We start from the raw sequence: 461,373 nt of genomic DNA, 5'->3' as shown, positions 1-461,373 counted from the left end.
GCAAGCGATTACCCTATTACAGCAATTGGTTGCTATTGAGCCAGATAACATCGCTGCACGCAAAAAGCTCGCGGCAATTTACTATGCACGTAATGAATTGGTTAACGCACAAGTAGTGCTTGAGCGTGGGATCCAAGCATTTCCCGAGGATGCGGGTATGCGCTTAATGTTAGCCCGATTATTCGAGCAACAACAGCAAGCCGAATTGGCGTTCAGCGTGGTTAATCCAGAGTTACCATTGCGCGAACTAAGTACCGAGTTTCTCGGTTTTCGCGCGGCATTGGCCGATCGCGTGCAAAACGTGGTCACGGCGTATAATGACTATCAACTATTAACCCAACGCGAACCCACACAGGCGCGTTGGTGGTTAGGTTTAGCTATTGCGAGCGAGCGGCAAGAAAAAGTCAGTCAGGCGCTTAGCGCCTATCAGCAGGCATTGGCATTGCGTCAATTGGGGCCAGATGTTGTGCGTTTTGTACAACAACGAATGGCAATTTTGGTGGAGCCATCATGAACCAACCTAAGCGTATTCGTCTCGGTGATTTACTGGTTCAAAATGAACTGATCAGTGAAGATCAGTTGATGCAAGCGCTGGCAGAGCAGCGCAAAACAGGGCGTAAGCTCGGAGCGACACTAATTGAAATGCAATTAGTTAGCGAACTGCAATTACTGCAATTGTTGTCTGAACACTTAAAAGTGCCCCTTATCGACATTGATCAGTTTAAAGTATCGCCTGAAGCCGTGCGCTTGTTACCCGAAATGCAGGCGCGTCGCTATCGTGCCCTTGTGCTCGAAGACAGCGGTGATAGCCTGTTAGTTGCGATGAGCGATCCCGCTGACTTGGCGGCAATCGACAGTTTGACCGATTTGTTGCCAAAACCGATCAAGGTCGCGGTAGTTAGCGAAGGGCAATTGTTTGGGGCATATGACAATTTCTATCGTAAGACCGAAGAAATTGCCTCTTTTGCGCAAGAGTTGGCGGAAGAATATCAAACCGAAGATGAGTTTGATTTAGCGGCTGATCTTGATGACGGTAGCGATACCGCGGTAGCTAAATTGTTGCAGTCCATTTTTGAAGATGCCGTGCAGGCCAAAGCATCGGACATTCATATCGAACCCGATGAGCAGCAATTACGCATTCGCCAGCGTATTGATGGGGTATTGCAAGAGACCGTTATTAAAGAACGTAATATTGCAGCGGCATTGGTACTGCGATTGAAGCTCATGGCGGGTCTGGATATATCAGAAAAACGTCTGCCGCAGGATGGCCGGACTCAAGTACGGGTTAAAGGGCATCGTGTTGACGTACGTTTGTCAACTATGCCAATCCAAGCCGGTGAATCTGTGGTTATGCGTTTGCTTGACCAGTCGGCTGGTGTATTGACGCTCGACCAAACGGGAATGCCCAATAACTTGCTGGCGCGCTTTAGAACTTTACTGAAACGTCCACATGGCATGGTTTTGGTTACTGGGCCCACGGGGTCAGGTAAAACCACAACGCTGTACGGTGCGCTAAGCGAACTAAATCAAGCGGCAAAAAAAATCATCACCGTAGAAGATCCGGTCGAATATCGTTTGCCACGGATCAATCAGGTGCAGGTGAATAACAAGATTGATCTAACTTTTAGCAGCATACTTAGAACAACGTTGCGGCAAGATCCAGACATTATCATGGTCGGTGAGATGCGTGACCATGAAACCGTTGAAATTGGGTTGCGTGGTGCACTTACGGGTCACTTGGTATTGTCCACTTTGCACACCAATGATGCGATCAGTAGTGCTATCCGTTTGATTGACATGGGGGCGCCGGGTTACCTAGTAGCAACATCGTTACGCGCGATTATCGCGCAGCGTTTAGTACGGCGGATTTGTGACAACTGTGCGGTTGATTACACACCGAATGAGGACGAAGTTTTTTGGCTTAGTCATATTGATGAAACTGCCAGTAGTGTGACCTTCAAACGTGGCATGGGCTGCCATAAGTGTAATCAAACGGGCTATCGGGGGCGCGTAGGCGTGTTCGAATTGTTGGAAATGAACGAACAAATGATGACCGCACTGAAGGTGAATGATACCGAAGCATTTAGCCAGGCGGCTCTGGAAAGTAAGGGGTATCGGCCGTTATCACACACTGCTTTGACCTACGCGAAAATGGGTGTGACCACAGTAGAAGAAGTCTTGAAGTTGGTTGAAATGGTGGCCGAACGAGAGGTGGATTATGGCGGCGACGATACTGAACATCTCCAAAAATTAGAAACGCCTGACGAAGTTAAACCTTCAACATTGGCGCAGAAGACTGAAAACAAGCCCGCAGGTTCAGGCGGTTTAAGTCTGGAGGATCTGCCCAATGGCTAAGTTCAGTTATACCGGGCGTCAGAGTGATGGTGAACTCACTCGCGGTGTAATTGATGCTGTAGACGAAGCGACAGCAGCGAAAATGCTCAGCTCACGGAGCATCATTCCGATTGAAATTAACGCAGGTGCCAGCCAGAGTAGTCAACGTCAGGAAAAAGTGTCACTCCTGACACCGCCGGTGCGTTTGGATGACTTGGTTATTTTTGCCCGCCAAATGTATTCATTAACCCGCGCTGGTATTCCTATTTTGCGCTCCGTGGCGGGGCTGGCTGATACCACGACTTCTTTGCGCATGCGTATCGCATTAACTGATGTGATTGAACAGTTGGAGCGGGGACGTAATTTGTCTTCTGCGTTAAATCAGCACAGCAGTGTTTTTCCGCAGTTATTTGTCAGCGTTGTGCATGTGGGGGAAAACACCGGGCAATTGGATTTGGCGTTTTTGCAACTCGCTGAATATCTTGAGCGTGAACAAGAAACCCGCAAGCAGATTAAATCGGCCACCCGTTATCCCATGTTCGTGGTCATTGCACTGGTGATCGCTTTGGTGATTATGAATATCTGGGTGATCCCAATTTTTGCTGGGATGTTCAGTAAGTTTAATGCCGAATTACCTTTAATGACGCGCTTTCTTATGGGGATGTCGGATTTTTTCCTCACGCAGTGGCATTACATGCTACTGACGTTATGCGCCATTGTATTTAGTGTGCATCAGTACATTAAAACTGAGGTTGGTCGCTACAAATGGGACCGTTTAAAACTCAAGTTACCCATTGTTGGGAGTATTTTGGAGCGCTCACTGTTAGGCCGTTTTGCTCGTAGTTTTGCCATGATGTTAAAGGCGGGCGTGCCATTAACCAGTGCATTGAATTTAGTAGCAGATGCGGTAAGTAATGCCTACATGGCCAGTAAAATAATCGAAATGCGGCGGGCCATTGAGCGTGGTGAAAACCTCACGCGGGTGGCGAATGCCAGCGGTCTGTTTACACCATTGGTTATGCAGATGATTGGTGTAGGCGAAGAAACCGGCCGAGTGGATGAATTGTTGGGTGAGACCGCCAGCTACTACGAGCGCGAAGTCGATTATGATCTGAAGAGTCTGACCTCGAAAATAGAGCCAATTTTGATTGTGATTGTGGCGGGTATGGTGCTGGTGTTGGCATTGGGTATTTTCACTCCAATGTGGGACATGATGGGCGCTATCAAAGGAGGCGGCTGATGAAAAATCGTGATGCTGCGAATGAGGATACCCAAGGTCTGTATCGCAATATTGTTATTGTGTGCGGATTCCTAACGTTGATGGCTGGTACGATTGTATATTTGAATGAAAGTGAACCTGATCTGCATGCTGAGATGATGGATACGCTATCGCGCCAATTTAGCAGTAGTGTAATCAACTCGCACTGGCAGTGGCAGGCCGAAGGGCGCCCACGGATGATCATGTTGGTGCAATACGACCGCACGGGGAAAGAGACCGGACGACGTCCATTGCGCATGTCAACCCAAGGTTGGCCTTACGTGGATGGAACCGGTGAAGGCTGTGAGCGCGTGTGGGAAGGAGTGTTGGACATGCCAACCCGCGTCGACAGTTTTCGGGTCATCCCAGAATACTATGATGATGGAGTCTCAGATTCTGGAGAGCCCTTGCAATGGTGCCGTTACAGGCTATCCACCGGGCCTTATTTTGACTATTATGTGAATAACGGTAGAGTGAAAACAGATGATTAACAGGATAACAAACCGAAATATGCAGCATCCGCAAAAGGGCTTTACCTTAATAGAATTGGTGATTGTGGTCGTTATGCTAGGGCTTCTAGCTGCAGTTGCAATCCCGCGCTTCCTCGACGTGACTAAAGAAGCGGAAGACGCAACCGTAGAAGGCGTTGCCGGTGGTTTTGCTACTGCAGTTGGGCTGGTTAGAGCCCAATGGGAATTAGAGGCTCGGCCACAAGACAACGACGGTGTGAATCAAACCTTCGTGACTATCGATGGAATTCGTGTCGGTATTGATAAAGATACTGGCTACCCTACCGGGCAATTGAATAACGATAGCAGTTCAGAGGATGATGCTTTATCAACCCTCGATTGTGAGAGTGTATTTAATCTGATCATGCAAAGCGCGCCGACGATATCGTCAAATTGGGCACAGCGGCCATTCGATGATTTTCGTTACTTTACAAATTTAAGTGAAGGCACGGGTTCCGGTAACAATGATGTGTGTTACTACTACCTGACCCAAACAATTAAAAACCGAACGCAAGAACCTACCGATAATACGGTTGGTAATGGGTTTATTTACGACCCGCGTATCGGACAGGTTATTGTATTTAGCAATAACAATACGAATCAAGGTACCAACTAGGACGTTGGCACCCCACTTTACGGATAATAATAATTTAAAAACTTAAGCTTTTACTTTTGAGGAATGAAACATGCAACAACGTGGTTTTACATTAATAGAGTTAATCATTGTCATTGTTATTTTGGGGATCTTAGCGGTAACCGCCGCGCCACGCTTTATCGACCTGCAGGGTGATGCACGAGCATCCACGCTACAAGGCGTTAAGGCTGCGTTGCAAGGGGGCTCACAGTTGGTTTATGCAAAAGCCGCGATCGCGGGTTTGCAGTCAAATGCTTCTGCGGGGGATGCCACGAGTCAAGTCACCATCAATGGAGCTACCATCGAGACTGATTTTGGTTATCCTGCTGCTGACGCGGCTCTGACCATTGTCAACGTTGGGGCTTGGGCAACGTTAGATGATAACGAATGGACATTAACCAATAGCGGTGATGCAGCGGTAACAGCCGGCACATTCGTTATCACTCCAGAAGGTACGGCAGCCTCTACAGTTGCAGCGAATCAGTGTCAGGTAACTTACACTGAGGCGGCCAATGCCAATGCCGCTCCTACAGTCACTGTGCAGTCTGACGGCTGTTAATTCAGTAGAGTTAGCGATTACTGACATGCGGTGCACAGCGCCAGTCAAGCGGCCGGGATCCCGGCCGTTTTTGATCCAGCAAAAAGGTTTCAGTTTTGTTGAACTGATCACTGTCGTGTTATTGATTGGCATTTTAAGTGTTGTTGCTGTGGCTCGTTTTAGCGGATCTGATGGCTTTGCTGAGTACACCTTTCAGAATCGTTTGATCAGTGCCTTACGGAATATGCAACAGCGTGCTATGCAAGACAATCGAAGCGGTTATTGCTACCAGATTAATCTGATTGCGGGTGCCGTGAATCCTGCTTTTGGCCCACCCTCAACCAATTACACTGCCGGTAATGCCGCAGCTACCTGCGCCAGTACCATCGATCATACAGCACTAGCGCTTGCCACCGCCAGCGATGAAATCGCATCGGAAGCTGTTGTGCTGAACGCTTTTGATAGCGCAGCGTCAGGTCTTACGGTTATTGGTTTTGACGGTTTGGGGCGCCCATTTAGTAACCTTAGTAATTGCGCCGCAGGTTGTCAGATCCAATTTGTGGGTAGCAATACGGCGACTGTTTGTATTGAGTCGGAGGGGTATATTCATGCGTGCTAGTGGCGGCTCGGGCGGATTTACCTTGGTGGAGTTAATTGCTGGGATCGTGGTGTTTGCGATCGCACTAACTCTGGTTACCAGCCTAGTAGCTTCCCAATCTCGGCAGAGTATTGACCCTATCTGGCAAGTGCGCGCTACCGAGCTAGGGCAAAGTCTATTGAATGAAATTAATGGCAAGGCGTTTGATGAGAACTCTGATCTCATTGGCGGAGCAACGCGTTGCAATGAGACAACGCCTTGCTCCGCAAGCAGTGCGCTAGGATCGGATGGTGGTGAATCGCGCGAAGACTTTGATGATGTCGATGATTTTAATGGATTAGATGCAACCGGCGGCGCTATCACCAACTCCCTGAATGAGACATTACAAGGACCAAACGGCAATTTATATGAAGGCTTTCGGTTACAAATTGCGGTCTTTTACGATGATAATTTAGACGGAATTAATGATGATGATATCGATCAGGATGGCAGTCTGGATACTGGCACTTACGTAGGTAATCGGAAGTTGATCCAAATTCGGGTAACAACCCCCGGTGGAGATAGCATTCCTTTCTCGCTTTATAAGGTAAATTACTGATGAAGCGTAAGCAGGGATTCACATTAATTGAATTAATTATGACACTGGTTGTTTTGACCATTGTTTCGATTGGTATTGCAGGCTTTGTGCGCAGTAGTGTTGGTATCTTCAATGACGTCACCGAGCGTGAACAGTTGCTAGGTGACAGTCGATTTTTGCTTGAACGTATGACGCGAGAATTGCGCGCATCAGTTCCCAATAGCCTTCGGGTGCGCGGTAACAGTTCAGTGCACTGCTTACAGTTTGTGCCAATCGACTACAGCACATTTTATTTAGATGCGCCTTTATTCCCAGGTTCAGACGATGAACTGACCGTCGTAGAAATGGGCGACTTCGCTGGCAATGCATTTGTACCTGCCGTTAACAGTAGCGTAATCATTTATCCAACGCGACCGAACCATGTATATAGTACTAGTCAGCGTAGGCGGCGTTCAGTGACGGCCTGTGAAGACAGTGGATCCGATACATCATGTGCGACACTAGACGATCCCAATAATCTTGCAGTGGTAACCGTTGACAACGCGTTTCAAACCAACTCACCGGCTGACCGGGTATATTTCGCCAGTCGGGCGCATAATTATTGTGTGCGTAATGGCAACATGTATTTTCATCAATCGGCGATCACTGCAAATCAAACACTATTTACTTCGGGTGGCGTGTTAATGGCAGAGAATATCGTCAATGCACTGTCTGCCAATCCGGCACAACAAACCAATAATAATGATAACCCTTTTCGGTTATTTGAAAGTACTTTGCTGGATAATGCGTATGTGCAATTGCGCCTACGTTTTGAGCGTAACGACGAGGTGCTAAACTATAATCATGAAATCCATGTCCTTAATGTTCCGTAAGCGTTCAATGCATCAGCAACGTGGTAGCATGTTAATTGTTTCACTGTTTGTGATCATTGTTTTGGCATTACTGGGTATTACTATGACCCGCATGTTGGCAGCAGCTTCGCAGACGACTATTACCGAAATTTACGGTGTGCGCGCACTGACCGCAGCTCAATCGGGAGTGCAATCGTTACTGCAACAGTCTTTTCCACTCAATGCCACAGCGAACACGTGCAATACAACGATTGCGAGTCCGCCATCGTTTGCATCAATAGATGGGTTTAAAGGGTGCCGCTACACTGCGTCTTGTGCGACAGAGACTGTAACCTTTGCCGGGCAAGATCGAAATTATTACCGCTTCACAGCTAGCGGTGAATGTAGCATTGGCAATACAGTTGTTAATCGGCAAGTCGCGTTAGACGCTATGCAGGAGTTACCATGATAAGACTTATTCGCTTCTGGTGCATACTCAGTCTGGGGCTAATTCATAGCTACGTGAGCGCTGCCGAATGCCGCGATGTGTTTCCTGACCCAGCAGCTTCTTATGCCGCCAATGGCAGCATTGAGTTTTTATATCAGGCGAGACTGATCGGCAGTGATGGTGTGCTAACTTTTAATAACGTTACGGATTTGTCGAACGGCAGTGTTTCCTGCGATAGCCAATCGTGTGTCGCTGGACCGACCAATAGCGCTAACTTGTCACTTCCCGCCTTTCAGCCCAGTAATACGAATCTAGATGTGCGGGTAAATCCTTATAACACCGTTAATCTGGCACAAGGGGAATATGATGATATTAATGTGGAACAGGGAGGCCAGCTTAATCTTACGAGTGTTGATGGCACTTATATCATTGAACATTTACATGTTAAATATGGCAGTCAAGTGGTGCTTTCAGGTGGTACCTACTGGATTACTACACTCACCCTTGAGCAGGATGCGCGAATTATTGTTAGTGGTACTGAGCCAGCAACCTTATTTGTGCAAAATGCCCATGCCAAATATAACTCTGCCATCAATACGTCTGGTTCACCAGACCAGTTAACCCTGATCAGTTACAACACGGTTACTCTAGAGCAGGGCGTACAGCTAAACGGTTTTGTGTATGCGTTAAACAGTATGCACATGAAGTATCAAAGTCGAGTGCTTGGCGCTGTAAATACAGCTTATTTGCGTATGGAATCTGAATCGAGAATTACCTATGCGCCGGACGAAATTGAAACTGCAGATTTTGCCAACACCTGTTCGGTCTCAGTGACAGTGCCCGATCCTATTGGGCATTGGCCATTTGACGTGTGTTCACTTTCTGGCAATGGGAATGAATTACTGGATGTCGTTGGCGGTAATCATGGTCAGGCCTACAATGGTTCAGGCATCGATTATGATGGAAAATATTGCCAGTCGGGCGAAGTCAATGGCCTTGGCAACGTTTTTTACATACCACACAGCGATAATTATCATTTAGCCAATGGCAGTTTGTCATTGTGGATCAATACTGCAGATCTATCCTTTCGCAATCGAGCGAGTGCCGGTGGGATGGGAATTTTCTCCAAGGATTCGAACGGACTCGACAACGGCGGCCATTTGACCTTATGGGTGACCAGTTCGGGCGCATTGCGCGCGCGATTGCAAAATACACAATCCAGTGTGACGCTGCAAACCGGTGGTTTTATCACAGAAAACAACTGGCATCATATTGTGGTTACTTGGGGGGCAAACGGCTTTAGGGTTTATTTAGATGGGATTCTGCGTGCGGCGCAGAGCAACTTTACAACGGGCTTGGGATTTAACCGCGAGCCGATTGTGTTAGGAGCGAATGCTTGGCAAACCGGTAATCAGGGCTCACCGTTGAATCAGTTGCGTGATTTCTATCGTGGCAGTTTGGATGACCTTAAGATATTTGATCAACAGCTTTCCTCTCAGCAGGTAACGGCATTGACCAATCAAGCGGCCGGTAGTTGTTTGTCTTGTAGTAGTAATCCGGAATTAGTGACGCATTGGCCGATGGATTTATGTTCAGTTGACGGTAGTGTTGGTGAAATAGTTGATTTGGTGGGTAACTCATCGGGGGCGACGGTTGGTGCAGCTGGCACCATTAATGATGGTAAATTTTGCCAGGCCGGGCGTTTAACCGGTTCGGGCAGTCATATTCATATTCCTAATACGCCCGTACTCGCGCAAGCCAGTGGAAGTTTATCAATGTGGGTAAATACGCCTGATTTAAGTTATTCAGAACGCAGTCATACCGGGGGTATGGGGCTGTTTTCGCGCGATTCTACTGGCTACGACAATGGTGGACATCTTACTGGCTGGTTAACCAGTGACGGTCGCGTAAATGTGCGGCATCAAAGCACTAGCCAAAGCTATTTCGTGTCATCGCCACAAGGAGTCATAACTGAAAATACCTGGCATCATGTGGTCTACAGCTTCGGTCCTGGCGGTATGCGGCTATACGTCGATGGTGATCTCGTCGCATATAACAATCAATACAGTGGCGGAATTACCGGCAACACCGAGCCATTGATTTTGGGCGCAACGGCAACGATCTCTGGGGACAATCAGGCGTTACCCGCAGAGTTACGAGATTTCTACAAAGGGGGTATTGATGATGTACGCCTATACCGCAACCCATTGTCTGCCGCAGATGTTGATGCGCTGTATCGTTCCAGTGGTTATGTCTGTGCCAATTGTACGGGGGATTTACCGGTCGCGTTTTATCGCTTTGAAGAAAACGAATATACCGGGCCAGGCCAGATCGTAGATTCATCCGCCAATGGTTTTGATGGTGATCCCATGGGCAACGTAGAACCGCTAATCCCGGATTTGCCAGTTTCGTGTCGGGCGCTTGAAGTGCCGCAGAACTTTACTGTTGAGTCGGTAGATTCACTGCATACAGGCATTGACATGAATCAAGTGGGCGGGCGCGGAACAATATCCTTTTGGTATCGCAGTGAGTTGCCTTGGATCAATGGTAATGCGCGACAATTGTTTGATGCGTCACGCATTGCAAATCCGCCTAATCGCGATCTATTAACCGATAAGTTTTTCTTTTTTGTACTAAAAAATGATGGCTCTATGCGCCTCGCGATGGAAGACAATACCGACTTGGACTTAATTGTTGATACCTATCGGTATGATGTTGCCCCGAATCAGTGGGTACATTTTGCGGTTTCCTGGGATCTGGTTAATCGAACCGCATCGTTACACCTTAATGGCTATGAACAACCGCTGTTTATTACAGCACAGGTGGAAACTAGCCAATTAGGTGATGTGGGTAATTTACATATAGGCGACAATGGTACCGCTTACGTCATCATCCAAGGCACTGATAATTCCGCTCATGGTCAATTTGACGACGTAAGGATCTATAATTTCATTCAAACACGCGCCCAAATATTAGCTGATATTCAAGACCGCATTGAGTGCACCGCTATCGATCATTATCGCATTATTCATCCTCAGCAAGCCCTGACGTGTGACGGAGCAGAAGTGACTATACAAGCTTGTGCTAACGCGGATTGCTCGCAGCTAGCGACAGAAGCAAGCACAATCTCGCTGGCCCCTAATGGTTGGCAGAATGGTGGAAATGTGACATTTACTGGCACTACAACGCAACGCCTCTTAAGTCCAACACCGGGTTTGAAAACGCTTGGTATTCAGAGTTCTAATCCGGCCGCTGCAGTGGAGTGCGATCCTGATTGTACGATTGATTTTGTTGATGCCGGATTCGAATTCTTTAATGTCAATCAACCCGCAAGTACCGTTTTACCGGCCGTAATAGCCGAGTCTGACTTGGGTGTTGTTGGTATTCGCGCGATAGAAAATCAAGATGGGGTTTGTTCACCGTTATTAAGCGGTACTCATAATGTGCAACTGACCTATGACTGTTTGTCGACCGTTGACGCTCCCTATTCAAGCAATCAATGCAGAGTTCCGTTTGCTGGAGTTAATGTTGTGGGAGGTGGTACAGGCGCAAATACCGGTAATATTACATTAACGTTTGATGGTAATGGAGAGGCGACGCTGGCAGGGCACCAATACGCAGATGCTGGTCGACTAGCCCTGAGCGCTGCTGCCAACATCGATGGTGTGAACATTCGTTCCGGTAGCACCCAGCTTGATAGTGTGCCGGCACAAATCGACATTAATCACAACGCCAGTGATCCCCAGATTGCCGGTGAGGCATTTTCTTTATCATTCAGTGCGCTCGGGGCAAACGGTGGTGTGTTGCCAAGCTACCAACCAGGACGTTTTCAGTTTGACTTGCAGCGTTTATCGCCATTAGGCTCTGGTGTGGACGGTGCCTTGCACTTTGGCTCTGGGCGCGAACTCAATAGCACTCTGGGTGCAGGTAATTTCGTTGATGTGGCAGGGTTATCTTTCAACAACGGACAGTACCAATATGCTCAAGCGTACTTTGAGGAGGTTGGAACAGTAGCGTTGGACGTCAGAGATCTTACGTATTTAGGGGAAACTGTAAGTGCTAACGCAGCGATTTTAGGTCGCTTCATTCCGGCGTACTTTGAAGTCGCTACAGCTAATACAGGTACGTTCGCGGATAGTTGTTCGGCTAATTTTACCTATGTTGGCCAACCCTTCGAATTTGTTTTAGGCAATGAGCCGCGTTTAGACATAACTGCAAAAAATGCCTTAGGTAATACGACATCGAATTATGCTGACACCCTGTGGCGACTGGCCCCCTCGGTAAGCGATTTAACCTTTAGTGATGCCACTGCATACAGCGGTGGGCTTAATCTTGAACAAGCGGGAAATGTAAACCTGACAGGTAGTAATGTTTACGACGGTATAGGCTCAGTTGAGGTTCTTTCAAGTCAATTCAGTTACGCAAAAGCCGCCCAAGCGGCAGAGCCATTTGCAACAACAATTGATTTATTGTTCGACGCAGAATTCTTAACAGATGCCGATGGCGTATGTTACCAATCCAATTATCCTAATGGCTGTGAATCCTATGCACTAAACGGTATTCAAGGCACTCAACAACGCTATGGGCGTTTTACCGTAACCAATACCCATGGACCAGAAAGTGAGCAACTAATTGTTCCAGCAGCGACTGAATATTTCATTTCGGGTGCATGGCGTCTGAATGCAGAAGACAGTTGCACACCGATCAACCTATCCCAGGCGGCCGGAGATATCTTGCTGAGTAACGCGTCGGAAGGCGATATGGAACACAATATTGCAGGCCAACTGAATACAATCACAGCGAGCGGTGTTTTACAGCAGGGCCTGTCCGGCGATGATGACTTTGTTTTTCAACCCGTTTTGGACGCGAGTAATAACCCGCTACGTGGTAGTGTACTAATGTCGCTAGAGCCAATTACTGGCGCTCACTGGACAGACTTTTTGAATATCGACTGGGACCAAGATGGCGATATCGACATTGATGATAAACCAGCGGCTTTCGTAACCTTCGGTATTCCACGCAACAATGATCGCACAATTCATTGGCGAGAACAGTTTGATTGAGCGCTTTTATTGCCCTGAATAGCGCGTACTGCTTGCTGTTAAAGGCCTTGATTGGTAAAGTGTCGGGATTATTTTCAGCAGCATTTGAATGGCGATCGCAGCGCCACTAATTTCTACAGGATAACGCAATTCATGTTTAAAAAGCTCCGCGGCATGTTTTCCAATGATTTGTCAATCGACCTTGGTACAGCCAACACCCTGATTTATGTTAAAGACCAGGGCATTGTTCTTAACGAACCATCAGTAGTAGCGATTCGACAGGAACGTGCAGGTGGGCCGAAAAGTGTTGCCGCGGTTGGTGCCGAAGCTAAACAAATGTTAGGGCGTACACCGGGCAATATTCGCGCCATACGTCCAATGAAAGACGGCGTTATCGCTGATTTCTACGTGACAGAAAAAATGCTGCAGCATTTTATTAAGCAAGTGCACGATAATAATTTTCTCCGCCCGAGTCCGCGTGTATTAGTTTGTGTTCCTTGCGGCTCAACGCAAGTCGAGCGACGCGCGATTCGTGAGTCAGCCTTGGGTGCGGGTGCGCGCGAGGTATTCCTGATCGATGAACCCATGGCGGCAGCGATCGGTTCGGGTTTGCCTGTCAGTGAAGCGACGGGCTCAATGGTCGTTGATATTGGTGGCGGGACTACCGAAGTTGCTATTATTTCATTGAATGGCGTCGTGTATTCATCATCCGTGCGCATTGGCGGGGACAAGTTCGATGAAGCTATTATTAATTACATCCGTCGTAACTTCGGTTCATTAATTGGTGAAGCCACAGCCGAACGGATCAAGCATGAAATTGGCGCGGCTTATCCGGGCGAAGAAGTCCGCGAAATTGAAGTGCGTGGTCGCAACTTGGCAGAAGGTGTACCGCGCGGCTTTACCTTAAACAGCAATGAAATTTTAGAGGCTTTACAAGAGCCACTGACCGGTATTGTCTCCGCAGTCATGGTGGCTTTAGAGCAGTCACCACCGGAATTAGCCTCTGATATCTCTGAGCGTGGAATGGTATTGACGGGTGGTGGTGCGTTACTCAAGGATCTTGATCGCTTATTGATGGAAGAAACGGGCATCCCTGTGGTTATTGCAGATGATCCGTTGACTTGTGTTGCACGTGGTGGCGGTAAAGCGTTCGATATGATCGATCTACACGGTGGCGACCTGTTCAGTTACGAGCAGTGATCGTTGCTGCGGCAAACTAATCTGTCGCTAGCGAGTGTGTAATGGAAACAATTTTTACGCGGGGCCCCTCTTTAAACAATCGTTTGGCGATTGCTCTTGTGATGTCACTCGCGTTAATTGTTGCGGATCATAAATTCGATAGTTTCAATGCTGCTCGCGGTTATCTTAATTCTCTCTTGAGTCCACTCCAATACATCGCGAACTTACCCGGTGCGATGCTAAATTGGAGTGCGGAGCGGGTTACGTCACAACAACAATTGATCGCAGAGAATGAATTTTTGACCAATCAATTGTTGTTAATGAGCGAGCAACTTCAGCGATTCCAATTAATAAAGAACGAAAATGACAAGCTTCGTGCCTTGCTTGATGCTCCCCTACGTCAAGATATGCGTAAAACCGTTGCTGAATTAATGGCTGTTGATAACAATCCTTTTAGCCATCAAGTAGTGATTAATAAAGGCGCTACTGACGGCGTGTATATTTCACAATCGGTGCTGGATGATAGAGGGATTGTAGGCCAAGTGATTGAGGTTGGCTCGACAACCAGCCGAGTGTTATTGATTACGGATGTTACGCATGCGATCCCCGTGCGCTCGCAGCGTAACAGTATTCAATTTATTGTCGTTGGTAGCGGCGCTTTGGACGAGGTTTATTTAGAGCATGTCGCCCATAGTGTTGATGTGAAAGTCGGCGATGTTTTAATGTCCTCGGGTCTCGGGGATGTATTTCCAGAGGGATATCCTGTTGCGCGCGTGACGAACGTTCTGCGTGATGAAACGCGTCCATTTGCTAGTATTAGTGCTCAACCTTTGGCCCAGCTGGATCGTTTAAAGCACTTAATGTTACTGTGGCCTGAGGCCGAAGGGCCTAACAGCGAGTCAAATTCCGACAGCAATGCGATCCAAGTGAGTCGAGCCTATGACTAGTCGCCGTTACAGCGTTATCGTAACGAGTTTATTAATCGCATTGGTGTTGCAAATAATGCCAATGCCAATCCAAGCTGACTTGTATCGACCTGATTGGGTCTTATTAGTCTTGGCGTATTGGACCATGGCATTACCCAGTCGGGTTAATGTCGGTGTGGCCTTTATCTGCGGTCTCGCGATGGATATTCTGCTGGGCACTGCGCTGGGTACGCACAGTTTCGCGTTAAGTTTAGCAATTTATGTGCTGGCAGCTAACTACCAGCGGCTACGTAATTATTCGGTTTGGCAACAAGCCATAGTGGTTGGCCTGCTTGGCTCGCTGTATCACTTAGTATTATTTTGGTTGCAACACTTACTAACCAGTATCTACTTCCAATTCGACTATTTATGGCCGGTGTTATCATCGATGTTGATATGGCCTTGGGTATTCTGGCTGTTACGCCGTACACGTCGTAATTTTAAGGTGTCTTAGCATGCCAACGTTAATCTTGGCGTCGCAGTCTCCGCGCAGAAAAGCATTATTAAGCCAAATGGGTTATCGTTTTACGGTACACATAGCGGATATCGATGAATCCCCTAAAAAAGATGAAACCGCTGCGCAACTGGTAAACCGCTTAGCGTTGGAAAAGGCGCTGGCAGTGAGCACACAGCTTGCACAAAAAGGTAGTGATGAGACTGTGGTTTTAGCGGCTGATACGGTCGTTGTCTGTGAACAATGTATACTCGGAAAGCCGACGGATTTTCTCGATTTTCAAGCTATGATGCGTCGCTTGAGCGGCAACACACATGAGGTTATGACTGCTATTGCCGTCGTCGGCAAGCAAGGTCAACAAGTGCAGCGAATAACCACTAAAGTGACATTTTGCGCACTGGAGGAGCATGACATTAACACCTATTGGGCAACCCAAGAACCGGTTGATAAAGCCGGTGGTTATGGTATCCAAGGGATTGGTGGGCAGTTTGTGAGCAAGATTAATGGCAGCTATAGTGCAGTGGTTGGATTACCCATGGTTGAAACCCGCCTGCTGTTGACGCGATTTGGAGTGGAGCGATGAGTGCAGAATTATTGATCAACGTAACACCATCAGAATCTCGCGTAGCCCTGATTGAGAATGGGATCCTACAAGAAATCCATGTCGAGCGGCATACCAAGCGCGGTATTGTAGGCAATATTTATCGTGGCAAAGTGAGTCGGGTGTTGCCAGGCATGCAAGCCGCATTTGTGGATATTGGCTTTGAAAAAGCCGCCTTTTTACACGCCTCTGATATTGTTATCCACAACGAAATTGTAGGTGAGGTATCGACCAGTGAAATCACGAAGAAAGATATCCGAGAGTTAGTGCGCGATGGTCAAGATATTGTGGTGCAGGTGGTCAAAGATCCGATTGGAACCAAAGGCGCACGGTTGACCACTGATATTACCATTCCGTCGCGTTATTTGGTGTTTATGCCGAGCGTTACTCATGTGGGAGTGTCCCAGCGCATTGAAGATGAGCAGGAACGCGAGCGCCTTAAGCAGTTAGTTGAAGGCTTCTGTGACGACGATGGTGGATTTATCCTGCGCACCGCCGCGGAAGGAGTGGGAGAGCAGGAACTGGTGCAGGATGCAGAATTTTTACGCCGCTTATGGTCCAAGATCCAACAGCGCATGAAGCGTAAAAAGTCTCATGTATTGTATGAAGACTTGCCACTAGCGCGGCGCGTCTTGCGCGATTTCGTAGGTACTGAAATCGATCGTATCCGAATAGATTCAAATCTCAGTTTTCAAGAACTAAACAGCTTCACTCGTGAATATGTACCCGAGCTCAACAAGAAGCTGGAATACTATCAGGGTGAGCGCCCTATCTTTGATTTGTATGACGTCGAGAATGAAACCCAGCGAGCCCTAGAGCGGCGAGTAGATTTGAAAAGCGGCGGTTACTTGATCATTGATCAAACCGAAGCAATGACGACGATTGATATCAATACTGGCGCTTTTGTTGGGCACCGCAACCTTGAGGAGACAATCTTTAATACTAACATTGAAGCGACTCAAGCGATTGCTCGTCAGTTACGGTTGCGAAATTTAGGCGGGATGATCCTGATTGACTTCATCGATATGGTTGAACCTGATCACAAACGCAGGGTCTTACATAGTCTAGAGGTCGCAACGAGTAAAGATCGCGCGAAAAGTAATATTCACGGATTTACCGCGCTTGGTTTAATCGAAATGACGCGTAAACGCACGCGCGAGAGTCTTGAGCACGTTTTGTGTGGTGAATGTCCAGTGTGTAAAGGGCGTGGTTCGATCAAGACTGTTGAGACGACCTGTTTTGAAATCATGCGCGAAATCGTGCGGGTCAACCGCGCTTATGATGCTGATAAGTTTGTGGTCTATGCCGCGCCAGCAGTCGCCGACGCATTATTAGGGGAAGAGTCGCACATGCTAGCTGAGTTAGAAGTCTTCGTTTCACGCCAGATCACCGTGCAGGCTGAACCGCTGTATCATCAGGATAATTTTGATGTGGTCATGATGTGAGCAAAGTTCGTCAATATCTCGCTTACGGAATACGCAAACTATGGACGTTATTGGCATTTCTGTTGGTGCTGTCCGCAGTCATCATTTCTCTGCTGCGTTTTTCTTTACCTTACCTTGATAAAAATAAACACCTCGTTGAAGACTACATCAGTCAAACCTACAAGGCTGATTTGAGCATAGGTTCAATATCTGCAGTTTGGGCAAACCATGGCCCCAGCTTAGTGCTCAATGACGTGGTCTTGCTCGATGCTGATACTAAAGCATTAGAGCTCTCGATTGGTCGGATCTATGTGGAAGTTAATTTTTGGCAATCGTTAAGTGATTTGAGTATTCAGTCGAATCAATTTGAGCTCAATCAAGCCTCACTTATTCTTAACACGCATTTATTGACCCAACTGCAAGCGAGTGAAGACAATATTGTTGATGTTGTCAGTGATTTGTTTTTAGAACGTTTACAGCGGTTTTCATTAACGGATTCATGGCTGACTATAAATACTGAAGCGAATAGCCAGAGTTATTCATTGAGCTCGGTTAATTGGACGAATAGCGGCTCCAGACACCAAGCCGTTGGCCAGATGAGTGTAGCAGAATTGGCTAAAAACTCGGCTAGCTTCATTCTTGATTTGCGTGGAGATTCGCGCAGTCTTGCCGGTACCTTCTATGCCAAAGGCATCGACTTGGATTTTTCACCTTGGTTCAATGAATTTACTAATGAACAACAGACGTTATTGCAAAGTCGAGGTAACTTTACCTTGTGGGTAGGCATTGACAGTGCACGTGTACAGAATGTTCAGGTTGAACTGCAACCCAGTCAGTTTGAGTGGCGGTCACAAACCGACGAGGCGCTGGTTACTCGCATAGAAAGCGGCAGTATTATCGCCATACCGGAGAGTCAGGGGTGGAATTTTACCGTATCTGACCTGGTGCTGGCAGCGAATAACAAGGCGATGGAGACCAGCTTTGCCGGGCGATTTCTACCCGCTGGCTTGTTGCATGTCAGTGCTCTAAACGATATTCAACTTGCGCCATTAGTCGAATTAGTCCCGCTGTTTACTGACAGTTCTGCCAGTGAGCAATGGCGAGCCATTGCACCCACTGGGTTATTAACTGATTTCCAGTTGCTACAGCGGCCACAGGGCACATCAGTGATTGCGTCTGCCACAGAACTTTCATGGCAAGCCAATGGTGTATTGCCTGGCTTGGACAATTTGAATGCGGATTTGCATTGGTACAAGGACCAAGGGCGCGTTAGTTTCAATACCGCCAATGCTACTTTGGACTCTGGAGAGTTGCTGGACGAAGCGATAGCGATCGCTGCGTTGAATGCCAATGTGTATATCTTTCAGCAGCCTGATGCGCGGTCGAATGCTAAGAGTTGGTATGTTACGTCGGATGATATTTCCTTTGCGAGTAACCGCGTCGAGTTTACCCAACAATTTAGCTATCGTGCAGCAGATGAACACTTATTGCTGTCACTGCAAGTCGCTGAACTACCAGTTGCACAAGTACCTGCGCTATTCCCCGGGTATTACATGGGGTCTGATACGAAAGGCTATTTAACACGTGCGCTTGAATATCAGTCGTCGACCACGAATGCGACAGTCAATAACGCCACGATCCTCTGGCAGGGGCGTGCAGCGCACTTTCCCTTCGATGGTGTGAATGGTGTCTTTCAGGCCGGAGTAGCGATTTCTAACGCGGAGTTTGTGTTTTCGGAACAGTGGCCATCCTTGACTGATCTCGACATTGATTTACTGTTTGAAAATAATACGCTAACCATGCGAGCGCAGAAAACGCGCTTGCAAGAAATTGAACTAACTGACTTAGTCGCCACCATTCCGAGTTTGTCAGCCGCCACTCAGCTACAAATCAGTGCCGCTGCTTCTGGCTCAGGTCAGCAGCTCGCGACCTTGATGCAGGCTAGTCAACTTGCCGATAGTTTAGGTAATTTATTCTCAACTGAGTTACTGATCCGCGGTGATTTAGCGACAGAACTCGCATTATCGATTCCGCTAGGTGATGGTGTTGTGCGGGCTTCAGGCCTCGTAAAGCTCAGCGGGAATGAGGTACGTTTCCCCAGTGTAAATCTTGCGCTCGACGATGTTACTGGTGAAGTGACCTTCATTAATGATCAAGTCAGTATTGATGGTTTATCCGCGCAATTATTTGCGCAGCCGATATCCGTTGCTCTGCGCGGGCAAGAAGAAGCCGCAGGGTACCGCGCGAATGTTAGTTTACAAGGAGAATGGTCCTTAGATAAGCTTCTCGAACAGTATGCTCCCTCGTTACACGAATACGCACAAGGCACGGCCGAGATGGGGGCACAGTTAGAACTGATCACCTCGGCGAATGATTTCAGCTATGACTTACGTGTGGAGGGAGACTTTAACCAAGACGCGATCCGTCTTCCGGCACCGCTAGATGATGATCCCATAGGGAGTCTAGTTATTAATGCGAGTGGCAATAGTCAGGCTTCTGTAATTTCAGCGAAAACGAATAATGCTGTGTATTTTGATGGGGTGCTTCCCCATCGTGAAAAAGCGTTCTCGCGTGCCCACATCAGTGTTGGCGATGAAGTAGCCTTAAGTCGTGGAGTCGGCTTTAGCATTGCTGCGGATGTTGACCGGTTTGATGCGCTGGGTTGGGCTGGGGTTGTGCAGTCCCTGGTTGACAATCAGAGCACAAAAGAAAATACAATCATCGGTACGCCAGAACGAATTTTTATTGATACCGAACAGTTGCTCATCGGCGAAACTACGATTGATGCAGCATCAGTGAAAGTCAAGCAGCGGGATAATGATTGGAGCGTAGATGTTACAGGTAAGCAAATTGAGGCTAACGTCTATATCGATGATGATTGGTGGCAAAATGGTGTGCAAATTGATGCCAATTATTTGCGCATGGAAACCATTAGCGTAGCAGAGTCACAGGGAACGGCGTGGCAGCCCGAACAAATCCCGCCAATTAAATTGCGCTGTGCTGCATGTCAAATAGGTCGGTTTGATCTGGGAAAAGTGGCTATTGACGGGCGTCAAGTTGATGGTCGTTATGTATTTGAGACGGTTAATTTTACCAGTCAATCAGGCCAACTTGACGCAACTGCTGAATGGTCATTAGATCAGCAACATCACTCAAAAAGTGTATTTCGTGGTGTATTGAGTAGTCGTGATTTTGGTGACCTGCTGAGCCAAATTGGCTTTGAAAGTGGCATCAAAGATTCTGAGGCTGAGTTTGATTTTAATGTGAGTTGGCATGGAACGCCATGGGATCTTGACCGCGCCAGTTTAGCGGGCAACGTCAATTGGGAATTAACCGATGGCTATATTACCGAACTGAGTGATCAAGGCTCACGAATCTTTACGCTATTCAGTTTGAACTCTCTGGTACGTAAACTGAGTCTCGATTTTCGTGATGTTTTTGCTCAGGGCTTCTTCTATGATGATATTCAAGGAACCATGCAAATTGCTAACGGGCGAGCTGCAACGGAAGATACTGTCGTGGATGGCGGCGCCGGCGAAATCACAATTAATGGTTACTCTGACTTGGTTGAGAATCGGTTAAATTATCACGTATCTTTTACCCCAAATGTGACCGGTAATCTGCCCATTTTGATGTACTTCATGGTTAACCCGCCGACTGCTTTGGCTGCGCTCGCTCTCGATCAAATGCTGACGTCCGCTAAGGTCATATCTAATGTTAACTATTCGGTAACGGGTACCTTTGCAGAACCTGTCGTGCAAGAAATAGGGCGCGATAGTACAGAAGTCGAGTTGCCTGCTCGCAACTCAACGCCGCCAGCAAAATCGCCGCAAGAGCAGCTTGATGTACCTGAGCCGGTATCAATACAAACGGGAGAATTAGATGGCTAAAATTGCAGCGATCCAACTCGTTTCGACATCTAGCGTTGAGGCTAATTTTGCTCGGGTTGACGCATTGCTATCACAGCACGAGAGTGACGAACCGCGATTGGTGGTGTTGCCCGAATGTTTTGCTAGTTTTGGTGGCCGTGACAGTGAGCTTTTCGGATTAGCAAAAACTCAGGGTGAGGCAATCATTGAACGTTGTCAGTTACTTGCAAAGCAGCACAATTGTTGGTTGATAGCCGGCACGATCCCAATCCTTAGTCAGGATAAACAACGCTTTCGCGCAGGTTGTCTGTGCATAGATTCCGATGGTGTGATACAAGCTCGCTATGACAAGATCCACTTATTTGATGTGCAGGTAGATGATTCTACCGGCAGTTATCTTGAGTCACGTTACACTGAACCAGGCGACAAGGTAGTTACAGTGCAAACCCCATTTGGTAAAGTAGGTCTTGCAGTTTGTTACGATGTTAGATTCGCAGGGCTGTTTCAAGCCATGCAAGGCGTTGACATTGTTACGTTGCCTAGCGCATTTACGCAAAAGACCGGTGCAGCCCATTGGCACGCGTTATTGCAGGCGCGCAGCATAGAAATGCAATGTTACGTGGTTGGTGCTAATCAAGGCGGCCTGCATGCGAATGGACGAGAGACGTTCGGTAATAGTGTCATTTATTCGCCATGGGGTGAGACCTTAGCAATACTGGGTAAAGGTGAGGGCTACATATCTGTGTTGCCTGATCAGGACAAACTCGCATCTATTCGGCAAGCAATGCCCATCCATGCGCATACCAAATTTAGGAGTTCCTTCGTTGAATCATGTTGAAGAAAGCTTGTTGCATCAATCCGGCCTGACAACCGATGATCTGGATCGTGCATTGGGCACAATATTGACGCATCAGAACGATTTTGCTGATCTGTATTTCCAATCTAGCCAACATGAGAGTTGGGTTTTAGAGGACGGAATTATCAAAGACGGCAGCTACAACATTGAGCGGGGCGTTGGGGTGAGAGCCGTCAGCGGAGAAAAAACCGGATTTGCTTACAGTGATGCGCTATCAACCGAGGCTCTTATGACTGCAAGTAAAGCTGCTAGGAGTATCGCGGCAGGGGGGGGCAGTACTAAGAGCTGTAAGTTCAGCCCACAAGTGCCTCATCCTCTTTATAGTGCAGACAACCCATTAATGGGATTAGCAGAACAAGAAAAAATCGCTTTGCTTCGAGCAGTTGACCACTACGTTCGTCAACAACAGCCCGATGTTGCGCAAGTGATTGTGAGTTTAACCGGCGTTTATGAGGAAGTGCTGGTGGTCGCCAGTGACGGAACTTATTGTACCGATCAACGTCCGCTGATCAGATTAAATTGTTCAGTGTTATTAGAGCAAGATGGCCGGCGTGAGCGTGGAGCGTCAGGTATGGGGGGGCGGTATTCGTATGCATTACTTTCAGAGTTAGAGGATGGTAAACCCAAGTATCAGAAACTAGCTGACGATGCCTTGCACATGGCCCGTGTTAACTTACGCGCAGTTGCTGCGCCCGCAGGCACCATGCCAGTTGTACTGGGGAGTGGTTGGCCTGGCGTGCTTTTGCATGAAGCTGTTGGACATGGCCTTGAAGGTGATTTTAATCGTAAAGGAGCATCTACATTCAGTGGACGCATTGGTGAGCGTGTGGCGGCGCCGGGCGTTACCGTGATAGATAATGGTACACTAGAGAACCGCCGCGGTTCATTATCGATCGATGATGAAGGCACCCCTTCTCAGGAAAATGTACTGATTGAAGATGGCATCCTGAAGGGTTATATGCAAGACAAGCTTAATGCACGCCTGATGGGAGTCAGCCCTACCGGCAATGGTCGTAGAGAGTCTTATGCGCACCTTCCAATGCCTAGAATGACCAATACCTATATGCTTGGCGGTGATTTTCACCCTGAGGAAATTATTGCTTCCATTGAGAAAGGTATTTATGCGCCGAATTTCGGCGGAGGACAAGTAGATATTACTTCTGGAAAATTCGTTTTCTCTACGTCCGAAGCCTACATGATAGAAAACGGCAAACTGACTCAGCCCATTAAGGGAGCAACCCTAATCGGTAACGGCCCTGAGGTAATGCAAAAGATTTCAATGATCGGCAATGATTCACGGTTGGACGACGGTGTTGGAGTATGTGGTAAAGATGGGCAAAGCGTCCCGGTTGGGGTTGGCCAACCCACCCTAAAAATCGATGAACTAACAGTCGGTGGCACCGCGTAAAACACACCGCAGTTATTCAGTAGCTCACTATCAAGCGAGCTACTGAGTATTATACTAAAGCAGTCGTATAATAATCGACAACGCAGATTCGACACCACTGGGTGAGGTTACTGTTGTGCTCACTACGGCATCAATTGGATCATCCGTTGCTGCCAAATCATTGGTTAACACGAAGCTCATAGTGGCACCACCGGCGCGATTGTTTTTATTGATTTGACGAGAAACCTGGCCAGCAAGCGAGCCAGCTGAGGTTGTAATCTCGATACTGGTATCCGATGGCATTGTTTGCCCAGCTGTATCTTGGATCAGTAACTCTAGCGGGACGCTTTCTCCACGATTTAATTGCAATACGGGACCATTGCTAGGATTGTCGGAATTATTAGCCAGCTCGAGTCCGTTCTGCAGAAAGCTCAATTCTGCTCGCGATGAAGCCATAATCATGACCAATGCTCTGCGTACGTGCAAACCACTAGATCCGCAGCTATTTGCTTGACACTGCGGGCCATCAAACAGGTCATTCGCTGCGCTAAAAACACCGGAGCTATCATAGTCTAAGAATGTCTCAGCAGGATCATAACTATTATTCTCATTATCGTCACGCCAAGCTTCTGACATATCGGCAAAACCGGTCGTATTCGACGTGGCGACTTGCAAACCACTGTCATTGCCCAGGTCTAGGGCGCCACCATCAATATCGTCGTACACATTGTTGCCGTTACTGTCATATAGAGTTTCATGTCCAATGGCGGTCGCTAGGATAGTAATGCGATGATCATCAACGCGCGGGTCAGCACTGGTCCACTCTACTGCACAACGGCCATTTGTGGTCGTACAGCTGGGCTGAATTTGTCCACCTTCGGTGGTGAATGAGACCACAGTGCCATCGGGGACCGGGTTGTTAAATGCGTCCGCTAAAAAGGCAGTAACACTGACCGTCTGTCCGTCGATACCCGCGGCTTCAGGATTGGGGTTACTGGTAGAAAGCGAGAAACTGTTTTGATCCGGCAGGCCGGTATTTACCGATAACAAATCTGATTGCGTGGATATAACAGTATCATTTGTACCCGTAATACTGGCCAATACACGCACCGCAGTTGGAATATTTCCTGCCGTTACACGAGTGCTGACCTGCCCTTGTGAGTTTGTTAAACCCGATATTGGTGAAATCGTAAGGCCGCCAATATCCGTGCTGAGTGCAAAGGAAACCATCTGTTGTGCAAGTGGATTGCCGAGTTCACCATTCACCTGGAAAGTCACAGTCGCAACCGATTCACTGCCTTGCCCGCCTGTACCTTGCAGCACGATTGAACTAGGTTCGGCACTAACGAATAAGATCGAACCAACATTTTCGGGCAACAATTCGACAGAGCGAGAAATATTAAGCGGGGTGTTATTTACCTGCACAGTTGCAGTGATAATATCATCATTGCCAGTGCCACCCGCACAACTAACGTCTTCATATGTTGAGCTCGCTCGACCATTGACCGTGGCAACGTTTTGATCGATAGATGCGCGTCCCTCATTAGCACAACTTGAACTAAAGGTGATTGGTGTGCTGCCGACGATGGGATTGCCTTCACTGTCTGCCAGCCCAACCAGCAAACCTAACGTTGCTCCAGCGCCGATAACAACATCTTGGTCGCTCGCAACTCCATTTACACCCAATACGCCTTCGATAAATGTGTCACCCTCGAAGTAGCCTATGCGTACGACTTCTTCCTCAACCGCATCAACCGACTGAATTTCGTAGTTAAGTGTATCGATCACTGGCGTGTTGCTGTTTTCGAGAGCGTTAGCCGACGCGATGCCAGCACCAATGGAGGTTAAATCGCCACGTACGATTACCTCGGCTGTCCCTTGTTGATTAGTTAGCGCATCGGTAACCGGCAATTCTCCGCGGGTAACAGCAAAAGAGACGATTTCGTCCGCAACTGGCGTGCCGCTGCCATCTACCAGCGTAGCAACGAGGCGGACTTGTTGATCGGCTTTGAAGCGCAAGGTGCTTTGACCAGTTGAATTCAACATGTTCAAGCTGAGTGTTGGATCTCCCTCTGAGGGAGCAGTGCTATCTAGCGTGAATTCAATCGTCGCTTCAGCTTGCAGATTAGTATAATTCGCAGTTACTGTGGACGCACCGATTATGCCGTTTTCTGCGCTCAGGAATACGCGTGCAACACCATTACTGTCAGTCAACTTAGACGCTACATCCAATAGACCAATTCCGCTACTAAAGGTGACAATAGCGTTACTTATTGCACTATCGTCTTCGGTCAGTGTAGCTTCAATACACGCACTTTCATCATTCTTGAAACTATTTTCTGTTACTGGCAAGCAATCAGAGTTGAGCACATTCAAGGTTAAACGGACTACTGGCTCCGGTGGTGGCGCAGGCTCTTCGTTCTCACCCGAAGAGCCGTTGCAGGCGATGATAAAAATGCACAGGAAGCTAACTAAAAAGTAACGATAAGGGTTCATATTATTGCTCTTGTATTGACTCTTTTAGGTACTTAAAAATTTCACGCGCTGCAGCGGGCGGTTTTTGTTGCGAGATTTCTTTATTCGCTTTGCGTTGTAATTGTCGCAATTTTTGGCGTTCCAATTCGGGGTGTTTCTCGACGGCTGCGTTAATCGCATCATCGCCTTGATAAACGATATTGTCCCGTAGGGTTTCAAGATAATGAAAATGCGCATTGGCTAATTGATGTTTAGTCGTCAGTAAGGCGACAGCTTCTTCAATCGGTGTTGTATCACGCGCACGCATCAGTTTACCTAAAAACTGAATTTGGCGGCGAAAACCGTCTTTCTTTCGATTAATTTTACGCGCCAGTTGGATACTTTCGGCGAGTTCGTCATCAAGGGGCATTTTGGCTAGATGGGCATCGCTCATATCTACCAGTGTTAACGCCAGCTTTTGTTTTTCTTCAGCTTCGCGTTTTAATTGAGACTTGCTTTTTTCTTCAGTCTCCTGCCAGTTATCCTCGGCAAACCAGTCATCATTCGAATCGAAGTTTGAAGCAGTCATTTGCTACTCTTTAATGCTACACTTGGTTCGATTGTAACGTGGTGTAACGCCAGTGGGTAGTGAAACTTGAATATGCAAATACAGCAACAAATTGAAGAAGTAAAAGAAAAGGTTGCCGATGCGCTGAAACTCGCATTGCAACGTGGTGCTAGCCACGCAGAAGCAAGTATGTCTAGAGTTGAGGGGATTGCCGTTTCCGCACGCCTTGGCGAAGTGGAAAATGTAGAGTTCAATAATGACGGGGGCTTAGGTATTTCAGTCTATGTTGGACAATGCAAAGGCAGTGCATCAACCGCTGATCTGAGTCCACAAGCATTGCGCCAGACGGTTGAAAAAGCTGTCGATATCGCACGTTATACTAGTGAAGACCCATGCTCAGGCTTGGCCGACAAAGCTTTAATTGCGCAAGAAATTCCGGATTGTGATTTGTTTCACCCACAACCGTTAGATACTGACAAGGCGCTACAATATGCATTAGCCGCAGAGCAAGCCGCCTTGGATTTTGACCCTAGAATCGTTAACTCTGATGGTGCTTCTTACAATGCTAATTTAGGTCTGCGGGTCTATGGTAACACGCATGGTATTTTGGCCGGATATCCGAGCAGCCGCTATAGTCTGAGTTGTGTCGTCATTGGTGAACAAGACGGCGATATGCAACGTGACTATAGTTACACGGTGAGTCGCAAAGCTGAACAGCTTGATAGTCCGGCAATAGTAGGGCTTGAGGCTGCTCAGCATACGATTAGTCGTTTGGGAGCGCGCAAGATTGGCACGGCTAGAGTGCCTGTATTGTTTCACCGTGATATCGCCAGTGGTTTATTTAGTCATTTTGTCAGTGCGATCAGTGGCGGCAGTCTCTATCGCAAGTCTTCTTTCTTATTGGATAGTAAAGGTGAACAGGTATTCCCTACTTGGCTAAACATCCATGAACGTCCGCATATCTTAGCGGGGTTAGCCAGTTCACCTTTTGACCATGAAGGAGTGGCAACGCGCGATGCTGATATTGTCAAGCAGGGAGTACTGCAAGACTATTTATTAACCTCATACTCTGCTCGCAAATTGGGGCTGCAGAGTAACGGACACGCTGGAGGGATCCATAATTGGCAAATCTCTAATACCGGGCAGTCAGACGACCAACTGTTACGGCAAATGGGCCGAGGTTTGTTAGTTACCGAGCTGATGGGGCAAGGCGTTAATATTGTTACCGGTGATTATTCTCGCGGGGCGGCTGGCTTTTGGGTGGAAAATGGTGAAATTCAATTCCCAGTTCACGAAGTCACGATTGCTGGTTCGTTATCCGACATGTTTAACAATATTGTGGCGATTGGCGAGCAACAAGAGCGGCGTGGCGCAGTGTCTACGGGCTCGGTTTTAATTAGTGAAATGAACGTGGCTGGCAATTAGCCAGCCTACTTGGTTTAGGTTGTTGTTTAGGCGTCAACACTGCCACAAAAGCGATAACCTTCGCCATGAATTGTCACAATCAACTCTACCTCGCCGGGATCAGACTCAAAGTGTTTACGGATCCGTCTAATGGTAACGTCGACAGTACGGTCATTAGGGCGCAATTCTCGGCCGGTCATTTCCATGATGAGCTGCTCGCGAGTAAGGATTTTCCCTGGATTACTGAGGAATAAATGTAACGCGCGGAACTCACTGCGTGGTAAGCGAAACTCTTTGCCGCTGGGAGAAACCAAAGAGCGACTATCTCCGTCAAGAGTCCAACCATTGAAATTCACGCGGCTAGGTAAATCATCGTCGTCAGAAGCGCTTGTGGTGCGCGATAATAAATTGCGTGCGCGAATCGTTAATTCCCGCGGGTTAAATGGCTTTGTTAGGTAGTCATCAGCACCAATTTCGAGACCAAGTATACGGTCTACGTCGTTGTCTCGACCAGTTAAGAAAATCAGGCCAACATTCTTCCTATCACGAACTTCGCGCGCCAAAATCAACCCATTTTTACCGGGAAGATTGATATCCATAATCACCAAATTGATGGGGTGGTTGGTGAAGTAATCATGCATCTGATCGCCATTTTCGGCTTCAAATACATTGTAACCCTCTGCCTCGAAAAGGCTCTTGAGCGTAGTGCGGGTTACAACTTCATCTTCAACAATCAATATGTTTGGCGTTTGCATTTTATTAGTACCGTTTAACCAAGTATTCTTATCCAATTCACAGAGTAAGGATTAATTTGTGAAATTCAAGTTATTCATAGTGTCCAGTCAACACCTTATTGGCTTGGGTGACTTTAACCGGGAATATAATATCAAATTTAACCCCTTCACCGGTTTTACTTTCAACCGTAATCGAACCATTTAACGCTTGGGTAACCAAGTTATAGACCAAATGCATACCAAGTCCAGAACCACCTTGCCCGCGTTTTGTCGTGACGAATGGATCAAAGATACGCTTGCGTAAGTCATCCGGGATCCCTTTACCATTATCGGTATACAGTAGATGAAGGTTACGTTTGCCGGAAATGCTCGCGGTCAGTGTAATTGTTCCTTGTTCGATGTCTTCGAATCCGTGAATGATTGAATTCATGATCAAATTAATAATAATTTGGTTGATAGGACCCGCTTTTGACTCTACGCATAATTCAGGGTCACACTCAATTTTGATTTCATGCTTCAGTTTCTTGAGTCTCGGACGCATTGAAAGCAAAATCTCATCAATCAGTTGCGCAAGAACAAAGACTCGACTGTTTTCGCTCGATTGGTCTACCGCGACTTGCTTGAAGCTTGAAATAAGTTCAGCTGCTCGATTTAAGTTGCGATAAATAATATTCAGGTTTTCTTCACCCTCATTGATAAACTTCTGCATCACGCTGGCTTTAAGGTTTTTATTTTCAAAGTCTGTCTTCAAACTTTTTAGACGATCTAACATCATGGTTGATGCTGTCACACCTAAGCCAATTGGAGTGTTAACTTCGTGTGCAACGCCGGCAACCATATCGCCCAGTGACGCCATTTTTTCATTCTGCACAATTTGGCGCTGAAATTGGTGGAGTTTCTCGAGTGTCTGGATCAGCTCCTGATTGGCTTCTTTGAGCGCGGTCGTGCGCTGACTAACCATCTCCTCAAGGCCCGCATTCAACGATTGATATTCTTGCTCCATGGATTGGTTACGCTCGATATAACCCTGCATGCGTTTAAGCAAATTGTTAATTGCTTCACTCAGTTCTGCGGTATCTTCCGTTGCGTTAGCGTGGACTTGTTGCTCATACTCTCCAGAGCGAGCTACGCGTCGCAAGAATTGGATCAATTCGCCTACCGGTTGACTAATGAAACGTTCAAAGCGCCACGCTAGGAATATAGCGAATACGACTGCGCAACTTGCTAAAATGAGAGAGCGCATCAGACTTTGGGTTAAAAAGTCGTTATATATGTCATCGCTGATTCGAATATAGAGCAAACCTATTTCTCCAGCTTCGCTGGTAATTGAATGCATATACTCAGTGCCCGCTTCGAAAGGTCTGGGCTCAATTAAGCGCGCTAGGTCATTGGTTGTGCGTTTAGGAATTTGTGGTTGGCCGATACGGTCATAGGTTGCTTGGATACTATCGTTGTCGAGGGGCCCTTCATTCACTGCGATAGGGTTTAAATAAACGTGCACAGTAAGTATTGATTGGATCTCTTCTAGATGAGACAGCACATCATCAGGCCAGCCGCGAATATCATTGCGATACATTTTCTCCAATAGGACCACTTCACGGGCAACTAGATTCGCTATCGTTTTGATTTTTTGATTACGTTCAATTTGATGGAATTTGTCACTTGAATAAATTTTCTCAGCAATCGCACCCCCAACAACTATTATTGTTACGAATAACACCATCGCAATGAATAAGAATTTGATTGAAAGTCGATTGGAATGGTCAGCCATTCGGAGTTATGCCTTTAACTTACACTGCCGATTATTTGTTCACTTTAGCAAGCACGGTGGATTTCGCCAATATTTACTTGCGTTCAATTCATACTTACTGAATTTCTAGTAGCGCATGATCCGAATGAATTGCTCTTGACTGAGTTGCCATTCTCTTAACCAGGCCAGGCTTTGCTCTTGCTCATCACTATCAGATTCCGCGCTCAGCAGAGGAGTAAAATCACTGACACAAATGCATATCGTTGGCGACTCTAAGTTTGCTTGTTGTTGGATCACGGGGTCGGTTTTTTTAATCAAGACATGCGGGCAAGGTAGTTCTCGCGTCGGATTTTGAATGCACTGCTGTGGTTCTTGCGCAATTAATGCAGTACTGGCTAGCATGCCCACACTGAACAATGTACTTTGGGTTATGCGCATATTAACTGCTCATATAGCTCGGAATATTGCTGGGCTGATGCTTCCCAAGTGAAGCGGGTTTGCATTGCACGCTTTTGTAGTTCTGTAAACCGGGCAGAGTCCTCATGATAGAATAATAGCGCCCGTCGAATACATTCCAATAAGGCCTGTGACTGTGGGGCTTGAAATACAAATCCAGTCGCTTGAGCTGGATTTGCCTCTTGATCAATCACAGTATCCTTTAAACCACCGACTCCGCGCACTATCGGCAATGTACCGTAGGCTAAGCTGTACATTTGATTTAATCCGCAAGGTTCAAATTCTGACGGCATTAAAAAGAAATCACTGCCTGCCTCTATCCAATGCGCATACTGATTACTAAAGCCATGAATGAATGCAAACTTATTGTTATATTTCTGACTTAAGTATTGTAGTTGTTCGACGACGCTTGGGTCACCGGTACCAACAATCACCAGTTGCACATTGTGTGCTAATAGGCGCTCTAAAATGGGCATGATGTAACCGAAGCCCTTTTGCGTGGTCAGACGACATACCATGCCAATCATCGGCACGCGCGGCTTACGCGGAAGCTTAGCAAATTTTTGTAATTTCGATTTACATTTGCGTTTCCCGCTCAAATCTTCGAGCGAAAAATGATCGTCGATATATTCGTCAGTTGCAGGATCCCATTGACTGTAATCGCAACCGTTAAGGATCCCAACCAGTCGGCTGGCACGCGGCTGCAACACTGCTGACAGACCGTGACTGCCTAAATCTGTAAGCAACTCTTTGGCGTAGTTTGGGCTAACCGAAGTAATTGCATCGCAGTGTGATAATCCACTTTGCAAAAAGTTGACGTAACCCCCTCCATCGACAGGAATAGCTTGTTCCAGACCGGCAACTATAGGAACCGTTTGGGCAAGAAACACACCCTGAAATGCCGCATTGTGGATGGTTAGTATTGAACGGGTATTAGCATACTCCTCAGGAATTGTTGCGTCGTGGTTAATGCGCATTAACGCGGGAATAATACTGGTATGCCAATCGTTGCAATGCAGGATGTCGGGAACAAAACTTAAATGACTGAGCGTAACTAATACAGCTTGAGCAAAAAATGCGAAGCGCTGCCCATTATCTTCATACGGCTCATATCCATCCGTGTATAGTCCATCGCGCATGAAGTACTGAGGTGCATCAATGAGGTAAACGGTTACGCCATGCAGAGATAATTGCTTAACCGCAAAATTTTCGATACCGCCAGCATGTGTAATCGATAATGGAGCGCACGCATCCGTTAGATTGGCTTGCTGTGCAATACTTTTGTAGAGTGGCATAACGATCCGAACATCATGACCTAATTGGGAAAACGCAACAGGTAGGGCCTTACCAACATCGGCAAGGCCACCAGTTTTAACTAGGTCTTCGACTTCAGACACAGCGAAAGCAATTTGCATGCACGTTCTCATTGGCTAATTATGCGAACATGTTAAGCCAACCGAACAGGAATGAAAACTTACTTTTTACTTGCTTTATAGAGTGCGAATTTACCCGACTTTGCGATGTCAGCTTGGCGGCGAAGATGCTGATCAATTAAGTCAGGGTAGGGTAAAAACCGATTAGCGACTAAATACAGTTGTCCGTGGGCTTGCAAATGCGAATTGGCTGCTGCAATAAAGCGTTCAGTAATATTGTAATTCGTTTGTTTACCGCTATGAAATGGCGGGTTAGTTACAATATTGTCGAATCGCCTCTGCCATTCGTTTAAACCGTTAGACGCGATGACATCGCCCTTTAGGCCATTTAGTTCCAGACTTTTTTGGCAGCAATACAACGATAAGGCATTAATGTCGGAATAACTAACCGTCAAATGAGGTTGTCGCAGGTTAAGGAAGCATCCGATAACACCTGCCCCACAGGCAAAGTCTAAACAGCTTGAGCCCTCTAATTCAGGGATTGAGCGTAACAATAACTCAGTGCCGGGATCGAGGCCATCAGCACTAAATACACCTGGCAGACTTGCAACTTTCCATTTAACTTCATCTAATGAGTAAGTACTTACTTTCAAGTGGCTGTCTAAATTAAAGGGAACCTGTTTAGGATTGGTGACTAACCAAATTGCACAGTGACGTGCAGCATCGTATTTTTGTGCATTCCCAAAAGATTGCTTTAAACGCTTGCCAATACTCTTAATACCGCTGTCATTGCTGCCGACGATTGCAATAGTTCCACCCGCTTTTACCACACTGCGTGCATTTTCAATCAACATGCTCGCATGGGCCTTAGCGGTTGGTAAATAAATCACAGCGCCATCGTACGCAGGATCAGACTCAAGGGCACAGTATGCTGCAAAGCTCTGCTTGCCGCCTTTATCTAGACTGGCCTGATAATTATCAAAATACTGATGGTAACCATCAATCTTATTCGGCAATGCAGCAAAAATTGCACTCTCATCTGGATTAAAGAAAATCCATCGCCCTTCAGAAAACAACTGTTGGTTGCGTAGAAGGAGTTGACCAGTACCCTGTTCCATTAAGCCACACGCTCAAAAATTAGATCCCAAACGCCATGTCCTAGGCGTTGCCCGCGCGTCTCAAATTTAGTGATGGGGCGATAGTCTGGACGCGGCACATAAGTGCCCGTAGTAGCGGTATTTCTATAGCCTTCAGCCGATAACATGACTTCTAGCATATGTTCTGCATACGGCTCCCAATCTGTAGCCATATGGAATACGCCACCAATGGCTAATTTTTTGCGCAATTTTTGCACAAAATCAGGTTGTACTATGCGACGCTTGTGATGGCGCTTTTTATGCCATGGATCGGGGAAATACAGCTGCACTCGTTGTAGTGCCCCATCTGCAATACACTTTTCCAAAACCTCAATAGCGTCATGTTCGAAAACACGTAAGTTATCGACTCCGGCCTCATCTGCGCTACTTAAACAGGCGCCCACACCAGGTCGGTGCACCTCAATACCAATAAAATTTAATTCTGGTGCGGCTTGCGCCATTTCAACCAATGAGCCTCCCATGCCAAAGCCAATTTCTAAAACGACAGGGTTAGGGTTGCCAAATACCGCAGATAAATCTAATAAGCCATCAGCTACGCTTAATCCCATGGTCGGCCAGCACTTATCTAATGCTTTAGCTTGCCCTTTGGTTAAACGACCTTCACGCTTTACATAGCTCTTTACTTTGCTGATGTATACGCCTGCGGCTTCTGCTTCTGCTTGATTTTTAAATTGACCCATTATTTCGACCTTAAAATCATTTGCGCGGCATTATCCTAAGTTAGCCGCCGATTGCAAACTTCCTGCAATAGTGTTGCTGATCAGCTCTGCGCATCGCTGAGGTTGCGTCAATGACATCATGTGTGCAGTAGAGCCGAGACAATGAAAAGCAATTCTCTCGTTGTGTTGACAGAAATCCTCAACACTTTGTGCCGATGCAATTTGATCATACTGTGCAGCAATACAGCAAATCGGTATCTTCAACGTTTCCAGTTTAGCGCGTAAATCTTGACGTGGTGTGGTGGCTAGAAAGTGTTGCTTTAAGGTATTAACGCCAAGATCAGCAGACATAGCTAAGATTGTTTCGGATGGTTGCTGCGTGCTCAATTCTTCGCGCGTCAGGTATTGACTGAGATGAGCCTGTGTCATTCCAGTAAATTGGCGCTGTTCAATGGCATTGATAATACGCTTTCGCGCAGCGGTTTCTTGTTCACTTAGGCCTTGTGGACTGTACCCTACAAGCGTTAAAGAAGCGACATTGTTTGAATCTAGCGCTGCCAGCGAGGCGATATATCCACCCATGGAAAAGCCAACCAAATGCACTTTTTGTGAATTGGCACTCAGTCTGTCTTGCGTTAATGCGAGCATTTGCTCTAAATCATTTGCCCATTGCAGCGGAACATATTGTCGTGTGCCTGGTGCAAATGACATATGCCGCCATACAGGCAGCCAAATGCGCTCATCACAAAGGGTGCCAGGCAGGAAAAGGACGGGCTCGGAAATTAAGTGCATTGCTACTGATCATCTGTGCTTTCTTGCTAGTATAAGCGCTTCTGTAGAGAGTTTTTAGTGAAAGCTATAAATATGACGTTTTCCCAACGAGTGTTGGCATGGTTTGATCGGCATGGCCGCAAACATTTACCCTGGCAACAATCGATTTCAGCTTACCGAGTTTGGATCTCGGAAATCATGTTGCAACAAACTCAAGTGGCGACAGTCATCCCGTACTTCGAACGCTTTATGCAGCGCTTTCCAACGGTTGTCGATTTGGCCACAGCGCCAGAGGACGACGTGCTGCATTTATGGACTGGATTGGGGTACTACGCGCGGGCAAGAAACCTGCACGCTGCAGCTAAAGTGATCACGCAGCAATACAATGGGCAGTTTCCAACGCAAATTGAACAGGTCTTAGCTTTGCCGGGAATTGGTCGTTCAACGGCGGGCGCAATCTTGTCTATTGCTGAGCGGCAGGCGCATCCTATTTTAGATGGTAATGTGAAGCGGGTGCTCGCTCGCTACTTTGCCGTTGATGGTTGGCCAGGTAAGCAAGTGGTCGCCAATACTTTGTGGCAATATGCTGAGCAAGTGTTGCCGAAGGAGCGCAATCATCACTACACCCAAGCTATGATGGATTTGGGAGCAACGGTGTGTACACGGAGCAGCCCCAAGTGTGATGAATGTCCATTACACAATGATTGCCTTGGTTACATTCAAGGCCGTCAGCAGGAATTGCCGGGCAAAAAGCCAAAAAAAGTACTACCGGTGAAATCGATAGCGTTACTCATTCCTTTTGTGCAGGGCAGTGTGCTTATGCAAAAGCGACCACCGACCGGTATTTGGGGAGGATTGTGGGCGTTTGAGGAGTTTTCAGATGTCGCAGAATTAAAGCGACAAGCCTATGCCAGATTGAGTAACGGGAACACTGAAGTTCGCTTTGAAGGGCTTGATTCGTTTCGGCATACATTCAGCCACTTTCATTTAGACTTACAGCCGATTCTGATGTTGGCTCCGAAGCTCTCAGGGCACTTTGTGTGTGAGCCGGATGCACGTTGGTTCAATATACAAGAGCCAATTAAGGTTGGTTTGTCTGCGCCGACTGAGCGAATTCTCAAAACGATCAAAACAAACGTGCTTTAATTTGCTTTTGTTGCCACTTATTGATTCAACAGTAACTAGGTCACTACTGTTTTGCCAGGTGATTATGTAGAATGGCCAGAAACGGTAAATGGTAGCGATGTTGCAGTAAATTTGCTGCCTCAGAGCAATCCATTAGCCAATAATTTTTTCACAATCTTTCCCGGCATTGTCGTCGGGCATATAGGGCAAACATGAGTAGACAGGTTTACTGCCAGCATTTGAAACAAGACGCCGAAGGCCTAGATTTCCAACTTTACCCAGGGGAACTCGGTAAACGTATCTTTGACAATATCTCCAAGCAGGCGTGGGGCGAATGGCAAAAAAAGCAAACCATGCTGATCAATGAGCACAAGCTGAATATGATGCAGCCAGAGTCAAGAAAATTTTTGGAAGAAAAAATGGTAGCTTATCTTTTCGAGGGTATTGAACCCACGATTGAAGGCTATGTTCCCCCGAAAAAGTAAAGTGATGTGTGCTAGTTTGCTTAAAATCGATGAATGTTTAAGCAAATGCGCATTTCTACGTAAAAAGCAGTTGACTTGTCGGTCTGAAATCCGTTTAATACGCGTCCACAGCGAAATGCTGATGCCCAGATAGCTCAGTTGGTAGAGCAGCGGATTGAAAATCCGCGTGTCGGTGGTTCGATCCCGCCTCTGGGCACCATTATTCCAGAAGCCCTGCAAGCAATTGCGGGGCTTTTTCGTTCAAGGGCCGACACACATCGCGTATCGCTGCGGGTAACCGTGAGTTACGATACGACTTCGCGGCAACATTATTCAAAAAGCCCTGCTCTCTGGCTGGATAATCACTTAAGATACAGAACCGCAGAACAGGCACTCTACTACTCTTCCAGTTCCGCCTCTATTATTTCCGACATTGCCGTAAAACTCATGTTAGAGTACTTTTTTCCATTGATTAAAAATGCTGGTGTTGACCGGATATCGTCAGCCTCCGCATTATTGTGGTACCAGTTGAGCAAAATGTCGGCATTCTCGTTATTGTTTAGGCAAGACACAAACTTGCTTTTATCTAAGCCTGTCTCTTCTGCAAGATTCTGAAAATGCGAGAGTAGCTCGGCCTCATTCTTTGACGCCATCCACTCGCGCTGCTCTTTAAACAACTTGTCCGCAAATTTAAAGTAAAAGTCTGAGTCGTTCTCGCATCTGCCAATAAGCGCACCAGCCAAACCAAATTTATCAAAGAATACTTCTCTAAATATAAATTTAACTTTACCAGTGTCTATATACTTACTTTTAACCTTGTCGAGTACAAGGTTGTGAAAGGTAGCACAGTGTCCGCAAGTAAAAGAAGCATACTCAATGATGGTTACTGGTGCAGCCTCATCACCTAAAAATCTATCGCTAGTTAATGGCTTAGATAATTCGCTACTTCCTACAGACGTTGCGAAAGAATTTAGTGATAGGCTAAAAAATGAGATGAATACAAATATAGAGTAAATCAGTCGTAAGGAAAGAGGGGAATTAAACTTAATCTGGAGCATAGTTGGAAAAGACTTTTGTTTTAAAATTAATCAAGTCACTAGGGTAACACTCAAAGTACATGTATTTAAGCAGAATGTACGTACGCGAACTGCTATGGATACCGGGTGTAACAGATCTATATTTAGTGAGTGGAATCGTTACCTAGTCTTTGCTGCCTGAATAGCAAGTCCTTCACAAACCGAATTAAACGCATCATTTTCTAATAGCGGCAGTCCTTGCAACAGTCCATTACACAGCGCATCGCGCACAATCGGTGATAAGCTCATACCGCCGGTGATCATAAGCACCTCTGGCGCCTTCTCACTTAACGCTAAACAATCTGCAATGAGCTGATTAACCTTACTCAACCAGGCTTGCATTGATTTCTCGAGTAAGAGTTTGTCGATTTCGACATTAAAACCAGGTTCGATATAGTGCAAAGGTAGAGTTATTTTCGTTTTACTTGACAGCAATTCTTTGGCCATTCTTGCTGAGTTAACCACGCGTGCCGATAGCTTTTCTTCTTGTACTACCAACAAGCGCTCTAGCGCTGCTGGATCTTTCGTTATCGACATTGTTTGTGCAATTTCTAAGCCGTATTCATCAGAAAAGAAGCGGGTGAGTTTGGGAATATCGTCGACCGCACACATATCGGAAAAATAGGTTGGTGGCACAGGCAGTCCATTTTGCATATTCAAGCCTAAGCCCATGTGCGGGGCGAGTGCTTTTAATACCAAGCTCTTGTCGCATTCCATGCCACCCAAGCGACGACCAGTGACAGCCAAAACATCTTCACTACGATTGAGCTGGGAATATTTTTCTGGCGAAAGGTTGATACAACAAATATCTGTAGTGCCGCCACCAATATCGACAACCAATGCGGTGGTTTGCTGTGTTAACGAGCGTTCGATTTTGTATGCCGCAGCTATCGGTTCTTCTAAAAAACTCACATGCTCAAAACCGGCCTGATGGGCAGCTTCAGTCATAATCCTGATGGCCTGAATATTACCCGCTTCGCCACGTGTACCGTGAAACTTGACTGGGCGACCAATAACCGCCTGAGTCACCGTCTTTTGCAACTGTCGTTCCGCGCAGCTTCTGAAGTATGCGAGTTGTTTAGCGATCATACCCACGAATGCCTGCTTCTGACTCCCTTCTAACGTGGCCCCAAGGAAGTTTTTCGGCGAGTAGATGAGGCGGCCTTTATCGGGCATGCTAAGAAAACGACGAAACCCTTCTTCACCAAACGCAAACTTGCCGGTTTCAACCAACTGTTGTAACGACAACTGTTGTACCGTCATATTTTTCAGTAACAATTGTATTGCGCGGCGTTGAAGCGCAGGACGATCATGGAATTGGCCGCGCAGATCATCAATCCGGTCACTATAAATTTGTTGTTCTTGTGGGTCTTGAGCGTCGTAAAACCCTTGTTTGGCTTTATCGATCTGTTCGCTAACAATTCGTTGCAGTTGATTAACTTTAGCTTCGACGACTTCTTGTGGAGGAATCGGCAGCTCATCTTCGTAGTAAATAAATATCGACGAGCGGATCTTGTTACTCTCATCAACGGCGGGATCTAATTTGATGTGCTGATGGGTTTGACCGTCAAAGTACACGACTTCGGAATTTGACGTGCCATAGTCGATTCCAATTGCTGGCATAGATTATTACTTCAAAAAAACGAAGGCCGCAGTGTAATGGATTTACACGACTTATTCATGGAGTATTTCGCTGCAAATGTCAGTGCCAACGCGTTGCTGATATTCAGCGCATAGACGTGTTGCACTTGCTCGCTCCCCGTGCTGATTTAACAGCGTAACCAAGCCCTGAGTCGCATTCGTATTGAGTGGTGCAAATGACAAGACATGGCGATACCAGCGTTCAGCTGACTGAAAATCCTGCAAAACTTGATATTTTGTTCCAATCATTGCACCTAAATCAGCATACCAAGGCGCAATTTGTGCTGACTTTTCAGCATAAATCCGTGTCATTGCTGCAAATGCATCTTCAAAGTAGGGTAATGCTGCTTTATCTTGGCCTTGTATCTCGAGTACATCACCGATATTGAGCAAGGCATCCCAGGCATTTTCATCGAGTTTCACCGCCTGTTGATAATTCTCAATAGCCAAGGCAAATTCTTGTTGTGCGGCATAGACAAATCCAAGCGCTTTATACGCTCTAGCCGAGCGTCTATCGGATTGAACCGCAGCAGATGCCAAAGCATGAGCGCGAGCAAGTTTTTGTTTTGCGGTAGTGGTCTCAGTACGACCCAAAGCAATTGCATGTTCAAGATCTTCGATCGGTCGAGCGTGATTTACTGTGTGCTCCGACCAGCGTATAACTTGCTGTACGATCGCGTTGGCCAGTCCCGCTTGTGCATGCGCCGAATCAGGCCTTAGACCAATTGCTTGCTGGTATAGCTCAATGGCCATTTCGTTATCGTGCCGACGCATCTGCATGTAGTAATCGTCAGCCTGACTTAAAAGGAATTGAGTGTCAGAATTGGGTAAGTGCTCTTGTTGTGGGTTAACTAAAAACAGTCCAAGACCGAAAAACGCAGAAATGAAAACGCTGCTAATGATCCATTGACCCAAGTGGCGTGATTTTTCCTGAGTCTCGCCTTCCTGCGGAGCTGAATCTTCAGGGGTTAGTAGGTTTAAATCCGCCGGTTGGTGCCAAGTGATATTGCTGGCGATCATGCGATAGCCACGTTTGGGCAAGGTCTCGATAATTGTCGGGGCTTTCGGATCATCATTAAGTACCTTACGTACGCGCGAAACACATCTTGTAAGTGAGTCTTCACTTACAACTTGGCCTGTCCAAATAGTATCAAGTAGATGCTCTTTATCTATTACTTCTGGAGCGTGCTTGGCGAGTATCTTCAGTAAAAATACCCCTTTAAGTTCAATTTGATCAAGCGGTGAAAAGCGTAAGCTTGTTTCGAGATTTTGATTGAAAAGCCAAACCTCTCCAGAGGACATGTCAATCAACCACTGATTTATTTGTAACTTACGACTCGGCATGGTTCTGATGTTTGTAATATTCAGTGCGACAGCGTTTTATCAGCAGAATATCAGGCTTTTGTCAGGACATCATGTATTACCTAAGTAAAGGTTGAGGCCTAAGCTAAAAAGGAAATAGAAATGTTTAAAAAACTAATACGAGTAATCACTGTCGGTGTGCTAATTGGAATTAATCCCAATGCTTTTGGGCAAGCACTGAATTCAAATGAATCGCTATCAGTTGACCAATTGCGCGCTGATTTTCATCAGTTGTACCAGACTCTGCAAATAGCGCACATCGATCTGTATACCAACCTTTCAAAGGATAAATATGATGCGGCATTCACAGAGTATCTAGCACAAATCACCGCACCGATGAGTCAGCAGCAGGCGCGCCTGCACTTTCAGCGCTTTGTTGCTTTGGGCAAAGTAGCGCACGCGAAAATCGACTTACCCTTGGCGGAGTTCAGCGCATACAGAGCCCAAGGTGGCGTCATGTTGCCAATGTTTTTAAAAATCGATGATGATAGGGTCACCGTGGATGAGTTAGTTACCCAGCAGACCGGTAATTTCACTGGTCGCAGGATTACTCATCTGAATGGCAAACCCATAGCAGAATGGCTATATGCGATGCGCGCACTCATTTCGGCTGATAATCAGCGGATTGCCAACACGCTAATCGAAATGCAATTCCCTTTTTTACTCTGGTTATTGGACGGTGAGCAGCGAAATTATACGCTGACCTTGCTCCAAAATAATGAGCCAAGCAACTATGCGGTGCCCACGTTGTCCCGCAGTCAACAAGATCAACTTGCAGTCAATAGTGAGAGTGCCTCCTCTGCTGATTTACCGCGCGAGGCTAAGTTATTGAATAATCAGATTGCGTATTTGAAGCCAGGACCGTTCTATAACATTGATGATGCGAACACTGACGTTTGGGATAATCGACCATTTATTAATTTCATTGATAAAGCGTTTGAGCAATTTATTCACCAACAAGCGACCGCATTGTTGGTGGATCTGCGTGATAACCCGGGTGGTACTAATTCCTTTAGCGACGCGATGATTGCCTGGTTTGCTGATGAGCCTTTTCGTTTTGCGTCAGATTTTATCGTCAAGGTTAGCCCACAAGCGATTATGGCGAATCAGGTGCGCCTAGATGAAACTCAAGGTGATAAATCAGTCTCACAAGACTTGGCTAAATTCTATCAGCAAAAGGCTATTGGTGATTCATTCTCGTTATCATTACCATTCGCTAACCCACGCAAGGAACCTAAATTTACCGGGCCTGTTTTCGTGCTGGTTGATCGATACACTTACTCCAACGCGGTGTCTGTAGCCGCGATTGTGCAAGATTATGGCTTTGCTACTGTAATAGGAGAAAAGACCGCTGATCTAGCGACGACCTATGGCGCGATGGAGCATTTTACGCTTGACCATTCAGGTATCGAGGTTGGATTTCCTAAGGCTTTGATTGTGCGGCCAAATGGGGATAAACAGCCGGATGGGGTGACTCCTGACATCAAGCTGAGGGCTGTTATTGAGCGCAGAAATCAGGACGTGTTGGCTGAAGCTATGGCGGCAATCCAACAGCAACTACAATAATAAAAAGGAATAAACGCTTTTACAGCTAATTGGGTATACTTGAGTCAGAGTTTGCCCACAGCGAAGAACTATGAGAAAAGCGTTTATTTTTCTGACCCTATTTATAACCTTCACTTCCTTAGCTGAAGAAGAAGCACCGCCGCCACCACCACTTGATCCAAAGTATGAGGGCGAGCATCACTTTGTGCTGATGTCGAGTGAGTCTGATTTATTTGCTGCGTACATGCCTGCATATGATGATCCGAGAGATCAACAATTGGTTTACTTGGTAGATGCCAAAGGCCCAAACTTGTTTTATCTCGTCCGCGATGCTGATCTGGTGACAGCAAAAACAAGCGCCTTCAATCTAGAGCGTCTCATTCGCGGTGAAAGTGTGAAGTTGACGCTGAATGCCTATTTGGGCGATTTTCGCATGGGTGCCGGCCAAGTCTATGCTGATGTAGAAGTGAACTTTAGTCGTCAGCTTTATTATCGTTCATTGGAAAATATTGAACCGTCCGGCCTGCGACAGACCTATGAGGTCGTCGATTTACGTAAAGATGACCGTTTAATGATCCACAAAATAAAGCATGCACCGAGTTATCAGCATATTGTTTTGGTTGAAGAGGCCAAGAACTGTGTTAATCAATTTTTTCTAGACGATCCTGTTCCACAAGAGAATGCCTTGTTGATGAAGTTATTATTCTGTGGGTCGCTGAAACCGTTGTACTACAATGCGACTGATTTTCAGTAGTTAATGGTCAGGCTGAGCCACAGGGAGCAACCGATAATCGGCGTTTGGGTTTTGTTAGAAATATGACATACTTGCGCAGCAAATCAAAAATGGAACTCTAATTCGCGCATTTTGGACAGGTAAATGACCCGCAGGATAATAACAATAATAAGCCTGACTCTAGGTCTATCAATAGGCTCTGTGCTTGCACAAGACTCCCAATCACATGAACCAGCGTCTGTACCAGTGACCATTCCCTTCGTCGCAGGTGCAGCAACGCTCGATGGTGTTCTTGACGAGCCACAATGGCAACAAGCGGCTAAACAAACTTTGGATTTTGTGACTGAGCCTTTTGAAACTAATTTACCGGCGCCAGTGAAAACCGAAGTTTTTATCTACGAAGATGGCAATGCTTTGTACATTGCGTTTATTGCTCACGATCCAGAGCCGGAAGCGATTCGTGCATTTTATCGAGACCGGGATTTTATCTTTGGTGGCGATATGGTTGGGGTCAAATTAGACACCTTTAATGATAGTCGCCTGGCCTATCAGTTTTTCGTAAACCCGTTTGGTGTGCAGGCGGATGTCATTGAAAATGAAATGACTAAAATTGAAAGTGAGGCATGGAATGCCATTTGGGAGTCCGCGGGTCAAATTACTGAGCAAGGCTATGTTGTTGAGATGGCGTTGCCATTACGCACCATGAACTTTAATGAAGGTGAGCGCACCAAAATTTGGGGCGCTGAGTTTTTGCGTTTTTACCCGCGCGAAGACTATCTACGGATCTCCAATATCCCGCGGGATCGCAATAATTCTTGTTTACTGTGTCAATTAGAAGAAATCCAAGGTTTCGAAACCGCCACACAGGGGAAAAATTTAGCGGTTATCCCTACATTTGTTGCTGGACGTGCACGTAGCCGAGACGTTTACAGTACGCGCGACTGGGATTATCAGGATAATCAAGAGATTGGACTTGATGTCAATTGGGGGATAACGCCAGAAATCACCTTGCAAGCCACCCTTAATCCAGATTTTTCCCAAGTTGAAGCTGATGTGGCTCAGCTCAGCATAAATAACACTTTCGCATTGTTTTTTGATGAGCAGCGCCCGTTTTTTACTGAAAATGCGGATTACTTTTCTTCCAATCTGAACCTCGTATACACACGTAATGTAGGGGCGCCAGAGTACGGTGCAAAAATCACTGGGCGGGTGGCGGATCACTCGGTCGGTGTGTTTGTAGCGAATGATGAATCAACCACTTTTTTAGTGCCAGGTAACTTGGGCTCCTCAGTCGCTGAGATCGCCGAATCATCAAACAACGCGGCGATCCGTTATCGTTATGATGTGAATGAAAAACTATCCATTGGTTATGTCAGCACCTTGCGGAAATCTGATAGCTACCACAACTACGTGAACGGCATTGATGTGCGGTATCTGATTACTGACAACGATACCTTACGCGCACAATGGGTTGTTTCAGATACCCAATACCCTGAGCAGCTATTTCGAGATTTTTGCAGCGAAGACTGTTCGGGCTCTAGCAGCTTAAGTGAAGAAGCGTTGCGTTTACGTCAAACTGATAGCTTTTCGGGTCGGGCATTCAGGGTGAATTACCGGCATGAGGCCAGTGACTGGTATGTGTATGCCGATCATTACGCTAACGGCGCAGACTTTCGTGCTGACTTGGGTTTCGTATCGACGATTGATAATAATAAGTCGGTGCTCGGTGGCGGATACTATTGGTGGAATGATAATAGTTGGTGGAATCGTATAAGGATTGCTGGTGATTGGGATATTACCCATAACGACAACGGTGAACTGTTGGAGCGTGAAATTGAAGCCAACATCAGTATTCGCGGCGATTATCAGTCGTATGCTGAAGTCGGTGCAGTTACGCGTGATCGTTCAGGACTGCGCTGGGATAACACCAGCTTAGCGATAGATAACAACAGCGATCGCTTTGATGAGCACCAATGGTTTGTGTTTGTGGAAACACAGCCTAACGAAATACTGTATATGAATGCCTATTTTAATAGTGGCGATCAAATTGATTTTGCCAACAATCGCTTGGGTGAGCGTGACTTGATAGAAGGTGAAGTGGAGTTGAATATTGGCCAGCACCTCTATGTCGGTGGGTATTTCTTATATAACGACTTCGAAGCTGACAATAAGCCGCTATTTGCCGCTAAAATTTATGATGCACGTTTGACTTACCAATTCGATACGCGCCAGTTTTTGCGCTTGATTTTGGCTTACGCAGATATTGATAGAAATCCTGACAATTATTTACAACCGGTTGATGCGGAATATCAAGACTTGAGTTGGCAGTTGCTCTACAGCTATAAGATTAATCCACTCACCAAGTTCTTTGTTGGTATCTCTGATGCGTCATTTAATGATGACAGCTTGTCGCGCTTGACCAGTGCTGAGCAGTCCGTGTTTATGAAATTTAGTTATGCCTGGTTGCCTTAGCGCTAGTTGCCTGGCGCGTTTTTAAACAAAACGAAGCCAGCTAGGCTGATGTTGCTCAATCCACTCAGCCTCGGTACCAGACATAAACTCAAAATCAGCAAAATCAAACCCTGGGGCGACGCTACACCCTACCAGTGAGTACTCACCAGTGCTTTCTGCAGCCTGCCATTGCCCACCTGGGATCACGTGAGCAAAGCGGTTTGCGCTGCCAATAATCACTGCTCCACTGTTTACTTGCGACTCCGCTGACAGCGGTTGGTGATTATGAATGTGCAGCAAACGCAGCGGTGCACCCGCATAAAAATTCCATACTTCGTCATGGACTACGCGGTGAAAGCGACTGACCTGCCCCGCCAGCAATAAAAAATAGATGTGGGTTAGGGCTGGGCGCCCTTGTGAGTGAATCGGAGAGTCGACGGCTAGTGGTGAGCGGTAGACTTCACGGTAAAAGCCGCCTTCTGGGTGGGGTTTTAACGCTAATTCATCAATCAATTGCTGCATTTTTCTGCTGATCAGGTAATCTGTTTGTTGCCAGTTTGCAACATAAGCAAGCATAAAGACAATAAAAGGCATTTTGGGGAGTGCAACCGTGTTTGGGGTAACTGACGATCTGTTATTGATATTCGCCCTGATTGGCATCGCGAGTATTGGTATTGAGTGGCTCGTATACCGCTTTAATTCGCTAGTCTGTTTTTCGATTGGGCTTGGGTTTTTATTTGCTGCGGCACTATCATCGTTACAGGTGATCAGTAACGATTGGCTCAGTTTACTTGGCTGTCTGTTGATTACGACAGTGTTTTTTCTGGTGGCGTTCCGTCCTTCATTTAAGAATATTCGCTCTAACCTCGATGGGACAAGGGCTGCAAGGGACCTAGTTGGCTATCGGTTCCTGTTAGTCAATGATCTTAACGACAAGCAAAAATGTGTTCACCATTATTCCGGGCGGGCTTGGCGGTTACGTAGCAAAGATGTAATAAAAGCAGGTACTTGGGTCGAGGTTACTCGTGCTGATTTGGGTGAATTTACTATCCGCCCGCGCTACGAACGCTAGTCTGTCGCCGAACGCTGACACTGCGTATAGCAAAATCTAAAAATAGCGCCGTAAATGTTGTTGGCGTAAGCGCTCATGACGTTTGCGTTTATTTGCTTTGCTGATCCGAGTGGTAATATAAATCCCGTACACTACCGCAGCTAAGAAAATGATTTCATTAGAAATTGTGCCATAGTGATAAATGCTATATACGGTAATTGGGGTGCCTACAAACATTAAAAAAAGAACTAAAACGCTGACAATACTCATACTACTCTGCTCGTCATAGGGTAATTTTTATCCGGACTTTTACTAAGCGAATTCTGTACCAAGTGTACGGGCGGATGGGTTTTGTTGGCGCGATTGAAGCGAGAATAGTGTATGACTGGAGAAATTGCAGCGTTGACGACGGCTTGCTGTTGGGCTGTTGCGGCGCGGATGTTTCAATTACTGGGGAGTTACTTTAACCCTTTAGCTCTGAATCTATGGAAAGGTGCGCTCGCAGCCGCTGTCCTATTGCTGGTCACGCTGATCTTTCCAATGCAGGTGGCGTTAAGTAATAGTGCGATCTTTTGGTTATTGTTAAGCGGTATTATTGGCATTGGCTTAGGGGATACCTTTTTCTTTCGCGCCCTGAATTTGATTGGTGATAGTCCATCCATACTAATGGCAGAAACGCTTGCGCCGATTTTAACGGCACTCTTTGCGATGGCTTGGATCAATGAATGGCTGACTTGGCAGCAATGGTTGGGTATTGCCGTAGTAATTCTTTCAGTTGATGTGATCATCAAAATTCAAAAACGTGATACCACACGATTGTTCTCACTGACGGGCTACGTTTTTGCTGCGCTTGCCGCAGTTTGCCAAGCGATCGGGGCGGTTATTAGTCGCGATATCCTTACCAGTACCGGTGTGGATGCTGCTAATGCATCGTTATATCGCCTACTTGGCGGGCTGGCGGCGATCGTTGTGTTAATGATCCTCATGCGGCGTTCGTTTAAGCCTGCGCAGCCATTGGGGAAAAAGGGCGTTAAATTATTGCTCTGGGCCACGCTGTTAGGAACCTTTGCGGCGTTGTTTTTACAGATGGTCGCATTTACCCATACCAAGGCTGCGATTGTGCAGACGCTGTTCGCGACGAGTGTGGTGCTTTCGTTATTGGTGGCGAAGTTTTTAGGCGAACGGGTGGATAAGCGTACCTTTATCTGGTCTTTGTTTGCATTGCTGGGTGTAAGTGTGTTGATTTTGTCCTGACACCTCTGTATACTCCGCGCCCTTACAGCCAACCAACCCGTTCCTTGTCTCCATGCAGAAGGCTGTACTGCCCGAGACTACAACCGTAAGGAGCAGACATGCGTCATTACGAAATCGTTTTTATGGTTCACCCTGATCAGAGTGAACAGGTCCCTGCGATGATCGAGAAATACTCGACTATCCTTAAGCAGGATGGCGGACAGATCCACCGTTTAGAAGACTGGGGTCGTCGTCAACTAGCTTATCCAATTGAAAAGCTACATAAAGCACACTACGTGCTAATCAATGCCGAAGCAACTGCTGAAGCTGTAGAAGAACTTGAAACTGCGTTCCGTTTCAACGACATCGTTCTACGCAACCTTGTGATGCGTACTAAATCAGCGGTAACCGAAGCGTCACCAATGATGAAAGAAGAGCGTCGTGAGCGTCGCGAAGAAGCTCCAGCAAAACCTGCTGCTAGCGCAGATTCAGAATAAGGAGAATTACCATGGCTCGTTTTTTTAGACGTCGTAAATTCTGCCGTTTTTCAGCTGAAGGCGTAGCAGAGATTGATTACAAAGATATCGCTACATTGAAAAACTACATCACTGAAAGCGGTAAAATCGTACCTAGCCGTATCACTGGCACAAGTGCAAAGTATCAGCGTCAGTTATCAACTGCTATCAAGCGTGCGCGCTTCCTAGCATTGTTGCCATACACTGATTCACATAAGTAATTGGCGAACTAATAGGGGTATTGTAGATGGACATTATTCTACTAGATAAAATCGCCAACTTAGGCGGATTGGGCGACAAAGTGACTGTTAAGTCTGGTTACGCACGTAACTTCTTGTTCCCTCAAGGTAAAGCAGTTCCAGCAACTAAAGCTAACCTAGAAAAGTTTGAACAGCGCCGTGCTGAGCTTGAAGCGAAAATCGCTGAAGAGCTAAATGCTGCACAAGCGCGTGCTGAGAAAGTACAAGCATTAGCTGAAGTGACAATCGCTGCTCCAGCGGGTGACGAAGGTAAACTTTTCGGTTCTGTAGGCACACGTGATATCGCTGAAGCAATCACGGCTGCTGGCGTTGACGTAGCTAAAGCTGAAGTTAAGTTACCTACTGGTACACTGCGCGAAACAGGTGAATTTGAAATTGATTTACAACTTCACTCAGATGTTATGACTTCTATCAAGTTGCTCATCATCGCTGAAGCGTAAGTTTTACTTTTAGTTTTAAAGGCCGCCTCGGTGAATACCGTAGGCGGTTTTTTTATGTCTCAAAAAAGTTCCTATGCAGTTGGGCCGCGCCAATACGACTGAAGCTTGGATAATATATTGGTGAACGGCGTTAGGTCGATGTTCTCCAACTCTGCTAATGCATAGGCGACAGCTTCAAGTGTGCTCAAACTAGCATCGTGCGGCGCTTTACGGATCCTATATTGGCTCGGGCGAGTGGGTGAAATAGCTACGCAGGGAAGTTCGTGCAGCCAAGGATTACTTAGCCATAGCTTTCGTGCTTTACGCCAGGTGCCATCCAAAACAATAAGATGGTCTGGAGGTTTGCCTGATCGCGTTACAGACGCTAAGGGTAGTGCATCGTCCGTCGGATACAATACAAGCGTATTGTTAGTTGCTTTGATCCGCGCTTGGATAGCGCTAAAGTCTGCCGGTAACTCGCCCACAGTTATCTCGGCGTTTGGCAGCAACAGTAGTAGTAAGCGAGCGGTATTCTTTGCATGTTTTTGTTCGCTGGGGTGCTGCAATATGCTGATGTGCAGCGCAGTATTGACTCGCTGAATGGCATCACAGACGCAGGTGCTAAGCGGATAATGGCAAGTAGAGCAAAGGGCTCGACCGACGTTAGCCGTCACGGCAACACCTATAATTGCGCAGCACGTTTTTGCAGTCGACGCTGCCATTCGGGGTCTAAACCCTCAAGAGCTGCGGCTCGTTCAACCGTAGCCTTGGCTGCCTCAGGGTCATTCACACACTGCATGAATTCACGAATTGACATACTATTGGTATATCGTTCACGAATGGCAACCGCATCGCCTACTGACATAACGCCTGTTTCCAAGACTCGGTAATACCAACCACAAATGGTGTGCGTATTCACAAAGCGATCAAGATTCTTGATGCCAAAACGGTGGGAAATTTTATTGCATGGCACGCGCGGTGAACCGACCTGCAACACGACTTCGCCCATCTGCACAACGTCCCCTATTAGTGTATTGTCGTCGTCCATGCCTTCTATCGAAATATTCTCCCCAATACTGCCGGGTACAAACTGCGCAGCGTGTTCAGGGAAATGCTGCTGAAACAAGGTATAATTGCTTGGCGCATACTGATGCAGAACCTTTTCTTTGCCACCATGCAGTTTCTTGTTGCCCTGTTCATCTTCTTGCGTTCCATCGAATGCAACTGTTAACTGCTCCACTGGGTTTTTAACAATGCTACTCGGTGCCCCACGCGGCCCGAACGCCACTGGTTTTGCGGCAAATAGTTGATTGATAAACATTATCTTTGATTTTTCGTTACTATTAATAACGACCAGTGTAAACCATGTGCGCACTGAGCAAAAAAAATTAATTACGGTTTAAACCTTTGTTAGCTACACAGCGACAAAGCTATTAACTCTAACCGGTAACACTTGGTGACAGACATGCTTGAACTGGCACCCAAACGGAAACCAAGCAACATGGCAGAACCCCAGGGTAGCGTTGTAGACGCACAAACGACATTTGCTGAGAAGGCAGAGCGCGATGTGATCAGTGCAGCGCAGCAAGGCAGCAAGGAAGCATACAGGAAGTTGTATGATGCTTACGTCGGCCGCGTTTATGCATTGTGCTTACGACTAACCGGCGAACGCACGATGGCAGAAGATGCCACGCAAGAAGTGTTTATCCAGTTATGGCGTAAGTTGGAGAACTTTAACGGTCAGAGTAAGTTTTCTACTTGGCTGCACAGTGTCACCTCGAATATCACGATTTCGTATATTCGTAAGCAGAAAGGCTGGTGGCAAAGAACCTTCAATATTGAGAGTTCGCCTGTGATGGAAAGCCAAGCGGAACATTCGGTCGATGAAATATCGTTAGATCAATACATTGTTCGACTGCCCGAGCGTGCCAGACACGTGTTTGTCTTGCATGCATTGGAGGGCTATCGGCATGAAGAGATAGCCGACATGCTGGATATGGCGGTTGGCTCAAGCAAAGCACAGTTTCATCGAGCAAAGCAATTATTAACGGAGTGGATGGGTGATGAATAAGCAACAACATCAACTGCAGCAGGCTATCAATGACCTTCCGCGCGAGAAAATGCCAGAGCGTGATCTGTGGCAAGGAATAGAACTTGGCATTGCGCGCCAAGAGGCCAATCAAGAGACAGTCAATGAAACGCCGAAAAAGTCGCAGTGGCAATATTCAGTTGCAGCAAGCGTAGCATTTGTGGCTGTACTCGGCTGGCTCGCATTTGCACAGTTGAAGGTCACCGAGGTGCAGGAAGGCGCCCAGCCGACAGCTGCGGAACTAGCCGCCATGCTGGCAACACAGCACAATGCACAAAAAGAGGCATTACTGGTCAGCTTACAGGACCAACCGGCGTTAACTGAGAATTGGCAGGAACAATTGGAAGAGCTAGATGCAGCAGCAAATGCAATAAAGGCTGCGCTCAAGCAAGACCCGAATAACACAGCATTGCTTAAAATGCTTCAGAACGTGTATCAACAACAGATTGGACTGATTGAACGCGTCCATGCGCCTAAATGGCGCCAGATTTAACCCGAGGTATAGGATCATGAATATTAACGCAACAACGACACGCACCTTATCGAGATTCACGCTGTCTCTGGGTACCTGCTTAATGCTAGCTTCTGCAAGTGCATGGGCTGGGCAAAAAGTTGATGAACGAATGAATGTAGACAGCGATAGCTATATCGACATCGAGCATATGAACGGCAAAGCAGTGGTCAAAGGCTGGGACAAAGAAGAAGTGCATGTGCAAGGTGAACTCAGCGAACGCGCCGAAGAATTCGTCTTTAAGAAGCGCGGCAATCGCATCGAAATTGAAGTGGAAATGAAGCATTCTTCCCATAATGACGGTGGTTGGAAGTATTGGAATAATGATGGTGGTGATGATTTGACCATCTATGTGCCTAAGAACAGCCGTGTACAGTATGAGTCAGTAAATGCCAGTTTTGATGGTGAGAACTTACATGGAGGCTTGTCTGTGGATGTGGTTAATGGTCATGTTGATGTGAATGATCTGACCGGGCGTATTCGCTTAGAATCGGTCAATGGCGATATCCGAGCGCAGAAACTGTCGGGTGACGTACACATCGAAACGGTTAACGGCGCGATTGAAGGTAAACACAGTGGTGAAGGTGATATCACCTTCACCTCAGTAAACGGCAATATTTATATCGCTTCGGATAGTCGCGAAATCTCTACTGAAACCGTGAACGGTGACGTACAACTAGAGTTACAAGAAGTCGAAGAATTGGACTTGAGTACCGTCAATGGCAGTGTTGAAGTGTCAATGCATTTGCTCGATAACGGCGACGTACGGGTCTCAAGTGTTGGTGGCTCAGTTGAGTTGACCTTTCAAAAGGATGTATCTGCTCGGTTTGATATTGAAGGGCATGCGGGCGGTCGTTTTGTCAATCGTCTAACCGATGACAAAATGCAAAAAGACAAGTATGGCCCACGCCGTTGGTTGGAGTTTAGTACAGGTAGCGGCGAGGCTAAGGTAGAAGTCTCTACGGTTAATGGGCGAGTTGAGTTGTCCAGTCGTTAAGCCGACAGTTTTCGAGCTTGATCAAGCGGTTGCCCTTAGGCAGCCGCTTTTTTGTGTGTGAAGATAGTTCTACTGCACATTTTATTGCATAATAGCTAACCGTTTTTGAGTCAGTGAATTGGTCTGTGGAAGTCGTTAAGTCGTCAAAAAAAGATAGCACCGTCGAAAAGTTAAAAGTGCCACCGCATTCGATTGAAGCGGAGCAATCTGTGCTCGGCAGTATGCTCATCGCACCAGAGTCTTGGGATACAGTCACCGAAATCATTGGTACCGACGACTTTTATAATCGTGCTCACCAAACCATATTCAGCGCCATTTTAAATCTTCTTAAACAGAACCATCCTATCGATCTCATCACGGTGTCGGAGTTCCTTGAGAAGAATGATTCGTTAGAGGAGAGTGGCGGTTTTGCCTACCTTGCTGAGTTGGCCAAAAATACGCCCAGTGCGGCTAACGTTGCAGCCTATGCGAACATTATTAAAGAACGCGCAATTACGCGTGAATTGATCGGAGTTGCGCACAACATTGCTGAGGTTGGCTTCAATCCAGAAGGTCGCAGCAGCATGGAAATTCTTGACCTAGCTGAGTCAAAGGTCTTTGAGATCGCTGAAAAGCGCACGGGTGAGAATGAAGGACCGCGGGATGTTGAGAAAGTCTTAGGCAAAACCGTCGATCGCTTAGAAGCCTTGGTTAAGTCAGGTAAAGAAGTCACCGGCGTTACCACCGGATTTCATGATCTGGATAAGAAAACCAGTGGCTTACAACCCTCAGACTTGATCATTGTTGCGGCTCGACCGTCAATGGGTAAAACCACCTTTGCCATGAACTTGTGTGAAAATGCCATGATGGCAGAAGAAAAGCCGGTGTTGGTGTTTAGTCTGGAGATGCCGTCGGAACAGTTGATGATGCGTATGCTGGCGTCATTAAGCCGAGTTGATCAAACCAAAATTCGTACTGCACAACTGGATGATACTGACTGGTCGCGTATTTCGCGCACCATGTCGATGCTTAAGGAAAAGAATAATCTGTTCATTGACGATTCTTCAGGTTTGACGCCGATGGATGTGCGCACACGGGCGCGTAAAATTGCACGCGATCATGGTGGTATCAGTCTGATCATGGTGGATTACTTACAGTTAATGCGCGTACCCAGCCTAGCTGATAACCGCACCTTGGAGATTGCGGAAATTTCTCGCTCCTTGAAGGCCTTAGCCAAAGAACTCGAAGTGCCCGTGGTTGCATTGTCGCAGTTAAACCGTGGCTTGGAGCAACGAGCTGATAAGCGACCCGTAAACTCGGACTTACGTGAATCAGGCTCAATTGAGCAGGATGCCGACTTGATCATGTTTATTTATCGTGACGAGGTATATCACGAAAACAGTGAATACAAAGGCGTCGCTGAAATCATTATCGGTAAGCAACGGAACGGACCCATTGGCACGTCACGCTTAACCTTCCAAGGTCAGTTCTCACGGTTTGATAATTACGCCGGTCCAGCGGTTGCAGACGAGTATTAACAAGCGTATTTATCGCTTGAACAATCGGTTGTTTCATTTCGCTTACTTCTTTGCAACTTAACAAGGCAAACCACTATCAAGTCTTTTTCCAAAAGTACTCTATAAAGTATGTGAGTGTTTACTCTAGTTCGATATTTTGCCTCTGAATGCGCATGGTCTGAACCTTCGAATCCTCTTAAGAAGTCAAGGTTTCTTCCTTAATTTTCGCCAGTTCAAATCTAAACCAGTAAATCAAGCGATCCTGTTCTTGGTTACAGGCGTAATTGAGAGCGTGAACTTGGAGATGTGTATGCGAAAACTATTAGTCGGACTTAGCGCTTTGCTACTCGTGGGCTGCGCCCAATATGATTACGCAAGCTCGGTTAAGCTGGGCGAACCGCTATTAAATTTCAGTGGAGAAAGTTTAGCCGGCGAGGCGGTCACTCTGCCCAATGACTTGCATGGTCAACCTGCAATTTTGTTGTTTGGCTATGTGCATAAGTCACAGTTCGATATTGATCGCTGGCTTATCGGGTTAGATATGCGTGGAAACGATTTAGCGCTACTCGAAGTTCCGGCAATAAAAAACCCATTGGTGCGCTGGTTTAGCAGTCGCATTGACGATTCAATGCGTGAAGGAATTCCACGCGAATTATGGAGTAGTGTCGTTACCGTTTACGAGGATGGCGATGCGGTTCAACAGTTTACCGGTAATCAGTCGCCAAAAAATGCGCGAGTCATGGTCATTGATAAGGCGGGCGACGTCCAATTTTTTTATGACCGCGGCTTCTCCGTTCAGGCCTTAAATCAACTTTTAGCCGTTAGCCAACAATTATGATGTTGGCTGTTGAGCTTGTTTGGAGGTTTATTCGATGAGTACAGCCGGTTGCTTATGCGTCAGGGTGCTTCATTGCCTGGGTAGTTAGCCAGATACCGAAAAAAACCTCCACGGCGGCAATGACAAATGGCAACATCTGCGCAGATGGCAGCTGCCAAATAATCGATCCGATTCCAATACCGTTCATTAAGGCCGCGAGTAGCCAGTATAGCCAGTCACCATAGGCGGAGCGAAAACCAAAGTAATGCGTACCAACAAATAAGGCGCAAAGGGGAAAAACCCATTCGGGCTTAAAGGGCAGTAATAGCCACGCAGCGAAAAAGCCAGCAATCATGGGAAACACGGTTTCAAGCGCGATACGTCCACCGGGATTATCATTGGACTCAGCGGCACGGCCAAATAACTTCCGCACAATGAAAGCCCCAATAGGGAAGATCAACATACCGCCGAAAAACAGTGCAATAAATCCTTGTTGCGTGCCGTAGCGCAAAGCCACCAGACCGGCAACTAACCAAACAATGCCGGAGACAATGGCTCCAGGGCCTCCGCGCATGTACGCGCGACGAATATCAGCTTGGGCTGCTAGAGTGTCCATATCAGACCTCAAATAAGGTAAAGGTTGATTGTGGTGAGCCTTGAACGAGTACTCGGCATTGCCCCCATGAATCAGGGATGTCCCAAATATGATCCTCGGCAACCGTGAAAATCTCACGCCGAGTCTCACAACGCACTTCGACATGGCTTAGCTCACCGTTGATACTGCTAAAGCTAAACTGGTCGCGCACCAACTCATGGAAAACATTACCGCTGTCTTGTATAGCTAAATCAATGCCAATCACCTCGGTAGAATCAATGAAGTCTTTTACTTTTTGTACTGACTCTGCGATCTGTGCATAACGGGCTTCACCTCCGGCAAAGTTCGCGAGCTCCTCAGCCATGGCTAATGCATCTGCCAAAAAGTTACGATTAGCATTGAGGAAAAATAAACGTTGATACACATACGCAATGTATTCACTGCCAAAGGTTGCATAATCGGCGCTGTGCGAATTACTGCTTCTCAGAGTGCGATAGAGGCTTTTTCGCTCGCGTTCAGTATCTCGGAGTCTTGCTGCAAGTTGCGCATCCATACCCCACAAAAACGCATTCTCATAGCGGTTCAATGACGATAGATTGCGTAGCTCATTGAGTTTTTGCTCTGCGGTTTCGAAATCTTCTTGATTGACCAGCGCTTCAACTTCTTGGTATTCACGAATAAAGCGTCGAGTAGCGCCACTTGGCCCTTCAATATTGAAATCATATTGCACCGCTTGGTGGCATTGCTGTGTTGGCTTGCCATCTTTCATTGCAGGTTCAAATTGCCAGCGTGATATTGCACGCTTGGCGGCTCGTCTAAACTCCTTGCCACCAAAATCATCCTCGATGACGATATCCTGAACATTGCCCTCTGTATCAATTACGTAGCTCATTTGGACCCAACCCTCACGACCTGAGCGAGCCGCGGCTTTGGGGTAATTCGCAGGCGGCCGCTCAATGATTTTTGCGGGCGTAAATGCTGATAATTTTTGTACTACTTCTGCGCTAACCGTTTCACCTGCTTGTTGGATTTTATCATCGCAGGGCAACTCAAACTGTTGGGCATGCGTGGAAACGCTGATTAAGGTGCTTAGCAGTGCTGGGGTAATGAATTTATGTTGCATGAGAAGTCCTTGTCTCTAGAGTTTGGGCTTTACTTTCCATGGTAATGGTTAGCTTGTCAATATACCGCAAAGGGCAAATAAAAAGCCCCACACAAGTGAGGCTTGAAGATAGAAAAAAGAAGAACCGTTTACTTCTTAACGCGCTCTTTTACCGTTGCAGAAACTTTTGCCTCAATGCGACGATTCATACGGTGTGCTTCGGCAGTATTGGCTTCATCAACTAAGCGTGTTTCACCAAAACCTTTAGCACTTAAGCGGCTAGCTTCAATACCGTATTGGCTAATTAAAAGGTCTTTCACCGCGTTGGCGCGACGCTCAGACAACGACATATTATAGTCAGCTGCGCCCACCGCCGATGTGTGACCTTCAATCACCGCAGAGGTATTGACATAACGGTTTAAGAAATCTGCAAAGGCTTGGATTTCAGCATCGTTAGGGTTTCTAACTTCCGCGCTGTTATTGGCGAAAAGTACACGCAAAGCAATGGATAGTTCTTTCTCTTCAAAGATTACACAACCATCACTGTCAACTTTATCACTCGGCAATGAGTCAGGGCATTTATCGTTGGCATCAGCGACCCCGTCGTTGTCGCTGTCTTTACCCAGTGGGCAACCTACGGCGTTAACGGTCGTTCCCATTGGAGTATCTGGGCACTGGTCAAGTGAGTTAACAACGCCGTCACCATCAAGATCATTGTTACAGCCAGTCGCATCTACTGCTTGCCCTGGTGGCGTCATTGGGCATAAATCACGGCTGTCCATGACACCATCGCCATCAGTATCTTTATCGGCTTTGCGGGCTGGGGTTACATCACCAAACGCATAGGCTAAGCCAATTTTCACTGCATGGTCATTAAAGCCTTCACCAAATTCACGAAATGCCATGGCTTCAGTGATCACCATAAAACGCTCGCTGATTGACCAGTGTTTCCCAATCCCTGCTGCAGCCATCCGATAGTTTTGATCGAGATTTTGCTGACGTAGCCCGCCAAACAAATAGGCTGCGTCGTTTTCCAGAAAATACATCACGTCAACGCCAAGGCTTTTACCTTCCTGTTCAACGCCAAAGGGGCGGTTCGGGTCAACATCGATTTCTTGATGAGCCGCCTCAAAGCGTGCCGCCCATGACTGATCAAAACGGAAGCCTATTTCAAAACCCAGGCCATGACCTTCGTCTAGGTAACCGTTGGGTTCAGGCTTTTCACTGTCAGCGTTGTAGTATTGTACAAACCCGCCTAACCAACCCTCATACGGGGGGGTATCGTCAGCAAACGCTGCCGATGATGCAGCGACTGCTAAGATCGCTGAGCTTAATAGTGTGCGTTTCAACATAGTTTTATCCCTTTTGTACGTCCAAGTGAATTGTGTTTATTGTTAGGTCATTGGAGAGCCTGAAATACCAGGCGATCAGGCCCCAATTACGCATTATTTCCCATAATAGTCATATGTATTGTGCGACGTCCACCTTGGTCGCGATGTTCACCCAAATAAATCCCTTGCCATGTACCCAAAACTAATCTCCCTTGCTCGATGGACAGCGTAAGTTGTGTACCAAGGAGTGACGATTTTACATGCGCTGGCATATCATCTTTACCTTCATAAATGTGGGTAAAATACTGGGTGCTATCGGGCACAATATGATCAAAAAAAGCGTCCATATCAGCGCGAACCGAGGGATCGGCATTTTCATTTACGGTAAGACTGGCACTGGTATGCAACAAACTCAGCTGTATGATCCCATGAGACAGATCACGAATTTCAGGAACCGCATCATTGATCCTATCCGTGATGAGATGAAAACCGCGCGGGAATGCCGGCAATGAAATCCGTTTACTGAACCATTCCACGCGCCATTACTCCTGTTGACAGTCGGTGCATAACCCGTGGGCTTCAATGGTTTGTTTGGAGATCAAAAATCCCCGCGCTTTGGCTTGGTCATTTAATTTATCTTCAATCCCTTCCGATTGGATTTCTGCGACATCGCCGCAACTATCACAAATCAAAAATTGCACGGGATGACTGCAGCCAAAGTGATGACAAGCCACAAAACTATTGGTCGACTCTAGCTTGTGAATTAAATCAAAATCCAACAGGAAGTCGAGCGCGCGATAGACTGTCGCTGGCTTGGCACTGTCTTCAGTTTCTCGCAATGTATCAAGTAACTCATAGGCACCCATAGGACGGCTTTTGAGCAGCAAGATTTGATAGACTTTTTCCCGCAAAGGAGTGAATCGAGCACCTTTTTGTTCACAAAATGCGCGCGCTTGCGAGACCAATGTGGCAGTGTTTTTCATCGTATAATACGGTACATGTGCGTAGTGGCTAATGCATTAAGTGATATCGCAATCGTTATGCATTTACCAACGTTGATTTATGCGCTTGAGAATAACATATTTTTAACTCAGTGAATCAACATCTGAGGGTAAAAATCGCTCTGCGAGGTGCTGAATGATGCGATCCTCAATTTCAAATCTAACGGCAAGTGTTTCCCCAAGTCGCGCGACTGCACGTTCGAACATGGCGGAATTAATAATTTCTTCTACTCCGCCGTAGGCGTCGTTAAATTCAAGGGCTTGGTCGGTAGTCGCTAATAATTGCGGATAGAGTGATTCGCGCAACGCTTCACCATCGGGATCCTCACTGGCTAATATATCAAAAATTTCAAAGTGACCGGCGGAAACATAATCCATCATGAGCTCACAAAAGCGAGTTAATTGATGTGCACTTGGCAGGGAGCTGGCTCCCTGCGTTTTATTGGCTGTGAGCCCAGCGATACTGCAGTAGTCAACCCACAATTGCTGGCGCTCGTTCAACCAATTATTGAGTACAACACTAACGTCGTAACCTCGACTGGTTTTATGTTCGGTCGTACTCAACATGTGATAACGTACCTAATTAAACGGTGTCTTGGATCTCCAGTATAGCACTGTGCAAAATGTGAACAACTTTATTGGTTATAGCTAGGAACGTGGCACATGACTATTGATGTATCCCCCTCAACTCAGGCTTATTGGCTAATTGTGAGTGAAGACCGATTTGTACGTGACGAGAGTGACCAAATCCTCATTTTCAACAGTTGGTCAGCACTTACTGACCTTCATCATTATAAAGACTCGGTTGTACAGATTGGCCAATACAATGAACATCCAGTCGTACTTATTGATTTACAGCGTGAAAAGTTGGCCACCGAGTTAACTACATCAAGCCTGCGCAGCGCATTAATGTATGCTGATAACGAACAGTTTGGGTTGATTGCTAAAGCGTGGCAATACGCGGTGTTTTTGCGTACGCATCGATACTGCGGTCAATGTGGAAATAGAATGCAGCAAGTGAATTGGGAAATGGCGATGCATTGTTATCAATGTCATCATCGCACTTATCCACGCATCTCACCCTGTATTATCGTTGCCATATATCGCGCTGACGAATTGTTACTCGCAATGGGGTCGCGACACAAAGACACGGGCATGTATTCTACCCTGGCTGGCTTTGTTGAGAGTGGTGAAAGTTTAGAACAAGCGCTGCACCGCGAGGTGATGGAAGAAGTCGGCGTACGGGTAAAAAATATTGAATACTTTGGCAGTCAGCCTTGGCCATTTCCGCATTCGTTAATGGTCGGTTATATCGCAGAGTATGCCGAGGGTGAGATTACTATAGATAATGATGAAATTTGTGCTGCTGACTGGTTTCACGTCGATAACTTACCGAAAGTTCCGCCTAAACTATCCATTGCCGGGCAGCTCATAGAAACTACTGTAAAACGGATCCGTGACCAACAAAAAAGCCCGACCAAAGGTTCGGGCTGAATCTACTAGCGCGGTCTCGTTAACGAGCTTCTCTTTTTTCTATGACTTATACGTATAGCAAACACTTACTTATTGCGCAAGTTTTAGCCAATAAAAGTTAGTTTTCCCGTATTTGCTCACCAACAAACGCTGAAAAGACGCTGAATTATTGTTATATTGCGCCGGTTTATTTACCGCAATAGCTTAAGAGACAAAACTGCATGGCTTTAAAAAACGATCGTTATCTACGCGCATTACTCAAACAACCTGTTGATGTCACTCCTGTTTGGATGATGCGTCAAGCCGGTCGTTACCTGCCAGAATATAAGGCAACCCGTGCGCAAGCCGGCGATTTTATGGCGTTATGCAAGAATGCCGAATTAGCTTGTGAGGTGACCCTTCAGCCGTTGCGACGGTATGACTTAGACGCAGCCATATTATTTTCAGACATTCTGACGATCCCTGATGCCATGGGTCTTGGTTTATACTTTGAAACCGGCGAAGGACCTAAGTTTGAACGAGTGGTCGACAGTGCAGCCATGGTTGAAAAACTACCAGTCCCCGACCCAGAAGATGAGCTCGGTTATGTGATGAACGCTGTGCGTACGATTCGCACGGCGCTTAATGGTGATGTTCCATTGATAGGGTTTTCTGGTAGCCCCTGGACGTTGGCGACATACATGGTTGAGGGTGGTTCTAGTAAAGCATTTACCAAAATTAAAAAAATGATGTATGCCGCACCAGAGACATTGCATGCGTTACTCGATAAGTTAGCCGATTCGGTTATTTTATATTTGAATGCGCAAATTAAAGCCGGTGCGCAGTCAGTGATGGTGTTTGACACTTGGGGTGGTGTGCTCACGCCGCGCGATTACCAAGAATTTTCTCTGCAGTACATGCATAAGATAGTCGATGGCTTGATCCGCGAAAACGAGGGGCGTCGAGTGCCGGTAACCTTATTTACCAAAAATGGCGGCATGTGGTTAGAGTCTATCGCGGCAACTGGCTGTGATGCGGTAGGCCTTGATTGGACCATAAATATCCAAGACGCACGCGCTCGAGTCGGTGACAAAGTGGCCTTGCAGGGCAATATGGATCCATCGATATTGTACGCTCCGGCATCACGGATTGAACAAGAAGTCGATCTAATTTTGCGCGGCTATGGCGACGGTAGCGGTCATGTATTCAATTTGGGGCATGGTATTCATCTCGATGTGCCACCTGAAAATGCCAAAGTGTTCGTTGATGCTGTGCATCGCTTAAGCCAGCCTTATCATCAAAGCTAAGCGTCACGCGGTAAGCCTTTTTCGATCGAGCGGACCAGCCGAGCCTGCTGGCGATTTATCGCTGGCTCTTCCTGCTGGCGGCGCAGTTGCTGCTCGATTGCCCAATCAATATGAATAAGTGCGACATCGCCCGCCTGTTGCTTCGCCGCGGATAACGCATTCAAGTAACGCTCCGCGTAAGGCGCGTTACCTATAGCTATAGCCACATTACGGAGCCATTGTTGGTGGCCAATGCGACGGATAGGCGAGCCTTCGGTGAAATTTAAAAATTCATCTTCAGTCCAACCGATCAATTCATCCAGTGAGCGGCCATATAACTGACTGCGAGGGCTAAAATCAGGTTCTTTAGTCAATGGGGCATCTTTGTTGTAGGGGCATACTAGCTGACAGTCATCACAACCGTAGATCCGATTCCCCATCAGCGGGCGCAATGCTTCTTCAATGATGCCACTATACTCAATGGTCAGATAGCTGATGCAACGTCTAGCATCCACTTTATACGGCTCGACGATGGCGTTGGTTGGGCAAATTGTTACACAGGCATTGCAACTGCCACAGGCATTGCTAACGGGTTGGTCGACAGGCAAGGGAATATTGATCAAGAGCTCACCCAAGAAAAACCAGGAACCGGCCTCTTTATTTAGGGTTAGAGAGTGTTTTCCCGTCCAACCAATACCCGCTTTCTCGGCCAACGCATGCTCAAGAATAGGTGCGGAATCAACAAAAGGCCGAAATTCAGTCTTGGCAAATGCGGCAACGATTTTATCGCCCAATTTTTTTAAACGGTTGCGCATGACTTTGTGATAGTCCCGGCCCAAGGCATAACGGCTAACATAGCCGATGGAAGAGTCACTGAGTTGTTTAGCAAACGCTGCATTTTCCGGCAGATAGTCCATTCTTACACTGATGGCTCGCAATGAACCAGGCACTAAATCGGCAGGGCGGGCGCGCAAAAGACCATGGCGTTGCATATATTCCATGTCACCATGAAATCCAGCGTCCAGCCATTGCTGCAGGTACTTTTCATGTTGCGATAGATCAAGATCGCAGATGCCAACATGCTGAAAACCTAGCGCCTTGCCCCAAGCCTTGATATTGTCTGCTAACTGATTTAAATCGATAGAATCTATGGTGGTCATAGCACTATGTTAGATACAGAATTGGCGCAAAGCTTAGCACACAAACTTTATCGCGCCGACCAGATCCGCGATAACGAAGAGGCCGCAGCAGAACAATCCGGCTGTGACATGTACACTTTAATGCAACGAGCGGGTAAGAGTGTTTTTAGCAATTGTCAGTTGCATTTACCTAATAGCGAAAAGTATTTGGTTCTAGTCGGCCATGGGAATAACGCCGGTGATGGGTATGTTGTTGCTGTGGAGGCCAAACAAGCCGGCAAGCAGGTCGCCCTGTGTGCTGTTGAGCCTGAGCGCGAGTTGCAGGGGGATGCGCTACGTGCGCAGCAAGCATGGTTAGCCGCTGGCGGTGAGGTCAGTCCATTTGACTGTGCACTGGTGGACAGCAGTGACGTCATTGTGGATGCTCTTTTGGGGACCGGTACCAATAGTTTAATCCGCACTGAATACGCAGATATTATCGATTGTGTTAATGCCAGCCAGACAGCGGTTGTCAGTATTGATATTCCCTCAGGCCTTGAACCCAACACGGGACAATCCATGGGGCGTTGTATTCAAGCTGACTACACGGTTACCTTGGTTGGTATAAAACCAGGCCTTACCACAGGCGCTGGGAAACAGTCATGTGGGCACTTAGTTTTTGATGATCTCGGCATTGGAAAGGCCTTTATTGCGCGCGCCAAATCGTCTGCCACTGTGATTGAATTAGAAAACTTTGCGCAAATGGCGCCGCGGGAAATTCATAGCCATAAGGGCACTTATGGCCGCCTACTTTGTGTGGGTGGTAATAAAGGCACTGCTGGCGCTATTCGATTAGCGGGTGAAGCTGCTTTGCGCAGCGGCACTGGTTTAGTAAAAGTCTATGCACATGAAGATTCGAAAATCCAAATTAATGCTGGGCGACCAGAGCTTATGGTGATCACTGACAATTTTGAGCAGGCCTTAGAATGGGCTACGTGTGTGGTGATCGGTCCCGGCTTAGGGCAAGACGACTGGAGTCAGAATGTCTTTGATAAAACGCTGCAATATTGTCACTCACACAATAAACCTATTGTTATTGATGCTGATGCGCTTAATTTGCTTTCGCGTTACTCTGGCACATTCAATATGCGTGAGTGTGTGCTTACTCCGCATGCAGGAGAGGCTGCAAGACTGCTAAATGTCAGTGTGGATGAGGTCGAAGGGGACCGTTTTAACGCGGCCAGACAACTGGCTCAGCGTTATCATGCCACATGTATCCTCAAAGGCGCAGGAAGCATTGTTGATAATGAACAGCATGCCTGGGTGTGTCGACATGGCAATCCTGGTATGGCTACCGCAGGTATGGGTGATGTCCTCAGCGGTGTTCTGGGTGCTTTACTTGCACAAACGTTAAGTCCAGAAGTTGCCTGTAAGTTTGGGGTCTGTCTGCATGCGCGCGCTGGCGATGTATTAGCCGAACAATTCGGGCAACGCGGTTTGCTCGCCAGTGACTTGTTCGATGCTGTGCGAGCGTTGATCAATAACCGTATCAGCTAGGCGATTAAATGACACAAACACTCACGATTTCCGTCACTAACGAACAGCAAACGGAGCAACTTGGGCAAACATTAGCGGGGTTGTTACATCAGACTCCTCTGCCAATGGTGATCTATTTGCGTGGTGACTTAGGCGCAGGCAAAACCACTTTTAGCCGCAGTTTGATCCAAGGCCTTGGGCATACTGGACGAGTCAAGAGTCCCACTTACACGCTGGTTGAGCCCTATGAGCTTGAGCAGCTCAATGTTTATCACTTCGATTTGTATCGACTGGCTGACCCTGAAGAGTTGGAGTTTATGGGTATTCGGGACTACCTAGAGAGTGCAGCAATTTGCCTTTTTGAGTGGCCGGAGAAAGGTGCTCAACACTTGGCAGCACCAGACTTAAGCATTAGTATAGAAACGCTACCGGCTGAGCCTGATGCGCGCGAATTTGTGTTTACGAGTTATTCACCCAATGCCGCGCCACTATTGACCGCATTGTCAGGAACTTATCGAGAGAATTAATATCTCAGTAGCAACTCAACTATATGTAACCGCGATGGCAACGAATTTTGATGTATGTGCAAGTAACTAAAGGGTTTCATAAGCAGCGAACGGTTGGTCGTCTCGTTTGTGGGTTGCTCCTTGCACTTATGCCGCTGTGGGTTATTGCACAAAACTCAATAGAGGGTGTTCGGGTATGGCCATCGCCGAACAACACGCGGGTTGTTTTTGATGTTGCCGCACAACCGACATTTACTTATTTTACGTTAAAAAACCCCGATCGTTTGGTTATTGATTTTGCCGATACACAATTAGCCACCGCACTTGATGCGCCAGAAAATAGTAATGAGATTTTGCGTAGGATCCGCACCAGCAGCGCGAAAAATTCGCAGTCGACGCGCATCGTGCTGGATCTTTCTGCCGCAGTAACTGCGAACTTGTTTGCGATGCCACCGACTGAACCCTATGGGCATCGTCTCGTTGTTGATTTGCCATATTCGATCCAGTCACCGCAAGCAACGGTGGTGAAAAGTAGCGACCAAAGTGATCGCGATCGTGACATTATTATCGCCATTGATGCGGGGCACGGTGGAGAAGACCCTGGCTCTATTGGTCCATCGGGCACGTACGAAAAAAACATCGTGTTAAGTATTGCCAAAAAACTTGAAGCATTAATTGACCGTGAGCGGGGCATGCGGGCGATCATGACGCGTACCGGTGATTACTACATTACACCTAACCAACGCCCTGAAATTGCGCGGCGGAATAAGGCAGATTTATTGATTTCGATTCACGCTGATGCTTTTACCACGCCGCAGCCCAAAGGCGGTTCGGTATGGGTTTTGAGTACTGGCCGAGCAGATACTGAGCTTGGACGCTGGATGGAGAGAACAGAACGGCATTCAGAATTGCTCGGCGGCGCTGCTGAGGTGATCAATGATGCGGTGAGTGAGCGCTATTTGGCCGAAACCATTCTTGGCTTGTCTATGGATCATTCCAGAGCCACTAGCCATGACTTGAGTGAAAAGGTCATTCAAGAAATGCGCAAAATCACCAAAATGCATAAAACCCGTCCGCAGGCCGCAAGTTTGGCGGTGTTAACCTCGCCAGATATTCCCTCAATATTGGTTGAAGTAGGTTTTATTTCGAACCCTCAAGAAGAAAAGAATTTGAATTGGGCTAAGCATCGTGAGCGTTTGGCAGAATCGATATTTACTGCGACAAAACGTTACTTCAAGGCGGTACCGCCGGATGGCACCCTATGGGCATCATTGAAAGACAGTGTGCGTACTCACAAAGTGCGCAGTGGTGAATCGCTCTCGTTGTTGGCGCAACGTTACAATGTTAAAGTTAGCAGCATAAAGCAAGCCAACAATCTGACTAATGATATTGTTCGCATTGGTCAGGTGCTAACAATACCCGCGTCCTAAAAGGTTTTACGTGTCAATCCAATTATTGCCACCTGAACTGGCAAATCAAATCGCTGCTGGTGAGGTTGTAGAGCGCCCCGCGTCCGTCGTAAAAGAACTCGTCGAGAATAGTATTGATGCGGGTGCAACTAAAATTGAAGTAGATATTGAACAAGGCGGCCATAAGCGCATTTTAGTGCGTGATAATGGCTGTGGCATCGTGCAACAAGAACTCGCGCTCGCCCTGAGCCGTCATGCCACTAGCAAAATTACCACGCTTGCTGATTTAGAAGCTATTCAAAGTATGGGGTTTCGCGGCGAAGCGTTAGCCAGCATTAGTTCGGTGGCTCGGTTAACCTTAACCTCAAAACCGGCAAACCAAAGTGAAGCTTGGCAGGCGCATACCGAAGGGCGAGACATGCAGGTTAATGTGCAACCGGCGGCGCATCCCAATGGTACCAGCATTGATGTGCTCGATTTGTTCTTTAATACACCTGCAAGGCGACGCTTTTTGCGTACTGCGAAGACCGAGTTTGCACATATTGAACAAGTCATGACGCGCATTGCATTAGCTAATCCCGGCATCGAGTTTGTACTAAAACACAATGACCGGCGTCATAAACAGTGGAAAGCGACGGCAAACCTAAGCAAACGAATCGAAGATGTGCTGGGTAAGAGCGCTAACCAAAGCTTACTGTCTATCGAGGCAGAATGTGAAGGCATCGAGTTAAAAGGCTTCATTGTGGCGCCAACCGAAGATACTGCTACCAATGATTGGCAGTATAGTTTTGTGAATGGGCGACCGATGCGGGATAAATTGATTAATCATGCAATCAAGCAAGCCTTTGTTTTGACAGAGATCCCACTCGAAGCGCCGCAGTACGTGCTCTTTGTGCACGTGGATCCGACTGAAGTCGATGTTAATGTACATCCTGCAAAGCACGAAGTTCGCTTCCATCAAGCGCGTCAGGTGCATGATTTTATCGTCAGTCAGGTAAAGCAGGCGTTAATGACGTTGATAAGCGATGCTGGGGGCGAGTCTACACTGGCTTCCGTTGCTGAGTCGACACATGGATATCAAGTACCTGATCAATTGCGCTCTCTGCATCAATCAACTGCGCCAGCAAAAGCAGCCCCAGCGTTCGCTGCGCAAGCTTCCGGTGATAACTCAAGGGCTGCAAGTAGCTACGTTAATTTGATGCGCCAGCCTGCCCCAGCAGCTCAGCTGACTAGCTGTCAGTTAATCCAATTACAAGATCGAGTTATCGTTGGCTATCAGGATAGCAATCAGTGTTTTTTATTCGAGAAGCAGCAGCTGTTGAGCTTGTACCTAAAACATCAGTTGGGAAAAATAACGGTTTCTCAGCCTTTATTGATGCCGGTAGCGATCCCTGACAGTGCGGCATGGGATGAGTCGCGTAGGCAAGCATTTGCAAAGTTGCAGTTGCATATCGATAAAGTCGCCAGCAAACGGGTGCTAAAGCAAGTGCCAGCGGGATGGCGTTCGATGCCTTGGTCAATTCTGTTTAATTCCTTTGCAGATTTGGATTTAAGTGACCTTGTAACATCGCTAGCATCTTTGATGGCAACCACACTGACTCAGCATGATTATCCTTTACATGAGGTACTGCGCTGGTTTCAGGCTCTGCCGCAAGATCAACAACACACACAGTTACAGCAATTCGCCAAGCCATTATTATTGGATGAATTATGACGGATCGACAACCAATTATTTGTTTAATGGGTCCAACCGCTTCCGGTAAAACGGGGCTCTCGCTGGATCTGGCTGAACAAGTCAGGGGAGAAATTATCTCGGTTGATTCAGCATTGATTTATCGTGGTATGGATATTGGCACGGCAAAGCCTACTTCAGCAGAGCAACAACGCGCGCCGCATTGGTTATTGGATATTCGGGATCCTGCCGAGAGCTATTCAGTCGCCGATTTCTGTCGTGACGCTAGAAACCACATTGTGGCAATTCAACAGCGTGGCCACATTCCACTGCTGGTGGGTGGCACTATGATGTATTTTAATGCACTGATTAACGGTATTTCAGCGATCCCTGAAGCTGATGGCGGCCTTCGAGCGCAAGTTCAGCAAGAGGCAGCGACGCACGGCTGGCCTGCACTTCACACGCGCTTACAGGCGATCGATCCAATCGTGGCACAACGGATTCATCCCAATGATCCTCAGCGTATCGGACGGGCGCTAGAAGTCTTTTACAGTTCAGGGAAACCGCTCAGTTATTGGCAGCAACAAAAGACACCAGGTTTGTTAGACGATCAGGCACTTGCGGTCTATCAATTTGCGATTGCACCGACCGATCGAAAAGTACTGCATGAGCGTATACAGCAACGATTTGAGGAAATGCTAGAAACAGGCTTCATTGATGAGGTGGTGGCGCTGCGCAATCGGGGTGACTTACATCTTGATATGCCCTCCATGCGTTGTGTTGGGTATCGCCAAGTCTGGCAATATTTAGATGGCGAATTTGCCTATTCCGATATGGTTGATAAAGGCGTGGCAGCAACACGTCAGTTGGCTAAGCGTCAGCACACGTGGTTGCGAGGCTGGAGTGATTTGCATTGGTTGAATACGTTTTCAGAAGATAATTCTGCTGTTATAACAAAAATGGTTATTAATTAACCAGCTTACTGTGCTATACATTATAAGGGTGGCTGGTGTATCCTTTCACATAGAACAATGATAATAATTAAGGAAGTCAGATGGCTAAAGGGCAATCTCTACAAGACCCATTCTTGAACGCGCTAAGAAAAGAACGAATCCCCGTATCTATTTACTTGGTTAATGGCATTAAATTGCAAGGTCAAGTTGAATCATTTGACCAATTTGTCATTTTGTTGAAAAACACGGTTAGCCAGATGGTATATAAGCATGCTATTTCAACGGTAGTTCCATCCAGAGCCATTCAAATGCCGACCGGAGACGATGCTAATTCTTCTGATTAAACTAAGCGGAGCCCCTCTTGTTTGACCGCTATGCATCAGGCGAGCGAGCCGTTCTGGTGCATGTTGAATTTACCGACGAAGCAAGTAAAGAAGCACTTTCTGAATTGCAGATGCTGGTGTCATCTGCAGGGGTGTCTGCTGTTGATGTCGTCACTACATCTCGCACAGCACCGAGCGCAAAATTGTTTATTGGTTCGGGCAAAGCCGACGAAATCGCCGATATAGTGCGCACCCTAGAGGCTGACGTAGTGATTTTTAATCACGCGCTTTCGCCTTCGCAGGAGCGCAATCTTGAAAAAGTATTTAAATGTCGAGTGATTGACCGTACGGGTCTAATTTTAGATATATTTGCGCAACGCGCCCGGACCCACGAGGGCAAGCTACAGGTTGAGTTGGCGCAGCTGAAACATATTTCGACTCGCTTGATCCGTGGTTGGACTCACCTTGAACGCCAAAAAGGCGGGATCGGTTTACGCGGTCCTGGTGAGACTCAACTTGAAACTGACAGACGCTTATTACGTGGCAGGATAAAAGCCATCCTACGGCGGCTGGAAAAGGTTGCCAAACAACGCGAGCAAGGGCGCCGCTCGCGTAAGCGCGCGGAAATCCCTACAGTCTCACTGGTGGGTTATACCAATGCCGGTAAATCGACGTTATTCAACACCTTAACGGAATCTGCGGTATACGCCGCCGATCAGCTCTTCGCGACACTTGACCCTACGTTGCGAAAGCTCGACCTGCAAGATGTAGGGCCGGTAATACTGGCCGATACTGTGGGTTTTATTCGTCATTTACCGCATGATTTGGTTGCCGCGTTCAAAGCGACATTACAAGAGACTCAGGAAGCCGATCTGCTGTTGCACGTGGTCGATTATGCGGATGATAAATACCAAGAAAATACCGATCAGGTACAGGCGGTACTAGAAGAAATTGACGCGGATGAAGTGCCGCAATTGATGGTTTGTAACAAAATAGATCGCCTTGATGGGATGCAACCGCGAATTGATCGTGATGAAATGGAGCAACCCATTCGTGTGTGGGTATCAGCACAACAAGGGTTAGGGATTGAATTATTGCATCAAGCCCTCATTGAGAGATTATCGAAGTCAATTGTACAACGCCGATTGTGTATTCCGGCAAGCGCCAGCCATTTGCGCGGTGTTTTGTATGAATTGAATTGCATTGCTGCGCAAGAATACAATGAGCGTGGCGATTGGGTAGTTGATGTGAGAATGCCAAGTGCCGATTGGCAGCGTTTGTTGAAGCGCGAAAAAGGCGCGCTGGACGACCTCGTAATAACGTCCGAATAAGTTTAAAGTGGGTGCATGCAAACTGAATTGCGTGCCGGTACGTATCAGAATTTAATTGAAGTTTACGGAGTATGCTTATGGCCTGGAATGAGCCGGGTGGAAATAACAACGACCCTTGGAAAAATAAAGGAGGGCGTGATCAAGGCCCACCGGATTTAGACGATGTGTTCAAGAACTTATTTGGTAAGTTTGCGAAAAGTGGTGGCTCAGGGGGTAGTTCGGGCAAGAGCTTTGGTGGTATCGGCGCTGGCATTATCGTTGGTCTGCTAGTTGTCGTATGGGTAATAAGCGGTTTTTATACCATCCGCGAAGCGGAACGAGGTGTAGTTCTGCGCTTTGGTGAGTATTACTCGCAAGTAGAACCCGGCTTACGTTGGAAGCCAACCTTCGTTGATACTGTTATACCCGTTGATATTCAGTCCATCCGCGATCAATCGTCGTCGGGTTCGATGCTCACAGAAGATGAAAACCTTGTTAGCGTGCAAATGGAAATGCAATTTCGTGTGGTTGATCCATACCGCTGGACTTTTGCTGTAGTGGAACCAGAAGTGAGCTTAAGCCAGGCGCTTGATAGTGCAATCCGCTATGTGGTTGGGCATTCCAAAATGGATGATGTACTGACTGATGGCCGTGAGGTGACTCGTCAACGTGTATGGGAAGAGCTCCAAGCAATCATTGAACCGTACAATATGGGCGTGCAAATTGTCGATATGAACTTCCGGGACGCACGTCCACCGGAAGAGGTGAAAGACGCTTTTGATGATGCGATTGCCGCGCAGGAAGATGAACAGCGCTTCATCCGCGAAGCGGAAGCGTATGCACGTGAAATTGAACCACGTGCGCGTGGTCAAGTTAATCGTATGAATGAAGAAGCGCAAGCGTACAAAGAGCGTGTGATTTTGCAGGCGCAGGGTGAAGTTGCTCGCTTTGAGGAACTGCTACCACAGTATGAAGCGGCGCCACAAGTGACGCGTCAACGGATCTACATTGAAACCATGGAACATGTGTTCAGTAACACATCTAAGATCATGGTGGATAATGAAGGCGGTGGTAATAACATTATGTATCTACCTCTGGACAAATTGATGGATCGTCAAAACAACGCTCCGTTCTCACAAGATGTATCACGCAACGCGTTAGATTCATTGCGTAATGCCGCTACGCCGGACCAGACGCCGAATACGTCGCCACGGACATCTTCACGCACTGATCGTTTTAACCGCGGTGGGAGGGATTAATGATGAAAAATTTAGGTATAGTGATTCTTGCCTTGTTTGTTTTACTTGGCTTTAGCTCGTTGTTTGTGGTTAAAGAAGGTAATAAGGCCATTGTGATCCAGTTTGGTAAAATTCAAAAAGACAGTGAAACGGGAGAAACCAAAGTATTTTCTCCGGGATTACATTTTAAGCTGCCGTTTATTGATTCAGTTCGCTCCTTGGATGCGCGTGTGCAAACTTTGGATGATGCGCCTGATCGCTTTGTGACGTCTGAGAAGAAAGACTTGATCGTTGATTCTTATGTGAAATGGCGCATCAATGACTTTGAACGTTACTATTTGTCAACAGGTGGCAACAAGCTGCAGGCTGAAGCGCTATTGAAGCAGAAAGTGAACAACGGTCTCCGTTCTGAATTTGGTGCACGTACGATTGCGCAAATCGTATCGGGCGAGCGCTCAGCCCTGATGGATCAGGCAATGGAGCAGGCCTCGAGTAGTTCTGATGAATTAGGTATTGCCATCGTTGACGTGCGGGTTAAACAAATCAATTTGCCGACTGAAGTTAGTGCTTCGATATTCCAACGGATGCGTGCAGAGCGTGCGGGTGTGGCCAGAGAGCACCGCTCGGAAGGTCAAGAACAAGCGGAAGTTCTACGCGCTGACATCGATGCTAAGGTTGAAGTTATGTTAGCAGATGCCGAACGTAACGCGCGGCAATTGCGAGGTGAAGGAGATGCTTTGGCGGCGCAGATTTACGCTTCTACGTATTCTAAAAACCCAGAGTTCTACAGCTTCCTGCGCAGTATGGATGCTTATCGCGCGAGCTTTAATAGCAAGCAAGACATTATGGTGGTAGAGCCTAGTAACGATTTCTTCCGTTACTTAAATCAACAATCGGGGCAGGCGAGTAAGTAAACCTCCCCATTTACTTAACAACTAAAAACGCCTCTATACGAGGCGTTTTTTATGCGAGCTCAGTAGCTGACGCTGGCTATTGAACACTGTCCTGCGCAGCTAAAAATTCATAAAAATCATCCAGCGGCATGGGTTTAGCGTACAAGTACCCTTGCGCAGAAGTGCAAAAGTGCTCCTTTAAAAACTGCTGCTGAGCCTCGGTTTCAACACCCTCTGCTATGACCGTTAATTTGAGTTGATTGGCCATGGCTAGGATCGCTAAAACGATAGCACGGTCGTCATCATCGCGGTCCAGATCACTAATGAATGAGCGGTCGATCTTCAGATGATCAATCGGTAAGTGTTTAAGATAAGCGAGGGAGCTGTATCCGGTACCAAAATCATCGACTGATATTGTCACTCCCATGTCACGTAATGACTTTAACAATTTCTGCGCTTTCTGGTAATTATCAACTAAAACCCCTTCTGTAAGCTCTAACTCAAGCTTGTGAGCATCCACCCCTAATTGTTCTGCTGTGGCTTTAATGAATTCAAAAAGATGGCGTTCACTTACTTGTCTAGGGCTCACATTCATTGCTAACTTGATGTTGATATTCCGCGCGTTAAATGCAGATAGAATGTGGCAAACTTGTGTGATCACCCATTTTCCCAGCGGATAGATGAGACCGGTTTGTTCGGCAACAGGGATAAATAGATCAGGTGATATCGCTTCTCCGTCAGGTTGAAACCAACGTAACAAAGCTTCCGCTTTCACTACTTTGCCCGAAGATAAATCGACGATGGGTTGCAAGTAAATTTCTAACGCTTCATTGCTGATCGCATCACGAAGCTTGTTTTCAATGCGCAAACGCGCCTCGGAACTCTCTTTTAAATCATTCGAATACAGCTGGATCGGATCCTGCGCAAACAGTTTTGCGGCTTGCAGTGCGAGGTCGGCTGCCTTCATTAGCGCTTCTGCTTGCACGGCATCGCTTGGATAGTGTGCAATACCAATCCGAAGCGGCAGACTACAGCGTTCGTCTCGCTCAGTATAATGAGGCGCCAGTGAATCATTGCGCAAGTCGGCCGCTAGGGTAATAACACGCTCGATTTCATCGCCCACCTCATCACCACGCGATGTTTCTTCTAACAGTTGCTGAGCAGACGTTTCTGGTACCACTATGGCAAACTCATCGGCCCCCACACGAGCAAGAAAATGTTCCTTTTGCAGCCGTTTTTTTAACCGTTTAGACACGAGAATCAGCATAGAGTCACCAACCGAGTGGCCGTGCAGCTCATTCACTTGTTTGAACTTTTCAATATCCAAATATACTACAAAAAAGCGTTGTTGAGCTTCGATAGACTGCTCGACTTTCTGCCAGAAATACTGACGGTTGGGCAGCCCCGTCAGTGAGTCATGCAGCGCTAAATCCTCGTTTGCTTGCAGCAAATACTTAATGCGGGTGATATCGCTTAGTGTAATTATCCAATGTTTGACGTGTTGTTTCTCATCACTGATCGGATGTAGTTCACATTGGATCCATTTGTGGTAATTAGGTGGACTATGCCAGTAAAGTTCACCACTCCAATCTGAGCGATAATTAATGATCCGCTCAAACTCAGGGTATTGCTTTTCGAGCAAGCGCTGCACGATGCTTAGCGGGGAAGTATCCGCTTTTTGCGGGTCGAGTGCGAATAACTGCCAAGCGGCGGGGTTAATGGTAAAAGTTTGCCACTGACTATCGGTAATAATCACTGCCAATGTAGCGTGCTCAATGGCTTGCTGCACGGGCAGAGAGAGTTCAAGAAGGCTGGCATTTTGCCCTAATACTTGAGCGAGTCGGTCTTGCATATATTGATGCTGGGACTGCAATTTATCGTTCGATAGCAATAATTCTCTGGCAACTTGTAAGGTCTTTTGTTGCTCCTGATATTCATGTTGCATGTTATTGATAACAATAAATTGTTCACCCCCGGCATAAGCCGCAATTGCCTCTAGATGCAGCGTTTGTTGGCCACACTGTTCAGTCCAAATCCCTGAATGGACCTGGCCTGTTGCGTGTTTTTGCCAAAAGTCTTCGGCCTCGATTAAAAAGTCATTCAGAAATGGTGAGTTCTCGCTGAGTAAAAAGGGGCTTGAGCTTTTGCTTTCAGGCAAAAGCAATTCACTCCAACCAGCTTTGCTGAAGATGACTTCAAAATAGCGCTTACCTAAATGCCGCAAAATTGTGCAATCAATAATTCCTAAGGCCTGAAAAAGTGAAGAATTCATGTTAGCTCAAACTCAGCTGCGCAACTTTTTCGAACATGGCTTCAACGTTTTCTCCAGTCTTGGCACTGGTGTAAAAAATTGCTGCGAATTGCTCAGCTTGCAAATTGACATGATCGGTATCCCAATGCCATGCTTCCGCCAGGTCGCACTTGTTTACGACCATAATGGCTGGGATATTGGTATGTTCTTGAACCATATCCAGAATTTCCATGCCTTCTACTAAGGATTGTGCGCGGCTTCGATCCATTACGATGAAAACAGCGCTAGCACCCCGGAGGTAACGAGGTTTAAAACCACAATAGCGGTCAATGCCTTCCAGGTCCCATAGCATGAGCTGCACGTCGGTATCATTGACACGGATTTGCTTTTTATCGATTTTGACACCGATCGTTGTGAGATACTTTTCGGAGAAAAAGCCTTCAACGAATTGGCGAACGAGGCTGGTCTTGCCGACGCCGGTAGCGCCTAGTATACAGACCTTCTTTTGTAACATACCCCTCCTTGGTTCACGGTGTAGACTTGTTATCAGCGTACATCAAGTTAAACATGACACGACGTGTCGCCACAGCGTCATCAGACAAATTGATTTCTCCGATCCCGGTGGCAAATAATTGGCTTACCGGAATGCCTTGATTGATCAACGCGGCTTTTACGGCGTTTGCGCGCGCTAAACTGAGGCGCAAGTTAGTACTTGATGCACCGGTTGAATCGCTCGCCCCAATGATAATTAGATTAGCACTTAAGTTTAAATTTTGCGCAGTTTTTAAAGCGTCTTTCAGAATTCTAGTCAAGGCAATAATGTTGTCCATTGCTAATAGATTAAGCTCGGCATCGCCGCTATCAAATTCAATGTTCACGCGAGAGATTTCACCCACGAGTTGTTCAAACAGTTGACGTTGGATCGCGGGCTGATCGCTGGCTTGTAGACTCACTTCAGCTAATCGTACTTGGCTGCGATCCAGCGGTATAGTGTTGATCCCCGGAAGTGCCGCTAGGGCAGCATTAAATTGCTGCATATCCTGCCAATTCAAATCACCCGAGAGTGTTACTTTAAGATCCTCAACTATTTCGACCTGTGGGAAGCGACGTAAAAGCTTTAATAGTTTGCGTTTAACAATCACGGGTTCTAAAGAAATAAATGATTGTTCGCGAAAAATGACATCATTAGAGGTTAGTCCATGGGTAGCGACCCAGTCTTTTAAACTGTCGCTCTCAGCATCGCGCAACACGGTCACTTCGTACTTTCCCTTAGGTCCATCGACGATCTTAGTGATCAACACGCCGGGTTCTTGATTTAAGGTGAGCAGCGACTGATAAACTTGGTGCGATTGCCACGCAGAGTACCCCCAGTAAAGCAAGGCAAATAAAATGGCGCAGAACGCAGCCCAGCCAAACCAGGGTATTTTGTTCTTTTTCTCATATTCAGGTTTCACTTGCGCCGCAAGATTCTCGCGCAACTGAATATCTGTGACCTCGAAGGGTAAAGTATCACCGTTAAAATGTTGTAATTCCTCACGATGCACACTATGAATATTATCCAGTAATTCTTGCAGGCGTGCGCGCACATCGTGCGGCACAATCCCGGTTACGGCTGCAACCAATAGGGCGTGAGGACTTGAGGAAATTAGCAGAGTGAAATCGTCAGTTTTGACTTCATCCAGTTGCCGCTCGGAATTTTCTTTAGAAAAAGAGTCCGCGACAAATTCGTTAATGGCCGAGAGCATCGACGATACTAGGTCGGCATCAGCGTCAGCTTCAACATTGGCTGATACTGATTTAAGTAAGAGTCCAGTTTCACGATGGATCAGCAGCAACTGCTCAATCTTGTAGACGTAGGTTTGCCCGGCGACAAACTGGGAATATTTAACGCCGGCTTGCCATGCTTGAAAACGCCACTTCAGACCCTTGGGTGACAAAGCATTTTCAATAATATCGTTAGTACGCTCGATAAATTGAGATAAGAACGCGCTGACCGATTTACGCACCAAACTACCCACGAGCGGGTATAAAATACTTATAAATTGCTCGCTATGGTTTGCCACGGATTTTTCAACGGTTTTTTCAACCATTGGCGATACAACATGTTGAATGGAGTTATCCGCTTTTTGTCTATCATGCAGTGCCTGAACTAACACATCTCCAACCAACTTCCTTGAATGAGGCTTTAAGGCTGCAAGTAAGTGCTTACCATCTTTCCCTAGGATAATCTGGCGAAGATGTTCAAGTTCATCACTGTCACGTTCTGAAGCGGTTTTATCGGAATCCGATTGTAACGACATGTAGGGCTACTCGTCGCTTTCGTCTGTCTCTAGATTGATTGCCATTGTGGCCAGGAGTTTCGCCAACGTTTTACGATCAGTTTTTGATGTCGTTAGCTCCTGTGTTACTTGCGCTAATTTGGCCATGGCTTCTTCATAACGGCTATTAAAATGTTCGGTAAGTTTGCGAACTTCTTTATCGAGTCGGTCGTGTAATTGCTCAGCATCCTCTTTAGCGGAAGTTTCCGCCATCTCTAGTTCAGATGATAAGCGATCGGCATAGGTATTAAGCTCATCACTTTTTTGCTGGTGACTTTGATCGACAGTTGATAGTTGTTGCTGTAAGTCTGCGGCAGTTTTTTCGATAGTCGCGTGCAACGCTTTCACGTGTTCAGACATGGCGCTTTGCAATTCAGCGAAAGAGCTCTGCATATTACGATCGAGATTGGCAATCTTATCTTCAATTTCACGACGCGCAGCGCCAAAAACAATCTCTCGGAGCTGATGAAGCTCGTCGTTACTTCCTTGCGGCTCATCTGTTGCGGGCTTTTTAGTTTTTTCAGCCATGTGCATTTCCTCATTGCAAGCGCAAACACTTGTCTGAAATATATACTTTTTTTTAACATTTGCACACTTTGTGTACAGATTGAGAGGCCGTTGATTGGATTAAGTCTGCACTTCTGGCAGGAAATTAGGTAAACTCACGCTTATACCAAATAATTATTATAAAGCTGTAACCGATACCCTTTTCGGTTCATCGCGATAGATAGAGGGCTGCGTTTGACTTCTCACAATGTATCTCAAACTACCACGCCAAAGAATGGTGGGTGGTTTAATCGCTTTTTGGCTACCGTTGAATGGTTGGGGAACTTGCTCCCCCACCCGATAACGTTGTTTGCCTTGTTAGCGTGTTTCATCGTTTTATTAAGCGGGTTGTTGGGCTTCATCGATTACGGTGTTGCGGATCCGCGTCCATTGGGCGCTGCTGGCCGCGATCCTGATGGCATGATAGAAGTCATCTCACTCCTTAATGCAGAAGGCTTGCAACGCATCGTGACGAATTTGGTCACCAACTTTACTGGTTTTGCACCATTAGGTACGGTACTGGTCGCCTTGCTTGGGGTTTCTGTTGCTGAGCACAGTGGTTTGCTATCGACTGCCATGCGGGCTTTGGTTATGAATGCCTCCAAACGTGCGGTTACTGTTACGATTGTGTTTGCTGGGATAATTTCGAATACCGCTTCAGAACTGGGTTACGTTGTGCTCATTCCGCTTGCAGCCATGATCTTTCATTCCCTTGGCCGCCACCCGCTGGCAGGACTTGCAGCTGCCTTTGCCGGCGTTTCGGGGGGCTATAGCGCCAACCTGTTGCTCGGCACTGTTGACCCGCTACTATCGGGGATCACCGAAGCCGCCTCCCATATGCTTGATCCGGGTTACGTGGTTGGACCGGAGGTGAACTGGTACTTTATGTTCATTAGTACCTTTGCGGTTGCCTTTATGGGCGCTTTTGTCACCGAAAAAATTGTTGAACCCCGCTTAGGCAAATACGATCCATCAGAAGCGTCTATTGATCTTGGCGAGCAGAAAATGGAGGCGCCGACTGAGCAGGAGCGTAAGGCCTTACGTTGGGCCGGCGTGGCATTTGTTTTAATGTGTAGCCTGCTGGCACTGACCATCGTACCTGAAAATGGAATTTTGCGTCATCCGGAAACCGGTGAGGTTGCAGGGTCACCATTTTTACGGGGCATTGTCGCGTTTATTTTCATCACTTTTGCCGTACCGGGATTTGTTTACGGTCGCGTTGCTGGGACGATGAAAAATGATAAAGACATCATCAATGCCATGTCGAAAAGTATGGGGTCTATGGGTCTGTACATTACCTTGGTCTTCTTTGCTGCGCAGTTCGTTGCTTTCTTCAAATGGACCAATTTAGGTACGGTATTGGCGGTGCAAGGCGCGACCTTGTTGCAGACCCTTGGTTTAGATGGGCCAGAGGTATTCATTTTATTTATTATCATGTGTGGCATCGTTAACTTGTCGCTAGGCAGCGCTTCCGCACAGTGGGCTGTAACGGCACCGATTTTCGTTCCCATGTTAATGTTGATTGGTTTTGCTCCCGAAGTGATCCAAGCGGCCTATCGGATTGGCGATTCGGTGACGAACGTGATTTCACCCATGATGAGTTACTTTGGTCTGATCCTCGCAATAGCTGCACGCTATAAAAAGGACTTGGGCATGGGTACGTTAATCGCCACGATGTTGCCTTACTCAATGGTATTCATTGTTGGCTGGACGATACTCTTTTATGTATGGGTGTTTGTATTTGGTATGCCCGTCGGTCCCGGGGCCGCAACCTATTACACCCCGTAACAAAATGTCACTTGCGATTGCGAGTGTGATAAGTCTAAATTAGGGTTAGCTGCGTACTGTGGTTAACCCTTTTTATTAAGTTGCATTATGAAGTATCAATCGAATACCGGATTTTCTCACCGCCAACACGATAAGATTGGTGTATTGATTACCAATCTTGGCACCCCAGAAGCACCCACGAAGCAAGCATTACGACCCTATCTGAAAGAGTTTTTATCGGATCCGCGTGTAGTTGAAGTACCGCGCTTAATTTGGTGGTTTGTACTCAACGGGATTATTCTTAACATTCGGCCAAAGCGCTCAGCACATGCATACAGTACCGTTTGGTCTGAGCAGGGTTCCCCCTTGATGGTACATACCAAGAACCAGTGTGCAGCGCTCAACGAGCGTTGTCGAGAAGCGTTCGGTGAGGATGTGGTGGTGGATTTTGCCATGCGCTATGGGCAGCCAAGTATTAGTCAAGCCATCACTCGTATGCAGGCACAAGGCGTACGTAAGCTTCTGGTGCTTCCGCTCTATCCGCAATACTGCGCTTCCACCACCGGCTCTACCTTCGACGCAATTGCTGATTGCTTTAAGCAGAGCCGCTGGCTGCCCGACTTTCGCTTTGTTAGCCACTATCATGATGATACGCGTTACATAACCGCTCTCGCCGATAAGATCAAAGCGCATTGGCAGCAGCACGGCCGCGCGGATAAGTTGATCATGTCGTATCATGGGATCCCGAAGCGCTACCTACTGAATGGCGATCCTTATCATTGTGAGTGCCACAAAACATCGCGTTTATTGGCAGAACATTTGGGTCTCGAGCAAAGTGAATATATGACCACATTCCAATCACGTTTTGGGCGCGAAGAATGGTTAAAGCCCTACACCGACCACACCCTCCAAGCTCTGCCGGAACAAGGGGTGAAATCTGTGCAAGTGGTGTGCCCAGGCTTTTCTTCTGATTGCCTCGAGACGATCGAAGAGATTGGTGTTGAAAATCGTGACTATTTTCTCACCGCTGGAGGCGAGCGTTACGAATACATTGCTGCGTTGAACAGTGACCCTACGCATATTGATGTGTTATTTTCGCTGGTCAAAGAAAACTTGCATGCGTGGCAAGTGGGCGATGATTACACACTGCGCGCGAAATTGGCTGCAGAATTAGGGGCAGAACGCTAATGGATACTCAGCAATTGACACCCAAAATAGATGATAATCCACAAGGTATGGCTCCCAAGGAACTGCGCAAAGCGCAGGATATAGCAAATTTACTCGACACTGCGGTGAGAATTCCCGTTGTCGGTATTCCGGTTGGCTTGGATTTCCTGATCGGCTTAATTCCCGGTGTGGGTGATGCAACCATGGTATTAGCAGCCTTGCGGATTGTTCATTTAGGGCGAAAGTTAGGTGCCCCTGAACATATCCAAAGTAAAATGCTACGCAACGTTTTAGTGGATTTTGGGCTTGGTTTTATTCCCATTGTCGGTGACGTGGTCGATCTGTTTTACAAAGCCAACCGCAAAAATGTGCAACTACTCGAACGCTGGTGGATTGAGTCCCATAAGTCAGAGGTTGACAGCAATACAGCAAAGAAATTAGCCGAGTGGGAGAAAAAAATGGAAGAGTTGGATAAGTAAGTGCTTACTGACTCTTTGTTAAGAGAAACTCTCGAAGCGATTTATCTTGATGTAGGTGGTAAAATCGCTAGCCTAGAGGGTGAAGTTGCCAATTACATCCCGGCATTAGCCAATGCTCCCGTCGACGCCTTTGCCATGTCGGTATGCACGACAAACGGTCAACGCTTCAGTGTCGGCCAGTGTGAACATCGCTTTACCATTCAATCGATCTCCAAAATTATGACATTAACGTTAGCATTGCAACGCTATGGCGATGACCTTTGGCAACGCGTCGGCAAAGAGCCATCAGGTACAGCGTTTAATTCGTTAACCCAGTTAGAGTTTGAGCAGGGTAAACCGCGCAATCCGTTTATTAATGCTGGGGCAATTGTCACTTGTGATGCACTGTATTCGCGGTTATCAGCTCCCATTCACCACATGCTAGAAACGTTAAGAGAGCTATCGGGTAATCCAAAATTGGTTATTGATTTGATGGTGGCTCGTAGTGAATACGAACATCGCTACCGTAATGCGGCGATGGCTAATTTAATGAAGTCCTTCGGTAACTTCGACAATGCTGTTGACGATGTATTAAAAACCTATTTCTCATTTTGTGCTATCGAAATGAACACTACTGAGCTGGCCACCGCATTTAGTTTTCTCGCCAATAAAGGCAAGGACGCACTGACCCAAAAAGAAGTGGTATCGGCAAAACAGAACGCACAATTAAACTCATTGTTATTCACCAGTGGTTTGTACGATGCCAGTGGCGATTTTGCTTATCGGGTTGGTATGCCAGGAAAATCTGGTGTGGGTGGGGCGATAGTTGCATTTGTGCCAAACCAATTCAGCATTGCAGTATGGTCACCTAAACTAAATCGTTATGGCAATTCAAGTGCTGGGATCTATGCACTGGAGCAGTTCGCCAGCCGTTTGTCTCTGCAATTGTTTTAAAAATCAAACCTCTATTTGCTGACCCTACGTATATAGCTGTTAATTTTCATTGATCTATAAACTGGCAAAGTAGCTAGTAATTCTTATTAATACATAAACATTCCGAATAAAAATTGCTCAGAGAGTGGGTTTAACTGCTAGGGTTTATAACATCGAAATTTTTTATGCCATACGTTCGTATGGTTCGGATTAAATTGCTAGGGAGTATGAATGAAAGCATCTGATTTGTTTGTCAAAGCACTAGAAGCTGAAGGGGTTGAATATGTTTTCGGGATCCCCGGTGAGGAAAATCTAGACTTACTTGAATCCCTGCGCCATTCATCAATCAAGCTTATTCTAACTCGGCATGAGCAAGGGGCCGGCTTTATGGCAGCAACCTATGGGCGTTTAACCGGAAAGGTTGGCGTTTGTTTGTCGACCTTGGGGCCCGGTGCTACCAATTTAGTCACCCCAGCAGCATACGCCCAACTTGGAGCTATGCCGATGTTGATGATCACTGGACAAAAACCAATTAAAACCAGCAAGCAAGGGCGCTTTCAGGTGATCGATGTGGTTGACATGATGCGACCGATAACGAAATACACTACGCAGGTGGTCAGTGGCGATCGTATTCCCTCAGTGGTACGCGAAGCGTTCAGATTGGCTCACGAGGAACGCCCGGGTGCAGTACATATTGAATTGCCAGAGGACATTGCAGCAGAGGCCACTAAGGCTCCACTGATTAAGCCCAGTGTGGCACGTCGGCCGATTGCTGAATACAAGGCTATCAATCGGGCAATTGAAATGATTGAGCAGGCAACGTCACCCGTGTTAATGATTGGCGCCGGCGCTAATCGTAAACTGACCTCCAAAATGCTCCGGGAATTTGTGTCGAAAACGGGTATCCCGTTTATTACCACCCAAATGGGGAAAGGGGTAATCGATGAAACCGATCCGTTATTTATGGGTAATACTGCATTGTCCGATGGCGACTTTGTGCATCGGGTAATTAATCGCGCTGATCTTATTATTAATGTGGGCCACGATGTCGTCGAGAAACCACCGTTTTTTATGCATGACGATGGTAAACAAGTGATCCACATAAACTTTGATTCAGCTGCCGTTGACCCCGTCTATTTCCCTCAATTGGAAGTTATTGGTGATATCGCGAATAGCATCTGGCAAATCAAAGAAGGGATAACCCCGCAAAGTGATTGGAAACTGGATTTTTATCGCGATGTACATGATGCCTATGTCAGTCATCGTCAAGAGAGTGAAAAAGATGACCGCTTTCCAATTTTGCCCGAGCGTTTTGTTAAAATTGTCCGCGAGGCTATGCCTAAAGATGGCATCGTAACGCTCGATAATGGTGTTTATAAAATTTGGTTTGCGCGCAATTATCCCGCTTATTTTCCGAATACCTTACTGCTGGATAATGCCTTAGCCACGATGGGCGCGGGACTGCCATCAGCAATGGCCGCTAAACTAGTGCATCCGGATAAACCGGTTGTCACGGTATGTGGTGACGGCGGCTTTATGATGAATAGCCAAGAGCTAGAGACCGCAGTGCGATTGAACTTGCATATTGTGGTAATGATTTTGCGTGATGATGCGTACGGCATGATCAAATGGAAGCAAGCCCACATGAGTTTTGATGAGTTTGGCTTGGACTACGGCAATCCGGATTTTGTTAAATATGTTGAGTCCTACGGTGGTAAAGGCTGGCGCGTATCCAGTTCTGATGAGCTTGGGCCTTTGTTGACTCGCTGCTTAAGCGAACCGGCGGTGCATTTAATCGATGTTCCCGTTGATTATAGCCTGAATGATCAAACACTAAATAAAACCATCAAAGAATTGAGCAAAGAATTATAAGGAGTGTGTATGTCGAGCTTACAAAAAGCCTATCCGTATTATTTAGCCAGCAAACCGGTGTTCGCTAACCAAGATTTGAAAGTGACCAATAAATATACGGGAGATGTCGCTACGACAGTCGCGATGGCGAACGCTGATGTCATCGACAAAGCCATAGCGGCTGCTGAAAAAGCGCAAGAAGCAATGACAGCCATGCGTCCCTATGAGCGTCAACAAGTGCTTAATCATTGTGTGCAACGCTTTACTGAGCGAGCGGAAGAACTGGCGTATGCGTTGTGTATTGAAGCGGGCAAACCGATTAAGGATTCCAGAGGTGAAGTGACGCGCTTGATTGATACGTTCCGAATTGCAGCCGAGGAGGCTGTGCGCATCAATGGTGAGGTAACCAACTTAGAAATTACTGAGCGGGCGAAAGGCTACACTGGAATGTACAAACATGTGCCGATTGGTCCGTGCTCATTCATTTCGCCTTTTAATTTCCCCCTGAACTTGGCCGCGCATAAAGTCGCGCCGGCGATTGCAGCGGGTTGCACTTTTGTGCTCAAACCGGCCTCGCGTACGCCTTTAGGGGCAATTATCATGGGGGAAGTATTGGCAGAAACTGCACTGCCTGAAGGCGCGTTTTCGATCTTGCCATGTTCGCGTGACGGGGCTGATCTATTTACCACCGATGATCGCTTCAAGTTACTCAGTTTTACCGGTTCGCCGGATGTCGGTTGGGATCTAAAAGCGCGCGCTGGGAAAAAACCAGTGGTGCTTGAGCTGGGCGGCAATGCTGCCTGTGTGGTCGATGCTGATGCCGACCTCGACGATGCCATTGAGCGCATTGTATTTGGTGCTTACTATCAATCTGGACAAAGCTGCATCAGTGTCCAGCGCATTCTTGTTCATGACAGCATTTATGCTGAGTTTAAGGCTCGTTATGTAGAGAAAGTGGCTAACTTGGTGCATGGTGACCCGCTGGAAGAATCGACGTTTATTGGGCCAATGATTGCAGAGTCAGAAGCTGAGCGTTTGGAACAGTGGATCAATCAAGCCGTAGATGCTGGCGCGAGCTTACTTTGCGGCGGTAAGCGTACGGGGGCGATGCTGGAGGCTACGATCCTTGAGGACGCGCCGCGCGAGGCTAAGGTTAATGCAGAGGAGGCTTTCGGGCCGGTTTCCATTATCAGTCGCTTCAGTGATTATGATGAAGCGCTAGAGCGCGTTAATGACAGTCAGTTTGGCCTACAAGCGGGGGTATTTACCCGCGATATCTATAAAGCACATAAAGCTTGGGACAAACTGCATGTCGGTGGCGTTGTTATTGGCGACGTACCAAGCTGGCGGGTTGACAATATGCCTTACGGTGGGGTCAAGGAATCTGGACTTGGACGCGAAGGTATTCGCTATGCTATTGCCGATATGACCGAAATCCGCTTAATGGTATTACGCAACCCTAATCCGTAATCGATAATGGGCTGCTCATATAGCAGCCCTGCTTCATGCACTACATGGCGCTGTAGGTAAGATAGGCGAGCGCCGCATAGCGCGCAGTTTTGCCAATGGCGACCAGCAGAATGAAAATAGCAAAGCGGATCCGCAGCATTCCTGCGATCAGAGTAATAGGATCCCCTATTACGGGCACCCAAGCGAAGCACAACGCAATCAAACCGTATTGGTCGAAACGTCGTTGCGCGTTTGCAATCGCGGCATCGTCTACACGCAGCCAGCGTTTGGCTGCACTTTCACTTAACCAGCGGCCAACAAAATAATTGATTACTGAGCCCAAGGTATTGCCAAAGGAAGCAATAATAATAACTGCTAGGTAAGGCTCACTGGCCAGCAGCAAACTAACGAAGATGGCTTCACTACCGAAGGGAAGGATCGTCGCTGCGAGCAGAGCACTGAGAAATAATCCCGGCAGGCCAAGTTGCGCGAGCAATTCTGTCATTTTAAACGCTACGGCAACTTGAACCTACCGCTATTTGCATTGTGGTTACTTAGGGCGGTGTAACGCACAAATTTTATTGCCCGACGGATCGCGCAGATACGCTAGGAACAGCGACATTTTGCCATTACTACGTAGTCCGGGAGGGTCCTCACACTCGGTGCCACCGTGCTCAAGACCCGTCTTATGCCACTGTTCGACCAGCTCTGGCGAAGCGGCCGCAAAACCGATGGTGCTGCCATTGCCGTGACAAGCCGGTTCGCCGTCTATCGGCTTGGTAAGGGCGAATACACCTTTTTCGGTCATATAAAAGCAACGCCCTTTTTCATCGATAACCCCTGGCTTGATACCCAATTCACCCAAAATTGCATCATAAAAGCGCTTAGACTCCTCGACATCGTTTGCGCCGAGCATGACATGACTAAACATACGGTTCTCCTAAAATTAACCAATCCATAATGTAGCGCTGCTAGCGCAGCAGGTTAACTGATTATTGCGAATAGATATGTATTCTCTAATTCGATGAATTAAGCTTGGTATGCATATCGACGCAGAGTTTCTAATGGGATGATATCGAGGGCTGTTTGATTAACAGCGGCGAGCACGACTGGCGGTGCAACGCCCGCAGACTCTGCTTCTAGCCAACGAGAGGCGCACAAACACCATTTATCGCCAGCTTTTAATCCTGGAAAGCTGAACTGTGGATTGGGCGTGATTAGGTCGTTTCCCCGTTGCAAAGAGAATTGTAAAAACTCATCAGTCATCACTGCACATACGCTGTGATTACCGAAATCACTAGCGGGGACGTAACAAAATCCTTCCCGGGTAAAGCCGGTATTGCCACAACATAACTGTAAAGGTTTACCCAACACATTGCGTGCATTTGCCATAAACTAAACTTCCTTTGGGATCTCACGTATAAGCATGACGTATTTGTAGTCACTTGTTAATTCAATTTTATGCTGGATAAAAGCCAACTCAGTGCCCCTCTATCACATAGCTCGACCTTATCTACAGAAGAAGTCGCTAAATTCGACGCAATGGCGCGGGAGTGGTGGGACCCACAGGGAAAATTTAAAACTGCGCTAGAGTTTAATCGGGCGCGCTTGGCTTGGTTTGAAGGCCAAATTCAAGCGCATTTTGCGCGGCAAGCAAAACACTCAAATTACCTGACCGGACTTGATATCCTCGATGTCGGCTGTGGCGGCGGTTTGGTATCTGAAACACTCGCAGTTCGGGGCGCTAATGTAACCGGCATTGATGCCAGTGCGGTTAGCATCGAAGTTGCGCGCAGTCATGCGCGACAATCTCAGTTAACCATTGATTACCGGCATCAGCTAAGTCACGACTTGGTAGCAGAGAATGCGCAGTTCGATGTAGTGATCAATGCTGAAGTTGTTGAACATGTGCCTGATCAAGAGCAATTGATCTCGGAGTGTTGCCAGTTAGTAAAGCCCGGTGGTTTACTGCTCCTAGCAACGCTGAACCGCACATTTAAAAGCTATGTCATTGCCATTCTGGGGGCAGAGTACGTCATGCGTTACCTTCCGCGCGGCACCCACGCTTGGCGTTGGTTCGTAAAGCCTTCAGAACTCCAGCACATGGCTGAGTCAGCTGGACTTCATTTGCATGCGGAAACTGGGATGCGCTACAGACTGTTTGCTCAGCAATGGGTAGAAAGTCATAGTACGGCGGTGAATTACGCTCAGGCGTATGTTAAACCTGAGCGTTAGTTGCCGGGTTTTATTGAATGCCGAATAACAATCGCGTGATGCGAAAACGTTTTGCGACTTCAAACGTTATCCAACAACCGACAACGGTCGTCGTCAAAATGATCGAGAAATCGAGCCAAACGGGTAACGCATAAGATTGTAACCAAGCGGCAATTGCGACAATCAGTGTTTGATGCACCAGATACCACGCGAGCACAGCTCTGTTAGCATAGCGAAGCAGGGGGGAATCATGGCGCAAATACCGTCCGGCAAAACCTAGGACCGCGAATATCCAACACCAGTGATTGCCAGTGACAATCACTGCATACAGCAGGCGAATGGTCAGTGAAGTTTCGAATTGCTCAGCAAAGTAACTCAAACCGTCGTGTCGATCAGCGATTAACAATACATAACCACAAATCGCCAAACACAATAGCCACCGGCGTTGCTCAATGATGCGTTGCCATATGAGCGGCATGTAAGCTGTTGCATAACCGGTCACAAAAACTAAAAAGTATTTACCATGGCTGTACCAGTCGTTAACAAGATCATGAGTGACCGGGAAGGTTCGACGCATGGTTAGCCAGATTACCGACATCGCAATAACCAGAGCCAGTACCAACTGCCATACCGCTAAGTAATTTTGAACTAGATGCGCAATCGACTGAATGACGCGATGAAGAGTCATCAAGATCAGCGTATAACAAAACAAGTAGGGTAAAAACCAAAGGTGATTCCAGGTTAGGCTGATGCGCGCCAATGCGGCGTCAGGCAGCGAGCTTGGTAGCCCATAGTAGGCGGCTAAGTAACTGAGGTAGCTTGCGTTTAGCAAACCTTGATCGACAAGTTCAAAATACTGCTGTGGCGGTACAATCACTAACATGCCAAAAATAAGTGGTATTAGTAAGCGCTTACTACGCAGCGATATTATCCTATTTATTGCATGCTTTTGCTGGTAGAGCGCAAGAGATAGCGCTGAAATAAAAAATAATAGTGACATACGCCACTGATTAGACAGGATCATAACGTCCTGTAGCCAAGCAAATTGTGTGGGACTTTTAATGTGCCAATCCCAATCAAGCACGTAGTACATGCCGATGTGATAGCCAATCAAAAGCATAAAGGCAAGCGTACGTAACCAATCGATATCATAACGACGTTGCACCGTTGTATTCACAATCTTTCTCCATTACCGTGGTGAGGAGATAAGATTGGTTAAAACGCAGAATGAAAAAAGTACAGAATGGCCATGTGGAGGCGTCTAAGGGGCAAGCGGTGGATAGCGGGGGCGAAATTTCCAGTTGGACGCAGTGGTTTCTGCGCATTGTGTCGCAGCGTCCGACACGTTTCTTCTTTTTACTCTTAGTCGTGTACGTTTTTATCAACAACACAATCACTGCCAGTTCGGTTTGGATGGAAGCAACCCGTGGCGGGGCACCCTCAATCGCATTCTGGGAGCCATTGGTGTGGGAATACACCAGTATGCTGGCTAACTTAGTACTGGTGCCAGTGTTGCTATGGGTATGGCACCGTCATCCTTTGCGCTTCAGCCATCCTAAACGACAGTTAATTATGCATATTGGTTTGAGCCTGGCGTACGCCATTATGCATGTCTGTGGCATGGTGCTTTTGCGTGAAGCTGCCTATTGGCTAGCCGGCGGCAACTATGACTTCGGCCCGTGGCTACGCGAATTTTTCTATGAATACCGCAAAGATGTTTGGGGTTACTTATTTGTACTGCTGCTGTATCACGTCTATATGGCGCTGTATCGTCGCATTCTAGGCGAGGCTAATTTCATCGACGAATCTCAAAGTGACAACGCTAAAACTCCACCTTTGCATTTATTGGTACGCAAGCTAGATAAAGAGTTCTTAGTAAAGGTGGCTGATGTGAGTTGGGTTGAAGCATCGGGAAACTACGTCAACCTGCATGCGAATGGCAGGATTTATCCATTGCGCACTACAATGAATGAAATCGTGTCACGGCTAAGTCATCAATTTGTGCGCGTACATCGTTCAAAGGCGGTAAATCTTAGCCATGTTGAACATATTACTTATGCCCCAAGCGGAGATGGCGAAATCGCAATCAAAGGAGGGCATCAGTTGCCACTGTCGAGGCGTTATAAAGAGGCATTCAAACAGCAACTGACATTGTAAGTATCTATTTTACTTGGTCGTAGCTGAATTTTAAAACGCAGCTGCCGACTCTTGCTGGCGCTTTATTCGTAAAAGTCCCATAAATGCAGAATTTTATTCGAAAAAAATATCTGGAATTTTAACCTTCTGATTTGAAAGATGATTTTCTAGAATTTCCTGAAATTATAGCGAATATACGCCATGTCGTTTATCTTTCATTATTGTCATTTCGTCGTACGAGGCGTAGAGTCCATTGGTCGCTTTATAAACAAAGTGAATGAAAAATTTAAAACTAAAGCCACTCGTGTCGGCAACCTTGCTTGCACTATCGGCGACCGCTGCTCAGGCCAGTGAGCGAGTCGTTATTCAAGTGGATAATCCAGGTAAAGGCATTGTTAAAAATCTAGCGAAGAAAGCTGGCGGTGAATTGAAAGTCGAAGGTAATGGCTTTATCGCAGTTGAGTTCGCAGGCAAAAGCCTTGCAGAAATTAAAGGTGTCTTAAACAACCCTCACGTAAAATTAGTTGAAGTTGACCAGGTACGTCGCCCAATGGCGTTGTTCAACGACGACTTAGGTGATCCTATGGCGCAACAAATCACGCCATATGGTTACTACCAAGCGCAAGCTGACCAAGTTAACTTTGATGCCAATGCCGGCATGAAAGTGTGTGTTATCGACTCTGGTCTGGATGCATCTAACCCTGATTTCCTATGGGATAGGGTTACTGGTGATAACGATTCAGGCACCGGCAATTGGTTTGAAGCGGGTGGTGAACACGGTACTCACGTAGCGGGTACAATCGGCGCAGCTGATAACACCTATGGTGTGATCGGTATGGCACCTGGTGTTGACATGCACATCATCAAAGTATTCAACGCCGCAGGTTGGGGTTACTCTTCTGATCTTGCGCGCGCGGCTGAACTTTGTTCTGCAGCCGGTGCTAACATCATCAACATGAGTCTGGGTGGCGGTGGTGCCAACAGCACTGAAGAGAATGCCTTTGAAGCATTCCGCGCAGCCGGTGGATTAGTGGTTGCAGCGGCAGGTAACGATGGTAACTCGGTTGCTTCTTACCCAGCAGCATATCCAGCCGTAATGATGATTGGTGCGAATGATGCGAATAATAATATCGCGACGTTCTCACAGTACCCAAGTTGTACTACCGGGCGTGGTAAGCGTCAGAAAACTGATGAAACTATCTGTGTTGAAGTTACTGCAGGTGGTGTTGATACGTTATCAACGTTCCCTGCAGGACTGGCAACATCTTCTGGCCTAACGGCTGATGGTGCTGTATTTGCGTCGTCTGCGATGGAAAACGCCGGCAATGCAACAGGTCAAACTTATTTCATGGGTACGGCCGAGTCTGTAGATGCCAATGCAAATGGCAAAATCTGTGTGATTGACCGTGGTAACATTTCGTTCTACGACAAAGTCAACAATTGTGAGCAGTCGGGTGGTGTTGGTGCCGTTATCATTAATAATGAAGCCGGCATGCTATACGGTACACTAGGCGATACCAATGACACGTCTATTCCAGCAGTAGGCGCTGCGTTTGAAGATCGTTCTGGTCTTTTAGCTGCGAGCAGTATGGATATCTCGATTAGCGCGAGTGATTATGGCTTCCTAAGCGGTACATCAATGGCGACACCAACGGTTGCGGGTATTGCAGCGCTGGTATGGTCAAATCACCCAAGCTGTTCAGGTGAAGAGATCCGTGACGTGTTGAAACAAACGGCGCTTGATTCAGGTGCGGCAGGTAAAGACGTTTACTTTGGTTACGGCATCGTACAAGCAGCAGCGGCTGATGCTTACCTAACGGCCAATCCATGTGGTGGTACAGAGCCACCTCCTCCGCCACCGCCTCCAGGTGGTGATTTCACGCTGGATGCCTTCGGTTATAAAAACAAAGGCTCTCAAGTGGTAGATTTAAGCTGGCAAGGTGCAACAACAGCTAATGTTGATGTTTACCGTGATGGTCAGTTGATTGCGACAACGGCTAACGATGGTGCATACACTGATGCATTGAATCGTAAAGGTGGTGGTGCATATCTTTACCAAGTGTGTGAAGAAGCTTCAAGCACATGCTCTGCAACTGCGCAGGTTGTGTTCTAAGCTAAACTAGCTAAAAGAAAACCCGAAGCGCTTTTGGCCTTCGGGTTTTTTATTGCCTTGTTATCGTCATTTTAGTAATTGCCGCTGATATAGGGCTGGGCTTAGGCTTCTTGTGGGGCAGAATCCCGCTCAGTTGGAAACCCTTGGGTCTTCCCAACTAAAAGGTCCATAGAGTGGTAATTGAATAGTTTCATCCGGGTGTGCAGCAGCGATCGTATACAGTCGGTGGTAGTCCTTTTGTAATTGCATCCGAAATTCATACACCTCTTCTGACAAAGCTTTAAGTTCAGTAAAATCCTCCAGCTCATCATTGAAAGCAAGCTGCATCATGGGGCCTAAGCGAGCAAAGCCAGCGAACAAACGGGCTGTATTTTGCGTTGCAAAAATACGCACTTGCTGCAACCTATCACTTGGATTGTTGGTGGCTCCAGACTGTGGCTCACTCAGATTGGCATAATGCGTGAAATATTCTACATAAGCCTCATGCTCAACCTTATCGGCGGTGTTCCACAGCACCATATTGTCTCTATTTATTAGCTGCTGAGTCATTGGATTAACAAGCATAACGGTGGGCGTTGCATAATAGCCTGGGTAGTCATAACGCTCGGTTAGCCAGCGCATGTCGCGATACGTGCCCACATCAACAAACACGGGAACGTAATGCTGTTGTATCAAGGGGGTGAGGTTTGGCTCGGAAAGTTGCTGTGCGAAACCTCTGCTGTCATGGCACCAATCTGCGCCCAATACTAACATGAGATGTTTATTTTCGTTGATGGCTTGCGCGGATGCTTGCGCCACGCGTTGCGACAAATTATCAGAATACTGATAAGTGTAGTCAGAGTGAACAGGTCGTGAGTTATCAGCGGAAAAAGCTGCTGTTGTGAATATTAAGGTGAATGCGAGCAATGCTCTTAGCATAGTATTTGCCTTTTAACGAAAAGCGCCATACTAACCAATATGCAGGCGTTGAGGCACTATTAATTTAAGTGGTCAGGATCTAAGGGTTGTAGCTTCCGCTTCAATAGTAAGATATCCATATATTCTTACTATCTACCTAAGATAGATTGTGTTTTTTGTTACGGACTCAGCAGGTCGGTGAATTCTGTCGCTATAAGATGTAGATTAAACAGCGCAAGTTTGGATTTAGAATGCTCGTAATAACGATGAACTTGAGGGCACTGATGAAGTGCCCTAGTAACATGCTGTTATTGCCAATCAGACATGCCATATCGACTCATGATTTGTTGTAATTGACCAGGTTTGTCTGACTTGGGATCGCCATTATTGGGATACCATTCGTCAGCACGAATAGACACGGTGCCAACCAGCGTGGCTCAAAGATAGGGGTGATCTTTTTCATCATTTATCTCTTGCAAGCGCAGAATAGTATGGCTTTCAAAAGTCATTCTTTTTGAACCGCTAATGCTTTAGTTAACGTAAATACGACTGTACAAAATATGCACAAAAAACTGGCGAGTAGAAAACCTCAACTATAATTAGGCTTGAATAGTCAATGCTTTGATGAGATCAACGATGAAAGTAACGAGTTTCATTTTAACTGCGTGTTTAATAACTCCTTTTACTGCTAATGCAGAATGGTCATCAACCATTACTCTGGCCAGTGATTATCTCTTTAACGGTGTGTCCCAAACAGATGAAGACCCAGCCTTACAGGGTAGTTTGGACTGGGCTGGCGAGACGGGCTGGTATGCTGGAGCATGGGGGTCTAATGTAGATTTTGGTGATGATACAGACATAGAAATCGATCTCTATGCAGGTTATTGGCATGATCTCGGTAATGATACGAGCCTGGATATTGGCATTGCTCAATATACCTATCATGGCGGTGATGACAGCAGTGACGGCAACTATGCTGAAGCTTATATTGCTTGGGGTATTCGAAATACCGAACTTAAATTATGGTATGCATGGGACTATTTTGGTACGGGGGCGGGCCACTACATTACCAGAATTAGCCATACATTCCCCATCAATGACGACTTTAGCGTGTTAATTGGCGTGGATAGATCGGTCAGCATGGATGAGGATGACTTTGTTTGGGAAGGCAACGATAAGGATTATATTCATTGGCAATTAACGGCAAGCTATGCTTGGTCAGGTTTTGATTTTACTCTCGGTGTTGAGGGTACCGATCTCGATACCTACGGCGACACCGTGGTGTTAGCTTCTGCCAGTAAGACGTTCAGTTTTTAGGAGGAAATTTGCGAATAATGTTGCTGATCAGTGCGCTACTTTTTTCCATTAAAATTGCGGTTGAAACAGTTTACGTTACCTCTTTACATTGACCTCCTTTATTCTGGCTCAGAGGTGAAAGAACATAACTCTTCGGTTGCTGTAGCGATTAATGGGACCCCATAGTTGGAAAGCGGCCTCTTCCTACCAATCCAGGGCTATGGGTCGTACTGTGTTTTGCAGCGAGCAAAATTTGCATTTTTGTCAAACATTAACAATAGTGTTGAAACTCACAATAGACCATTCTCAAACAGAGGCTTCATGTTACTTTATGACACTAAAACAGCGCCCACACCGCGGCGCGTAAGAATTTTTCTGGCTGAAAAACGCATCGAGATACCGACCAAACAAATAGATCTGCAGAAAGGCGAAAACCTAAGCCCTGAAATGCGTGCCAAGAATCCACTAGGCAAAATTCCGGTACTAGAGTTAGACGATGGTACGTTTATTAGTGAATCGGATGCTATTTGTACCTATTTTGAGAATTTACACCCAGAGCCTCCGTTGATGGGGTCTTCAGCGCTTGAAAAAGCCCAGATCATGCAATGGAACCGGCAAGTTGAATTTGGTTTGTTTATGCAAGTGGGAATGTGCTTTCAGCACTCGACTGGCTATTTCAAAGATCGCATGAATCCGGTTCCAGAGTTTGGTAAGGAGGCCGGGATCAACGCCGCTAAATTTCTCAAGCTGCTCGATAAACGCCTAGCAGCGTCTGATTACATAGCGGGAGATTCTTTTTCTATCGCAGATATCACGGCATTGTGCGCAATCGATTTTGCACGGGTAGTGGATATCCGGATTAAACCTGAGTATACGGCGTTAAATGCTTGGTATGAGCGGGTCAGCACACGTCCGAGTGCTGCTGCTTGATTGTGTTTTAAGGTCGGCAGCAAATCGTTGAATTAAGTAATGAGTTGTTGCACGGCAGCTAAGTTGTCGGCTTCTTCCGCTGGCTTATCCCAGCGGATCCGGCTTATCCGAGGGAAGCGCAACGCGACGCCCGATTTATGTCGTTTGGATGGATGCACTGAGTCAAATGCGATTTCTAATACTAGCGCTTTTTTAACTTCTTTAACGGGGCCAAAGCGACCGATGGTGTTTTGTCTTACCCAGCGATCCAAACGCCTCAAGTCGGCATCGGTGAAACCGGAGTAGGCTTTGCCAATCGGCACGATAGTATCATCCTGCCAAACACCAAACGTGAAGTCTGAGTAGTATGAAGAACGTTTACCATGCCCACGCTGCGCGTACATCATTATGGCGTCGACTTGTAGCGGATCACGCTTCCATTTCAACCATTGATTGGCTGGCCGGCCAGGCACATAGCAACTCGCTAAGCGTTTCAGCATTAAACCTTCAATGGCGTTTTGCTGGGTATCGGTGACACTTTCTCGCCGCTGGTGCAAAGCCGATACTGAATCAACGGCTATACATTCTGAAAGATAAAAGCGTGACCGCGCTTGCTGTGCAAACCATTGTTCTAAGTATTTGCGCCGAGACTTTAAGGGTAGCTCCGTCAGCAGGTTGCTTTCTAGTGCGAGCACATCATACACCATCATTCCAACAGGCAATTGTGTTTGTAATTTACGACTGGGCTTCTTTTTGTTGAGGCGTTGTTGCAAATCATTAAAGCTACCAATGCTGCTATCTTTGACTATGAGAAGCTCACCATCAAATATGGCATGGAAATCGACCTGCTCTAAAAGGTCAGGAAAGCTATGGCTGATGTCATCTCCAGTGCGTGTGAACAACGCTTTACCCTGCGGCGTGCTGACCAGCTGCACGCGGATCCCATCATATTTCCATTCTACTTGCCAGTCGGAAAGCGTGAGGTAATCATTCTTAGGAGTATTGAGTTTAGATTCATCCAGTGGTTGTGCGAGCATCACCGGATGGAATGTCACGCGGTTAGAAACATCCGGCTTATCGGCTTTACCTTCCAACCACAGTAATAGCTCGGTGTAGGGAGGTTCGACGCCGTGCCATAACTTTTCAATTTTAATAACCGGTTGCTTACCGTAGTCAGCTAGAATGCGTTTAATTGAACGTGCTGAAACCCCCACGCGCATCCCGCGAGTACCTAGCTTGAGTAATGCCCAGCGTTGGGCCGGTGTCATACTGTCGAGCAATTGGATCAAGAAGTGCCTTACCGTTTCTTTGTCGGCGTTGCGGAATGTTTCGACCACGGTCGAAAGATTGGGCAATGAGCCTTGTTGCGCCGTTGGCGTTGAAGGTTGCCAAAGATGTGCCACGGTTTCACTCATCTCGCCAACATAATCGTAGCTTAGGTTAAATAAGGTTTCGTCAGCTCGTTCTAAAAGCAGTTGTTTAACCAGCGCCCGTTTAAATAAATCAAAGCGCAGGGTTCCCGCCAGTGCAGCAATGGCCCAACCTCGGTCCGGATCAGGTACGGTTGCCAAGTAATGCATAATGGCGCGCGCTTTGGTGGTTTGCTGATTGGTATAGTACAACTGCTCCAATAGTAGAGAGAAAGCTTCCATCAATCGCTGGCCTCGTCTTCAAAACCCAGTATGGCTAGCGCTTGAGCCGGATATCCCATCTTCTGTGCTTGATACACCAACGCCTCCTCTCGGCCGTGAGTGACCCAAACCTCCTGAGGGTTTACTTCTTGGATGGTTTGTATTAATTCCGGCCAATCGCAATGATCGGAAATAATGAGCGGCAATTCTGCATTGCGCTGCTTGCTGCGGGCACGAATTTGCATCCACCCTGACGCCATGGCAGTGAGCACATTGGGTAACTTTCGTGACCACCGGTCATTCAGTGCTGAGGGTGGCGCAAGAACAATCTTGCCAGCCAGCGCGCTCAAGTCTTCTACTTCGCTAACAGCGACTAATTTGCCGAGTTCTATGCCGTGTTGAGTGTATAACTCACACATTTTTATTAATGCCCCGTGCAGGTATATGGGATGGTGATAACCTTGCTCGCGCAGCGCAATAATGACCCGCTGGCATTTACCCAGCGCATACGTACCGACCAAGTGACATCGTTCGGGAAAGAGCTGAAGTGACTGGAGTAACTTACTAATTTCTTGAGCGATGGGGGGGTGTTTAAAAACGGGCAAGGCGAATGTGGCTTCGGTAATAAAAACATCGCATGGCATTACTTCAAACGGCTCACAAGTAGGATCTTGGCGGCGCTTATAATCGCCAGAAATAACCAATCGACTCCCGCCATAATTGATAATCGCTTGCGCTGAACCAAGAATATGCCCGGCAGGGCGGAATTCGAGAACCACTGGGTTACTGTCATCTGAATTTAATTGTAAAGGTTGGCGGTAGGCCAACGCGGTTGCGTCTCGCCATGCATTGTCGGCATAGCGTAACTGCATAATATCCAACGTTGCGGGTGTTGCTACCACCCACTGGTTATTTGGCCGTGCATGATCCGCGTGGCCATGGGTGATGATCGCACGTGCAACAGGCTCATGGGGATCAATGTAGCAATTGGCGGGCACGCAGTACAAGCCTTCTGTGCGAACTTCGAGCCACTCTCTAGGGTGTTTCAATTTCGGCAAACATATTTATTCATTCTGTGATGATTTGCATACGCAAGCGGCGCTGAAATGGATGTTTGCACAGATTTAAGATACGCTCAGTTTACGCTTAGCAGTACAGAGAAAATCCATGAACGTGCAGTTTCGTCTTGCAGACTATAAAAACCCCAAAGATGCGTCTACGGTCATTACTTTGCTAGATGCTTACGCTCAGGACCCCATGGGTGGTGCTGCGCCATTGAGCGATGAGGTCAAAGAGACTTTGATTGCAAAGCTTGCCAAGCAGCCTGGCGCATTCTCAATCATTGGGTTTAACGGCGATGAAGCAGTCGCCCTGGCGAATTGTTTTACTGGCTTTTCTACGTTTAAAGCTAAACCTTTAGTCAATATCCACGATTGTTATGTTGCGCCACAATGTCGCGGTCAACATGTTGGTCAACGACTCCTAGACGCGATTGTCCAAGAGGCTAAAGCGCGCGATTGCTGTAAAATCACCCTGGAAGTATTAGAGGGAAACGTACGTGCTAAAGCCGCCTATCAAAAATACGGTTTCCGTGGCTATACACTAGATGATACTTCCGGTGCTGCGGTCTTCTGGGAATTAGCGTTATAGACTCTGCTTAAGGGTTGGCGATAGAGGCCTTTAACTCGAGAAAACTCAGCGTTAAGTTCGTAGTATGGAGTTTCATCAAATCTGAACCTAAAGTGATCGGGTCAGATAAATACTGCGTTTTATGTGCATGACAGTTTCATCCCCAATATTGCCAGAAGTCTTTCAGCGTTGGTTTGCTAGCCGAGGTTGGGCGCTGCGTGATTACCAAGAGTGGATGCTATCGGCTTTTATTAACCAGCAATCCAGTTTACTCATTGCCCCAACTGGCGCGGGCAAAACATTAAGTGGTCTGTTACCTTCATTAATCGCCCTGAGTAAGGGCGAGCATTCTGGACTTCATACCTTGTATATTTCTCCGTTAAAGGCGCTTACGCATGATATTGAACGTAATGTGCTGCAACCGGTAATAGATATGCAACTGCCTATTTCTGTGGAAACAAGAACCGGCGATACGCCCGCACATAAGCGGCAACGGCAGCGCAGAAATCCGCCTAATATTCTTTTAACCACGCCAGAATCACTGATGTTGATGCTGTCTTATGTCGACGCAGACAAGCTGTTTGGCAATCTAAAAGCCATTGTCGTTGATGAAGTACATGCCTTTGCGAATGGCAAACGTGGTGACTTTACCGCATTGGCGCTTGCAGAGCTGCGCGCCTATGCACCTGAAGCGACCACGTTTGGCTTATCAGCGACGGTGGCGCAGCCGCATGCGCTGGCCCAATGGTTGGGCAGCAGCGGTAGTCCTGTCGTTGTGCACCGGGTTGATGATATGGCTAAACCAAGCGTGCATATTATGCGCTGTGCAGAAAAAATACCCTTCGGCGGATTTATGGCGAGATATGCCATCGATGAAATTTACGCCAGTATTCAAACCGTAGAAACTACATTGGTGTTTGTTAACACAAGAGCCCAAGCTGAGTTGTTATTTCAGTTTCTTTGGGAGGTCAATGCCGCCGGCTTGGCCATCGCGATATATCATGGCTCGTTGAGTAAAGACCAGCGACGCAAAACGGAAGCTCTGGTAGCGGCAGGTAAAATTCGCGCCGTGGTAACGACCTCTGCATTGGAATTGGGGGTTGATTGGGGGAATGTTCAGCGGGTTATCCAAGTCGGCGCACCGAAAGGGGTCAGTCGATTGCTACAACGCATTGGGCGCAGTAACCACCGGCTTAATGAACCATCAGATGCCTTATTAGTGCCAGCCAATCGCTTTGAAGTATTGGAGTGTGACACTGCTATAAGGGCCATTGAAAAAGGCCAACTCGATGGTGAACCTTTTATTCGTGGTTCCTTGGACATAATCCCGCAATTCATCGTAAACACTTTATGCAGCAGGCCGTCAACGCCAGACGCTATTTATCAGCGCATCATACAGTCGCCCACCTATGCAGAATTAGACCGGACAACATTCGATGCATTATGGCAGTTTACTTGTGACGGAGGCTATGCACTGCGAGCTTATGATCGCTACAAACGGCTGGAACAATGCAATGATGGCAGCTACCAACCGGCATCAAAACGGGTGATCCAGCGGCATCGGCAGAACATTGGAACCATTGTTGAGGCCGGGCGTCTCAAAGTTAAACGCTTGCGTCGGGCTCATCAGGGCAAGGTGATCGGTGAGGTGGAAGAATATTTTGCGCAGCAGTTGGTTAAAGGCGATACATTCTATTTTGCTGGAGAAGTCTTGAAGTTTGATGGGATCAGAAACATGTTTCTGGAAGCATGGCCGAGCAAAGCGAAAGATCCAAAAATCCCGAGTTATGCGGGTGGGCAAATGCCATTATCAACGTTTCTAGCTGATGGGGTACGTGAGTTGCTGGCTGCCCCGCAGGAATGGCAACGGTTACCTGATGATGTGCAAGATTGGCTGGCATTACAAGCGTCATATTCGGCCATTCCTGCCAGTGATCGTATTTTAATCGAACAGTTTCCTTATCGCCAAGCGCAGTTCACACTGTTTTATACCTTTGATGGCCGCAAAGCACATCAGACTCTGGGTATGCTGCTGACAAGACGTATGGAAAAGCTCGGCTTACAGCCATTGAGTTTCAGTATCACTGATTACGGCTTGTCGATATGTTCTATTAAACCCGTGACCGAGCAACATGTTCCGTATCTATTTAATCCTGATATCTTGGGCGATGAACTCGCTGATTGGATGTTAGAATCGCCCATGCTAAAGCGGTCCTTTCGTCGAGTTGCAATGGTCAGTGGTTTGATTGAACAACAGTATTACAGTCAGCGTAAATCCATGCGCCAGGTGACTTTCTCTACCGACCTTATTTATGACACATTACGTGAATACGACCCGGACCATATTCTTTTACGGGTTACCCGAGAAGACGCAGAGCGGGAACTGCTCGATCTCGACCGCTTGGCAGAGTTACTCATCCGCTATGTGGGTAAAACCCAATTCAAGGTACTAAATAAGGTTTCACCCTTGGCTATTCCTATCGTACTTGATGTACGTAGTGAGCAGGTCAAAGGCGCGGGGCAGGCTGCTCTGCTCGAGCAAGCAAGTTTGTATCAGGAAGCGGAAAATATGTTGGAAGAAGTGCGTCAACAGCTCAGCGACGGGACAGCGGGTTAGCAATGGATGAGTTAATTATCAAACAGCTCATTACTAGCAAGAAGGTGCAGCTTTATCGCATTAGAGAACATTTATTCCTATTAAATGCCACGGGAACTCTGTATTGGCCAGCGAGGCGAATATTGATTGTTTCAGATCTACACTTTGAAAAAGCCAGCTTCCTGTCGCAACAAGGAGCACCGTTACCGCATTACGACAGTCATGCTACATTGCATAGACTTAGCGCCGATATTGACCAATTTAAGCCATCCGTGGTGATCTGTTTAGGCGATAGTTTTCATGATCGCAGTGCTTGGTATCGTATGGGGGAGTCTGAAAAGGCACAACTGCATAATCTTGTGCAAAGTCGTGGGCGCTGGATCTGGATTGAAGGTAATCATGATCCTGAACTGCCATCAGAGGTACCAGGCGAACGACACAAACATTTGCAGATTGAGGATGTGATGTTCTTACATGAACCTGCGATTGATAGTGGTGGATTGTTTCAGATAATTGGTCATTTCCATCCCAAATTGCGCACACGAATTGCCCGCCAAACTTTGTCGGGAAGATGTTTCGCCGCCAGCAAGCACTATCTGATTATGCCCGCATTTGGGGCTTACACGGGAGGGCTGGATGTTACTGATCCAGCCTTTTCCCAACTATTACCCAAGCGTGAACGCAAGTATTTCCTGATCCATCACGAGTGTATATACGCGATTAAATAGTGGTGTTGGTATTTGCGCAGCTGCGTCGCCTGTGTCATCTTTAATCAGCCACTTTTTACTTGAGATACCCTGCATGCTTAGCAAACGTGATTTTCTGCGCCTTTCTGCCAAAGGACTTATCGCTTCAGGTTTCGCCGCAACTTTACCAATGTCCTCAGTGTTTGCAGCGACCAACTCTTCTGCACTTCGTCAATCCACTAAACTACTGCAGCTGCATTACAATGAAAATGCATTGGGGATGTCGCCAGTAGCCCTACAAGCAGCTATTGATGCGACGCAAACGTTGGGCAATCGGTATGCAGATAAACCGCTGGATGAATTGCGCGCGAAATTAGCTGACAAGCACAAGGTGTCACCAACTCAAATTGTTTTTGGCAATGGGTCTACCGAAGTTCTGCAAGCGGTGAGTCGCTTTGCTGCCATGCAAGACGCAGTTCTGGTAGAGCCGACACCAACCTTCGGCGCGCTCGCTCGCTATGCCAGAGCGCAAGGCATGGAAGTGGTCAAAGTACCTGCTTCAGCGCAATTTATTACGGATATTTCAGCGCTTGAAGCGAAAGCAAATCAATATAAAGGGGCGGTACTGATCAACTTATGTAACCCAAATAATCCAACGGGTACCATTGTGGACAGTGAAGCATTAGCAACATGGATAAGGCGCGCGCCCAGTCAGCATATTTTCTTACTTGATGAAGCTTATTTAGAGTATGCGCTGCAAAGCCCAGGGTATCAGAGTATGTTGCCGCTGGTGCTAGAGGGGCGAGAAAACTTGGTCGTTGCGCGTACCTTTTCTAAAGTCTTTGGTATGGCGGGACTTCGCATGGGGTATGGTATCGCTGCGCCAGAGACCGCCGCACAACTAAATGCCCTTGGAGCAGATTTTAATTTAAATATTGCAGGTATTGCCGCCGCATCAGCCTCTTTGGATGATCAAGATTTCTTTTTAACTAGCCTGAAAGCCAATGCTGAAGCTAAGCAAATCCTGATTAATACGCTCGAACAACTTGGGCTAGGGTATATACCGAGCCACACTAATTTTATTTTGCATCGGATTAACAGTGATTTACAAACTTACTCACAACGCATGCGAGATAATAATGTAAAGGTGGGCCGCAGAATGACGGCGGAGGACGGCTGGAATCGACTTTCGCTGGGGACGCCGGATGATATGCGCGAGTTCAGTCAGCTGTTAGTTAAGTTCAGGGCGAAGGGGTGGGTGTAAATTCGCCACCCCTCACTGGAATTGTTAAGAACGCCAACGTTTAGTTAGTTCATCATAGGCATCAATTCTACGGTCGCGAAAGTAGGGCCAGATGCGCTTAACTGCTTCGGTTCGCGTCATGTCAATTTCGACCATCAGAGTCTCTTCTTTGTCACTGCTCGCTTGGGCCAGAATTTCGCCCTGGGGTCCCGCAATAAAACTTTGCCCCCAGAAATAAATGCCATCGGTTTGGTCATTCGGAGCGGCCCCAGGTGCTGGTTCAAAACCTGTTCGATTGGCAACAACGACTGGCACTGAGTTAGCCACCGCATGAGCACGTTGGATAGTATGCCAAGCATCATGTTGGCGCTGTTGTTCAGCTTTGTCGTCGTTCAGATCCCAGCCGATCGCAGTGGGGTAAAATAACAGGTCTGCTCCAGCCATACTCATCAACCGCGCAGCCTCTGGATACCACTGGTCCCAACAGACGAGCACTCCGAGCTTACCGACAGAGGTTTCAATCGGCTCAAACCCCATATCGCCGGGCGTAAAATAAAATTTTTCGTAGAATCCCGGATCGTCAGGGATGTGCATTTTGCGATACATGCCGGCAATCTCTGCACTACGGTCAAAAACGACCGCAGTGTTGTGGTATAGACCCGATGCTCGCTTTTCAAATAGTGAAGTGACCAAAACGATGTTCAGTTCTGCGGCTAATGTGCCAAAAAATTCGGTCGCTGGACCAGGGATTGGCTCGGCCAGATCAAAGGCGTTAACGTCTTCGTTTTGACAGAAATACAGTGTGCTGTGAAGCTCTTGTAGTAATACCAATTCACAGCCGCTAGCCGCGAGTTCACGCACGCGTGCAGCGCTTTTTTCCCAGTTGGCTAATTTGTCATTATTCTCAACGGCTTGTTGTACCAAGCCGATGGTTAAACGCGCGGGTTTAGCTGGCATAGGATGAAACTCCTTGTTGTAATTGCTGAACGACGGTTGGCTTAAGCGTATTTTGCGGGACTTGCATGGTAATGCAGTGCAGACTACCAAATTGTTGCACTAATGCGTGGCAATTGACCGCAACGATTTTATGTTCTGGGTAGGCTTTACGCATAACTTGCAGAGCTAAATCATCCTCTGTCTGCCCATACACAGGGCACAATACGTCCTCATTACAGATCAGAAAGTTAGCATAAGAAGCCGGTAAGCGCTCGCCATCGGCATTGATGATCTCAGGTAGCGGCAATTCAAAAATTTGATGATTGGGAAAGCTTGCTTTGACCTCAGCTACCAGATCTCGCAGCCCAGTAAAATGACGATCCTCAGGACGATTAAATGCACTCTGAATAACAATGCCGTTGTGTGGTGTAAACCTGACTAATGTATCGATGTGTCCGTCAGTATCGTCACCTTCCAAATGACCATGTTCAAGAATATTTGTTCTTTTTGCTCCAAGTACATCAGCAAATAGCGTTTCGTATTGTGCTAATGGCATATCCCCGTTGCGCTCGGGATTGGACAAACACAGTGCGGTGGATAATAAATGCCCGTCTTGGTCGATTTCTAAAGCGCCCCCTTCACAGACTACGTCAATTGACGTCAACGCCTCTTTGCAAAGCGTGCTGAGAACTTTTTGGTTGACTAAATTGTCTTGCTGAGCGGAAAATTTGTTACCCCAACCATTAAACTTAAATTCAACCGGTAAACGCCGGCCTTGTGCGTCAGAGAGTGTTAAGAATGCATAGTCTCTTACCCAGGTGTCATTATAATCAGCTTCAATCAGCAGCACTTGCGCACCGGCAAGTCGAGTTGCTAAAGCCGTTTTATCTTGCTCGCGGCAAAGTAATATCACGCCAGCGCCGGCAGCATTAATGGCTGTGATGAGCTGCTTATAGGTGTCTGTCACAGCGGGTAGCCAGGGAGCCCAATCCGTATTTTCGTTCGGCCAAGCGAGGATCACCGCTTCACAGGGTGTCCATTCAGGTAATAAGGTCGCAGTCACAAGTTCTCGTTAACGTTAGTCAGTTCAAACGCCAATTATAACGTACTTTATTTTAAATGACGCCCACCATCGAGGTGTAAAGTTTGGCCAGTCATGAAATCACTCTCAAGCAAGTAGGCCACTGCTTTCACGACTTCTTGTGGACCCGGACAGATTCCTAAAATCGATTTTTTCAGAGCTTTAGCACGATATTCAGCGGAGTCGTCGTCATTAAACATCACTAATGCAGGCGCAATACTATTTACTTTTACTTTTGGCGCCAGTTTGGCCGCAAAGGATAAGGTTAAATTGTGCAATGCTGCTTTACTCGCCGAATAAGCAATATGTTTCTGACTTCCCTTGCTTTGTACATAATCGGTCATGTGGATGATGTCACTCACCCCATCATTAGCATGCAACATCTCAGCAAATGCCAAATTCATTTGATAGGGAGCCGAGGCGTGTACTTGCATCATTTTTCGCATTAGCCCGGCTAAATCTGAATCCGATTCTTCCTTATCCCAGTCTGACGCATTATGAATGACAGCACGCAGCCTTGATGTGTGCGATTTAACGGCGTTAATAGCTTCAGCTATACCTTCATCAGTGGCGAAATCAGCTGCAATCAGGTGAGCGCCCAGAAGGCTTAGCTCATCGACTGATGGTTTTCTGCGCCGGTATGTTATAATCACGGAGAAACCCTGCGCTATTAAATGTTTGGCGACGGCCAAACCTAAGCGTTGGGTGCCACCGGTAATCAATATAGGTGATTTCAATCAACGGGTCCTTATGCGAATGTGCCTGAGGCAAGTTGGTACGAATATGATGGTCAGTACGCATATTAGGGTGACATTGGTTTTTTTTCCGGTCAATTAATCCCAATTATTAACTTGATGCGTATAACTGACTCAAGAGAAAACTGGAAGACGCTATGAGATCGAATGAAGCTGTGGTCGTGCGTGATGCATTGGAGCCAAGAATATCGCCTGAAGCAAAGCTAGTCAGAGAAGCTTTAGAAGCCCAAGGATTGGAAACGCCGATGGTGGCTAATCGTTTGTCCGATGAGCAAAAGCGCGACAGGATCCAAACGGCCATGCGCACGGTGATGGAAACTCTGGGTTTAGATTTGACTGACGATAGTTTAGCCGATACGCCGTCCAGAATTGCAAAGATGTACGTCAATGAAATATTTGCCGGGCTGGACTACACCAAATTTCCTAAGATTACCCAAATCGAAAATAAAATGAGTATTTCACAGCCAGTACAAGTGTCTGATGTCAGTCTTACCAGCACCTGTGAACACCATTTCGTCACCATTGATGGCACAGCAACAGTGGCTTATATCCCCAAGGACACAGTTATTGGGCTGTCGAAAATCAACCGCTTGGTGGGATTTTTTGCGCAACGACCACAAGTGCAAGAACGATTAACCCAACAGGTAATGGTGGCCTTGCAAGCATTAACGGGATCCGAAGATGTCGCCGTTACGATCAATGCGACTCATTATTGTGTTAAAGCGCGCGGCATTCGTGATAACAATTCCTTCACCCGAACCTCCGCGCTAGGTGGCCAATTCCTAACTAATAGCGAGTTACGGCGCGAGTTTTTTCAAGGCTAAAACTATAGCGTCTTGTCCAAAGGGATAAGACGCGCTAATCTCTTTATCGTTTCCAAGGAATAAGGTTCAAGCGATATGCGCTATTGTTGGTTAGTTGTTTTAGCGCTTACCAGTGCAGGATGTGCGCTGACAAACCCTACTCCCGTCTCAGTTGAAGTAAACCCCCATGCTCACAAAGGCATGCCACAAGCGTTACAGAAGATGCTGGTTGTCGATGACATTCCAAGCGCAAATAAACCGCCTGATACGTCACAACTGTTTGCATTAACACCTGAACAGCAAGCGCACTTTTTAAACTACTTTACCGATCCGAACCGCGCCGATGTTGCTAAACATAAACGGCTGTACAACTATATTGATAATTTGTATGTCGGATTTACTTACTTAGGTGATACATACGACGCCAAAACCGCGTTTGCCACACAAAGTGGCAACTGTCTCTCCTTGGCAATTCTAACTACTGCGTTAGCAGATTTGGCCGGACTTGAAGTTGCCTATCAGGAGGTAAGTGCCGCGCCGGTTTATCGACGTTTTGATAACGTAATGACGCTCTCGACCCATGTGCGAACTCACTTATTCGAGGAATTATCAGCAGAAGAACTTAAAACATCAGTGATCCGCGGTAAAATCATCATCGACTACTACCCCGAGCGTGGCAACATTCGGGGCAATATGATCACCAATGAAACGTTTTTTGCCATGTATTACCGAAATTTAGCGAGTGAGGCGATCATACGTGGGCAGTTAATTCGAGCCTATGATTTATTGCACAAGGCGCTGCAAATCGCTCCCAATGATGCCGAATCATTGAATGCTATGGCTGTAGTCTTGAACAAGATGGGATTTTCAACAAAAGCGCTAACGTTATACCGATATGCAGTAAATCAGGGTGCTGAGTCCCTCAATTTGTTAGCCAATTATGCTGTTTTAGCGCGTGCCAAAGGATTTGTTGCTGAAGCAGAAGAACTCAATACTGCGCTGTCGCAAAGTGACGATTCGAACCCATACCGCTGGCTGGATTTAGCCAACGAGAGAATTCAGCAAGGCAAGCATCATATCGCACGCTCTATGCTAACTAAAACACTTGAGCGAGCGCCCTACTTACATGAAGCTTACTTCTCTCTGGCCAAAAGCTATTATCTTACCGGCCAACAAGCAGCGGCTGATGAATCATTGCGCAAAGCCGCAGAACTTGCTCAGCAACCTGAAACTGAAAGACTTTATCAACAGAAGCGGGCGGTCTTAGCTATCGTTGATGATGAAGCAATTAATTAGTCGCCTCATCATTGTCTAAGCTGCTGGCGATTACATTGAGCTGGTCACCAAGGCCATCCGCAACGACGATCTCCAATAAATGGTTGCAACGCTGACAACACACTTGATATTCGTGATATTTTTCTCTGCATACAGCGGCATCAATTTTATTAATTGACCCACAATCCGGACATAAAAATTCTGTTTTTTTCATATCGTTGCCCATTATCCTTTCCCTTAGATAAGCGTAATTTTCCCTGTTGATTAAATTATAGACAGCAGCAGCGGTTTTGGATTTTTTATTTTTAGTATTTTTCTTGTACCCAACAATTAATCTTGGCGTTAACCAAATAATCTAGTTACCAATTGCCCTGTAAGTTGCAGCAGAAGGGAGGGTATACATGAGCGAGTAGCGGATCGTCACCACAGCCAAGGCGATGGTCTGCTGAAGACATTACCGGACATTCATGACTCTTTGCTCTTGATTCTGACCTTTAACCTAGATTAATACCAATCCCTCGATGAGATTTTTCAATTATTGACCGGCCACCATTATTAGAACAACTAACTAGATGAGTTCACGCTGTTCATTTTGTATCTGTGCCACGAACTCATTGGGGCGTCAGATTATTCAGAGCTTGGTGAGGTCGAACATGATTTTAATGTTCACACCCAAATAGGCTAAAGAGTGAAGCAAACCGATGAACTAACTCATCGGTTTTTGCCCAGTCTTAATTAGAATTACGAATCTTCATCTCTTATGGGTTAACAGAAAACGAAATATCGTAAGTATAGTCACACTGCACTGAGTAAGTTGGATTTGGAGCATAGGTTGTTCTATTCGTTTCCAAATACGTTCCAGTGTAAACATCAATATCCTGACTAGATTGAGATTCATCGAATGTGATATCGAGATAACCAGAGTTGTAATAGATATAGTCATTATCTACTTCAGTCTCTTCTTCAAAGTGAGAAATTGCCTGCGTTGATGGATTATAATTTGCTAAAAAAGAGTAACCAGCATCAACATCATTAACACCTGACATTATGAGAATATCACTACCTGAGTAATTGAATACCCATTCTTCTGTACCATTTTCGTCATCCCCGACTTCAATACCTGTGCTACAGGAAACAGAATATTGTTGTTCACATTCGGGACAACCTGGCGGTGTGATTGTAAAGTCAATCGCTGGGTCCTCTATCACTGTTATTGCGGTTGCTTGATAATCAACTTCAGAAATCTCTGGTAGAGGTACAGCACGTACTAAAACATCATACTCTTCTGAACATTCAACAATCTTAGTAGGATCTGGAGCATAAGTTATTCGTGAAAACTCAACATATCGACCTGTATATATTAATTCTTCGTCAGAAGACAAGTTTTGGTCTAACGTAATATCAAAGTCACCAGAGTCATATAATATAAAATCGTCTTGAACCGAATCATCCTCTGAAAAATCTGAAATATTGCCAGTTGTTGGTTCATAAACCGCTGTGTAACTGTAACTATCATCATACTCGTTATTCAACGATCTAATTCGAACACTATTGTTTGCTGAGTCAAAGTTCCATCGTTCAGAGCCTATTTCCCTATCTCCTACCACAAGTCCATTACTACAGGAAAATGACACTATCTCTTCGCAGTCTGGACATTCAGGTGTTGGCTGTGGAACAGTGAATTCAATTGGTGGATCGTCTTCAATTGCGGTAACAGTCATTTCATATTCAGAAAAGTAATCCGTTACCTGCTCCATTGACAACGTCACATCAGCTATCGTGATAGGATTTTCATTCGGATTGATTACAGTAACAAACATTGGTAAACGCTGTTCATTCGTAAATATGTATACACTATTACTATTATCGAATACCAAATTTAAATGCTGCTTATTATCTAATAAAGAGTTACCTACAAATGTTGGGTCATCACTAACAATAGAAACAATTAGCTTTTCGTTTTTTGAAGCATCTAACCCAGATGTATCCAAAGAAAGTTTGACTTCTCTACCTTGAGCCTCATCAAAGATATCCGCATCTAGAAAAAATGATTTAGCGGCGTTTCTAAAAAGGTACCCATAATCATTTAATCTAATGCTTGCAGTGCCGTTTGTATTTACAAGATCACTTTTATTAAAAGTATTTTTAGTTTGAATAAAACGTACGCCGTTTGATGATGCGTCAATCTCGTTAGGATCAAGAAGAGACATTCTATTTTCTTTTGCTGTCGCATATTGATAAAACGATAATGCAGCCTTTAATGTAGATTGGTTTACTGGTCCGAGCTGACCGCCAAAGCTACAGTTTTGTTTTGGTAGCAATTGTTCCAATGTGTCAGCACCTTGAGTGCCATCTTCAAGCCCCAAAAATAACTCTACCAGTGGATAATTGCCGTCTGTGTTTACCGCCGTAAAGTCGCATCGTTCACTTAAAAGCTTCCAAAAAGAAAACCAGTCGTAATGAGAAAACTTACTATTAATATATGAACTTTGATTGTTCACCCCTTTATCTAATAGTCTCGGCAAAGGCTTCGAAACAGTATTGGTATAATTAAGATAAATATCATCATCGTCATTTACGTAATCGTCAAACCATCTAGCAGTGCCTTCAGTGATCCATTTTTTCGATTTATCAAACTCGAGGTTCTTTGTACCACCATTATTCTCGATTGATTTTTTTTGAGCGTTATGGAAATACTCGTGTTGAGCAACCGTTTTCATAAACGTTCCATCTTCAACAAGGCTTGGATGCAAAATAATTATAGTACTCGGATGGAAGTATTGACCCGGTCCTTTGAAAGAAGAACCCCATATTTTGTCTGTAATCAATACATTGACTACGATATCGGAAACAAGTCCCAAATTGTCAAAATTCTGTTTCGCTTCTTGAAGCCAGCTCGCTAACTCTTCAACAGTAACCCCTCCCCAGTGTGTAGTCGCTCCAGTTCCAGAAGAATTAACGAAACCTTGAATAACATAATAAAAGGTTTGATTGCTATCTTCACACCCATGTTGGGCAGAACCTGTATTTTGATTCAAAATTGTACATGTGATTTGATTAGACTCTGAAGTCGATTGTCGTGGAGGTGATGCGGCCGTTGTATTTGAATCAACGCCATAAGTTGGTTCAATATGAGCTATCATGAATAATCCAGACAATTCGTTACTTCTAACTGTTACTTGTGAATTAATACCATCACCAACTAAATCAGGCGCGATGCTAATTGGTATCCAAAGACCTTCTTCTGAATGTGTAACATTTTCGCTGTATCTGAAGATATTTATGCCTGACAATGAAAGACCACTACTAATTAGAGAGGTGGGAAAGCTAATCTCAGATGTTCCAATCGACTCGCCTCTAACTTGAATAATACTACTCACCTGTGTGATTGTATTGGGAACGGGAGGGGCATCGTCATCAGCAATATAAACCAATTCCGACATAGTTAAATCTACGTCGGCTTCTGCTGTAATGCTAAGCCCCTCAAGCCCAGTATCAGTAATACTGATAATATTGCCAGATACGTTTGTTCCAACAGTATTTACTAACGCCACTTGCACAGGAAACGTTAGCGTTTCTGTTAGGATTCCATCGGTTACAGAGACTGAAACATTATTTGTCGTCCCTTCATATTCTGAACCAGCCATCCAAGTAATGGCACCGGTATCAACATCTATAGACATTGACTCTGGCGAATTGATTAAACTAAAAACTAAAACATTACTACCTGTATAATTCACCTCAAGTTGTATTGTCTTTTCTAGCATAGAGATAAACTTGCCAAAATTAGCTGGCTCCTGAACAGCAAGTTCTATACCTCTCATTTGAACATCATCTATGTTCACTCCCTCATAGAAAGAATCGACACTCTGTGAAGCACCCAATTCGATGAGGTAATCCTGAACTCCATCGACGACAGCGTCATTCTGCCCCCTAACAGAAACCACTTGCCCCTGACGCCAATTGTCCTTATTGAAAATTAGTTCGGAGACGCTAGGAACGCCTTCTGTTGTATCATTAGATTGAACAGGTACGATTACATCAGAAGTTGGTTCACTGTTAATCGTCACTGTGAATTCTGCAATTGAACTAGGTGTCACGGTATTACCCGACACTTCACCAACACTAAATCCTGGTGTCTGTCGAGCAATCATAGTAACGGTATCTTCAGAGGTATTACCGTCATCATCAATCAATGTAAGCTTAAACGTATATGATTCTGTACCACTTAAAACAGGTATGTTTACAGATGCAATTGCAGACTCTGGATTATCTAAAGTTAAGTCAGCATTTGATGTCACGCTATCAATTGACCATAGATAAGACACAATATTGCCTTCGCTCGCTGTACCATCAAGTGATACGGTAGTAGTTTCTAGAGCTTCGACGTCATTACCCGCATTTGCTGTCAGAAAAGGGTCAATCTCAATATTTACGGTATCAGTATCAGATGCACCGCTATTGTCTGTGACGGTTAATTGGAAAGTGACGGTAACCTGAGAACTAAGTTCCGGAGCAATAAATGTTGGGGTTTTTGTATCAGCACCACTTAAAGTTACTGTTGTTCCGCTAATTTGAACCCAACTGTAGCTAACTATTGAACCATCTGAATCATTACCATCGCCGTCTAATGAGACGACGCTCTGCTCATCTACATTTTGGTCAGGACCAGCATCTGCTATAGGAGTTGAATTTTTATCTGGGGGGGGACTTGTTGTTTCTCCGCTATCGCTTCCACCACAAGCGAAAAGGGACATAATAATAATTGTAGAAAGAATAGTTTTAAAATGGATAAGCATTGGCAGTCCTAGTCAAGATTCCTGTATCCAATATAGACAAGAAAATTTATTTTTTCTATTGAAGCCAAAGGCTGATCTACGCCTTGCCCAATTCTGCCCCCAAGACAACAGGTCTTCGGAATTGGCTGGCAATTCTGCTAGGGGCTCCAGACTATCCTACTCAAATTTTTCAGGACACTTTTCTAAAGTACAGTTAATATTCCATTGGCGAGCAATAACCATTGGCAGTATTAAGCCGATTTAAATTGCAAAATTACATATTAACGTTCGCATCATTTTCTCGCTCTGGCGATAAGGAATGACAAACTTCTACGCCATGATTCGAACATCATGCCCTAGGTTGCCGAACTCTTTTTCCCAATAGTGAGGCCCTGAGCAGGCTTCTATGCCAATGATACAGCACGATAATTTCGCTACTTCTGTAAACAACTTTAATTAAGAATATATGGACTCCCCACTAATTTTTGAAATCTCGCTATTTCACTATGGCAGATCGATGCCGAAAAGGTGGGGAGTCCATATCATTCATTGAACTTCCTCTATCCAACCATAGCGTTCATTAAATCTAAAGGTTTTGAGCGTCGCCTTGTGGCAAATTTCTGAAGTTAAAGGTTGGAAATCCGCACCACTACGGCCTTACTTTCGGCTTAGAGCGAGTAGCAGATCCATAGTTATATATATGGTTTTGTTTGTTCATACCAACTTTGCAGACGTTAGGAATGTTCTAATTTTTACTAGATATGAGGACTATCCTAGTTATTCTGCCACGCAAAAGATGTGTCAAACTCTGCAAGCCGAGTTAATAAAATTTCGGTAGAATGCATACAGTTAAATGATGTAACCACGTGACGACAATAAAGGACTATATGCAAATCAAAAGGCGTTTTTTGGGTACTACCACTCTTGGCTTAGTTGCGATTATTATTGGTAGGCTGTTCTTTCTGCCCGCGGAGCAAAAAGCGCATAATAGTGATACTCAAAATGTTGATACTTCAAGGTCTGAAGTCGCTACGGAGCTATCTGCTCAGATAAACAGTCAATCAACACCTGCGCATACAGCAACGACGTTGGAAAATGCGTATCAAATCTATGCAGCCAGTGAAGCCTACAGTCAATGTGAAGTCGAAAGTACAGAAGTCTGGGACCGACTCGAAGTCGTAAAAAATGCTATCAACGATAAACTTAAAGGCATTGAAGATGAGCGTCTTCTTAGAGATGCCGTATTCTTACTCCAAGGTGAGGGGTACTTTAACACTTATGAAGCACCTATAGTGTTATACCGACGACTACTAGAGAATGAAGCACAGCACTTCGAGCGAGCACCTTTTCGACCCACTCGTGCTGAAATGGAACAATTTACTAGAGTGGGGTATCTTCTGCGCGATGTTTTTGATGCAGTTAGAGAGCACGATATTGAACGAACCGTTCTGGCTGCTGATATCTTTAGGCAGAACAATAGCAAACGCGGGTTATTGTTTCGTCGTGGGAAAGACAAACTTTTGTGGACACCAGACGTTTTTATTGGTCATAGTCTCGCAACCGCGCCGTTAAGCTTTGTTGACGATATTACTGCTCAATACCCGGTTAGCCACTTACTTTTCACTCAAGCGGTTCGTTCGGGGGCAAGCAAAGAGGCGTTAGAGAAATTGCTTGCGAGTTTCGACTTCAACAACACACCGATTTATACCAAACACAACAAGCTTCAAACGGCATTGCAAGCAGCAATAGAGATAGAGTCGTTAGAGGCAATGCGACTAATCCTCGCGCAACCTAATCTTCAACATACCGACTTTTTCTTTAATCCGCTGAATACTATCGTTTTTGATACATTGAATACTGAAGAGCAAGAGTTTACCGATTCTCAAAAGGTTATGATGGCTCTTTTAGTTGAGCGGGGTTTTCGCGTTGATGTAGTTCCTGGACCTTTTTCCAAGAGTCGTATGCTAGCTGGCTACGCAGCTATGCTTGAGCGACCAATTGTCGACCAGTTAAATGCCTTATCGATTCCTCCTAGACACATCGAAAAGTTTAGGATGCACCCTGATTCTACGTTGCCATTGAGTTTGCAAGATCAGCTGAAACATGAAGCGCTAGATAGACAACTGCTATCAGACGAATACAATGCAAGGTCAAAAACCTGTGGTGCCCTTAAGCAAAGACTAGTGTCTTTGGTGCCACCGCTTATCAGAATTGATAACGTTCTGGACTTTGTCAGTGCCGACAACACTTTTATCGAAAATATCCAGTTGTTGAAACAACAATCGCTGACTTTGGTTGACGCCTATTACGCCAAAATGGAGAAGAGGAGTGAAGATACTCAAAGAGTAGATGTGCTAGCAGCAGCTACTCATTCGCTACAGGACATCCCCGCTACCGTGAAGGCACAAATAGATCAACTTACTCCTTTTGAGCGACACCAACTCAACGAAGTTTACTGTGAAAAATTCGGTAAGCGCATGATGGAGGACATCTTTGATACCGTTCAGTACATGAGCTTTAACTTATTTAGTTATGAATCTTGCTTAGCTGGTACTCCAGACGATTACACTGAGACAGAGCGAATCTTCTATCTTCATGAGAACACGTACCCAGGGATCATTTATAGTAAGTTAGAGCACCATGCTTTCGATAAAGCAATAAACCTATTAGCTGATCCAGCTTTTCAGCGCCGTAAAGATTTACGTGGCCATCCTTATGGTCGCGATGCTTTAATGTTGGCACTGGATTTAAAACTCGCCGCGCACGGCCTTGACAAAAAAGACTATAGGACATTGTTAATTGATTTAATCGCAAAAACAGAATTACAAGACGAGCATTTCAAACGACTTCACAGACTAAAAGTTGAAAATTATATGTTCTTTGAAGACATTGCCTTGTTTCACCCACAAATTCGTCAAGCAGTTAGTTACCCGTTGGAAATCTATAGAACGCATAACTGAAGAGTATGACCAACTGAAACAGGCTTCAGGAATTCATTGACTACTAGAGGGCGATGAAATGGGTGTATTCTATGTCTGCTTCAGCTTAAGAGCCTTCTGTCTCTAGTCACTTCTAAAACTCAAACGTCGGCAAAACATACAAGGTGATCGCTGAACCGCTGGTTTCAGATGATCTGCAAATGGCACTTTTCAACCATTGAGCACTTGAAGGTCGCATCAGCCCCGAGACAATTGCAGCATTGAGCGAATTGCGGATAGTCGGAAAGGTAGGACTGGCTGTTGGCTCTGCGAGCTAAAGCGGACGTTGAGTTTGCAATCGGTTTATATAATCAAATTGAAGATTTAATTCTTGATACTTGTTATTTTTACGATAGTTCATGAAGATGAGAATTACGTTCTCTAATTTTAAAACTAGATATTCGCGGCTGATATAAGTCGGAATCTTCTGAAGAAAAATAGCCCAAAATCATAATGAGCAAATAGTGAATTCGATATTAAAAGCTTCAATTATTTTTTTACTTTTTCTAATGTATCCGGTAAATGCCGATGAATGGAAAAGTAATATTAAAACAACGGTATCTGATGCTGAATCTCTACCGTGTGAAAGCTATCCAAAAATTGATGACTTGGAAATAGTGTTTGCTTGTGAAAATGCGTTTCTAGAAATTAGTAATGCTATTTACTCTGGTTGGCTCAGAACTAATAACAAAGTCGAAAGGTTAAAGTATTTAGCTATTCTCTGGTCTAAAGGTTCAGAATTTAGCTATTTGTTCACGATACCTTCAATTCGGTTAACGATCGCTCAACTTCTTGGACAGGGCAAAAGAAATGACCTGTATTCAGAGAGCATTCAAGGTATGCGTGAGTATGTTATTCAGTATATTGATTCAGATAATACTTTCATACAAATTGATGCTTTAGCTGCTCTTGGTTGGGTAGGTGAACACAAAGATGCAGAAGTACTAAAAGAAATTATTCTGACTGAAAAAGAAGGTATTTCTGATAAAGCTGTCTTGGCATTAGTTAATCTTAGCCATCCTATGGTGATAGAAGACATTAAGATGCTCATTAATGAAGTAGAACGAAATGACTTGAAAAACATGTTAACTGAAAAGTACAACGCTTTGGTTTACAGGTAGTAAAATCAATAACACTATAGCATCTGTAGTCTTGCCGGATAGACAATTAGAGATACCGTTTTTTTACAGGCAGTTACCCCCATCCCCAAATTGCTTGCCCGAGTCTCTAAAGAAATGAAAGAGAGCGCTGACCTGAGAGATAATATGCTTTTTAAACCGTTTAAAGTTCTTTTCCTTTCTAGTTATAAAGCGATAAAACAAAGAAAAAACTCAAGCTTTGACTCGACTATTTACGCTCTGAGTTTAACCTCTTTTTGCATGACAATCTTGGGGACAATTTTTATTGGTACATTGGCGTTCTTTTTAAGTGGCTTAGAGCAATTAGATGTAATCATAAATCTTATGTCCGAGTATGGATTAATTGTTTATTTTAGCTGTGTCGCATTGATTTATATATTTTATGCGGCAAATGGCAAGCTAAGCAAAAACCTAAGTGAGTTTGAAAAACTGAGCGCCAGTAATTCACCATCAACAATAGTTTTTGGCTTTCTAGGCACCACTGGTTTAGTAGCCGTGCTTGCTATGTTTATAGTTGCCGTCATTTAAAGTCCGCTTCACGTAAAAACTGATCATTCAATCACTGGTTTACGTTGGTCGCCTTATGGCACATTTCCGCAATTGAGGCTTGGAATCCCTCGCCAATCCTGACTCAAATTCAGAAACGAGCGACTAGGATAAGTAGATATACTATAAATTGAGTTGGAGCTTAGGTGCCCAAAGCAGCCATTCAATCATAAAGCAACATCAAGAAAAGCGACCTAGTGCGCTTACTACATAATTCGCACCTTGTTGGAGAGCATCAGTATAAGTTTTATTTTTTCATCAGAATGCCCTAACCAGGCCTGTACCATTCGAATATAGGCGTCAGGCTGTAATAAGTGAGTGGCACAAGGTTACGATGAAGCAGCAGGTCTTATTGGTGTCGTTATACCGATTACAGAAAATGCTAGTTTAATCGCTTTACGACTGCTAAGAGGGTGATAATAATGCCTTCTTGTCTCATCGTTTTTGCGTTCTGCATTGAGTTTACAAGAAGGAAATTGACGGTTGAAGGGTATGTAATGAAAACTATAAAAAATAAAGGGATATTAAATGGCTGATGACTTCAACTACTACACTTGCAAAGTTCGCAGTGAGAATGGAAAAGTTACGATGACGATTGCAGGGGACAAAAACTTAAGGGTGACAGCCGATTCATTGGAAGAATGTGAGTTTTATATGGCAGAAAAATTGATGGATCTGAAAGGTGATTTTTCTCCATATTTTAAGTATGAACAAGATCTCGAAGACTTGAGAGTTAAAGATCATTTTTATAAACCTTTAATTAAATGCGTTCCGATAGAAGGCGCTCATTTGTTAGAAACTGTTGATAGTTATTACACGGAAGGTGTCTGTAAAACATGTGGCAAAACTAAGGGAGTTCGTAATGATAGATATCTCAGTTACAAAACGCAGCTTCCAAATTGCGACATACTAGCAACAAGTAGGTGGGGCCCAGACTTAGTATTGAGCGTTGCTAATGTCTGTGTTGTATCCTCTCGTCTGGCTTCAATACTAAAAGGATACGATTGGTTTGATTTTACTCCCGTGATAAACGGCGGCAAGACGGAAATGTATGAAGTTCGAGATAAACGATTTATAGAGCCTGTACAGCCTATCTTAGTGGAGGGGGCGGTAAAGTTTTTTGGCGAAGAGCATATAAAAAAATGTGAGGTGTGTGGTTTTCATTGGGAAGACTACTTTAATGGAAAATTCTTTACGGAAATATTACCTAAAGAAATACTCATTAATCATGAGCTGGAAGCAATTATCATCAATGGAACACTGTACATGACAAAAGAGTTACATAACGAAATTAAAGCGAAGTTTTCATTAATTGGGGTCGAATTTCAAAAACAGCCTTTTTATAAATCGAGTTAATGAAACCTTAGTTCTTTGAATCGCTACTAGTTCAATAGACACTCCATAACCTTTCATGGAGTGGAACTGAGACCCATTCCTTAACGACTGTTTTACTTACACAGCTGCCGCACGCTAGTTGACGAACCAACGGCAGCAAATGGCACAAATCGGTCAGTCTTAACATTTGAATCCATAAAAGCGCCAGAGGTGCCATTAAATGCTATAGGCCATTCCCCAGCACCTGTGTAATTGTGAGTCTAGAGCCTTTTAACACTCATTTGTATTTAGCGTTAGGCGTTGCTATTTCATACAGTTCTAGTGGTAAGTCGTCTGGGTCACGGAAAAATGTAAATGCGCGGTTAGTGTAGGGATCAATTCTCACCGCCTCTACTGCAATACCATGCGCTTGCAAATGCTCAATAGAGCGCTGGATATTGGTCGTCGCAAACGCCAAATGCCGAAGCCCCTGGGCTTCTGGCGATGAGGGGCGCAAAGGCGGATTAGGAAAGGAAAACAGTTCAATCTGGCCGCCTCCGGGTACGGCCAGATCCAGCTTATACGAATCGCGTTCGTCACGGTAATTTTCGGCCAGTACGGTACAGCCGATGACGTCGCAATAGAACGCTTTTGAGCGTTCATAATCACTGCAAATTATAGCAATGTGATGAATGCCTGAAATTGCACTCGACATCATTGGATGACCGCCAAAACCTCAGGATTGAGGGCAAACTGGCGCCGTATTTCATGGCCATTGGCAGATTGTGCGACGACCTCGATGGCCGTTATATTCTGCAAACGCTGAGGCGGAATAACTCCTGAATAGGTTGCCGTGTAGTCAGTGGCTAATTCAATTGAATTACCGTCACTATCAATTCCATAGGTCGTTACCTGTATACCGGCTAGCTCAGTGTCCTGCGCGAGCGTTACCGCATACTCAAACTTAACACGCTCGTTTTCAATCCGTTGGCTTAATAGCTCAATGGCTGTGGGCGGCACCGATGGTATCGGTTTGCTACCGCGGTAAAGGGCAAACGAGTAGGGCGCAACCGTCAATGTTAAACGACCGTCTTGCTGTGTAGCATCGTTTGCAGCAACTACTGCTGTATAGGGTGAATAGGCGCTTACACTGACACTCGCGGTCTCTGCATTTGGATTAAACACGGCAACATATTCTTCTAGCGTGTCTGGGTGGATCCGTGAGAAAGCCAACACGCGCTGTGGATCAATGCCATCAGCAACTTCGACTTCCCGCAAATGCTGGTATCCGTAGCGCAGCGTTTTGTGTTGCAAGCGCAGGTTGGCAAGGTGACTCAAGCCAATATAAAGTGGATGACTCTGATCAAAGTTCTCGTCAGCAGTGGTAGCGTTGGTACCAATCAGATCGTTATCGTTGTAGCTAGCCACTTTAGAAGCAAACATATTTTCGCGTGCATCAACATCACCAGCATCACCGGTAAAGCCTTGTTCATCACCATAATAAATCACCGGTACCCCGCGGGATAAGTACATAAACGCATGGGCCAATTGATTGCGTTGAAGTTGTTCTGCCTCACTCGCATCTGGCTGAGCCTGTTGAATGAACATGCCAACCCGCCCCATATCGTGATTCCCAAGGAAGTTCATTAACTGAGTTGCATCACTGTCCGCGTCATTATAGTAGTCGTCGTTTTGGATCAGCCTTGCCAGACTATCAATGGGTTGGTCCTTGAAGAAGAAATCAGCGGTTGCGTACTGAATACCAAAATCCAATACGGAGGGCATATTGCCTAGCGTGGTGTAGCGACTTAATACCGCCGGATTGCCATCGTAGACTTCGCCAAAAATATAAAAATGCGCAATACCTTCCGCCTTTGCATGGTTCATTATTGCAGGTGAAAAAACTTCCCAAAAGGATAAATCTACATGCTTTACTGTGTCGATCCTAAACCCGTCAGGTTTAAATTCACTGATGATGTTTTTATAGATATCGATCATGCCCTGTACGACAAACGGATCTGATGTGCGCAAATCATCTAAGCCAACAAAATCGCCGTTTAGAGCGCTCTCACCTTGCCAGAAACTATCGCCTTGATTGTGATAGTACTTAGGGTCATTCAACCAAGCTGGCGTCTTAGCATTCTCAAGTCCTGCTGGGATAAAAGTAGTATAAGTATCGCCATTGGCCAGTTGCTCAGTACTTTTATATTCACACCCCGACAGGCCTGCTTTAAAGCTACCATCTGAATTATGACATTCGGTAAAACGGATCACATCCGCGGTATGGTTTGTAATAATGTCAAAGAATATTTTCATCCCGCGCGCGTGCGCAGCGTCAATTAGGCTCTTTAGATCATCATTACTGCCAAAGTGTGGATCAATTTGCGTGAAGTCTAAGATCCAATAACCGTGATGGGCAAAACCCGTATTCTGAATGGCTTGGTTACGTAATATGGGCGTCATCCAAATTGCAGTAACACCCAGATTTTGTAAGTAATCGAGTTTTTCCTCGATCCCCTGTATGTCTCCTCCGTGGAATGCCCATTTTGAGGTGACATCAAGCCCGCCGGCGGATATCGACTGCGTTTTCGAACCATTATCGTTTTCCGGATTGGCATTATTAAAGCGATCCGGTAACACAAAATAAAAAACATCATCCCGAACATCGCGCACTGGCGTTTTATACACAATAAGATCGGCTGCAGTGAGTGGAGCTATCGCCATGGATGAGTCTGTGCTAGCGATGCTGGCGGTTTCATCCGTGGCCTTTTCGCAGCCACTTGTGAGTGCGGTAATCGCCAAAAGTAGAACGGATAGTCTTATATATTTCATTTGATTTTCCTAAACTTACGGAATTTCCTGACCTCGTGATTCCTGATACAACCAATACCAATCTTCGCGACTAAGCTGAATGTCAACAGCCTGAGCGCAGGCCTGTATGCGTGTGCTATTTGTTGTTCCAATAATGGGCTGAATGGCATGCGGTAAACGCAGTAGCCATGCCAACACGATGGCTTCAGGCGCGCACTGGTATTTTTCTGCAAGCTCCTTCACCTTTTTTACCGTGGCTTGCTGGATAGCGTTTTCCGCTCGCTCTGCTGCGCTGAATTTACCTTGAGCCAAACTACCCCAGGCCTGTAACTGCACATTATTCTCGGCACAATAAGTTAATAAATGACTGTCGAAACTGTTGTCTTTGGCGCTTGCGCTGCCGGTTGTTAAGCTTTCTTCTAACCAATCACATTGCAGTAGACTCATTTCGATTTGATTAGCAACAATTGGCAAATCCAGATGCTTTTGCAAAAAGCTAATTTGTGCACTTTGCATATTGGACACACCAATGTGCTTAATTTTGCCCGCTTTACTCAGTTTATTCAGGATCTCTGCGGTTTCTATAACATCCATTAATGGGTCGGGGCGATGCAGCAGTAGAATGTCCAATTGTTCTACATTTAATCGCTGCAGAATCCCGTCCACTGATTGTTGGATCCATGTGGCAGAAAAATCGTATCGTTTTGGCCCTTGGTCATCGGCAAAGCGGATCCCACATTTACTCTGCACAAGCATCTGTTCACGTAATTTAGGGGCTCTTCTAAGACATTCACCAAAAGCTTTTTCAGCTTTGCCAAAGGTATAGATATCCGCATGATCAAAAACGGTGATGCCATGTGCCAGCGAGGTTTCGATGACTTCTTGTGTATGCTTTATATCGCCAGCACTTACCGGGTTCGTGTTCCATCCACCGCCTAGCCCCATGCAGCCATACACGAGCTGACTTGCGTGCGGAAACAAAGCGTGAATAGGTAATGATGTTTTTACTGTCATAATTTTAGCTTAATCAATTTAGCGCTGAAAAGCGTATGAATACGTTTGTAGCCTATTGTGACAGAGTTCAGCGATAAAGCGGGGATAAATTGATGAATACAACGAAGAATACGAAGCCTAGTGGGCTGATAGTCATCTTTTTACTAATGACTTTATTAAGCGGTTGTACATCAATCCCCAATGGAGTTAAGCCTGTGGAAGACTTCAATATCGAACGCTATCTTGGCACATGGTATGAAATTGCGCGCTTTGATCATTCCTTCGAACGCGGTTTAAGCAAGGTAACAGCTGAGTATTCGCTGCGTGATGATGGCGGTGTTGCAGTCATCAATCGCGGGTTTGATGCCGCTAGCGGAGATTGGAATGAAGCATTGGGGTGAGCCTATTTTGTTGATTCCACGACCGTTGGGCATCTTAAAGTGTCTTTTTTTGGTCCCTTTTATGCTAGCTACGTGATCATGGCACTGGATCAGGACGGGTATGAATATTCGCTGGTCACAGGACCCGATCAGGACTATTTGTGGATCCTCTCGCGCTCGCCTAATCTCCCTCAGGATATAACCTCCAAGTTACTGGCGTTTGCTGAGAAACAAGGTTATGCGACGGAACGCTTAATTTGGGTAGAGCACTAACTCGGAACGGTTTTCCTAACCCTGTCAGCAAAGATGCTGTATGCATTGGTCTTGCGTGGCATTGTTGACTAAATAAGGCTACTCTTTGTGCAGTGACAACTGTTCTCTCGAAGAGTCGTCCGATTAGTATGGAGGCTTTCCTTTTTTCGTGTGGTGGAGGATGGTGTGCGTCTAAAGTTTAAACCAGTTGTCTTACAATTATGGCTTTTTATCAGTGTTATTGCGCTATATGCCCCGAATGGGTACGCCAACACGGCTAAAGAGCGATACTCGATAAATTTTGCACCCAATCCTTCCTCTGTCGCACAACTTGAGTTTTACCATATTCTGGTGAGTCGATTTGAACGTCAATATCCCGAAGTTGATGTACAGATCAAGTCACAAATGATGGAATCTCATAAACAACGGGTGGCCGAATTTAATCAAGGTAACACGCGCGGTATCGATGTAATGATTGCATTCGCAGGCACTCAACTCGATTCACTCATCGCCAGTGGGAATATTGCCAAGTTAGGTGACGTCTGGCATGAAAGCGACTTTGACACAGTATTTCCAGACTCTGCTAAGCAGTTGGTTAGCGTTGGTAGTCAACCCTATGCAGTACCGCTAGATTACTATCAGTGGGGGTTGTATTACCGTAAATCCTTCTTTCAACGTTGGGGATTATCGGTACCGGTGACATGGGATCAATTCATTAAAACCGTACAGCAGCTCTCAACAATTGTAGATAGTCCGCTAAATTTCAGCGGAGCAAGTCCATGGACGACATTTGCTTGGTTTGATTACCTAGCGTTACGTTTGTTGGGGCGCGAGCATTATTTGGCATTAATGGCAGGAGAGCGTAACTTCGATAGTGCTGAGGTTGAAAGTGTATTTTTGCATTGGCAACAGCTGATAGAAGCCGGCGCATTCGATACTGCACACGCAGCATTGACGTGGCAGCAGTCGCTACCCTTTTTTTATCGTGCTAAAACTGGATTAATGCTACAAGGAAATTTCTTTTTGGCGGATGCGCCAGATAGCCTTTTAAAGGATATTGGTTTCTTCCCTTTTCCGCGATTTAAAAATGATATGCCGCGCTATGAAATCGCACCGATGGATGTTGTTGTGGTTGCCGCAAACGCAAAAAATAAGCCATTCGTAAAAGAATTTCTGGTTTTCTTATCCGCATACGAGACGCATGTATTTTTCTCGGAATATGTTGATGTGATCTCCCCTCGTATTGATTATCAACCTGTCAGCAATCCATTATTGCAGATCGGCGCAGAACATTTGCACCACGCTGATGGTCTGGTGCAATACTTTGACCGCGAAACTGATGCCGAATTTAGCCGGGTTGCAGGAGAAATTTTTGTCGCTTTCATGAGTGAAGAAATAACCATTCAAGCGGCTTTAAAGCAACTTGAAGATGCTAGGCAATTGTATTTAGTCAAACCATCTTCATAAGCAGGCTTCCGCCGGCACATCAATACCAGCGGTGTTTTCTTCATTCAGACCGCAGAGTGAGTGTGACGACTTTTTATCTGACTCCGTGCTATTGCCAACCAAGCGCCGAACATGCAAATGGGAAGGGGCGTTAGCAGTTTTGCAGTTTGTTGTAACAGGTGATGCTCTGGATTGAGCATAATACTCAGCGCGCCGTAAAGGGTTAGCCCAATGGCAAAGTAACAGGCGTGTTTGTAGTCTTGTGAGCCAGTTTTAGCTGTGATTGCATAGGCGCAGACAAGCGCTGTTAAACTGCCAATTATTGCTGTTCCGATGATAATCAATTGAGAACTTGCCGCCAATAGGTGCAGCTCATCCGTTGTATATTGTGAGACTTGGAAACCCATCTGCCAATACAGGGTCAGTGCGATAGCTAAGGTCGCAGAGATCACGACATACAAACCGAATGTGACAGCTAGTTTCTTTTTATTGAGCGATTTTTTGTTCATCTATGGAGTCCTAATCGAGTTAAACGGTTTTGAGGCCGGTTTAAAGGTTTAAAAAATAGATGAGCCAAGCTGATATTTTTTCTGGATACGCAGGTACTTCCATAAAAAAATAAGCGCAGAAATGATCAACACAATGGATAAGCTGTTCTTCAACAATTGAAAGGTTTCGTGATCAATTTTCTGCATATCAAATGCTGAAAATATCCCGTAAAAACCAAACAGATGGCTAACAAAAACGATAGCAAAGCCAATGTATAATTGCTTGATCGCTTGTTTGCCTGTTTGATGTTGCTGTACCGCTTCTTTGCTAGGTACATGCGACGTTAGCTGCAAGTCTTCGTGCTGTTCTGCGCCAGCAGAAGCCTCTTCGCTCATTTCAATTAGCGCGCTTGTGTCTAATAGTGCTTGAATTTCAATATCAAAGACGGCGCAAAGGCATTTTGTGCTCTCTTGCGAGGCTACGGCCTTGGCTTCAATTCTTTGCACGGTTCTTAGACTTAAACCTGACAAGTCGGCAAGCTGTTGCTGCGACCAGCATTTGCTCTCGCGGAGTTGTTTTAGTTTGTTAGCGTTAATTTTCAATAGCACGAATGAGTCTCCCCGTTGGCTCAGTCACAAGCTAACAAGAAAACTCAATTTCCCTTACGAAACAGCAGCGTTATCGCTACGTTACCAATACGACACTGGCTGTCAACGCCTTATTTTATATGACTTTATTTTGTTATAGCTGCTGCAATGCTGAAACAGGGTAACTGATGCTAAGCCATTGGAAGCGGTGAGAAATCGCCCATTTGCTTTGAAAAAATAAGAATGAATAATGAAATGACTCTGCGACTTGGCAGGTCTGTCTAATCTGTTACTCTAATGCAGTGGTTATTTTTCAATCACTATTTAACACGGATCGCACTTATTCATGCTGAAAAGCCATATTGAAGTCCTTGAGCAAGCACTTGAGCTAATATCAACGTTGACGGTTGAAGAGTATCAGCAGGTCCTTTCACCACATTTCAGCGGCTCTATTGGGCAACATTTTCGACATATCATTGATCATTATCAGGCGCTTGAGCAGGGCGAAATACAGGGATATGTGGACTACAATCAGCGCCATCGTGCAAGCAATATCGAAAGTTGTAAGCAGGAGGCTATGGCAGCGATTAAGGCAATTGTAGCGTGGTTGAATGAATTAGACCCAAACACACTCCATCGTTCCATAGCGATTGAAAGTGAAGTGTCAGTTAGCGCATCAGACAGCGAAAAATGTTTGTCTACATTGGGGCGCGAAATTGTGTTTGTGTCGAGCCATGCGATCCATCATTTTTCGTTGATTGCGATTATTCGCTCTTTACAAGGTGGTGGTGTTCCGGCGTTTTTTGGGTACGCGCCAGCGACGATTAGCTACCTAAATCAACGTGGCAGATAATCAACATAGTGTTGCCAATTCTCACCTAAGAACATTTGTAGCTGTTTTGCCGGCGCTCTGGGTAATTCAACACTCAACAAGAAGCCTGGAGTATCATTAAAGTTCTTATCAATACCGAGACAATGAAAAGTGGCACCAAGCTTTAAGTATTGCTTCATCAAGACTGGTATCGACTTGCCATCAGCCTCTAGGCTGACTAACAAACTCGGCAACAATGCCTGTAATTCTTTCTGTGTATAGGCTTCACTTAGTTCCGGCTGTTCGGCCATCGCAAAGTAAGCGCGCGGTTTTACATTGTCAGAGTTTTGCGCATAAGCTTGTTCGATCAACTTCACACTACGTGGATCATAGAGTTTGCTGAGCGATACCGTGCCGTATAGCGTGCGATATTGCGGGAAGCGCGCAACAAATGCCCCTATTCCGCGCCAGAGTAAAAACAAGCCTAGGCGGGAACGCTGCATACTCGGTACTAGAAATGAGCGACCCATTTCCAAGCAAGGCTCACGTTGGTTAACGAATGTTGGGGCAAACGCAAACATTCGATTTAAGTAGAGCTGGTCGCGATCGCCTTGGGCCAGTAATCGATCCGTCTGGCCCATTCGATAAGCACCGATAATCTCTTTTTTATCCCGATCAAATACAAATAAGTGGGTATAGGTAGCATCAAAATGATCGCTATCAATAGGCTCGCCACTCCCTTCGTTTAGCTGCCTAAAAACCAGTTCACGTAAGCGGGCGATTTCAGTTACAACATGCGGAACTTGCGCTTGATAGGCATAGTAGATTGCGTATTGGCTATGCGTGGCAAGCAACTGAGCTGAAGGTAATTCAGCTAGTTCTTTGCTTAACAGATTAGCATCTATCTGTGGTGCTAATGGTTTGCACTCGGTATACCGATTGGGCGGCCAACTCTGCCGCCACTCTGGTTGTTGGGCATAGCTGAGACTCCGGCATTGATCTGCATTCTCAATTAGTTTTGCGGGCACTGGGTAACCTGTGCCTAAAATGATTTCTTGTCCTTGTTTGTTTAACAATTCATGGCCCAACAATAACATCCTCAAGCGATGATAAAGGCGTTCAACCGAATAAAAGAAGCGACTGTTTTGACCACTGACGAAAATGGGCAAATATTGACATTTGGGAGTTTGGGCTAAACGTGCGACGAGTCGATTCCATTGATGCTCTCGAATGCGGCCGCGCTGACGGTCAAAATAACTGACTTTCCCCGCCGGAAAGATTAATAACGCACCGCCGCGTTGAATGTGTTGTTTGCACTGCCTTAGGGATGGGCCATTACGCGGATCTTTCTCAGCCAGTGGGTTGGTAAAGATGAAAAAACTGCGCAGTTCAGGAAAGATCTTCAGACCTTGATTGGCGAGCACTTTGAGGTCGGGTCTGACTTGTGCAATTGCGCGCGCGAGAATAACGCCTTCAATACCCCCAAAAGGATGGTTGCTAGCAATAACCAAAGGTCCTTCACGAGGGATCCGTGCTTGCAAGGTATCTAACCCTTCAACCTGCAATCCAAGCAGCTCGATCAACTTATCAGCGAAGTCCTCGCGTGATAACCCCTGCATCTGGTGCTGTTTATACAGGCGATTCATCTTTGCCACGCCTAACAGTTTATCGAGCATTGTTAACGTAATTCGGGTCAAAATGCTGGAGCTGTCACTTAGGCTACGCAGGGATATTTCGGCTCTTTGCATGGTTAATTTTCTTAATGTCTTAAAGGGTAATCGACCCGATGCGGCCTGATTAAATTTCTAACTGGTCAGCCCAATGGCGTAATCCAAGACAAAGTGCTGCTTCGCTCTGTACTTTCAGGCATAATATCATTACCCGTTTCATTGAGATCCGCAATTATTCTATGCTCAATTCATTGACTATCACAGCGCCGGATGACTGGCACTTACATTTTCGCGATGGTGACATGTTGCTAGAAACTGTCCCCGCTACAGCGCGCTGTTTCAAGCGTGCGATTGTCATGCCGAATTTGGTGCCGCCGGTGACTACGACGGCACTTGCCCTTGACTATAAAACGCGGATCTTGCAAGCCGCCGGAGAACACTCAGATTTTGAACCTTTAGTGACATTGTATTTAACCAATGACACAACGCCGGCAGAAATTCGCTTAGCTAAACAGTCGGGCATCGTCGCAAGTAAGCTATATCCTGCAGGGGCAACGACGAATTCCGATGCGGCGGTAAAAGGCATTGCGAGCTTATACCCAGTGTTTGAAGAAATGCAAACTCAGGGCATGCTGCTTTTAATCCATGGTGAAGTTACCGACAGCCACGTGGATATTTTTGACCGTGAAAAAGCATTTATTGACCAGCACATGCGTTCGATTACCCGTGACTTCCCAGAATTAAAAGTCGTGTTTGAGCACATTACCACGCAAGATGCGGCTGAATTTGTGATCGCCAGCTCAGACAATGTTGCAGCAACAATTACGCCACAACACCTGATGTTAAATCGTAACGATTTACTCGTTGGAGGGATCCGCCCACACAATTATTGCTTGCCAGTGTTGAAACGCAATATTCATCAACAGGCGTTACGCAGCGTTGTGCAGTCGGGTAACCCAAAATTCTTTTTGGGTACGGATTCTGCGCCGCATGAGAAGCATAAGAAAGAATCGGCGTGCGGTTGCGCCGGTTGCTACAGTGCATGGAGTGCTATAGAGCTCTACGCTCAAGTCTTTGAGGAGCTCGATGCGCTAGATAAACTAGAAGGGTTTGCGAGTCATTACGGCGCAGATTTTTATGGGCTACCTCGCAATACAGATACAATTACCCTTGAGCGTCGGCGCTGGAATATTCCTGAATCAATTAAATTACCCAATGGTGAAGATATCGTTCCTTTCATGGCCGGAAGCGCGGTGAATTGGCAGTTAGTTGAGTAAAAGGTTCTTTGTGAAACGTATTTCGGTTGGCTTTTGGTTATTTTTGCTCGTTATGTGCTTAACGGGGGCGTGTGCGAATGCCAACGAAACTCAATCGATCACTGTACTAACCAGTCCGTTACCAGTCTTTAGCGAGCAAGCTGATAATGGCAGAATGAGCGGGTACTCGGTTGAATTTGCGCGTGCTGTGCTGCAACAGGCAGAGTTAGAGGCGGAATTTGTCCCGTTACCGTTTGCCCGCTTAATCAATCAAATACAACAACAAAAAAATACGATTGCGACTGGGATAGGCCGGACCGCAGAGCGTGAGGACGAATTTTTTTGGATCGCGCCGATGACGGCCAACGCAATCGGTTTATTCGCGACTAAAGACTTACCATTTACCTCAATTAGCCAGATAAATCAGCCCATTGCTATCTCAGTGCTTCGTGGCGACTACCGCGAGGAATATTTACGTCAAAATCCAATGATCACAGTGGTGGAGCTAGACTCGTGGGCGCAAGCGCTGGGCTCAGTATTGTTAGGCCGAGTTGACGCTGTGTTATTCTCAGAACTTGGTATCTCTTTAACCTGCCAAAACGCAGTTTTGCAATGCGGTAATATCCGCAAAGTGTTCACACATTCGGTATCCTACAGCTATCTGGCCGTCCCGAAAACCGAAGAAAATCGTGGGCTCGCGGTCAAATTAACACGCGCTGCCACAGACTTTATAAAAAGTCGCCAGTTTCAGTATTTAACCGAGCGGTGGCTTCCTCAGCTACGCCTCGTTTCACCTAACGTTGATGTTGTTGAGGGGGTCATAACGCTCGGTCATGCCGATGTTAAGTCATCACCATCACAGTCGCTGTGGGTGATAACCAACATGGAGCCAATGTTTTCGTACCGCGATGAACGCGGCAACTTAACGGGCTACGCGGTAGAATTGGTACGCAATGTTCTGATTGAAGCGGGTTTAAATACCGAAATACTTACCGCACCATGGCAACGTATCTTGGTAGAAAGTGCAATGAAGCCCGATGTCCTGGTGTTTTCTTTGGCGCGTACGCCGGAGCGTGAGGATCTGTTTCATTGGATAACCCCGATTACCCAAAATGCGTATTCTTTGTTTACCATCGATAAAGACGTTGGCCCAGCACAGAGCTTAGTGACCTTGCCCCCGAACAGTAAAATTGCGGTTCTCAAGGGTGACTTTCGGGAAGAAGTGGTATTACAGCATGGCCATCAGGCGATTACTGCGGATACATGGGGCACCGTACTTTCGCGTTTTCTTAATGGCGATGCCGACTTTTTATTCTTTTCCGATGGTGGCGTCGATGTCATGTGTGACATCTTGTCTGCCCGTTGCAATCAGATTAGAAAGGTCTTTACTTATCAGTTAGCCACCACCTATTTAGCAATCTCAAAACAAGGCACAGATGAGGGCATGATCCAACGTTTACAAAAAGCTGCTACGGCGGTGAAAAGTTCACGTGAGTACGTTGCGCTAGTTGAGCACTGGTTGGCCGACTATGCACAGCAATCTGCATTAAAAATGCATGAGGCTGGAGGTATTATTAAATTATGGAAAGCCGAAAATGAATAACCCAAGTTCAGTAACCTCACTGCCACTTGCAGATCCAATAAAAAAGTACTTTCTTGCAGCAGGCTTTAGCAACTTGACCCCAATTCAAGCGGCGGCGATTCCATTGGCACTGACCGGTAAAGATGTGATTGCCAAAGCGCAAACCGGTTCCGGTAAGACGCTGGCATTTGCACTGCCTATTTTGCAGCGAGTAAAACCCGAGTTATCGAAACCACAGGCGCTTATCCTCTGCCCAACGCGAGAGCTGGCCGAGCAAGTTGCAGAGCAGGTAAGGGCAGCAGCACAATACATAGCGAACACGAAGGTGCTTACGTTGTGTGGCGGCGTGCCTGTGCCACCACAAATTGCCTCGCTGAAACATGGTGCGAATATCGTTGTCGGTACACCAGGTCGAGTGATGGACCATGTACTCAAGCGTCGTTTAGACCTTACAGCAATAGAAAGCTTAGTGTTAGACGAAGCTGACCGCATGTTAGACATGGGCTTTGAAGATGAATTAACCGCGATCGGAAAAGCGTTACCCAGTCAACATCAAACCTTGCTTTTTTCCGCCACATTTCCCACTACGATGGATGACCTACTCGAGGCGGTTACACAAGATGCCGAGCGCGTTGATGTTGATAGCAGCACAGCGGTGGCTCACATTCAGCAACTGGTTTATCGAGTAGAGGAGCACACACGCTTACAGACATTACAAGCGGTGTTAACCGATGAGCAAGCTGCAACATCAATTGTGTTTTGTACCACGAAGAAGGATACTCAATTCGTCACCGATGCTCTGATTACTAGTGGTTTCTCGGCTGTTGGCTTACACGGCGATTTAGAGCAACGCGATCGTACTGCGATGCTTGCCATGTTTGCTGCACGTAGTGCACGCGTGCTGGTAGCAACGGACGTGGCGGCGCGTGGGTTGGATATTGACGCTGTGGAACTGGTGATTAACTATAAAGTCAGTGAAGATACAGAAACCCACATTCACAGAATAGGGCGTACCGGCCGCGCAGGGCAAAAGGGCATAGCCATAACTCTGGCGTCAGAAGCTGAAGATATATTCGTCGCGCGGATCGAAGAGATGATGAATTGCGCTCTGCCGCGCAAGGGCGCTCAGGCATTACGTTTTCATGCCAATCGAATCATAGCGCCTGAGTTTACGACCATACAATTAAGTGCAGGTAAAAAAGACAAATTGCGCCCGGGCGACATTCTTGGGGGGCTGACCAAAGACGCCGGTATTGAAAATGACGATATTGGAAAGATAAAAGTTACTGCCACGGTCAGTTTTGTAGCAGTGAAATTGCGCAGCGTAAAACGTGCAATGGCGTTTTTTCGTGATGGCAAAGTGAAAGGCAAACGCATTCGGGCGCGTAAATTAACGCCTATCACAGCCAGTTAACTTTAACCAAGCTTACTTGGAGATATTATGTCAGCCACAATCAGCGTGTTAATTGGATACATTCTTTGGACAATGCTTTTGCTGTTGCTACTTGCAGGCTATCGCACGCTAGCAGCTAAACAACATGGCTCGTTAAAATTTGCGGCTGACGGTAGTGATGTTCCTCCGCTTGGCCATCGGATCACCCGAGCACAAGCAAATTGTAGTGAGAGCTTTGTGTTTATTGGCGGGACTTTATTGTTAGCATTAGCGACCAACAGTGCGGTCATTACCGATGGGCTTGCTTGGGTATTACTTGGCGCTCGGATATTGCAGTCACTGACGCATTTGATGTCAACCAGCACGGTTGCAATCCAAATTCGATTTGTGTTCTTTTTAGTGCAATTTGGTTTATGCGGCTATTGGTTAATTATGCTAGCGTTAAAATTTGCTGGCTAAATTGAGAATATTACTATGGATAAGCTCCTGCAACGGATAACTGCGTTGTCACCGTGTGATTTCGCTGATGCACTGCCTATTAGTCAGTTTATTGATCCAGCCATTCAATCGTTGTGGCAGCCTATCCCCAAACTTGTCGGCCGCGCCTACACGGTAAGCTGTCCACCGGGTGACCACTTAATGTTTCATGCGGCTATTTATCGTGCAAAACCCGGAGACGTAATTGTTGCAGTCGGTGATCCCGCGTTTGCCTTAGCGGGTGGTAATGTATGTGCTATTGCCCAACAAAATGGCGTCGCTGGCTGCATTATTGATGGTCGAGTGCGCGACCTGGCGGAAATCCGCGAGATGCAGTTCCCATTGTTTGCCAAAGGGGTTATCCCCAAGCCTGGGGCGAAAAAGCAGCTCGGCGAGTTGCAAGGCAGTATTCAGTGTGGAGGCGTTACGGTACAGAGTGGCGATTATGTGATTGCCGATGAAGAGGGTATCGTTATTATTCCACAAGAGGATATTGAGTCGGCTTTGCAGAAGGCCGAAGCGCGCGCTAAAAAAGATGCCGAAACACCTTTACCTGCATGGCGTGAGCAACACCTTAAGACCGTGCAAACGGCTTTAGCAAGCTTAGGTTTTACCGACCAAGACTAACCCATCGATTACACTATTAGGTCGTCAGTATGTTTTCTTTTTTTGAACGCTTAACTGAAGCGTTCCCGCCACACCCACCGACACAGCCGCCTAAGACTATTTGGGCGTTTTGTCGTTATTACACGCAAGGCATGTGGCCGATCATACTTGTCGTTTCCGCACTCAGTGCCTGTATTGCAGCATTGGAAGTCGCGTTGTTTGGTTTTATGGGGCAGCTGGTCGATTGGTTTTCTGAGCGCGATAGAGCGACATTTATGGCGGAGGAAGGCCAAACCTTAATGGTGTATGGCGCGGTTGTTTTAGTGGTCATCCCTGGACTGATTTTTCTCCACGCTATGCTTAAACACCAATCGTTGATGGGCAATTACCCGATGCGTATACGTTGGCTAGCGCATCGTTATTTGATTGGTCAGAGCCTAAGTTTTTTCCAAAATGAGTTCGCAGGCCGGGTAGCGACTAAAGTTATGCAAACCGCGCTGGCAGTGCGCGAAACGGTATTGAAACTGCTCGATTTGATGGTTTATGTTAGCGTGTATTTCCTCAGCGTGGTCGCACTGGTATTTAGCACTGATTGGCGCTTGAGTATTCCGTTGCTAGTTTGGTTAGTCATCTACATCACCATTTTGCGCATCTTGGTTCCGAGGCTGAAGCAAATTTCTGAACGACAAGCCGATGCCCGCTCCTTGATGACGGGGCGGATAGTCGATAGTTATACCAATATGATGACGGTAAAATTGTTCTCCCATAGTCAGCGTGAATCAAATTATGCTAAAGAGGCGATGAGTGGCTTCTTACATACGGTTTACCCGCAGATGCGGTTGGTGACTGTTTTAGAGGGCGCAATTGAGTTTTTGAACGGCACCTTGATATTCGTTATGGGGGCGCTGTCAGTCTATTTGTGGTTAGCGGAAATCGCGTCTCCGGGAGACATCGCTATCGCCATCGCGTTATGCCTACGCTTAAATGGAATTTCGCATTGGATCATGTGGGAAGTATCCAGTTTGTTTGAGAATATTGGTACCGTGCAAGACGGGATCAACACCCTATCTCGGCCGGTTACGGTCACTGATCAGCCAGAAGCGCAATCCTTAACGGTCAATGGTGGAGAGTTGCGCTTTGACAACGTCAGTTTTGCTTATGTGCCGGAATTGGCTAAGGATGCCCAACCTATTCCGGTGTTTGAGAACCTTAATCTTACGATCAAACCCGGTGAAAAAGTGGGGTTGGTCGGCCGGTCCGGTGCAGGCAAGTCAACATTGGTCAATTTACTCCTGCGCTTTTACGACATTCAAGGTGGCTCAATCAGCATCGATGGACAAAACATTCGCTCCGTCGACCAAGAGAGTTTGCGTGCGCAAATCAGTATGGTGACCCAAGATACGTCGTTATTGCATCGTTCGGTACGTGACAATATCGTCTATGGTCGCAGTGGTGCTAGTGAGGAAGCCATGGTCGATGCAGCACGCAAAGCCGAGGCGCATGAATTTATTCAGCAACTTACCGATGCACACAATCGACGCGGGTATGATGCGCATGTGGGAGAGCGCGGAGTTAAATTGTCCGGTGGTCAGCGACAGCGGATCGCAATTGCGCGCGTTATGCTAAAAGATGCTCCGATTTTGATTTTGGATGAAGCAACCTCAGCACTTGATTCCGAAGTTGAAGTCGCCATACAGGGTTGTTTGAACAGGATGATGGAAGGTAAGACCGTGTTAGCAATTGCCCATCGCTTATCCACCATTGCGCAAATGGATCGCTTATTGGTACTCGATAAAGGTCAAATCGTAGAATCGGGGACCCACGCCGAGCTACTCAAGCTCAATGGCATTTACGCCAAATTATGGGCTCATCAAACCGGTGGATTTATCGGACTGGAGTAGTTCATTGCATTTCGCGCTTGTATCCAAAGTGGGAATAAGTATAATGCCTGTCCCTTCCTTGCGATGCCCTCGATTCCCTTGATTTAGAGACTTCACAAGGTAAGTGTAACTATTAATTGGTGAGCGTAAATTGCGGTCACCACAATAGGGGTGTAGTTCGAATTGGTAGAACAGCGGTCTCCAAAACCGATGGTTGGGGGTTCGAGTCCCTCCACCCCTGCCATATTAAGTTGCCGAATATTTCGGTGGGCGGCACTGTCGCACATGTTTAGGACATACGGGTAATGAGTGAGAAAGTAGAAAATACATCAGGTGGCGCATTCGACCTGATCAAGTGGCTAGTGGTTTTTGCGATCCTAGCAGCGATTATCGCGGGTAATTCAGTTTATGGCGATGTATCGGTATTGTATCGTGCGTTGGCAGCAGTTGCGGGGGTTGTGATCGCTGGATTTATCGCTGCGACTACAGTCAAAGGCAGCGCATTTCTTACCTATGCTAAAGAGTCGCGTACTGAAGTTCGTAAGGTTGTTTGGCCATCTCGTCAAGAAGCTACGCAGACAACTCTGATTGTGTTAGTAGCCACCGTTATCGTTGGTTTAATCTTGTGGGGCCTTGATGGCATTATCGTTCGCGTTGTTGGCTGGATCACGGGAATAGGAGCTTAATCATGTCAGATAAAAAATGGTATGTAGTACAAGCGTACTCGCAGTATGAAGGCCGCGTTAAAAAGACGCTTGAAGAATATATCAAAATGCACGGCATGGAAGAGTACTTTGGGCAAATTCTAGTACCAACAGAAGAAGTTGTTGAAATGCGTGCCGGCCAGAAGCGTAAATCTGAGCGTAAGTTTTATCCTGGCTACGTGTTAGTTGAAATGGACATGAATGAAAAATCTTGGCACTTAGTCAAGAGCGTACCACGGGTATTAGGTTTTATCGGTGGCACGTCAGACCGTCCAATGCCGATTACCCAGCGTGAAGCAGACAACATCTTGAACCGTCTTGAAGAGTCGGTTGATAAGCCAAAACCAAAGACATTGTTCGAGCCGGGCGAAGTGGTGCGTGTTACCGATGGTCCGTTTGCGGACTTCAATGGTGTGGTTGAAGAAGTGGATTATGAGAAGAGCCGAGTGAAAGTATCGGTGTTGATCTTTGGTCGTTCCACGCCAGTGGATTTAGAATTTAGCCAAGTCGAAAAAGGTTAAATTTAAAAGAAAAATCGAAAGCCCGCAGTTCGCGGGCTTTTTTGTGTCTCTAAAATGTCCTTTGCGCGTCATGGCGGCACAGAACAATCTATCATCCCATGGTTTAGCTACCAATCTGGCGCAAAGTCCGGATCGATCATACGCTGATTAGAATCGAGTGTTGCAATCTGCGCCATTTGGTCTGGCGTCAAGCGGATATCTCGGGCTGCCAGATTGGCTTCAATATGTTCGGCATTCGTAGAGGCAGGGATCGGTACAATTCCTTGTTGGATCTGCCAAGCGATTGCAATACTGGCTGGTGAAGTGGCGTGCTCGTCAGCAATGGCCTGCAATACCTCGCTTTGCATAACTTTGCCATTGGCGATGGGCATATAGCCGACAACAGTTATTCCTTGGCTTTGACAATATTTCACTAAATCTTGATTCTGAAAGAACGGATGCACTTCCACCTGATTGCAGGTAATGTTTTCCACCCCTATGAGTGCGGCAGTATCTTCCAGTTGTTGTTTGGTAAAATTACTTACGCCTACTGCGCGCGCCATACCCTTGTGCATGGCACTGATTAACTCTGTTAAATATTCCTGCATGGGTACTTTGTCGCTGGGGCTTGGCCAGTGGATCAATAATAAATCGACGTAGTCAGTGTTTAACTTTTCCAGGCTCTGCTTTACTGAAGGCAAGAATTTATCTTTTGTTAAATGATCAAACCAAACTTTTGTAGTGATAAACAAACGCTTACGTGGTGCTTTTACGATAGCCGCGCCGACATCGGCTTCGTTGGCATAAATTTGTGCTGTATCAATGTGGGTAAAGCCCGCATTCAGAGCCTTTTCTACCGCGTGCTTTGCGGTATCACCTTGCAGCCGAAAAGTACCAAAGCCCGGTGTTGGGATAGCAACGTTGTACATGTTCTACTCCTTTTTCGTTTTCGCTATTGCCGATCAGGTATTGAAAGAAGTATGCCAACCGCTAAAAACCGCGGTTAGCGCCATAGCGCTGAATGGTGGGGTGCGTTAGTGGGTAGCATTTACACTGCGGTGGGAGGATTATGAAAAATTTACTCAACCAAATAGGTTACGACTTGTTACATCTAAGCGCTTGAACAATTTTTAAACAGGTGTGACGTGGCAATAGTCGTAAGCAATTTCAGGAGAATCTCTATGGACGAAGGTATGATTTTTGTACTTACTATATTATTTCTGTTTGTCTTGCCTATTGTGTTTGTTGGCATTTGGACTAGCCATAAAAAAGATATGCTTAAACTCAATGGTCAACTTTCAACCTCCGAGAAAGCCAATTATGAAAATGAGTTGGCTGGAGTAAAGAAGCGCTTAGAAGTACTCGAAGCGATCGTGACCGACAAACGTTACCAGCTTGACTCCGAAATTGCGGAACTGCAAAAGTCTGAGCGTATTCAGTAACTGACTATTGCACGGCACAATCTTAGTCTCTAGGATAAGGCGCAGGAAATTACAATCGCCTGCGCTGTGGTTCGTCTACATGCAATCAGTGTGGGCCTAGGGAGTTACCCATGGCTGTTCAGCAAATTAATCACCCGCTCATCCAACATAAGCTTGGCCTAATGCGTAAAGCGGGGATCAGTAGTAAGCAATTTCGCGAACTGACAAACGAGTTAGGTTCGCTGCTGACTTATGAGGCCACGCGTAGTATGGCAACTGAAACCGTTAATATCGATGGCTGGGCAGGAGAGCCTATTCCGGTTAAACGGTTGAAAGGTAAGAAAATGACCGTTGTTCCGATTTTGCGTGCGGGCATGGGCATGCTAGACGGCGTGATGAACCTTATTCCTAACGCTAAAATCAGTGTGGTGGGTTTTTACCGCAATGAAGAGACTCTCCAACCCGTCGCTTATTTTGATAAAGTGGTCAAGGATGTGGATCAGCGTCGTGCATTAATTATTGACCCCATGTTAGCCACGGGTGGAACGCTTAACGCAACGATTGCACTACTTAAGAGTAAAGGATGTCAGCATATCACAGGCTTATTTTTGGTTGCGGCACCTGAGGGTATACAAGCGGTTACCGCAGCTCATCCTGATGTTGATCTGTATACTGCGGCGGTTGACGAACGGCTTAACGAGGACGGCTATATACTGCCTGGCTTGGGCGATGCCGGCGATAAAATTTTTGGAACTCGATAAAAACAGCTCGACTAAAGCCGTTGATCTGTATCAAGACTGGATTAGCAGTAATCAGCCACACTTGCATGCTACCCACGCGTCAAATCAAGGGGTGTTATGCAAGCGCCACAGCAATTGTCTTCGGGTGAAACGGCTTCTAGTATCGCAACCCTAAGCGCCAAAAACCTGATAAAAACTTATCAAACGGGTGATGTTGCCGTGCAAGCTTTGCGTGGCGTGGATTTCGAACTATTTCCCCATGAAATGGTGGTTTTACTGGGTGCCTCGGGCAGTGGCAAGTCAACACTGCTTAACATTCTGGGTGGGCTTGATTTACCAACGTCTGGCCATTTGTTTTACCAGCAACAGGATCTGAGCCAAGCATCTGATGCTGAACTTACCCGCTTCCGACGCGACCATGTAGGGTTCGTGTTCCAGTTTTATAATTTAATTCCCAGCTTAACGGCCTACGAAAATGTTGCTCTGGTGACAGAGATATCCCCACACCCCATTCCACCGGAGGAGGCGTTAGCCTTGGTAAATTTAGCTGATCGGATGCACCACTTTCCTGCACAGTTGTCAGGGGGGGAGCAGCAGCGCGTCGCAATTGCCAGAGCTATAGCTAAACAGCCCGATATCTTACTCTGTGATGAGCCAACGGGCGCGCTGGATAAACACACGGGCATTTTAGTATTGGAAGCGATCGAAAACATCAATAAACAATTAGGCACGGCCACTGCGGTAATCACCCACAATAGCGTTGTGGGAGCGATGGCTGACCGTATTGTGCATATCTCCGATGGCTTGATTAGCGATTGTGAGATTAACACTCAGCGTCAGCCTGCGAGTAGTTTGGAATGGTAGTCCTCTCTGCGCTCAATCGTAAGCTGATCCGAGATTTATGGCGCTTGCGTGGGCAAGTATTAGCGATTGCTTTAGTTATTGGTTCTGGCGTGGCCACACTAGTGATGTCGCTCTCCACGGTTGAAGCGCTGCAAGACACCACGAATGCCTACTATCAACAATATCGTTTCGCTGATGCATTTGCGAACGTAACGCGTGCACCCGAAAGAGTCGTTGAGCAACTTCGGCAAATAAAAGGCGTTCAGACTGTAGAGTCGAGAATTACGCACTATGTGACGGTTGATATTCAGGGTTTTTCTGAGCCTGTGGTTGGGCAGGTTATGTCCATTCCTCAGCACGAACAGCCACTTTTGAATCAATTAGTGCTAAGAGAGGGGCGCTGGGTTGCACCTCACGCTGTTGACGAGATCATCCTCAGCGAACCTTTTGCGCAAGCGCACAATTTACAAATTAATGATTCTATCGCACTAATATTGAATGGCAGTAAACGACAGTTTCGGATTGTTGGCTTAGCCTTAAGCCCTGAGTTCATCTACAGCATTGGCCCTGGCGCTCTAATGCCCGAGGATTTGCGGTTTGGTATTATGTGGTTAGGGCGCGATGTGTTGGCCGCAGCGTTTGATCTCAAGCACGCGTTTAATGCTGTTGCCATCAAAACCATGCAGAATGCGGTACTGGATGACATCCTTACCGAAACCGATTTACTGCTCGCCCCATTCGGCGGCGGCAGCGCTATCGCAAGAGCTGATCAAATCTCAAACTGGTTCGTGATGAATGAGATCGAACAACAAAAAACCATGGCCAGAATACTACCCGGGATTTTCATTTTAGTGTCGGTGTTTTTGACTAATATGGTGCTATCGCGCCTGATTGCCACAGAACGTACCGAAATTGGTTTGCTTAAAGCGTTTGGTTATGGTCGGGTCGCTCTCGCGTGGCATTACACCAAGTTGGTGCTGCTAATGTGTTTATTCGGTTGGTTACTTGGCATCGGGTTGGGTGCGCTATTTGGCCGCATGAACACACAAATGTATGCAGAGATGTTTCGCTTTCCCCTATTGATCTATCAGCCCGGTTGGCACGCATTCACCTATGGCGGCGCAGTTGCCGTGATGGCTGTACTCTTGGGAGCTTGGTCGGCCGTAAGAAAAGCTGCGATATTACCGCCAGCGGTGGCGATGACGCCATCAGCGCCGCCTAGCTATCATCGGACGGCCTTTTCTAATCGTCTTTTGGGACGCTGGCTTGATCAGCCTACGCGTATCGCACTGCGGCAAATTGCGCGCTGGCCGGTGCGCTCGTTTTTCACGAGCCTTGGGATTGCGTTTGCGATTGGACTGACAGTGATGAACTTACAGTGGACAGATTCCTTATCGCATTTATCCCGAGTGTTTTTTTTCGAAGCGCAAAAACAAGACATAATGGTCGGTGTCCCCAAACCATTATCCATGCGCGCCATTCATGACTTCGAAACATTGCCCGGAGTACTCCAAGCAGAGCCTATGCGCATTGTACCCGTTGAGTTTAGCGTGAATGGCGCAGTACATCGCGGCGCGCTCAATGGTATTGAGGCGGATAGTCTGTTGCAGCCAATCTATGACGACGCACTACGGCAAGCCAAAGCGCTACCTCAAAAGGGTATGATGCTATCGACCGCGCTGGCCGAAAAGCTCAATGTTAACGTGGGCGAACGGGTATGGATTAAGGTGCTTGAAGGGAAGCGTTATTACTTCGAATTACCGGTTGTGGGTACATTCGAAACCTTCATCGGCACGCCGGCGTTTATTGAAATCAATACACTGAATCAATACATCGGCGATTCACCTAGCTTTAATTATGTGAATCTGAAGATTGATTTCGCGCAGCAAAGCGAATTGTTTCGTGCACTTAAAAATACGCCACTGGTAAGCGCCGTGATGCTCAAGTACGCCGCTTTGCAAGCCTTTAATTCAGTAATCATAGAGCACCTGATGGTATTCATTAGTATGTTTGTGCTCCTCGCGTGCTTGTTGGCGTTGGGCGTCGTTTATAACAGTACTCGGATTGCCCTTTCAGAGCGTGCGCGAGAATTGGCAACGCTTAGAGTCTTGGGTTTTTCCAAGGGAGAAATCAGTTATGTGTTACTGGGCGAAGTGATGTTTCTCGTTCTGTTTGCGTTGCCCTTGGGTTGCTTATGCGGCTGGCTATTGGTGAATGCCATGGCGAATGCATTCAACACCGAAATGTATCGCGTGCCTATGGTCATCGATCATTCAACGTACGGTAGCGCTATCTTGTTGGTTATCATAGCCGCTTTAATATCTGCCATCATAGTGCGACGGCGAACCAATCATTTGGATTTAATAAAAGTCCTTAAAACCAGGGAATAATGTATGCAGACTCGACATTCTCGCTTCATTTTGTGGTCGTTAATACTCGGTGTATTGATTGTGCTAATTGCGTTTTCATTCCGTTCAAAACCTGTGCTGAGTGAAATCAGGCAGGCGCAACGAGGCCAATTACTGATCAGCGTAAAGGAAGAAGGAAAAACGCGGATCCATGATACTTATGTCATTTCGACACCCGTGACAGGCAACCTAAAGCGCATTAATGCTGATGTTGGTGATAGCGTATTGGTGTCCGAGACGGTGATCGCTAGCATTGAACCCATTGATCCCGCCTTTTTAGATCCGCGCACCGAAGCTCAAGTAAAAGCCGAAATTGAAGCGGCGGCGTCGTCACAGAAACTGGCGCAAGCCCGGGTAGAGCAGGTGGAAGCTGAACTTGAGTTTGCAGCCTCGCAGCTCAAACGCATGCAAGAACTTAGGATCAGTAATAGCGTATCGCAGACTCAACTAGATGAAGCCGCAAGAGCACACAAAACCACCAAGGCAGAGCTGGCAACCGCGCGTGCGGCTTTACAAATGCGCTTGTTTGAGTATGAAAGAGCGAAAGCGCAATTGTTATCGCCCGCCACAGTCAGAGCTGAGCCTCAGGAGTGTGAATGCATTAACATTACCTCGCCTATTAATGGCAAAGTTTTGAGTGTGTTTAGCCGCAGTGAAGGTGTTGTACAAGCAGGCGCACCCTTAGTGGAAGTTGGCGATCCTCAAGATTTGGAAATTGTGGTTGAATTGTTGTCTTTCGATGCTGTGAAAGTGATGCCTGGCTATCCAGTATTGATCACGAATTGGGGGGCGGCGCATACTCTTGAGGGGGTTGTGCAGCGGGTTGAACCGGTTGGTTTCAAGAAAGTTTCGGCTTTGGGTATTGAAGAGCAAAGGGTAAACGTTATTGTTGCTTTTGAAAGCGATTATTCTCAACGCGAACGGTTGGGACATGGCTATCAAGTAGACGTTGAAATTGTGCTCGAAGCAAAAGCTGATGCATTGACTGTTCCTATCAGTGCGCTATTCAGAGAAGCCAACAATTGGGCGCTCTACAGTGTGGTTGCTGACACAATTGAAAAGCGCAATGTGGTTGTTGGCGCAATGAATGACTATTCGGCTGAAATTATTAGCGGATTAATGGAGGGCGAGGCATACATCGTCTATCCCAATGAGCAAACGGTTGCTGGCGCGACTGTCGAAGCCTTATGATCTCGTGCGCTCAATATGATTACATTGAGATTATCGGTAAATCCGGAGAAGTCGTGCGCGGTGTTGCAAAAGATACTCGAAAAGATAAGCAACGTAATGAATGCATACTCGTTAGAACGTCTGCCACTTCGATTTTGATTGAACTGGACACTATAAAAACTTTACGTGTAACCGAGGACAATCCACATTTTTCCGAGGTCTCGTTTGTCGATTAACCGGGTTCAGATTCGACCGAGATGCATCTAATCCTCTTACGTGCTGGATAGAACCTCATTTCACACGCATTTCACACTGCTACAGATAGCCTTAATTACGACTAGTAAATAGGGTTATGCAAAATATGGCAAAGTTCTCATTCCGAACGTTAGTGTTCAGCGCAATTATCGCAACTAGCCTGAGTGGCTGTAGCGTGGTTAACTCACTGCGAATGATGCAAATAAACTCCGATGTGGAGCCGGTTTTTGCGCAGCAAACCCGGCTTAAACTAGATGCGGTTTATGAGGGTGAGAAGCCCTATGTGTATGCTACGGTTAATGGCGAGAAGCTACTTTTTTTGTTAGATACAGGAGCCCGATTCTTAATTCTAATGGATACGCCCAAGGTACAGCAAATGGGTCTGGAGCGTGGCTTCGACCTCGCTTTAACTGGCTGGGGAGAGGAGGGCAAAACGCAGGCTTATCAAACCGATATCCAGCGAATTGATTTAGGTGGTGTACATTTTGACGATATGAAAGCGGCTATGATCCCGGTCTCTCAGACTCACTATTACCTGCGTGAAGATGAGGCAATTTATGATGGCGTTATCGGGCATGACATGATGCGTCACTTTACCTGGGAGTTTGATGCGAACGCCAACACGATCTACCTTTCGGGCGAAGCTTATCAACCGGAAGAGAACGCACAGAAGCTAGCAATGAGCAGTTTTATGAACAAGATTTCAGTGCATGGGGATCTTACTTTTAATGAGGCTGTTACTGTCGAGGAGTCTTTTATCATTGATACCGGTAGTCGGCACTATATTAAGCTGAGTGCTGCATATCCTCAGGCCAATGATATTGCGATTGACGCTACGCGGGTTCGAGCTGCAGATTTTGGTTTGAGTGGTAAAGTGGAGCATGATCGTGTGTCACTGCCCCAACTAACATTAGGTGACATTGCAATAGAGCAGGTCAAAGTCAACTTGATACCTAGTGATGATGAAGATGATTGGTGGGTGTTGGGTAATGCCTTACTTAATCAATTCAAGACGGTTATCGACTACCAGCAAGAGGCGTTTTATTTAGTCCCACAACAGCCATTTGTTACTGATTACAACTTGCTTGGACTGGAACTAAGGAAAATCAGAAGCGGTGAATTTGTTGTACGTTATGTGTTTCCCTCCCTACCTACAAGTCAAACGGATATTCAAGAGGGCGATATCGTGACGCGCATTAATGATCAGCCATCAGCATTAATCACACTTAGTGAGTACAACGATTTGGCGTCAGAAGCGCAGACGCACAGGGTATGCATTGTGCGCAATGAACAATGTGTAGACATAGTCGCAAAGGATATTGCTGGCTATTCCAATTGAGCATTAAGGTTACTCAAACCATCAGATTATTTAGCCACATGTCAGTGCAACGGCATGCCACCCTGCCGTTGCTTGGCATCCCGATGTCAGGAGAACCAACCTGAAAGTAATCGGGCTATACTATGCTGGATATACGCAATGACCTGACCGATTACAAAAACGCGCGCTAATGCCTTGCCAGGTCTAAAACTTAAGCGTCGCGAGTGAGGTAAAACTGACGGTGAATTATTTGGCACATATCCACATGGCGCATGTGACTAAGACTAGTCTCGTCGGAAACTTCCTCGGTGACTTTGTTAAGGGCAGCGATCTGACGAGCTATACCCCGGAAGTACAAACCGGTATTCGTCTGCATCGCGCCATTGATACTTTCACCGATAGCCACCTCATTATTCGCGAACTGAGGGAGCAGTTTCCAGGAGCACTGCGGCGTATGTCTGGAATCATTATTGATGTGTATTTCGATCATTTGTTGTGTCGGCACTGGTCACGCATCGAAAGCGTTGAACAAGATCACGTGTTAGACAAGTTTTATGCGCAAATTAGAACGCTTACTATCCATTCCAATTCACGTTATCAAAAGGTGAGAGAAGGTTTGTTAAATCACCAATGGCTTGCGGATTACCATGCTGAATCTGCGGTATTTCGAGCTTTAGTTCAAATAGAGCGGCGCTTGCATGGCCGGATTAAATTTGCTCGAGAAGCACAGCAAATGGTAATGGATAATCGGGTGGATTTTGAGTCGGCATTTTTAGTGTTTTATCCACAGGCAATCGAGCACGGCTTGAAAGTCACGGAGAGGCTCAATAGCCGCTTGGCCACGCCATGACTTTCACGCTCAGGCTTACATAATTTAGTTGTCTTCAACGACACAAAAGGCGTTAAGTTTATTACCATCTAAATCACGGAAATAACCTGCATAGAAGCCGTGCGATGCGCCTTCTGGTCGAAACCCGGGCTGCCCCTCACAGGAACCGCCAAGTTCAAGCGCTTTGCTATAAAACGCATTGACTTGTTCGGGGGATTCCAAAATCAATGCGACCATAACTCCATTCCCAACGGTGGCTGGTGCTTTATTAAACGGCAAAGTCACCGACAGTGCACATTCATCAGGCTTGCGCGCCCACGCGATGAAATAGTTGTCTTCCTCCATAAAGCGTGTCGCGCCGATGGTTGAGAGTAGTGCATCATAAAAACCTGCTGCGCGCTGCAAATCATTAGTGCCTAGCGTTACGTACCCGATCATTGTTCTCTCCTCTAAGTTGAATGATGGCGCAGAAGAGCATAGTCGTTGACTACTGACATCTAGTGTCAGTAATGTTTGCTTAAACTGGCAACCAATAAATCGAGCAGGAGCAGCATGCGTAAATCAGACAGATTGAATGAAATCGTGCATTACTTACGGCGAATGCATCATGCTGTGACGGCTGAAGTACTAGCGGCTGAGTTTGAAGTCAGTGTGCGTACGCTTTATCGCGACATTCAAGATTTGCAGGATACCGGCGTGCCTATAATGGGGGAGGCTGGAGTGGGTTATGTGATCGACAAACAATATCATCTACCGCCGATCATGTTTGATGCTGATGAAGTTGAAGCGATTGCCCTAGGTATCAGCTTGGTAAGCAACTGGACGGATAAAAAATTTGCGCAAAAGGCGCAAAGCGCATACCAGAAGATCCAAGCTACACTCTCAGCCACTATGCTGAATGAACTCGCTCAAATCACTACGTTTTCTGCGCCAAGTCATTATAAAATTCCCTGGGATGTAGATTTTTCCGAGTTAAGGGAATGTATTCGGCGCAAGCAGCGGGTGCAGTTTAAGTATTTGGACTTACGCGACTCGTTGACCGTTAGAACCATCCGTCCTCTGGCGTTAACTTCGTTCAGCCCGGTTTGGTTATTAACAGGCTGGTGTGAGCTTAGAGAATCTTTCCGAAACTTTCGCATCGATAGGATCTCAGAATTCACGCCACTTAATGAGCGGTTCAAGGATGAAAAAGGGAAGAATTTAGCGGCGTATATGGCGATTGTTGATCAGGAAGCTATGAACGCTGATGGAACAGAGTGCCAGAACAGTGGGAGTGCATAGGTTGACTTGCCTATTGACTGTCAATGGGGTGCCAACGGTCCCTATGCTCTACCGCTGTGCTTCAACATGCATGACGGAAGTTTTTCGCATAGGAAAATTTTTTATATTATTTCCTTAACTTGCAATACACTTTATTCTGTAGCTTTGACTATTGATTTTAATTTTTAACGTTGGTTATGCTGTAGTTAACAGCAGATGTCGCTATGGACAGGCGTATAAACGCGGAATGGGGTATATATGCAACATAATGTCCATCGTAAGGATATAGTTGGTCTTCGACTGTTAGTATTTTTCCTGTCTATTTTCAGTTGTTTACAAAGTAAAGCTGAGGACACTCTTACGGTGAAATTCTGTGTACCTAATGCAGATGTCTTTCCTTTTTTTATTTACCAAAATGACGCCTTAACTGGCACCAACCCCGATATTATGAATCTCGTTTTCCAGCGAAATAGCCTTTCTAAGGTAAAACTAGAGTTTGTATCGCGCCCCTGGAAGCGCTGTGATCTAGAACTTAAAGCTGGAACTGTAGATATGATTGTAGGTAGCTATCGCGAGAGTAGAGATGCTGTTGGTGTCTACCCCAAAGAAATTGGAGAGCCCTATGACAAAATCTTATTCTCGACGGTTGAAGTGTGTTTAACCACATTAACCGATGATGCTCATATCGAAAAAGTTCGAGCAGGACTGAATGGAGCACATAAACTCACCATCGGCGTTGAGGCGGGTTTCTCGCAGCAACACAGTGATGACGTAGTGTTTGAATGGCTAGTGCTATACAACTATCTGGAAAAGTATCGGTTACTTGAAAAAGGTCGCGTTGATGCAATTGCACAAGTCTGCAGTATGGACAGCACGCCGATAAAAACCAGGGCTGAAAATGAGGGGCTGCAAAACATAACGACGCTATACCCACCTTATTTATCAAGTGATGGGTATGTAATTTTTAGCGAACAGTTCATGCAACAACATGCAACCATTGCGAAAACAATATTAGACGAACTGCAACGGGTCGATAAGCAATCTATCTTACAGAACTATAGGCCTGCTGAGCTCATTGAATAAATCCTGGTGAGGCAACGCTTTTCAATGAATGTATGGTACTAATCATAATATGACAGCGGTCAATTTTGCGTATTCACTGAATAATTAGCCGTTAAGATTTAGAGTCGTTTCTGCAATGCTTTGTAGGTTTTCTTGAAGTTTTTATCATCTTCCAAAACTATCTCACTAAACACGGCTTGAGCCCGCGCCGGTTGTTCAGCCTTGAGATAGAGTTCACTTAAGCGTAACTGCGCCCAACTCTTTGACGGTAAGTCACGGTGAATAGCTTTGTCATTATCCAGACCGGCAATGAATGTTTGACTATGGGTTATCGCTTGCTGAATATTGGCACCTGACAACAATGCTATTCTAGCTAGCTGATAGTGCGCATTTAACTGACTCGTATACAGTTCTCTTTGAGTATCCTCTACCTCGGATGTGGTAAGCTCTGGTATGGGTAATTGAATGATTCTTTGATAACACTGAGTTGCTTCATTCCAACGCTCTGCGCGATTGTACAGATTGGCCGCATAGCTGAGTAACGGCAGTGAATTGGGATAATCCTCAAGTAAAAGATCGAGCTGCTGCTCAAAGGGTTCATCATTGGTTCGCGCCAGCCTAATGGCAGCTAGGCCGCCAAATTCAGGGTTCAGCATTTTTATTTTACTGACTAATTGCGCAGCCTTATCCAAATCACCACCGGCGATGGAGGGGGCGTTAAGGTGGAAGCCTAAGAGACCCATGTAGGGATGTACTTCCTCAGGTGCTACCTGAATCGCTGTCTCAAGGCTATTCAGGGCTTTTTCGGCATAGCCCAGCGCACTAAAAATTGAATCTGATGCCTGCGCCCCCATAACGGTGGCGTGAGTTAAGTAAACGCGATAATCACGGGGAAAGTTCTTAATCGCTTGTTCAGCGATTGCTTCTGCGTCGTCCAGATCTTTAGTCATCGCAGCTAACGTATGCCACCGTGCAGTTTTCACTGTCGCGCTGTTTTGTGGCAATTCGCTGACCAATTGAATTACTCGCTCATCATCACCGGCATAGAAGGCCTTTTCAATGGCTTGCTCGCTCGCAGCAAAAACATGGGCGCTGAGCACTAGCAATCCTGAAAGCAGAAGATAAATGAGTTTTAACATGGTGTCCGTTCCTAAGTTTAGGGTAGTAAAAATTGCACAAGCGATGATAAACAACACCTACTTACGACTTTTGCCAACCCTAAAAGTTTCTGTAGTACACCAAAAATCACCCCTGCAGTTGGCTTTTTGCTTGCGCTTCAAAGTCCTTGGCGCGCTGTAATGCTGGTCTTTTCAGCACTCGCTCAGCATAAGCTTCAATGGCTGTATGTGAGATCGTCTGCTTGGCGTTTTGGGCCCACATAAGAATTTGCCCGATGATAATGTCGGCTACGCTAAATTCATCGCCCAAGATAAAATCATTCTCAGCTAACAATGCATGTAGAGTTTTCAGTGCTTGCTGAAATTCCCATTGCGCGACTTCAATTATTGCCGGTATGCGTTTTTCCTCGGGGAACACGAAGGTGTGTTTGGCAATGGTCCACAATGGTTGCTCTAATTCTGTTAGGGCGAAATACATGGCTTGTTCAAAGCGTCCACGCTCGCTTGATCCGCACACAGGGATCATGCGGCCAACCTTATCTGCCAGGTGGGTTACAATGGCGCCAGACTCTGCAATCACTAGGTCACCATCTTGAATGGCAGGAACTTTACCTAATGGTGAAATGCTGCGGTAAGCGGGTTGTTTATGCTCACCCTGATATAGATTGATAAGTTGATATTCGTAGGGAATGTTGAGTTCTTCAGCAGCCCACGTTATGCGTAACCCTCGGGTGCCAGGAAAGCTTAAGATTTTTAACATGGGTAAATTTCCTTACCTTAATTCATCGCTATGTGGATTATGCGAGTATAAGCTAACATTCCTGCGTGTAACGCCTTAATTTGAAACAAAAGGTTTTTGCAGGTCTCTTGAGCCGGTTTTGGGCAGAGAGTTTAGCCGATTGTTAGATAGCTTCTGAACTGTTAATCAATAATTGGGGTGGTTGATTATTGGTAAGAGACTGGGTTTGTCCTTGGTATAATAAACGGCTGTTTACTGCGCATAATGATTAACACAGTTGTACAACAAACTGTTCAATTCTCGATAGCAGCATGGCAAGAGTCTGCTGAGTGACGTTAAATAGCGGGCGATATGGAATCTGACATAAGTAAAGTATCAATTCACGATCAACAATTGGATCTACTGGTAAGTTCGACGTCCAAGGTCACTTACGTCTTTCCTATTACCGCAAGTGTGTTAGTTGCCGTTTTTCACTCTCAAGTGCCATTGATGCAACTTTTCGGCTGGTGGTTGGCCGTTATTCTCTGTAGCGCACTGCGCTTCAGCGTGCTTCGGCGTTATCGTCGTAACAGGATAAATGGTAGTACCTATCAACAATGGCTAAAGGCACTGTTAACGGTTGATGTCTGTAACGGGTTAACCGCCGGCATGTGCGCCATGTTTGTGATGTATTTACCGCTAGAGTTTGAGCTCTTGGTGCTGGTAGTTCTGATTGCCATAACCATGGAGAGTGTCGGTGCTCAATCAGCTATTAAAGCTTCTTTCATCTGCTTTGTGTTACCGCTGTTCTGCGCCATGATTTTTTGGTTGTTGCTGGTGGGCGGGCAACTGAATTACGTGATTGCGTTCCTTGCGTTGGTACACTTAGTTTTGTTGTGGGGGAATTTTAAGTCACTTAATACGACGATTCAGCGCAACTTTGATTTGGCGCTTAAGAACCAACGTTTGAATGTTGAATTGCAACAAACTAATCAAGAGCTATCGTTGTCACGCGATCAAGCGATGCAAACCAATTTAGCCCAGTCAAAGTTCATCGCTGATATGAGTCATGAATTGCGCACGCCCATGCAAGGCCTGCTTGGCTCCATTGAATTAGCCAGACAACAATCGACTAATCCTAGGACTGCCAAGACGTTGCAAACTGCTCAGGCTGCAGGTGTCACTTTATTAAACTTGCTTAATGGCATTTTAGAGCTCAGTCGAACGGAAGCAAAGATGCAATCGCAAAGCACTGAGCCTTGCAATTTAGGTGCACTCTGCCAAGAGCTTCTTGATTTAGTGGCCATAACAGCTGAGACCAAAGGGCTCAGTATTTCAATGCATACCGAAGGCACATTGCCGAGAGTGGTGCAAATAGATAAAAACAGGCTTTCGCAAATCGTATTAAACTTTCTGTCTAATGCAATAAAGTTCACTGATAAAGGGTATATCCAACTCTCGTTGAGACAGCTCGCGGCACGGCCAGCTCGCTTTATGATTACGGTCAGAGATACTGGCGTAGGGATCGAAAAAGCAGAAATCCCCCACGTATTTGAACGCTTTAAACAATTACCCGAGGGGCGAGAAAAAGGCGGCTCAGGCCTTGGTCTAGCTATCTGTGCTGAACTTTGTCGCGCAATCGGAGCTGAAATTAAAGTGAATAGCACCGTCGGCATGGGCAGCGAATTTTCCATTGTATTCACTGCTGATGCTCAGGATCCAACAGCGCCGCAAATTCAGCATGCAACTGAAACTCCTGATGCAGATGTGAGTCATTTGCGGGTTCTAGTTGCAGAGGATGAACCCCTCAGTCGACTGGTGTTAGAAGCGTTTTTTAATAACCTAAGGATCCAACCACACATAGTGGTGAATGGAGAGGAAGCGTTGGCTACGTGCATGGAACAAGCATTTGACGTGATCCTGATGGATTGTCAAATGCCAAGACTGAATGGGATCCAAGCCAGCCAAAAGATCCGCGAGGCCTGTTCACTGAATGCGAAGAGTTACATAGTTGCTATGTCTGCTCATATTGAGGCTCAAGATGCCGAAGTAGTCAAAGCGGCGGGTGTAAATCTACTGCTGGGCAAACCCATCGAACAACAACAGCTAACCCAAATTTTACAACAGGTTGGCGCTAAGAAGTGACTTGTCGCTCATGCCGAGCCGAGGTTCTAATGCTGGCGATTGGTTGCATATTCTGTGGCGTATATTATCGCTTCTTATTGCTTTTGCGATAGAGATAAAATGCAGCGCCTAAACAGCCAAATGTAAAGCCAAGGGCCAATAGTTTAACCCTACGGTAGGTTGAGGGTTGGCTGTCACCTGACACAAATGTGCCTTGTTGACTGACATGCGTTTTACCGGCGACGTAGCCACCTTGTTGAAAGAGTCCATAGGTGACATAGCTGGCAAAAAGGCCAAGCAAAAAGAAAAAGATAGCTGCTGATTTCACAATGACCTCGTTAGGCTAAAGGCAAGTTCCTGATATCTTATTCGCACGCGCTATTGTGCCTTTCTCAACGCTGCCTATACACTATAGTCATGAACGCATTTCTATCACTTTACATCACCAATTTATTTTTGGTTGCTGGCACTGGATTGCTAACCACTTATGTCGCTCTTTATATGGGTGGTAAAGGTATTGCGACCACCTGGATTGGTTTGTTGTCTTCGTTTTACTACGTCGGGCTACTATTTGGTTCGCGGGTGGGTTACTACTTTATCAAGTCGGTGGGTCATATTCGGACATATGCTGCCAGTACCGCTATAGTGATTGCATGCGTTGCATTACACGGCATTTCTGCCGACATCTATTTGTGGTTCGCGCTGCGCTTGATCGTGGGCATGGCAATGATGTGCAATTATATGGTGCTTGAAAGTTGGCTCAACGAACAAGCAAATCCCGACCAACGCGGGCGAGTCTTTTCGTTTTACATGATCACATCTTATATCGGTATGATTGCTGGTCAGTATGCGTTAGCGAAGTTCCCTGAACTTGGTTATGCACCCCTATTTTTGGTGTGTTTTGCCGTGGCTATAGGGATTGTGCCCATTGCGATCACGCGACGCATTCACCCCCAACCATTAAAGCCCGTTAACATTAGCTTTTTTGCGTATATTAAACTCGTACCGCAGTCCTTAACCGGAGTACTGTTTGCGGGCATTATTAGTGGTAGCTTTTATGGTCTAGCCCCTACCTTTGGTCGGGAAGCGGGTTTCACTTCAGCGCAAATTGCGAACTTTATGACATTAACGATTCTCGCGGGCTTATTAGCGCAATGGCCGATGGGGTTATTATCGGATCGCTTTACCCGTAGCAGGTTAATGCGCATGAACGCGGTGTTTATCGGTGTGGCAAGCTTAGCCTTATTTGTATTACCGGTAAGTGTGCAGACAAGCCTAGTCTTCACCTTTGTGTTTGGTCTGTTCGCGTTTACTTTGTATCCGTTGGCCTCGGCAATGTCGAATTCGCGGGTATCCGATGACGAACGCGTCGGTTTGTCAGCAGCATTGCTGATTTCCTTTGGGGCTGGCGCAAGTTTAGGGTCTTTCCTTCTAGCGAAGGTCATGACCATATTTGGCTATCAGGCCTTGTATGCCGCGATAGCACTACTCACAGTTGTTATGTTTGTTTTGCTAACCTTGATAAACGCGCGTCAAAAAGCGGAGAAACCAACATCGTCTGATTACATTGTTACAGTACCTGATATTACGTCATCACCCATGGTGGCAAGCTTTGACCCACGTATTGAAGAAGCTACTGCACACGAACAATTGTTAGACGAAAATGACGCTGCACCCGCCACGGAAATTGAAGACACATACAGCGAGCCGCCCCGATAACATGTCGAGGATAAGTTTTGTTGAAAAAACACGCGATTTTTCGTAAACAGCGCTTGCACAATACTTAATCATCTCCTATACTTCGCGACCCTAAATTTTATCGGGGAGCCGATTGAGCAAGTAATCTCGATACTTGCGAGGCGCTTTACCCAAACTGAGAGATTGTCAAAATGGCTAAAAAAGTATCTGGCTATATCAAGCTACAAGTGGGTGCTGGTGCAGCAAACCCAAGTCCTCCTGTTGGTCCAGCATTGGGTCAACACGGTGTTAACATCATGGAATTCTGTAAAGCGTTTAACGCGAAGACAGAAAGCCTAGAAAAAGGTGCTCCGGTTCCTGTTGTTATCACTGTATATGAAGATCGTTCATTCACGTTCGAAACACGTACGCCTCCTGCGTCTTTCCTATTGAAGAAGGCAGCCGGTATCAAGAGCGGCTCTGGCCGTCCTAACACTGAAAAAGTGGGTACAGTTACACGTGCACAATTAGAAGAAATTGCGAAAGCTAAAGAGCCAGACTTAACAGCGGCCGACTTAGACGCAGCAGTAAATACCATCGCGGGCTCTGCTCGTAGCATGGGTTTGAACGTAGAGGGCTAAGCGAATGGCAAAGTTAACAAAACGCGCTCGTCTAATCGCAGAAAAAGTAGACTCAACTAAAGAATACGCAATCTCAGAAGCAGTAGCGTTGTTGAAAGAACTCGCAACAGCTAAATTCCCTGAGAGCATTGACGTTGCTATCAACCTTGGTATCGACGCTAAGAAATCTGACCAAAACGTACGTGGCGCTACTGTACTACCTAACGGTACTGGTAAAGACGTTCGCGTTGCAGTATTCACTCAAGGTGCTAATGCTGAAGCCGCGAAAGAAGCTGGTGCAGACGTGGTTGGTATGGATGACCTTGCTGAGCAAGTGAAAAAAGGCGAAATGAACTTCGACGTAGTTGTTGCTAGCCCAGACGCAATGCGCGTGGTTGGTCAACTCGGTCAAATCTTAGGTCCACGTGGCCTTATGCCGAACCCTAAAACTGGCACTGTAACGCCTGACGTTGCAACTGCAGTTCGTAACGCTAAAGCGGGTCAGGTTCGCTACCGTAACGATAAGAATGGTATCATTCACGCGTCAATCGGTAAGATTGCGTTCGAAGAAAACCAAATCAAAGAAAACCTTGAAGCGCTATTGGATGCATTGCGTAAAGCGAAGCCTTCATCTGCGAAAGGTACATACATCAAGAAAGTTAGCTTAAGCACTACGATGGGTGCTGGCGTTGCACTGGATCAGTCAACACTTAGCTAAAATCTCTGTAAAAAATATGGGTTGGAGCCGCAGCTAACATTGTGGCTCCCGTCCAAGACCGCAGGTGCGGTGCGGTAGAAGAGGTAAGAGACCTTCTACATTAACGCTCGCTTAATTAATTGCCTGCGCAGACGGTGGTTTCGACTCAGACTCTCTGGGGTAACGAACACCGTAGAGCGGTACTTACGATAAGTGATTATCAAAGTATCAATCTGTGAACCCTGATAAACAACCTTTTGAGTGCGTTTATCAGATACAAAGAGGTGAACTCAGTGGCACTAGGCTTAGCAGCAAAGAAAGAGATCGTAGCGGAGATTAACGACGTTGCATCTCGAGCTCTATCCGTTGCCGTCGCTGAATACCGTGGGATGGAAGTTGCAGAACTGACTGACCTGCGTGTTAAAGCTCGTGAACAAGGTGTTTACTTACGTGTTGTACGTAACACTCTTGCTAAACGTGCTCTAGCAGACAGTAAGTTTGCAGACCTTGATAGCGCGCTAACTGGCCCGCTTATCTATGGCTTCTCTATCGATGCACCAGGCGGTGCAGCGCGTTTGTTTAAAGACTACGCGAAAGGTAATGACAAGCTTAAGGTTACAGCTCTTTCATTAGGTAGCGGTCTATTGGGTCCAGAGAAATTGGATTCTGTAGCTTCACTACCGACTCGCGACGAAGCGCTTGCAAAACTTCTTGCAACCTTCAAAGCACCGGTTGGCAAATTCGTTCGCACTATCAACGAAGTTCCAACCAAGTTTGTGCGCGTATTGGCGGCGATCAAAGACGAGAAGTAATTCTCGTTTTTGGCATAGTAATTTTTTTAACATTAAACCCAGGAGTTTAGAGACATGGCTCTAACTAAAGAAGATATCTTAAACGCGATTGCTGAAATGCCAGTTATGGAACTGGTTGAGCTAATCGAAGCAGCTGAAGAAAAGTTCGGCGTTGATGCATCTGCTGCTGTTGCAGTAGCTGCTGGTCCTGCTGCAGCTGCAGAAGCTGTAGAAGAGAAGACTGAATTCGACGTAATCATGACTTCATTCGGTGCGAACAAAGTTGCTGTTATCAAAGCAGTTCGCGGCGCAACTGGTCTTGGCTTGAAAGAAGCTAAAGAAGTAGTTGAGTCTGCTCCTAAAGCAATCAAAGAAGGCGTTTCTAAAGACGAAGCTGAAGCACTGAAGAAAGAGCTTGAAGAAGCTGGTGCAGAAGTTGAAATCAAGTAATTTGGTTTAACCAATTTACTTGGCTGAAAGGCTTGGGCTGGTGATTTATTGATCACCAGCCTTTTTGCGCTGTAGAGATTGACGTTTTCTGCCCTGAAATTCTCTACGATAAAGTGCATGGGAGTCCCAAAAATAGATTAAAAAACCAACGTCTTAGCTATCGATTGTTTAAGAATTTGGTGTAAGCTAGTGGGATTGCCCTAAATTAGGGTACTAGAAGTTTGTTACAGCAGTGCGCACTGGTGTGGCAGGTCGGGTCAAAAATCAGCAGGCTGAGGGACCAATGGTTTACTCTTATAGCGAAAAGAAACGTATCCGTAAGGATTTTGGCAAACGCCCACAGGTATTGGAAATTCCATACCTTCTTTCAATCCAGCTTGATTCCTTTAAAAAGTTTATTGATATCGATCCTGATGGTCAATATGGCTTGGAAGCAGCATTTCGTTCCGTATTCCCCATAAAAAGTTATTCGGGTAACTCAGAACTTCAGTACGTGAGTTACCGGTTAGGTGAGCCGGTGTTTGACGTTAAAGAATGTCAAATCCGGGGTGTTACCTACTCTGCACCGCTAAGAGTTAAACTTCGTTTAGTGTTGTTTGATAAAGAAGCAGCACCGGGCACGGTTAAAGACATTAAAGAACAAGAAGTCTACATGGGTGAAATCCCATTAATGACTGAGAACGGTACTTTTGTGATCAACGGTACTGAGCGTGTAATTGTATCTCAGTTGCACCGTTCGCCAGGTGTGTTCTTTGATCATGACAAAGGTAAAACACACAGCTCGGGTAAAGTGTTATACAACGCTCGAGTGATCCCTTACCGTGGTTCTTGGTTAGATTTCGAATTTGATCCAAAAGATAACTTATTCGTGCGTATAGACCGCCGTCGTAAGTTACCTGCAACTATCATCTTGCGTGCGCTCGATATGAGCACCGAGCAGATCCTTGAAGAGTTCTTCGAGTCTGTGCAGATTCGTTTTGAAGATGAGCGTGCCATGATGGAAGTTGTGCCAGACCGCCTACGTGGTGAAACTGCACAATTTGATATCATTGACGCGGACGGCAACGTTCTGGTTGAAACTGGCCGCCGTATCTCTGCGCGTCACACACGTGCACTAGAAAAAGCGAAAATTACTGAACTAGAAGTACCAATGGAGTACTTGGTTGGTAAAGTTTACGCCAAAACCTATATCGATGAGTCGACGGGCGAAGTCATTGTTAATGCTAACGATGAAGCAACGCTCGAGAACATGCAGGCACTAAAAACTGCAGGTATCACTGAAGTACAAACCTTGTACATCAATGAACTTGACCATGGTTCGTATATCTCTGACACGTTACGCATTGATTCAACTGAGTCGCGCTTAGACGCATTGGTTGAGATCTATCGCATGATGCGCCCGGGTGAGCCACCAACAAAAGATGCCGCAGAAACTTTATTTGACAACTTATTCTTCTCTGACGACCGTTATGACTTGTCATCGGTTGGTCGTATGAAGTTTAACCGTCGTTTAGGTCGTGAAGAATTAACCGGCGCTGGCACTCTGCAGAACGAAGATATCATTGCGGTAATGAAGCAATTGATCACTATTCGTGACGGTAAAGACGATGTTGATGACATCGACCACTTAGGTAACCGCCGTATCCGCTCTGTGGGCGAAATGGCTGAAAACCAATTCCGTGTTGGTCTAGTACGTGTAGAGCGTGCGGTTAAAGAGCGTTTGAGCTTAGGTGATCTTGATGCGGTAATGCCACAAGATTTGATCAACGCGAAGCCAATTTCTGCTGCGGTTAAAGAGTTCTTTGGCTCAAGCCAGTTGTCACAGTTCATGGACCAAAACAACCCATTGTCAGAGGTTACGCACAAGCGTCGTATTTCTGCTTTAGGTCCAGGTGGTTTGACGCGTGAGCGTGCAGGCTTCGAAGTGCGTGACGTACACCCAACGCACTACGGTCGTGTGTGTCCAATCGAAACACCTGAAGGTCCAAACATCGGTTTGATCAATAGCTTATCAAGCTTTGCGCGTACCAATGATTTCGGTTTCCTTGAAACTCCTTATCGTCGCATTGTTGACGGTAAAGTGACGGACGATATTGATTATTTATCAGCGATTGAAGAAGGCCAATTTGCGATTGCACAGGCTAACGTCGAGCTAAACGGTGATGAGCTAGCGGAAGATTTGATCCCTTGTCGCCACCGCGGTGAAACGACCTTGATGCCGAAAGAAGACATCAAGTACATGGACGTTTCACCTCAGCAAATCGTGTCAATTGCGGCGAGTATTATCCCGTTCCTAGAACACGATGACGCCAACCGTGCCTTGATGGGTTCGAACATGCAACGTCAGGCTGTGCCTACCTTGCGTGCTGATAAGCCGTTGGTTGGTACTGGTATGGAGAAGACCGTTGCGGTTGACTCTGGTGTAACTGTAGTAGCGAAGCGTGGCGGTGTTATCGACTATGTTGATGCCAGCCGTATCGTGGTTAAGGTTAATGAAGAAGAGATGGTCGCTGGTGAAGCGGGTATCGACATCTACAACCTTACTAAGTACACACGTTCTAACCAGAACACCTGTATTAACCAAAAGCCTACCTGTAACGTTGGTGACCCAATTGTAGCCGGAGACGTTCTTGCTGATGGTCCATCGACTGACTTGGGTGAATTGGCTCTTGGTCAGAACATGCGTATCGCGTTCATGCCTTGGAATGGTTACAACTTCGAAGACTCGATCTTGATTTCAGAGCGAGTTGCACAGGAAGATCGTTTCACGACAATTCACATCCAAGAACTCAGCTGTATCGCGCGTGATACTAAGCTTGGTCCAGAAGAAATCAGTGGTGACATCCCGAATGTCGGTGAGTCTGCATTGGGTAAGTTGGATGAATCTGGTGTCGTTTACATCGGTGCAGAAGTGAAAGGCGGCGATATTCTAGTAGGTAAAGTAACCCCGAAAGGTGAAACCCAGCTAACGCCAGAAGAAAAACTATTGCGAGCGATCTTTGGTGAGAAAGCCTCTGACGTAAAAGATACGTCATTGCGCGTTCCAAACAGCGTTCACGGCACAGTTATCGACGTGCAAGTCTTTACTCGCGACGGTGTAGAAAAAGACAAGCGCGCGCTAGAAATCGAAGATATGCAGTTGCGTCAGGTTAAGAAAGACTTATCTGATGAGTTCAATATCTTAGCTGACGGTATCTTTGCTCGTGCACAGAATCTATTGCTTAAGAATGGCGTTGATCAGGCGAAGCTTGATGGCATGCCGCGTGAGAAATGGTTCGACATTCCGTTGAAAGACGAAGATGCACAAAACGAACTGGATCAAACGGCTGAGCAGTACACCGCTACTAAAGACGACTTCGATAAGAAGTTTGAAGCTAAGCGTCGCAAGATCACTCAAGGTGATGACCTAGCGCCAGGCGTGTTGAAGATTGTTAAAGTATACCTTGCGGTTAAACGTCACATTCAGCCTGGAGATAAGATGGCTGGACGTCACGGTAACAAGGGTGTTATTTCAACCATCCAACCGGTTGAAGATATGCCATACGATGAGAACGGTACGCCGGTCGACATCGTATTGAACCCTCTAGGTGTACCGTCGCGGATGAACATTGGTCAGATCCTTGAAACTCACTTGGGTATGGCTGCACATGGCATCGGCGCGAAAATTGATCGCATGCTTAAAGAGCAAGAAGAAATGGCCAAACTGCGTGCCTTCATTAAAGAAGTTTACGAGTTAGGTGATTCACACCAGGAAGTTGATATCGATAGCTTCTCTGATGATGAAATCAAGCGTCTTGCAGATAACCTACGTAAAGGTCTTCCAGTAGCGACACCAGTATTTGACGGTGCCCGTGAAGACGAGATTAAGCAAATGCTTAAGTTGGCTGATTTGCCAGAAAGTGGGCAAATCACCTTGTTTGACGGTCGTACCGGTCGCGCGTTTGAGCGTCCAGTAACGGTCGGCTACATGTATATGTTGAAACTTAACCACTTGGTTGACGACAAGATGCACGCCCGTTCTACCGGTTCGTACAGCTTGGTTACACAGCAGCCATTGGGTGGTAAAGCACAGTTCGGTGGTCAGCGCTTCGGTGAGATGGAAGTGTGGGCCCTTGAAGCATACGGTGCGGCATATACGCTACAAGAAATGCTTACTGTTAAGTCAGATGACGTTAACGGTCGGACGAAGATGTATAAGAACATCGTCGATGGTGATCACAGAATGGAGCCAGGCATGCCTGAGTCGTTCAACGTATTGTTGAAGGAAATCCGTTCACTCGGTATCAATATCGAGTTAGAAGAACACTAATCGAGCCGTTGGCTGACCTTTCTGACTGAAAGGTGTTTGTTTGAGTGAGGCCCGGTTCATGAGCCGGGTCTATTAAGACTGACTCCGTTGGGAGAAAATAGTGAAAGATTTACTTAAGTTTCTGAAGCAACAGAATAAGACAGAAGAATTCGATAACATTCGTATCGGTCTTGCATCACCAGATATGATCCGTAGTTGGTCATTTGGTGAGGTTAAAAAGCCAGAAACCATTAACTACCGTACGTTCAAGCCAGAGCGTGACGGTCTTTTCTGTGCCCGCATCTTCGGCCCGGTGAAGGACTATGAGTGTTTGTGTGGTAAATACAAGCGCTTGAAGCACCGTGGTGTTATCTGTGAGAAGTGTGGTGTTGAAGTTACCTTAACCAAAGTGCGTCGTGAGCGTATGGGCCATATTGAATTGGCTAGCCCGGTAGCACACATTTGGTTCCTAAAATCATTACCGTCACGCATCGGTTTGATGCTTGATATGACGTTACGTGATATCGAACGTGTATTGTATTTCGAAAGCTATGTGGTGACTGAACCTGGTATGACTGATTTAGAGCGTGGTCAGTTATTGGGTGAAGAAGAATACCTCGACGCGTTGGAAGAGCACGGTGACGAGTTTGAAGCGAAAATGGGTGCCGAAGCAGTCTTTGAATTGCTTAAGCATCTTGACGTTGACGCTGATGTTGCGTCTATGCGCGAAGAGTTACCTAGCATAAACTCTGAAACTAAGCGCAAGAAAATCACTAAACGTTTGAAATTATTGGAAGCATTCCAACAGTCAGGTAATTCACCAGAGTGGATGATCATGACCGTATTGCCGGTGCTTCCGCCTGATTTACGCCCGTTAGTACCGCTAGACGGTGGTCGTTTTGCAACTTCAGATCTAAATGATCTGTATCGTCGCGTGATCAACCGTAATAACCGTTTGAAGCGTCTATTGGACCTTGCTGCACCGGACATCATCGTACGTAACGAAAAGCGTATGTTGCAAGAAGCGGTTGATGCGTTGCTAGACAACGGTCGTCGTGGTCGTGCAATCACTGGCTCTAACAAACGTCCATTGAAATCTTTGGCTGACATGATCAAAGGTAAGCAAGGTCGTTTCCGTCAGAACTTATTGGGTAAACGTGTGGATTACTCAGGCCGTTCAGTAATCACGGTTGGTCCTACTCTGCGCTTACACCAGTGTGGTTTACCGAAGAAGATGGCGCTAGAGTTATTTAAGCCATTCATCTACGGCAAATTAGAAGGTCGTGGTTTAGCCACAACTATCAAAGCCGCTAAGAAGTTAGTTGAGCGCGAAGCACCGGAAGTATGGGATGTTCTTGATGACGTTATCCGCGAACACCCAGTGTTACTTAACCGTGCACCAACACTTCACCGTTTGGGTATCCAAGCGTTTGAACCGACCCTGATCGAAGGTAAAGCGATCCAGTTGCACCCATTGGTGTGTGCGGCTTATAACGCTGACTTCGACGGTGACCAAATGGCGGTTCACGTACCATTGACGATTGAAGCACAGCTTGAAGCTCGCGCGTTAATGATGTCTACCAATAACATTCTTTCGCCAGCGAATGGTGAGCCAATCATCGTTCCTTCGCAGGACGTTGTATTGGGCTTGTATTACCTTACGCGCGATAAAGTGAATGGATTGGGTGAAGGTATGGTATTTACCTCACCAAACGAAGCTGAGAAAGCGTATCGCACGGGTAATGCAGAACTGCATTCACGCGTTAAAGTCCGTATCACTGAGCATGACATTGCTGAAGATGGCACCAAGACTGAGAAGGTCACCCTAACCGACACTACTGTTGGTCGCGCTATCTTCTCATTGGCATTGCCTGATGGTGTACCGTTTGAGCTGATCAACCAAGCAATGGGTAAGAAGCAAATTTCTAACCTATTGAATGCTTGTTACCGCTCATTGGGTCTTAAAGACACCGTAATCGCAGCTGACCAAATCATGTATACCGGTTTCCACTACGCTATGATTGCAGGTGCGTCAGTTGGTATCGATGACATGGTTATCCCGGATGCGAAGAAAGACATCATTGATGCCGCTGAAGCTGAAGTAATTGAGATCCAGGAGCAGTTCCAATCAGGTCTTGTTACCGCAGGTGAGCGTTACAACAAAGTTATCGATATTTGGTCAAATGCCAATGAAAAAGTCGCCAAGGCGATGATGGATAACTTGAAGACTGAAACCGTGAAAAATAAAGACGGTGAAGACGAAGAACAAACGTCTTTCAACTCAGTCTTTATGATGGCTGACTCAGGGGCTCGTGGTAGTGCTGCGCAGATCCGTCAGCTAGCAGGTATGCGTGGTCTGATGGCGAAACCAGACGGTTCAATCATCGAGACGCCAATTACGGCTAACTTCCGTGAAGGTCTAAACGTACTACAGTACTTTATTTCTACGCACGGTGCGCGTAAAGGTCTTGCCGATACCGCATTGAAAACCGCTAACTCAGGTTATCTAACCCGTCGTCTAGTAGACGTTGCGCAAGACTTAGTGATTACTAACGTTGATTGTGGCACATTCGAAGGCGTCAAGATGACACCACTGATTGAAGGTGGTGACGTTGTTGAGCCATTGCGTGAGCGCGTATTGGGTCGTGTGGTCGCAGAAGACGTAATGAAGCCTGGCACTGACGAAGTGTTGGTTGCACGTAACGAAATGCTCGATGAGCAGATGGTTGACATCCTCGAAGCTAACAGCATCGACCAAGTGATGGTGCGTTCAGTAATTACCTGTGACAACGACTTCGGTGTTTGTTCGCAGTGTTATGGTCGTGACCTTGCACGTGGACACATGGTTGGTCAAGGCGAATCTGTTGGTGTTATCGCGGCGCAGTCAATTGGTGAGCCAGGTACTCAGCTTACGATGCGTACCTTCCACATTGGTGGTGCGGCATCACGGGCATCAGCAGAAAACAGTGTACAGGTTAAAACGAGCGGTAGCTTGAAGCTGCACAACGCCAAGTTTGTCCGTAATACTGACGACAAAGTGGTTATCGTTTCACGTTCGACTGAAATTACGATTATCGATGATCAAGGCCGTGAGAAAGAGCGCTATAAAGTGCCTTACGGTGCAATCCTAACTGTGGATGATGGTGCAAGTGTTGAAGCTGGCGAAATCGTTGCAAACTGGGATCCGCATAGTCACCCAATCATTGTTGAACGTGCCTCTAAGATCACGTTCTCTGATATCGACGATTCAAACACTGAGATGCAGCAAGACGAGCTTACCGGCTTGACTCGTATCGTAGTGAAAGATCTTGCTAAGGTTAACGCGAAAGAGCCTAAATTGATCCTTGAGTCTGACGAAGTTGGTCTGCAAGAAATTCGCCTGCCTAGCTTTACCACGATTGAAGCGGCAGAAGGCAAAGTGGCTAATGCTGGTGACGTGCTTGCACGTATCCCGCAAGAATCTTCGAAAACTCGTGACATCACCGGTGGTCTACCGCGTGTTGCTGACTTGTTCGAAGCGCGTAAGCCAAAAGAGCCTGCAATCCTTGCTGAGGTGAGCGGTACCATTGGTTTTGGTAAAGAAACTAAAGGTAAGAAACGTTTAGTTATCACTGGTCCAAACGGCGAGCACTATGAAGAGATGATCCCGAAATGGCGTCAGCTTAACGTGTTCGAAGGTGAATCAGTTGAGAAAGGTGAAGTTATCGCTGATGGTCCTGAGTCACCGCATGACATCTTACGTCTACGTGGTATCAGTGCAGTTGCTAACTACATTGTTAACGAAGTACAAGAAGTTTACCGCCTACAGGGTGTTAAAATTAACGACAAGCACATCGAAGTGGTTATCCGCCAGATGCTGCGTAAGTGTATTATCACTGCCCCGGGTGACAGCCAGTTCTTGGAAGGTGAACAGCTTGAAGTCTCTCAAGTTAAGATCGCTAACCGCGAATTAGAGCGTCAAGGTAAACTACCAGCATTGTATGAAACACAATTGCTCGGTATTACTAAAGCTTCATTGTCGACCGAATCGTTTATTTCTGCGGCTTCGTTCCAGGAAACAACGCGCGTATTGACAGAAGCGGCAGTACAAGGCAAAGAAGACGATCTACGTGGCTTGAAAGAGAATGTTATCGTTGGCCGATTGATCCCAGCAGGTACAGGTTTCGCGTACCATCAGAAGCGTGCTGCAGCTAAGCTTGCAAACGTGGAAGAGACCTCAGTTTCAGTATCTGAAGCTGAAGCGGCATTAACCGAAGCCTTAAATGCTGAGTCAACAGATCAAGAAGCGGGTACTGAAGAGTAATCAGAACGTACCACTGACAAGCCGGCGAATTACTCTCGCTGGCTTGACAGTTCATTAATTGATCTTTAATATTCCGCGTCCCAAAAAATGGGCGCGGTTTTTTGTATAACCGTGAGCGACCTTAAACAAGCGTTCAAGGTTTTTTGTTTTTTAATCAGGAGCTAGTTAATGGCAACAGTTAACCAGTTAGTGCGTAAGCCACGCCAAAAGCCCGCTGCCAAGAGCAACGTAGCGGCATTGCAGGCTTGCCCACAGCGTCGTGGTGTATGTACTCGCGTATATACAACTACGCCTAAGAAGCCGAACTCAGCATTACGTAAAGTATGCCGTGTTCGTTTGACCAACGGTTTTGAAGTTTCTTCATACATCGGTGGTGAAGGTCACAACTTACAAGAGCACAGCGTTGTATTGATTCGCGGTGGTCGTGTTAAAGATCTACCAGGTGTTCGTTATCACACTGTTCGCGGTACTTTGGACTGCGCAGGTGTAAACGATCGTAAACAAGCCCGTTCTAAGTACGGCGCGAAAAGGCCTAAGTCTTAACGGTTCTCCGTTAGTAAGGCCAAACTGAAATTTGAGTTTTGGGTAATCCCTGAATTCCACGGAGAATTAAGATGCCAAGAAGAAGAGTCGTAGGTCAACGTAAAATCCTACCTGATCCTAAGTTCGGATCACAGCTACTCGCTAAGTTCATGAATGTCGTTATGCTCGACGGCAAGAAATCAACCGCTGAGAAAATCGTTTACGGTGCGCTCGATATTGTTGCTGAAAAAACCGGCAAGGCACACCTTGATGTATTTGAAGATGCACTAGACAACATCCGCCCAACTGTGGAAGTTAAATCACGCCGTGTGGGTGGTTCTACTTACCAAGTACCGGTAGAAGTTCGTCCAGTTCGTCGTAATGCATTAGGTATGCGTTGGATGGTAGAAGCTGCACGTAAGCGTGGTGAGAAGTCTATGGCGGCGCGTCTAGCAGCTGAAATGCTAGATGCATCAGAGAACAAAGGCTCTGCAGTGAAGAAACGTGAAGACGTTCACCGCATGGCTGAAGCGAACAAAGCATTCGCTCACTACCGCTGGTAATCACGGTTTAATTGAGAGCGATTCATGGCGCGTAAAACACCCATTGAGCGATACCGAAATATCGGTATCGTGGCTCACGTTGATGCAGGTAAAACTACAACAACTGAGCGCGTATTGTTCTATACCGGCTTATCTCACAAAATTGGTGAGGTACATGACGGTGCTGCAACAATGGACTGGATGGAGCAGGAGCAGGAGCGTGGTATTACTATCACCTCGGCTGCGACTACTTGTTTCTGGGCTGGTATGCAGCAGCAGTTTGAACAACATCGTATCAACATCATTGACACTCCAGGGCACGTTGACTTCACTATTGAGGTTGAGCGTTCACTGCGGGTACTCGATGGTGCCGTTGTGGTGTTTTGCGGTTCGTCAGGGGTAGAACCTCAATCTGAAACCGTATGGCGACAAGCCGACAAATATCACGTACCGCGCATGGTTTTCGTCAATAAGATGGATCGTGCCGGTGCGGATTTTATGCGCGTCGTTGAGCAAATTCGCAAACGACTAGGCGCAACTTGCGTACCGATCCAAATGAATATCGGTAGCGAAGAGAATTTTAAAGGCGTTATAGACCTGTTCAAGATGAAAGCCATTAATTGGAATGAAGCTGATCAGGGTATGACGTTTACTTACGATGAGATCCCAGCCGATTGCCTCGCGCAAGCTGAGAAGCTTCGTACCGAAATGATCGAAGCCGCAGCAGAAGCCTCTGAAGCGCTTATGGACAAGTACCTCGAAGGTGAGGAATTGACCGAGCAAGAGATCAAAGAAGGCTTACGTACTCGCACATTAAATAATGAGATTGTCTTAGCGACGTGCGGTTCTGCATTCAAAAACAAAGGTGTACAGGCTGTCCTTGATGCAGTCATCGAGTTCTTGCCGGCACCGATCGACATTCCAGCCATCAATGGTGTGCTCGAAGACGGGAATGATACTCCGGCTGAACGTCATGCTGACGATAATGAGCCGTTCTCGGCTTTGGCATTCAAGATTGCCACTGACCCATTTGTAGGCACATTAACGTTTTTCCGTTGTTATTCAGGTGTCATAAAAACCGGCGATACTGTGTTCAATCCGGTTAAAGGCAAACGGGAACGTTTTGGTCGTATCGTGCAAATGCACGCGAAAGACCGTGAAGAATTAAAAGAAGTGCGTGCCGGTGATATCGCCGCGGCGATCGGCATGAAAGATGTAACCACAGGCGATACCCTATGTGATCCGAATCACATTATAACTCTTGAGCGCATGGAATTCCCCGAGCCGGTGATCTCTATCGCGGTGGAGCCCAAATCAACGGCTGATCAAGAAAAGATGGGTATAGCGTTGGGTAAGTTAGCGGCAGAAGACCCATCATTCCGTGTTCATACGGATGATGAAACCGGGCAAACGATTATTTCCGGGATGGGTGAACTACACCTTGATATTATCGTTGATCGCATGAAGCGTGAATTTGGTGTGGTTTGTTCTGTGGGTAACCCTCAGGTGTCTTACCGTGAAACGATCCGCAAGTCTGTGGAAGTGGAAGGTAAGTTTGTGCGTCAGTCGGGCGGTCGCGGTCAGTTTGGCCATGTCTGGTTACGCCTTGAGCCACAAGAAGAAGGTGCAGGCTACGAGTTTGTTAACGCCATTGTTGGCGGTGTAATACCAAAAGAATTTATACCCTCGGTTGATAAAGGCATCGAAGAACAGATGCGCAACGGGGTGGTAGCAGGATATCCGGTGCTAGATGTGAAGGTCACTTTATTCGATGGTTCTTACCATGATGTTGACTCTTCAGAAATGGCGTTTAAGATTGCCGGTTCAATGGGCTTCAAGAATGGAGCTGAACAGGCGAATCCGGTGTTACTCGAACCAATTATGAAGGTTGAAGTAACCACGCCGGAAGACTGGATGGGTGATGTGGTTGGTGACTTAAATCGTCGCCGCGGCATCATTGAAGGCATGGATGAAGGTGTTGCTGGTGTGAAAATTGTTCGCGCTAAGGTACCGCTTTCAGAAATGTTTGGATATGCGACGGACTTACGTTCTGCAACGCAAGGGCGAGCGTCGTATTCTATGGAGTTTTTCAATTACGCAGAGGCGCCTAATAATGTGGCCAAAGCGATTATTGAGGCGAGACTGTAACGTTTTAAAGGTTCGGTCCGGTCTATGTTGGGTCGGGCTTTAAATTAGGAAGCGAGAAAAATGGCAAAAGAAAAGTTTGAACGTACGAAACCGCACGTTAACGTTGGTACAATCGGCCACGTTGACCACGGTAAAACTACGCTAACTGCAGCAATCACTACCGTACTAGCTAAAACTTACGGTGGTTCGGCACAAGCATTCGATCAAATCGATAACGCACCAGAAGAGCGTGAGCGTGGTATCACAATCGCGACTTCACACGTTGAATATGACACGCCTACACGTCACTACGCACACGTAGACTGTCCAGGACACGCTGACTATGTTAAAAACATGATCACAGGTGCTGCACAGATGGACGGCGCAATCCTAGTAGTAGCGGCGACTGATGGTCCTATGCCACAGACCCGTGAGCACATCCTATTAGGTCGTCAGGTAGGTGTACCTTACATCATCGTATTCATGAACAAGTGTGACATGGTTGACGATGAAGAGCTTCTAGAGCTAGTCGAAATGGAAGTGCGTGAATTGTTGTCTGAGTATGAATTCCCAGGTGACGACTTACCAGTCATCCAAGGTTCAGCGCTTAAAGCACTAGAAGGCGACGCAGAGTGGGAAAAGAAAATCATCGAGCTAGGTGAAGCGCTTGATTCATACATCCCAGAGCCAGAGCGTGCGATTGATAAGCCGTTCATTCTTCCAATCGAAGACGTATTCTCAATCTCAGGTCGTGGTACTGTTGTAACAGGCCGTGTAGAGCAAGGTATCGTTAAAGTGGGTGAAGAAGTAGAAATCGTTGGTATCAAAGAGACGACGAAGACGACTTGTACGGGTGTAGAGATGTTCCGTAAGCTTCTAGACGAAGGCCGTGCAGGTGAGAACGTTGGTGTTCTACTACGTGGTACTAAGCGTGACGAAGTTGAACGTGGTCAAGTATTGGCGAAGCCAGGTTCAATTACTCCACACACGAAGTTCGAAGCAGAAGTATACGTACTAAGCAAAGACGAAGGTGGCCGTCACACGCCATTCTTCAAAGGCTACCGTCCACAGTTCTACTTCCGTACAACTGACGTAACGGGTGCTGTTGAGTTGCCAGAAGGCGTAGAAATGGTAATGCCAGGCGACAACTTGAAGTTTGTTGTTGAACTAATTGCACCAATCGCGATGGACGAAGGTTTACGCTTCGCAATCCGTGAAGGTGGCCGTACAGTAGGTGCGGGTGTTGTATCAAAAATCATCGAGTAATCGATTGATTTAACAACACGTTAGATTGAAGAAGGCGCTCTTGTAGCGCCTTTTTTGTGCCTGTCGTTTAGCTTCAGTTCTTCGACTCACGCCTTTTGCATTGGGAAGCGAATTTCTCAGCAAACCCGCGGTGAATACATCCCTGTGCGCTTGATATCGCCATCCATGGCTCCAACAGTTTGCGGAAAAACTCACTCCCCAACGCAGCGGCTAGCACCGTTGTATAGCTCAACCATTCGAGTAATTCTAGCTCGTAGGGCGGGGAGGCTGTTCAGTTTCCCGAGTGTCGCTGGCAGGGAGCCAGCGAGCAAGCCTACAGGGAAGTATTTACGGCGGCTCGGGAAAATGAATAGGCGCACTGACCGAGAGAGCGGACTACAGCAAGTCAGGCTTTGGCACTTCGACTCACGCCTTTTGCATTGGGAAGCAAATTTCCCAGCAAACCCGCGGTGAATACGTCCCTGTACGCTTGATGTCGCCATCCATGGCTCCAACAGTTTGCTGATAAACTCACTCCCCAAAGCAGCGGCTGGCAGTGGTGTAGACCTCGATAAAAACAACGATGTGAGCTCAGATGGCGGTGATTCTATTCAGGTTCACGAGTGTTGATGGCAGGGAGGCGGCGAGCAAGCCTACAGGTTGATAATGAGGATAACTGGAAGCAAAGTGCTGAATAGGAGAGAGGGATTTAACAGCTTCTTAGCTGACATCTGTTTCAGGTGAAATATTCGTATCGAACGCTCAGCTTTAATTAAATAAAGAATAATATTTACAAAGAGTTAGCTTTACCTATAATAAGCGCCTGCGACGAAATGCCAAATATCAGCGATGGATCGCAAATTATAATAATTCTAACTAAGATCGCGCTAATGAAAACTATGACCAAAACTTTAATATTGGCACTGCAATTTGTGTTGGTGTGCTTTACATCTTCAGTTTACGCTGGCCTTATTACATTTGATGACACGACGTCTTCCGCAACATACATTACTTCAGATTATAGCGAAGATGGATATGATTTTAGCTTTAGTAAGGGCATGTATTTTGTTGACTCTGCCTATACAGCATGGACCGGACTGAGTGCATTTAGTGGTGATGCACTGCATTTTAATAGTTCTTCGTCATCAGCCATTGTGCGTTCGTCAGATGGTTCTGCATTTTCATTAATTAGTTTGTTTGCTGGCACATTACGCAGCAGTGCAAATGATCAAGGTTTTGTTTACTTTGTTGGATTGCGCTCTAACGGCGAATTGATCTCTGCACAGATATACGCAGCTAATAAAGCAAGCGAGTTCTTGTTTTCAGATCTAACAGACTTAATACAATTGACCATCCATCGTGATACTTTGAATTTCCCAGTTATCGATGATTTAGTGTTAGAAGCCTTCCAACCACATAAGCTTAATATCTCTGCGTTACAGTCAGCGCAACCCGTTGTACAAGCGAGTGAGCCTGGAATATTGGCACTACTACTATTAAGTTTAATGGTATTACCTTTATCCCGAGTTCGAAGTCAGTAACTTCTTTGCGGTACGCTACATAGAATGTGACATACCGCTCCCTGCACCCTTATACTAGCTAAGTTACCGCATTGTTTTAAGAAACCGTATAATTCGATAAAGGTACTTCACGTGGATATTGTTGTACAAGCTTTGCAAAGACTTACGCAATGGGCCAGTCCCTACTACTCTGAAATAGCATTAACTATCATTGCGACCATCCTGGTTGTGTACGGTGATGTTATCAACAAGCATATCAAGCGCGCGTTAAGTCCCTATCACTTTATCGTGCGTACCGGCATCTTCGTTTTGATTTGTGCATTTGGTTATGGCTTGCTAATTGTATATACCACGCCTTGGGTTAAAGAGTTGATTTTACTCATCCCTAGCCTTTATCGTGGATTATCTATTATCTTGGTATTTCTACTTCTCGGTTACTTGGCAGAAAACCGTCGTTATATATAGTCAGTAGGAAAAATTTACTTTCGTCATTTTAGTTATCGGTAATTTTTCCAATCTGATGCTGTATCAAATCAGATACGCTTATCGTCAGGGAAATTCCTTACTCCGTCCGGAGTATTGCTATGGTGCGCTGTGTACTTTGATATTAATGGTTTGGGTGTCATTGGTCTTGTTTTTGCCGCCATATCATTGAAGTAATAATCAAAGAGGTAGATGTATGCGTGTTTTTAAATATTCCGCAATAAGTTCTTTATTTGTGCTCACTGCTTGCGGCGGTGGGTCTTCAGGCCCAGCAGGTGACGATCCAGTATCACCACTGGCTCCAAGCCCTGCGAGTTTAACCCTAAACGTTTCGGATGCCCCAGTGGACGATGCGCTAGCTGTCGTTGTCGAGTTTGATTCAATAGAGCTGACTGGCAATGGCTCCAATTGTCTATGATGTAACTGATGAGCAAGGCGGCGCACGCCAGATCGATCTGTTGGCCTTCCAAGGTGAGGATTTTGCCACCTTGCTAGACAGTGTTGAAATAGAAGCTGGAACCTATGAACAGCTGCGCTTAAATGTCACTAATAATTCGTTTATTGAGATGTTATCTGGGACGTTTGACTTGCGCGTACCAAGTAGTCAGCTAAAGCTTGATGGTTTTACTATTGCTGAATCTGAACAGGCGTTGTACACGGTCGAGTTTGATTTACGTAAATCGTTAGTCGCACCGCCAGGGCAAGATGCGATCCTGCTTAAGCCTAGAGGTGTCAGAGTGGTCGAGAATAGTGAAGCTGGGACAATCGCTGGGACTGTAGATGAGTCATTGTTAGTAGTAGAGGAATGTGCCGAGAAGGTAGATATCGAAGTCGGTAATGCCGTTTACATTTATTCTGGGACTGATTTGGCGTTAGACGTACTAGGCGATGATGCTGACGAGCCCGTCGACCCTAATGAAGTCTCACCAATTGCAATTGGCGAAGTGGCGCTAAATGCAGACGCTGAATATGCCTTTGAGGTTGCCTATTTGCCGGTTGGAGATTACACCGTTGGATTTACCTGTCTCGCAGCTAACGATGAGCCGGAAACCGATGAAAATGTGAATGACGGATTTTCTATCATTACGCAACAATCTGCGAGCGTAAGTGCTCAGCAAACAACGACAGTGGTTTTTGATTAAGCAACAGTTGTAATTTTAGAATTGATAACTCAATACAAGATGAAATTGGTGTTGAGTTATCGATTCTGGCTGTAATAACTGACGTCGATTAGCGGCCCGATTGTTGGTTTAATCTTGTCGCCAGAGCCGCTACCTTTAACACCATTATCGGTGTGGCCAATTAATCATTATCGCGTTTGTATGAAGTACAAAGAATCACTCAGAAAGACTTTGCGTGTTTGCGCCTGAGTGAACCAGTGATCAGAGCCATTCGCCGGCAACAAGACTGCTTGTGTATTCCCGCTATCCAATAATTTTGCGTACATCCGTTCAGAATGTTTATAACGTACCACCGTATCACGCTTGCCGTGAAACATAAGTAATGGCAACGTTTTTTGGTCTGCTCGTTCATGGGGTGAAATAGCGGCCAAATTGGTCGTCGTAATTTCGCCGGCATAATATTGCTGTGCATGTGTATTACGCTCCCATCCATCATTGCCAGCGAAGAGAATAGTCTCTTCATCTAACAGTTGCTTCATGTTAGACACACCGGCCGAAGAGACTGCACAGCGAAACTGCTGTTGGGCTTCAGTTGCTGCTAACATGGCAACGTAGCCGCCATAACTATGACCAACAATACAAGGCTTGCGCTGAGCGACTCGATCACTGGCTAATACCGCTTGCGTGCCCTCATACACATCTTGTTGCATCCGTCTTCCCCATTGGCCATAGCCAGCATCGAGAAATTTATAGCCATAGCCAGAGGAGCCTCGAAAATTCGGCTGATAGACGGCATACCCATTCGCCACGAAAAAGTCACGGATCCAATCAAAGTCCGCATCATCACGGGAATGCGGACCACCATGTGGCAAGACGATCAGCTCGGGCTTGGTGTCAGAATGTTTAGGCAGCGTTAGATAGCCCGGGGTCACCAATCCGTCAGATGCCGTGAAGGTGAAAACTTCGCTTTGTTGGTGCTGACGTTCAGTCAAAAGGGGGTATTCTTCACCCAGTAAGGCAATTTCTCCCGCACCTCTATCGAACAAATAGTAATTTGGAGCTAGACCACTGCCACTGACCACTACGGTAAACAATTGACGATCGCGAGAATAACTAAGGATTTCTACCTGTGCATGCTCAAACGTTGCTTGCAAAGAACGGTAAATGCCGGCAAGTTCCTCATCAAACACAAAGTGTTGTTCGTAGACGTCGCGGATTACTGTCGCACCGAGGAGGGCACCGGTGTGCAAATCTTGATAGAAGTCATTATCGAGGTCATGTTCACTGAATCGAAGCAGCACGTTGCGCTGAGCCTGAAGATCATCTGTGGGAGTACCATAAAGACCCCAAACACCGTTTGATGTTGTCCATCTGACGTATGCTGTTTCGCCTTTAACAGCGAGTACTTGGGGTACGCCGAATTCTTTTTCCGGAGAATACGCGACCTCTGTATAGCCTGAGCCATCCGCATCTTTCCAGAATGTTTGCCAACGTTGTGATATGTCGCTGTACTGTTGATAACCTAGATAATCACCTTGATCGCTGAAAATCCAAGATGCTGCATTATCATTCGGCATGAATACCGACTCGATAAGTTCAGTGTCGCCGCTTAATACGTTAAGTTTAAATAATCCCTCGCTACGCGGGGCATCTAAATTGGCACGGTAAGTATTCGACACAAAGATGTGATTTGCGTCGCTTGGTAGAGTGTGCTCGAGTCGCATGCTACTGGTATTGTACCGATAGCGTTCGCTACTGAAAGGGAATATCGCTTCACCATTAGTCGTGTTAACTAATGCAGTACGGAAAAAGGTATACCACATTTGTGCCGGAGCGTGATGATACGGCACGCTAATCATGACCATAACCCGGTCGTCTGCCACCCATCTCAGTTCTCGAATGTGTCCTTCATTGACGGCAAAAACAATGGGTTTTTGCGCATTATCTGTAAGCGACTGGACTACCAAAGCATAGTTATCTTTGGTGCGTTGTAAAAAAGCCAGTTTGGCGCCGGAGGGGGATATCTTCATTGCCTTTACTTCGGGTAACGAGCCATATGCAGTAACGAGCGGCTCCTCGGCATGAGTGAAACCGACTAAGCAAAAGAATAAACTGATAACGATGGGAATGTAGTGCCGCATATCCATAATTTTGAGGTGTCCTTGTATGCAGACTTTAGCGAATTTCCCACTGATTGCCTAGCCTATGTTGCGCTATGGGTATTATGCCCTGATTTAGCTTGAAGATGCTGTTGAGTATTGCATAATGACGGTCCGAGTATCTCTGGTCATTTCTATGTTTCTGCTTACCGTTTATGTTCTGATTGCATTGGGTTTTTCTTTTTTATGTTCCATTGCTGAAGCCGTAATTTTGAGTATTTCACCGGCGTATATTTCGTCACTGAAACATCGTGGTAAGCCTTCCGGCAAGTTGTTAGAGGGCTTATCCAGTAATATCAATCAACCGTTGGCAGCAATACTTACCCTGAATACTATTGCGCACACCATGGGAGCTGCCGGCGCCGGTGCGCAAGCTGCCGCAGTGTTCGGTGATGCCTATCTTGGCGTCATTTCTGCAGTTTTAACCTTGCTCATATTGGTATTTTCCGAAATTATCCCGAAGACATTGGGGGCAACTTTTTGGCGGCAACTGGCACCAGCGACGGCTTATTTCTTAAAGTATTTAATCATGGTGCTTTATCCCTTCGTAAAAATGTCAGAGTGGCTAACCAAAGGATTTAAAGAAGATAGCCCATTACGCGGTCTGAACCGCATGGAACTACAAATGATGGCCAAATTGTCTGCCGAGGAAGGGCAGCTAGCGACACAAGAAGTGGCCTTCGTACAAAATGTGCTGAATTTACACAGTCTCAGGGTGAGAGACGCGATCACCCACCGCACACGCATCTTTTCAGTGGATGAGAATACCAGCGTTGAAGCCTTTTTTCACAAGCATAGCAATATTGAGTTTTCGCGGATCCCTGTGTATGAAGACAACGATAGTGAGAAAATCACGGGCTATGTCATGCGCTCTGATTTGCTTGTTGCACAAGCGCGGGGTAATGGCACAAAATCTTTGTATGAGTATGTGAAACCCTTGGTAACTTTGCTCGATACAATGCCGCTATCAACCACGTTTAATCATTTTATTGATAATCATGTGCATATGCTTTTGGTTGTAGACGAATACGGTGGTCTTGTGGGTATTTTGACCTTAGAAGATTTGCTGGAGAAACTCCTAGGCGTGGACATTATTGATGAAAAGGACAATACCGTCAGTATGAAGCGGCTTGCACGGATTGTATCCAAACGCCAAGAGAAGCGTCTGGCTGACGCGCAATCAGTCGCTGACCCCGAAAGTTAACGTTTCGAGCACAATAATACTGACCAATTGGTAAGCAACTCCAGCGGCCAAAGCAGGCGTAGTGCCTGCCTCAACCAATGGTTATTTAGCTCTCAACGGCTAATGAGGCCATGTCGATAACGAAACGGTGAGCGACATCTCCTTTGCTAAGATGGGCAAATGCAGCGTTGATTTCGTCAGCCCGAATGGTTTTACATTCTGGATGAATATTATGTTCGGCACAAAAATCCAAGACTTCTTGAGTTTCTTTAATACCACCAATCAGTGAGCCTGCAACGCGTCTACGCCCCATAATTAAAGGTATCGTCATAGACTCTTCCATTGGTCCGACTTGACCAACAATAACCAGCGTACCATCAACGTCTAACAACGGTGTATAGTCGTCAACATTGTGTTTCACTGGCACGGTGTCGAGGATCAGGTCAAATGATGCCGTAGCTGCTTTCATGGCTGCCTTATCGGTAGACACCAGTACTCCCTTAGCGCCGCTCTGCTTGGCTTCAGCTGACTTGGCGTCCGAACGACTGATAACGGTAACTTCGGCACCCATTGCCGCGGCTAATTTAACCGCCATGTGCCCGAGCCCACCGAGTCCAATCACACCCACTCGTGAGCCTGACTTTACGCCCCAAGTGCGCAAGGGCGAGTAGGTAGTAATACCTGCACACAGGATGGGCGCGGCTCTGCTCATATCCAGAGCGTCAGGCACGCTCAGAACAAACTCCTCGCGAACGACGATATGCTTAGAGTAACCGCCTTGCGTGATTTCACCGGAAATGCGATCGGGTGCACCGTAAGTGGGTGTCATTCCATTGCGGCAATACTGTTCTTCGTGATTATGGCATTGGTCGCATTCTTGACAACTATCTACCATGCAACCAACAGCCACCGAGTCACCGACGTTGTAATTATTAACCGCTGGACCAACATCAATGACTCGACCAACAATTTCATGGCCAGGAACTAGCGGATAGTGTTGATCGCCCCAATCGCCATTCACGGTATGCAAATCGGAGTGGCAAATCCCACTGTAAAGAATTTCAATTGCGACATCATTGTCACGTAATGCGCGTCGCTCAAAATGATAGGGCACCATATGTGCATCTGAAGAGTGTGCTGCGTAACCAATTGTTTGCATAAGCCCTCGCTGCTTAATTATTTACTTTCTTGAGTTATAGATAATGATAGTAGTTCAGCAAAGATCAACCGCCAGTAATATCACTTTTATTGTTAATACATTATGTCGTTGCTCAATAGTTTACTCACGAACAGTTTGCATCGGACTAAGGACTTGTGTGCAGGTGTTGAGAGAGAAAGCTGCGATCTCCATCATTCAAAATATTTGAATGTGTTGTTGCAAATGTTCCGCTATCTAATTCCTTAGTCAAAGCCAATAATAACTTCACTGGATTTTATTTAATTAAATTGTTTGAACTTCTGGAGATAGACATGACTCAATTAACAACTTTATTTACCTCACAACCTTCATTGGCCCCAGTCGCATTACGCCTATCAGCCGGGGTTATCTTCGCGGCCCACGGGGCGCAAAAACTATTTGGCTGGTTTGGCGGCTATGGGCTCGAGGGTACAGGGCAGTGGATGGCTTCTATCGGTTTAGAGCCTGGGTACCTTATGGCTTTGATGGCCGGTAGCGCTGAGTTCTTCGGCGGTTTGTTCTTGATCCTTGGCTTGCTGACAAGGCCTACCGCATTAGTTTTGGCAGTAACTATGCTGGTTGCGATTGTGTCAGTGCATTTAGAGAACGGATTATTTATGGCCAACAATGGCTATGAATTCGGTTTGAGTTTATTCGCTATATCAGTGGCCTTGATGGTTTCCGGCGCTGGTCGATTCGCACTCGACACTGTAGTAGCGCAACGTCTAAGCAGCAATGCATAAGGAGGGGGAATATGTTTACCGTCAGACGATCTGACGCCCGTGGTCGAGCCAACTTCGGTTGGCTTGATAGCCGGCATACATTTTCATTTGGGCAATATTACGATCCTCAACATATGGGCGTTTCAGCATTACGCGTTATCAATGATGATAGGGTTGCGCCAGGTGCAGGATTTGGCACCCACGGGCATAGCCATATGGAAATTATCAGTTTAGTCACTGAAGGGGCAATGGTGCACAAAGACAGCGAAGGTAATGAGCAGTTACTGCCCGCAGGCGAGTTTCAATTAATGTCAGCTGGCAATGGGATCACGCACAGTGAATTTAACGCATCAACGACTGCTCCGTTGTCGTTTTTGCAGATTTGGATCCAACCCAATGAGCGTGGTGGGCAACCTGGCTACCAACAAAAGCGGTTTGATTTAACCTCAGCGCAAACCTTGGTAGTTACACCTGACGGCAATAATGGAACTCTGCGAATAAAACAGGACGCAAGTTTAAGTCATATTAATTTGACCGAGACAGATAATTTAACGATGACGCTAGCCCAGCAGCGGAATTACTATCTTCATGTTATGACCGGAGAGCTTTATGTTGGTGGGTACTTGCTAACCTCGGGTGATGCAGTTCATATAAGTAATCAATCGGAGCTTGGATTAACACGCCACTCAGATAATGCAACTACAGCATTACTCTTTGATTTACCCTAGTTGAATTGGGCCGGTGGCAATTGCCACCAGCCCTTGAATTCGCCATACTCCAATTAACGAACCTGTTCGGTGCTCGCATGCCTAATCCTATCAACCTCGACGCACTTATGGTGCTGAAGACTATACAAGAGAAGGGCTCGTTTGCAGCCGCTGCCGACGCATTATTCAAAGTACCTTCAGCACTTACTTATACTGTTAGCAAGCTAGAACAAGAGCTTGGTGTTGCGCTATTTGATCGCAGTGGGCATCGTGCAGTGCTAACGCCAGCAGGTCAATTAGTTCTGGATGAAGGGTTGCAACTATTGCAGGCCGCGAGTCGGTTAACCGAAAAAGTCAAAGAACTCGAGTCAGGCTGGGAGCCAAGAGTTACGATCGCTTTAGATTCGTTGTTACCATGCACGCCTCTGTTAGGGCTGATTGAACGCTTTTGCCAATTGCAAAAACCGGTAAATATCCAAATTGTTGAAGAAGTACTTGGCGGAGGTTGGGATGCGCTGTATACCCAACGTGCTGATATCGCAATCGGTGTGAGTGGTGAGGTAGCCAGTGGTTTGTACGATATTGCGCAAATTGGTGACGTTGAATGGGTTTTCGCGGTTGCCCCACATCATCCTTTAGCCAACCTTGCAGAGCCGATCGCAGCCAACGAAGTGCAAGAATTCCCGGCGGTGATTGTATCGGATTCATCACGCACGTTAGCACAGCGCTCATCGGGCTTATTTGCCGCTCGGCAAACCATTAGCGTGAGTTCCTTGGCACATAAAATTGCTGCTCAGGTCCGAGGCGTCGGTGTTGGCTTTTTGCCTTTGCACGCAATCAAACAAGCGCTTGAGGAGCGCAAATTGCTGATCAAATATACCGATATACCACGTCCAGCGATCCCGATTTACATTGCCAAGTCAAAAACAGCCCAAGGCAAAGCGGTCACATGGTTTTACGAACAGGCCATAGAAACAAGTTGGCTAAGCTAGAGTGAGTACGCACTTACATTTTATGTCTATTGGCTCAAATCATTTTGCCTGCAACTGAGATTTTACGCCTATCACAACGGTAACCTCGCCTTCTAGTTAAGTTTTTGGTCAGTTTGCTCAATTTTAAATTTACCCAGTACACATACACCACTCATGTCTGCAAGGTTAGTAATGCTAAGCTCTCCGCCGTGAAACTGCGCAATTGTCCTAGCGATATACAAGCCTAGACCAAGGTGCACAGCATCGTGCTGAACCTCTGATGGACGAATTGACACCATCGATTGAAAGAGTTCTTGCTCCATACCACTGGGTAACTGACTGCCGTAATTGGTAATACTGAGGCAGAAAAACTGCTGCTCTTGCCAAGCATGAATGCGGATAGGGGAGTCAGGAGAGCTAAATTCAACCGCATTATTGACCACTTTATCGAGCAATTGCGCGAACAAATCAGGAATACCATGCAGGGATACCGTCGCGATGCGGCAAGTAAATTCAAAAGGATGAGTATTATAGAGTGCGGAATAGCTATCGCTACAGGTACGAATGACATCAATCGCATCAAATGTGACTTTATTCTCACTGACGAGGGCACTCTCCATCCGTGTTGCTTCGCTCATCCGGGTAAGAATACGACTTAACCGTTCAATTCCGCTCAATGCTCGCTGCGTGTAAGCGCGTTGCGATTCATCCTGTTCTATGGTCATTAAATTATCTAACGAAGAGCGCACGATGGCGACGGGGGTGCGCAATTCATGTGATAAACGTGACGCCATGTTCTCCAGATATTGGGTGTAGTGGGTCAAGCGTGTAATTACGCTGGAAAACGCTGCCGAAAGATCGCCAATCTCATCGTAACGGGTGACCTCAGGCAAAGTACCAACAATGCGGCCAGTGTCATCAATAATCGTTTCCGTTGCGTCTCGCAGTTTGCGAATACGTGTGGTGATACGCGCGGCAAAAAATAAAATTGTAGCGATTGCCACAAAGGTTATCGCCAGCATGACATGGAACAGCTTTTCTAGCGCACGGTTCCGTAAAGTGCGGATCCCATGGGTTGTTTGTTCCACGACAACTGCCCCCATCACTTGTTCATCAATATAAATTGGATGTGCAGCTGACAGGATGACAGCTTTATTGTCAGGGCTTAACCGCCATAGAGCGCTAGCTTCTCCCTGCAGTGCCTGCGCAATTTCATGTCCCTCCAGAGCGAATGCATTCTCTAATTCGTCAATAAAGTCGTTGCTCGGCTGGGTTAACACTAAATAGTACAATGGCAGCAACCACTGCTCTTCTAACCGCGACCACCAGGAAGATTGACTGCGTGCTCGATTACCCGCGTTGATCCCTGTCGCAGTTTGAATGTCACCAGAGCGCGCCAGTACGCGTAAATGTTTGTCCACTACCCATACGCGCGAGCGCGTGTACTGCAAACTTGTAAGCAAGCGCTCAATGGCCCCAGACTGTGTCGCAATCGTACCGAGCTCTTGCTGTTTGTTGGGATCCGCTGTACCGATAATACTTACCACCGCGGCTGTGACTGATTCGTCAACATCGACTAAAGCGAAAGCCAAATTTCCTCCAGTCATAGCTTGCGGGAAGCGGATTTCTATATTGTATCCACTTGCAGTTTCAACCCATTGTCCTTGTATACGATTTTCGTTGCCGAGGATTTGATAGCTGTTGGCCTCTGGGGCGAGTTGAAAACCATTCACCCAACCGGCTTGGCGGGGGGCGATGGCGTAGCGTTTAATGTTGCCGTTGTTGTCACTCATAGCAATCATAAGGTGATCGTTCTGAGCGATACCCAAGGCATTAGGGGGCCGCCGGATCCAAACATTATCCTTAACCGCAAACATGGCATACACATAGCCTTGATAACTACCCACAGTGTGATCAAAGGTAAGGCTGACCGGTTGCGCGAGTGGGGCTTGCGCATCATCGATCCGATAACGCGCGTCATAATGACGCACAATGGGTTGCGCATCACGCCAGTCTGCGAAGTCACCATCTAGCTTAATCGCTTGACGGATCGGCACTGCGTATAGGTCTGTGCCTGGACGTACGCTCTCTCGCTTAGTCGCCGGTGAATCAAACAAAGCCTCGCGTTCATGCAAAGCGCTGGCGATTGCTCGTGCCGTACCAATCATGGTTTGCTCCTGGCCAGTCCTTAAATAAGACTCTAATTCCCACACGTATTGATACCCGACGTAAGGGATGGCCAGTAAGAATACTGACATTAGCAATAGCTGAGCACGGATTGGAATGCGTATCATCTAGTCACTCGTGCGCCAGCGGTAACCCATTCCATAGAGCGTTTCGATACGATCAAAGTCGGTATCTAGTTGCACAAATTTTTGCCTGATCCGCTTAATGTGCGACGTTATGGTGGTGTCGTCTACGACCATCTTTGAATCGTCCATCAATTGTTGCCGGCTTTTTACATGACCCGGGTGTTTAACTAGCGAGTACAACATCCAGAATTCTGTCACCGTCAGATCAACCGCAACCTGCCGCCATTTTACTAACATGCGGTTGGCGTCTATTTGCAAATCATCAAGTTCGATCAGCGACGTTTGATCGACGGGCGCATGCAGTAAATCGGTGCGTCTAAATAACGCTGCCACGCGGGCCAAAAGGTGCGGCAAAGAAATATCTTTGGTGATGTAATCATCGGCTCCCATACGTAACCCGCTGACCGTATCGATATCATTATCGCGGGCAGTGAAAAAAATGATAGGTAAGGTTGAGGACCACTGACGTAACGTCTGGCAGAGTAGGAAGCCACCATCATGCTCATGCTTTAAGCCAATGTCGATTATAGCCAAATCGGGTAACCTGATGGCTATCGCCGCTTCTGCATCAGCACGATTGTCATAGCCGACGACCTTATAACCCTGGCGACTAAATGCTTCAATGTAGTTTTCTCGTAAAGCTGGGTCATCTTCGACCAATACTATTCGTTTCATGGAGTTTTCATTGCTGGTTAATAACGCGCAGTCTACCGTAAAAACTCTGTGACAATAGCGGTTGCAGTGAAATTCCATTTTTCTGCCATAATTCAGCATGATATTGAAATATTCATTAAAAGCGTACGTTCGCGTGTGCAATTTTGGGTCGATCAGCTAGGGTTATTAGTAGCAGTTAACGAGAACTGACAAAACCAAGGGAAGGATGCCTTATGTTACGTGTGGTGATTAGTTTATTAATACTTTGGGTAAGTACTCGCGCAGGTGCGGAGCCATTTGTCGTCAGTTATCCTCCACATTATGAAATTGAGCCATATAAAATCATTGTGCAACAGGCATACGCAGATCTGGGTATTACAATTGAATTTGTGGAATTGCCAGTAGAGCGGCGCTTGTCCAGTTTGTCTAAAGGTCTCACGGATGCAGATGTTGGTGCGAGGAAACCGCAGTTCGAGCAATATGAGAATATTGACCACATTCCAATAACGTTAACCACCGTTTATTTGTACTTATTATGTCATTCAGAAGATTGTGACCCTGATATTTTGTTAGATGAGCGGGTAAAAGTGCATGCGACTCTTTTTGGCAAGGGCATGCTGCACACGTTGTTTGGTGAAGAAATAAAGGCACAAGTCACAACCATCGAAAACTATCGTGTCTTGCTTGATATGTTTCACTTACGCCGCGCGACAAATATAGTTTATGCCACGGGAATGGACTTAACGGCGTGGCAACAAAAGCACAGCGCCAATGTTGCGCTATTGTATGAAACGCCTCTCTATCATGTGGTTAACCATCGTCACTCGGCGCTTATACGACCGCTTACCCGAGCCCTTAGAACGCGGTTAATGGCGTCGCAATAGGTAATTACGAAGGGTATGCCATGTTTTGATATCCAGTATTCGCGCATTGAATGTAAACGCAGGGTATAGCGCTATGCATCTTTGTTAGCTGATTGGTTTAATAGCAAGTGTATGATTCAGAACAATATAAACGTTTTTTGTTAATGTTAATCTCCGGTCCTGTTCTAGCTACTGAATACCTGCCTAACGTGCATTGCTGTACTGCCAATACCAAGGTCGTATGGTGTTAAGGCGCTAAGTGATTAATCTCTGGCGCAACCCTTTGGATTGAACCACATTTTTTGTTGGAGTAAAGGTTTCCAGATGTTCTTAAAATTTTTGCTTATTTGCGGGTTGGCGGGCTTTGCCAATTCAGCCGTTGCAAGCGCTTCTGCAGCTACGCTGGAGCCACTCAACTTAGTTTATAGTGGTTTTGGTTACGCCGCGCTCGCGATTTTTGCGTTTGCCTATTTATTTGTAATTTTTGAAGAGCAGATCCATTTGCGCAAGTCAAAGCCCGTTTTGATTGCCGCGAGTTTGATTTGGATCCTCATCGCGGTAGCTTACCTTGGGACCGGGCAGTCAGCGGCGGTTGAAGAAGCCATCCGGCACAATTTTCTGGAATATGCCGAGTTGTTTTTCTTTTTGGTGGTCGCAATGACCTATATCAATGCGATGTTAGAGCGGGATGTCTTTGATGCTTTGCGCGATACGCTAACAGTACGCGGCTTTAGTTATAGGGCGATTTTTTGGCTGACGGGGATTTTAGCCTTTTGTATTTCACCTATTGCCGATAATTTAACTACCGCACTAGTGATGTGTGCGGTGATTATGGCGGTCGGCAGCAACAATGCCCGGTTTATCAGTATCGGTTGTGTGAATATTGTCGTTGCCGCAAATGCGGGCGGGGCGTTTAGCCCGTTTGGTGATATCACTACGCTGATGGTATGGCAAAAAGGGATCCTGTCATTTACTGAATTTTTTCAATTATTCATTCCTGCATTAGTTAATTTCATAATCCCAGCTATCATCATGTCTTTCGCTTTGCCTAATGGACGCCCGGTGGGCAATGGCGCAACGATTACACCCATCAAACCCGGCGGTTTGACGATTGTTGGGTTATTTTTGTGTACCATTGTCACGGCCGTTAGTTTTCACAATTTTCTGCACTTGCCACCGGTCTACGGCATGATGTTTGGTCTTGGTTATCTCAAACTGTATAGTTTCTATTTACGCGTGAGTTACGGCAATGGACATCATGAATCTGATAGCTTACCGGGTACTCACAATGAACCTGACTCCTTTGATATTTTCACCAAAGTTGCGCGCGCCGAATGGGACACTCTGTTTTTCTTTTATGGCGTAATTTTAGCTGTCGGGGGGCTCGGCTTTATGGGGTATTTGGCGCTTGCATCCGAAGGGATGTATGGCACCTTCGGACCAACGGGTGCAAACATTTTGGTCGGTATTTTGTCGGCGGTAGTTGACAACATTCCGGTGATGTTTGCGGTTTTGACCATGTCTCCCGAGATGTCACAGTCGCAGTGGTTGTTAGTGACCTTAACTGCAGGTGTGGGTGGGAGTTTGTTGTCCATAGGTTCTGCTGCTGGGGTCGCCTTGATGGGACAGGCGCGCGGTTATTACACGTTTTTCTCGCATCTGCGCTGGGCCCCCGTTATTGCGCTCGGTTATGCTGCGAGTATTGCTGTCCATTTTTGGTTAAATGGTTAGTAACCATAGAGGGCGACCCTATCGCCATAATTTAGTCATAAAGTAACGTTAGCTTGCCATTTTTTCGCAATGTCCTGTGCATGTGAGCATGGTTTCCTATAACGGTGGATTAACTTCATCGTAAACATTAAAGGAAAACCTATGACACAAGTAAAATCAGGCTTTAAACGTACAACAATTGCACTGTGTATTCTATTAGGCAGCGCCCACACTGCCGTCGCTGAAACGCCAAGCGATACTTCAAATGATACCTCAGAATCTAACGCTTCAGTTTTGATTGGAGGTGCCACGGGAGCTGCGATGGGTGGGATGGCGGCTGGTCCGATTGGCGCAGTAGTTGGTGGTATCATTGGCTTGATGATCGGCAACGATGCCGAACAACAAGCCGCACTTTCTGATTCACAAATGAAATTAGCCAAACAAACAGCAGCAATGCATGCTCTGCAGGACGACCTCATTGCCTGGCAGCAGCAGAGTATGCTGCAACCGGTTAATAAGGTCACAACCATTGAACCATTATTGCCAGAATTAACCACTTCAATTCAGTTTAGGACTGGCCTGGCGAATATTGAACCTGTCTATACCGAACAGTTGACCTTGCTGGCCGAATTAATGACAGACGCGCCCGGTCTTGGCATGCAGGTCATTGGTTATGCGGATCCGCGTGGCAATCAGGATGATAACTATGCGCTTAGCCAAGCACGCGCTAACGCGGTTAAGCAGCAACTCGTGGATCTTGGCGTAGATCCTGCTCAGGTCGTCACCCACGCTGGCGGCGAACAACCTGCGCAACACTCTTCGTCGTATGAGTCATATTTTTTCGATCGTAAAGCGGTGATCATGTTGGCACCGCAGGAGAAAATGTTAACCGCTCAACAGTAAGTTAGCAGCAATCGAATCGCACCTGCCAGTCATGGCTGTCCTTCATTTAGACAATGAAGGCAGCCTGCGTGGCATTATTCAGGGAGTAGTGCGCAAAGACCGCTCGATATGCTAACAAGGTCTTATTTATTCTGGTTTCTACTGCGCTAAATGGTTGAAATTTGGCATAATGGCAGCACATACCAAAGATGTTGTTGCTGCAACTGCTGCGGTAATAGATACCACTTTTTGAGAACACTATGTTAGCACTGGATATTAAAGGCCTGAAAAAGACCTACAAAGGCGGCGTACAAGCGTTGAAAGGCGTAGACCTAGCGGTTACACAGGGCGACTTTTTTGCGCTGTTAGGTCCAAACGGTGCAGGTAAATCAACCACCATCGGGATCATCGCTTCGTTAGTGAATAAATCTGCGGGCGATGTGAGTGTGATGGGGCATTCGATTGATACCGATTTAACCCAAGCAAAGTCATGTATTGGTTTAGTACCGCAAGAGTTTAACTTCAATCAGTTCGAAACCTTATGGCAGATCATGCTGAATCAAGCGGGCTACTATGGCGTACCTCGTTCGGTCGCGCGGGAGCGAGCCGAAACCTATTTAAAACAACTCGACCTGTGGGAAAAACGGGATGCGCCTGCACGTGAATTATCTGGCGGTATGAAACGGCGCTTGATGATCGCGCGCGCGCTCATGCATGAGCCAAAGATTTTGATCCTCGACGAACCCACTGCAGGGGTGGATATTGAAATTCGTCGTTCTATGTGGCGATTTTTAACGGCAATAAATCAGCAGGGCATTACGATTATATTGACCACACATTATCTTGAAGAGGCTGAGAGTTTGTGTCGCAATATCGCCATCATTGATAAAGGGCAGATTGTCGAAAACACCAGCATGAAAGCATTATTGGCGACGCTAAACGTAGAGACTTTTGTGCTGGATATCAGCCCAGTAGAGCAAGCGCCTTCTTTGCCTAATTATGAATCGCGCTTAGTGGATGACCATACCTTGGAAGTTGATGTGCACAAGTCAGAAGGATTAAATCCCGTTTTTTCGCAGTTAACTGAGCAAGGCGTACAAGTTATGAGTATGCGCAACAAAGCGAATCGCTTAGAAGAGTTATTTGTACGATTGGTCGAATCTGGCCGTGCTGAGCAACAGGAGAAGTCCGCGTGAATCATTTATATTTCGTTGCTTTACGCACTATTTGGATTAAAGAATGTACGCGATTTTTGCGGATTTGGGTGCAGACATTGGTACCGCCAGCCATCACGATGAGTCTTTACTTTGTGATTTTTGGCAGTTTAATCGGCTCTCGCATTGGTGCTATGGACGGCGTCAGCTATATGGAGTTCATCGTGCCAGGTTTAATCATGATGGCAATTATTACTAACAGTTACTCCAATGTGTCCTCATCGTTTTTTAGCGCTAAATTTCAGCGCAATGTTGAAGAGTTACTCGTTGCTCCAGTGCCTACTTGGGTCATTATTTTTGGTTTTGTTGGAGGGGGCGTAGCGCGCGCGATGTTGATAGGAATTATTGTGACAATTGTAGCGTCGATTTTTGTTGATCTGCAATTGCTGCATCTAGGTGTCATTATTGCGACCTTACTACTTACGTCTACGTTGTTTGCGACGGCTGGTTTAATTAATGCCATATATGCAAAAACCTTTGATGATATTTCGGTCATTCCCACGTTTGTATTAACACCGTTAACCTATCTTGGCGGCGTGTTTTATTCATTGTCGCTGTTGCCGGAGTTTTGGCAAACAGTCAGTAAGGCGAATCCGATCGTGTACATGGTGAATGGTTTTCGCTATGGTTTTCTAGGCAAGTCTGATGTGGATGTGACGATTTCTCTGGCTTTGTTGATCGGTTTTAATGCGGTGTTATTTACTGTTGCGTATATCCTGTTACAACGCGGTGTAGGGATCCGTAGTTAATTTATGCATGCTCAAGCACGTTCAGTCACAACAACCCAGCTTACGGTGCATGAAAAGCTAGATCACTATGTTGAGCGCTATCGGCATGCGCAGCGTCAACATGCAGTGAGTGAGCACACGGCAGCAGCCTTTAAAGAATGTTTAACTTGGCTGGCAGACTGGCGTGGGCCGATAATCTTTGATGCGTGCTGTGGCGTTGGCGAGAGTACAGCGCAAATTGCTGAACGTTATCCGGATTGTAAAGTTATTGGGATCGATAAATCTGCCGCGCGCTTGGCAAAGCATCAGCATTACGCTGGCGCAACTGAGAACTACTGCGTTGTGCGCGCTGATGTGAGTGATTTTTGGTATTTAGCCAGACAGCATGGGCTCACATTAGCGAAGCATTTTCTGCTTTATCCAAATCCTTATCCAAAACCGTCACAGGTGCAGAAGCGTTGGCATGCATCACCCAGCATGCCTGACTTTGTTGCTTTGGGCGGAGATATCTTTGTGCGTAGCAATTGGTTGATTTTTTTAGAGGAATTCCAGCAGGCTCTAGCACTTTATGGCATCAATAGTAAGCTTGAGAAGGTTCAAGTAGGTGAACCACTGACACCTTTTGAACGCAAATATCTTGCGAGTCAGCAGGCGTGTTGGCAGCTCACTGCATTGCGTTAATTGGTTGTTTGTACACTCGCGTTGGGACGACTAAACAAAAAACCTTGGGCATAGCGAATCGATAACTGATCCAGCAAAGGCAGCATATCTTCATGTTCAATATGCTCCGCTACCACACAGACGTTTTGGCGTTGGGCAAATTCACAAATGTGCTCTACAAATTCCTGCACACTGCTATTTTGATTAAATTGGTTGATCAATTTACCACTGAGTTTCACGCCATTAATGGGTAATGTCAGTAAACGTTGCACATTCACCGGCGTTTCGCCCAAATTATCGATAAATACGCCGATACCCAGCGCCGCGCATTGTTCCACAAACTCAGTGAGTTGAGTCTCATAATGCAAAGCGGCATGTGCTGTGATCTCAATACTGATGCGTTGTCGATTCGGGTAGTCGTTGAGCGCATTGCGAATAAAGGGAATAAGCTGGGTGTTTTGCAGATCCGCGGTGTCTAAATTAATGTTCCAGGGGATATTCACGTGTCGAAAATATTGTGCACACTGCAATAGCATGGTTTCGGTTAACTGCGCACACCAATTATTGCGCTCAACGATAAACAAAAACTCATTGGGCAGGAAGGTATGCTCTTGCTCGTTAATCAAGCGAGCAAGGCACTCATAGCGCCACACGCTATTTGCTTGCCGATCCATAATCGGTTGGAAAAACGGAACGATGCGGTCAAGGGAAAAGCTATCCGTGACCTCTTTAATTGGCATTCGATCAAATAATCCTCATACTCAGTATTAAAACTATAACAGAACATTTCACACTTGGTACGTGTTTATGCGCGCTTTATCGCTTGGTAAAAGGCACCAACTAGGGTAAAGTCCGCGATCACCGTTATTTAGGTGTATTTTGTGTCGAGGCAGTTGGGGGCAAGTCAGTGAGCAAAGCTGAAGTCAGTATGAGTCATCTACTACGGGTGTTTACCAAACCCGAGCAGGTGAATTCCAAGCTTGCGCAAATTGAGCAGCATATCTCTGATAATTTGGCCGATTTTTTGTCTCAGCACGTGGTTGCTAAAAAGACGTCATTGGAAGAAATCGAGCAAGACTTTGCCGACGCGCGATTACCCGAAATTCCCGAGTTTGTTTCCACTCACGCTGAATCACTACTCGACAAATTAGTTGCCCATTCCGTCAATACTTATTCACCGACATTTATCGGTCACATGACGTCGGCGTTGCCATATTTTCATTTGCCACTCGCCAAACTCATGGTGGGGTTGAACCAAAATCTGGTAAAGATTGAAACGTCAAAGGCGTTTACACCACTAGAACGGCAAGTGCTCGGTATGATGCATAATTTAGTGTATCAGCGCGATGATGCATTCTACGCGCAACATTTACACAGTGCGCGTCATTCTCTTGGTGCCTTTTGTTCTGGTGGTACGGTTGCGAACATTACTGCATTGTGGGTTGCGCGGAATCATTTGCTCAAACCTGACGGCAGTTTTAAAGGTGTTTCGCGTGATGGTTTACTGGCTGCGTATCGCCACTATGCAATTGATGGTGTGGGCGTATTAACCTCCAAGCGTGGTCACTATTCCTTAGGTAAAGCAATGGATTTGCTCGGTTTAGGTCGCAATGAGATGGTCACCGTGGATTGTCTATCGCAGACCTTGTCGCCTGAAAAAGCCCTTGCGATGGGAAAACAATACCAAGCACAAAATAAACGCTTGCTAGCCATTGTGGGGGTTGCTGGTACTACAGAAACCGGCCATGTAGATCCGTTGGACGAGTTAGCCGATGTGGCCAAAGAACTCGGCTGTTGGTTCCATGTTGACGCAGCTTGGGGCGGTGCAACACTCTTCTCTGATCGTTACCGGGATAAGTTAAAAGGGATCGAGCGTGCAGATTCGATAACGTTCGATGCGCACAAACAAATGTATGTCCCTATGGGGGCTGGCATGGTTCTATTTAAGGATCCTGAACATAGTAATGCGGTTCGCCACCACGCCCAATATATTTTGCGTGAAGGGTCCAAAGATTTAGGTTCTACTACGCTAGAAGGGTCGCGCAATGGTATGGCGATGTTGGTCTATGCGTCATTACATATTCTGGGTCGCAGAGGCTATGAATTATTGATCAATCAAAGCATCGAGAAGGCCCATGCATTTGCGCAGATGATCAATAGCTCGGCGCATTTTGAGTTGGTGACAGCACCGACCCTAAGTCTATTAACCTATCGAGTGGTTCCTGAGTTTGTCCAGCAAGCGCAGGCGAGTTTACCGGCGCATGAACAAGCGATACGGCATGATTTGTTGGATCAACTAACGGTGAGTATTCAAAAACGTCAACGCGAGGCAGGTAAATCTTTCGTTTCCCGCACACGCCTAACCACCGAACAATATACTACGCAACCTGTCACAGTCTTTCGCGTTGTATTGGCTAACCCGTTGACGTCGTTAACGGATTTACAAACCATTTTGGATGAACAACTAACGCTTGCAAAAGGTTGCACTCAATGGCAGCAACTGGCCGAATTATTTGCTCCGCAACAGCAGGTAGTTGGTTAACCAACCACGATAGCTTGCAAGCCCTATGGATCCGATTTGCGCAGCTAATCGCACTTTTCATTGACTTGACTAATAGGCGTCTAGCGATTAATTTATGGCCAGAGCAGCTTAATCGATTAACTTATGCCCGACGCGAAAATCTTGTACCGGATCAATACTGAAAACAATGCTCTGCTTGTTTGGGTCAGTGGTGCTGTGAGTTTTGCTAAAGCGATGGATTTTCTACAAACGTTTTTACACGATCCTGACTTTGCCTACGGTATGGACAGCTTTTACGATTTGACCGCGTGTACCGATATTGATGGTGACCTTGGCGATGCAGCTGATATCTCTGCCTTGGTCAGTGGCGAAAGTATGCCTTTACTACCGGCTAAAACGGCTTTCTTGTTACCCGAAAACAATGAAAAAATCAGTCGTGTCATTCACGGCATGATGTTGATGTTTTCAGCCTCTCCCATTGAGCATGCATGCTTCAATCAATCTCAGCGCGAGCAGTCGTTTGACTTCTTAGGCTTTAATCAGGCGTTTCGAATGGACATTGATAGTGTCAGTCGTCAGGTCGTGCCAGAGCCTGAATTAACTCCTGCACTACCTGGCTTAACGATGCTTAGTTAAGACGCACTTGAATATTATCGATGAGTCGAGTTTTACCCAAGAAAGCGGCTGCGAGAATGACCAACTCTTTATCTTCATGCCCTGGGTGCAATAAGGTACTTGCGGCTCTGATTTCTATATAATCAGGTTTAAATCCAGCTGCGGTTAGCGCTTCTTTAGCAGTGGTAAGCATGTTTGAATAATCAAAACGCCCCGCTTGGAGTTGTTCCGCCAGGGTCGCAATGGTTTGATACAGCAAAGGCGCTTTCTCACGCTCTTGAGGGGTTAAGTAGCCATTCCGCGAACTCATGGCCAGCCCGTCCTCTTCGCGCTCAGTGGGTACGCCGTATATCTCCAAATTCATCGATAAATCGGTCACCATGGCACGGATGACTTGTAGCTGCTGAAAGTCTTTTTCGCCGAAGAAGGCCTTATTCGGTTGCACCATATTAAAGAGTTTACACACAATCGTGGCAACGCCGCGGAAGTGGCCGGGCCGACTGGCACCGCAAATCATGTAGGAAAGGCCCGGAACTTCGACGAAGGTTTGCTGTTCGAGTCCACGTGAGTAGATATCGCTGGCTTTCGGTGTGAAAACTACGTCAACACCGAGCGCTTCTAACGCTGCCAAATCTGCTTGCATGGTGCGGGGGTAGGCATCGAGATCCTCATCTGGACCAAACTGTAAAGGATTGACAAAAATAGAGACCACCACGATGCTGGCTTCCGCTTTGGCACGCTTTACCAACTTTAAATGACCATCATGCAAATTCCCCATTGTTGGCACGAAGGCGATAACTTCTCCTTTTAATTGCCAGCTGCGTCGTAACTCTCTTAATGACGTAATATTTTCAATGACTTGCATAATGAACCCAATCTTTACTTAAAGTGTTACTCGAAACTATGCGCAGCGTCTGGGAACTGCTCACTCTTAACTTCAGTAATAAATTGCGCGACAGCTGATGGGATGTCGGCACTGTCGGCGAGATAATTCTTGGAAAACTTAGGCATATAGTTAGCGCTGACCCCTAACATGTCATGCATGACGAGAATTTGCCCATCACAGTGAACCCCTGCGCCAATCCCGATAACCGGAATTTCGACCGCTTGTGCGATACGTTTACCTAATTCTGTCGGCACGCACTCAATGACCAGAAGTTGCGCTCCGGCGTTTTCAAGCGCTTGCGCAGACTGGATCAAAGCGAGCGCTTGCTTGTCATCGCGGCCTTGCACCTTAAAACCACCGAAGACATGCACGGACTGCGGAGTTAGACCAATATGACCACACACTGGCACGCCGCGCTCAACCAAACCACGAATGGTCTCGCTTAGCCACTCGCCACCTTCTAATTTGACCATACTTGCGCCACTGGCCATGAGTTTACCTGCCGCCTGATAGGCAACCTCAGGCGTTGCGTAACTCATAAAGGGCATATCTGCGATTACTAAAGCGTTTTGGGCCCCAGCGCGGACCGCACGGGTGTGATAGGCGATATCAGCTACTGTAACGCCTAACGTGTCGTCGCTGCCATGCAATACCATGCCTAACGAATCACCAATCAAAATCACCTCGACGCCGGCGTCATCAAAAAGTTTGGCAAAACTTGCATCGTAAGCGGTGAGCGCGGTGATTTTTTCCCCTTGCTGTTTCAGCTTTTGTAAGCTGGCGATGGTTTTCTTTTTCACGCGCTTATCTCCTTAACTTCTGGTTCATTTCTCATCCGGCGCAAGCCTTTTAGCGAACAGTCGGCAACCCAAGTAGCCAATGGTCGACCGTCAGGCATAACCATATCGGGAGCTACTTCAAACAATGGTACCAGAACAAACTCACGTCCTGCGAGGCCGTAGTGAGGTACGGTTAATCGCTTGGTTTGGATGAGCTGTTGGTCAAACAAAAGAATATCCAAATCCATGGTTCTGGGCCCCCAACGCTCTTGTTTACGTTCACGCCCAAACAGTTGCTCTATGGATTGTAGTTGATCAAGTAGGGTATCGGCGGAGCAAGTGCAACGAATGTGTATAACGGCATTGACATAATCAGCCTGGTCTTTGGGTCCCATCGGTGAGCTTGAATAAAGTGAAGATGCACGTACCAGTTCTACTGCTTCCAGTTCAGCAATTTTGCTTATGGCTTGTTGCACTTGCTGGCAAGGTAGACCAAATACTGGACTGGGAATGTTACTTCCGAGCCCAATAAAAACTTGTTCATACATCGCTTTTGGGTTTCCGTGGTTTACGGTTTTTAGAAGGGCGACGGCGTGGCCCTTTAGCACCACTATTCGCCATCTTACGACGGCCGTCAGGATCCTTGCTTTGGTATTCTGTCCACCACTGTGCGACTTCTAGTGCTTGCCCACCTTCAATTTGCCCACGTAGCAACATAAAGTCATAGGCCGCTCTGAAGCGCGGATGGCTGTGTAGGGTTTGTGCCCTGCGCCCAAAGCGTTTAGGTAAGCGCCATTGCAGTTGCCAAATTTCGCGCATTGCAGTGGTAAATCGTTTTGGGATCATCAAACGTCGAGTCTGCGCACTGAGCACGTCATTCATGGCAATGTTAAATGCATCATGTGGTTGCAAACCTGACTCGGCCATTAATTGCTGGTGACGTTCTTCCAATGGATACCACAGAAAAGCGGCGAGCAAAAAGGCTGGAGTTACCCGTAAATCATTGTTGATCCGGTTATCAGTATTAATCAGCATCTGTTCAATCAGTTGATATTCTCGGCTGGCTGAATTATTTAATACATCCTCTAAACAAGGGAATAACGGGTAAAACAAGCGATACTCAAGCAATAAACGGAAGGTTTGTAGGGCTTGGCCGGATAAAAATAATTTTAGATATTCTTCAAATAAGCGCGCCGGTGGGATGTTGCTGAGCAAACCAGCCAAGGCGACAATAGGCTTACCCGTTCGTGGCGTAATATGCATATCGAGTTTAGCCGCGAAGCGCACGGCTCGCAGCATACGTACCGGATCTTCACGATAGCGTGTTTCCGGATCGCCAATTAATTCAATTTCACGTTGTTCGATTGCACGTACACCATCGGCAAAATCAGTAACGCTGTAATCAGCAATATTGTAATACATCGCATTAATGGTGAAATCACGCCGCTGGGCATCTTCGTCAATGCTGCCAAACACATTGTCACGCATTAGCTGGCCGTGTTCCGATTGCTTGCTATGGTCGGTAGAATCTTCGTCACTGCCATGGTGACCGCGAAAGGTTGCGACTTCAATGATTTCGCGCCCAAAAACAATATGAGCGAGACGAAATCGGCGACCAATGAGGCGACAGTTTTTAAACAGGCTTTGCACTTGCTCAGGCGTCGCGTTGGTAACCACGTCGAAATCTTTAGGGTGTTTGCCGAGCATGATGTCGCGAATACAGCCGCCAACCAAATAAGCCTGAAAGCCAGATTTATTCAGGCGATACAGTACCTTTAACGCATTGTCACTGATTTCTGACCGCGTGATTGGATGTTCTGCGCGTGGAATCGTGACCGGGCGCAATTCATTCGCATTCCCACGGGTAACCGTTTTCGCTTGACTTGAGAGTGCATTTTTCACTCTGCTGATGACTTTACTGATGATACGCCTGAGCTCCTGACATCCGATATGCTCGATTAAAGCCCGCTATAATAAGCTGCTTAAGGCGTTTCGACAATAATTTCACGTTGTTGCGGCCATTTATCGCTAGGAAGGTGCTCAATGGCCCAAGCCAATGTGGCCGATATGGACGATAAATCTTCCCGTTGGGGTAATCTAGCCCCCAGTAAGCGCAAAATATGGTGTAAATTTTTCACTGCGTTGGCTGCCTGAACCGGTGGTGCATGATTTTGTTTACTCAGTTTAAATCCGGGTTTGGCACTTAGTACGGGCACGTGTAAGTAGTGCGGCGCTGGGGCAGCTAGTGCGCGATATAAGGACAGCTGACTGGCGGTTGTTTCCAATAGGTCAACGCCGCGCACAATGTGACTGATGTGTTGACGAATATCATCAACTACCACGACTAAGTTGTACGCAAACAAACCATCCTTACGCTTGACAATGAAGTCGTCAAGGCTGTGCGGATCCTCGATAGTAATCTTACCCAGTAGTTCATCACTGAACTCAACAATTGGCTGCTGTTGCAAAAAACGCAGTGCTGCATCTGCAGAAGGATAATGTCGATTGCGACAAAAACCGTCATAGTAGCCTTGTGCATTGCGCTCTCGCACCTGAGCGCGTGAGCAGCGGCAAGCGTAGATTGAATCAGCCAAGGCCGCCAGCGACTGTTGATAGTATTCAAGCTGCTGGGACTGATAGGTCACAGCGTCATCCCACATCAAGCCATGCGCTTCTAAGGTCTGTAAGATTGCTTCATCGGCACCAGGCACACAGCGAGGGGTATCAATATCTTCGATTCTAACCAACCAACGACCCGCATGTTGCCGCGCGTGTAAGTAACTGCACACTGCAGTGAATAACGAACCAAGGTGTAAAGCCCCACTGGGGGATGGGGCAAATCGCCCGATGTAGGATGCAGATGTCATACGCTGATAGAAAAAAAGCTACGCGGGTTAACCCGCGTAGCTTTTCTAACTTTCCAACTAACGGTTGCAGCCATTAGCCTTGTAATTGTTTTTCCTTGATCTCTGCCATCGTTTTGCAATCTATGCATAAATCAGCCGTTGGACGCGCTTCCAAGCGGCGGATGCCGATTTCAATGCCGCACGAATCGCAAAAACCAAAATCATCATCGTCAATACGCTTAATCGTTTTCTCGATTTTCTTGATCAATTTACGCTCGCGGTCACGAGTCCGCAGTTCTAAGCTGAATTCTTCTTCTTGCGCTGCACGATCCACAGGATCAGGGAAGTTTGCGGCTTCATCTTTCATGTGTGTAACTGTGCGATCAACTTCTTCGCGCAATTGGTCACGCCAAGCTTTGAGGATCAGACGGAAGTGCTCCATCTGTTTCTCATTCATATACTCTTCGTCTTTGCCTTCTTGATATGCCTGAAGTCCGGCTAACGCCAAGAGACCGAGTGGCTTATTTTCTTTAGTGGTTGGCATATGACACTTCTCCCAGAATCAAATCCATTACATCTACTTTCTTAACGTATGAGTATGTCGTCGTTCTGACAATACTGCAAACACAGTCGCTATTTCCAACGCCGGAATAAAGATGCTGATTTATCTACTCTCAGATGGGTAACAAAAACGTGGCGTGATTTGCTAGCCATCGTGCTAAAAACAAGCGGCAAATATGGCGTTGTTCTGATAAAAATCAACATGTTTTTCACAATTCAACACTGAGCTTTTGATTTATAAAGATTTTTTGTTCATCAACGTAACATTGATAAGCATGCACCTCGAGCCCCTGCGTGACTGCTTTGCGTAGCGCTTGGGCGTAGTTCGGGTCAATATGTTCAGCTGGCCGAACCACACCAATCCCGGTATGTTGAACGCAAAAAACTAATGCGCACCGCGAGTAGGTGTCGCGCTGGCGCGCTAATTCCTGACAGTGTTTAGCGCCGCGGCTAGTGACTGCGTCTGGAAAGTAACCAACGCCATTGTGAGCTAAAGTGACAGATTTTACTTCCAGCAAGCATTCTGCCTTTGACATGGTATTACATAATAAGAAATCGAACCGTGAGTCTGCGTCTGCTGGCTTGTACTCCGGTCGCGCATGATCAAATTCAGCAAAATCGACCATGCTCTGATTAGCCAGCCCTTCAGCCACGATTTTATTCGCTCGATGAGTATTAATACCAATTCGGTGACCTTGATTATTTTCAACTAGTTCCCACGTATATTGGAGTTTGCGCTTGGGGTTGTTGGCTGGACGTACCCACACGCGAAAGCCTGACTCGGCGCAACCGGTCATTGCACCTGTATTTGGGCAATGCGCGGTAATAACTTCACCGGAGTCGAGTTCAATATCTGCAAAGAAACGCTTGTAGCGCCGCAACAGTTTACCGGGGATAAGTGGCGATTCGAAATCCATGGAATCCTGATGTAGGTTTGTTACAGTAGCGCGCAAGAATAGCAAAAAGGGCTAATAATGTCGGATTTTACTTTACGCTTAACAACAGATTTACCCAGTGGCGCTTGGCGCGAAGATTCGTTGATCAGTTTTGCGCAAAACGGGGCTTATATCCATCTTAATGAAGCTGGCTTGAATTTGCGCCGGATCCAAAAAGCTGCGCGCATGCTTGAGAGCAATGCCATCGCTCGACTTCAGTTAGCGGGTGATTGGGATATAGAACAACAATGGGCATTTGCGATTAGTTTTGTCTCCCACAAGGCTAAAACCGAATTGTTTTTCTGTGACAACGCCGATAAAGCGACGTTGCAACAGCGCTTAAAGGCACTCGTATTTACGCGTAGATTAGTCAATGAAACGCCTGAAGTGATGAGTCCCGTATATCTCGCAGAGCAGGCAGCACAGTGGTTGTCATCGCTTGCGCCTGAGTACATCAGCCACCGCATCATCACCGGTGAAGAATTGGCTGCACAGGGTTGGACTGGGATATACAATGTTGGGCGTGGCAGTGAACGCCCACCAGCCATGCTGGTCCTAGATTTTAATCCCACTGGCGATAGTCAAGCGGCTGTTACCTCGGCACTGGTCGGTAAAGGGATCACCTTTGACAGTGGCGGTTACAGCATTAAATCCAGCGAGGGGATGCTGGATATGAAGTGTGATATGGGTGGTGCGGCAACCGTATGCGGTGCGCTTGGACTAGCCATTATGCAGGGGCTGAAGACACGCACTCAGTTGTTTTTATGCTGCGCTGAGAACTTGATCAGTGGGCACGCGTATAAACTTGGCGACATATTAACCTACAAAAACGGTTTAACAGTGGAAATTGTTAACACCGATGCTGAAGGTCGCTTAGTGCTGGCAGATGGCTTGATGGCAGCGACTGAAAGTGGCGCTTCATTAATCATCGATGCAGCAACATTAACCGGAGCCGCAGTTGCGGCCGTTGGTAATGAGTACAATGCACTGTTTTCATTGGATGATGAGTTGCGTAATAAAATGCTGCAGTGGGCGGCGTTAGAGAACGAAAAAACCTGGCCATTGCCGTTAGAGCGTTGGCACCAAGAGAAATGCCCTTCAAACTTCGCCGATACCGCCAATAGTCGTCCGGTCAAAGGCGGTGGTGCGGGTGGTGCTTCAAATGCGGCAGGGTTTTTATCGCGTTTTGTGGCCGAAGACGGCAAAGGGTGGGCTCATTTAGATTTGGCAGCGGCATACAGTGGAGCAGCCACAAACACCATGCCAGCGGGCGCTACTGGCCAAGGCATACGCACCATTGCACGTGCACTGCTAGAGCACACGGCGTAAGATGATAATGGGCGCGTTTAGCGACAGTTAAATGCCGCCCAGACGTTCTGCTAAGGTTTTGTATCTTTCCACATCGTCTTTATCAAACAAGGGCTTACCGTTACCGTCCTTGTCTTTTGCAATCAGCAGGCTTTCTCTTTCAAGGCGCTCTACGCGGATTTCTTGCACCCCTAAAAATTCTGCAACTTCGCTAACTGACATTAAACTCATAGTCGATTCCTTTAATAAAATTTCAACACGATCGTTATTAATGTAAACCGTAACTATAAATTTCGCTATAATGGCGTGCAATTTTATCGATAAATCAGGTTTTTGCGGAGTTAAAATGGATACGCTATCGGCAGCGGTGATGTTGTTCCTGATTATGGATCCATTAGGCAATCTACCCATTTTTACATCGATTTTAAAAGGTATTGAGCAAAAGCGTCGCCGCATTGTTGTGGTGCGTGAATTACTGGTCGCGCTTGCAATCTTGTTTGTGTTTTTGTTCAGCGGTCAAGCTATTCTGGATTTTCTTAACGTTGGCCAAGAGACCGTGCGGATTGCGGGTGGGGTCATATTGTTTTTGATTGGTCTTAAGATGATATTTCCGCAACCGGGTGGTGTAACCGGCCTCGCAGTTGGAGAAGAGCCCTTTATAGTGCCGCTTGCAGTGCCAATGATTGCGGGTCCAAGTACCCTTGCTGCGCTGATATTGTTAAGCAATCAAGACCCATCACGAATGTTAGACTGGTCGTTAGCGTTGTTTTCTGCATGGCTGGTTTCTGCGGTTATTTTGCTATTTTCAGGTGTCTTCCAGAAACTGCTGGGTGAGCGCGGATTGTCGGCCATGGAGCGATTAATGGGCATGATCCTCATAATGATCGCGATTCAAATGTTATTAGATGGTGTTAGCGCTTATATTGCGCATGCTACGGAGATTGGTGCATGAGTGACCAACAACAGAAATTATCTACCTTTGCGCAAGTAAGAGCCTTGTCAAAGGTTCAAGCCGTTGGTTTTTGCGCCGCCATGTTACAGCGCCAAATGGCTAACTTTTCGTTGTTTTGCGATTTGTGCGACTGGGATGGTGACGCACAAATGCATAAAGCCTTAGCGCAACTGTGGCTTGCCTACGAAGCATTAGTCGCGAAACGCAAAATTACGACTAACTTTACCCTCCTCAAAGACAAAGTCGAAGAAGCGAGTCCAGATCCACAAGCTTTTGATAATTTTGGGGTTTATCCGGCGGTTGACTGTGCCATGTCAATGGTGGCTGCATTAGGTTTACTGACCGGTGACGATGAGCAAGGGGCGGTTGCAGTGAGTAAACTGTCACAGGGTAGTGTTGAGGCTGTGATTTTGGCAACCGAAGGCGAGCTAGATAATGCCGCAATCAAACAGCATCCCTTGATGCAGCGTGAAGTCGAATTTCAGCAAAATTTACTAAAAGTGTTAACTCAATCGCTGCCGCTTGGCGCTGAATTGAAAACCTTGGCGCTAGCTGATAATGCCACAAACATTGGGGTTAGTTTAGAGGATTAACGTGTCCATAAACCGAAAGCCACTTGCGCCGTGGTCTTTTGTTTTTGGCAAGTCAGGCCAAATTGGCTGGGCAATTCACTCAGGTTCTTTTCAGTCTCAATGTAGAGTGTTGCGTGTTCTGCTAATACAGCACTGTTGGTCAAGTGTTGTAATATCGGGGCTAGAAACTCTTGATGAAATGGCGGATCCAAGAAAACCAGATCGTAAGTTTCGGTAGCGCTTTGCAAGTAGCTTAATGCGTCATTCACAATGAGGCGTGCCGCCTCTTGGGGTAAATGCAATCGTGTGATGTTTTGTTGGAGTTGCTCAGCAACCCGTTTATCTTTTTCCACAAAATCTACGTGCTTGGCATACCGCGACAGAGCCTCAAACCCCAAACTTCCACTACCGGCAAACAAGTCCAGACAGCGAGCATCTCGCACGTCATGCATTAGCCAATTAAACACGGTTTCTTTGGTTCGGTCAGTGGTTGGCCGCAGACCTTGCGCATTCAGAACGGGAAGCTTGCGGCCGCGCCATTGACCGGCAATTATCCGGATGCTGCCAGTGGATGCCTGGATGCTTTGCGAGTTTTGCCGTTTTCTATCTCGCTTCATGGGTGTTGGCAATGTTAAGATGTCCGCTTATTTATGTACATATGCTAGTGTATCTGAAATCTTCGGATACGTTGAGATGGAAGCAAGCTTAGATGTCAAAATTTTTTGATTGGTTTAATAAAGACAAGTCGAAACCCGCAGTGTCCGATGAGCAAAAAGTTGAAAATAGCTCCGCAGGCGCAGAGGCTGCCTCTTCAGATGTTGCCAGTTTAGCCCAGCAACCATCCCCACCAGAACAAATAGAAGGGGCAGAAGCATACCATCATCATGCTACGCCGGCAGAAAGCGCCCCACAGGCAGACCCAGTGCCATCTGAAGGTGGAGAAGAACCAAGCTCAGTAACTGCTCCTGTATCAAACCCGACCGCGGAAAAAGCGTTCGTAACAGAGGCCTCGGAACCACAGAAACCCAAGTTCTTCGAGCGACTAAAAGCTGGGTTGTCGCGCACTAAGCAAAATATTGGTACCGGGTTTGTTGCCCTATTCAAAGGCAAGTCCATTGATGATGACCTGTATGAAGAACTTGAAACTCAGCTGTTAGTCGCTGATGTGGGGATGGACACGACGACGAAGATTATTGACCGGTTAACTGAAAACGCCAAGCTGTCACAATTGAAAGATGGTGAGGCCTTGTATGCCATGCTACGCGAGCATATGCAGGAGATGCTTGAGCCGGTTAGTCTGCCGTTGGAGTTAAATAATAGTCAAGGCCCCTATGTGATCCTGATGGTGGGCGTCAATGGGGTTGGAAAAACAACAACCATTGGCAAGTTAGCCAAACAATTCCAGCAACAAGGTAAGCGGGTCATGTTGGCGGCTGGAGATACCTTTAGAGCAGCCGCGGTTGAGCAATTAGAAGTGTGGGGAGAACGCAATAATATCCCTGTTATTGCTCAACACACGGGCGCTGACAGCGCCTCGGTGTTATTTGACGCGTTGCAAGCCGCTAAAGCACGGAATGCTGATATATTGATTGCTGATACGGCTGGCCGGTTACAAAATAAAGACAATCTTATGGAAGAGCTCAAGAAAGTGGTGCGCGTGATGCAAAAAATTGATCCATCAGCACCCCATGAGGTGATGCTGACGGTCGATGCTGGAACTGGGCAAAATGCTATCAGTCAAGCCAAACTGTTTGGACAAGCGGTCAACGTGAGTGGCATAACACTCACTAAACTTGATGGTACTGCCAAGGGTGGGGTTATTTTCGCAATCGCCGATCAACTCGGTATTCCGATCCGATACATTGGCGTTGGAGAAGGCATTGATGACTTGCGGCGCTTTGACAGTCGCGAATTTATCAATGCATTATTCAGTGACAATGAAAATCGCGACTCGCAGTAATTAACAATGGCGTTGGTATGATCAAATTTGAGCAAGTAAGTAAGACCTATCCGGGTGGCCAGCGTGCGCTCCAGAAAGTGAATTTTCATCTGCAAGCGGGTGAAATGGCCTTTCTTACCGGGCACTCTGGCGCGGGTAAAAGTACTTTGCTCAAATTAATCAGCATCATGGAGCGGCCGACTGTTGGCAAAATTTTCATCAATGGCCATGACTTAGGCAGCATCACGCGGAATCAAATTGCCTATATTCGCCGGGATATTGGGATGATATTTCAAGACCACAATCTGCTACTGGATCGGACGGTTTTTGATAATGTGGGTCTGCCACTGGTTATCGAAGGGTATTCACATAAACAAATTAAGAAGCGCGTAGCAGCGGCGTTAGAGATGGTCGGTTTGAGTGATAAGATCCGCCAGTTACCCATGGCGCTCTCCGGGGGAGAGCAGCAGCGCGTCGGCATTGCGCGCGCCATCGTCAATAAGCCGCCGTTGTTACTCGCCGATGAGCCTACAGGAAACCTCGACCCTAAACTGTCGATGGAGATTATTCGGTTATTTGAAGATTTCAATCAGGCTGGCGTTTCGGTGTTGATTGCGACCCATGACCTCGGCCTGATCGCTCGCATGCGCTATCGCACATTAACCCTGAAAAACGGCCAAATGATCACCGATGGACTTACCGAGTCAGCGCCGGAGATGTTGCTATGAGTTTACTCTTCAAAGATCGACCCAGTGGCGCTGTGCACTCGAACAAAATCAATCTTGTGCAACGCATTCTGATGTTTTTCGTTAATCATTTACGTCAGGCGTTATACAGCTTAGGCGAACTTTGGCGGCAACCCGTTGCGTCTATGATGACGATCGGTGTACTGGGTCTGAGTATTACATTACCCAGTACCTTGTATATCTTGGTCAGCAATGTAGAAAAAATGAGTGAGGGTTGGCAGCAAGCCTCAGAAATCTCGTTGTTTCTCAAGAGCTCGGTGAATGAAAGACAATCACAACAATTGGTCACGCGGTTGGGGTTATGGGAAGAAGTTGATGGTGTAGTCTTTATTCCCAAGCAACAAGCGCTGCAGGAGTTTGAGCAACTTTCTGGGCTCGGCGATACGATCGCTTACCTGCCCGAAAACCCAATTCCAGATGTTGTTCTGGTAACGCCGACTAGCAAGCATAGCAGCCCCACAGCTGCGAAGCTGTTGTTAGAAAAACTGCTTAACGAACGGGAAGTGGACATTGGGAAATTAGATATCGATTGGTTAGAACGTTTATACGCGCTGGTCAATGTAGCGCGAGAACTCGTTACCTTCATCGGATTGCTTTTATTTATGGCAGTAGTCCTGATTATCGGTAATACAATCCGCTTAAATATCCTGAATAAACGGGATGAAATCATCGTAATGAAACTGGTGGGTGCCACTGACGCTTTTATTCATCGCCCGTTTTTGTATACCGGCTTTTGGTATGGCTTGCTCGGCGGCCTAATTGCCTGGTTTGCGGTATTGACCATATTGTGGTGGATGGATGCCAGCATCACCCGTTTTGCTGAGCTTTATCAGAAACAGTTCTCCATTTCCGGTTTAGATGGAGGCGCGCTACTGACCATGCTCGGGCTTTCGGTATTGTTGGGGTTGTTAGGATCGTTTATTTCCGTACAGCGGCATGTGCGCCAGATCGAACCTCAATAATTGACTTTGCGTTGCGGGAAATATGAAGACAATGTTTGTCTTACGCCATTGCCCCAGACAATGGCTTGATTATATAAACTGTGCAGCTCTTTTTGGTCGATTTCTAACTGTTTGGATGCACGAATAACGTTTAACCATAAACCGCTTTCAAAGGCTCGCACTAAGTTAAAGTAGCGACTAAATTCTTCGCTTTCACCCAAGATCCCTTGGTTTATTTCATCCGCGAGTGGTAGCTGGACGAGAATGTCACTCATGCTTTGATCAAGTAACGCATCGAGCAGTGAAAATAACCCAATTAAGAACCCGACAGGGGGATCCAATTTTAAGTGACGTTTTTGCGACAACAGGTCAAAAAATTTCGCCCGCACTAATGACATATGAGTGAGTTCTAAGGGCTTTTCGTCACTGAGGTTGGCCAAAGATAATAGGGCAATAAACTTCTTAATTTCGACTTCGCCCATATAGTTCAGAGCATGACGCAATGAACTGATCTTATAGCGCTTATTGATCATAGGGTTGTTAATAAAGCGCAAGAGCAAGTACGACAAAGCCGCATCACGCTCGATGATCTGATTGATCCGATCAAAATCAAAATCGGGGTTACTACTTTCTCCCATCAGATCAACAAGGGTTAACTTGCTGGCGGGTAAATCGCGTTGCAAGCGAGCTTCAGGCTGGGCGAAAAAATAGCCTTGAAAGAATTGAAATCCCAGCGATTGAGAAGTGGCAAAGTCATCGTAAGTATTTACGTGTTCTGCGACCAACTCCAAATTAGCATCAACTAAACGTGGTAACTGCTTTTCTAAGTGCTCAAAACGATTCACCGCGAGGTCGATTTTCACGATATCGACCAATGGCATTATCTCCGATTTTCGATTGAGCAGTTGCGGGTCGTCGAGGGCTATCCGATACCCCAAATTTTTGGCATGCTTGCAGGCGTCAGCTAAACCAATATCACCACTTGGATCACGGTTTAATTCAATCACCACCCGATCGGGATCCAGTTCTTTGGGGACGCCCTGCATTAACGTTGCTGGCTCTAAACTAATAAACGAGGTTTTATCGCCTGAAATATCGTCTAATCCCAAGGCATAGAAATGCTCGGTAATGTACTGCTGTTTCTTCTCTTCGTATTGCGGTAGAGCACCTTCCTTGCCATCGCGGAAAATGAGTTCATACGCATAGACATCCTTTTCTTTGTCTAGGATGGGATGTCGAGCTACAAATGCAAACATAGTTTAATCCTTTACTTCAGCAGACTCGCGTTTATTCGCTTAGCGCACTTTGCTTCATCGCGTGCCCCCACTTCATGGCTTCATTATAGAAACTATGAATTAAAGCTTGCTCAACGCCGTGTTGCTTGGAAAAGCGTTCTACTGCAGGCCAGTTGCCCACTTCAAACGCTCTGGCTACATTAACACACGCGCGCAATAAGTTTTCATTCCCAATGAGCGCCAATTTAACGTTATCGGCGAGGGGCAGTTTTTCCACAAGCGCTTGCATTGATTGATCCAAGATAGTGTCTATCAAAGAAAACAACCCCGTTAAAAAGCCGGTCGGCGGATTTTCTTTTTCTTTTAGTAATAATGAAATGAGCTCACAAAACTTAGCACGCACCAGAGACATGTGCATCAATTCAATAGGCTTGCCTTCACTTAAGTTCGCTAATGCGAGCAGGGCGATAAATTTCTTTACTTCTATTTCGCCCATATAGGTCAGCGCATGGCGTAATGATGTGATCTTATTGCGTTTGTTAAACAAGGGGTTATTAATAAAGCGCAACAACATAAAGGATAAACCTACGTCACGTTGCAAAACCTCGTTTACCTTATCATAATCGAAAGTCGCACTCGAACTGACGGCCACCAATTCTAACAGGGACAGTTTAGACGCCCCCATTTGTTTGTTTTTAACGATTTCTGGTTTGGCTAAAAAGTAGCCTTGAAAATAGTCAAATCCCAGTGTTTTAAATCGCTCAAATTCGTCCAGAGTTTCTACTTTCTCTGCTACCAGCTTCGCTTTTGCTGCTTTGAGTTCAGGTAGCTTGGTTTCTAATTGCTCTTGACTCACTTCCTGAATATCAATCTTAACGAAGTGGACAAAAGGCAAAAATGGGTCCCACTTAGGATCCAAATCATAATCGTCGAGTGCTAACTTATAGCCGAGATCGCGAATGTGCTTACATGCACTCACTAGTTCTTTGGTCACTTTTACGGTTTCAACGATCTCGATTACCACGAGGTTGGCATCCAGTGAAGTTGGAAAGCGATAGAGCAGCGTGTCTTGATGAAAGTTGATAAACGCAATTTTATTGCAGCTCACCTCTTCAATGCCCAATGACAGGTGATTTCCGGTTAGTATCTTTGAAGTGGCCTCATCAGCGTTTATTTCAGGGAAACAGTTTTGTTCTCCGTCACGAAACAACAACTCGTACGCAAAAACGTTTTTTTCGGCATCAACAATGGGCTGGCGAGCGACATGTGCAAACATAACAACAATTCTCTGGCATGGTTGAATTACCACAATTAATCTGAAATTGTACGTTGATTGTTAAAAAATGAAACTTTTTTATACGATTGGCGGTCTTGTATTAGGCAAAAACGTCACCATATCGCTTAGGTTAACAGGGAATCCGATAAATAATTGACCGAAAACGCGGTGAAGGTCGTATAAGTAGGTAGTTTTAATACGGTGGCTTTGCTACACTTTTCGGATATTTATTAGAGGTAACACATGAGTTCAAAAATGCAATCCATGGCATTATCTGTTCCTCTCAGTGGCAGTATCGAGAGCTACATTCAGGCAGTTAGCGGCATAGATATGCTAACCGCAGAAGAGGAACGTGAGTTAGCGATTCGCTTACGTGATGAAGAAGATTTAGGCGCCGCCAGAAAGTTGGTTATGTCGCACCTACGATTTGTTGTCCATATTGCTAAGTCATACGCCGGGTATGGCTTACCGCAGGCCGACTTGATCCAAGAAGGTAATATTGGGCTGATGAAGGCAGTAAAGCGCTTCGACCCTAGTGTGGGGGTGCGTTTGGTTTCATTTGCGGTGCATTGGATCAAAGCTGAAATCCACGAGTTTGTGCTAAAAAACTGGCGCATTGTGAAAGTGGCGACAACCAAAGCGCAACGTAAATTGTTTTTCAATCTGCGTAAGGCGAAAAAACGCTTAGGTTGGTTTACGCATGAAGAAGTGCAAAAGGTCGCAGAGGAATTAGGCGTCAGTACTAAAGAAGTACTTCAGATGGAAGCTCGCATGAGCAGTCAAGACACGGCTTTTGACTTATCTGCCGATGACGACGAAAGCGGGAATTTTGCGCCGGTTCAATACTTAGAAGATAAGTCTGCCGACGTTGAACAAGACGTGATTGATAACAACTGGGATCAGCGCGCGTCTAAGCGTTTGTACGCAGCGATTAAAACACTTGATGCTCGCAGTCAGGAGATCATCGAAACCCGTTGGTTGTCTGATGATAAAACCACATTGCAAGATTTGGCTGACAAATATCAAGTGTCCGCTGAGCGTGTTCGGCAGATTGAAAAGAATGCTATGAAGAAATTGCATTCAGCAATGGCTGCATAGAAGACGACTTTATAGTTTGAAGCAAACGCCGGCGATAGCCGGCGTTTTTTATTGCCGTCTTTAAATCAGCGTACTTTCGTCGATGGTTGTTTACTGCCTGATTACAACATGGTGTTGGCGAATAAGCTGTTGCTTATCTTTTACCAAGACAAAGATATCCCCATAATCTTTTTCAGTTAAAGATTTGGCTTCGCCGCCGAGACGTTCTACCAGATCGGGAACGGTATTGCTGTGGCCAACTATCACGCAATCTTGTTGTAGCGCATCTAAGCTATTGATCAACTGTTCGGGTTGCCGTGGATCATATAATCGGACTTCAGTCTCAAGCGCGCTTGCCAAAGTCTCAACGGATTGCCGTGTACGTTGATAATTTGTTGTATAAATACATTGTAGGGCATTGCCAGACAGCAGAGTGGCTAGCGCTTGTGCTTGCTGCATTCCGCGCGCAGACAGTGGGGGATTGTCGGTTATTGGTGCTTTTTCAAAATGCCTTAGTATGTAGTAGGTGTGTGCCATCGCGTTATTGCATAGGCAAGACAATAAAAGGCCTAGAAGAAATCCCCTCATGCTAACTTAACCTTAACCTTAGCAGCCGCTTGTTGGGCATTTGCCACTGCGCTTTCGACGGTGTCACTCAGTGCTAACGTTACACCCATGCGGCGGGTTCCTTGCACCGCAGGTTTGCCAAATAAACGCATATCAGTGTCACTGCAGCTCAGTGCTTGGTCCAATGCGCCAAATTGAATATCGGTTGAATCGCCTGACACCAAGATAACGGCCGATGCGGCATTACCTAATTGTCGAATATTTGGAATAGGTAAGCCGAGAAATGCGCGCGCATGCAGGGCAAATTCCGACAATGACTGTGAAATTAAGGTGACTAACCCAGTATCGTGAGGACGTGGTGACACTTCACTAAAAATCACCTCATCGCCTTTGATGAACAGTTCCACTCCAAACAGCCCTTTCCCACCCAGCGCGGCGGTAACTTGCGCAGCGATGGCTTGCGCATTGGCGAGCGCAGTCGTCGACATTGCTTGAGGTTGCCATGATTCCCGATAATCCCCCTGCTCCTGCCGGTGACCAATTGGCTGACAAAAACTAACACCATCACGATGCTGAATGGTTAACAAGGTAATTTCGTAGTCAAAATTCACTTGCCCCTCGACTATGACCCGCCCTTTGCCCGCTCTACCTCCTTCTTGGGCATATTGCCAAGCAGCCTCAATATCATCCGGGCCAGCGAGATGAGATTGGCCTTTGCCAGAAGAACTCATAATTGGTTTAACAAAACAGGGGTAGCCAATGACCTCGATGGCTCGCTTGAAATCCGCATAGTTGTCAGCAAATTGATAGGTTGAGGTTGGTAAACCGAGTTGCTCAGCAGCCAAGCGGCGGATCCCTTCACGGTTCATAGTGGTGTGAACCGCATTGGCAGATGGAACAACAGTAAATCCCTCTTGTTCCAAGCGTAGCAGCTCGGCGGTCGCAATGGCCTCAATTTCAGGCACAATGTAGTGGGGCTGTTCCTGCATTACTGTCGCGCGTAATTGCTCAGCATCCAACATCGAAAACACATGCGCGCGGTCAGCAACTTGCATGGCTGGGGCATGCGCATAGCGGTCACAGGCAATAACCTCACAACCAAGACGTTGTAACTCAATGACCACCTCTTTGCCGAGTTCGCCGGCGCCGAGTAACATTACACGCGTCGCATTACTGCTGAAAGGGGTTCCGATCGCAGGCATTATTTTTCTCCGTGGGTTGCAGTGAGCGGGAGTACCCAAAAAACACCGCTAAATTCAGCTACGGCATTATCACCGTCGAGGATATCAACACTCAGTTTGACCGGACACTTCTTGCCATTGGCTAAGTTTTCAAATTTGGCGTTCACAGACTCAATATTACAAATCGCTCGTGGCTGCATAGTAATCGGTTTGTGGTAATGGATATCGCCATCGCCCAGTACAATATCGCCTTCGAGGCCTTGTTGCTTGAGTTGCAGATGGATCATACCCCAGCCAGTTAAGGTCGCGAGTGAAAAAATACTCCCAGCAAACATGGTGCCATGAACATTGATGTTTTTGTTCAGCGATGCGCGCGTTTCAAGCGTGCGGCCACTGTACTGGTAAATTTTTATGCCCATGTGCTCAGAAATTGGGATCGTATCTGACCAGGTTGCCTGCAACTCTGCACACCATTTGGGATGCAGCATCAACACGTTGTTTTCTGTGAGTTCCTTCACCATTTGGCTGCGTTTTAGTTTGTTTAATTCGTTGGGCGCTTCAGCTTCAACGTTATAGCCGCAGGATTCAAAGAATGCGATGGATGTTTCGCGACTATTGGTAATGGCTCGTGTCGCACCAAGTTGACGAGCCACCGCCTCTAGGGCAGACAAGATCATTTGCCCAAGCCCTTTGCGCTGATGATTGAGTGACACGGCAATGTGCCTGACTTGTGCTTCCTCTGAGGTATTTAGATGAACCCTGCCAACCGCGACAATCTCTCCTTTGCCATCGACAATCATCCGATGTTCGGCGACACTCTCGTATTCGTCTTTTTCACTCCCTGGCGGGAAATTCCATGGCTTACGTAACAATTGCCAACGGAAGTCAAAGTAGCGTTCAAACTCTTCGTCACTGACAGGTGTTGCTATTTTATACACAGCAGACTCGCTCAATAATAGAAGATAAACATTAGACCTTATTGTCGGGGAGTGGGCAAGTCAGCTGGTGAGCCAAAACGTCACTGGCCCGTCATTCACCAAAGCAATCTGCATGTCTGCACCGAACACGCCGCATTCGACCGGTGTGTGCAGCACGCGGGCCTGGTTAACGAAATAGGTAAATAATTCTTCTCCTAATTGTGGAGAAGCCCCTTTTGAAAACCCAGGGCGAGTGCCTTTTTGAGTGTCCGCCACCAGGGTAAATTGCGAGACAATCAAAAGACCGCCGCTAATTTGTTGTAGGTTAAGGTTCATGCGCCCCTCAGCATCAGCAAATACGCGGTAGTTTAAGATTTTCTTGAGCAGTTTGTCGGCGTGTGTTTTATCGTCGCAGCGCTCAACGCCAAGTAGTAATAGTAAGCCAGCATCAATGCTGCCAACGCATTGATGGTCAATACTGACACTCGCTTGTGAAACCCGCTGGATCAGTCCAATCATGTCGTCCTACTAATATATTTAAAAAACTCATCGGTCGCTTTGCGTAAAGCGTTCGCAATACCGTCTTCACTTGTACTATGCCCCGCATCGGGAACATATAATAACTGACTGTTCTCCCATCGTTGGTGTAACGCATAGGCAGCTTCCGCTTTGCAGATCATGTCATAGCGACCGTGAATGATAGTACCTGGAATGTGCGCGATGGTGGCGATATTATCGAGAATATAGTTCTCTGGAATAAAGCATTGGTGTTTGAGGTAATGGCACTCTAACAACGCCAAACTCTTTACCATGTGAAAATGCTGATGTGCCAATACGTTCGTGTAGGCCAAAACCAGTTTCGATATACGTTCTTCCCAGCTATACCATGCTTGCAAGGCATGTGCTTGAGTAACTTCATCAGCAGCATTGAAAATCGCGTAATAGCGGTTGCAGATATCCTCGCTAGTCATGGCGCGATCCGTGGGTTTAGCAAATTCAGCATAGGCTTCAGGATAAACACTTGCTGCGCCGCCATCAGGCCTTAGAAACCAGTCGACATCCTGCTGTCGCGCCAGAAAGGTGCCGCGCAAGATGAGCCCGGTGATGTGCTGTGGAAATCGAATGGCATATATCAAAGCGAGGGTTGCCCCCCAGGAGCCACCAAACACTAACCATGAAGAAATGCCTAAATATTGGCGAATTTGCTCAAGATCCCTCACTAAATGGTCTGTCGTATTGGCATACAGGGCGGCGAATGGCGTACTCTTACCGCACCCACGCTGGTCAAATCCGATGATATGATAATGTTCTGGATTGAAAAAACGTCGGTAGATAGGATTTAGTCCAGCCCCAGGCCCACCGTGGATAAATAGCACTGGGATGCCGCTAGGGTTGCCGCTCATTTCAACATACAGGGTATGCTCATCACCGACGTTTAACATGGTGGTTTGGTATGGCGCAAGATCAGGATACAGATTTGGCATTCTTTTTGTATTATTCCACTTGTAGTCGAACAGGTGTTCGCCTATGTTAAGAACACTTTGATTGCAAATTCAACAGTTATGGAGAAAGAAATATGTCAGGACAAGGTTCAGGCGGAAATGTTATTGCGGCTATTTGTAGTTTTTTTATTGCTGGACTTGGCCAATTGGTGCAAGGACGGATTTTGGCGGCGTTAGTCTTTTTCGTGTTAGTGTGGGTAAATTATGCACTGGCCGCGACCGGAATTTTATTTTTTATGGCTGTCCCAGGGTTTATTTTCCACGTGTGGGCAATTATTGACGCGGCACGCTTCAAGGGTGCCAGCTAATGCGCGCACTGATTATCGCGTCATTACTATTTCTAAGTGCTTGCCAGAGTGCGTATTACGCAGCATGGGAGAAGCTTGGGGTAGAAAAGCGCGATATTCTTGTTGACCGTGTTGAAGACGCACGCGAGAGCCAAGAGGAAGCGCAACAGCAGTTTTCCTCTGCCCTCGAACAGTTCAGCACGTTAATTAATTTTGATGGTGGTGAGCTGCAGGCTGTTTATGAAGCACTCAGCGATGAGTATGATTCCAGTAAAGCGGCGGCTGAAGCCGTTAGCGCTCGTATCGATAGTGTAGAGAACGTGGCCGAGGCACTGTTTGCCGAATGGCAAGAAGAATTGGGTAACTATTCTAATGCTAATTTGCGCCGTGACAGTGAGCGTCAATTAAAAGACACGCAACGTCGTTACAACACCTTAATTAAAGCAATGCGTAAGGTTGAAAATAGTATGGATCCGGTTTTGGCCTCATTGCAAGACAACGTTCTGTACTTAAAGCACAACCTAAATGCCAATGCAGTGGGTGCATTGCAAGGCGAGTTGAATACTATCCGTAAAGATGTTGGCCGTTTAATCAGCGAAATGAATGCTGCCATCGAGCAATCGAACCAGTTTATTCAGTCGCTCAACGGCTAGTTGTTAAGCAATAAAGAGCCTATCGCTCGGTTACTGAGTTGAGTGAGAAAAACACACTCAACTCAGCTTTCTGTGCTGACTTCGCGAGGTTCTTGTTCAACACGTTTTTCAAACGTTTCTGTCACTGCGCAGGTGAACTCTGCACCTAACAGCACCACGATCCAAGATAAATAAATCCATACAAACAAGATCGGAATAACCGCGAGCGCCCCGTAAATTAATTCGTAAGAAGGAAAACTCGTGACGTACAGTGAGAACCCTTTCTTGGTTAGCTCAAATAACAGGGTGGATAACACCGCACCACTTAATGCGTATATAAACCGCACGCGCCGGTTGGGTACTAACATAAAGAGGATCAAGTAGGCGGCTATCGACGTCAAACTTGGCACTAACTTCAGAAAAAAAGTACCGAGCCCTGGGGTATACTCCTCAGCAAAATTCGCCAGCCCGACCAAATAGGAGCTTACAACGACGCTTGAGCCAATCAATAGTGGCCCCAGGGTTATCACCATCCAATAGATGGCAAAAGTATAAATCAGTGGCCGTTCGCTCGGAGTACGCCAGATAGCATTGAGGGTCTTATCAACATTAGAAATCAGCAAAAGTGCAACAACAAGCAGTGAAAGAATACCGATCGCACCCATTTCTGAGGCGTTACCTACAAATTCTCCAATGTAGTTTTGCACCACATCACCGGAAGCCGGTACAAAGTTATTAAAAATAAAGTTTTCGATTTTTCCGCGGGCAGTCTCAAAAGCCGGAAACGCTGACATTAAGGTGAAAAACACCATAATGAAAGGCACTAACGACAATAACGAGACATAAGCTAAATGGCCCGCAGACACGGTGATTTTGTCTTCTTTACAACGGTAAAGAAACGTCGCACCTAAGCGCCCCAGTGCGGGTTTTATCACTTGCCAACGCTCAACGAACGTATTCATAGTCTTCCGAATGTAGTTTTCGCCAAGCGAAAATAATTAAATGTTCAGTGGCTATTCTTGTCTAAGTCCAAGCATATGGCAAATCGCAAAACTCAATTCACTGCGGTTAAGGGTGTAGAAATGAAAATGCTTTACCCCTTCTTTCGCTAGCACCTTTACCATATCCATCGCAATGTTTGCGCCAAGCAAGTTACGCGTAGTTTGATCCGCTTCATCTAAGCCATCAAAATGTTTATGCAGCCAGGCGGGAACATGAACATTGGTCATCGCTGCAAAGCGCAAAAGGGTTTGATAATTGGTGACGGGCAAAATCCCGGGGACAATATCTAAATCGATCCCCGTTGCGGCAGCGCGGTCACGAAAGCGCAAAAACACCTCGGTATCAAAAAAGAATTGGGTAATGGCTTCGCTTGCACCCGCCTCGTTCTTGCGCTTGAGATTTAATAAGTCAAATTGTGCGTTAGGCGCTTCTGGGTGCTTTTCTGGGTAGGCGGCAACCGAAATATCAAAATTTGCCACTTCTTTCAGAAGCTTGACTAAATCTGACGCGTATAAAGCCGGCTTCCCGCCACCCGGTGGCAGGTCACCGCGTAACGCAACAATGCGTCGAATACCATTGTTCCAATAATCCTGCGCAATACTTTTTAACTCATCTTCACTGGCATCAATACAGGTCAAATGGGGCACTGCAGGCACGCCCGTTTGATGTTGAATTTGTTTGACAATATCGTGGGTCCGGTCACGTTCGCCACTGTTTGCACCATAAGTAACCGACATATAGGCTGGCTTTAGCGGTGTTAGCCGCTCAATTGATTTCCAAAGTGTTTTTTCCATTTGCTCGGTCTTAGGAGGAAAAAATTCAAATGAAACGGCAATGTCATTCAGTTCGGAGAGCGACTGATTGAGTGCATCAATACCTTGTGCGTATGAGACCATAATAGAAAATAACTTTGCAAATAGACGTTTAGACGTCTAAATTAATGGTAATGATAGGGGGAGTCAAGCATTCTTATGTGCTTTATAGCGAATAAGTTATGGTTAATTGACCTTTACGAAATTGCGGTTAGAATTTCCCCGCTAAAACAATAATGAATAAAAGGCTAGCCAATGGCAGAGTGGAATGGCAAATACATTCATCCGTATGCAGAACACGGAAAGAAGAGCGAGCAAGTAAAAAAGGTCACCGTTTCAATACCCATTAACGTATTGAAAGTGTTAACCGATGAGCGCACGCGGCGCCAGATCAATAATCTACGCCACGCGACCAACTCGGAATTGCTGTGCGAAGCCTTTTTGCACGCATTCACCGGCCAGCCGCTACCGAATGATGATGATTTGCGGAAAGACAATCCTCATCGCATTCCTTCTGAAGCCCGTGAAATCATGCGTTCAATGGGTATGGATCCTGATGATATTGATGCCTTGGAAGACAGTGCTGAGGAATAAATGTGGGTTAGCCAGAGACTAACCCACTACTGCCGCTGCTAATTATTTTGCTAAATAATAGGTAATGATTTGGTTCACCACTGAAGCTGCAGCTTCCTCGCAAATATCGCCTCCGCAGTTGACCATTAATGCAATCGTGATGTTTTTTTCGGGCCACAAAACGTTATGTGTTAACCAACCAAACTGGTCGCCACCATGGTGAAATAGTGTGGTATCGCCAGCGGTTTCCTTGAACATACCTAGCCCATAAGCTATGTCACTGTTGGGTAAATAGCCGCCTATGCCATTTAATGTGATCAGGCTTTGCTCATGAGTCATTGCTGACAACAAAGACTTGCCGGGCAGAAAATTGGCATTTTGTAGCGCATATTGCCATTTTGCGAGGTCATCCACGGTGCTAGCTACTGGAGCGTCAGAAACGCCTAAACGGTACAAGTGTGGGCGTAAGTTACCAATCGTTGGCTGCACGGCCAAGTCAAACTCCATGAGGTCACGATAGCCGCTGACAATATCGTCCTGAGTCGTCTCGAGTCCAAGATAGCGAGTTGCATCCATTCCAAGAGGCGCCAGTATCCGTGCGTTGAGTGCATGACTGCTATGTTTTTCGAGTACCGCTGATATCACCATGCCAACCAGTACGTATCCGGTGTTACTGTATTTGAATTGACTTCCTGGGTAGAAATCAGGTTCACGGTCCAAAATGAATGGGAGTAAATCTTCATCTAACCAGATATCGTCAGGGGTAGCTAAAAATGTCGACAGAAACAATGGATGATTCAAGTAGTCGCGCACACCGGCGGTATGATTTAATAGCTGGCGTAACGTGATAATGTCGCTGTACGCCAGATGTTCAGTAATGGTATCGCCCAAATAATGCTTGATGGGGCTATCAAGGTCGAGCCAGCCCTCGTCAACCAGTAAGGTAACTAATGCAGCAACCAGAGTTTTGCCGACACTGCCAATCGGCATTCTCGCATCTAGCGGCATGGGTTCCAGGGTCTCTGTATCAGTTACACCAGCACTTACCCAATGTCTATCAGTAGCAGTATCAACCAGTAGCACCATGCCAGGGACGTTATCTGAAATTGCCGCGTCTAGCAGTGCTTGGTAGTCGAGATCTTGTGCGACAGGCTCTGGTAATGGCTTAGGCTCAGGTTGACTGGTGATAGGGTGAGACGAGGATCCACCGCAGCCGGTTAACATTGAGGCAACCAGCAGACCAACAGTGCAGGTAGATTTCAGTTGAGTAAAAAATTTCATTGTGATTCCTTCGGTTAGATAATTTACCGGTACAGGATATCGTCACGAATCACTCGTGGTTGTATGCGAATGTATCAACGGTACACGTGACTTCCCCTTGGTAACCCGAGTAGTCATAAGTCTTTGTGGGCGGGCGAACAAAAAAGTACTGTCGCTTGATACAAATCGATACAATATGAGGAAACTTGGTACGCAAAATAGCCAACAACTTCCCTACGATTAATGCCTCGAAAAACAACTTGGATAGTTTTATGACCATTTCTAAATTAGTGACAACCGTTGTGGTGCTTCTTGTCGTAGGGGCTAGTAGTTTGTCGCCAGCAGCGTTCGCCGATGACGAAGATTTTTCATTTTATGCGGCTGTTAGCATTGTGGCTGGCGCACAGGAACGTATTCACATCGACCCTGATTTGAGCAGCACGCAATATATGGATGAATTTTGGGGCATTAACTTGGATCTAAGGGCTCAGTACCATGGCTTTTTTATTGAGTTACCCGGCAACAGTCAGGAGACCGAAGATGGTCAATATGCAGGCCCAGCCATTGGCTATAATTTTTATAACTCACGCCATTGGGCTTGGGATGTCTACTTCGCCAACACTGCACAGGAAGTGGAATATCGTCTAAGCGGACCGTTACAGGCATACCATATCAAGCGCGAGAGCGATGAGCGAGTAGGTTTAAGGTTCAGTGGCTATTTTGACCAAATGTTGACTCAGTTAACGCTAATGCCACACAGTTTTAGCGATGGTATTGGTGGACTTGAAGCCACAGCATCAGCACGTTATGACTGGCAGATCCGTAATGTTAACGTGTATATAGCCGGCGGTGTGCGCTATCGCTCGAGTGAAGTCTGGACGCATTTTTATGGCCTAACAGAGGCGGACTCAGAGCAAATTTCTTTGGTCGCAGAAGGCTTCGAGCAGGCGCAACGTATCCGTGATTATTTTGTCCCTTACCAAGCGGGTAGCGGAATGGCATTGAGTGCACGGGTTGGTTTTGAGTATCCGCTCAATCAACGTTGGGTTGTTGGCGGTTTTGTGAATGTTGAACGCTTACCATCGGGTGCTGCAAACAGTCCATTCCGAGGCGGTGACAACGTTAACGTTACATCCTTATTCAGCCTTACCTACGTGTTTTAATGGAGTGCCAAGAATGACTTTATTAAAACAACTTTTACTGCTACTCAGCCTCCTATTTTGCGCCTACACCGAGGAGGTAATGGCACAGGACTCTGGCACGGTAGATCTGCAAATTAAGCCATCTCAATGTGTATCGTTGCGGCAGGGGCAAACCTGTTATGTAGAAGTGGAGTTAGTCTGGCAATCGAATGAGCTAGGCGATTATTGTTTGTATGTACAATCCCAGAAATCCCCTGTCCAATGTTGGACCGGTCGCTCTGCTGGGAACTCCACGTACGAAGCTGCAACAACCAATGATTTACTATTTGTGCTAACACCAGCAAATTCTCGCACCGTGCTGGCGCAAGCTGAATTAAAAACCGCTTGGGTTTACCAGAAGAAGCGCAATGCCGTATCGTGGCGTTTATTCTGAACTTGGAGAAACGATGACGACCTTATCACCCAGTATTCTTTTGGTTGAAGATGACGTTGAACTCGCGCAGTGGACAGCTGACTTTTTAACTAAAAAAGGCCTAAAAGTGCTACACACGGTGTCTGGCAAAGAGGCGATCACCCTAGTTCGGCAGCATATGCCAGAGCTCGTTATACTTGATGGGATGCTGCCTGATTTGGATGGTCTGGACGTGTGTAGAGAAGTACGAGCATTTTACAATGGGCCTATCTTGATGTTAACCGCGCGTGATGAGGAGATTGACGAAGTGATAGGTCTCGAAGTCGGTGCTGATGACTATGTGATAAAGCCAGTAAGAGCGCGAGCACTGCTTGCCAGGATCCGAGGGCTGTTGCGGCGGCATGAAGTTAACAGCGAGGTGTTAGTGACAGAGCCTAGTCGCTTGTCTGTTGCAGGTTTAGTGATTGACAGAAATACGCGCAGAGTCACTCGTGGTGACACGGATTTAGCAATCACCAGCCATGAATTTGATGTCATATGGCACTTGGCGTCTCATGCAGGAGAGATTATTAGCAGAGAAACACTCGTGAAGATCTTGCGAGGTTTTGATTACGACGGATTTGATCGCTCAATTGATTTACGAATTTCGCGTCTGCGCAAGAAACTTGGTGATGATGGTGTTGAGCCAACCATTATAAAAACGGTTTGGGGTAAGGGTTATATGATGGCAAAGCTGAATTAATGCGGCGTATATCACTTTCACTGGTTGGACCGGTTGTGCTCGCATTTATTGGATTAGGCTGGATGTTTGATACCATTTATCAGCACTATTGGGGACCGTCATCTGTTGCCACTCCATCTGAATCGCAGCAGCTTTTTACAGCGCTGGCAAGCACATTAGATAAAGCCCGTTCACCGACTGAATGGTTAGCGCATTGGCCTAGTGGAAGCCAGTTCAAAGTCCGACTCGTGTCACTGCAAGACATAGCACTACCTGTAGAGCTAACGAGCAAACTAGAGGAGGGGGAGGTGTTGGAGTTGGAAACCGCCAGTGGACGCAATGCAATGGTTTACCTTCCCTCCCATTCTAGCTTGCTTGTCATGGATCTGCCCAACCTGGCAAACCGCTCCCAGATTCAATGGGTTAGGGTTGGATTTACTACGGTTTTTTACGTCCTACTCGGTATGATTTTGATGCTTTGGCTAATTCCGTTGTTAAGGCGAATTAGTCAGTTGGAATTGGCAGCTAAACGGTTTGGAAAAGGAGACTTGGCAACCCGCGTAAGACCACACAAAAGTTCCTATATCTATTCATTGGAACAAACCTTTAATGCAATGGCGCGGCAAATTGAAGAATTGTTGGCCGATGTAAAGTTGCTGAGTTCAGCTGTGTCGCATGATTTGCGCACACCACTTGCTAAAATTCGGCTCGGGCTTGAGATTATGGCGGAGGAGCAATCTTTCGAAAAGCGGCAAGCATATGAACAACGCTTACAGCATCACGTAGATGAAATGGTGTCTCTTGTAGAGGCTCTCATGGATTACGCTAGGATGGACCAGGCATTGCATTCTCTGCCGAAGTATCCAGTCAATATAGCAACTTTGATTACCAACATCTGTGGTGGACTTGAGCCCAAAAAAGGCGTTCGCTACAACATAGATCCGCTACGGGTATATGTAATGGGAAGCAGTGACTACCTGCAACGTGCACTTGGCAATGTTATCGAAAATGCAATGAAATATGGTAAAGGTACTGTGCAGATCAATGTTAAACGAGAGCTCGCGCAGATCCACATCATCATTGAGGATAATGGTGAAGGTATCGATGAAAATGAATCTACTGATATCTTCAAGCCATTCACGCGAGGGCAAAGTAATACTAAGCGAGATGGCTTTGGTCTGGGCTTGGCATTTGTGCAGCGCATCATCGAATGGCATGCGGGAAGTATTCGAGTTTCCCAGAGTCGCCAGTTAGGCGGTGCTAGATTCGATATTTCATTGCCGGCAATAGAAAATTCGTGAATCTATTCTCAAGTATAGAAAATTCTGCCGAATGTAGAGGGTCTGGTTTACTCGTGCAACCAGACTCTTATGATAAGCGCCGGTATAAGCTAACTGCTCAACGCCTTAGAAAGTGGCAAGTTGAACTAATGCCACTAAAATAGCGCTGTGCAACAGAACAGCTGACTACGACGTACCTTAATAATGAAAATTAAGCCTCAATTTGCTTAGTGACTATCATTAGACTGTTGGATGGCGTTTCTACAAACCTGATCACCATAGTAGTTGTTGGCATAGTTACAGCGTTGAATAACCGGTTGGCTAGGCGCGAAACGTAGCACGGATTGAATGTGTCGGATAAAGTTTTGCATAATCAACTCCTAGTGAATGAAGCTGCAGTATGCATACCTAAAACAATTGGTTAAATTAACTAAAATTGATTTATTTAATCGTATTTATGAATCAACTATATTGCCACATGCTCTTGCCTTACTTTGTGTTTTCAAGGCATGAATTAACTAGTTCACATTGACGGATCGCTTTAACAATTCAACAAACAGAGATAGGAGGTCTATGGAAGAGCACTGCTATGTTTTGCCCTATCGAGCTTGGGTTAAAGGCGCTTTCGATTATATTTTAATTTTAATTCGTTATGACTCGGTAGAATTGGGCTAACGCATCGTCATTAAATTATCGGGTACTGAGCACTGCGATAAACAACTGTCCATTCGCTATGGACTGAGGCGTTTTAAATCGCTTTCGCTCTGCTCTTCACCATGTTGCAGCCAGGCAACAGCGTCGGCTAGTTGAGTAAACTCTTTACTTTGGTAGTGCTCACAATCGGGTGGTAAAACGAGGCTCTTCGTTACACGGGCTGAAATAGGCGAGCTGGATACGTAGGCTTCCTTAATCAACCCGGCTTTGATGGCGTTACAGGTTGCTGCATTTAAATAGGGAATTGCTTCAGAGGTTGGCATCCAGTCATCATGCAAAATGCCAACCGCACAAAAGGGAGGAGTTACCAATGGCGTAATGGTGTGATTGAGTTCATGAATAAATTCTTTGGCCTTCTCTACATTCCAGCCACCAGAACACTCCATATAGACTATGTTGTCTTTAACCCATAATTTGAGCTCACCATGACTACTGAATGCCATGCAACCTCATCTTTTTTGCTTGCGGACAAGTTAACTGTAGATAACATTTTAACGACTGACAAATCCCATCAGGAAAAACTATCTCTAAGACGCCAGAGTCTTTATTGTTCTGGCTGCCTCAGGACAACGTGTCTGCGCTTACTCCATATAGCCAGCAGGCATATCAATGCGTGCGACACCAGAATCTACAGCCGCTTGTGCAACAGCTTTAGCGATAGTCTGACATAAACGCGGATCCATTGGTTTTGGAATGATATAATCTTTCCCAAAGGTCAATGACTCTGAATCACTGGCGTCTAAAACCTCTTGAGGTACCGGCAGTTTAGATACTTGTCGAATCGCCTCTACTGCGGCGACTTTCATTTCATCATTAATGGCAGACGCGCGCACATCTAAAGCACCACGGAAGATAAACGGGAAACACAGCACGTTATTAACCTGATTAGGGTAATCAGAGCGCCCCGTTGCCATAATTAAATCATCGCGTACTTCATGGGCTAATTCTGGTCGAATCTCCGGGTCCGGATTTGAACAAGCGAAGACGATTGGATTAGGTGCCATTAGTTTGAGGGTTTCCGGCGGCAATAAGTCGGGCCCTGATACACCTACAAAAATGTCAGCACCAGCCATTACATCGTCAAGCGTACGTTTATCAGTATTATTGGCAAACAGCATTTTATGTGGCGTTAGATCATCACGACGGGTGTGAATAACGCCTTTACGATCCAACATGTAGATTTTCTCACGTTGCGCGCCACACTTAATCAATAACTCCATACAAGCAACCGCAGCGGCTCCAGCACCAAGACAAACAATAATCGCATCGTGTAACTCTTTGCCTTGGATCTCTAGCGCATTTAACATGCCTGCAGCAGTTACAATTGCAGTGCCATGCTGATCGTCGTGGAACACTGGGATTTTACAGCGTTGGATCAGAGCCTGTTCAATCTCAAAACACTCAGGTGCCTTGATGTCTTCAAGATTAATGCCGCCAAACGTATCCGCAATGTTGGCAACGGTGTTGATAAATTCTTCTGTCGTGCGGTGTTTAACTTCGATATCAATTGAGTCAATACCAGCAAAATGTTTAAACAGCAGGGCCTTACCTTCCATTACAGGTTTAGACGCTAATGGGCCTAAATTACCCAAGCCCAATATTGCAGTGCCGTTAGAAATAACCGCGACCATGTTACCTTTGGCGGTGTATTGGTAGGCCGCATTGGGGTCGTCTGCGATTTCTCGCACGGGCTCGGCTACGCCAGGGCTATAAGCGAGGGCGAGATCTTTGACGCTATTCGCTGGCTTACTCAGCTCTACTTTGATTTTTCCTGGCGTTGGCTTGGCGTGATAGTCTAATGCTTGTTGGCGAAAGTCAGACATGCGTCGAATTCCTTGATAATGTGTGCTGTAGGGTTTGCGTTTATACGCTGTTTTTATTTCGGTAATCTATCACACTCGATATTCACGGCATATCGGATGTGCACGCGCTCAGCATAGCGAAAACTAAAGGTAATACCAATTAAAGGCAGCGCAAAAATAACACACATTAATTTCATGAATGTTTGTTGCGCAAGCCATAAACCTAAAAGGATAATAGCAGAGGCACAAAAAAAGCGCCGATACGGCGCTTTCTTCGCGAAGTCAAAGAGCTTATTTCTTGCCCAATGCACCGAAACGCTTCTTGAAGCGATCAACACGACCACCGGTATCAACGTTACGTTGCTTACCTGTGTAGAAAGGGTGACATGCTGAACAAACATCTAGGTTAATGTCTTTACCTAGAGTAGAGCGCACTTTTACTACGTTGCCGCATGAACAGGTTGCTGTGATTTCGCTGTAATTCGGATGAATATCTTGTTTCATTAGGGTTACCTCATCGTAAGGCCGCATCGCTATTCAACCCGTAGTTGAACACCATACGTTACAAAAATCTGGCAATTTAGGGTGAAAACCTGTGGTTGCCGTAAAGAGCGGCGCATATTAATGTACACGCCTTGACCGATCAAGTGTTTTTACGCCTGTGGCGGTGAAATATTGTCCAATTTTAGTAGGCCGAGAGAGGAACCATTGTCAATTGTTAGAGTTGCACTGCCAGTGCCGATGCGTCGCTTGTTTGATTATCAGGCTGACAACGCTAATCCAGGCTGCCGTGTGCTGGTACCTTTTGGTCGACGAGAATTGGTTGGCGTGGTTATCGCACAGGTCGCTGAGTCTGAGTTTGACGCGAGTAAAATCAAGCCAATTAAACAGGTACTTGATAGTGAAGCCGTCGTTGATGCAGAGCTGCTCTCGCTCGCCCAATGGTTAGCCGATTACTATCATCATGCGCTTGGCGAGGTGATTGCGACTTTATTGCCAGCAGCACTACGCAAAGCGCAGAGTATCCAGCGGCCGTGTATTGACTGGTTGCAACTGACTGCAGCAGGTGAATTGCAATTACAACAAACCCTGCGGGGTAAACAACAGCAAGCCCTACTGACGCTGTTAAGCGCAGCCGCACTGCCCGTCGCGGAAGTGCGCGAGCAATTCGGTCAGTCAGTGATAAAGGCCTGTCTTGAGAAAGGGTGGATTGAGAAAATCGGCCGTGACATTGAGCCAACGTTAAACTGGCACGAAAATCTTGAGATCGCCGCAGCACCAACCCCAAATGCGGACCAGGCGTTGGCTATCGCCACCATTTGCGCGCAGCAAAATGCGTATACTCCTTTTTTACTCGAAGGCGTCACTGGCAGCGGCAAGACAGAGGTGTATTTGCAAGTCATTGCTCCGAAACTTGCTGCAGGCGAGCAAGTGCTCATACTGGTGCCCGAAATTGGACTTACGCCACAGACCGTTGCACGCTTTGAAAAACGCTTTGGTCTGCCAGTCGGAGTGTTGCATTCAGGTATGACGGATAACGAACGTCTGGCTGTTTGGCTGCAAGCCAGAGCAGGCAGTATTGGATTAGTCATTGGTACGCGTTCAGCGATTTTCACACCGTTCAAACGGTTGGGTATGATCATCGTTGATGAAGAGCATGATGAATCTTATAAACAACAAGACGGCATGCGCTATCATGCGCGTGATATTGCGGTGTTACGGGCGAAACGAACTGATTGCGGCTTGCTGTTGGGAAGCGCCACACCATCCTTTGAATCATTACACAATGCGCTCACGGGGAAATACCAGTTACTCCAGTTACAACAGCGCACTGGTCAGGCCCAAATGGTTAGGCAAGAAGTCCTGGATATTCGTGGGCAATCCATGAATGCGGGGATCGCTGACCCAATGCTCAGTAAAATGCGGGAGCACCTCGCCGCGGGTGGACAAGTCATGGTATTCATTAATCGGCGCGGATTTGCCCCTAGCCTGTTTTGCCATCAGTGTGGTTATGTAGCGCAATGCACACGTTGTGAAGCCCCATTTACGGTGCATAAGGCGTTAGGGCGCTTGCACTGCCATCATTGCGATAATATCCAACAATTGCCGCAGCATTGTGCGTCGTGTGGTAGTAATGAAGTGGCATTTCAAGGTGTTGGCACTGAGCAACTTAAAGAATATTTGGATGCGGTGTTTCCGAACTACCGCAGTATCCGCATCGACAGTGATTCGATGCGAGGAAAGCAGAAGTTGGCTACCGCGCTTGATGAGATCAATGCTAATCAACACCAAATCCTGATTGGTACGCAGATCTTATCAAAAGGCCATCACTTTCCTCTCGTGACCTTAGTATTAGTCGTTGATGTGGATGCTGCACTATTTAGTGCGGATTTGCGCGCCACTGAAAAATTAGCGCAGTTATTAACGCAGGTTGCTGGCCGTGCAGGTCGGGAAAATAGACAGGGTGAAATGTGGCTGCAAACCCACCAGCCTGACCATCCCTTATTGCTCGATCTATTACACAATGGGTATCATCACTTTTCCCGTTACGCTCTGGCGGAACGTCAGGCAGCTCACGCCCCGCCGTTTTTTCATCAAACTGTATTTCGCGCTGAGGCGAACTCGGCGGAACCGGCCGAAGCGTTTTTACATGATGTACAATTGTTATTACAACCTAACGCCGCGTTAACCATCCTCGGCCCGATTCCCGCCCTAATGTTCAAGCGCGCTGGGCGTTATCGGATGTTGCTGGTGATAAAATCAGCCCATCGCTCCATCGTGCACAAGGCGATTGCAGCCCAACTGGATAATATTGAGGCGCTCAAGAGTGCAGCCCGAGTGCGCTGGGCGATTGATGTTGCACCTACGGATTTGAGTTAAGAGCCACACGTATTTTGCACCGGCACTGCGATTTCACGCTATTGCTTTAATATCGCTTTATGTAAAATACCAACATGGTAATGTATCACGTGTAGTCTAAGTTCAGCGCTTGCGTGCGCAAATGAAACCGAATTCATCGGTCGTACTAAAAGAGATACGACCTCTATTTAAGTAGTTTATCTGAATGCCACATAAAGATTATGTCAAGCGCGGCCGCGCCACCAAGCAAACCAAACCAGAACCCAAGCCCACGCCTTGGCTGAATATTGGTATCGCAATAATTGTAATTATCGGCTTTGTGTTATTGCTTTGGCGTATTAAAGACAATGCGCCCGCGCCAGAAATTAAGCCGTCAGAGCCAGAAATTATTGCGACAACTCCAGAAGAGGAGCTACCAGAGTTGCCGCAAGAAGAATGGGAATTCATTAAAACCTTGCCGGGATACGAAGTGGAAGTCGAGCAGGTCGAGCAGGTGACCAAGCGTTATCTCATGCAATGTGGTAGCTTCCGTAGCGAATCGCAAGCGGAAGAAATGCGAGCGCAAATCGCCATGACCGGAATGGAGTCAATTGTGCGCCCAAGCGAAGGTAGTAATGGCCGCTGGTATCGAGTGATCCTGGGGCCTTTTGAAAGTAAAAGGGCCGCTGAAAGTAGTCGCCACCAGTTAAGTCGGATCAATATTCGTACCTGCCAGATCTGGTATTGGAACCTTTAACTTATTGATGACTTGAAAATAGTCATGCGAGCCCCACCTTAGCTAAAAGAATTTAGCAAAGGAAAACGCATGACAACTATCGTTTCTGTGCGACGCAACAATCAGGTCGTCATTGCAGGGGACGGGCAAGTCTCCTTGGGCAACACGGTAATGAAAGGCAACGCCCGCAAAGTAAGACGCCTATACCACGATAAAGTATTGGCTGGTTTTGCCGGCGGTACCGCTGACGCTTTCACCTTGTTTGAGCGCTTTGAAAGTAAGCTTGAGCAACATCAAGGGCATTTGACCCGTGCTGCAGTAGAGTTAGCCAAAGATTGGCGAACTGACCGCATGCTAAGGCGATTAGAAGCTTTATTGGCGGTCGCCGATCACACCGCCTCCTTTATTATTACTGGAAATGGCGATGTTGTGCAGCCCGAGGATGATCTCATCGCAATCGGTTCTGGTGGGCCATACGCACAGGCAGCCGCGACCGCCTTACTAAAAAACACGCAGTTAAGTGCTGAAGAGATCGCGCAAAAAAGTTTGTCGATTGCTGGTGACATTTGTGTGTTTACCAACCACAGCCAGACCATCGAAAGTTTAAGTTATTAGCCTAGCGCTGCATTAAAGAGAAGAATTAGTTATGTCGGAAATGACGCCAAGAGAAATCGTCCACGAGTTAGACCGTCACATCATTGGCCAACAAGACGCCAAGCGCGCAGTCTCCATTGCTCTTCGCAATCGCTGGCGACGCATGCAGTTAGAGCCTGAGTTACGGCAAGAAGTCACCCCAAAGAATATTCTTATGATCGGACCTACTGGGGTGGGTAAAACTGAGATCGCCCGACGTTTAGCCAAATTGGCAAACGCTCCTTTTATTAAGGTTGAGGCGACTAAATTCACCGAAGTGGGTTATGTGGGTAAAGAAGTTGAGTCGATTATTCGGGACTTAGCCGATATTTCGGTGAAGCTCACAAAAGAACAAGAGACTGCCAAAGTAAAATTTCGCGCGGAAGAAGCTGCTGAAGAACGCATTTTAGATGCTTTGATCCCACCGCCGGAAAATTCGTGGGGTGAGAAAGAGGATGTGCCGAATAAGTCTACACGCCAAGCTTTCCGTAAGAAGCTGCGTGAAGGGCAACTCGATGATAAGGAAATCGAGATTGATGTGGCACAGCCTCAAATCGGTGTTGAAATCATGGCCCCGCCAGGCATGGAAGAAATGACTAACCAGTTACAAGGTATGTTCCAGAATTTATCGGGTTCACAGAAAAAGAATAAAAAACTGAAAATTAAAGACGCCTTTAAGTTGTTGGTCGAAGAAGAAGCATCCCGTCTCGTCAATCAAGAAGAACTGAAAGAAAAAGCCCTCTTTAACGTTGAGCAAAACGGTATTGTGTTTATCGATGAAATCGACAAGATTTGTAAGCGCGAGGGCACTGGCAGTGCGGATGTATCGCGCGAGGGTGTGCAGCGAGATCTGTTACCACTAGTAGAAGGGTCAACGGTATCGACTAAACACGGTATGGTAAAAACCGATCATATCTTGTTTATCGCTTCGGGCGCATTTCAAATGAGCAAACCGTCGGATCTGATTCCTGAGTTACAAGGTCGTTTGCCCATCCGCGTTGAACTGGCAGCACTCAAGGTAGAAGATTTTGTGCGTATCTTAACTGAGCCGAGTGCCTCATTGACAGAGCAATACGTTGCCCTAATGAAAACGGAAGGCGTTGACGTTGAGTTTTCCGAGTCAGGTATTGCGCGTATTGCGCATGCAGCTTGGCAGGTAAACGAAAAAACTGAAAACATCGGTGCGCGTCGTTTACACACGGTACTCGAGCGTTTGATGGAAGACATTTCCTTCGATGCCTCGGAACGGACTGGTGAGAAAATTGTGATCGACGAAGCCTACGTAAATAGTCATCTTGAAGCCTTGGTTGACAATGAGGACTTGAGTCGCTTTATTTTATAGCGGCATGTGACATTCATTGTAAGGCTCAAGTAGCAGGTCGATAAATGTCTCAGTCAATGGGATCCCAGTGCCTTTCTCAGCTTCGATAAACATCGGGCTGGGATTGGCCTCCAGAAAATAATATCGCCCTTCGTGATCACAGCGCCAATCAATGGCGCTCCATTGCATACCGAAGGTATAGGTAATTCGCTTCGCCAGGTTTTTTACTGGAGCCGGAATGGATACCGCGCCAGCAACGGTATAGTCGTCATCGCGGAAATCCACAGCAGCACTATTAAACTCGATACTGAATAGGTCGTTGCCAATCACGTAAGTGCGAATATTGGTGCCGGGTATATATTCTTGCAAGGTCACTGGACTACACCCTAAGACTCTTTCCAGATATTCTTGAGTGCGGTGACTGGGTTGCACAAATTCTGTAAGTGCCCCGCCATGAACTGGCTTGAAGATCGCTTCGCTGTGTCGTTGTAAAAAGTGAAATGCGGCATTAGGACAATTGCCGGTAAAGGATTTCGGGATCGTTGCGCCCATAGCCTTGGCTAATTGTAATTGGCGAGGCTTCATTTTGTGATTTTGAATGGCTGAAAATGGGTTTATCCAGTTTAAACTGGGTTCAGCAAAGAACGTCTTTAGCATGCTCATGGTGTCTTGCGTGGCTATACTGCTCTTAGTGCTGAGTGGCATAAAACTGCGCCAGTAAACCGAGCAAATTTGATCGAAGTAAATGATCTCCTGCTCAATCACCAAGTGCCCATCAGACAAATTAGGGCTATAACCAATCTGGCAATAACGAGGGAATAGTTGAGTATCGAAAACCCGGGTTTGTCGATTACGTTTGGCCAATTGCAATTTCACGTGCTGTACGTGTGGATCGTCGCCATCACCAATGATCAGTGTTATCGGGGTGCGCAAACCTGACTCCTTTACCCAACGCAGGCCTGCAGGCCTGCGTTAGCGGTTGCCGTTAAGTTAAATCGGGTTCAGGCACGAAACCACCATCTTCACCCAGGGCTTGTGTGTAATAAACGGGTGGTCGCAGTAAATTGCGCTGAACTTCGCGTCCTTTGCCATCATTGGGCATTGTCGGTGTCGCAGTACTGTCGGATGTCTGAGCGCCTGCATTTACGGCTGTTACAGCCTCTTTATCTAGAGTGGCCGCGCAGGGTGTAGCAAATGGATGTCGCATAAGATTTCTCCAATTATAACAATTGAAGGATGCTGGCATTGAGCATGCAGCTTCAACACAGCTCCTTGTGTTATCTCGCGTTACGAGAGTTCACCCCCTGTGAACATGCTTAGATTAGCAGGTCTGCGGCAACGTTCTACTGGCCTTACGTCTAGTATTTGCGTTTATTGCATACGCTCTTGTAGCCGCGGGTCAGCTTGAATACTGTCGTTGAGCCCCTGCATGTAACTGTATTTCACCATGGAGTAGGTGCCAATGACCCAAATGGTATTGTAGACAACCGCAGTGAGCAGAAACGGCGGTGCATGGCGGGTCGCCAGAAAGTAAAAGAAGAGAAAGATACTGGCGATGATAAAAAGCATCACTGAATAGCCAATCACTAAATAATGAAGGCGGTGAATTTTGCCAAGTGGGTTATCCATGTTTCGTCCTCTGGATTAGATGAAAAGGCCTGAGTACCGCTTAAACTCAGGTGGTTGGATGCAAACTAGGCAGCATCGGCATTATCGTACAGTGCTTTAAAATAAGCTGCCATTAAACTCGCCCGATTCGTGATGTCCAGTTTGCGATAAATATTCGCACAATGAAACTTTACCGTGCGTTCACTGATAAACAGTTCACGCGCGATTAGTTTATTCGGTAAGCCTTCCATGATTTTCATGGCGACTTGGAGTTCACGCCGTGAGAGTTGTTCAAGTTGTGTTGATATAGTCATAATAGTCTCCTGGTTCTTCTTCCGTTGAAGGTTAGGTTGGGTTATTAATCAGTGAACTAGGATCAACCCGTCGTAGCTCACCATTGATTAATTCATAAATAACATCTGCTTGCTGTATTGTTTGCAACCGATGTGCAATGATCACTCGGGTAATTTGCAGCGCTCCAATATTCGTTGTGACTTGACATTCATTGGTTAAATCGAGATGACTTGTCGCTTCGTCTAGAAACAATATTACGGGTTGGCGATACAGTGCACGAGCGAGCAAAATGCGTTGCTTTTGACCGCCGCTGAGTGTGGTTCCCATATCCCCGACCAGCGTGTTGTATTGCATCGTCATAGTCACTACATCGTCATGGATGCAGGCGACTTGAGCGGCAGCGATTACCCTGGGCATATCGATGTGCTCTGCAAAGCAGGCAATGTTATCGGCGATTGAGCCGCTGAGTAGCTGGTCATCTTGCATAACCGCAGCGATCCGTTGGCGGTAGTCGGGTATTTGTTGCAGCGGCAAACCGTCAATATGTATCTTGCCGCTATGCGTGGCGAGTAAACCCATCATGCACTTCATTAACGTTGTTTTACCGCTCCCGCTAGCGCCAATAATGGCGACTGTTTGACCGGGACTAACCTGTAATGAAATATGCCTAAACAGCGGCGGATCTAACTCGCTGTGTCGATAGCTGATATCAGTAATACGCAATGCTCCCAACGGTTGGTGGGCTGATTTCTGCTGACTGGTGTAAACAGAGTTATGCGAGTTCGGGGTACTAAGTAAGGGATCTTTAGGGGTATAAACAATATCAGCGAGCCGAGCGAAATGCAGGTCGAGCATTTTAAAATCGATCCATTGCGTGATGAGGCTGTCCATTGCATTAATAAAACGCGACTTGTAGCTGATAAAAGCATACAGCATTCCAACAGAAAGGACGCTGTCCATGACTGCAAGCGCTGCAAGGTAGATGACAACCAGATTTTCTAGGCCAAAAAGCAACTGATTGATACTGGCAAAACTGATATTCCAGCGACTGATCTGAATATGCTTATTCATGCTTGTGATGAGCTTATTTAACCATTGATTTTGCCGCTGGTTCTCTTGGGCGAACAGCTTAATCGTTTGTAACGCCCGTACTGATTCCATGAAATGACTGTTTTCTTTTGCAGCAGCAACGATCGCCTCTTCATTTAAGCGCCGAATGGGGCGATAGAAGGTATACCTGACAAGCGCGTAAAGCGTGACAATCGCAATAACCAATAGTGCTAATTGGGGACTGTAGATGAACATCACGATCAGCGTGACTATCGCCATTAGTCCATCCACGATTGCTGTGATTAGGCCGGTGGTAAACATTTCTCGGATTGCGCGCAAAGATCCGAACCGACTGACAATATCACCCACGTGTCGTTTCAAAAAGTAATCCATTGGCAGGCGAATTAAATGATGAAACACGTTGCTCGACATCTGTAGGCTCAGCCGGTTGGATAAGTAGAGGATACTCACCTGACGTAGAATAGTGACTCCAACTTCTATCAGCAGCAACAAACCGAAACCAAGTGCGAGTGTGGTCAGAATTTGCGTGTTATTCCGTATAATCACATCATCAATCACCACTTGCATATAGAACGGACTGGCAATAGCGAAAAGTTGGAGCATCAGTGACAACGCAAGAATGACCAGTAAACTTCGCTTTAGGCCATGAATGGTGGACCAAAAGTGCGATAACGTTAATTGTGAGCGTTGTTTTTGCGGGGTAAAAGCCTGATTGGGCGATAGTTCCAATGCGACCCCAGTAAAGTGCTTATCTGCGTCTTGCCATGAGAGCTGCCGCTCACCGCAAGCGGGATCATGAATTGTCAACGTGCGCTTGCGGGCGTCGACACTGACTAAAACCACAAAATGGTTCATATTCCAGTGCAATATACATGGCGTTTGCAGCGCGGCTAATTGTTCAAGCTCCAGTTTCAACGCGCGCGTGCTGAAATTCAGTTGGCTGGCGATTGCCATGATTTGTTGCAAGGTTGCACCATGAGCTGATAGTGCAAAACGATGACGTAATTGCGTCAAATCGGTCTGATATCCATAGCTGCCTGCCAGCATCGCGAGGCAAGCCAAGCCGCATTCGCTAGCTTCAGTTTGTAACACTAAGGGGACTTTAGTGGAGTTAGAGAGTGACGACCACCAGTGGGAGAAGTCAAGCGCTGCTACGGTCATTATAAACGTCCTTGCAAACTGTAAATCGGTTCAAGCAGCCATTCCAACAAACTGCGTTCGCTGGTGGTAATGTCTGCGCTAAACGTCATGCCTGGTTTTAAGCCAACGTGCTGACCGAAGGCCTCGATTACACTCTGCTGCAAGCTAGCCTTCGCGACATAAACGGGTTCGCTAATCGCTACCGGTGCATGATTTAACTCGTTAGGCAGGATCACCGATGCCGCAATCTCGGTTAATTCGCCCTGAAATAAACCAAATTTTTGGTATGGAAACGCATCGTAACGGATCTCAATGGATTGGCCCGCTTGCACAAAACCGATGGCACGAATAGGCAGCAGAAGACGGGCCTCATACTGATTATTTTGTGGCACGATATCGAGGACATGCTGCTGCGCTTTAATCGCTTGTTCAACACTCACTTGTAAACTGGTGACAAGTCCATGGCGACTAGCGATAATATTGGTCGAGCGCTGTCCTTGGAGTTGCAAAATCTTTTGCATCAATTCGCTTTGTTCGCGATTGCGTTGAGTCTCTGCACTGGCTTGTTGCTGCGGCAATACCAGTTGCTCTTGCTGCAACTGCGCTAAGGTATTTTGCTGGTTTGACCGGGCCAATTGCAATGCGTGCGTTTCACTTTGTAACGCAAGCTGCTGTTCGCGCAGTAGTTCTATGTCGTTGGCTCGGATCAAGCCTTTATCACGTAAGTCTTTATAGCGGGCGATGCGTTCGTCAACTAAAGCGATTTGTTGCTGTAATGTATCCACTTGATCGGTCAAGTGCCGCAGGGCGATTTCTGCATGGCTCACTTTTTGTTGTAATACATCAGCGTGCAGCGCATCAATCTCGGTTTGCCGCGAAATCAGTGAGTTCAACTCCTGCAATTGTTGCTGATATTCGTTTAATAACTGACCTTCGACAGTTTCACCTGAAGGTAAGGGCGTTGTGTGTGCAATCGTCAGCAGCACGTCGCCTTTTTCGACAATGTCGCCGGCCTTCACAAATACCTCAGTGACAATCCCAGGTTGCAGGGTAGTATAGTGGCGAGCGATCCCCCCGATCGGCTCTATCCATCCAATCACTCGCTCTTGACGCGCATAGCTGTGCATCACAAGAAAGCTAATAACCGCAACTAGCCAAATAATTAGCGCTAGTGTGATTACACTGTGCGACAGCTTGGGCACTACCAGTACATCACCATGTAAACGGTTACGCTGATAGGCAACGGCATTTGCTCTAAATAGGCTGCGCTCTGGTGTCTTTGTGCTTGTCATTATGCTCCCCGCAATAAAAGGTCGATGGTGAGTTATCCGTCCTTGGATTAGTTGGCTAGCCCTGCCTATTCTCACTTCATCCTTGTTGTACCTAATGCTTTGGCGAATCATCCATAATTACTGGCGAACTCCCTGACATCATATCCCTGACATCTCTCTGTTCTCTCCTCACCATCAGGTACAATGGATAGTTGCCATTCACGTTCCTTGCGATACTGCTGCAACCCTCCCGTCAGCAATCCGTGCTGACAAGACTAGATTAGGTGGTGAGTGTTTTTTGTACTACATGCAAGAGGACTCGGATATAACGGTTTGCTTAAACAATGCTTTTTGTCTCGAAATTAAGACCCATGTCTTAATTTTTAGACTTTGCTCAGATTGTCAGTGCAGAGGGGCATTGGCCGGCGAGAGATCGCTTATCTCAGCTATTTCATCTTTCGATTGGGTATCGTCACTTAAGAAGATGGGGCGGTTGTTGCTGGTCATTTCAATCAATGAGTTTAGCGTACAATCAGTGCTCAATTATTACATTGAATGCCAAGTAAGGTATCTCCCAGTGCTGTTCGTTTTGTCTCAATTCTGCACCAGGCTTGATTACCGCTAAATAATCCGCAGTAATACTCATTGGATTTAAAATGTATTTCTCGTCCTTGTTGATCAATCAGATAATTTGAAACACCGAAGAATTTATGACGACTGGAGTACTGACAACGGGCGTCGATTGAAAGTGATTCTCCTGGCAACCAGTTTGCCGCGAAACCCGAAATGAAAATTGATGATGTCACTAACATAACAGTGAATAGGGCACCTAATACAACAGTATTGAACAAAGCAAATAACGTTTTGTTCAGGTCTTTCTTTTTAATATAGCTGTTATAGATCGTACCTCCGGTACTCAAAACAATAGGGTATTTAAAAATAATCCTGTAACACCAGATAACATAAATGACGCTAAATACCGCGATGAGGAAGCCTAAGTATAAAGACGATGGCTGATAGTTCTCCTTGCCAAATAAAACCACTCCTATGGCTATGTAAGAAACCATAAAGAAGAATTTTCTAAGTCCGACTGGCGTGGTTTTGAATAAAGCCATTTAATTATCTTAAAGCGTAGGCCCTTGCCAAGGGTTTTAGAGTTGCCATCTTATTTACTAATCATTGACTGATCCGGCCGTCAGTTTCAACACTTCTGTTGTCTTCGGCGTATGGTGGAGTTGGTTCGCAGCGTCAGCATAACGCTCTATGGCGTTCGCATTAGTCATAGAGCATTAGCTTTGAAACCTCAAAAGCAAAAAGCTAATAGGATGTTACCATCCTATTAGCATCAAGTGAGCTAACACTCGCTTATCTCAGCTTAGTGTTTCCAGTGGTACTTATGGGCTTTCGCTTCAACTTCGCTGGCGGTCTCAGCGGGCATAAATAACTGGTTATTGCGCTCGAAGAAAAACGGCATACGTTTTTGCTTGCTGCCAACCTCATTCATGGTCGCAGCTTCGTATACACGGCCGTTCAGTACGGTGTAGGTAACGAACTCGCTGCGGCGTAGATCATTGAGTACATCACCTTCAATAACCACCAAGTCGGCTAATTTACCCACTTCGATGCTACCCAGGTCTTGATCCATACCGAGATGCACTGCGCCATCAATTGTGCCACCACGCAATGCTTCCCAGGGGGTGAAACCGCCTTGTTGCATGATCCATAATTCCCAATGTGCCGCCAAACCTTCGCGCTGACCATGGGCGCCAATGTGCACACCGACACCATTATCACGTAGGACTTTGGCGTAGCTTGCTACATCGACATGGTTGTATTGATTATCCGGCGCAGTCGGGCGTCGGATAGAACGACTTTCAATTAAGAAATTCGGGGTATAACGCATTAAGCGCTCGTTTTTCCAGACCTCGGTACGATCGTACCAATACTCTTCACCCATTAGACCGCCATAGGAAACTACAAACGTTGGGGTATAGCCGAAACGCGTTGCTTTCCACAGTTGAGTCAGGTCATTGTAACCATGGGCAATAGGCAAGGAATGTTCGAGCCCAGTATGGCCATCCACTAACATGGAGATGTTTTGTTGGAATTTACCGCCACCCTCGGGTACCACCATCATATTTAACTCACGAGCGGCTTGTAACACTTGCTGACGCTGGTCGCGACGCGGCTGGTTATAACTTTTCACCGAAATCGCACCGACATCTTGCAGGCGACGCACATGGAAATAAGCGTCGTCATAGTCGTTGATGATGGCCTTATAGCCTAACGCTTCAGCGCCGTAAAGAATGGTGCCCGTTGAGTAGATGCGTGGTGCAACAATTTTCCCCGCACGTTGTAACTCTGCCGCGGCCATGATCTCAGTGGTGTCATTCGACGGATCATGAATAGTAGTCACCCCAAACGCGACATTCGAGTATTGGCTCCAGTTTTGTTGTGGAATAATTTCATTCCGGCCTTGGGCTCCGTGGGCATGGGTGTCAATCAGCCCAGGGATAACCGTATGGCCACTGGTATCAATGATTTTTGCAGCCTTAGGGATAGCAACCGATTGACTATCGCCCACGGCCACAATCCGATTGCCTTCAATCAGCACTACGCCATTTGCAATGACTTCTTGCGTTTGGTTTGCATCACGCATGGTAACCACTTGGCCACCAACCAATGCGATGGTTTGCTCGGGCACGTCAGTGCGTTGATTAAATGCTAAGTTCAAGCCGTTTTCTTCAGCTTCGGGTAAATCCTCGGCGCCACCAACAAAGCTAAATGCCTGGTCCAATGCGCGTTCAAAGAAATAAGGGCCATGGAACCAACTAACGTTAGCATTATCAGGGGACCAGTTGAGATATTCACCCGCCCGCGCAGAGAGTTGCTGAACCGGTAGTGAGGTCATATCAGGGCCAATAGTGACCTTTTTGCCATTATCGGCAAATGGCGCAACATAGGCATTATATTGATTCACAAATGCCACCCATTGCTTGTCATGGGATAGACGGTATTCGCTGACTTGATCGGCGCCATACAGATGCACGCGCTTGTCTTCGCCATTTAGATCAACTGAAGAAAACTGGGTTTCGGGATAAGGCGTACCACCGACTGATTCGGTGAAGTAAACCCGTGAGTTGTCGCCAGCAAAATGTGGGTTAATACCCGATTTAGACACGCGTTGCGCGCGCTCTTCGTCTAGATTCAGCACGTAAATGCCACTATCAACGGAATGGGTTGGATCCAATAAATATCCACCACTGAATTTGCGATAAGTGATCAATTCACCATCAGTCGAGAAGCTTGGCTCAATATAGTGGCCCGGACCAGGGCTTACCACTTTACCCTTGCCACCGCGCGCTGAAACTACCCGAATGTCGCCTAAGGATTGATCATTCCAAGTGGTGTATACGATCTGTTTGCCATCATTTGAATAGCGCGGATAGTATTCATCATGCTCGTTCTGTTTGGTCAAGCGCTTAACTTTGCCTGATTTGATATCGTGTACATACAATTTACCCAAGGCTTGGAACAGCACCGATTTGCCATCAGGTGATTTTTGTGACCAACGAATGGCCTTTACATCAAACGCTTCAGGTGCCACATCGACAGGAAAACGCACGGCGTCGGCATACTGTAATTCGGCTTTAACCGAGACGTCTAACGTTGTGATTTGCGGCGCATCAGGCTGACTGTTGGCAACATCAATGCGGTGGAACTTGCCGCCTGTCCAAAACACAATGTGCTTGCTATCCGGTGTCCAATCAAAGTAGGCGTAATAGCCCTCGCTGCCGAAGCCTTCCTGCATATCGCGCTCCATCCCTAAATAGATCGGCGTCTCTGAGCCGGTAGCGATATCTTTAATGAACAATGCCGTTCGATCCGTCACACGGCGAATGTAAGCGATAGACTTACCATCCGGTGATGGTGTCGCTACCACCGCACCGCCAGTACCAGAAATATAGCGTTCTTCCTCGCCAGTGACGCGATCAAAACGGGTAATGGCGAAGATTGATTTCAACGGATCGCGGTTATAACTGAACGTGCTACCCGGGCTGATATCTTGGGTGTAGTAAATGTACTGACCGTCAGGCGAAAAGGCAGGATCGGCAATATTTTTTTGATCGGCTTTGCCATTTACCCGTTCCTTGATTGGCAGTCCGCTGCCACCGCTTTTGTGATAAAGCCAAATTTCTCCCGCGGGAATACTGCGGCTCGACATGATCCCTTTGGTCGCGGCAATATAGTTTCCATCAGGGCTCCATGCAGGTGAATGAATAATGTTTTTCTTTTCTTTAGTTACTTGGCGCAAATTTGTGCCATCAATATTCATGATCCAAACGTTACTAAGGCCATCTCGATCGGAAATAAATGCGATTTCTTTGCCATCAGGACTTACCGCAGGGTGAATGTTCCACGCAAAATCCTGTGTCAATGCTTTGGCTTCACCGCCATTGCTGGTAACAATATAAATATCGCCAAGCATGTCAAACACGAAGTGCTCCCCATCAGGAGTAACATCGAGACTTGACCACGTGGTTTCATTGGTTTCGAAAGATACAGTATTAAGTGGAAACGGAGGATTTAGAATATCCCACTGGGTATTTTCATCGGTTGCGGCAGCTGCCTCTTGGTCGTCGGCATGAATTGAGGTCATCATACCTAGCGTAAGGCATAGCAGAAGCCATCGGGCCTTACCCATATGTCGTTTAGGTGTCGTCATGGTAATTCCTGGATTTTTTATTTGCACCAGTGATCAGTGCTTATAAGAGCAATATGCTCAAGAGTACTGGCATACAGTAACACAGCTGCTACAAAATCAAATCTATGCTTGCGCCAGATTGCGTGGTTGCCGCGATTAAGTTGGATCGGGGTAGCGTTCTCTGATTTGGGTAAAGTGTTCCAGATTATCCAGCAGCAGATCAACCAATCTGGGATCAAACCGTTTACCTTTTTCTTCTTTGAAATAAGCGACTATATCCTCAAGTGACCATGGATCTTTATAGCAACGTGCGCTGCCCAGCGCATCAAATACGTCTGCGATGGCCGAAATACGGCCTGCGATATCAATGTTTTCACCACTCAGTCCGTTGGGATAGCCACTGCCATCCCAGCATTCATGATGTTCATGAGCGATGGTCGCGCCGAGATGTAAAATGGGATTATCACTTTTACTTAGCATGTCATGCCCAATCGCAGCATGAGTTTTCATGATGTCCCATTCCTCATCAGTATGTTTGCCGGGCTTATTCAGTATGTGATCGGGAATGCCCACTTTACCGACGTCATGCAATGGGGAAGCTAGCTTAATCATTTCTGCGTCGTAGTCGGACATACCATAAAGTTTCGCCAGTTTATGGCTCATATGGGCAACGCGTTTAACGTGACTACCGGTTTCCTTAGAGCGCATTTCTACGGCTTCGCCGATCAGATATGACAACTCGCGCTGCGATTCTTTAATGGTTTCGCGTAAACTGAGATTCTCATGGGCAACAGCAATGTTGTGGGCAAAATATTCCAGCAAGTGATGTTGTACAGGGTCAATGGCATTATCGCGCGACACATACAGCAAATTCTCAGTCCCGCGATTAGTCGTGAAGTAACCGATAAAATAACTTTCTTCATGCATGCTGCGCTTTTGCTTTATAGCTTCTGCGATCCGCGCCAGAATGGTTGGATTAATATTTTCGTTGGCGCTACAGTCGCCTTGATTGTTGGCCAGAACATTAAGGCCTGACATTGGTTCCTGACCGTGCTTGTGGGTGACGGCACAACACACGATTTCTTGAGATTCGAGCCCCAAAATCACCGCGATCTGACGTAATATGGTGCTGGCAAATTGTGGCAAGGTATCACATTCGATAAATTCTGCTGTTGCCGCAATGATCCGCTCAAGGCCACAACGGTGGCGCTCGATAATTTTGATGTCACGGTAGCTACGCAGGGCGGAAAAAGTGACCGTTTTTAACCGCAGTGCGGTCAATTCGGTTTTATTTTTGTAGTCATTGATGTCGTAGTCACGGATCACACTTTCTTCCGGCGCCTCGCCGGGTTGACCGGTGCGCAAAACTAATCGAATCGTGTGATTGTTAAGTTGTTCCCGCGTCCATTGAATGAATTCTAAACCGGCGTTATTGGTTTCCATCACTACATCGACAATCGCTAAAGCAATGTCGTGATTATCATCGCTGGATAGAATTTCTCGCGCTTCTTGCGCCGAATATGCACTGATACATTCGATGCGCCGACCATCGAATTCGAGGTCGGATAAGACCATGCGGGTAATGGTATGGATCTCAGGCTCATCATCAATCACTAACAACTTCCAGCGCGCACCTTCCGGAAGCATAGGTTCTTGATATTCATCACTAGCAAAAATGAGTTCGTCGTCCATCATGCCTACTTTTACAACGTTCGTGAGTTAACTATAGAGTATGCATACGAAAGCGCTAATGTTTTAGCTTAAATTCGTCCCGCAATAGATCGTTATACATGCGTAATATGAGCTGAGAACGCACTTTCTCAAGTAAACAAGTGTAACCCTGTTGCCATTGAGACAGTGAATGCTTGGGTAGGTTGCATAAGGCTATAACTCATGCAATAAAAGTATCTCCTGCTGAAGATTGTACTGCACTCGTTTTTTATGCTGTAAATTTATCCCAAGGGCCAGTAATTGCGACAGTTACTGAGGGGGAATAGATATTCAGAAACATTGTAGTTCCGTCTGGAGAAAAGCACGCACCCGCTGGCTCAGTTTGCCAACGTAGTTGAGCAAACGAATAAATCTCGCCAGATGGGGTTATTCCCTTTAATTCATTATGTACTTGATCCGTATACTGATCTTCACAAACGATTAGGTGGCCTGTAGGTGCAACCGTAATGTTGTCGCCATAATTAAAAGTAGCCACATCCGGACTTTCAACAACTAACTCAAGTGTTGCAGGGCTCTGTGACTCTCTGTTTGTACCTTCATACTTCGATGGCGTGTAGCGCATGACTTGACCGCATTTGGCTTTACCGCCGTTGGTGCAACAGAAATACAATTCATTTTCCGCCCAATGGATCCCCTCTCCGCGCGCAAATAGTGCCGCTCCATTGTTATAGCCCTGAACCCTCAAATCGTCCTTTGGACTTTCTACCTCCTGTAAACCGACCCAGTGAGTTTGATATCTCTGGTGCATAGAGATAGTCGACGTTTCCCAGTTACGCGTGTCAAATTGCGGCTGAGCAGTAATGCATAACGCCTGCAGAATTCCGCCCGCATGTAGGTTACCCACTTCATTAGGAATGTAACGATAAAATAAGCTATCACCTCTATCTTCTGTGAGGTACACGATTCCCGTGCGGGGATCGACACACGCAGCTTCATGATTAAAACGCCCCATCGCTTTAATCGGTTTGGCCGCGACTAATCCATTTGCCGTCGCTGGTACCTCAAAGACATAGCCATGTTCTTTCTTGATACCTATAGAGTCGCTTGGTGTTGCAACCGATTCTTCACAGGTGAGCCATGAACCCCAAGGTGTTACTCCTCCAGCACAATTACGTATGGTGCCAATGAGTGACATATATTCGCGCTCTACTTCTTGGGTTGCTACGTTGTATAAAATATTAGACGTGCCACCAGGCAGCGCATCGTTATATTGATCGACATCATAGGCTTTCAGCTTGATTTGCTCTGAGCTGGGATTTTTTTGACGTTGTTTAGGAATCTTAATTTCATGATTTCTAATCAATACTACGCGTTGACTGTCCAGTCCTATACAACCCATGCCATCTGCACGATCTGGCACGGTTAAGCCATCATCCATCATTTGTCCGAAGGATGAAATTATACGATAGGAAAAGCCATCTGGAAGATCTAGCATACCTTTGGGGTCTACCTTCAGTGGTCCATAGCCTTTGTGAGTATCTAGTTGCATGCTCAATTTGTTAGGGCTTGCGAGCAACTGGCGTGACAAACCACTAAGAGCAAGTGCCACAAGACCCTTGTTGAACTGACGGCGAGAAATCATAGCGTTTCTTTCATTTAATCCTGAGCTTATGCAGTACTATAGCGATGAAACATGACAACCGTATTTCACAGTGATACCTCTAATTTCTAAAGGATATTTAATTGAGTGCATATGCTTCAGGAGCCAGTCAAAACAGCATCGAAACAAGTCTTCTTCATTCTGTTAATAGTCAATTCTGCAATAAAATTTTAATAAAAATTATATATCTCTGTCATCTCAACTCTCCATGTTGTGCACACAAAAATTACAACCTCAATATGGAATATCACTATGTGGAAACGTTCTGCCTTGTCTCTTGCTGTTATCTCTGTCTGTTTTGGAGCGCAAGCGCAACAAAGCAATGCTGATAACGAGTATATGGAAGAAGTCTTAGTGACCGGCCAACGGGCCATGGTCAAATCTGCAATCGCTAAACAGCGCGCGGCTGACGGCGTAGTCAGCGCTATCACGAACGATACGATTGGCTCAATGGTTGATCAAAATGTTGCTGAAGCAGTGCGCAGATTAGCAGGCGTTAATGTCCTTAACGATCAGGGGGAAGGACGTTTTATCTCAGTGCGCGGACTGGATCCAGAGTTAAACGCCGCATCTATCAATGGCGTTCGTTTACCAGCTCCCGAATCCGACACACGCGCAGTTGCCCTGGATGTTATTCCCTCTGAATTGGTTGAATCTATCGAAGTGTACAAAACTCTGACACCCGATATGGATGCAGATACCATTGGTGCCAGCATCCAAATTAACACCATCAAAGCGACCGACAATGTAGACTTTGTAAAGGTGCAGGCGGCGTTGAGTTACAACGATTTAAATGAAGAACTGTCACCTGAATATGGGATCGATTTTTCGCGCAAACTAAGCGATAGCTTGGGCATTGCCGGTGGGGTTAAATATAGTGAGCGTGAAACCTCCACTGACAACATGGAAATGGACGGTTGGACGGTCAGCGATGACGGTATTGTGTATGCCGAAGACGTTGAATACAGAGACTATGACGTATTACGTGAGCGCTTAGGTGTATCACTCTCCGTAGACTTTATTGCAAGCGAAAACACAAACCTTTTTGCACGCACACTCTACAGTAAATTCGAAGATACTGAGCAGCGTCGACGTTTAGTCTTTGGTATGAACGATCTTCAACCCATTTCCGGCTCTGCGACGGGCGCTAGCTTCGTTGCGGGTGCTGATGCCGATGATGACGAACGTATTGAAGTGCGCCGCGGATTGAAAGACCGTTATGAAGCGCAAACTATCTCTACATTTGAGTTTGGTGGTGAAACTAAGTTAAAAGATTGGGCATTTGACTACAGCATGAGCTGGGCAAAAGCAGACGAAAAAGAGTACAACACACAAGACCCTACACGTTTCCGTGAACGTTTTGAAGATGGGGAGTTAGGCGTTAGCTTTGACTACAGTTCACTTGAATTCACCCCGTACATGATTACCCAAGGTGCTGATGCGTTCTTTGCGGCAGAAACCTATAAGTTAAATAAGATCGAGAACGTTGAAGGTGTGGCTGAAGATGATGAAATGACATTGCAGTTTAATGCCAGTCATTTTATGAACGTGGGGCGCGGCGAGCTTGAGGTAAAAGGTGGAGCGAAACTTCGCCAGCGTGAGAAAACCTTTGATGGTGGCATTACTGTTTGGGAAGATCCTACAACTGAATACACCCTTGCCGATGTCATTGGAGTCCCCTCCTATAGTCTGATCGACATTGCACCGATGCCAGATCTCAACGCTGTTCGTGCAAGAAATGCCAATACTACATTTGAAACCATTGAACTTGATTTTGTTGAATCAACCCTAGAAGACTTCAGTGTGGAAGAAGACGTTACCGCTATTTATGGTATGGCCCGTTATATTGATCAACAGATGACATTAGTCGGCGGTGTACGTTATGAGCAAACAGACAATAAAATGGCAGGCAACATTGTTGACGTTGATGCTGAAACAGCCATTGCGCAGCGCTTTAGTAATGATTATTCGCACGTATTACCCAGTGCAAGTCTGAAATACAACTTAAACGACGACATGGTTTTACGCGGCGGTATTTTTAAGTCTATCGTTCGCCCAAAAATGAGTAAGCTCGCACCAAAGTTCGAGATTAATGAAGACTTAGAAGCAGTATTTGGGAATCCTGAATTGGAGCCGTATGAAGCATGGAACTTTGATCTGGCTTTAGAGTATTACTTTGCTGAAGGGGCGGTCGTCCAAGGTGGCTTCTTCTACAAAGATATCAAGAACTTCATCATTGATACGGTATATGAAGAGGACGATGGCCCTTACTTTGGAAGCTTTAATGGCGTTTCTTTTGTTGAAGCTGAAGTACCAATCAACGGTGATGACGCCAATGTTCAGGGGTTTGAGTTTGCCTATAATCAAGTATTTGGTTCCGGTCTTATTCTTGGGTTTAACTACACCTATACGGATAGCGAAGGGGATATTGAAGGCCGAACGATTGCACTACCTGCGTCTTCAGAATCTACTTATAACGCAAACATTGGTTATGAGGCTGGTGCCTTTAGTGCTCGATTGACTCTCGCCTATCGTGATGATTATCTGGATGAATTGGGCGGAGACGCTGAAGAAGATCGCTGGGTTCAAGAGCACACTCAAGTCGATTTCTCTGCAGAGTACGAAGTGGTGAAAGACATTGAGGTTTTCTTAAAGCTCGTTAACTTAACGGACGAGCCGTATGTCGCGTATCAAAATGGCCCATCACAACCCCGTTTACTCCAATACGAGGAATATTCATTTACAGCTAAATTCGGTATTAAGGGGACGTTCTAACTATGCAGTTACAGTTTAAATGCTCAGTTCTGGTCATGGCATTGTCTGCTCTTGCCGGGTGTCAATCACTCACGGCAGAGATCCAGCAGAGAGAGGCGATGCAATATGTTGACGCGACTCAGGTGCAAGTCATGCATGCATCGGCAGAAACAACGCCAGTGCAATCGATTGATGATGCGGCAGATGATCCCGCTATTTGGATCCACCCTTCTGCGCCAGAGAAAAGCCTTATTCTGGGTACCGATAAGAAAGGTGGTGTTGCAGTTTATAATCTAGCGGGAGAGCAAATTCAGTTTCTTTCTCACGGTTTACCCAATAATGTCGATCTAAGGCAAAATGTTGCAACGATTGATGGCGACGTAGATATAGCCGCCTTTTCTGATCGCGCGACTAATTCGGTTGGTATCCTCAAGGTCAATGAAAATGGGGTTGAATATGTCGCTAATTTTCCTGTAGGTGAAGAACCTTATGGTTTTTGCATGGGACAAAACGGTGCTGCCATTTACGCCATTGTCACCTACAAAACCGGATTGGTTGAGCAATATCAAATCAACACCCAAGCTGATTTCTCACTTGAGTTAATCGCCAGTTATAAACTACCTACCCAGCTTGAAGGTTGCGTGTACGACGACATCAACAGAGTACTGTTTATAGGCGAAGAGGGGAAAGGTATTTGGAAATTTACTAGCTTGTCTCAGGACCCTCTTTTGATTGATGAAGTCGGGGGCGCTTCGGGAATTGAAGCTGATGTTGAAGGACTTTCAATTTATCGCGGCAGCCAATCTTATTTGGTTGTGTCCTCACAAGGAAATGACAGCTTCGCGCTCTATGATTTAGAAGCGCCGCACGCATTCGTGAAACGTTTTCGTGTGCTAGCAAAAAACGGAATCGATGGGGTACAGGAAACTGATGGGTTGGATGCAACGGCGACTCCGCTTGGAGAGATGTATCCTAACGGTATACTCGTTGTTCAGGATGGGTTTAATGTCGATCCCAGCAACAAACAAAACTTTAAACTAGTTCCGGCAAACTTTTAACACTTTCCTTGGAAAAAAAGAGCCACACAATTGTGGCTCTTTTTATTGAGCTGACAAACCAAGCGACTACATAGTAACGAATTCTTCGGCACTGGTTGGGTGAATGGCCACACAGGCGTCAAAATCGGCTTTGGTCGCCCCCATTTTCATGGCTACCCCAAAGCCCTGTAATATCTCGTCCATGGCAAATCCAATCCCGTGTAAACCTACCACCTTCTCTTCTGGGCCGGCACAAATCAGCTTCATCTTAGTGACCTGGCGGTGAGACGTGACCGCGGTATACATCGCAGCAAAACTCGATTCATACACATTAATATTATTATCACCATAGCGTGCAATCGCTTCAGGCTCCGTCAGTCCAATGGTGCCGATTGGCGGGTGGCTAAATACCACGGTAGGTACGAGCTCATAATCCATGTGGGCATCGGGTTTATTATTGAATAAGCGCTCTGACAATAAACGCCCAGCTTTTACGGCTACTGGAGTTAAATCAATCTTGCCGATGCAGTCTCCCACCGCGTAAACGCCCGGTGCATCGGTATTTTGGTATTTGTCGACCAGAATATGCCCACGAATATCGGTTTTAACATCGGTGTTTTCAAGCCCGATTTGGTCGGTTGCAGGGCTGCGCCCAATCGCCCAAATCAAACAATCAGTTTCAATGCGTTCACCATTGGTTAAAATGACGCATAACGATCCATCGTCTTGTTTCACTACCTCTTTGATCACATGATGTTTGTGCAATCGAGGGCCGTCTTTTTCGATAAGTTCAGTTAAGGTCTCGGTCAGCATGGGATCAAATGCACGCAGCGGAGCGTTCTTGCGCACGACCAAATGTGTTTCGCTGCCTAAACTATGCATCACCCCTGCTAACTCCACAGCGATATAGCCCGCACCAGCAACGACGACGCGCTTGGGCTGTTCTTGCAATGCAAAGAAACCATCGGAGGTAATCCCCAAATCAGCGCCAGGAACACTATCAATATTGGGGCGGCCACCGGTGGCAATTAAAATGTGCTTAGCGTGGTAGTGTTCACCGTCAACCTCTACAGTGTGGTTATCCACGAACCGGGCAAAACCTTCGATACGGGTGATCTTATTGCTCGCGAGTACACGATCGTAGGAGCCATGGATACGTTCAATATAGGCTTCACGACTCGCCACTAATTGTTGCCAATTGAATTGATTGAGCGTGACATCAAAGCCGTAATCCTTGGCATAAACATTGATCGCTTCGGCAACTTGAGCACCGTACCACATGGCCTTTTTAGGCACACAGCCGACGTTGACGCAGGTACCACCAATCTGCTTGGCTTCGATAAGGGCTACGCGCTGGCCGTATTTGGCTGCGCGATTAGCCGAAGCAATGCCGCCGCTACCACCGCCGATACAAATATAATCAAACTCTTTCATGTCACTCCTAATCATTAACTTAGCGTGCGAATACAGATAGCTTTACACATAAAATTCTTTCAAACAAAAAGTTTGTTGGCTTTCTGAGTAGGACATGTAGTGAAGAATGAATGCTGCCTTTCCTATTTTAAAAACTGTCCAGTTAATTACTGGATCTGTTAGAGGGAAGAATTCGCATTATTGTTGTTGCGGCTCATTAGGATCGGTACCGGACTGTTGCTGTTCAGTATTAGTATCCGATGTTCGTTGAGTCTCTGCTTTTACATTCGGTAGAGCGCTTGCTTCTGTATTATCTTCTACCTCGGCTGGTGCTTTTCTTTCATCAACAATATCTACTGAAAGGGCTAGATCCCAACCCGCCTCAATATGTATAAGCTTGGCAATACTAGCTTCGGTAAAAACATGCCCCTGTGGTAACAGTAAAAAGTGCTGCGCATTATATAAATCACTGCGTAACACCATACCAGGCAATAGCTGTCGAGTTGTGAGCTGGCCTTCGTGGGCCGTGGCAAGGAGCTTAATATCCAGTTCAATGAATTGCCGCAGAATGCTCTTATCGTATTTTACACCCTGAAATTTCTGCATCTCTTTGCGAGTGTCTTTTGCTGAAAGCTTACGCGGTAAAATACGCCCAGTACGGTAACGCCAATAGTCACGACAGATTGCGATAATCCGAGCCCCAGTAGGCGGACTTGGTTTCGCATGCACGGAGTCGAACTGTTTGGCGATCAATTCAATTTCACTTTCGAGTGAAACCAAGGGGGACAGTATTAACTTCGCTTGCTCCACCTGACTGATATAGCGCTGTTGTTGTTGAATATTTAGCTCCGCAAAGGGGCGGTCGATAATATCTGCCGGGATCCCAATGAGGCCAATTTCACAAATTAGCCCGGCGAGACGGATCATGAATTGGTCTTTGGCACTTAAACCCAGGGTTGCCGCGAGTTGTTGGGCTGACTCGCTGACTTGACGCGCAAACCCGCCATCGATACTGGGGTGCGAAACAATTAGATTATACAGCACGCGTTCTAATGCTTGTGAATGTTGACGCGTGCTATTCAGTGCAGCTTTGATCTGGCGAGTACGTAGATTAACTTTACTGCTGAGTGTTTGATTGCTGGTGGCTAGGCGTTCATTCTGCGCGCGTGTCAGGGCGAGGAGGCGTGCGTTTTCCCTGCGTAGCTCGGCGCGTTCAATGCCTTCTGTGATGCTCTCCTTTAACACCCGATGGTCCCATGGTTCGAGTAAATACCGATGAACTTTATTGTCGTTAATTGCCTTTAACATGGCATCAACGTCGGCGCGGCCATTCAATATAATGCGAAAAGCGTTAGGCTGGATCTGCGCTGCTTGGGCGAGAAATTCGGCGCCATTGGCTCCGGGCATGCGCATGTCTGCAATAATAACGTCGACTGACTTCGACGTTAGCAGTTGCAACGCTTTCTGTGGTGAATCGGTAAGGAGTAGCTGAGCTTTTAGCTGCGGCAATACTTTTCGAATAGCCGCTAAACTGTTGGATTCGTTATCTACTGCCAGGACTACAGGTTGTTTGGCGGGTTGTGCCGACTGCGCATTCACTACACTTCTCCATTACTTTCACCTTCAGAATAGTGCTAAATTGCAGGGAGTACCAGCAAGTCGCACGGTTTAACATCATTGTGTAACAGACGTCGCTGAAGCATAGGATGCTACTACCGCCCCACCCGCGATGATTTAAGGGCATTGTTTTTTTCGAGAACATCCTTACTTACTATGCATGCAATTATAATAGAGAGTGACAACCTTGAACCCAGTCATTGAAACTCAGCAACAGCCCTTACCCGTTTTTTCTGCGCTTAAGCCCGAAGAGATTAAAGCGGCGGTAGAAGCATTAATTGAGGAATCTAAAGCAGTGATCGACGCAGTGGCTGCACAAGCTGAGCCCACGTATGCAACGGTTGTAGAACGTTTAGAAGCGCAAGACGATCGCTTGAGTCGGTTTTGGTCTCCCGTCTCGCATATGAATTCGGTAGTAAGCTCGGAAGCGTTGCGAGATGCACATGATAGTTGCTTGCCTTTGCTATCAGAGTACGGCACCTGGGTTGGTCAACATAAGGGGTTGTATAATGTGTATGTGGCACTGCAAGAAAGTGCTGAATATGCGACGCTCGATCAGGCAGCAAAAACCGCCATTGAGAATACCTTGCGAGATTTTAAATTGTCCGGGGTTGCGCTATCAGGAGAGGCGAAAAAACGTTATGCCGACATTCAAGCTCGTCTGAGTGAGCTGGCATCAACCTTCAGTAATAACGTGCTTGATGCAACGATGGCGTGGACGAAGTTGATCACGCGTGCAGAGGATTTAGCAGGGCTGCCTGAATCAGCTATGGCAGCGGCAAAACAAGCTGCTGAGCGCAAGGAGCAACAAGGATGGTTGTTCACGCTGGATATCCCTAGTTACCTTCCGATCATGATGTATTGTGATAATCGCGAGTTGCGCGAAGAGATGTATCGAGCCTACACCACGCGCGCTTCGGAGCAAGGCCCCAATGCCGGGCAATTTGACAACACAGCAATTATCAACGAAACCCTCAAGCTCCGCGAAGAAGCGGCCCAGTTACTGGGTTTTAGTCATTATGCAGAACGTTCCCTCGCTACCAAAATGGCGGATACGCCAGAGCAAGTTCTGCATTTCCTGAATGATCTTGCGCGGCGCTCTAAACCTCAAGCGGAACAAGACTTACAAGATATCCGCGAGTTTGCGCAGTCAGCGTATGGCATGAGTGAGCTCGAGGCGTGGGATCTGACATACTACAGCGAGAAGTTGAAGCAGCAACGGTACGCCATCTCGGATGAGCAATTGCGCCCTTATTTTCCTGAGCATAAAGTGGTTAGCGGCCTGTTTGCGGTAGTAGAAAAACTGTATGGATTACGTATTGAGCAGCGTGAAAACGTGGATGTTTGGCATGCAGACGTCAAGTTTTACGATATTTTTGATGCTGACAACAACCTACGCGGCAGCTTTTATTTCGACCTGTATGCCCGCGAAGGTAAACGCGGTGGCGCTTGGATGGATGAGTGTCGGGTAAGGCGTAAAACCGAAAGCGCAATACAAACGCCAGTGGCCTACCTTACCTGTAACTTCAATGGTCCAGTTGGTAATAAACCGGCATTATTTACGCACGATGAAGTGGTGACCTTATTCCACGAGTTTGGTCATGGCATTCATCATATGCTGACCCAAGTTAGCGTTGCCGGTGTTTCTGGTATCAATGGTGTGCCATGGGATGCGGTAGAATTACCCAGTCAGTTTCTGGAAAATTGGTGCTGGCAAGAAGAAGCGCTGGCATTAATTTCCGGGCATTTTGAAACCGGCGAGCCATTGCCCAAAGAGTTGCTGGATAAAATGTTGGCGGCACGCAACTTCCAAAGTGCAATGCAGATGGTGCGGCAATTAGAATTTAGCTTATTCGATATGGCGATCCACGCAGCGCCAGCTAAGGATATTGATGTTCAAGCGATTTTAAATTCGGTGCGCGAGCAGGTAGCGGTTGTTAAACCGCCAGAGTTTAATCGCTTTCAGCATAGTTTTGGGCATATATTTGCGGGCGGTTATGCAGCCGGTTATTACTCGTATAAATGGGCAGAAGTGCTCTCATCAGATGCCTTTAGTCGCTTTGAAGAAGAGGGGATTTTTAACCCGCAAACGGGACGGGATTTTCTTACCCATATTCTAGAAAAAGGTGGTAGTCAGCCGCCGATGGAATTGTTTACCGCGTTTCGCGGGCGTGAGCCTGAGGTCGATGCGTTACTTCGTCACAGTGGGATTGCCGCGTGAGCAGTGAAAAATTTGCCGCTATTTATGCACGCGCAGCAAAGCGTAAAGGCGGCAAGCAAGCCCTTGAACAATTGGTAGGGCAACCACTCTCCCCCGAGCAGTTAGCGCAAGTGGGGGATGACCGCTTCCTCGCCGAATTTACCAAGAAGGTCTTTCAATCTGGCTTTGTGTGGCGTGTGGTTAGGCAAAAATGGCCTGATTTTGAGGAGCTCTTTTTCGGTTTTGATATTGAGAAAGTGTTGCTGATGCCAGATGAAATGCTTGAACGCAAAGCGGCGGACCCCAGGATAATTCGCAATTACAACAAAGTGAAAACTATTCGCGATAATGCGCTTATGATCGCCGACGTTCGCCAGCAGCATGGCTCATTTGCGCAGTTTGTGGCGCAGTGGCCGGCTGATGATGTGATTGGACTGTGGGAATACCTAAAAAAACATGGTGCACGTTTGGGTGGCAATACTGGCCCTTACGCCCTGCGGTTTTTAGGGAAAGACACTTTTTTGCTGAGCAAGGATGTTGAAGACTATTTTACCCAGCATAAACTTATTGATGGCTCAGCGCGCTCCAAGCGTAGCTTAAAAGCGATTAATCAAACCTTTCTGGAGTGGCAGCGACAAAGTGGCCGTTCGCTGCAGGCGATCAGTCAGATTGTTGCTTTTAGTTGTGGTGATAATCACATCAATTGATCAGGTTTTGAGGCTTGTCTGTAACTTTTAAAAAACCTTTAGGGCAAAGGTAAAAGCCGCCTGTGTGCCTTTCGTGCGATCTCTGTGCTCTGCAATGCTAGTGCTAAATGTAGGCGCAAGAACTGGTTGCACAGTCACTCTTTACGAGTGCATGAAGGTAGTAATAGTTTCGATCGCAGACATCCGTATAAGCTCTGAACCAAGGGTAGGGCGTATAGTGTGTTGATCATACCAGTATTACAAAATCACTTTTATTGCTGTCGTTACCCTGGGCTTTTCGATAGACTTAGGTCATTAAAATTTCATAGCCTAGATGAGCATTAGACATGACGTCAGAAACCCATTCGGCCCAAACTGAAAATCAAGAACCGCTGAACGAGACTACCCATTTTGGTTACAAGCAAGTAGCGACTCAGCAAAAAGCCTCAATGGTAGCTGAGGTTTTTGATTCTGTGGCCGCCAAGTACGACTTGATGAATGATTTGATGTCAATGGGGATCCACCGTGTTTGGAAACGCTTTACGATTGATTGTAGCGGCGTGCGCGCAGGTCAACGCGTGCTCGATCTGGCGGGTGGTACGGGTGATTTGGCGGCTAAATTTTCACGTTTAGTCGGTGCTAACGGACAAGTTATTTTGGCTGACATTAATCGCGAGATGCTTAAGGTTGGCCGCGACAAGTTGCGCAATATGGGCATTGTGGGCAATCTTGATTATGTGCAGGCCAATGCCGAGGCGCTGCCATTTCCCGACAATCATTTTGATTTGATTACCATAGCATTTGGCTTACGCAACGTGACCGATAAAGACAAGGCGTTGGCATCGATGTTTCGCGTGTTAAAGCCCGGTGGTCGTTTATTGGTACTGGAATTTTCTAAGCCCACGCAGGATTGGTTAAGTAAAGTTTATGACGCCTATTCCTTCCACGTTTTACCCAAAATGGGGCAGCTCGTCGCAAATGATGCGGACAGTTATCAATATTTGGCTGAATCGATCCGAATGCACCCCGATCAAGATACCTTAAAGGGCATGATGGATGCGGTTGGCTTTGAACAAACCGAATACTTTAATCTCACCGGTGGCATTGTGGCATTGCATCGAGGGTTTAAGTTCTAATGCCCACTGCGCAGGTACTGCACGCGGTTGCCGAGTCACTGGTTAACCCGCTACTTAAGCTCGATCCAGAGTCGCAGACGCGGATAGATAAATTGCAGGGCAAACGCTTAATTATTTGGCTCGATGAGCTGGCGTGGCCAGTCGAAATAGCCTTTGAGCAAACACTTTCGATTCACCAATGTGAACTCAGCTGGGAGCAGGCCCAAGCGACCCTTAGTGATGAGCAATGTTTACTCAAAACTACATTGAGCGTATTACCTGAGCTGAAAGACACGCGCAAGATCACGCAACTCATTCGTGCGGAAAAATTGGACCTATGTGGTGATATGCAGATAGCTCAGCATGTCAGCCAATTGTTTTTGCAGTTATCGATTGATTGGGAAGAGGTGCTCTCGCAGCACATTGGCGATGTACCTGCCTATCAATTGATGCGTGGTTTGCAGCACGTCAATCAACAAGCCAAGCAGCACGCCAGCCAGCTGGGTGAAATTATTAGTAGTGCGCTTATCGACGAAAAGCGCCTGGCGGTGCATCGCCTACAGGTTATGCATCACGGCGATCAGGTGAGTGAAATACGTGACGCAGTAGCGCGTCTAGAATCCCGAATCCAACGCTTAGAGTCGAAGTAGTAGAAACTATGCGGTTTTTTAGATTGTACAAAATCAATAAGGTCTTGCTTGAGCATGGCCTTGACGACTGTATTCCTAGTCGTTTTATGCCCTGGTATGCACGGATGGCGCGGCATGGTTTATTTTGGATCCGCAATCAGCATAACAACGAACCGCAAGGCAAACGGATCCGCTTGGCACTGCAAAGTTTAGGTCCGGTATTTATCAAGTTTGGCCAAATGCTTTCTACGCGACGAGATTTATTACCGCCGGATATCGCTGATGAACTGGCCTATTTGCAAGATAAAGTTCCGCCCTTCGATAACGAACAAGCGCAGACGTTGATCAAGCAAGCGTTGGGGCTTAAGCACATGGATGAACTGTTTAGTGAGTTTGATCCACAACCCTTAGCGTCGGCGTCGATAGCGCAAGTACATGCAGCGAAATTGCGTGTGGATAACAAGGATGTAGTGGTGAAAGTATTGCGTCCAGACATCGAGGGAACGATTGACGCTGATATTGATTTACTGCAGAGCTTTGCGCATTTGTTACAAAAATGGTTGCCCGACGGCAAACGTTTGCGCCCGGTAGAAGTGGTCGCCGAATATCGCCGCACCATTAAAGATGAGTTAGATTTACTGCGTGAGTCAGCCAACGGCATTCAATTAAGCCGCAACTTTGTTGATTCTGAAGCGCTGTATGTCCCGCACATTTATAGTGATCATTGTCGCGAAAATGTATTGGTGATGGAGCGAATTTACGGTATCCCGATAGCCAACGTTGAAGCGCTCAAGGCCCAAGGGACCAACTTTAAGTTGTTGGCCGAGCGCGGAGTCGAAGTGTTTTTTACCCAAGTCTTTCGCGATAGTTTTTTTCATGCGGATATGCACCCGGGTAATATTTTTGTGTCCACTGAGCATCCCGAAAATCCGCAGTACATTGCCATCGATTTCGGTATTGTAGGTACCCTAAATCGTGAAGATAAGCGCTACTTAGCGGAAAACTTTATTGCCTTTTTCAACCGCGATTACCGCAAGGTCGCACAGCTACACGCGGACTCAGGTTGGGTACCGCACGATACCAATATTGATGACTTTGAAATGGCCATTCGTAAAGTCTGTGAGCCGATCTTCCAAAAGCCGTTGGCAGATATTTCGTTCGGTCATGTGTTAATGCAATTGTTTAACACTGCGCGTCGCTTCAATATGACCGTACAACCACAGCTAGTTTTGCTGCAAAAAACCCTTCTTTACGTTGAAGGGTTGGGCCGTCAGTTGTACCCCCAGCTAGATTTGTGGCAAACCGCAAAACCGTTTTTAGAGAATTGGATGAAACAACAAATTGGGCTCAAAGCCATGCTGAAAAAAATTCAGGACAATTTACCGTTCTGGTCTGAAAAGCTACCCGACATGCCCGACCTCTTGCACGACAGTTTGAAGCAGTTGAAAACCTTGCCCGAAATGCAGCAACGTCATTACGAGCAACAGCTCGCCCAGCAGCAAGCGCAACATCGCGCACAATTAACGACCATCGTTGGGGCCACGTTGTTTATTCTGGCGGCTTTGGTTCCTTTAAATGGCCTGAGTTGGTGGGTATCTGCAGGACTCGCCGGAGTCGCTGGTGGATGCTGGCTCTACGCCTATCGAAAAGCCAATTTGGATTGAATAGTTCCGCCGCTCAACACATTTTTCGGTAGGATATTATGCAGTTAGCAATCACTGACTAACAGCTCCGATGAGTTGTGTTATGCGGAGATTTTTGTGACTTTTTTATGAATTTCAAGCGAATAAGATAGCTATATCGCCAATTGATGGTATAGTGCCATTGTCTTTGATAGACGAAATTATAGAGTTACAAGCTGCAAGTGTTTTTAAACATCTCAAGTTACCTAGTAATTGTTGTAAGACGTTTTCCATTTCGTACGTGTTGACCCTCAGAATAATCCAGTTAATCAAAGGCGTAAGAACCGCGCGTTTTGCGCAAGAAACAAATTTTATTGAGGTTTTACATGTCTAAAGTAACAGGCACCGTTAAGTGGTTTAACGCTGATAAAGGTTATGGTTTTTTAACTCAAGATAACGGTGGTAAAGATGTATTTGTACACTTCCGCGCAATCGTAGCAGAAGGTTACAAAACTCTTCCAGAAGGTCAAAAAGTTCAGTTCGACGTTGAAGAAGGTCAGAAAGGTCTTCAAGCAGCAAACGTTGAAACGATCTAATTGAGTTTCATTGATGGTGACCGCCCGGTCACCATCGAATTTACTTACTCCAAACTCCAAACTCCAAACTCCAAACTCCAAGCTCCAAACTATTGTCGTTTAGTTTATCTAAATCAAATGACTATAGGTTTCACCAATTAAGCTTGCGTATTTTCCTAATCGATCGGTTACCAGAATCAATCTGAATAGACCGGTTTAGCATGTCCCGAAAGATTTTACTGCATGGGTTCAAGGGGGTTATCCATCTGCAAAACTGTAAACACTTGATCCTGATCACAGGGTTGAACATAGGAAGCGGTATTGCGAAATGCTAAGTTCAGGTAGAATTACCCCACTTTAAACAGCCAATGATTTAGGTACACCTCCATGTCACAACCCCTCGCAATTTGGGATGATATTTTCTTACTCGACAAGCAATTGAGCGAAGAGGAGCGCATGCTGCGCGACAGTGCTCATGACTTTTGTCAGACGGAGTTAATGCCGGGTATTTTGCAAGCCAATCGTGACGGCGTTTTTGACCGCACCATCATGCATAAGTTTGGTGAAGCAGGATTGTTAGGGGCTACCATTCATGGTTACGGTTGTGCGGGGGTTAATTATGTTGGTTATGGATTAATCGCGCGCGAAGTTGAACGGGTCGACAGTGGTTATAGAAGCGCAATGAGTGTGCAGTCATCGTTAGTTATGCACCCAATTAATACCTTTGGCTCAGAGGCGCAAAAAGAACGCTACCTGCCCAAACTGGCCAGCGGCGAATGGGTGGGATGTTTTGGTCTGACCGAACCAGACGCGGGCTCTGATCCCGCTTCCATGCGCACGCGCGCGGAACAAACGGATGGCGGTTATCTGCTTACCGGTAGCAAAATGTGGATCACCAACTCACCGATTGCCGATGTATTCGTGGTCTGGGCCAAGAATGTTGCCGAGGATAATGCGATTTGTGGCTTTATTCTGGAAAGGGGAATGGCTGGCCTCAGTGCGCCTGAAATCCACGGCAAATTATCACTCAAAGCGTCCATCACAGGTGAAATCGTGATGGATAAGGTGTTTGTCCCAGCTGAGAATATGTTGCCGAAGGTGCGCGGATTAAAAGGCCCATTCAGTTGCCTAAACGTGGCGCGTTACGGTATCTCTTGGGGCGCATTGGGCGCTGCTGAGTTTTGCTGGCATGCGGCCCGGCGATATGGCCTCGATCGCAAGCAGTTTGGTCGGCCATTAGCGCAGACCCAATTATTTCAAACCAAACTCGCCAATATGCAAACCGAGATTACGTTAGGCTTACAAGGGTCTTTACGGGTGGGACGTTTGATTGATGAACAGCAGTTTGATCCGGCAATGATCTCGCTGATGAAACGCAACAATTGTGGTAAAGCTTTGGACATCGCCCGGCAATCACGCGACATGCATGGTGGTAATGGTATTGCTGATGAATTCCATATTATGCGCCATATGATCAACCTCGAAACGGTTAATACCTATGAGGGTACCTATGACGTGCATGGACTCATTCTAGGGCGCGCGCAAACCGGTTTACAGGCGTTTTTCTGAGTTTCTGCCAGCACGCAGCCGCTTTACCAAGCGCGCAATATGCCTTGGTAGGCGAAAGGATCAAGAAAGCTTTCACGTTCTTGCTCAGTAATGGAGCGGCTATTAGCGCGAATGAAGTCGCGCGCCGCGGTCCAGCTGGTGAACGTCGTGCCATCAACGCTATAACCGGCGATGACATTGTTAGTATTACCCCAAGGGTAGGCGTTATACACCGCCAGTGCGCCATCATCTGCAAGCATGTCAACTCGGTGCTGAACATCTAGGCTGGTGGTCAAAATCACTTCTGTACCACTGTCGCTAGGCGCACTGATCCAGGCTATACCTAAGAGCTTATTCATGCTGCCATCAGATACCATCTGCTGGATCTGCGAATTGAAATCATCAATTATCTGCTGCGCGTTGGGTACCGCTTGATTGAGGCTCAAGTGCAGCGCAGTTTGATAAATGGCATCCTTTGAACGATGCAGCAACTCTTCACTTTCGCTTTGCAACAAACGGTTAAACTCATTGAAGAACAAAAGATCCGTGAGTAAGTAGTTGCTCCGCTCATCAGCAAGATTGCTAATGCTTTCAAAGGTATTAGGATTACGTGACCACTTAATATCGCGCACTAAACGTAAGGACGGTGTTGCGGCATAGCGGTTTTCGACCGCCACGCGACTGTTACGGATCTGAGCAAAGCTGCGCACCCGCTCTACGTCTGCAGTTTTGCCCACCAAGTGTAAGTACAGTGGCAGGTATGGAGCAGAATAGATAAAGTTTTCGCGCGGCTCATTGAGATCAATAAAATCGATGCGCCCATCATACTGCCCCGAGTTTAACCCACTGCCAGCAAACGCCGGGCGTTCGGTGGTGATCCTTACCGTATGGCCGGCGCGTTGCAATGCGGTTTGCACAATGTCACTAAGGCGCTCCGAATGTGCCCCTTGATTAGTAAACGATTCCCATTCAGTGGTCACTAATTTCAATGAGTCTGCCGACGCGACGCAACTAAAAGAGAGCCAGATAAATAGCAAGCTAACGCAGCGCTGCATGATAATTAGTCATCCTTATATCGACGGTTACATAAATTTTACGCGATAGTGGCTAAAAGGATCGCGCCACGCACTCTCCCTAGCAATCAACCTACGCATGCTTAAAGGTTACTTCATAACCGGCATATTTGCGCATGTTGATGACACGATCGCCATCCAATAGCCAATATTGACCTTTGATCCCCGTGAGTGTTCCAGAGAACTCAGGCGTTTTATCCAGATTGATCGATTTAATTTTATCGGGGTAGTGCACGACAGGATAACGAATACTAATCGGCTCAGCCTGCACGGGCTGCACGGCGGTTAGTCCATGCTGCTCGGTAACCTGCGCAATATCAGTGCTAATGGCCGCTAGGATAGTCTCTGCTGTGGCACTGATATCCAGGGTATCCGGTTCACCTTTGAGCATGGTGCGCCAATTGGTTTTGTCGCCAATATGAGCCTTGGCGGCATCTTCAACCAACCCGCTCACCAAACGCTGTGAGACCCGTAAAATGGGTAATGCTTGGGTGGCGCCTTGGTCAATCCAGCGGGAAGAAACGCCATCCGTAACATGCCGCGTAATGCCGATTTTCATCGCTCCAGTATTGGATAAATAGACAAAATGGTCGGTCAGACAATTAGCTTCGCCCCATTCAGGCTCACGGCAGGTGCCGGCATGATAATGACACAGTTCGGGTTTAATGATGCAGCTATCGCACTGGGCCAAGGTGATCAGGCAGCGATAACAATAGCCCTGATTAAAACTCTTTTTGGTTTTACTGCCACAGTGCACACAGTGGATGTTGCCGCTGAAACTGACGCTGACCGTTTGCCCTACCAAAGCATTCATAGGCACCAGTTCGTCACCTACTGGCAGTTGATATTGGGCTAAGTGAGCGCCATCCGTTTGGGCCTCAGTACTGACTTTCATTTTCCGAATATTGCCGGTAGGCATATTAATTACTCCGCGTTTGGATCAGGTAAAAATGCGCCAGCAGCGCCAGGGAATACCACGGGACTCTCGTAGCCATCTGCACTGACACTAGCCACGCCAAAGAAGTAATTATCGATAACAATATTCTCTAACGTGTATTCGCTAACATCGCCCACAAAACGGCTGAATTGCCATTGTGGTGCATCGGTGTAGCGCCAGTATATTTTATACCCTGCCAGGTGTGGATTAGTGGCCTTATCGACCGCATTCCAGGATAAGGTGGTACTGGGTTGTACTGCGCCTTTTATCGCGACGCCAGTGGGGGGTTGTGGTGCCCATGCCAGACTAGCGAGACTGGCGGCGTTTAAACCGGTGAGTTTGGCAGCATAGTCAAAGTCGACACCGTCGATGGTATCCCCGTATACAATACCGTTTTCGGTACGCAGATCTTGATGTTGACGATGGTAATGTTCGTTGGTTTCCATGATGCGGATCCCCGGGTAGCCGAGATCATTAAACGGGCGATGGTGGCCGCCACGGCGAAAGCGGTCTAAGCGGTAGATCACCATGGTATCGAGGTTCGGCACGTAATCATCGGCAATCTTATCGATATACCTTGCGAGGTTGCGGCTAGGGGAGTCAACCTCACCACCGGTGAAGCGGCGTAAACGGGCTTCTTGCTCGGTTTCGAGCATGCGTGTGCCTTCTGCAAATATGCGCGCAGTGGTGTTATCGACCACGCCATTGATGCCTGTAATGTTACCAATCATGTCATTGTTTAACACGCCGACAATGCGCCATCCCTCTTTTTTAGCTTGCTCAGCCATAATTTTACCGCCGAACAACCCTTGCTCTTCACCCGCCAGAGCCGCATACACAATGCTGCCATTAAATTCGTATTGAGTAAGTATACGCGCCGCTTCTAAGGTACCTGCAACACCCGATGCATTGTCATTAGCACCGGGCGCATCAGAGGTAAAATCCATCACATCACTGACCCTAGAGTCAATATCCCCCGACATGATAACGTAACGTCCGGGGTCGGTTTTACCGCGTTGAATAGCAATCACACTGACCACTTCGGTTGGCTCAGGAATGCGCGGCTCATCGCTGATCACCGCGCTTTGAAAGTAGACTTCGAGACAGCCGCCACATGCCGAGCTAATGCGCTCAAATTCAGCTTTTATCCAACGCCGCGCCGCACCGATCCCGCGTGTATCCGATTGAGTTTCTGAGAGGGTGTGGCGAGTACCAAAATCAACTAAGGCTTGGATATCGCGCTCGATGCGTTCTGCCTGCGGAGCAATTGCGATTTGATGGAGTGGTCGAGTTTGCTCGAGCTCACTAGCCAGTGCTACTGAAGCAATACTGGTAGTCAATAATCCCGCACTAATTGAAGCAAGATAAGAACAACGCAAAGCAGATAAAAACATAGCAGATCCTTAGTTGATTGGCAGGCCACGGGCCGAGGTAAGTTAAACACTCTAACCAATACGCAAGTTATCGCAAGTTGGCTTATCGAAAGATCGGCCTCAGTCAGCGAGTCACTTGATTTCTCTCGTGGCAAGGCATATGAGCAACGCAGGTCGATGTTTTACAGGTAATCAAATGCGTCGCCGAAAAGTTGCCCAGCGGGCAAGCCTAATGCAGTAAAGTCATCACGTACGGTCTTTGCCATATCGAAACGACCAGCCACATACACATCGTGCTGGATCAGGTCAGCCTGATGAGTCATTACGGCTTGGTGCACCCAGCCGGTTAATCCGCGCCACTCGTCATTGGGAAACTCGACCACGGGGTGAAACACAAAACCGCTGTGTTGTTCAGCCAGTTGATTTAATTTATCGATGTAATAAAGGTCATCAATATGGCGCACGCCCCAATACAGCGTGACGGCTTTGTGTGGTTGTTGGTGGAGCACGGACTGAACAATTGAATAGGTATAAGAAAATCCGGTCCCGCCGGCAATTAATAGCATCGGGCGCTCACTGTCGCGCACAAAGGCGTTACCAGCGGGCTCGGTGATTTTAATTTCATCTTCGCTACGGAGTCTTTCCATCACTTCCCACGCATAGGGGTTTTCTGGTGTAGCCCCAATTTGGAGCATCAGACTCTCGGTTTGATGGGGAGCATTGGCAACCGAAAATGGGCGCTCGTCGCCCTCATTCATCACCACTTTGATGTACTGACCCGCGGTGAAGTCCAAAGGCGCTGCTGGAATAAGGGTTACTTCAAACACCACGGAGGTGAGTGGTGAAATCTTTTCAATCTTACAGGTAATGTGCGCCATTCAGTCTACTTCTCACGTTGAATAAATTTAATTGGGCCAGTTGTGCTGTGCGGTATTATGACAATAAATCCATTTCATCCCAAATCGCATCGACTTTGGCTTTTACCTTTTCATCCATGACGATGGGAGTCCCCCATTCGCGATCGGTCTCACCGGGCATCTTATTGGTGGCGTCTAGGCCCATTTTGGAACCCAAGCCGGAAACCGGCGACGCAAAATCCAAGTAGTCGATCGGGGTATTATCAATTAAGGTTGTGTCACGCGAGGGATCCATGCGGGTGGTGATTGCCCAGATAACATCTTCCCAATTGCGCGCATCCACATCATCATCACATACGATCACAAACTTGGTGTACATAAACTGGCGCAAAAACGACCACACCCCAAGCATCACACGCTTGGCATGACCGGGGTATTGCTTTTTCATGGTCACGATTGCCATACGGTAAGAACAGCCTTCTGGCGGCAAGTAAAAATCCACAATTTCCGGGAACTGCTTTTGCAGGATCGGTACAAACACTTCGTTCAATGCTACACCCAAAATGGCTGGCTCGTCCGGTGGACGGCCGGTATAGGTTGAGTGATAAATTGGATTGTGACGATGGGTAATATGCGTCACGGTAAATACCGGAAACTCATCGACTTCATTGTAGTAACCAGTGTGGTCGCCATAGGGACCTTCTGGCGCAACTTCGCCTGGTTGGATGTAACCCTCTAACACGATTTCAGCAGACGCCGGGACTTGCAAATCATTGCTAATCGATTTGACGACCTCAGTTTTGTCGCCGCGCAACAATCCCGCAAACGCGTATTCGGATAGTGTATCAGGCACCGGTGTGACTGCCCCTAAAATAGTGGCAGGATCAGCGCCTAGGGCAACGGATACCGGATAGGGTTGATCAGGGAATTGCTGGCAATGCTCGCGAAAGTCTAACGCGCCACCACGGTGGGAAAGCCAACGCATGATCACCTTATTCTTGGCGATCACCTGCTGGCGATATATACCCAAATTTTGGCGCTTTTTGTGCGGCCCTTTGGTAACGGTTAACCCCCAGGTAATTAACGGTGCCGCATCACCCGGCCAACAGCGCTGAATGGGTAACGTTGACAAATCCACGTCATCGCCGCTGATAATATTCTCTTGGCAAGGGGCTTTTTTGAGTACCTTGGCCGGCATATTCAACACTTGTTTGAAGACCGGTAATTTTTCCCATAGATCTTTTAATCCTTTCGGCGGCTCCGGCTCTTTTAGGTAAGCCAATAGTTTGCCAACGTCGCGCAGCGCGGCCACTGAGGTTTGCCCCATACCCAGCGCGACGCGCTCGGGCGTACCAAATAAGTTAGCCAGTACTGGGATCTTGCTACCTTTGGGATTTTCAAACAAGATCGCTGGACCGCCAGCACGCAGTGTGCGATCGGCGATTTCAGTCATTTCTAAATCGGTATCAATCGGCAAAGTAACGCGTTTTAATTCACCGCGTTGCTCCAGTTTTTCAATGAAATCGCGCAAGTCTTTGTATTGCATATTGAATAGGGTCGGTTTTCTGACTACATTTTTAATCTACGAGTATACCAGTTAAAGCCAGTTTCTGATCATACTGCGTAATATTTAACGCGAATGATTGCCGATTGGCGAGGAAGCAATGCTATGGGAGTTTTACTTCGCCACCTTGTTATGCTGTCAGTCGCGTTAGTTGCTAACGGTGCTGTGCGCGCCCAGACTCCGCCTACGCCATGTCAATCAACCGAGTATCGACAGTTTGATTTTTGGCTCGGTGATTGGCAGGTGACACAACCCGATGGCACTGTCGCTGGGACAAACCGAATTTCCTCTGCCTACAATGGCTGTGTTTTACAAGAGGATTATCAGGTGAATGGTCAACCGTTTGGCGCTAGCCTCAACGCCTATGATCGTGCGACGGGACAATGGCATCAAACCTGGATGGATAAAAATGGCACGGTTTTAAAATTATCCGGTGGCATTGAGCAAGGAAGTATGGTTTTATCAAGTCACGTCACCGCCGCTGACGGCAAGCCAGCAACCCATCGGATCACCTGGCAACCCCAGCCCGACGGCACAGTGACACAGCATTGGCAATATAAACTAGATGAGAGCGAGGAATGGTCTACCTTGTTTTTGGGGATCTACACGCGGCAGTCATCGTAATACGGAGCATTGAATGTCTTTTAACTCAGATATGCTGGATGAGCTCAACCTGTTATTGAAATTTCCTACTGAAAGCCTAATGCAAGGGCTCAAGATCCATCATGATGCCAATCAGTCGGTGATAGATGCTGCCGAGCGTTTGTACGCCAAAGGTATTATTACCCAGCGCGATGGCGGTTATCTAACGGATCTCGGGCATGACCTAATCGAACAGGCACAGCGTTTGCGTTTAGCGTTGAGCCCGAAGTCGCACTAACCTGGTATTTAGCTGCTAAGTTCAAGTCAGCGGTTGCAACGCCGATATACTAAAATATATCTGTCAGCATCGGTGTTGGTGTTGTGACTTTTTTGAGTTGAACCAAAAGGGTTTGTTAGCATGTTCGGCAATACATTAACTTCATCTTTGATTAAACGCTTGGCATTGTGGCTAGGGGTATGTGGAGTGGTGCTCTCAAGCACCTCATTGCACGCACAAGAAGTCCGTGCTGTGCAATTGTATTCGCAAGATGAATTGATCCGCTTGATCAATGCCAATCAGCACCTTGACCGTGTTGTACTTGATCGTTGCCAGCTGGTTCAGGATATTCAAGCCCGAGCTGAAGTGCTGACCGTCCCGGCTTATCAATTCTTATGGGGTGATATGCTGGCTTGGGGTGTGTGTGTTGATGCCGAGCCCGCGCGGGGTGTTGAACTGATGCGCAACGCGGCAAATCAAGGGTTACCCGCAGCATTGGAGCAACTGGGGCGTTACTATGCGAATGGCACGCTGGTGCAGGAAGATAAAAAACGTGCAGTAATATACCTACGTGAGGCCTCTGCCTTGGGTAACATGAAAGCGCAAATGCAACTGGCTGATTTATTTATCGCTGGGCACGGCAGCCCGTATGATTATCAGGATACGTATCATTGGTTATATAACGCGATTACAGCCGATAAAGAGACTCATGCGCGTATCGCCAAGCAGTTAACCGCGTTAGAGAAGCTGATGCACCCCAAAGCCGTGCAAGCGGCGCGTAAACCACTCGATAGCTAAGCGCGAAGATAAGATCACGTTAACCCTGACAATAGGTTATAATGGCGCTTATGCAAGTAATTAGCGACCCAATCAATGAGTGACGATCCGCACTATCAGCGCGAGAAATCCCAGTACGAAAATCCGGTAGCCAGCCGCGAATATTTAATCGAAATTCTTAAAGACAGTGCCGCGCCACTGTCGTTCTTAGAGATCTGCCAACGGGTAAATGCCAATAGCGAGCCAGAGCGTATCGGCGTACAGCGCCGCTTACGAGCCATGGAGCGTGAAGGGCAGGTGCAGTTTACACGGCAGAAGAAATACGTAGTCGCCGATATCAAGCAAACGGTCGTTGGCCGGGTGATTGGTCATCGCGATGGTTACGGCTTTTTGCGCCCCGACAACGGTGAGAAAGACCTCTTTATCAGTGCCGGGCAAATGCAGGTTTTGTTGCACGACGATGTGGTCGAGGCGCACGTGTCGGGTACTGATCGTAAAGGTCGCTCGGAAGCACGTATCATGCGGGTGGTTGAACCCCGCAGCGAACCCTTAGTTGGGCGTTATTTTGTTGAGCATGGGGTGGGGTTGGTGATCCCCGATGATAGTCGTATTCCATTTGAAATTCTCATTCCACCCGAGAACAGCCATGGCGCAAGGCAAGGCCATGTGGTTGTGGTTGAAATTACCCAACGCCCGCGCCGCAGCATCAATCCGATCGGCAATGTGACAGAAGTCCTGGGTGAGCACATGGCGCCCGGCATGGAAATAGAGATGGCGCTGCGTAGTTTTGATATCCCCCATGTATGGCCGGATGCGGTGACGAAACAGGTTGCCAAGCTGTCGCCTGAAGTAGACGAAAAGGCGAAGAAAAACCGGGTTGATCTGCGTTCATTAGGTTTGGTTACCATTGATGGCGAAGATGCGCGTGATTTTGACGATGCGGTGTATTGCGAACCTTTAGATAACGATGGTTGGCAGCTGTGGGTGGCAATTGCTGATGTCAGTTATTATGTGCGCAATGGCACAGCTTTAGATGCGGAAGCACAACAACGGGGTAACTCAGTGTATTTCCCTGAGCAAGTTGTCCCCATGTTACCCGAAGTGCTATCGAACGGATTGTGCTCATTAAATCCGGATGTTGACCGTCTGTGTATGGTGTGCGAAATGACCATCACTGCACAAGGTAAAATTCAGAATTACCAGTTTTACGAAGCGGTAATGAACTCTAAGGCACGTCTAACCTACAATAAGGTTTGGAGCATACTGCAAGGCGATCCTAAGCTAACTCAGCGTTACGATGCGAACGTGAGTAACCTGCAAGAGTTGTATCGGTTGTTCAAAGCATTGAAGAAAAGTCGCAATCAACGTGGGGCTATCGAATTTGAGACCAATGAATCTAAGTTCGTGTTTAATGCGCAACGAAAAATTGAAAACATTGTGCCGTTGGTGCGCAATGATGCGCACAAGCTGATTGAGGAGTGCATGATTGCAGCTAATGTGTGTGCTGCTAAATTCCTCGAAAAGCATGAAGCGCCAGCATTATACCGGATCCACGACCGGCCGGATGCTGACCGACTCACTACCTTCACCTCGTACCTGGCCGAAGTCGGGATCCATCATCGTATCAACGAAGATGCAGAACCTCGCGACTTCACTGAAATTGTTACGCAAATTCAGAATCGCCCTGATCAAGAATTGATCCAGACCATGTTGTTGCGCTCAATGAAACAAGCGGTATACGACTGCGACAATATTGGCCACTTTGGTTTGGCACTGGATGCTTATGCACACTTTACCTCGCCAATCCGACGTTACCCTGATCTCGTTGTGCACCGTGCAATTAAAGCCGTGATCGCGAAACAAGCGGGCAAACGCCCCACGTCAGGTGGCAAGAGCTACACCGTGGAGGAAGTTGAGCAACTCGGAGAACAATGCTCAATGACGGAGCGCCGTGCCGATGACGCAACTCGTGATGTCGCAGATTGGCTCAAGTGCGAATTTATGTTGGATCATGTGGGCGACACTTTCGAAGGCGTCGTTGCCTCGGTAACGAATTTCGGGCTATTCATTCGTATTACTGAGTACCACATCGATGGCTTGGTACACATTACGTCATTGGAAAATGATTACTACCATTACGATGAAGTTAAGCAGTGCTTAGTGGGCGAGTCGCTGGGGCGAGTATATCGTTTAGGTGATGCGGTGTTAGTTAAAGTGGCAGCAGTCAACCTGGATGAACGCAAGATTGATTTGATCCTTGATCTCCCTCACCGCGAGCGCAAGCGTTCGAGTGGTAAACGGAGTGTGAATGCAAAGGGTAGTACTAAACGCCAATCTTCGGCGAAGCCAGAGCACAAACATACGAGCAAAGCGAGTGATGACCAACCGCGCCGGTCGAAAGGCGGCGGTCATAAAACCAAGCAACGGGGTGACAAACGAACGGCTCACGGTGATAAGCAGCCCGGTGGCAAACCTGCAGCTCGCAAAGGCGGCAGTAAAAAGAAAAAATCCAATGCGAAGAGGCGTCAAGGCTAAATATGGCGAAAACAGATTGGTTATATGGCATTCATACATTATCGAGTGTGTTGAGCAATGAACCGGAACGTGTACTCGAAGTCTTTGTACTGAAAGGGCGTGATGATGAGCGCCTACACTCCCTGATCAACTTAGCGCGCAAGAATGGCTTGTCAGTGCAGTTTTGTGCGCGCAAGACCTTGGATGACTTTGTGCGTGGCGAGCAGCATCAGGGGATCGTTGCGAAGGCAAAGCCAGCAAGGGTTCTAGATGATGCGGATTTAGACCGTTTGCTGGATAGCGTTGAACAGCCGCTGTTGCTCGTGCTCGACGGTGTTACCGATCCGCATAACATTGGCGCCTGTTTACGCACCGCCGATGCGGCGGGGGTAACAGCCATGATTGTACCTAAGGACAAATCGGGTGGGCTAACCCCCACTGCACGTAAAGTCGCGGTTGGTGCTGCCGAGTCACTGCCGTTTATTCAGGTCACTAATCTGGCGCGCACCTTAAAGCATTTGCAGCAACGCGGCATTTGGGTTGTAGGCACCGCAGGCGAAGCGGAGCAATTAATTTATCAGCAAGACATGACTGGACCGATGGCTCTAGTGATGGGTGCTGAAGGCAAGGGTATGCGTCGACTGACCCGAGAGCATTGCGATAGCTTGGTGAAGCTGCCCATGGCAGGCAGTGTGAGTAGTTTGAATGTCTCAGTGGCGACCGGCGTTTGTTTGTTTGAAATCGTGCGCCAGCGAGGGCTGTAGATGCAGCGTCGAACTTTCCTTAAAAGTGCAGGTTTAGTTGCGTTGGCGGCGACAACCAGCGCTTGCAGGAATGAGCAGGCGAGCCAACGTCTCAACGTTGCTGCCATGATTGAGTACTTGCGTGGCTTAAAATCTCGCCAAGTGTTGTTGTTTAAGGGACCCTGGCCTGCATTTGCCACCTTTACCCATTTGGCTCAGAGTATTGAGTTTGCGATGATTGGCTTCCCTGAACACAAATCAGATGGCTTTAAACGCTGGGTTGGGCAGCCAGCCTTTTGGATATTTAAACAAGCTGGGGCGATGCAGCATAACACTGCCGAAGCGATCCCTGGAGCACCAGAGCTTGATGTGAACAATACCGATCCAGTGGCCATCAATCAGTCTATCGATCGATTGATACTAGCACTCTCAACCTTTGCCACGTTCACTGCCACCCAACCGCATTTTGCCTATGGCGATTTAACGCATGATGACTACATGCTTGCGCAGCTGATGCACATTAACGATCATCTCGCGTTGCTTGATTAAGAGCGTGGCGATTTAGCGATCAGTTTCCAGCACACAACTCCCCCTACACCAGCGGCAAGCAGCGCTTGCATTGAAAAATCAGAAATTGCGGATATCGCAGCGTAGGCCGTAAAAGTAAGAAATACAGCAATTGCTATTTTATGTTTAGAGATTCGGCTCATAACTTGTTAAGACGAGTCAATTTATCTATTTGCCACAGTTTAACGCTATCTATAGAAGATCATACTGTTCTAAAAGACGGAATTACTCAGCAACCAACCATTCGCGCGGGTTCGCAAATTCACTACGCAACAAGGTGTTTCGTAAAGGTAATGTAAGCATGTGTAAAGTTATGTAAAGCTGCTGAACCTTCTTTTCTTATTGCTGACTCACCGTTGAATTCAATGACCAGTAAATGGAGATTAGTACCCGTGAGTAATATGCAATCAGCGCAATGGTGTAAATTTGTCTGCCTTCCCCTTTTTTTGCTCGCAATGAGTGGCTGTGGGTCCAGCGATGATGAAAGCGAAAGCGGTTGGGTTAAGTTTTATAACGCTTCGCCTGATTCCCCTGCGATATATTTAACCCTAGATGAAGATTTAGATGAGGATTTTGATGATGAATTTGAAGAAACTTTCTCGGCGGTCAACTTAGGTAATGCCCTAAGCAATCGGGAAACACCCACCGGCAACTACTTTTTCGAACTAGGTTGGAACGATGAAGGAAGCACAGCACGCGCGGACCTCGATGTACTTGCAGAAGGAACACTAAACGTCAGGACTGAAACCATTAGTTTAGTGGTGTTGGCGCAGACGGTCGCAAATCCGGCCGTGCAGATTTTTGATATTCCAATCATCGATGATGAGGAGGATACCAATAATGATTTATTTAACTTGCGACTACTAAATGTGACAACTCAAGCTGATGGAGTTGATGTGTATATTTCCAATGCTGACGAATCCTTTAATGAAGCAGTCTTGTTAGCGACTGCAAATTACATGACGCTGACGGATAATATTAAACTCGGCGAGGATACCTATAAATTTTACCTTACCGCACCTGGCACAATGGACGTGTTGTTTGAATCTACGGAGGTACAGTACCTCTACAGTTCGCAATACGTTTTGATGATCCGCACCAATGATGGTGCAGGAAACTCTCCCTATGTTATTGACAATGTTGGGAACACCTCTACTGCAAGCTACTACGACACCAATGCGGAAGCGCGTCTGCGGGTATTTAATGGTGTGCAAGTTTCTCCCTACCTGCCAGACTACTCGGGCTCGATTGATACCTTGATAACCTCTGCAACGGCGCAAAATGCCTACTCGTTTACTGGTCTTCCGGCCGGTGCTATTAGTTCTTCACAGCTTGTTGATAATGGCGACTATAGTTTAACTTTAAATGATGCCACTCTTGCTGAAGAGCTCGCCAGTAACGTCCTGTTAAGTTTGCCGGAAAATACCGACCAAACCCTATTTCTATATACGATCGAAGAGTACCTAGATGATGATAATGACGGCAATTATGATGAGGACGAAGATGGCATTATCGATGGGATCGAAGTAAAGCTAAAAACGTTGTTGGTCGAAAACAGTGTGCGCGAGCGCGCGTATGATCATGAAGTTAAGACAGTTAACATTGCGTACACTGAGGATTTCACTCGTGTAACCTTTTACTTTGTAAAGAGTAACGAGAATATAGCGAACGCTGAGTATCGACGCACTACGATCACTGGCAATGCGGAGAGCATCGTATTGCCCAATAATACCTATGATGTGTTTGCTATTGCGAGTGTTGATGGTACAGATATTATTCTTGATAGTGGCGTTCTAACGTTAAATGTAGACTCCAGTGAAATGTATCTGCTACTTGAGGCTGACCTGACTCGCAGCAGTGGCGTAGCAATGCGGTTTGTTCCACAAGTCGAGCTAGTTGAAAATTAACGGGAATACTGAGCGATCAGTTTGATTTTTCGAATACATGAAATTCAACCTGGTCGCGCCCTTTTTGTTTGGCGGCATACAGTTTTTTATCAACCAGCGAGAGTAATTCTGAGAGTGTTACCCCGCGATAGTTGACGCTAGCCTGTGGAATATAAAGCACCCCAATACTGGTGGTTAAAACATCAGAGACGGGAGAAGTTGGATGGGTTATGGCGAGCTCGCGGATAGCTCTGCACAGCGCTTGCGCGCGGTCTTCGGCGAGTTCAGCATTCTCTGCCTGTACAATAAGAGCAAACTCTTCACCACCGACGCGAGCACATATTTCGCCTGCTCGTCGCGTGAATGAAAGTAGCTTTTGGCCTACCGCATGCAGCGCCTTATCACCCTCTGGGTGACCGAGTGAATCATTAAAGCCTTTAAAATAATCCAGGTCTAAGGTGATTAAACAAAACGGTTCATGCATGCGAATAGCATGGTGCCAGGCCGCTGACGCATGTTCATCGAAAGCGCGCCGATTGGCAATCCCAGTCAGACTGTCGGTCATCGACAATGCGATGAGTTGTTGCTTTTGTTGTGCGACCAAATCGATAGATCTGTTAAAAGCTAAACGCATGTGTTCAAGTTCGATTACCGGCATGGGTTGCGGTAATGGAGTGAGGCTTTCCTTTGCGACCATGGCTTTAATTTGATTAGTGTTACGCCACAGGGGTTTGATTAAACGTCGATCGATCGCCAGCATCAAAATTGCTGGAACTAGGATAAGAAGCAGTAAAGTGAGCACTTCTGACCAACCGAGCAGTTCGGGTACGCTGAGCGGGTCATGGGTAATCGTCACCAACATAATCGGCGTACCCGCAAAATCGTCGAGCAAGCGTTTACGCTCCAATTGAAATCCCTCGACCAATTCAGGGGTCGCTAAACTAACCACGCCATGCGTAGCTGGATCCGAGAGTGAGGTTGGGGTAAAGCGTAATTGCAAGCGAGTGATCGATTCTAGCGCCGCAACTTGTTCATTCGTAATGGCCTGCACGAACATCAAATAGCCGGCCGGCTCGGCATCCATATTACTATTGGTGATGTATTGAACGGCAAAGGCAGCGGGCCCTTGTTGGGTTGCCAGCCAGCCACTTGACTGCCATGGCGAACCTGGTGCTACATTATGGGTCATAAACACGGCAGGCGCCGTTTGGGAAATAGCGTCAGCGTCAACCAAAACTTCGTTAATTAAGTCGTACCCTTGAGCAATGACGAGCTCAAAATCACGGTCAAATATCACAACAGCGAGGAGATCAAACGTCTCAAATGTCGATGACAGTATATTGTCATCCACGAAGCTTTGGTTGTTTTGTGGATCACGCACATAGTCGTAGGTTTCGGTCCAGTGTGCCCAATCGGTAACGATGGCTTGCAGACCGTCAAGGCTCTTATCAAATCCCTTGTTTAAGCTTTCGAGTTCACGCCGTTGGTGCTCTTCGATTGTGGCCAGATCACTCGGATATTCCACAAAGACGCGGTAAGAAACGAAGACCGCAACAACAACCGCGCTGTAAATCAAAAGGAAATATAAAATGTAGCTACGAATCGAATACAATAGCAGTCTCGTGCACAATTTTACGTTGTTAAAAGCATAGTTTACAAATCAAATAAACGTCCAATTAATGCGGCCAAACGTTTCTATATGCATACCCATCGGCTTGCTTTATTTATGTCGCCGGAAGAGTTTTGCATTCATGTGAAGGATAAATTAACCTCAAAATGAATCTTTAAAGGAATACTCTATGGCGCGGTTCAACTTACAGGACATTGCTAGCTTTGTAGCGGTCTTAGTGGCCGTTGTTGCGTTGTACGTTGGCTGGGACCAATCCAGAATAATTCGCAATCATCAGCACGCTGATGTTTATCCTGTGATTGAAATTAAAAGTCAGTTTATCACTCAAACATTAGAAGATGGCAAGCAATACCGTATGTTGCAGCTCGATTTACTCAATGCAGGAGTTGGACCCGCCTTCATTGAATCGGCGCAATGGGACATTGGCGATTTCACCATTGGTCATACTGCTGATCTCGCGAACGCGTTACCCAAGAATTTGTCTCCCGCAGCTGAATATCAAGGCTCGATCAAGGGTTTTGTACTGGCGCCTGGTAATAGCGAAAATGTTTGGCAAATTGCATTTCCTTTAGATGAAGAGAGTAGAGCATTGACCGACGAGTTCATGCAGGATTTCTGGTCTATGGATCTACAGGTTTGCTATTGCTCATTGTATGAGCGCTGCTGGATAAGCGAATATAACGCCGAATCAGCAAGACCTCGCTCTGTAAAAGCCTGCTGACTATGTGGGGTACATCGAACAGAACGAGAGTAAAGTTTATGACGGCATGTGTAGCAGCCATAAGGGAGCTGAGTCAGGCTTGCTTGGATGGATTTAGCAACCATCGTTGCAGTTTTGGATAAAGCTCAATGACGGTTGCTGCGCTCAACACCGCTGCCCATGTCAGCATTGTTGCAGGGTCATCAATATCGAATAACCATACCAACAAGCCTATAAATGAAAGGCTGATTATGGTGGCACAAAAAACGGCCACTCCTTTTACCCCGGCATGACTAAATTTCACGTTATCACCTCGTTTATTTATTCGTCAGTTGTTTCAGAGTCGACCCACTCTTTTACCGCACCGTTTGCAGCTGCGCCAGCGTATCCACCAACTGCATTAAAACCGCTAGCACCATAAATAAAGCCCCCTACCGCAGATCCTGCGAATCCGCCCAAGCTCATGCTGCCAGAGACACCACCGGCAATGGAATAAGTAGCCATTGCACCGAGCGCGCCAGCGATGCCCATCCCCACATTTGCTAGGAAGGCACCGTTAACTTTATGTAATTCATCATCGGTCAGTACCAGCAACTCTGCAGAGTGTAAGTTAATATCCATATTCATAATCAATCTCCTTTTGCGTAAACCTCGTTGCTGAGGTCAGTGTATTGTGCTCGAACTAGTAAAAACATCTACTGAACTTTGGTTGGGATTATGACACTTTATACGGGACCTGAAATTTGCGTTGTTCGTTGACTTACTCTAACGCCAAGAATCGCATGCTTACTATGGATTGCGACGAATATATCAAGTGCGCATTTGCGACGGCGGATTGTTTAAAAATAATTCAAAATTCGACTGTCCCTGCGAATTCTTTTCTGTTATCATTTCGCGCCCTTTTTATCGGGGTACGGTTAAAAATTGGACGAAATGTCCCGTTTTTAGCAGCTTTAGTGGCTCATTGGAGTCGTAATTTAACAGCGGAGCACTAACATGATCCAAATGCAAACTAACCTGGATGTTGCCGACAACAGCGGCGCTCGCAGGGTTCAGTGTATTAAGGTTCTTGGTGGCTCGCATCGCCGTTATGCACATATCGGTGACATCATCAAAGTTACCGTCAAGGAAGCAATTCCTCGCGGTAAGGTAAAAAAAGGTGACGTACTGAATGCAGTGGTGGTGCGTACGAGGAAAGGCGTTCGTCGTCCAGACGGTTCAACTATCCGTTTTGATAACAACGCAGCTGTCTTGTTGAACAACAACAAGCAACCTATTGGTACGCGTATCTTTGGCCCGGTTACCCGTGAGCTTCGTGGCGATTCGTTCATGAAGATTATCTCACTGGCCCCAGAGGTACTATAAGGAGTCACGATAATGGCTAATAAAATTCGTCGTGATGATGAAGTAGTCGTATTGGCAGGTAAAGACAAGGGCAAGACTGGTAAAGTCAAAAAAGTCCTAACGTCTGATAACCGTGTCATTGTAGAAGGTGTGAATGTCATCAAGAAACACCAGAAGCCAAACCCTCAATTGGGTGAAGCTGGCGGTATTATTGAGAAAGAAGCATCAATTCACGTTTCAAATGTAGCGATCGTTAACCCGGCAACGGGCAAAGCTGATCGTGTTGGTTTCCGTTTAGAAGGCGAGAAGAAAGTTCGTTTCTTCAAGTCTAACGGCGAACTCGTTTAATTTATTGGAGAGTACGATGGCGAAACTGCATGATTTCTATAAAGAAACAGTAGTAGCTGAACTTGCGAAGCAGTTCGGGTACAAAAGCGTCATGCAAGTCCCTCGGATTGAAAAAATCACTCTAAACATGGGTTTAGGTGAAGCTGTAGCTGACAAGAAGGTGCTTGAGAATGCTCAAGCTGACATGACTGCAATTGCTGGTCAGAAGCCGATTGTTACTGTAGCACGCAAATCTGTCGCGGGTTTCAAAATCCGTGAAGGTTATCCGATTGGCTGTAAAGTAACCCTGCGCGGCGAGCGTATGTGGGAATTCCTTGAGCGTTTAATCTCAATTGCAATCCCACGTATCCGCGACTTCCGTGGTTTAAACCCGAAGTCGTTCGATGGCCGTGGAAACTATAGCATGGGCGTTCGTGAGCAAATTATCTTCCCTGAAATCGATTTTGATAAGGTAGATAAGATCCGCGGTATGGATATCACTATCACTACTAGCGCAAACACGAACGAAGAAGCGCACGCATTATTGTCTGCGTTTAACTTCCCGTTTAAAAAGTAAGGTGTAGGGTTATGGCAAAAGAATCAATGAAAGCTCGCGAAGTGAAGCGTTCTAAGCTTGTTGCTAAGTACGCAGAAAAACGCGCAGCATTAAAAGCGATTATCAGCGATGTTAACGCCTCTGAAGAAGAGCGTTGGGATGCTGTTCTAAAGCTACAATCACTACCGCGTGATTCAAGTCGTGCACGTCAACAAAACCGTTGCCGTATCACGGGTCGTCCACACGGTTTCCTACGCAAATTTGGTCTAAGCCGTATCAAGCTTCGTGAAGCTGCGATGCGCGGTGAAGTCCCTGGCCTTAAGAAAGCCAGCTGGTAAGGAGTAGCTGATATGAGTATGCAAGATCCTATCGCGGATATGTTCACCCGCATCCGTAACGGCCAAATGGCGCAGAAAGTTGCTGTGACTATGCCATCTTCTAAGCTTCGCACTTCAATTGCGAAAGTATTGAAAGAAGAAGGTTACATCACTGACTTCGCGGTATCTGGTGACGTTAAGCCTACCCTAGAAGTTACACTTAAGTACTTCGAAGGTAAGCAAGTAATCGACACAATCGAGCGTGTAAGTCGCCCTGGTCTACGCATCTATAAGAAAAAAGATGAGTTGCCAAAAGTAATGGGTGGTTTAGGCGTAGCTATCGTGTCTACTTCAAAAGGTGTGATGACTGACCGTGCTGCGCGTAAAGCAGGCATGGGCGGTGAGATCATCGGTTATGTAGCGTAACGGGAGAAGTAGAATGTCACGTATAGCTAAAGCTCCAGTCGACGTTGTATCTGGCGTAGAAGTTTCTATCGCTGGTCAAGAAGTCACTGTAAAAGGTAAAAACGGTACGCTATCACGCGTATTTAACGACGCTGTTGAAATCGTTCAAGAAGAACAACAGCTTAAAGCACTTCCTCGTGAAGGTGTTGCGAATGCATGGGCCCAAGCGGGTACTGCGCGTTCATTGTTGAATGCAATGGTTGTTGGTGTATCAGAAGGTTTTGAGAAAAAACTTCAGTTGTTAGGTGTTGGTTACCGTGCGCAAGCTCAAGGTAGCAAACTTAACCTAACTCTAGGTTTCTCACACCCTGTTGTTTACGAAATGCCTGCAGGTATTTCGGTAGAAACTCCTAGCCAAACTGAAATCGTCGTCAAAGGCGCTGATAAGCAGGTGGTAGGACAGGTTGCAGCCAACATTCGCGGCTATCGTCCACCAGAGCCTTACAAAGGCAAGGGTGTCCGTTATGCAGACGAGAATGTTCTGCGTAAAGAAGCTAAGAAAAAGTAGGTGGGTGATACGATGGATAAGAAAACAGCTCGCTTACGTCGCGCAACTCGTGCACGTAAGAAGATCAGTGAACTGGCCGCGCATCGCTTGGTAGTTAACCGCACACCTCGCCACATTTATGCTCAGTTAATCGCTCCAAACGGTTCTGAAGTATTGGCGGCGGCTTCTACTGTTGAAGCGGATCTTAAAAAAGGTCTTAAATCAACAGGTAATGCAGAAGCAGCGGCGGCAGTCGGTAAAGCAATTGCTGAGCGCGCAATCGAAAAAGGCGTCAAAGACGTGGCTTTCGATCGTAGCGGATTTAAATACCACGGTCGTGTGAAAGCATTGGCTGACGCGGCTCGTGAAGCCGGTCTTCAGTTCTAGGAGATAACAATGGCTAAACAAGAAGTTCAAAACGGTGAACTGTTAGAGAAGCTCATTGCCGTAAACCGTGTATCAAAAGTAGTTAAAGGTGGTCGCATCTTTAGTTTTACTGCTTTGACAGTGGTTGGTGATGGTAATGGCCGCGTAGGTTTCGGTTACGGTAAAGCACGTGAAGTGCCTGCTGCTATCCAGAAAGCTATGGAAAAAGCACGTCGCAATCTTGTTGACGTTGACTTGAATGGCCACACACTACAGCACCCAATTAAAGGTCGTCACTCTGGCTCTAAAGTATATATGCAGCCTGCATCTGAAGGTACTGGTATCATTGCCGGTGGTGCGATGCGTGCAGTACTTGAAGTCGCTGGTGTACAGAACGTACTTTCAAAATGTTACGGCTCAACTAACCCGATTAACGTTGTGCGTGCAACTATCAATGCATTGGTCGAGATGAACTCACCAGCGCAAGTTGCTGCTAAGCGTGGGTTATCCGTAGATGAAATTTTGGGGTAATTGAAAATGGCAACTTTAAAAGTCAAACAAACGAAAAGTGCGATCGGTCGTTTGCCAAAGCATAAAGCCACATTGACTGGCTTAGGTCTTGGTAAGATTGGTCGTGTACGTGAGTTGGAAGATACCCCAGCCGTTCGTGGCATGATCAACCGTGTATATTACATGGTTGAGATCGTGGAGGAGTAAAAGATGCGTTTAAATACTCTTGCTCCTGCTCCAGGAGCGAAAAATTCGGGTAAGCGTTTGGGCCGTGGTATCGGTTCTGGTTTAGGTAAGACTGGTGGCCGTGGTCACAAAGGTCAAAAGAGCCGCTCTGGTGGTTCAGTTAAGCCAGGATTCGAAGGCGGACAAATGCCAATCCAACGCCGTTTACCAAAGTTTGGTTTCACATCACGTGTAGGCTTGGTTTCTGACCAAGTGACACTATCTGAAATAGCTAAGGTAGAGGGTGACACTGTTTCTCTTGAAACTTTAAAAGCTGCAGGTCTTGTTAAGAAAGACATCCAGTTCGTTAAAGTAATGAAGAGCGGTGAAATCTCTCGTGCAGTAACGGTTAGCGGTGTAAAGGTTTCAAAAGGTGCGCGTGAAGCGATTGAAGCTGCCGGCGGTAAAGTAGAGGAATAAGCTAGATGGCTAAACCAGGATTGGATTCAGGCGCGAAAGGCGGATTGAGCGAGCTTAAATCAAGATTGTTGTTCGTATTCGGTGCGATCGTTGTATTTAGGCTTGGTTCTTATGTGCCGATCCCTGGCATCGACCCAGCAGTGCTTGCTCAATTATTTGAGCAGCAAAAAGGGACTATCGTAGAAATGTTTAACATGTTCTCCGGTGGTGCACTTGAGCGTGCGTCTGTGCTAGCCCTGGGCATTATGCCTTACATCACAGCTTCCATTATTATGCAGCTATTATCGGTGGTTCACCCACCGATGATAGAGCTTAAGAAAGAAGGTGAGGCAGGGCGTCGTAAGATCAGTCAATACACCCGTTATTTAACGTTGGTATTGGCGACTTTCCAGTCAATTGGTATTGCGACCGGACTCCCCAACCTAATCCAGGGTTTGGTGATTGCCCCAGGCTTCGCGTTCTACTTTACAGCGGTAGTGAGTCTAGTGACAGGAACTATGTTCCTCATGTGGCTAGGTGAGCAAATTACTGAGCGAGGTATCGGTAACGGTATCTCTATTCTGATATTTGCGGGTATTGTTGCAGGTTTACCAACAGCGTTGGGACAGACTGCAGAACAAGCTCGCCAAGGTGATATTAACTTATTGTTCTTGTTGTTGATTGGCGCGATTGTTATGGCTCTTACATACCTTGTGGTATTTGTTGAGCGCGCACAACGTCGCATCGTAGTTAACTACGCCAAACAGCAAAAAGGCCGTAAGGTATTTGCCGCGCAGAGCACGCATTTACCGCTTAAAGTTAATATGGCAGGGGTTATCCCGCCAATCTTTGCATCGAGCATAATTTTGTTCCCAGGAACAATTGCTGGATGGTTTGGTCAGAATGAATCTACGGCATGGTTAGCCGACGTAGCCTTGTTGCTATCGCCAGGTCAACCCTTGTACGTGATGTTGTATGCAGCAGCGATTATTTTCTTCTGTTACTTCTATACTGCGTTGGTATTTAACCCACGTGATACGGCAGATAACTTGAAAAAATCAGGTGCGTTTATCCCGGGTATCCGCCCAGGTGAACAAACGTCTCGCTACATCGACAAGGTAATGACTCGCCTCACATTAGCTGGTGCGCTCTACATAACCTTTATTTGTTTAGTGCCTGAATTCATGTTGATCGCTTGGAATGTTCCATTCTATTTCGGCGGTACTTCACTACTGATTATTGTAGTGGTCATCATGGACTTTATGGCGCAGGTGCAGACTCATTTGATGTCACATCAATATGATTCTGTTCTCAAGAAAGCCAATCTGAAAGGCATTGGCCGTTAAGGCCAGCCAGACGATTGCGTACTACGGAGTGATGTAATGAAAGTTCGTGCATCCGTTAAAAAGATGTGCCGTAACTGTAAAGTCATCAAGCGCAACGGTGTTGTGCGTGTGATTTGCAGTGAGCCAAAGCATAAGCAAAGGCAAGGCTAATCAACGTTGCGTTCATTTTACTTTGCGTGGCCTCGGCGATTGAAGCCACGCAAGTTGCATAGTAAATGAGCGTTTAAATTGCAATTTGGTCGACGGGTAAGTATCCTATCGGGCTTTTTAGGTCGTCGACATTAATTTAGAGGAGTGCTGTTAATGGCCCGTATCGCTGGCATTAACATTCCGGAACACAAGCATGCTGTGATTGCAATTCAAGCAATCTTCGGCATCGGTGCTACTCGCGCAAAGACTATTTGCGCAGCAGCTGGTGTTGCAGAAACTACCAAGATCAAAGATCTTGATGAAACAACAATTGATAAGCTTCGTGACGAAGTAGCGAAATTCACTGTTGAAGGTGACTTGCGCCGTGAAGTCTCGATGAGTATCAAACGTTTGATGGACCTTGGTTGCTTCCGTGGCATTCGCCACCGTCGTAGCTTGCCTCTACGTGGACAGCGCACGAAAACTAATGCGCGTACTCGTAAGGGTCCTCGTAAACCTATTAAGAAGTAACGGGGAGAATAAGTTATGGCAAAAGCACCAGCTCGCGCACGTAAGCGCGTAAAACGTCAGGTTGCTGACGGTATGGCTCATATCCATGCGTCTTTCAATAATACAATTGTGACTATTACAGATCGTCAAGGTAACGCCTTGGCATGGGCAACTTCAGGTGGTTCTGGTTTCCGTGGTTCACGTAAATCAACTCCATTTGCTGCTCAGGTAGCTGCAGAGCGCGCAGGCGTAGCTGCACAAGAATACGGTCTGAAGAACCTAGAAGTGTTCGTTAAAGGTCCAGGTCCAGGCCGTGAGTCTGCGATCCGTGCACTTAATGCGACTGGGTACAAGATCACAAACATTACCGATGTGACCCCTATTCCTCACAACGGTTGTCGTCCACCGAAAAAACGTCGCGTTTAATCGACGGACAACAGGAGAAAGATCATGGCAAGATATTTGGGTCCAAAACTCAAACTTAGCCGTCGCGAAGGCACAGACTTGTTCCTTAAGAGCGGCGTTCGCGCAATCGATTCTAAATGTAAGATCGATACTGCGCCTGGTCAACATGGTGCCCGTCGTGGCCGTTTGTCTGACTACGGTGTACAGTTGCGTGAAAAGCAAAAAGTACGTCGTATGTATGGCGTATTAGAAAAACAGTTCCGTAACTATTATAAAGAAGCGGCACGTTTAAAAGGCAACACCGGTGAAAACTTGTTGCAACTTCTTGAACAGCGTCTTGATAACGTTGTTTACCGCATGGGTTTTGCAAGCACTCGCTCTGAAGCGCGTCAACTTGTTAGCCACAAAGCAATTCTTGTGAATGGCAAAGTGGTAAATATCCCATCGTTCAACGTTAAAGCTGATGACGTGGTGTCTGTTCGTGAAAAAGCGAAGAAGCAAGCACGTATCGTGGCAGCTCTTGAACTAGCTGACCAACGTGAAAAGCCAACGTGGATTGAAGTCGACAACTCGAAAATGGAAGGTACGTTTAAGCGTATTCCTGAAAGAACTGATTTGTCAGCCGAAATAAACGAACAGTTGATCGTCGAACTTTACTCTAAGTAAAGTGTAACTAAAGAGGATACATTGTGGGTTCTGTAACTGAATTCCTTAAACCAAGATTGGTTGAAATCGAAAACGTTTCTCCGACGCGTGCAAAAGTCACACTTGAGCCACTAGAGCGTGGTTTTGGCCACACTTTAGGTAACGCGTTACGTCGTATCTTGCTCTCTTCAATGCCGGGTTGTGCCGTAACTGAAGTAGAGATTGATGGTGTTTTGCACGAGTACAGCACCAAAGAAGGCGTGCAGGAAGACGTCATCGAGATCTTGCTGAACCTTAAAGGTTTGGCCGTTAAGTTAGAGGGTAAAACCGAAACTACGCTGACCTTGGTGAAATCTGGAGCGGGCCCGGTAACGGCTGGTGATATCCAGCACGACGGTGATGTAGAAATCGTCAATCCTGAGCATTTGATCTGTACGCTTACTGGCGATACAGAAATCAGCATGCGTATCAAGGTTGAGATGGGCCGTGGTTATGTTCCAGCGGCGACGCGTCGTTCCTCTGAAGAAGATGATCGTCCTATTGGTCGTTTATTAGTTGACGCTTCATACAGCCCTGTAGAGCGTATCTCTTATGCAGTTGAAGCTGCGCGTGTTGAACAACGCACAGACTTAGACAAGCTAATCATTGATATGGAAACTAACGGTACTTTGGATCCTGAAGAAGCGATCCGTCGTTCTGCTACCATCCTAGCTGAGCAGCTGGATGCATTCGTAGAATTACGTGATATTTCAGAGCCAGTAGCGAAAGAAGAGAAGCCAGAGTTCGATCCGATCCTGCTTCGCCCAGTTGATGATTTAGAGTTAACGGTTCGTTCTGCAAACTGTTTGAAAGCGGAAGCTATCCAATACATAGGTGACTTAGTACAGCGCACTGAAGTCGAGTTGTTAAAGACTCCTAACTTAGGTAAAAAATCGCTTACTGAGATCAAAGATGTGCTCGCATCACGTGGACTTTCACTAGGTATGCGCCTAGAGAACTGGCCACCAGAGAGCATCGCTGAAAGAGATTAATCAGCCCTAAGGTCTGATTTTTAGAGAAGGATAAAACTATGCGCCATCGTAAAAGTGGTCGTCAGTTGAATCGCAACAGCAGCCACCGCCAAGCAATGTTTAAAAACATGGCTGGTTCATTGGTTAAGCATGAAGTGATCAAAACGACGTTGCCAAAAGCGAAAGAATTGCGTCGCGTTATCGAGCCTTTAATCACACTTGCGAAGCAAGACAGTGTAGCTAATCGTCGTTTGGCGATGGCTCGCACCGGTGATAAAGAAGTTGTAGGTAAATTATTCAACGAACTTGGACCACGTTATGAAGCACGTCCAGGTGGCTATATCCGCATTTTGAAGTGTGGTTTACGTACTGGTGACAGTGCGCCAATGGCTTACGTTGAATTAGTCGACCGCCCAGTTGTTGAAGACGTAGAAGAAGTCGAAGCAATTGAAGAGTAAGTAATTACTGATTTAAAAAACCCGGCAAATGCCGGGTTTTTTTATGGTTGTTTACGCGTCGCTAACGCAATTTCTTCTTCGGTAGCGCCGCCTTTTCGTGCTGATGCCTTTAATTGTTCGGCGTCAACCCCGCGATTCTCAGCGGTCTCAATGATCCTAACGATTTGCTCGCGTTGTTGCGCAGATTCGCGTACAGCTGTTTCAACGACTGTTTCAGCTTTCTCTGGAAACAATGCTAACAGCCCATCAACAATATACTCACCCACAAAGGGTACGGCTCCGATTGCAGTGGTTAAAATACTAACCATATCATCAGGATGTTCTTTCGATAACGTTTGTACAATGCGGTCCGCGCTATCGGGTTCAGTAACAACAGCTACTCTAACGATGTTCTGTAATTCTTCCGGCGTGGTATTGGCTGCAGCAGTAACGACAAAGTTTACGTAACTCGGCTCAGCCAATATGGCTAATTCAACGATATTGGGGCACTCGCTGACACCTTTCTCAATTGCGATTTTAACAATCTCTTCAGTGGCTGTCGGTTGAGTAGAAATAGCCGCATAGATGATCTCGCGGTATTTTTCTGGATAGGTATCTAATGCAACGTCAACAATGGTGGTGATTTCTTGTGGGTAATGACTGGCAATACTTTTGATGGCACGTCCGATACTGGCGTTGTTATCCATTTGTCGATGGATGAAGGACGCCTTGAGTGCAGTCTTTTCGCTTACTTGATGAGCGTCACTTATTTGCGCTTCTTCTATCTTGGGCTCTGGCGGAGGTACCGCTAACACGGGTACGCTAAGGCCCATTCCCAATAGCAAGGTTGTTGAGATAACAGATTTACGCATACTTCATTACACCATTTACCGTTACTGCGTCCTTGCAAGAAAACTTCACCGACTATCGTTGACCTCATTGGTCAGCGTTAGTTCATAAAATTGTTAAAAAATGTTAATGAATGTAAAGTACGCAATGTGAGCAAGAAACGCAAATTTGACGCGTATTTACCCCAGTGGATAAGTATTAAATTGAAAAGGGCCGAGCTCATACCGTTGAGGCTATAAAAAAGAGAATAATCAGTGCCTGCTAATCGACTTACAGAGTTAGACGCCTTGCGCGGCATCGCCGCCTTCGCCGTGGTCATTTATCACCTCGTTTATCGCTATCAAGAACTCTACGGGCACCAGGGATTACCAGTATATTGGTCTTACTTCGGTCAGTATGGGGTGCACTTGTTTTTTATGATCAGTGGCTATGTGATTTATTGGACAGTAGAACGAGTTTCCGCCCCTCGAGAGTTTGTGATCTCGCGCTTTGCACGCTTATTTCCCGTGTATTGGGTCGCGGTCTTACTCACGTTCATCGTGATCAGTCTGTGGGGATTAGCTGGCCGCGAGGTGACCTTGTTACAAGGATTGGCAAATCTCGCCATGATCCATGAATACTTTGCAATTGAGCATGTCGACGGTGTCTACTGGACATTGACCTTAGAATTGACTTTTTATGCTTGGATCTTGCTGTTACTCGTGCTGCGTTGGCAACAATATGCATCGTTATTATTACTCCTACTGGTTGGCGTTAACGCGGTGCTACAAGCTAATGAGATTAACTGGCAAACCCTGCATTTGCTTACGCTAGACGGCTATGCGCATTTTTTCTTACTGGGCGTTGTCGTTTTTGATTGGGAAAGGGAGCGTAATCGGACGCTGTGCTATGTCGGTTTTGCCGGCGTCCTCACCGCAACATTCCTTGGCAGCAACATTTTACAAACACTAATATACTTGGCGTTATTTTGCCTGTTCGTGCTAGCCGTGCGGGGTAAGTTACATGTGCTGCGCCAAAGAGTGTTAATTTGGCTCGGTGCGATTTCGTATTCGCTGTACTTGATCCATCAGAATATTGGTTATGTGTTGCTGAATCACTTACCTGACTCTTGGCACAGCATTATTAACGTTGGAATCGCTGCCCTTGCTGTGATTGGAATTGCTTATGGTCTCAATCGATGGATTGAAGTACCATCAAACAGATGGTGTAAAGACCGCTTACGCGCGTGCTTCGTTAGGCAAGAACCACCCGTGGTGAGCGACGTCACAAAATAATAATAACAATACGATACCAATAATGACGACTTCCCCAGCGCAACGGTCAAATACAAATAAGAATGCCTCCTGGTCGGTATTTCATCAGGTTGCGACGTATGCCTCGTCATTGGTTTTCACCGCTATACTTGCACGCATCATCGCGCCTCACGATTTTGGCATCTTTGCTATGGCCATGACGGTATCCGCATTTTTCTTAATTTTCGCCGATGGCGGCATGGTCTGGTCATTAATCCAGCGGGAAAAAATTTCCACGGCAGAAGTTATCAATCTACGTTGGTTAAATGGTGGATTGGGTGCACTCATGGCGCTCGCTGCAGTGTTGATCGCTCCTTTGGTTGCAGCTTTTTATGGCTATCCCGAAATCACCTGGGTATTAGCCATTTTGGGGCTTAACTTTTTCATTTCTGGGATCAGTACTCCCAGCATTATGTGGATGAAACGTGAACAGCGTTTTAAGGCCTTAGCGCTGATTGATATTATTGCAACATTGGTTGCAGGTGCTTTGGCGGTAACCAGTGCTCTTTATGGCGCTGGTGTGTGGGCCTTGGTATTGCAAGCGGTGGCTAAATTTTTATTGCAGGCTCTAGCTGTCAGCGTTATGGCAAGGTGCCCAGCGGGATGGTTCCAGCGTCAGGTCGACATTCGCAGCTTGACGTTATTTGGGAGCTCGTTAATCGCTTTTGGTGCAGTTAATTACTTCGCCCGAAATCTGGACAATGTGTTGATCGGTGCAGTAATCAATGCAGAGTCCCTGGCCTATTACAGCCGAGCGTACTTTTTAATGACCTTACCCAGTATGTTAACCACAGGCGCGCTCAGTGGTTTAATGATCAGCATCCTCTCGCGTCTGCAACATGACACTGCATTGCTGCAACGTCAGTATGCCCATACATTGCGCTTTTTATTTATTATTTGCGCGCCGGTGGCGATGTATTTTGCCTTGTTCCCGCAAGATCCTATTGCACTGTTATATGGTGAACAATGGGATGCCGTGGTGCCGATACTGCAAATCCTAAGTTTGGCCTGCTTAACACAACCGATCCACAATACCATGGGATGGATTTTTACCGCGTCTGGTGCCGCTAGCAAAATGCTCAAGTGGGGTATTTTTGCCTCACTGTTGCTGAGCCTCGCTTTTGCAATCGGTGTGCAGTTTGGCGTTGCCGGTGTGGCTTGGGCGTACACAGGAATTATGGGGATTGGTTTGACGGTCGGTGCCGTTGCCTATGCCCATCGCAGTGCAAAACTATCTTTTGGAGCGACGTTACAGCACCTAGTTAAGCCTTTTATTGCCGTAATAGTAACGTTGCTAGTCGTCAGGTTAGTTGTCTCGTTATTGGCTCTGCCGTCGCTTGAGCTCTGGTTAGCAATCTTGGTGCATGGCAGTTTACTTGTCGCGGTCTATGGCGGGTTATTGGTACTCCTTTATCGTGGCCGGCTACGGCACGTTTTACAGGTGGCAGTATGAAAATTGGTTTTGTATGTAATGAATACCCACCGTACACCTGTGGCGGGATCGGCACGTTTACTCGGGAGTTGGCCGAGCGCTTGGTTGCCCATGGGCATGAGGTTACTGTATTCGGCGTTTATTCAGACGTAAAGACGACAATTTGTGAATCTTTGCAGGGTGTTACTGTGTATCGTCTAGCGGCGCAACCGGGTTGGCTAGGATTATGGAATAATCGACGCCGACTGTTTCATGCTATCAAGTCAGCGGCAGAGCAGGGTGACATTGAGATTATCGAAGTACCCGATTTTGAGGGGTACGCGGCTTTCTGGGGGGCACTGATGATCCCGGTGTTAGTGCGCTTGCATGGCACGGTGACTTATTTTAGTCACGAGTTAGATAAGCCACAGAGTCGTGTAGTTAAATGGCTGGAGCAAAAAACGCTGGCGCGCGCCGCGGTACTCTTGTCAGTCAGCCAGTACGCCGCTGAACAAACGCTCCAGATATTTGCCCTAGATAAGCCCTATCGCGTGATCCATAACGGCATTGCGTGGCCAGACGATGGGGCGTGTAAGCAGGACTATGATTATACCGGCTTGGTGGTCTTTACTGGCACACTGATGGCCAAAAAAGGCGTTTTTGCATTAGCGCAGGCTTGGCCTGAAGTACAAGCGGTATTTCCTGATGCACAGTTGTTGTTCATTGGTAAAGATACCCAAGAGGAAGGTCTGTCAGCGTGGCTAAAGATCCAGCAGTTGGCTGGACCACAGGCAAACATTACACATACCGGACATATTGCTAAAACCGAGCTGCTGGGGCACCTAGTGAATGCGGATGTTGCTGTTTTTCCGTCCTTTTCGGAAAGTTTTGGTTTGGGGCCTGTCGAGGCCATGGCGCTGGCAGTTCCCACGATCTATACCCAGTTATCCTGTGGTCCGGAAATTGTTGCCCATGAACGTGACGGGATCTTAATAGACCCCACCCATCCAAGCAGTATTAGTCAGGCAATTATTCAGTTGTTATTTGATCAGGCCAAACGTGAGCACTATGGCGCCGCAGGCCGACAACGTGCGGCAACATTTTCAGTTGCCGCACAAATTGAGCATAATGCACAGGCATATCAGCAGTATATTGAGGCGAATTCACCATGAAATCGAAAAAAGTATTACTTATCACACCGTATTTCGCGCCTCAAACTCACGCCGCGATGTTTCGGGTGTATAAACTAGCCCGTTATTTGCCGACGCAAGGCTATGAAGTGCACGTGCTGACCGTGGATACCAATTATTTGTACAACGAAGATGCCTCTCTGCTGGCCCAATTGCCAGCGGATGTGCATGTGCACACCGCACGCTACATTGAACCCACATTACGCGGGCTCAAGATGGCGTTAGGTGGCAAAGACACAACCTTCGCGGCGCTGAAAACCCGGGGCGAGCTAGCTTCAGCCGTGGCGCAAAAAACCGATAAAACGATCAAGCAATCTAAGCCTGGGTTGAGTCAACGCTTTAAGCAATGGTTGGCTAATCGTCCCGACCGCTACTGGACCTGGTACAAGCCAGCGGTTAAACGCGCCCGCGAAATTATTCAACATTACGATATTGAGTTGATTTATACCACCACAGCGCCTTACACCAACTTGCGCATCGGTGAAGCGCTAAAGCGTGAGTTAGGCGTGCGCTGGGTGTCGGATTTTCGCGATCCATTAGGTTACAGTGAGCGCTTTTCTGCGCCCTCACTTGAGGTGCAGGTGCGGGAGAAACAAATTGTCAGTAGTGCCATGCGCCGGGCTGATCATGTGGTTGGTTTAGCTCGCAGTTATGAATACATTTTTTCTGACCTGTATCAGCTCAGCAGTGATCGCTTTAGTTTCATTCCCACCGGTGCCGATGACGACTATATTCGGCAGGCGCAGCAGAGCGAGAAAAGCACGCCGGAGCAAGCCTGCACGGTTTTGTTTGTGGGTGAGTTTTTAGATGAGTATGACAGCAATCATATTTTCAAAGCGCTCGATCAAACGGCTATCAAGTTGGAATGCGAATTGAGTCTTAAGGTTATTGGCCGCAGAGAGGTTAATCAGCATCGCGTGGAGCGTCTATTAAACAGTGCGGGATGTGATTACTTGAAAGCGCATTGTCAGTTTATCGATCATATGCCGCAAGCAGAATTGTACCGAGAAATCCTGCAGGCAGATGCTTGTCTGCTAATTCCGGGGAATAGTCTCTGGTGGACCAATTTTGCCAAATTAGTTGATTATATGGCGATGCAGAAGACAGTAATCGCAGACGTTCCATTGATCAGTGAAGCGCGCCATGAATTAGAAAAGGCCGGATTAGGCGTGTTTTTAAGTGGTGACTTGATCAATGATACAGCGGCGTTGCTGGACATGTTTGCTGGCCGTCGTCAGGCGATTAACAAGGATTATTGTAAAACGTACTTAGCGTCGTCTCAGGTGCAAGCCTTTGCGCGTATTTTTAACCGTCAGTTGGGGATAGTTGAGTGAAACAGCGGGCCATGTGTTTGGTGAGTTTTGATTACCCGCCACTGGAGGGGGGGATCTCGCGTTTGTGCGCGGCGATCGTGGATAATTGGGTTGAGCAAGGCAAAAAAGTCAACGTGATCAGCCGCGAGGTGTCAAGCCAACAGCATGCATTTATAGCTCCTAAAACCGCAGAGTATCGAGTGCCGGCCAAACGTGGGCACGCGGAATGGCAGTTATTTAAGCGCCTTAAGCGCTTTCATCGAGACGATATTGTCGTTACCGGCGTATGGTATCCAGAAGCCTTAATCGCTCGCCTGGCGGGGTGTAAGCATATTGTGGTTTTGGCCCACGGCAATGAGGTTATGCTGGGGCGCCCAACGCTAAAAAATCGCCTGCTTAGTTTTGCACGCCGCTGGCTATTAAAACGTGCACAATTAGTGATTGCAAATAGTCACTACACCGGTGATTTGGTGGCGCAGCAAACGTCAACGCCAGTCGCCGTCGCGACGTTAGGGGTTGATGAAAAGCGTTTTCATCCCATACCAGCCGAGCAGCGGCCTGCAATCCGTCAGTCTTTTAGCATGCCAACTGACAAGTTTGTGCTACTAACCACCTCGCGGGTGCAAGCTTACAAAGGCCATGATGTGGTCTTACACGCGCTGGCCAAATTGACTGCAGACGTACGACAGAGGATCCACTATGCAATTGCTGGGCGCGGTGAACACGTCCCAGCATTACAACAGCTTGTTATCGAGCTTGGCCTTTCGGATTGTGTGCAGTTTCTGGGCTTTGTGGATGATGACAAACTACCTGGGTTGTATGGATGCGTGGATGTGTTCACCATGTGTACCCGAGAGGAAAAAGCGGCGAAACAAGTCGAAGGCTTTGGTTTAGTCTTTCTTGAAGCACAAGCCTGCGGAACCCCAGCGATTGGGGTCAAGCAAGGTGGTATTGTTGATGCTATCGCAGACAATCAAGGGGGATTTTTGTTGGCGCGTGATGATAGTCAGGCGTTGGCTGATTTAATCGAACGTTTGCTGGCAGAGCCTGACTGGTTAAGTCAACAGCGCCAATTAGCGCGCCAGCGTGTCGAAAGCAGCACAACTTGGGCGCACTATGGTCAACGTGTAAGTGAAATTTTGCAGCCTTTGGAGACCACCAATGACTGAGTGCAAGGTTAGCGTCATTATTCCTACACTTAACCGTGATAAGTACCTATTGCTATCTGTGCAAGATATGCTTGCACAGGATTATGGCAATTTTGACATCATTGTGGTTGACCAGTCACCGGCGCCAACCCCGGAAATGCAAACGCTCATTACCCAAAACCCAGCGCGCCTAAAATACTTCAATGTTGACTTTAAGGGGTTACCGCAAGCCCGTAACTATGGCTGGCAGCACAGCGATGCCGAGATAGTCATTTACATTGACGACGATATTCGCAGTGATGAGCAGTTAATTCGCCAACATGTGGAATGTTATCAAGATGTCAGCATTGGCATGGTCGCAGGTGGAATCGATGAGGCGCATCGACCGCTGGATGAAGGGCCACCAGTGGGGAAATTTTCGCGCTGGAGTTGTACACCTTATCGCGGGTTTGCCAGCCATAAGGATCAGTGGGTAGAGCACGTCCCCGGTGGAAATTTTAGCGCTCGGCGTGAATTGCTTGAACTTGCAGGAGGCGTCGATGAGCACCTTACATTAGGTGCAGCCTTATATGAGGAGAGTGAACTTTCGTTACGCGTCAATCGCGTCAGTGGCAAGCGCTTTTGGTTTAAAGCCAATGCGCGCCTGTTGCATTTAGCGGCTGATGATGGTGGTTGCCGTGTAGTTAATGACGTGCCCAAGTACATTTGGGGCTTATCGCATAATCGGGCAATTGTGATGCGCCGCTATTTAAATCCAGTGCAGCGGATGATCGCGTTTTTGTTTTTGTTTAAGCTAGTCGCGGCTTATGCTTGGGCAAATCGCTCCATTCAGGTGTTTAGCGCGTTTTTGCGCGGTTATCGCTTGGGGCGCGCAAACGCCAAACTCCCACCCAAGTGCACCGACATGCGGTAATTTGCACTCATGTTATTTCACTTGGGCTATCTAACTTTTTGTACGATTGTGGCCGCTACCTTTTTTGATGAGCAGGTCACATCGCGTGCCCAACAACGTCGTTTTTTTCAAATTTTATTGTTTTGTTGTGTCATCCAAGTCGCGTTGATGTATGTCTTACGAGATGTGCATGGCGATACGTTCCGGTATTTACGCAGTTACGATCGCATGGTCGGTCAGGACTTTGCCGTTGCGCTGATTGAAAGTGGTAAAGAGGTTGGCTTTACGGTGTTGTCTTGGCTAAGTGCGAACGCAGGTGTGAGTCATCGCTGGTATTTAGCTTCTATCTTTGTGATCGGGATTGTTCCCTTCATTGCTGGCTTAAAACGTTTGTATGGCGACGGTTGGGGTTACATGTTCATCGTGTATATATCTTATCCGTTTTTTTTGAGCTATTTCGCCAGTGGCATGCGGCAAGCGGTGGCAATGAGCATCGCCTTCTTAGCCATTATTAACTATGCTCATCACTTCAAACTAATCCGTACATTGCTAGTGATCGGGATCGCCAGCTTGTTTCATATGTCGGTGTTAGTGCTATTGCCGGCTCTCTTCGCTTTGCACTTTGCTGAGCGCTTTCTGACTTTACCCAAAATATTGTTTATCTGGACGGTCGTAGTGTTTATCAGTGCCTCGGGGATCAATGAGAGTGCGCTTGGCTTTTTATCCAGTTTCTTTGATGATAGTTCTCGCTATCAATATTATCTCGATAGTGACAAAGTGGCAGAAGTCCGTGATTTGATGGGGTATCAAACGGGATTTCGCTTAGACTTTACGTTATTTTCTATCGTGCCGGTGCTGTTTGTCCTTTATTTTGAACGGCGCCGCGGTATCGATCTGTGGCTAGTGAAGTTTTATTTGATCGTAAATTGTGCGTTCCAACTACTCAGTTTCACCGCCTCAAATGACCGTTTTGCTGCGTTGTCGTGGTTTTACATCCCCGCGATTCTAGTTCATTCACAGTTTTTTAATACGCCCATGCGCAGCAGTAAACTCGGGTATTATTTACTCGCATTTTCAGGCATTGCTTTGCTCGCCCTATTTAATAAAAGGTATTTCACGTTTTAACATGCAGTCATCAACCAGAGCTATTTTGATCAGTATTGTCATTCCGTTTTATAACGCTAAGGACTGCATCGCGCGCTTATTTATTTCTTTAACCGATTATGCCCAGCGCGATGATGTGGAGATAGTAATCGTTGACGATTGCTCGGCACCCGAGCATGCGGACGCACTAAAACAGCATGTCAGTGAATTGGGTTGGCCACATATTAAGCTAATCCATTGTACTGAAAACGGTGGCGCTGCGCGGGCCAGAAAGTACGGGATTGAGCATGCTAGCGGTGAATACATCGCATTTCTGGACAGTGATGATGCGTGGGCCCGGCATAAGCTAGACGCACAGGTTGCAGCAATGCGGCAGCACAATGCGGCGATCAGTGGTTGTGCCTGTGAGCAGATCAGCGTTGATGAATTGACTGCCGTGCGGGAAAAATCTATTGCTGCCTACGCGGTCTCGCAACCGGCGAAATGGCGAGCATTGTTTAATAATCCCTACAGTACCCCAACGGTAATGATGACCAGAGCAGCAGCGCTGGCGCAGCCATTTTCTGAGCACTTACGCTATTCTGAAGATGTGGACTGCTGGCGTAGGGTCTTATTAACCCAGAAAGGTCTGGTGTTGCATGGGCCGAATGCTTACATGTTCAAACATGCATTCTTGAGTGATTCGGGGTCGTTGAGCAGTTTTACTCTGAAAATGAGTATCGGCCAGTTACAATCCTTAAGTAAACTTATGTTTAATTCATCGCTGGCGTGGCGTTATCGCTTACTGGTGCCCATTGCGTTAGTCTGGGCTGGGGTTAAAGCATTGCGCAGAGAAGTATTGGTAATGAGGGCAAGACAACGATGAGCTTGGGTACGTCAAAAACATTACTTATGGTCTCGAGTTTTTCAGAGTCGCTGGTGAATTTTCGCTTAGCGTTCATGCAAGATGCCAGTAAAGCCGGCTTTGTAGTGCATGCGTGTGCGCCAGATTTTACGCCACAGATCAAACACGTCTTACACGAGGCCGGTATTCAAACACACGACATTCGTCTGGCGCGCAACGGTTTAAATCCGTTGGGTGATCTCGCTACGTTCACCGATCTGGTCGCGTTAATGCGGCAAATACAGCCGACTCATGTGCTGGGGTATACCATTAAGCCGGTGATTTATGGTTGCTTAGCTGCACGCTACTGCCGCATTCCACACATCGGAGCGCTAATTACGGGATTAGGTTATGCCTTTATGCAGTCCAACACACCGCGGCAGCGACTGGTTGGTCTGGTCGCGCGTACCCTATATAAGTTAGCGCTTGCTGGTGCTACGCGGGTGTTCTTTCAAAATCCGGATGATCAAGCGTTGTTTTTCGAGAATCGCTTGGTTGCCGCCGACAAAACGCAAATCGTCAACGGGTCAGGTATTGATGTCGCAGCGTTTGCACAACAGCCGTTACCCGAGTTAAGTACTATCCGATTTTTAATGATTGGGCGACTGCTGACTGACAAAGGGGTAAGGGAATATGCGGCTGCTGCAAAGCAAGTATTACAACGCTTTCCACAGGCTGAATTTCATCTAGTGGGTTGGATTGACAGCAATCCCTCAGCAATCAGTCAGCGCAGCCTCGACCGCTGGATCAAGGAAAAACGAATCGTGTTTCACGGTAAATTGGTCGATGTTCGCCCCATCATCCAAGACTGCCATATTTATGTGTTACCGTCCTATCGTGAAGGCACCCCACGTACAGTGTTGGAAGCAATGGCAATAGGCCGGGCCATTATTACCACGGATGCACCGGGTTGCAGGGAAACCATTATTGCTGGCGAAAGCGGTCAATTAGTCAAGGTTGCTGATGTGGATGATTTGGTCAAAGCCATGCAACGCTATTTGCAGCACCCTGCGCTTATTGCCCAGCATGCGGACGCTGCGAGAGAACGTGCAGAGAACCTTTACGATGTGCACAAAGTGAATCAAAGTATGCTGTTAGGATTACAAAATTAAATGAAGAGACTGTTCGATTTCTGTGTTGCGTTGTGTGTTCTGTTGGTTTTTTGGCCATTGATCTTGATCGTCGCTGTGTTGGTTGCTATCAAGTTGGGGCGGCCAGTATTATTTAGTCAGGCTCGCCCTGGTTTACACGGGCAAGTCTTTAAAATGTATAAGTTTAGAAGTATGACCGACGCACGCGATGCTACCGGCGCTTTATTGCCAGATGCCGAGCGTTTGACAGCATTTGGTCGTTTATTGCGGTCGACCAGTTTAGATGAGCTTCCCGGCCTTTGGAACGTGTTGAAGGGAGACATGAGCTTAGTGGGGCCACGCCCATTGCTGGTTGAATACTTACCCTTGTATAACGCTGAACAAGCGCGGCGTCATGATGTGCGCCCTGGTATTACTGGCTGGGCACAAGTGAACGGCCGGAATGCCATCTCATGGCAGCAAAAGTTTGAGCTGGACGTTTGGTACGTGGATAATCAGTCGTTTTGGTTGGATATTAAAATCCTCCTGCTGACCTTGAAAAAGGTTGTTGCTCGGGCTGACATTAACCAAGATAACCAAGCCACGATGGAGAAGTTCGATGGCAATAATTAGGCCGCCGCTATTTATCGTTGGGGCTGGAGGACACGCTAAGGTTGTCGCTGATTGTGCCGAATTACTCGGTTACGAGTCGATAGCTATGCTGGATGACAATTTTCCAGCGGTGGAGCAATGTGGACGTTGGCCAGTGGTGGGTAAGATAGACCACCTAAATACGCTCGATCCAAGCACTGCAGAGTGTTTTGTTGCGATTGGGAATAATGCAGTAAGAGCCAAGCTGTGCACGCAATTGTTGGCGCAAGGTTGGAGATTGAGTACGCTGATCCATCCCAGTGCCGTGATTGCGCGCGACAGTCAAATAGGCGTAGGCACGTTGATCTTAGCAAATGTGGTACTTAATGCTTTTAGTTCGGTAGGAAAAGGATGTATTCTGAACACCGCATGTTCAGTGGATCATGATTGTGTCATCGGTGATTGTGTACATATTGCTCCGGGTACACGTTTAGCGGGTACGGTCAGCGTGGGTCAAGAGACCTTCATCGGCATTGGTAGTGCCGTGATCCAACAAATAACCATTGGTGAAAGAGTCACTATTGGTGCCGGGTCTACTGTTTTGCAGAATATAGCGAACGACCAGCTGGCGGTTGGCAGTCCAGCAATAATAAAACAAAAATAATAGGCGTAAGCAGCGCTAAAAATTGAGGTAGTCAGCATGTTAGGCGGTCCATTTTCTCCTTGGCCAAGTGTTAGTGATGATGAAAAATCGGCAGTAATGGCAGTATTAGACAGTAATCGCGTGAATTACTGGACAGGGCAGGAAGGGCGTAAATTTGAACGAGAATTTGCGCAATTGCAGGGCGTATCACACGCCATTGCCGTAGCTAACGGAACGGTGGCACTTGACCTTGCTTGGGTGGCTTTAGACTTACCCAAAGGCAGTGAGGTAATCGTTACTGCAAGAACCTTTCTCGCATCTGTTTCGTCAATTGTACTAGCGGGTTTGGTGCCGGTATTTGCTGACGTGGATCGCGATACGCAAAATATCAGTGCAGCGACCATCGCAGATAAAATCAGTGCTAGGACCGGGGCTATTTTATGTGTGCATTTAGCCGGTTGGCCGTGCGACATGGATAGCATTAACGCATTGGCCAAAGCGCATAACCTATACGTCGTTGAAGATTGTGCCCAAGCGCATGGCGCGGTATATAAAGGGCGGCCGGTTGGTGGCTTGGGTGATATTGCAGCCTGGTCGTTTTGTCAGGATAAGATCATGACAACGGGGGGCGAAGGTGGCATGGTGACCACCAATTCTGAGGAATTCTGGAATATCATGTGGTCGTTTAAGGACCATGGTAAATCTTGGCAAGCGGTCTACGAGCGGGAACATCCACCGGGATTTCGCTGGTTACATGAGTCCTTTGGCACGAATTGGCGCATGGGCGAAATGCAGGCCGCCATTGGTCGCTGCCAAGTGAAAAAAATGCCTGAATGGACCAAGCTGCGCAATCAATATGCCGAACAAATTTTAGCGACTGCACGTTCATTACCTGGGTTGCGTGTACCGCTCGTTCCCGAAGATATTGTGCATGCGTATTACAAGTGCTACGTCTTTGTTGAACCTACGCAATTGAAAGATGGATGGGATCGCGACCGCATCATGCAGGCACTCGTTGATCGGGGGGTACCTTGCTTCTCTGGCAGTTGCTCGGAAGTCTATTTAGAAAAAGCGTTCGATAACACCGGCTTCCGTCCAGCAATGCCATTAGTGAATGCGCAAGAGTTGGGGGCTACATCATTGATGTTTTTAGTTCACCCGACGCTCACAGACGCTGAAATTCACCAGACCTGTGAAGCCTTGCAAAGCGTAATGGCGATGGCGGTGTAGGACTGCATGGACAAGTTCTCCCTCAATCAGATTTTTCGCTTTCCTCCGAAGGTTAAATTTGCCATCGAATGGGTGTGGGACAGTTGCGCAATTCTTTTCGCTCTGTTGGTTGCGTATTGGATGCGAATTGGTATCGAAACCTGGTCATTCAGCACCACTGAATGGGGCGTGGTGATTGCGAATCTATTTTTTACCCAGGGGATATTATTGCTTCTGGGCCATTACCGTCAGATGATCCGGTTTATCGAAATTTCTGCGGTTTATCAAATTGCCCTCGCTGTTTTATTGTCGTCGCTGTATTTGCTTGCTGCAGAATATTTCCTCGATATCTTCTTACCCGCATCGGTTGTTGTCATGTACTTCTTTGGCGCAACCCTAGGTATTGCCTCGCCCCGATTACTGATCCAAGCGACCTCACAAGCACAGAATCATAAGTTGCGTGAAAAGTGCTTGATCTTCGGTGCGTCCGAATCTGGGCGTGCGTTGGTAACGGCGTTGCGCGCCGGTAAGGACTTGATGCCAGTCGCTTTCGTGGATGACAAACGTATTTACTACGGCAAACAAATTCTCGGTTTGCCGGTTATATCCCGAAATGAAATCGAGGAATTTAAAGAGCGCTACGACGTCCATAAAATGCTATTGGCGGTCAACAATACCTCCCGCAGTCGTCGTCAGGAAGTGATCCGAGAGTTGGAGCCTTTCGCACTGGAGCTATTATCTGTGCCGAATGTGCAGGATATAGCTAGCGGCAAGCAGCGCATTGATGAATTAAAAGAAGTTAATATTGAAGATTTGCTTGGGCGCGATCCTGTGCCACCGATTGCCGAGCTATTAAATGCCAATATTCACGACAAGATCGTGATGGTGACCGGCGCGGGTGGCTCGATTGGCAGTGAGTTGTGTCGTCAAATAGTCAAAGGTCAGCCGCGGAAGTTAGTGTTGTTTGAACTCGCTGAATATAATTTGTATCAGATAGAGAATGAATTGAGCCGTTCGCATGCCGACATCGAATTGGTCTCAGTGTTAGCCACCATTCAAGATACCGAGTCGCTACGCAACACCATCGAACAACATAAAATTCAAACCATTTATCATGCCGCTGCCTACAAGCATGTGCCCATGGTTGAGGCAAACATTACTGCCGGAATACGCAATAATATCTTTGGCACCGCCAACGTAGCGCTAATTGCCGCCGAGTACGAAGTTGAGAAGTTTGTTTTGGTGTCGACCGATAAAGCGGTGCGCCCCACCAACATCATGGGGGCAACCAAGCGCTTTGCGGAATTGTTTGTACAGGGAATTTCGGCGTTACACAGTGCGACTGAGTTTGCCATTGTGCGCTTTGGGAATGTGTTGGGCAGTTCTGGCTCGGTGGTTCCCTTGTTTACGTCGCAGATAAAAAAAGGCGGGCCGATCACGGTTACGCACCCAGATATTATTCGTTATTTCATGACTATTCCTGAAGCGTCGCAGTTGGTGATCCAAGCCGGCGCAATGGGCACTAACGGCGAAGTCTTTGTGCTTGATATGGGCGAGCCAGTGCGGATTGCTGACTTGGCAGTCAAAATGGCACACCTAATGGGTTTATCAATTACTGACAACCCGACCAATGAAGATGAAATTAGCATTCGATACACTGGCCTGCGGCCAGGCGAAAAGCTCTATGAAGAGCTGTTAATTGGAGATAACGAAACGGCAACCGAACATCCTCGGATCATGGCTGCCAACGAAATCAGTATGGATTTTGCTGAAGTTGTGATGTTACTGGATCAATTAAACTTCGCATTAGTCAACCGCAATGAAGACGAAGCTATAGCCATTTTAGCGTCTGCGCCTTTGGCTTATTCACCCGATGCTTCTATTCAAAAACGCATTAACGCAGCAAAGCTAGTTCCTCAAGAGAAGGCTTCTAGTTAGCGTAAATACAAGCTGGCCACTAATCGCCATTGGTAAAAAGTGCAGAATTTAACGTTTTCGCCGATAAGAACGATACACCGCCGTGTGCCGTCCTTGGTGCATGCGGATCAGTAGTTATCTTGGAGTATGTTGTAACATGAGATGGTTGATAAGCATTGTAAGTATGTGCCTGGCAGTTCCTGTCTATGCACAACTGTCCAATATGGATAAGTCAATATCGCCACTAACGCTGCAGGCCGAAGCGATCTACAATGATGCGATCAACCCTACTGCCCTGGGGGGCACAGAAGGTTTTGGTGTGGGATTGATGGCCGCAGGCGGATTGGTTAGCACTCATGAAGGGCAATGGTGGCAACTGGATTACGGCGCCACCTATGAAAAATTTCGTCTGCAACAAGAGCTAACAGGCGTTGACGAAGATCCTGATTTTTATGCGTACAATGTGCGAATTCAATCACGTTCATTTGTGCATAAAGCTTTCACCGTTGATGTAACAGCAGCGCACAGCAAGCAAGAGCAAAAGTATGGTGAGGGGATCAGTCGTTTTCAAGAAGGTGTGCTAGCCATTGATACGTTAACGCGGAATCGCGCTGACGTTACCTTGGTGTATGGCAGCGAGCCAAGTCGTAATGCCCTCAGTGCGGAGTTCTTCTGGCAAGATGACAGTTATGATGACACGAATAGTTACGCCCGCCTGTTTGAACTTAGCCAGCTCGGCGGCGCCGCTGAATTACGCCTATGGTTGGCAGGCAGAGTTGGTTTCGTTTCGCGTTTATCGGTGATTGCAGATGACTACGCTGCGTTTGAGCGGGTAGACAGCAAACTGTATAGGGCATTGGCTGGTATTGAATGGGAATTTTCGGGCAAGTCATCCTTACGCGTATTGCTCGGTGGATTCCAGCGCAGCAGCGATGATGGGCAGGATAAAAGCGGATTTTCTTGGGATCTCAGTTATCAATATACCCCCTCAGATTATCAAAATCTCATGCTTACTTCGAAGCGCACATCAGCGGTTTCAGAAGTCTTAGCCACCAGCAATAGTGTAGATGTTATTTGGGGTTTGAAATGGCAGTACGCGTGGAGCGATGTTTGGTCTTCACAAGCCAGTATTGATTGGCTCGACAAAGAGATTGAATTGGAGCAAATCGTACGCTCTATTACCCAGTTTGATTGGGGAATATCGGTTGGTTACAACATCAGTTCGTTGCAACACCTAATGTTAGGGTTAAAACGTCGTGATGTGTCATCTAGCGACAACAGCATTGACTATGCGCAAAATGAGGTGAGGTTAAATTGGTCTTACGAATTTTAGCGTTTGGTTTATTCAGCGTTACTTGGTTAATTACGCTTCCCGGGTATGCTCAGCAGTTGATCCCGATTGGGGTCGGTGATGTGATCACTATGGACGTGCATCTCGAAAAAGACCTTTATCTACGCAGCCGCGTTGATGCTTCTGGTGTCGTGCGCTTTCCCTTGATCGGGGATATGCAAGTGGTTGGCAAAACGGTTAAAGAATTAAGTGACGATCTGGTTAAAGCCTATCAAGATGGTTACTTGGTGAATCCTAGTATAGTGGTACAAATCGATGAAATTCGACCGTTCTATGTGCGTGGCGCGGTGAAACAGCCGGGCTCATTTCCCTTTGAATTGGGATTAACGATGGAAAAGGCGATAGCGGTGGCCGGAGGGCAGACCGATCGTGCGTCAAATAAGAATTGGGTGATTATTCGCGGCATGGATAAACAACGCATCGCTGCGACAGCAGACACCCCCATCTTACCCGGTGATATTGTGGAAATTCCGGAGAGCTTATTTTAGTGATGGATGCCGCCAATAAGTCAAGCACAGCACAAGAGCCGTTATTTGATATCGGCGATTTGCTGCTGCTGATTTGGAATAAAAAATACCGCATCCTATTCACGGCCGGGGCACTGGCGGCTCTGTTGGGTTATTACGTTTTACAGCTGCCGCGTATCTACATCGCCACCACCACGTTGCAATTGGGGAATGCATCCAACGAGATGTCGTTACCGCAAGGCCTGGCCGGTTTTGCTTCGGGGGGAGACTCAAAACTCGATACGTACCTGCAGTACATGCGCTCGCGCCAATTCACCGAACGCGTGGTCGAAGATAGTGGCTTGATGCATCGCGCTGAATTAGTTAATCAAAATCAAAGCGATGAGAAAAAGCGCTTAGATGCGGCGATCCGATTGCAACGGGGGTTGGCGTATAGTCGGTTAGGCGAAACGGCAATGGTAAACGTCAGTTTCGAGTCGACCTCACCACAATTAGCCGCCGATGTGGTGAATGCGGTAGGACCTACATTCTTCGCCTATCAAACTCGCAAAAGTAATGCGCGTTCGGCGGATGCGAGTCGTTGGTTGAATCAACAATTTGAAGAAGTTCAGGTTAAGTTAGAGCAATCAGAGGCTGCATTACAAGACTATTTTCTAGCTAACAAATTGATTGATTTGGCGAGTCAAATTTCATTGGCCAGTAGTGAAATCTCCACTTACATGTCGCAGCGTATTCAAGTTGATGCACAGGCGGCTGAAATGAAAACCATGATAAGCCAATTTGATGCCTCAGGTGATGATATCCAGGGCTTACTAAACGTAAGCTACATCATCAAAAACAGCATGGTACAAGATTTACGTAAACGTATTTTGGATGAAGAGGAAGATCTTGCTGAGATCTCTCGCCGCTACAAATACAAACACCCGAGATACATTGCGCAGGTATCCAAAATCGAAGCAATGAAGCGAGAGCTAGACAGCTTAGTGCGTAAACTCGTGGCCTCGCTCAAACAAGAATACAAAATATACCTAGAACGCAGCGAAGAAATTAATAAGCTTATCGAAGAAGCCCGCGGACGCCACAGTGAACTCGGTCAGCATGAGGTTAATTTAGCCAAGCTGCGTCGCGAGGTAGAGTCTACGCAGAAGTTGTACGATATCTTTTTGTCGCGTGTGCAAGAAACCGAAATCTTACGAGACTTAGGCAGTCAAGATGACTTCTCGATTGTTGATTATGCCAGTGTACCCACCGCACCGGCTAAGCCCAATGTCGTTCTGCTGTTGGCTGCCAGCGTAGTCTTTAGCACCTTTATCAGTGTCATGGGCTGGTTATTCATTCACATTGTCAGTGATAAACGCTCGCGGACGTTGAAAATTTTAGAAAGTATGGAAGTACCGGTAGTTACCAATATTCCGCGCTTGGCCAAAGGGAAACGCAAGCTATCCGATGTATTGGCTGCGAGCCAAGAAAATATGCCCTTTGCTGAGGCCATCAGAACACTGCGAACCAACCTTATCGTGCGCAATGAGTCAGAGGAAAATCGGGTCATTGCGGTTACCGGCGTGAAACCGAATGACGGTAAATCCCTAGTGGCGGCGAGTCTAGCGGAATCTTTTGCGAAGCTAGAGAAGTCCTTGATCCTCGATGCAGACTTGCGCTACCCGTCGATAAGCGGCGCGTTCAATATGTCTCCTGAGCTGCCTGGATTAACTCACTTTATTGGCAAGCAACAGCCTGCAGGGCGCTGTATCCATAGGGTCCGTGATGGACAATTATCGATGATGCCCAGTGGGCATATACCGCAAGATCCCATGGTCTATTTGTCTAAACCGCGGTTTAAAGCGTTTTTGCACAAGCTTAGTATCATTTTCGAGCGCGTTGTCATTGATGTTCCGCCATTGGAGGAGTTCAGTGATGCGTTGGTTATCAGTCGCAATGTTGATGCGATTATCTTAGTGTGTGATTTGGAAAATTGTGAAACTGCCGAGCTCGTGCAGGCGGTGCAGAAACTGCGGGATGTCGGCGCCCCCTTGTTGGGCGTAGTGTTTAATCGGGTCAAAAACATGCCAACTCGGATCCGAGGGGCCAATCGCCGCCCTAGCTTGATCAAACGTTTCAGTCGAAAGCGCAGCAAGTCGACAGTTAACACAAGCAAAAGCCGAGCAAACCGCCTTGCGAAGTAGTCGCGCAACGGTTGGTGCTGGCTGCAGAATGCGGTAAGCTTAACAACGTTTTCCTCCACGACTTTTTTCGCGTGAATAATTTAGCTACATTCCATACGTTTGCGTTATCTGCACACTGCCAGCAATTGCAATTTATCGATGCACTTGCTGACATTCCTCGGGTGCAGCCGAACAGTGATTTTTGGATACTCGGAGAAGGCAGTAATTGCATATTCGTGGACGATTTTGCAGGTGCTGTCTGGATCAATCGACTGACAGGGATCGATTACGACGAACATAATAAACATTACGATTTACGCGTCGCCAGCGGCGAAAACTGGCATCGTTTTGTTGAATATTGCTTAGCAAAACACATTTACGGGTTTGAAAATCTGGCTCTGATACCGGGTACAGTTGGTGCCGCACCGATCCAGAATATTGGTGCATACGGGCGCGAAGTGGCTGAATTTATCAGTGCTGTTGAAGTGATTGATCTTATCACCGGAGAGGCGTTCGAACTGACTGCCAGCGAATGTCAGTTTGGTTATCGGGACAGTGTTTTTAAAGCGCCTGAAAAAGCCCACTGGTTTATTACCCATGTGCGCTTTCGGGTGCCCAAAGATTGCTCGATGGCGGTTGAATATGGTGAGTTACGGCAATTGACAACGCCGACGCCGCAGGCCATTTTTAAGACGGTGGTTGATGTTCGTCGCAAGAAGTTACCCGATCCAACCGTGTTAGGTAACGCTGGCAGTTTTTTCAAAAACCCTGTGATCGAATTCGCGCAATTCGAGCAATTACAAGCAGAATACCCAGCGATGCCCTCATTCGCAGTGGACACCCAACACGTAAAAGTGCCAGCAGCGTGGCTCATCGATCAGGCCGGGTTTAAAGGGCAATCCCATGGAGGGGTGCAATGTCACGTCAACCAACCTTTGGTGTTAGTCAATACTGGCAACGCTCTAGGTGCGGATGTGCTCAGCTTCGCGCGCCAAATCCAGTCAACGATTCAGCAACGCTTCGCAATCGTTTTGGAAAATGAAGTGCGTTTAATTGGCGCGCAAGGATTAATCGCGCTATGACACGCACAACAGAAGCAACACGTATTCGGATTTTGCAACAGCTCGCAGATGGCAATTTTCATTCCGGAGAGGGGCTCGCGCGGGATTACGGTGTTAGTCGCACGGCCATTGCTAATCATATTCATGCATTGAGAGAATTAGGTTTGGATATCTTCAGCGTAAAGGGCAAAGGTTACTGCTTGGCAGAACCCATTACGTTGTTGAACCCAATGGAGATTAACGCCCAGCTCCCTGAGTCAGCGCGCTTACCCTTGATCGTTCTGCCAATTATCGATTCAACCAATACTTATCTCAAGCAGCACATTGATGCGGTGCCCCACGGCCAAGTTGTTGTTGCAGAAGCGCAAACTGCTGGGCGTGGGCGACGCGGTAAGACCTGGGTTTCACCATTTGCAGCCAGCTTATATTTATCTACATGTTGGCGCTTTGACGGCGGGTTTCAACAAGTAGCGGGTCTCTCATTGTTTGTCGGTGTGACTATTATCCAAGCATTGCAGACGCTGAATATTGATGGCTTAGCGATCAAGTGGCCAAATGATATCTATCGCCACGGGGTCAAACTGGGTGGGATATTGGTTGAAATTGAAGGCCAAATCGACACTCAGGTAACTTGTATCATTGGGGTTGGTATTAATGTGAAACTTCCCGATGTAGCAGAACAAATTGACCAATCCTATACCGACTTGTCGGATCGCGCGATCGATCGCAATCAGTTATGCGCCGCTATAATCCAGGCGTTGAGTGTCGGCTTGCCTGAATTTGCCTTGCATGGTTTGAGGCCTATCCTGAAGCGGTGGAACGAATTAGATATTTTCTATCAGCAACCGGTACGTATCTTTGCTCACGGTAATAGCCTAGAGGGCATCAATCAAGGCATCGATTCACAAGGCGCCTTAATACTCAAAACGGCCAATGGTCAACAATTAATCCATGCTGGCGAGGTTAGTTTACGTGCGTGCTGAAACCTGGTTAATCGATATCGGCAATACATCGTTAAAGCTCTTGCGTTTGGCGTCTGATCAAAACGCTATCTTGCGATCATTAGATTGGGTGCAACGCTTTAGTAGCGATGAAGATTTTACTGCGTTTGTGGTTGCAACAAACGCATGTACTAATCAACGGTCGTCGGTTATTCATACTTATGTTGCCAGCGTACGCAGTGATGCAGAGACTCAAGAACTCCTTGGCTGCCTCAGTCAAGAAATATTCCAACTGAATATCATCACTACAAGTGCAGAAAGTTTTGGCTTAAAAAATAGCTATGCCAAACCCGAAAAAATGGGCGTGGACCGTTGGCTAGCCATGTTAGGTGGTCAACTACTTAGTACGGGGCCATTTATTGTAATAGACGCCGGTACGGCGATTACCGTCGATGCTGTGGCTAACAATGCCCATCTAGGCGGGTGGATTGCACCGGGCTATCAGTTAGCTCTGAATGCAGTAACCGGCAATACGCGTCGGGTATTTCAGGCGCAATTCGAATCGGCAGAACTCGCCTTTGGCAGTGATACCGAGGCGTGTTTGCACTTGGGGTGTCTCGCCCAGCTCAATGGAATGCTGCTGGCAGCACAGCAGTTGATGAAAACACATTACTCTGACTATGCAATCATATTGGCAGGGGGGGATCGCAGCCGGTTAGCGCCCGCACAAGAATTACTTTCCGGTACGCGCACCATAAATGTGAATAATATTGTGTTTTACGGACTATTGCGCTTTGCGTTGGCCGAAATGCCACTGCAAAGGCAAAGAAAATGCGCAGAATCGTTGGATATTTGAGCATACAGCAAGAAAAAGCATTTTTTTTGAAAAAGTCTATTGCACAGGGAGAAGGTTTTCACTAGAATGCGCAGCCACTTGATGCAGTGCCGACTTAGCTCAGTTGGTAGAGCAACTGACTTGTAATCAGTAGGTCGCCAGTTCGATTCCGGCAGTCGGCACCATCAATCTCTGGAGGGGTACCCAAGCGGTCAACGGGAGCAGACTGTAAATCTGCCGGCTCAGCCTTCGCAGGTTCGAATCCTGCCCCCTCCACCACTTTTTCTTATGAGGTGGCCAGAGAATTTAGGAATGCGGGCATCGTATAATGGCTATTACCTCAGCCTTCCAAGCTGATGATGCGGGTTCGATTCCCGCTGCCCGCTCCAGATTCGTGCTGATATAGCTCAGTTGGTAGAGCGCACCCTTGGTAAGGGTGAGGTCGGCAGTTCAAATCTGCCTATCAGCACCATTTCTCCCCAGCTCATAGATGAATTATTTTTTTTAATAGCACTTTGCTGGGAAGATAGACATGGCAAAAGAAAAGTTTGAACGTACGAAACCGCACGTAAACGTTGGTACAATCGGCCACGTTGACCACGGTAAGACAACTCTAACCGCGGCAATCACTACCGTACTAGCAAAGACATACGGCGGTTCAGCACAAGCATTCGATCAAATCGATAACGCACCAGAAGAGCGTGAGCGTGGTATCACAATCGCGACTTCACACGTAGAGTATGACACTCCTACACGTCACTACGCACACGTAGACTGTCCAGGACACGCTGACTATGTTAAAAACATGATCACCGGTGCTGCACAGATGGACGGCGCTATTCTAGTAGTAGCAGCGACTGATGGTCCTATGCCACAGACGCGTGAGCACATCCTATTGGGTCGTCAGGTAGGTGTACCTTACATCATCGTATTCATGAACAAGTGTGACATGGTAGATGATGAAGAGCTGCTAGAGCTAGTTGAAATGGAAGTCCGTGAGTTGCTATCTGAGTATGAATTCCCAGGTGATGACTTACCAGTAATCCAAGGTTCAGCGCTTAAAGCACTAGAAGGCGACGCAGAGTGGGAAAAGAAAATCATCGAGCTAGGTGAAGCGCTTGATTCATACATCCCAGAGCCAGAGCGTGCAATCGATAAGCCGTTCATTCTTCCAATCGAAGACGTATTCTCAATCTCAGGTCGTGGTACAGTTGTAACCGGCCGTGTAGAGCAAGGTATCGTAAAAGTTGGTGAAGAAGTAGAAATCGTTGGTATCAAAGAGACGACGAAGACGACTTGTACGGGTGTAGAGATGTTCCGTAAGCTTCTAGACGAAGGCCGTGCAGGTGAGAACGTTGGTGTTCTACTACGTGGTACTAAGCGTGATGAAGTAGAGCGTGGCCAAGTATTGGCGAAGCCAGGTTCAATCACTCCACACACGAAGTTCGAAGCAGAAGTATACGTACTAAGCAAAGACGAAGGTGGCCGTCACACGCCATTCTTCAAAGGCTACCGTCCACAGTTCTACTTCCGTACAACTGACGTAACTGGTGCTGTAGAGTTACCAGAAGGCGTAGAAATGGTAATGCCAGGCGACAACTTGAAGTTTGTTGTAGAGCTAATTGCACCAATCGCGATGGACGAAGGTTTACGCTTCGCAATCCGTGAAGGTGGCCGTACAGTAGGTGCGGGTGTTGTATCAAAAATCATCGAGTAATCGATTGATTTAACAACACGTTAGATTGAAGAAGGCGCTCTTGTAGCGCCTTTTTTGTGCCTGTCGTTTAGCTTCAGTTCTTCGACTCACGCCTTTTGCATTGGGAAGCGAATTTCCCAGCAAACCCGCGGTGAATACGTCCCTGTACGCTTGATGTCGCCATCCATGGCTCCAACAGTTTGCTGATAAACTCACTCCCCAACGCAGCGGCTAGCACCGTTGTATAGCTCAACCATTCGAGTAATTCTAGCTCGTAGGGCGGGGAGGCTGTTCAGTTTCCCGAGTGTCGCTGGCAGGGAGCCAGCGAGCAAGCCTACAGGGAAGTATTTACGGCGGCTCGGGAAAATGAATAGGCGCACTGACCGAGAGAGCGGACTACAGCAAGTCAGGCTTTGGCACTTTGACTCACGCCTTTTGCATTGGGAAGCGAATTTCTCAGCAAACCCGCGGTGAATACTTCCCTGTGCGCTTGATATCGCCATCCATGGCTCCAACAGTTTGCGGAAAAACTCACTCCCCAACGCAGCGGCTGGCAGTGGTGTAGACCTCGATAAAAACAACGATGTTAGCTCAGATGGCGGTGAATAGGCGCACTAACCGTGAGGGTTGGCAGTGTTGATTACGCACACTAACAGTACTTGATGATTTATAGGTTGCTGTTTTAATTATTAAAATCAGTCCAATAACTTATAATCTAACACGTATCGAACTATGGGTTTTCTGGCAAGTTTTTGGTTGCTAGGTTACTATTACTTTCAATGTTTACTGTCGCTTTCCAACCCGATTAAATGAAATTCTGTACTCATTTAAGTTTACGACTGATCCGCACCCGCGTGCTCATTAGCCTGTGCTTGTGGTGTTTCGTCGCAACCGTGCAGGCGAGTAGTTTAGTGGTGGTGGTGAATAAGAATAGTAATGTCGCTGAGTTATCCAAAAAAGAAGTTATTGATATTTATATGGGGCGTTACGTTAGGTTTCCTAACGGCGACCCGGCAAAACCTATCGACTTCCCGGAAAACTCAAATACCAAGCAGCAGTTTTATCAATTGTTGGTCAATCAAGACGAGCGCAAAATAAAATCTTATTGGTCGCGTTTATTGTTTTCCGGGCGAGCTAAGCCGCCGGTGGAAACGTCAGACGCCAAAGAAGTCGTTGAGTTACTGATCAGTGAAACTGATAGTCTAGCTTACGTCGATCGTTCACTTGTAACCCCGGAGATGAAAATTGTTTATCAGTTTGAATAATATTCGTCCGGTACAGTTTAGGACAACGACCGGGCTTTTAATCGCAAGTATTCTCTTGCTCACCAGTTCGCCTTGGTCAATGGCGGTTGAGACTTCCTTTTCGGGATTCGCCACGCTGGGTCTGACCTACGAGGGGCATAATGAGTTAGCCTATAGGAATACCTTAATCAATGAGATTCGAGATGGCTTGAGTATCGCATCAGACTCGGTCCTCGGCGGGCAAGTCAACGTTGAATTCAATGATCATTGGGATGCAGTAGGTCAAGTCATCATTCAAGACCGCGCTGACACGGCAGTGTCGAATTACATTGAAAAGGCTTTCGTCCGCTATGACGTCAATCGGAACCTCGCTATTCGCGTTGGCCGCATGGATAGCAATTTGTTTTTGTTATCAGATTATCGTCAAGTGGGTTATGCCTATCCGTGGGCGCGTCCTCCGATTGACTTTTACTCAGCTTCGTCAATTATTGCCAATATTGATGGTGTGGATTTTTATTACTCTTTCGATGTGTTCGGTGGCTTCATGAAGGCGGGGATGCTGATAGGTGAAACACAGGCGCGCCTGAATGGTGACAGTGGTCGCTTACGGGTTGATTTTAAAGACGCGGTAGCCAGTATCATTGAGTTTCAAAAAGGTTATTGGTTATTTAAATTCGCCCATGCCATCGGTGAAACCGATAATTTTGAGTTCGTTGGTTTTGACGAATTCAGAGATGCTTTTGAATTGGTACCTGAAGTCTTGTGGCCAGAGGCCAGCGCCGTGATTGGCGGAATAGATCCTGATGGTGATAGAGTTTCTTATACCTCACTAGGGTTTAAGTTCGACAACTTCACGTGGCAAGTGCAAGCTGAGGCTGCTTATTACAATTCTGACTGGACGCTCTATCCGGCAGCGGCCTTTGGCTACCTTACAATTGGCCGTTATTTTGATCGTTTTCTGCCCTATGTTTCATTATCTGGCTATCGTCCTGACGACCCGGTCACTCGTATCGAAGCCCCGCTAATACCGCCTAATCTGCCTCCTGAGCTAGCGTTTACGATTAATACCTTAGCGGCATCCGCCGATGCCTCGACAACCGATGCCTATGTTGACCAAGCAACCTTGAGTGTTGGCTTGCGTTGGGATTTTGCCGACGAGTGGGCACTCAAATTTCAGGCTGATCATGTGCGGATCAAGGCATTCGGTAGCGGACTTTGGGGTAATGATGCCCTAGCAACCTTTTCCCAACCTCAAACTCTGAATGTTATACACTTAGGTGTATCAACGGTTTTTTAAGCGAAGTCTGTGTTGCCAAAAAGTCAAAAACTCTATCTCCGTGTTGCCTTTGCCATTGGCATCATTGCATTGGTGTTGTCGTTAGCAACAGCAGGGTTTACGTATTGGTATAACTTACGTCAGCAAACGCAATTGAACACTGAGTTGGTTAATCAGTTAGCCAGCAGTGCGACTAAAACGAGCGCGATTGCCGCGTATTTAGAAGACGACGATCTTGCACTCGAGATTGTGAATGGTTTGGTCTCTAATAACATCATCAGTGCCGCATCCATTGTTAACTTTGAAGCCATGGCTATCCAAGCGGGCGACTTAACTCGCGCTAGTCAGCGCATATCTATCCCACTTATTCATCCCTTTGCGGGCGACGAAGTGGTCGGCGAGTTAACGGTGTTTCCTAATCGGACGTACATTGAGCAGCAAGCACAAGCATTCAGCTTACAGAATGCCTCTACCCTTATTTTTCTGAGTTTTTTAATCGCAGTGTTTGTTTCGCTGTTAGTGCACCGTCGCTTAACTCGGCCAATTAAAGATTTGACTTTGGGATTTACTAAAGTCGATCCCAATGTGCCTGAAACCATGCAAACTATCGATATCGGTTATCGTCGTCGAGATGAAATAGGGGTATTGGTTAGTGGTATTAATGCCTTGATGATCGCGCTGAAGCAAAACCTGCAAACCGAGCGAATTTTACGCGAGCGCACACAAACGCTTGAGCAGCGTTTCCGGCTGATCTTCGAACAGGCCAGCGCAGGTATTGGCTTGATCGATCATACCAATCAGTTTTTTACGCTCAATCCTGCGATGCAAAGTTTATTTAATCAGTCCTGCGATGGCATTGACGTCACTACACTATTTTCCGATAGTCCGCACGTGGCAACGACTCTCGAACAAATGCGCTCCCGCGAACCGTTTGTGCAAGTCAGTATGGATCTTGAATATGAGATTGAGGGGCAACGCCGTTGGTTACATTGCTTATTCGCAAAGCTCAGTGATCAACGAGCCAAACGGCGTTTAGGGCAAGACATGCTCATTGAGATGATTGCCTACGATGTGACTGACCGCATTCAGCGTGAACAAGAAACTCGCTTTGAGGCCGATCATGATTCTTTAACCCAGCTGCAAAACCGGCGTTCGGGTGAGGCTGCATTGGAAGGCTTATTGGATTCAGCGTTGGATCACGATGCCACATTTGTGCTCATGATGATTGATTTGGACCGTTTTAAGCCCATTAACGACACCTACGGGCATGATGTTGGTGATGAAGTTTTAGTGCTGGTAGCGCGTCGCCTGCGCCGCCATTTTAATATGAATTTAGATGTCTGTGTGCGTTGGGGCGGCGATGAATTTGTGATTGGTTTTAAGCACTCCAGATATGACGAAGCAGAAATTCAGTCACTGGCACACCTGTTGTTACAGGATATCGCCTCACCAATGTCAATCAGTGAAACCATCACCTGTGAGGTCGGTGCGAGTATTGGTATCGTCTGTGCACCGCAGCATGGCACTTCGCTGGACAGTTTATTGCAACAAGCCGACAGTACGATGTACAAAGTTAAACAGCAGGGTAGAAATAACTATCTAATTGCAGAGTTCAGCTAAGCCCACAAAACAATGGTTTAAGCGTTTAACGTTGACAACACGCGTACAACCGCTCAGCCAATTTTTTCGATGTCGACAGCTAAGAAAAATCAGGCTTGTACGATGGATATTGGGTGTCTGAACGTGCTGTTATCTTCAAATCAAACCAGCAGATGGGTGAGGAATTATGCGTTTTAATCAACTCGGCAGTAGTGGGTTATCAGTTTCAGAAATATGCTTAGGTTCGATGACCTGGGGGATCCAAAATACACAAGCGGATGCAGATGCCCAGATACAGCTGAGTCTAGACGCTGGAATTAATTTTATTGATACCGCCGAAATGTATCCTGTTCCGCCCAACGAACAAACTCAAGGTGATACAGAAAGGATCATTGGTCATTGGCTTTCCCGTTTTCCCGAGCAGCGTAAGAATTTGGTTATTATGACCAAGATTGCAGGGCCAGGATTTGCCTATCTGCGGGAGGCTAGCATGATTTCAGCAAGTAGCATTGAGACAGCACTGGAACATTCACTGCAACGACTGAATACTGATTACATCGATGTGTATCAATTACATTGGCCGAATCGCACGTCACCACACTTCGGTAAGCATTGGCCGAATCAGGTAAAAGCCTCGCACACGGATGTTGCTGCCGAGCGTGAGCGGATGCGCGGCATCGTGGTCGCGTTGGGAGCAGCTATCCAAGCCGGCAAGATCCGGCATTGGGGTTTGTCAGATGACACGCCTTGGGGTATTGCCACGTACTTATCACTGTGCGCAGAAATGGGCGTGCCACGCCCCGTGTCAATTCAAAATGAATTTAGTTTATTGCACAGTAAAGATTGGCCTTACTTGATTGAGCAATGTGTGTTTGAAGATATTGCGTATTTACCTTGGTCGCCGTTAGCCGGAGGCGCTTTGTCTGGCAAGTATCTGAATGAACAGCGGCCCGCTGGAAGCCGCTGGACCATGGTGCAAAGGCAAGGGTTATTTCGGGATACGGCGCAGTCACGCGAGGCTATCCAAGCCTATGTCAACCTGGCTAATGAGCTCGGCATGACGCCAAGTCAGATGGCCTTAGCGTGGTGTCGTCAAGTCGATGGGGTTACCTCGACCATTATTGGCGCAACCACTGAGGCTCAGCTGCAAGAAAATATTGCAGCGTTCTCGTTAAACTTATGTGAGGCTGATTTACAAGCGATCCAAGCCGTTTTGGGGCGTTTTTCAAGCCCATTCTAGTGCGGATTATTGTTCGTTAAATATTGATAATCCGGTTAGAAATATTCGATTTTTAACTGCTCTCGGCTATGGCAAGATCGCGCCTGTTTTCCACTGGTAACAAAATCGTCATGTTACGGGACTAAACTAGCGCAAATGTAATGAATATGGCTAACGAGAGCATACAACGATGACCCACTCAACCGCCAAAAGTGCGCTCAGTGAAGAGTTACCTGTAATTGCAATTCCGCCATTATCAGGCGGTCAGCGATTACGTCGCTGGTTATGGTTGTGTGTACTGGTCTGGTTGATGCTAACAGCCGTCAGTTTAATTGGCAGTGGATTTAAACTTGCCACCGCTGATCAGGCACGAGAACTATTTGCCTTTGCCTCTAATCCGATTATGGGACTGATTATTGGCATGGTGGGCACCGCCCTCATTCAATCTTCGAGTACGGTCACCTCAATCATTGTTGCTATGGTAGCCGGGGGCTTGCCGATCAGTATCGCGATCCCCATGGTGATGGGGGCCAATATCGGCACTAGTATCACCAATACGATTGTCAGTTTGGGGCATATTGCCAATAAGCAAGAATTTCAGCGGGCCTTCAATGCTGCAACTATCCACGATTTCTTTAATATTTTCGCGGTCTTAATATTTCTACCCCTAGAGTTGATGTTTGGGTATTTACAAAGTGCCAGCGGCGCATTGGTATCATTATTTTCTACTGGAGCTACCGCGGATGTTGCTGGGTTCAATCCAATTAAGGCGGTGACTTCACCTGTAATCGATAGCGTTGGAGCATTGCTTGCCGGTCTGCCAGGTTATTATACGGGGGTCATCAAGATTGTTTTGGGGATCGCATTAATCGTGCTCTCCATTACCCTAATGGGCCGCATTATGAAGTCACTGATGGTCGGTAAAGCGCGCGATATCCTCAACCGAAGTATCGGGCGGGGTCCAGTTAGTGGGATTGTCTCAGGTACCGTCGTTACTGTACTGGTGCAAAGTTCATCAACCACCACATCGCTCATGGTCCCGTTGGTGGGGAATGGTGTGCTGTCAGCGCGGGATATTTATCCTTTTACTTTAGGTGCTAACATCGGTACGTGTATCACCGCCTTGATCGCAGCGCTGGCGATTACTGGGCCGAATGCAGGCTTGGCATTACAAATTGCATTAGTGCATTTGCTTTATAACGTTAGTGCGGTCGCATTGATTTTTGGTATCAAGTTGTTGCGCGAACTCCCGTTTGATTTAAGTTTTAAGTTATCCCATAAGGTGGCAGAGCAAAAGATCTATGGTGTCGGCTACTTAGTTGGGGTTTTCTTTGTGCTGCCATTATCGATAATTTTTATTAGCAATTAGGTTAAGTTAGGAAATCCCGCGCAAGCCGTTCTGATGGTCTGCGGCTTTGCTAACCTTTGCTGCAACATGAAAATAAAGTAGACAGGCATAAAAAAGCCGAACAGTGTGGTTCGGCTTTGTGTATTGATATTCAACTAACAGTCGTTTTTAGAACGCGTACTTGGCAGATAACTGCAGACGATTCATATCACCTTCTAGTCCACCCTCAGTTTCGCGTTTAGCAAACGCATATTCAGCACCAACGGTAATGGCTTTGGTGGGCGAATACAGGAGGTTTACGCGTGCGCTGTAGGTCGACTCAGTGACGCCCATGCCCGTTAAATTAGTATCGTTATCAACATCCAGTGCTGAGAACATAAAATTTGAACGGGTTTGACTGTTCCAGCTGTGACGGTAGGCAATGGTGTATCCCATTGAATCAATCGCTTCGAGTTCGCCCGCTGCATTGATTACTGCGCCGTTTGCGGTATTCAGGCCGATATAGCGACCAAGACCACCTCCCGTGCTGACCGAGAAGCGAATATCGTCGCCATTACCCAGCATGACTTTACCTGACACGCTAATTCCGATACTGGTTTCATCTTCATCGATGCTCACACCGTCATCATAGGACAACTGACGAAACAAGCCTGCGACTTTGATGTAGCCCCAATCCTGTTTAAAGGTGTAACGTGCCACCATATCAGGCAGGATATTGTCATCAGCAACAATTCTGGCACCTCCGCCAAATGGCGTGATGGTAGTTTCTGGATTCTCAGCAGAAAATTCCCACGCACCATTGGTGTAGCGGACCAATGCTTGGCGATCAAAGATTGTGCCGTCAGTGGTTCCTATGAAGTCTAGGCTCTCGGGCAGCGCGCCAACATCCATAAAGGTTGACCAGGTTTGACCAACAGTCCAGTTCTTATACTTCACAAAGGCGTGGCGAATACGCGGTGTCCAAGAACTGCTGATCCGGTCATTACCGTTGGGCGTGGCTAGCATATCGAATTCCAGTACACCCGTAATGGTATCGCCCTCTTCGGTGGCAGTATTCGTGGTAAATCTAAAGCGTGATTGACGAGCATGAATATCCAGTTGTGCACCTTCATCGTTGCCGGTCACAGGTATCAATGCAGGCACATAGAAATCACGATTGAGATTGCCGGTTGCAAGCGAGCCTTCACTGTAGTTGCTCGCGATAGCATCAACTTTGATGTAGCCGGAAAATTTAACATCAGTACTACCAATGGTAGCGGCCTGACTAACAGTACTAAAGCCAGTGCATGCGAAGGCGACAATGGCTGCAGTTTTTTTGAGCGTTGCGTTCATAATAGTGTCCTGTGCGAGTATCTGATTAAAGTTAAATCAATGTAAAAATTGCGTTAACATGCTCTCTATTTTGCGCAAAAACGAAAAAATGCAAATAAGCCCTTCGTCTATTAGACTAAAGTCGTATATTGATTTAGATCAGGTGCTTAGGTTGATTTTCAGTAGGGTTGTTTAGTAATGTTGCTGGAAGCAGTAAGCATCCGCGGTAAGACCAAAGTCGAATTTTGGTTTTGTTCAGAATCGCTACAGTTAACTCACAAAATATAAGCGAGCAACACAGTCTCACTGTGACCGCGTCTACCTAATTCAACTGCTGGAGGCAGCGTATGGAAGTCAAAACTTATCCGGTCCCAAATGCAATCAAAGCAAAAACCTTGATGACCGATGAGCAGTATTTGGAGATGTATCAGCGTTCAATTGACGACCCTGAGTCTTTTTGGGCAGAGCAAGCATCGATATTGGAATGGTTTAAGGCACCGACGCTGATCAAGAATACCTCTTTCGCGCCTGACCATGTCTCTATCAAATGGTTTGAAGATGGCGAACTGAATGCCAGCTATAACTGTATTGACCGTCACCTCGCCGAGAATGCCAAGAAAACTGCCATTCTTTGGGAAGGTGACACCCCCGGCGCGGCAGAAGCGATAACCTATCAACAACTGCACTATGAAGTGTGTAAGCTAGCGAATGGCTTGAAAAAGCTTGGCGTTGGCAAAGGCGATCGCGTTGCCTTGTATATGCCAATGGTGCCACAAGCGGCCTATGCGATGTTGGCCTGTGCCCGCATTGGTGCAGTGCACTCGGTCATATTCGGTGGCTTTTCACCGAACGCCATCGCCGATCGCATTAATGACAGTGAAGCCAAGGTTGTGATCACCTGTGACGAAGGGCGTCGGAGTGGGAAAAGCGTACCTTTGAAAGCGAATGTTGATCAGGCACTTGCGAATGGCGCTTGCCCTTCGATCAGTGCGGTATTGGTATACAAACTAACCGGTGGCAATATCACTTGGAACGATGTAGACGTTGATTGGAATGAGTTAACTGAGTCCTGTTCTGCCCAGTGCGAGCCTGAGGTAATGAATGCTGAAGATCCGCTGTTTATCCTCTACACATCAGGCTCGACCGGCAAGCCAAAAGGCGTTTTGCATACCACGGGTGGATATCTACTTTATACTGCGTTGACGTTTAAATATGTCTTTGACTATCACCCCGACGACATCTACTGGTGTACCGCCGATGTTGGTTGGATCACCGGCCATAGTTATATGGTTTATGGTCCATTGGTTAACGCGGTCACGCAAGTCTTCTTTGAAGGGGTTCCTACCTACCCCGACGTTAAGCGGATAGCGCAAGTGGTCGAGAAGTATAAAGTGAATCAGCTATACACCGCGCCCACTGCGATCCGAGCCCTTATGGCTCACGGTGATACGCCGGCAGAAGGCTGTGATATCTCATCATTGAAAATCTTAGGTTCGGTCGGTGAGCCGATTAACCCTGAGGCGTGGGAATGGTATCACCGTGTCTTTGGTAGCAATGAATGCCCAATTGTCGATACCTGGTGGCAAACCGAAACGGGGGGGGTAATGATTTCACCATTACCCGGCGCGACGCCGTTAAAACCGGGCTCAGCCAGTCGCCCACTGTTTGGTATTCAACCGGCATTGTTTGATGCTGATGGTAAAGAACTGCCTGATGCAGCAGAAGGTAACCTGGTGATCAAAGACAGTTGGCCTGCCCAAGCTCGCACGGTGTATGGGGATCATAAGCGGTTTATTGAAACTTATTTTAGTGCCTACAATGGCGTTTATTTTACCGGTGACGGCGCGCGCCGTGATGCCGATGGTTATTATTGGATCACCGGTCGTGTGGATGATGTACTCAATGTGTCTGGACATCGCCTGGGTACGGCTGAGATTGAAAGTGCGCTGGTGGCGCATCATGACGTGGCTGAGGCCGCGGTTGTGGGTTATCCTCATGACATTAAAGGGCAGGGTATTTATGTTTACGTAACCCCGAATGAAGGGGTTGAAGTGAGTGAAGAACTGACCGCAGAATTGCGCGCCTGGGTACGTAAAGAGTTAAGTCCCATTGCCACGCCGGATAAGATCCAGTGGTCACACGGGCTCCCGAAAACCCGTTCGGGTAAAATTATGCGCCGGATATTACGGAAAATCGCCGCCAATGAGCATGATCAGCTAGGCGACACATCAACATTGGCGGACCCTTCGGTTGTTGATACACTGATTGCGGAGCGCTTAAACAAATAATAAGGACTGGCATGATAACGATACTGATTGCTGATGATCATCCACTTTACCGTGATGCATTGAAGGGTGCATTAGCAGCCTCGTTATCGGAGATGACCTTACTCGAAGCGTCTGACCTCGCGCAGACGGTCGAGGTCTTAGAAAACAATGAGATTGATCTCTTATTGTTAGACTTGCACATGCCGGGCAGTCAGGATCTATTTGGGTTGTTACACGTACGCAAACTTTTTCCTGACGTGCCAGTGGCTGTGGTATCTGGCACCGAAGACACGGTGATCATTTCTAAAATAGTTGGCGTTGGTGCTTTGGGCTTCATACCCAAAACTGCCAGCAGTGCTGATATTGGCGCTGCGGTGAGCGCTATTCTGGACGGTGAAGTTTGGTTGCCTGAGAACGTCAGCGACAAAATTGAAGCCGTTGATGAAAACTTTTCCAAACTAGCCGACCAAGTGGCCAGTTTGACGCCTTCGCAATACAAAGTGTTGTGTTACATGCGAGATGGCTTGTTGAATAAGCAAATCGGCTACAACTTAGATATTGCGGAAGCCACCGTAAAAGCCCACGTAACCGCTATCTTTCGGAAACTGGGGATCAACAATCGCACCCAAGCGGTGTTGATCGCATCACAACTTGAACTAGAGCCCCCGGCGAGCATTCATTAATCAGGCGCGCCGCTCTAGGCAATTTTAAGCCGATTTGGCATACTCCGCGTATATCTCCTCATATTTAGTCGTTAAGGGACATGTTGTATGTTGTTAAAACGTTGTTTGGCGGGTTTTGCCGCGTTTATTTTGCTCGCTAACACCGCGCAGGCCACTAATACGTCAGGCGTACATGGGCCGGCAATTAATCCGAATGACAAGTCCGCGATGTACCGCTTAGGCTTTACGCCAGGCGAAGATGGCGGTCCCGATGGTTGGGCGCACCGCTTTCATTATCAGCAAGCGTTTAACGCAGATTTTCGCGGTCGGGTCATTGTGCAGTTTCGCGATGTGAACGAGTCATTTGAATATGATTACCTGCGCGCGGAGCTACTGTGGCATTTTAAAAAGTCAGGTTCAGATAATTGGGATAGTGGTTTACGTTTTGATATTCGTACCCGCAAAGGCAGTCGCCCAGAAAAGTTTGCAATCAACTGGACTAACCAATGGCGCCCGTCACAAAAGTGGACGGTACGCGGTATTGTTATCGGTGGATGGGACTTTGGTGGTACCGCAACCGGTGGCACGACGTTAGAAACCCGCGCCAGTGCAATGTACAAACTAACCAGTGGCAACAGTGTCGGTGTAGAAATGTTTAATGAGTTTGGCAAGGTTAGCGACATGGGCTCCTTTGATGATCAGGAGCATTCCATTGGGCCAGCGTATAGCGGCAAAATCGATGGGATCAAGTATAAAGTGGGTTACTTGGCTGGCGTTTCGGATAGCGCCAATGATCACACCTTTAGGTTATGGTTAAGTACTTCATTCTAAAGCGCGACAGAATACTGTATCCAACGGACCCAGAGTAGGATCTTCTGCTTTGGGTCTGGTAGTTACCAAACCAAACCAAACCAAACCAAACCAAATCAAATCAAATCAAATCAAATCAAATCAAATCAAATCAAATCAAATCAAATCAAATCAAACCAAATCAAACCAAATCAAATCAAATCAAATCAAATCAAATCAAACCCAATGTAATGCTCAGCCATAAGTCACTTTGCCAATACAATGTTTGGCCTAGTGTTCTGGTGATGTTGTATTGCTACTAGTGGCCCTTTCAACACAGTCAGCTTCTTCTATGTACCGTGTCATCGCTTGCAAGAGCGCCCGCAGCTTGGCTGGCTTTACCGGCTTATTCATGTAGTGCACACCATGCGCCTTACACTCGTCAATCAGTGCTTGCTCGCGTACCGCGGTGATCAAGCAGGCCGGAAAGACGGTATTCGATTCGTTGCGTAGGGTTTCGATCAGCGTGAGTCCGTCTTCTTCATTACCTAGTTGATAATCCATTAATACAATTTGTGGATTAAATTTACGCGTCAAATCGATCGCTGCGCCGCTATTGTTTGCGGTTTCTACAAGCACGCCCCAGCGTTCAAGTAGCACCTTCAAGGCGTCGAGATTTTCCTGCTGATCATCAACGCACAGCACGCGCAGACCCGAAAATGAAGCATTCGCGGCAGTTGTGCGAGGCGCATGACTGGTTTTGCCTATGGTTCGTTCAAGGCGTAATTCAAATCGGCTGCCTTGATGCAGGGTCGAGTAAACACTCACATTACAGTTCATCTGTGCACTGAGGCGGCGGACGACCCCGAGGCCAAGGCCGACACCACTTTCGCTATGATTGCTGGTACGATAAAAGTCACTGAAGATCAGTAGCTGTTGGTCTTGTGAAATGCCCATACCCGTATCGTAAACGCGCATGACGACTTGCTTACCTAAGGTTCTTACGGTTAACAAAACCTTACCCTTTCGCGTATATTTCACCGCATTTGACAGCAAGTTTTGCACAATACGATACAGATAGGTCTTATCCGCCATGACCCAACAAGGTCGAATGCGAGAGGTAAACGCAAGTCCTTTTTCCTTGGCTTTGATCGCGGTCTGGTCAAGCAACGGTCCTAACAGTTGCTGAATATCTACCGCCTCAATTGTGGGCTTGAGGTCGCCTTGATCAAGTCTGGCAATATCCAATAGTGTCCCGATCAAGTGTTCGCTGGCGTTTACGGACTGATTCAGTTTGCCCACCAACGTCTTAGCATTATCCTCTAAGGCATACTCTTGTAGCGCAGAGACATACAGTTTGGCAGCATTTAACGGCTGCAATACATCGTGACTGGCCAGAGCCAGAAAACGCGTTTTACTGGCATTGGCTTCTTCAGCCACTTGGCGAGCGCGAATAAGTTCTTTCTCAGCATCCGAACGGCGTTGAATCTCAAGGCGTAACTCTGCATTAATCGAGTGTACTTCTTCGGTGCGTTTGCGTACACGTTGCTCCAGATCGATGTTCGATTCTTTCAGTGCTTGTTGGATTTCAACATAGCCGGTAATGTCATTAAACGTGGTTACAAAGCCGCCGCCGGGCAATGGATTGCCAATCATTTCTATCACCTTGCCATCTTTACGATGGCGCGTGAATTTATGCTGTTGACCTGCACGCAAGTGCTGCATGCGTTTTTCCACTTCCTCTTCGATCTCACCCGGACCGCAATTCCCTTGCTCTGCGTTATAACGCACGAGGTTAGCCACTGGTATACCGACTTCAAGCATACCATCGGGATAGTCAAACATATCGCTGTAGCGTTTGTTCCATGCCACCAGCTTGAGCTGCTTGTCCACGACGCTGATGCCCTGATCAATATTTTCTAGTGAGGTGATCAAAGCCGTCATGTTGTATTGCATGGCTTGGGTGGTATCGTCAAAAAAGTTGATCACTTCGGTAAAGTCGAGCTTCTTACCTCCGGTCACGCTCTCGGTTAACACGCGTGCACTGGAAGCGCCGATCACGCCACCCAGAGCGCGTTCACAGAAGCTAACAAATTCTGGATTGGGTTGTTCATTGGCTTGCACCGGGGTTGGGCAGGCGCGATTAAATTCGCCAACCAGTTGTTCACAGCGCCCTTCACCCATAAACGTGGTTAGTAACGTTAGTAGATCATCAACTTTTACATTACTGCTGTGATTGCGGCTAACACCACTACGCACATCGGTGGGTGATACAAATGCTTCTGCTTGGATCCGGTCAATCAAGCGGGCGGGGGCCCACAGCGAGAACAGAATATACCCGATAGTATTGGCCATTAAGCTGATAAGGGCTCCTTGGCTTAACAACTCGTTTTGATGTAACTGATCAAACTCGTTATTGACGATAGGCATAACCAGCCACAAGACCCAACAGATTAGACCCATGAGTAGTCCGGCGTACACGCCATGGGCATGACCACGTTTCCAATACAAGCCGCCCAAAATAGGGGGCAATAGCTGGATCACCAAAGAAAATGCAATCAAGCCAATCGAAGACAGTGAGCTACTACCGGCCATTTGCTGGTGGTAAGCCAGTGATAGCAGTAGGATCAAGCCAATAATGATGCGTCGGATAAGCCGAATTTTGCGTCCATAATCAAGATTCTGCTGCGGTTCATTGGTGGCAAAAATACGCGGTAATACAATGTCATTGGTTAACATGGTACTTAAGGTTAAGGTGGCGACGATGATCATCGCAGTCGCCGCAGACAAGCCGCCAAGGAATACCAGGGCTTGCAGGAGCAGGGAGCCATTCGTCATGGCAATACTCAGTACATAGGCATCCGGTGCCAGCGTGGTATTGGCAAACATGTGGGTTCCCGCCAAGGCGATGATCGGGATCACCGCTGCCATAATGAAAAGGTAAAGCGGGAAGAGCCAGCGTGCGGTTTTTAGATGACCAAGGCTTAAGTTATCGATAATCGCCACATGGAACTGGCGTGGTAAACAAATCACTGCGGCCGCGGCCATCAAGGTTTGCGCCCAAAAGGTAAAGGAAGAGAATGTCGCCGTTGCTGGTGCAGCAAATAGGGTTTCGAGTATGTGTATTTCCGGCTTATTGATCAGCGTAAAGTACGCGACAAAACCAATTAACACGAGGGCTAGTAGCTTGATGCTCGATTCAAAGGCAATCGCTAGCATTAAACCGCGGCGGTATTCGGTCACGTCAGTATTTTTGGTGCCAAAGAAAATTGCAAAGACAGCGATAAATCCGGTTGCTAACAGCACAATATGATCAGGATCGCGGTAGTCCGTTAAGAGTAAAAAAGTGGTCCCAATGGCTTGCAGCTGCAAGGCGATATAGGGAATGGTTGCCAGTAGCGCGATTACGGTGACCATCAGCGCTACCGCCTGACGTTTGCCATACCGTGACGCAATAAAGTCAGCGATAGTCGTAATGTGCTGCTTCTTGCTGACCAAAATCAATTTATAGATGAACCGATAACCTAGCGCATACACCAAAATTGGGCCAAGTAATATTGGCAAATACATCCAGTTGTCGCGACTGGCTTGTCCAACCGCGCCAAAGAATGTCCACGCCGTGCAATAAATGGCTAATGCCAGTGAATAAATCGCCGGATGTGAGGTTAACTTGCGTGCGGTGGGCGAATTTCTATCTCCCCAGCGTGCAATTAAGAACAACCCAAAGAGGTAAAGGATCGCCAGCGTGGTCCAGCCAAAAACCATTTATTTTCCTAACAGTTTGTTTACAAATGACACTTTATCACAGTGTCTCATGATTATTTATACCTACGACCATGGTCGCATTTCTAGTTTGTTAACACCGGTCTAAAGTAACTACCAAGGCTTAAATCAAGCATTTTTTATGGGCTTGAACGATAGCATAAGGATTTTTAACTTGTGCCAAAGTCGATAAATCGTGCCTGGTTAGTGAATTGTAAAAATAAAAACATCTACTTAACGTGTTTGAGGAAAGAAAAATGGCTTTCAAAAGTGATGATGATAAGAGCGCGTACTGGCGAGAAAATCTCGGCCTACTCGCCAAGCTTTTAGTGGTCTGGTTTGTGGTCTCATTTGGTGCGGGCATTTTATTTGTGGACCAACTAAATGCGATTCAGTTCTTTGGGTTTAAATTGGGCTTCTGGTTTGCACAACAGGGCGCTATTTATGTGTTTGTTGTACTGATTTTCGTTTACATGGCGAAAATGAATGCACTTGATAAAAAATATGGCGTAGACGAGGAGTAGGGTGATGGATGTTCAAACTCTCACATTTATAATCGTAGGCGGCTCGTTTGCGTTATACATTGCAATTGCTATTTGGGCACGTGCCGGTTCAACCAATGACTTTTATGTGGCTGGTGGTGGTGTACCGCCGGTCATGAACGGGATGGCAACAGCGGCTGACTGGATGTCTGCGGCATCCTTTATTTCCATGGCCGGTTTGATCTCGTTTATGGGCTATGACGGTGCCGTTTACCTAATGGGCTGGACCGGTGGCTACGTGCTACTGGCACTCTGTCTCGCACCCTACTTGCGCAAGTTCGGTAAGTTCACGGTGCCAGATTTTATTGGTGATCGTTACTACTCACAAACCGCGCGAACGGTTGCGGTATTTTGTGCCATCTTTGTATGCTTCACCTACGTGGCAGGGCAAATGCGTGGGGTTGGCGTCGTCTTTAGTCGCTTCCTCGAAGTCGATATTGTTACGGGTGTGGTTATTGGTATGGCGATCGTATTCTTTTACACCGTACTTGGCGGTATGAAAGGGATCACCTACACCCAGGTAGCACAATATTGCGTACTTATTTTCGCTTATATTGTACCTGCAGTTTTCATTTCAATGATGGTTACTGGGCACATTCTGCCGCAAACCGGTTTCGGCGCAACGCTGGCTGATGGGTCCGGGGTGTACTTGCTGGATAAGCTGGACGGGCTATCGACCGAACTCGGCTTTAATGAATATACCTCAGGCACTAAGAGCACCATTGATGTCTTCTTTATCACGTTTGCCCTGATGGTGGGAACCGCTGGCTTACCGCATGTTATCGTGCGCTTCTTCACCGTACCTAAGGTGCGTGATGCGCGTAAGAGTGCAGGTTGGGCGTTAGCATTTATCGCTATCTTATATACAACCGCACCTTCATTAGCGGCATTTGCCCGGGTCAACATGATCGAAACCATCAACGGCTCACAAGGCACTGGCACCAGCTATGCTGAAGCGCCAAGCTGGATCAAAAACTGGGAGCAAACCGGGCTGATTGGCTTTGAAGACAAAAACGGTGACGGCAAAATGTTCTACTCTGGTGATGAGCGCAATGAGATGAAAGTGGATCGCGATATCATGGTATTAGCGAACCCTGAAATTGCCAACTTACCAGCGTGGGTTATCGCCTTGGTGGCTGCGGGTGGTGTTGCTGCTGCGCTGTCTACGTCGGCAGGTTTGCTGTTGGTTATCTCCACCTCGGTGTCACATGATTTGTTAAAACGCAATTTTGCCCCCGATATCAGTGATAAAGCCGAGCTGTTCTATGCCCGCGTCGCCGCTGCGGTGGCTATCGGTATTGCCGGATACTTTGGGATCAATCCGCCCGGATTCGTTGCGCAGGTGGTGGCCTTTGCCTTTGGTCTGGCGGCATCCAGCTTCTTCCCTGCGATCATTATGGGTATCTTTAGCAAACGTATGAATGATAAAGGCGCTGTGTCGGGCATGATTGCGGGTATCGCATTCACCGCGGCCTATATCATTTACTTTAAGTTTGTGAATCCAGCGGCTAACGTTCCTGCCAACTGGTGGTTTGGAATTTCACCAGAAGGGATTGGTACCTTGGGTATGGCCGTTAACTTTGTGGTTGCTTTTGTAGTCTTTAAGATGACCGATGAAGCACCAAAAGATATTCAAGAATTAGTTGAGAGCATCCGCTTCCCGAAAGGGTCTGGTGAAGCGTCTGCACACTAATTGCTATTGGTTGTAAAGAGCAAGGGCTCGGCGACTTCGTCGGGCCTTTTTTTGATCTAAACCAGTGTTTGCTACTATCACCCGCGTATACTTTGTGGTGTCGGTGTTAGTTGCGTAAGGAGAAAGCCGTGAGCACAGTGCCACAACAGATTAGCGATTTTCTGCGCACGTCGGCGCCCTTCGACCAGTTAGGCGAGGGTGAAATTCAGCGCTTGGCACAAAAAGCCAATCTGATCTACGTTACTGAGGACAATAAACTGCAGTTGCTGCAGTCCAATCCGCATTGCCTTTATCTGATCCAAGCCGGGCAATTTTCAGTCAAGGATTCTGATGGTCCAACACGCCACTTAAGCGATGGCGACTATTTTGGGATCAGTGGCATTCTCGATAATGTTGAATATCCCATTAGTATTACCGTAGACATGCCGGGACTGGTGTTTTGCCTAGCGCGTGATAGCGTGCTGGAAGTAATGGAAAATGCAACGATCGCTAACTTTTTTAATAGTGCTAACACTGATGCATTACAAAACAGTGCGGTCACCGACTCTAACAGTATGTGGCTGTACAAGCCGCTATCTGAGGTGATCAGCAAAGCGCCGGTGGTAGCAGATGTGGCGCAATCCATCGGTCAGGCTGCTGCCTTAATGGCGGAGCAAAATGTATCCTCTTTGTTAATCACTCAAGACACCAATTTGGTTGGCATTCTCACTGACCGCGATTTGCGTAACCGAGTGGTGGCTCGTGGAACTGACTATGCACAATCTGTGGCTGAAGTGATGACCCCTGACCCGGCCAAGATCACGCAAAATCGCACATTGTTTGATGCCCTATCACTCATGACAGAGCGCAATATTCATCACCTGCCGGTCGTTGATCGATTCAGTTACCAACCGGTAGGCATGATCACGGCAAGTGACATTGTGCGCCACCAAAGGGGCAACGTGTTATTTGTGATTGGTGAGCTCTCTAAGGCTAAAAACCTGTATGAACTGACGCGTGCCAGTTGGCAAATCCCGCATTACTTCTCAACTCACGCCAAACGCGCGGGTGATTTTGATATTGTGGGTAAAGTGCTTTCGCAGGCCACTGATATTATGACGCGTAAACTCATTACCTTTTATCAGCACAATGCGGGTCCTGCGCCTATGGCATATTGCTGGGTGGTCTATGGTTCCCAAGCGCGCGAGGACCAAACCCTAGGCTCCGATCAAGATAATGCATTATTGCTTGCGCGCACGCCTACGGAGGCGGAAGCGCAGTATTTTGCTGAGCTGGCAGATTATGTGTGTCAGGGCTTGAACAAATGCGGTATCAAGCTCTGCCCAGGCAATATCATGGCCTCGAATCCTGACTTACGCCTGTCGTTAGACGCGGCGTTGGAGGAAGCGCGCAATTGGGTTAAGCAACCGACGCCCGATGCGATCATGCATTTTAATATTTTCTTGGATGCTCGCGCAGCCGCAGGTGATGTGGAATTGTTCAAACAACTGCAAGCGGCCCGCGCGCCGCTGCTGCAGCAGAAAATGTTTCTTGCTGCGCTAGCCCGACACACCAATGAAATCAATGTGCCTTTATCAATGTTTCAAAAATTTGTGTATGAGAAAGGACGCGAGGTAAAAGACAGCATTGATCTGAAGAAGAACGCCGTGGCGATTATTAATAATTTGGTGCGTCTATATGCCTTAGAAAGTGGCTTGAAGATGCCAGCAACGCTGGGCCGTTTGGCAAATTTGCCCAGTACCTCAGGACTGTCCTCGCGTGACGCAGATAATTTGCGGGATATTTGGCTGTTTCTTAATCGCTTACGTTGGCGTCACCAGCTGACCCAAAAAGTCACTGATAACTGTGTCGCTGTCAGTGAATTGTCGTCAATTGAAAAGCATCAACTTAAAGCCGCGTTTAAAGCCATTGATCGGGCGCAGCAAGCAGCGGTGATGAAGTTCTCTGGTGGCGTGGGGTAAGTTGTGGCTTGGATAGACTGGTTTAGACGCCTTGGTGGAAGTCAGCGGCAAGCCCTGCCTGCCGCTTTTGCGACACAAAAATTGGTCGAGTTACCGCTGCTAGCGATCGATTTAGAGCTAACTTCACTGGATCCCAATAGTGCCAAAGTGTTATCGATTGGCTGGGTAGAGGGGCGTAATTATAGTGTGGATCTGGCCAGTTGTTTCTATCAAGTTATCCGCACCAAAGATGACTTACAGCAGAGCCCGGTTATCCATGGCTTAACCGATGAGCAAATTCGCCAAGGTGCGCCTGTTCAGGCAGCAGTTGAACAATTACAAAGCTATGTCGATAGTCACGTTTGGGTATTCCATAATGCGAGTTTGGATGTTGGCGTGCTAAATACTGTAGCCACTAACTTAGGCCTACATGTCCCCAGTATAGTCACGCTTGATACCCTGAAGATGGCTGTTTATGCGCTCCAGAAACAGCACAGTGTGTTACCCCCGAATAGCGCCACTTTGGCGGTGTGTCGGGATCGCTTAAACTTGCCGGCTGCACCAGCACATAATGCATTAGATGACGCCTTAGCCACCTTAACGTTATGGTTTGCGCAACAATATCAATTAGATCCGAAAGCACAGCTTAGTCTGGCTGATCTTCAACACACCGCGGCGGTTAATACTATTCATCTAGGCAAAATTATTGATTAGAAGGTAAGTGGGTGCTCACTATATTTTTTAATTGTTGACGTATTTGGTGGCAAATAATTTCATTTTCTATTAGGCGGGAAAGTAATAACGCAAAAATCATCGTGATAACAATGGCCCATAGCGGCCAGTCTAAAAGCAAGCTGGCCATCGCATAGCTTGCCCCTAGCACCAAGGCGCGGATCAGCACAGCTAAGGTGAAAAAATAGGGCAATGGCCAACGCTGATTGATGTTGTCGCGCGCACGCTCCAAATGCGTAAACTGTTCATTGCGCGGTAAATGCGATATTTCAGCGAAGTAGTCGATGTATCCTTTGATGTCCATCAGTGAAAATTCCCTAGCCGTGTCGGAATATTGCGACATTTGCACTTTAGGTGAAATTTCTCGATGAAACAATACCCTGCGAGAACATCTCTGATAAACCTCCATTGACCCGTCGTTAGAGCAGGAGAAAACCTCAGCAACCATAGTGGCTATCGGGATCGCCATTCTATATACTCTCGCGGCATAACAGTTAGTCCTCGGTCAGACGCCGAGCGCAAGGCGCAGGAAATGGGTAAGGTAAATAAAGTCAGTGTGTAGTCGTCAACGTATAATCTTACTTATACTCCTGCTGTTGTTCGGGTGTATTAACAGTGTTGCTGCAACGGCAGTGGATCCGATCATGGTTGGCGCTGACGAGGCAGGTACCCAGCGCACAGGCGCTGAGCACATCTATTTCGATCCGCAGCACAGCAAAACCGCGATTGATGTTTTACGCGCACTGCACGCTGGGCAATTCACAAATTTATCCACCCAAGGTTCTACTGGGTTGGTGCGTGGTGACACCTGGTCCGTCTTTGCACTGCAAAATACGACAGCTGAAGATCTGACGCTACATTTAGAGTACGTCGACCATCAGGTGATTGAAATTGATGCCTACCGCGTGGATCTTAACAACCTAGACGTGCACTTGTTCCAGCGGCTCGATTTAGATGCGCCATTTTCAGCCCGTCCAGTCACTCACAATCGCTTTGTTATCCCCGTGGACGTTCCGGCAAATGCCAGTGTGACCCTGTTAGTTCGATTTGGGGCTACAGATGCGGGATACACCTACCCCAGTATGCGGATCTGGTCTCCTCAAGCGTTGACCGGATCTCACGTCAAGGAATCGGGCTTGTTGCTGTTCTTGTTCGGTGGTTTTTTCTTGATGGCGTTGTTTTCGCTGGTTGCCGGATTTGCGGCGGGGCGGAAGATATTCTTTCTCTATGCCCTCTATTCATTGTCAAAAATTACCTGCTGGGCAACGATTTTAGGGCTCACTCATCAACACGTTATCACTGATAGTTTTCACTGGAGCCTGATGTCTATCAGTGGCGCTGTGACGATTGTGTGTGGTTTGATTTTCGCCCGCGCTTTCTTACGAACCCGGAAATTCCTTCTTAAAGCTGATTATTTGCTGATTTTAATGATAGTAAATGCTTGCTTACTTTTAGTCGCAGCAGTTTTTCAGATCAAAGCTATGGCCATTATCACCATAACTTTGGCGCTGGCATTGTATCCTGTAATGCTGGTTGTGGGTTTCTGGCGCTGGCGGCAAGGCGCGAACGAGGCGGGTATATTTACCCTTGCTTGGGCAACCTTGGTAGCGGGGTTGGTTCTTCAGGCCCTGCGTGATCTTGGATACGTTGAACATAACATGCTTAACTATTACCTGCCGCCAGTGGCTTCATATATTGAGATGATCACCATTATGTTCGCTATGGGGTTATTGGTGCGACAACTGCGCCGCGACAAGCAACAAGCGGAAATGCAGTATCGTGAGCATCTGGAAGCGTCGAAGGAACGCTTAGAGAATGAAGTTCAGATGCGCACCATAGAGTTAGAGCGGGCGAAAACACGGGCTGAAATTCAGGCCAATACCGATGAACTTACAGGCGTGCGCAATCGCCGCAGCTTCTTATTGCTGGCACAACAACGCTTGGAGCTCGCCGTACGTCAAAATCAAACCTGCTGTTTGCTGATGCTGGATCTTGATCACTTCAAGCAAATCAATGATACCCATGGCCACGGTGTGGGTGATGAAGTACTCAAACAATTTGCACTCACCGTCGACACCTTGATCCGCGAGACCGATGTGTTTGGGCGCTTTGGTGGCGAAGAGTTTGTTTTACTGATCACTGAACCTTGCGATGCGGCGATGTTACTCGCCCAGCGGTTGTTAGAGAAAACAGCTGATATTCATGTCACCTCGGGTAAAGGCAGAGTTAAGATCACTACCAGTATTGGCCTTGCTTGTGCTATACCGCCAGCAAATATTGATGACCTTTTGCATCGGGCTGATGAAGCCATGTATGAAGCTAAACGTCGCGGTCGTAATTGTGTGGTCGTAGCAGAATAGAACTACAGCTCCTTTGTCATAAAGTGGCTATTGGGATCTAAGCGATAGTCACCAAATGGGCCACAATCCAAAAATCCGAGTTTGCGATACAAATTTCGTGCGGCGTCAAAATAACTTTGTGTACCCGTTTCGAGACTAAGCTGCTTGATGTCGTGTGTTTGCGCATAGGCTAGAAGATGCTCGAGTAAGCCTTTGGCCACGCCTTGCTGACGATAGGCTTTAACGGTGCGCATTGATTTAATTTCTGCGTTTGTTGCGCTGAGTTGACGAAGGGCGACACAGCCCATCAGATGGCCGTTATCCCAGGCACTGAAAAACGTGATCTCTGGTGCTTTCAAGCGCTCAACATCTAATGCATGCACACTTTCTGGTGGTGACGTAGCGTACATATCAGTCAGATGCTCTTGCAGTAATTCAATGACTTCACCGCCACTTAAATCATCAATGCGGATTTCCATCTTTTACTCCTTCAAATGTCTGGGCCGCTATATTTGCTGGTAAATGTCAGGTTGCCAGATCTGCATCAGTGACTCGACTTTTTCAATCGGCTTAAAGCCATATTGCGCATACAAGCCATGTGCGTCGTAGGTTGCCAGGAGTAAGCGGCGGAAGCCTTGGACCTCAGGTAAGGACACTATGTACTCAACCAAACATTTGCTGATCCCCTGGCCGCGTGCGGCTTCGATAACAAACACGTCAGCTAAATAACCAAAGGTAGCTTTATCGGTGATCAAGCGGGCAAAGGCAACTTGCCGGTAATCCTGATCAAATACCGCAAAGCACCAAGAATTGGCGATGGCTTTTTCGAGCAAGTCGCGCGGCATACCTTTAGCCCAATAGCTGGTGGAAATAAACTGATAGATCAATTCTTGATCAAATTCACTTTGGTTGGTGCTGATCCGATAGCCTTGCACGGGGAGCCTTATATCCGTTGACGAAAACCAGCTAATACCATGCGCGATACAACGACCTCGGTCAATAGAATTTTATACCGGTTACGCGATTGGCATGGCGCTATAATTTGATTGTGCTGCGATGCGTGCCAACCAGGTTTGTATTGCAGGATACTGCGCCAAGGAAAAACCGCCTTCATCAGCAACATGGGTATACGCATATAAACTGATATCCGCTGTCGTCAACTGCTCACCGCACAAAAAAGACGTTTGCTGCAACTGCTGCTCCATTACCTGTAACGCCTTATGGCCACCCGCTTGCTTGGCTTCAAATTCGCTGCGCTTCTCCTCAGGCATTCCCAAGTATTTGGCAATAAAACGGGCAACCGCGATATATGGCTCATGACTGTACTGCTCAAAAAACTGCCATTGCTGCACTTTTGCCAAAGCAAAGGGCTCACTAGGTAGCATCGCACTGCCATAGGCTAGGTAATTAATAATCGCGTTTGACTCAGCCAGGCAACGCCCATCATCAAGCACTAATAAAGGGATTTTACCCACCGGGTTGTGCGCTAAAAAATCCGCCGACGCGGTATCTCCCGCTAAAATATCAATGGCTTGCCAAGTATAATCAATCCCCAACAACGCACAGGTTAGTTGCACTTTATAACAATTCCCTGATTGAGCATCACCATAGATCTTCACGTAATTCATTCCTTAATGGTCTATCTGTTAACCCATACCTTTTTGTGCTGCGCGCATGTAGGCGGCTAGTTGTTGCGCTGACCGATCAGGCGCTTGTTGCAACGCGTTATAAACGCCGATTTGATCGGCTGCTGTTTTATGTTGCCCGAGTTTCTCTTTCGCTTGAATATCATCAACCTTAATCGTAAAACCGACGACCGCTTTGACTAAACGTTGGATGTATTCCTCAGGCCAATATTGAGGATCTTGACTAATTTCAGGCTCTTGGTGGGCAACCAGTTGCATAACCGCATCACGAGTGGCGCTTTCATCCAACTGAGTGAATGTGCCGCTACATTGAATTGCTGCGTAATTCCAAGTTGGTGCATTGGGGGTCGACTGATACCAGCGTGGACTGATGTAACTATGTGGGCCAGTAAATACAGCCGTAACGCGCTGCTCAAGCATGGCTTGCCAATGGCGGTTAGCCCTTGCCATATGACCCAGCAAGGTAGCTGAGCCATCGCTCTGCTCACTGTATAGCAATGGCACATGCGTGACTTGTAGATCCGATGACATCAACACAGCAAAATTATATCGGTTAATAAAGGCTCCAATACTCGCCTTATCTGTCAATTGCATTTGACGTGGGATGTACATCAATCCTCTCCAGTCTCGTTAATTAAACTGTGTTCACGTTCCAGCACCCAACAGCGCGGATTATGACTAAAGCCAATATGTGCGTAATAGTCATTCGCGGCTGGGGCGGCGAGTAAAATGAGTTTGGCCTGTGGACCAAGCTGTTGTTGGGTTAAATGCTGCAGTTGTTTGCCCACACCTGCACTTTGATAGTCTTTAATGATCGCCAGGTCGGATAGGTAACACGCATAATGAAAGTCGGTAACGCAGCGCGCGATACCGATTAACTGATCCCCAAGCCAAGCACTAACAGTTAAATTGGCGTTATCCAGCATGCCTTGCAAGCATGCATGGTCATCGACCGGGCGCCGTGCGGCAAGGCCACTGCTGCGCAGCACATCAGTAAATTGCGCTACCGTGACTGGAGCATTGATCTGGTAAGTAATGGATGGTGTTGCTCCTTTTTTCATCGCTAGTTATCCTGTTGATCACGCAACATTGCGATCCCAAGTGCAATAAACCAGAGGATCTGACCGAGTCCAAACAGTGCCGTGGTTAATTCAAAAAAACTCAGGTTGCGGAGTGATTCTAGTCCGGCCAGTAAAGTTAAAATGCCAGCCAAGGAGACCACTAAGCCCCAAACGTGCAGCCAGCGAGAATAAATACCGGCACGCAATCCAACCAGACTGAGCAAAAGCACCCACACGGCGCCAATGAGCTCAATACCACCACCGAGCGCAGAAATTATCACGGCAAGTGTTTGGTGGATAAGCAGTGCGCTCTCTGGAGACGTCTCATGCACATTAGACAATGTGGCCAGACTCGCCAGAAACACAAAACTGCTGGCGAGTACAAAGCCTGCCCAAATATAACCAACCGTTGCTGCGTACTGCATAAGTTGCGGTGCCGATGCGCGCAAACGCTGATGCAGTGCCTGTACCAACACAATTAAAACAAAGCTAAATAAAACGCCAATGATCAGGTAGCCCAAAAAATAAGTGTCTTGGTGTTGTAGTAGATAATCTAAGCGCTGCTCAGCACTGGTGAGATGGCTGGTATTTAGCACCCCAAAAAATAGCGCAAATCCGAACAGATACGTCGTCGCTTCAGTTAATGCAGCCAGACCGCCCCATTGCTGTAATTTCATTTGTTGGTTCCTTTTTGGGCATGACACTTTGGCGAGCATAACACTATTTAGCTGCAGGATTATGTTTGGCCATACTCTTTTACAATTTTGTCAGCGCGGGAGGACGGGGAGTACCAACCGCTTCTGGTTGGCCTGGATTAGTTCACAGTTTCAATCAGTTGTAACTCTTCAATCTGCTTAATACGAATATGCGTTTGATAGTAATACTTCGCCGATGGCTCTGCCCCGGCCGATTGGTTTGCACTGATCAGCACGCGCTTAGCTTTGCCTGTTACAGCAATGGTTTTACCCAGCAAAAATTGTTCGAGCGGAGCGCCCATTTGTGCTTCAAAAACAGCGACAAGGGCAGGCGGGATCGTCACCGTAATATTGTCAGGTTCACGTAAGTCAGCTTTGGTATTGAGATACACAAAAGCTCCCTGCTTATCAGCGGTTTGAATGGTGAGCAGGTATTCACCCGTAATGTCTTGTGGAGATATTTCTGCCAGCGCGGTCATTCCATCAGTCTCAGATGGTGTAGATGGCAAGGATAATGACGCGCAACTGGCAAGGGTAATAATCAACAAGCACACTGCGACAACGTGCTGGATCTTGCAGTGTGCAAACATGCCTTAGACCTTCAAAAATGGAATGCTCAATGGGTACTGCCAGAGCTTTCCATCATTGGCTTTAACAGCTGCAATGATGGCAAACAAGAAATTCAATAGTGCTAATAAACCCAAGCCAATAATACCGATGAATATAATGGTCAAAATACCGCAAATGATGCTGTAGATTAACAGGCTTAACACCCAATTGACCGTGACTTTGCCGTGCTTATCAATATCCGGGTGCTTATCCTTATTGGCCAACCACATCACGATGGGAAGGATAAATCCTAAACCGGGGGCGACGATGCTGGAGAGTTGACTGATGTGGATCAGCATACAATATGAACGTAATGGCATACCCCAGTATTCTTGTGGTTCTTCCATGCTTTACTCCTTGTTGATTTGGCAGATGGTTTAAAACTGGTAGCCTAGCTGAAAAACGAGGGCGCTGTCAGTACCCTCGTTAGAATCACCAACCATGAAGCCGAGCCCTAGGTTCGTGCCCGCGCGGTCGATACCATTAAAGAAATAATAGTAACCCAAACCGCCGCCATAAATCGGATCGTTTTCATCAAAGGCTTTCCGTTCAGTACCTACAATACCGATATAAGCGCCGAGTCCATGTTTATTATTGGGAACACTGAGAATACTGGTGGTTATCCAACCACCGCCGATACCACAGGTAGCACCAGCTCTACTGGAATAACTCACGCAACCCGCAGAGACATACGTGAGATTATTATCTGAGTGAGACGCTATGTTTATTCCCAAACCGCTGTATAAGCTCCCAACGCCAATACCAAAAGAGTACTCATCAGCATGAGTAGCTGCGGTCATTGAAAGTGGAATTAACAGGCAGGCAATGGATTTTAAAATTTTCATTCGTTTCCTTACTCGAAATTTATTTTAGCGCGGGCATTATATAGAAAAGCTTATTTACTGCTTTGGTTTTTTCAGGCATTAACGGGCCTATCGCTTAGCCCCATGTAAACGCCGCTGTAGCAACGGTCTGATCCGGATTAAATGTGATCGTACAGCGAGCCATGTTAAATATAACCTCACTGCTTTGCGTGATGCTATTTACACCGTCAATCTGCGCAATGCTATACGAGGATAGAGTGGCGGTATTCAATTGTGAGGTAACGCTTGAAATTGATGTGCCTGCCGTAAAGTTACTGCAAAGGAAGTAGATCTCTTTTCTCGCTTCATTGGCGTAGAAACCCCAAATGACTATTACCACCGCGCCAAGGCAAACAAGTACTAATTTTAGATTGATGAAAATTGCGTGACTCATAAATTTAGTTCCCTTGTACTGCAAATTTAACTGTACCGCACAGACAAGAACCAAAGTAATCAGTCATAAAGGCTTCCCTTTACGTTCCAGCGAGCAAAGGGAGAGCCTTGAGTGCTTATTAGAAACCAATGTCATAGCCAGCAATTTTATCTCTAGCGAATCTTTGCAGATCATTATCGATCTCATCGTCGAAAGAGAATGAATAAATAATCCATTTTTCTTGCGGCTTGTAGAATACAAATTCTAACCTTACGGGTTGGCGTTCGTATAGTGCCAGGTATGTTATGTGATAAAGCTTTTCGGCAAGATGTTCCTCGCCAAGCATTACTTTACCGTAGAACTCTCCTACCAAACTATTAAGATAGTTGAGTTGAGCTTTAACATTTTGAACATCATCAGGCTTTTGAATTATCCATTTATTTGAAGAGTAAATAGAGTCGACTGCCTCTGAAATTTTTCCTGATTCGTAAAGCTCAAAAAATTTATCGATTTCCTTTTGGTATGCAAAAGAAAATTGGCTAAAGCTTAATATGGTTATAAAGAAGAGTATTTTGGCTTTCATAAAACATCCTGTCAGTTAAAAAATTTCTTACACCCCAATAAGGGACAATTACCTGTAGGCTATAATACCGAGCGAAGCGAAGGGAGCCTACGTGTTTTTGTCCCTAGCGAGCGCAGCGAGTGTTAAAGCGTTTGTTATACGCAATTTGCCACACCTGTAGCGCATTGCTACAATGTGGCAACGGACTATTAGGAGACACATTATGGCAACCGCGAGTGTAAGACTAGACCAAGATCTAGTTGAGAAAGCTACCATTATGGGCAAAGCACTAAACCGAACTATGCCAAAACAGATTGAGCATTGGGCAAAGATAGGTGAAATGATGGAAGATAATCCTGATTTACCATACGAATTCGTGAAACAGGCAATTATTTCCAAAGCGGAAAAAGAGGCAGGAAAATTGGAGCCTTACGATTTTGGCTAGGATTACCAGTGTTTTACAGACAGCTAATTTTAAGAGAGCAGTAAAGAAGTTACATACAAATCAGAAAAAAGACTTAGATAAAGCTGTAAAGGAACTGATGGACGACCCTCTTCTAGGAGAACAGAAAAAAGGCGACCTAGCTTTTCTTCGCGTGTACAAGTTCAAGATGGTCAAGCAGTTAACTTTACTTGGTTACAGCTACGAAGATGGTACTGTAATACTTGAATTGATAGCTCTTGGTTCTCATGAAAACTTTTACCGCGATGTTAAAAAGTTATTCTGACCAATTGCGTATTTGTCCCAGCGACCAAAGGGAGTGAGCTTTATTGGCTTGTTATGTTGCAAACCCGCGGTCCTTGAGCATTTTGGTTAACACGATTTCAGACCACTTGATAATGTTATCCGCATCGTTTCCTGCCTTTTCAGAATCAAACGTGATAATAATTGGATAGCCGCCATTTTCGCAATATTCTGTTTGGTCAAAGCCAGCATAGAGTAAACCTAAAGAAGGGATCGAATTATTCGGATCGCCTGTTACCCAATAACTAACCCGGCTATTAAATCCATCGTTGAAGATTTCTTGTCCGAGTTCTCGAGCTTGTTGTTCCGAGTTTAAGCAAATAGGACGATACACCATATTTGAAGTATTAGCGCATCCAGTAATTAACAAACAAGATAGAACCGAAGGGATAAATTTCACGGCTTCCTCCTTGAAACATAACTTTTATGTCTTGAACTTTTATTACCCACCGAAAGCTTTCTTGTGTCGTTCGCCGCTATTGCCAATTTCTTCCCATGTGGCCTTAGAGTCTGTGAAAAGATGATGCTTAACTTCTAAGTTTTCATAGCCCGAATCTAAAAGACTCACAGGAATATAGGAATGTACATCATCGTTTTTTCCCGGAAGCGGAGAGCCACATATTCTGCAAAAATTGGTGAGCCAATCGTGATTAGGCTTTGTCCATTGTTGAATAACGCTTAAATCCCCTTCCATTTTTAAAGATTCGTTTGGAACAACGGTAACAGCAATGCCTCCACTTCCTGTAGATTTTCTGCAAATTGAACAATGGCAAATCAAAACACTAGCAAGAGGAACACCTATGGAAAAGGAAATAGCGCCACAATTGCATGAGCCTCTTGCATAGGTTTGGCTTTCCATTTATCAATCCCTAAGTGATGTTGTTTAAGAGCGTGACATAACGCCCAGCATAAAGGGCTGCTAGCTGTGGGCTAAAATCGCGGAGCCGCAGCAAGTAGGCGTCCCTGCGAGCGCAGCGAGTGCGTTGATCGATTTGTTAGGCGGCATGCAGATCTAAGGGTTGAACGTTTTTAAGATCGGTGACCTGTTTTGCTTGCCACAAATCATAATTGTCTTGCATTGCCAGCCAGCTCTCTGGGCTACGGCCCAAAACTTTAGAAAGTCGAAGCGCCATTTCTGGCGTGATTGAGCTTTTACCCTTAACTACACGACTAAGTGTAGAAGCCGCAACACCCAAATGAGTAGCAAGAGTTCTGCAACTAACTTCATGAGGCTCTAAATAGATAGACTCGATGAATTCCCCTGGATGCGGTGGATTATGCATATTCATTAGTGATAGTCCTCGTAGTTTAAGATGTACGCATTACCATCTTTAAATTCAAAAGTTACTCGCCAATTGCCATTAACAGTAATAGACCAAATATTGGTTCTATCCCCTTTAAGCTTATGCAAAGCGAAACCCGGAACATTTATGTCTTCTATATCATGAGCAGAATGTATAGCAGCCAACTGCATGCGGAGCTTTTTCACATGTTTTGGCTGAATACCCGAGGTTTTGCCTTTTTCAAAAAACAACCTCAGCCCTTTGTGTTTAAAAGATTTAATCATAGACTCAGTGTAGCGTGGTGCGCAACGCGGGTCAACTCTTGACGCCTAGACACAATGACTCCCTTTGAAAGTGCTAGCCTCCGCATTTTCGTGGGTTAGCTTTCACCAACACCCCCATAAGGGGCAATTATCTGTAGGCTAAAATACGGAGCGAAGCGGAGGGGCCTACAGGTAAGTGTCCCAGCGCAGCGCATTAATGGGCTTGTTATATGCCTACTCGCTAACCTCTTTCTTAGGCTCCATAAAGTTCATTATTCCGAGCAGGATCCAACCGCCAACCCAAGTAAAAAAGCCCAAGAAAAAAGTGGCCAAACCGGCAATAAGTTTAGAACGTTTCTGTTTGTGAGCTAAATAGATGGCCAGTATCGCTGGGATTACTGCAAAGAATAAGGGAAGCAACATAACCATATTTACATTAATATTCATAAACTACCTTGTAATTTGAAGAAGCAAAAAAAGTTCCAAAAGCATAAAGAGTATTGACATGGAAATGTTCAGCTTTCGCCAACCTTTGCTCCTTTTTGAATGCTCCAATCTTACCATATTACGGTATGAGGATGCTCCAATGTAGAACCAATCTCTATATACCCATTTGAAGCTACTACCAACTTCAGCAATGAAATTTAGCACCAATTCTCACTAGGCATATAACACCCCAAGAAGGGGCAATTACACGCAGGCTATAATACGGAACGAAGTGACGGGAGCCTGCGTGTAATTGTCCCGCTTACTTGGCTTGTTAGATGCGCTGCAAATTAATGCACGCTGGCTTTTGAAAGCAAATTGAGCACAACAACCCCAGTTACAATTAACCCCATTCCAACAGCACCCCAAAGATCAAGTTTTTGCCCATGCATGAACCAAGCAACTAAAGTCACTAAAACTATTCCAAGCCCTGACCAAATTGCATATGCCATTCCAACAGGAATTGATTTGAGAGTGAGTGAAAGCAAATAAAACGCTGCACCATAACCAGCAACAACAAGTAACGAAGGAGCTAATTTAGTAAAACCCTCACTAGACTTCAGACTAGATGTTGCAATTACCTCACAAATGATAGCCGCGGATAAAAATATCCAGTTCTTCATAGCTTTCTCCAGTTTTTATATCTCGCGCAAGACTATACTAATATTCAAGAAATAAGCAGTCTTGTTCTTTCAAAAAAACTGTGAGCACATGAAGCATCTAACATTAAGCTAAGCGGCGCATTTGCGTGGGGCATAATGGCGAAGCCGCCCCGCGTGTATGCGTCCCAGCGAACGCAGTGAGTGAGTTTATTGAGTTGTTAGGCCGTGCTGATAAGTTAGTCACGGCTATTAATAAAACTTTGTAACTCATCTGAGAAGCCACTAATTTGTTTAGCTTCTAGAAGGCCGTCTGACTTCATTAATGCAAGTTGCAGCATAGCTTTAGACCTTGCATTGTAATCGAATATGTTGGCGATACGTTTGTCGCTGTTTTCCATCAATTTATACAAATAAAGATATTTTGCATGATTTGAAAGTTCGGGGTCATCGATTCCTTTACGCACATCGTCTAAAACTTGCTGGCAGCATCTATCTAATGCATCTGCCTTAACTTGTTTGAAGTGTTTCCAATCTGCCTCTGAAATCATGTTTTACCTCTATAGGCCTAACACCCCAATAAGGGGCAAATATGTGTGCGGCATAATCCGAGGAGGCCGCACACGTATTTGTCCCAACGACCGCAGGGAGTGAGCTTGATTGACTTGTTATACATCACTGTTTCATTAGCCTTTGGAGTATATCTATTCGGTCATGAATTCTCTTACTTTCAATGTGAGTTTCTGCACTAACTGCAACAATCATCAATAGCAATGCGTACAGCACAGGCTGTTCAAAAAGCTCAGGAAACATCCAGAGTAAAAATGCGAACACTGCAATAAAGCCCAAGTTTCTTAAAAGTGTTTCTTTTATGCTCGGCTTCAATTTCTCAAATTGATTTAGCAGAGCTTCTTTCTTTTGAATGTCGTCGTAAAGAGCTTTTGCTTCTATTTCATCCTTGTTCATTTTGTATTCCTAATTTGGTGTATAACAACTTATTGGACACCAATTTGGGGCAAATTTTTACGCCAATCTGGTGCATAGTCTGTATTGCTAGTTTAGCGGATTGGCCTGGAGCGTCCAGCAATATTCACTTGGCATGTTATTGGACATTTGGGGGGAATTCATTTGGACAAAGTGAAGAAATATCTACCTGAAAATGAGTAAGCCTTAAAACTGTATTTATGAACAGTGGTTTTGTGTGCGTTTATTCGCCATTTTACGTTTTATTTGGGCTAACTTATGCGATCGCCATTTCTAAATTATGTCGCGGATTTTATGCGCACAAAACGCTATGCCAAGCGCTCTATCGAGAGTTACATTCGTTGGATAGCTGCTTATATTCGTTTTCACGGAAATCGTCATCCGGCGCAATTGACTGACACTGATGTTGTTTCCTTTCTTGAACATTTAGTGTTGAAAAAAAATGTCGCTGCGAACACACAAGCTCAGGCATTAAATGCCCTCACTTTTCTTTACGCCAAGATTATCGAAAGGCCACTCAGTGAAGATATGGGATTTGTGCGGAGTGCGCGCCAGAAAAAATTACCGGTGGTGCTAACCAAGGCTGAAATAGCATTGCTCTTGGCCCATGTCGCCCCGAAGCATTTACTCGCGGTGAGTTTACTTTATGGTAGCGGGTTGCGCTTAATGGAGTGTGTCCGTCTGCGGGTCGGTGATATTGATTTTAACTACCGATGTATTCGGGTTTGGCATGGCAAAGGTGGTAAGCATCGAGTTGTTACGTTGTCAGACAGTTTACTTTCAGCACTTCAAAATCAAATTCAGCAAGTAGAAACGATCTTGCATCAAGATATTCAGTGCCCTGCATGGGCTGGGGTGTGGATGCCTCACCGAATGGCGGAAAAATTTCAATCCGCTAATAAGCAACTGCATTGGCAATACTTGTTTCCGTCACAAAAACGAAGTACTGATCCTGAGAGTAACCTGCTACGTCGTCATCACATTGATGAAAAGCAGATCCAACGCGCGGTGCGTGAAGCAACTTATGCCGCGGGTATTAAAAAATCTGTTACTCCTCATACATTACGGCACAGTTTCGCAACCCACTTATTGCAATCTGGTGCAGATATTCGCACGGTGCAGGACCAGTTAGGCCACTCTGATGTGAAAACCACACAAATTTATACCCATATTTTGCAACGCGGTGGGCACGGAGTAATGAGTCCGCTGGGTTAAGCGTCCCGCTCTACAGCCGTATGTGCCAAAGCAATCAGCGCTTGCTTGTATTCACTATCAGGAATTGGGGCCAGAGCTGCAATGGCGGCATCGGCTTCTCGCTCAGCTAACTGGCGGGTATATTCCAGCGCCCCCGTTTGTTTGATCACACCTAAGATCCGATCAAACGACTGCATGCCATCGCCATTTTCGATTGCCTGACGGATCAGTCCGGCATCTTCTGGATTGGCATTCCACATGGCATAAAGGAGTGGCAGGGTAGGTTTGCCCTCAGCTAAATCATCGCCAACATTCTTGCCCATCGTGGCGGCGTCGGCATCATAATCGAGTACATCATCAATTAATTGAAACGCGGTGCCTAGATACTTGCCATAGTCCTGCATTGCCAGTTCAATGGTTTCCGGCTGTTCAGTCAGAACGGCTGCAAGCTGGGTAGCGGCCTCAAATAAACGTGCAGTTTTGCTGTAAATAACATCCATATAGCGCTGTTCGGTGGTGTCAGGATCATTGCAGTTCATCAGCTGCATGACTTCGCCTTGCGCAATGCGATTGGTTGCATCAGATAAGATATCCATCACTCGCATGCGCTGCAATCCCACCATCATTTGAAACGCGCGCGAGTAGAGAAAATCGCCCACCAAAACACTCGCCTGATTGCCAAACAATTCGTTCGCGGTTTCGCGGCCGCGGCGCATAGTCGATTCATCCACCACATCATCGTGCAGTAGTGTCGCGGTATGAATAAATTCTATGATTGCCGCCAAACTAATATGCGCATCATCCTGAATATTTAGCGCTCTGGCACTGACTACGGTTAATAAGGGGCGTAAGCGCTTGCCACCGCTATTCACGATGTAAAAACCGAGTTGATTGATCAAGGCTACATCTGACGATACTTGCTCTTGGATCAGCTGATTAACAGCCAACATGTCAGGATTAGCGAGTTGCTGAATTGCGTTTTTATCCATGCGCCTTTGCATTAGTTATGTGCGAAGAGTGATGGGCTGCAATTTTACAGAAAAGTCGCGTGGTATCCAGTCAAGTGTGCAGATAAAAGCGGCTTTTCATCGTGTAGAAGGGGCTTAGCAAGTTGATCATTATCGGTTACTATACCGCCCTGTCGGGGGCAATCGGGGTCTAGATTTCCCATAGAAATAGCGGGTTTTTCGACGAATTGTAAAAAGTGACGTAAAAATAACCATTTTTATGCCATTAACCCTTGCGACACATTCCTAGATCACGTACAATCCGCGCCCTGTTTTTGTAATCAGCGCAGTAGAGCGCAGAGCGGAGTAATTTATGTACGCGGTTTTCCAAAGTGGTGGTAAACAACACCGTGTGGCCGAAGGTCAAACCGTTCGTCTTGAAAAAATCGAAGTAGCACCAGGCGAAACGGTTGAGTTCGAAGACATCTTAATGGTAAGCAATGGTGATGACGTTAAAATCGGCACACCTTCAGTAGCGGGTGCTAAAGTAACAGCTGAGGTTGTTGCGCACGGTCGTGGTGAGAAAGTTAAGATCATCAAGTTCCGTCGCCGTAAGCATTCACGTAAGCAAATGGGTCATCGTCAGTGGTTCACTGAAGTGAAGATCACTGGCATTAGCGCATAATAGGAGCACGAACACATGGCACACAAAAAAGCTGGTGGTAGTACCAAAAACGGTCGTGATTCAGAAAGCAAACGCTTAGGTGTTAAGCGTTTCGGTGGTGAGTCAGTATTAGCGGGTAACATCATCGTTCGTCAACGTGGTACGCGTTTCCACGCCGGCGACAACATGGGTATCGGCAAAGACCACACTTTATTTGCTCTAGCTGACGGTAAAGTTCAGTTTGAAGTTAAAGGTCCTAAGAATCGTAAATACGTTAGCATTGTTGCTGAGTAATATTTAAGATTTGTAGAAAAGCCCCGCTTCAAGCGGGGTTTTTTTATGCAAGTGGCTGGCATTGCCATGCAAAGCCCGCTGGTGTTAACTACACTATGAATGGATGATTGAGCAGTCATGTTTAATTATCCAAGTCACCTATGCAGGGTGAATGGCCTTTCACGTTAACGTTGACGATGCGATTAGCGCGGCCGACAGAACACACAGTAAGCCGATTTCTGTGCTTATTAGCACACATTGGCTTACGCAATGTAATGTAAGTAAATCGAGATAATCATGAAGTTTGTAGATGAAGCGGACATCCGCGTAGAAGCGGGCGATGGGGGCAATGGAACCGTCGGTTTTCGCCGTGAGAAGTATATTCCACGAGGTGGTCCTGATGGGGGCGACGGTGGCGATGGCGGCAGTGTTTACTTGATTGCCGATGAGAATCTCAATACTTTGATTGATTATCGATTTGAACGTTTTCATCGCGCTGAGCGTGGCCAAAATGGCCAGGGTAGTAATTGTACTGGGCGCGGCGGGGCTGACCTAGAGTTACGTGTACCCGTGGGTACCCGAGCAACGGATGCTGATACGGCTGAAGTGCTGGGCGACTTAACCAAACACGGTCAACGTCTCAAAGTGGCTCAGGGCGGTTTTCATGGTCTGGGCAATGCCCGTTTTAAAAGCAGTACTAACCGAGCGCCACGGCAGAAAACCAATGGTACGCCGGGTGAAATTCGTAACCTCAAATTGGAACTGATGCTATTAGCTGATGTGGGTTTGCTAGGGATGCCAAATGCGGGTAAATCAACGTTTATTCGCGCGGTCTCTGCGGCCAAACCCAAAGTCGCTGATTATCCGTTTACCACCTTAGTTCCTAACCTCGGTGTAGTGCGCATGGACTCGCAAGAGAGTTTTGTGATCGCCGATATTCCGGGCTTGATTGAAGGCGCGGCGGAAGGGGCTGGGCTGGGAATTCAGTTCTTGCGTCATTTAGAGCGTTGTCGCGTATTATTGCACTTAGTCGATTTAATGCCGGCGGATGGTAGCGATCCAGTCGACAATGCCCGCGCGATTATTAACGAGCTAGAAAAATACAGCCCCAAGTTGGCAGCCAAACCACGCTGGTTGGTGTTTAACAAGATTGATTTGTTGTTACCAGAAGAAGCTGAAGAGTTAACTGCGCGTGTGGCTAAGGAATTAGGCTGGGAAGGCGAGTATTATCAAATCTCGGCCTTTCAAAAGCTTGAAACCCAGAGTTTATGCCGTCAAGTCATGGATTTCTTACAGTCATTACCAACCGATGAAGCGGCCGAAGAGTCTGCAGAGGAAGTGGAATTCAAGTGGGAAACATACCATAAGAACACCCTTGAACAGGCTGATTGGGACGATGATGATTGGGATGATGACGAAGACGACGATCACCCGAACGTTATTTACACCAACGAATAGAGCGCGGCGTAATTACCCAGTCCAGCGCCTAAACAGCGGTCGCAAATTTGTCGCAAAATGTTTAGACTCTGGGCTTTAATTTTATGAGCCTTGCCCCGTAATGCGAATATCAATGATTGCAGCCATGACGCCCGCGCGGGTGATTGGCGCCAACAACACCATGCCCTGGCATTTACCAGCGGATCTTAAGCACTTTAAAGCGGTAACCCTTGGCAAACCGGTGATCATGGGGCGCAAGACCTATGAGTCTATTGGCCGAGCATTGCCTGGCCGGGAAAACATTGTGATAACGCACCAAGCCGATTACACCTTGCCTGACGCTACGGTTGTTAACAGTTGCGATGCCGCTATCGAGCATGCAAAGTCGCTAGCGGTGGATGAAATCATGGTGATCGGCGGGGGCTTGATCTATCAGACACTGTTACGCAAAGCTGATCGCCTGTATCTGACCTTTATCGATGCTGATGTTAAAGGCGATACGTTTTTTCCCAAGTACGATGAAAATGCCTATTGGCATGAGATCGCCCGCGAGCATCGTGAAGCCGATGAGAACAATGCGTATGCGCTGGATTTTGTTACCTTAGAGCGTATTTCGAGCTAGCTTAATTTCTTCCCGATAGTCGTAGCGCATGCTGCTACCTGTGTGCGCATGCGGTAAAACAGGTGTTAGCAATCGGTTGCATACGTATGTTTAAGGCAACCTAAGTGTGTTTTGCTATGCTGCAACGAAAGCTCGCAAAATACGCTCATAGGTTATCCATGAAATTAACATTACCACTCGCCATTGGTGCAATTGCCAGCGTTTTATTGCTCGGTGCTTGTCAACGCGAAGTCACCTCAGAGCAAACGCAATCCAAGCCGCCCGCATGGGCGCAGGATGTGGTGTGGTATCAGATCTTTGTTGAGCGTTTTCATAATGGGGATCCATCAAACGACCCAACCGCTGAGGACCTTGCCGGTGGTTATCCCGGCTTTGTGCCAGCAGATTGGCAGCTCACGCCCTGGACACAGGACTGGTATGCGCCGGATCCGTATTTTGCCTCGGTGCATGGCAAGTTGGATACCGGCGGTTACCCCATTGATAAATTTGGCACAAAAACCAGCTTACGCCGGTATGGTGGTGATTTGCAGGGCGTACTCGATAAACTGGATTATCTGCAGTCGTTAGGAGTCACCGCGCTGTATTTTAATCCGGTGAACGATTCTCCCTCGCTGCATAAATTTGATGCGCGCCATTGGCGTCATGTGGATGTTAACTTCGGCCCTGATCCGGCAGGAGATAAGCGGTTAATTGCGCAAGAAGAACCGAGTGATCCTGCCACTTGGGTAATGACCAGTGCCGATAAGCTCTTTGTTGAAGTCATTAAACAGGCGAAACAGCGCGGTATGCGCGTGATCCTCGATTATTCCTGGAATCACACGGGCAATACCTTTTGGGCTTGGCAAGATGTCCTAAAGCAACAGCAAGCGTCACCCTATGCTGATTGGTATTGGGTTGATCAATTTGACGATCCAAACACGCCAGACAACGAGTTTGCTTTTCAGGGTTGGTTTGGGGTCAAGCAAATGCCGGAAATTCGCGAAACGGTACGCGTCGATCATTCGGATGGTATTGAAGTGTTCGAGGGTGACATCGCATCGGCGGCAGTCAAGCAGCATATTTTTGCCGTGACTAAGCGCTGGCTTGATCCTAATGGCGATGGTGACCCATCCGACGGCTTAGATGGCTATCGACTGGATGTCGCGGCAGAAATCCCCTTAGGGTTCTGGCGTGAGTACCGTCAATATGTGCGTTCTATCAATCCAGAGGCTTACTTGATCGGTGAGATCTGGTGGCAGGAATACCCCGATAAGCTTATTGATCCAGCTAACTTACTGCAAGGGGATATCTTTGACGCAGTCATGAATTATCGCTGGTACCGCAGCGCACGCCGATTTTTCGCGGGTATCAACAATTCTATTTCTGCTACTGACCTGGTGGCTCAGCTAAAGGAACTGCAGCATGGTTATAGTCGCGCTCATGCCCTTGCTATGATGAACATGTCGGCCAGCCATGATACGCCACGTTTACTAACCTCATTCTATAATTCAACCAACTATAAGTTTAACGCGAGTGCTGAAGCCAATCCCGAGTACCGTATTGGTAAACCCGATGCCTTAACCTATGATCGTGTTAAGACCTTTTTAGCCTTTCAGTTCACTCAGCCGGGCGCGCCTCAAATTTATGCCGGAGACGAAATGGGCATGTGGGGCAGTGATGATCCGCACAATCGTAAACCACTCATTTGGCCGGAACTTGAGTTTGCCCCAGAACAAGGTCACCCATTAGGACTGCCGCGCACCGCTGACCCGGTGATTTTCGATCAAGCCTTGTTTACCGTCTATCAATCACTCATTGCGTTGCGCAAGATGAATCCGGTTTTGGTGAACGGGGCTATTGATTATTATGCTGCTGATAACGATAACCAAATACTGGCGTATGCGCGCACCAACGACGAAGGCGCGCGAGTGTATGTGGCGTTTAATCTGTCGTTTGATGTACAGCCGATGCCACTGCCCTTGGGCTTTATGCAGTCAACTAAAATCCAACTGTGGCAGTCAGACGCCCCAGAAATTCGCGAGTTCGTTACGGCCCAGCCAGTCATGTTGCGCCCCATGACGGCGAGTATTGTGATCATTCCCTGAATAACCAATACTCCAGTCCATAGGGTATAAGTTCTGGGAGCTGCTAAGTAGAACTTACCCAACTGCGCTGGGAAAATTACGCTTCTAAGGAAACAAGCTCGTGTCCATGCGCACGGGCCATGCTGCAGAGCCACGCCCTTGCTTCCGCTTCATCCATAAACCCGCGGCGGACAAAATGCTCATTATCCTGCGGCACGATCTTTTGCGTCAGTACTTCAACTTCCAGCTGACTGGAAAAACAAAAGGCCTGTGCGCGCATGCCTTGCGCAATCGACCAGATGGTTAGTTCGTGCAGAATATCCAAACTGTCATGGGTAGGTAACCAGTCAGAGGTACAGGTCAACACATAGAATGGGTGTGGTGCGAGCATGGCATTAACTAAACACTTACAGTCGTTTACAAACGCTAACGAACGCTCTTTATTCCAGGCACTACTGGCATGGATCACCAACAGTCGACTTTCAACTGCAAGTGAATAGTCTCCGTGACAATCAAATCGAGTGGCTTGCATCGTGCTAACTCCCTCTCCTTGTTCCTTCAACCTTAACAGTAGGTCAAAACTTTACAATCGTCCAATTTTTAACCAGTAATTGTTTGATTTAACGTTGCATACGTTTACGCCACAACGTAATACTGTAGCTGTAAGCATATAAGCCACTAAATATGATCGATGGAGTTACTGTTAACCATAGATTCGGGGTCTGATTAAGAATATTGACGGCAACGACTAAAGCTGACTGAACCGCCAGTGGTAACAAAGGCGCAAACACGACACCAGGAATACATGAGTTCGCTGATTGTCGCGCCGAAAAATCCAATGCCGCATTCATCGCGCTGCGGATAGCGCCGGCCTGTCGGGTTTGACTGTGCACTGCGCAAAGCAGGGGAACCATAAACGCAAGCGACCAATAGCGCTGCGCGATATGGCGATTGCTGAGCTCCAGCAAAAACGTAAAACCTAACGTAATTGAGCCGCTGTAGGCACCTTGTACCAGGGCAGCGCGTAAGGTCATTTCCGGTGAAATTGTGGGGCCGCTATTCGCCCAATAGGCCCAGGCAAAATAAAACGCAAACGCGACGATGCCTGAGAAAATTAAGCGTAAGGTAGAATTCATGCGCGCCGCACACCTCGTTTCAATCGGTTGTAAATATTGAGCCTGTGAGCGCGGCGCGTGCTCGCAGGCTCATGGAGGATCAATACGTTTGGTTAAATAACGCCTCAAGATTTAAACCTTGATGACCGAGCATATCGCGCAGCCGGCGCAAGGCTTCAACCTGAATTTGACGCACCCGCTCGCGGGTTAAGCCAATTTCAGCGCCTACATCTTCCAGCGTTGAAGGCTCATATCCGAGTAGACCGAAGCGACGAGCTAAAACTTCCCGCTGCTTAGGATTTAACTCACCTAGCCAGCGCACGATACTCTGCTTAATGTCACTGTCTTGCAGGTTTTCTTCAGGACTATATTCAGCATCATCGGCAATAATGTCTAGCAGCGCTTTATCACCATCACCACCAATCGGAGTATCTACCGAGGTGATGCGTTCATTGAGGCGCAGCATTTTGCTGACTTCTTCAATAGGGCGATCCAGTGCAGTGGCGATTTCTTCTGCCGTGGGCTCGTGATCCAGTTTCTGTGATAGCTCACGCGCTGTGCGCAAAAACACATTGAGCTCTTTAACCACATGGATAGGCAAGCGAATGGTGCGTGTTTGATTCATGATCGCGCGTTCAATCGTTTGTCGGATCCACCAAGTGGCATAGGTTGAAAACCGGAAGCCACGTTCTGGGTCAAATTTTTCTACCGCGCGGATCAGGCCAAGGTTACCTTCTTCAATCAAGTCGAGCAGAGCCAAACCGCGGTTGTTGTAACGTCGCGCAATTTTTACCACCAGGCGCAGATTACTTACGATCATGCGCTTGCGAGAAGCTTCGTCACCTTTTAGTGCTTTACGCGCGAAATACACTTCTTCTTCCGCTGACAACAGCGGTGAGAAGCCAATTTCACCTAAGTAAAGCTGGGTGGCATCTAGGGTTTTAGTAAATTCTTCGTTGGACAGTGAAGTATCATCACTGGTTTTTTCGGAAGTTTCGGAATCTTGCGCTTCACGCAGGGTACTTTCATCAGGTTCATCAACAGCGATGTCTAATTCAGCATCAATAGAAGCGTCATCTATGTCTTTTTCGACCACAGTATCTTTGGTTTGTCCCACAACTGCACTCCTGAATTTTTGTTCGGGTTAAAACTCCTCTGTCTTATTATTATTTATTGTTATTATTGGCGAGGAAGATAGCGCATCGGGTCTAATGATTTACCTCGATAGCGAACTTCAAAATGAAGCATGACCTTATCGGTACCTGAACTTCCCATTGTGCCTATTTGTTCGCCCGCTGTTACCCACTGTTGTTCTTGCACGAGTATGCGGTCGTTGTGTGCATATGCACTTAAAAATGTATCGGTATGTTTAATGATTATCAGCTTACCGTAGCCTCGCAAAGCTTCTCCGGTATACACCACTTTACCATCGGCTGCGGCCATAATGGGGGTGCCTGCTGCATTGGCAATATCGATGCCTTTGTTGCCCGATTCGGCGGCGCTAAATCGGCCTACGATATTACCTTCTGCCGGCCATATCCAACGCCTTACTTTGGCTGGAAAAGACCGCCTAACTTGCTGCTCATTAACAATTTTTTCACTTTCACCATACGCCTGCTCTTGAGGACGGTCAACTACTCTTTGTGGAGAATTTGTACTGGTACGACCATTATTATTGGCTGCGCGATTTTGGGGCGTAGCCTGCACCGCAGGTTTCGTCACGGGCTGAATTGGCCTTGTAGGTGGGGCCGGTGGCGTCAGCCGTAACTCTTCGCCGGGCTGGATCAGATAGGGTTCTTTAAGGTTATTGTAGCGGGCGATATCGCGATAATCATTGCCGCTGTACCACGCGATAGCAAACAGCGTATCGCCGGGTTGCACTGTATAGCTTGCCCGTTCAAAAGGATCGACTTCCTCAGCAATTTGCATATCCAAGGTGACGACCGGCGCGGGAGTGTGGGGGGCTGAACTGCAGGCGACTAATCCGCAGCCGATAGCGAGCAGTAACCCGATGCGCTTGATGCCCTGCCAAAACCCAGCGGGTAGTGCGCTGCTGAAACGAGAGTCGGCGGTTACAGCAGGTTGCATAAGGATCCCTTAACGCAGCATAAAGTAAGCAGCAACCACTAGGATGACCAAGGCCCAACCCAGCACTTCAACCCATTCACGTAGCTTCTGCTCCATGGCTGGGCCGCCCCAACGCATCAGTCCTGCGACCATAAAAAAGCGTAATCCGCGGCCAACGGCAGAGGCTAATAAAAAGGGCACAAAGGCCATGTGCAGAAAGCCGGCACTGACAGTAAATATTTTATAGGGAATGGGTGAGAAGCCAGCAATAAACACGACCCACACGCCGTATTCACCAAACCAATGGATGGCTTTATCCAATTTATCTTGATAGCCCAATTGTTCAACCAAGGGGGCAATTAAACTGTCAAAAGCGAACCACCCAAGCCAAAACCCAGCGATGCCGCCGAGGATTGAGCAAATAGTTGTTATCCACGCGAAGCGCCAAGCTTTCGAGGGTTGCCCGAGTGACATGGGAGCCAACATCACATCCGGTGGAATGGGGAAGATCACACTCTCGGTAAAGCTTAACAGCCCCAAGTACCGCTCAGCATTGGGGTGCTTGGCCCAACGCAAAGTCATATCGTAAAGGGGCTGAAATAACTTCATACAATGGACCCAGCGACTAAGGGTACAAACCGCACGGATTCTACTTCTTGGGTAACCAATTCGCCGTCTTTACGGTCAATACACAGTAAGGTTTGCGCGTCATTACCCACCGGAATGATCAAGCGCCCGCCCTCATTGAGTTGGTCGGTCAGTGCTTGGGGTAACGAACTAGCCGCGGCGGTGACAATAATTGCGTCAAACGGACCTTTACTGGCCCAGCCTTGCCAGCCATCACCATGCTTCATGGCGATATTGTGCAAATTTAGGTGGTTCATGCGGCGTTTTGCCTGGAACTGCAGCGATTTGATGCGTTCTACCGAATAAACTTTAGCAAATAATTGGGCTAAAATAGCGGTCTGATAACCGGAGCCTGTACCAATTTCCAGCACGCTGCTGGCATTATTTGGCGCTGCCATCAAAAGCTCAGTCATGCGAGCCACAATGTAGGGCTGTGAGATCGTTTGCCCTTGTCCGATCGGCAAGGCGGTATTTTGATAGGCTTTGTGCTTGAGTGCATCGGGTAAAAAGTAATCTCGCGGAGTACCGGCAATGGCATTTAACACCTGATTATTGGTGATCCCCTCTTGGACTAGCAGTTGGGCTAGCGCCTCCCCTTTGCGTGAACTCGATCTCATGTGACTCGTACTGTGTTTGTTGTTATCGTTATTATTTGGCTATTGTCTGGTTTCAGCGCGATTTGTTCAACCATTCTTTCATATCTTCAATGCTTTGATAGGCGGTCATATCCACGCTTAATGGCGTTATTGAACAATAACCATTGGCAATTGCATGAAAATCGGTGCCGGGCCCAGCATCCTGTTCATCACCCACTTTGCCATACCAATAGATGGTTCGACCAAACGGGTCATTGTCTTTAACCATGGTTTCGGCGCGGTGTCGACGGCCTTGGCGCGTAACTTGGGTGCCTTTGAGTTGGTCAAATGGCACGTTGGGCACGTTAATATTCAGAATCTGATTGGCGGGTAGTGGATGTTGTTGTAATTGGCGGATCACATCCACCACCACCTGCGCAGCGGTGGAAAAGTGTTCACCACTTTTACTGGTGAGCGAAACGGCAATAGCGGGCAACCCCATATAGCGCCCTTCAGTGGCCGCGGCTACAGTACCTGAATACACCACATCATCGCCCAAATTGGCGCCATGATTAATACCTGATACCACCAGTTCAGGGTCATCTTCTAGAAAGCAGTTCACACCTAAATGCACACAGTCAGAGGGCGTTCCATTCACCGCATAAAAACCATTTTTCATGGCTTCGATTCGGAGTGGCGAATGCAGTGATAGAGCGTTGCTGGCGCCACTGCAATTGCGATCTGGAGCGATCACTGTGACTTCATGTTCCTGACTCAAGGCGTCAAATAACACGTGTAGCCCCTGGGCAAACACCCCATCGTCATTACTTAATAATATACGCATGTTAGCCTTCCTCTACATTCACCAATTCGCGTATCACCGCAGTCGCATAGCAGCCGGCGGGTAAACTCAAGCTGAGGCACAAATCGTTACCTTCCACGGCCCATTCAAAAGCCGAGGGTTGCAGACTAATTGCACGTCGCTCTTGTCTTAAATCCAATGCTGCCAAGGTAGTTAGCACTGCCGCGTAATTCTGACAGGTTTGCAGTTCAAATTCCTGCGCTGCGGCCTGCGTGAGCCAGTTGCCCTTACCAGCCATTGCTGCAGTGATGGCAATGTCTCCTTCATTTAATCGTTGACGTAAAGTGTCATCAACTTCAGGTACTATAAAGAAGCTATTACTGCCACGCAGTTGCATGGCATCTCCGGTGAGGATTGCATGGTATAAATGGGCGCCAATCCGCGCACTCACCAAGTGATTGAACAGCCAGCTACGCAGCGCTGAGATGGCCATTGAACGCTTGTTCCGGTTGCGAATGGTTTCGCCATCGAGCATACGCTGCGCCATGGCAAGGTTACCGCCAGTATGCAATTGCCCATCACTGCCGCGCACTACACCAAAGCGTTGCTCAGCAAAATAGTTGGGCACGCCTTGCGCCTGAATGAGTGCCGCTCGCTCCAACGCCCATGCTGGGTTCTTAACATCGCGCAAGCGGATAGTAAACCGATTGCCTTTTAATTGTCCGGTACGTAACTTTTTATGATGTCGTTGGCTATCGAGAATACGCGCCCCGGGTAGCGAAAAAGCGCTCCAATCCGGTTGCTGGTTACCTGGCATATGCACACCAAACCATTGCTGCGTTAGCGCAAATTTATCTTTGCGCCCCGCGTAGCTAACGGCGCGCAGTGGCAACCCACTAAACTTAGCGAGAGCTTCAGCCACAAAAGCGGTGTTCAGTTCTTGTTTTTCTACCCATAAAAAAATGTGTTCACCCTCGCCGCTCGGGGCGTAACCGAGTTCTTCGGTGACAACAAAGTCTTCGGGCAGCGTTTTAAATCGCGCCGATGCTTGTGGCTTCCCGTGTAAATAGTGCCAATCAGTCTCGAGTTGTGGGCTCATGCGATACGCTCAATCAACACCACAGCATGACAAGCTATACCTTCTTTGCGGCCCGTGTAACCGAGTTTCTCGGTCGTGGTGGCTTTAACATTAATAGCATCCATTGCCACCTGACAATCCGCCGCGATGTGGGCACGCATGGCGTCTATATGCGCTGCCATTTTGGGCGCTTGGGCGACAATGGTCATGTCTGCATTGCTCAGTTGTAAGCCGCGCTCGGCGAGCAGCCCAACCACATGGCGCAATAATACTCTCGAGTCAGCATTGGCATAGGCAGCGTCAGTATCCGGAAAGTGCTTGCCAATATCACCCAAAGCAGCGGCGCCTAGCAGGGCATCGCACAATGCATGTAGTAATACATCGCCGTCTGAGTGGGCGAGTAGACCTTGCGGGTAATCGATGCTTACACCACCAATCGTGATAGGGCCGTCGCCACCAAATTTATGTACGTCAAAACCGTGACCAATACGCATACTATTGCTTTACCTTCTTCTCTATGGGGTGGGATCCAGCTAAATAAAATTCTGCTAAGGCTAAATCGGGGGGGCGGGTAACCTTAATATTGCTCACGCAGCCTTCAACTAAACTCACAGGGTAGCCGGCCAATTCCATCGCGGAGGATTCATCCGTAATTGCTGCGTTTTTTGCTAAACCTTGCTCGATGGCCTGCATCAGCTCATCCAAGCGAAACATTTGTGGTGTCAATGCATGCCATAAATACTCACGAGGTTGGGTTTTGGCGACTTGTGTGGGTTGTATAGCGTTGGCTTGCTTCATTGTGTCGCGAACCGGATAGGCCAGGATCCCGCCTTGTTGGGTATCGGTAACATGTTGGATCAGCTTATCGATATCATTGGCTGATACACACGGACGCGCTGCATCGTGCACCAGTACCCAGCCATCAGCCGCTGACTCTTGTGCGACGGCACGCAGGCCATTGAGCACACTATTAACCCGCTCACTACCGCCACTAACGCGTGTTATCCGCGGATCTTGAAGTGCACTGATTTCTTCTACATAGCCGTCATCGTCATTTACGACCAAGAATAATTGCCCTAGTTTGGGGTGTGCCAGCAGGCGCTCTAAGGTATGTGCCAAGAGGGGCTTATTATTGATCAGTAGATATTGCTTGGGGCGATCAGCTTGCATACGCTTGCCCACCCCTGCTGCCGGAATAACAACTGGAAAACGCTCATTCATGCTTACTGCTCGGCTGGGAGGATGCGATAGAAAGTTTCACCTTGCTTGATCAAACCCAGTTCGTTGCGCGCCCGCTCCTCGATAGCTTCCAAACCAATTTTGAGATCGTTAATATCAGCTTTAAGCAGCTCATTGCGCTGGGTGAGGTTGGCATTTTGTTGCACTTGTTCGTCGATTTTACTTTGCAGCTCCCACAAATCGGGAATGCTGTGTTTGCCGAACCACAGGCGATATTGCAATGCAGCCAGCAATACTAATAGTATTAGCGGGATCACTTTATCGCGTGACATAGGCAACCTCAATTAATCGAATGTTGCCATTATGCCGTGATTTATGGCGCAAGCAAGGTTTTGCCGGACGCTACCCGCCTAGTTTGCCTTTAAGTTTATCTAACAACTCGTTTTTCTTTTTCTCAACCGCGTTGTTAAGCGGCGCTGCCAAGAGCTCATTAAGACTATCACCTTGTCCTGAGGTTTGATCTTGCCAGCCAGTGATTTGGCTCAGTAAGCCACTGGTATCGCCTAATGAGTCTGCGGTTTTGGCTTGCAATTTATTGCGTAACTCAGCCAGTTTACCGGTTTCATCCTGACTAAAACTGGTGGCGATGGCATTCATCAGTTGACGATCCAAATCTGAACGCAAACTAAAGCTTGGCGACTGTATATCCCCGCGTAAATTTAACTGCATCGACAGTGCGGAAATATCGTCCATGGCGTTGGCAACGGCTGTGGTGAATTCGTCATTACCCTTTAATGCCATGGCTAAATTAGCCAGATCAATTGAACCAGTGCCATCCAATTGACTATTGATTACGCTAAGTTTACCGGTTGTGGTAGCTAAAGCTGACAAGATCGTGGCACTCATCCGTTGACTGTCAGAAAGATCTAAATCCGTCAGGTTGATGCCTTTAATTGACCATTGTTGGTCCGCGTTGACGCCATCGGCGGTAACGGCGAATTGACCAGAGGTTGAAAAGGCTTGCCAAAGCGCGCTTTGTGCGGCATCGATGGCGAATTCGGTAGGGCTATTTACCAGTGCATGTTGATCAGTGATATTGCGCCACTCGCTTGAAATTGACTCACCATTAATGATTACCGACGCCCGTGCTTGCTTAATCCAAACATTGGGTAAACCGTCGGCTGGGAGCTCCGCAGGCGGTTCATCCGCGCGACTCTCTCCGCTTAGCATGGGGGCCAGAGTTTGGATCGCCAAGGTAATGTATTGAGTGTATTGTGCCGCTTTAGCACCGAATAAACTTTGCGTGATCTGGGCCAATGCTGCTTGGTCACCGCCGACCAAGCCTTGCAGTAATTGATAATCGTCTTTACTGGCTTGGGTTAGCGCCGCTTTTGCCGCACTTAAGTCTTCCTTGGCTGCTTTAACAGCCGCCTGAAAGCTTTCCAATTGGGCTTTATCAGCGCGAATTTGGTCTTTCAATTGCTCAAACTGGTTCTTCGCTTGGAGTAGTGCTTGCGGATCTTTGAGGTCTTGTTCTTGCAGCGCTTTTATTTGCGTCTTGTATTCGTCAATGCGGGCTTTATTTGGCAAGGATTTAAACTGTTCTTTCAGTATGGCTTCATGTTTTTGCACGCTTTGCTGCGCTTGAGTTACCGCAGCGGTGGTTTTCAACGGGGAGTTTTGCATTAATTCATCCACACTGGGAATATCGTCTAAACTCGGAAATCCAAAATTACCGGCAGGCTCTGGTTGACGATAAACCTCGCCTGCCGAAGTGCGAGCGGTACCAAAAGCAACGCCATCAATGTTTACTTCGTTGGCGATTAGCTTTTTATTCAGCAGGGGGCCGATTTCCACATCGACAAAGGCTTGCTGCACGGCGACTTTATTGACCGTGGGTTGCAATGGGTCGGTCAATTGAATATCACTTAGCGTAATCGTGGCTGGAAACAATGAGTGACTAACTGCGCCAATATTCACCTCGGCACCATAAGCCTTACCGATTTCCTCTTCGGCGATGCTTTTGATCAACCCATCGGCAAACAGGAAATAGCCGCCGATGAAAATAATAATTAAACCAATCAGTGCGTTGCGAAACGTTTTCATATTCATCCTTTTAACAATTACTTTGTACTATCCAACTATCCAACTATCCAACTAGCCAACTAGCCAACTAGCCAACTAGCCAACTAGCCAACTAGCCAACTAGCCAACTAGCCAACTAGCCAACTAGCCAACTAGCCAACTAGCCAACTAGCCAACTAGCCAACTTTCTGCCTAACGAACTAGACAACGACCTAATTACCTAACCGACTCTAAACTTACAGTTGTATAATGCTCCAGTTCTGTAAGGCAATTACAGTTCTATTATTGGTATAGCGTAGCAGATGGGGCTTTGTTAGTTGTTCACCTAGCTCCCGCTGTGCCCCAACCTTTTGATTATAGTGTAGTTGCTGAAAGCCTTAATCTGGCTTCATCACTAATGCACTGCAACGCTATCTAAAGTTGCCAGCCGCGAATTGCAAGCATCCTAAACAGGTTAGCTTAGCCATCATTAACCGTGTGTGATTAGCCAGATTCTTTGTTTCAGTTAACCAGAATGCATTGTCGTTTGCAGGCACCATAGCCATCCCGATAGGTTGAGGCTCGTTTGCAGAATAGCTGCGCATAATACATTGATAATAGTTAGACAGAGTCGGGCATTTTGGTTCATTCCCGTGCACTTTTTACGCTGCATCGCGGCCATACGGGTGGATAAAATTGTGCGCTTCTGCGGCAGTAATAATGCCTATAGCTCAGGTTATGCAAGCCATTTCACAATAGGGGTAATCGTTAATTGACACTTTTGCGTAGCAACTTTTAACCGAGACTCTTTTTTTCTTGGGCGTTCAGCGTTATCGTGGCGCCCAAATCAACCTTATGATGAGGCACCTATGCTGTTTTCTGATGAACTTTGTACCACGACGCCCTTGCGCCAAGTGATCCGCGACTACCACAGGATTGATGAGGATAAAGCCATTGACTTTATTCTACCTGAGGCCGAGATCAACATGCGTGCACGCAGCCGCGCGTGGGAGCGAGCCAGAAAATTGGTGTTACAGATCCGCAAAGAGCAGCAAGGGCACGGTGGTGTGGACGCATTGCTCAACGAATACTCTTTATCAACCTCTGAAGGTGTGGTGCTGATGTGTTTGGCCGAGGCGCTATTACGCGTGCCGGACAAAACCAACCAAGACTCGTTGATCCGCGATAAATTGTCACGCGGACAATGGGCACCACATTTGGGTAATAGTGAATCATTGTTCGTCAATGCATCTTCTTGGGGACTGCTTTTAACCGGCAATATGGTGAACTATGCTGACCGTTCTAAGAGTGATCAGTTTAACTTATTGAAAAAAACCATGGGCCGCATGGGTGAACCGGTGATCCGCCGTGCAATGAATATTGCGATGAAAGTCATGGGGCGCCAGTTTGTAATGGGCGAAACGATTGCAGACGCCATCAAGCGAGCCACGGAGAAAGAAAAGAAAGGTTACGCCTACTCTTACGATATGCTTGGCGAAGGCGCGCGCAACAGTAAAGATGCGCAGCGGTATTACGAAGCCTATGAAACCGCCATTCATGCGATTGGTAAAGCGGCTGCTGGGCGCGGACCACGTAAGAGCCCGGGGATATCGGTAAAGCTCTCAGCCATCCATCCGCGGTATGAGCTGACGCACTATGATCGGGTCATGAAAGAACTTCCCGAGAGATTGTTATCGCTATGTTTACTGGCAAAACAGTATGACATTGGCTTAACTGTCGACGCTGAAGAGTCCGAGCGTTTGGACCTATCCCTCGACATTATCGAAAAAGTGTTTGCCGACCCACAATTGGAAGGTTGGTCGGGTTTTGGCCTCGCAGTGCAGGCCTACCAAAAGCGAGCGATCCATGTCATTGAATGGCTCCGCGAACTGACTTTGACGCATCAGCGACAGCTCATGGTGCGCTTGGTTAAAGGTGCCTATTGGGACAGTGAGATCAAGGTGAGTCAGCAAGCCGGGGTTGAGCACTATCCGGTGTTTACCCGTAAGTCCTCGACGGATGTGTCCTATCATGCCTGCGCTAACCGATTATTGGCTTATCGCGACACCATCTATCCGCAATTCGCTACCCATAATGCATATACCGCTTCCGTGATTATTGAGCTAGCGGGGGGCGATCACAGTGGGTTTGAGTTCCAATGTCTGCATGGCATGGGCGATACTCTGTACGATAGTGTTGTCAGTGATGAGGGTATTCAATGTCGGATCTATGCGCCGGTAGGCGATCATGAAGACCTGTTGGCCTATTTGGTGCGTCGCTTATTAGAAAATGGTGCTAACTCGTCGTTTGTGAATGCGATTATTGATGATAAAAAGCCGGTTGAATCCTTACTGGAAGATCCGGTTGAACGGACCCAGCGTTTGGATGAACGTGTGAATACTAAAATCACGATGCCAGCCGATTTGTACGCCCCGAGCAGGGTAAATTCACGTGGCATCGACATTGCTGAATTCAACCAAATCGTGCCGCTTAAATTAGGCGTTGAGCGTGCCGCAAATGATTATCGGGTTGAGGGTGAATTACCCGAAGGTGCGGTCGCGGTGCATAATCCTGCTGATCTCAAGCACATCGTGGGCTATCACATTTATGATACGCCAGAACAAATGCTGACTAAGTTGGGCAAAGTCAGTGATGGCTACGCTAAGTGGAGCGAAACGCCAGTTAATGAGCGTGCCGAGTTACTCAATCTGGTCGCCGATGCGTTGGAGCGTCACCGCGATGAATTGATAGCCTTGTGCATGTTAGAAGCGGGTAAAGTCACCCAAGATGGAATTGATGAGATCCGTGAAGCGGTGGATTTTTGTCGCTATTACGCCGTACAAATACAAGAAGTCAGCAAAGACGAACGCCTATTGTCGCGTGGTGTAGTGTTGGCGATTAGTCCATGGAACTTTCCTCTAGCCATCTTCTTGGGGCAAGTTGTCGCAGCATTGGCCGCGGGTAATACAGTGATTGCCAAACCGGCCGAGCAAACGGCATTGATCGCGCGCCGCGCAGTAGAAATCATGTATGGTGTGGGTCTACCTGAAGATGCCTTGCAATTAGTGGTGGCAACGGGGCAGCCGGTAGGCGAGACCTTATTACCGGATGAGCGCGTCAGCGCTGTCATGTTCACTGGCTCAACGCAGACTGCAACGCTTATCTCACGCACGCTGGCCAAACGCAGCGGTGCGCAAGTTCCGTTGATTGCTGAAACTGGCGGACAAAACTGCATGATTGTGGATTCTACCGCGCTGCCAGAACAGGTCGTGGATGATGTCGTGCACTCGGGTTTCCAAAGTGCAGGGCAGCGCTGTTCAGCATTGCGGGTGATGTTCGTGCAAGAAGATATTGCTGATGATGTGATCGAAATGCTCGCCGGCGCAATGCAAGAACTTGAAATCGGAGATCCCACTTGGTTGCATACGGATGTTGGTCCGGTCATTGATGAGAAAGCGCTAAAAACACTCCAAGCGCACACTGCGAAGATGGCAGACCAAGCCAAATTGATTTATCAATGTGCATTATCCGATGAGTTGGCTGCCAAAGGGCACTTCTTTGCGCCAACGTTGTATGAGATCCCTGCACTGGACGTGCTAGAGAAAGAAGTTTTTGGGCCTTGTGTGCATATTGTGCGCTTCAAAGCTAAAGACTTGGATAACGTAGTCGAGCAAATTAATCAATTAGGTTATGGCCTAACGTTAGGCGTGCATTCACGCATTGAGGAGCGCGCCAACTACATTGCTGAGCGCGCGAAGGTGGGTAATGTCTATATCAACCGCAACATGATCGGCGCGATTGTTGGTGTACAACCCTTTGGGGGCCGAGGTTTGTCGGGTACTGGACCAAAGGCGGGTGGACCAAACTATCTTCCGCGCTTGTTACTTGAGCGTAAGACTCCAGCAGAGATCTGGTACGCATCAGATGATAGTCGCAAGATTGATTTTGGTTCGGCGGATGATCATTATTCGTCAGTGGTCGAATTGATGCAGGCCGCTGCCAATGCTGCGGACAAATGGCGCTTAACGTCACTCAATGACCGCCTGTCGTATTTGCGCCAAATGCTCGCCCAGTTGGCCAAGGAGGATGTCAGTAATCGCTATGTCGATGAACTCGATACCACTCTGGCTAGTGCTCGTAAGCAGCTGACATTAATCGAAAAAATGCTCAAGAAGCATACCAAACTACCAGGTCCAACAGGCGAATCCAATGAGCTGCGTTTAGAGCCTCGCGGGGTTATTCTCGGTTACGGCGATACCAGTGTTACCTTTGAGTACTGGGTATTATCGCTGGTAACGGCGTTGGCCACTGGGAATAGTATGGTAGCCGTAGTGTCAGATGCCTTTTATGCAGAAATCGAAGCAATTAAGGGGTATTTGGTTGAAGCCGGCGCGCCAGCGAGTATCGTGCAGATTGCGCGTACTCAACATTTGACTCAGTTGCTCGCCGCTCCGGCACTAAATGCAGTGGTAGTTGATAGTCAGAATAACCATAACGAATTTTTCTGTGCACAACTGGCACAGCGCGAAGGTCCGATACTTCCGGTCATTACGTCAGAGTATATGGATAATCTGATCATTCGTTTGATGACCGAGAAAACCATCAGTATTGACACGACAGCATCGGGTGGGAATACCTCGTTAATGACCCTAGTGGATGATGATTAATTCATCCACTCGTCATTGCGGCGGCGTCGTTTGGGGATAAAGGTGATCAAGACCCCTAACAGGATACACACCGCCGCAACGATGCCACCGCGGGTAAACCATTCAATCATTTCTTTTTGATCCACTCGCTGCAATTGATCTTGCAAGCTTTGCTGTTCTTCTAACGCACTCTCGAGTTGTTGGGCAAGGCGCTGACTTTGTTGAGTGAGTGTGGCGTTTTCTTCACGAAGGCGCTGATTTTGCTGCGCTAAATCTGTATTGCTCGCGCGGACTTCCTCGACCGCTTGACGCAAAGCCGGTAACTCTGCACGAATTGAGCCTGAGGTTGAGATGTAGCGGGCCTCAACCCAACCTGTGCGCCCGTCATCATCACTGATCTGAACGAATGCTGGGTCGCCTTCTCGGGCTAAAACTGTCACCGGCGAGCCAGCAACAATAGTGCCGATAATCCGATAATTTCGGCTCGGCCCTGTATGTAGAAAGACCGTAAGGTCATCCATAATTGTCGCCGCTTCGTCAGTCGATTGTGCAGCTGCTGGTGGACTCACCAGTAAACCAATCAAAACTAACATTGCCAAGAAAAAAGCTGAACGCATAGTTGCTAAAGCCCTGTGGAATGATCATTCAATATGCCGATGGTATTCGATGGCGAACTGATTGCCAAGTCAAAGCCTCAAGAGTAAGGTTATGCGCATCTATGCTTAATCATAAAAAATGCTGTGAATAACGAAGTTGAAATGAAATTTGTGGTCAATGGCGATGGACATGAGCGTTTTCAGCGTTTATTGCCCGACCTGAGTAACTTACTCGGTGATTCCGCTGAGCTGACGATTACCCATGCGCAAAAAAGCTTGAGTAATCAGTACTACGACACCGATCAGCATTTTTTTGCTAACCATCGTTTTGGTTTTCGCGTACGCGGCTGTGACGGGCAGTTTGAGCAAACCCTTAAAACCCAAGGTTCTACAATCGGCGGTTTACATCAGCGCGGCGAGTACAATATCCCGCTTGATTCAGAGCAACCCGATCTACGGTTGTTCAGTGATGTGCGTTGGCCCGACGAGGCGACATCAGAAGATCTGCAGAGGGTGTTAGTCAAACGTTTTGCGACCAACTTTATGCGTCACGAATACCGCCTTACCCTGGGCGATGATTGTGTTGAGGTTGTGTTTGATAATGGGGAAGTCACCACCGACAAAGATGCTCATCCCATTCATGAGGTGGAAATTGAACTTAAGCAGGGAGATGTGCAGCGGGTATTCCAGCTCGCACGAATATTAAATCAGCATTTGTCGTTACGTTTAAGCGACACCACAAAAGCGGCAATGGGTTATACCTTACTCGGCGAAGCGCGACAAGGCCGCCAACTATTACCGGATTACTTACCGTTGCGTTTTGAAAGCACTACCGAGGAGGCATTTTGTCACGCCGTTGAGGCTGCCCTTGGGCATTGGCAGCATCACGAACAGGTCTATATGAACACCCATGCACTCAAATACTTGGATAATGTGCAGGAAGGCTTGTATTTGTTGGTGCAGAGTATTTCGTTGTATTTACCGGTCTTGCAATGTGCGCCTTTACTGACGTTACACAAACGTTTGATCAGTTACACCCAGAAGTGGTCGTGGTTAACCGAGCTGCACAATTTGCGCTTTTTGCGCTCTAAAAAGGGCCCGTTTACACATTTTCTAACCGAGCATGAAGCTCTGATGAGTTACTTGCAAGGGCGCAAAGTGGGCTTATTGCAAGGCCGCTCGCCAGAGCAGTTATTCTTCTCCAGTGAGGCAAATGAAATTAAGATCCTCACCAGCGAATTAATGGTTAAGAAGCCCTGGCGCAATGAAGCGACCGGTTACGATAAGCCAGTATTAGAGCATGCGCGTGGATGGTTATCTCAGGGGTGGCAAAACGTCATGCAAACCTTGGCGCAGCCGGAGCCCCTATCCCAAACTCACTACATTGCAACTGAAGCGGTGCTGCGCCAAGCGTTGACCAATGGCTTTTTACTCGCTGATTTGTTTAGTGATCAACGCGGCAATTTTCGAGCCCCTTGGCATGATATCTTGATAGGGGTGGAAGAAATGAAAGCCCTGATCACGTTGAAAAAGTTACTGAATGAAGCCGAGTTTGAGGATATTGCTGCATTAAAATCCTGGACCGCCGATAAACTTCATAATCTTCTATTGGTAATTGAACGGACCCGAGCGGCTGCAATTGAGCAAGAGGCTTACTGGTAAATAACATGGCTGAACTTGTCGAGTTCTTAACCACCTTGCTATTTGTCCTATGGTTAGGATTAATGGGCTTTGCATGGGCGCGCTTCGACACCTTGCCGCACGGCAAACTGTTGTATGCGGCGAGTGCATTGTGGCCGTTGATACTCGCCGAGGATCTCTTACGTTTAGCCGGCGCAGCGAACTGGTTAGCAGCCCTGGTTGGCATGTTTTACTTTATTCCACTGCTAATGATGGTTGTCGTGGCATTGATGAGTTTCCCAATGGTGCAAAAGCAACCGATCCGTTGGCGTCCTCTAATGGTTCTTAGTGTGATAGTCGTGTTTGGACTGCAGGTGCCGGTGTTGTTACTACCCGCGCATGAAAAAATCACCCTTTTGCTACAACAACCCATGGGCAACCCCTTGACCTTTGCGCCGATTTATTTGGCCTATGGCTTGACGGGGTTGTTGATTGTAGGCATCGGTATCAAGCTAGTCGATGCTATGCAGACGTATCAAAACACCTTATCCGAGCAAGTGGTTGATGTCAGTTATTATCGTGTCCCTACGATCATCGGTCTGCTGGCTACTTTGGTGGGTATTGGATTTGCCGCGACCATACTCACGGCCTTGGTGGCATTCAATTTTGTGCAATTCAGTTGGTGGCAGACGACCTTGCATTATGCTTATGGCTTGGTGTTTTTGATGATCTTTATTTTACTGTTGGAACGCCGTCGTTATTCGCCGCAGCCGTTGGATCTTGGGCGCCTAGCGAAAAAACAAGGGGATGAGCGGCGGTTACGTGACGCACTAGCACGCGCTGAAAAAGCCATGATCCAGCGAAAAGCTTATAAGGTAATCGGGCTGCGTATTGAACAGCTCGCTGACGCTGCAGGCGTGGATCCGACAGACTTGGCCATTGCCATTCATGTGTTATTGAAGCGTAACTTTCGTGCGTTTGTGTACCATTATCGATTGGAGTACGCCAAGAAAGTCTTGATGCGCACGGATGCTAAAGTCACAGCCGTTGCGCGACGTTTGGGGTTTGAATCAGAAAAGTTCTTGTCAGATATGTTTATCAAGTACATTAAAACCATGGGAGCCCGCAGCGCCAGCGAGTTCGATGACCCGCTTGATGCTCATGATGAACCTATTTTTCTTGATCCTCTGGCGAAAATCCAAACTGCTGGCAACGGATCCGGTAAAGCTGATGAGCCGGTGCAAACATCCAAGGCCAATTAGCTGTGTAGTCGGGTAAATTTTTCAGCGAGTTCATCAATGCTTTCACGCTTCTGCGGATCAGGCTCAATGCAATCCACCGGACATACCGCCACACAACTCGGTTCGTCATAATGACCGACACATTCTGTACACCGGTCAGTGTCGATACGATAATAATCCTCGCCCATACTGATGGCCTCATTCGGACACTCTACGGGGCACATATCGCAATTAATACAATCTTCAGTAATATGCAAAGCCATGTTTGTCACTCCGGTAATCTGCTTGCTGGGAATGATAGTAGCCGGGCTCGTAATGGCCAGTATTGATACATATCAAATAAGTACAGTCGCAGGCCTACTGCCAATACTACCCTGAACTCAGGTTTGTTAGTAAAAGGCCTGCTCCAAAATCCCTTGAGTAAAGGATTTGCGTAAATAAAAACCGCGCGGCCGCGTTTGGATGAGGGTGCCGTTAGGGCCGATAGCAGCAGTCGTTTGCGAGCCATCAGCCGCCTTGGGTCGCAGCTGCAACACTTCACCTAACCGAGCAGTGATGGAGTCAACGGTGCCCAAACTGATGCGCTCCATGATTTCTTCCCAGTCGGTTTTGAGTTGCTGATTTTGCGCCGCGCTCGGCTGCCATAGAATGGGACTGCCGACCACGCGTTCGCTGGGGGGGATACTGCGTTCACCATCAATTGGGATCCAGAGCACCGAGCGTAATTTATGGTACACGCTACTAGATTCCCAATGAATACCTTCTTGGCCAAGTAACGGCGCGTAACACACGTAGGTGGTTTCTGCTGGGCGCCCGGTGCGGTCGATGGGTAAGGTTTTTAGTTCGACCCCAAGCGCCGGAAAATCGTGTTGCGGCCGGGAACCTGCAGTCGCACCAAGCCACAGTTCTAGCAACTGACCACTCCAACCTTTCTGGCGTTGAAAGTTTGCTGGAACTGCAATATTGGCTAACGCCGCTAAGTCACCGAGTGTCAGGCCGGATAATTGATTAGCACGGTTCAGCAGATCTTGTATGTTGCCCGGCGGCGTATGGGGTACTTGCACCACTAATGCTCATTGTATGAGTGTAAAGTATTTGTTTCTAATGCTATGCAATTCACCTCGTTTATGGAAGAATGAATTCATTGATAATGAATTACGCACTTTGGAGTCTACGTGATAGACGCAGACGGATTCCGTGCGAATGTGGGTATCGTCATTTGTAATCGCTTAGGGCAAGTGTTCTGGGCGCGGCGATACGGGCAGCATTCTTGGCAATTTCCGCAAGGCGGTATCGATGATGGTGAAACACCTGAACAAGCGATGTACCGTGAGTTGTATGAAGAAGTAGGGTTACAGTCAAATGACGTTGAGATCCTTTCTTCCACCCGTAACTGGGTGCGTTACAAATTGCCCAAACGGCTTATTAGACAAGGTTCAAACCCGGTTTGTATCGGGCAAAAACAAAAATGGTTTTTGCTCCAATTGCGCTGTGATGAGCGTGACGTAGACGTTTTACAATCGGGACATCCTGAATTTGATGATTGGCGCTGGGTTAGCTATTGGTATCCCGTGCGGAATGTTGTGTCCTTCAAGCGAGATGTATATCGGCGTGTGATGAAAGAGTTCTCACCGGTTGCAATGCCGGTTAACAATAAAGCCGTGTTCGGACACCAACGCCGCAAGAAACAACGTCGTCAGCAATCCAACTGAGCCTTGTTTTGCCTTTGGGTTTAACGGTTAACGCTTGATATTGGGGCAATCGCGGCCACGGAAAACTATGCTTACAACGCTCAAACGCATCGTACAAGAAGTTAATCAAATCCCTGAGCTGGATAACGCCATTGCGCATCTGGTCGCACGCGTGAAACAGACAATGTCGGTCGATGCTTGCTCGATGTATTTGGCCGACTATCAAACCCAACAATTGACTCTAGTCGCCACTGAAGGGCTTGCTGCTGAAGCGGTTGGCGTGGTGAAGATTGGCTTTACTGAAGGTCTGATCGGATTGGTTGGGCAACGCGAAGAACCTCTTAATATCGATGATGCGCATAATCACCCGCGGTTCAAACATTACGACGAAGTCAAAGAGGAACGCTTTAATGCTTTCCTCGGTGCGCCGATCATCCATCAGCGTAAAGTTTTAGGGGTTATAACCCTGCAGCAGCGCCAAAAACGACGGTTTAGCGAGGACGAAGAAGCTTTTTTGGTGACGCTGTCCGCGCAGATTGCGCTAGAAATTACCAATGCTGAGATCCGCGGAGCACTGCGGGCTCAGGCCTCAATTAATCAGGCCGCGAGTCAGAAAAATTTGCACGGAATAGCGGGCTCGCCGGGGCTTGCCATGGGGATTGGCTTTCAACCTAACATTAAAATTGATCTTGCGCACTGGCAATTACGCCATACCAACGATATCACTACCGCCATCGAGCAGTATCGTGCCGCAGTCGAAGTCACGCGTAAAGAGGTCACCTCATTATCGACCAGTCTGGAAGGGGCTATCCCAGATGACGTACGCTCAATCTTTCAACTGTATAATCAATTGTTGGATGCGAACAGTTTGGGGCGCGAGGTAGAGAGCAAGATCAAGCAACAAGAATGGGATGCCGGCTCAGCCTTGAAGTTGGTTGTAGATGCGTATGCCGCGCGTTTTGCCAATATGGAAGATCCGTATATGCAAGAGCGGGCCATTGATATTATTGATTTATCTAACCGCATTTTGCGCAACATTGTTGGTGGTAAAGCGGGGGTTGAACCGCTGGCGCGTCAAATTGATCAAGCATCGATACTGTTAGCTGAAGAGGTTACGGCGCCCATGCTGGCAGAGTTTCCGCGTCAGTTTCTTGCCGGGATCATCTCCATCCGTGGCTCTAATAATAGTCACGCGGCTATTTTAGCGCGCGCAATGGGTGTGCCTGCGGTGATGGGTTTAGATAAGGTTTCGCCGCAACTACTCGATGGTAAAGCCATTTTGTTGGATGGCTATTCCGGAGAAGTGATTGTTAATCCACAGCGCGCGATCAAAGCGGAGTTTGAACAGCTGATTGCCGAGGAAGCGGAACTTTCCGAGCGGATCGAAGCACACGCGGGCGAACCTTCAGTAACAACGGATGACGAGGCGGTAGCATTATTAATTAATGCCGGTCTTTCCGCTGAACTCGAATTGCAAAACATGCAAGGCGAGGGCATTGGATTATATCGCACAGAAATCCCATTTATGCTGCGCGAACGTTTTCCCTCAGAGTCGGAGCAATGTGCACTGTACAAGCAAATCCTAGATAGTGCGCCAGAGCAGGAAATTACCCTGCGTACGCTCGATGTGGGGGGCGATAAGCCCTTACCTTATTTTCCAATCAATGAAGAGAACCCATTTTTGGGGTGGCGTGGAGTAAGGCTTACCCTCGATCATCCAGAAATCTTTTTGGTCCAAATCAGGGCAATGCTTAGAGCCAGTGCAGGTATGCAGAATCTGCATATTCTTTTGCCCATGGTCACATCAGTGTCTGAAGTGGATGACGCCAACCGCCTGATTAACCAAGCTTTTCATGAGGTTTCAGAAGAGCTTAAAGCGACTGAGCAAACGCTTCATCGTCCCAAAATTGGGGTGATGTTAGAAGTGCCTGCGGTCATTTACCAGATTTGGCATATCGCCCGCAAAGTCGATTTCTTTTCGGTAGGTAGTAACGACCTGACACAATACCTGTTAGCGGTGGATCGCAATAATGCGCGGGTAGCCAGTTTGTATAACACTTACCATCCTGCGGTACTCAACGCGTTAAACAGCATTGCCGAGCAGTGTGTGGCCGCACATACACCGGTGACGGTTTGTGGTGAATTTGCCGGTGAACCCGGTGGCGCTTTGCTATTACTTGCGATGGGCTATCGTAAACTCAGTATGAACGCACACAACATTCGGAAGATCAATTGGGTGATCCGGCACGTGAATATCGCGGAGCTTGAGGCGTTATTACCACAAGCGCTGGCGGCAGAACATCCAGAGGATGTGTTTACCATTGTGAATCGCTATTTAGATAGCAAGCAGTTAGGAGGTCTGACCCGCGCGGGTCTGTAGGTTGACATTGGAAGTACTGTCTTTAGTCATTATTGTCTGCTTATTGCTAGGCGCAATCGTTGGTGTTATGGCGGGGTTGCTGGGAATTGGCGGCGGCTTGATAATAGTCCCAGCACTAACCTATGTGTTGGCTGAGGTAATGGCAGTGCCGCCTACCGAAACAATCGTTATAGCTATAGCGACTTCACTCTCGACAATCATATTTACAGGTTTATCCTCTGCGCGCGCGCACTACCGTTTGGGCAACCTTAATCGCGAAATAGTCACGTGGTGTGGCATAGGTATAGCTGCAGGCGCAATCGCGGGAGCGATTCTGGCGAGCCATTTGCCGGGGCATATTTTAAAGGGGATTTTCGCCGCTTTAGTTATGCTCATTGCAGGCTACATGTTGTTTGGCAAGCAAGTGACCTCATTGCATTCAGTCAGCCCACGTAAATTGACTTCTATCGGTTTAGGTACCGGCGTTTTCTCTGCACTTATGGGGATTGGCGGCGGCGCATTATTAGTACCTGCTCTGGTTTGGTATCGAGTAAATATTCGCCAAGCCATCGGTTGCGCGGCATTTAGTGGTATTATCATTGCGATTTTTGGTAGTCTGAGTTTTGTTGTGTCGGGATGGACATACAGCACTTTTGCGCAAGGTTATTTGGGCTATGTGTATTGGCCAGCAACGCTAAGCATTGCAGCGACTTCAGTTTTTACTGCACCATTGGGGGCGAAACTCGGCCAACGCCTCAACACACAGCGACTGAAGAAAGTATTCGCAGTCTTTTTAGTATTAGTCAGCATTCGTATGCTGTGGGGATTGTAACAACGTGACTGAACAACAGTATTGGGTATTTCCTAACATTGACCCGATCATCTTTTCTATTGGCCCACTGGCCGTGCGCTGGTATGGGCTGATGTATTTAGTGGGTTTTTTGGCGGCTTTTTTTCTGGCTAAGCAGCGCTTAGCCAGAGTGGGCTGGAGCAAAGAGCAACTGAGTGACTTTTTATTCTGGGGCTTTCTTGGGGTCATCATTGGCGGTCGCATCGGCTATGTAGTGTTCTATCAATTTGATCTGTTTTTATCCGACCCCCTATACCTATTCAAGATCTGGACCGGAGGAATGTCTTTCCATGGTGGCTTGTTGGGCGTCATTACAGCAATTGCACTGTATGCGCGTAAAATGCAGATGCACTTCCTTACCCTCGGCGATTTTGTTGCACCACTCGTGCCGATAGGTCTGGGCGCAGGGCGTCTGGGTAACTTTATCAATGCAGAGTTGTGGGGCCGCACCACAGATGTCCCTTGGGGCGTCATTTTTCCTGGTGCGGGGAATTATCCTCGTCATCCCTCGCAATTGTATGAATTTGCGCTTGAAGGCGTAGTGCTTTTCCTGATCCTCTGGTGGTATTCCGCGAAGCCTAGGCCACGTGGCGCGATAGGGGGCATGTTCTTGCTCGGCTATGGGAGTTTCCGCTTCATTATCGAATTCTTCAGAGAGCCTGACAGTCACTTGGGTCTTTATTCTTTTGGATTGTCGCAAGGTCAGTTATTATGTCTTCCAATGATTGCCTTAGGCACTTGGTTGATTGTGCGTGGTTATCGCCACGGGCAAATCGATGGTCCAATGAAACAGCAAGGTCAAAAGAAGTAAATGCAACAATATCATGAATTAATGCGGCATATTTTAGCCAACGGTGTGCGTAAAGAAGATCGCACCGGTACCGGCACTATCAGTGTTTTTGGCTATCAAATGCGCTTTGATTTGGCGCAGGGTTTTCCCTTAGTGACTACCAAAAAATGCCATATGCGCAGTATCATTCATGAACTTCTGTGGTTTCTCAAAGGCGAAACCAATATCGCGTATTTAAAAGAAAATGGTGTATCAATTTGGGACGAGTGGGCGACCGAAGAAGGCGAACTTGGGCCGGTGTATGGTCATCAGTGGCGCAGCTGGACCGGTGAAAATGGTGAAGTTATCGACCAGATCGCCGAAGTTGTGCAGCAAATTAAACAAAATCCCGATTCTCGCCGCTTAATTGTGAGTGCTTGGAATCCCGCGGTGCTGCCGGATACCTCGGTATCTCCAAAAGAGAATGCCGCGCGCGGTAAGCAAGCATTACCGCCCTGCCATACATTGTTTCAATTCTATGTGCTGAACGGTAAGCTATCGTGTCAGTTGTATCAACGCAGTGGCGACGTGTTTCTTGGGGTGCCGTTTAATATTGCCAGTTATGCGTTGTTGACCATGATGGTGGCACAAGTGTGTGATCTTAAATTGGGTGATTTTGTACATACTTTAGGTGACGCCCATTTATATGTGAACCATTTAGAGCAGGCGAATGAACAGCTAAGCCGCGAACCTTATCCGCTCCCAACGATGCAGATAAATCCAGCGGTTAAAGATATTTTTGCCTTTGAATATGCCGATTTTGAGCTGTGTAATTACCAAGCACATCCGCATATCAAAGCACCGGTAGCCATTTGATTGGCGTACTTGAGACGTTAGTAGGAAAGCGATGACCACAAATGTGTTGATATGCGATGACTCTGGATTTGCCCGCCGGCAAATGGCTCGCTCGATCCCGGATGGTTGGGATGTCGAGGTCAGTTTTGCCGAACATGGTGAAGACGCTATAGCACAAATCAAAGCCGGTAAAGGGGACGTGTTATTCCTCGACCTCAATATGCCCGTCATGGATGGTTATCAAACCATGCAATATATTCGCGAGCACGACCTACCAGCGTTAGTGATTGTTGTCTCAGGTGACGTCCAACCGGAAGCGCGTAGTCGAATGATGTCACTAGGCGCGCTCGATTTTATTCGCAAGCCTATCGACAACGAAAAGCTAACCACCATATTAGCCCAATACGGCGTGTATACGGGAGCACCTGAAACCACGGGCAAAGTTGCCAGTCAGCAGGCGGCTAATGAGCCGGCGGATAAGGCCGCTAAAGCTGTCGACCGGATTGATGCCTATCGTGAACTCGTTAACGTGGCAATGGGGCGCGCGGGTGAAAGTTTAGCTAAATTGTTTGGTGAATTTATTCACTTACCCATTCCCAATGTAAATGTGCTGGAAACCAATGAATTACATATGGCGATTGCAGAAGTCCAGCGCAATACTATGTTGTCGGCAGTGTCGAAAGGATTTGTCAGTGCAGGCATTACCGGTGAGGCGTTGCTACTGTTTAATGATAATAACTTCGCCAGCATGGTTGAGTTACTCAAGTACGACGCCAGTGAAGTCACCGAGCAGCTAGAAATTGAAGCGTTAATGGATGTGTCAAACATCCTGATTGGTGCCTGTTTAAATGCGTTGTCTGAACAATTAAATGTGAAATTCAGTCATAATCACCCCATTATTCTTGGCCGTCATTGTGATTTAGATGTGCTGCTTGAATCTACTACTACTCGTTGGGGTAAAGTGATGGCAATCGAGATTGCGTATTCACTGGAAAAGCATGATATTCAATTCGATCTGTTATTGTTAATTCCAGGTTCGGCCATGGAGCAGGTCTACACCCGATTGATCAATGTAAACGAGGGGCGTTTCGAATGAGTCATTCTGCAAAAGAAGTTGCCGAATTACATTGGCAATACGATTTGTTGGGCTCCATCGAAGTCGGTATTGTGGTGATCAATCGGGATTTTAAGGTGGAAATGTGGAATCAATTCATGGAAAACCACAGTGGCAAACTACCCAGTACTGTGGTTGGGCAGAATCTATTTTCATTGTTCCCCGAAATTGACAAAGCCTGGCTTGAGCGCAAAGCGCAACCGGTATTTGACCTGCAAACACCAGCATTTTTGATCTGGGAGCAGCGTCCGTATCTGTTTAAATTCAGCACCAACCGGCCGATTACCTCAGCATCTAACCACATGTACCAAAACATTACGATCTTCCCTTTAGCTTCATTGGGCGAAAGCATCGAGAAAGTTTGCATTATGGTTTACGACGTGACCGACCAAGCGTTAGGCAAACTGAATATCGAACGCTTGAATTCTGAACTTGAGGAGATGAGCCGGGTCGACGGGTTAACGCGGTTATTTAATCGTCGCTACTGGCAAGAACAGTTTGAACGTGAGTTTAAGCGATCATTGCGCAGTGAAGAGGCTGCAACCGTGATCATGTTGGATATCGACCACTTTAAACGTGTGAATGATACCTACGGCCACCAAGCCGGTGACAAAGTGATCCAATCCTTAGCCGACGTGATCAAAAAGTCCATTCGCGAAACCGATTATGCTGGGCGTTACGGCGGGGAAGAGTTTGCTATTCTATTGCCGGATACGCCGATTTCTCACGCCAATTATGTGGCTGAACGGCTGCGTAAAGCTGCAGAGAAGGTCAAAGTGGCGCATGATGACGGTACCATTTCTTATACTATCAGCGTTGGCGCTGCCGAGTTTAGCACCGATTATGCAACCGCATTGGCATGGTTAGAAGATGCCGACCAAGCACTCTACGCTGCCAAAGAAGGTGGCCGCAATCAGGTCCAGATTTTCACCAAAGCGAAGTAAATATCGCTGTTTCAAACGATCTTAATTGAGCCTTATAAAACGACTGTTCACGCACTCTGGACTTACGTTTCTGGTTCATTATTGGCTGTCGTTCGAGCTAAACATACTAAAGCGTGTTGTTAGCTCAGCGAATCGACTACTTATCCGCCTGTTCTAGGGCAGTAATACGATGCCTAACGCTATACAGCAAGACTAAGCTTGGTGTGACCATCAACGCGGTGATGATGAAAAACAGACTCCAATTACCATCCAGTGCATCAACCATAAAGCCACTGGTGGAAGACAACAACGTTCGACTGAAGTTACCCAAGGATGCCATCAATGCGTACTGCGTGGCGGAAAAGGTTTTATTGCATAACAATGAAATAAAGGCGACCAGGGCAACGGTGCTCCATGCAGCAGTAAAGCCATCCACGATGATCGTGGCTATAAACAAGGGTTTGCTGGGACCGACCTCGGCAATGACTGAAAACATCAGATTACTTGCGGCCATGGCTATTCCAGCAACCATCAAGCCGCGGTAAATGCCATAGCGCATATTGACCATACCGCCAATGACCGCAAAAAAGATGGTTACCCACCAATTAAGCAATTTTGACAAGGTACCAATCTCGGTATTGGTAAACCCGATTTCCTTGTAAAACACAATACTCATACGCCCTAAAAACGCTTCACCGACCTTAAATAGAAAAATGAATAACAACATGGTCAAGGCGAGTTTGACGCCATTCCGGGAAAAAAAGTCTTTGAAGGGTTCAACCAAGGTCACCGCAATCCATGCAAGCGCAGGGGTATACCACCGTTTTGAATTGGCCTGTAGACGCTCACTGTAATATGCCGCTGCCTGTTGCTGGGCATGCTCTCGTTGCGTCGTAGGTTCGGCAATCCAATACACTGTCAGATGCAATAGCAACATGACGCCAGCTAATACGTAGTAGACGTCTTGCCATTGCCAGCCGGGTAAGTCAGCCAAGAAAAAGGGAATGGCTCCCAAACCGCCGTAACCTGTCCACCAACCTGCGGTTGCCATGGCTGAACCAGCGCTGAGTTTTTGTTTTTCGTGACTGTCAATGACATCGATCCGAAAGGCATCAATTGCAATATCTTGGGTAGCACTGGCAATCGCTATACACAGACCGGCAACCGCAATGCTAAACAAGTGCTCATTAAGATTAAAGCTGGCCATACTGAAGCAACTGATGATAACCCCCCACTGAGTCAGAAAAATCCAACTGCGGCGTTGCCCCATGTGCGCGGTTAGCCAAGGGATTTTGACTCTATCTAGCAACGGAGACCAGAGGAAATTGATACTATATGCGGCAAACAAAACGCCAAATAAACCAATAGAACTTCGGGTTAATTCACCATCTTTTAACCAAGCAGAAAGTGCCGAGCCAATCATTACCCAAGGCATTCCACTGGCCATACCAAAACAGAAAATCGCTAGAATGCGTTTATCGCGATAATTTTGTAGGGCGGTAATAAACGATGAGAAAACAGTAGACAAAAAAACACACTCATACTGGCTGAGATAAACAGCTAAGACGGTAGCAAAAAATTACGGTGGCGTCTTGGTTAATCGATGTAAACTGACGGGCTATAACTAGGGGCGAATGCCGATACAATCAAAGGGGCATAAACCGCGCCCTTCCAGGTAATGCAAACAATTACTCAGCTCATCATGCAGGATAGGGTCGCTGGCCAATTTGTTCTCGGGCCAATAATGCATTTGATGCAGTACGTGCCAAAATACCCGCTCCTTTTGACTGTACGGTTGCGTTCGGTCATCAACTTGGCTCCACTCTTCCAATGTATCCCAAAAGAAAAGCTCTAACTCAGCATGCGGTAGCTCGCGGCGCCAATAGGCACTGAGATAATAGATGAGTTGTTGTGACTTTTGGTCGATAAATGATGCTATTTGCACGCCTATGACATCTAAAGATTAATCGTATAAGAAGAGTATAGACGGCTTTTAAAAATTTACCTGAAGTGCCCGCCTTGTAATGCAGAATATTAAAAAAGCGTTTGAAATCTAATTGATTATTTACCAGCCCAGATAGGTGATCCAGCCGTAGATGTGCTTGGCTAACGCCAAATACTGCTGCTCAGTATATACCGTGCCAACGATATCACGTTGGCGGTAATGCAGTTTAAGTTCAGTAATTGCCGCTTTGCGACGTGCCTCAACGGTTTGCAAACTCCAGCGATTATCCCACTCACTGGTGATGTCCAGCACCGGAAAGGGAGTTTGTGCCAAATCGCTTGGGAGTTGCTGGTTAAAGGCTAGATTCGGCCAGAAGGGGCCTGCAATGACCACGCTATCAGGCTCACTTAATGAGCCTTGTTGATACAGCGAGAGCAGAGCGGCAGCCGCAATACCGCGAGCAATGACTAAACGGTAACCTGGCACGGTTTGCACCAACTGTTCGACCCCTTGCATGCGCTGGCTTAAGGATAGTCCGTATCGTGTTCGCGCTTCTTCGGTGAATCCAACCTGTCCACTCAACGCGTTCATGGCTGCCGGATCTGCGAGTTCTTCACTACTTAGATTGGGTACCGGGGCGGGTAAAACAACCGTGTGCCAGCCCCACTCATTGAGCGAGCTGGCAATGACGCTGATACCGTCGTTGCCAAATACACCATCGAGATGATCGCTAATTATAATGGCAACTCCCCGAGTTAATGGCAGATTTGCCGGAGTAGACGTGACCGGGACTTGCTCTGTGCCAGCCAGTATGGTCTCTATCGCAGCTCGGGGTAAACGATTCTGGGTATCAGTATGTAACAGCTCGGCATTCGGTAAGGCTTGCCCCCGCACAGCAAAACTACCCAGTGCCAGGCTAAGCAGTAATACCGGCAAAATTGTTAGTGTGGTCTTTAACACAATTACCCAGACTCTCGCGTACGGATCTACTTGGATGTATTGTTATCGGCGCTAGTCGCGATTTCTGCATTACCATCAACGCGAATAAACCCTTGATGCTGATAGTTGTTGTCTCGGGTAGGCTCATCGCTGAATTGATGGGCAGAAGTAAAGTACATCCGTTGTGATTGTGTGGGATGGTCAAATTCAAGCGTGGTGGCATGCAGGAGTAAGCGCGGAGAAACACGCAGTGCGTCACCCTCTGCGTACAAGCGGTCACCTAGTATTGCATGCCCAATTGCTTGCATGTGCACACGCAACTGATGTGAGCGGCCGGTAATCGGGGTAAGACGAACCAGCGCACTATAAGCGTCCTGTTGTTCAACCGCATATTCAGTCACGGATGGTTTACCCTGCGCGTGATCCACCATCTGTTTGGGCCGATTGGGCCAGTCACAAATAAGGGGTAACTCGATCTTCCCTTGTGCTGGTTTTACCTGTCCATACACCCGCGCATAATAGGTTTTACTCACCTTACGCTGCTGAAATTGGCGCGATAGGTGACTGTTCGCTGACTTATTCAGTGCCATTAAAAGCAGTCCGCTGGTGGCCATGTCTAGACGGTGGACCACACTGGCGGTGGGGAAAACTCGCTGTACCCGCGTCTGCACACTATCAAAGTGCGCTGCCGCACGTCCCTTAACACTGAGCAGGCCACTGGGTTTATCAAGCACAATAATATCATCGTCTTGATAAACGATTTTTAAATAGGGCGTTTGGGGCGGATTGTAATGCAGCAGCACCATCAGGGATTATTCACCAATAAACGTATTGCATCGAGTTGTAATTGGGCACTTTGCATCACACTGTCTAGCGTTTCTACTTGCGCTTGAATAAAGGCAATTTCCTCCTGCCTGATAGACGGGTTATGTTTGGCCAATAAACTCAGACGTTCTGCTTCACCACCTAAATGTTGGTGCATTGCCGCAATCGCATCATGTTGGATCTGATTGGCTTGTTGATGCGCTAAGCGTTCGGCGTGTTCTAGGTTTTGTTGGATCGCAGGCTTTAGGGCTCCGAGCAATTTCATTGCGACCTTCTTATTAACACTGAACAAGCGCTCTGGGGTTAGATCGACTTCTTGCCCCTTCGCATCTAGGGTCACCAATATGGGAGTTGCAGGTAAGTAGGTTTCCAGCTGCAGGTGGCGCGGTGCTTTGGCACTAACGGTAAAGCTAGCCTGCACAAAATAAGCCCCTTTGGGAAGTTCAGGCTGTTTTATGAAGGCCATGCTGCTCTTACCCAGTACATCGGTCAACACCACATCCATGGCGTTATGCACCAAGGGGTGATCCCAACTGATAAATTGCAGATGTTCCATGCGGGTAGCGGTGGTACGCCGATAAGTAACTTCCATACCTTCGTGATCCAAGCCCGGTAGATGATTGACCATAGATTCTGTAGGCATTAATACAAAGCTATGCGCGTCCTTTTCTTCTTGCTGCACGCCTAACGCATCCAGCAAGCGGTTCATAAAGTTCGGTAACGTCTGCGCGACGTCACTCGCGGCAATCGCATCGAGTAATGGGTCTACTTTGCCTAACCCTGACGCGTTGATCTCTAATAACTTATCGCGCCCTTGCTCCAGTTGTTGTGTGTAGGTTTGGTGCAGTTGCTGAGTGGCGGTTAGCAGCGTTTGCTGTCGTTCAATATTCAATGGTTCGAGTAATGCCGCGAGCAGTTGCGCATGCACTTCTTCAAACACGCGGGTACCAATAGGACAGGTTTTTTCGAACGCATTTAAGCCCTGGTGATACCAATTAAACAAACCTGCTTGGCACGAATTAATAAAGTAGGGTACATGAATATCAATGTCTTGGGTTTGGCCGATACGGTCCAAACGGCCGATGCGTTGCTCTAACAGATCGGGAACCATGGGTAGGTCAAACAAGACTAATTGGTTGGCGAACTGAAAATTGCGCCCCTCTGAGCCGATTTCGCTACAAATAAGAACCTGTGCGCCATCTTCGGTTTGGGCAAAATAGTGTGCAGCTTTGTCACGCTCGAGTAATGACATGCCCTCATGGAAAACCGTCTGCCGGATGCCGGTTTTTACCCGCACGTGTTCGGCCAATTGCTGCGCAGTAACCGCACTGGCACAGATCACCAGAACTTTTTGTGGTTTACAGGCGGTCAGAAACTCGAGCAGCCAGGTCACCCTCGGATCGTTGTTTAGCCACTCCTCGAACACTTCGGCTTGTTGCTCAGGATGCAACAGTAGCGCTAAATTGTCTGCGTTTTGTTGACACAACTCTTGGTATAACAAGGGCATTTCGAGTGGGTGTGGATGGACATGTCGTGCCGGAAACCCTTGGATCGCAGCGCGGCGATTGCGGAACAAAACACGACCCGTACCGTGTTGGTCAATCAGTCGGTCAATCACGGCTTCGCGCACTGCAGCATCGCTCAGATCCATGCTGTCAGTAAGCCAATCACCCGCGACTAGTTGTAATTGTTTTCTCTCGTCAGCACTAGGGATAGTATGCGCCAATAGCGGCTCTACCGCACTCGCAAGTTCACCGTAGTGTGCCTCTTCGTCTAGAAATGCGGCGTAATCGTGAAAGCGTGCAGGATCAAGCAAACGCAGGCGTGCAAAATGACTTTCGTGGCCAAGTTGATCCGGCGTGGCAGTGAGTAATAATACGCCTTTGGTTGCTTTCGCCAACCGCTCGATGATTTGATAACCCAATGAGGGATTATCCGGTTGCCACTGTAAATGGTGCGCTTCGTCAACAATTAACAAATCCCAGGTTGCGGCGACTGCTTGCTCACAAACATCTGGATTGGTGGTGAAAAAATCCAATGAACACAGCACCAATTGTTCCGCCTCAAAAGGATTGGCCGCGGGTCCTTGTTCTTCTTGAATCGCCGCATAGCGACTGTTGTCAAATACTGCAAAGCTCAGATTGACCCGCCGTAGCATTTCAACCAGCCATTGATGTACCAAGCTATCAGGCACGACAATCAAGATGCGCTGGGCACGTCCAGTTTGGATCTGTTGATGTGCGATCAACGCCGCTTCAATCGTTTTGCCCAAGCCTACTTCGTCAGCAAGTAATACTCGCGGTGCATAGCGTTTACCAACCTCGGAGGCAATATGGATCTGATGCGGAATTAATTCTAACCGGGCACCTGCAAGTCCAAGGGTTGGCGAGGTGTAATGTTGATGCTGGTAGTGTAAGCAATCATGCCGCAAGTCGAACCATTTGGGATCGTCCAGTTGGCCACTAAATAAACGCTTTTCCGGCTGATTTAAGCGAATATGATGATCAAGTTGAATTTCATGTAACTTGGCATCTTGCTTGGTGTCTTCGCGAATGCCGTGATAACTCAAAACGCCATCTTGTTCTTCAATCCTACTGACTAAGAGTTCCCAGCCTTCATGGCTTTTAATGTTGTCACCGACTGCAAAAGCCAGGCGCGTTAGCGGCGCATCCAGTAATGAATAGGTGCGTTGCTCTTCAGTGGCTGGAAATAAAATGTCGACGGTACGGTGCGAGGTCGCCATGATCGCGCCCAGTCCAAGGTCTGGTTCGGTATTACTGATCCAACGTTGCCCGACTGCAAATGTGTCGCTATTTCCCATTCCACTAACTCCGTCTCGATATCAAAGCGGCGGTATTGTAGCGATAAGTGTAGCAAAGTCACTGTTAATCGGTGGACGGTGAAAAAAACTCGAAAAAATCAGGTGCGAAGCGAGGCAAACTTTACTATGGTGAAGGTATCGCTGGAGCGATTTCTTTGCACTATCGCACCAGCAACCGTGGTAACTAACTGGAGTAACGGATGCCAAAGAAGAAAGTACCCACCACAAAGCTGTATGTGCTTGACACTAATATCCTTTTGCACGAACCGCTCGCCTTCCTCTCGTTTAAAGAAAATGACGTTGTCGTGCCCATGACAGTTCTCGAAGAACTGGATTATATTAAAGACAGTAAGAAAGATGTGGCCCGGGATGCGCGTGTATCGATCCGCGCAATGGAAGATTTGCTCCATGATGCGACACCGGAAGATATGTTAAACGGCGTATCTATGGAGGGCATGACTGCAGGTGAATCCGCTCCCACTGGCACCTTGTCGATTTTTGCTGATTTGAATATGCCTGAATCCCAGCAAGTGTTTACCAGCAACGAAAACGACAATCGGATTATTAATGTTGCGTTGCACTTGCAACGCACCTGTGCACCACGCCCGGTGATTTTGGTAACTAAAGATATCAATATGCGGCTCAAGGCCAAGGGCGCAGGTTTGGCCCTGGTTGAAGACTATCGCACTGACCAATTAATTAGTGATATCAAATATTTATCCAAGGGTTACCACCGTTTTGAGGGTGACTTTTGGAGCCAGGTGAAGTCAGTGGATAGTCGCACCGAAGGGCGCGATACCATTCATACTTTGCCGCGAAAGATCTTGCCAGAAGCCTATATTAACGAATTTCTATTAGACGACACCAACCATTTTGCGGGATTAGTGGAGTCCATGGATGAAGACACGATGGATGTGCTCGATTTGGGTTATGAACGCCTAATGGGCCGCCATGCCTGGGGGATAACGCCGAAGAATATCGGTCAGGCGTTAGCCTTCCACGCTTTGCTCGATCCTCACATCGACTTAGTGATCCTGACTGGCCCTGCGGGTTCGGGTAAAACCTTGTTAGCATTGGCCGCAGCACTGGAAATGACCGTTGAACGCAATATGTATGACAAGATTATAGTGACGCGCAGCACGCCCGAAATTGCCGAATCCATTGGTTTTTTACCAGGCACCGAAGAAGAGAAAATGGCACCGTGGTTGGCGGCAATTACCGATTCTCTCGAAGTCCTGCATAAAAACGATGAAAACACCAAAGGCTCCATGAGTTACATCATGGAAAAGGCAAATATCCAGTTTAAATCGGTCAATTTCATGCGAGGGCGTAGTTTGCAGAATGCTATTGTCTTGCTGGATGAATCGCAAAACCTGACAGCTTCGCAACTAAAAACGATTATCACGCGCTGTGGTGAAGGAACTAAGCTGATTTGTAGTGGCAACTTGGCGCAAATTGACAGTAATTATTTAAGTGCGGTGACTTCGGGATTGACGTACATTGTTGAGAAGTTTAAGAACTTCTCTGGCAGTGCAACCATTAATCTAGATGGCGTGGTGCGTAGTCGATTGGCCGAGTTTGCGGAACAAGAACTGTAACGGGCGTATCCGTGTTGTAGAGACTAATCAGTGGAAATGGAACCGAGGATAAACGACTGATGACCGAGCTGTTGTTGGAAAAACTTGAGAGCCACAAAGCGTCAGTGCTGATCGTGGACGATGAGCCAATCAATGCCGAAATCCTCAGTCACGCATTACAGCAAAAGTATTGGGTGCACATTGCGGGCTCGGGTCAACAGGCGCTTGACTTCTTGACTCATCGCCCTGTTGATTTGATCCTGCTTGATATTCGTATGCCTGACATGGATGGCTTTGAGGTACTGCGTTACCTCAAGCGCCATGAATCAACCAAGTCCATTCCAGTAATATTTGTTACTGGAGAAGGCTCTACTGATGACGAGTTAAAAGGATTACAACTGGGGGCCGTTGATTATGTACGTAAACCCTTCCAGTTACCCTTGGCGATGGCGCGAATTGCCATGCATATTGAGTTGAAGCTCAAGAATGACTTACTCAAAGCTTTTGCCGATGCAGATGGCCTCACGCGCATTGCAAATCGACGTAAATTTGATCAATGCTTAGCAGAGTTGAAAGTGGATAGTATTGCTGAACAGCGCAACCTTGGCTTAATTCTTTTAGACATCGATTATTTCAAGCAATACAACGACCACTATGGTCATGGCCAAGGTGATGATGCGCTAATCGCTGTTGCTAAAGCGTTGCACCGTACCGCGCAGCGCAGTGATGATTTAGCCGCGCGCGTTGGCGGTGAAGAGTTTGCATTGATTTTGCCAGATGTGGATCAAGCGTCGTTGGAGGCCATTGCCAAGCGTATCCACATGGCCATCGAAGATCTCAATATTCCCCATGCGGCCTCGAAAGTCGCTGACCGCCTCACCGTCAGTATTGGCGCACTTTGCGTCAAACCCAATACCTTTAGCCGAGATAGCGACCTTTATAACGAGGCAGATAAACTTTTATATAAAGCTAAGGATCAAGGTCGCAACCAGACGGTTATTGGCACTTTTTCGCCTTCCAATGCACCCATCGCATCCACAACATGACTGCGTTTGTCTAAGTATTAAAGTTAACCATCACGGTTTAAGGGTTAACTTTAATTAAGGGCAAGTGCGGGAATGGTTTGCGTGGTATAGCCACCTTGTTGGATAGCTAACAGGGTTTCATCGCCCACCTGACCAAGCGGCAGTTGTAAAGGACCGGTTGGCTCCAGCAGGACAAATGGCAAGCCATCAATCATAAGGGTTTCATCGCCGCTTTTTAGCGTAAGACTGATCGCCAAAAGTGCATGATTTCTTAGCAACACTAATTGCATGGGTACGTTCGGTAAGAAGGCTCGAATAATCGCTGCGGCGAGCACGGATTTACTATCACAATCGCCTTTATTTTGATTCAGCAGCGTGATCGGCGGTAAGAACCCCGAACCATTGCTTTCAATGCGGTCATCTAAGGTGGAATACGGGATGCTCTGCAACCAACCGAGCAGTAGGTTAATGTAATTACGTGCATCGCTTTGTTGGTCGAGTTGCTCGTATAACGCTTGCGAAAGAGGGATCAATGCGCGTGTACTTTCTTGAATATAGCGGATGTGATCAGGCTTTATCGCGTCTTCATTTAACCGTGTTTGGTACTGCTCGTAGTAGTTCTTATAAAGGTATTCGGCAAAGGCGGCCTTTTCATGCTCGCGCATGTCGCGCTGATACTCAGCGATTTTCTCGGGAAAGCGGCTGGCCACGATTATATCAATGGTTTTACCCTGCGGTTTAATGTCGATCCGAACCTCACGCGGGTCAAAAGTGCGCGCATGATGATACAGCGACACAATAACGTGGCGTTGTGCAATGGCGGGCTGATAGCTGCGTTGTGTGGTTGGTAGCGTAGCGATAGCATCGGTGTCTAGTGCAAACGTTAATTGATGGGGCGTGCGGGTTTCGTCTAGCCATGCGTAGCTATATTCGATCGCATTGGGCTGGGCCGAGCGACTAAAGCTGGTTTGCTTAGCGCCACACCAAGGTGCTATCAACAGACTGATAGTGGTAACGACTAAGGTTGTGAGCCCGCACTTTCGCATGTTTGGTACCAATTGAGTTGTTGGTGTAGACTAACCACACCCCCTACAATAATCAGGGTTGGTGGCTTAATGTCAACCTGATTTGCAGAATTTTCAATGGTTTCCAACGTTCCCGTCACAACCCGTTGCTGTGCCAATGTAGCAGATTCGACCAAGGCAATTGGGGTTGTTGCTGGCATACCATGCGCAATGAGCTGTTTGACTATAATCGGCAGTCCAGTGAGCCCCATGTAAAAAACGATGGTTTGATTGCTGTGCGCCAGTGCCGGCCAATTCAAATCGATACTGTCATCTTTTAAGTGGCCAGTAGCAAATACCACTGACTGGGCATGGTCGCGATGGGTCAATGGGATCCCTGCATAGGTAGAAGCGCCAGTTGCGGCGGTGATACCCGGGACGACTTCAAAGCTAATGCCATGCGCCAGTAATGCTTGGATTTCCTCACCCCCGCGACCAAAAATAAATGGGTCTCCACCTTTTAAGCGAACGACTCGTTCACCGGCTAATGCATGTTTGACTAACAGTTGATTAATGTCGTCTTGTGGTAATGTATGCCGACTTTTTTCTTTACCCACGTAGATTTTTTCTGCATCTCTACGCACCAGTTCCAAAATTTGTGGAGACACCAAACGGTCATAAATCACTATGTCTGCTTTTTGCATTAGGCGCAGGGCTCTGAAGGTAAGGAGATCGGGATCACCAGGGCCTGCCCCAACTAAATAGACTTGCCCCTTGATTGGGTTTTGCTGCTGATATTGCTCCACCAAAGCGGTTAGTTTACGCTCCGCACTCGCTTCTCGACCTTGTACAATGTCTTCAGCAATATCTCCGTCAAATACATCTTCCCAGAGATAACGGCGTTCTGTTACCGATCGCGTACGTGCCTTCACCCAATCTCGCATACGCTCGGAAAATGCCCCTAGAGCCGCGATATTTTGTGGAATAACACTTTCCAGCTTTTGCCGTAAATAGCGTAATAATACCGGCGCAACTCCACCTGAACTCATTGCAATAACAATCGGCGAGCGATCCACAATGGAGGGCGTAATAAACTTACACAGCGGCGTATTGTCGACCACATTGACCAATCTGCCTTGAGCGACAGCCAGATCATGCACGTGCTGATTGACCACAGGGTCGTCAGTGGCTACGAACACGAGTTGCTTATCGGCAATATCGTCATCGCTAAATTTACGGCGGATAAGGGTGATTTCATGGTTTTTTGCGAGTCGTTCAACTGTATCGCAACACCACGGCGAGACCAGGGTGATAGTGGCGTCAGACTTCAGCAGTAACTCTAGTTTGCGGGCGGCAACTTCGCCGCCCCCAACAATTAACACATCGCTGTGTTGGGTATCAATGAACAGTGGAAAATAGCGCATGCTCTAGTCAATTTTAGGTTTACGTCGCTTATCTTGACCGCCGCGCTCCGATTTTCCTTTCCCACCTTTATGTGGCGGTTGATCTGACCATTCGCGAATATTCAGACGCTGACCCGCAACTCGGGTGTTTTTCAGGACCTCGCGGGTTTCCGGCGGCATGCCTTTGGGCAAGTCAACGGTGCTAAAAGTGTCGTAAATTTCAATGGCGCCGATGTGTTTACTACTGATATTGGCTTCATTTGCGATAGCGCCTACGATGTTACCCGGTTTAGCACCGTGCGCGTGGCCACACTCAATACGAAAACGTTGTTTATCAGCATCTGGCTGGCTAGTGCGCCCGGTTTTGCGGGGTTCTCCGCGACCTTTACGCTCACCACGCTCGCGTTCTGGACGTTGTCCGCGGCTATCATCACGTTTCGGTTTACTGTGCAGGTCAGGCCGGTCAGATTCATTTAGCAACAGCGGTTCATCACCTTGCGCCAGCTTAGCAAGCGCTGCCATCAACTGCTCAGGTGCTACTTCGTTTTCGCTTTGAATTGCCTCAATTATCGGCATGTACTGCTCAATCGTGTCGTCTTGTAATGCCTCTACAATGCTTTGCTTAAAGCGTGACAAACGTGACTGGTTCAACTCATTGATTGATGGAATATCCATCTGCTCAATGCGTTGCTTAGTGGTTTTTTCAATTGACGCTAATAGGCGCTTCTCACGATAGTTGATAAATAATATCGCATCTCCTTGACGCCCAGCTCGACCAGTCCGACCAATGCGGTGAACATAGGATTCAGAATCGTAAGGGATATCAAAGTTGATTACGTGGCTGACACGCTCAACGTCCAAACCGCGTGCAACGACGTCAGTGGCCACAAGAATGTCGATTTTACCTTGTTTCAAACGTTCTACGGTGCGCTCCCGGGCATTTTGCGGGATGTCACCATTAAGTGGCTCTACGTCGTATCCGCGCGCGGAAAGTTTCTCTGCGAGTTCCATCGTAGCGGTTTTAGTGCGCACGAAGATAATCATGGCGTCAAAGCTTTCAACTTCCATGATGCGCGTGAGGGCTTCTAATTTGTGGTGCCCTGCGACCTGACAGAAACGCTGCCTGATGGTGCTTGCGGTAGTGACTTTCGACGCAATCTTGACATGCTTTGGATCAATCAAGTAACGCTGGGTGATTTTACGGATTGGCTCTGGCATAGTCGCCGAGAACAGCGCTGTTTGGCGTTCTTTGGGCGCATGGCTTAAGATGTGCTCAACATCATCAATAAAGCCCATGCGTAACATTTCATCGGCTTCGTCGAGTACTAAGAAACGTAACTCACCAAGCTTTAAGGTGCCGCGATTGATGTGATCGATGACTCGTCCAGGAGTTCCCACTACTACTTGCACGCCACGCTTTAATTGGCGAATTTGGTTGTCATATGACTGCCCACCATAGATGGGTAAAACCCGAATTTTTTTCGAAAAGCTGGCATACACTTGAAAGGCCTCAGCAACCTGAATGGCTAATTCTCGAGTTGGCGCAAGTACCAGTAATTGTGGTAACACCGCATCAACGTCGAGTTGGGCCAGCATGGGTAATGCGAATGCTGCAGTCTTACCGGTACCGGTTTGCGCTTGGCCGAGCAAATCATGCCCTTGCAGCAATAAAGGAATACTTTCAGCCTGAATGGGCGAAGGCTTTTCATAGCCAACTTTTTCTAAGGCTTGTAATAAGGTTTCGGGGAGCTTAAGGTCGCGAAAGCTGATATCGACAGATTGAGTCATTGTGGATCCTGATTTTGGGCGCGGATAAACCAAGCAGTCATGTCACGCCCACCATGATGGACTCTTGATTTAATAACAATCACCGCTTGCGTGTTGCAAAGGTAGTAGTATATTCGATAACCTCAACCTATACCATGAATACTGAGTTTTTGGTGCCATACCAAGACGAAAAAATGAGTTCAACAAGGATTTTGTATGCAGCAACGTAATAAAGCACTTACCATCAGCTTGACCAGTTTGGCGTTTGCGGTAAGTTTAAGTTTATCCGGTTGCTCAAAGAAGACGCCTGAAGAGCATATATCGGCGGCTCAAGAATATATCCAACAAGACAATACCAAAGCCGCAATTGTTGAACTCAAAAACGCGATCCAGCTCAACCCCAAGGCCACAGACGCGCGCGTACAGCTGGGCAAACTTTATTTAGCGCAAAGTGACTTTGCCAGCGCTGAAAAAGAGTTGCAGCGTGCATTAGATAACGGTCATCCACCGGCGCAAGTCATTCCCTTTCTTTCGCAAGCATACCGACGCACAGGTGCAGTAAATGCGTTGGCTGATGTTGATCATCAGATGGCTGAATTAACCCCCGCAGAGCAGGTAGAGGTGGGTTTCTTTAAACTGCAATCACTTGTGGAGTTGGGCGATATTGAAGAAGCTCGTCTATTGACTGACGAACTACTCAAAATCGACACCAGTTCAACCTACCGTGGCTTGGTACAGGTTGTTGATGCCGTTTTACGTGAAGACATAGCAGCGGCAAGAGCCATTGCGCAAACCACTTATGCTGAATCGCCGTTAAACCGTGATGCGTTGCTAACACTGGCGCGCTTGAATTTACAAGCGAATGATAACGATGCTGCGATAGCAACCTATGCAGAATACTTGAGCGCTTACCCAGAAGACTCAAATACCAAATTTATGCTTGCAACCTTGTTGGTCGAATTGGGTAAAACCGAGCAAGCAGAACCTTACGTCGACGATCTGCTTAATGTGGCAGAAAAGAACCCGATGCTAAATCAATTAAAAGGGATCATCTTAAGCGAGCAAGGACAGTTCGATCGCGCCTATGCCTTCTTAGAGACAGCGCTTGACGCAGGACGGAATGATCCAGTGCTGCGTTTAGTTGCTGGGTATGCGGCATTCCAGTTAAAAGACTATGAGTCCGCCAATTTACATTTGTCTACCATAGCACCACAGTTGCCCAATGATCATGCTGGATTAAAGTTACTGGCGGCTAGTCAGTTACAATTGGGATTAACTGATGATGCGTCGGCCTCGCTACAGCGTTTGCAAACGCAAAGCAGTGAAGATGCAAGTTTGTTTTCGCGGGCTGGCTATGAACTGGCAAGAGCCGGTAACGTAGAAGACGCCAAAACGATGCTGCAGCGCACACAACAGTTGGGTGACGGTACTGAAGATTTGTTGCGCACTGGCATTTTGCAATTATCGCTTAATCAGGTCGAAGGTATTATCAATTTGGAGCAAGCCGTCGAGCAAGCGCCTGAGTCAGTCACAGCGCAGTCAACCCTTGCGACTGCGTATTTGGCGACGGGTCAATTGGATAAGGCGGCAGCTTTAGCCGAGAGCTGGAAAGCTACCACGCCAGATGAACCACAAGCATATTTACTTGCGGCAGAAATCGCGCGCAGAAATGACGACAGTGCAGCGGCGCTAGCCGAATATCAGCAAGCACTCAAGCTTGCTCCAAATGACCGAACAGTCGTGTTAGCACATGCCCGTTTTATTGCTCAGCAGGGTGATATCAGCGGTGGCATTGCCGGCACAAAGAAAGTCTTACAACAGTCTCCCGATGATACTAATGCACTGGCCTTGCTGTACTTACTTGAGCGCCAACAAGGGAATACAGAAAATGCGCAAGCGTTGGTTAATGCGCAATTGCAAGCTAAGCCGAACGATGTCGCATTGCGTGTTTTGCTCGCTCGTATGCAGGCCACGGACGGGCAGCTGGATGCTGCCTTGGCATCCCTATCACGTGTAACGCCAGGGCCGACAACACCACGTGATTATTGGCAGCTGAAAGGCCAAACTTTAGTTCAGTTGGGGCAATTTACTGACGCCGAACAGCATTTTGATCAATGGATCTCCTTATTTCCATACGACAAAAATGCAGCACTGGGCATGCTGTTAATGCTGGATATGTCAGGAGGGACCGACAAAGCCCTAGCCATCACTAAGCAGTTTCTTGAAAAACGCCAAGATCCGCAGGTTAGGCTTCTACGCGCACATTTTTTAAATCTTAAGCCTGATATTGCCGGTTCGCGGGCTGAACTTTTGGCGTTGCCAGAGGACGTCGCGAGCACACCTTTTGCGCAAGGGGTAAAAGCAAGAAATTTAATCGCTGAGCAGCGCTTTGCCGATGCAGTCGCACCGGCAAGAGTAGCTTACGCTGCGAATAATAGCCTGAAAAATCTGTTAAATTTACTCGCAGCTTTGGAAGGGGCCGGTAATGCGCAAGCAGGTTATGAGTTACTGCTAACCCATGCTCAGGACAACCCAGATGATCTGCGGGCACGAATGTTGTTGGCTGAGCGTAAAATTCAGCAGGACAGTAGCGCCGCAATCAAAGAATACGCCGCATTAATAGAAGCGGACGATAGAAATTTTGTCGCGTTGAATAATCTCGCCTATTTATTGTTACAAGAAAGCGATCTGGATTCAGCATTAACTTATGCCGAACGCGCCGTTGAACTTGCGCCTGACAACCCCGCAGTGGCTGATACCTTGGCTCAGGTTTATCGTGCCCAAGGTAAGCTGGATGAGGCATTGAGCGAATATGATCGGATCATTAATTCACAAATGCGCAATGAAGAAATATTTTTGAATTATATCGAGACGCTTTTAATTGCTGGGAATTCAGTGTTAGCCGAGCGGCGTCTCAACCAACGCACGATGGAATTACCCACTTCCAAGCAAACGCTAGCGCGCTTAGCTGAGCAATATGGTGTTCAGATTGCTAAATAAAGCTTGATTTTGTCTGCAGTGGCTCCATTGTATCGCGGAGTGACTCTAGACAATTGATAAACCATGTACCAACGGATCCAAGAAAGCCTTTTTCAGCTCAAAAGTAACCGCGCTTTTGAGCTCTTTGTGGTTGCGGTTATTATTATATCGGCATTGGAAATCGGGGCGAAAACCTATGATTTGCCCGATTTTGCCTATTCCTTATTGACCGGGCTGGATGTTTTTATCACGCTGTTTTTTCTGTTTGAAATTTCTATACGGTTTATTGCCGAGCCGAATAAGCGAGATTTTTTCAAGTCGGGTTGGAATGTCTTTGATACGCTGGTCGTGGTGATCAGTCTTATCCCCGTACAAGACACTGAAATGGCGTTATTAGCGCGCTTAGTCCGTGTATTTAGGGTGCTGCGGATGATTTCTATCATTCCAGAACTGCGCTTACTCATTAACTCTCTGTTAAAGGCGCTCCCGCAGTTGGGTTACGTCGTTTTGTTACTCTTCATTATCTTTTACATCTATGCAGCAATTGGTAGTTTCCTCTTTAAGGACATTAACCCGTTTCTGTGGGGTAACATCGCGATCTCGATGCTGACCCTGTTCCGGGTAATGACCTTCGAAGACTGGACTGACGTGCAGTATGAAACTATGGAAGTCTATCCGATGAGTTGGATCTTCTATATGACGTTTATCTTTTTCACGGCATTTGCGTTTTTGAATATGGTGATTGGTATTGTGGTCAATGTGATGGAAGAAGAGCATAGGGCTGAAGCTGCCAAGAACAACAAAGAGCCGAGTATTGCTGACTTGCAGCGCGAAATCCAAGAGCTAAAGGGCATGGTTAGCGATCTGGTGCATGAGAAATCGGCGAAACGGGTGGATAGTGATACAAATTAGCCTATAATTAGGCCGTGCGGTGAATGCCGCACAGACAGTCATTAATCGACAGGGAGGTTTATTTGCATGGAAAAGCCAGTGTCTTCAGTGAAACCTGATTCCGAATCGTTACAGCACAAGTTAAAAGAAGTGTCTGACTCGCTATTAAATTTCTCGGCGTCGCGAATGGAGGCTGAGAACCTGCGTGAGCAATTACGTGATTTACTAGCCCGATTAGACGAAACGCGATAAGCAACCTTATTTAATTCAAAAAAAACCTCGACAGCGTCGAGGTTTTTTTGTTTGAACGAAGGCCAATCAGCGTACCTTTTTGTGCATCCCTTACGCAGACGGCATTAGCGCTTGGTTAATGCTTTCAATATCTGCACGGGTTAAATTGCCAGCAGCCTGCTTCAGACTGACGATAGATTGAATAAAATCATACCGTGCGCCGGCTAAATTGCGGCGTGCATCGAAAAGATTTCGGGTACTGTTCAACACGTCCACGATCGTCCGGGTGCCCACATCAAAGCCCGCTTCAGTTGCTTCCAATGCACTTTGGGCGGAAACGACTGCCTGCTCAAGCGCATTGATAGTGCTGATCGCAGCAATTACATCATTATAAGAACTGCGGATGGAGCGGACAGTTTGGCGGTACGTTAATTCAAGGTTTTCGGAGGCAGAAACATAGCGAAAACGCGCCTGATCAGTGCGCGCACTGACCGAGCCTCCTTGGTAGATTGGCACGTCTAAACGAATGCCGATCGACTGGTTATTTAGTGCAGGAACATCAATATCACCGCCGCTGGCAACGACTGTGGTATCGGTACGACCATAATCTGCATTCAGTGACAATCTTGGATAGTGACCAGAGGTTGCGATATCGATATCTTCCTTGGCGATGTCTTTAGCAAAACGTTGCACTAATAGATCAAGGTTTTTCTCTTCTGCAATTTCAACCCATTCGCCGGCTGATTCTGGAGCCGGGCGCGGCGCACTAAACTTCTCGGTATTCAGCACGTAGAGTTGGTCGTGGTACTTTCCGGTGATTTCGCGCAATTCTTCCAAGCGCAATTCGAGCTGGTTTTCCGCCCGGATTTCTTGTGCAATCGTGTTGTCGTAATTTGCTTGCGCTTCATGCACATCGGTAATTGCGGTCAATCCAACTTCAAACCGTTGCCTGGTTTGCTCAAGCTGGCGCTCGATGGCACGTTTTTCCGCTTTAACAAACTCTACATTATCTTTGGCGCGTAGTACGGCCAGATAAGCTGAAACTGTGCGCGTAATCAAACGCTGTAGCTCAGCCGAGTAACTCGCTTCACTTTGCTGAGCCACCAATTCTGCGCGATCCAGTCCCAACCAATTCGCATGATCGTATAACGACATCGTTAAGCTTGCACCCATACTTAGGGTTTCGGTTTCATTTTCAAATACCGCGAAACCGGCGAACACTTCTTCAGTGTCCGGATCACCATCGTCGTCAACCGTAATAGGGTCGGTGTTATCGCGCGTACTCATGGTGTAGCCAATATTGGCAGAAATTTGTGGTAACAAGCTGGCTCGACTGATGCTGATACCTTCAAATGCGGCATCACGTTCGGCTTTGGCTCGATTAACCACAGGGTCATTGGCAATAGCCTGTTGGTAGACTTGCAATAAGTCGTCCGCCCAAGCGCTACTGGTCACGCTCATGCCGATTAACAGCGAAAGTAAGGTTTTTTTCATGTGTGCGCCTTAGTGTAATGTTCAGTTCTGGTATATGCTTACCAGTCTACGTAATTCAAGCAACAATCAATAATAAATAGTCGTAACACTTTGCGATCAAGTGTAACAGAATGTAATCGCTCTGCGCGGCGATTAAGACTAATCAACCAATAAATGAGTTTATGGCGAAAGTTCAACAATTTACCGCAAAGGATATTCGAAACTTAACTTTGAGCCCTTTGTACAATGGTTACTTTAAGATGGTTCAGTATCAGTTCCAACATCGTTTGTATAATGGTGGCTGGAGTGAGACGGTTACGCGCGAGATATTTGAGCGGGGGCACGCCGTTGCGGTTTTACCCTACGATCCAGTGCACGAAGAGTTCGTATTAATTGAACAAGTCCGTATCGGTGCATTGGAAACCAGCGATGCGCCCTGGTTGATTGAGGTAATTGCCGGGATCATTGATGCTGGCGAAACGCCGGAGTCGGTTTGTCACCGCGAGGCGATGGAAGAAGCCGGGATCAGTCTCATTCATCTAACTAAAGCTTTGAGTTATCTCGCTAGCCCCGGCGGTACGACAGAACGCCTGGATATTTATATGGCGCAAGTTGATGCAACACAAGCGCAAGGGGTGCACGGTCTGGATCATGAATCTGAGGATATATTAGTCCACCGAGTGCCTGAGCAGGAAGCGATAGCTTGGCTCAAAAGTGGGCGCATCGACAACGCAGCCGCGATTATTGCGTTACAATGGTTTTTGTTAAACAAAACTGAATTGTTGGAGCAGTGGCAACAAAGTGCAGGTGAATAAACGTAAATATGTTCCTCATTTACCCTCTATTCTGGCTTTAGGGGAGGCGAACTATGCGCGTCTGATGCGTTTGCTGCCAGACGTCGATACCCACTCGTTAGAGTATCGCTTTACCGCCGGGAAGGGGTTGTTTTATAGCATCCACATCATCGACTCCGCACCCTATACCAGCACGCTTGAAATCAGTCAGCACAACAGCCAGCTGCCAGAGTACATGCAACCTAGCATGCAGGTTCGACTGTATCATGACGCACAAGTTGCCGAAGTGGTGCAAGCACAACGCGTCAGTGCGTTGGCAGCATCCTATCCGTATCCGAATACGCGTATGCACCAGAAAAATGAGAAACACATGGTGAATTGTTTTTTGGCTGAGTGGCTGGTGTTCTGTTTACAACATAACAGTGCGTCATCCACCAGTGTCTGATACCTGTCGACTTATCCAAATTAGTGACTGTCATTTATTTGCTGATCCCGAAAAAGTGGGTTACCACGGGATAAAGCCGTATCAGACGTTACGCCAAGTACTGACCCAAGCGTGCAGCCTAAAGCCAGATTATGTCTTGTTGAGCGGCGATATTTCCGGTGATGAGAGTGCGGCAAGTTATCAACATTTTTTATCCTTATGGCGGCGTCATTGTGCTTCGATACCGTTGTTTAGCTTAGCCGGCAACCATGATGATATCAGTCTCTGGCAACAGACGTTTGCGGCAACGCATTTGTTGACTGAGTGTGCAGTTCACCAGCAGATGTGGCGCTTACACCTTCTGCCAACGCGGTTTATTGGCACGCGGGGCGAGATTGCTGGATCTGACGTAGAACAGCTAGTTATGCGCTTACAGCAAGCGCCAGCACAAAAACATATCGTCGCACTCCATCATCCGATCCAAAACGCGAATGTCTGGATGGATAAGCATGCATTGCTGAATCCTGCGGTATTGGCACCGCTGCTGGAACAACCTAACTTAAAACTGATATTACATGGTCATGTACACACTGCCCGCGAGATTAACCTGGGGCATGTTGCAGTGTTAGCCTGTCCTAGTACCTGCTGGCAATGGGGTAACACGGTCGAGTTTAGTGTCGCTGATGAGCCACCCGGTATGCGTGTAATCGACCTTTATGACAATGGTCAATATAAGCATTCGCTTCACTTTTTGTCGGCGTCAGTGGTTAAATAGCCTAAGGTTTCTTGATTAAGGTTCTGCAGTGACAACATTAGTTTATTTACATGGATTTTTAAGCTCTCCCGATTCACAAAAAGCGCTGGAAACGCGGCGCTATGTCGAACAACATTATCCTAGCGTCAAATTGATCATACCGCAGATCCCAAATACCATTGATCAGGTGCCTGGACTGTTGCTGCAGATCGTGCGTCCATTGCTGGCCTCTGGCGAGACATTGCGTTTGATTGGCAGTTCAATGGGGGGATTTTTATCTAACTGGCTCATTGAACAGTTCGGCGGTAAAGCGGTTTTAATTAATCCGGCGGTAGCGCCGTATAATTTAATGCTGGATTACTTAGGCGAACATGTAAATCCCTACACCGGTGAGGCTTTTACAGTAACTCAAGCGCATACTGAACAACTGCGGCAAATGGAACCGCTTTCGATAGCGAGTCCGGTGGCATACAAAGTGCTGTTGCAGACTGGCGATGAGACACTGGATTATCGTCTCGCACAGAAGCGCTACGTTGGCGCTGATTTGGTTATTGAACCTGGCGGTGATCACAGCTTTGTGAACTATGCTGCACATTTACCGGCAATCTGTGAGTTTTTACTCGCTGACAAAACTGATTAGGGAATTGCCCAAAGCAAGGGCACTTGATACCATCAAGCTTGCTTAACCGCGCGCCTCAATCGCTCCGCAACGCGGGCGATGAAGATGCCTATTAATAACATTTAGCGCCGAGACTACTTGCACTATGTCAAATCAATATAATGCCGATGCCATCGAGGTCTTAAATGGCCTTGAACCGGTCAAACGTCGCCCTGGGATGTATACCGATACAACGCGTCCCAACCACCTCAGCCAAGAGGTTATTGACAACAGCGTTGACGAAGCGCTGGCTGGATTTGCCACAAGTATCAAGGTGATCTTACATCCGGATCACTCGTTGGAAGTCATAGATGATGGTCGTGGTATGCCCGTTGATATTCACCCAGAAGAAGGGATCTCTGGGGTTGAGCTGATCATGACGAAATTACATGCGGGCGGTAAGTTTTCCAACAAAAATTATGCCTTTTCAGGCGGTTTGCACGGTGTCGGTATATCGGTTGTTAATGCCCTATCCACGCGCGTTGAAGTCACCATTCGACGGGATAGCCAGGTGTATCAAATAGCCTTTGCGAATGGCGATAAGATCGAAGATTTAGCTGTGATTGATAGCTGTGGGCGTCGCAATACCGGCACGCGCGTGCATTTCTGGCCGGACCCACAATATTTCGATAGTGCTAAATTTTCAGTCTCAAAATTAAAACACGTGCTGCGTGCCAAAGCGGTACTGTGTCCGGGATTAAAAATCCGCTTCGATGATAAAATCAATGGCGAGTCACTTGAATGGTATTACGAAGATGGCTTACAAGATTATTTGATGGATGCGCTATCTGACACTGTGACCTTACCCGAAGATGCGCCATTCGTGGGTACTTTTGCGGGTAATACCGAACAAGCCGATTGGGCGGTCATGTGGCTACCGGAAGGTGGCGATATGGTTACTGAGAGTTACGTTAACTTGATCCCCACGGCACAGGGCGGAACCCATGTAAATGGGTTACGTCAGGGGCTATTGGAATCGATGCGAGAGTTCTGTGAGTTTCGCAATTTAATGCCGCGCGGCGTTAAGTTGACACCTGAAGATATATGGGACCGGTGTAGCTATATTCTGTCAACCAAAATGCAGGATCCGCAGTTTGCAGGGCAAACTAAAGAACGCTTGTCGTCACGCCAAGCCGCTGCTTTTGTTTCCGGCGTAGTAAAAGACGCCTTCAGCTTATGGTTGAATCAACACACCAGCATAGCTGAGTTACTGGCAGAAATGTGTATCAGTAATGCCCAGCGACGCTTGCGCCAAACCAAGAAAGTCGCGCGCAAGAAAGTGACCCAAGGGCCAGCACTACCCGGCAAATTAACCGACTGTTCCTCACAAGATATTACCCGCTCCGAGTTGTTTTTAGTGGAGGGTGATTCAGCAGGGGGCTCAGCCAAACAAGCCCGCGATCGTGAATTCCAAGCCATCATGCCGTTGCGCGGAAAAATCCTTAATAGTTGGGAAGTGGATTCCTCACAAGTACTTGCATCGCAAGAAATTCATGACATTTCGGTGGCCCTGGGAATTGACCCTGACAGCGACGATTTAACGGGGTTACGTTACGGCAAGGTCTGTATCCTGGCAGATGCTGACTCCGATGGATTGCATATTGCCACTCTTCTGTGCGCCTTGTTTGTTCAGCACTTCCGTAAGTTGGTTGACGAGGGACATGTCTATGTTGCCATGCCGCCATTATTCCGTATCGACGTGGGTAAAGATGTGTACTACGCCCTTGATGAGGGTGAAAAGCAAGGGGTGTTAGATCGCATTGAGGCTGAAAACAAACGTGGCAAAGTGAATGTTCAGCGTTTTAAAGGTCTGGGTGAAATGAACCCGATACAATTACGTGAAACAACCATGGATCCCAATACGCGCCGACTGGTGCAGCTAACCATTGATGACGATGCTGGCATGATGGAGTTAATGGACATGCTGTTAGCCAAGAAACGTTCGCCCGACCGTCGGCAATGGTTAGAATCAAAAGGTAACTTGGCTGAAGTTATTTAATCACCCTTATGCGCAAATGGTTTTATACGCTCTTAGGCACACTTTGTATTCTTCTGTGCCTAGCGGGAACAACGCTATTTTTGCTGACTGACAGTAAACCGCTCGTTGCAGAATCAGGCCTGCAGGGCCTGGATGAAGCTGAATCCGTGAGCGCTTTGCTGCAGCAATTACAGCTGAGTGTGAGTGAGCGTAGCCGTGCACATACAATCCCCATATCCCAAGCTCAAGCTGACAGTTTAATGGCCTTTATTGAACGTGCGAAGCCACAGATTGTGGGTGCTGTGCACGTCACTGAGGCGCACACAGAGTTACGCTTGAGTGTGCGCTTTTCGCTGCTCGGATGGCAGCGCTTCGCTAATCTTCAGTTGCGCGTACTACCGGGGGTTGGTTTACAACTGCAACAAGCAAGCGTAGGCAGTCTGACCATGCCGGGTGACTGGGCGATAGGTTTGGTGACCAGTGTGGTTGACTATTGGACGGGGAGCGATATTGCAACCTATGCCGTTCAACAAATCAGACGCATCGAGATGACGGCTGATTCTGTCGTCGTTGAACTGGCGCCACTTGCTGGCTTGTTACGTGAACTTACCAATCTGCAAAATGGTTTAAATGTTGATCAGGATGAATGGTTAAGCGAGCGCACCGCCTATTACTTGCGTTTCCTAGCGCGCTACTCGGTGAATAATCAAACGATCTATCACGACCTTACGCCCTCACTTGCGCCCTATATTCAGGCTGTTATTGGCCACACTTTGCATGCGCCACAACGTTCTGCAGCACAAGAGAATGAAGCCGCATTGTTGGCACTAGCCGTTTTTGCTGGGCATCACCGATTTGGTAATCTGGTTGGCCAAGTGCAGGTCGATCCGGATAAAGCGGTACGCCCTCCCCATCCGATATTACTGGCGCAACGGCAGGATCTTACTCAGCATTTTATTCTTTCTGCAGGGATCAAGCTTTTGTCTGAGCAGGGTATTACACATGCGATCGGCGAGTTTAAGGAATTGATGGATCGAGTCCTAGGTGGCAGCGGTTACAGTTTCGTTGATTTGGCTGCGGACATGGCCGGTGTTGAATTCGCCGCCGCCGCAATTGATCCCCTGCGCGCTGAAGCCTTTCAGCAGTTGGTTGCGAATGGGATCAGCGAAAGTGACTTTTTCCCAGCCATTGGCGATTTACCGGAAGGCTTGGATAAACCTGCGTTCACACAGCAATATACCAGTGTTGAAAGTTTGGCCTATCAACAGCAAGTTGACTTGATTAGTGAGCGCATTGCGAAGTTACCGATTTTTCAAGCGCTTGCTGAGCTACAAGATTAAGTTTGCGCAGGCCAACTCAATGTGCAGCATAAGCCGCCGTATTGTTCGGAAACCTGAAAGGTGAGTGCACCATTGTGGATATTCAATATCGCTTGTACTAACGCCATACCCAGTCCGAAGCCAGCTGTCGTCCGACTCTTCTCCATCCGGTAGAAGCGTTGGGTGATTTTCTCATATTGGTCAGTTGGAATGCCGGGGCCAGAATCACATATTTGCACACAGCAACTAGTGCCATCACTAAATAAACGGATGGCCACTGTGCCACCATCGGGCGCAAACTTATAGGCATTATCCAGCACATTGGCAATCGCCTGAAAGATTAAGTCGCGATCGAAAATAGCCTCCAGCTCTGCCAATTCAATGACCACTTGCTGGTTTTTTTCTTCCAGTAGTGGACCGTAGAGTTCAATCACATCGGCAACAATGGTGGTAAGGTTTTGTCGCGCAAACGCGCTTTTTACCTTGGTGTATTCTACTTCTGCGATGCGCAGTAAGCCATTGAACATACCGAGCAATACGTCTGCATCATGCATCAGTTGTTCGCGGACTAGTGGCTCTTCTACCCGCTCAATTTGAGCGCGCATACGGGTCAGCGGGGTACGCAGATCATGCGCAATATTATCTGATACGGTTTTTATTGCGTGTACTTGTTTTTCTAACTCTGCGAGCATGCGGTTTAGTGCGATTGATAGCCTACTCAAGTCATCCCAAGAACTATCGATAGGTAGACGCTCAGATAGGTTGCCGGTATCAATGATCTTATCTGCTGTCGCGGCTATCGCATTGATACGGCTGACAACATAGTACGCTACCAACAAACTAATCAACGCAATCAAAATAAATATAATGATTAAGAAAGTAGCGAACAACCGACTAGCATATTGTATCTCCAGCAGCGGCGAAATAGTGCGACCAACAATTAGGGTTTCACCCGAGGGGAGTTGCAACGAGCCGCTGACCCATGCCGCATTTCTATCGGTAATAACTTGCCCCGTTGAATATGCAGCGCTGTCTAGCGATAGTGAGTTTGCAGGGAATGTTGCAGATGTTATGTTCATTTGGGCATCGCGTAACGCATAATAAAAGCGAGGCTCAGTTTGGTTAAATACACTGGTTAAGTCAGAAAAAGTAAACGTGTTATCGCGACTGGCTACCAGTTGCGACATTCGCTTCAGTTCGGTTTCTACCGCGAGTTTGGATTCGGCCACCAGTGTTGTGTCGTGCGTCTTGATCACAACATACATAACCAATCCGATACCCAACACGACGAACGAGCTGAATAAAGCGCCGACCCAGAAGGAGGAGCTTGAGCGAAAACGGCGTATTGCAAGCATGCTTTTTAACGTTAAATGGTTTTATGGTTATACGCTGTGAATGTATCTTTTAGGCCAATCAGCGGCCAAAATCACTGTTATTCTATCGTTGGGCTAGTGCTTTTTCGCAGAATATAATTAGAAATAGCTATACATTCAGCTAAGTATCGCGTAAGGTGCGCTGGCGTTAGGAATTATTTCCTTATCTATTACTGCACTTTGTCTCTCTTTCTACTTTTATTAATTTCAAGTCGAACGTGTGTCTCCATTTGCACTATTGGCTAATGTCTTTGTATTACCTAACACTAACACGATGAATTTCATCGGATTTTCAAATTAATAAAAGGTTTTTAATATGTCTAATTCAATCACTGGTGTGGTCAAATGGTTTAACGAAGATAAAGGATTTGGTTTTTTGAGTCCTGCTGATGGCAGCAAGGATGTGTTTGTTCATTTCCGTTCAATTGCATCAGAAGGCTACAAAACTTTGGCCGAAGGTCAGCAAGTACAGTTTTCAGTCGAACAAGGTCAAAAAGGACCGCAGGCGACTAATGTAGTTGCTCTCTAAGCGTTAATCCGAGGGTCTTGCTCAATCGTAATTTGCAGCGCAGACCCTTTTCTAATCTAACTATCCATAATCTCTTTTCGCGTAACGTTGCGCGCAACACTATCTTACCGCAAGGTCAATTTGCTGAACTACGTTATTGCTCACGGAAACAAATAAGAAAAACATTATGCTACATACTCAAAATAGTGCCGCAGTTGAGGCCCGCCCACCCGTTTACGCGATCTCGGTAAACAAACACCAAGTGGCGTTTACTGATTCCGAGCGTTTAAAACTCGTTGACTTCAATAATCTGCAAGAAACAAGACAGTTTGTTGACTGGCTAATCCAACTTTAATACTGCCGACGACTTCATTGCTCAGTTACCCCAGCCCCAGCTTATTCTCCTTTCAGAGTGGCTTTAAATTCTGCCAATGTGCTAAACATCAGTTCCATTTGCTTTACCACTGTGGGTAACGAACGACCCAAGTCGGATTCATCCACAGTCTTTAATGCCTCAACGCGTTTGGTCAGTTCCAGCACATAGGGCGTAAAACGCTTAGCTTGTGTTTCAAAGCCTGCATCTGCAGCAAATATATGGGTAAATTTGCCCTTGCCTTGTTGTTGCAAGCTATCAATCGCTGCATCCGCGTCTACGGCTTTGCGATAGATAAGTTGCAGGTTGTCATTTAATTGTTGATGAAGCGATTGCATAAAAAAAACCTAAAGTTATAACTATTTCGGTCGATACCGTTAGAAGTGGGCAATTGTGCCTACTTTTAACTACTGCTACAAGCAAACAGGAAATTGGTATGGATCTACAAGGTGCACAAACCTCTGGAACGTCCGGTGCTTCGCTAGAGCTTGCGTCGCTTAAGTTGGCTAAAAGCCAACAAGAGCAAGAAGGTCAGGCGTCGCTTCAGCTGCTGGAATCAGCCGCTGACGTACCAACCGCGACATCCGCAAATCCGGCGATCGGGCGCAACGTTGATACGTTTGCCTAAGTCGGGGATATCGCCCAAAAACTGGCCGAATGGCCAGTTTTTTTATGCCTGCTTATGCGTCGGCCATGCCAAGATCAATGAGACTTTTTGAGGTTTCACCACCAATTTCACGCACTAACTTGGGTACTAAAAAGCCGGGTAAACGTGCGCTGAGTTCGTGCATGATGCGCTTTGCTACTGTTGCATCAACATCAAAATGAGCTGCGCCCTGTACTTTGTCCATCATATGCAAATAATAAGGCAGAATGCGTGCAGCAAAGACTTGCTCACTCAATGCCGCCAGAGTTTCTGCTGAATCATTGATACCTTTAAGTAGCACCGCTTGATTAAGCAGGGTTACGCCAGCTTCGGCAAGCGGTTCGAGGCGCTGCTGCAACTGCGCTGAAACTTCGTTGGGGTGATTAATATGCAGCACCAGCAGACGTTGCATTGGCAAAGTGCTAAACCACTCAAGAAAACGATCATCGATGCGTTCCGGCAGCACCACGGGCAAGCGGGTATGAATGCGCAAGCGCTTAATGTGTGGAATGGCGCTGATCTGCTGGGCTAAATCCGCTAAGTGGTGATCTTTAGCCATTAGTGGATCGCCTCCGGATAAGATAACTTCATTAATTGCCGGATCGGCCGCGATTTTAGCTATGATCATTTGCCAATCAGCACGACTCGGTGAGTTATCGCCATAGGGAAAGTGGCGTCGGAAGCAATACCGACAGTTAACCGCACAGCCTCCGCGCACGATTAGCAAGACACGTGAGCGGTATTTATGCAACAAACCCGGCGTCGTATTGGCCTGTTCATGCAATGGGTCATGACTATAGTCAGGCTTTACCTGAAACTCTTGTTGCAGCGGTAATACCTGTAGTAACAAAGGGTCTGAGGGATCGCCAGCGCGCATCAACGCGGCAAAATGGCGCGGGACTCGCATCGGGAATAAACGCCGTGCAGCGATATCCGCTTGATAGCGCTGTGGGTCTAGATCCAGGTAGCGCAGCAGTTTTTCCGGATCGGTAAATGCAAAAGCTAATTCTTTTTGCCAGTTAGACTCTACAGAAACCAGTTTTTTAGGTATTATCTGCGCCAATTCTATTGCCCATTACTAACGGTTAAAAACATCATGGCGAATTTTAGCACTAACGAATTCAAAGCGGGCTTAAAAATTATGCTCGACGGCGAACCTTGTAACATTCTTGAAAACGAATATGTAAAGCCCGGTAAAGGCCAGGCTTTTAATCGCGTCAGGATCCGCAAATTGATTTCTGGCAAAGTATTGGAGAAAACCTTCCGCTCAGGTGAATCTGTTGAAGGCGCAGATGTATTGGATACTGAACTCGCCTATCTTTACACTGATGGTGAATTCTACCATTTCATGAATAATGAAACTTTTGAGCAGATCGCTGCTGATGCGAAGGCAGTTGGTGAGAACGTTAAATGGTTGGTTGAAAACGACGTTTGTACAATCACGTTGTGGAATGGCAGCCCAATTTCAGTTACACCACCTAACTTTGTTGAGCTTGAAATTGTTGAAACTGATCCCGGTCTAAAAGGCGACACCGCAGGAACCGGTGGTAAGCCAGCAACCTTAAGTACAGGTGCTGTTGTACGTGTACCTTTATTTGTGCAAACCGGCGAAGTTATTAAAGTTGACACGCGTAGCGGTGAATACGCGTCGCGCGCGCAAAAATAGTCTACTGGCGCTCGGTTGTTCATATCCGGGCGCGACTTTCTCTAACCTAATTTGCTGGCATGACTAAATCTTCAATTTCGCAGTGGCGGCCCACGACCACTATTGATGCATTGCATCAACGCGCGAAACTTTATGCCGCGATCCGTTCTTTTTTTGCTGAGCGTGGCGTATTGGAAGTTGAAACACCCATTCTCAGCCAATTTGCCAACACCGACCCACATATTCAGTCTATTGCTTGTCAACGCGGATTTTTGCATACCTCACCAGAGTTTGCGATGAAGCGCTTATTGGCGGCAGGCAGCGGCAGTATTTACCAGATCTGTAAAACCTTTCGTCAAGAAGAAAGCGGGCGCTGGCACAATCCTGAATTTACCATGCTGGAATGGTATCGAGTGAACTTTAATCACTTCCAGTTGATGCACGAAGTATCTGAGCTATTGCAGGCCGTGTTAGGTTGTGAACCCGCAACTACCGTTACGTATCAACAGACTTTCATTGACAACGTCGGGATTGATCCGTTGGCACGTGATATCGATGTATTGCGTGCTTGGGTCAATCAGCAAGGTATTCTTGCAAATGGTGCTGATACCCTGAGCTATGATGACCTTTTACATTTGGTATTTAGTCATTGCGTGGAACCAAATCTTGGTCAACAAGCGCCCGCGATGGTGGTAGGCTTTCCTGCGTCACAATCTGCTTTAGCGCGAGTAAATTCAGTTGACCCACGCATCGCTGACCGCTTTGAAGTGTATTATCACGGTGTAGAATTGGCCAATGGGTTTTACGAATTGAGTGATGCAAATGAGCAGCGCCAACGCTTCGAGCTGGATAATCATCAACGCACATTGGTTGGACAACCCGAAATGCCCCTCGATGAACACTTGTTAGCGGCCATTGCGGCAGGATTGCCTGATTGTGCTGGAGTGGCACTAGGACTTGATCGATTGTTGATGCTGGCATTGGATGCTAAGCATATCGATGAAGTCATCGCGTTTCCCGCCAGCCGGGCGTAGCGGTTAGATCCAGCAACCCGAATAAGCGATAAAACCACTAATTTCTTCGACAATAATCGTTTTCTTCGATGATTGAACAGTTGCATTTTGATGGAATTGTTATAGTATCACATCACAAATGATACATTATAACATCCAAAGAGGAACTCATGCGCTTTAGTAAGACCACACTCGCGATTTTCACCGCATCTGCCATGGGGGCGACGGTTTCAACCAGTGCTCTAGCAACCGTAGTTCAAGGTACCATTTTAGATGTAAAAGGTAAGCCTGTTGAGGGGGCAACCGTGAAAATTGAAGGTACCAGTCGAGTTGTGTTCACTGATGCAAACGGAAAGTACCGTGTTGATCTGACTGAACGTGAGTCGAGTTCGCATTTACATCTGCATGTATATTCCCCGAACCACGTGCACGGCGACAATGATTTGGGCTACATTGATGCCGACACCACCGTCGATTTTACCCTAAAGCCAGTGGTATTCGAGAACGTCTTGGTGACTGCGAACTTGCTGGAAACTTCTGTATTAGAATCCATCACTCCGGTCACGGTGTTAGGTGAAAAAACCTTACGCAAACGCCAGGCTGCGACATTAGGTGAAACCTTGAAATTCACCCCAGGGGTGCATAGCACTTATTATGCGGGAGTTGCTGCAAGCCCAGTGATCCGCGGCAACGATGGCCCGCGCGTTAAAATTGTGCAAAATGGTTTAGATGTTTCTGATGTTTCACGCATTGGCCCTGACCACGCAGTAGCCTCCGATGCCAGCTCTGCGACTCAAGTAGAGGTTTTACGTGGTCCAGCCACTTTACAGTATGGCAGTGGCGCTATCGGCGGGGTGGTGAATGTTGTGGATAATCGGATCCCCAACTACGTGCCTGTAGGCATTGAAGGTGAAGCAGAAGTTCGCTACGCCACCGTCAACGAGGAAAAGTTTGGCAAGATTGACTTAACCACTGGTGCGGGTAACTGGGCGTTCCATTTAGATGCCTTTAGTCGAGAAACGGATGATATTGAAGTACCTGGATTTGCCTCTTTGGATCCTGAAGAAGATGCAATGGCAGGCATTGTTGAAGGCTCAGCAGTGGATACTGACAACGTCGTTGCGGGTATTTCTTATATTGGCGATGCGGGCTTTGTGGGCTTTTCTTACCAACAAATGAATAATTTTTATGGCGTCCCAGGGCACGCTCATGCGCATGGCCACGAAGATGAACATGGCGACGAAGAAGGGCATGATGACCATGACGACGAGCATGGCGATGAAGAAAGTGTCAATATTGATGCAACGCTCGATCGCTATCAATGGGTGGGTAAGTGGTACTCGCCAATCAAAGGGATCACCTCGGTAGAGTTTATGGGGGCCTACAGCGAATATCAGCATGCTGAAATTGAAGGCGACGAAATCGGCACTCAATTTGCCAACGATACCTTGGAAGGGCGCATTGATATTCGCCATGAGGATGTCGGTGGTTGGCATGGCGTGTTCGGTTTGCAATATGCCAACAGTGATTATGTTGCAGAGGGTGAAGAAGCTTATACTCCGCCGGTTGAAACGGATGCATTTTCACTGTTTGTGATCGAAGAAAAACGGGTCGAGGATTTCACTTTCCAGCTTGGTGCACGCATAGAGCGCACTGAATACCAAGCCAATGACGTCGAAATTGACCTTGCTATTGCTGATGTAGACCACTCAGATCACGATCATGACGACGACCATGGTGATGAGCATCACGATGATCACGGTCAGCTATTCAGTTTCAATACTTACGACTATACCAGTTTCTCAGCCTCGGCAGGGATGAACTGGCACTACACTGAAAGTAGTGCATTAGCCCTTTCGGTCAGTCGCTCAGAACGTGCGCCTAGCCAACAAGAGTTGTTTTCTGGCGGCTTACATTTGGCTTCTCGTACCTATGAACTTGGCCTAGTGTTCGATTTTCATGAAGATGGTGATCTAGGCACTGAGCTGCGGCAAGCTCGCGAAGAAGTCAGTCATAATATTGATGTAACGTGGCGTCAATTCCATGAAGATTGGGGCTTCTCAGCATCAATATTTTACAGTGATGTGAGCGACTACATTTACCAAGCGGATACTGGATTAACGTTTGCTGACGAGCATGATGAGCATGACGAAGACGAACACATGGATGAGCACGACGCAGACCATATTGACGAGCATGGGGATGAGCATGACGAAGATGGCTATCCAATTCTAGTTTTCAATCAGGCGGATGCAAAACTCTACGGGTTTGAGTTTGAAGGCCACTTTGATATCAGCGAACAGGTTCGTCTAAGTGCTTTTGGTGATTATATCCGCGCGAAGTTGGATTCTGATGATTTACCGCGTATTCCACCGTTACGCTTAGGGGCATCACTGGATTATCAATGGCAAGACCTCAATGCCGATATCGAGGTGGTTTGGTATGATGATCAAGACAATACCGCGCGCTTTGAAACTGTCACTGCCGGCTACACTTTGCTAAACGCAGGGATTAATTATACTTTGTTGAGTAATAACATGGAGTGGCAGTTCTTTGCGCGTGCAGAGAATATCACTGATGAGGAGGCGCGAGTGCATACGTCATTCTTAAAAGACGAAGCGCCTTTGCCAGGGCGTAACTTCCAGATTGGCGTGCGTACGTATTTCTAAACTAGTCCGAAGGTGGGTTTATTACTGATTTACACGAACATCCCGATTGGCACCAAGCCGAGCACTTCCTGCTCGGCTATGGTTCTTTGCTCAGTGCCGATAGCCGTCTAACTCATAGTGACCATGGACACGAAGCGCTTGCTGTTGAGGTTGCAGGATTTGCGCGGCAATGGATCACGCGGGCGTTTCACGAACAACAAACCTATGTAGGGGCAATCGTCGACGCTGACGCAAAACTAAACGCGTTGTGCACGCCCATTACGCTCAATCCCAAATTGCGCAGTCGCGAACGCGATTACCGGTTTACTGCGGTGGACCCCCGTCGTTTAACATTATTAGAAGACGACGTCGATGGTTTGTTTATTAACGCGATGCGCCCAGGCGTTTCGTTGTGGATATGTGAGTCACTCCAATGTTTGCCGGCAGCGCCCGACTATCCGATCTATCTAAGCTACATCGATACCTGCTTGGCAGGATGCCTGACCCACTTCGCGACGGCGCAGGAAGGGCGTGCTGCTGCGACAACATTTATCCAAACGACCACTGGCTGGCAACATATAGTCGATGACCGCGACAAACCTCAATACCCGCGTCGGGCACAGGTGCCTGCAGCCCAACAGCGAGTGATCAGCGAACTTTTGGCGCAGGCAGACATTGAGATTGCCTATGGCGAGTAATTCTGTGCAGTTACGCCCGCTCACCCTAAAGGATGCTGAATTTATTTTGCGCTTGGTCACTGATCCTGCTTGGCTGCAATATATTGGTGATCGAGGGGTGCGCGATGTGACATCCGCCAAAGCATTCATTGCAACACGTATTCAACCGGTGTATGAACAGGAAGGCCTTGGTTTATATGGTATCAGCTTAGCCAATCAGACATCATTGTTGGGACTTTGTGGGCTTCTGCAGCGCGACTTTTTGCCAGCTCCGGATCTCGGCTTTGCTTTGTTGCCAGAGTCCCGTGGTTTGGGGCTCGCGCATGCAGCCAGCTTATCTGTTCTGCGTCGGGCTCGGGCTCAGGGACTGACAACTATTTTGGCTTTCACTGCGCCTGAAAATCAAGCGTCACAATCATTACTTGAGCGGCTCGGTTTTGCGCGTGAAGCTGATATCGCGCCACAAGGTCAACGCGCTTATTTATTTAAGAAGTCCTTAAGTGCGTTGAGCTGAATCCCTTGTACATGCGCAACGATAGGCGCTAATTCTGCAAACCCGCCACTGTTAATGCCATGCACTCGGTAGGTGAGGGTCACTTCAGTGCCATTTTCCGTGGGCGTTAATACCCAGTCTAAAGCCCCATTCATGCCCATGCCTTGTAATGGACCAAGACCGCCTGACATGCGCAGGGTTTTGTTGGGTTCAACAAACACAATGCGCATATGCTCGGCGCTCTTATCGGAGTGAGTCTCGCAAAAACATCCGCCGGCGCGCGCCTCGATGGAAAAGGTACCTTCCCACCACGAATGATCTTTCGGCCACCACGCATCAACATCCTGAACCAGCGTTTGCCATACTTGCTCTGGGGGATGTTCGCTCACCATGGCATTTGCCACAATAAACCCATGGGTATCCACATGTTGCACATCAGCATAGGTCAGTGTTGAAAACACACATAGTGCAATAACGAGTCGTTTTAGCATGGTTATGCTCCAGTCCATTTATCAAAACCTGCGAGATAGACGTCAATGTCATCGACTTTTTGACTATTCCGCGGGCAAAATCGTGACCTTGTTGATGACAATAGGCTCTAATGGCACGTTAGGGAATCCCGTCATTTCATCAATGCCGGTATCCACAAGCTCCATGGCATCCAAAACCTCATAGCCAGATACCACAGTGCCAAACACGGTATAACCCCAATTTCTGCCCGGGTCGAGGCTTTCGTTATCGTTCATGTTAAAGAAAAACTGGCGCATAGCACTGTGCGGGTCGTTTTGACGCGCCATTGCAATGGTGTATTTTTCATTCTTTAGACCATTACCTGATTCATTGAAAATCGGGTCATATTGTGGTTTCTCATTAAATTCCACATCGTAACCACCGCCTTGAACTACAAAATTCACCACGATTCGGTGGAAAATAGTATTGTTAAACAATCCCTTGTCTGCATAACGCAAAAAGTTGTTTACCGTGATCGGCGCGCGCCGACGATTTAACTCAACAATGAAGTCGCCCATACTTGTGTTAAATTCAACGCGCGGATAATAATTGCGTTTTTGGATGTGAGAACCGTCTTCAACGCGCTCAGCTAAAACTGCAGGCGCGTGAACAACCCCGATGAATATGACAAATAAAGTGATAATAAACGAATACCGCATGCTGTCTCCTTAGCGTTTGATAGCGCTCAAGATAACGAATTTTCGTTCACTTGCAAGTACGCGGAACCCGCCGAACAGTCGTTTGAGCTGCTGACCATACGGCAAATGACGGTTGGCAACAATGCGCAACTCACCGCCGCGCGCGAGAAAACGATAAGCATCCTTAAACATTTGCCGTGCGATATGTTCGGTTACCACGTTTTGCTGATGAAAAGGCGGATTACATAACACCAGATTAAAGGTGTTGAGCAACGCCTTATCCAGTGCATCTAGACTGTTACTGGCAATATAGCGACATTGCGCTTTTTGTGCAGGTAGATTCTTGGCTACCCCCGCTTGGGCTGATGCTAAGGCCATATAAGACTCATCGACAAAGGTCATAGAGGCCTGTGGCGCTCGCGCCAGCATGGCAATCCCAAGGACGCCATTACCGCAGCCCAAATCGAGGATCTTGGCATGCGCGCATTGTTCAGCATCGGGTAAATGCTGCAGCATTACCCGAGCGCCTATGTCCAAGCTTTGCCGTGAAAACACATTGGCATGATTCACCAGTGTTAGCGCGACACCTGTTTCACTCTTATCTGTTGTAAAAGTCGATGGAAAAGCAGGAACTTTGGTGTTTGTAAGTACCAACTGACTAAATAGCAGGCGCGACTTTTTCTTAGCTAATGAGGTGGTTACCGCGCCAATATAACGCTCAAACAATTTAAAGATATTCGGGGTGAGAGCTGTGACTTTAGCGCCAGCTATAACCCTGGTGTTGGGTGCGCAGTGTTGCTGGATTTGGGCCAATTGGTACTCTAAAAATGCCAGTGAACGTGGTATTTTTACAATCACCAGAGGGCTAGATGGCATAGGCTGCAAGCTATCCAGCAACGCCACTTCACCGTTAAGGTGATTGTGGGCGAGATTTTGTTGGGTTGCCTGATGACTGATCCAAGAGTCGCTCTGGCTGTATATAGTAAGGCCTGCAAACTGCTGTTTGAGTAAGCAAGCCAACGCGCCAAATTCATCATTTAACACAGTCACAGTGGTTGGTAGTTGTTCAGGAGCTAAGCTGCGAAGGTGTTCTACGATTAACACATCTGCCGCGTCCCAGGCTTGCAGACTTTTGTGTTGGCTGTGCGCGGGATAACGGAACAGCTCAAGGCTGCTTTCACCGAAGGTTAACGTGGTTGTTGACATGACAGTAAATTACTCAAGGAACTATGCAATCATCGCTTTTTGACCAAGCGCCCAGCGCTAACGAACAACTCACACTTCCGCTGGTGGATGCCAAGGTGACGTACATTCCCCATTGGTTATCGGCGCTCCAGGCTGAAAAGTGTTATCAATCGTTAGCGAGTGAAATAACGTGGTCGCAGGATACCATCAAGCTGTACGGCAAAACACATCTTATTCCGCGTTTGCAAGCCTGGGTGGGGGATGAGCATGCCAGCTATCAATATTCTGGGATCCAGCTAGCTCCTTTACCATGGACACCAACCCTAACCAAGCTCCGGCAAACGTGTGAGCAGACCTGCACGACAAGATTTAATTCTGTGTTAGCCAATTGGTATCAGCATGGGCAGCATAGCATGGGCATGCACAGTGATGATGAACCGGAGCTTGGCCCCAGTCCGACGATAGCATCGGTCAGTCTGGGCGCAGAGCGAACGCTGATTTTTAAACATAAACAGAGCGGTGAGCAGCACAAGCTACGCTTAGCTAATGGCAGCCTCTTGATAATGGCAGGTTTGACCCAACGTTATTGGCAGCACGGCATCAACAAGACCGCGCGGCCTACTCAAGGTCGTATTAACTTAACGTATCGATGGATCAACAATGCAAATACAACAGCAGATCACCGCTAAATTAGAGGCTCATTTGGCGCCCATTTACTTGGATGTAGTCAACGAGAGTCATCAGCACAATGTGCCTGCCGGCAGCGAAAGTCACTTTAAAGTCACGGTGGTCAGTGCCGAGTTTGAGGGCAAGCGATTAATTCAACGGCACCGTATGATTAATCAATTGTTGGCGGAGGAGCTTTCAGGCCCTATTCACGCCCTCGCTTTGCATACCTACACTGCGACGGAATGGCAGGACAAGACCGGAGACGTCCCCGCTTCACCTCAATGCCTAGGTGGCTCTAAGCGCTAGGTATTTAGCTCGCTAATAGGACCCACTGGTAGCCTAACAAGGTGGTCGGGATCGACACCACCGTGGTGAGCGCGACGATATTCGCCGCGAGATCAGCATTACCACCCATTTGTTTGACCATGATAAAACTCACCGCAGCGGTTGGTGCTGCCGACATAAATAGCACAGTGAGTAATTCGGTTTTATCAAAGTTGAAGTGTAAGCCTAGTAAAATAATGATTGCAGGGTAAAGTATGCACTTACTAACAACGGTGAACGTTAATGCGGGGATTTGTCCGCGCATATCCCGAAAGCGTATCGAAGCACCGGTACAAATCAAAGCTAAAGGTAGGGTTAGCTGGGCCAGATAACCGACACTTGCCGTGACTAATGCAGGCATTTCGATGTGTAGATAACTCACTAAAAGTGCGGCAAGTATGGCCAGCATGATCGGATTCCGGCTGAGTGTTTTTAGTGTTTCCCAGGCAGAAATGCGGGTGGGTAAATAGGTGCTTAAAACCCATACTGACAATGTATTGAAGAGAATAATCAACGCGCCCATGTACACCGAGGCTTGTGCAAAATCATCGGCCTCAAAGGTTTTTGCCGCGAAGGCCAAACCGATTACGCCCAGATTAGCACGAAAGCAACCTTGAACAATGACCCCGCGGTCTTCGCGACAAGCAAATTTCCACTGCACAATAGCTAAACATAGCGCAAAAAATCCCAATGTCGCGACCAAGCCAAGGCTAATTAACTTGCTGTTGGCTGCCTGCTGAAAGTCTGCTTGGCTGATAGACAAAAACAGCAATGCGGGCAAGGCAATATTAAAGACTAAGCCAGAGCCACTGGCGACAAACTCAGGAGAAATGAACGCACGCTGCATCAGCCACTTGCCTAAGGCAAGTAGCACAACAACTGGGCCCATGACATAAATACTAAAGCTTAATAGTTCGCTAGACATATGTGGTTAGATGCAACTCATCAAACCTGACTATATCAGTAAAATGAACTATACGAGTACCATTAACAAACTGTTAAAAGATTTCCCGGCGTAATCCTGTTAGGATCGCCGGCTAATTTTTAAGCACTCAATTTATGGTGGATAAACAGCATGTTTGATCTGATCACCAAACAACAAGGCAATATCAAGAATGATGTATTGTCGGGAATAACCGTTGCCTTGGCATTGGTACCTGAGGCCGTAGCTTTCGCTTTCGTCGCCGGTGTTGAGCCTATGGTAGGCTTATACGCTGCGTTTATGATGGGACTCATCACCAGTGCGATTGGTGGGCGTCCGGGCATGATTTCAGGAGCAACGGGGGCCATGGCTGTGGTCATGGTGGCACTGGTCGCGCAACATGGCATTCAATACTTGTTTGCCGCTGTCATCTTAGCCGGCATTTTGCAAATTAGTGCCGGGATTTTTAAGCTCGGTAAGTTTATTCGTTTAGTGCCTTACCCCGTGATGCTGGGCTTTGTGAATGGCTTGGCAATAGTGATCTTTTTAGCGCAGATGGGGCAATTCAAAATCCTTGGGACCGATGGCAATATGCAATGGATGCAGGGTGAAATGCTTTGGATCATGTTAGGGCTGGTTGCACTTACCATGGCAATCATCTATATACTCCCCAAGCTTACCACGGCGATACCAGCGTCACTCGCTGCCATTATAACGGTCACCTTGTTGGTGCACGGCATGGATTTAGAGGCTCGCACGGTGATTGATTTTGTGCGTGACATGTTGCCTACTGAACAACAAGAAAGTGCGACATTGGCCGGTGAGTTACCGAGTTTTGCTATACCCATGGTGCCTTTCACCCTCGACACGCTTTATATCATCTTACCCACCGCGGTTATTCTGGCGTTGGTTGGTTTGATTGAATCGTTACTGACCCTAACTCTGATCGATGAGATGACGGATACCCGTGGCCGTGGTAACCGTGAATGCGTTGGTCAAGGCGTTGCCAATACAGTCAACGGATTCTTCGGTGGTATGGGGGGCTGCGCGATGATCGGCCAAAGTATGATCAATATTAACTCTGGTGGTCGCGGGCGCTTGTCGGGCATTACCGCAGCTGTCGTTTTGTTGGGCTTTATATTGTTTGCCGCGCCACTGATTGAAATGATCCCACTGGCAGCCTTGGTTGGCGTTATGTTTGTAGTGGTGATTGGTACGTTTGAGTGGGCGTCTTTCCGTATCATTCGCGGCGTTAACAAAGAAGATGCTTTTGTTTTGTTCTTAGTTACCGCCGTCACCGTTATTGCTGATCTGGCGATTGCCGTCGTGGTTGGTGTCATCGTATCGGCCTTGGTGTTCGCTTGGAAACATGCAACTCACATTGTGGCACGAACTCACACCGACAAAGACGGCTGGAAAGTGTACGAATTAGAAGGTCCATTATTCTTTGGGTCGGTTAGCTACTTTAAAGGCTTGTTCGATCCGCAAAATGATCCGCAAGATGTGGTCATCGACTTTAATGATTCACGGATTTGGGATTCGTCAGGGATTGATGCGTTAGATGGCTTGGCCGATAAATACGAGCAAAATGGCAAGAAGTTACACATTCGTCATATCAGTCCTGAATGTCGCACTTTGTTAGTCAAAGCGAATAAATACGTGGAGATGAACGTTAATGAAGATCCACGCTATAAGGTCGCGACGGATAAACTTGGATAAGTGTTGTTAGATCAGAGTGAGCGGTGAGAATACCGCTCTCAACGGCTCTGGAGTGGGCTCACCATGAGCGAGCAATGAAAGTCTTAAGTCCGGCTCCATAGATAGCTGCTATCTCTTCTTTGATGAATTATTCGCCAAAAAAGCCGGCTTTGAATTCAGGTCGGTTTTTGACTGCATTAAATGCTGCGATTAAGCGGGCGACGTCGGCTGGATCGGAGCGCCGATTAGCGGCCAGAAAAACATCTACTGATAGTTCAGGGAGTTCTAAAGCGACTTTTAACTCATCGCAACTATGCGAGTAATGTTCAACTAAGTCACAAATCAAAAATTGATCAACCACAAACGAGTCGATACGACCTTTGTAAAGTAAGTCAATTAATTCGGGCAAGGAACTGCGAATGACTAAATGTTCATCTGCGAATCCTAGTTGACGCAGGTATTCATGCGTAAAGTCATGCCGCATAGCGCCGATGACGGCAGTTTTCGCATCCGCCGGTGAGGTGATAGTAAATTGCTGATTACTCGCCAGCGCCATGAAACTTAAATGAAAGCGCCCAAGCTTACCGATCCAAATCAGCTCATTTTCTCGCTCGGGTGTGCGAATGGTGGAATAGAGCAGGGTGTTTTCGCGTTGGATTGCGGTACTAAATGCTCTTGCCCAGGGGTAAACTTCAATCTCGGCCTGTAAATTAGCTTCTTTTACCACCGCTTTTACCAGGTTTGTGGTGATCCCGCGAACCTGGTTGTCTACCACATATTGTAATGGTGGGGCATCTTCAGTAACGATTATCCACGGCATTGACCATGCGCAATGGGGAACAAAACAGAGAACGAGTAACCGTAAAAAACGCTGCACACTTTACCTCACATCAAGGACCGCTGATCAAGTATAGACAGCTTTCCGATGCCGGGCACTGGCAGTTGGTGGTTTTTGTTCCATACTGTAAGTTATCTGTCACAAAAATGTCATTTTTCATATGGTAGTGCGTTCGATCAACATCCGTTATCGCTGGGTTGAAATGATCGTGATGTTTTTTTTATTACCCATTGGTGTTTTTGGCGTGATCCAAAACCTGTCAATTTGGTTAATGCCTATTCTGGGTATGGTTGGCCTTATTTGTTTATCTCTGCTGTTAGTTGATCGCCAATTTAAACGCATTCGATTGTGGAGGACTGCTGGTATTGCGTCGCACTTATTCGCAGGACTAAAGCTGTTCTTGCCGTGGGCATGTATATTAAGCCTGCTAATTTACCTTCTTTTTCCACAACTCTTTCTTGCCCTTCCAATCGAAGACACTAACTTTTGGTTGCTGACTTTGCTCATTTACCCACTGGTTTCGGTGTTACCTCAAGAGATTATTTTTCGCACGTTTTTCTTTCACCGCTATAAGCCTATTTTGCCCTCCAAAACCACCCGGTGGATATTGAGTACCTTCTTTTTTGGTTTTGCCCACCTGGTCTACGGGAATTGGGTTGCGGTGGCTTTATCTTGGATAGCGGGTGCCGTGTTTGGATATCGCTATATGCAATCACGTTCAACTATCGCTGTGGTTGTAGAACACAGTTTGTGGGGGAGCTTTTTGTTTACCGTTGGATTAGGAAGCTTTTTTCTGATCTGAATGACGGAATGAGCAAAACTTATGGCTCAGCCTCTTCACTAACCACTTGCATTTAGCATTAAGTCATATATGATTTTTCACATATATGGTAAATCAAATATGTTCTATGGAACCACTACAACTATTTAAAGCATTAGCTGAGCCTACACGCTTGCGCTGTGTGTTACTCATTCGTGCGGCAGATGAAGCATGTGTATGTGACCTAATGTCCGTGCTCAGCATGGATCAACCCAAAATATCACGTCATTTGGCTGAACTGCGCCGTATCGGTCTGGTTGCAGGAACCCGTCGCGGTAAGTGGGTTTATTATCGTCTTGCGCCTAAGTTGCCGGAGTGGATTAACGCTATTTTGACGCAGACGTATACGCAGATAGAGGCAGAGATGAACCCTTTGCTGGAACAGTTAGAACAGCAAAAATGCAGTCAACGCATGTGCTAAGCACGGAGTCAGGAATGAAAATTTTATATATTTGTACCCACAATCGTTGCCGCAGTATCTTATCTGAAGCGATTACCAATCAGATGAGTGCGGGCACTAGTTTAATTGCTCGAAGTGCGGGTAGTCAGCCTGCCGGTGAGGTGCATCCGCTGACTTTAAAGTACCTGAGCGAAGCCGGTATAGCGACCGCTGGGTTACAGAGCCAGTCATGGGATGACTTTGCTGGGTTTGCGCCTGACCTCGTTATCACTGTTTGTGATTCCGCTGCGCAGGAGACTTGCCCGGTCTGGTTTGGTCAGGCGTTGCAGCTGCATTGGGGGCTATCTGATCCTTCTAAGGTCGAGGGTTCAGAGGACGAGGTGGCAGCGGCTTTTCGCGCGTGTATAGCAACCATCACCGAGCGTGTGAAGCAGCTCAATACACTTGCTGAGCAACCGCTGACACAACAAGAATGGGTAGCAGCATTAGAGCGCTCAGGTGCAGTACAAAAGTAGGAGAGGACAGAATGGGACTTTTTGAGCGCTATTTGTCATTGTGGGTTGGGATTGCAATTCTTATTGGTATCGGCCTCGGCGATATTTTTCCAAGTCTCTTTCAGCAGATTGCAACACTAGAGATTGCTCAGGTTAATTTAGTTGTCGCGGCACTGATCTGGCTAATGATCTTTCCGATGATGGTGCTGGTTGATTTTTCAGCGCTGCGCGAGGTGGGCAAGAAACCCAAAGGTATCGTACTTACGCTGGTGATCAACTGGTTGATTAAGCCGTTCACTATGGCATTGCTTGGTTGGTTATTTTTTAAGGTGTTATTTGCTGATTGGGTCGATCCACAAACGGCCAGTGAATATATCGCAGGGATGATATTGCTTGGCGTAGCGCCCTGCACAGCCATGGTATTTGTGTGGAGCCAGCTCACCAAAGGTGATGCTAACTATACGCTAGTACAAGTGTCCATTAACGATATCATAATGATCTTTGCTTTTGCTCCGATAGCGGGCCTATTACTAGGGATCAGCGATATTACAGTACCATGGAATACGTTGCTATTGTCGGTGGTACTGTATGTTCTAATTCCATTAGTGGCAGGTGCAGTTACCCGTAAGTGGCTCGAAAGTAAGGCGTCAGCAGGCAAAGTAGACGCCTTTCTTGCACTTATGAAACCCTGGTCAGTCTTGGGGTTGCTGGCAACGGTTGTGCTGTTGTTCGGTTTTCAGTCGCAGACAATTTTGCAACAACCACAAGCCATTGTGTTAATTGCCATACCACTGTTACTTCAAACCTATGGCATATTTGCGTTGGCCTACTTTATGGCAAAGCGCTTGCGGTTACCGCACAATATTGCCGCACCTGCGTGTATGATCGGTACGTCTAACTTTTTTGAGCTCGCGGTTGCGGTAGCCATAGGCATGTTTGGCTTGCACTCTGGTGCTGCGTTAGCCACGGTTGTGGGGGTATTGGTTGAAGTGCCAGTGATGCTTTCGTTAGTGTGGTTTGCTAATCGAACGCGGCATTATTTTACCTAATAAGTTTTGTTTGACTGGTTTTTGCTTGAACGGTTGGCACTCTCACAATCCGTTTGACCAGTGTTAACGCTTTTTAAGACGGATCACAAAGAATAAAAAAAGCCGCTACATTATTGAGCGGCTTTTTGGATCTTAAGCTGAAATGTTGATTACTTTTGTTTGCTCAACCAAACAATCAAATCAACAATATCATCGGCGGTCATATCACGGGTAAATGTGGCTTGATATTTACCGTTAACAATAAAGTTAGGTACACCGGTTAAGTGCTCGCGGAAGGCTTCGATTTGTTTGTTGTTTTTTTGCACCATACTGTTAACACCGAAACTTGACGCTAACTTGTCAAACTCAGCAGCATCAACACCATTAACGATAAAGATTTTACGTAAGTCATCGCGATTCGCAATAGTTGCTCGTTGTTGATGAATGTAATTAAAAATTGCAGCGTTTAACTTATCTTCCTGTTTAACTGCGCGCGCGATCATCATTGCACGGGTTGCTTCTTCTTGCGTTTCTGGGCCAGTAAAGCCCATAAAGTTAACATGCACTTTATCGAATTTGGTATCGCTGGGCAGTTTCGCTTTAATTTGTTCTACTAGTGGCTCAAAACGATAGCAGCCTGGGCACCAAAAAGAGAAAAACTCGGTTACCACAGCTTTGTCGGTAGCGGTTTCGCTGATCACTTTATAGTGTTTGCCTTCTTGCCATAATTCTTGCGCGCAAGCTTGCAAAGGTAGAACAGTGGCTAACAATAAGCCTAAAAACAACTTCTTCATGTTTATGGGTTCCTTAGTAATTTTGCGCCATAGCCTAGCATAGCTGGCTAACAGCGACTAGAGCGGAATCGACAGCCGCGCGACGGAATACGTATATCACGCGACTGAAGGGGGTTAAATTGAATACTGCAAGCTCACTCGTATTTGACGACCTTTGCCAACAAACCCCACGATATCTTCATATTCTTCATCCAGAAGATTATGCGCATTGAGCTGAATCGTGGCTGAATCAGAGAGCTGGTAACTGAGGTTAGCATTAATCAACCAATACGCAGCAAGAGATACCCGCTGAGCGGGTTGTGGAAATGGCGGGAAAAACTGGTCACTGCGTGTTCCCGTATAGTCGGCCTTTACAAAGGCTGACAATGGGGATTCTTGCGGGCTGAAGGTCAGCGCAAGCGAAGCAGTGTGGCGCGGCCTTCGCAGTTCTGCAAAGTACTGATTAAAGTTGCCAGCTTCTATGCCTTCTTCACTCTCTACATAAGTATAATGCGAACGCAACGCGAGTCTGTTCCACTGCCGGGTTAGACTGATCTCAGCAACATTCCGCCGGCTATCTGAACGATTATTTTGCGCGGTAAATACCCCCTGCTCAGGGACAAACACGAAGCCATTGATTTCATCCTTCAAATTACTCTGTGACCAACTCAAGGTAATTTGATCAAAGTGCCATTTGTCTATTCGTACACCTAACTCAGTGGTCAATGCTTGCTCCGGCTGGAGGTTTGGATTGCCGAGAAAACTGCCAGGGTAAAAGCCAAATCGCTCCGTAAATGTGGGGTTTCTGATCGCCTTACTGTAGCTGACAAAAACATTGAGCTGATCGTTAATCTGCCAATTCGGCCCCAGACGAAAGCTGGATTGATCATCAAAGTCACTGTTGTTGTCCCAGCGCCCACTGGCGGTCAAGGTGACAGATTTACTGACGGCTGCACTGAAATCAGCAAAAAGGCTGCTGGTATCAATTTGCTGTGTCTGGTTGGGGTCATCAAAGGTAACCGGACCAAATTGCTCAAAGTCATCGCGCACATGCTCTAAGCCGGCATTGAGCGAGGTATTGTTGGTCAGTTTAGCTGCGATAAAGTACCGCCCCCCCAATTTATCCGCTTCGCTCCCACCAACATCAATACCAGCGGTAAAATTACTATTTTGATGATGACTGTATTGTCCTTCGAGATGATGCGTGAGTTTTGAATTCTGGTCGTTGAATTGCCAATGCAGTTTACCTGACCATTGCTTACCGTCAGTCCAATTGTCAGAATCTGTTGGGAGACCGGTATTTACATAATCGACCCCATCAAAGTCATTTTTGTATTTGGTATAGCGTAAATTGAAGGTGAGCTGGTGGCTTTCAGCGGGTTGCCATTGTAGGCCAGCAGAAATGCCTGAATTTTGGTATCCATCGGCTTCATCACCTTGCCTTGAGACGTTTTCGCCGTCGGTAGAAAGGTGTGATGCGGAGAAATTCCAATTGCTGCTGGTGCTACGTTGACTCACGTTGACACTGGCGTGACGCTGCGCTTGGTTGCCCAAGCCCATACGCACTTGCGTTGCAGAACTTGCAGCTGTGCGCGTTGTGATATTCAGCACACCAGCCACCGCGCCACTGCCCCAAAGTGCACTTTGTGCGCCGGATAATAACTCAATACGCACAATGTTATCCGTCGTCAGATGAGCAAAATCAAACAATCCTCCCTGACTTTCATCATTAACCACCACGCCATCAATCATCACTAGCAAGTGGTTGGTTTCTGCACCGCGCAAGCGCACTTCAGTTAAACCACCAATACTGCCCGATCGGCTGATGCTAATACCGGGCATGCCGCGCAACAAATCTACGAGAAAAAGCTCACCTGATTGCTGAATGGTAAATTCATCCAGTATATGGGCACTGGCTGACAACTGGGAAATAGGCATTGCATGGCGTGCGCCAACCACTGAAATATGCTCTAAGTTATCATTGGCAAATAAAGCAAGAGACGTACATGTCCCTACGACCAGACAAACGCTGGCCTTAAACATCGTGTTTTTCATACAATAATGTGTTCCTAATACACTCCACCCGAGTGCGCTGGGATAAAATCGATCAAAAAGGTTGATCGGGCGATTTCAGGCCGGTATCCGGGCTCGTTATTCATGTGATTTACACATGTCAAAAGTCACCTTCCCGTGCCAAGCACAGTGGTTTGAAAAGGGCGCACAGGCCACATGTTCTGACTTTCTGTCGACCGCTTAAGCGAAGACAGTACTTACCGTTGCGGGGGCAGCATTGGTTTTGCACCAATTTCCCGTTTAACTCGCACAAGGTTGTGCGTAGCACCTGAAGCGCAGAGTGTAGCGAAAAACAACGTCTGCCACAGACCTTTTTTGTTCTGGCTTATGCCAATTTAGGGATTCTGCAGGAGAAAATGACGGTGCTAACTTTTAGGTTAAAGGAATAACATTTAATGGCGGGGAAGAGCTGTTCTTAGTCTACACTCAATAGTGAACATTACACGTATAGAGGCAATGGACTGTTGGAACCGCTCGCGCAAACTAATCAAAACAAAACGGCTTCTTTTGCTCTGGCAATGTTGGCCTTTACCGCTAAAGGGGGAGTCATTCTCACCAGCGTAATTGTTTTTGTGTGGTCGACAATACAGTTCGGCTATACCATCGATATCAATTACTACTTAATAGGTCTAGTCGATCGAAACGAAAGTTTCCCTATGTTGAAAGATATTCGTTACGTCAGTGCGATTATGGGGATCTTTTTTGGCATCATTCAAGTGCAAGCCGTTGGCCTGATCCCGCAGCTGTCGTTCTGGTTCGTGTGGTTAAAAGCGAAAGAAAGCCTAAACGAAAGTCGCAAACGTTTCATTTTTCTTAAAGTTCAACTGATTTTATTTTTGCTATGCAACAGCATCATTGTATTGTCGGTTTTAGGCGCTTACAGTGTTGAACTGATTCAACATCTGGTAGAGGGTAGTCACGCTGGTGCTCTTATCATGGTAATGACTGCTTATACCTTACTGTATCTGCCTCACACTGTGATGGGCTGCATCTTATATCGACGTAAAATGAAAGGCTGGTAACTTGCTCATTCGTAAGCGTTTAATCTGTTTTTTATTTACCTTAATTATGTGCAGTAGTTGCGCACAATTGCTTATAACCCAGCATAATTCGATCGAAACCATTAGGCTTACCTATGTTAAGGGCGCTCAGATAAACCATGCAATATCAGTAGACATCGTGTTCGCGTATGACGAGCAATCGGTTTCACTCTTACGTGGGCTTGACTCTGCCCATTGGTTTACACAAAAGCCTGCCATATTATTGCGTGCTAACAACAGTATCCGTGTTCTTTCCCAACAATTGGTGCCTGGTTTTGATGAGCGTATCAACCAGTTACCCGAACAAAGTCGCACTGCCAAGGCAGTAATCGCGTTTGCGTATTTACCGGGCAACAATAACGCGAAAGTCTCGTTACACCCATATCGTTATCCGCAATTGCTAATCAGTAAGAAACGAATCGAGCTTCTCAATTCACAAAATCGATAAACTTGATAGCAGTGTTCTTAGGGCTTCATACGGACATACCGGCCATTGACAACGCCGAGGCTCTGACGGGTTTGCACGTGCAGTACGGCAGCTTTCATCTAAGCAGACCCTCAAATCTACAATGAACTTATTTCGGTGATCCAGAAACCGCTTTATCACCCAGCCTTGCAGTTAGTGCGGACTCAAGTGCTTCTAATTGTTCCTGACGCTGTTGTGTAAACTCGATCATTGACCCGAGTCGGCTTAGGTTATCGAAGTAGTCGTTAAGAAAGGCCTGGTTTGCTCGCATTTTTTCGCTATCACAAACACGGCTCCATTGAAATCCTTCCCCGCTTAGCCGTGCCCAACGCTCGGCATCCTCGGGTATTAGTGGAACCAGACCGATTGCTATGAGATCTGGGAATCGGCTATGTAATCGATATAGCTCATTGGTCGCTTCCTCATAGTAAGCGCGTGAGCGTTCGCGAAATAGCACATAATCCCGCAGATGTTTCTTTATGACCTGATCTTGCAATAAGTCAAAACGCCCAGTAGATAACATTTCGTCAAGAACTGGCAGCTCATCCGGCGGCCGTCTGTGCACGTGTGACGCTACAATACGAGGACACTCTTTGCTGGAAAGGTCACGCAACGGTTCTTGCGAAAACAGAACGGGATTAACACCCATCAAAATGTTGGCCCGCTCACCCATACTCACCAGCTCATTACGCTGCTTTTCCAGTAAATTCAAAGTCTCCATATGAAGCCGGTTAAGCAAAGCGTGCTCCTCGATACGATCCTTGCGGGCTTCATTCCAATCTTGAACCTGCAAACCCATAAACACGCCGACCGCGACAATGGCAAAATCCACTGCCATTGCGAACCAATTTTGTGATCGTAAGTTCTCTGAAATACGCCGGAAGATCATGTGTTCACCCTAGATAGTTTAATTAGTAACATTCAGTATTGTATAGTCGCGATTTGAGCGATTGTCTGCTTTGGGTATAAACAGCATAGTGATGCTCACGGATAAAAGTCCAACAGATGAGTGTGTAATGCTCAATATAGCCGTTCTATGCATTCTATTCGCAGGCTTTCATGAGAAGTTCGTAACTAGCATAAAGTTCGAGTCTAGTTAGTCAAAGTGAACGCCTAAAGACGATTTCTTCTAGCAAAAAAAGATTATGAAAATTAAGCTCGTTAGCTACGCTTAACAACCATATTATTCCGTTACTTTATCTGATGCATTTTGCCTTGTAGGTAGCGCGTACGGAAATAAAGAAAATAATTTTCCAGGCTATCGGCTGACTGAGACTCGCCAGCCAGTCGTAAAATCTCAACGCCAACCTCCGCGGTGCAAAGTTGATGCTGGTGCACCGCTTCTCTGAGTCGATAATTCGAGGACGTTTCTGGATTGATCCCGAGTACAGGGAAAGCATTTAAATAGGGGCTTTTCGCTAACATTTTCTTCGCTTCCCGCCAGGTACCATCTAGCATGACAAAAAGCGGGATACGATTGTCTTGAGTGGGTATTTGCGAGATCCGGCGCTCTGCTGGCACATATTGATGCGGGAAAATCACAATAGGCACATAGCGAGGATCATTCAACAATGTTAACAGTGCGATGTCGGGTTCAGTTCGATTCCAAACAAAAGCGAAGTTTTCAGGTGCCACATCAGCGATGAGCCGGCCGGTGTTGCTCGGTTTATAGTACTCTCCCTGATACATTAAAAATACAAACGCGCTTTTTGCCTGCGCGGTTGGTTTAACATCGCAGATACACGCTCTTTGAGGCAACAGGCACTGTTCACAACGTTTGATTTTTGAACCGCGAGCAAGAAATGGGCGGCGCGCTGTGCGCAATTCGCGCTCGCGCAAAGCCATCACAGAATTAGGCATTTGGGTAACGTTTAGCTGAAAAATTGCATATTAGCTGAGTTAGTGTCTTGTACGCTATTGGTTTTGCTTTAAGTTATCTAAAACGGGCTCTTTAACAGCAGTATCAAAGGCTTAAGATAAACTCGAATTGATATGAATGAAGTTGACGGGCGCTGTTACGTTTTTGGACTATTCAGCTGCCGCCTTCAGTCTAATTTCAAGCAGCATGGGTTAGGGCATCTAATCTAGTATCCACTCATCAATTTAAGTGGTGCCTCATCAAGCGCGGCTAATTGCTCTTTGAGGCTTAAGATCTGTTGTTCCCAATACTTTTCACTGGCAAACCAAGGAAAGGCTTTAGGAAATGCAGCATCACCCCAGCGTTTGGCCAGCCAAGCCATGTAGTGCACCATTCGCATGGCTCGCAGCACTTCGATTTGATCGAGTTGATCAGTCGCAAAGGTGTGAAACTCTTCATATGCCTCAACCAATACTTCAAGTTGTAATTGTTGTTGCATCCGATCGCCCGACAACATCATCCAAAGGTCCTGGATCGCAGGGCCCATGCGGCAATCATCCAGATCCAGAATGCTCGGTCCATCGCGCCATAAAATGTTGCTGGGGTGGCAGTCGCCATGCAAGCGAATAAAGTTTTGCGCACGAAAACGTCCGGCTGTGGCCTTAACAATTTGCTCAAGAATGGTAAAAAAGGGTGTCTCGAGTGCCGCAGGGATAAACTGACTGTGCTCAAGTTGCTGCATCGGTTCGGTGAGGAATTGCGCGACGCTAAACTCGGCACGATGCGCAAATGGCTTGGCCTTGCCAACGGCATGGATACGGCCAAGATAGCGGCCTACCTGTTCAAGCTGCTCTAAATTGTCAACTTCAAATTGCCGCCCGCCAACAGACGGGAAAAGGCTAAAGCGGTATCCTTGAAAGTGATGTAGCGACGTTGAGTTTATCGCGACAGGGGCAACAACGGGAATTTCCGCGTCCATCAGCTCAGTTGCGAAACTATGTTCCTCCAGAATTTGGGCGTCAGTCCAGCGCTCAGGGCGGTAAAACTTAACCACCCAGCGCGTGCGCTGCTCATCCATAAATTGATAGACACGGTTTTCGTAGCTATTCAGTGCTAGTAGACCTGACTCTGCATAGACCCCAATGCTCTCGAGCGCATTGAGGATCAGATCAGGGGTTAGGTCAGAAAACTGAAAGCCAGCACTTGGAGCGCTGGCTTTGACTGGGGGCGAATTTGAAATAGTGGTCACCGATACAAAAACTTACTGGGTTCTTCAACTTCGATTAGATTACCCTCTGCATCTTGGGTTTGTACATAAAAATCAATGTCGGTTACACGGCCATCCAAGTTTTCTGGCGCAGTAGCAATTGAAATCGGTAAGCTAAATACCTCGCCACCACTGACACTCACTACTTGCTCTCCGAGGTATTCGTACTCTGCTAAGCCTTTCACGGCAATGGTATAAACCCGGTCTTCTTGCGACTTATTAAGGATCTTTAAGGTATACACATTTTCAATGAGACCGGCGTTATTTTCGCGGTAGAGTGAATTTCGGTCTCGAATGATGTCAACTTCAACCGACGAGCGCGTTAACATTTCGAACGCGAGTAATCCCGTCATGACTACCAAAACAATCGCATAACCAATCAGTTTGGGTCTGACAATATGCGTGGTGCCACCCTTCAGTTCATGCTCGGAGGTGAAACTGATGAGCCCTTTAGGGTAATCCATTTTTTCCATAACCCCGTTACATGCATCCACGCACGCACCGCAGTTAATGCACTCGTATTGCAAGCCATTGCGGATATCGATACCGGTAGGACAAACCTGGACACACAGGTTGCAGTCAATACAGTCACCGAGGCCTTTTTCAGCGAGTTCGCTATGCGGCAGTTTACGCGGTCTTGGGCCACGTTGTTCACCGCGAGTTGGGTTATAAGCCACGGTAAAAGTGTCTTTGTCGAACATGGCTGATTGAAAACGCGCATACGGACACATGTGGGTACACATGATTTCCCGCATCCAACCGGCATTCCCATAGGTGCACACGGTGAAGAAGATCACGGAAAAACCGGCCCAGAAGCTGGTGCCAAAGGTGAAAAAGTCAATAAATAACTGGTCAATGGGAGTAAAATAACCGACAAACGTGAGAGCTGTCAGTAATGCAACGGCTACCCAAGCGGTGTGTTTCAGGGTTTTGCGCCAGAACTTATCAAAATCCATGGGGCGCTCATCCAGTTTCATTCGTTTATTGCGCGGCCCTTCAATCTTTTCTTCAAACCAAATGTAGATAAAGGTCCAGGTTGTTTGTGGGCACATGAAGCCGCACCAAACCCGACCCGCAAATGTAGTGACAAAGAACAATGCGTAGGCGGAAACGATTAACAACCATGCCAATAAAGTAAGGTCTTGCGGCCATAAGGTTAGACTAAATAGGGTGAAGCGTTGCTCTGCGATATCTAATAAGACAGCTTGACTGCCGTTATACTGTAACCATGGGATAATGGCGAAGATACCCAGAAAAATGAGACCAAAAAAGCGGCGAATATTCTCAAAAGTACCCTCAACGGCGCGCACATAGATACGACTGCGCGGTGAATAATTTTCACCCTGATTACTTTTCTTTGGTTTGTGGACTTTTACCGGTGTGACGTCTTTAACCGGAATCTGACTGTTCATGAATTGCCCTTAATCACAGTTTGAAGGCTACGCACTCGCGTATGATACAGCGCTAAGTATACCTAATTGTGAGGCTTAAAAGTTAACTTAGATCAATTTTTATGAGTTATTCTCCGGATACTCAGGCGTTATTGTTTTGCATACCCAAGTATGAACAATTGGATTTTTTTGTGGTCATAACCTGCGTATTGTGGCAATCCATGAATAACCCACTGTGAACATTATGTTTAAGGCATTTATTGTTTTCATCGAAGTCGTATTGCTAGTAACTGTGTTACGCACGCCGTTTATGCAGTATTGGCTTGGTGACATGCAAGATACCGTCACTGATTGGATGACAGTGATTGCAGAGATCCCTGACAAGCAGGAAATCTCACAATTATACAATAACATTCAGCCAGCGGTAGGCGGGATGACAGATAGGCAGCGCGAATATCTTGAAGAAGTCATGCGCAACCGGCAATCTGTCGAGCACTTTCACCGTAATTACTGCGTGAATGGTGATATGAATCCGTTTATCTACGGCACCAGCTTGCGCGTGGTGTGCCGAGAAATGACTCAGTCTGCGCTGCTTTCGATGCAGCGCGCGAGCTAAATCCAGTCGTCATTCGTTCCTTCTGCCAAAATTTATTCAGCCCCAGTTCATACACTTTAACTAAACTTTATTTGACGCTAAGAGTCTGACAGTTAGTGTGTTAGCTATTCAGTAAACTGGTTACAGGGGCAACTATGAAATTTTCTCGTACGCTATCCGTATTATCGTTGGCAATTTTGCCATTAACATCACTCGCTGGTGAGCAGCCAGTCGCTGAAAAAGTTGCAGTCGAATGGCAGTCGCCGGAAGACTATACCGATGTGCGTCCGGCTAATGAGACGCGCAAGCGTTTTATGGAAAACACGTTTCACCAATTTGAGCAACACTTTGCCAAGTTAGCAGAACGACTGCCTGAGAACGCCACGTGGAAGATTACCGTAACCGATGTGGATCTGGCTGGTCAGGTATGGCCGGCGTCTTTTGTTGGTTTAGGGCAAGGCGGGCAAGATGTGCGTCTGATCAAAGACATTGATATTCCGCGGATGTCCTTTTCCTATGAATTAGCATCAGACGGTGAAGTACTTCAGAAGGGCGAAGTGGAACTTAAAGACATGGGCTTTTTACAACGCTCCATCCGCGGTGCCAGTTCGACGGCGCTGCGTTATGAAAAGCGCATGTTAGATGAGTGGTTTGCTGACGAATTCGCGCAATATATAGCGACGGCTAAAAACTAATCCCCGTCCGTTGCTATGACCCTGCGGCAATGGGCACTGTTCAGTGCGATTATTCCAACGCTGACAGTGCATATTACTTGGGTGACCGCAGCGTCGACTCAGGCGCTGGAATGGTGTAATCCTTATTGGTCGCATTGTCATTCGATCAGTGCGACTGGCCGTGAAGTCCCTCAATTTTATCTCTTTAAACTGCTTATGTTGCCCGCAGCAGCCTGTATGGCAATGTATTGGCGGGCACTGGCAGCTTGGCTACAGAAGTTGGCTGCGCCTCGGCGCCACATCGCGGTTATCCGGCTACTTGGCTATAGCGCCTGTGTTGCGCTGTGTATTTATACCTTAACTTTGGGTGCTATCGGTGACACATGGCAAGTACCAAGACGCATGGGCGTGGTCGGGTATTTTGCCTTCACCGCATTCGCGCATTTATGGTTGCTACGATTAGTTACCGCGCCTAATGTTGCGCAAAACGTGTGGCAGCTAAGCCGCCAATGTTTGTTTTGGGTGACAACAGGACTGTGGTGCCTAGGGATCACCAGTGCGATTTTGGGATTTACATGGTCGGGTTACAGCGATTGGGATAATGCCTTTGAATGGTGGTTTGCAGTCCTCATGGTCAGTCAGTTTGTGTGTGTTGCTGTTTTACCCAAGCGCCATGTAAGCATTAACTCAGCAGAGATTAGATAAGGCCCGAATTGCTCCGAGCCTTATCAATGCGTTCAACAAGTCAATTTACAGATAGTCGAATTCGCGGTCATCGACTGCGGTTAAGTCTTCTGCGCCGGCAACTAAGCTGGCTTTGTGCATATCTTTACGCGGTAGTAAGCGTTTAATATAAAAGTCACGGGTTTTGACTTTGCCGGCCGCCAGTGCAGCATTATCGGTCTTAACCGCGGCATCGGCCATGCTGTACCACAATACGCCAAGCAATACGTAAGCAGTGTAATTCAGATAATCACAGGCTCCACCCGCAATATCTTCTGGACTGTACGCAAGGATCTGCTCTGACAGTTCGCGCCACTCGCTAAGTAAGGCCTGCGCACTAATCCGTGCACTGTCATCCTCAATCGCGTCTGTCAACTTAACAAATTCCGCGTGGGTTGCGCGCATCATTACGCCGCCACTGCGAGTGAGTTTACGGCCGATAAGATCGACCGCTTGGATCCCATTGGTTCCTTCGTAAAGCTGGGCTATGCGAGCATCACGCATTAATTGCTCCATACCCCACTCGCGTATGTAGCCGTGCCCGCCGTAGACTTGGATACCGTGATTGGCTACTTCTAAGCCAATATCCGTCATAAAGCTTTTACACACAGGGGTTAAGTACTGTAGTACATGCTCGGCCTGCTGTTTGGCTTCACCCTCAGAATACTTCTCTACGTCCATGGTTTTCGCGTATATCAACGAGAGTGCCCGACACCCTTCAGCGAACGCTTTTTGGGTTAATAGCATGCGGCGCACATCTGGCTGATGAATAATCGCATCGGCTTTGTCATTCGGCTGCTGGGCACCTTGCGGGGCGCGCGATTGCAGACGGTCACGGGCATACGCTAGGGCACCTTGGAAAGAGGCTTCACACACGCCAAGCCCTTGTAATCCAACTTGAAAACGCGCGTCGTTCATCATGGTAAACATGCATGCTAAGCCTTGATTAGGCTCACCGACCAACCATCCTTTGGCACCATCGTAATTCATTACACACGTGGGACTGGCTTTGATCCCCATTTTCTTCTCAATACTGCCTACGCTTACAGCGTTGCGTTCACCCGGTTGGCCACTAGCATCAAGCAAGAATTTGGGCACTAGAAACAGACTTATGCCTTTTACTCCCGCAGGTGCGTCAGGCAAGCGTGCTAACACCAAATGAATAATGTTACTGCTCCAGTCTTGATCACCACCAGTAATAAAGATCTTGTTACCCGTAATCGAATAACTGCCGTCGGCTTGCGGCTCAGCCTTGGTGCTTAACAAAGCCAGGTCCGTGCCAGCCTGTGGCTCGGTGAGGTTCATCGTGCCAGTCCATTCGCCAGAAATTAATTGCGGCAGGTATTGGGCTTTTAATTCATCCGTCGCGTGTTTAGTCACCGCTAAAACCGCGCTCTCGGTAAGCATGGTAGTCAAACGCCAGCTCAGGTTGGCAGAATTCAGCATCTCATGCACTGGCACGGCCGCGGAGTAGGGTAAGTCTTGCCCACCAAAATCCGGATCACCCAGCATGGCATTCCAACCATTTTGCACGTAGTCCTGATAAGCATTAGCAAAACCCGCTGGCGTCGATACATTGCCGTCGACTAACTGACAGCCCTCTTCGTCACCTTCGCGGTTGAGCGGCGCAACAACTTCTTCAGCAAACTTTGCACCTTGATTAAGTACTTCCATAACCAATTCAGCATCATAGTCGCTAGCGCCAATCGCTTGATAATGCGCGTCAATTTGTAACCAGTCACGAAGTAGAAATTGAAAATCAGTGATTGGAGCCTTGTACTGCGGCATAGCCACCTCCGAATAAATTCAAACAAGCGTTTTAATTTTGCCATTATACGGCAAATTGGTCCGATTAGTACGCGTTTATTTGTATTTTAGGATTTATTCTTTTGCTGTTGTTGAGCGATGACGAAGGCATCTTTAATTTCGGTGACCTGTTCAACAAAGCGCCATTCACGTGCAGGTAAGCTGAAAGGATCATGCCATTGCACCGCCAATACTTCGGTTTGCGCCCAAAATGGCACTGGCAGCGTGGCATATTTTTCCGGCCCCAATCCGCTCTGCTCGGCGCATTGGAACAACGTGAGCCCACTGTCGGTGGTGCCAAGATAATGCTCGACACTGACATTCAGCCCAGTTTCCTCGAAGGTTTCCCGATGAGCTGCACACGCTAAAGATTCGTTGGCTTGCGCGCCACCGGCGGGAATATCCCAGCGGCCCGTGAGTCGGTGTTTGATCAGCAGCAATTGTTGCTCAGCCACGATTATGCAGCCTGCCGTTTTACTGGCGGGTGGCGTTAGTTTTATGGCGCTTCGACATGCGGGTGGATGCGGTGTCGGATCACTACAACCGAGCAGCAAAACCAAGGTTAAAAGCGGTAAACAACTAAATCTTGCGGACAAATGCAATCCTATTGAGCATAAAAGCAGTACAATACTGCAACTTAAAAAGTATGGCTTTGCTTATTTGTAAAAGCACGCCGATACTCTACTAATAAATACTATCAGGATCACTATGGCTCGTGCATTTCGTATTTCACCTTTGCTAGTAGGTGCTATTTTGCTGGCAGGCTTTCTGGTTTACATCAATTGGCCGCAACTGATGGGCTGGTTGGGCATGGCAGAGACCCAGCAACAGCAACGTCGTGGGGGCGCCACGCCAGTTATTGCTGAAACCGTGAGCATTCAGCCCTTCGCTATCGTGATTGAGGCTTTGGGCACTGCGCAAGCCAATGAATCGGTAGAGTTAACAGCACAACAGGCTGAGGTTGTGACTTCAGTGGTCTTTGATGACGGTGATCAGGTCGCGCAGGGAGACTTGCTGGTTGAATTAAATAATCGCGCGGAAAAGGCGCGTTTGAATGAACTCGAAATAAACCTCGCCGAGGCGAAACGTCAGCTCAAACGCATTCAAGGGCTTGCTAAGGAACGAGTGGCCTCACAGCAGTTACTGGATGAGCAACAGGCGCGCGTGGATGCCTTGGAAGCTCAGCTGGATGTCGCGAATGCTGCATTGAGCGAATTACAAGTGGTAGCGCCGTTTAGTGGTACGCTAGGGATCCGACAAGTCAGTGTGGGCGCGCTTGTGCGTCCTGGAGATGTTATCACTACATTGGATGATATTAGCCGGGTTAAAGTCGATTTTAGTGTTTCTGAAGCGTATTTGGCATCGGTCGCTGAAGGACAAAAAGTAACAGCGACGTCAGTTGCCTATCCTGAGCAAACCTTCAATGGCGAGATATCCAGTATTGATGCGCGCCTTGATCCCGTTACACGCTCCATTCAAGTGCGGGCAATTATTGATAATCCTGAACGTCTATTGCGACCGGGCATGCTGCTGCAAATTACCGTGCAACGTAAGATGTTAGAGGCAATCGTGGTCCCAGAGAAGGCTTTAGTTCCGATTCAGGACAAGCAGTTTGTCTTCGTAGTTAACGGTGACAAAGTGACGTCAACTGAAGTCAAAGTGGGCGAACGCCGTCCCGGGCGGGTACAGATCCTGTCAGGTCTGCAACCAGGTCAACAGATTGTGACTGAAGGTACGCTGCGATTACGAGATGGTGCAGCGGTCAATGTGCTCAATGCCAAATAGGGGCTAATGTATGTGGATCTCTGATACTTCTGTAAAACGACCGGTCTTTGCGTCGGTCGTTAACTTGCTGCTGATCGTGTTTGGTCTAGTCGCCATCTCGTTATTATCATTGCGCGAATATCCGGATATCGACCCGCCGATCGTTTCGATATCCACCAATTATCCGGGCGCGTCGGCGAATATCGTCGAAACTCGGATCACGCAAATTTTAGAAGACCGCATCAGTGGTATTGAGGGGATTAAAAACATTACCTCAACCAGTCGCAACGGTCGCTCGAATATCAATATTGAATTCAAATTAAGCCGCGACATTGATGCCGCCAGCAATGATGTGCGTGAGCGGGTGAGTCGAGCGTTGAATAACCTGCCTGATCAGGCTGATCCGCCTGAAGTGTCAAAGTCGAATTCAGATGAAAACGTGATCATTTGGTACAACTTGCGCAGCACCAATCTAAATACCATGGAGCTAACCGACTATGCACGGCGTTATATCGTTGATCGATTGTCGATTGCCGAAGGGGTTGCCCGCGTGCAGGTTGGTGGCGGTCGCGACTATGCCATGAAAGTATGGCTGGATCGCAATGCCATGGCGGCACGTGGTGTAACGGTAGCTGATATTGAACGGATTGTACGCTCAGAAAATGTTGAGTTACCGGCTGGACAGGTGGAGTCGGCAGACCGAGATCTGGAGGTGCGCGTTGCGCGCACGTTCTTAACCCCCGATGATTTTGCCAACTTAACAGTGGCTGTAGGGAATGACGGTTACTTGGTGCGCTTGAAAGAAGTGGCCCATGTAGAATTGACCTCGGTGGACGACAAAACTGATTTCCGCGGCGATGGCGTGAATATGATTGGTTTGGGGATTGTAAAGCAATCGAAAGCCAACACGCTTGAGGTTGCGCGTTCTGCTCGCGAGGCCATTCAGCGCATTGAGGATACCTTACCGGAGAATATCTTCATTGTACCCAGTTATGACTCTTCGGTGTTCATCGAAGAATCCATAAACGAGGTTTACAATACCCTAGGCATCGCCATGTTTATGGTGATCGTGGTTATCTACGTGTTCTTGGGGAATGTTCGTGCCACCCTAATCCCCGCGGTAACTGTGCCTGTTGCACTTATTTCAGCGTTCACCGTGATGTATATCATGGGGTTCTCTATCAACCTGTTAACCTTATTAGCTCTGGTGCTGGCGATTGGCTTGGTGGTTGATGACGCGATCGTTGTGCTCGAGAATATTTATCGTCGCATAGAACTGGGTGAACCCCCAATTTTGGCTGCTTATCGCGGTGCCCGAGAAGTCGGCTTTGCGGTTATCGCTACAACGTTGGTGCTGGTCAGTGTGTTTATGCCGCTGGTTTTCTTGGAAGGGAACATCGGGCGTTTATTTACTGAGTTCGCCATTGCGATTGCCGCAGCAGTCGTTTTCTCAAGCTTCACTGCCTTGACACTGTCACCCATGATGGCGTCTAAGTTACTGCAAAAGCGTGAGCGCAGCTCTGCGTTTGGACGCTTTGTGGATCGTAATTTCAAGAAGCTGGAAAACAACTACTTTGAGAGCTTAAGCAAAACCTTACATCAGCCGCTATTGATGACCATCTTATTGTTATTTTCTGTGGTCGCTGTTTACCAGCTGTATAAGTTGGTGCCGGAAGAGTTTGTACCGCGTGAAGATCGCGGTAACTTTTTCATTCTGATGCAAGCCCAAGAAGGTGCTAGTTACGAGAGTAACTCAGCCAATCTGGCCAAGATCGAAGAGATCTTATTGGAATACCGCGAATCTGGTGAAGCCCAACGTGTATTGGTGCGTACACCCGGCTTTGGCGGCGGTGCAGGGATCGCGATTGTTGGAGCGGCTAATTGGGACGAACGTAAACGCGATACTTTTGCCTTGATGAATGAAATCAGCGGGCGTTTAAGTCAAATTCCAGATGTCAGAGCTTTTGCCATCATGCGCAGCTCGATAGCCGGACGAGGATTCGGGCGGCCGGTGCAATTTGTATTGCAAGGCAACACGTATGAAGAGCTTGTGGAGTGGGCAGATACGGTAGTAGCGAAAGCGGCGGAAAATGAAAATCTAGTCCGCCTCGATACCGATTATAAAGAAACGTCACCGCAATTGTTGGTCAACATTAACCGTGACCGCGCGGCGGACCTCGGGGTATCTATTTCCGACATTGGTCGCACCTTGGAAACGATGCTGGGGCAACGTCGGGTTTCGACCTTCCTCGACCGCGGTGAAGAATATGATGTTATTTTGGAGGGCGATGAAGATGATTTTCGCAGTCCGCGTAGCATCGATAATCTCTATGTTCGTTCGCAACGTACCGGCCAATTGATCCCGATGGATAACTTGTTGACGTTTGAAGAGCGGGCAACGTCTGCGCAATTAAACCGCTATAACCGAATGCGCGCCATTACCATCAGTGCGAACCTAGCGGACGGCTATACGGTGGGTGAAGCCTTGGCCTATTTGGAAAACATCGTTGCTACTGAGCTGCCTGATTCGGTATCCATCGACTACAAAGGCGAGTCACAGCTATATCAAGAATCTGGTAACTCGTTTATTTTCATTTTCGTGTTGGCACTGGCAGTAACCTATTTAGTCTTGGCCGCACAGTTTGAAAGTTGGATCCACCCTTGGGTCATTATGCTCACCGTGCCACTCGCCCTATTAGGCGCCTTTATTGGGTTGTATGTTGCTGAATTGAGTATCAATATTTACAGCCAAATTGGACTGGTGATGTTGATTGGTTTGGCGGCGAAGAACGGCATACTCATTGTTGAGTTTGCCAACCAGTTACGCGATGCGGGCGAAGAGTTTGAAATGGCTCTGCGCAAGGCTGCGAGTATGCGACTGCGCCCAATTGTGATGACTGGTTTCACCACCGTTTTCAGTGCCCTGCCACTGGTCTTGGCATCCGGTCCTGGCGCAGAGAGCCGCGAAGTGATTGGTATGGTTATCTTTGCCGGTGTTATTGTTGCAACCTTTATGACGCTGTATGTCGTGCCCACCGCGTATGCATGGTTTGCACGCAACACCACATCACCGCTTGAGCGAACGCAAAAAGTTGAGCATTTGCAGGAAGAAATTCCCTACGACAAAGGCAAAACTGAAGGAGCCAATGGCTAATCTCAAAGAACCAACAAAGCAACCGGTGGTTGCTTTGTTTGATCTTGACTACACGCTGATCTCGGCTGATTGCACCGCACATTGGTTGCGCTTTATGTTAACCCGCACGTGGCGACGTAAATTATTGATTAGCATGCTAATGCCATTTATCCATTTGGCCAGTAAAGCGAACGTTGCACAGGCAAAACGCAATTCTATTTACTTGTGGGCAGCCACGGTAGGGCTTGGACATAAGCAGTCTTTAACCTTGCGCCGTCAAGCCGCCCGTTTTGTGATCGAGCAACAGCGTGTAAATGCCTACCCGCAAGGTCGGCAAGCTCTTGAATGGCATCGTCAACAAGGCCATCAGGTCATTGTCATTACGGGCGCCCTGCGTTGGCTCGCGCGGGATATTTGCCGTGCATTGGGTTTAGAATATGATGTGTTGCTGGGCTCAAGTGATAGATCATACTTGGGTGGGCGTATTAGCGACGTTTTTTGCTACCAAGAAAATAAAGTTAAATTACTTGAAGAGAATGGCTATTTAGCAGGCCCTCAAGTTAGGTATGGCTACTCAGACAGTGCCGCCGATATTCCCTTACTGCAAATCTGTCAACACCGTTTCTTGGTGAACCCCAAACCAAAGTGTTATGATCATTTCCAATCTGTATTAGGCGACTCTACCACCACATTACGTTGGACACTTGAGTGCACAAACGCCTAATTTTTCTTGCGTTAACCGATCGGCGGTAGGAGCTTTATGCTTAATTCACCTTGGCTAAATCAACTCACCCAATGGTTGACTGCGTATCAGTCGCATTTGATTTGGTCTGGTGTCTTACTGATTGCCTACACCATAGTTACGCGGTTAGCCCTGCCGTTAATTGAACGCAAAGTCATCAGCTCTAAGTTCAAAAGTGAGGCCGCCAAAAAGGCTTATCATATCATTCGCTTGATCGTTGGCATTGTTACCGTGTCCGCGCTTTTAGTCGTGTGGGGGATAGACTTTAGCGGTTTACTGCTGATCTCCACGTCACTGCTTACGTTAACCGGTGTTGCGCTATTTGCCAGTTGGTCGTTATTGTCAAACGTTACGGGTTATTTTGTCTTGTTGTTTCAACCGTCATTTCGCCGTGGCAACTACATACGCATTATCGACGGTGACAATTATATCGAGGGATACATTGCTGACGTTACTTTGTTCAGTGCCAAATTGATCACCGAAGAGCGGGAAGTGATTGTTTATCCGAATAACCTGTTACTAACACGGCCAACAATAGTGAATCCGCGCAGTCGCTTATCATCGATTGGTAAAATTGGCCATGAACTTGTGCTTCAGGAGCGCACGCCGCCAGTTGTAACGCCAGTCGATAGCCAGCTTGAAAAGTAGTCTACGTTCAGTATTGCTAGTCAATGCAATAGAGCATTTATTTAAATTAAGATCATCGAGTTAAATCGCTAAAGGGGTGATCCGTTACAGCGTCTCTTTGGTCATAAATATTTCGGCTTCTAATTCCCAACCATTAGACTTCGAATTGAGTCGCCATTTGGCTGTGTAGTTACCTTTGAAGCGGACTTTTTGTTTATCTTTACCCGTCCAATGACCTAACTCCATCGCCATGTTGCCCGCAGGATTAACATTTACACATGCTGTTTGACGGTGATAAATTAAACGTTCATTTGGCTTAGTAAAGTCTTCTGCCCACACATCCAGTTGTTCTTGCTCACCATTAAATAGCAGGCTGTCAGAACCTGTTACTAGGGTTACGTTAGTGGCTAGAACTGATTTGATGTCATCGATGTTGGCATTGACGATAGCGCGATTGAATTTATCACGTTGCTTGAGCACTTCTTGCGCCGCGGCGCCATTTTGGCATTCGAAATCGGCATAGCAAGATAGGCTGGCCGAGCAAAGCAGAAAGGTAAAAAAGCGCTGCATAGTTCTCCCTTGTTCGTAGCAAGTTAGCAATTGACCTTTAGACGTTAGAGCAAAATCTGACAATATCAAAGAAATTGGGCTTCCTCATACTGTTTGCCAGTACTGCCCGTTTCTTCTTTTATGGCTTTAGGAGCTGTACATTACACCCAAAGATCATTTTGGGCTGTTAGCTCACCACCTGAATCACCAGTATTAACAACACCTTTGGGTTCAACAAGCATGATCTTACATTCACTGATAGCAACTGGCTTATGTTCTACCCCTTTCGGGATAACAAACATTTCGCCTGAATTCAGAGTCACCCGACCTTCCCGGAATTCTATATTAAGGCTACCTTCCAAAACGATGAAGACCTCGTCTGTATCAGGGTGATTATGCCAAACAAATTCGCCTTCAACTTTTACTAATTTAAATTGATAGTCATTCATTTCTGCAACAACACGCGGAGACCAATGTTGAGAAAATTTCGAAAACTTGTCCTTAAAATTGATAGCATCAAGCTTCATATTGACTCCATATATTCATAAACAGCTAATCGCCTATTACTGAGCATTCATAGTAACACTGATTGCCAGTGAAGAACTAAAACCACTATTTTTAAGAGGGAAAAGCAAGATCCATTCGATTGTCTTGGAATGGATATAGAAAAGGGCGATGATTATTTAGCGGCAACCAATAATTTCAATAACCAATAATTACATCCAATGATCATGATCCGACCAAGCCACATGCAGGCGGTGGCGAGTCCTTGATCATAGGCAAGCAGTCCAGTTTCATTCAGCAGGTAATGCCAGTCATGAAATCCATACGGTGCAGAGTGTCCGAAATTACCGCCCAAAAGAGGTAAAACACCGGCGCGTGCATCAGCGATGTACGGCGCAATATCAAGGCAATTCAGTGCAAACCACCAGGCACAAACGGCGGTTGCGAATGTGTCGTGGCGATGGCGATAAAATGCGTAACAGAATATCAAAGGGATGATGAGTTGCCCCAAGGTTCCGCCGAGTGATCCCAGGAATTGTCCAAACATGCCGAACAATAGATGTCCAGCTTCATGAAATGGCAGAAATATTAAATGGACCCAGCGGAAATAGTCAGACTGATAGACGTGCTTAACGTCGAGACTAATGAAGTGAATTGAAAGTAATCCAATCACCCCCAGCAGTAGGGCATGTGGCCACCAATGCGCTGACATTGTTTGACTCGGAGTGGTGAGCCGTTGCCAAAAGTCGATGACTGAAAAAGACATAATTCCTCGTTGCGCAAGTTAACGCTATCAAACACGCAGTCTAAGGTTTAGCAATGGCCAACGTTATCGCCTTTTTCGTAGCTAATTCTTGCAGCGCATCCACAGTTGATGGCAGGGGATAGTTCAGATCGTGGGCGATATCACTGACCCCAACCCAGGTGTTTCGCCCAGCGGTTTTTGCCGCATACAAGCAACTATCAGCAATGCTAAATAGATCCTGCATCACGCTTTCACTTTGGCTATTTTGACTCAAAGGAAAGCACACAAAACCGACGCTGCAAGTGAGCCTTTGTTTTGTGGTTTGATCAATAGTAAAGGGTTTGCTCTGCATATCATGGATTAAGCGATCAGCAATAGCTGACGCTTTTTCCCGGTCAATGAAGCGTGCTGCTGCGACAAATTCTTCTCCGCCCCAGCGCACCACATAGTCAGAAGCCCGGAAAACGGCTTGTACGCGGCTGGCCGTTTGCTGTAACACCTGATCACCAGCAACGTGTCCAAACGTGTCGTTTACTGCTTTGAAATTGTCGATATCAATTACGAAAATACATAGATCAGCCTCTTTGGGTGGCGTTCCTCGTTGCTGCGCAGACTGATACTTACGCTGCACAGTTTGGATATCGGTTTCAATTTGATGTTCAAAAAAACGTCGGTTTTTTAATCCGGTCAGCTTATCAGTCAGGCTTAACGCGGCTAACTCTGCATTGGCCGCCTGTAAGTCTGCCGTGCGGCTTTGTACTTCGTGCTCTAGCTTGCGGGTATATCGCGCCTGCATCATTCTTGAATAGACTAAAAATCCAATCGCCAGCATTGCAATAAAGCCCGCCAGCATAAATTGCTGCTTTACTAATCGTTGCTCTGCCTGAACCCGCTCAAGTGTTTGTTGTTGCTCCAGCAGGGCAATTTGATTGGCCCGACGAACAAACTCTGTTTGTGCTTGGGTGCTAGCAATGGCTGCAACGCGCTTTTGATTGAAGAGCTCGTCATCCAACGCTTTCTGACGTTTCAGTGCAGCATAAGCAACGGTAATATCACTTTGTTGTTCGGAAACGATAACCTTCAATGCCAATAACTGGGAAACTTTGTGCGCTTCGTCAATCGATTGTGCAAAAGGTAGCGCTTCTTCAATAAGTAACAGGGCCTCAGCAAAGGCTTGCTTGGCGGTTAATATCTCTATTTTTAATAGATAAAGATCCATTAATAAACTATTGTAATTATTCGTTTTTGCGTTACTGATCAATTCGTTTGTGAGGGTCTCGGCGGCAGTGATGTTACCTTCTGCAAAACTCAATTCAGCCAAACCAGAGCGCGCCCAGTCGATGTCTCGCTGCGCTTCTATTTGCACAAACAAATCATATGCACGTTGTATAAATTCGCGTGCCGGAGCGTAATTGCCCATCTGCATGTTGACGAAACCAATCTTATAACTGCTATAGGCGATATCCTTGAGGTTGCCGTTAGCTTCATCTAGCAGCAATGCTTGTTGAAAGTAGTCCAATGCGAGCGCAAGGTCGCCCATGGTGCGCCGTATATCACCCAGATTATACAGTGCAGAGGCGATGCCGGCTTGGTCGTTAAGGCGATAGTTAGCTTCAAGTGCTTGTTGATGATAGGTCACGGCTTCATCAAATTGCCCCATTTTCTCTAACACGACACCAATACTATTGTGCACTGACGCGAGCTCGCGCTCGCTGTTGTTCTGCTGAAATAATGCGAGTGCTAAATATAAATATTCTAACGCAACCGAGTAGTTCGCTTGATAGCGATAGGTAAGACCCAGCTGTCGATACGTACGCCCCAGCGCGGTTTCATCAGCCAAATCTTGATATAAATTTTGCGCAGCGTGAAACCATTTTTGCGCGTCAGGGTAAACATTACGCTCCATGGCATTGCGACCGAGTTGGTACAGAGCATCTGCTTGTTTTTGCAGATCGTTGGTTTGCTTACTTTCCTGCAATAATTGTTGGGCGAGCTCCTCCGCTACGACTAAATTGCCATCAGCTCGCGCTTGCTGCACTTCAGTAATAGTCGAAGCGAAGCTGAAATTCCAGTTTAACGTCATCGCTAAACCAAGGCAGATAGCCCTGCGTAAGCCGCTAGAAAATAGACCCATAAGTCGCAAAACAGACAGAATTTGATAGTGAATGAACTGTAGTGTAGGTCAATTGCTGGCGTTGATAAACTGATTCCAGCAATTGCTCTTTTACATCGCGAAATTCACTGCTATTTGTTTCTTGTCGAACTCTACACTGCTTGGCGAGTAAGTCGGTCGCATAATTTTCTCGCCAATGGATGAATTTACTCTAGCAACCATGCTATTGCAGTTGCCAGCGTAGCGTTATTGGCGGTGCTAAAATCGACCGGAACTCGCCCGCCATATTTAACTAAATTGCGGTCTGCTATGGTACTCACGGTTAAAAATAGCGTACTGCCATCGCGCAACTCAAAACTTCGATTAGCGGTTGAGAGACCACAGCTGTCAGTCCCGAAGAAAGCGACATTGACTTGCTGTTTGAATGCGATGGTAACCGCCTCGCCTGAGCTAGCAGTGCGCTGGCTAACTAACACGGCAATTTTGGGCAGTGGGTTTATTAGCTCGTAACTATTCTCTAACGCGATCACACGATCATTGCCAACATAAGAACCATTTTGATTAACGCCCCATGGTGTCGCTTGTTCATTGGGGTCGACAAAATAGCCAAGAAGTTCATTATCAAAAAAGGGTGCCAAGCCAGTCAGCATCGGCCACATGTTTCCACCCTGATTGTTTCTGAAGTCGACCACCCAAGCGATGATTTCCGGCGTATCTTGTGCTGCAATTTCACTTTGAATTTCCAGAGCCTTTTGGCGTGCTTCTGCGCTATCGCGAGATGAGAATGCATCAATGCGTAGATAGCCAATACGGGAGTCATCCGGCATGTCCATCATCACGTTTTGTTGGCAGTTTACCGTACTTGGATAGGATATTAATTCGCCACTGGCCGAGAGGAGAAACGAATGGTTAGTGTCAATCAGCTCAAGTGCGCGCGTAATCGCCGGATAGAGTTGAGGGATGGTTGTCGCATCCGACGCCAAAGCGCGTACTTCGGTGTCTAGCGCACCCCAGTCTACTTGATTGCGTGTCACTGCGTTGTTGCGAAGAATATCGAGAAACTCATTCAGGTACAGATCGGCTTCGCTGGGGGCAAAATCATCCAAATCGCGGGTATTGTCATCGCTGCCACCGCAGGCGGTCATGAGTAACAAGAGGATTGCTAGCCAATAAAAGTGGTGAGTGACGGCTAATTTCATCGTTAATCTCCTTATTGGCTAAGAGTGCCAGTTTTATGCAAAGTTTGTCCACGAATCATGGGCTATTCCATCAACTCGGTATTATTAGTAGTGAGCTGAATGGTTCTGGTCATAAGCTTCAATGTTGCCTCTAGTACACTGTCCTGGCGCATCAGAGTGTCCTGCAGTGTGGGTTGGATAAAAACATCCGGTTGTACGGGGGCGTCAGCGCTCTGCGATGGCGCGTCCACGTCAAACGTCATTCGAGCCACGGTGTATTGATAACCGGTATTGGTAGCAGAGTATTGCCGCTTGCCATCATTGCTTGACTTGGTGCCGCCAGCTGGTGTTCCTACAAGGGTGGCCATTCTATGTTCTTTGGCGATCGCAAGGAAATGTGGCACTACGGAAAAAGTATTAGCATCCATGAGGATCGTCGTAGGCCCAGTAAATCCGGTAGCCACTGGCTTTTGGATTTCAAACAATTCTTCTTGCCCTCGAGGGTCTGATGTTGTGGACCAATATTGATAAGGCTTGTGGGCAATACGTCGGAGGAGCCAGTTAGCTGCCAATCCAGAGCCACCACCGTTATCTCGCACGTCGATGAGCAGTCCTGCGCGCTGTTGCTCAGAGAGATCACCGAATGCGCTGGCGACGAAATCAACGAATTGCTGGCCGCGTTCACCGTAGAATGCAAAGCTATGGATGGTCATTATCCCAAGGTTCCGCGATTTATCGACTCGATAACATAGATCCTCTTGGCAGAGGTCGTTGGGACTGCGTATGGGTTTGTGCTCAAACTCCGACAATGCATTCAAAGTATAGCTTCCAGGATGTCCAGCGACTTCGACTTCGTAATGTTCAGGGAACCCTAATGCATAGGTAAGGTAAGAGGTTGCCGAGGCATTAAATTCATGCCATTTAGGATTAATAAGATGATTGTCAGTGGGGATACGTACGAGTATATCTTGCATGATACTGGCGACTGGACGGCCGTTAACCACTGTAATCTCATCACCAACTGCAACTTTGTCCGCACTATTGAGCGGATCGATAACATACATGCGCTCTGCAAACATGCGTACTTCAACAGGAAAACGTTGTGCGGGCTGAATTTCCTTGTCTTCCATGTTGAAATAAAAGGGCCGGGAATGTCCGCAACCGATACTGGTTATAATTCGACTCATTGCCCAGTAGGCATCCTTCTTCGTTGAATTGCTATCGATTAAATTGCTTTGTTCGGCCACCAAGGTATCGAAATCGGCTTCACTGATGAAGCGAAAAGGCCGAGGATGATCTTGTTTGATCCGCTCTGCGAGTTCCTGAAGATCGGCCTTAAGTTCCTTAGCACTGTGCAGGTCAGCTGGTTGTCCAGCGTGTGCTCCATTACTTAAAAAAAATAATTGTGCTGTTAGTATTCCCGCGATTATCCATTTTTCGAGCATAAAGCCTGATTTCCTCTCGGTTTTTAATTACGCTGTTGTATTCCATTCATTTTTAGCGTCATACACGCTTATTTGTCTGCCCAGATCCGAGAAAAGACTGCCCAAAACTGAGTTTTATCGGCCGTTTTCAGGTGTTACGCTTCTTTTTGATTCCCGGTACTCAGTGGGCGTAATGTTTTCATGCTGTCGAAAAACACGATTAAATGTTGAGGTCGAGTTAAAGCCACAGGCCAAGGCAATTGAGAGTAGTGGCTCTTGTTGCATAGTTGGATCGAGTAGCATGCGTTTTACTGCGGCTAAGCGAAAGGTTTGCAAGTATTCATTGAAATTGCGATAACCAAGACGTTTATTGATAAACGCGCGCAATTTATGTTCGCCCACTCCTATCCGCTTAGCCAAGGTCGCAATCGTAAGATTAGCATCGCGCCATACTTCCTGCTTATTCAGTTGGTCATGTAATAGGGCATGGAGTTTTGCATCAGTGGCGGTTAATTTGTCGGCTTGTAACAGTGTAGGCTTATGATTGACGGATTTATGTTCGGGGGATATCTGCAAAAACCACAAACACCCACAGAGCGTCAAGCTCAAGGTAACCAAGACTTTTAAGCTATTAATCAGTTCTCGGTTTAAGTACTGTGCAAAGATTTCAGTGCCAATTAACGCAACTACGAGCAGTGTAATGGTGGCGACAAAGAATAGTCGCAACTTGCGTCGTGATTCAACGAGATCGTTAGGCCAATCGCGGATTAATTGAATAAACAGATGGGTGAAAAGACTAATGGCGTAAAGATTGAGTAGCACGCCGTGCCAGAATTCAATCAAACCCCATTCAAAGTATACGTTTAGCCACATAAACCAGAGTGGAATGCAATACAGCAGTGCCAGCGAAATGTGAGTTTTGTCCACTTTAAAATCGTCTTGCAATAGGGATTTAGCAAACAACCAGGCGATGACTGTATTTGGGGTATCGATAAATCTAGATACTGCGATAACTTGTGCGGGCACGTTCAGTCCGCTTGAAGCGGTGCTGATCATCAGCGCTATGAGGGTGATGCAGAGTATCGGTAAAAGCCAGCCTGCTTGCAGGCGTCGGCGATCTCGCCACGAGACTAATGCCAAGCCTAAAAGCAGACCGAGCGTAGTAAAGCGCAACAATGCTTCGAGCAACATACTCCCTTACCCACAGCGTTTGAATGTAACGTAGTGAATCAGTATACGAGAAATAGCTGAGCGGCAGCTGAACAAGAACGGCAGATCGTTAAAGTTTAGAAGTTTTTTCTGGTGGGCAAAGTGTAGTAAAAATTCTGGACTATACTCACTTGATAACCGTGGTCAAATTCATAGAAGTGTTGTTTTGAATGAAGCTGAATTAATCCAATCTCTACGTGCCGAGAATCAGCAGTTGCGGCGCAACCTAATTGTTGCGGAGCAACAACACGAAAAGTACAAAAAACTCTTTGACGTGTCTGCTGATGCTTTGTCAATTATTGATTTAGAAAGCGGTACGTTCATTGAATGTAATCGCTCCGCGGTGCAGATGCATGGGGTGGAAAGCGAAGCAAACTTTTTGCATCTGCAGCCAGCAGATCTATCGCCTGAATATCAACCCTGCGGGCGTTTGTCACAGGAAATGGCCGAGGAATACATCGGTAGGACGCTATCAGAAGGTCCGCAGGTTTTCCAATGGGTTCACTCAAGACTGGATGGTTCTACTTTTAATTGCCTTGTCTCGCTAACAGCTATCCCATTTCTAGACAAAACGTTAATACTGGCTATCGGTCGTGATATCAGTGACTTGATAGCAACCCAATCTAAATTAGAAAGTACTACGACTGATTTGGCTCGCTATCAAAAGGCCTATTTGTTAGAAAAAAAGAAATTTGAACAGTTTGTCAATCTGGCACCGGTAGGTATCGCGATTAATCGCCTGGAAGATGGGCGTTTTGAATATGTGAATGAGGAATTTAGTCGATTTACCGGATACCAGGTTGATGAGTTGAATGCCATGGATTACTGGCAGTTAACTCCAAAGAAATACGCGGAACAGGAAGCACAACAGCTCTCTGATATGAACACTAAAGGGCGTTACGGGCCCTACCAGAAAGAGTACATTCATAAGCAAGGACATACGTATCCAGTGTTGCTGTCTGGGATAAAAATCTCTGGTGATGATGGGTATGACTATATCTGGTCCGTGGTTCAGGACATCACGGAGCAGGAGCACAGAGAATCTGAGCTACGCGTGGCGAAGCAACAGGCTGAACAAGCGAATCAGGCCAAAAGTGCTTTTCTCTCCAATATGAGTCATGAGATCCGTACCCCCATGAATGGAATCGTAGGCACACTACAAATCCTGCAGCGATCACTAGCCGAAGATAAGCTGAATGGTCTGATCAATAACGCAATGTATTCAGCCCATGCACTCACTCGCATTCTTGATGATATCTTGGATTACTCCAAAATTGAGTCGCGGCAATTACGGTTGGAAGCGATCCCATTCTCCCTATCCGGTGTTGTGGAATCAGTGGTCTCAGATATGTTACCGAGCGCGCTCGCGAAACAGATTGAGTTGGTGGCTAAAGTCCCGTTAGATTTCCCAGATGCTTGGCGTGGCGATCCAACCCGTATTCGACAAGTCTTAACGAATATCCTGTCAAATGCGGTTAAATTTACTGAACAAGGCAGCGTTACGCTTGTGGTGGCAGACACTTATAGAGATTCCACACATGGGATCAGGTTTTGTGTTTCAGATACCGGAATTGGTATGAGTGAAGAGGAGCTTCAACACCTTTTTGAACGCTTTAGTCAGGCAGATCCTTCAATCACTCGTAAATACGGTGGCACAGGACTGGGTATGTCAATCGTCAAGGACCTAATTGAACTGATGAATGGAGAAATTGATGTTTCGAGTACACCGCATAAGGGCAGTGAATTCGTTATTTTTCTGCCACTTGAGTCGGTGGCAGATGATCCGCAACTCGATGGATCGTGCAACGCTGTTAGTACGCCCGATCTTTCATCTTGCAAGTTGCTGATCGCTGAAGACAATTCGATTAATCAGCAAGTAATTAAAGCAATGCTGGAACCGACCAAGGCAAAACTGTGTTTTGCTAACAATGGTCAGGAAGCGGTAGATGCCTTTGCGGCAATTGCGCCGGATATCGTATTAATGGATATTCAGATGCCCGTGTTGGATGGCAAAGCCGCATTTCTGCAGATACACAGCGCAAATGCGACTGTACCTATCGTTGCTATGACGGCCAATGTCATGGATAACGACGTGGCAGAGTATAAGCATTTAGGCTTCACCGCACATCTGGCAAAACCTTTCGAAATCGATACCCTGTATTCGTTGCTTGAGCGTTTATTAAGCCCTAAGGAGCAGCAATAAAAAAACCCGCATATGCGGGTTTTTTTACTGTCACTGGCGATTTACTCGTCCAAGAAACTCTTCAGTTGTTCTGAACGACTCGGGTGACGTAACTTGCGTAACGCCTTCGCTTCGATCTGACGGATCCGCTCGCGGGTAACGTCAAACTGCTTACCAACTTCTTCAAGGGTGTGGTCGGTGTTCATATCGATACCAAAGCGCATACGCAACACCTTGGCTTCACGGGCAGTGAGACCTGCGAGCACTTCTTGCGTTGCATCTTTTAGGCTTCCACCAGTGGCAGAATCCAAAGGTTGGATAATGGTATTATCCTCAATGAAATCACCTAAATGCGAATCTTCATCATCACCAATCGGCGTCTCCATAGAGATCGGTTCTTTAGCGATCTTCAGCACCTTACGGATCTTATCTTCCGGCATTAGCATCCGCTCAGATAACTCTTCAGGAGTTGGTTCACGCCCCATCTCTTGTAGCATCTGACGCGAAATACGATTGAGTTTGTTGATCGTTTCAATCATGTGAACCGGAATACGAATAGTACGAGCTTGGTCAGCAATTGATCGAGTGATGGCCTGACGGATCCACCAAGTCGCGTAGGTCGAGAATTTATATCCACGACGGTACTCGAACTTGTCCACGGCTTTCATCAAACCGATGTTGCCTTCTTGGATCAAATCCAAGAACTGTAGTCCACGGTTGGTATATTTCTTGGCAATTGAAATAACCAAACGCAAGTTCGCTTCGACCATTTCTTTTTTCGCCCGGCGCGCTTTTGCTTCGCCAATTGACATCCGCCGATTAATATCTTTGATGTCCGCAATGACCAATCCAGTTTCAGATTCCACCTGGTTCATTTTGCTGATACTGCGCTCGATCTCTTCTTTTTGATCGCGCAGCGCTGGCACATAGTCCTTCTCGGTTGCGAGTAAAACTTCTAACCAATCAGTTGTAGTTTCATTGCCAGCAAAGGCTTTGATGAAGTCTTTCTTCGGCATTTTCGCGTTAACAACGCAATACTTCATCACTAAGCGTTCTTGAATACGCACTCGGTCCATCATATCGCGCATGTTTTTGACCATGCGATCGAACTGTTTTGGAACCAATCGGAACTCTTTAAATACATCGCTTAGCGCATTGATCTGAGCGCGAGCATCTTTGTGCGCGCGGCCCTTTTTCTCGATCATTGCACGCGTTTTTAAGTACTGCTCACGTAACTCGGTAAACTTCTCTCGCGCAACTTCAGGATCAACGCTGTTATCATCTTCTTCTGAATCCGAATCGTCATCATCATCTTCATCATCGTCTTCATCATCAAGATCTTCTTGCGACAACTCGGAGCCTACGTGTGTAGCAGTAGGAGCAACATCTTCTTCGTTAGGATCAACGAAGCCGATGATAATATCACTCAAACGAATCTCTTCTGCCTCGTACAAGTCCCACTGATCAAGCAAATAAGTGATGGCTTCAGGATACTCAGCAACCGAACACTGCACCTGGTTAATGCCATCTTCGATGCGTTTAGCGATTTCAATTTCGCCTTCTCGGGTAAGTAGTTCAACCGTACCCATTTCACGCATGTACATGCGCACGGGGTCAGTTGTTCGTCCGATTTCGCTCTCAACTGTGGCAAGTGCTTGAGCTGCGGCTTCAGCAACTTCTTCATCAGCCGTGGTTTCTTGCATGAGTAATTCATCTGAGTCCGGTGCAGATTCAGACACCTGAATACCCATGTCATTGATCATTCGAATGATATCTTCAATCTGATCGGAGTCGATGATATCTTGTGGGAGGTGGTCATTAACTTCGGCGAAAGTTAAGTAACCTTGTTCTTTTCCTTTGGCAATCAGAAGTTTGATCTGAGACTGCTTGTTTTGCGGCATAAATTTTACACTTCTCTCATTTGAATAGCGCTATTCAATGTCATCTTACGCATTTAGCTGAAACGCTGAGTGCTAAATGGTTTTGTTGCCTTGGCTAGCCACTCTGTTCTAACCTTAACGGCCGAGCGTGAAAGTAAGTTTAGTCTACTTTTACAGGGACTCTGGCGAATTGACCAGTATAGCAGATAAATGACCATTCGTGCCAGACAATATGGTTATCAAATGTGCAATTTCAAGGTTATCAAACTGGCTTTTTGGCCTGCATTAATAAATTCAGTTCCTGCTTTTCTGCTTGGCTTAGGCCACGCACGCGATCTTTGCTCATTAGCACATCCATACGTTGCTCAAAATGCCAGTGGATTAACTTCTTAAAACTGTCAGTGAAGACTTTGCTGGCAGCACTTTCATCAATTAAGAATTCTTGTTGCAGCAATTTGGCGAGGTGACTGGCTTCGGGTTTACCACGAAAATACTCAAGCACCATTCCCGTATGGGCATTAGGGTTTTGCTGACAAAATGCGTGCACGGATTGCAGTAATGGCATGCCAGCGATAGCGCTGTCACTTAAAATTGCAAAATCAATATCAGGTAATTGTGTCGCGAGAGCAGGATTATCCAGTAATAAACGGATCATTGTGCGCACTGGTGAAATGCTGGCTTTGGGGGTACCAAAGCTGGATTTCTGTGGCGCCGTTCGGGCATTGGCTTGTTGGATATCTCGTTCGCGCTGGTAGCGGTCTCTCTCTCCACATAAGCGGCTTAACTCTTGATTCAATATATCACGTTGATTGTCGCCTAAGATTTTATCAATTAGCGGTTGTGCATGAGCCTTCAGTGCTGCTTTACCTTCAGAGGTACTGGTGTTGTGTTGTTGCAATAGGCGATCAAATAAGAATTTTGAAAGCGGTTGCGCTTCTTTAAATTTTTCTTCAAATCCGGCTTTTCCAATTTTTTGTACCAAACTATCGGGATCTTCACCGTCAGGCAGAAACAGGAAGCGCATGGTGATCCCGTCTTTTAAGTATGTCAGGGCATTTTCCATGGCACGCCAGGCTGCTTCCCTGCCGGCTCGGTCGCCGTCATAACAGCAAATGATATCATCGGTGGCGCGCACTAACATTTGGATATGTTCCGGGGTGGTTGCGGTCCCCAATGCCGCGACTGCATAATCGATACCGTGCTGCGACAAAGCAACAACGTCCATGTAGCCTTCGACGACTAACACTTGGGCCAGATTGCGGTGAGCCTGCCGTGCTTGGTAAAAACCATACAGTTCACTGCCTTTATGGAAAATCCGTGTTTCTGGTGAATTCAGGTATTTGGGACCGTCCTGTTCGAAAACCCGACCGCCGAAACCGACCACGCGGCCCCGCTTATCACGAATAGGAAACATTAAGCGGTCGCGGAAAAAATCGAAGCGCTTACCGCGATCATTTTCACTGATCAGTTTTAAATCTAAGAGTTGTTGCTGTTGTTTGGGCCCTTGCCCAAACTGCTTGAGGACACTATCCCATTCGATTGGCGCATAACCCATTTCCCAATGTTTAACGGTTTCGCCACTCAAGCCACGTTGCTTAAGGTACTCTATAACGCGGCTGGATTGCGCATGCTGCTTCAATTGCTGTTGAAAAAAGCGCGTCGCTTTTTCCATCAAGGCAAAGTCATCGTCCAATTGCTCTCTGCCAACGGAGGGCTTGTGGGACGAGTTTGATTTTTCCCGCGGCACTTCTACGCCGTGATAGCGAGCTAACTCTTCAACGGCTTCGGGAAACTCTAAGCGGTCAAATTCCATTAAAAACGAAACCGCATTCCCATGTGCACCGCAGCCGAAGCAATGATAAAACTGCTTGTCTTGACTGACCGTAAACGACGGCGATTTTTCGTTATGGAAGGGGCAGCAGGCTTGATAATTTTTCCCTGCTTTTTTAAGTTTTACCCGGCTATCGACAATTTCCACAATATCTGTGCGGGCAATCATGTCCTCAATAAAATCTCGTGGGATTAAGCCTGCCATGCAAAAAGTGGGATTCCAATGAATTAAGGGGGCTTACTGTAGCAGTAGTCGAATCAGCTGCCAAGCGGCAGCAGCGCTTGGCAGCTACAGGAGTAAAACTAACCGAGTTTTGCTTTGATTTTGCCGCTAAGAGCGCCCATATCAGCGCGACCTTGTACTTTAGGCTTTAACCACCCCATCACTTTACCCATGTCTTGCATCCCGCTAGCACCAGTTTCAGCCATCGCGGTATCGATCAGGGTTGCGAGTTCTTCTTCACTGAGTGGTTGTGGTAAAAAAGTCTCTAGGATAGTAATTTCTGCGCGTTCGTTGTCGGCTAAATCGGCACGATTCGCATCGTCAAATTGCTGTGCAGCATCTTTACGCTGTTTTACCATTTTGGTGATCACCGCAAGAATATCACCGTCTGATAATGTAATACGCTCGTCAATTTCGCGTTGCTTAATGGCAGCCAAGGCCATGCGAATTGTCCCTAAACGTAATTTATCTTTAGCGCGCATTGCATCTTTTTGCGCTTCTTTTAGTTCATCAATTAATGGCATGCAGCGTTCCTTTTTTATCAACACAAACAAAAACGCGCCTTAACGGCGCGTTTGATCGTAAAAACGTTCTATCTTAGTAGAGTTTTACGCGACGCGCGTTTTCACGAGCCAATTTTTTCATGTGACGCTTTTTAGCAGCAGCTTTCTTGCGCTTGCGTTCCCAAGTTGGCTTTTCAAAAAATTCGCGACGACGAACTTCTGAAAGCACACCGGCTTTTTCACATGAACGTTTAAAACGACGAAGAGCAACGTCAAACGGCTCGTTTTCTCTAACTTTAACGATAGGCATCTAAGATTTCACCTCAAAATTTAATGTGTTCTACCGGGCATTAATTTGAGGAGAAAACTCCACCCGGGTTAAAAATGGTGCGAAATTCTAATCATATCTGACGCAGAAGTAAAGTCGTATTTGCTAAAAACTACCAAACACGTACACTACGCGCGAAAGTAGATTGTAGGTAGTACGAAGATGCGCGTTTTAGGAATTGAAACCTCATGTGATGAGACCGGTATTGCCATTTATGATACCGAGCACGGTTTGTTGGCCCATAGCTTATATAGCCAAGTAAAATTGCATGCGGATTATGGTGGTGTGGTGCCCGAATTGGCCTCACGTGATCATGTACGCAAAATCCTTCCGCTGATCCAACAAACGCTTGATGATGCGAAATTACAAGCCAGTGACATCGAAGGTATCGCGTTTACCCAAGGGCCAGGTTTGGTGGGAGCCCTACTGGTTGGTGCTTCGGTGGCAAAAGCCTTAGGCTATGCATGGGATATTCCTATTGTTGGCGTGCATCACATGGAAGGGCACCTGCTCGCACCAATGCTTGAACCCGAGCAACCGCAATATCCATTCGTTGCTTTACTCGTCTCTGGCGGACACAGCATGTTAGTGAATGTAGAGCGGCTCGGTGCTTATACCGTGCTGGGTGAGTCTATTGACGATGCTGCTGGTGAAGCCTTTGATAAGACCGCCAAACTGCTAGGGCTGGACTATCCCGGTGGCCCAATGCTGGCCAAGTTGGCTGAGCAAGGTGAGCCCGGTCATTACCAGTTTCCTCGGCCAATGACCGACCGTCCAGGTTTGGATTTCAGTTTTAGCGGCTTAAAAACCTTTGCCGCAAATACTATTCGTGATGCTGATAACGAGCCGCAAACTAAAGCTAATATAGCCTATGCGTTTCAAGAGGCGGTAGTTGATACGCTGATTATTAAATGTAAGCGTGCGCTTAAACAGGTAAATGGTAAACGGTTAGTGATCGCCGGTGGTGTGAGTGCCAATTTGGTCTTGCGGGATAAAATGGCCAGCATGATGCAACAATTACAGGGAGAGGTGTTTTACCCGAACTTAGCCTTTTGCACCGACAATGGCGCTATGATTGCGTACGCGGGTGCACAGCGTCTTTTAGCCGGTGAACGCACTGCGTATGACTGCAAAGCAAAACCGCGTTGGCCTCTGGATAGCTTATTACCAATTTAGCCGAACAATTAGCACTATTCGCGCGCTTTTCCTTTTTGCCAGATTTTACTTTCTTTTCCTTGCCATAAACGCGCAATATTTTCATGGTGACGGGCAATAATCAGGATGCTAAGCATAGCGACAGGTAAGGTGTAGGCGGGTTTAATAAACCATACAAAGAGTGGCGCTAAGCCAACGGCGACCAGAGCTCCGAGCGAAGAGTAGCCAGTGAAAGCCACAACGGCTACCCAGCAAACAATCAATAAACCCGCGAGACCTAAGCCTATCGGTAGCATTGCCCCAAAGGCAGTCGCTACTGCCTTGCCGCCTCTGAAGCCAAAAAATAGCGGAAAAATATGCCCTAAACACGCGGCTATGGCGATTAATCCCAAGTACAGCGGTTCAACACCGAGCCAATAGCTGCCATAGGTTGGCAATGTGCCCTTAAGAATATCACTGACCAGCACCAGAACCGCAGGTAATGGACCGCCAATGCGATAGACATTCGTGGCTCCCGGATTGCCTGAGCCGGTATAGCGCGGGTCAGGTAATCGAAACAGACGACAAATCATCACCGCGCTGGAAAGAGAACCGCACAGGTAGGCCACACAAACCAGTAAAATTATCAATGCAACCATGTCATCGTTCATGAGTTCAAGTTAAACTATCGGCACATTACAAGAAAGCCGTCTGCAAGACTAGTCTGAACAGTCTTGCAAAGCGAGGGCGGTAACAGTGCGCAAGTGTATGATTTAACATGGAACAAATACTGATTAAAGGGTTGGAGTTAGCAACAACTATCGGCGTTTATGATTGGGAAAGAACCCAACAAACCACGCTCCGCGTTGACCTAGTTATGGACGCTGACCTCACGCGAGCCTGTCACAGTGATGACGTCGCTGACACCGTGGATTACGCGCGCGTCGCAGCATCCTTGACCGAACTTGCCGCAGCGAGTAACTACGAATTATTAGAAGCACTTGGCGAAGCTCTGTGCCAGAAATTGTTGACGGACTATCCCATTATTCGCGTTGACATGACCATTGAAAAGCCAGGTATTTTGCCACAGGCTCAGGTGGTTGCCGTGCGTTTGGTGCGTGGTCAGTGAAAGCGCATTATATTTTAATTAGTCTGGGCTCCAATATCGAGCGAGAGAAGCATACCCGTGCCGGGGTACAAGCATTGCAGGAGGCTTTTGCTGATGTTGAAGTTTCCTCAGTGTACGAAAGTGAGTCAGTCGGATTTTCTGGTGCCGCGTTTTATAATCTGGTGGTGGGTGCCTATACTGATATGGCCGTCAACGAGGTTTGTCAGCTACTCAAGCAAATCGAACACGATAATGGCCGCCAGCGTGGCGAGAAAAAGTTTGCGTCGCGCACACTGGATCTCGATTTATTGACTTACGACGCACTGGTGATAGCTTCGCCGGTCGTATTACCGCGCGAAGAAATAGTGCACAATGCCTTTGTATTGCAACCGTTAGCTGAATTAGTACCTCAACATCAACATCCTGTATTGGGCAAAACATATCAGCAAATGTGGGATGCCTACGACAAGAGTAAACAAAAGTTATGGCCTGTAGTTTTCGATTGGAGTGTGCCGCGTTATGACGCTATTTGAAATCATCATTTTAGCTATCATTCAGGGGATCACTGAGTTTTTACCTATCTCTAGCTCAGCACACTTATTATTACCGGCTGAACTGTTGGGGTGGCGCACGCAAGGCTTGGCGTTTGATGTTGCCGTGCACGTAGGCAGCCTTCTCGCTGTGCTTATTTATTTGCGGCAGGATGTTATGCGCCTGACAGTCGGTTTTTTACGCTCAGGATTCACTTCTCAGCAAACGGATGATAGTCGACTTGCTTGGTCCATTGTGATCGCGACTTTACCCATCATTGTGGTGGGATTCTTGCTCAAAGACTGGATAGAGGTTAATGCGCGCACTGCATTGGTTATGGCTGCAACGACCATTGGATTTGGCTTATTGCTGTGGTACGCAGATGCGACAGCAAAGCTTAGCCGTAAGATGTCGCAAATGCGTTGGGGACACGCGATATTTATTGGTGTCGCACAAATTCTGGCGTTAATCCCAGGGACTTCTCGTTCTGGTATTACGATGACAGCAAGTTTGATGCTGGGTTTTGATCGTGAAAGTGCTGCGCGCTTTTCATTCCTGCTTTCAATACCCGCAATTTTAGGTGCCGGCTTATTAGCCACACTGGATTTGCTCAAGCAGGGGAATGGCGTAGACTGGACGGCACTTTTTTACGGTGCTGGTTTCTCATTTATTAGCGCCTACCTGTGTATCTATTTGTTTTTGAATTGGATTTCGCGCATTGGTATGTTGCCATTTGTGATTTATCGCTTGGCACTGGGTGTTATCCTGCTATGGTTTGTGTTCGGATAATCGTTTTTGGGAGCGGGCTAAATGAGTGAAACCATTTTTGACAAGATCATCGACCGTAGTATTCCTGCGGAGATTATTTATGAAGATGACATTGCGTTAGCGTTCAATGACATCAATCCGCAAGCGCCAGTGCACTTTTTAGTGATCCCTAAAAAGCGCATCGCCACAATCAATGATATGAGCCGCGCAGACCGAGAATTAGTGGGGCATCTGTTTTGGGTTGCTGCTGAATTAGCAAAGCAAAAAGGCTTTGCAGGTGAAGGTTTTCGTACGGTAATGAATTGTAATGAGTTTGGTGGGCAAACGGTGTATCACATCCATTTGCATGTATTGGCAGGCAAGCTGTTAGGTTGGCCGCCCTACACTGAGCGGCCGAAAAAGCTAGAGTGATTTATAAACCCAAGATTTGCTTGCCTTGTTCAAAGTGAATATCCACCGGGATATTCGCTTGTGCAAGACGCTCCAGATCAGCTGCTAGCTGTTGTTTGATAACCCCCTTGTCTGCGACTAATGCCGCAACGCCGGTATAATCGCCATCCCCTTGTAAAACCAAAATGGTCTGCGATAGTGCAGCAATCGCGGCATCCATTTTTTCCATGTCAACACGATACTGGCCTTCAGCGTTGCGCGTGAAAGCACCTTGCTCAGCAAAAAAGTTAAACCGGATCATATTGGCTCTGCCGTGTGCAGACGAAGCACCAAAGCGCACAGAACGGAAAATGCCAGCCATAAAGGTAGTGTAATAATCTGCTAACGTACCTTCAGTGATTTCACCTTGCTCTAACAGTTGCTGTACCATGTATAAGCCTAAAATATCGGCTTTACCTTCCTCCAGCGCCGAGGCGTGTTCTTTCAACGCAGCACGCACAGTGCCGGCACCATCTAAGGTATTTTTGATGCCTAACCCATGGGCAACTTCATGAAACATGGTGTTGGCAAAGAATGCATCAAAAGTAATGTGCTTACGCTGTTCGGGGACGATCAACTCTTCAGCAATCGGTACTAAGATGTGATCAAACTTGGCACGCATCGCATTTTTTAGCTGTAATCGGCGTGTGCCCTTGGCGAGCTGGACTTCTTCGTCATTCGGCAGGTTAATCGCAATGGTCTTACTCCCTGCGTTGCTGTGGCCAGCGTAGTAAACCACATCATAGGCGTTAAGGTCAGCATTCGCCCCCGGCATTTCAGCTTTATAGGCTTCAGGGACAGGCAGGCCTTGTTGTAATGCGGGCAAGAATGCCGCGAACTTAGCTAAACGTTCACTCCACGCCAGATCTTTAATCAGCACATAAGATTCAAACGCAGCACGATAACCAAAGAGTTGATCTTCATAGGTTTCAATTGGACCATAAACCAGTTCCACAGGATTATTCTTCATGTCCATCCAAGCCATATCAGAGGTTTGGTATTGATCCGTTAATAATGCTTCCGCGCGTAGTCTCAGATAATTGGCAAATTCTGGATCTGCTGCCAGTTCGGCGGCCTGAGTGAGAAAATTAGCTGCTTGAGTTAATTCCGCAGCAAACTTTTGTGAGTAGGGCGTCGCGATCAGTTCGCCTGCTGCGTTGCGTTCTACCATACTATACAAACCGGCTTTATCCGCAAACTCCGCCGCTTCAAATTCAGCTTTGGTCATGTCACTCGGGTAAAATTGTGCGCCTGCAGGTTTTTCGGCAAAGCCACTTAAAAATACCTGATCGCCAGCCAAACGATCCCAAGGACCATAGTTAATGGTGGCAAAATGACGCACTGCATCATCTTCAAGGTCGGCCAAAAACGACGCTTTATTGCCCCCGAATGCCTGTTGCCAAAATAGGTCGTCCATTATTTTAGATGCATCAATGAGTAATCCGACCATGGCCTTTTGTGCGTCAGATAAGTGACTTAAATCAGCTGTTAATTCTACGGGAAAGTAAATCGATAGCCGCTCAGTTGTGCCTAAATACTCAACACTGCTGGTGCTGGTGCTGGTCGCTGCGGGGACTTCACTGACTTCAGAATTGGGCTGTTTAGAACAAGCAAAAAGTGTCGCACAGGCAGCAATGACGCCACTGCATAGTAGGGTAGTTTTAAAGGTAGTTCGCACGATAAAGTTCTCTTCTGTCGTTATTGTTATACTCAGGGGTAATAAGCATACCTGAATTTTTGTTGGTTTGACTATCATCCTGACAGCGCGTGAGGCCCATTTACAATTAGGTCTATGCAGCACTTTCAATCAGTGCGGCAGTCCGCTTGGCTGGGGATCCCTTTAGCTTGATTTTGATCAAGCAACAATCGCACTTTCCAATTGACTGTCATGCTGAATCGTTTACGCTATAACCAGATAATAAAAAAATCACTCTCGCCATCCGCGTTTACATAAGGCAACAACATGTCAACACAAAATGCACTGTTAACCATTCTTACTGAAAAGATTAATAACGATACTCTGGTTTTACCGACTTTGCCGGCAATTGCGCTTAAGATTCGTAAAGCTGCAGACGACCCTGAAATCAATTTAAACGCAATGTCAGACGTTATTTCTCAAGACCCTTCGCTAAGCGCCAGGATGATAAAGATTTCTAATAGTGCTTACATGGGCCGCACAGTCAAAGTCAGTTCAGTCAGCCAAGCGGTAACTCGCATTGGTTTACGCCAAATTAAGAACATTGCGACTGCATTGGCCATGGAACAACTTTTTGTGTCGAAAAACGAGGTTGTGGCGGAGTATTTGCGCCGTGAATGGGAAAAAACGGTTGATATCGCAGCGAACACGATGGCGACACTGCAAATGTATACCCAGCGTACTAAGAAACGCGAATTGCAATTGGATTCAGCCACTCTAGCGGCTTTGGTGTCAAAAATTGGTGTACTACCAATCCTGACTGAAGCAGAGCGACACGCTGAAGTTTTTGCTAATCCAACGTTCCTCGAAGACGCAATCGATAAGATGTCAGGTAAAGTCGGTGCAGCGATCATGGATGCTTGGGGTTTTTCTAGTGAGTTTTCGAGTGTGGCTGCAAGCTGGAAGGACTTGTCCGTGATCCCCGAGAAACTGAGCTACTTGGATTTTGTGCGAGTGGGTGCTGCGGTTAGCGGGCAAATGGATAGTCAGAAAGATGCAGTATTTAACCTAGCATTACAACGCGATGTCGTTGCTGACGTAAAAGAGTTAGACAGTGACGAATTTAAAGATATGCGTGACAATGCAAAAGTGATATTTTCGTAATCAGATAGTGTTCTGCTTCGTTTAACTACTGGGTGGAGCCTTCAATTTACGGTGTAACCTCTCGACTCAATTGTAGTTGATTTTACTGCGCGTTAAGCGGACTATGTTGATTAGATTGCGTTGTTCGATGCGAGAGGTTCAATTGCGCAATAGTATCTACCGACTTATTGTTATCGTGAGTGCGTTTGTCAACGTGCAGGTGTCTGTTATTGCTGCTGAAACGCCTCCTCAATTGCGTTTTTATTCAGAAATTGTAGCGCCTTATTACTGGCTAGATGATGATGGACAGCCGCAAGGCGCGGCATTTGATCTTGCCAATGCTCTATTGGCTGAAACCCAGCTTGCTGCTACTATTTCACACTTGCCATGGGCTCGGGCCGTCGTAGAAGCGCGACAGCACCCGAACATAGTCTTATTGACGGCGTTAAAAACGCCGGGCAGACTTAATTCCTTGCAATGGATTGGCAAAGTCGGTGTCGCTGATGCCTCTCTTATTGGCTTAAAAAGCCGCCAGCTAACTCACCTGAGCAATCTTGAACAGGCCAAATCCCTGCAAATAGGCACTATTCGAGGATATGGTGCGGCCAACTTTCTGTTAGAAAATGGGTTTGTTGAGGGCGAAAATCTCTCCCTATTCGTGCGGGTCGAGCAGCTGTGGTCGATGCTGTATCTTGGTCGTGTCGATGCGGTATTAACAAATCTGACGACCAGCCCGTTTGAAATTATTGCCGCCGGGCACGATCCTGATGCCGTCATACCGTTGTTACACATTGATGAACTGACTGTGGATTTAGAAATGGCTACAGGAATCAAGACCCCGCAGAGCACTGTGACAGCTTTACAGCAAGGGTTATTAAGACTGAAAGCCAGCGGTCAGTATGATCGCATTATGGCGCGCTGGGGACTCAACTAAGCGCATTGCTTTCGCTCGGTCTATCCCCGTCAAATAATGCGTTGTTACGTCGGCTTTAATTACTGGCCAGACGACTCCTCCTCACTAAGTGCAAACATGGCTTTAAATGCCTCCATAAAGGCAAGAATTTCACCCGACATAAGCGCAAAGTCTGCGTCTAATTTTGCCGCTAATTCGTCCTTTGGAATATCCGCATTTTGTTCTTTAACCACATCGGTAAACTTAAGCCGTTTGATTGCGCCATTTTCCTCGATCACGCACTGTAGACGTTCGTTCCATTCGATAGCAACTTTCTGAAGTAATTTTCCTGAGTCTAAGTGCAGCTTGATTTCATCACTGAACAAATCTTGATGTTTGCAGCGAATAATCGCGCCATCATCGTTGACTGATTTTAATTCGGCCTCATCTTGCAGAATAACTTCCAATGGTGGCTTATCACTTACCCATTCGGTAAGGGCTGCTTGTAAACTCTGGCGCACCAGTGGTACTACGGGTAATGACCCCAGCGCTTTACGAACATGGGCTAAAAAGGCTTCAGCAGCACCATCATTACTGGCGTTGACTAGCACCAGGTCATGTTGAGTGGCAATAAATCCATGGGTGTAAGTATTTTTGGTGAATGCCTGTGGCAATAAACGGGTAATGATCTCTTGGCGTAAATCGGATTGCGCTTTTTTGCCGACAGGGCTGCCAGTTTCTGCTTCGATAGCCGCAACTTTTTCTGCGAGTTCAGCGTTAACCACCGCCGCGGGCAAGATCCGTTCTTGCTTCTTTAGACATATCCAGTATCGGCCTTCAACGACATGACAAAGCATGCTGGCATTCCGCATACCGGCTGCAGCAAAGGGAGGTTCAAATCCCATGCTAGCTGTTTCATGCTTGCCACAAGGGCGAAAAGCAAGTTCTCCGAGACTGGACTCAACGGCTTCTGGGTCGAGCGAAAGAGGCGTGTTTAGACGATACGCTTTTAGATTTTTAAACCACATGTTGTTTTTGAATAATAGCTAAAATAAAGGACGCGCATAGTAGCATAAGCCGAGTTCGCTTGTCGTTGTATGCCGGAATAATTAACCTTGCTTTAGCGCTGTGGGAAACGAATGATATAGTGCAAGCCTTTACCGGGCTCTGAATTTGCCTCGATCTGGCCATTCAGCGTTTGGGTGACTAGATTATAGATAATATGTGTACCCAAACCACTGCCACCTTTGGCACGTTTAGTTGTGAAGAAGGCGTCAAATAAACTATCCAGATACTCCGGCTTAAGACCGACACCATTGTCGGAATAGCGCAGCTCAATATCATCTCCGTGTTGCTCAACAGTGATATCAATGGTGCCATTCACTTGATGCTCAAACCCATGATTAACTGAATTCATCACCAAATTAGTAATGATTTGGGCAATGGCCCCAGGGGCACAAAAAATCGTCAGGTTGGGGTCGCAAGTAACATTAATTGTGTGTTTTGCATGTTTAAAACTGGGTTTAAGCGACTGTACGATTTCATTCAAATAATCAAGCAGATTGATAGTACGTTCAGCTTCGCTGGTTTGATCCACCGCGACTTGTTTGAAGCTGGCGATAAGTTCAGAGGCACGGTTCAGGTTATTCATTAACAAAACTGAAGTTTGACGCGCCTCTTCGATAAAACTGCTCAGTTGGGATTGGGTAATCGACTTTTCTTCAAAGGCTTCTTGCAATCGATCGATGCGTTCTTGCAGAAAGCTTGCTGCAGTAACGCCGACGCCCAACGGGGTGTTTACATCATGGGCGATGCCAGCAACTAAGCCACCTAACGATGCCATCCGCTCTGATTCGATTAATTGGGACTGTGCAGCTTGCAGCGTATCCATGGAGCTGGCTAATTCATCATTCCGTTTACGCAATTCTTGTTCAACGAACTGGCGGTTATCGATCTCTTGGCGTAAATCCAATTGGCGGCTGAGTAATTCGTCTTTTTGTGCTTCTAAGTCCAACATGATTTGGCTCATCGCTGCCGTTTTCTTCGCCACCTCTTGTTCCAAGAGTAAGTTTTGATCATCAAGTTTGCGGTTGGCGCGCTTTAATTCCGCTTGGGTTAACTGCAACTTTTCCTGTGATGTGATGAGATCATCAATCACGTGATTGTAGGATATTTGTAATTGCTTTAACTCATTATCATCCTCTAATTCCAGATTTAGCTTGCTGTCTTCGAGGTTATTTTGGTCGAAGTTCTGCATTTGCTCGGTGACGGAGTTAAGGGGTACTGAAAGCATTTTCCGAAAGGCTGTAACAAACAAAAAGATCAAAAACGCAGTTTTGACCATGGCATTGCCGATCAAGAAGAAAATACCCACTTCGATACGATCGAGTACGATTTCAAAGCTGGAGTAAAGGGCAACATCGCCCACTTGCGATTGGCGCCCAGAGAATTCAAATACCAATGGGAAGCTGTAACTGAAAAGCCCGCCTTGGTGATTGCGTAATCCTTCTAATCCAATGGCTGCTGCGACTTGTGGAGCCGTGCGGCCCAATTCAACCACATAGGTGCCGGACTCATCCCGGATATGCACGCCTTCAATGATGGGTAATTCCATCAGACCTTGCGCAATGGAAATGGCTTGCGGATTGTTTAATTCCCAAATTGCACGCGTTAAACTGTCGCTGAAAGTACTGCGTAAGGTTTGCAGTTCAGCCTCGATTTGCCCTTTGGTACTGGCGTATTCCGCAATAATTTGGGTCACAGTGACAACCAACGTCAACACGAAATATACCGAAAATACGCGCGTTAGCAGTTTGCGAGAAAGGCTAGGTGACCCCAACGACATAGCTTCCTTAATCTCTCGTCACGTGGATAGGTTAAACTGAAGAATATGCGTAAATGCTTCAATTAACAAGGTTTGCTGTTGAAAGTTTAATCACCGTCTTTGAGAAAGGCAGTGATCTGCCTTGACTTGAGAATTATTTCAATTTAATAAAAGTGTCACACAGTGTCACAATAATAACGGCGTTTTTATGAACAGAGCGACAAGTATGTCTAGAACGGTATTGCTAGTTGAAGATGAAGCGCCAATCCGCGAAATGTTAAAGCTGGTGTTGGAGCAAGCGGGTTTTAAAACCGAAGAAGCGGAAGACTTTGATATTGCCCAAGCCAAGATTAAAGAACCTTATCCTGATTTGATCCTATTGGATTGGATGTTGCCCGGAGGCAGTGGCGTACAACTGGCAAAAAGTCTTAAACAGCATGAATTTACGCGCGACATACCAGTTATTATGCTTACTGCGCGCGGTGAAGAAGATGACAAAATCCGTGGTTTAGATGCCGGCGCCGACGATTACATTACTAAGCCGTTTTCACCCAAAGAATTGGTCGCACGAATCAAAGCGGTCATGCGGCGTGTTATTCCAACCAGTAAAGAAGAACCGATTGAATTCAATGGCCTTATTCTTGAGCCTGTATCGCATCGCGTCACTGCAAATGATGAACCAGTAGACATGGGGCCAACTGAATTTAAACTGCTACATTTTTTTATGACGCATCCAGAGCGCGTTTATAGTCGTGAACAATTACTTGATAATGTGTGGGGCACCAACGTTTATGTCGAAGATCGTACCGTGGACGTGCATATTCGACGTTTACGTAAAGCCATCGGTGGTCACGGACATGATAGTATGATCCAAACTGTGCGTGGTGCGGGTTACCGTTTCTCAGCTAAGATATAACTATCCATTGCGCCATTTGAGGCCAAGAGGTATCTGTGTACTATCCATTTTCATGGCTTAAAACCACGCTCATCGTCACTGGTTATGTGGCGTTGTTTTGGGTACTTGGCTGGTATTTTGATGCCATGTTAGAAGCGCTCCTAATCGGCGCGGCGGGATTGCTTTTGTGGCATTATGCGCAACTGTTTAAGCTTAATAAGTGGTTGTGGCACAGTAAGAAAATGTCACCGCCCACGGCCATTGGTGTTTGGGAACATATCTATGAAGGGATATACCACTTATCACGCAAGAACCGTAAAAAACGCAAAGAGTTAGGTCAGCTCGTCAAGCGCTTCCGTGAGGGGTCCGAAGCGTTACCCGATGCAGTTGTCGTACTCGATGAGCAAGCAAAAATTGTTTGGTGCAATCGACTTGCACGCATTGATTTGGGTCTGCGTTGGCCTGATGATGCCGGCCGGCGGATCGATAACCTTATTCGTCATCCAAAGTTTATTGAATATTTTCATGCCGGTAATTATCGCTATCCGATTGAAGTACCGTCGCCAGCCAACATCCGCAAGATTTTCGAGTATCGGATCATGCGCTACGGAGAAGATCATTTATTGTTGATTGCTCGCGACGTCACGCGGGTGTCGCAGCTAGAGGATATGCGCCGAGATTTTGTGGCCAATGTATCACACGAATTACGCACCCCATTAACTGTCATTAACGGGTATTTAGAATTACTGCCCAGCGATCCAGACAATGATCCTCTCACCGCCAAGGCGTTAACTGAAATGAGTGCCCAGACCCTGCGGATGCGCAACCTCATTGAAGACTTATTGATTTTGTCACGAATTGAGTCGAGCGCCGAGCGTATATACGAGAATACCGTTAATATCGCTCAGGTATTAAAGATTATTCAGCATGAGGCAGACACGCTCAACCAAGAGCGTGGGCATAAAATTAACTATCATATCGACGCGGATATTGAGGTGTTTGGTGTCGAAACAGAACTGCGTAGCGCCTGTTCGAATTTGATTTTCAATGCCATCAATTATACGCCAGAGAACGGCCAAATTGATGTTTATTGGAAACGCCATAAGGATGGGGTTAGGTTTTCGGTGCGTGATAATGGCGATGGTATTGAAGAAAAGCATCTGGCTCGTCTGACGGAACGCTTTTACAGAGTCGATAAAGCCCGTTCGCGTAAAACCGGTGGCTCCGGTCTCGGACTCTCGATTGTCAAACATGTGCTGAACCATCATAACAGTGAATTGGAAATTACCAGTGTGGTTGGCGAAGGCAGTGAGTTTGGCTTTACGTTGTCGGCTGAGTTAATCAAATCCACAGACGTTACACCCGCATGAGAATCTGTGGCTTACTCTGCGGCCTTTGCTTAAGTTTCTCGCTTGCAGCGGAATCTCCGTCGGCGGGTCCACAACCCTACCAGCGCTATCCCGGCGTTGATGGCAGCCTGACCTCGGTTGGATCCGATACCCTAGCCAATTTAGTCGCGGGCTGGTCACAACAGTTTAAAACCTATTACCCGCACGTAAAAATACAAATTCAAGCCTCTGGGTCAAGCACAGCTCCGCCAGCGCTTACTGAAGGTACTGCAACTATCGGCCCGATGAGTCGCCAACTAAAGCTCAGTGAGTCTAGCGCGTTTCAGCGCAATTATGGCTATGCGCCCACCCTGTTGTTGGTCGCAGTTGATGCCATTGCCTTGTTTGTTGACCGCAAGAATCCATTGCAATCGCTGAGCTTACAGCAAGTGGATGCAATATTTTCGCAGACTCGATTCTGTGGTGCGCCTGCACCCATTCAGAATTGGGGACAGCTGGGCGTTGATT

441 protein-coding genes, 6 tRNA genes, 3 pseudogenes and 1 riboswitch (2 of these 451 only partly in view) are annotated in these 461,373 nt (G+C 47.0%); of the genes and pseudogenes, 271 read left to right on the top strand and 179 right to left on the bottom strand.

From position 1 onward, the window contains the following. From AC121Z_RS16145 to tldD, 19 genes are all read left to right on the top strand, one after another. Positions 1–514 carry the final stretch of a tetratricopeptide repeat protein gene (locus AC121Z_RS16145; RefSeq protein ID WP_498125315.1) on the top strand. 701 nt of this gene lie to the left of the window's left edge, so the window shows 514 of its 1,215 coding nt (coding positions 702–1,215); its start codon lies off the left edge, out of view; the stop codon is at positions 512–514. After that, entirely contained in the window at positions 511–2,355 is a 1,845-nt protein-coding gene (locus tag AC121Z_RS16140; protein ID WP_498125313.1) for a GspE/PulE family protein, read from the top strand. Before AC121Z_RS16145 ends, AC121Z_RS16140 begins: the two co-directional genes overlap by 4 nt. Then, positions 2,348–3,574, top strand: a complete 1,227-nt coding sequence (locus AC121Z_RS16135) for a type II secretion system F family protein (protein ID WP_498125312.1) — start codon at positions 2,348–2,350, stop codon at positions 3,572–3,574. The genes AC121Z_RS16140 and AC121Z_RS16135 overlap by 8 nt, the downstream gene beginning before the upstream one ends. After that, positions 3,574–4,083, top strand: a complete 510-nt coding sequence (locus AC121Z_RS16130; RefSeq protein WP_498125311.1) for a hypothetical protein — start codon at positions 3,574–3,576, stop codon at positions 4,081–4,083. Before AC121Z_RS16135 ends, AC121Z_RS16130 begins: the two co-directional genes overlap by 1 nt. 19 nt (positions 4,084–4,102) lie before the next feature. Continuing rightward, a complete protein-coding gene (locus tag AC121Z_RS16125) occupies positions 4,103–4,717 on the top strand; it encodes a pilin (protein WP_240612795.1) in 615 nt (204 codons plus the stop codon). Positions 4,718–4,787: 70 nt separating this feature from the next. After that, a complete protein-coding gene (locus AC121Z_RS16120) occupies positions 4,788–5,294 on the top strand; it encodes a prepilin-type N-terminal cleavage/methylation domain-containing protein (protein WP_498125309.1) in 507 nt (168 codons plus the stop codon). Beyond that, on the top strand, positions 5,248–5,892 hold the full coding sequence (locus tag AC121Z_RS16115; RefSeq protein ID WP_498125308.1) for a pilus assembly FimT family protein: 645 nt from the start codon (positions 5,248–5,250) through the stop codon (positions 5,890–5,892). Before AC121Z_RS16120 ends, AC121Z_RS16115 begins: the two co-directional genes overlap by 47 nt. Further along, a complete protein-coding gene (locus tag AC121Z_RS16110; RefSeq protein WP_498125307.1) occupies positions 5,882–6,469 on the top strand; it encodes a type IV pilus modification PilV family protein in 588 nt (195 codons plus the stop codon). Before AC121Z_RS16115 ends, AC121Z_RS16110 begins: the two co-directional genes overlap by 11 nt. Next, a complete protein-coding gene (locus AC121Z_RS16105; protein WP_498125305.1) occupies positions 6,469–7,320 on the top strand; it encodes a PilW family protein in 852 nt (283 codons plus the stop codon). Before AC121Z_RS16110 ends, AC121Z_RS16105 begins: the two co-directional genes overlap by 1 nt. Next, the gene (locus tag AC121Z_RS16100; RefSeq protein ID WP_498125304.1) at positions 7,292–7,747 is read left to right on the top strand and encodes a pilus assembly PilX family protein; all 456 of its coding nucleotides are present in this window, start codon (positions 7,292–7,294) and stop codon (positions 7,745–7,747) included. The genes AC121Z_RS16105 and AC121Z_RS16100 overlap by 29 nt, the downstream gene beginning before the upstream one ends. Further along, the gene (locus tag AC121Z_RS16095) at positions 7,744–12,789 is read left to right on the top strand and encodes a LamG-like jellyroll fold domain-containing protein (RefSeq protein WP_498125302.1); all 5,046 of its coding nucleotides are present in this window, start codon (positions 7,744–7,746) and stop codon (positions 12,787–12,789) included. Before AC121Z_RS16100 ends, AC121Z_RS16095 begins: the two co-directional genes overlap by 4 nt. A 132-nt stretch (positions 12,790–12,921) precedes the next feature. Next, positions 12,922–13,968, top strand: coding sequence for a rod shape-determining protein (locus tag AC121Z_RS16090; RefSeq protein WP_100643543.1), 1,047 nt, complete (start codon positions 12,922–12,924; stop codon positions 13,966–13,968). Between the two features lie 41 nt (positions 13,969–14,009). Next, entirely contained in the window at positions 14,010–14,894 is an 885-nt protein-coding gene (gene mreC, locus AC121Z_RS16085; protein ID WP_498125300.1) for a rod shape-determining protein MreC, read from the top strand. After that, entirely contained in the window at positions 14,887–15,366 is a 480-nt protein-coding gene (gene mreD, locus AC121Z_RS16080) for a rod shape-determining protein MreD (protein ID WP_498125299.1), read from the top strand. The genes mreC and mreD overlap by 8 nt, the downstream gene beginning before the upstream one ends. A gap of 1 nt (position 15,367) precedes the next feature. Next, positions 15,368–15,949: a Maf family protein gene (locus AC121Z_RS16075; RefSeq protein ID WP_498125298.1), complete on the top strand. Its 582-nt coding sequence runs from the start codon at positions 15,368–15,370 to the stop codon at positions 15,947–15,949. Then, positions 15,946–17,412, top strand: coding sequence for a ribonuclease G (rng, locus tag AC121Z_RS16070; RefSeq protein ID WP_498125297.1), 1,467 nt, complete (start codon positions 15,946–15,948; stop codon positions 17,410–17,412). Before AC121Z_RS16075 ends, rng begins: the two co-directional genes overlap by 4 nt. Next, positions 17,409–21,281: a YhdP family protein gene (locus tag AC121Z_RS16065; protein ID WP_498125296.1), complete on the top strand. Its 3,873-nt coding sequence runs from the start codon at positions 17,409–17,411 to the stop codon at positions 21,279–21,281. Before rng ends, AC121Z_RS16065 begins: the two co-directional genes overlap by 4 nt. Beyond that, positions 21,274–22,098 carry a carbon-nitrogen hydrolase family protein gene (locus AC121Z_RS16060; protein ID WP_498125295.1) on the top strand — a complete coding sequence of 275 codons (825 nt, stop codon included), beginning with the start codon at positions 21,274–21,276 and terminating at the stop codon, positions 22,096–22,098. The genes AC121Z_RS16065 and AC121Z_RS16060 overlap by 8 nt, the downstream gene beginning before the upstream one ends. Next, positions 22,055–23,524 carry a metalloprotease TldD gene (gene tldD / locus AC121Z_RS16055; protein ID WP_498125294.1) on the top strand — a complete coding sequence of 490 codons (1,470 nt, stop codon included), beginning with the start codon at positions 22,055–22,057 and terminating at the stop codon, positions 23,522–23,524. The genes AC121Z_RS16060 and tldD overlap by 44 nt, the downstream gene beginning before the upstream one ends. A 54-nt stretch (positions 23,525–23,578) precedes the next feature. Here the strand turns inward: tldD and AC121Z_RS16050 are convergent, their stop codons facing one another. Together AC121Z_RS16050 and yjgA are read right to left on the bottom strand one after the other, a co-directional pair. Then, complete coding sequence (locus AC121Z_RS16050; protein WP_498125293.1) at positions 23,579–25,999, bottom strand: Ig-like protein, group 1; 2,421 nt, start codon at positions 25,997–25,999, stop codon at positions 23,579–23,581. A 1-nt stretch (position 26,000) separates the two neighbouring features. After that, a complete protein-coding gene (gene yjgA, locus AC121Z_RS16045) occupies positions 26,001–26,546 on the bottom strand; it encodes a ribosome biogenesis factor YjgA (protein WP_498125291.1) in 546 nt (181 codons plus the stop codon). 72 nt (positions 26,547–26,618) lie between these two features. Between yjgA and pmbA the strand changes: the two genes are divergently transcribed. Further along, positions 26,619–27,950 carry a metalloprotease PmbA gene (gene pmbA, locus AC121Z_RS16040; RefSeq protein WP_498125289.1) on the top strand — a complete coding sequence of 444 codons (1,332 nt, stop codon included), beginning with the start codon at positions 26,619–26,621 and terminating at the stop codon, positions 27,948–27,950. A gap of 26 nt (positions 27,951–27,976) precedes the next feature. Here the strand turns inward: pmbA and arcA are convergent, their stop codons facing one another. From arcA to AC121Z_RS16005, 7 genes are all read right to left on the bottom strand, one after another. After that, on the bottom strand, positions 27,977–28,684 hold the full coding sequence (arcA, locus tag AC121Z_RS16035; RefSeq protein ID WP_498125288.1) for a two-component system response regulator ArcA: 708 nt from the start codon (positions 28,682–28,684) through the stop codon (positions 27,977–27,979). Positions 28,685–28,754: 70 nt separating this feature from the next. After that, positions 28,755–30,434 carry a sensor histidine kinase gene (locus tag AC121Z_RS16030; RefSeq protein ID WP_498125287.1) on the bottom strand — a complete coding sequence of 560 codons (1,680 nt, stop codon included), beginning with the start codon at positions 30,432–30,434 and terminating at the stop codon, positions 28,755–28,757. 105 nt (positions 30,435–30,539) lie between these two features. Then, positions 30,540–30,851: a hypothetical protein gene (locus AC121Z_RS16025; protein ID WP_498125286.1), complete on the bottom strand. Its 312-nt coding sequence runs from the start codon at positions 30,849–30,851 to the stop codon at positions 30,540–30,542. Next, positions 30,842–32,284, bottom strand: coding sequence for a glycogen synthase GlgA (glgA, locus tag AC121Z_RS16020; RefSeq protein ID WP_498125285.1), 1,443 nt, complete (start codon positions 32,282–32,284; stop codon positions 30,842–30,844). Before glgA ends, AC121Z_RS16025 begins: the two co-directional genes overlap by 10 nt. Positions 32,285–32,343: 59 nt before the next feature. Then, on the bottom strand, positions 32,344–33,360 hold the full coding sequence (locus AC121Z_RS16015; RefSeq protein WP_498125283.1) for a methyltransferase: 1,017 nt from the start codon (positions 33,358–33,360) through the stop codon (positions 32,344–32,346). Next, positions 33,360–34,079: a tRNA (guanosine(46)-N7)-methyltransferase TrmB gene (gene trmB, locus AC121Z_RS16010; RefSeq protein WP_498125281.1), complete on the bottom strand. Its 720-nt coding sequence runs from the start codon at positions 34,077–34,079 to the stop codon at positions 33,360–33,362. The genes AC121Z_RS16015 and trmB (AC121Z_RS16010) overlap by 1 nt, the downstream gene beginning before the upstream one ends. Before the next feature lie 30 nt (positions 34,080–34,109). Then, positions 34,110–34,769 carry an alpha/beta fold hydrolase gene (locus AC121Z_RS16005; protein ID WP_498125279.1) on the bottom strand — a complete coding sequence of 220 codons (660 nt, stop codon included), beginning with the start codon at positions 34,767–34,769 and terminating at the stop codon, positions 34,110–34,112. A 153-nt stretch (positions 34,770–34,922) separates the two neighbouring features. Between AC121Z_RS16005 and mutY the strand changes: the two genes are divergently transcribed. From mutY to AC121Z_RS15990, 3 genes are all read left to right on the top strand, one after another. Further along, a complete protein-coding gene (gene mutY, locus AC121Z_RS16000; RefSeq protein WP_498125278.1) occupies positions 34,923–35,975 on the top strand; it encodes an A/G-specific adenine glycosylase in 1,053 nt (350 codons plus the stop codon). A 191-nt stretch (positions 35,976–36,166) separates the two neighbouring features. Continuing rightward, complete coding sequence (locus AC121Z_RS15995; protein ID WP_498125276.1) at positions 36,167–36,439, top strand: oxidative damage protection protein; 273 nt, start codon at positions 36,167–36,169, stop codon at positions 36,437–36,439. Positions 36,440–36,562: 123 nt separating this feature from the next. Next, a tRNA-Phe gene (locus tag AC121Z_RS15990) sits at positions 36,563–36,638 on the top strand. Here AC121Z_RS15990 and AC121Z_RS15985 read toward each other — a convergent pair. The 4 genes from AC121Z_RS15985 to AC121Z_RS15970 all read right to left on the bottom strand — a co-directional run bounded on the left by AC121Z_RS15985 (position 36,639) and on the right by AC121Z_RS15970 (position 40,479). Beyond that, positions 36,639–36,812 (bottom strand): hypothetical protein, encoded by a 174-nt coding sequence (locus tag AC121Z_RS15985; protein WP_498125274.1) that lies wholly within the window; start codon positions 36,810–36,812, stop codon positions 36,639–36,641. A 4-nt stretch (positions 36,813–36,816) separates the two neighbouring features. Continuing rightward, the gene (locus AC121Z_RS15980) at positions 36,817–37,476 is read right to left on the bottom strand and encodes a DsbA family protein (protein ID WP_498125273.1); all 660 of its coding nucleotides are present in this window, start codon (positions 37,474–37,476) and stop codon (positions 36,817–36,819) included. Between the two features lie 138 nt (positions 37,477–37,614). Continuing rightward, on the bottom strand, positions 37,615–39,117 hold the full coding sequence (locus tag AC121Z_RS15975; RefSeq protein ID WP_498125271.1) for an Hsp70 family protein: 1,503 nt from the start codon (positions 39,115–39,117) through the stop codon (positions 37,615–37,617). 51 nt (positions 39,118–39,168) lie between these two features. Beyond that, positions 39,169–40,479: a winged helix-turn-helix domain-containing protein gene (locus tag AC121Z_RS15970; protein ID WP_498125270.1), complete on the bottom strand. Its 1,311-nt coding sequence runs from the start codon at positions 40,477–40,479 to the stop codon at positions 39,169–39,171. A gap of 120 nt (positions 40,480–40,599) precedes the next feature. On the opposite strand from AC121Z_RS15970, the gene AC121Z_RS15965 reads away from it, so the two are divergent. From AC121Z_RS15965 to AC121Z_RS15955, 3 genes are all read left to right on the top strand, one after another. Next, positions 40,600–42,063 (top strand): S41 family peptidase, encoded by a 1,464-nt coding sequence (locus AC121Z_RS15965; RefSeq protein WP_498125269.1) that lies wholly within the window; start codon positions 40,600–40,602, stop codon positions 42,061–42,063. Between the two features lie 70 nt (positions 42,064–42,133). Next, the gene (locus AC121Z_RS15960) at positions 42,134–42,796 is read left to right on the top strand and encodes a hypothetical protein (protein ID WP_498125267.1); all 663 of its coding nucleotides are present in this window, start codon (positions 42,134–42,136) and stop codon (positions 42,794–42,796) included. Positions 42,797–42,976: 180 nt separating this feature from the next. Then, complete coding sequence (locus AC121Z_RS15955) at positions 42,977–45,247, top strand: carbohydrate binding family 9 domain-containing protein (protein ID WP_498125265.1); 2,271 nt, start codon at positions 42,977–42,979, stop codon at positions 45,245–45,247. 21 nt (positions 45,248–45,268) lie between these two features. On the opposite strand, the gene AC121Z_RS15950 is transcribed toward AC121Z_RS15955, so the two are convergent. Continuing rightward, positions 45,269–45,820: a cupin domain-containing protein gene (locus AC121Z_RS15950; protein WP_498125264.1), complete on the bottom strand. Its 552-nt coding sequence runs from the start codon at positions 45,818–45,820 to the stop codon at positions 45,269–45,271. Positions 45,821–45,836: 16 nt separating this feature from the next. Here AC121Z_RS15950 and AC121Z_RS15945 point away from each other — a divergent pair, with 16 nt between their 5' ends. Next, entirely contained in the window at positions 45,837–46,298 is a 462-nt protein-coding gene (locus tag AC121Z_RS15945; RefSeq protein ID WP_498125262.1) for an NfeD family protein, read from the top strand. 36 nt (positions 46,299–46,334) lie between these two features. On the opposite strand, the gene AC121Z_RS15940 is transcribed toward AC121Z_RS15945, so the two are convergent. Next, positions 46,335–46,547, bottom strand: coding sequence for a hypothetical protein (locus AC121Z_RS15940; RefSeq protein ID WP_498125260.1), 213 nt, complete (start codon positions 46,545–46,547; stop codon positions 46,335–46,337). Positions 46,548–46,658: 111 nt separating this feature from the next. On the opposite strand from AC121Z_RS15940, the gene AC121Z_RS15935 reads away from it, so the two are divergent. From AC121Z_RS15935 to rplI, 4 genes are all read left to right on the top strand, one after another. After that, the gene (locus tag AC121Z_RS15935; RefSeq protein WP_498125259.1) at positions 46,659–47,531 is read left to right on the top strand and encodes a DMT family transporter; all 873 of its coding nucleotides are present in this window, start codon (positions 46,659–46,661) and stop codon (positions 47,529–47,531) included. Positions 47,532–47,629: 98 nt separating this feature from the next. Continuing rightward, a complete protein-coding gene (gene rpsF, locus AC121Z_RS15930) occupies positions 47,630–48,007 on the top strand; it encodes a 30S ribosomal protein S6 (protein WP_100643579.1) in 378 nt (125 codons plus the stop codon). Positions 48,008–48,018: 11 nt separating this feature from the next. Continuing rightward, complete coding sequence (gene rpsR / locus AC121Z_RS15925; RefSeq protein WP_100643580.1) at positions 48,019–48,246, top strand: 30S ribosomal protein S18; 228 nt, start codon at positions 48,019–48,021, stop codon at positions 48,244–48,246. 26 nt (positions 48,247–48,272) lie between these two features. Further along, a complete protein-coding gene (gene rplI, locus AC121Z_RS15920; protein ID WP_498125257.1) occupies positions 48,273–48,725 on the top strand; it encodes a 50S ribosomal protein L9 in 453 nt (150 codons plus the stop codon). A gap of 71 nt (positions 48,726–48,796) precedes the next feature. Here rplI and AC121Z_RS15915 read toward each other — a convergent pair whose 3' ends face one another. Further along, positions 48,797–49,378 carry a tRNA-uridine aminocarboxypropyltransferase gene (locus AC121Z_RS15915; RefSeq protein ID WP_498125256.1) on the bottom strand — a complete coding sequence of 194 codons (582 nt, stop codon included), beginning with the start codon at positions 49,376–49,378 and terminating at the stop codon, positions 48,797–48,799. Positions 49,379–49,386: 8 nt separating this feature from the next. Continuing rightward, entirely contained in the window at positions 49,387–50,025 is a 639-nt protein-coding gene (locus AC121Z_RS15910) for an MOSC domain-containing protein (RefSeq protein ID WP_498125254.1), read from the bottom strand. A 180-nt stretch (positions 50,026–50,205) separates the two neighbouring features. On the opposite strand from AC121Z_RS15910, the gene AC121Z_RS15905 reads away from it, so the two are divergent. From AC121Z_RS15905 to AC121Z_RS15885, 5 genes are all read left to right on the top strand, one after another. After that, the gene (locus tag AC121Z_RS15905) at positions 50,206–50,775 is read left to right on the top strand and encodes an RNA polymerase sigma factor (RefSeq protein ID WP_498125252.1); all 570 of its coding nucleotides are present in this window, start codon (positions 50,206–50,208) and stop codon (positions 50,773–50,775) included. Beyond that, positions 50,768–51,286 (top strand): hypothetical protein, encoded by a 519-nt coding sequence (locus AC121Z_RS15900; RefSeq protein WP_498125250.1) that lies wholly within the window; start codon positions 50,768–50,770, stop codon positions 51,284–51,286. The genes AC121Z_RS15905 and AC121Z_RS15900 overlap by 8 nt, the downstream gene beginning before the upstream one ends. 16 nt (positions 51,287–51,302) lie before the next feature. Further along, positions 51,303–52,301: a DUF4097 family beta strand repeat-containing protein gene (locus AC121Z_RS15895; RefSeq protein WP_498125248.1), complete on the top strand. Its 999-nt coding sequence runs from the start codon at positions 51,303–51,305 to the stop codon at positions 52,299–52,301. A gap of 113 nt (positions 52,302–52,414) precedes the next feature. Then, positions 52,415–53,818, top strand: a complete 1,404-nt coding sequence (gene dnaB, locus AC121Z_RS15890; RefSeq protein ID WP_498125247.1) for a replicative DNA helicase — start codon at positions 52,415–52,417, stop codon at positions 53,816–53,818. 289 nt (positions 53,819–54,107) lie between these two features. Next, positions 54,108–54,635: a hypothetical protein gene (locus AC121Z_RS15885; protein WP_498125245.1), complete on the top strand. Its 528-nt coding sequence runs from the start codon at positions 54,108–54,110 to the stop codon at positions 54,633–54,635. Between the two features lie 52 nt (positions 54,636–54,687). Here AC121Z_RS15885 and AC121Z_RS15880 read toward each other — a convergent pair whose 3' ends face one another. The 6 genes from AC121Z_RS15880 to AC121Z_RS15855 form a co-directional block, all read right to left on the bottom strand. Continuing rightward, on the bottom strand, positions 54,688–55,230 hold the full coding sequence (locus AC121Z_RS15880; RefSeq protein ID WP_498125244.1) for a DUF7010 family protein: 543 nt from the start codon (positions 55,228–55,230) through the stop codon (positions 54,688–54,690). 1 nt (position 55,231) lies between these two features. Beyond that, positions 55,232–56,332 (bottom strand): energy transducer TonB, encoded by a 1,101-nt coding sequence (locus tag AC121Z_RS15875; protein ID WP_498125242.1) that lies wholly within the window; start codon positions 56,330–56,332, stop codon positions 55,232–55,234. Between the two features lie 128 nt (positions 56,333–56,460). Beyond that, positions 56,461–57,663: an OmpA family protein gene (locus AC121Z_RS15870; RefSeq protein WP_498125240.1), complete on the bottom strand. Its 1,203-nt coding sequence runs from the start codon at positions 57,661–57,663 to the stop codon at positions 56,461–56,463. Between the two features lie 86 nt (positions 57,664–57,749). Next, the gene (locus tag AC121Z_RS15865) at positions 57,750–58,178 is read right to left on the bottom strand and encodes a secondary thiamine-phosphate synthase enzyme YjbQ (RefSeq protein WP_498125238.1); all 429 of its coding nucleotides are present in this window, start codon (positions 58,176–58,178) and stop codon (positions 57,750–57,752) included. Between the two features lie 6 nt (positions 58,179–58,184). Next, positions 58,185–58,625 carry a transcriptional repressor gene (locus tag AC121Z_RS15860; protein ID WP_498125236.1) on the bottom strand — a complete coding sequence of 147 codons (441 nt, stop codon included), beginning with the start codon at positions 58,623–58,625 and terminating at the stop codon, positions 58,185–58,187. A gap of 102 nt (positions 58,626–58,727) precedes the next feature. Continuing rightward, the gene (locus AC121Z_RS15855; RefSeq protein ID WP_498125234.1) at positions 58,728–59,210 is read right to left on the bottom strand and encodes an Rsd/AlgQ family anti-sigma factor; all 483 of its coding nucleotides are present in this window, start codon (positions 59,208–59,210) and stop codon (positions 58,728–58,730) included. A gap of 96 nt (positions 59,211–59,306) precedes the next feature. Here AC121Z_RS15855 and nudC point away from each other — a divergent pair, with 96 nt between their 5' ends. Next, a complete protein-coding gene (nudC, locus tag AC121Z_RS15850; RefSeq protein WP_498125232.1) occupies positions 59,307–60,137 on the top strand; it encodes an NAD(+) diphosphatase in 831 nt (276 codons plus the stop codon). Between the two features lie 200 nt (positions 60,138–60,337). Beyond that, the gene (gene hemE / locus AC121Z_RS15845) at positions 60,338–61,402 is read left to right on the top strand and encodes a uroporphyrinogen decarboxylase (protein WP_498125230.1); all 1,065 of its coding nucleotides are present in this window, start codon (positions 60,338–60,340) and stop codon (positions 61,400–61,402) included. On the opposite strand, the gene queG is transcribed toward hemE, so the two are convergent. Further along, the gene (queG, locus tag AC121Z_RS15840; RefSeq protein WP_498125228.1) at positions 61,399–62,541 is read right to left on the bottom strand and encodes a tRNA epoxyqueuosine(34) reductase QueG; all 1,143 of its coding nucleotides are present in this window, start codon (positions 62,539–62,541) and stop codon (positions 61,399–61,401) included. The genes hemE and queG overlap by 4 nt on opposite strands. 6 nt (positions 62,542–62,547) lie before the next feature. On the opposite strand from queG, the gene AC121Z_RS15835 reads away from it, so the two are divergent. The 9 genes from AC121Z_RS15835 (at position 62,548) to hflC (ending at position 72,360) form a co-directional block, all read left to right on the top strand. Then, complete coding sequence (locus AC121Z_RS15835) at positions 62,548–64,056, top strand: NAD(P)H-hydrate dehydratase (protein WP_498125226.1); 1,509 nt, start codon at positions 62,548–62,550, stop codon at positions 64,054–64,056. An 8-nt stretch (positions 64,057–64,064) separates the two neighbouring features. Beyond that, on the top strand, positions 64,065–64,562 hold the full coding sequence (gene tsaE / locus AC121Z_RS15830) for a tRNA (adenosine(37)-N6)-threonylcarbamoyltransferase complex ATPase subunit type 1 TsaE (protein ID WP_498125225.1): 498 nt from the start codon (positions 64,065–64,067) through the stop codon (positions 64,560–64,562). 128 nt (positions 64,563–64,690) lie between these two features. Continuing rightward, positions 64,691–65,971, top strand: coding sequence for an N-acetylmuramoyl-L-alanine amidase (locus AC121Z_RS15825; protein ID WP_498128284.1), 1,281 nt, complete (start codon positions 64,691–64,693; stop codon positions 65,969–65,971). A 10-nt stretch (positions 65,972–65,981) separates the two neighbouring features. After that, positions 65,982–67,664, top strand: coding sequence for a DNA mismatch repair endonuclease MutL (gene mutL, locus AC121Z_RS15820; RefSeq protein ID WP_498125223.1), 1,683 nt, complete (start codon positions 65,982–65,984; stop codon positions 67,662–67,664). After that, positions 67,661–68,596 (top strand): tRNA (adenosine(37)-N6)-dimethylallyltransferase MiaA, encoded by a 936-nt coding sequence (gene miaA, locus AC121Z_RS15815; RefSeq protein ID WP_498125221.1) that lies wholly within the window; start codon positions 67,661–67,663, stop codon positions 68,594–68,596. Before mutL ends, miaA begins: the two co-directional genes overlap by 4 nt. 80 nt (positions 68,597–68,676) lie before the next feature. Next, the gene (hfq, locus tag AC121Z_RS15810) at positions 68,677–68,919 is read left to right on the top strand and encodes an RNA chaperone Hfq (RefSeq protein WP_100657784.1); all 243 of its coding nucleotides are present in this window, start codon (positions 68,677–68,679) and stop codon (positions 68,917–68,919) included. 17 nt (positions 68,920–68,936) lie between these two features. Continuing rightward, the gene (gene hflX, locus AC121Z_RS15805; protein ID WP_498125220.1) at positions 68,937–70,229 is read left to right on the top strand and encodes a ribosome rescue GTPase HflX; all 1,293 of its coding nucleotides are present in this window, start codon (positions 68,937–68,939) and stop codon (positions 70,227–70,229) included. A 77-nt stretch (positions 70,230–70,306) separates the two neighbouring features. Continuing rightward, positions 70,307–71,467: an FtsH protease activity modulator HflK gene (gene hflK / locus AC121Z_RS15800; protein ID WP_498125219.1), complete on the top strand. Its 1,161-nt coding sequence runs from the start codon at positions 70,307–70,309 to the stop codon at positions 71,465–71,467. 2 nt (positions 71,468–71,469) lie between these two features. Continuing rightward, positions 71,470–72,360, top strand: coding sequence for a protease modulator HflC (gene hflC / locus AC121Z_RS15795; protein ID WP_498128283.1), 891 nt, complete (start codon positions 71,470–71,472; stop codon positions 72,358–72,360). A 76-nt stretch (positions 72,361–72,436) separates the two neighbouring features. Here hflC and AC121Z_RS15790 read toward each other — a convergent pair whose 3' ends face one another. Genes AC121Z_RS15790 through AC121Z_RS15775 form a run of 4 tightly spaced genes read right to left on the bottom strand, consistent with a single transcriptional unit; the run spans position 72,437 to position 77,436 of the window. Next, positions 72,437–74,611 carry a putative bifunctional diguanylate cyclase/phosphodiesterase gene (locus AC121Z_RS15790; RefSeq protein WP_498125218.1) on the bottom strand — a complete coding sequence of 725 codons (2,175 nt, stop codon included), beginning with the start codon at positions 74,609–74,611 and terminating at the stop codon, positions 72,437–72,439. 1 nt (position 74,612) lies between these two features. After that, entirely contained in the window at positions 74,613–75,104 is a 492-nt protein-coding gene (locus AC121Z_RS15785; protein WP_498125217.1) for a Rab family GTPase, read from the bottom strand. 13 nt (positions 75,105–75,117) lie between these two features. Next, complete coding sequence (locus tag AC121Z_RS15780) at positions 75,118–76,890, bottom strand: OmpA family protein (protein ID WP_498125216.1); 1,773 nt, start codon at positions 76,888–76,890, stop codon at positions 75,118–75,120. 6 nt (positions 76,891–76,896) lie between these two features. Then, the gene (locus AC121Z_RS15775) at positions 76,897–77,436 is read right to left on the bottom strand and encodes a hypothetical protein (RefSeq protein WP_498125214.1); all 540 of its coding nucleotides are present in this window, start codon (positions 77,434–77,436) and stop codon (positions 76,897–76,899) included. Between the two features lie 213 nt (positions 77,437–77,649). Here AC121Z_RS15775 and AC121Z_RS15770 point away from each other — a divergent pair, with 213 nt between their 5' ends. The 6 genes from AC121Z_RS15770 to AC121Z_RS15745 all read left to right on the top strand — a co-directional run bounded on the left by AC121Z_RS15770 (position 77,650) and on the right by AC121Z_RS15745 (position 85,100). After that, positions 77,650–79,242, top strand: coding sequence for an AbgT family transporter (locus AC121Z_RS15770; protein ID WP_498125212.1), 1,593 nt, complete (start codon positions 77,650–77,652; stop codon positions 79,240–79,242). 87 nt (positions 79,243–79,329) lie between these two features. Beyond that, positions 79,330–80,409, top strand: coding sequence for a ferrochelatase (gene hemH / locus AC121Z_RS15765; protein WP_498125211.1), 1,080 nt, complete (start codon positions 79,330–79,332; stop codon positions 80,407–80,409). Then, on the top strand, positions 80,409–80,867 hold the full coding sequence (locus AC121Z_RS15760; RefSeq protein ID WP_498125209.1) for a DUF4112 domain-containing protein: 459 nt from the start codon (positions 80,409–80,411) through the stop codon (positions 80,865–80,867). Before hemH ends, AC121Z_RS15760 begins: the two co-directional genes overlap by 1 nt. A gap of 15 nt (positions 80,868–80,882) precedes the next feature. Then, complete coding sequence (gene glsB / locus AC121Z_RS15755) at positions 80,883–81,800, top strand: glutaminase B (RefSeq protein WP_498128281.1); 918 nt, start codon at positions 80,883–80,885, stop codon at positions 81,798–81,800. Between the two features lie 210 nt (positions 81,801–82,010). Beyond that, positions 82,011–83,651: an acetolactate synthase large subunit gene (locus AC121Z_RS15750; protein ID WP_498125207.1), complete on the top strand. Its 1,641-nt coding sequence runs from the start codon at positions 82,011–82,013 to the stop codon at positions 83,649–83,651. 9 nt (positions 83,652–83,660) lie between these two features. Then, complete coding sequence (locus AC121Z_RS15745) at positions 83,661–85,100, top strand: aldehyde dehydrogenase family protein (RefSeq protein ID WP_498125205.1); 1,440 nt, start codon at positions 83,661–83,663, stop codon at positions 85,098–85,100. Positions 85,101–85,140: 40 nt separating this feature from the next. Here AC121Z_RS15745 and AC121Z_RS15740 read toward each other — a convergent pair whose 3' ends face one another. The 3 genes from AC121Z_RS15740 to AC121Z_RS15730 form a co-directional block, all read right to left on the bottom strand. Then, positions 85,141–85,584, bottom strand: coding sequence for a YqaA family protein (locus tag AC121Z_RS15740; RefSeq protein ID WP_498125203.1), 444 nt, complete (start codon positions 85,582–85,584; stop codon positions 85,141–85,143). A gap of 45 nt (positions 85,585–85,629) precedes the next feature. Beyond that, positions 85,630–86,010 carry a VOC family protein gene (locus tag AC121Z_RS15735; RefSeq protein WP_498125201.1) on the bottom strand — a complete coding sequence of 127 codons (381 nt, stop codon included), beginning with the start codon at positions 86,008–86,010 and terminating at the stop codon, positions 85,630–85,632. 98 nt (positions 86,011–86,108) lie between these two features. Beyond that, positions 86,109–86,471 carry a DUF2237 family protein gene (locus tag AC121Z_RS15730; RefSeq protein WP_498125199.1) on the bottom strand — a complete coding sequence of 121 codons (363 nt, stop codon included), beginning with the start codon at positions 86,469–86,471 and terminating at the stop codon, positions 86,109–86,111. 69 nt (positions 86,472–86,540) lie between these two features. On the opposite strand from AC121Z_RS15730, the gene ubiG reads away from it, so the two are divergent. Further along, positions 86,541–87,314, top strand: coding sequence for a bifunctional 2-polyprenyl-6-hydroxyphenol methylase/3-demethylubiquinol 3-O-methyltransferase UbiG (gene ubiG / locus AC121Z_RS15725; RefSeq protein WP_498125197.1), 774 nt, complete (start codon positions 86,541–86,543; stop codon positions 87,312–87,314). A 10-nt stretch (positions 87,315–87,324) separates the two neighbouring features. On the opposite strand, the gene AC121Z_RS15720 is transcribed toward ubiG, so the two are convergent. Next, positions 87,325–88,470, bottom strand: a complete 1,146-nt coding sequence (locus AC121Z_RS15720) for an acyltransferase family protein (RefSeq protein ID WP_498125195.1) — start codon at positions 88,468–88,470, stop codon at positions 87,325–87,327. A 50-nt stretch (positions 88,471–88,520) separates the two neighbouring features. Here AC121Z_RS15720 and AC121Z_RS15715 point away from each other — a divergent pair, with 50 nt between their 5' ends. After that, complete coding sequence (locus tag AC121Z_RS15715) at positions 88,521–89,450, top strand: LytR/AlgR family response regulator transcription factor (RefSeq protein ID WP_498125193.1); 930 nt, start codon at positions 88,521–88,523, stop codon at positions 89,448–89,450. 256 nt (positions 89,451–89,706) lie between these two features. After that, the gene (locus AC121Z_RS15710) at positions 89,707–91,542 is read left to right on the top strand and encodes a S8 family serine peptidase (RefSeq protein WP_498125191.1); all 1,836 of its coding nucleotides are present in this window, start codon (positions 89,707–89,709) and stop codon (positions 91,540–91,542) included. A gap of 129 nt (positions 91,543–91,671) precedes the next feature. Here AC121Z_RS15710 and AC121Z_RS15705 read toward each other — a convergent pair whose 3' ends face one another. Further along, a complete protein-coding gene (locus AC121Z_RS15705) occupies positions 91,672–92,460 on the bottom strand; it encodes a thioredoxin family protein (RefSeq protein ID WP_498125190.1) in 789 nt (262 codons plus the stop codon). Positions 92,461–93,075: 615 nt separating this feature from the next. Here AC121Z_RS15705 and AC121Z_RS15700 point away from each other — a divergent pair. Both AC121Z_RS15700 and AC121Z_RS15695 read left to right on the top strand, forming a co-directional pair. Continuing rightward, a complete protein-coding gene (locus AC121Z_RS15700) occupies positions 93,076–93,756 on the top strand; it encodes a TorF family putative porin (RefSeq protein ID WP_498125189.1) in 681 nt (226 codons plus the stop codon). A gap of 300 nt (positions 93,757–94,056) precedes the next feature. Continuing rightward, positions 94,057–94,665: a glutathione S-transferase family protein gene (locus AC121Z_RS15695; protein ID WP_498125187.1), complete on the top strand. Its 609-nt coding sequence runs from the start codon at positions 94,057–94,059 to the stop codon at positions 94,663–94,665. A gap of 32 nt (positions 94,666–94,697) precedes the next feature. Here the strand turns inward: AC121Z_RS15695 and AC121Z_RS15690 are convergent, their stop codons facing one another. Both AC121Z_RS15690 and AC121Z_RS15685 read right to left on the bottom strand, forming a co-directional pair. Then, on the bottom strand, positions 94,698–96,296 hold the full coding sequence (locus tag AC121Z_RS15690; protein ID WP_498125185.1) for a cisplatin damage response ATP-dependent DNA ligase: 1,599 nt from the start codon (positions 96,294–96,296) through the stop codon (positions 94,698–94,700). Continuing rightward, complete coding sequence (locus AC121Z_RS15685) at positions 96,296–97,324, bottom strand: ligase-associated DNA damage response exonuclease (RefSeq protein ID WP_498128280.1); 1,029 nt, start codon at positions 97,322–97,324, stop codon at positions 96,296–96,298. The genes AC121Z_RS15690 and AC121Z_RS15685 overlap by 1 nt, the downstream gene beginning before the upstream one ends. A gap of 118 nt (positions 97,325–97,442) precedes the next feature. Between AC121Z_RS15685 and AC121Z_RS15680 the strand changes: the two genes are divergently transcribed. The 4 genes from AC121Z_RS15680 to AC121Z_RS15665 all read left to right on the top strand — a co-directional run bounded on the left by AC121Z_RS15680 (position 97,443) and on the right by AC121Z_RS15665 (position 102,450). Further along, entirely contained in the window at positions 97,443–97,925 is a 483-nt protein-coding gene (locus AC121Z_RS15680) for a GNAT family N-acetyltransferase (protein ID WP_498125183.1), read from the top strand. A gap of 127 nt (positions 97,926–98,052) precedes the next feature. Beyond that, positions 98,053–100,521 (top strand): ligase-associated DNA damage response DEXH box helicase, encoded by a 2,469-nt coding sequence (locus AC121Z_RS15675; protein ID WP_498125181.1) that lies wholly within the window; start codon positions 98,053–98,055, stop codon positions 100,519–100,521. Between the two features lie 2 nt (positions 100,522–100,523). Beyond that, positions 100,524–101,228 (top strand): ligase-associated DNA damage response endonuclease PdeM, encoded by a 705-nt coding sequence (gene pdeM / locus AC121Z_RS15670; protein ID WP_498125179.1) that lies wholly within the window; start codon positions 100,524–100,526, stop codon positions 101,226–101,228. Positions 101,229–101,301: 73 nt separating this feature from the next. Beyond that, on the top strand, positions 101,302–102,450 hold the full coding sequence (locus tag AC121Z_RS15665; RefSeq protein WP_498125177.1) for a pyridoxal phosphate-dependent aminotransferase: 1,149 nt from the start codon (positions 101,302–101,304) through the stop codon (positions 102,448–102,450). 24 nt (positions 102,451–102,474) lie between these two features. Here AC121Z_RS15665 and AC121Z_RS15660 read toward each other — a convergent pair whose 3' ends face one another. Genes AC121Z_RS15660 through folM form a run of 3 tightly spaced genes read right to left on the bottom strand, consistent with a single transcriptional unit; the run spans position 102,475 to position 105,183 of the window. Continuing rightward, positions 102,475–103,386, bottom strand: a complete 912-nt coding sequence (locus AC121Z_RS15660) for a carbon-nitrogen hydrolase (RefSeq protein ID WP_498125175.1) — start codon at positions 103,384–103,386, stop codon at positions 102,475–102,477. Beyond that, complete coding sequence (locus AC121Z_RS15655) at positions 103,376–104,428, bottom strand: agmatine deiminase family protein (RefSeq protein WP_498125173.1); 1,053 nt, start codon at positions 104,426–104,428, stop codon at positions 103,376–103,378. Before AC121Z_RS15655 ends, AC121Z_RS15660 begins: the two co-directional genes overlap by 11 nt. Positions 104,429–104,475: 47 nt before the next feature. Then, a complete protein-coding gene (gene folM, locus AC121Z_RS15650; RefSeq protein WP_498125171.1) occupies positions 104,476–105,183 on the bottom strand; it encodes a dihydromonapterin reductase in 708 nt (235 codons plus the stop codon). A gap of 155 nt (positions 105,184–105,338) precedes the next feature. Between folM and folE the strand changes: the two genes are divergently transcribed. Together folE and AC121Z_RS15640 are read left to right on the top strand one after the other, a co-directional pair. Beyond that, positions 105,339–106,025: a GTP cyclohydrolase I FolE gene (gene folE, locus AC121Z_RS15645; protein ID WP_498125169.1), complete on the top strand. Its 687-nt coding sequence runs from the start codon at positions 105,339–105,341 to the stop codon at positions 106,023–106,025. Between the two features lie 75 nt (positions 106,026–106,100). Beyond that, positions 106,101–107,300, top strand: coding sequence for a tetratricopeptide repeat protein (locus AC121Z_RS15640; protein ID WP_498125167.1), 1,200 nt, complete (start codon positions 106,101–106,103; stop codon positions 107,298–107,300). Here AC121Z_RS15640 and AC121Z_RS15635 read toward each other — a convergent pair. The 3 genes and pseudogenes from AC121Z_RS15635 to AC121Z_RS15625 all read right to left on the bottom strand — a co-directional run. Next, entirely contained in the window at positions 107,293–107,493 is a 201-nt protein-coding gene (locus AC121Z_RS15635; RefSeq protein WP_498125165.1) for a hypothetical protein, read from the bottom strand. The two genes, AC121Z_RS15640 and AC121Z_RS15635, sit on opposite strands and share 8 nt — an antisense overlap. A 544-nt stretch (positions 107,494–108,037) precedes the next feature. After that, a complete protein-coding gene (locus AC121Z_RS15630) occupies positions 108,038–112,078 on the bottom strand; it encodes a PKD domain-containing protein (protein ID WP_498125164.1) in 4,041 nt (1,346 codons plus the stop codon). Between the two features lie 312 nt (positions 112,079–112,390). Then, a pseudogene (locus tag AC121Z_RS15625) lies at positions 112,391–112,510 on the bottom strand (IS110 family transposase); the annotation flags it as partial. Positions 112,511–112,944: 434 nt separating this feature from the next. On the opposite strand from AC121Z_RS15625, the gene AC121Z_RS15620 reads away from it, so the two are divergent. The 4 genes from AC121Z_RS15620 (at position 112,945) to AC121Z_RS15605 (ending at position 118,076) form a co-directional block, all read left to right on the top strand. Continuing rightward, positions 112,945–115,017, top strand: a complete 2,073-nt coding sequence (locus AC121Z_RS15620) for a hypothetical protein (RefSeq protein WP_498125162.1) — start codon at positions 112,945–112,947, stop codon at positions 115,015–115,017. Between the two features lie 482 nt (positions 115,018–115,499). Further along, the gene (locus AC121Z_RS15615; RefSeq protein WP_498125160.1) at positions 115,500–116,156 is read left to right on the top strand and encodes a hypothetical protein; all 657 of its coding nucleotides are present in this window, start codon (positions 115,500–115,502) and stop codon (positions 116,154–116,156) included. Positions 116,157–116,270: 114 nt separating this feature from the next. Further along, entirely contained in the window at positions 116,271–116,702 is a 432-nt protein-coding gene (locus AC121Z_RS15610; RefSeq protein WP_498125159.1) for a hypothetical protein, read from the top strand. Between the two features lie 546 nt (positions 116,703–117,248). Then, a complete protein-coding gene (locus tag AC121Z_RS15605; RefSeq protein ID WP_498125157.1) occupies positions 117,249–118,076 on the top strand; it encodes a hypothetical protein in 828 nt (275 codons plus the stop codon). Between the two features lie 256 nt (positions 118,077–118,332). On the opposite strand, the gene gloA2 is transcribed toward AC121Z_RS15605, so the two are convergent. From gloA2 to AC121Z_RS15590, 3 genes are read right to left on the bottom strand one after another with little or no spacing between them, the layout of a single operon-like run. Continuing rightward, the gene (gene gloA2, locus AC121Z_RS15600) at positions 118,333–118,752 is read right to left on the bottom strand and encodes an SMU1112c/YaeR family gloxylase I-like metalloprotein (protein WP_498125155.1); all 420 of its coding nucleotides are present in this window, start codon (positions 118,750–118,752) and stop codon (positions 118,333–118,335) included. After that, entirely contained in the window at positions 118,749–120,866 is a 2,118-nt protein-coding gene (locus AC121Z_RS15595; RefSeq protein ID WP_498125153.1) for an alpha-amylase family glycosyl hydrolase, read from the bottom strand. Before AC121Z_RS15595 ends, gloA2 begins: the two co-directional genes overlap by 4 nt. 15 nt (positions 120,867–120,881) lie before the next feature. Continuing rightward, positions 120,882–121,859: an aldo/keto reductase gene (locus AC121Z_RS15590; RefSeq protein ID WP_498125151.1), complete on the bottom strand. Its 978-nt coding sequence runs from the start codon at positions 121,857–121,859 to the stop codon at positions 120,882–120,884. A gap of 92 nt (positions 121,860–121,951) precedes the next feature. Between AC121Z_RS15590 and AC121Z_RS15585 the strand changes: the two are divergent. Together AC121Z_RS15585 and AC121Z_RS15580 are read left to right on the top strand one after the other, a co-directional pair. Beyond that, positions 121,952–122,491 (top strand): annotated as a pseudogene (locus AC121Z_RS15585) (lipocalin family protein). Between the two features lie 165 nt (positions 122,492–122,656). Further along, positions 122,657–123,937 carry an ABC transporter substrate-binding protein gene (locus AC121Z_RS15580; protein WP_498125149.1) on the top strand — a complete coding sequence of 427 codons (1,281 nt, stop codon included), beginning with the start codon at positions 122,657–122,659 and terminating at the stop codon, positions 123,935–123,937. 44 nt (positions 123,938–123,981) lie between these two features. On the opposite strand, the gene AC121Z_RS15575 is transcribed toward AC121Z_RS15580, so the two are convergent. After that, the gene (locus tag AC121Z_RS15575; RefSeq protein WP_498125148.1) at positions 123,982–124,425 is read right to left on the bottom strand and encodes a hypothetical protein; all 444 of its coding nucleotides are present in this window, start codon (positions 124,423–124,425) and stop codon (positions 123,982–123,984) included. 48 nt (positions 124,426–124,473) lie between these two features. Continuing rightward, positions 124,474–125,013 carry a helix-turn-helix domain-containing protein gene (locus AC121Z_RS15570; RefSeq protein ID WP_498125147.1) on the bottom strand — a complete coding sequence of 180 codons (540 nt, stop codon included), beginning with the start codon at positions 125,011–125,013 and terminating at the stop codon, positions 124,474–124,476. A 325-nt stretch (positions 125,014–125,338) separates the two neighbouring features. Here AC121Z_RS15570 and AC121Z_RS15565 point away from each other — a divergent pair, with 325 nt between their 5' ends. Next, a complete protein-coding gene (locus AC121Z_RS15565) occupies positions 125,339–125,845 on the top strand; it encodes a DinB family protein (RefSeq protein ID WP_498125145.1) in 507 nt (168 codons plus the stop codon). On the opposite strand, the gene AC121Z_RS15560 is transcribed toward AC121Z_RS15565, so the two are convergent. Then, entirely contained in the window at positions 125,830–127,551 is a 1,722-nt protein-coding gene (locus AC121Z_RS15560; protein ID WP_498125143.1) for a bifunctional lysophospholipid acyltransferase family protein/GNAT family N-acetyltransferase, read from the bottom strand. The two genes, AC121Z_RS15565 and AC121Z_RS15560, sit on opposite strands and share 16 nt — an antisense overlap. A 161-nt stretch (positions 127,552–127,712) precedes the next feature. On the opposite strand from AC121Z_RS15560, the gene pyrC reads away from it, so the two are divergent. The 9 genes from pyrC (at position 127,713) to nusG (ending at position 135,892) form a co-directional block, all read left to right on the top strand. Further along, complete coding sequence (gene pyrC, locus AC121Z_RS15555; protein WP_498125142.1) at positions 127,713–128,750, top strand: dihydroorotase; 1,038 nt, start codon at positions 127,713–127,715, stop codon at positions 128,748–128,750. Positions 128,751–128,760: 10 nt separating this feature from the next. Then, entirely contained in the window at positions 128,761–130,332 is a 1,572-nt protein-coding gene (locus AC121Z_RS15550) for a substrate-binding periplasmic protein (RefSeq protein ID WP_498125140.1), read from the top strand. Next, the gene (gene dbpA / locus AC121Z_RS15545; protein WP_498125138.1) at positions 130,325–131,725 is read left to right on the top strand and encodes an ATP-dependent RNA helicase DbpA; all 1,401 of its coding nucleotides are present in this window, start codon (positions 130,325–130,327) and stop codon (positions 131,723–131,725) included. Before AC121Z_RS15550 ends, dbpA begins: the two co-directional genes overlap by 8 nt. A gap of 27 nt (positions 131,726–131,752) precedes the next feature. Further along, entirely contained in the window at positions 131,753–132,163 is a 411-nt protein-coding gene (locus tag AC121Z_RS15540) for an MAPEG family protein (RefSeq protein WP_498125137.1), read from the top strand. A 15-nt stretch (positions 132,164–132,178) separates the two neighbouring features. Then, positions 132,179–132,808: an RraA family protein gene (locus AC121Z_RS15535; protein ID WP_498125136.1), complete on the top strand. Its 630-nt coding sequence runs from the start codon at positions 132,179–132,181 to the stop codon at positions 132,806–132,808. Between the two features lie 29 nt (positions 132,809–132,837). Next, entirely contained in the window at positions 132,838–134,688 is a 1,851-nt protein-coding gene (locus AC121Z_RS15530; protein WP_498125134.1) for an ABC transporter ATP-binding protein, read from the top strand. 146 nt (positions 134,689–134,834) lie between these two features. Beyond that, a tRNA-Trp gene (locus AC121Z_RS15525) sits at positions 134,835–134,911 on the top strand. Between the two features lie 61 nt (positions 134,912–134,972). Then, positions 134,973–135,353, top strand: coding sequence for a preprotein translocase subunit SecE (secE, locus tag AC121Z_RS15520; protein WP_498125132.1), 381 nt, complete (start codon positions 134,973–134,975; stop codon positions 135,351–135,353). A gap of 2 nt (positions 135,354–135,355) precedes the next feature. After that, entirely contained in the window at positions 135,356–135,892 is a 537-nt protein-coding gene (gene nusG, locus AC121Z_RS15515; RefSeq protein WP_100657832.1) for a transcription termination/antitermination protein NusG, read from the top strand. A gap of 107 nt (positions 135,893–135,999) precedes the next feature. On the opposite strand, the gene dkgB is transcribed toward nusG, so the two are convergent. Then, positions 136,000–136,800, bottom strand: coding sequence for a 2,5-didehydrogluconate reductase DkgB (gene dkgB / locus AC121Z_RS15510; protein WP_498125130.1), 801 nt, complete (start codon positions 136,798–136,800; stop codon positions 136,000–136,002). 252 nt (positions 136,801–137,052) lie between these two features. Here dkgB and AC121Z_RS15505 point away from each other — a divergent pair, with 252 nt between their 5' ends. The 8 genes from AC121Z_RS15505 (at position 137,053) to AC121Z_RS15470 (ending at position 144,876) form a co-directional block, all read left to right on the top strand. Continuing rightward, positions 137,053–137,313: a hypothetical protein gene (locus AC121Z_RS15505; RefSeq protein ID WP_498125128.1), complete on the top strand. Its 261-nt coding sequence runs from the start codon at positions 137,053–137,055 to the stop codon at positions 137,311–137,313. A gap of 110 nt (positions 137,314–137,423) precedes the next feature. Next, positions 137,424–138,053, top strand: coding sequence for a uracil phosphoribosyltransferase (gene upp / locus AC121Z_RS15500; RefSeq protein WP_498125126.1), 630 nt, complete (start codon positions 137,424–137,426; stop codon positions 138,051–138,053). Positions 138,054–138,149: 96 nt separating this feature from the next. Beyond that, positions 138,150–138,896: an ABC transporter ATP-binding protein gene (locus AC121Z_RS15495; protein ID WP_498125124.1), complete on the top strand. Its 747-nt coding sequence runs from the start codon at positions 138,150–138,152 to the stop codon at positions 138,894–138,896. Continuing rightward, positions 138,890–141,265 (top strand): ABC transporter permease, encoded by a 2,376-nt coding sequence (locus tag AC121Z_RS15490; RefSeq protein WP_498125122.1) that lies wholly within the window; start codon positions 138,890–138,892, stop codon positions 141,263–141,265. The genes AC121Z_RS15495 and AC121Z_RS15490 overlap by 7 nt, the downstream gene beginning before the upstream one ends. A 3-nt stretch (positions 141,266–141,268) precedes the next feature. Then, a complete protein-coding gene (locus tag AC121Z_RS15485) occupies positions 141,269–142,474 on the top strand; it encodes an efflux RND transporter periplasmic adaptor subunit (protein WP_498125120.1) in 1,206 nt (401 codons plus the stop codon). Next, positions 142,471–142,689 carry a Rho-binding antiterminator gene (locus tag AC121Z_RS15480; protein ID WP_498125118.1) on the top strand — a complete coding sequence of 73 codons (219 nt, stop codon included), beginning with the start codon at positions 142,471–142,473 and terminating at the stop codon, positions 142,687–142,689. Before AC121Z_RS15485 ends, AC121Z_RS15480 begins: the two co-directional genes overlap by 4 nt. 125 nt (positions 142,690–142,814) lie before the next feature. After that, positions 142,815–144,047, top strand: a complete 1,233-nt coding sequence (locus AC121Z_RS15475) for an aspartyl protease family protein (RefSeq protein WP_498125116.1) — start codon at positions 142,815–142,817, stop codon at positions 144,045–144,047. A 220-nt stretch (positions 144,048–144,267) separates the two neighbouring features. Then, positions 144,268–144,876 carry an acyl carrier protein phosphodiesterase gene (locus AC121Z_RS15470; protein ID WP_498125114.1) on the top strand — a complete coding sequence of 203 codons (609 nt, stop codon included), beginning with the start codon at positions 144,268–144,270 and terminating at the stop codon, positions 144,874–144,876. A gap of 24 nt (positions 144,877–144,900) precedes the next feature. Here AC121Z_RS15470 and AC121Z_RS15465 read toward each other — a convergent pair whose 3' ends face one another. Beyond that, positions 144,901–145,293, bottom strand: coding sequence for a VOC family protein (locus tag AC121Z_RS15465; RefSeq protein ID WP_498125112.1), 393 nt, complete (start codon positions 145,291–145,293; stop codon positions 144,901–144,903). Between the two features lie 114 nt (positions 145,294–145,407). On the opposite strand from AC121Z_RS15465, the gene AC121Z_RS15460 reads away from it, so the two are divergent. Next, on the top strand, positions 145,408–146,136 hold the full coding sequence (locus tag AC121Z_RS15460) for a helix-turn-helix transcriptional regulator (protein WP_498125110.1): 729 nt from the start codon (positions 145,408–145,410) through the stop codon (positions 146,134–146,136). Positions 146,137–146,373: 237 nt separating this feature from the next. Continuing rightward, positions 146,374–147,198: a substrate-binding periplasmic protein gene (locus AC121Z_RS15455; protein ID WP_498125108.1), complete on the top strand. Its 825-nt coding sequence runs from the start codon at positions 146,374–146,376 to the stop codon at positions 147,196–147,198. Between the two features lie 98 nt (positions 147,199–147,296). Here the strand turns inward: AC121Z_RS15455 and AC121Z_RS15450 are convergent, their stop codons facing one another. Both AC121Z_RS15450 and AC121Z_RS15445 read right to left on the bottom strand, forming a co-directional pair. After that, positions 147,297–148,316 (bottom strand): tetratricopeptide repeat protein, encoded by a 1,020-nt coding sequence (locus tag AC121Z_RS15450; RefSeq protein ID WP_498125106.1) that lies wholly within the window; start codon positions 148,314–148,316, stop codon positions 147,297–147,299. Positions 148,317–148,422: 106 nt separating this feature from the next. Then, positions 148,423–149,055, bottom strand: coding sequence for a glutathione S-transferase family protein (locus AC121Z_RS15445; RefSeq protein ID WP_498125104.1), 633 nt, complete (start codon positions 149,053–149,055; stop codon positions 148,423–148,425). Between the two features lie 330 nt (positions 149,056–149,385). On the opposite strand from AC121Z_RS15445, the gene AC121Z_RS15440 reads away from it, so the two are divergent. Further along, a complete protein-coding gene (locus AC121Z_RS15440) occupies positions 149,386–151,158 on the top strand; it encodes an ATP-binding protein (protein WP_498125103.1) in 1,773 nt (590 codons plus the stop codon). A gap of 64 nt (positions 151,159–151,222) precedes the next feature. Here AC121Z_RS15440 and AC121Z_RS15435 read toward each other — a convergent pair whose 3' ends face one another. After that, positions 151,223–151,465: a hypothetical protein gene (locus tag AC121Z_RS15435; protein ID WP_498125101.1), complete on the bottom strand. Its 243-nt coding sequence runs from the start codon at positions 151,463–151,465 to the stop codon at positions 151,223–151,225. A gap of 89 nt (positions 151,466–151,554) precedes the next feature. On the opposite strand from AC121Z_RS15435, the gene AC121Z_RS15430 reads away from it, so the two are divergent. The 15 genes from AC121Z_RS15430 (at position 151,555) to AC121Z_RS15360 (ending at position 171,544) form a co-directional block, all read left to right on the top strand. Continuing rightward, a complete protein-coding gene (locus AC121Z_RS15430) occupies positions 151,555–152,856 on the top strand; it encodes an MFS transporter (RefSeq protein WP_498125099.1) in 1,302 nt (433 codons plus the stop codon). A gap of 170 nt (positions 152,857–153,026) precedes the next feature. After that, on the top strand, positions 153,027–153,455 hold the full coding sequence (gene rplK, locus AC121Z_RS15425) for a 50S ribosomal protein L11 (protein ID WP_100657849.1): 429 nt from the start codon (positions 153,027–153,029) through the stop codon (positions 153,453–153,455). 4 nt (positions 153,456–153,459) lie between these two features. Then, entirely contained in the window at positions 153,460–154,152 is a 693-nt protein-coding gene (gene rplA, locus AC121Z_RS15420) for a 50S ribosomal protein L1 (RefSeq protein ID WP_498125097.1), read from the top strand. 272 nt (positions 154,153–154,424) lie between these two features. Further along, positions 154,425–154,943, top strand: coding sequence for a 50S ribosomal protein L10 (gene rplJ / locus AC121Z_RS15415; protein ID WP_100643685.1), 519 nt, complete (start codon positions 154,425–154,427; stop codon positions 154,941–154,943). A gap of 54 nt (positions 154,944–154,997) precedes the next feature. Next, positions 154,998–155,372, top strand: a complete 375-nt coding sequence (gene rplL, locus AC121Z_RS15410; RefSeq protein ID WP_498125095.1) for a 50S ribosomal protein L7/L12 — start codon at positions 154,998–155,000, stop codon at positions 155,370–155,372. A gap of 283 nt (positions 155,373–155,655) precedes the next feature. Beyond that, positions 155,656–159,681, top strand: coding sequence for a DNA-directed RNA polymerase subunit beta (gene rpoB / locus AC121Z_RS15405; RefSeq protein ID WP_498128279.1), 4,026 nt, complete (start codon positions 155,656–155,658; stop codon positions 159,679–159,681). 100 nt (positions 159,682–159,781) lie between these two features. Continuing rightward, positions 159,782–163,963 (top strand): DNA-directed RNA polymerase subunit beta', encoded by a 4,182-nt coding sequence (gene rpoC, locus AC121Z_RS15400; RefSeq protein WP_498125093.1) that lies wholly within the window; start codon positions 159,782–159,784, stop codon positions 163,961–163,963. 168 nt (positions 163,964–164,131) lie between these two features. Next, a complete protein-coding gene (gene rpsL / locus AC121Z_RS15395) occupies positions 164,132–164,506 on the top strand; it encodes a 30S ribosomal protein S12 (protein WP_100643688.1) in 375 nt (124 codons plus the stop codon). Between the two features lie 71 nt (positions 164,507–164,577). After that, positions 164,578–165,048, top strand: coding sequence for a 30S ribosomal protein S7 (gene rpsG, locus AC121Z_RS15390; protein ID WP_100643689.1), 471 nt, complete (start codon positions 164,578–164,580; stop codon positions 165,046–165,048). A gap of 24 nt (positions 165,049–165,072) precedes the next feature. Next, positions 165,073–167,175 (top strand): elongation factor G, encoded by a 2,103-nt coding sequence (fusA, locus tag AC121Z_RS15385; RefSeq protein ID WP_498125091.1) that lies wholly within the window; start codon positions 165,073–165,075, stop codon positions 167,173–167,175. A 60-nt stretch (positions 167,176–167,235) separates the two neighbouring features. Beyond that, positions 167,236–168,420: an elongation factor Tu gene (gene tuf, locus AC121Z_RS15380; protein WP_498124906.1), complete on the top strand. Its 1,185-nt coding sequence runs from the start codon at positions 167,236–167,238 to the stop codon at positions 168,418–168,420. Positions 168,421–169,298: 878 nt separating this feature from the next. Beyond that, on the top strand, positions 169,299–169,940 hold the full coding sequence (locus AC121Z_RS15375; RefSeq protein WP_498125090.1) for a hypothetical protein: 642 nt from the start codon (positions 169,299–169,301) through the stop codon (positions 169,938–169,940). Positions 169,941–170,051: 111 nt separating this feature from the next. Next, positions 170,052–170,384, top strand: coding sequence for a DUF3392 domain-containing protein (locus tag AC121Z_RS15370; RefSeq protein WP_498125088.1), 333 nt, complete (start codon positions 170,052–170,054; stop codon positions 170,382–170,384). A gap of 214 nt (positions 170,385–170,598) precedes the next feature. Further along, entirely contained in the window at positions 170,599–170,820 is a 222-nt protein-coding gene (locus AC121Z_RS15365) for a hypothetical protein (protein WP_498125086.1), read from the top strand. Beyond that, complete coding sequence (locus AC121Z_RS15360; protein ID WP_498125084.1) at positions 170,801–171,544, top strand: DUF4382 domain-containing protein; 744 nt, start codon at positions 170,801–170,803, stop codon at positions 171,542–171,544. The genes AC121Z_RS15365 and AC121Z_RS15360 overlap by 20 nt, the downstream gene beginning before the upstream one ends. Positions 171,545–171,711: 167 nt before the next feature. Here the strand turns inward: AC121Z_RS15360 and AC121Z_RS15355 are convergent, their stop codons facing one another. After that, positions 171,712–173,670: an alpha/beta hydrolase family protein gene (locus tag AC121Z_RS15355; protein WP_498125083.1), complete on the bottom strand. Its 1,959-nt coding sequence runs from the start codon at positions 173,668–173,670 to the stop codon at positions 171,712–171,714. A 148-nt stretch (positions 173,671–173,818) separates the two neighbouring features. Between AC121Z_RS15355 and AC121Z_RS15350 the strand changes: the two genes are divergently transcribed. Then, the gene (locus tag AC121Z_RS15350; protein WP_498128277.1) at positions 173,819–174,886 is read left to right on the top strand and encodes a CNNM domain-containing protein; all 1,068 of its coding nucleotides are present in this window, start codon (positions 173,819–173,821) and stop codon (positions 174,884–174,886) included. A gap of 85 nt (positions 174,887–174,971) precedes the next feature. On the opposite strand, the gene AC121Z_RS15345 is transcribed toward AC121Z_RS15350, so the two are convergent. Next, positions 174,972–176,024 (bottom strand): NAD(P)-dependent alcohol dehydrogenase, encoded by a 1,053-nt coding sequence (locus AC121Z_RS15345; RefSeq protein ID WP_498125081.1) that lies wholly within the window; start codon positions 176,022–176,024, stop codon positions 174,972–174,974. Positions 176,025–176,335: 311 nt separating this feature from the next. On the opposite strand from AC121Z_RS15345, the gene AC121Z_RS15340 reads away from it, so the two are divergent. The 3 genes from AC121Z_RS15340 (at position 176,336) to AC121Z_RS15330 (ending at position 178,463) form a co-directional block, all read left to right on the top strand. Further along, the gene (locus tag AC121Z_RS15340) at positions 176,336–176,785 is read left to right on the top strand and encodes a DoxX family protein (RefSeq protein ID WP_498125079.1); all 450 of its coding nucleotides are present in this window, start codon (positions 176,336–176,338) and stop codon (positions 176,783–176,785) included. 11 nt (positions 176,786–176,796) lie between these two features. Beyond that, positions 176,797–177,492, top strand: a complete 696-nt coding sequence (locus AC121Z_RS15335) for a pirin family protein (protein ID WP_498125077.1) — start codon at positions 176,797–176,799, stop codon at positions 177,490–177,492. Between the two features lie 77 nt (positions 177,493–177,569). Then, the gene (locus AC121Z_RS15330; RefSeq protein ID WP_498125075.1) at positions 177,570–178,463 is read left to right on the top strand and encodes a LysR substrate-binding domain-containing protein; all 894 of its coding nucleotides are present in this window, start codon (positions 177,570–177,572) and stop codon (positions 178,461–178,463) included. A 92-nt stretch (positions 178,464–178,555) separates the two neighbouring features. Here the strand turns inward: AC121Z_RS15330 and pdsS are convergent, their stop codons facing one another. Together pdsS and pdsR are read right to left on the bottom strand one after the other, a co-directional pair. Further along, entirely contained in the window at positions 178,556–180,736 is a 2,181-nt protein-coding gene (gene pdsS, locus AC121Z_RS15325) for a proteobacterial dedicated sortase system histidine kinase (protein ID WP_498125074.1), read from the bottom strand. Next, positions 180,737–181,429: a proteobacterial dedicated sortase system response regulator gene (pdsR, locus tag AC121Z_RS15320; protein ID WP_498125072.1), complete on the bottom strand. Its 693-nt coding sequence runs from the start codon at positions 181,427–181,429 to the stop codon at positions 180,737–180,739. Positions 181,430–181,641: 212 nt separating this feature from the next. On the opposite strand from pdsR, the gene AC121Z_RS15315 reads away from it, so the two are divergent. The 6 genes from AC121Z_RS15315 (at position 181,642) to trmB (AC121Z_RS15290) (ending at position 187,486) form a co-directional block, all read left to right on the top strand. Continuing rightward, entirely contained in the window at positions 181,642–182,292 is a 651-nt protein-coding gene (locus tag AC121Z_RS15315; protein WP_498125070.1) for a hypothetical protein, read from the top strand. Positions 182,293–182,595: 303 nt separating this feature from the next. After that, positions 182,596–184,002, top strand: a complete 1,407-nt coding sequence (nhaD, locus tag AC121Z_RS15310) for a sodium:proton antiporter NhaD (protein ID WP_498125068.1) — start codon at positions 182,596–182,598, stop codon at positions 184,000–184,002. Positions 184,003–184,143: 141 nt separating this feature from the next. Next, entirely contained in the window at positions 184,144–184,884 is a 741-nt protein-coding gene (pdsO, locus tag AC121Z_RS15305) for a sortase-associated OmpA-like protein PdsO (RefSeq protein ID WP_498125067.1), read from the top strand. Between the two features lie 239 nt (positions 184,885–185,123). Further along, the gene (locus AC121Z_RS15300; protein ID WP_498125065.1) at positions 185,124–186,059 is read left to right on the top strand and encodes an ABC transporter ATP-binding protein; all 936 of its coding nucleotides are present in this window, start codon (positions 185,124–185,126) and stop codon (positions 186,057–186,059) included. Then, a complete protein-coding gene (locus tag AC121Z_RS15295; protein WP_498125063.1) occupies positions 186,056–186,826 on the top strand; it encodes an ABC transporter permease in 771 nt (256 codons plus the stop codon). The genes AC121Z_RS15300 and AC121Z_RS15295 overlap by 4 nt, the downstream gene beginning before the upstream one ends. Positions 186,827–186,829: 3 nt before the next feature. Then, positions 186,830–187,486 (top strand): tRNA (guanine(46)-N(7))-methyltransferase TrmB, encoded by a 657-nt coding sequence (gene trmB / locus AC121Z_RS15290; protein ID WP_498125061.1) that lies wholly within the window; start codon positions 186,830–186,832, stop codon positions 187,484–187,486. Here trmB (AC121Z_RS15290) and AC121Z_RS15285 read toward each other — a convergent pair. Beyond that, positions 187,483–188,205 (bottom strand): EAL domain-containing protein, encoded by a 723-nt coding sequence (locus tag AC121Z_RS15285; RefSeq protein WP_498125060.1) that lies wholly within the window; start codon positions 188,203–188,205, stop codon positions 187,483–187,485. The genes trmB (AC121Z_RS15290) and AC121Z_RS15285 overlap by 4 nt on opposite strands. Positions 188,206–188,372: 167 nt before the next feature. On the opposite strand from AC121Z_RS15285, the gene panP reads away from it, so the two are divergent. Then, entirely contained in the window at positions 188,373–190,007 is a 1,635-nt protein-coding gene (panP, locus tag AC121Z_RS15280) for a pyridoxal-dependent aspartate 1-decarboxylase PanP (RefSeq protein ID WP_498125058.1), read from the top strand. A gap of 123 nt (positions 190,008–190,130) precedes the next feature. Then, complete coding sequence (locus AC121Z_RS15275; protein WP_498125056.1) at positions 190,131–190,622, top strand: hypothetical protein; 492 nt, start codon at positions 190,131–190,133, stop codon at positions 190,620–190,622. Here AC121Z_RS15275 and panC read toward each other — a convergent pair. From panC to sfsA, 7 genes are all read right to left on the bottom strand, one after another. After that, positions 190,615–191,466, bottom strand: a complete 852-nt coding sequence (panC, locus tag AC121Z_RS15270) for a pantoate--beta-alanine ligase (protein WP_498125055.1) — start codon at positions 191,464–191,466, stop codon at positions 190,615–190,617. The genes AC121Z_RS15275 and panC overlap by 8 nt on opposite strands. A gap of 26 nt (positions 191,467–191,492) precedes the next feature. Then, complete coding sequence (panB, locus tag AC121Z_RS15265; RefSeq protein WP_498125054.1) at positions 191,493–192,287, bottom strand: 3-methyl-2-oxobutanoate hydroxymethyltransferase; 795 nt, start codon at positions 192,285–192,287, stop codon at positions 191,493–191,495. Beyond that, positions 192,284–192,814 (bottom strand): 2-amino-4-hydroxy-6-hydroxymethyldihydropteridine diphosphokinase, encoded by a 531-nt coding sequence (gene folK / locus AC121Z_RS15260; protein ID WP_498125052.1) that lies wholly within the window; start codon positions 192,812–192,814, stop codon positions 192,284–192,286. Before folK (AC121Z_RS15260) ends, panB begins: the two co-directional genes overlap by 4 nt. Next, positions 192,807–194,096, bottom strand: coding sequence for a polynucleotide adenylyltransferase PcnB (gene pcnB, locus AC121Z_RS15255; protein ID WP_498128275.1), 1,290 nt, complete (start codon positions 194,094–194,096; stop codon positions 192,807–192,809). Before pcnB ends, folK (AC121Z_RS15260) begins: the two co-directional genes overlap by 8 nt. Positions 194,097–194,248: 152 nt before the next feature. Next, positions 194,249–195,133, bottom strand: a complete 885-nt coding sequence (gene gluQRS, locus AC121Z_RS15250) for a tRNA glutamyl-Q(34) synthetase GluQRS (RefSeq protein ID WP_498125051.1) — start codon at positions 195,131–195,133, stop codon at positions 194,249–194,251. Positions 195,134–195,206: 73 nt separating this feature from the next. Continuing rightward, entirely contained in the window at positions 195,207–195,656 is a 450-nt protein-coding gene (gene dksA, locus AC121Z_RS15245; RefSeq protein ID WP_498125049.1) for an RNA polymerase-binding protein DksA, read from the bottom strand. Positions 195,657–195,882: 226 nt separating this feature from the next. Then, complete coding sequence (sfsA, locus tag AC121Z_RS15240) at positions 195,883–196,590, bottom strand: DNA/RNA nuclease SfsA (RefSeq protein WP_498125047.1); 708 nt, start codon at positions 196,588–196,590, stop codon at positions 195,883–195,885. Positions 196,591–196,647: 57 nt separating this feature from the next. Here sfsA and pepB point away from each other — a divergent pair, with 57 nt between their 5' ends. Next, the gene (gene pepB / locus AC121Z_RS15235; protein WP_498125045.1) at positions 196,648–197,937 is read left to right on the top strand and encodes an aminopeptidase PepB; all 1,290 of its coding nucleotides are present in this window, start codon (positions 196,648–196,650) and stop codon (positions 197,935–197,937) included. Positions 197,938–197,964: 27 nt separating this feature from the next. Here pepB and AC121Z_RS15230 read toward each other — a convergent pair whose 3' ends face one another. After that, positions 197,965–198,147, bottom strand: coding sequence for a MerR family transcriptional regulator (locus AC121Z_RS15230; protein ID WP_498125043.1), 183 nt, complete (start codon positions 198,145–198,147; stop codon positions 197,965–197,967). A 115-nt stretch (positions 198,148–198,262) separates the two neighbouring features. On the opposite strand from AC121Z_RS15230, the gene AC121Z_RS15225 reads away from it, so the two are divergent. Both AC121Z_RS15225 and AC121Z_RS15220 read left to right on the top strand, forming a co-directional pair. After that, the gene (locus tag AC121Z_RS15225; protein ID WP_498125041.1) at positions 198,263–198,868 is read left to right on the top strand and encodes a YhgN family NAAT transporter; all 606 of its coding nucleotides are present in this window, start codon (positions 198,263–198,265) and stop codon (positions 198,866–198,868) included. After that, complete coding sequence (locus AC121Z_RS15220; RefSeq protein ID WP_498125039.1) at positions 198,865–199,461, top strand: DUF416 family protein; 597 nt, start codon at positions 198,865–198,867, stop codon at positions 199,459–199,461. Before AC121Z_RS15225 ends, AC121Z_RS15220 begins: the two co-directional genes overlap by 4 nt. On the opposite strand, the gene rsmD is transcribed toward AC121Z_RS15220, so the two are convergent. Further along, the gene (gene rsmD, locus AC121Z_RS15215; RefSeq protein ID WP_498125037.1) at positions 199,458–200,057 is read right to left on the bottom strand and encodes a 16S rRNA (guanine(966)-N(2))-methyltransferase RsmD; all 600 of its coding nucleotides are present in this window, start codon (positions 200,055–200,057) and stop codon (positions 199,458–199,460) included. The two genes, AC121Z_RS15220 and rsmD, sit on opposite strands and share 4 nt — an antisense overlap. Positions 200,058–200,149: 92 nt before the next feature. On the opposite strand from rsmD, the gene ftsY reads away from it, so the two are divergent. The 3 genes from ftsY to ftsX are packed head-to-tail and all read left to right on the top strand — an operon-like array spanning position 200,150 to position 203,087. Continuing rightward, complete coding sequence (gene ftsY / locus AC121Z_RS15210) at positions 200,150–201,400, top strand: signal recognition particle-docking protein FtsY (RefSeq protein ID WP_498125036.1); 1,251 nt, start codon at positions 200,150–200,152, stop codon at positions 201,398–201,400. Between the two features lie 17 nt (positions 201,401–201,417). Continuing rightward, positions 201,418–202,107: a cell division ATP-binding protein FtsE gene (ftsE, locus tag AC121Z_RS15205; protein ID WP_498125034.1), complete on the top strand. Its 690-nt coding sequence runs from the start codon at positions 201,418–201,420 to the stop codon at positions 202,105–202,107. Then, the gene (ftsX, locus tag AC121Z_RS15200) at positions 202,104–203,087 is read left to right on the top strand and encodes a permease-like cell division protein FtsX (RefSeq protein ID WP_498125032.1); all 984 of its coding nucleotides are present in this window, start codon (positions 202,104–202,106) and stop codon (positions 203,085–203,087) included. The genes ftsE and ftsX overlap by 4 nt, the downstream gene beginning before the upstream one ends. On the opposite strand, the gene AC121Z_RS15195 is transcribed toward ftsX, so the two are convergent. Continuing rightward, positions 203,081–204,322, bottom strand: a complete 1,242-nt coding sequence (locus AC121Z_RS15195) for an EAL and HDOD domain-containing protein (protein WP_498125030.1) — start codon at positions 204,320–204,322, stop codon at positions 203,081–203,083. The genes ftsX and AC121Z_RS15195 overlap by 7 nt on opposite strands. Positions 204,323–204,353: 31 nt before the next feature. Continuing rightward, complete coding sequence (locus tag AC121Z_RS15190) at positions 204,354–205,577, bottom strand: EAL and HDOD domain-containing protein (RefSeq protein ID WP_498125028.1); 1,224 nt, start codon at positions 205,575–205,577, stop codon at positions 204,354–204,356. A 243-nt stretch (positions 205,578–205,820) separates the two neighbouring features. Here AC121Z_RS15190 and rpoH point away from each other — a divergent pair, with 243 nt between their 5' ends. Further along, a complete protein-coding gene (gene rpoH, locus AC121Z_RS15185; protein WP_498125027.1) occupies positions 205,821–206,675 on the top strand; it encodes an RNA polymerase sigma factor RpoH in 855 nt (284 codons plus the stop codon). A gap of 90 nt (positions 206,676–206,765) precedes the next feature. Here rpoH and AC121Z_RS15180 read toward each other — a convergent pair whose 3' ends face one another. From AC121Z_RS15180 to pip, 5 genes are read right to left on the bottom strand one after another with little or no spacing between them, the layout of a single operon-like run. Next, positions 206,766–207,191 carry a SixA phosphatase family protein gene (locus AC121Z_RS15180; RefSeq protein WP_498125025.1) on the bottom strand — a complete coding sequence of 142 codons (426 nt, stop codon included), beginning with the start codon at positions 207,189–207,191 and terminating at the stop codon, positions 206,766–206,768. Positions 207,192–207,238: 47 nt separating this feature from the next. Beyond that, complete coding sequence (gene purT, locus AC121Z_RS15175; RefSeq protein ID WP_498125024.1) at positions 207,239–208,423, bottom strand: formate-dependent phosphoribosylglycinamide formyltransferase; 1,185 nt, start codon at positions 208,421–208,423, stop codon at positions 207,239–207,241. After that, the gene (locus AC121Z_RS15170) at positions 208,423–209,340 is read right to left on the bottom strand and encodes a bifunctional GNAT family N-acetyltransferase/hotdog fold thioesterase (RefSeq protein WP_498125023.1); all 918 of its coding nucleotides are present in this window, start codon (positions 209,338–209,340) and stop codon (positions 208,423–208,425) included. Before AC121Z_RS15170 ends, purT begins: the two co-directional genes overlap by 1 nt. A 60-nt stretch (positions 209,341–209,400) precedes the next feature. Beyond that, the gene (gene dtd / locus AC121Z_RS15165) at positions 209,401–209,838 is read right to left on the bottom strand and encodes a D-aminoacyl-tRNA deacylase (RefSeq protein ID WP_498125021.1); all 438 of its coding nucleotides are present in this window, start codon (positions 209,836–209,838) and stop codon (positions 209,401–209,403) included. Continuing rightward, positions 209,835–210,803, bottom strand: coding sequence for a prolyl aminopeptidase (gene pip / locus AC121Z_RS15160; RefSeq protein WP_498125020.1), 969 nt, complete (start codon positions 210,801–210,803; stop codon positions 209,835–209,837). Before pip ends, dtd begins: the two co-directional genes overlap by 4 nt. A gap of 92 nt (positions 210,804–210,895) precedes the next feature. Between pip and AC121Z_RS15155 the strand changes: the two genes are divergently transcribed. Both AC121Z_RS15155 and AC121Z_RS15150 read left to right on the top strand, forming a co-directional pair. Continuing rightward, positions 210,896–211,129 carry a hypothetical protein gene (locus AC121Z_RS15155; RefSeq protein WP_498125018.1) on the top strand — a complete coding sequence of 78 codons (234 nt, stop codon included), beginning with the start codon at positions 210,896–210,898 and terminating at the stop codon, positions 211,127–211,129. Further along, a complete protein-coding gene (locus tag AC121Z_RS15150) occupies positions 211,129–211,761 on the top strand; it encodes a DUF2959 domain-containing protein (protein ID WP_498125016.1) in 633 nt (210 codons plus the stop codon). Before AC121Z_RS15155 ends, AC121Z_RS15150 begins: the two co-directional genes overlap by 1 nt. Positions 211,762–211,823: 62 nt before the next feature. Here AC121Z_RS15150 and AC121Z_RS15145 read toward each other — a convergent pair whose 3' ends face one another. Next, positions 211,824–212,702 carry a virulence factor BrkB family protein gene (locus tag AC121Z_RS15145; RefSeq protein WP_498125015.1) on the bottom strand — a complete coding sequence of 293 codons (879 nt, stop codon included), beginning with the start codon at positions 212,700–212,702 and terminating at the stop codon, positions 211,824–211,826. Between the two features lie 51 nt (positions 212,703–212,753). Further along, a complete protein-coding gene (gene metF, locus AC121Z_RS15140; RefSeq protein ID WP_498125013.1) occupies positions 212,754–213,638 on the bottom strand; it encodes a methylenetetrahydrofolate reductase in 885 nt (294 codons plus the stop codon). A gap of 171 nt (positions 213,639–213,809) precedes the next feature. Between metF and metJ the strand changes: the two genes are divergently transcribed. Then, positions 213,810–214,148 (top strand): met regulon transcriptional regulator MetJ, encoded by a 339-nt coding sequence (metJ, locus tag AC121Z_RS15135; RefSeq protein WP_498125011.1) that lies wholly within the window; start codon positions 213,810–213,812, stop codon positions 214,146–214,148. Between the two features lie 42 nt (positions 214,149–214,190). Here metJ and AC121Z_RS15130 read toward each other — a convergent pair whose 3' ends face one another. Beyond that, positions 214,191–215,408, bottom strand: coding sequence for a serine hydrolase domain-containing protein (locus AC121Z_RS15130; RefSeq protein ID WP_498125009.1), 1,218 nt, complete (start codon positions 215,406–215,408; stop codon positions 214,191–214,193). Positions 215,409–215,659: 251 nt separating this feature from the next. Here AC121Z_RS15130 and AC121Z_RS15125 point away from each other — a divergent pair, with 251 nt between their 5' ends. Genes AC121Z_RS15125 through AC121Z_RS15110 form a run of 4 tightly spaced genes read left to right on the top strand, consistent with a single transcriptional unit; the run spans position 215,660 to position 218,963 of the window. Continuing rightward, the gene (locus AC121Z_RS15125) at positions 215,660–216,550 is read left to right on the top strand and encodes a MipA/OmpV family protein (protein ID WP_498125007.1); all 891 of its coding nucleotides are present in this window, start codon (positions 215,660–215,662) and stop codon (positions 216,548–216,550) included. A gap of 13 nt (positions 216,551–216,563) precedes the next feature. Next, the gene (locus AC121Z_RS15120; protein WP_498125005.1) at positions 216,564–216,962 is read left to right on the top strand and encodes a DUF3019 domain-containing protein; all 399 of its coding nucleotides are present in this window, start codon (positions 216,564–216,566) and stop codon (positions 216,960–216,962) included. Next, positions 216,937–217,683 carry a response regulator gene (locus tag AC121Z_RS15115; RefSeq protein WP_498125004.1) on the top strand — a complete coding sequence of 249 codons (747 nt, stop codon included), beginning with the start codon at positions 216,937–216,939 and terminating at the stop codon, positions 217,681–217,683. Before AC121Z_RS15120 ends, AC121Z_RS15115 begins: the two co-directional genes overlap by 26 nt. After that, positions 217,683–218,963 carry a HAMP domain-containing sensor histidine kinase gene (locus AC121Z_RS15110; RefSeq protein WP_498125002.1) on the top strand — a complete coding sequence of 427 codons (1,281 nt, stop codon included), beginning with the start codon at positions 217,683–217,685 and terminating at the stop codon, positions 218,961–218,963. The genes AC121Z_RS15115 and AC121Z_RS15110 overlap by 1 nt, the downstream gene beginning before the upstream one ends. 206 nt (positions 218,964–219,169) lie before the next feature. Here AC121Z_RS15110 and AC121Z_RS15105 read toward each other — a convergent pair whose 3' ends face one another. The 4 genes from AC121Z_RS15105 to rpmE all read right to left on the bottom strand — a co-directional run bounded on the left by AC121Z_RS15105 (position 219,170) and on the right by rpmE (position 221,962). After that, on the bottom strand, positions 219,170–219,313 hold the full coding sequence (locus AC121Z_RS15105; protein ID WP_498125001.1) for a hypothetical protein: 144 nt from the start codon (positions 219,311–219,313) through the stop codon (positions 219,170–219,172). 360 nt (positions 219,314–219,673) lie between these two features. Continuing rightward, on the bottom strand, positions 219,674–220,099 hold the full coding sequence (locus tag AC121Z_RS15100) for a hypothetical protein (RefSeq protein WP_498125000.1): 426 nt from the start codon (positions 220,097–220,099) through the stop codon (positions 219,674–219,676). 138 nt (positions 220,100–220,237) lie between these two features. Next, a complete protein-coding gene (locus tag AC121Z_RS15095) occupies positions 220,238–221,479 on the bottom strand; it encodes a malic enzyme-like NAD(P)-binding protein (RefSeq protein ID WP_498124999.1) in 1,242 nt (413 codons plus the stop codon). Positions 221,480–221,749: 270 nt separating this feature from the next. After that, the gene (gene rpmE, locus AC121Z_RS15090; protein WP_498124998.1) at positions 221,750–221,962 is read right to left on the bottom strand and encodes a 50S ribosomal protein L31; all 213 of its coding nucleotides are present in this window, start codon (positions 221,960–221,962) and stop codon (positions 221,750–221,752) included. A gap of 204 nt (positions 221,963–222,166) precedes the next feature. Here rpmE and priA point away from each other — a divergent pair, with 204 nt between their 5' ends. The 4 genes from priA (at position 222,167) to hslU (ending at position 227,007) form a co-directional block, all read left to right on the top strand. Beyond that, entirely contained in the window at positions 222,167–224,338 is a 2,172-nt protein-coding gene (priA, locus tag AC121Z_RS15085; RefSeq protein ID WP_498124997.1) for a primosomal protein N', read from the top strand. Positions 224,339–224,522: 184 nt separating this feature from the next. Continuing rightward, positions 224,523–225,053, top strand: a complete 531-nt coding sequence (locus tag AC121Z_RS15080) for an SPOR domain-containing protein (RefSeq protein ID WP_498124996.1) — start codon at positions 224,523–224,525, stop codon at positions 225,051–225,053. Between the two features lie 69 nt (positions 225,054–225,122). After that, positions 225,123–225,647 carry an ATP-dependent protease subunit HslV gene (gene hslV, locus AC121Z_RS15075; protein ID WP_498124995.1) on the top strand — a complete coding sequence of 175 codons (525 nt, stop codon included), beginning with the start codon at positions 225,123–225,125 and terminating at the stop codon, positions 225,645–225,647. A gap of 31 nt (positions 225,648–225,678) precedes the next feature. Then, the gene (gene hslU / locus AC121Z_RS15070; protein WP_498124994.1) at positions 225,679–227,007 is read left to right on the top strand and encodes an ATP-dependent protease ATPase subunit HslU; all 1,329 of its coding nucleotides are present in this window, start codon (positions 225,679–225,681) and stop codon (positions 227,005–227,007) included. On the opposite strand, the gene AC121Z_RS15065 is transcribed toward hslU, so the two are convergent. The 10 genes from AC121Z_RS15065 to AC121Z_RS15020 form a co-directional block, all read right to left on the bottom strand. Further along, complete coding sequence (locus AC121Z_RS15065; protein ID WP_498124993.1) at positions 227,002–227,919, bottom strand: ATP-grasp domain-containing protein; 918 nt, start codon at positions 227,917–227,919, stop codon at positions 227,002–227,004. The genes hslU and AC121Z_RS15065 overlap by 6 nt on opposite strands. Before the next feature lie 52 nt (positions 227,920–227,971). Beyond that, positions 227,972–228,193, bottom strand: a complete 222-nt coding sequence (locus AC121Z_RS15060) for a hypothetical protein (protein ID WP_498124992.1) — start codon at positions 228,191–228,193, stop codon at positions 227,972–227,974. A 164-nt stretch (positions 228,194–228,357) separates the two neighbouring features. Beyond that, a complete protein-coding gene (locus AC121Z_RS15055) occupies positions 228,358–228,615 on the bottom strand; it encodes a hypothetical protein (RefSeq protein WP_498124991.1) in 258 nt (85 codons plus the stop codon). 65 nt (positions 228,616–228,680) lie between these two features. After that, positions 228,681–228,908, bottom strand: coding sequence for a helix-turn-helix domain-containing protein (locus AC121Z_RS15050; RefSeq protein ID WP_100658669.1), 228 nt, complete (start codon positions 228,906–228,908; stop codon positions 228,681–228,683). A 31-nt stretch (positions 228,909–228,939) separates the two neighbouring features. Then, the gene (locus AC121Z_RS15045) at positions 228,940–231,120 is read right to left on the bottom strand and encodes a peptidase domain-containing ABC transporter (RefSeq protein ID WP_498124990.1); all 2,181 of its coding nucleotides are present in this window, start codon (positions 231,118–231,120) and stop codon (positions 228,940–228,942) included. Further along, positions 231,120–232,391 (bottom strand): HlyD family secretion protein, encoded by a 1,272-nt coding sequence (locus tag AC121Z_RS15040; protein ID WP_498124989.1) that lies wholly within the window; start codon positions 232,389–232,391, stop codon positions 231,120–231,122. The genes AC121Z_RS15045 and AC121Z_RS15040 overlap by 1 nt, the downstream gene beginning before the upstream one ends. 518 nt (positions 232,392–232,909) lie before the next feature. Then, positions 232,910–233,485 carry a hypothetical protein gene (locus AC121Z_RS15035; protein ID WP_498124988.1) on the bottom strand — a complete coding sequence of 192 codons (576 nt, stop codon included), beginning with the start codon at positions 233,483–233,485 and terminating at the stop codon, positions 232,910–232,912. A gap of 260 nt (positions 233,486–233,745) precedes the next feature. After that, a complete protein-coding gene (locus AC121Z_RS15030) occupies positions 233,746–237,030 on the bottom strand; it encodes an amidohydrolase family protein (protein ID WP_498128273.1) in 3,285 nt (1,094 codons plus the stop codon). A gap of 201 nt (positions 237,031–237,231) precedes the next feature. After that, complete coding sequence (locus AC121Z_RS15025) at positions 237,232–238,770, bottom strand: DUF3369 domain-containing protein (RefSeq protein WP_498124986.1); 1,539 nt, start codon at positions 238,768–238,770, stop codon at positions 237,232–237,234. A gap of 244 nt (positions 238,771–239,014) precedes the next feature. Beyond that, positions 239,015–240,388, bottom strand: a complete 1,374-nt coding sequence (locus AC121Z_RS15020; RefSeq protein WP_498124985.1) for an alkaline phosphatase PhoX — start codon at positions 240,386–240,388, stop codon at positions 239,015–239,017. A gap of 270 nt (positions 240,389–240,658) precedes the next feature. Here AC121Z_RS15020 and AC121Z_RS15015 point away from each other — a divergent pair, with 270 nt between their 5' ends. Both AC121Z_RS15015 and AC121Z_RS15010 read left to right on the top strand, forming a co-directional pair. Then, positions 240,659–243,181: a TonB-dependent receptor gene (locus tag AC121Z_RS15015; RefSeq protein ID WP_498124983.1), complete on the top strand. Its 2,523-nt coding sequence runs from the start codon at positions 240,659–240,661 to the stop codon at positions 243,179–243,181. 2 nt (positions 243,182–243,183) lie between these two features. Continuing rightward, positions 243,184–244,218 carry a phytase gene (locus tag AC121Z_RS15010; protein WP_498124982.1) on the top strand — a complete coding sequence of 345 codons (1,035 nt, stop codon included), beginning with the start codon at positions 243,184–243,186 and terminating at the stop codon, positions 244,216–244,218. 66 nt (positions 244,219–244,284) lie between these two features. Here AC121Z_RS15010 and gorA read toward each other — a convergent pair whose 3' ends face one another. Then, positions 244,285–245,631, bottom strand: coding sequence for a glutathione-disulfide reductase (gene gorA, locus AC121Z_RS15005; protein ID WP_498124980.1), 1,347 nt, complete (start codon positions 245,629–245,631; stop codon positions 244,285–244,287). A gap of 177 nt (positions 245,632–245,808) precedes the next feature. Further along, positions 245,809–247,209 carry an HD domain-containing phosphohydrolase gene (locus AC121Z_RS15000; protein ID WP_498124978.1) on the bottom strand — a complete coding sequence of 467 codons (1,401 nt, stop codon included), beginning with the start codon at positions 247,207–247,209 and terminating at the stop codon, positions 245,809–245,811. Between the two features lie 205 nt (positions 247,210–247,414). Between AC121Z_RS15000 and prlC the strand changes: the two genes are divergently transcribed. From prlC to AC121Z_RS14965, 7 genes are all read left to right on the top strand, one after another. Further along, the gene (gene prlC / locus AC121Z_RS14995) at positions 247,415–249,448 is read left to right on the top strand and encodes an oligopeptidase A (RefSeq protein ID WP_498124976.1); all 2,034 of its coding nucleotides are present in this window, start codon (positions 247,415–247,417) and stop codon (positions 249,446–249,448) included. After that, on the top strand, positions 249,445–250,134 hold the full coding sequence (locus AC121Z_RS14990) for a DNA-3-methyladenine glycosylase I (protein WP_498124974.1): 690 nt from the start codon (positions 249,445–249,447) through the stop codon (positions 250,132–250,134). Before prlC ends, AC121Z_RS14990 begins: the two co-directional genes overlap by 4 nt. 326 nt (positions 250,135–250,460) lie before the next feature. Beyond that, positions 250,461–251,249 carry a bifunctional demethylmenaquinone methyltransferase/2-methoxy-6-polyprenyl-1,4-benzoquinol methylase UbiE gene (ubiE, locus tag AC121Z_RS14985; protein ID WP_498124973.1) on the top strand — a complete coding sequence of 263 codons (789 nt, stop codon included), beginning with the start codon at positions 250,461–250,463 and terminating at the stop codon, positions 251,247–251,249. Further along, a complete protein-coding gene (locus tag AC121Z_RS14980; protein ID WP_498124971.1) occupies positions 251,249–251,878 on the top strand; it encodes a ubiquinone biosynthesis accessory factor UbiJ in 630 nt (209 codons plus the stop codon). Before ubiE ends, AC121Z_RS14980 begins: the two co-directional genes overlap by 1 nt. A gap of 8 nt (positions 251,879–251,886) precedes the next feature. Further along, on the top strand, positions 251,887–253,521 hold the full coding sequence (ubiB, locus tag AC121Z_RS14975) for a ubiquinone biosynthesis regulatory protein kinase UbiB (RefSeq protein WP_498124969.1): 1,635 nt from the start codon (positions 251,887–251,889) through the stop codon (positions 253,519–253,521). A gap of 344 nt (positions 253,522–253,865) precedes the next feature. Continuing rightward, positions 253,866–254,075: a transcription antiterminator/RNA stability regulator CspE gene (gene cspE / locus AC121Z_RS14970; protein ID WP_100644315.1), complete on the top strand. Its 210-nt coding sequence runs from the start codon at positions 253,866–253,868 to the stop codon at positions 254,073–254,075. A 366-nt stretch (positions 254,076–254,441) separates the two neighbouring features. Beyond that, the gene (locus AC121Z_RS14965; protein WP_498124967.1) at positions 254,442–255,623 is read left to right on the top strand and encodes an acyl-CoA dehydrogenase; all 1,182 of its coding nucleotides are present in this window, start codon (positions 254,442–254,444) and stop codon (positions 255,621–255,623) included. Positions 255,624–255,646: 23 nt separating this feature from the next. On the opposite strand, the gene AC121Z_RS14960 is transcribed toward AC121Z_RS14965, so the two are convergent. The 5 genes from AC121Z_RS14960 to ubiD all read right to left on the bottom strand — a co-directional run bounded on the left by AC121Z_RS14960 (position 255,647) and on the right by ubiD (position 261,388). Further along, a complete protein-coding gene (locus AC121Z_RS14960) occupies positions 255,647–256,657 on the bottom strand; it encodes a substrate-binding periplasmic protein (protein ID WP_498124966.1) in 1,011 nt (336 codons plus the stop codon). A 91-nt stretch (positions 256,658–256,748) separates the two neighbouring features. Beyond that, positions 256,749–257,594, bottom strand: coding sequence for a DUF2797 domain-containing protein (locus AC121Z_RS14955; protein ID WP_498124964.1), 846 nt, complete (start codon positions 257,592–257,594; stop codon positions 256,749–256,751). Positions 257,595–257,599: 5 nt separating this feature from the next. Continuing rightward, positions 257,600–259,006, bottom strand: coding sequence for a M28 family peptidase (locus AC121Z_RS14950; protein WP_498124962.1), 1,407 nt, complete (start codon positions 259,004–259,006; stop codon positions 257,600–257,602). Between the two features lie 161 nt (positions 259,007–259,167). Next, a complete protein-coding gene (gene fre, locus AC121Z_RS14945; RefSeq protein WP_498124961.1) occupies positions 259,168–259,863 on the bottom strand; it encodes an NAD(P)H-flavin reductase in 696 nt (231 codons plus the stop codon). Between the two features lie 55 nt (positions 259,864–259,918). Continuing rightward, the gene (ubiD, locus tag AC121Z_RS14940) at positions 259,919–261,388 is read right to left on the bottom strand and encodes a 4-hydroxy-3-polyprenylbenzoate decarboxylase (RefSeq protein WP_498124959.1); all 1,470 of its coding nucleotides are present in this window, start codon (positions 261,386–261,388) and stop codon (positions 259,919–259,921) included. A 123-nt stretch (positions 261,389–261,511) separates the two neighbouring features. Between ubiD and AC121Z_RS14935 the strand changes: the two genes are divergently transcribed. From AC121Z_RS14935 to AC121Z_RS14905, 7 genes are all read left to right on the top strand, one after another. Continuing rightward, positions 261,512–262,030 (top strand): hypothetical protein, encoded by a 519-nt coding sequence (locus AC121Z_RS14935; protein ID WP_498124958.1) that lies wholly within the window; start codon positions 261,512–261,514, stop codon positions 262,028–262,030. Between the two features lie 13 nt (positions 262,031–262,043). Further along, complete coding sequence (locus AC121Z_RS14930) at positions 262,044–262,286, top strand: TIGR02647 family protein (RefSeq protein WP_100658689.1); 243 nt, start codon at positions 262,044–262,046, stop codon at positions 262,284–262,286. Between the two features lie 150 nt (positions 262,287–262,436). After that, the gene (locus tag AC121Z_RS14925) at positions 262,437–263,063 is read left to right on the top strand and encodes a tetratricopeptide repeat protein (RefSeq protein ID WP_498128271.1); all 627 of its coding nucleotides are present in this window, start codon (positions 262,437–262,439) and stop codon (positions 263,061–263,063) included. A 75-nt stretch (positions 263,064–263,138) separates the two neighbouring features. Continuing rightward, the gene (rnr, locus tag AC121Z_RS14920; RefSeq protein WP_498124956.1) at positions 263,139–265,577 is read left to right on the top strand and encodes a ribonuclease R; all 2,439 of its coding nucleotides are present in this window, start codon (positions 263,139–263,141) and stop codon (positions 265,575–265,577) included. Positions 265,578–265,579: 2 nt separating this feature from the next. Next, entirely contained in the window at positions 265,580–266,320 is a 741-nt protein-coding gene (gene rlmB, locus AC121Z_RS14915; protein ID WP_498124954.1) for a 23S rRNA (guanosine(2251)-2'-O)-methyltransferase RlmB, read from the top strand. After that, positions 266,321–266,848 (top strand): DUF1569 domain-containing protein, encoded by a 528-nt coding sequence (locus tag AC121Z_RS14910; RefSeq protein ID WP_498124953.1) that lies wholly within the window; start codon positions 266,321–266,323, stop codon positions 266,846–266,848. Between the two features lie 419 nt (positions 266,849–267,267). Next, a complete protein-coding gene (locus AC121Z_RS14905) occupies positions 267,268–268,773 on the top strand; it encodes a DUF4397 domain-containing protein (RefSeq protein ID WP_498128269.1) in 1,506 nt (501 codons plus the stop codon). A gap of 16 nt (positions 268,774–268,789) precedes the next feature. On the opposite strand, the gene AC121Z_RS14900 is transcribed toward AC121Z_RS14905, so the two are convergent. Beyond that, entirely contained in the window at positions 268,790–270,277 is a 1,488-nt protein-coding gene (locus tag AC121Z_RS14900; protein ID WP_498124951.1) for a sensor domain-containing diguanylate cyclase, read from the bottom strand. A 274-nt stretch (positions 270,278–270,551) separates the two neighbouring features. Between AC121Z_RS14900 and AC121Z_RS14895 the strand changes: the two genes are divergently transcribed. Continuing rightward, the gene (locus tag AC121Z_RS14895) at positions 270,552–271,103 is read left to right on the top strand and encodes a hypothetical protein (RefSeq protein WP_498124949.1); all 552 of its coding nucleotides are present in this window, start codon (positions 270,552–270,554) and stop codon (positions 271,101–271,103) included. Between the two features lie 73 nt (positions 271,104–271,176). Here AC121Z_RS14895 and AC121Z_RS14890 read toward each other — a convergent pair whose 3' ends face one another. Both AC121Z_RS14890 and AC121Z_RS14885 read right to left on the bottom strand, forming a co-directional pair. Beyond that, positions 271,177–271,386, bottom strand: coding sequence for a hypothetical protein (locus AC121Z_RS14890; protein ID WP_498124947.1), 210 nt, complete (start codon positions 271,384–271,386; stop codon positions 271,177–271,179). Positions 271,387–271,403: 17 nt separating this feature from the next. Next, positions 271,404–271,709 carry a hypothetical protein gene (locus AC121Z_RS14885; protein WP_498124945.1) on the bottom strand — a complete coding sequence of 102 codons (306 nt, stop codon included), beginning with the start codon at positions 271,707–271,709 and terminating at the stop codon, positions 271,404–271,406. 369 nt (positions 271,710–272,078) lie between these two features. Here AC121Z_RS14885 and rplN point away from each other — a divergent pair, with 369 nt between their 5' ends. From rplN to rplQ, 17 genes are all read left to right on the top strand, one after another. Continuing rightward, positions 272,079–272,447: a 50S ribosomal protein L14 gene (rplN, locus tag AC121Z_RS14880; RefSeq protein WP_100644285.1), complete on the top strand. Its 369-nt coding sequence runs from the start codon at positions 272,079–272,081 to the stop codon at positions 272,445–272,447. A 12-nt stretch (positions 272,448–272,459) separates the two neighbouring features. Beyond that, the gene (rplX, locus tag AC121Z_RS14875) at positions 272,460–272,774 is read left to right on the top strand and encodes a 50S ribosomal protein L24 (protein WP_100658700.1); all 315 of its coding nucleotides are present in this window, start codon (positions 272,460–272,462) and stop codon (positions 272,772–272,774) included. A gap of 16 nt (positions 272,775–272,790) precedes the next feature. After that, on the top strand, positions 272,791–273,330 hold the full coding sequence (gene rplE / locus AC121Z_RS14870; protein WP_100644272.1) for a 50S ribosomal protein L5: 540 nt from the start codon (positions 272,791–272,793) through the stop codon (positions 273,328–273,330). Positions 273,331–273,341: 11 nt separating this feature from the next. Beyond that, positions 273,342–273,647, top strand: coding sequence for a 30S ribosomal protein S14 (gene rpsN, locus AC121Z_RS14865; protein WP_100644270.1), 306 nt, complete (start codon positions 273,342–273,344; stop codon positions 273,645–273,647). A 12-nt stretch (positions 273,648–273,659) separates the two neighbouring features. After that, the gene (rpsH, locus tag AC121Z_RS14860) at positions 273,660–274,052 is read left to right on the top strand and encodes a 30S ribosomal protein S8 (protein ID WP_100644268.1); all 393 of its coding nucleotides are present in this window, start codon (positions 273,660–273,662) and stop codon (positions 274,050–274,052) included. Between the two features lie 13 nt (positions 274,053–274,065). Next, the gene (gene rplF / locus AC121Z_RS14855; RefSeq protein ID WP_498124943.1) at positions 274,066–274,599 is read left to right on the top strand and encodes a 50S ribosomal protein L6; all 534 of its coding nucleotides are present in this window, start codon (positions 274,066–274,068) and stop codon (positions 274,597–274,599) included. A 12-nt stretch (positions 274,600–274,611) separates the two neighbouring features. After that, complete coding sequence (gene rplR, locus AC121Z_RS14850) at positions 274,612–274,965, top strand: 50S ribosomal protein L18 (RefSeq protein WP_100644395.1); 354 nt, start codon at positions 274,612–274,614, stop codon at positions 274,963–274,965. Between the two features lie 9 nt (positions 274,966–274,974). Further along, entirely contained in the window at positions 274,975–275,475 is a 501-nt protein-coding gene (gene rpsE / locus AC121Z_RS14845) for a 30S ribosomal protein S5 (protein WP_100644265.1), read from the top strand. Between the two features lie 6 nt (positions 275,476–275,481). Beyond that, on the top strand, positions 275,482–275,661 hold the full coding sequence (rpmD, locus tag AC121Z_RS14840) for a 50S ribosomal protein L30 (RefSeq protein WP_100644263.1): 180 nt from the start codon (positions 275,482–275,484) through the stop codon (positions 275,659–275,661). A gap of 3 nt (positions 275,662–275,664) precedes the next feature. Continuing rightward, positions 275,665–276,099, top strand: coding sequence for a 50S ribosomal protein L15 (gene rplO, locus AC121Z_RS14835; protein ID WP_100658706.1), 435 nt, complete (start codon positions 275,665–275,667; stop codon positions 276,097–276,099). Between the two features lie 5 nt (positions 276,100–276,104). Then, positions 276,105–277,424, top strand: coding sequence for a preprotein translocase subunit SecY (secY, locus tag AC121Z_RS14830; protein WP_100658707.1), 1,320 nt, complete (start codon positions 276,105–276,107; stop codon positions 277,422–277,424). Between the two features lie 36 nt (positions 277,425–277,460). Then, positions 277,461–277,574 (top strand): 50S ribosomal protein L36, encoded by a 114-nt coding sequence (gene rpmJ / locus AC121Z_RS14825; RefSeq protein WP_013343810.1) that lies wholly within the window; start codon positions 277,461–277,463, stop codon positions 277,572–277,574. A gap of 153 nt (positions 277,575–277,727) precedes the next feature. Beyond that, a complete protein-coding gene (rpsM, locus tag AC121Z_RS14820; RefSeq protein WP_100644257.1) occupies positions 277,728–278,084 on the top strand; it encodes a 30S ribosomal protein S13 in 357 nt (118 codons plus the stop codon). Between the two features lie 15 nt (positions 278,085–278,099). Continuing rightward, positions 278,100–278,489 (top strand): 30S ribosomal protein S11, encoded by a 390-nt coding sequence (rpsK, locus tag AC121Z_RS14815; protein ID WP_100658708.1) that lies wholly within the window; start codon positions 278,100–278,102, stop codon positions 278,487–278,489. Positions 278,490–278,513: 24 nt separating this feature from the next. Next, the gene (gene rpsD / locus AC121Z_RS14810; protein ID WP_100644254.1) at positions 278,514–279,134 is read left to right on the top strand and encodes a 30S ribosomal protein S4; all 621 of its coding nucleotides are present in this window, start codon (positions 278,514–278,516) and stop codon (positions 279,132–279,134) included. A 20-nt stretch (positions 279,135–279,154) separates the two neighbouring features. After that, positions 279,155–280,144 carry a DNA-directed RNA polymerase subunit alpha gene (locus tag AC121Z_RS14805; RefSeq protein WP_100658710.1) on the top strand — a complete coding sequence of 330 codons (990 nt, stop codon included), beginning with the start codon at positions 279,155–279,157 and terminating at the stop codon, positions 280,142–280,144. A gap of 38 nt (positions 280,145–280,182) precedes the next feature. Then, complete coding sequence (gene rplQ, locus AC121Z_RS14800) at positions 280,183–280,581, top strand: 50S ribosomal protein L17 (RefSeq protein ID WP_100658711.1); 399 nt, start codon at positions 280,183–280,185, stop codon at positions 280,579–280,581. A 41-nt stretch (positions 280,582–280,622) separates the two neighbouring features. Here rplQ and AC121Z_RS14795 read toward each other — a convergent pair whose 3' ends face one another. Beyond that, the gene (locus AC121Z_RS14795; protein ID WP_498128268.1) at positions 280,623–281,393 is read right to left on the bottom strand and encodes a hypothetical protein; all 771 of its coding nucleotides are present in this window, start codon (positions 281,391–281,393) and stop codon (positions 280,623–280,625) included. A 270-nt stretch (positions 281,394–281,663) separates the two neighbouring features. Between AC121Z_RS14795 and AC121Z_RS14790 the strand changes: the two genes are divergently transcribed. From AC121Z_RS14790 to AC121Z_RS14650, 29 genes are all read left to right on the top strand, one after another. Continuing rightward, a complete protein-coding gene (locus AC121Z_RS14790; RefSeq protein ID WP_498124939.1) occupies positions 281,664–282,683 on the top strand; it encodes an acyltransferase family protein in 1,020 nt (339 codons plus the stop codon). Positions 282,684–282,705: 22 nt separating this feature from the next. After that, positions 282,706–284,154 carry a lipopolysaccharide biosynthesis protein gene (locus AC121Z_RS14785; protein ID WP_498124937.1) on the top strand — a complete coding sequence of 483 codons (1,449 nt, stop codon included), beginning with the start codon at positions 282,706–282,708 and terminating at the stop codon, positions 284,152–284,154. Continuing rightward, a complete protein-coding gene (locus AC121Z_RS14780; protein ID WP_498124935.1) occupies positions 284,151–285,284 on the top strand; it encodes a glycosyltransferase family 4 protein in 1,134 nt (377 codons plus the stop codon). The genes AC121Z_RS14785 and AC121Z_RS14780 overlap by 4 nt, the downstream gene beginning before the upstream one ends. Continuing rightward, entirely contained in the window at positions 285,281–286,636 is a 1,356-nt protein-coding gene (locus AC121Z_RS14775; protein WP_498124933.1) for a glycosyltransferase family protein, read from the top strand. Before AC121Z_RS14780 ends, AC121Z_RS14775 begins: the two co-directional genes overlap by 4 nt. Continuing rightward, entirely contained in the window at positions 286,633–287,784 is a 1,152-nt protein-coding gene (locus AC121Z_RS14770) for a glycosyltransferase (RefSeq protein ID WP_498124931.1), read from the top strand. The genes AC121Z_RS14775 and AC121Z_RS14770 overlap by 4 nt, the downstream gene beginning before the upstream one ends. Then, entirely contained in the window at positions 287,777–288,676 is a 900-nt protein-coding gene (locus AC121Z_RS14765) for a glycosyltransferase family 2 protein (RefSeq protein ID WP_498124929.1), read from the top strand. Before AC121Z_RS14770 ends, AC121Z_RS14765 begins: the two co-directional genes overlap by 8 nt. Positions 288,677–288,685: 9 nt before the next feature. Further along, on the top strand, positions 288,686–289,780 hold the full coding sequence (locus AC121Z_RS14760) for an EpsG family protein (protein ID WP_498124927.1): 1,095 nt from the start codon (positions 288,686–288,688) through the stop codon (positions 289,778–289,780). 1 nt (position 289,781) lies between these two features. After that, positions 289,782–290,624: a glycosyltransferase family 2 protein gene (locus tag AC121Z_RS14755; protein WP_498124925.1), complete on the top strand. Its 843-nt coding sequence runs from the start codon at positions 289,782–289,784 to the stop codon at positions 290,622–290,624. A gap of 26 nt (positions 290,625–290,650) precedes the next feature. After that, a complete protein-coding gene (locus AC121Z_RS14750; RefSeq protein WP_498124924.1) occupies positions 290,651–291,754 on the top strand; it encodes a glycosyltransferase family 4 protein in 1,104 nt (367 codons plus the stop codon). Beyond that, on the top strand, positions 291,755–292,345 hold the full coding sequence (locus AC121Z_RS14745) for a sugar transferase (protein WP_498124922.1): 591 nt from the start codon (positions 291,755–291,757) through the stop codon (positions 292,343–292,345). Further along, positions 292,332–292,967, top strand: a complete 636-nt coding sequence (locus AC121Z_RS14740; protein WP_498124921.1) for an acetyltransferase — start codon at positions 292,332–292,334, stop codon at positions 292,965–292,967. The genes AC121Z_RS14745 and AC121Z_RS14740 overlap by 14 nt, the downstream gene beginning before the upstream one ends. Positions 292,968–293,003: 36 nt before the next feature. After that, a complete protein-coding gene (locus tag AC121Z_RS14735; protein ID WP_498124919.1) occupies positions 293,004–294,176 on the top strand; it encodes a DegT/DnrJ/EryC1/StrS family aminotransferase in 1,173 nt (390 codons plus the stop codon). A 6-nt stretch (positions 294,177–294,182) separates the two neighbouring features. After that, the gene (locus tag AC121Z_RS14730; RefSeq protein ID WP_498124917.1) at positions 294,183–296,093 is read left to right on the top strand and encodes a polysaccharide biosynthesis protein; all 1,911 of its coding nucleotides are present in this window, start codon (positions 294,183–294,185) and stop codon (positions 296,091–296,093) included. Positions 296,094–296,229: 136 nt separating this feature from the next. After that, the gene (locus tag AC121Z_RS14725; protein WP_498124916.1) at positions 296,230–297,405 is read left to right on the top strand and encodes a hypothetical protein; all 1,176 of its coding nucleotides are present in this window, start codon (positions 296,230–296,232) and stop codon (positions 297,403–297,405) included. After that, positions 297,387–297,911: a polysaccharide biosynthesis/export family protein gene (locus AC121Z_RS14720; protein ID WP_498124914.1), complete on the top strand. Its 525-nt coding sequence runs from the start codon at positions 297,387–297,389 to the stop codon at positions 297,909–297,911. Before AC121Z_RS14725 ends, AC121Z_RS14720 begins: the two co-directional genes overlap by 19 nt. 2 nt (positions 297,912–297,913) lie before the next feature. Further along, entirely contained in the window at positions 297,914–300,073 is a 2,160-nt protein-coding gene (locus tag AC121Z_RS14715; protein ID WP_498124912.1) for a GumC family protein, read from the top strand. A gap of 71 nt (positions 300,074–300,144) precedes the next feature. After that, the gene (murB, locus tag AC121Z_RS14710; RefSeq protein WP_498124911.1) at positions 300,145–301,134 is read left to right on the top strand and encodes a UDP-N-acetylmuramate dehydrogenase; all 990 of its coding nucleotides are present in this window, start codon (positions 300,145–300,147) and stop codon (positions 301,132–301,134) included. Then, positions 301,131–302,096 (top strand): bifunctional biotin--[acetyl-CoA-carboxylase] ligase/biotin operon repressor BirA, encoded by a 966-nt coding sequence (gene birA / locus AC121Z_RS14705; RefSeq protein ID WP_498124910.1) that lies wholly within the window; start codon positions 301,131–301,133, stop codon positions 302,094–302,096. The genes murB and birA overlap by 4 nt, the downstream gene beginning before the upstream one ends. After that, a complete protein-coding gene (locus AC121Z_RS14700; RefSeq protein WP_498124908.1) occupies positions 302,086–302,910 on the top strand; it encodes a type III pantothenate kinase in 825 nt (274 codons plus the stop codon). Before birA ends, AC121Z_RS14700 begins: the two co-directional genes overlap by 11 nt. Before the next feature lie 88 nt (positions 302,911–302,998). Then, positions 302,999–303,074: transfer RNA gene (locus tag AC121Z_RS14695), tRNA-Thr, on the top strand. A gap of 9 nt (positions 303,075–303,083) precedes the next feature. Next, positions 303,084–303,168 (top strand) — tRNA-Tyr (locus AC121Z_RS14690). A gap of 35 nt (positions 303,169–303,203) precedes the next feature. Beyond that, a tRNA-Gly gene (locus tag AC121Z_RS14685) sits at positions 303,204–303,278 on the top strand. Positions 303,279–303,285: 7 nt separating this feature from the next. Beyond that, positions 303,286–303,361, top strand: a tRNA-Thr gene (locus AC121Z_RS14680). Positions 303,362–303,421: 60 nt separating this feature from the next. Continuing rightward, positions 303,422–304,606, top strand: a complete 1,185-nt coding sequence (gene tuf / locus AC121Z_RS14675; RefSeq protein WP_498124906.1) for an elongation factor Tu — start codon at positions 303,422–303,424, stop codon at positions 304,604–304,606. Positions 304,607–305,394: 788 nt separating this feature from the next. Further along, complete coding sequence (locus tag AC121Z_RS14670) at positions 305,395–305,850, top strand: hypothetical protein (protein ID WP_498124904.1); 456 nt, start codon at positions 305,395–305,397, stop codon at positions 305,848–305,850. Beyond that, positions 305,831–307,126, top strand: a complete 1,296-nt coding sequence (locus tag AC121Z_RS14665) for a hypothetical protein (protein WP_498124902.1) — start codon at positions 305,831–305,833, stop codon at positions 307,124–307,126. The genes AC121Z_RS14670 and AC121Z_RS14665 overlap by 20 nt, the downstream gene beginning before the upstream one ends. Positions 307,127–307,135: 9 nt before the next feature. Beyond that, a complete protein-coding gene (locus tag AC121Z_RS14660; protein WP_498124900.1) occupies positions 307,136–308,725 on the top strand; it encodes a diguanylate cyclase domain-containing protein in 1,590 nt (529 codons plus the stop codon). A gap of 166 nt (positions 308,726–308,891) precedes the next feature. After that, the gene (locus tag AC121Z_RS14655) at positions 308,892–309,944 is read left to right on the top strand and encodes an aldo/keto reductase (RefSeq protein WP_498124898.1); all 1,053 of its coding nucleotides are present in this window, start codon (positions 308,892–308,894) and stop codon (positions 309,942–309,944) included. Between the two features lie 169 nt (positions 309,945–310,113). Beyond that, a complete protein-coding gene (locus tag AC121Z_RS14650) occupies positions 310,114–311,292 on the top strand; it encodes a Na/Pi symporter (protein ID WP_498124896.1) in 1,179 nt (392 codons plus the stop codon). 147 nt (positions 311,293–311,439) lie between these two features. Here AC121Z_RS14650 and AC121Z_RS14645 read toward each other — a convergent pair whose 3' ends face one another. Further along, positions 311,440–312,603, bottom strand: a complete 1,164-nt coding sequence (locus AC121Z_RS14645; RefSeq protein WP_498124894.1) for a DcaP family trimeric outer membrane transporter — start codon at positions 312,601–312,603, stop codon at positions 311,440–311,442. A gap of 326 nt (positions 312,604–312,929) precedes the next feature. Between AC121Z_RS14645 and acs the strand changes: the two genes are divergently transcribed. From acs to AC121Z_RS14630, 3 genes are all read left to right on the top strand, one after another. Next, entirely contained in the window at positions 312,930–314,870 is a 1,941-nt protein-coding gene (gene acs, locus AC121Z_RS14640; protein ID WP_498124892.1) for an acetate--CoA ligase, read from the top strand. A gap of 11 nt (positions 314,871–314,881) precedes the next feature. After that, on the top strand, positions 314,882–315,532 hold the full coding sequence (locus tag AC121Z_RS14635; protein ID WP_498124890.1) for a response regulator transcription factor: 651 nt from the start codon (positions 314,882–314,884) through the stop codon (positions 315,530–315,532). 87 nt (positions 315,533–315,619) lie between these two features. Continuing rightward, complete coding sequence (locus AC121Z_RS14630) at positions 315,620–316,342, top strand: hypothetical protein (protein WP_498124888.1); 723 nt, start codon at positions 315,620–315,622, stop codon at positions 316,340–316,342. A 249-nt stretch (positions 316,343–316,591) separates the two neighbouring features. On the opposite strand, the gene AC121Z_RS14625 is transcribed toward AC121Z_RS14630, so the two are convergent. Then, on the bottom strand, positions 316,592–320,065 hold the full coding sequence (locus AC121Z_RS14625) for a PAS domain-containing hybrid sensor histidine kinase/response regulator (protein WP_498124886.1): 3,474 nt from the start codon (positions 320,063–320,065) through the stop codon (positions 316,592–316,594). A 254-nt stretch (positions 320,066–320,319) separates the two neighbouring features. On the opposite strand from AC121Z_RS14625, the gene AC121Z_RS14620 reads away from it, so the two are divergent. From AC121Z_RS14620 to AC121Z_RS14605, 4 genes are all read left to right on the top strand, one after another. Then, the gene (locus AC121Z_RS14620) at positions 320,320–320,586 is read left to right on the top strand and encodes a DUF4212 domain-containing protein (RefSeq protein WP_498124884.1); all 267 of its coding nucleotides are present in this window, start codon (positions 320,320–320,322) and stop codon (positions 320,584–320,586) included. A gap of 4 nt (positions 320,587–320,590) precedes the next feature. Continuing rightward, on the top strand, positions 320,591–322,297 hold the full coding sequence (locus AC121Z_RS14615; protein ID WP_498124882.1) for a sodium:solute symporter family protein: 1,707 nt from the start codon (positions 320,591–320,593) through the stop codon (positions 322,295–322,297). Positions 322,298–322,425: 128 nt separating this feature from the next. Continuing rightward, positions 322,426–324,258 carry a DUF294 nucleotidyltransferase-like domain-containing protein gene (locus AC121Z_RS14610; RefSeq protein ID WP_498124880.1) on the top strand — a complete coding sequence of 611 codons (1,833 nt, stop codon included), beginning with the start codon at positions 322,426–322,428 and terminating at the stop codon, positions 324,256–324,258. 3 nt (positions 324,259–324,261) lie between these two features. Further along, entirely contained in the window at positions 324,262–324,951 is a 690-nt protein-coding gene (locus tag AC121Z_RS14605; RefSeq protein ID WP_498124878.1) for a 3'-5' exonuclease, read from the top strand. On the opposite strand, the gene AC121Z_RS14600 is transcribed toward AC121Z_RS14605, so the two are convergent. After that, positions 324,941–325,312 carry a hypothetical protein gene (locus AC121Z_RS14600; protein WP_498124876.1) on the bottom strand — a complete coding sequence of 124 codons (372 nt, stop codon included), beginning with the start codon at positions 325,310–325,312 and terminating at the stop codon, positions 324,941–324,943. The genes AC121Z_RS14605 and AC121Z_RS14600 overlap by 11 nt on opposite strands. Before the next feature lie 211 nt (positions 325,313–325,523). Here AC121Z_RS14600 and AC121Z_RS14595 point away from each other — a divergent pair, with 211 nt between their 5' ends. Next, on the top strand, positions 325,524–327,329 hold the full coding sequence (locus tag AC121Z_RS14595; protein ID WP_498124874.1) for a sensor domain-containing diguanylate cyclase: 1,806 nt from the start codon (positions 325,524–325,526) through the stop codon (positions 327,327–327,329). 2 nt (positions 327,330–327,331) lie between these two features. Here the strand turns inward: AC121Z_RS14595 and AC121Z_RS14590 are convergent, their stop codons facing one another. From AC121Z_RS14590 to AC121Z_RS14540, 11 genes are all read right to left on the bottom strand, one after another. Continuing rightward, positions 327,332–327,787, bottom strand: coding sequence for a GNAT family N-acetyltransferase (locus AC121Z_RS14590; RefSeq protein ID WP_498124872.1), 456 nt, complete (start codon positions 327,785–327,787; stop codon positions 327,332–327,334). A 27-nt stretch (positions 327,788–327,814) separates the two neighbouring features. Continuing rightward, positions 327,815–328,243 (bottom strand): GNAT family N-acetyltransferase, encoded by a 429-nt coding sequence (locus AC121Z_RS14585; RefSeq protein ID WP_498124870.1) that lies wholly within the window; start codon positions 328,241–328,243, stop codon positions 327,815–327,817. Between the two features lie 81 nt (positions 328,244–328,324). Continuing rightward, positions 328,325–328,927, bottom strand: a complete 603-nt coding sequence (locus tag AC121Z_RS14580; protein WP_498124868.1) for a glutathione S-transferase family protein — start codon at positions 328,925–328,927, stop codon at positions 328,325–328,327. A gap of 27 nt (positions 328,928–328,954) precedes the next feature. Next, positions 328,955–329,566 (bottom strand): FMN-binding negative transcriptional regulator, encoded by a 612-nt coding sequence (locus AC121Z_RS14575; protein WP_498124867.1) that lies wholly within the window; start codon positions 329,564–329,566, stop codon positions 328,955–328,957. Then, the gene (locus AC121Z_RS14570; protein WP_498124865.1) at positions 329,566–330,015 is read right to left on the bottom strand and encodes a GNAT family N-acetyltransferase; all 450 of its coding nucleotides are present in this window, start codon (positions 330,013–330,015) and stop codon (positions 329,566–329,568) included. Before AC121Z_RS14570 ends, AC121Z_RS14575 begins: the two co-directional genes overlap by 1 nt. A gap of 2 nt (positions 330,016–330,017) precedes the next feature. After that, a complete protein-coding gene (locus tag AC121Z_RS14565; protein ID WP_498124863.1) occupies positions 330,018–330,692 on the bottom strand; it encodes a DUF4386 family protein in 675 nt (224 codons plus the stop codon). 137 nt (positions 330,693–330,829) lie between these two features. Beyond that, on the bottom strand, positions 330,830–331,300 hold the full coding sequence (locus AC121Z_RS14560; RefSeq protein WP_498124861.1) for a hypothetical protein: 471 nt from the start codon (positions 331,298–331,300) through the stop codon (positions 330,830–330,832). Positions 331,301–331,303: 3 nt separating this feature from the next. Next, entirely contained in the window at positions 331,304–331,666 is a 363-nt protein-coding gene (locus AC121Z_RS14555; protein ID WP_498124859.1) for a DUF4870 domain-containing protein, read from the bottom strand. A gap of 30 nt (positions 331,667–331,696) precedes the next feature. Further along, positions 331,697–332,164 (bottom strand): hypothetical protein, encoded by a 468-nt coding sequence (locus tag AC121Z_RS14550; RefSeq protein ID WP_498124857.1) that lies wholly within the window; start codon positions 332,162–332,164, stop codon positions 331,697–331,699. Between the two features lie 94 nt (positions 332,165–332,258). After that, positions 332,259–332,576, bottom strand: a complete 318-nt coding sequence (locus tag AC121Z_RS14545) for a hypothetical protein (RefSeq protein WP_498124856.1) — start codon at positions 332,574–332,576, stop codon at positions 332,259–332,261. A 118-nt stretch (positions 332,577–332,694) separates the two neighbouring features. Then, positions 332,695–333,138 (bottom strand): hypothetical protein, encoded by a 444-nt coding sequence (locus tag AC121Z_RS14540; protein ID WP_498124854.1) that lies wholly within the window; start codon positions 333,136–333,138, stop codon positions 332,695–332,697. A 202-nt stretch (positions 333,139–333,340) separates the two neighbouring features. Between AC121Z_RS14540 and AC121Z_RS14535 the strand changes: the two genes are divergently transcribed. Then, complete coding sequence (locus AC121Z_RS14535; protein ID WP_012518669.1) at positions 333,341–333,562, top strand: TA system antitoxin ParD family protein; 222 nt, start codon at positions 333,341–333,343, stop codon at positions 333,560–333,562. Continuing rightward, a complete protein-coding gene (locus AC121Z_RS14530; RefSeq protein WP_498124851.1) occupies positions 333,555–333,845 on the top strand; it encodes a type II toxin-antitoxin system RelE/ParE family toxin in 291 nt (96 codons plus the stop codon). Before AC121Z_RS14535 ends, AC121Z_RS14530 begins: the two co-directional genes overlap by 8 nt. 51 nt (positions 333,846–333,896) lie before the next feature. Here the strand turns inward: AC121Z_RS14530 and AC121Z_RS14525 are convergent, their stop codons facing one another. The 8 genes from AC121Z_RS14525 to AC121Z_RS14490 form a co-directional block, all read right to left on the bottom strand. Beyond that, positions 333,897–334,262, bottom strand: a complete 366-nt coding sequence (locus tag AC121Z_RS14525; RefSeq protein WP_498124849.1) for a hypothetical protein — start codon at positions 334,260–334,262, stop codon at positions 333,897–333,899. 42 nt (positions 334,263–334,304) lie between these two features. Beyond that, entirely contained in the window at positions 334,305–334,721 is a 417-nt protein-coding gene (locus AC121Z_RS14520) for a GFA family protein (protein WP_498124847.1), read from the bottom strand. A gap of 136 nt (positions 334,722–334,857) precedes the next feature. After that, positions 334,858–335,151 carry a HigA family addiction module antitoxin gene (locus tag AC121Z_RS14515; protein WP_498124845.1) on the bottom strand — a complete coding sequence of 98 codons (294 nt, stop codon included), beginning with the start codon at positions 335,149–335,151 and terminating at the stop codon, positions 334,858–334,860. Beyond that, on the bottom strand, positions 335,151–335,429 hold the full coding sequence (locus AC121Z_RS14510; RefSeq protein WP_498124843.1) for a type II toxin-antitoxin system RelE/ParE family toxin: 279 nt from the start codon (positions 335,427–335,429) through the stop codon (positions 335,151–335,153). The genes AC121Z_RS14515 and AC121Z_RS14510 overlap by 1 nt, the downstream gene beginning before the upstream one ends. A gap of 213 nt (positions 335,430–335,642) precedes the next feature. Beyond that, positions 335,643–335,855 (bottom strand): hypothetical protein, encoded by a 213-nt coding sequence (locus AC121Z_RS14505; protein ID WP_498124842.1) that lies wholly within the window; start codon positions 335,853–335,855, stop codon positions 335,643–335,645. Positions 335,856–336,184: 329 nt separating this feature from the next. Further along, positions 336,185–336,517 (bottom strand): Qac family quaternary ammonium compound efflux SMR transporter, encoded by a 333-nt coding sequence (locus AC121Z_RS14500; RefSeq protein ID WP_255051615.1) that lies wholly within the window; start codon positions 336,515–336,517, stop codon positions 336,185–336,187. A gap of 215 nt (positions 336,518–336,732) precedes the next feature. Continuing rightward, on the bottom strand, positions 336,733–337,044 hold the full coding sequence (locus AC121Z_RS14495; protein WP_498124840.1) for a hypothetical protein: 312 nt from the start codon (positions 337,042–337,044) through the stop codon (positions 336,733–336,735). 124 nt (positions 337,045–337,168) lie between these two features. Next, entirely contained in the window at positions 337,169–337,459 is a 291-nt protein-coding gene (locus AC121Z_RS14490; protein WP_100658450.1) for a hypothetical protein, read from the bottom strand. Positions 337,460–337,735: 276 nt separating this feature from the next. Here AC121Z_RS14490 and AC121Z_RS14485 point away from each other — a divergent pair, with 276 nt between their 5' ends. Beyond that, positions 337,736–338,692 carry an integron integrase gene (locus AC121Z_RS14485; RefSeq protein WP_498124839.1) on the top strand — a complete coding sequence of 319 codons (957 nt, stop codon included), beginning with the start codon at positions 337,736–337,738 and terminating at the stop codon, positions 338,690–338,692. On the opposite strand, the gene ispB is transcribed toward AC121Z_RS14485, so the two are convergent. Then, positions 338,689–339,660: an octaprenyl diphosphate synthase gene (ispB, locus tag AC121Z_RS14480; protein WP_498124837.1), complete on the bottom strand. Its 972-nt coding sequence runs from the start codon at positions 339,658–339,660 to the stop codon at positions 338,689–338,691. The two genes, AC121Z_RS14485 and ispB, sit on opposite strands and share 4 nt — an antisense overlap. A gap of 331 nt (positions 339,661–339,991) precedes the next feature. On the opposite strand from ispB, the gene rplU reads away from it, so the two are divergent. From rplU to AC121Z_RS14455, 5 genes are all read left to right on the top strand, one after another. Continuing rightward, entirely contained in the window at positions 339,992–340,303 is a 312-nt protein-coding gene (gene rplU, locus AC121Z_RS14475; RefSeq protein ID WP_498124835.1) for a 50S ribosomal protein L21, read from the top strand. Between the two features lie 15 nt (positions 340,304–340,318). Continuing rightward, positions 340,319–340,576: a 50S ribosomal protein L27 gene (gene rpmA, locus AC121Z_RS14470; protein WP_100643728.1), complete on the top strand. Its 258-nt coding sequence runs from the start codon at positions 340,319–340,321 to the stop codon at positions 340,574–340,576. Between the two features lie 276 nt (positions 340,577–340,852). Further along, positions 340,853–342,013, top strand: coding sequence for an Obg family GTPase CgtA (cgtA, locus tag AC121Z_RS14465; RefSeq protein ID WP_498124833.1), 1,161 nt, complete (start codon positions 340,853–340,855; stop codon positions 342,011–342,013). A gap of 100 nt (positions 342,014–342,113) precedes the next feature. Further along, positions 342,114–342,614: a type 3 dihydrofolate reductase gene (gene folA / locus AC121Z_RS14460; RefSeq protein WP_498124831.1), complete on the top strand. Its 501-nt coding sequence runs from the start codon at positions 342,114–342,116 to the stop codon at positions 342,612–342,614. A gap of 158 nt (positions 342,615–342,772) precedes the next feature. Then, entirely contained in the window at positions 342,773–344,698 is a 1,926-nt protein-coding gene (locus tag AC121Z_RS14455) for a glycoside hydrolase family 13 protein (protein WP_498124829.1), read from the top strand. A gap of 76 nt (positions 344,699–344,774) precedes the next feature. Here AC121Z_RS14455 and AC121Z_RS14450 read toward each other — a convergent pair whose 3' ends face one another. The 12 genes from AC121Z_RS14450 to AC121Z_RS14395 all read right to left on the bottom strand — a co-directional run bounded on the left by AC121Z_RS14450 (position 344,775) and on the right by AC121Z_RS14395 (position 354,226). Continuing rightward, positions 344,775–345,209, bottom strand: a complete 435-nt coding sequence (locus AC121Z_RS14450; protein ID WP_498124827.1) for a hypothetical protein — start codon at positions 345,207–345,209, stop codon at positions 344,775–344,777. Between the two features lie 88 nt (positions 345,210–345,297). After that, positions 345,298–345,813 carry a hypothetical protein gene (locus AC121Z_RS14445; protein WP_498124826.1) on the bottom strand — a complete coding sequence of 172 codons (516 nt, stop codon included), beginning with the start codon at positions 345,811–345,813 and terminating at the stop codon, positions 345,298–345,300. A 79-nt stretch (positions 345,814–345,892) separates the two neighbouring features. After that, a complete protein-coding gene (gene rpoS / locus AC121Z_RS14440; RefSeq protein WP_498124824.1) occupies positions 345,893–346,909 on the bottom strand; it encodes an RNA polymerase sigma factor RpoS in 1,017 nt (338 codons plus the stop codon). 62 nt (positions 346,910–346,971) lie between these two features. Beyond that, positions 346,972–347,880 (bottom strand): peptidoglycan DD-metalloendopeptidase family protein, encoded by a 909-nt coding sequence (locus AC121Z_RS14435; RefSeq protein WP_498124823.1) that lies wholly within the window; start codon positions 347,878–347,880, stop codon positions 346,972–346,974. Positions 347,881–347,889: 9 nt separating this feature from the next. After that, positions 347,890–348,468, bottom strand: a complete 579-nt coding sequence (locus AC121Z_RS14430; protein ID WP_498124822.1) for a YqaA family protein — start codon at positions 348,466–348,468, stop codon at positions 347,890–347,892. Continuing rightward, a complete protein-coding gene (locus AC121Z_RS14425; RefSeq protein ID WP_498124821.1) occupies positions 348,465–349,103 on the bottom strand; it encodes a protein-L-isoaspartate(D-aspartate) O-methyltransferase in 639 nt (212 codons plus the stop codon). The genes AC121Z_RS14430 and AC121Z_RS14425 overlap by 4 nt, the downstream gene beginning before the upstream one ends. A gap of 52 nt (positions 349,104–349,155) precedes the next feature. Continuing rightward, positions 349,156–349,905, bottom strand: a complete 750-nt coding sequence (surE, locus tag AC121Z_RS14420; protein WP_498124819.1) for a 5'/3'-nucleotidase SurE — start codon at positions 349,903–349,905, stop codon at positions 349,156–349,158. 1 nt (position 349,906) lies between these two features. Beyond that, positions 349,907–350,962, bottom strand: coding sequence for a tRNA pseudouridine(13) synthase TruD (gene truD / locus AC121Z_RS14415; protein WP_498124817.1), 1,056 nt, complete (start codon positions 350,960–350,962; stop codon positions 349,907–349,909). Next, positions 350,959–351,435 (bottom strand): 2-C-methyl-D-erythritol 2,4-cyclodiphosphate synthase, encoded by a 477-nt coding sequence (ispF, locus tag AC121Z_RS14410; protein WP_498124815.1) that lies wholly within the window; start codon positions 351,433–351,435, stop codon positions 350,959–350,961. Before ispF ends, truD begins: the two co-directional genes overlap by 4 nt. A 1-nt stretch (position 351,436) precedes the next feature. Beyond that, entirely contained in the window at positions 351,437–352,162 is a 726-nt protein-coding gene (gene ispD, locus AC121Z_RS14405) for a 2-C-methyl-D-erythritol 4-phosphate cytidylyltransferase (protein WP_498124814.1), read from the bottom strand. Between the two features lie 2 nt (positions 352,163–352,164). Continuing rightward, entirely contained in the window at positions 352,165–352,452 is a 288-nt protein-coding gene (gene ftsB, locus AC121Z_RS14400) for a cell division protein FtsB (RefSeq protein WP_100656243.1), read from the bottom strand. 70 nt (positions 352,453–352,522) lie between these two features. Then, positions 352,523–354,226, bottom strand: coding sequence for a TIGR03545 family protein (locus tag AC121Z_RS14395; protein ID WP_498124812.1), 1,704 nt, complete (start codon positions 354,224–354,226; stop codon positions 352,523–352,525). An 827-nt stretch (positions 354,227–355,053) separates the two neighbouring features. On the opposite strand from AC121Z_RS14395, the gene putA reads away from it, so the two are divergent. Further along, positions 355,054–358,851 carry a bifunctional proline dehydrogenase/L-glutamate gamma-semialdehyde dehydrogenase PutA gene (gene putA, locus AC121Z_RS14390; protein ID WP_498124810.1) on the top strand — a complete coding sequence of 1,266 codons (3,798 nt, stop codon included), beginning with the start codon at positions 355,054–355,056 and terminating at the stop codon, positions 358,849–358,851. Here putA and AC121Z_RS14385 read toward each other — a convergent pair. Then, a complete protein-coding gene (locus AC121Z_RS14385) occupies positions 358,848–359,447 on the bottom strand; it encodes a TIGR04211 family SH3 domain-containing protein (protein WP_498124808.1) in 600 nt (199 codons plus the stop codon). The two genes, putA and AC121Z_RS14385, sit on opposite strands and share 4 nt — an antisense overlap. A gap of 141 nt (positions 359,448–359,588) precedes the next feature. On the opposite strand from AC121Z_RS14385, the gene AC121Z_RS14380 reads away from it, so the two are divergent. Next, positions 359,589–361,088 carry a CYTH domain-containing protein gene (locus AC121Z_RS14380; protein WP_498124806.1) on the top strand — a complete coding sequence of 500 codons (1,500 nt, stop codon included), beginning with the start codon at positions 359,589–359,591 and terminating at the stop codon, positions 361,086–361,088. Positions 361,089–361,093: 5 nt separating this feature from the next. Beyond that, the gene (locus AC121Z_RS14375) at positions 361,094–362,308 is read left to right on the top strand and encodes a helix-turn-helix domain-containing protein (RefSeq protein ID WP_498124804.1); all 1,215 of its coding nucleotides are present in this window, start codon (positions 361,094–361,096) and stop codon (positions 362,306–362,308) included. Here the strand turns inward: AC121Z_RS14375 and AC121Z_RS14370 are convergent. Continuing rightward, positions 362,305–362,550 (bottom strand): YfhL family 4Fe-4S dicluster ferredoxin, encoded by a 246-nt coding sequence (locus tag AC121Z_RS14370; protein WP_498124802.1) that lies wholly within the window; start codon positions 362,548–362,550, stop codon positions 362,305–362,307. The genes AC121Z_RS14375 and AC121Z_RS14370 overlap by 4 nt on opposite strands. Before the next feature lie 126 nt (positions 362,551–362,676). Continuing rightward, complete coding sequence (mutH, locus tag AC121Z_RS14365; protein ID WP_498128267.1) at positions 362,677–363,351, bottom strand: DNA mismatch repair endonuclease MutH; 675 nt, start codon at positions 363,349–363,351, stop codon at positions 362,677–362,679. 111 nt (positions 363,352–363,462) lie between these two features. Between mutH and rppH the strand changes: the two genes are divergently transcribed. From rppH to AC121Z_RS14330, 7 genes are all read left to right on the top strand, one after another. Further along, the gene (gene rppH / locus AC121Z_RS14360; RefSeq protein WP_498124800.1) at positions 363,463–363,999 is read left to right on the top strand and encodes an RNA pyrophosphohydrolase; all 537 of its coding nucleotides are present in this window, start codon (positions 363,463–363,465) and stop codon (positions 363,997–363,999) included. A gap of 67 nt (positions 364,000–364,066) precedes the next feature. Beyond that, positions 364,067–366,358 (top strand): phosphoenolpyruvate--protein phosphotransferase, encoded by a 2,292-nt coding sequence (ptsP, locus tag AC121Z_RS14355; protein ID WP_498124798.1) that lies wholly within the window; start codon positions 364,067–364,069, stop codon positions 366,356–366,358. 7 nt (positions 366,359–366,365) lie between these two features. Further along, positions 366,366–367,169 carry a sulfite exporter TauE/SafE family protein gene (locus AC121Z_RS14350; RefSeq protein WP_498124796.1) on the top strand — a complete coding sequence of 268 codons (804 nt, stop codon included), beginning with the start codon at positions 366,366–366,368 and terminating at the stop codon, positions 367,167–367,169. Positions 367,170–367,173: 4 nt separating this feature from the next. Next, positions 367,174–367,998 carry a prolipoprotein diacylglyceryl transferase gene (lgt, locus tag AC121Z_RS14345; protein WP_498124794.1) on the top strand — a complete coding sequence of 275 codons (825 nt, stop codon included), beginning with the start codon at positions 367,174–367,176 and terminating at the stop codon, positions 367,996–367,998. Next, the gene (locus AC121Z_RS14340) at positions 367,999–368,832 is read left to right on the top strand and encodes a thymidylate synthase (RefSeq protein ID WP_498124792.1); all 834 of its coding nucleotides are present in this window, start codon (positions 367,999–368,001) and stop codon (positions 368,830–368,832) included. Positions 368,833–368,863: 31 nt separating this feature from the next. Then, complete coding sequence (locus AC121Z_RS14335) at positions 368,864–369,907, top strand: response regulator (RefSeq protein ID WP_498124790.1); 1,044 nt, start codon at positions 368,864–368,866, stop codon at positions 369,905–369,907. Further along, the gene (locus AC121Z_RS14330) at positions 369,904–370,869 is read left to right on the top strand and encodes a sensor domain-containing diguanylate cyclase (RefSeq protein WP_498124788.1); all 966 of its coding nucleotides are present in this window, start codon (positions 369,904–369,906) and stop codon (positions 370,867–370,869) included. The genes AC121Z_RS14335 and AC121Z_RS14330 overlap by 4 nt, the downstream gene beginning before the upstream one ends. 136 nt (positions 370,870–371,005) lie before the next feature. On the opposite strand, the gene AC121Z_RS14325 is transcribed toward AC121Z_RS14330, so the two are convergent. The 5 genes and pseudogenes from AC121Z_RS14325 to rapA form a co-directional block, all read right to left on the bottom strand. After that, on the bottom strand, positions 371,006–372,295 hold the full coding sequence (locus AC121Z_RS14325; RefSeq protein WP_498128265.1) for an AmpG family muropeptide MFS transporter: 1,290 nt from the start codon (positions 372,293–372,295) through the stop codon (positions 371,006–371,008). A gap of 177 nt (positions 372,296–372,472) precedes the next feature. Next, positions 372,473–372,793 carry a hypothetical protein gene (locus AC121Z_RS14320; protein WP_498124786.1) on the bottom strand — a complete coding sequence of 107 codons (321 nt, stop codon included), beginning with the start codon at positions 372,791–372,793 and terminating at the stop codon, positions 372,473–372,475. A 120-nt stretch (positions 372,794–372,913) separates the two neighbouring features. Continuing rightward, a complete protein-coding gene (locus AC121Z_RS14315) occupies positions 372,914–373,753 on the bottom strand; it encodes a DUF3530 family protein (RefSeq protein WP_498124784.1) in 840 nt (279 codons plus the stop codon). Between the two features lie 131 nt (positions 373,754–373,884). Further along, positions 373,885–374,535: pseudogene (locus AC121Z_RS14310) on the bottom strand (pseudouridine synthase); the annotation flags it as partial. 2 nt (positions 374,536–374,537) lie between these two features. Then, a complete protein-coding gene (rapA, locus tag AC121Z_RS14305; protein ID WP_498124782.1) occupies positions 374,538–377,378 on the bottom strand; it encodes an RNA polymerase-associated protein RapA in 2,841 nt (946 codons plus the stop codon). A gap of 200 nt (positions 377,379–377,578) precedes the next feature. Here rapA and AC121Z_RS14300 point away from each other — a divergent pair, with 200 nt between their 5' ends. Next, positions 377,579–378,976 carry a PhoH family protein gene (locus tag AC121Z_RS14300; protein WP_498124781.1) on the top strand — a complete coding sequence of 466 codons (1,398 nt, stop codon included), beginning with the start codon at positions 377,579–377,581 and terminating at the stop codon, positions 378,974–378,976. 59 nt (positions 378,977–379,035) lie between these two features. Then, positions 379,036–380,001, top strand: a complete 966-nt coding sequence (locus tag AC121Z_RS14295; RefSeq protein ID WP_498124780.1) for a diguanylate cyclase domain-containing protein — start codon at positions 379,036–379,038, stop codon at positions 379,999–380,001. Positions 380,002–380,051: 50 nt separating this feature from the next. Here AC121Z_RS14295 and AC121Z_RS14290 read toward each other — a convergent pair whose 3' ends face one another. From AC121Z_RS14290 to AC121Z_RS14280, 3 genes are read right to left on the bottom strand one after another with little or no spacing between them, the layout of a single operon-like run. Further along, positions 380,052–381,026, bottom strand: coding sequence for a hypothetical protein (locus AC121Z_RS14290; protein WP_498124779.1), 975 nt, complete (start codon positions 381,024–381,026; stop codon positions 380,052–380,054). After that, positions 380,999–382,408: a siroheme synthase CysG gene (gene cysG / locus AC121Z_RS14285; RefSeq protein WP_498124778.1), complete on the bottom strand. Its 1,410-nt coding sequence runs from the start codon at positions 382,406–382,408 to the stop codon at positions 380,999–381,001. The genes AC121Z_RS14290 and cysG overlap by 28 nt, the downstream gene beginning before the upstream one ends. 3 nt (positions 382,409–382,411) lie before the next feature. After that, positions 382,412–384,175, bottom strand: a complete 1,764-nt coding sequence (locus AC121Z_RS14280; RefSeq protein WP_498124776.1) for a DEAD/DEAH box helicase — start codon at positions 384,173–384,175, stop codon at positions 382,412–382,414. Between the two features lie 195 nt (positions 384,176–384,370). Here AC121Z_RS14280 and prsT point away from each other — a divergent pair, with 195 nt between their 5' ends. The 3 genes from prsT to AC121Z_RS14265 all read left to right on the top strand — a co-directional run bounded on the left by prsT (position 384,371) and on the right by AC121Z_RS14265 (position 388,276). Continuing rightward, entirely contained in the window at positions 384,371–387,154 is a 2,784-nt protein-coding gene (gene prsT, locus AC121Z_RS14275) for an XrtA/PEP-CTERM system TPR-repeat protein PrsT (protein WP_498124774.1), read from the top strand. Positions 387,155–387,217: 63 nt separating this feature from the next. Then, the gene (locus tag AC121Z_RS14270; protein ID WP_498124772.1) at positions 387,218–388,045 is read left to right on the top strand and encodes an ion transporter; all 828 of its coding nucleotides are present in this window, start codon (positions 387,218–387,220) and stop codon (positions 388,043–388,045) included. A 66-nt stretch (positions 388,046–388,111) separates the two neighbouring features. Beyond that, entirely contained in the window at positions 388,112–388,276 is a 165-nt protein-coding gene (locus AC121Z_RS14265) for a hypothetical protein (RefSeq protein WP_498124770.1), read from the top strand. Between the two features lie 90 nt (positions 388,277–388,366). Here the strand turns inward: AC121Z_RS14265 and tolC are convergent, their stop codons facing one another. After that, positions 388,367–389,749 carry an outer membrane channel protein TolC gene (tolC, locus tag AC121Z_RS14260; protein WP_498124768.1) on the bottom strand — a complete coding sequence of 461 codons (1,383 nt, stop codon included), beginning with the start codon at positions 389,747–389,749 and terminating at the stop codon, positions 388,367–388,369. Positions 389,750–389,910: 161 nt separating this feature from the next. Between tolC and nudF the strand changes: the two genes are divergently transcribed. From nudF to AC121Z_RS14230, 6 genes are all read left to right on the top strand, one after another. Next, positions 389,911–390,543 carry an ADP-ribose diphosphatase gene (nudF, locus tag AC121Z_RS14255; protein WP_498124767.1) on the top strand — a complete coding sequence of 211 codons (633 nt, stop codon included), beginning with the start codon at positions 389,911–389,913 and terminating at the stop codon, positions 390,541–390,543. Then, positions 390,536–390,967, top strand: coding sequence for a DUF1249 domain-containing protein (locus AC121Z_RS14250; protein WP_498124765.1), 432 nt, complete (start codon positions 390,536–390,538; stop codon positions 390,965–390,967). The genes nudF and AC121Z_RS14250 overlap by 8 nt, the downstream gene beginning before the upstream one ends. Next, positions 390,945–391,721, top strand: coding sequence for a metallophosphoesterase family protein (locus AC121Z_RS14245; RefSeq protein WP_498124763.1), 777 nt, complete (start codon positions 390,945–390,947; stop codon positions 391,719–391,721). The genes AC121Z_RS14250 and AC121Z_RS14245 overlap by 23 nt, the downstream gene beginning before the upstream one ends. 28 nt (positions 391,722–391,749) lie before the next feature. Next, positions 391,750–392,340, top strand: a complete 591-nt coding sequence (locus AC121Z_RS14240) for a YqiA/YcfP family alpha/beta fold hydrolase (RefSeq protein WP_498124761.1) — start codon at positions 391,750–391,752, stop codon at positions 392,338–392,340. Between the two features lie 124 nt (positions 392,341–392,464). Then, a complete protein-coding gene (parE, locus tag AC121Z_RS14235; protein WP_498124759.1) occupies positions 392,465–394,357 on the top strand; it encodes a DNA topoisomerase IV subunit B in 1,893 nt (630 codons plus the stop codon). Between the two features lie 8 nt (positions 394,358–394,365). Continuing rightward, positions 394,366–395,676: a YfiM family lipoprotein gene (locus tag AC121Z_RS14230; RefSeq protein ID WP_498124757.1), complete on the top strand. Its 1,311-nt coding sequence runs from the start codon at positions 394,366–394,368 to the stop codon at positions 395,674–395,676. Here the strand turns inward: AC121Z_RS14230 and AC121Z_RS14225 are convergent. Beyond that, positions 395,673–397,010: a HAMP domain-containing sensor histidine kinase gene (locus AC121Z_RS14225; protein ID WP_498124755.1), complete on the bottom strand. Its 1,338-nt coding sequence runs from the start codon at positions 397,008–397,010 to the stop codon at positions 395,673–395,675. The two genes, AC121Z_RS14230 and AC121Z_RS14225, sit on opposite strands and share 4 nt — an antisense overlap. A gap of 334 nt (positions 397,011–397,344) precedes the next feature. Between AC121Z_RS14225 and cspE (AC121Z_RS14220) the strand changes: the two genes are divergently transcribed. Both cspE (AC121Z_RS14220) and AC121Z_RS14215 read left to right on the top strand, forming a co-directional pair. Continuing rightward, positions 397,345–397,557, top strand: coding sequence for a transcription antiterminator/RNA stability regulator CspE (cspE, locus tag AC121Z_RS14220; RefSeq protein ID WP_498124753.1), 213 nt, complete (start codon positions 397,345–397,347; stop codon positions 397,555–397,557). Positions 397,558–397,723: 166 nt separating this feature from the next. Then, positions 397,724–397,891 carry a hypothetical protein gene (locus AC121Z_RS14215; RefSeq protein ID WP_498124751.1) on the top strand — a complete coding sequence of 56 codons (168 nt, stop codon included), beginning with the start codon at positions 397,724–397,726 and terminating at the stop codon, positions 397,889–397,891. Between the two features lie 41 nt (positions 397,892–397,932). Here the strand turns inward: AC121Z_RS14215 and AC121Z_RS14210 are convergent, their stop codons facing one another. Then, complete coding sequence (locus AC121Z_RS14210; RefSeq protein WP_498124749.1) at positions 397,933–398,247, bottom strand: hypothetical protein; 315 nt, start codon at positions 398,245–398,247, stop codon at positions 397,933–397,935. Positions 398,248–398,345: 98 nt separating this feature from the next. Between AC121Z_RS14210 and AC121Z_RS14205 the strand changes: the two genes are divergently transcribed. Beyond that, positions 398,346–398,537 carry a hypothetical protein gene (locus tag AC121Z_RS14205; protein ID WP_498124747.1) on the top strand — a complete coding sequence of 64 codons (192 nt, stop codon included), beginning with the start codon at positions 398,346–398,348 and terminating at the stop codon, positions 398,535–398,537. Between the two features lie 52 nt (positions 398,538–398,589). Here AC121Z_RS14205 and epmB read toward each other — a convergent pair whose 3' ends face one another. Beyond that, positions 398,590–399,618: an EF-P beta-lysylation protein EpmB gene (gene epmB / locus AC121Z_RS14200; protein WP_498124746.1), complete on the bottom strand. Its 1,029-nt coding sequence runs from the start codon at positions 399,616–399,618 to the stop codon at positions 398,590–398,592. Positions 399,619–399,651: 33 nt separating this feature from the next. Here epmB and efp point away from each other — a divergent pair, with 33 nt between their 5' ends. From efp to AC121Z_RS14175, 5 genes are all read left to right on the top strand, one after another. Continuing rightward, positions 399,652–400,221: an elongation factor P gene (gene efp, locus AC121Z_RS14195; RefSeq protein ID WP_498124745.1), complete on the top strand. Its 570-nt coding sequence runs from the start codon at positions 399,652–399,654 to the stop codon at positions 400,219–400,221. 59 nt (positions 400,222–400,280) lie between these two features. Further along, entirely contained in the window at positions 400,281–401,234 is a 954-nt protein-coding gene (gene epmA / locus AC121Z_RS14190) for an elongation factor P--(R)-beta-lysine ligase (RefSeq protein WP_498124744.1), read from the top strand. Positions 401,235–401,383: 149 nt separating this feature from the next. Further along, positions 401,384–403,882, top strand: a complete 2,499-nt coding sequence (locus AC121Z_RS14185; protein ID WP_498124742.1) for a TonB-dependent receptor — start codon at positions 401,384–401,386, stop codon at positions 403,880–403,882. A gap of 86 nt (positions 403,883–403,968) precedes the next feature. Next, positions 403,969–404,559 carry a gamma-glutamylcyclotransferase gene (locus AC121Z_RS14180; RefSeq protein WP_498124741.1) on the top strand — a complete coding sequence of 197 codons (591 nt, stop codon included), beginning with the start codon at positions 403,969–403,971 and terminating at the stop codon, positions 404,557–404,559. After that, positions 404,549–405,052 carry a GNAT family N-acetyltransferase gene (locus AC121Z_RS14175; protein ID WP_498124740.1) on the top strand — a complete coding sequence of 168 codons (504 nt, stop codon included), beginning with the start codon at positions 404,549–404,551 and terminating at the stop codon, positions 405,050–405,052. Before AC121Z_RS14180 ends, AC121Z_RS14175 begins: the two co-directional genes overlap by 11 nt. On the opposite strand, the gene AC121Z_RS14170 is transcribed toward AC121Z_RS14175, so the two are convergent. The 3 genes from AC121Z_RS14170 to AC121Z_RS14160 all read right to left on the bottom strand — a co-directional run bounded on the left by AC121Z_RS14170 (position 405,016) and on the right by AC121Z_RS14160 (position 407,385). Beyond that, positions 405,016–405,522 carry an SRPBCC family protein gene (locus AC121Z_RS14170; RefSeq protein ID WP_498124739.1) on the bottom strand — a complete coding sequence of 169 codons (507 nt, stop codon included), beginning with the start codon at positions 405,520–405,522 and terminating at the stop codon, positions 405,016–405,018. The genes AC121Z_RS14175 and AC121Z_RS14170 overlap by 37 nt on opposite strands. Positions 405,523–405,585: 63 nt before the next feature. Then, positions 405,586–406,200 (bottom strand): peptidylprolyl isomerase, encoded by a 615-nt coding sequence (locus tag AC121Z_RS14165; RefSeq protein ID WP_498124737.1) that lies wholly within the window; start codon positions 406,198–406,200, stop codon positions 405,586–405,588. A 9-nt stretch (positions 406,201–406,209) separates the two neighbouring features. Further along, positions 406,210–407,385 carry a methyltransferase gene (locus AC121Z_RS14160; protein WP_498124736.1) on the bottom strand — a complete coding sequence of 392 codons (1,176 nt, stop codon included), beginning with the start codon at positions 407,383–407,385 and terminating at the stop codon, positions 406,210–406,212. A gap of 23 nt (positions 407,386–407,408) precedes the next feature. Here AC121Z_RS14160 and AC121Z_RS14155 point away from each other — a divergent pair, with 23 nt between their 5' ends. After that, positions 407,409–408,053: an alpha-ketoglutarate-dependent dioxygenase AlkB family protein gene (locus AC121Z_RS14155; RefSeq protein ID WP_498124735.1), complete on the top strand. Its 645-nt coding sequence runs from the start codon at positions 407,409–407,411 to the stop codon at positions 408,051–408,053. After that, positions 408,025–408,339 (top strand): transcriptional regulator BolA, encoded by a 315-nt coding sequence (gene bolA, locus AC121Z_RS14150; RefSeq protein WP_498124733.1) that lies wholly within the window; start codon positions 408,025–408,027, stop codon positions 408,337–408,339. Before AC121Z_RS14155 ends, bolA begins: the two co-directional genes overlap by 29 nt. Positions 408,340–408,343: 4 nt before the next feature. On the opposite strand, the gene AC121Z_RS14145 is transcribed toward bolA, so the two are convergent. After that, on the bottom strand, positions 408,344–409,282 hold the full coding sequence (locus tag AC121Z_RS14145) for an AEC family transporter (protein ID WP_498124731.1): 939 nt from the start codon (positions 409,280–409,282) through the stop codon (positions 408,344–408,346). A gap of 150 nt (positions 409,283–409,432) precedes the next feature. Between AC121Z_RS14145 and AC121Z_RS14140 the strand changes: the two genes are divergently transcribed. After that, positions 409,433–410,998 (top strand): SulP family inorganic anion transporter, encoded by a 1,566-nt coding sequence (locus AC121Z_RS14140; protein WP_498124729.1) that lies wholly within the window; start codon positions 409,433–409,435, stop codon positions 410,996–410,998. Between the two features lie 127 nt (positions 410,999–411,125). Here the strand turns inward: AC121Z_RS14140 and AC121Z_RS14135 are convergent, their stop codons facing one another. Next, the gene (locus AC121Z_RS14135; RefSeq protein ID WP_498124727.1) at positions 411,126–411,854 is read right to left on the bottom strand and encodes a substrate-binding periplasmic protein; all 729 of its coding nucleotides are present in this window, start codon (positions 411,852–411,854) and stop codon (positions 411,126–411,128) included. A 121-nt stretch (positions 411,855–411,975) separates the two neighbouring features. On the opposite strand from AC121Z_RS14135, the gene AC121Z_RS14130 reads away from it, so the two are divergent. From AC121Z_RS14130 to arsB, 4 genes are all read left to right on the top strand, one after another. Next, on the top strand, positions 411,976–412,617 hold the full coding sequence (locus AC121Z_RS14130) for a CPBP family intramembrane glutamic endopeptidase (RefSeq protein ID WP_498124726.1): 642 nt from the start codon (positions 411,976–411,978) through the stop codon (positions 412,615–412,617). 106 nt (positions 412,618–412,723) lie between these two features. Next, on the top strand, positions 412,724–413,056 hold the full coding sequence (locus AC121Z_RS14125; protein ID WP_498124724.1) for a metalloregulator ArsR/SmtB family transcription factor: 333 nt from the start codon (positions 412,724–412,726) through the stop codon (positions 413,054–413,056). 14 nt (positions 413,057–413,070) lie between these two features. Then, positions 413,071–413,550, top strand: coding sequence for an arsenate reductase ArsC (locus tag AC121Z_RS14120; RefSeq protein WP_498124723.1), 480 nt, complete (start codon positions 413,071–413,073; stop codon positions 413,548–413,550). An 11-nt stretch (positions 413,551–413,561) separates the two neighbouring features. After that, positions 413,562–414,578 (top strand): ACR3 family arsenite efflux transporter, encoded by a 1,017-nt coding sequence (arsB, locus tag AC121Z_RS14115; RefSeq protein WP_498124721.1) that lies wholly within the window; start codon positions 413,562–413,564, stop codon positions 414,576–414,578. A 149-nt stretch (positions 414,579–414,727) separates the two neighbouring features. Here the strand turns inward: arsB and AC121Z_RS14110 are convergent, their stop codons facing one another. Then, positions 414,728–415,351 carry a thiol:disulfide interchange protein DsbA/DsbL gene (locus AC121Z_RS14110; RefSeq protein ID WP_498124719.1) on the bottom strand — a complete coding sequence of 208 codons (624 nt, stop codon included), beginning with the start codon at positions 415,349–415,351 and terminating at the stop codon, positions 414,728–414,730. Positions 415,352–415,465: 114 nt separating this feature from the next. After that, a complete protein-coding gene (locus tag AC121Z_RS14105) occupies positions 415,466–417,385 on the bottom strand; it encodes a TonB-dependent receptor plug domain-containing protein (protein WP_498124717.1) in 1,920 nt (639 codons plus the stop codon). Positions 417,386–417,446: 61 nt separating this feature from the next. Next, a riboswitch (cobalamin riboswitch) is annotated at positions 417,447–417,689 on the bottom strand. 178 nt (positions 417,690–417,867) lie between these two features. Here AC121Z_RS14105 and AC121Z_RS14100 point away from each other — a divergent pair. Next, positions 417,868–418,425: a hypothetical protein gene (locus tag AC121Z_RS14100; RefSeq protein WP_498124715.1), complete on the top strand. Its 558-nt coding sequence runs from the start codon at positions 417,868–417,870 to the stop codon at positions 418,423–418,425. A gap of 157 nt (positions 418,426–418,582) precedes the next feature. Beyond that, positions 418,583–418,891 carry a hypothetical protein gene (locus tag AC121Z_RS14095; RefSeq protein WP_498124713.1) on the top strand — a complete coding sequence of 103 codons (309 nt, stop codon included), beginning with the start codon at positions 418,583–418,585 and terminating at the stop codon, positions 418,889–418,891. 127 nt (positions 418,892–419,018) lie between these two features. Here the strand turns inward: AC121Z_RS14095 and AC121Z_RS14090 are convergent, their stop codons facing one another. From AC121Z_RS14090 to ccoG, 4 genes are all read right to left on the bottom strand, one after another. Continuing rightward, positions 419,019–419,798 carry a hypothetical protein gene (locus AC121Z_RS14090; RefSeq protein ID WP_498124712.1) on the bottom strand — a complete coding sequence of 260 codons (780 nt, stop codon included), beginning with the start codon at positions 419,796–419,798 and terminating at the stop codon, positions 419,019–419,021. Between the two features lie 302 nt (positions 419,799–420,100). Then, positions 420,101–420,769, bottom strand: coding sequence for a tRNA-uridine aminocarboxypropyltransferase (locus AC121Z_RS14085; RefSeq protein ID WP_498124710.1), 669 nt, complete (start codon positions 420,767–420,769; stop codon positions 420,101–420,103). A gap of 224 nt (positions 420,770–420,993) precedes the next feature. Further along, the gene (locus AC121Z_RS14080; RefSeq protein WP_498124708.1) at positions 420,994–422,016 is read right to left on the bottom strand and encodes a serine/threonine protein kinase; all 1,023 of its coding nucleotides are present in this window, start codon (positions 422,014–422,016) and stop codon (positions 420,994–420,996) included. After that, positions 422,013–423,446, bottom strand: coding sequence for a cytochrome c oxidase accessory protein CcoG (gene ccoG, locus AC121Z_RS14075; protein ID WP_498124707.1), 1,434 nt, complete (start codon positions 423,444–423,446; stop codon positions 422,013–422,015). The genes AC121Z_RS14080 and ccoG overlap by 4 nt, the downstream gene beginning before the upstream one ends. Before the next feature lie 223 nt (positions 423,447–423,669). Here ccoG and AC121Z_RS14070 point away from each other — a divergent pair, with 223 nt between their 5' ends. The 3 genes from AC121Z_RS14070 to AC121Z_RS14060 all read left to right on the top strand — a co-directional run bounded on the left by AC121Z_RS14070 (position 423,670) and on the right by AC121Z_RS14060 (position 425,399). Continuing rightward, on the top strand, positions 423,670–424,041 hold the full coding sequence (locus tag AC121Z_RS14070; protein WP_498124705.1) for a hypothetical protein: 372 nt from the start codon (positions 423,670–423,672) through the stop codon (positions 424,039–424,041). A gap of 134 nt (positions 424,042–424,175) precedes the next feature. Then, positions 424,176–424,715 (top strand): DUF3016 domain-containing protein, encoded by a 540-nt coding sequence (locus AC121Z_RS14065; protein ID WP_498124703.1) that lies wholly within the window; start codon positions 424,176–424,178, stop codon positions 424,713–424,715. 15 nt (positions 424,716–424,730) lie between these two features. After that, complete coding sequence (locus AC121Z_RS14060; RefSeq protein ID WP_498124702.1) at positions 424,731–425,399, top strand: hypothetical protein; 669 nt, start codon at positions 424,731–424,733, stop codon at positions 425,397–425,399. Between the two features lie 45 nt (positions 425,400–425,444). Here AC121Z_RS14060 and AC121Z_RS14055 read toward each other — a convergent pair whose 3' ends face one another. After that, on the bottom strand, positions 425,445–427,205 hold the full coding sequence (locus AC121Z_RS14055) for an acyl-CoA dehydrogenase family protein (protein ID WP_498124700.1): 1,761 nt from the start codon (positions 427,203–427,205) through the stop codon (positions 425,445–425,447). Between the two features lie 86 nt (positions 427,206–427,291). Next, the gene (locus AC121Z_RS14050) at positions 427,292–427,819 is read right to left on the bottom strand and encodes an NUDIX hydrolase (protein ID WP_498124698.1); all 528 of its coding nucleotides are present in this window, start codon (positions 427,817–427,819) and stop codon (positions 427,292–427,294) included. 112 nt (positions 427,820–427,931) lie between these two features. On the opposite strand from AC121Z_RS14050, the gene AC121Z_RS14045 reads away from it, so the two are divergent. From AC121Z_RS14045 to AC121Z_RS14030, 4 genes are read left to right on the top strand one after another with little or no spacing between them, the layout of a single operon-like run. Continuing rightward, positions 427,932–429,008 carry an efflux RND transporter periplasmic adaptor subunit gene (locus AC121Z_RS14045; protein WP_498124696.1) on the top strand — a complete coding sequence of 359 codons (1,077 nt, stop codon included), beginning with the start codon at positions 427,932–427,934 and terminating at the stop codon, positions 429,006–429,008. A 10-nt stretch (positions 429,009–429,018) separates the two neighbouring features. After that, the gene (locus AC121Z_RS14040) at positions 429,019–432,141 is read left to right on the top strand and encodes an efflux RND transporter permease subunit (protein ID WP_498124694.1); all 3,123 of its coding nucleotides are present in this window, start codon (positions 429,019–429,021) and stop codon (positions 432,139–432,141) included. Next, positions 432,134–432,844 carry an HAD-IB family phosphatase gene (locus AC121Z_RS14035; RefSeq protein ID WP_498124692.1) on the top strand — a complete coding sequence of 237 codons (711 nt, stop codon included), beginning with the start codon at positions 432,134–432,136 and terminating at the stop codon, positions 432,842–432,844. Before AC121Z_RS14040 ends, AC121Z_RS14035 begins: the two co-directional genes overlap by 8 nt. Positions 432,845–432,880: 36 nt before the next feature. Next, entirely contained in the window at positions 432,881–433,510 is a 630-nt protein-coding gene (locus AC121Z_RS14030) for a mechanosensitive ion channel domain-containing protein (protein ID WP_498124690.1), read from the top strand. A gap of 84 nt (positions 433,511–433,594) precedes the next feature. Here AC121Z_RS14030 and AC121Z_RS14025 read toward each other — a convergent pair whose 3' ends face one another. From AC121Z_RS14025 to AC121Z_RS13995, 7 genes are all read right to left on the bottom strand, one after another. Then, entirely contained in the window at positions 433,595–434,059 is a 465-nt protein-coding gene (locus AC121Z_RS14025) for a nuclear transport factor 2 family protein (protein ID WP_498124688.1), read from the bottom strand. A gap of 140 nt (positions 434,060–434,199) precedes the next feature. Next, positions 434,200–434,565 (bottom strand): cupin domain-containing protein, encoded by a 366-nt coding sequence (locus AC121Z_RS14020; RefSeq protein ID WP_498124686.1) that lies wholly within the window; start codon positions 434,563–434,565, stop codon positions 434,200–434,202. A 152-nt stretch (positions 434,566–434,717) separates the two neighbouring features. After that, positions 434,718–435,308, bottom strand: a complete 591-nt coding sequence (locus tag AC121Z_RS14015) for a hypothetical protein (protein ID WP_498124684.1) — start codon at positions 435,306–435,308, stop codon at positions 434,718–434,720. 40 nt (positions 435,309–435,348) lie between these two features. Then, positions 435,349–437,370: a tetratricopeptide repeat-containing diguanylate cyclase gene (locus tag AC121Z_RS14010; RefSeq protein WP_498124683.1), complete on the bottom strand. Its 2,022-nt coding sequence runs from the start codon at positions 437,368–437,370 to the stop codon at positions 435,349–435,351. 236 nt (positions 437,371–437,606) lie between these two features. Beyond that, on the bottom strand, positions 437,607–438,599 hold the full coding sequence (locus AC121Z_RS14005; protein ID WP_498124681.1) for a S41 family peptidase: 993 nt from the start codon (positions 438,597–438,599) through the stop codon (positions 437,607–437,609). A 62-nt stretch (positions 438,600–438,661) separates the two neighbouring features. Further along, the gene (locus AC121Z_RS14000; RefSeq protein ID WP_498124679.1) at positions 438,662–440,023 is read right to left on the bottom strand and encodes a S41 family peptidase; all 1,362 of its coding nucleotides are present in this window, start codon (positions 440,021–440,023) and stop codon (positions 438,662–438,664) included. A gap of 114 nt (positions 440,024–440,137) precedes the next feature. Next, positions 440,138–441,193 (bottom strand): helix-turn-helix domain-containing protein, encoded by a 1,056-nt coding sequence (locus AC121Z_RS13995; protein WP_498124677.1) that lies wholly within the window; start codon positions 441,191–441,193, stop codon positions 440,138–440,140. 184 nt (positions 441,194–441,377) lie between these two features. Here AC121Z_RS13995 and AC121Z_RS13990 point away from each other — a divergent pair, with 184 nt between their 5' ends. Beyond that, on the top strand, positions 441,378–443,414 hold the full coding sequence (locus tag AC121Z_RS13990) for an ATP-binding protein (protein WP_498124676.1): 2,037 nt from the start codon (positions 441,378–441,380) through the stop codon (positions 443,412–443,414). Positions 443,415–443,455: 41 nt separating this feature from the next. Here the strand turns inward: AC121Z_RS13990 and rpoD are convergent, their stop codons facing one another. From rpoD to rpsU, 4 genes are all read right to left on the bottom strand, one after another. After that, a complete protein-coding gene (gene rpoD, locus AC121Z_RS13985) occupies positions 443,456–445,294 on the bottom strand; it encodes an RNA polymerase sigma factor RpoD (protein ID WP_498124674.1) in 1,839 nt (612 codons plus the stop codon). A 241-nt stretch (positions 445,295–445,535) separates the two neighbouring features. Further along, positions 445,536–447,308, bottom strand: coding sequence for a DNA primase (gene dnaG / locus AC121Z_RS13980; protein ID WP_498124672.1), 1,773 nt, complete (start codon positions 447,306–447,308; stop codon positions 445,536–445,538). Positions 447,309–447,406: 98 nt separating this feature from the next. Further along, entirely contained in the window at positions 447,407–447,850 is a 444-nt protein-coding gene (locus AC121Z_RS13975; RefSeq protein ID WP_498124671.1) for a GatB/YqeY domain-containing protein, read from the bottom strand. 73 nt (positions 447,851–447,923) lie between these two features. Further along, complete coding sequence (gene rpsU, locus AC121Z_RS13970) at positions 447,924–448,139, bottom strand: 30S ribosomal protein S21 (RefSeq protein ID WP_070123829.1); 216 nt, start codon at positions 448,137–448,139, stop codon at positions 447,924–447,926. A gap of 180 nt (positions 448,140–448,319) precedes the next feature. Between rpsU and tsaD the strand changes: the two genes are divergently transcribed. Beyond that, positions 448,320–449,333 carry a tRNA (adenosine(37)-N6)-threonylcarbamoyltransferase complex transferase subunit TsaD gene (tsaD, locus tag AC121Z_RS13965; RefSeq protein WP_498124669.1) on the top strand — a complete coding sequence of 338 codons (1,014 nt, stop codon included), beginning with the start codon at positions 448,320–448,322 and terminating at the stop codon, positions 449,331–449,333. A 14-nt stretch (positions 449,334–449,347) separates the two neighbouring features. Here tsaD and plsY read toward each other — a convergent pair whose 3' ends face one another. Then, on the bottom strand, positions 449,348–449,950 hold the full coding sequence (gene plsY, locus AC121Z_RS13960) for a glycerol-3-phosphate 1-O-acyltransferase PlsY (protein WP_498124667.1): 603 nt from the start codon (positions 449,948–449,950) through the stop codon (positions 449,348–449,350). A 119-nt stretch (positions 449,951–450,069) separates the two neighbouring features. On the opposite strand from plsY, the gene folB reads away from it, so the two are divergent. From folB to AC121Z_RS13940, 4 genes are read left to right on the top strand one after another with little or no spacing between them, the layout of a single operon-like run. Beyond that, the gene (folB, locus tag AC121Z_RS13955; RefSeq protein WP_498124666.1) at positions 450,070–450,420 is read left to right on the top strand and encodes a dihydroneopterin aldolase; all 351 of its coding nucleotides are present in this window, start codon (positions 450,070–450,072) and stop codon (positions 450,418–450,420) included. Further along, positions 450,417–450,932, top strand: coding sequence for a 2-amino-4-hydroxy-6-hydroxymethyldihydropteridine diphosphokinase (gene folK, locus AC121Z_RS13950; protein WP_498124665.1), 516 nt, complete (start codon positions 450,417–450,419; stop codon positions 450,930–450,932). The genes folB and folK (AC121Z_RS13950) overlap by 4 nt, the downstream gene beginning before the upstream one ends. Beyond that, positions 450,919–451,719 carry an undecaprenyl-diphosphate phosphatase gene (locus AC121Z_RS13945; protein ID WP_498124664.1) on the top strand — a complete coding sequence of 267 codons (801 nt, stop codon included), beginning with the start codon at positions 450,919–450,921 and terminating at the stop codon, positions 451,717–451,719. Before folK (AC121Z_RS13950) ends, AC121Z_RS13945 begins: the two co-directional genes overlap by 14 nt. A gap of 21 nt (positions 451,720–451,740) precedes the next feature. Next, complete coding sequence (locus tag AC121Z_RS13940) at positions 451,741–452,109, top strand: histidine triad nucleotide-binding protein (RefSeq protein WP_498124662.1); 369 nt, start codon at positions 451,741–451,743, stop codon at positions 452,107–452,109. Between the two features lies 1 nt (position 452,110). Here the strand turns inward: AC121Z_RS13940 and AC121Z_RS13935 are convergent, their stop codons facing one another. Further along, on the bottom strand, positions 452,111–453,808 hold the full coding sequence (locus AC121Z_RS13935; protein WP_498128263.1) for a dipeptidyl-peptidase 3 family protein: 1,698 nt from the start codon (positions 453,806–453,808) through the stop codon (positions 452,111–452,113). A gap of 282 nt (positions 453,809–454,090) precedes the next feature. Between AC121Z_RS13935 and AC121Z_RS13930 the strand changes: the two genes are divergently transcribed. Both AC121Z_RS13930 and AC121Z_RS13925 read left to right on the top strand, forming a co-directional pair. Beyond that, positions 454,091–454,927, top strand: coding sequence for an HDOD domain-containing protein (locus AC121Z_RS13930; RefSeq protein ID WP_498124660.1), 837 nt, complete (start codon positions 454,091–454,093; stop codon positions 454,925–454,927). 175 nt (positions 454,928–455,102) lie between these two features. Then, positions 455,103–455,840 (top strand): substrate-binding periplasmic protein, encoded by a 738-nt coding sequence (locus AC121Z_RS13925; protein WP_498124658.1) that lies wholly within the window; start codon positions 455,103–455,105, stop codon positions 455,838–455,840. A 59-nt stretch (positions 455,841–455,899) separates the two neighbouring features. On the opposite strand, the gene rdgC is transcribed toward AC121Z_RS13925, so the two are convergent. Next, the gene (gene rdgC, locus AC121Z_RS13920; protein WP_498124656.1) at positions 455,900–456,826 is read right to left on the bottom strand and encodes a recombination-associated protein RdgC; all 927 of its coding nucleotides are present in this window, start codon (positions 456,824–456,826) and stop codon (positions 455,900–455,902) included. A 92-nt stretch (positions 456,827–456,918) separates the two neighbouring features. Continuing rightward, complete coding sequence (locus tag AC121Z_RS13915) at positions 456,919–458,643, bottom strand: sensor histidine kinase (RefSeq protein WP_498124654.1); 1,725 nt, start codon at positions 458,641–458,643, stop codon at positions 456,919–456,921. Between the two features lie 205 nt (positions 458,644–458,848). Between AC121Z_RS13915 and phoB the strand changes: the two genes are divergently transcribed. The 3 genes in view from phoB to AC121Z_RS13900 are tightly spaced (at most 35 nt apart) and all read left to right on the top strand, a layout consistent with a single transcriptional unit that may run on beyond the window. After that, entirely contained in the window at positions 458,849–459,538 is a 690-nt protein-coding gene (gene phoB, locus AC121Z_RS13910; RefSeq protein ID WP_498128262.1) for a phosphate regulon transcriptional regulator PhoB, read from the top strand. A gap of 35 nt (positions 459,539–459,573) precedes the next feature. Beyond that, on the top strand, positions 459,574–460,887 hold the full coding sequence (gene phoR / locus AC121Z_RS13905) for a phosphate regulon sensor histidine kinase PhoR (protein ID WP_498124652.1): 1,314 nt from the start codon (positions 459,574–459,576) through the stop codon (positions 460,885–460,887). Further along, positions 460,884–461,373: the 5' portion of a PstS family phosphate ABC transporter substrate-binding protein gene (locus AC121Z_RS13900; protein ID WP_498124650.1), read on the top strand. The gene runs 512 nt beyond the window's last position; only the first 490 of its 1,002 coding nucleotides appear in the window; it begins with the start codon at positions 460,884–460,886; the stop codon falls past the right edge of the window. Before phoR ends, AC121Z_RS13900 begins: the two co-directional genes overlap by 4 nt.

The sequence above is a fragment of the Alteromonas sp. DYW1 genome (assembly GCF_059752595.1).
This window is presented reverse-complemented; position numbering and strand designations above follow the sequence as displayed.

Bases quoted from the DNA above. Each gene is read 5' to 3' on its own strand.
- AC121Z_RS16140 (WP_498125313.1), top strand. From the start codon at position 511: ATGAACCAACCTAAGCGTATTCGTCTCGGTGATTTACTGGTTCAAAAT.
- AC121Z_RS16135 (WP_498125312.1), top strand. From the start codon at position 2,348: ATGGCTAAGTTCAGTTATACCGGGCGTCAGAGTGATGGTGAACTCACT.
- AC121Z_RS16130 (WP_498125311.1), top strand. From the start codon at position 3,574: ATGAAAAATCGTGATGCTGCGAATGAGGATACCCAAGGTCTGTATCGC.
- AC121Z_RS16125 (WP_240612795.1), top strand. From the start codon at position 4,103: ATGCAGCATCCGCAAAAGGGCTTTACCTTAATAGAATTGGTGATTGTG.
- AC121Z_RS16120 (WP_498125309.1), top strand. From the start codon at position 4,788: ATGCAACAACGTGGTTTTACATTAATAGAGTTAATCATTGTCATTGTT.
- AC121Z_RS16115 (WP_498125308.1), top strand. From the start codon at position 5,248: ATGCCAATGCCGCTCCTACAGTCACTGTGCAGTCTGACGGCTGTTAAT.
- AC121Z_RS16110 (WP_498125307.1), top strand. From the start codon at position 5,882: ATGCGTGCTAGTGGCGGCTCGGGCGGATTTACCTTGGTGGAGTTAATT.
- AC121Z_RS16105 (WP_498125305.1), top strand. From the start codon at position 6,469: ATGAAGCGTAAGCAGGGATTCACATTAATTGAATTAATTATGACACTG.
- AC121Z_RS16100 (WP_498125304.1), top strand. From the start codon at position 7,292: ATGAAATCCATGTCCTTAATGTTCCGTAAGCGTTCAATGCATCAGCAA.
- AC121Z_RS16095 (WP_498125302.1), top strand. From the start codon at position 7,744: ATGATAAGACTTATTCGCTTCTGGTGCATACTCAGTCTGGGGCTAATT.
- AC121Z_RS16090 (WP_100643543.1), top strand. From the start codon at position 12,922: ATGTTTAAAAAGCTCCGCGGCATGTTTTCCAATGATTTGTCAATCGAC.
- mreC (WP_498125300.1), top strand. From the start codon at position 14,010: ATGGAAACAATTTTTACGCGGGGCCCCTCTTTAAACAATCGTTTGGCG.
- mreD (WP_498125299.1), top strand. From the start codon at position 14,887: ATGACTAGTCGCCGTTACAGCGTTATCGTAACGAGTTTATTAATCGCA.
- AC121Z_RS16075 (WP_498125298.1), top strand. From the start codon at position 15,368: ATGCCAACGTTAATCTTGGCGTCGCAGTCTCCGCGCAGAAAAGCATTA.
- rng (WP_498125297.1), top strand. From the start codon at position 15,946: ATGAGTGCAGAATTATTGATCAACGTAACACCATCAGAATCTCGCGTA.
- AC121Z_RS16060 (WP_498125295.1), top strand. From the start codon at position 21,274: ATGGCTAAAATTGCAGCGATCCAACTCGTTTCGACATCTAGCGTTGAG.
- tldD (WP_498125294.1), top strand. From the start codon at position 22,055: ATGCGCATACCAAATTTAGGAGTTCCTTCGTTGAATCATGTTGAAGAA.
- AC121Z_RS16050 (WP_498125293.1), bottom strand. From the start codon at position 25,999: ATGAACCCTTATCGTTACTTTTTAGTTAGCTTCCTGTGCATTTTTATC.
- yjgA (WP_498125291.1), bottom strand. From the start codon at position 26,546: ATGACTGCTTCAAACTTCGATTCGAATGATGACTGGTTTGCCGAGGAT.
- pmbA (WP_498125289.1), top strand. From the start codon at position 26,619: ATGCAAATACAGCAACAAATTGAAGAAGTAAAAGAAAAGGTTGCCGAT.
- arcA (WP_498125288.1), bottom strand. From the start codon at position 28,684: ATGCAAACGCCAAACATATTGATTGTTGAAGATGAAGTTGTAACCCGC.
- AC121Z_RS16030 (WP_498125287.1), bottom strand. From the start codon at position 30,434: ATGGCTGACCATTCCAATCGACTTTCAATCAAATTCTTATTCATTGCG.
- AC121Z_RS16025 (WP_498125286.1), bottom strand. From the start codon at position 30,851: ATGCGCATAACCCAAAGTACATTGTTCAGTGTGGGCATGCTAGCCAGT.
- glgA (WP_498125285.1), bottom strand. From the start codon at position 32,284: ATGCAAATTGCTTTCGCTGTGTCTGAAGTCGAAGACCTAGTTAAAACT.
- AC121Z_RS16015 (WP_498125283.1), bottom strand. From the start codon at position 33,360: ATGGAACAGGGTACTGGTCAACTCCTTCTACGCAACCAACAGTTGTTT.
- trmB (WP_498125281.1), bottom strand. From the start codon at position 34,079: ATGGGTCAATTTAAAAATCAAGCAGAAGCAGAAGCCGCAGGCGTATAC.
- AC121Z_RS16005 (WP_498125279.1), bottom strand. From the start codon at position 34,769: ATGTCATTTGCACCAGGCACACGACAATATGTTCCGCTGCAATGGGCA.
- mutY (WP_498125278.1), top strand. From the start codon at position 34,923: ATGACGTTTTCCCAACGAGTGTTGGCATGGTTTGATCGGCATGGCCGC.
- AC121Z_RS15995 (WP_498125276.1), top strand. From the start codon at position 36,167: ATGAGTAGACAGGTTTACTGCCAGCATTTGAAACAAGACGCCGAAGGC.
- AC121Z_RS15980 (WP_498125273.1), bottom strand. From the start codon at position 37,476: ATGCTCCAGATTAAGTTTAATTCCCCTCTTTCCTTACGACTGATTTAC.
- AC121Z_RS15975 (WP_498125271.1), bottom strand. From the start codon at position 39,117: ATGCCAGCAATTGGAATCGACTATGGCACGTCAAATTCCGAAGTCGTG.
- AC121Z_RS15970 (WP_498125270.1), bottom strand. From the start codon at position 40,479: ATGCCGAGTCGTAAGTTACAAATAAATCAGTGGTTGATTGACATGTCC.
- AC121Z_RS15965 (WP_498125269.1), top strand. From the start codon at position 40,600: ATGTTTAAAAAACTAATACGAGTAATCACTGTCGGTGTGCTAATTGGA.
- AC121Z_RS15960 (WP_498125267.1), top strand. From the start codon at position 42,134: ATGAGAAAAGCGTTTATTTTTCTGACCCTATTTATAACCTTCACTTCC.
- AC121Z_RS15950 (WP_498125264.1), bottom strand. From the start codon at position 45,820: ATGCCTTTTATTGTCTTTATGCTTGCTTATGTTGCAAACTGGCAACAA.
- AC121Z_RS15940 (WP_498125260.1), bottom strand. From the start codon at position 46,547: ATGAGTATTGTCAGCGTTTTAGTTCTTTTTTTAATGTTTGTAGGCACC.
- AC121Z_RS15935 (WP_498125259.1), top strand. From the start codon at position 46,659: ATGACTGGAGAAATTGCAGCGTTGACGACGGCTTGCTGTTGGGCTGTT.
- rpsF (WP_100643579.1), top strand. From the start codon at position 47,630: ATGCGTCATTACGAAATCGTTTTTATGGTTCACCCTGATCAGAGTGAA.
- rpsR (WP_100643580.1), top strand. From the start codon at position 48,019: ATGGCTCGTTTTTTTAGACGTCGTAAATTCTGCCGTTTTTCAGCTGAA.
- rplI (WP_498125257.1), top strand. From the start codon at position 48,273: ATGGACATTATTCTACTAGATAAAATCGCCAACTTAGGCGGATTGGGC.
- AC121Z_RS15910 (WP_498125254.1), bottom strand. From the start codon at position 50,025: ATGTTTATCAATCAACTATTTGCCGCAAAACCAGTGGCGTTCGGGCCG.
- AC121Z_RS15905 (WP_498125252.1), top strand. From the start codon at position 50,206: ATGGCAGAACCCCAGGGTAGCGTTGTAGACGCACAAACGACATTTGCT.
- AC121Z_RS15900 (WP_498125250.1), top strand. From the start codon at position 50,768: ATGAATAAGCAACAACATCAACTGCAGCAGGCTATCAATGACCTTCCG.
- AC121Z_RS15895 (WP_498125248.1), top strand. From the start codon at position 51,303: ATGAATATTAACGCAACAACGACACGCACCTTATCGAGATTCACGCTG.
- AC121Z_RS15885 (WP_498125245.1), top strand. From the start codon at position 54,108: ATGCGAAAACTATTAGTCGGACTTAGCGCTTTGCTACTCGTGGGCTGC.
- AC121Z_RS15880 (WP_498125244.1), bottom strand. From the start codon at position 55,230: ATGGACACTCTAGCAGCCCAAGCTGATATTCGTCGCGCGTACATGCGC.
- AC121Z_RS15875 (WP_498125242.1), bottom strand. From the start codon at position 56,332: ATGCAACATAAATTCATTACCCCAGCACTGCTAAGCACCTTAATCAGC.
- AC121Z_RS15870 (WP_498125240.1), bottom strand. From the start codon at position 57,663: ATGTTGAAACGCACACTATTAAGCTCAGCGATCTTAGCAGTCGCTGCA.
- AC121Z_RS15860 (WP_498125236.1), bottom strand. From the start codon at position 58,625: ATGAAAAACACTGCCACATTGGTCTCGCAAGCGCGCGCATTTTGTGAA.
- AC121Z_RS15855 (WP_498125234.1), bottom strand. From the start codon at position 59,210: ATGTTGAGTACGACCGAACATAAAACCAGTCGAGGTTACGACGTTAGT.
- nudC (WP_498125232.1), top strand. From the start codon at position 59,307: ATGACTATTGATGTATCCCCCTCAACTCAGGCTTATTGGCTAATTGTG.
- hemE (WP_498125230.1), top strand. From the start codon at position 60,338: ATGGCTTTAAAAAACGATCGTTATCTACGCGCATTACTCAAACAACCT.
- queG (WP_498125228.1), bottom strand. From the start codon at position 62,541: ATGACCACCATAGATTCTATCGATTTAAATCAGTTAGCAGACAATATC.
- AC121Z_RS15835 (WP_498125226.1), top strand. From the start codon at position 62,548: ATGTTAGATACAGAATTGGCGCAAAGCTTAGCACACAAACTTTATCGC.
- tsaE (WP_498125225.1), top strand. From the start codon at position 64,065: ATGACACAAACACTCACGATTTCCGTCACTAACGAACAGCAAACGGAG.
- AC121Z_RS15825 (WP_498128284.1), top strand. From the start codon at position 64,691: ATGCCGCTGTGGGTTATTGCACAAAACTCAATAGAGGGTGTTCGGGTA.
- miaA (WP_498125221.1), top strand. From the start codon at position 67,661: ATGACGGATCGACAACCAATTATTTGTTTAATGGGTCCAACCGCTTCC.
- hfq (WP_100657784.1), top strand. From the start codon at position 68,677: ATGGCTAAAGGGCAATCTCTACAAGACCCATTCTTGAACGCGCTAAGA.
- hflK (WP_498125219.1), top strand. From the start codon at position 70,307: ATGGCCTGGAATGAGCCGGGTGGAAATAACAACGACCCTTGGAAAAAT.
- hflC (WP_498128283.1), top strand. From the start codon at position 71,470: ATGAAAAATTTAGGTATAGTGATTCTTGCCTTGTTTGTTTTACTTGGC.
- AC121Z_RS15790 (WP_498125218.1), bottom strand. From the start codon at position 74,611: ATGAATTCTTCACTTTTTCAGGCCTTAGGAATTATTGATTGCACAATT.
- AC121Z_RS15785 (WP_498125217.1), bottom strand. From the start codon at position 75,104: ATGTTACAAAAGAAGGTCTGTATACTAGGCGCTACCGGCGTCGGCAAG.
- AC121Z_RS15780 (WP_498125216.1), bottom strand. From the start codon at position 76,890: ATGTCGTTACAATCGGATTCCGATAAAACCGCTTCAGAACGTGACAGT.
- AC121Z_RS15775 (WP_498125214.1), bottom strand. From the start codon at position 77,436: ATGGCTGAAAAAACTAAAAAGCCCGCAACAGATGAGCCGCAAGGAAGT.
- hemH (WP_498125211.1), top strand. From the start codon at position 79,330: ATGAAGTATCAATCGAATACCGGATTTTCTCACCGCCAACACGATAAG.
- AC121Z_RS15760 (WP_498125209.1), top strand. From the start codon at position 80,409: ATGGATACTCAGCAATTGACACCCAAAATAGATGATAATCCACAAGGT.
- AC121Z_RS15750 (WP_498125207.1), top strand. From the start codon at position 82,011: ATGAAAGCATCTGATTTGTTTGTCAAAGCACTAGAAGCTGAAGGGGTT.
- AC121Z_RS15745 (WP_498125205.1), top strand. From the start codon at position 83,661: ATGTCGAGCTTACAAAAAGCCTATCCGTATTATTTAGCCAGCAAACCG.
- AC121Z_RS15740 (WP_498125203.1), bottom strand. From the start codon at position 85,584: ATGACAGAATTGCTCGCGCAACTTGGCCTGCCGGGATTATTTCTCAGT.
- AC121Z_RS15735 (WP_498125201.1), bottom strand. From the start codon at position 86,010: ATGTTTAGTCATGTCATGCTCGGCGCAAACGATGTCGAGGAGTCTAAG.
- AC121Z_RS15730 (WP_498125199.1), bottom strand. From the start codon at position 86,471: ATGGCAAATGCACGCAATGTGTTGGGTAAACCTTTACAGTTATGTTGT.
- ubiG (WP_498125197.1), top strand. From the start codon at position 86,541: ATGCTGGATAAAAGCCAACTCAGTGCCCCTCTATCACATAGCTCGACC.
- AC121Z_RS15715 (WP_498125193.1), top strand. From the start codon at position 88,521: ATGAAAAAAGTACAGAATGGCCATGTGGAGGCGTCTAAGGGGCAAGCG.
- AC121Z_RS15710 (WP_498125191.1), top strand. From the start codon at position 89,707: ATGAAAAATTTAAAACTAAAGCCACTCGTGTCGGCAACCTTGCTTGCA.
- AC121Z_RS15705 (WP_498125190.1), bottom strand. From the start codon at position 92,460: ATGCTAAGAGCATTGCTCGCATTCACCTTAATATTCACAACAGCAGCT.
- AC121Z_RS15700 (WP_498125189.1), top strand. From the start codon at position 93,076: ATGAAAGTAACGAGTTTCATTTTAACTGCGTGTTTAATAACTCCTTTT.
- AC121Z_RS15695 (WP_498125187.1), top strand. From the start codon at position 94,057: ATGTTACTTTATGACACTAAAACAGCGCCCACACCGCGGCGCGTAAGA.
- AC121Z_RS15690 (WP_498125185.1), bottom strand. From the start codon at position 96,296: ATGGAAGCTTTCTCTCTACTATTGGAGCAGTTGTACTATACCAATCAG.
- AC121Z_RS15680 (WP_498125183.1), top strand. From the start codon at position 97,443: ATGAACGTGCAGTTTCGTCTTGCAGACTATAAAAACCCCAAAGATGCG.
- AC121Z_RS15675 (WP_498125181.1), top strand. From the start codon at position 98,053: ATGACAGTTTCATCCCCAATATTGCCAGAAGTCTTTCAGCGTTGGTTT.
- pdeM (WP_498125179.1), top strand. From the start codon at position 100,524: ATGGATGAGTTAATTATCAAACAGCTCATTACTAGCAAGAAGGTGCAG.
- AC121Z_RS15665 (WP_498125177.1), top strand. From the start codon at position 101,302: ATGCTTAGCAAACGTGATTTTCTGCGCCTTTCTGCCAAAGGACTTATC.
- AC121Z_RS15660 (WP_498125175.1), bottom strand. From the start codon at position 103,386: ATGCCAGCTAAACCCGCGCGTTTAACCATCGGCTTGGTACAACAAGCC.
- folE (WP_498125169.1), top strand. From the start codon at position 105,339: ATGAGATCGAATGAAGCTGTGGTCGTGCGTGATGCATTGGAGCCAAGA.
- AC121Z_RS15640 (WP_498125167.1), top strand. From the start codon at position 106,101: ATGCGCTATTGTTGGTTAGTTGTTTTAGCGCTTACCAGTGCAGGATGT.
- AC121Z_RS15635 (WP_498125165.1), bottom strand. From the start codon at position 107,493: ATGAAAAAAACAGAATTTTTATGTCCGGATTGTGGGTCAATTAATAAA.
- AC121Z_RS15630 (WP_498125164.1), bottom strand. From the start codon at position 112,078: ATGCTTATCCATTTTAAAACTATTCTTTCTACAATTATTATTATGTCC.
- AC121Z_RS15620 (WP_498125162.1), top strand. From the start codon at position 112,945: ATGCAAATCAAAAGGCGTTTTTTGGGTACTACCACTCTTGGCTTAGTT.
- AC121Z_RS15610 (WP_498125159.1), top strand. From the start codon at position 116,271: ATGAAAGAGAGCGCTGACCTGAGAGATAATATGCTTTTTAAACCGTTT.
- AC121Z_RS15605 (WP_498125157.1), top strand. From the start codon at position 117,249: ATGGCTGATGACTTCAACTACTACACTTGCAAAGTTCGCAGTGAGAAT.
- gloA2 (WP_498125155.1), bottom strand. From the start codon at position 118,752: ATGATGTCGAGTGCAATTTCAGGCATTCATCACATTGCTATAATTTGC.
- AC121Z_RS15595 (WP_498125153.1), bottom strand. From the start codon at position 120,866: ATGAAATATATAAGACTATCCGTTCTACTTTTGGCGATTACCGCACTC.
- AC121Z_RS15590 (WP_498125151.1), bottom strand. From the start codon at position 121,859: ATGACAGTAAAAACATCATTACCTATTCACGCTTTGTTTCCGCACGCA.
- AC121Z_RS15575 (WP_498125148.1), bottom strand. From the start codon at position 124,425: ATGAACAAAAAATCGCTCAATAAAAAGAAACTAGCTGTCACATTCGGT.
- AC121Z_RS15565 (WP_498125145.1), top strand. From the start codon at position 125,339: ATGCTGAAAAGCCATATTGAAGTCCTTGAGCAAGCACTTGAGCTAATA.
- AC121Z_RS15560 (WP_498125143.1), bottom strand. From the start codon at position 127,551: ATGCAAAGAGCCGAAATATCCCTGCGTAGCCTAAGTGACAGCTCCAGC.
- pyrC (WP_498125142.1), top strand. From the start codon at position 127,713: ATGCTCAATTCATTGACTATCACAGCGCCGGATGACTGGCACTTACAT.
- dbpA (WP_498125138.1), top strand. From the start codon at position 130,325: ATGAATAACCCAAGTTCAGTAACCTCACTGCCACTTGCAGATCCAATA.
- AC121Z_RS15540 (WP_498125137.1), top strand. From the start codon at position 131,753: ATGTCAGCCACAATCAGCGTGTTAATTGGATACATTCTTTGGACAATG.
- AC121Z_RS15535 (WP_498125136.1), top strand. From the start codon at position 132,179: ATGGATAAGCTCCTGCAACGGATAACTGCGTTGTCACCGTGTGATTTC.
- AC121Z_RS15530 (WP_498125134.1), top strand. From the start codon at position 132,838: ATGTTTTCTTTTTTTGAACGCTTAACTGAAGCGTTCCCGCCACACCCA.
- secE (WP_498125132.1), top strand. From the start codon at position 134,973: ATGAGTGAGAAAGTAGAAAATACATCAGGTGGCGCATTCGACCTGATC.
- nusG (WP_100657832.1), top strand. From the start codon at position 135,356: ATGTCAGATAAAAAATGGTATGTAGTACAAGCGTACTCGCAGTATGAA.
- dkgB (WP_498125130.1), bottom strand. From the start codon at position 136,800: ATGTACAACGTTGCTATCCCAACACCGGGCTTTGGTACTTTTCGGCTG.
- AC121Z_RS15505 (WP_498125128.1), top strand. From the start codon at position 137,053: ATGGACGAAGGTATGATTTTTGTACTTACTATATTATTTCTGTTTGTC.
- upp (WP_498125126.1), top strand. From the start codon at position 137,424: ATGGCTGTTCAGCAAATTAATCACCCGCTCATCCAACATAAGCTTGGC.
- AC121Z_RS15495 (WP_498125124.1), top strand. From the start codon at position 138,150: ATGCAAGCGCCACAGCAATTGTCTTCGGGTGAAACGGCTTCTAGTATC.
- AC121Z_RS15490 (WP_498125122.1), top strand. From the start codon at position 138,890: ATGGTAGTCCTCTCTGCGCTCAATCGTAAGCTGATCCGAGATTTATGG.
- AC121Z_RS15485 (WP_498125120.1), top strand. From the start codon at position 141,269: ATGCAGACTCGACATTCTCGCTTCATTTTGTGGTCGTTAATACTCGGT.
- AC121Z_RS15480 (WP_498125118.1), top strand. From the start codon at position 142,471: ATGATCTCGTGCGCTCAATATGATTACATTGAGATTATCGGTAAATCC.
- AC121Z_RS15475 (WP_498125116.1), top strand. From the start codon at position 142,815: ATGGCAAAGTTCTCATTCCGAACGTTAGTGTTCAGCGCAATTATCGCA.
- AC121Z_RS15465 (WP_498125112.1), bottom strand. From the start codon at position 145,293: ATGATCGGGTACGTAACGCTAGGCACTAATGATTTGCAGCGCGCAGCA.
- AC121Z_RS15460 (WP_498125110.1), top strand. From the start codon at position 145,408: ATGCGTAAATCAGACAGATTGAATGAAATCGTGCATTACTTACGGCGA.
- AC121Z_RS15455 (WP_498125108.1), top strand. From the start codon at position 146,374: ATGCAACATAATGTCCATCGTAAGGATATAGTTGGTCTTCGACTGTTA.
- AC121Z_RS15450 (WP_498125106.1), bottom strand. From the start codon at position 148,316: ATGTTAAAACTCATTTATCTTCTGCTTTCAGGATTGCTAGTGCTCAGC.
- AC121Z_RS15445 (WP_498125104.1), bottom strand. From the start codon at position 149,055: ATGTTAAAAATCTTAAGCTTTCCTGGCACCCGAGGGTTACGCATAACG.
- AC121Z_RS15440 (WP_498125103.1), top strand. From the start codon at position 149,386: ATGGAATCTGACATAAGTAAAGTATCAATTCACGATCAACAATTGGAT.
- AC121Z_RS15430 (WP_498125099.1), top strand. From the start codon at position 151,555: ATGAACGCATTTCTATCACTTTACATCACCAATTTATTTTTGGTTGCT.
- rplK (WP_100657849.1), top strand. From the start codon at position 153,027: ATGGCTAAAAAAGTATCTGGCTATATCAAGCTACAAGTGGGTGCTGGT.
- rplA (WP_498125097.1), top strand. From the start codon at position 153,460: ATGGCAAAGTTAACAAAACGCGCTCGTCTAATCGCAGAAAAAGTAGAC.
- rplL (WP_498125095.1), top strand. From the start codon at position 154,998: ATGGCTCTAACTAAAGAAGATATCTTAAACGCGATTGCTGAAATGCCA.
- rpoB (WP_498128279.1), top strand. From the start codon at position 155,656: ATGGTTTACTCTTATAGCGAAAAGAAACGTATCCGTAAGGATTTTGGC.
- rpsL (WP_100643688.1), top strand. From the start codon at position 164,132: ATGGCAACAGTTAACCAGTTAGTGCGTAAGCCACGCCAAAAGCCCGCT.
- rpsG (WP_100643689.1), top strand. From the start codon at position 164,578: ATGCCAAGAAGAAGAGTCGTAGGTCAACGTAAAATCCTACCTGATCCT.
- fusA (WP_498125091.1), top strand. From the start codon at position 165,073: ATGGCGCGTAAAACACCCATTGAGCGATACCGAAATATCGGTATCGTG.
- tuf (WP_498124906.1), top strand. From the start codon at position 167,236: ATGGCAAAAGAAAAGTTTGAACGTACGAAACCGCACGTTAACGTTGGT.
- AC121Z_RS15375 (WP_498125090.1), top strand. From the start codon at position 169,299: ATGACCAAAACTTTAATATTGGCACTGCAATTTGTGTTGGTGTGCTTT.
- AC121Z_RS15365 (WP_498125086.1), top strand. From the start codon at position 170,599: ATGCGTGTTTTTAAATATTCCGCAATAAGTTCTTTATTTGTGCTCACT.
- AC121Z_RS15360 (WP_498125084.1), top strand. From the start codon at position 170,801: ATGGCTCCAATTGTCTATGATGTAACTGATGAGCAAGGCGGCGCACGC.
- AC121Z_RS15355 (WP_498125083.1), bottom strand. From the start codon at position 173,670: ATGGATATGCGGCACTACATTCCCATCGTTATCAGTTTATTCTTTTGC.
- AC121Z_RS15350 (WP_498128277.1), top strand. From the start codon at position 173,819: ATGTTTCTGCTTACCGTTTATGTTCTGATTGCATTGGGTTTTTCTTTT.
- AC121Z_RS15345 (WP_498125081.1), bottom strand. From the start codon at position 176,024: ATGCAAACAATTGGTTACGCAGCACACTCTTCAGATGCACATATGGTG.
- AC121Z_RS15340 (WP_498125079.1), top strand. From the start codon at position 176,336: ATGACTCAATTAACAACTTTATTTACCTCACAACCTTCATTGGCCCCA.
- AC121Z_RS15335 (WP_498125077.1), top strand. From the start codon at position 176,797: ATGTTTACCGTCAGACGATCTGACGCCCGTGGTCGAGCCAACTTCGGT.
- AC121Z_RS15330 (WP_498125075.1), top strand. From the start codon at position 177,570: ATGCCTAATCCTATCAACCTCGACGCACTTATGGTGCTGAAGACTATA.
- pdsS (WP_498125074.1), bottom strand. From the start codon at position 180,736: ATGATACGCATTCCAATCCGTGCTCAGCTATTGCTAATGTCAGTATTC.
- pdsR (WP_498125072.1), bottom strand. From the start codon at position 181,429: ATGAAACGAATAGTATTGGTCGAAGATGACCCAGCTTTACGAGAAAAC.
- AC121Z_RS15315 (WP_498125070.1), top strand. From the start codon at position 181,642: ATGTTACGTGTGGTGATTAGTTTATTAATACTTTGGGTAAGTACTCGC.
- nhaD (WP_498125068.1), top strand. From the start codon at position 182,596: ATGTTCTTAAAATTTTTGCTTATTTGCGGGTTGGCGGGCTTTGCCAAT.
- pdsO (WP_498125067.1), top strand. From the start codon at position 184,144: ATGACACAAGTAAAATCAGGCTTTAAACGTACAACAATTGCACTGTGT.
- AC121Z_RS15300 (WP_498125065.1), top strand. From the start codon at position 185,124: ATGTTAGCACTGGATATTAAAGGCCTGAAAAAGACCTACAAAGGCGGC.
- trmB (WP_498125061.1), top strand. From the start codon at position 186,830: ATGCATGCTCAAGCACGTTCAGTCACAACAACCCAGCTTACGGTGCAT.
- AC121Z_RS15285 (WP_498125060.1), bottom strand. From the start codon at position 188,205: ATGCCAATTAAAGAGGTCACGGATAGCTTTTCCCTTGACCGCATCGTT.
- AC121Z_RS15275 (WP_498125056.1), top strand. From the start codon at position 190,131: ATGCCCGACGCGAAAATCTTGTACCGGATCAATACTGAAAACAATGCT.
- panC (WP_498125055.1), bottom strand. From the start codon at position 191,466: ATGCAAGTCATTGAAAATATTACGTCATTAAGAGAGTTACGACGCAGC.
- folK (WP_498125052.1), bottom strand. From the start codon at position 192,814: ATGTATGAACAAGTTTTTATTGGGCTCGGAAGTAACATTCCCAGTCCA.
- gluQRS (WP_498125051.1), bottom strand. From the start codon at position 195,133: ATGACATCTGCATCCTACATCGGGCGATTTGCCCCATCCCCCAGTGGG.
- dksA (WP_498125049.1), bottom strand. From the start codon at position 195,656: ATGCCAACCACTAAAGAAAATAAGCCACTCGGTCTCTTGGCGTTAGCC.
- sfsA (WP_498125047.1), bottom strand. From the start codon at position 196,590: ATGGATTTCGAATCGCCACTTATCCCCGGTAAACTGTTGCGGCGCTAC.
- pepB (WP_498125045.1), top strand. From the start codon at position 196,648: ATGTCGGATTTTACTTTACGCTTAACAACAGATTTACCCAGTGGCGCT.
- AC121Z_RS15230 (WP_498125043.1), bottom strand. From the start codon at position 198,147: ATGAGTTTAATGTCAGTTAGCGAAGTTGCAGAATTTTTAGGGGTGCAA.
- AC121Z_RS15225 (WP_498125041.1), top strand. From the start codon at position 198,263: ATGGATACGCTATCGGCAGCGGTGATGTTGTTCCTGATTATGGATCCA.
- AC121Z_RS15220 (WP_498125039.1), top strand. From the start codon at position 198,865: ATGAGTGACCAACAACAGAAATTATCTACCTTTGCGCAAGTAAGAGCC.
- rsmD (WP_498125037.1), bottom strand. From the start codon at position 200,057: ATGAAGCGAGATAGAAAACGGCAAAACTCGCAAAGCATCCAGGCATCC.
- ftsY (WP_498125036.1), top strand. From the start codon at position 200,150: ATGTCAAAATTTTTTGATTGGTTTAATAAAGACAAGTCGAAACCCGCA.
- ftsE (WP_498125034.1), top strand. From the start codon at position 201,418: ATGATCAAATTTGAGCAAGTAAGTAAGACCTATCCGGGTGGCCAGCGT.
- ftsX (WP_498125032.1), top strand. From the start codon at position 202,104: ATGAGTTTACTCTTCAAAGATCGACCCAGTGGCGCTGTGCACTCGAAC.
- AC121Z_RS15195 (WP_498125030.1), bottom strand. From the start codon at position 204,322: ATGTTTGCATTTGTAGCTCGACATCCCATCCTAGACAAAGAAAAGGAT.
- AC121Z_RS15190 (WP_498125028.1), bottom strand. From the start codon at position 205,577: ATGTTTGCACATGTCGCTCGCCAGCCCATTGTTGATGCCGAAAAAAAC.
- rpoH (WP_498125027.1), top strand. From the start codon at position 205,821: ATGAGTTCAAAAATGCAATCCATGGCATTATCTGTTCCTCTCAGTGGC.
- AC121Z_RS15180 (WP_498125025.1), bottom strand. From the start codon at position 207,191: ATGGCACACACCTACTACATACTAAGGCATTTTGAAAAAGCACCAATA.
- purT (WP_498125024.1), bottom strand. From the start codon at position 208,423: ATGCCTGCGATCGGAACCCCTTTCAGCAGTAATGCGACGCGTGTAATG.
- dtd (WP_498125021.1), bottom strand. From the start codon at position 209,838: ATGATTGGACTGATCCAGCGGGTTTCACAAGCGAGTGTCAGTATTGAC.
- pip (WP_498125020.1), bottom strand. From the start codon at position 210,803: ATGCCAAATCTGTATCCTGATCTTGCGCCATACCAAACCACCATGTTA.
- AC121Z_RS15155 (WP_498125018.1), top strand. From the start codon at position 210,896: ATGTCAGGACAAGGTTCAGGCGGAAATGTTATTGCGGCTATTTGTAGT.
- AC121Z_RS15150 (WP_498125016.1), top strand. From the start codon at position 211,129: ATGCGCGCACTGATTATCGCGTCATTACTATTTCTAAGTGCTTGCCAG.
- AC121Z_RS15145 (WP_498125015.1), bottom strand. From the start codon at position 212,702: ATGAATACGTTCGTTGAGCGTTGGCAAGTGATAAAACCCGCACTGGGG.
- metF (WP_498125013.1), bottom strand. From the start codon at position 213,638: ATGGTCTCATACGCACAAGGTATTGATGCACTCAATCAGTCGCTCTCC.
- metJ (WP_498125011.1), top strand. From the start codon at position 213,810: ATGGCAGAGTGGAATGGCAAATACATTCATCCGTATGCAGAACACGGA.
- AC121Z_RS15130 (WP_498125009.1), bottom strand. From the start codon at position 215,408: ATGAAATTTTTTACTCAACTGAAATCTACCTGCACTGTTGGTCTGCTG.
- AC121Z_RS15125 (WP_498125007.1), top strand. From the start codon at position 215,660: ATGACCATTTCTAAATTAGTGACAACCGTTGTGGTGCTTCTTGTCGTA.
- AC121Z_RS15120 (WP_498125005.1), top strand. From the start codon at position 216,564: ATGACTTTATTAAAACAACTTTTACTGCTACTCAGCCTCCTATTTTGC.
- AC121Z_RS15115 (WP_498125004.1), top strand. From the start codon at position 216,937: ATGCCGTATCGTGGCGTTTATTCTGAACTTGGAGAAACGATGACGACC.
- AC121Z_RS15110 (WP_498125002.1), top strand. From the start codon at position 217,683: ATGCGGCGTATATCACTTTCACTGGTTGGACCGGTTGTGCTCGCATTT.
- AC121Z_RS15105 (WP_498125001.1), bottom strand. From the start codon at position 219,313: ATGCAAAACTTTATCCGACACATTCAATCCGTGCTACGTTTCGCGCCT.
- AC121Z_RS15100 (WP_498125000.1), bottom strand. From the start codon at position 220,099: ATGGCATTCAGTAGTCATGGTGAGCTCAAATTATGGGTTAAAGACAAC.
- AC121Z_RS15095 (WP_498124999.1), bottom strand. From the start codon at position 221,479: ATGTCTGACTTTCGCCAACAAGCATTAGACTATCACGCCAAGCCAACG.
- rpmE (WP_498124998.1), bottom strand. From the start codon at position 221,962: ATGAAACAAGATATTCATCCGAATTACAGCGAAATCACAGCAACCTGT.
- AC121Z_RS15080 (WP_498124996.1), top strand. From the start codon at position 224,523: ATGCCACATAAAGATTATGTCAAGCGCGGCCGCGCCACCAAGCAAACC.
- hslV (WP_498124995.1), top strand. From the start codon at position 225,123: ATGACAACTATCGTTTCTGTGCGACGCAACAATCAGGTCGTCATTGCA.
- hslU (WP_498124994.1), top strand. From the start codon at position 225,679: ATGTCGGAAATGACGCCAAGAGAAATCGTCCACGAGTTAGACCGTCAC.
- AC121Z_RS15060 (WP_498124992.1), bottom strand. From the start codon at position 228,193: ATGCGACATCCATTTGCTACACCCTGCGCGGCCACTCTAGATAAAGAG.
- AC121Z_RS15055 (WP_498124991.1), bottom strand. From the start codon at position 228,615: ATGGATAACCCACTTGGCAAAATTCACCGCCTTCATTATTTAGTGATT.
- AC121Z_RS15050 (WP_100658669.1), bottom strand. From the start codon at position 228,908: ATGACTATATCAACACAACTTGAACAACTCTCACGGCGTGAACTCCAA.
- AC121Z_RS15045 (WP_498124990.1), bottom strand. From the start codon at position 231,120: ATGACCGTAGCAGCGCTTGACTTCTCCCACTGGTGGTCGTCACTCTCT.
- AC121Z_RS15040 (WP_498124989.1), bottom strand. From the start codon at position 232,391: ATGACAAGCACAAAGACACCAGAGCGCAGCCTATTTAGAGCAAATGCC.
- AC121Z_RS15035 (WP_498124988.1), bottom strand. From the start codon at position 233,485: ATGGCTTTATTCAAAACCACGCCAGTCGGACTTAGAAAATTCTTCTTT.
- AC121Z_RS15030 (WP_498128273.1), bottom strand. From the start codon at position 237,030: ATGACCTCAATTCATGCCGACGACCAAGAGGCAGCTGCCGCAACCGAT.
- AC121Z_RS15025 (WP_498124986.1), bottom strand. From the start codon at position 238,770: ATGATGGACGACGAACTCATTTTTGCTAGTGATGAATATCAAGAACCT.
- AC121Z_RS15020 (WP_498124985.1), bottom strand. From the start codon at position 240,388: ATGATTTCTCGCCGTCAGTTCAACAAGGGTCTTGTGGCACTTGCTCTT.
- AC121Z_RS15015 (WP_498124983.1), top strand. From the start codon at position 240,659: ATGTGGAAACGTTCTGCCTTGTCTCTTGCTGTTATCTCTGTCTGTTTT.
- AC121Z_RS15010 (WP_498124982.1), top strand. From the start codon at position 243,184: ATGCAGTTACAGTTTAAATGCTCAGTTCTGGTCATGGCATTGTCTGCT.
- gorA (WP_498124980.1), bottom strand. From the start codon at position 245,631: ATGAAAGAGTTTGATTATATTTGTATCGGCGGTGGTAGCGGCGGCATT.
- ubiE (WP_498124973.1), top strand. From the start codon at position 250,461: ATGACGTCAGAAACCCATTCGGCCCAAACTGAAAATCAAGAACCGCTG.
- AC121Z_RS14980 (WP_498124971.1), top strand. From the start codon at position 251,249: ATGCCCACTGCGCAGGTACTGCACGCGGTTGCCGAGTCACTGGTTAAC.
- ubiB (WP_498124969.1), top strand. From the start codon at position 251,887: ATGCGGTTTTTTAGATTGTACAAAATCAATAAGGTCTTGCTTGAGCAT.
- cspE (WP_100644315.1), top strand. From the start codon at position 253,866: ATGTCTAAAGTAACAGGCACCGTTAAGTGGTTTAACGCTGATAAAGGT.
- AC121Z_RS14965 (WP_498124967.1), top strand. From the start codon at position 254,442: ATGTCACAACCCCTCGCAATTTGGGATGATATTTTCTTACTCGACAAG.
- AC121Z_RS14960 (WP_498124966.1), bottom strand. From the start codon at position 256,657: ATGCAGCGCTGCGTTAGCTTGCTATTTATCTGGCTCTCTTTTAGTTGC.
- AC121Z_RS14955 (WP_498124964.1), bottom strand. From the start codon at position 257,594: ATGCCTACCGGCAATATTCGGAAAATGAAAGTCAGTACTGAGGCCCAA.
- AC121Z_RS14950 (WP_498124962.1), bottom strand. From the start codon at position 259,006: ATGTTTTTATCTGCTTTGCGTTGTTCTTATCTTGCTTCAATTAGTGCG.
- fre (WP_498124961.1), bottom strand. From the start codon at position 259,863: ATGGCGCACATTACCTGTAAGATTGAAAAGATTTCACCACTCACCTCC.
- ubiD (WP_498124959.1), bottom strand. From the start codon at position 261,388: ATGCAATACAAAGACTTGCGCGATTTCATTGAAAAACTGGAGCAACGC.
- AC121Z_RS14935 (WP_498124958.1), top strand. From the start codon at position 261,512: ATGGGAGTTTTACTTCGCCACCTTGTTATGCTGTCAGTCGCGTTAGTT.
- AC121Z_RS14930 (WP_100658689.1), top strand. From the start codon at position 262,044: ATGTCTTTTAACTCAGATATGCTGGATGAGCTCAACCTGTTATTGAAA.
- rnr (WP_498124956.1), top strand. From the start codon at position 263,139: ATGAGTGACGATCCGCACTATCAGCGCGAGAAATCCCAGTACGAAAAT.
- rlmB (WP_498124954.1), top strand. From the start codon at position 265,580: ATGGCGAAAACAGATTGGTTATATGGCATTCATACATTATCGAGTGTG.
- AC121Z_RS14910 (WP_498124953.1), top strand. From the start codon at position 266,321: ATGCAGCGTCGAACTTTCCTTAAAAGTGCAGGTTTAGTTGCGTTGGCG.
- AC121Z_RS14905 (WP_498128269.1), top strand. From the start codon at position 267,268: ATGCAATCAGCGCAATGGTGTAAATTTGTCTGCCTTCCCCTTTTTTTG.
- AC121Z_RS14895 (WP_498124949.1), top strand. From the start codon at position 270,552: ATGGCGCGGTTCAACTTACAGGACATTGCTAGCTTTGTAGCGGTCTTA.
- AC121Z_RS14885 (WP_498124945.1), bottom strand. From the start codon at position 271,709: ATGAATATGGATATTAACTTACACTCTGCAGAGTTGCTGGTACTGACC.
- rplN (WP_100644285.1), top strand. From the start codon at position 272,079: ATGATCCAAATGCAAACTAACCTGGATGTTGCCGACAACAGCGGCGCT.
- rplX (WP_100658700.1), top strand. From the start codon at position 272,460: ATGGCTAATAAAATTCGTCGTGATGATGAAGTAGTCGTATTGGCAGGT.
- rplE (WP_100644272.1), top strand. From the start codon at position 272,791: ATGGCGAAACTGCATGATTTCTATAAAGAAACAGTAGTAGCTGAACTT.
- rpsN (WP_100644270.1), top strand. From the start codon at position 273,342: ATGGCAAAAGAATCAATGAAAGCTCGCGAAGTGAAGCGTTCTAAGCTT.
- rpsH (WP_100644268.1), top strand. From the start codon at position 273,660: ATGAGTATGCAAGATCCTATCGCGGATATGTTCACCCGCATCCGTAAC.
- rplF (WP_498124943.1), top strand. From the start codon at position 274,066: ATGTCACGTATAGCTAAAGCTCCAGTCGACGTTGTATCTGGCGTAGAA.
- rplR (WP_100644395.1), top strand. From the start codon at position 274,612: ATGGATAAGAAAACAGCTCGCTTACGTCGCGCAACTCGTGCACGTAAG.
- rpsE (WP_100644265.1), top strand. From the start codon at position 274,975: ATGGCTAAACAAGAAGTTCAAAACGGTGAACTGTTAGAGAAGCTCATT.
- rpmD (WP_100644263.1), top strand. From the start codon at position 275,482: ATGGCAACTTTAAAAGTCAAACAAACGAAAAGTGCGATCGGTCGTTTG.
- rplO (WP_100658706.1), top strand. From the start codon at position 275,665: ATGCGTTTAAATACTCTTGCTCCTGCTCCAGGAGCGAAAAATTCGGGT.
- secY (WP_100658707.1), top strand. From the start codon at position 276,105: ATGGCTAAACCAGGATTGGATTCAGGCGCGAAAGGCGGATTGAGCGAG.
- rpmJ (WP_013343810.1), top strand. From the start codon at position 277,461: ATGAAAGTTCGTGCATCCGTTAAAAAGATGTGCCGTAACTGTAAAGTC.
- rpsM (WP_100644257.1), top strand. From the start codon at position 277,728: ATGGCCCGTATCGCTGGCATTAACATTCCGGAACACAAGCATGCTGTG.
- rpsK (WP_100658708.1), top strand. From the start codon at position 278,100: ATGGCAAAAGCACCAGCTCGCGCACGTAAGCGCGTAAAACGTCAGGTT.
- rpsD (WP_100644254.1), top strand. From the start codon at position 278,514: ATGGCAAGATATTTGGGTCCAAAACTCAAACTTAGCCGTCGCGAAGGC.
- rplQ (WP_100658711.1), top strand. From the start codon at position 280,183: ATGCGCCATCGTAAAAGTGGTCGTCAGTTGAATCGCAACAGCAGCCAC.
- AC121Z_RS14795 (WP_498128268.1), bottom strand. From the start codon at position 281,393: ATGGGCCTTAGCGTACCCGTGTTAGCGGTACCTCCGCCAGAGCCCAAG.
- AC121Z_RS14785 (WP_498124937.1), top strand. From the start codon at position 282,706: ATGACGACTTCCCCAGCGCAACGGTCAAATACAAATAAGAATGCCTCC.
- AC121Z_RS14780 (WP_498124935.1), top strand. From the start codon at position 284,151: ATGAAAATTGGTTTTGTATGTAATGAATACCCACCGTACACCTGTGGC.
- AC121Z_RS14775 (WP_498124933.1), top strand. From the start codon at position 285,281: ATGAAATCGAAAAAAGTATTACTTATCACACCGTATTTCGCGCCTCAA.
- AC121Z_RS14765 (WP_498124929.1), top strand. From the start codon at position 287,777: ATGACTGAGTGCAAGGTTAGCGTCATTATTCCTACACTTAACCGTGAT.
- AC121Z_RS14760 (WP_498124927.1), top strand. From the start codon at position 288,686: ATGTTATTTCACTTGGGCTATCTAACTTTTTGTACGATTGTGGCCGCT.
- AC121Z_RS14755 (WP_498124925.1), top strand. From the start codon at position 289,782: ATGCAGTCATCAACCAGAGCTATTTTGATCAGTATTGTCATTCCGTTT.
- AC121Z_RS14750 (WP_498124924.1), top strand. From the start codon at position 290,651: ATGGTCTCGAGTTTTTCAGAGTCGCTGGTGAATTTTCGCTTAGCGTTC.
- AC121Z_RS14745 (WP_498124922.1), top strand. From the start codon at position 291,755: ATGAAGAGACTGTTCGATTTCTGTGTTGCGTTGTGTGTTCTGTTGGTT.
- AC121Z_RS14740 (WP_498124921.1), top strand. From the start codon at position 292,332: ATGGCAATAATTAGGCCGCCGCTATTTATCGTTGGGGCTGGAGGACAC.
- AC121Z_RS14735 (WP_498124919.1), top strand. From the start codon at position 293,004: ATGTTAGGCGGTCCATTTTCTCCTTGGCCAAGTGTTAGTGATGATGAA.
- AC121Z_RS14730 (WP_498124917.1), top strand. From the start codon at position 294,183: ATGGACAAGTTCTCCCTCAATCAGATTTTTCGCTTTCCTCCGAAGGTT.
- AC121Z_RS14725 (WP_498124916.1), top strand. From the start codon at position 296,230: ATGAGATGGTTGATAAGCATTGTAAGTATGTGCCTGGCAGTTCCTGTC.
- AC121Z_RS14715 (WP_498124912.1), top strand. From the start codon at position 297,914: ATGGATGCCGCCAATAAGTCAAGCACAGCACAAGAGCCGTTATTTGAT.
- birA (WP_498124910.1), top strand. From the start codon at position 301,131: ATGACACGCACAACAGAAGCAACACGTATTCGGATTTTGCAACAGCTC.
- tuf (WP_498124906.1), top strand. From the start codon at position 303,422: ATGGCAAAAGAAAAGTTTGAACGTACGAAACCGCACGTAAACGTTGGT.
- AC121Z_RS14670 (WP_498124904.1), top strand. From the start codon at position 305,395: ATGAAATTCTGTACTCATTTAAGTTTACGACTGATCCGCACCCGCGTG.
- AC121Z_RS14655 (WP_498124898.1), top strand. From the start codon at position 308,892: ATGCGTTTTAATCAACTCGGCAGTAGTGGGTTATCAGTTTCAGAAATA.
- AC121Z_RS14650 (WP_498124896.1), top strand. From the start codon at position 310,114: ATGACCCACTCAACCGCCAAAAGTGCGCTCAGTGAAGAGTTACCTGTA.
- AC121Z_RS14645 (WP_498124894.1), bottom strand. From the start codon at position 312,603: ATGAACGCAACGCTCAAAAAAACTGCAGCCATTGTCGCCTTCGCATGC.
- acs (WP_498124892.1), top strand. From the start codon at position 312,930: ATGGAAGTCAAAACTTATCCGGTCCCAAATGCAATCAAAGCAAAAACC.
- AC121Z_RS14635 (WP_498124890.1), top strand. From the start codon at position 314,882: ATGATAACGATACTGATTGCTGATGATCATCCACTTTACCGTGATGCA.
- AC121Z_RS14630 (WP_498124888.1), top strand. From the start codon at position 315,620: ATGTTGTTAAAACGTTGTTTGGCGGGTTTTGCCGCGTTTATTTTGCTC.
- AC121Z_RS14625 (WP_498124886.1), bottom strand. From the start codon at position 320,065: ATGGTTTTTGGCTGGACCACGCTGGCGATCCTTTACCTCTTTGGGTTG.
- AC121Z_RS14620 (WP_498124884.1), top strand. From the start codon at position 320,320: ATGGCTTTCAAAAGTGATGATGATAAGAGCGCGTACTGGCGAGAAAAT.
- AC121Z_RS14615 (WP_498124882.1), top strand. From the start codon at position 320,591: ATGGATGTTCAAACTCTCACATTTATAATCGTAGGCGGCTCGTTTGCG.
- AC121Z_RS14600 (WP_498124876.1), bottom strand. From the start codon at position 325,312: ATGTCGCAATATTCCGACACGGCTAGGGAATTTTCACTGATGGACATC.
- AC121Z_RS14590 (WP_498124872.1), bottom strand. From the start codon at position 327,787: ATGGAAATCCGCATTGATGATTTAAGTGGCGGTGAAGTCATTGAATTA.
- AC121Z_RS14575 (WP_498124867.1), bottom strand. From the start codon at position 329,566: ATGTACATCCCACGTCAAATGCAATTGACAGATAAGGCGAGTATTGGA.
- AC121Z_RS14570 (WP_498124865.1), bottom strand. From the start codon at position 330,015: ATGAAAAAAGGAGCAACACCATCCATTACTTACCAGATCAATGCTCCA.
- AC121Z_RS14565 (WP_498124863.1), bottom strand. From the start codon at position 330,692: ATGAAATTACAGCAATGGGGCGGTCTGGCTGCATTAACTGAAGCGACG.
- AC121Z_RS14560 (WP_498124861.1), bottom strand. From the start codon at position 331,300: ATGTTTGCACACTGCAAGATCCAGCACGTTGTCGCAGTGTGCTTGTTG.
- AC121Z_RS14555 (WP_498124859.1), bottom strand. From the start codon at position 331,666: ATGGAAGAACCACAAGAATACTGGGGTATGCCATTACGTTCATATTGT.
- AC121Z_RS14550 (WP_498124857.1), bottom strand. From the start codon at position 332,164: ATGAAAATTTTAAAATCCATTGCCTGCCTGTTAATTCCACTTTCAATG.
- AC121Z_RS14545 (WP_498124856.1), bottom strand. From the start codon at position 332,576: ATGAGTCACGCAATTTTCATCAATCTAAAATTAGTACTTGTTTGCCTT.
- AC121Z_RS14540 (WP_498124854.1), bottom strand. From the start codon at position 333,138: ATGAAAGCCAAAATACTCTTCTTTATAACCATATTAAGCTTTAGCCAA.
- AC121Z_RS14535 (WP_012518669.1), top strand. From the start codon at position 333,341: ATGGCAACCGCGAGTGTAAGACTAGACCAAGATCTAGTTGAGAAAGCT.
- AC121Z_RS14520 (WP_498124847.1), bottom strand. From the start codon at position 334,721: ATGGAAAGCCAAACCTATGCAAGAGGCTCATGCAATTGTGGCGCTATT.
- AC121Z_RS14515 (WP_498124845.1), bottom strand. From the start codon at position 335,151: ATGAATATGCATAATCCACCGCATCCAGGGGAATTCATCGAGTCTATC.
- AC121Z_RS14510 (WP_498124843.1), bottom strand. From the start codon at position 335,429: ATGATTAAATCTTTTAAACACAAAGGGCTGAGGTTGTTTTTTGAAAAA.
- AC121Z_RS14505 (WP_498124842.1), bottom strand. From the start codon at position 335,855: ATGAATATTAATGTAAATATGGTTATGTTGCTTCCCTTATTCTTTGCA.
- AC121Z_RS14500 (WP_255051615.1), bottom strand. From the start codon at position 336,517: ATGAAGAACTGGATATTTTTATCCGCGGCTATCATTTGTGAGGTAATT.
- AC121Z_RS14495 (WP_498124840.1), bottom strand. From the start codon at position 337,044: ATGATTTCAGAGGCAGATTGGAAACACTTCAAACAAGTTAAGGCAGAT.
- AC121Z_RS14490 (WP_100658450.1), bottom strand. From the start codon at position 337,459: ATGAACAAGGATGAAATAGAAGCAAAAGCTCTTTACGACGACATTCAA.
- AC121Z_RS14485 (WP_498124839.1), top strand. From the start codon at position 337,736: ATGCGATCGCCATTTCTAAATTATGTCGCGGATTTTATGCGCACAAAA.
- ispB (WP_498124837.1), bottom strand. From the start codon at position 339,660: ATGGATAAAAACGCAATTCAGCAACTCGCTAATCCTGACATGTTGGCT.
- rplU (WP_498124835.1), top strand. From the start codon at position 339,992: ATGTACGCGGTTTTCCAAAGTGGTGGTAAACAACACCGTGTGGCCGAA.
- rpmA (WP_100643728.1), top strand. From the start codon at position 340,319: ATGGCACACAAAAAAGCTGGTGGTAGTACCAAAAACGGTCGTGATTCA.
- cgtA (WP_498124833.1), top strand. From the start codon at position 340,853: ATGAAGTTTGTAGATGAAGCGGACATCCGCGTAGAAGCGGGCGATGGG.
- folA (WP_498124831.1), top strand. From the start codon at position 342,114: ATGCGAATATCAATGATTGCAGCCATGACGCCCGCGCGGGTGATTGGC.
- AC121Z_RS14455 (WP_498124829.1), top strand. From the start codon at position 342,773: ATGAAATTAACATTACCACTCGCCATTGGTGCAATTGCCAGCGTTTTA.
- AC121Z_RS14450 (WP_498124827.1), bottom strand. From the start codon at position 345,209: ATGCAAGCCACTCGATTTGATTGTCACGGAGACTATTCACTTGCAGTT.
- AC121Z_RS14445 (WP_498124826.1), bottom strand. From the start codon at position 345,813: ATGAATTCTACCTTACGCTTAATTTTCTCAGGCATCGTCGCGTTTGCG.
- AC121Z_RS14435 (WP_498124823.1), bottom strand. From the start codon at position 347,880: ATGCAACCTGCTGTAACCGCCGACTCTCGTTTCAGCAGCGCACTACCC.
- AC121Z_RS14430 (WP_498124822.1), bottom strand. From the start codon at position 348,468: ATGAAGTTATTTCAGCCCCTTTACGATATGACTTTGCGTTGGGCCAAG.
- AC121Z_RS14425 (WP_498124821.1), bottom strand. From the start codon at position 349,103: ATGAGATCGAGTTCACGCAAAGGGGAGGCGCTAGCCCAACTGCTAGTC.
- surE (WP_498124819.1), bottom strand. From the start codon at position 349,905: ATGCGTATATTATTAAGTAATGACGATGGGGTGTTTGCCCAGGGGCTA.
- truD (WP_498124817.1), bottom strand. From the start codon at position 350,962: ATGAGCCCACAACTCGAGACTGATTGGCACTATTTACACGGGAAGCCA.
- ispF (WP_498124815.1), bottom strand. From the start codon at position 351,435: ATGCGTATTGGTCACGGTTTTGACGTACATAAATTTGGTGGCGACGGC.
- ispD (WP_498124814.1), bottom strand. From the start codon at position 352,162: ATGAATGAGCGTTTTCCAGTTGTTATTCCGGCAGCAGGGGTGGGCAAG.
- ftsB (WP_100656243.1), bottom strand. From the start codon at position 352,452: ATGTCACGCGATAAAGTGATCCCGCTAATACTATTAGTATTGCTGGCT.
- AC121Z_RS14395 (WP_498124812.1), bottom strand. From the start codon at position 354,226: ATGAAAACGTTTCGCAACGCACTGATTGGTTTAATTATTATTTTCATC.
- putA (WP_498124810.1), top strand. From the start codon at position 355,054: ATGCTGTTTTCTGATGAACTTTGTACCACGACGCCCTTGCGCCAAGTG.
- AC121Z_RS14385 (WP_498124808.1), bottom strand. From the start codon at position 359,447: ATGCGTTCAGCTTTTTTCTTGGCAATGTTAGTTTTGATTGGTTTACTG.
- AC121Z_RS14380 (WP_498124806.1), top strand. From the start codon at position 359,589: ATGAAATTTGTGGTCAATGGCGATGGACATGAGCGTTTTCAGCGTTTA.
- AC121Z_RS14375 (WP_498124804.1), top strand. From the start codon at position 361,094: ATGGCTGAACTTGTCGAGTTCTTAACCACCTTGCTATTTGTCCTATGG.
- AC121Z_RS14370 (WP_498124802.1), bottom strand. From the start codon at position 362,550: ATGGCTTTGCATATTACTGAAGATTGTATTAATTGCGATATGTGCCCC.
- ptsP (WP_498124798.1), top strand. From the start codon at position 364,067: ATGCTTACAACGCTCAAACGCATCGTACAAGAAGTTAATCAAATCCCT.
- AC121Z_RS14340 (WP_498124792.1), top strand. From the start codon at position 367,999: ATGCAACAATATCATGAATTAATGCGGCATATTTTAGCCAACGGTGTG.
- AC121Z_RS14335 (WP_498124790.1), top strand. From the start codon at position 368,864: ATGACCACAAATGTGTTGATATGCGATGACTCTGGATTTGCCCGCCGG.
- AC121Z_RS14330 (WP_498124788.1), top strand. From the start codon at position 369,904: ATGAGTCATTCTGCAAAAGAAGTTGCCGAATTACATTGGCAATACGAT.
- AC121Z_RS14325 (WP_498128265.1), bottom strand. From the start codon at position 372,295: ATGGCCAGTGGAATGCCTTGGGTAATGATTGGCTCGGCACTTTCTGCT.
- rapA (WP_498124782.1), bottom strand. From the start codon at position 377,378: ATGGGAAATAGCGACACATTTGCAGTCGGGCAACGTTGGATCAGTAAT.
- AC121Z_RS14300 (WP_498124781.1), top strand. From the start codon at position 377,579: ATGCCAAAGAAGAAAGTACCCACCACAAAGCTGTATGTGCTTGACACT.
- AC121Z_RS14295 (WP_498124780.1), top strand. From the start codon at position 379,036: ATGACCGAGCTGTTGTTGGAAAAACTTGAGAGCCACAAAGCGTCAGTG.
- AC121Z_RS14290 (WP_498124779.1), bottom strand. From the start codon at position 381,026: ATGCGAAAGTGCGGGCTCACAACCTTAGTCGTTACCACTATCAGTCTG.
- cysG (WP_498124778.1), bottom strand. From the start codon at position 382,408: ATGCGCTATTTTCCACTGTTCATTGATACCCAACACAGCGATGTGTTA.
- AC121Z_RS14280 (WP_498124776.1), bottom strand. From the start codon at position 384,175: ATGACTCAATCTGTCGATATCAGCTTTCGCGACCTTAAGCTCCCCGAA.
- prsT (WP_498124774.1), top strand. From the start codon at position 384,371: ATGCAGCAACGTAATAAAGCACTTACCATCAGCTTGACCAGTTTGGCG.
- AC121Z_RS14270 (WP_498124772.1), top strand. From the start codon at position 387,218: ATGTACCAACGGATCCAAGAAAGCCTTTTTCAGCTCAAAAGTAACCGC.
- AC121Z_RS14265 (WP_498124770.1), top strand. From the start codon at position 388,112: ATGGAAAAGCCAGTGTCTTCAGTGAAACCTGATTCCGAATCGTTACAG.
- tolC (WP_498124768.1), bottom strand. From the start codon at position 389,749: ATGAAAAAAACCTTACTTTCGCTGTTAATCGGCATGAGCGTGACCAGT.
- nudF (WP_498124767.1), top strand. From the start codon at position 389,911: ATGGCGAAAGTTCAACAATTTACCGCAAAGGATATTCGAAACTTAACT.
- parE (WP_498124759.1), top strand. From the start codon at position 392,465: ATGTCAAATCAATATAATGCCGATGCCATCGAGGTCTTAAATGGCCTT.
- AC121Z_RS14230 (WP_498124757.1), top strand. From the start codon at position 394,366: ATGCGCAAATGGTTTTATACGCTCTTAGGCACACTTTGTATTCTTCTG.
- AC121Z_RS14225 (WP_498124755.1), bottom strand. From the start codon at position 397,010: ATGCTTGCAATACGCCGTTTTCGCTCAAGCTCCTCCTTCTGGGTCGGC.
- cspE (WP_498124753.1), top strand. From the start codon at position 397,345: ATGTCTAATTCAATCACTGGTGTGGTCAAATGGTTTAACGAAGATAAA.
- AC121Z_RS14215 (WP_498124751.1), top strand. From the start codon at position 397,724: ATGCTACATACTCAAAATAGTGCCGCAGTTGAGGCCCGCCCACCCGTT.
- AC121Z_RS14210 (WP_498124749.1), bottom strand. From the start codon at position 398,247: ATGCAATCGCTTCATCAACAATTAAATGACAACCTGCAACTTATCTAT.
- AC121Z_RS14205 (WP_498124747.1), top strand. From the start codon at position 398,346: ATGGATCTACAAGGTGCACAAACCTCTGGAACGTCCGGTGCTTCGCTA.
- efp (WP_498124745.1), top strand. From the start codon at position 399,652: ATGGCGAATTTTAGCACTAACGAATTCAAAGCGGGCTTAAAAATTATG.
- epmA (WP_498124744.1), top strand. From the start codon at position 400,281: ATGACTAAATCTTCAATTTCGCAGTGGCGGCCCACGACCACTATTGAT.
- AC121Z_RS14185 (WP_498124742.1), top strand. From the start codon at position 401,384: ATGCGCTTTAGTAAGACCACACTCGCGATTTTCACCGCATCTGCCATG.
- AC121Z_RS14175 (WP_498124740.1), top strand. From the start codon at position 404,549: ATGGCGAGTAATTCTGTGCAGTTACGCCCGCTCACCCTAAAGGATGCT.
- AC121Z_RS14170 (WP_498124739.1), bottom strand. From the start codon at position 405,522: ATGCTAAAACGACTCGTTATTGCACTATGTGTGTTTTCAACACTGACC.
- AC121Z_RS14165 (WP_498124737.1), bottom strand. From the start codon at position 406,200: ATGCGGTATTCGTTTATTATCACTTTATTTGTCATATTCATCGGGGTT.
- AC121Z_RS14160 (WP_498124736.1), bottom strand. From the start codon at position 407,385: ATGTCAACAACCACGTTAACCTTCGGTGAAAGCAGCCTTGAGCTGTTC.
- AC121Z_RS14155 (WP_498124735.1), top strand. From the start codon at position 407,409: ATGCAATCATCGCTTTTTGACCAAGCGCCCAGCGCTAACGAACAACTC.
- bolA (WP_498124733.1), top strand. From the start codon at position 408,025: ATGCAAATACAACAGCAGATCACCGCTAAATTAGAGGCTCATTTGGCG.
- AC121Z_RS14145 (WP_498124731.1), bottom strand. From the start codon at position 409,282: ATGTCTAGCGAACTATTAAGCTTTAGTATTTATGTCATGGGCCCAGTT.
- AC121Z_RS14140 (WP_498124729.1), top strand. From the start codon at position 409,433: ATGTTTGATCTGATCACCAAACAACAAGGCAATATCAAGAATGATGTA.
- AC121Z_RS14130 (WP_498124726.1), top strand. From the start codon at position 411,976: ATGGTAGTGCGTTCGATCAACATCCGTTATCGCTGGGTTGAAATGATC.
- AC121Z_RS14125 (WP_498124724.1), top strand. From the start codon at position 412,724: ATGGAACCACTACAACTATTTAAAGCATTAGCTGAGCCTACACGCTTG.
- AC121Z_RS14120 (WP_498124723.1), top strand. From the start codon at position 413,071: ATGAAAATTTTATATATTTGTACCCACAATCGTTGCCGCAGTATCTTA.
- arsB (WP_498124721.1), top strand. From the start codon at position 413,562: ATGGGACTTTTTGAGCGCTATTTGTCATTGTGGGTTGGGATTGCAATT.
- AC121Z_RS14110 (WP_498124719.1), bottom strand. From the start codon at position 415,351: ATGAAGAAGTTGTTTTTAGGCTTATTGTTAGCCACTGTTCTACCTTTG.
- AC121Z_RS14105 (WP_498124717.1), bottom strand. From the start codon at position 417,385: ATGAAAAACACGATGTTTAAGGCCAGCGTTTGTCTGGTCGTAGGGACA.
- AC121Z_RS14090 (WP_498124712.1), bottom strand. From the start codon at position 419,798: ATGATCTTCCGGCGTATTTCAGAGAACTTACGATCACAAAATTGGTTC.
- AC121Z_RS14085 (WP_498124710.1), bottom strand. From the start codon at position 420,769: ATGCCTAATTCTGTGATGGCTTTGCGCGAGCGCGAATTGCGCACAGCG.
- ccoG (WP_498124707.1), bottom strand. From the start codon at position 423,446: ATGAACAGTCAGATTCCGGTTAAAGACGTCACACCGGTAAAAGTCCAC.
- AC121Z_RS14070 (WP_498124705.1), top strand. From the start codon at position 423,670: ATGTTTAAGGCATTTATTGTTTTCATCGAAGTCGTATTGCTAGTAACT.
- AC121Z_RS14065 (WP_498124703.1), top strand. From the start codon at position 424,176: ATGAAATTTTCTCGTACGCTATCCGTATTATCGTTGGCAATTTTGCCA.
- AC121Z_RS14060 (WP_498124702.1), top strand. From the start codon at position 424,731: ATGACCCTGCGGCAATGGGCACTGTTCAGTGCGATTATTCCAACGCTG.
- AC121Z_RS14055 (WP_498124700.1), bottom strand. From the start codon at position 427,205: ATGCCGCAGTACAAGGCTCCAATCACTGATTTTCAATTTCTACTTCGT.
- AC121Z_RS14045 (WP_498124696.1), top strand. From the start codon at position 427,932: ATGGCTCGTGCATTTCGTATTTCACCTTTGCTAGTAGGTGCTATTTTG.
- AC121Z_RS14040 (WP_498124694.1), top strand. From the start codon at position 429,019: ATGTGGATCTCTGATACTTCTGTAAAACGACCGGTCTTTGCGTCGGTC.
- AC121Z_RS14035 (WP_498124692.1), top strand. From the start codon at position 432,134: ATGGCTAATCTCAAAGAACCAACAAAGCAACCGGTGGTTGCTTTGTTT.
- AC121Z_RS14030 (WP_498124690.1), top strand. From the start codon at position 432,881: ATGCTTAATTCACCTTGGCTAAATCAACTCACCCAATGGTTGACTGCG.
- AC121Z_RS14025 (WP_498124688.1), bottom strand. From the start codon at position 434,059: ATGCAGCGCTTTTTTACCTTTCTGCTTTGCTCGGCCAGCCTATCTTGC.
- AC121Z_RS14020 (WP_498124686.1), bottom strand. From the start codon at position 434,565: ATGAAGCTTGATGCTATCAATTTTAAGGACAAGTTTTCGAAATTTTCT.
- AC121Z_RS14015 (WP_498124684.1), bottom strand. From the start codon at position 435,308: ATGTCTTTTTCAGTCATCGACTTTTGGCAACGGCTCACCACTCCGAGT.
- AC121Z_RS14010 (WP_498124683.1), bottom strand. From the start codon at position 437,370: ATGACGTTAAACTGGAATTTCAGCTTCGCTTCGACTATTACTGAAGTG.
- AC121Z_RS14005 (WP_498124681.1), bottom strand. From the start codon at position 438,599: ATGAAATTAGCCGTCACTCACCACTTTTATTGGCTAGCAATCCTCTTG.
- AC121Z_RS14000 (WP_498124679.1), bottom strand. From the start codon at position 440,023: ATGCTCGAAAAATGGATAATCGCGGGAATACTAACAGCACAATTATTT.
- AC121Z_RS13995 (WP_498124677.1), bottom strand. From the start codon at position 441,193: ATGTTGCTCGAAGCATTGTTGCGCTTTACTACGCTCGGTCTGCTTTTA.
- rpoD (WP_498124674.1), bottom strand. From the start codon at position 445,294: ATGCCGCAAAACAAGCAGTCTCAGATCAAACTTCTGATTGCCAAAGGA.
- dnaG (WP_498124672.1), bottom strand. From the start codon at position 447,308: ATGGCAGGCTTAATCCCACGAGATTTTATTGAGGACATGATTGCCCGC.
- AC121Z_RS13975 (WP_498124671.1), bottom strand. From the start codon at position 447,850: ATGCCATTAATTGATGAACTAAAAGAAGCGCAAAAAGATGCAATGCGC.
- rpsU (WP_070123829.1), bottom strand. From the start codon at position 448,139: ATGCCTATCGTTAAAGTTAGAGAAAACGAGCCGTTTGACGTTGCTCTT.
- tsaD (WP_498124669.1), top strand. From the start codon at position 448,320: ATGCGCGTTTTAGGAATTGAAACCTCATGTGATGAGACCGGTATTGCC.
- plsY (WP_498124667.1), bottom strand. From the start codon at position 449,950: ATGGTTGCATTGATAATTTTACTGGTTTGTGTGGCCTACCTGTGCGGT.
- folB (WP_498124666.1), top strand. From the start codon at position 450,070: ATGGAACAAATACTGATTAAAGGGTTGGAGTTAGCAACAACTATCGGC.
- AC121Z_RS13945 (WP_498124664.1), top strand. From the start codon at position 450,919: ATGACGCTATTTGAAATCATCATTTTAGCTATCATTCAGGGGATCACT.
- AC121Z_RS13940 (WP_498124662.1), top strand. From the start codon at position 451,741: ATGAGTGAAACCATTTTTGACAAGATCATCGACCGTAGTATTCCTGCG.
- AC121Z_RS13930 (WP_498124660.1), top strand. From the start codon at position 454,091: ATGTCAACACAAAATGCACTGTTAACCATTCTTACTGAAAAGATTAAT.
- rdgC (WP_498124656.1), bottom strand. From the start codon at position 456,826: ATGTGGTTTAAAAATCTAAAAGCGTATCGTCTAAACACGCCTCTTTCG.
- AC121Z_RS13915 (WP_498124654.1), bottom strand. From the start codon at position 458,643: ATGTCGTTGGGGTCACCTAGCCTTTCTCGCAAACTGCTAACGCGCGTA.
- phoB (WP_498128262.1), top strand. From the start codon at position 458,849: ATGTCTAGAACGGTATTGCTAGTTGAAGATGAAGCGCCAATCCGCGAA.